Origin of the sequence: Ramlibacter sp. WS9, from assembly GCF_003797765.1 — a bacterium.
Classification (GTDB): Bacteria; Pseudomonadota; Gammaproteobacteria; order Burkholderiales; family Burkholderiaceae_C; genus Ramlibacter.
Genome location: NZ_RKMB01000004.1, coordinates 1 through 401,216 on the forward strand (window position 1 = coordinate 1; position 401,216 = coordinate 401,216).

Annotated in this window: 373 protein-coding genes, 1 tRNA gene, 3 pseudogenes and 1 riboswitch; of the genes and pseudogenes, 142 read left to right on the forward strand and 235 right to left on the reverse strand. The window is 65.5% G+C overall.

The genetic code is table 11. The features are described from left to right. Positions 1-292 precede the first annotated feature (292 nt). From EEB15_RS08090 to EEB15_RS08190, 21 genes are all read right to left on the reverse strand, one after another. Positions 293-1,564, reverse strand: coding sequence for an RNA polymerase sigma factor (locus tag EEB15_RS08090; protein ID WP_141509329.1), 1,272 nt, complete (start codon positions 1,562-1,564; stop codon positions 293-295). A gap of 12 nt (positions 1,565-1,576) precedes the next feature. Continuing rightward, positions 1,577-1,981 (reverse strand): VOC family protein, encoded by a 405-nt coding sequence (locus tag EEB15_RS08095; protein ID WP_141509330.1) that lies wholly within the window; start codon positions 1,979-1,981, stop codon positions 1,577-1,579. A 121-nt stretch (positions 1,982-2,102) separates the two neighbouring features. Beyond that, positions 2,103-2,627 carry an SRPBCC family protein gene (locus EEB15_RS08100; RefSeq protein ID WP_141509331.1) on the reverse strand — a complete coding sequence of 175 codons (525 nt, stop codon included), beginning with the start codon at positions 2,625-2,627 and terminating at the stop codon, positions 2,103-2,105. A 10-nt stretch (positions 2,628-2,637) separates the two neighbouring features. Then, positions 2,638-3,060, reverse strand: a complete 423-nt coding sequence (locus EEB15_RS08105) for a YciI family protein (RefSeq protein ID WP_141509332.1) — start codon at positions 3,058-3,060, stop codon at positions 2,638-2,640. A 107-nt stretch (positions 3,061-3,167) separates the two neighbouring features. Further along, on the reverse strand, positions 3,168-3,524 hold the full coding sequence (locus tag EEB15_RS08110; protein ID WP_141509333.1) for a YciI family protein: 357 nt from the start codon (positions 3,522-3,524) through the stop codon (positions 3,168-3,170). 76 nt (positions 3,525-3,600) lie between these two features. Beyond that, positions 3,601-3,912, reverse strand: a complete 312-nt coding sequence (locus EEB15_RS08115; protein WP_141509334.1) for a hypothetical protein — start codon at positions 3,910-3,912, stop codon at positions 3,601-3,603. A 75-nt stretch (positions 3,913-3,987) separates the two neighbouring features. Next, positions 3,988-6,117 carry an esterase-like activity of phytase family protein gene (locus tag EEB15_RS08120; RefSeq protein ID WP_141509335.1) on the reverse strand — a complete coding sequence of 710 codons (2,130 nt, stop codon included), beginning with the start codon at positions 6,115-6,117 and terminating at the stop codon, positions 3,988-3,990. Between the two features lie 118 nt (positions 6,118-6,235). After that, positions 6,236-7,063: an NAD(P)-dependent oxidoreductase gene (locus EEB15_RS08125; RefSeq protein WP_141509336.1), complete on the reverse strand. Its 828-nt coding sequence runs from the start codon at positions 7,061-7,063 to the stop codon at positions 6,236-6,238. Positions 7,064-7,065: 2 nt separating this feature from the next. Beyond that, on the reverse strand, positions 7,066-7,830 hold the full coding sequence (locus EEB15_RS08130; RefSeq protein WP_141509337.1) for an enoyl-CoA hydratase: 765 nt from the start codon (positions 7,828-7,830) through the stop codon (positions 7,066-7,068). Then, positions 7,827-8,426 (reverse strand): 2-hydroxychromene-2-carboxylate isomerase, encoded by a 600-nt coding sequence (locus EEB15_RS08135; RefSeq protein ID WP_141509338.1) that lies wholly within the window; start codon positions 8,424-8,426, stop codon positions 7,827-7,829. The genes EEB15_RS08130 and EEB15_RS08135 overlap by 4 nt, the downstream gene beginning before the upstream one ends. Further along, positions 8,427-9,161 carry an SDR family oxidoreductase gene (locus tag EEB15_RS08140; RefSeq protein ID WP_141509339.1) on the reverse strand — a complete coding sequence of 245 codons (735 nt, stop codon included), beginning with the start codon at positions 9,159-9,161 and terminating at the stop codon, positions 8,427-8,429. A 4-nt stretch (positions 9,162-9,165) separates the two neighbouring features. Beyond that, positions 9,166-9,999 carry an acyl-CoA thioesterase II gene (locus tag EEB15_RS08145; protein ID WP_233259410.1) on the reverse strand — a complete coding sequence of 278 codons (834 nt, stop codon included), beginning with the start codon at positions 9,997-9,999 and terminating at the stop codon, positions 9,166-9,168. Continuing rightward, on the reverse strand, positions 9,996-10,865 hold the full coding sequence (locus EEB15_RS08150) for an alpha/beta fold hydrolase (RefSeq protein ID WP_141509340.1): 870 nt from the start codon (positions 10,863-10,865) through the stop codon (positions 9,996-9,998). The genes EEB15_RS08145 and EEB15_RS08150 overlap by 4 nt, the downstream gene beginning before the upstream one ends. Positions 10,866-10,885: 20 nt before the next feature. Then, the gene (locus EEB15_RS08155; protein ID WP_141509341.1) at positions 10,886-12,091 is read right to left on the reverse strand and encodes an acetyl-CoA C-acyltransferase; all 1,206 of its coding nucleotides are present in this window, start codon (positions 12,089-12,091) and stop codon (positions 10,886-10,888) included. Between the two features lie 105 nt (positions 12,092-12,196). Next, positions 12,197-14,596 (reverse strand): 3-hydroxyacyl-CoA dehydrogenase/enoyl-CoA hydratase family protein, encoded by a 2,400-nt coding sequence (locus tag EEB15_RS08160; protein WP_141509673.1) that lies wholly within the window; start codon positions 14,594-14,596, stop codon positions 12,197-12,199. Between the two features lie 112 nt (positions 14,597-14,708). Then, positions 14,709-15,110: a DUF2147 domain-containing protein gene (locus tag EEB15_RS08165; protein ID WP_233259411.1), complete on the reverse strand. Its 402-nt coding sequence runs from the start codon at positions 15,108-15,110 to the stop codon at positions 14,709-14,711. A 26-nt stretch (positions 15,111-15,136) separates the two neighbouring features. Next, positions 15,137-16,948 (reverse strand): acyl-CoA dehydrogenase C-terminal domain-containing protein, encoded by a 1,812-nt coding sequence (locus EEB15_RS08170; protein WP_141509343.1) that lies wholly within the window; start codon positions 16,946-16,948, stop codon positions 15,137-15,139. 3 nt (positions 16,949-16,951) lie between these two features. Then, on the reverse strand, positions 16,952-17,659 hold the full coding sequence (locus EEB15_RS08175; RefSeq protein WP_141509344.1) for a TetR/AcrR family transcriptional regulator: 708 nt from the start codon (positions 17,657-17,659) through the stop codon (positions 16,952-16,954). A gap of 131 nt (positions 17,660-17,790) precedes the next feature. Further along, a complete protein-coding gene (locus tag EEB15_RS08180; RefSeq protein WP_141509345.1) occupies positions 17,791-18,639 on the reverse strand; it encodes a fumarylacetoacetate hydrolase family protein in 849 nt (282 codons plus the stop codon). 28 nt (positions 18,640-18,667) lie between these two features. Further along, positions 18,668-19,414: an SDR family NAD(P)-dependent oxidoreductase gene (locus EEB15_RS08185; RefSeq protein ID WP_141509346.1), complete on the reverse strand. Its 747-nt coding sequence runs from the start codon at positions 19,412-19,414 to the stop codon at positions 18,668-18,670. Continuing rightward, complete coding sequence (locus EEB15_RS08190; RefSeq protein WP_141509347.1) at positions 19,411-20,145, reverse strand: SDR family oxidoreductase; 735 nt, start codon at positions 20,143-20,145, stop codon at positions 19,411-19,413. The genes EEB15_RS08185 and EEB15_RS08190 overlap by 4 nt, the downstream gene beginning before the upstream one ends. Positions 20,146-20,263: 118 nt before the next feature. Between EEB15_RS08190 and EEB15_RS08195 the strand changes: the two genes are divergently transcribed. The 6 genes from EEB15_RS08195 to EEB15_RS08220 are packed head-to-tail and all read left to right on the forward strand — an operon-like array spanning position 20,264 to position 26,631. After that, complete coding sequence (locus EEB15_RS08195) at positions 20,264-20,980, forward strand: FadR/GntR family transcriptional regulator (protein ID WP_141509348.1); 717 nt, start codon at positions 20,264-20,266, stop codon at positions 20,978-20,980. Positions 20,981-21,010: 30 nt separating this feature from the next. Then, positions 21,011-21,994 carry a sialic acid TRAP transporter substrate-binding protein SiaP gene (locus EEB15_RS08200; RefSeq protein ID WP_141509349.1) on the forward strand — a complete coding sequence of 328 codons (984 nt, stop codon included), beginning with the start codon at positions 21,011-21,013 and terminating at the stop codon, positions 21,992-21,994. 11 nt (positions 21,995-22,005) lie between these two features. Continuing rightward, entirely contained in the window at positions 22,006-22,581 is a 576-nt protein-coding gene (locus EEB15_RS08205; protein WP_141509350.1) for a TRAP transporter small permease, read from the forward strand. Between the two features lie 23 nt (positions 22,582-22,604). Beyond that, positions 22,605-23,999 (forward strand): TRAP transporter large permease, encoded by a 1,395-nt coding sequence (locus tag EEB15_RS08210; RefSeq protein WP_141509351.1) that lies wholly within the window; start codon positions 22,605-22,607, stop codon positions 23,997-23,999. 39 nt (positions 24,000-24,038) lie between these two features. Continuing rightward, the gene (locus EEB15_RS08215) at positions 24,039-25,553 is read left to right on the forward strand and encodes a UxaA family hydrolase (RefSeq protein WP_141509352.1); all 1,515 of its coding nucleotides are present in this window, start codon (positions 24,039-24,041) and stop codon (positions 25,551-25,553) included. A gap of 10 nt (positions 25,554-25,563) precedes the next feature. After that, positions 25,564-26,631, forward strand: a complete 1,068-nt coding sequence (locus EEB15_RS08220; RefSeq protein ID WP_141509353.1) for a malate/lactate/ureidoglycolate dehydrogenase — start codon at positions 25,564-25,566, stop codon at positions 26,629-26,631. Positions 26,632-26,650: 19 nt separating this feature from the next. Here the strand turns inward: EEB15_RS08220 and pdeM are convergent, their stop codons facing one another. The 6 genes from pdeM to EEB15_RS08250 all read right to left on the reverse strand — a co-directional run bounded on the left by pdeM (position 26,651) and on the right by EEB15_RS08250 (position 32,397). After that, on the reverse strand, positions 26,651-27,337 hold the full coding sequence (gene pdeM / locus EEB15_RS08225) for a ligase-associated DNA damage response endonuclease PdeM (RefSeq protein ID WP_141509354.1): 687 nt from the start codon (positions 27,335-27,337) through the stop codon (positions 26,651-26,653). 72 nt (positions 27,338-27,409) lie between these two features. After that, positions 27,410-28,051 (reverse strand): nucleoid occlusion factor SlmA, encoded by a 642-nt coding sequence (slmA, locus tag EEB15_RS08230; protein WP_141509355.1) that lies wholly within the window; start codon positions 28,049-28,051, stop codon positions 27,410-27,412. Positions 28,052-28,151: 100 nt separating this feature from the next. Then, on the reverse strand, positions 28,152-29,525 hold the full coding sequence (locus EEB15_RS08235) for a sensor histidine kinase (protein ID WP_141509674.1): 1,374 nt from the start codon (positions 29,523-29,525) through the stop codon (positions 28,152-28,154). A gap of 53 nt (positions 29,526-29,578) precedes the next feature. Beyond that, a complete protein-coding gene (locus EEB15_RS08240) occupies positions 29,579-30,280 on the reverse strand; it encodes a response regulator transcription factor (RefSeq protein ID WP_141509356.1) in 702 nt (233 codons plus the stop codon). 75 nt (positions 30,281-30,355) lie between these two features. Beyond that, positions 30,356-31,246, reverse strand: coding sequence for an acetylglutamate kinase (gene argB, locus EEB15_RS08245; RefSeq protein ID WP_141509357.1), 891 nt, complete (start codon positions 31,244-31,246; stop codon positions 30,356-30,358). 44 nt (positions 31,247-31,290) lie between these two features. Next, positions 31,291-32,397: a glycosyltransferase family 4 protein gene (locus tag EEB15_RS08250; protein WP_141509358.1), complete on the reverse strand. Its 1,107-nt coding sequence runs from the start codon at positions 32,395-32,397 to the stop codon at positions 31,291-31,293. Between the two features lie 43 nt (positions 32,398-32,440). Here EEB15_RS08250 and rfbD point away from each other — a divergent pair, with 43 nt between their 5' ends. Next, positions 32,441-33,346, forward strand: coding sequence for a dTDP-4-dehydrorhamnose reductase (gene rfbD / locus EEB15_RS08255; RefSeq protein ID WP_141509359.1), 906 nt, complete (start codon positions 32,441-32,443; stop codon positions 33,344-33,346). A 109-nt stretch (positions 33,347-33,455) separates the two neighbouring features. Then, on the forward strand, positions 33,456-35,033 hold the full coding sequence (locus EEB15_RS08260) for a DUF4214 domain-containing protein (protein ID WP_141509360.1): 1,578 nt from the start codon (positions 33,456-33,458) through the stop codon (positions 35,031-35,033). 30 nt (positions 35,034-35,063) lie between these two features. Here the strand turns inward: EEB15_RS08260 and cysQ are convergent, their stop codons facing one another. From cysQ to EEB15_RS08365, 21 genes are all read right to left on the reverse strand, one after another. Further along, entirely contained in the window at positions 35,064-35,861 is a 798-nt protein-coding gene (gene cysQ, locus EEB15_RS08265; protein WP_233259412.1) for a 3'(2'),5'-bisphosphate nucleotidase CysQ, read from the reverse strand. 46 nt (positions 35,862-35,907) lie between these two features. Continuing rightward, entirely contained in the window at positions 35,908-37,290 is a 1,383-nt protein-coding gene (locus tag EEB15_RS08270) for a TolC family outer membrane protein (protein ID WP_141509361.1), read from the reverse strand. A 3-nt stretch (positions 37,291-37,293) separates the two neighbouring features. After that, positions 37,294-38,649, reverse strand: coding sequence for an HlyD family type I secretion periplasmic adaptor subunit (locus EEB15_RS08275; protein WP_141509362.1), 1,356 nt, complete (start codon positions 38,647-38,649; stop codon positions 37,294-37,296). Between the two features lie 46 nt (positions 38,650-38,695). Further along, positions 38,696-40,441 carry a type I secretion system permease/ATPase gene (locus EEB15_RS08280; protein WP_141509363.1) on the reverse strand — a complete coding sequence of 582 codons (1,746 nt, stop codon included), beginning with the start codon at positions 40,439-40,441 and terminating at the stop codon, positions 38,696-38,698. Positions 40,442-40,455: 14 nt separating this feature from the next. Next, a complete protein-coding gene (locus EEB15_RS08285; RefSeq protein WP_141509364.1) occupies positions 40,456-42,204 on the reverse strand; it encodes a type I secretion system permease/ATPase in 1,749 nt (582 codons plus the stop codon). Next, the gene (locus EEB15_RS08290; protein ID WP_141509365.1) at positions 42,201-42,818 is read right to left on the reverse strand and encodes a hypothetical protein; all 618 of its coding nucleotides are present in this window, start codon (positions 42,816-42,818) and stop codon (positions 42,201-42,203) included. Before EEB15_RS08290 ends, EEB15_RS08285 begins: the two co-directional genes overlap by 4 nt. 51 nt (positions 42,819-42,869) lie before the next feature. Then, positions 42,870-44,648 carry an ATP-grasp domain-containing protein gene (locus EEB15_RS08295; protein ID WP_158290039.1) on the reverse strand — a complete coding sequence of 593 codons (1,779 nt, stop codon included), beginning with the start codon at positions 44,646-44,648 and terminating at the stop codon, positions 42,870-42,872. Between the two features lie 26 nt (positions 44,649-44,674). Beyond that, positions 44,675-46,483: an ATP-grasp domain-containing protein gene (locus tag EEB15_RS08300; RefSeq protein ID WP_158290040.1), complete on the reverse strand. Its 1,809-nt coding sequence runs from the start codon at positions 46,481-46,483 to the stop codon at positions 44,675-44,677. Then, positions 46,480-48,447, reverse strand: a complete 1,968-nt coding sequence (locus tag EEB15_RS08305) for an acetate--CoA ligase family protein (RefSeq protein WP_158290041.1) — start codon at positions 48,445-48,447, stop codon at positions 46,480-46,482. The genes EEB15_RS08300 and EEB15_RS08305 overlap by 4 nt, the downstream gene beginning before the upstream one ends. 101 nt (positions 48,448-48,548) lie before the next feature. Then, the gene (locus EEB15_RS08310; RefSeq protein WP_141509369.1) at positions 48,549-52,784 is read right to left on the reverse strand and encodes a DUF4214 domain-containing protein; all 4,236 of its coding nucleotides are present in this window, start codon (positions 52,782-52,784) and stop codon (positions 48,549-48,551) included. Between the two features lie 197 nt (positions 52,785-52,981). Further along, the gene (locus tag EEB15_RS08315) at positions 52,982-54,331 is read right to left on the reverse strand and encodes a tetratricopeptide repeat protein (protein WP_141509370.1); all 1,350 of its coding nucleotides are present in this window, start codon (positions 54,329-54,331) and stop codon (positions 52,982-52,984) included. After that, positions 54,309-55,670, reverse strand: coding sequence for a FecR domain-containing protein (locus EEB15_RS08320; protein WP_158290042.1), 1,362 nt, complete (start codon positions 55,668-55,670; stop codon positions 54,309-54,311). The genes EEB15_RS08315 and EEB15_RS08320 overlap by 23 nt, the downstream gene beginning before the upstream one ends. Positions 55,671-55,744: 74 nt before the next feature. Next, positions 55,745-56,734 carry an acyltransferase gene (locus EEB15_RS08325; protein WP_158290043.1) on the reverse strand — a complete coding sequence of 330 codons (990 nt, stop codon included), beginning with the start codon at positions 56,732-56,734 and terminating at the stop codon, positions 55,745-55,747. Between the two features lie 2 nt (positions 56,735-56,736). Continuing rightward, positions 56,737-58,440 carry a DUF6311 domain-containing protein gene (locus EEB15_RS08330; protein ID WP_141509373.1) on the reverse strand — a complete coding sequence of 568 codons (1,704 nt, stop codon included), beginning with the start codon at positions 58,438-58,440 and terminating at the stop codon, positions 56,737-56,739. Then, positions 58,428-58,778: a multidrug efflux SMR transporter gene (locus EEB15_RS08335; RefSeq protein ID WP_141509374.1), complete on the reverse strand. Its 351-nt coding sequence runs from the start codon at positions 58,776-58,778 to the stop codon at positions 58,428-58,430. Before EEB15_RS08335 ends, EEB15_RS08330 begins: the two co-directional genes overlap by 13 nt. Then, positions 58,775-59,776 carry a glycosyltransferase family 2 protein gene (locus tag EEB15_RS08340; protein ID WP_158290044.1) on the reverse strand — a complete coding sequence of 334 codons (1,002 nt, stop codon included), beginning with the start codon at positions 59,774-59,776 and terminating at the stop codon, positions 58,775-58,777. Before EEB15_RS08340 ends, EEB15_RS08335 begins: the two co-directional genes overlap by 4 nt. A gap of 2 nt (positions 59,777-59,778) precedes the next feature. Continuing rightward, complete coding sequence (locus EEB15_RS08345) at positions 59,779-61,173, reverse strand: glycosyltransferase family 1 protein (RefSeq protein WP_141509376.1); 1,395 nt, start codon at positions 61,171-61,173, stop codon at positions 59,779-59,781. Then, a complete protein-coding gene (locus tag EEB15_RS08350) occupies positions 61,170-62,387 on the reverse strand; it encodes a glycosyltransferase family 4 protein (RefSeq protein ID WP_141509377.1) in 1,218 nt (405 codons plus the stop codon). The genes EEB15_RS08345 and EEB15_RS08350 overlap by 4 nt, the downstream gene beginning before the upstream one ends. Then, entirely contained in the window at positions 62,384-63,415 is a 1,032-nt protein-coding gene (locus EEB15_RS08355) for a bifunctional 2-polyprenyl-6-hydroxyphenol methylase/3-demethylubiquinol 3-O-methyltransferase UbiG (RefSeq protein WP_141509378.1), read from the reverse strand. Before EEB15_RS08355 ends, EEB15_RS08350 begins: the two co-directional genes overlap by 4 nt. Next, positions 63,415-64,647, reverse strand: a complete 1,233-nt coding sequence (locus EEB15_RS08360; RefSeq protein WP_141509379.1) for an ABC transporter ATP-binding protein — start codon at positions 64,645-64,647, stop codon at positions 63,415-63,417. Before EEB15_RS08360 ends, EEB15_RS08355 begins: the two co-directional genes overlap by 1 nt. Before the next feature lie 7 nt (positions 64,648-64,654). Beyond that, on the reverse strand, positions 64,655-65,470 hold the full coding sequence (locus EEB15_RS08365; RefSeq protein WP_141509380.1) for an ABC transporter permease: 816 nt from the start codon (positions 65,468-65,470) through the stop codon (positions 64,655-64,657). Positions 65,471-65,572: 102 nt separating this feature from the next. Between EEB15_RS08365 and EEB15_RS08370 the strand changes: the two genes are divergently transcribed. Then, positions 65,573-67,438, forward strand: a complete 1,866-nt coding sequence (locus EEB15_RS08370; RefSeq protein WP_141509381.1) for a CHASE2 domain-containing protein — start codon at positions 65,573-65,575, stop codon at positions 67,436-67,438. Here the strand turns inward: EEB15_RS08370 and EEB15_RS08375 are convergent. From EEB15_RS08375 to EEB15_RS08395, 5 genes are read right to left on the reverse strand one after another with little or no spacing between them, the layout of a single operon-like run. Then, positions 67,408-70,299, reverse strand: a complete 2,892-nt coding sequence (locus tag EEB15_RS08375; protein WP_141509382.1) for a glycosyltransferase — start codon at positions 70,297-70,299, stop codon at positions 67,408-67,410. The genes EEB15_RS08370 and EEB15_RS08375 overlap by 31 nt on opposite strands. Then, the gene (locus tag EEB15_RS08380) at positions 70,299-70,580 is read right to left on the reverse strand and encodes a hypothetical protein (protein WP_141509383.1); all 282 of its coding nucleotides are present in this window, start codon (positions 70,578-70,580) and stop codon (positions 70,299-70,301) included. Before EEB15_RS08380 ends, EEB15_RS08375 begins: the two co-directional genes overlap by 1 nt. After that, positions 70,577-71,719 carry a glycosyltransferase family 1 protein gene (locus EEB15_RS08385; RefSeq protein WP_233259413.1) on the reverse strand — a complete coding sequence of 381 codons (1,143 nt, stop codon included), beginning with the start codon at positions 71,717-71,719 and terminating at the stop codon, positions 70,577-70,579. The genes EEB15_RS08380 and EEB15_RS08385 overlap by 4 nt, the downstream gene beginning before the upstream one ends. A gap of 18 nt (positions 71,720-71,737) precedes the next feature. Then, positions 71,738-72,706: a GDP-mannose 4,6-dehydratase gene (locus EEB15_RS08390; RefSeq protein WP_141509385.1), complete on the reverse strand. Its 969-nt coding sequence runs from the start codon at positions 72,704-72,706 to the stop codon at positions 71,738-71,740. After that, the gene (locus tag EEB15_RS08395) at positions 72,703-73,626 is read right to left on the reverse strand and encodes a GDP-mannose 4,6-dehydratase (protein WP_199236489.1); all 924 of its coding nucleotides are present in this window, start codon (positions 73,624-73,626) and stop codon (positions 72,703-72,705) included. The genes EEB15_RS08390 and EEB15_RS08395 overlap by 4 nt, the downstream gene beginning before the upstream one ends. A 63-nt stretch (positions 73,627-73,689) precedes the next feature. Between EEB15_RS08395 and EEB15_RS08400 the strand changes: the two genes are divergently transcribed. Beyond that, positions 73,690-74,412, forward strand: a complete 723-nt coding sequence (locus EEB15_RS08400; protein ID WP_141509386.1) for a Crp/Fnr family transcriptional regulator — start codon at positions 73,690-73,692, stop codon at positions 74,410-74,412. A 14-nt stretch (positions 74,413-74,426) separates the two neighbouring features. Here EEB15_RS08400 and EEB15_RS08405 read toward each other — a convergent pair whose 3' ends face one another. Further along, positions 74,427-75,896: a mannose-1-phosphate guanylyltransferase/mannose-6-phosphate isomerase gene (locus EEB15_RS08405; protein WP_233259414.1), complete on the reverse strand. Its 1,470-nt coding sequence runs from the start codon at positions 75,894-75,896 to the stop codon at positions 74,427-74,429. 55 nt (positions 75,897-75,951) lie between these two features. Continuing rightward, positions 75,952-77,079, reverse strand: a complete 1,128-nt coding sequence (locus EEB15_RS08410; protein WP_141509387.1) for a glycosyltransferase — start codon at positions 77,077-77,079, stop codon at positions 75,952-75,954. Between the two features lie 242 nt (positions 77,080-77,321). On the opposite strand from EEB15_RS08410, the gene EEB15_RS08415 reads away from it, so the two are divergent. The 3 genes from EEB15_RS08415 (at position 77,322) to EEB15_RS08425 (ending at position 79,810) form a co-directional block, all read left to right on the forward strand. Beyond that, positions 77,322-77,612, forward strand: a complete 291-nt coding sequence (locus EEB15_RS08415; RefSeq protein WP_233259415.1) for a cupin domain-containing protein — start codon at positions 77,322-77,324, stop codon at positions 77,610-77,612. Between the two features lie 151 nt (positions 77,613-77,763). Further along, positions 77,764-78,180: a VOC family protein gene (locus EEB15_RS08420; protein WP_141509388.1), complete on the forward strand. Its 417-nt coding sequence runs from the start codon at positions 77,764-77,766 to the stop codon at positions 78,178-78,180. A gap of 286 nt (positions 78,181-78,466) precedes the next feature. Next, the gene (locus EEB15_RS08425) at positions 78,467-79,810 is read left to right on the forward strand and encodes a bifunctional 2-polyprenyl-6-hydroxyphenol methylase/3-demethylubiquinol 3-O-methyltransferase UbiG (protein WP_141509389.1); all 1,344 of its coding nucleotides are present in this window, start codon (positions 78,467-78,469) and stop codon (positions 79,808-79,810) included. A 233-nt stretch (positions 79,811-80,043) separates the two neighbouring features. Here EEB15_RS08425 and EEB15_RS34200 read toward each other — a convergent pair. From EEB15_RS34200 to EEB15_RS08440, 3 genes and pseudogenes are all read right to left on the reverse strand, one after another. Next, positions 80,044-80,091: pseudogene (locus EEB15_RS34200) on the reverse strand (hypothetical protein); the annotation flags it as partial. Between the two features lie 41 nt (positions 80,092-80,132). Further along, a complete protein-coding gene (locus EEB15_RS34205; protein WP_233259416.1) occupies positions 80,133-80,333 on the reverse strand; it encodes a hypothetical protein in 201 nt (66 codons plus the stop codon). A gap of 276 nt (positions 80,334-80,609) precedes the next feature. Then, positions 80,610-82,595, reverse strand: a complete 1,986-nt coding sequence (locus tag EEB15_RS08440; protein ID WP_141509390.1) for an SDR family oxidoreductase — start codon at positions 82,593-82,595, stop codon at positions 80,610-80,612. Between the two features lie 211 nt (positions 82,596-82,806). On the opposite strand from EEB15_RS08440, the gene EEB15_RS08445 reads away from it, so the two are divergent. The 5 genes from EEB15_RS08445 (at position 82,807) to EEB15_RS08465 (ending at position 86,705) form a co-directional block, all read left to right on the forward strand. Then, complete coding sequence (locus tag EEB15_RS08445) at positions 82,807-83,313, forward strand: phasin family protein (RefSeq protein ID WP_141509391.1); 507 nt, start codon at positions 82,807-82,809, stop codon at positions 83,311-83,313. A 161-nt stretch (positions 83,314-83,474) separates the two neighbouring features. After that, positions 83,475-84,716, forward strand: coding sequence for a patatin-like phospholipase family protein (locus EEB15_RS08450; protein WP_141509392.1), 1,242 nt, complete (start codon positions 83,475-83,477; stop codon positions 84,714-84,716). A 2-nt stretch (positions 84,717-84,718) separates the two neighbouring features. Then, positions 84,719-85,381 (forward strand): TetR/AcrR family transcriptional regulator, encoded by a 663-nt coding sequence (locus tag EEB15_RS08455; protein WP_141509393.1) that lies wholly within the window; start codon positions 84,719-84,721, stop codon positions 85,379-85,381. A 20-nt stretch (positions 85,382-85,401) separates the two neighbouring features. Further along, on the forward strand, positions 85,402-86,175 hold the full coding sequence (locus tag EEB15_RS08460) for a hypothetical protein (protein ID WP_141509394.1): 774 nt from the start codon (positions 85,402-85,404) through the stop codon (positions 86,173-86,175). A 62-nt stretch (positions 86,176-86,237) separates the two neighbouring features. Beyond that, entirely contained in the window at positions 86,238-86,705 is a 468-nt protein-coding gene (locus EEB15_RS08465; protein ID WP_141509395.1) for a hemerythrin domain-containing protein, read from the forward strand. A gap of 101 nt (positions 86,706-86,806) precedes the next feature. Here the strand turns inward: EEB15_RS08465 and EEB15_RS08470 are convergent, their stop codons facing one another. Continuing rightward, entirely contained in the window at positions 86,807-88,348 is a 1,542-nt protein-coding gene (locus EEB15_RS08470; protein ID WP_141509396.1) for a wax ester/triacylglycerol synthase family O-acyltransferase, read from the reverse strand. A gap of 149 nt (positions 88,349-88,497) precedes the next feature. Here EEB15_RS08470 and EEB15_RS08475 point away from each other — a divergent pair, with 149 nt between their 5' ends. After that, entirely contained in the window at positions 88,498-88,752 is a 255-nt protein-coding gene (locus EEB15_RS08475; RefSeq protein ID WP_141509397.1) for an acyl-CoA-binding protein, read from the forward strand. A 7-nt stretch (positions 88,753-88,759) separates the two neighbouring features. Here the strand turns inward: EEB15_RS08475 and EEB15_RS08480 are convergent, their stop codons facing one another. The 8 genes from EEB15_RS08480 to EEB15_RS08515 are packed head-to-tail and all read right to left on the reverse strand — an operon-like array spanning position 88,760 to position 96,630. Beyond that, on the reverse strand, positions 88,760-89,530 hold the full coding sequence (locus EEB15_RS08480) for a tripartite tricarboxylate transporter substrate binding protein (RefSeq protein ID WP_141509398.1): 771 nt from the start codon (positions 89,528-89,530) through the stop codon (positions 88,760-88,762). Positions 89,531-89,557: 27 nt separating this feature from the next. Then, the gene (locus EEB15_RS08485; protein ID WP_141509399.1) at positions 89,558-89,950 is read right to left on the reverse strand and encodes a VOC family protein; all 393 of its coding nucleotides are present in this window, start codon (positions 89,948-89,950) and stop codon (positions 89,558-89,560) included. After that, positions 89,947-90,864, reverse strand: coding sequence for a hydroxymethylglutaryl-CoA lyase (locus EEB15_RS08490; protein ID WP_141509400.1), 918 nt, complete (start codon positions 90,862-90,864; stop codon positions 89,947-89,949). Before EEB15_RS08490 ends, EEB15_RS08485 begins: the two co-directional genes overlap by 4 nt. Next, positions 90,861-92,081, reverse strand: coding sequence for a CaiB/BaiF CoA-transferase family protein (locus tag EEB15_RS08495; protein ID WP_141509401.1), 1,221 nt, complete (start codon positions 92,079-92,081; stop codon positions 90,861-90,863). Before EEB15_RS08495 ends, EEB15_RS08490 begins: the two co-directional genes overlap by 4 nt. A gap of 34 nt (positions 92,082-92,115) precedes the next feature. Beyond that, a complete protein-coding gene (locus EEB15_RS08500; protein WP_141509402.1) occupies positions 92,116-93,054 on the reverse strand; it encodes a LysR family transcriptional regulator in 939 nt (312 codons plus the stop codon). Between the two features lie 6 nt (positions 93,055-93,060). Continuing rightward, on the reverse strand, positions 93,061-93,471 hold the full coding sequence (locus EEB15_RS08505) for a polyhydroxyalkanoic acid system family protein (protein WP_141509403.1): 411 nt from the start codon (positions 93,469-93,471) through the stop codon (positions 93,061-93,063). Then, the gene (locus tag EEB15_RS08510; protein ID WP_141509404.1) at positions 93,464-94,537 is read right to left on the reverse strand and encodes an aminopeptidase; all 1,074 of its coding nucleotides are present in this window, start codon (positions 94,535-94,537) and stop codon (positions 93,464-93,466) included. Before EEB15_RS08510 ends, EEB15_RS08505 begins: the two co-directional genes overlap by 8 nt. A 14-nt stretch (positions 94,538-94,551) precedes the next feature. Further along, positions 94,552-96,630: a molybdopterin-dependent oxidoreductase gene (locus EEB15_RS08515; protein WP_141509405.1), complete on the reverse strand. Its 2,079-nt coding sequence runs from the start codon at positions 96,628-96,630 to the stop codon at positions 94,552-94,554. A gap of 61 nt (positions 96,631-96,691) precedes the next feature. Here EEB15_RS08515 and EEB15_RS08520 point away from each other — a divergent pair, with 61 nt between their 5' ends. Beyond that, on the forward strand, positions 96,692-97,822 hold the full coding sequence (locus tag EEB15_RS08520; RefSeq protein WP_141509406.1) for an ABC transporter substrate-binding protein: 1,131 nt from the start codon (positions 96,692-96,694) through the stop codon (positions 97,820-97,822). 532 nt (positions 97,823-98,354) lie between these two features. Here EEB15_RS08520 and argE read toward each other — a convergent pair. Beyond that, a complete protein-coding gene (gene argE, locus EEB15_RS08525; RefSeq protein WP_141509407.1) occupies positions 98,355-99,530 on the reverse strand; it encodes an acetylornithine deacetylase in 1,176 nt (391 codons plus the stop codon). Between the two features lie 93 nt (positions 99,531-99,623). Between argE and EEB15_RS08530 the strand changes: the two genes are divergently transcribed. Beyond that, positions 99,624-100,820, forward strand: a complete 1,197-nt coding sequence (locus EEB15_RS08530; RefSeq protein ID WP_141509408.1) for a M20 aminoacylase family protein — start codon at positions 99,624-99,626, stop codon at positions 100,818-100,820. Between the two features lie 7 nt (positions 100,821-100,827). On the opposite strand, the gene EEB15_RS08535 is transcribed toward EEB15_RS08530, so the two are convergent. The 3 genes from EEB15_RS08535 to EEB15_RS08545 form a co-directional block, all read right to left on the reverse strand. Next, positions 100,828-101,598 (reverse strand): type III pantothenate kinase, encoded by a 771-nt coding sequence (locus EEB15_RS08535; RefSeq protein ID WP_141509409.1) that lies wholly within the window; start codon positions 101,596-101,598, stop codon positions 100,828-100,830. A 25-nt stretch (positions 101,599-101,623) separates the two neighbouring features. After that, entirely contained in the window at positions 101,624-102,553 is a 930-nt protein-coding gene (locus EEB15_RS08540) for a hypothetical protein (RefSeq protein WP_141509410.1), read from the reverse strand. Between the two features lie 67 nt (positions 102,554-102,620). Next, positions 102,621-103,289 (reverse strand): helix-turn-helix transcriptional regulator, encoded by a 669-nt coding sequence (locus EEB15_RS08545; protein ID WP_141509411.1) that lies wholly within the window; start codon positions 103,287-103,289, stop codon positions 102,621-102,623. An 88-nt stretch (positions 103,290-103,377) separates the two neighbouring features. Here EEB15_RS08545 and EEB15_RS08550 point away from each other — a divergent pair, with 88 nt between their 5' ends. Continuing rightward, a complete protein-coding gene (locus EEB15_RS08550) occupies positions 103,378-104,355 on the forward strand; it encodes a response regulator (protein ID WP_141509412.1) in 978 nt (325 codons plus the stop codon). Between the two features lie 7 nt (positions 104,356-104,362). On the opposite strand, the gene EEB15_RS08555 is transcribed toward EEB15_RS08550, so the two are convergent. From EEB15_RS08555 to EEB15_RS08585, 7 genes are all read right to left on the reverse strand, one after another. Continuing rightward, positions 104,363-105,550, reverse strand: coding sequence for a hybrid sensor histidine kinase/response regulator (locus EEB15_RS08555; protein ID WP_233259417.1), 1,188 nt, complete (start codon positions 105,548-105,550; stop codon positions 104,363-104,365). Then, positions 105,547-108,060, reverse strand: a complete 2,514-nt coding sequence (locus EEB15_RS08560; protein WP_141509413.1) for a response regulator — start codon at positions 108,058-108,060, stop codon at positions 105,547-105,549. Before EEB15_RS08560 ends, EEB15_RS08555 begins: the two co-directional genes overlap by 4 nt. Beyond that, on the reverse strand, positions 108,057-108,479 hold the full coding sequence (locus tag EEB15_RS08565) for an N-acetyltransferase (RefSeq protein WP_233259429.1): 423 nt from the start codon (positions 108,477-108,479) through the stop codon (positions 108,057-108,059). Before EEB15_RS08565 ends, EEB15_RS08560 begins: the two co-directional genes overlap by 4 nt. Beyond that, positions 108,446-108,700, reverse strand: coding sequence for a hypothetical protein (locus EEB15_RS08570; RefSeq protein WP_141509414.1), 255 nt, complete (start codon positions 108,698-108,700; stop codon positions 108,446-108,448). Before EEB15_RS08570 ends, EEB15_RS08565 begins: the two co-directional genes overlap by 34 nt. Next, complete coding sequence (locus EEB15_RS08575; RefSeq protein WP_141509415.1) at positions 108,697-109,395, reverse strand: iron-containing redox enzyme family protein; 699 nt, start codon at positions 109,393-109,395, stop codon at positions 108,697-108,699. Before EEB15_RS08575 ends, EEB15_RS08570 begins: the two co-directional genes overlap by 4 nt. Before the next feature lie 176 nt (positions 109,396-109,571). Then, positions 109,572-112,334 carry a preprotein translocase subunit SecA gene (gene secA, locus EEB15_RS08580; RefSeq protein WP_141509416.1) on the reverse strand — a complete coding sequence of 921 codons (2,763 nt, stop codon included), beginning with the start codon at positions 112,332-112,334 and terminating at the stop codon, positions 109,572-109,574. Positions 112,335-112,459: 125 nt separating this feature from the next. Beyond that, complete coding sequence (locus tag EEB15_RS08585) at positions 112,460-113,416, reverse strand: M23 family metallopeptidase (protein WP_141509417.1); 957 nt, start codon at positions 113,414-113,416, stop codon at positions 112,460-112,462. 11 nt (positions 113,417-113,427) lie between these two features. On the opposite strand from EEB15_RS08585, the gene EEB15_RS08590 reads away from it, so the two are divergent. Next, positions 113,428-113,751 carry a hypothetical protein gene (locus tag EEB15_RS08590; protein ID WP_141509418.1) on the forward strand — a complete coding sequence of 108 codons (324 nt, stop codon included), beginning with the start codon at positions 113,428-113,430 and terminating at the stop codon, positions 113,749-113,751. 14 nt (positions 113,752-113,765) lie between these two features. On the opposite strand, the gene EEB15_RS33620 is transcribed toward EEB15_RS08590, so the two are convergent. Then, complete coding sequence (locus tag EEB15_RS33620) at positions 113,766-113,960, reverse strand: hypothetical protein (RefSeq protein WP_158290045.1); 195 nt, start codon at positions 113,958-113,960, stop codon at positions 113,766-113,768. Positions 113,961-114,290: 330 nt separating this feature from the next. Here EEB15_RS33620 and EEB15_RS08600 point away from each other — a divergent pair, with 330 nt between their 5' ends. After that, complete coding sequence (locus EEB15_RS08600; protein WP_141509420.1) at positions 114,291-115,727, forward strand: class I adenylate-forming enzyme family protein; 1,437 nt, start codon at positions 114,291-114,293, stop codon at positions 115,725-115,727. Positions 115,728-115,741: 14 nt separating this feature from the next. Then, positions 115,742-117,433 carry a carboxylate--amine ligase gene (locus EEB15_RS08605; RefSeq protein WP_141509421.1) on the forward strand — a complete coding sequence of 564 codons (1,692 nt, stop codon included), beginning with the start codon at positions 115,742-115,744 and terminating at the stop codon, positions 117,431-117,433. Between the two features lie 25 nt (positions 117,434-117,458). Here EEB15_RS08605 and EEB15_RS08610 read toward each other — a convergent pair. From EEB15_RS08610 to petA, 6 genes are all read right to left on the reverse strand, one after another. Then, positions 117,459-117,533: transfer RNA gene (locus EEB15_RS08610), tRNA-Thr, on the reverse strand. 38 nt (positions 117,534-117,571) lie between these two features. After that, the gene (locus EEB15_RS08615) at positions 117,572-118,084 is read right to left on the reverse strand and encodes a ClpXP protease specificity-enhancing factor (protein ID WP_141509422.1); all 513 of its coding nucleotides are present in this window, start codon (positions 118,082-118,084) and stop codon (positions 117,572-117,574) included. Positions 118,085-118,191: 107 nt separating this feature from the next. Continuing rightward, entirely contained in the window at positions 118,192-118,803 is a 612-nt protein-coding gene (locus EEB15_RS08620; protein ID WP_141509423.1) for a glutathione S-transferase N-terminal domain-containing protein, read from the reverse strand. Between the two features lie 94 nt (positions 118,804-118,897). Further along, positions 118,898-119,659 carry a cytochrome c1 gene (locus EEB15_RS08625; protein WP_141509424.1) on the reverse strand — a complete coding sequence of 254 codons (762 nt, stop codon included), beginning with the start codon at positions 119,657-119,659 and terminating at the stop codon, positions 118,898-118,900. Between the two features lie 19 nt (positions 119,660-119,678). Next, on the reverse strand, positions 119,679-121,091 hold the full coding sequence (locus tag EEB15_RS08630; protein ID WP_141509425.1) for a cytochrome bc complex cytochrome b subunit: 1,413 nt from the start codon (positions 121,089-121,091) through the stop codon (positions 119,679-119,681). Positions 121,092-121,102: 11 nt separating this feature from the next. Continuing rightward, complete coding sequence (gene petA, locus EEB15_RS08635; RefSeq protein ID WP_141509426.1) at positions 121,103-121,705, reverse strand: ubiquinol-cytochrome c reductase iron-sulfur subunit; 603 nt, start codon at positions 121,703-121,705, stop codon at positions 121,103-121,105. A 136-nt stretch (positions 121,706-121,841) separates the two neighbouring features. Here petA and mscL point away from each other — a divergent pair, with 136 nt between their 5' ends. Then, the gene (gene mscL / locus EEB15_RS08640) at positions 121,842-122,267 is read left to right on the forward strand and encodes a large conductance mechanosensitive channel protein MscL (RefSeq protein ID WP_141509427.1); all 426 of its coding nucleotides are present in this window, start codon (positions 121,842-121,844) and stop codon (positions 122,265-122,267) included. A 3-nt stretch (positions 122,268-122,270) separates the two neighbouring features. Here mscL and pdxA read toward each other — a convergent pair whose 3' ends face one another. After that, positions 122,271-123,326: a 4-hydroxythreonine-4-phosphate dehydrogenase PdxA gene (pdxA, locus tag EEB15_RS08645; protein WP_141509428.1), complete on the reverse strand. Its 1,056-nt coding sequence runs from the start codon at positions 123,324-123,326 to the stop codon at positions 122,271-122,273. A gap of 137 nt (positions 123,327-123,463) precedes the next feature. On the opposite strand from pdxA, the gene EEB15_RS08650 reads away from it, so the two are divergent. Further along, complete coding sequence (locus EEB15_RS08650; protein ID WP_158290046.1) at positions 123,464-124,717, forward strand: diguanylate cyclase domain-containing protein; 1,254 nt, start codon at positions 123,464-123,466, stop codon at positions 124,715-124,717. Between the two features lie 74 nt (positions 124,718-124,791). Beyond that, positions 124,792-125,952 carry a S1C family serine protease gene (locus EEB15_RS08655; RefSeq protein ID WP_141509430.1) on the forward strand — a complete coding sequence of 387 codons (1,161 nt, stop codon included), beginning with the start codon at positions 124,792-124,794 and terminating at the stop codon, positions 125,950-125,952. 19 nt (positions 125,953-125,971) lie between these two features. Here the strand turns inward: EEB15_RS08655 and tatC are convergent, their stop codons facing one another. From tatC to EEB15_RS08855, 40 genes are all read right to left on the reverse strand, one after another. Beyond that, a complete protein-coding gene (tatC, locus tag EEB15_RS08660) occupies positions 125,972-126,757 on the reverse strand; it encodes a twin-arginine translocase subunit TatC (RefSeq protein WP_370283461.1) in 786 nt (261 codons plus the stop codon). Continuing rightward, on the reverse strand, positions 126,757-127,224 hold the full coding sequence (gene tatB, locus EEB15_RS08665) for a Sec-independent protein translocase protein TatB (RefSeq protein ID WP_141509432.1): 468 nt from the start codon (positions 127,222-127,224) through the stop codon (positions 126,757-126,759). The genes tatC and tatB overlap by 1 nt, the downstream gene beginning before the upstream one ends. Positions 127,225-127,267: 43 nt before the next feature. Next, on the reverse strand, positions 127,268-127,513 hold the full coding sequence (gene tatA / locus EEB15_RS08670; RefSeq protein ID WP_141509433.1) for a Sec-independent protein translocase subunit TatA: 246 nt from the start codon (positions 127,511-127,513) through the stop codon (positions 127,268-127,270). 74 nt (positions 127,514-127,587) lie between these two features. Continuing rightward, a complete protein-coding gene (locus tag EEB15_RS08675) occupies positions 127,588-127,950 on the reverse strand; it encodes a histidine triad nucleotide-binding protein (RefSeq protein WP_141509434.1) in 363 nt (120 codons plus the stop codon). Positions 127,951-127,967: 17 nt separating this feature from the next. After that, a complete protein-coding gene (locus EEB15_RS08680) occupies positions 127,968-128,333 on the reverse strand; it encodes a hypothetical protein (protein WP_141509435.1) in 366 nt (121 codons plus the stop codon). Between the two features lie 10 nt (positions 128,334-128,343). Next, positions 128,344-128,712 (reverse strand): phosphoribosyl-ATP diphosphatase, encoded by a 369-nt coding sequence (locus tag EEB15_RS08685; protein WP_141509436.1) that lies wholly within the window; start codon positions 128,710-128,712, stop codon positions 128,344-128,346. Positions 128,713-128,719: 7 nt separating this feature from the next. After that, positions 128,720-129,109 carry a phosphoribosyl-AMP cyclohydrolase gene (gene hisI / locus EEB15_RS08690; RefSeq protein ID WP_141509437.1) on the reverse strand — a complete coding sequence of 130 codons (390 nt, stop codon included), beginning with the start codon at positions 129,107-129,109 and terminating at the stop codon, positions 128,720-128,722. Positions 129,110-129,158: 49 nt separating this feature from the next. Next, positions 129,159-129,938 (reverse strand): imidazole glycerol phosphate synthase subunit HisF, encoded by a 780-nt coding sequence (gene hisF / locus EEB15_RS08695; protein WP_141509438.1) that lies wholly within the window; start codon positions 129,936-129,938, stop codon positions 129,159-129,161. After that, complete coding sequence (gene hisA, locus EEB15_RS08700; protein ID WP_141509439.1) at positions 129,938-130,678, reverse strand: 1-(5-phosphoribosyl)-5-[(5-phosphoribosylamino)methylideneamino]imidazole-4-carboxamide isomerase; 741 nt, start codon at positions 130,676-130,678, stop codon at positions 129,938-129,940. Before hisA ends, hisF begins: the two co-directional genes overlap by 1 nt. 46 nt (positions 130,679-130,724) lie before the next feature. Then, complete coding sequence (gene hisH, locus EEB15_RS08705) at positions 130,725-131,369, reverse strand: imidazole glycerol phosphate synthase subunit HisH (RefSeq protein ID WP_141509440.1); 645 nt, start codon at positions 131,367-131,369, stop codon at positions 130,725-130,727. A 31-nt stretch (positions 131,370-131,400) separates the two neighbouring features. Continuing rightward, positions 131,401-131,997, reverse strand: a complete 597-nt coding sequence (hisB, locus tag EEB15_RS08710; RefSeq protein ID WP_141509441.1) for an imidazoleglycerol-phosphate dehydratase HisB — start codon at positions 131,995-131,997, stop codon at positions 131,401-131,403. Further along, the gene (gene hisC / locus EEB15_RS08715; protein ID WP_141509442.1) at positions 131,994-133,073 is read right to left on the reverse strand and encodes a histidinol-phosphate transaminase; all 1,080 of its coding nucleotides are present in this window, start codon (positions 133,071-133,073) and stop codon (positions 131,994-131,996) included. Before hisC ends, hisB begins: the two co-directional genes overlap by 4 nt. Next, positions 133,070-134,389 (reverse strand): histidinol dehydrogenase, encoded by a 1,320-nt coding sequence (hisD, locus tag EEB15_RS08720; RefSeq protein WP_141509443.1) that lies wholly within the window; start codon positions 134,387-134,389, stop codon positions 133,070-133,072. The genes hisC and hisD overlap by 4 nt, the downstream gene beginning before the upstream one ends. A gap of 4 nt (positions 134,390-134,393) precedes the next feature. Further along, the gene (hisG, locus tag EEB15_RS08725) at positions 134,394-135,050 is read right to left on the reverse strand and encodes an ATP phosphoribosyltransferase (RefSeq protein WP_141509444.1); all 657 of its coding nucleotides are present in this window, start codon (positions 135,048-135,050) and stop codon (positions 134,394-134,396) included. Then, the gene (murA, locus tag EEB15_RS08730) at positions 135,047-136,315 is read right to left on the reverse strand and encodes a UDP-N-acetylglucosamine 1-carboxyvinyltransferase (protein WP_141509445.1); all 1,269 of its coding nucleotides are present in this window, start codon (positions 136,313-136,315) and stop codon (positions 135,047-135,049) included. The genes hisG and murA overlap by 4 nt, the downstream gene beginning before the upstream one ends. A gap of 7 nt (positions 136,316-136,322) precedes the next feature. After that, positions 136,323-136,568 carry a BolA family protein gene (locus EEB15_RS08735; RefSeq protein ID WP_141509446.1) on the reverse strand — a complete coding sequence of 82 codons (246 nt, stop codon included), beginning with the start codon at positions 136,566-136,568 and terminating at the stop codon, positions 136,323-136,325. A gap of 14 nt (positions 136,569-136,582) precedes the next feature. Continuing rightward, entirely contained in the window at positions 136,583-137,338 is a 756-nt protein-coding gene (locus EEB15_RS08740) for an ABC transporter permease (RefSeq protein ID WP_141509447.1), read from the reverse strand. Next, positions 137,335-138,273: an ABC transporter ATP-binding protein gene (locus EEB15_RS08745; protein WP_141509448.1), complete on the reverse strand. Its 939-nt coding sequence runs from the start codon at positions 138,271-138,273 to the stop codon at positions 137,335-137,337. Before EEB15_RS08745 ends, EEB15_RS08740 begins: the two co-directional genes overlap by 4 nt. Positions 138,274-138,343: 70 nt before the next feature. Continuing rightward, positions 138,344-138,616, reverse strand: coding sequence for a lipid asymmetry maintenance protein MlaB (locus EEB15_RS08750; protein ID WP_141509449.1), 273 nt, complete (start codon positions 138,614-138,616; stop codon positions 138,344-138,346). Positions 138,617-138,700: 84 nt separating this feature from the next. Then, positions 138,701-139,342 carry a phospholipid-binding protein MlaC gene (locus EEB15_RS08755; RefSeq protein WP_141509450.1) on the reverse strand — a complete coding sequence of 214 codons (642 nt, stop codon included), beginning with the start codon at positions 139,340-139,342 and terminating at the stop codon, positions 138,701-138,703. Between the two features lie 102 nt (positions 139,343-139,444). Beyond that, on the reverse strand, positions 139,445-140,311 hold the full coding sequence (locus tag EEB15_RS08760; protein WP_141509451.1) for a VacJ family lipoprotein: 867 nt from the start codon (positions 140,309-140,311) through the stop codon (positions 139,445-139,447). Then, positions 140,308-140,793: an outer membrane lipid asymmetry maintenance protein MlaD gene (mlaD, locus tag EEB15_RS08765; protein ID WP_141509452.1), complete on the reverse strand. Its 486-nt coding sequence runs from the start codon at positions 140,791-140,793 to the stop codon at positions 140,308-140,310. Before mlaD ends, EEB15_RS08760 begins: the two co-directional genes overlap by 4 nt. Before the next feature lie 10 nt (positions 140,794-140,803). Continuing rightward, positions 140,804-141,586, reverse strand: a complete 783-nt coding sequence (gene mlaE / locus EEB15_RS08770; RefSeq protein WP_141509453.1) for a lipid asymmetry maintenance ABC transporter permease subunit MlaE — start codon at positions 141,584-141,586, stop codon at positions 140,804-140,806. Next, the gene (locus EEB15_RS08775) at positions 141,583-142,398 is read right to left on the reverse strand and encodes an ABC transporter ATP-binding protein (RefSeq protein ID WP_141509454.1); all 816 of its coding nucleotides are present in this window, start codon (positions 142,396-142,398) and stop codon (positions 141,583-141,585) included. The genes mlaE and EEB15_RS08775 overlap by 4 nt, the downstream gene beginning before the upstream one ends. Positions 142,399-142,440: 42 nt before the next feature. Beyond that, a complete protein-coding gene (locus EEB15_RS08780) occupies positions 142,441-143,907 on the reverse strand; it encodes a glutamate synthase subunit beta (RefSeq protein WP_141509455.1) in 1,467 nt (488 codons plus the stop codon). 114 nt (positions 143,908-144,021) lie between these two features. Then, complete coding sequence (locus EEB15_RS08785; RefSeq protein WP_141509456.1) at positions 144,022-148,743, reverse strand: glutamate synthase-related protein; 4,722 nt, start codon at positions 148,741-148,743, stop codon at positions 144,022-144,024. 160 nt (positions 148,744-148,903) lie between these two features. Beyond that, entirely contained in the window at positions 148,904-149,599 is a 696-nt protein-coding gene (locus EEB15_RS08790) for a transposase (protein ID WP_141509457.1), read from the reverse strand. A gap of 54 nt (positions 149,600-149,653) precedes the next feature. Then, the gene (locus EEB15_RS08795) at positions 149,654-150,478 is read right to left on the reverse strand and encodes an SAM-dependent methyltransferase (RefSeq protein ID WP_141509458.1); all 825 of its coding nucleotides are present in this window, start codon (positions 150,476-150,478) and stop codon (positions 149,654-149,656) included. Next, the gene (locus EEB15_RS08800; RefSeq protein WP_233259418.1) at positions 150,475-151,005 is read right to left on the reverse strand and encodes a DUF1415 domain-containing protein; all 531 of its coding nucleotides are present in this window, start codon (positions 151,003-151,005) and stop codon (positions 150,475-150,477) included. Before EEB15_RS08800 ends, EEB15_RS08795 begins: the two co-directional genes overlap by 4 nt. 27 nt (positions 151,006-151,032) lie before the next feature. Beyond that, positions 151,033-151,680, reverse strand: coding sequence for a hypothetical protein (locus EEB15_RS08805; RefSeq protein WP_141509460.1), 648 nt, complete (start codon positions 151,678-151,680; stop codon positions 151,033-151,035). A 38-nt stretch (positions 151,681-151,718) separates the two neighbouring features. After that, positions 151,719-152,927 (reverse strand): CynX/NimT family MFS transporter, encoded by a 1,209-nt coding sequence (locus tag EEB15_RS08810; RefSeq protein WP_141509461.1) that lies wholly within the window; start codon positions 152,925-152,927, stop codon positions 151,719-151,721. A gap of 4 nt (positions 152,928-152,931) precedes the next feature. Beyond that, positions 152,932-154,062, reverse strand: a complete 1,131-nt coding sequence (locus EEB15_RS08815; RefSeq protein ID WP_141509462.1) for a deoxyguanosinetriphosphate triphosphohydrolase — start codon at positions 154,060-154,062, stop codon at positions 152,932-152,934. A 1-nt stretch (position 154,063) separates the two neighbouring features. Continuing rightward, positions 154,064-155,176, reverse strand: a complete 1,113-nt coding sequence (aroB, locus tag EEB15_RS08820) for a 3-dehydroquinate synthase (protein ID WP_141509463.1) — start codon at positions 155,174-155,176, stop codon at positions 154,064-154,066. Positions 155,177-155,186: 10 nt separating this feature from the next. Further along, the gene (locus EEB15_RS08825) at positions 155,187-155,714 is read right to left on the reverse strand and encodes a shikimate kinase (RefSeq protein WP_141509464.1); all 528 of its coding nucleotides are present in this window, start codon (positions 155,712-155,714) and stop codon (positions 155,187-155,189) included. A gap of 10 nt (positions 155,715-155,724) precedes the next feature. Beyond that, the gene (locus EEB15_RS08830) at positions 155,725-157,770 is read right to left on the reverse strand and encodes a hypothetical protein (protein WP_158290047.1); all 2,046 of its coding nucleotides are present in this window, start codon (positions 157,768-157,770) and stop codon (positions 155,725-155,727) included. Positions 157,771-157,840: 70 nt separating this feature from the next. After that, positions 157,841-159,952: a type IV pilus secretin PilQ gene (pilQ, locus tag EEB15_RS08835; RefSeq protein WP_141509466.1), complete on the reverse strand. Its 2,112-nt coding sequence runs from the start codon at positions 159,950-159,952 to the stop codon at positions 157,841-157,843. Continuing rightward, positions 159,949-160,491, reverse strand: coding sequence for a pilus assembly protein PilP (locus EEB15_RS08840; protein WP_141509467.1), 543 nt, complete (start codon positions 160,489-160,491; stop codon positions 159,949-159,951). Before EEB15_RS08840 ends, pilQ begins: the two co-directional genes overlap by 4 nt. Beyond that, positions 160,488-161,153, reverse strand: a complete 666-nt coding sequence (locus EEB15_RS08845; protein WP_141509468.1) for a type 4a pilus biogenesis protein PilO — start codon at positions 161,151-161,153, stop codon at positions 160,488-160,490. Before EEB15_RS08845 ends, EEB15_RS08840 begins: the two co-directional genes overlap by 4 nt. 7 nt (positions 161,154-161,160) lie before the next feature. After that, a complete protein-coding gene (locus EEB15_RS08850) occupies positions 161,161-161,802 on the reverse strand; it encodes a PilN domain-containing protein (protein WP_141509469.1) in 642 nt (213 codons plus the stop codon). Further along, entirely contained in the window at positions 161,799-162,878 is a 1,080-nt protein-coding gene (locus EEB15_RS08855) for a pilus assembly protein PilM (RefSeq protein WP_141509470.1), read from the reverse strand. Before EEB15_RS08855 ends, EEB15_RS08850 begins: the two co-directional genes overlap by 4 nt. Before the next feature lie 264 nt (positions 162,879-163,142). Here EEB15_RS08855 and EEB15_RS08860 point away from each other — a divergent pair, with 264 nt between their 5' ends. Beyond that, a complete protein-coding gene (locus EEB15_RS08860) occupies positions 163,143-165,605 on the forward strand; it encodes a penicillin-binding protein 1A (RefSeq protein ID WP_141509471.1) in 2,463 nt (820 codons plus the stop codon). A gap of 9 nt (positions 165,606-165,614) precedes the next feature. On the opposite strand, the gene cyaY is transcribed toward EEB15_RS08860, so the two are convergent. Continuing rightward, the gene (cyaY, locus tag EEB15_RS08865) at positions 165,615-165,968 is read right to left on the reverse strand and encodes an iron donor protein CyaY (RefSeq protein WP_141509681.1); all 354 of its coding nucleotides are present in this window, start codon (positions 165,966-165,968) and stop codon (positions 165,615-165,617) included. A gap of 13 nt (positions 165,969-165,981) precedes the next feature. Between cyaY and EEB15_RS08870 the strand changes: the two genes are divergently transcribed. Beyond that, positions 165,982-166,218, forward strand: coding sequence for a lipoprotein (locus EEB15_RS08870; protein WP_141509472.1), 237 nt, complete (start codon positions 165,982-165,984; stop codon positions 166,216-166,218). Beyond that, positions 166,215-167,492, forward strand: a complete 1,278-nt coding sequence (lysA, locus tag EEB15_RS08875; protein ID WP_141509473.1) for a diaminopimelate decarboxylase — start codon at positions 166,215-166,217, stop codon at positions 167,490-167,492. The genes EEB15_RS08870 and lysA overlap by 4 nt, the downstream gene beginning before the upstream one ends. Here lysA and EEB15_RS08880 read toward each other — a convergent pair. From EEB15_RS08880 to EEB15_RS08900, 5 genes are all read right to left on the reverse strand, one after another. Beyond that, the gene (locus tag EEB15_RS08880; protein WP_141509474.1) at positions 167,434-168,084 is read right to left on the reverse strand and encodes a sulfite oxidase heme-binding subunit YedZ; all 651 of its coding nucleotides are present in this window, start codon (positions 168,082-168,084) and stop codon (positions 167,434-167,436) included. The genes lysA and EEB15_RS08880 overlap by 59 nt on opposite strands. Before the next feature lie 112 nt (positions 168,085-168,196). Next, complete coding sequence (gene msrP, locus EEB15_RS08885; RefSeq protein ID WP_141509475.1) at positions 168,197-169,198, reverse strand: protein-methionine-sulfoxide reductase catalytic subunit MsrP; 1,002 nt, start codon at positions 169,196-169,198, stop codon at positions 168,197-168,199. Positions 169,199-169,244: 46 nt separating this feature from the next. After that, positions 169,245-170,570 (reverse strand): c-type cytochrome biogenesis protein CcsB, encoded by a 1,326-nt coding sequence (gene ccsB / locus EEB15_RS08890; RefSeq protein ID WP_141509476.1) that lies wholly within the window; start codon positions 170,568-170,570, stop codon positions 169,245-169,247. Further along, positions 170,567-172,687 (reverse strand): cytochrome c biogenesis protein ResB, encoded by a 2,121-nt coding sequence (locus EEB15_RS08895; protein WP_141509477.1) that lies wholly within the window; start codon positions 172,685-172,687, stop codon positions 170,567-170,569. Before EEB15_RS08895 ends, ccsB begins: the two co-directional genes overlap by 4 nt. Before the next feature lie 103 nt (positions 172,688-172,790). Further along, positions 172,791-173,468 carry a cytochrome c gene (locus tag EEB15_RS08900; RefSeq protein WP_141509478.1) on the reverse strand — a complete coding sequence of 226 codons (678 nt, stop codon included), beginning with the start codon at positions 173,466-173,468 and terminating at the stop codon, positions 172,791-172,793. 84 nt (positions 173,469-173,552) lie between these two features. On the opposite strand from EEB15_RS08900, the gene yihA reads away from it, so the two are divergent. Then, entirely contained in the window at positions 173,553-174,242 is a 690-nt protein-coding gene (yihA, locus tag EEB15_RS08905) for a ribosome biogenesis GTP-binding protein YihA/YsxC (RefSeq protein ID WP_141509479.1), read from the forward strand. Further along, on the forward strand, positions 174,239-175,132 hold the full coding sequence (locus tag EEB15_RS08910) for an alpha/beta fold hydrolase (protein ID WP_141509480.1): 894 nt from the start codon (positions 174,239-174,241) through the stop codon (positions 175,130-175,132). The genes yihA and EEB15_RS08910 overlap by 4 nt, the downstream gene beginning before the upstream one ends. A gap of 3 nt (positions 175,133-175,135) precedes the next feature. Here EEB15_RS08910 and EEB15_RS08915 read toward each other — a convergent pair whose 3' ends face one another. Further along, positions 175,136-175,999 (reverse strand): lipid A biosynthesis acyltransferase, encoded by an 864-nt coding sequence (locus EEB15_RS08915; protein ID WP_141509481.1) that lies wholly within the window; start codon positions 175,997-175,999, stop codon positions 175,136-175,138. Beyond that, positions 175,996-176,820 carry a lysophospholipid acyltransferase family protein gene (locus EEB15_RS08920; RefSeq protein WP_141509482.1) on the reverse strand — a complete coding sequence of 275 codons (825 nt, stop codon included), beginning with the start codon at positions 176,818-176,820 and terminating at the stop codon, positions 175,996-175,998. The genes EEB15_RS08915 and EEB15_RS08920 overlap by 4 nt, the downstream gene beginning before the upstream one ends. A 134-nt stretch (positions 176,821-176,954) precedes the next feature. Between EEB15_RS08920 and metK the strand changes: the two genes are divergently transcribed. Next, positions 176,955-178,136 (forward strand): methionine adenosyltransferase, encoded by a 1,182-nt coding sequence (gene metK / locus EEB15_RS08925; RefSeq protein WP_141509483.1) that lies wholly within the window; start codon positions 176,955-176,957, stop codon positions 178,134-178,136. A 7-nt stretch (positions 178,137-178,143) separates the two neighbouring features. On the opposite strand, the gene EEB15_RS08930 is transcribed toward metK, so the two are convergent. Beyond that, positions 178,144-179,040 (reverse strand): hypothetical protein, encoded by an 897-nt coding sequence (locus EEB15_RS08930; protein WP_141509484.1) that lies wholly within the window; start codon positions 179,038-179,040, stop codon positions 178,144-178,146. Further along, positions 179,037-179,498, reverse strand: a complete 462-nt coding sequence (locus EEB15_RS08935; RefSeq protein ID WP_141509485.1) for a hypothetical protein — start codon at positions 179,496-179,498, stop codon at positions 179,037-179,039. The genes EEB15_RS08930 and EEB15_RS08935 overlap by 4 nt, the downstream gene beginning before the upstream one ends. A 272-nt stretch (positions 179,499-179,770) precedes the next feature. Here EEB15_RS08935 and EEB15_RS08940 point away from each other — a divergent pair, with 272 nt between their 5' ends. Together EEB15_RS08940 and ligD are read left to right on the forward strand one after the other, a co-directional pair. Next, positions 179,771-180,769 carry a PA2169 family four-helix-bundle protein gene (locus EEB15_RS08940; protein WP_141509486.1) on the forward strand — a complete coding sequence of 333 codons (999 nt, stop codon included), beginning with the start codon at positions 179,771-179,773 and terminating at the stop codon, positions 180,767-180,769. Positions 180,770-180,979: 210 nt separating this feature from the next. Beyond that, positions 180,980-183,529 (forward strand): DNA ligase D, encoded by a 2,550-nt coding sequence (ligD, locus tag EEB15_RS08945; protein ID WP_141509487.1) that lies wholly within the window; start codon positions 180,980-180,982, stop codon positions 183,527-183,529. A gap of 61 nt (positions 183,530-183,590) precedes the next feature. Here the strand turns inward: ligD and EEB15_RS08950 are convergent, their stop codons facing one another. Next, positions 183,591-184,292, reverse strand: coding sequence for a hypothetical protein (locus tag EEB15_RS08950; RefSeq protein ID WP_141509488.1), 702 nt, complete (start codon positions 184,290-184,292; stop codon positions 183,591-183,593). Positions 184,293-184,383: 91 nt separating this feature from the next. Continuing rightward, positions 184,384-186,258 carry a glutamine--fructose-6-phosphate transaminase (isomerizing) gene (glmS, locus tag EEB15_RS08955; RefSeq protein ID WP_141509489.1) on the reverse strand — a complete coding sequence of 625 codons (1,875 nt, stop codon included), beginning with the start codon at positions 186,256-186,258 and terminating at the stop codon, positions 184,384-184,386. A gap of 121 nt (positions 186,259-186,379) precedes the next feature. Here glmS and EEB15_RS08960 point away from each other — a divergent pair, with 121 nt between their 5' ends. Continuing rightward, the gene (locus EEB15_RS08960) at positions 186,380-186,877 is read left to right on the forward strand and encodes an Lrp/AsnC family transcriptional regulator (protein WP_141509490.1); all 498 of its coding nucleotides are present in this window, start codon (positions 186,380-186,382) and stop codon (positions 186,875-186,877) included. 5 nt (positions 186,878-186,882) lie between these two features. Here EEB15_RS08960 and glmU read toward each other — a convergent pair whose 3' ends face one another. After that, positions 186,883-188,280, reverse strand: coding sequence for a bifunctional UDP-N-acetylglucosamine diphosphorylase/glucosamine-1-phosphate N-acetyltransferase GlmU (gene glmU, locus EEB15_RS08965; protein ID WP_141509491.1), 1,398 nt, complete (start codon positions 188,278-188,280; stop codon positions 186,883-186,885). Between the two features lie 19 nt (positions 188,281-188,299). Here glmU and EEB15_RS08970 point away from each other — a divergent pair, with 19 nt between their 5' ends. Beyond that, complete coding sequence (locus EEB15_RS08970) at positions 188,300-189,172, forward strand: DUF6279 family lipoprotein (protein WP_141509492.1); 873 nt, start codon at positions 188,300-188,302, stop codon at positions 189,170-189,172. Positions 189,173-189,181: 9 nt separating this feature from the next. Here EEB15_RS08970 and EEB15_RS08975 read toward each other — a convergent pair whose 3' ends face one another. From EEB15_RS08975 to EEB15_RS08990, 4 genes are all read right to left on the reverse strand, one after another. After that, positions 189,182-189,490 (reverse strand): hypothetical protein, encoded by a 309-nt coding sequence (locus tag EEB15_RS08975; protein WP_141509493.1) that lies wholly within the window; start codon positions 189,488-189,490, stop codon positions 189,182-189,184. A gap of 128 nt (positions 189,491-189,618) precedes the next feature. Next, entirely contained in the window at positions 189,619-190,608 is a 990-nt protein-coding gene (locus tag EEB15_RS08980; protein ID WP_141509494.1) for an MBL fold metallo-hydrolase, read from the reverse strand. A 68-nt stretch (positions 190,609-190,676) separates the two neighbouring features. Continuing rightward, positions 190,677-191,201: a gluconokinase gene (locus EEB15_RS08985; protein WP_141509495.1), complete on the reverse strand. Its 525-nt coding sequence runs from the start codon at positions 191,199-191,201 to the stop codon at positions 190,677-190,679. Next, positions 191,198-191,797, reverse strand: coding sequence for a TetR/AcrR family transcriptional regulator (locus EEB15_RS08990; RefSeq protein WP_141509496.1), 600 nt, complete (start codon positions 191,795-191,797; stop codon positions 191,198-191,200). The genes EEB15_RS08985 and EEB15_RS08990 overlap by 4 nt, the downstream gene beginning before the upstream one ends. Before the next feature lie 131 nt (positions 191,798-191,928). On the opposite strand from EEB15_RS08990, the pseudogene EEB15_RS34215 reads away from it, so the two are divergent. Further along, positions 191,929-192,120, forward strand: a pseudogene (locus tag EEB15_RS34215) (TfoX/Sxy family protein); the annotation flags it as partial. A 17-nt stretch (positions 192,121-192,137) separates the two neighbouring features. Here the strand turns inward: EEB15_RS34215 and EEB15_RS34220 are convergent. Then, the gene (locus EEB15_RS34220; protein WP_141509498.1) at positions 192,138-192,653 is read right to left on the reverse strand and encodes a DUF2917 domain-containing protein; all 516 of its coding nucleotides are present in this window, start codon (positions 192,651-192,653) and stop codon (positions 192,138-192,140) included. A gap of 135 nt (positions 192,654-192,788) precedes the next feature. Here EEB15_RS34220 and EEB15_RS09005 point away from each other — a divergent pair, with 135 nt between their 5' ends. Next, on the forward strand, positions 192,789-193,772 hold the full coding sequence (locus EEB15_RS09005) for a LysR substrate-binding domain-containing protein (protein WP_141509499.1): 984 nt from the start codon (positions 192,789-192,791) through the stop codon (positions 193,770-193,772). 170 nt (positions 193,773-193,942) lie between these two features. Here EEB15_RS09005 and EEB15_RS09010 read toward each other — a convergent pair whose 3' ends face one another. From EEB15_RS09010 to EEB15_RS09020, 3 genes are read right to left on the reverse strand one after another with little or no spacing between them, the layout of a single operon-like run. Continuing rightward, positions 193,943-195,754 (reverse strand): ABC transporter ATP-binding protein, encoded by a 1,812-nt coding sequence (locus EEB15_RS09010; protein WP_141509500.1) that lies wholly within the window; start codon positions 195,752-195,754, stop codon positions 193,943-193,945. After that, a complete protein-coding gene (locus tag EEB15_RS09015) occupies positions 195,744-197,486 on the reverse strand; it encodes an ABC transporter ATP-binding protein (RefSeq protein ID WP_141509682.1) in 1,743 nt (580 codons plus the stop codon). Before EEB15_RS09015 ends, EEB15_RS09010 begins: the two co-directional genes overlap by 11 nt. Positions 197,487-197,497: 11 nt before the next feature. Continuing rightward, entirely contained in the window at positions 197,498-198,085 is a 588-nt protein-coding gene (locus EEB15_RS09020) for a 5-formyltetrahydrofolate cyclo-ligase (RefSeq protein WP_141509501.1), read from the reverse strand. A 9-nt stretch (positions 198,086-198,094) separates the two neighbouring features. Between EEB15_RS09020 and EEB15_RS09025 the strand changes: the two genes are divergently transcribed. The 4 genes from EEB15_RS09025 (at position 198,095) to EEB15_RS09040 (ending at position 203,084) form a co-directional block, all read left to right on the forward strand. Next, a complete protein-coding gene (locus tag EEB15_RS09025) occupies positions 198,095-200,086 on the forward strand; it encodes a lytic transglycosylase domain-containing protein (RefSeq protein WP_141509502.1) in 1,992 nt (663 codons plus the stop codon). 147 nt (positions 200,087-200,233) lie between these two features. Continuing rightward, the gene (locus EEB15_RS09030) at positions 200,234-200,917 is read left to right on the forward strand and encodes a glutathione S-transferase family protein (RefSeq protein WP_141509503.1); all 684 of its coding nucleotides are present in this window, start codon (positions 200,234-200,236) and stop codon (positions 200,915-200,917) included. Next, positions 200,914-201,822, forward strand: coding sequence for a 4-hydroxy-tetrahydrodipicolinate synthase (gene dapA / locus EEB15_RS09035; RefSeq protein WP_141509504.1), 909 nt, complete (start codon positions 200,914-200,916; stop codon positions 201,820-201,822). Before EEB15_RS09030 ends, dapA begins: the two co-directional genes overlap by 4 nt. A gap of 35 nt (positions 201,823-201,857) precedes the next feature. Beyond that, a complete protein-coding gene (locus tag EEB15_RS09040) occupies positions 201,858-203,084 on the forward strand; it encodes a multifunctional CCA addition/repair protein (protein ID WP_141509505.1) in 1,227 nt (408 codons plus the stop codon). A gap of 109 nt (positions 203,085-203,193) precedes the next feature. On the opposite strand, the gene EEB15_RS09045 is transcribed toward EEB15_RS09040, so the two are convergent. From EEB15_RS09045 to EEB15_RS09085, 9 genes are all read right to left on the reverse strand, one after another. Beyond that, positions 203,194-204,117, reverse strand: a complete 924-nt coding sequence (locus tag EEB15_RS09045; RefSeq protein ID WP_141509506.1) for an ROK family protein — start codon at positions 204,115-204,117, stop codon at positions 203,194-203,196. A 13-nt stretch (positions 204,118-204,130) separates the two neighbouring features. After that, on the reverse strand, positions 204,131-204,325 hold the full coding sequence (locus tag EEB15_RS09050; protein WP_141509507.1) for a DUF2905 domain-containing protein: 195 nt from the start codon (positions 204,323-204,325) through the stop codon (positions 204,131-204,133). A 46-nt stretch (positions 204,326-204,371) separates the two neighbouring features. Beyond that, the gene (locus EEB15_RS09055) at positions 204,372-205,538 is read right to left on the reverse strand and encodes a Gfo/Idh/MocA family protein (RefSeq protein WP_141509508.1); all 1,167 of its coding nucleotides are present in this window, start codon (positions 205,536-205,538) and stop codon (positions 204,372-204,374) included. After that, positions 205,535-206,542, reverse strand: a complete 1,008-nt coding sequence (locus EEB15_RS09060; RefSeq protein WP_141509509.1) for a sugar phosphate isomerase/epimerase — start codon at positions 206,540-206,542, stop codon at positions 205,535-205,537. Before EEB15_RS09060 ends, EEB15_RS09055 begins: the two co-directional genes overlap by 4 nt. A 150-nt stretch (positions 206,543-206,692) precedes the next feature. Next, positions 206,693-207,661, reverse strand: coding sequence for a substrate-binding domain-containing protein (locus tag EEB15_RS09065; protein WP_141509510.1), 969 nt, complete (start codon positions 207,659-207,661; stop codon positions 206,693-206,695). A gap of 54 nt (positions 207,662-207,715) precedes the next feature. Then, positions 207,716-208,714 carry an ABC transporter permease gene (locus EEB15_RS09070; RefSeq protein WP_141509511.1) on the reverse strand — a complete coding sequence of 333 codons (999 nt, stop codon included), beginning with the start codon at positions 208,712-208,714 and terminating at the stop codon, positions 207,716-207,718. Next, the gene (locus EEB15_RS09075) at positions 208,695-210,176 is read right to left on the reverse strand and encodes a sugar ABC transporter ATP-binding protein (protein WP_141509512.1); all 1,482 of its coding nucleotides are present in this window, start codon (positions 210,174-210,176) and stop codon (positions 208,695-208,697) included. The genes EEB15_RS09070 and EEB15_RS09075 overlap by 20 nt, the downstream gene beginning before the upstream one ends. A gap of 58 nt (positions 210,177-210,234) precedes the next feature. Further along, positions 210,235-211,404, reverse strand: coding sequence for an ROK family protein (locus EEB15_RS09080; RefSeq protein WP_141509683.1), 1,170 nt, complete (start codon positions 211,402-211,404; stop codon positions 210,235-210,237). Between the two features lie 184 nt (positions 211,405-211,588). Beyond that, complete coding sequence (locus EEB15_RS09085; RefSeq protein WP_233259419.1) at positions 211,589-212,683, reverse strand: class I SAM-dependent methyltransferase; 1,095 nt, start codon at positions 212,681-212,683, stop codon at positions 211,589-211,591. 18 nt (positions 212,684-212,701) lie between these two features. On the opposite strand from EEB15_RS09085, the gene EEB15_RS09090 reads away from it, so the two are divergent. The 4 genes from EEB15_RS09090 (at position 212,702) to EEB15_RS09105 (ending at position 216,576) form a co-directional block, all read left to right on the forward strand. After that, entirely contained in the window at positions 212,702-213,493 is a 792-nt protein-coding gene (locus EEB15_RS09090; protein ID WP_141509513.1) for an SDR family oxidoreductase, read from the forward strand. A 67-nt stretch (positions 213,494-213,560) separates the two neighbouring features. Then, positions 213,561-213,929, forward strand: a complete 369-nt coding sequence (locus EEB15_RS09095; RefSeq protein WP_141509514.1) for a dihydroneopterin aldolase — start codon at positions 213,561-213,563, stop codon at positions 213,927-213,929. A gap of 155 nt (positions 213,930-214,084) precedes the next feature. Beyond that, positions 214,085-214,834 (forward strand): hypothetical protein, encoded by a 750-nt coding sequence (locus EEB15_RS09100; protein ID WP_141509515.1) that lies wholly within the window; start codon positions 214,085-214,087, stop codon positions 214,832-214,834. Further along, positions 214,831-216,576 carry a hypothetical protein gene (locus tag EEB15_RS09105; RefSeq protein WP_141509516.1) on the forward strand — a complete coding sequence of 582 codons (1,746 nt, stop codon included), beginning with the start codon at positions 214,831-214,833 and terminating at the stop codon, positions 216,574-216,576. The genes EEB15_RS09100 and EEB15_RS09105 overlap by 4 nt, the downstream gene beginning before the upstream one ends. On the opposite strand, the gene xylB is transcribed toward EEB15_RS09105, so the two are convergent. The 7 genes from xylB to xylA are packed head-to-tail and all read right to left on the reverse strand — an operon-like array spanning position 216,573 to position 225,113. Further along, the gene (gene xylB, locus EEB15_RS09110) at positions 216,573-218,042 is read right to left on the reverse strand and encodes a xylulokinase (protein ID WP_141509517.1); all 1,470 of its coding nucleotides are present in this window, start codon (positions 218,040-218,042) and stop codon (positions 216,573-216,575) included. The two genes, EEB15_RS09105 and xylB, sit on opposite strands and share 4 nt — an antisense overlap. Before the next feature lie 3 nt (positions 218,043-218,045). Beyond that, complete coding sequence (locus EEB15_RS09115) at positions 218,046-219,200, reverse strand: Gfo/Idh/MocA family protein (protein WP_141509518.1); 1,155 nt, start codon at positions 219,198-219,200, stop codon at positions 218,046-218,048. Beyond that, entirely contained in the window at positions 219,197-220,222 is a 1,026-nt protein-coding gene (locus tag EEB15_RS09120) for a sugar phosphate isomerase/epimerase (RefSeq protein WP_141509519.1), read from the reverse strand. Before EEB15_RS09120 ends, EEB15_RS09115 begins: the two co-directional genes overlap by 4 nt. Positions 220,223-220,259: 37 nt before the next feature. Next, positions 220,260-221,222 carry an ABC transporter substrate-binding protein gene (locus EEB15_RS09125; protein ID WP_141509520.1) on the reverse strand — a complete coding sequence of 321 codons (963 nt, stop codon included), beginning with the start codon at positions 221,220-221,222 and terminating at the stop codon, positions 220,260-220,262. Positions 221,223-221,280: 58 nt separating this feature from the next. Next, complete coding sequence (locus EEB15_RS09130; protein WP_141509521.1) at positions 221,281-222,297, reverse strand: ABC transporter permease; 1,017 nt, start codon at positions 222,295-222,297, stop codon at positions 221,281-221,283. Further along, positions 222,278-223,765 (reverse strand): sugar ABC transporter ATP-binding protein, encoded by a 1,488-nt coding sequence (locus tag EEB15_RS09135; RefSeq protein WP_141509522.1) that lies wholly within the window; start codon positions 223,763-223,765, stop codon positions 222,278-222,280. The genes EEB15_RS09130 and EEB15_RS09135 overlap by 20 nt, the downstream gene beginning before the upstream one ends. A gap of 22 nt (positions 223,766-223,787) precedes the next feature. After that, complete coding sequence (xylA, locus tag EEB15_RS09140) at positions 223,788-225,113, reverse strand: xylose isomerase (protein ID WP_141509523.1); 1,326 nt, start codon at positions 225,111-225,113, stop codon at positions 223,788-223,790. A gap of 151 nt (positions 225,114-225,264) precedes the next feature. Here xylA and EEB15_RS09145 point away from each other — a divergent pair, with 151 nt between their 5' ends. After that, entirely contained in the window at positions 225,265-226,458 is a 1,194-nt protein-coding gene (locus tag EEB15_RS09145; protein WP_141509524.1) for a DNA-binding transcriptional regulator, read from the forward strand. Positions 226,459-226,491: 33 nt separating this feature from the next. Here the strand turns inward: EEB15_RS09145 and EEB15_RS09150 are convergent, their stop codons facing one another. The 6 genes from EEB15_RS09150 to EEB15_RS09175 are packed head-to-tail and all read right to left on the reverse strand — an operon-like array spanning position 226,492 to position 232,488. Then, complete coding sequence (locus EEB15_RS09150) at positions 226,492-227,169, reverse strand: GntR family transcriptional regulator (protein WP_141509525.1); 678 nt, start codon at positions 227,167-227,169, stop codon at positions 226,492-226,494. Between the two features lie 3 nt (positions 227,170-227,172). Beyond that, positions 227,173-228,183: a Gfo/Idh/MocA family protein gene (locus EEB15_RS09155; RefSeq protein ID WP_141509526.1), complete on the reverse strand. Its 1,011-nt coding sequence runs from the start codon at positions 228,181-228,183 to the stop codon at positions 227,173-227,175. Then, positions 228,180-229,298 carry an ABC transporter ATP-binding protein gene (locus tag EEB15_RS09160; RefSeq protein ID WP_141509527.1) on the reverse strand — a complete coding sequence of 373 codons (1,119 nt, stop codon included), beginning with the start codon at positions 229,296-229,298 and terminating at the stop codon, positions 228,180-228,182. The genes EEB15_RS09155 and EEB15_RS09160 overlap by 4 nt, the downstream gene beginning before the upstream one ends. Positions 229,299-229,325: 27 nt before the next feature. Continuing rightward, the gene (locus EEB15_RS09165) at positions 229,326-230,189 is read right to left on the reverse strand and encodes a carbohydrate ABC transporter permease (protein ID WP_141509528.1); all 864 of its coding nucleotides are present in this window, start codon (positions 230,187-230,189) and stop codon (positions 229,326-229,328) included. Continuing rightward, on the reverse strand, positions 230,190-231,170 hold the full coding sequence (locus tag EEB15_RS09170) for a carbohydrate ABC transporter permease (RefSeq protein WP_199236490.1): 981 nt from the start codon (positions 231,168-231,170) through the stop codon (positions 230,190-230,192). It abuts the gene before it with no gap. Between the two features lie 7 nt (positions 231,171-231,177). Then, positions 231,178-232,488 carry an ABC transporter substrate-binding protein gene (locus tag EEB15_RS09175; protein ID WP_141509529.1) on the reverse strand — a complete coding sequence of 437 codons (1,311 nt, stop codon included), beginning with the start codon at positions 232,486-232,488 and terminating at the stop codon, positions 231,178-231,180. 180 nt (positions 232,489-232,668) lie between these two features. Between EEB15_RS09175 and EEB15_RS09180 the strand changes: the two genes are divergently transcribed. Genes EEB15_RS09180 through EEB15_RS09190 form a run of 3 tightly spaced genes read left to right on the forward strand, consistent with a single transcriptional unit; the run spans position 232,669 to position 236,179 of the window. Beyond that, positions 232,669-234,387, forward strand: coding sequence for an IlvD/Edd family dehydratase (locus EEB15_RS09180; RefSeq protein ID WP_141509530.1), 1,719 nt, complete (start codon positions 232,669-232,671; stop codon positions 234,385-234,387). Then, positions 234,384-235,274, forward strand: coding sequence for an amidohydrolase family protein (locus EEB15_RS09185; protein ID WP_141509531.1), 891 nt, complete (start codon positions 234,384-234,386; stop codon positions 235,272-235,274). Before EEB15_RS09180 ends, EEB15_RS09185 begins: the two co-directional genes overlap by 4 nt. Continuing rightward, positions 235,271-236,179, forward strand: coding sequence for a dihydrodipicolinate synthase family protein (locus EEB15_RS09190; protein ID WP_141509532.1), 909 nt, complete (start codon positions 235,271-235,273; stop codon positions 236,177-236,179). The genes EEB15_RS09185 and EEB15_RS09190 overlap by 4 nt, the downstream gene beginning before the upstream one ends. Positions 236,180-236,208: 29 nt before the next feature. Here EEB15_RS09190 and EEB15_RS09195 read toward each other — a convergent pair whose 3' ends face one another. Continuing rightward, complete coding sequence (locus EEB15_RS09195) at positions 236,209-238,350, reverse strand: beta-galactosidase (protein WP_141509533.1); 2,142 nt, start codon at positions 238,348-238,350, stop codon at positions 236,209-236,211. Between the two features lie 199 nt (positions 238,351-238,549). On the opposite strand from EEB15_RS09195, the gene EEB15_RS09200 reads away from it, so the two are divergent. From EEB15_RS09200 to EEB15_RS09225, 6 genes are all read left to right on the forward strand, one after another. Further along, positions 238,550-239,233, forward strand: a complete 684-nt coding sequence (locus EEB15_RS09200; RefSeq protein ID WP_141509534.1) for an amino acid ABC transporter permease — start codon at positions 238,550-238,552, stop codon at positions 239,231-239,233. Beyond that, a complete protein-coding gene (locus EEB15_RS09205) occupies positions 239,233-239,880 on the forward strand; it encodes an amino acid ABC transporter permease (RefSeq protein WP_370283486.1) in 648 nt (215 codons plus the stop codon). The genes EEB15_RS09200 and EEB15_RS09205 overlap by 1 nt, the downstream gene beginning before the upstream one ends. Then, the gene (locus EEB15_RS09210) at positions 239,864-240,646 is read left to right on the forward strand and encodes an amino acid ABC transporter ATP-binding protein (RefSeq protein ID WP_141509536.1); all 783 of its coding nucleotides are present in this window, start codon (positions 239,864-239,866) and stop codon (positions 240,644-240,646) included. The genes EEB15_RS09205 and EEB15_RS09210 overlap by 17 nt, the downstream gene beginning before the upstream one ends. Positions 240,647-240,657: 11 nt before the next feature. Then, positions 240,658-241,422: a transporter substrate-binding domain-containing protein gene (locus EEB15_RS09215; RefSeq protein ID WP_141509537.1), complete on the forward strand. Its 765-nt coding sequence runs from the start codon at positions 240,658-240,660 to the stop codon at positions 241,420-241,422. 12 nt (positions 241,423-241,434) lie between these two features. Continuing rightward, entirely contained in the window at positions 241,435-242,508 is a 1,074-nt protein-coding gene (locus tag EEB15_RS09220) for a malate/lactate/ureidoglycolate dehydrogenase (RefSeq protein WP_141509538.1), read from the forward strand. A gap of 75 nt (positions 242,509-242,583) precedes the next feature. Next, positions 242,584-243,327: a hydroxypyruvate isomerase family protein gene (locus EEB15_RS09225; protein ID WP_199236491.1), complete on the forward strand. Its 744-nt coding sequence runs from the start codon at positions 242,584-242,586 to the stop codon at positions 243,325-243,327. Positions 243,328-243,334: 7 nt separating this feature from the next. Here EEB15_RS09225 and EEB15_RS09230 read toward each other — a convergent pair whose 3' ends face one another. Both EEB15_RS09230 and EEB15_RS09235 read right to left on the reverse strand, forming a co-directional pair. Beyond that, the gene (locus EEB15_RS09230; protein WP_141509540.1) at positions 243,335-243,976 is read right to left on the reverse strand and encodes a ThuA domain-containing protein; all 642 of its coding nucleotides are present in this window, start codon (positions 243,974-243,976) and stop codon (positions 243,335-243,337) included. A gap of 79 nt (positions 243,977-244,055) precedes the next feature. Further along, positions 244,056-245,069: an amidohydrolase gene (locus tag EEB15_RS09235; RefSeq protein WP_141509541.1), complete on the reverse strand. Its 1,014-nt coding sequence runs from the start codon at positions 245,067-245,069 to the stop codon at positions 244,056-244,058. A gap of 227 nt (positions 245,070-245,296) precedes the next feature. Here EEB15_RS09235 and EEB15_RS09240 point away from each other — a divergent pair, with 227 nt between their 5' ends. Then, a complete protein-coding gene (locus EEB15_RS09240) occupies positions 245,297-246,298 on the forward strand; it encodes an NAD(P)-dependent oxidoreductase (RefSeq protein ID WP_141509542.1) in 1,002 nt (333 codons plus the stop codon). 92 nt (positions 246,299-246,390) lie between these two features. Continuing rightward, on the forward strand, positions 246,391-247,353 hold the full coding sequence (locus EEB15_RS09245; RefSeq protein WP_370283487.1) for an ABC transporter substrate-binding protein: 963 nt from the start codon (positions 246,391-246,393) through the stop codon (positions 247,351-247,353). A 36-nt stretch (positions 247,354-247,389) separates the two neighbouring features. Here EEB15_RS09245 and EEB15_RS09250 read toward each other — a convergent pair whose 3' ends face one another. The 3 genes from EEB15_RS09250 to EEB15_RS09260 are packed head-to-tail and all read right to left on the reverse strand — an operon-like array spanning position 247,390 to position 249,848. Continuing rightward, entirely contained in the window at positions 247,390-247,683 is a 294-nt protein-coding gene (locus EEB15_RS09250; protein WP_141509544.1) for a LysR family transcriptional regulator, read from the reverse strand. Positions 247,684-247,692: 9 nt separating this feature from the next. Continuing rightward, entirely contained in the window at positions 247,693-248,829 is a 1,137-nt protein-coding gene (locus EEB15_RS09255; RefSeq protein WP_141509545.1) for a mannitol dehydrogenase family protein, read from the reverse strand. 8 nt (positions 248,830-248,837) lie between these two features. Continuing rightward, on the reverse strand, positions 248,838-249,848 hold the full coding sequence (locus EEB15_RS09260) for a zinc-binding alcohol dehydrogenase family protein (protein WP_141509546.1): 1,011 nt from the start codon (positions 249,846-249,848) through the stop codon (positions 248,838-248,840). A 130-nt stretch (positions 249,849-249,978) separates the two neighbouring features. Between EEB15_RS09260 and EEB15_RS09265 the strand changes: the two genes are divergently transcribed. After that, positions 249,979-250,671 (forward strand): FadR/GntR family transcriptional regulator, encoded by a 693-nt coding sequence (locus EEB15_RS09265; protein ID WP_141509547.1) that lies wholly within the window; start codon positions 249,979-249,981, stop codon positions 250,669-250,671. A gap of 61 nt (positions 250,672-250,732) precedes the next feature. Next, a complete protein-coding gene (locus EEB15_RS09270) occupies positions 250,733-251,962 on the forward strand; it encodes an acyl-CoA dehydrogenase family protein (protein WP_141509548.1) in 1,230 nt (409 codons plus the stop codon). Positions 251,963-251,981: 19 nt separating this feature from the next. On the opposite strand, the gene EEB15_RS09275 is transcribed toward EEB15_RS09270, so the two are convergent. Further along, positions 251,982-252,374 carry a nuclear transport factor 2 family protein gene (locus EEB15_RS09275; RefSeq protein WP_141509549.1) on the reverse strand — a complete coding sequence of 131 codons (393 nt, stop codon included), beginning with the start codon at positions 252,372-252,374 and terminating at the stop codon, positions 251,982-251,984. Positions 252,375-252,578: 204 nt separating this feature from the next. On the opposite strand from EEB15_RS09275, the gene EEB15_RS09280 reads away from it, so the two are divergent. Continuing rightward, positions 252,579-253,385 (forward strand): helix-turn-helix domain-containing protein, encoded by an 807-nt coding sequence (locus tag EEB15_RS09280; protein ID WP_158290048.1) that lies wholly within the window; start codon positions 252,579-252,581, stop codon positions 253,383-253,385. A 15-nt stretch (positions 253,386-253,400) separates the two neighbouring features. Here EEB15_RS09280 and EEB15_RS09285 read toward each other — a convergent pair whose 3' ends face one another. Beyond that, on the reverse strand, positions 253,401-254,063 hold the full coding sequence (locus EEB15_RS09285) for a pyridoxamine 5'-phosphate oxidase family protein (protein ID WP_158290049.1): 663 nt from the start codon (positions 254,061-254,063) through the stop codon (positions 253,401-253,403). Between the two features lie 19 nt (positions 254,064-254,082). Continuing rightward, complete coding sequence (locus EEB15_RS09290) at positions 254,083-255,108, reverse strand: carbon-nitrogen hydrolase family protein (RefSeq protein WP_141509686.1); 1,026 nt, start codon at positions 255,106-255,108, stop codon at positions 254,083-254,085. Between the two features lie 165 nt (positions 255,109-255,273). Between EEB15_RS09290 and feaR the strand changes: the two genes are divergently transcribed. Then, the gene (gene feaR, locus EEB15_RS09295) at positions 255,274-256,230 is read left to right on the forward strand and encodes a transcriptional regulator FeaR (RefSeq protein ID WP_141509552.1); all 957 of its coding nucleotides are present in this window, start codon (positions 255,274-255,276) and stop codon (positions 256,228-256,230) included. 31 nt (positions 256,231-256,261) lie between these two features. Here the strand turns inward: feaR and EEB15_RS09300 are convergent, their stop codons facing one another. Next, entirely contained in the window at positions 256,262-257,032 is a 771-nt protein-coding gene (locus EEB15_RS09300; RefSeq protein WP_158290050.1) for a LuxR C-terminal-related transcriptional regulator, read from the reverse strand. A 96-nt stretch (positions 257,033-257,128) separates the two neighbouring features. On the opposite strand from EEB15_RS09300, the gene EEB15_RS09305 reads away from it, so the two are divergent. From EEB15_RS09305 to EEB15_RS09375, 15 genes are all read left to right on the forward strand, one after another. Beyond that, positions 257,129-257,782, forward strand: a complete 654-nt coding sequence (locus EEB15_RS09305; RefSeq protein ID WP_141509554.1) for a polysaccharide deacetylase family protein — start codon at positions 257,129-257,131, stop codon at positions 257,780-257,782. An 18-nt stretch (positions 257,783-257,800) separates the two neighbouring features. Continuing rightward, positions 257,801-258,784 (forward strand): tripartite tricarboxylate transporter substrate binding protein, encoded by a 984-nt coding sequence (locus tag EEB15_RS09310; protein WP_141509555.1) that lies wholly within the window; start codon positions 257,801-257,803, stop codon positions 258,782-258,784. A gap of 10 nt (positions 258,785-258,794) precedes the next feature. Beyond that, positions 258,795-259,361 carry a VOC family protein gene (locus EEB15_RS09315; protein WP_141509556.1) on the forward strand — a complete coding sequence of 189 codons (567 nt, stop codon included), beginning with the start codon at positions 258,795-258,797 and terminating at the stop codon, positions 259,359-259,361. A 20-nt stretch (positions 259,362-259,381) separates the two neighbouring features. Next, positions 259,382-260,161, forward strand: a complete 780-nt coding sequence (locus EEB15_RS09320) for an SDR family oxidoreductase (protein ID WP_141509557.1) — start codon at positions 259,382-259,384, stop codon at positions 260,159-260,161. An 8-nt stretch (positions 260,162-260,169) separates the two neighbouring features. Beyond that, entirely contained in the window at positions 260,170-260,964 is a 795-nt protein-coding gene (locus tag EEB15_RS09325; RefSeq protein ID WP_141509558.1) for a crotonase/enoyl-CoA hydratase family protein, read from the forward strand. Between the two features lie 19 nt (positions 260,965-260,983). Then, the gene (locus EEB15_RS09330) at positions 260,984-261,571 is read left to right on the forward strand and encodes an NADPH-dependent FMN reductase (protein ID WP_141509559.1); all 588 of its coding nucleotides are present in this window, start codon (positions 260,984-260,986) and stop codon (positions 261,569-261,571) included. Next, complete coding sequence (locus EEB15_RS09335; protein WP_141509560.1) at positions 261,568-262,434, forward strand: fumarylacetoacetate hydrolase family protein; 867 nt, start codon at positions 261,568-261,570, stop codon at positions 262,432-262,434. The genes EEB15_RS09330 and EEB15_RS09335 overlap by 4 nt, the downstream gene beginning before the upstream one ends. 22 nt (positions 262,435-262,456) lie before the next feature. After that, positions 262,457-263,584 carry an MBL fold metallo-hydrolase gene (locus EEB15_RS09340; protein WP_199236492.1) on the forward strand — a complete coding sequence of 376 codons (1,128 nt, stop codon included), beginning with the start codon at positions 262,457-262,459 and terminating at the stop codon, positions 263,582-263,584. A gap of 12 nt (positions 263,585-263,596) precedes the next feature. After that, complete coding sequence (locus EEB15_RS09345; RefSeq protein ID WP_141509561.1) at positions 263,597-263,887, forward strand: LysR family transcriptional regulator; 291 nt, start codon at positions 263,597-263,599, stop codon at positions 263,885-263,887. A gap of 279 nt (positions 263,888-264,166) precedes the next feature. Then, the gene (locus EEB15_RS09350) at positions 264,167-264,826 is read left to right on the forward strand and encodes a DUF3348 family protein (RefSeq protein WP_158290051.1); all 660 of its coding nucleotides are present in this window, start codon (positions 264,167-264,169) and stop codon (positions 264,824-264,826) included. Then, entirely contained in the window at positions 264,823-266,739 is a 1,917-nt protein-coding gene (locus EEB15_RS09355; RefSeq protein ID WP_141509563.1) for a hypothetical protein, read from the forward strand. Before EEB15_RS09350 ends, EEB15_RS09355 begins: the two co-directional genes overlap by 4 nt. Then, positions 266,736-267,401: an OmpA family protein gene (locus tag EEB15_RS09360; RefSeq protein WP_141509564.1), complete on the forward strand. Its 666-nt coding sequence runs from the start codon at positions 266,736-266,738 to the stop codon at positions 267,399-267,401. The genes EEB15_RS09355 and EEB15_RS09360 overlap by 4 nt, the downstream gene beginning before the upstream one ends. Further along, on the forward strand, positions 267,398-267,817 hold the full coding sequence (locus tag EEB15_RS09365) for a DUF2894 domain-containing protein (RefSeq protein WP_141509565.1): 420 nt from the start codon (positions 267,398-267,400) through the stop codon (positions 267,815-267,817). Before EEB15_RS09360 ends, EEB15_RS09365 begins: the two co-directional genes overlap by 4 nt. Before the next feature lie 61 nt (positions 267,818-267,878). Further along, entirely contained in the window at positions 267,879-268,490 is a 612-nt protein-coding gene (locus EEB15_RS09370; protein ID WP_141509566.1) for a TetR/AcrR family transcriptional regulator, read from the forward strand. Positions 268,491-268,570: 80 nt separating this feature from the next. Continuing rightward, positions 268,571-269,455 (forward strand): alpha/beta fold hydrolase, encoded by an 885-nt coding sequence (locus EEB15_RS09375; RefSeq protein WP_141509567.1) that lies wholly within the window; start codon positions 268,571-268,573, stop codon positions 269,453-269,455. Here EEB15_RS09375 and EEB15_RS09380 read toward each other — a convergent pair. From EEB15_RS09380 to EEB15_RS09390, 3 genes are all read right to left on the reverse strand, one after another. Further along, positions 269,436-271,976 carry a hypothetical protein gene (locus EEB15_RS09380; RefSeq protein ID WP_141509568.1) on the reverse strand — a complete coding sequence of 847 codons (2,541 nt, stop codon included), beginning with the start codon at positions 271,974-271,976 and terminating at the stop codon, positions 269,436-269,438. The genes EEB15_RS09375 and EEB15_RS09380 overlap by 20 nt on opposite strands. A 116-nt stretch (positions 271,977-272,092) precedes the next feature. After that, on the reverse strand, positions 272,093-273,253 hold the full coding sequence (locus EEB15_RS09385) for an ABC transporter substrate-binding protein (RefSeq protein ID WP_233259421.1): 1,161 nt from the start codon (positions 273,251-273,253) through the stop codon (positions 272,093-272,095). A 122-nt stretch (positions 273,254-273,375) separates the two neighbouring features. Next, complete coding sequence (locus EEB15_RS09390) at positions 273,376-273,915, reverse strand: MarR family winged helix-turn-helix transcriptional regulator (RefSeq protein WP_141509569.1); 540 nt, start codon at positions 273,913-273,915, stop codon at positions 273,376-273,378. A gap of 130 nt (positions 273,916-274,045) precedes the next feature. On the opposite strand from EEB15_RS09390, the gene EEB15_RS09395 reads away from it, so the two are divergent. The 3 genes from EEB15_RS09395 to EEB15_RS09405 are packed head-to-tail and all read left to right on the forward strand — an operon-like array spanning position 274,046 to position 276,886. Continuing rightward, the gene (locus EEB15_RS09395; protein WP_141509570.1) at positions 274,046-275,299 is read left to right on the forward strand and encodes an acyl-CoA dehydrogenase family protein; all 1,254 of its coding nucleotides are present in this window, start codon (positions 274,046-274,048) and stop codon (positions 275,297-275,299) included. 19 nt (positions 275,300-275,318) lie between these two features. Further along, on the forward strand, positions 275,319-275,864 hold the full coding sequence (locus EEB15_RS09400) for a flavin reductase family protein (RefSeq protein ID WP_141509571.1): 546 nt from the start codon (positions 275,319-275,321) through the stop codon (positions 275,862-275,864). A gap of 26 nt (positions 275,865-275,890) precedes the next feature. Beyond that, positions 275,891-276,886: a LysR family transcriptional regulator gene (locus EEB15_RS09405; protein ID WP_141509572.1), complete on the forward strand. Its 996-nt coding sequence runs from the start codon at positions 275,891-275,893 to the stop codon at positions 276,884-276,886. 35 nt (positions 276,887-276,921) lie between these two features. Here the strand turns inward: EEB15_RS09405 and EEB15_RS09410 are convergent, their stop codons facing one another. The 5 genes from EEB15_RS09410 to EEB15_RS09430 all read right to left on the reverse strand — a co-directional run bounded on the left by EEB15_RS09410 (position 276,922) and on the right by EEB15_RS09430 (position 281,848). Next, entirely contained in the window at positions 276,922-277,902 is a 981-nt protein-coding gene (locus tag EEB15_RS09410) for an amidohydrolase family protein (protein WP_141509573.1), read from the reverse strand. A 42-nt stretch (positions 277,903-277,944) separates the two neighbouring features. Then, complete coding sequence (locus EEB15_RS09415) at positions 277,945-278,961, reverse strand: TRAP transporter substrate-binding protein (protein ID WP_141509574.1); 1,017 nt, start codon at positions 278,959-278,961, stop codon at positions 277,945-277,947. Positions 278,962-278,981: 20 nt separating this feature from the next. Further along, positions 278,982-280,259 (reverse strand): TRAP transporter large permease, encoded by a 1,278-nt coding sequence (locus EEB15_RS09420; protein WP_141509575.1) that lies wholly within the window; start codon positions 280,257-280,259, stop codon positions 278,982-278,984. Continuing rightward, entirely contained in the window at positions 280,256-280,825 is a 570-nt protein-coding gene (locus tag EEB15_RS09425; RefSeq protein WP_158290052.1) for a TRAP transporter small permease, read from the reverse strand. The genes EEB15_RS09420 and EEB15_RS09425 overlap by 4 nt, the downstream gene beginning before the upstream one ends. A gap of 135 nt (positions 280,826-280,960) precedes the next feature. Then, entirely contained in the window at positions 280,961-281,848 is an 888-nt protein-coding gene (locus EEB15_RS09430) for a LysR family transcriptional regulator (protein ID WP_141509689.1), read from the reverse strand. A gap of 82 nt (positions 281,849-281,930) precedes the next feature. Between EEB15_RS09430 and EEB15_RS09435 the strand changes: the two genes are divergently transcribed. The 4 genes from EEB15_RS09435 to EEB15_RS09450 are packed head-to-tail and all read left to right on the forward strand — an operon-like array spanning position 281,931 to position 286,233. Continuing rightward, positions 281,931-283,361, forward strand: a complete 1,431-nt coding sequence (locus EEB15_RS09435) for an amidase (protein WP_141509577.1) — start codon at positions 281,931-281,933, stop codon at positions 283,359-283,361. 3 nt (positions 283,362-283,364) lie between these two features. Further along, a complete protein-coding gene (locus tag EEB15_RS09440; RefSeq protein WP_141509578.1) occupies positions 283,365-284,375 on the forward strand; it encodes a tripartite tricarboxylate transporter substrate-binding protein in 1,011 nt (336 codons plus the stop codon). A gap of 38 nt (positions 284,376-284,413) precedes the next feature. After that, a complete protein-coding gene (locus EEB15_RS09445) occupies positions 284,414-285,439 on the forward strand; it encodes a tripartite tricarboxylate transporter substrate-binding protein (protein WP_141509579.1) in 1,026 nt (341 codons plus the stop codon). Next, complete coding sequence (locus EEB15_RS09450; protein ID WP_233259422.1) at positions 285,436-286,233, forward strand: class II aldolase/adducin family protein; 798 nt, start codon at positions 285,436-285,438, stop codon at positions 286,231-286,233. The genes EEB15_RS09445 and EEB15_RS09450 overlap by 4 nt, the downstream gene beginning before the upstream one ends. Before the next feature lie 479 nt (positions 286,234-286,712). Here the strand turns inward: EEB15_RS09450 and EEB15_RS09455 are convergent, their stop codons facing one another. Next, positions 286,713-288,059: an aspartate aminotransferase family protein gene (locus tag EEB15_RS09455; protein WP_141509581.1), complete on the reverse strand. Its 1,347-nt coding sequence runs from the start codon at positions 288,057-288,059 to the stop codon at positions 286,713-286,715. A gap of 101 nt (positions 288,060-288,160) precedes the next feature. On the opposite strand from EEB15_RS09455, the gene EEB15_RS09460 reads away from it, so the two are divergent. Beyond that, positions 288,161-289,099, forward strand: coding sequence for a LysR family transcriptional regulator (locus tag EEB15_RS09460; protein WP_141509582.1), 939 nt, complete (start codon positions 288,161-288,163; stop codon positions 289,097-289,099). A 19-nt stretch (positions 289,100-289,118) separates the two neighbouring features. Here EEB15_RS09460 and EEB15_RS09465 read toward each other — a convergent pair whose 3' ends face one another. Genes EEB15_RS09465 through betC form a run of 5 tightly spaced genes read right to left on the reverse strand, consistent with a single transcriptional unit; the run spans position 289,119 to position 294,748 of the window. Then, a complete protein-coding gene (locus EEB15_RS09465) occupies positions 289,119-289,805 on the reverse strand; it encodes a GntR family transcriptional regulator (RefSeq protein WP_141509583.1) in 687 nt (228 codons plus the stop codon). Between the two features lie 28 nt (positions 289,806-289,833). Further along, positions 289,834-290,799, reverse strand: coding sequence for a tripartite tricarboxylate transporter substrate binding protein (locus tag EEB15_RS09470; RefSeq protein ID WP_141509584.1), 966 nt, complete (start codon positions 290,797-290,799; stop codon positions 289,834-289,836). Between the two features lie 18 nt (positions 290,800-290,817). Further along, positions 290,818-291,693 carry a 3-hydroxyisobutyrate dehydrogenase gene (gene mmsB / locus EEB15_RS09475; protein WP_141509585.1) on the reverse strand — a complete coding sequence of 292 codons (876 nt, stop codon included), beginning with the start codon at positions 291,691-291,693 and terminating at the stop codon, positions 290,818-290,820. Positions 291,694-291,704: 11 nt separating this feature from the next. Next, positions 291,705-293,204 (reverse strand): aldehyde dehydrogenase family protein, encoded by a 1,500-nt coding sequence (locus tag EEB15_RS09480; RefSeq protein ID WP_141509586.1) that lies wholly within the window; start codon positions 293,202-293,204, stop codon positions 291,705-291,707. 14 nt (positions 293,205-293,218) lie between these two features. After that, complete coding sequence (gene betC / locus EEB15_RS09485) at positions 293,219-294,748, reverse strand: choline-sulfatase (RefSeq protein WP_141509587.1); 1,530 nt, start codon at positions 294,746-294,748, stop codon at positions 293,219-293,221. A gap of 94 nt (positions 294,749-294,842) precedes the next feature. Between betC and EEB15_RS09490 the strand changes: the two genes are divergently transcribed. The 3 genes from EEB15_RS09490 (at position 294,843) to EEB15_RS09500 (ending at position 302,352) form a co-directional block, all read left to right on the forward strand. Further along, on the forward strand, positions 294,843-296,063 hold the full coding sequence (locus tag EEB15_RS09490) for a CaiB/BaiF CoA-transferase family protein (RefSeq protein ID WP_141509588.1): 1,221 nt from the start codon (positions 294,843-294,845) through the stop codon (positions 296,061-296,063). Further along, positions 296,060-296,794 (forward strand): enoyl-CoA hydratase/isomerase family protein, encoded by a 735-nt coding sequence (locus EEB15_RS09495; RefSeq protein ID WP_141509589.1) that lies wholly within the window; start codon positions 296,060-296,062, stop codon positions 296,792-296,794. The genes EEB15_RS09490 and EEB15_RS09495 overlap by 4 nt, the downstream gene beginning before the upstream one ends. 104 nt (positions 296,795-296,898) lie before the next feature. Then, positions 296,899-302,352: a trifunctional serine/threonine-protein kinase/ATP-binding protein/hybrid sensor histidine kinase/response regulator gene (locus EEB15_RS09500; RefSeq protein WP_141509590.1), complete on the forward strand. Its 5,454-nt coding sequence runs from the start codon at positions 296,899-296,901 to the stop codon at positions 302,350-302,352. Positions 302,353-302,364: 12 nt separating this feature from the next. Here the strand turns inward: EEB15_RS09500 and EEB15_RS09505 are convergent, their stop codons facing one another. The 10 genes from EEB15_RS09505 to EEB15_RS09550 form a co-directional block, all read right to left on the reverse strand. Beyond that, the gene (locus EEB15_RS09505) at positions 302,365-303,075 is read right to left on the reverse strand and encodes an ABC transporter ATP-binding protein (RefSeq protein WP_141509591.1); all 711 of its coding nucleotides are present in this window, start codon (positions 303,073-303,075) and stop codon (positions 302,365-302,367) included. Between the two features lie 13 nt (positions 303,076-303,088). Next, on the reverse strand, positions 303,089-303,835 hold the full coding sequence (locus EEB15_RS09510) for an ABC transporter ATP-binding protein (RefSeq protein ID WP_141509592.1): 747 nt from the start codon (positions 303,833-303,835) through the stop codon (positions 303,089-303,091). After that, the gene (locus EEB15_RS09515; RefSeq protein WP_141509593.1) at positions 303,832-304,884 is read right to left on the reverse strand and encodes a branched-chain amino acid ABC transporter permease; all 1,053 of its coding nucleotides are present in this window, start codon (positions 304,882-304,884) and stop codon (positions 303,832-303,834) included. Before EEB15_RS09515 ends, EEB15_RS09510 begins: the two co-directional genes overlap by 4 nt. Positions 304,885-304,889: 5 nt before the next feature. Further along, positions 304,890-305,810, reverse strand: a complete 921-nt coding sequence (locus EEB15_RS09520) for a branched-chain amino acid ABC transporter permease (RefSeq protein WP_141509594.1) — start codon at positions 305,808-305,810, stop codon at positions 304,890-304,892. A gap of 97 nt (positions 305,811-305,907) precedes the next feature. Continuing rightward, on the reverse strand, positions 305,908-307,059 hold the full coding sequence (locus EEB15_RS09525; protein ID WP_141509595.1) for an ABC transporter substrate-binding protein: 1,152 nt from the start codon (positions 307,057-307,059) through the stop codon (positions 305,908-305,910). A gap of 23 nt (positions 307,060-307,082) precedes the next feature. After that, positions 307,083-307,394 (reverse strand): non-heme iron oxygenase ferredoxin subunit, encoded by a 312-nt coding sequence (locus EEB15_RS09530; protein WP_370283472.1) that lies wholly within the window; start codon positions 307,392-307,394, stop codon positions 307,083-307,085. Positions 307,395-307,396: 2 nt separating this feature from the next. After that, positions 307,397-307,882, reverse strand: coding sequence for an aromatic-ring-hydroxylating dioxygenase subunit beta (locus EEB15_RS09535; protein ID WP_199236494.1), 486 nt, complete (start codon positions 307,880-307,882; stop codon positions 307,397-307,399). A 2-nt stretch (positions 307,883-307,884) separates the two neighbouring features. Beyond that, positions 307,885-309,135, reverse strand: a complete 1,251-nt coding sequence (locus EEB15_RS09540) for an aromatic ring-hydroxylating dioxygenase subunit alpha (RefSeq protein WP_141509596.1) — start codon at positions 309,133-309,135, stop codon at positions 307,885-307,887. A gap of 25 nt (positions 309,136-309,160) precedes the next feature. Beyond that, on the reverse strand, positions 309,161-309,856 hold the full coding sequence (locus tag EEB15_RS09545; protein ID WP_141509597.1) for a fumarylacetoacetate hydrolase family protein: 696 nt from the start codon (positions 309,854-309,856) through the stop codon (positions 309,161-309,163). Positions 309,857-309,900: 44 nt separating this feature from the next. Then, a complete protein-coding gene (locus EEB15_RS09550) occupies positions 309,901-310,890 on the reverse strand; it encodes a 2Fe-2S iron-sulfur cluster-binding protein (RefSeq protein WP_141509598.1) in 990 nt (329 codons plus the stop codon). Between the two features lie 95 nt (positions 310,891-310,985). Here EEB15_RS09550 and EEB15_RS09555 point away from each other — a divergent pair, with 95 nt between their 5' ends. Beyond that, positions 310,986-311,897: a LysR family transcriptional regulator gene (locus tag EEB15_RS09555; RefSeq protein ID WP_141509599.1), complete on the forward strand. Its 912-nt coding sequence runs from the start codon at positions 310,986-310,988 to the stop codon at positions 311,895-311,897. On the opposite strand, the gene EEB15_RS09560 is transcribed toward EEB15_RS09555, so the two are convergent. The 5 genes from EEB15_RS09560 to EEB15_RS09580 form a co-directional block, all read right to left on the reverse strand. After that, complete coding sequence (locus EEB15_RS09560) at positions 311,894-312,832, reverse strand: alpha/beta hydrolase (protein ID WP_141509600.1); 939 nt, start codon at positions 312,830-312,832, stop codon at positions 311,894-311,896. The genes EEB15_RS09555 and EEB15_RS09560 overlap by 4 nt on opposite strands. A gap of 86 nt (positions 312,833-312,918) precedes the next feature. Further along, positions 312,919-313,866: a helix-turn-helix domain-containing protein gene (locus EEB15_RS09565; RefSeq protein WP_233259423.1), complete on the reverse strand. Its 948-nt coding sequence runs from the start codon at positions 313,864-313,866 to the stop codon at positions 312,919-312,921. Between the two features lie 2 nt (positions 313,867-313,868). Further along, positions 313,869-315,017, reverse strand: a complete 1,149-nt coding sequence (locus EEB15_RS09570) for an ABC transporter substrate-binding protein (protein ID WP_141509602.1) — start codon at positions 315,015-315,017, stop codon at positions 313,869-313,871. Between the two features lie 59 nt (positions 315,018-315,076). Then, positions 315,077-315,964, reverse strand: coding sequence for an alpha/beta fold hydrolase (locus EEB15_RS09575; protein ID WP_141509603.1), 888 nt, complete (start codon positions 315,962-315,964; stop codon positions 315,077-315,079). Between the two features lie 10 nt (positions 315,965-315,974). Then, on the reverse strand, positions 315,975-316,646 hold the full coding sequence (locus tag EEB15_RS09580) for an OmpW family protein (RefSeq protein WP_141509604.1): 672 nt from the start codon (positions 316,644-316,646) through the stop codon (positions 315,975-315,977). Positions 316,647-316,840: 194 nt separating this feature from the next. Between EEB15_RS09580 and EEB15_RS09585 the strand changes: the two genes are divergently transcribed. Continuing rightward, positions 316,841-317,848, forward strand: a complete 1,008-nt coding sequence (locus tag EEB15_RS09585; RefSeq protein WP_158290053.1) for a helix-turn-helix domain-containing protein — start codon at positions 316,841-316,843, stop codon at positions 317,846-317,848. Here EEB15_RS09585 and EEB15_RS09590 read toward each other — a convergent pair. Together EEB15_RS09590 and EEB15_RS09595 are read right to left on the reverse strand one after the other, a co-directional pair. Next, entirely contained in the window at positions 317,808-319,226 is a 1,419-nt protein-coding gene (locus EEB15_RS09590) for an FAD-dependent oxidoreductase (RefSeq protein WP_141509606.1), read from the reverse strand. The genes EEB15_RS09585 and EEB15_RS09590 overlap by 41 nt on opposite strands. Before the next feature lie 16 nt (positions 319,227-319,242). Continuing rightward, positions 319,243-320,217: a Bug family tripartite tricarboxylate transporter substrate binding protein gene (locus EEB15_RS09595; protein ID WP_370283474.1), complete on the reverse strand. Its 975-nt coding sequence runs from the start codon at positions 320,215-320,217 to the stop codon at positions 319,243-319,245. Between the two features lie 96 nt (positions 320,218-320,313). Here EEB15_RS09595 and EEB15_RS34225 point away from each other — a divergent pair. Next, positions 320,314-320,430, forward strand: a pseudogene (locus tag EEB15_RS34225) (LysR family transcriptional regulator); the annotation flags it as partial. 168 nt (positions 320,431-320,598) lie between these two features. Next, on the forward strand, positions 320,599-321,195 hold the full coding sequence (locus EEB15_RS09600) for a LysR substrate-binding domain-containing protein (protein ID WP_233259438.1): 597 nt from the start codon (positions 320,599-320,601) through the stop codon (positions 321,193-321,195). Positions 321,196-321,220: 25 nt separating this feature from the next. Here the strand turns inward: EEB15_RS09600 and EEB15_RS09605 are convergent, their stop codons facing one another. Together EEB15_RS09605 and EEB15_RS09610 are read right to left on the reverse strand one after the other, a co-directional pair. Further along, entirely contained in the window at positions 321,221-322,147 is a 927-nt protein-coding gene (locus EEB15_RS09605) for an aldose 1-epimerase (RefSeq protein ID WP_141509608.1), read from the reverse strand. 27 nt (positions 322,148-322,174) lie between these two features. Next, complete coding sequence (locus EEB15_RS09610) at positions 322,175-323,092, reverse strand: SMP-30/gluconolactonase/LRE family protein (protein WP_141509609.1); 918 nt, start codon at positions 323,090-323,092, stop codon at positions 322,175-322,177. 92 nt (positions 323,093-323,184) lie between these two features. On the opposite strand from EEB15_RS09610, the gene EEB15_RS09615 reads away from it, so the two are divergent. After that, positions 323,185-323,949: an SDR family NAD(P)-dependent oxidoreductase gene (locus EEB15_RS09615; protein WP_141509610.1), complete on the forward strand. Its 765-nt coding sequence runs from the start codon at positions 323,185-323,187 to the stop codon at positions 323,947-323,949. Here the strand turns inward: EEB15_RS09615 and EEB15_RS09620 are convergent, their stop codons facing one another. Continuing rightward, a complete protein-coding gene (locus EEB15_RS09620; protein ID WP_141509611.1) occupies positions 323,950-324,909 on the reverse strand; it encodes a LysR family transcriptional regulator in 960 nt (319 codons plus the stop codon). 105 nt (positions 324,910-325,014) lie between these two features. On the opposite strand from EEB15_RS09620, the gene EEB15_RS09625 reads away from it, so the two are divergent. From EEB15_RS09625 to EEB15_RS09670, 10 genes are read left to right on the forward strand one after another with little or no spacing between them, the layout of a single operon-like run. Continuing rightward, entirely contained in the window at positions 325,015-326,472 is a 1,458-nt protein-coding gene (locus tag EEB15_RS09625; RefSeq protein ID WP_141509612.1) for an aldehyde dehydrogenase family protein, read from the forward strand. Between the two features lie 50 nt (positions 326,473-326,522). Further along, the gene (locus tag EEB15_RS09630) at positions 326,523-327,488 is read left to right on the forward strand and encodes an ABC transporter substrate-binding protein (RefSeq protein WP_141509613.1); all 966 of its coding nucleotides are present in this window, start codon (positions 326,523-326,525) and stop codon (positions 327,486-327,488) included. A gap of 24 nt (positions 327,489-327,512) precedes the next feature. Continuing rightward, on the forward strand, positions 327,513-328,574 hold the full coding sequence (gene chvE, locus EEB15_RS09635; RefSeq protein ID WP_141509614.1) for a multiple monosaccharide ABC transporter substrate-binding protein: 1,062 nt from the start codon (positions 327,513-327,515) through the stop codon (positions 328,572-328,574). Positions 328,575-328,601: 27 nt separating this feature from the next. Continuing rightward, on the forward strand, positions 328,602-330,107 hold the full coding sequence (gene mmsA, locus EEB15_RS09640; RefSeq protein ID WP_141509693.1) for a multiple monosaccharide ABC transporter ATP-binding protein: 1,506 nt from the start codon (positions 328,602-328,604) through the stop codon (positions 330,105-330,107). Continuing rightward, complete coding sequence (gene mmsB / locus EEB15_RS09645) at positions 330,104-331,366, forward strand: multiple monosaccharide ABC transporter permease (protein WP_141509615.1); 1,263 nt, start codon at positions 330,104-330,106, stop codon at positions 331,364-331,366. The genes mmsA and mmsB (EEB15_RS09645) overlap by 4 nt, the downstream gene beginning before the upstream one ends. Beyond that, a complete protein-coding gene (locus EEB15_RS09650; RefSeq protein ID WP_141509616.1) occupies positions 331,363-332,889 on the forward strand; it encodes a sugar ABC transporter ATP-binding protein in 1,527 nt (508 codons plus the stop codon). Before mmsB (EEB15_RS09645) ends, EEB15_RS09650 begins: the two co-directional genes overlap by 4 nt. Then, positions 332,882-333,922: an ABC transporter permease gene (locus EEB15_RS09655; protein WP_141509617.1), complete on the forward strand. Its 1,041-nt coding sequence runs from the start codon at positions 332,882-332,884 to the stop codon at positions 333,920-333,922. Before EEB15_RS09650 ends, EEB15_RS09655 begins: the two co-directional genes overlap by 8 nt. Continuing rightward, on the forward strand, positions 333,919-334,902 hold the full coding sequence (gene yjfF, locus EEB15_RS09660; RefSeq protein ID WP_370283476.1) for a galactofuranose ABC transporter, permease protein YjfF: 984 nt from the start codon (positions 333,919-333,921) through the stop codon (positions 334,900-334,902). The genes EEB15_RS09655 and yjfF overlap by 4 nt, the downstream gene beginning before the upstream one ends. Before the next feature lie 25 nt (positions 334,903-334,927). Beyond that, on the forward strand, positions 334,928-336,667 hold the full coding sequence (locus tag EEB15_RS09665; protein ID WP_141509618.1) for an IlvD/Edd family dehydratase: 1,740 nt from the start codon (positions 334,928-334,930) through the stop codon (positions 336,665-336,667). A gap of 20 nt (positions 336,668-336,687) precedes the next feature. Then, positions 336,688-337,614, forward strand: a complete 927-nt coding sequence (locus EEB15_RS09670) for a dihydrodipicolinate synthase family protein (RefSeq protein ID WP_141509619.1) — start codon at positions 336,688-336,690, stop codon at positions 337,612-337,614. 6 nt (positions 337,615-337,620) lie between these two features. Here EEB15_RS09670 and EEB15_RS09675 read toward each other — a convergent pair whose 3' ends face one another. The 3 genes from EEB15_RS09675 to EEB15_RS09685 form a co-directional block, all read right to left on the reverse strand. Next, positions 337,621-337,956 carry a hypothetical protein gene (locus EEB15_RS09675; protein WP_141509620.1) on the reverse strand — a complete coding sequence of 112 codons (336 nt, stop codon included), beginning with the start codon at positions 337,954-337,956 and terminating at the stop codon, positions 337,621-337,623. Positions 337,957-338,098: 142 nt separating this feature from the next. Beyond that, positions 338,099-339,262, reverse strand: a complete 1,164-nt coding sequence (locus tag EEB15_RS09680) for an ABC transporter substrate-binding protein (RefSeq protein WP_158290054.1) — start codon at positions 339,260-339,262, stop codon at positions 338,099-338,101. Between the two features lie 20 nt (positions 339,263-339,282). Then, a complete protein-coding gene (locus EEB15_RS09685; protein ID WP_199236495.1) occupies positions 339,283-340,986 on the reverse strand; it encodes a carboxylesterase/lipase family protein in 1,704 nt (567 codons plus the stop codon). A 169-nt stretch (positions 340,987-341,155) separates the two neighbouring features. On the opposite strand from EEB15_RS09685, the gene EEB15_RS09690 reads away from it, so the two are divergent. From EEB15_RS09690 to EEB15_RS09735, 10 genes are read left to right on the forward strand one after another with little or no spacing between them, the layout of a single operon-like run. Then, the gene (locus EEB15_RS09690; RefSeq protein WP_233259424.1) at positions 341,156-342,181 is read left to right on the forward strand and encodes an AraC family transcriptional regulator; all 1,026 of its coding nucleotides are present in this window, start codon (positions 341,156-341,158) and stop codon (positions 342,179-342,181) included. Further along, the gene (locus EEB15_RS09695; protein WP_233259425.1) at positions 342,181-343,191 is read left to right on the forward strand and encodes an AraC family transcriptional regulator; all 1,011 of its coding nucleotides are present in this window, start codon (positions 342,181-342,183) and stop codon (positions 343,189-343,191) included. The genes EEB15_RS09690 and EEB15_RS09695 overlap by 1 nt, the downstream gene beginning before the upstream one ends. 52 nt (positions 343,192-343,243) lie before the next feature. After that, on the forward strand, positions 343,244-343,972 hold the full coding sequence (locus EEB15_RS09700) for a Crp/Fnr family transcriptional regulator (RefSeq protein WP_233259426.1): 729 nt from the start codon (positions 343,244-343,246) through the stop codon (positions 343,970-343,972). Then, complete coding sequence (gene ttcA / locus EEB15_RS09705) at positions 343,969-344,889, forward strand: tRNA 2-thiocytidine(32) synthetase TtcA (protein WP_141509622.1); 921 nt, start codon at positions 343,969-343,971, stop codon at positions 344,887-344,889. The genes EEB15_RS09700 and ttcA overlap by 4 nt, the downstream gene beginning before the upstream one ends. Before the next feature lie 29 nt (positions 344,890-344,918). Continuing rightward, entirely contained in the window at positions 344,919-345,521 is a 603-nt protein-coding gene (locus EEB15_RS09710) for a DUF4136 domain-containing protein (RefSeq protein WP_233259427.1), read from the forward strand. Between the two features lie 57 nt (positions 345,522-345,578). Then, a complete protein-coding gene (locus EEB15_RS09715) occupies positions 345,579-346,223 on the forward strand; it encodes a histidine phosphatase family protein (protein WP_141509623.1) in 645 nt (214 codons plus the stop codon). After that, on the forward strand, positions 346,192-347,469 hold the full coding sequence (locus EEB15_RS09720) for a DSD1 family PLP-dependent enzyme (RefSeq protein ID WP_141509624.1): 1,278 nt from the start codon (positions 346,192-346,194) through the stop codon (positions 347,467-347,469). Before EEB15_RS09715 ends, EEB15_RS09720 begins: the two co-directional genes overlap by 32 nt. A gap of 18 nt (positions 347,470-347,487) precedes the next feature. Further along, complete coding sequence (locus tag EEB15_RS09725) at positions 347,488-349,266, forward strand: lysoplasmalogenase family protein (protein WP_141509625.1); 1,779 nt, start codon at positions 347,488-347,490, stop codon at positions 349,264-349,266. A 17-nt stretch (positions 349,267-349,283) separates the two neighbouring features. Then, the gene (locus tag EEB15_RS09730) at positions 349,284-349,532 is read left to right on the forward strand and encodes an AbrB/MazE/SpoVT family DNA-binding domain-containing protein (protein ID WP_141509626.1); all 249 of its coding nucleotides are present in this window, start codon (positions 349,284-349,286) and stop codon (positions 349,530-349,532) included. After that, positions 349,532-349,930 (forward strand): type II toxin-antitoxin system VapC family toxin, encoded by a 399-nt coding sequence (locus EEB15_RS09735; protein ID WP_141509627.1) that lies wholly within the window; start codon positions 349,532-349,534, stop codon positions 349,928-349,930. The genes EEB15_RS09730 and EEB15_RS09735 overlap by 1 nt, the downstream gene beginning before the upstream one ends. A gap of 19 nt (positions 349,931-349,949) precedes the next feature. On the opposite strand, the gene ruvB is transcribed toward EEB15_RS09735, so the two are convergent. From ruvB to EEB15_RS09755, 4 genes are all read right to left on the reverse strand, one after another. Beyond that, positions 349,950-351,008: a Holliday junction branch migration DNA helicase RuvB gene (gene ruvB, locus EEB15_RS09740; RefSeq protein ID WP_141509628.1), complete on the reverse strand. Its 1,059-nt coding sequence runs from the start codon at positions 351,006-351,008 to the stop codon at positions 349,950-349,952. Between the two features lie 727 nt (positions 351,009-351,735). Then, on the reverse strand, positions 351,736-352,311 hold the full coding sequence (gene ruvA, locus EEB15_RS09745) for a Holliday junction branch migration protein RuvA (RefSeq protein ID WP_141509629.1): 576 nt from the start codon (positions 352,309-352,311) through the stop codon (positions 351,736-351,738). A gap of 19 nt (positions 352,312-352,330) precedes the next feature. Continuing rightward, the gene (locus EEB15_RS09750) at positions 352,331-352,990 is read right to left on the reverse strand and encodes a response regulator transcription factor (protein ID WP_141509630.1); all 660 of its coding nucleotides are present in this window, start codon (positions 352,988-352,990) and stop codon (positions 352,331-352,333) included. A gap of 2 nt (positions 352,991-352,992) precedes the next feature. Beyond that, positions 352,993-354,831, reverse strand: coding sequence for an ATP-binding protein (locus EEB15_RS09755; protein ID WP_158290055.1), 1,839 nt, complete (start codon positions 354,829-354,831; stop codon positions 352,993-352,995). Between the two features lie 4 nt (positions 354,832-354,835). Here EEB15_RS09755 and EEB15_RS09760 point away from each other — a divergent pair, with 4 nt between their 5' ends. Beyond that, on the forward strand, positions 354,836-355,783 hold the full coding sequence (locus tag EEB15_RS09760; RefSeq protein ID WP_141509632.1) for a PhoH family protein: 948 nt from the start codon (positions 354,836-354,838) through the stop codon (positions 355,781-355,783). 21 nt (positions 355,784-355,804) lie between these two features. Next, a complete protein-coding gene (gene ybeY / locus EEB15_RS09765) occupies positions 355,805-356,254 on the forward strand; it encodes an rRNA maturation RNase YbeY (RefSeq protein WP_141509633.1) in 450 nt (149 codons plus the stop codon). Positions 356,255-356,257: 3 nt separating this feature from the next. On the opposite strand, the gene dtd is transcribed toward ybeY, so the two are convergent. Genes dtd through EEB15_RS09785 form a run of 4 tightly spaced genes read right to left on the reverse strand, consistent with a single transcriptional unit; the run spans position 356,258 to position 358,332 of the window. Further along, complete coding sequence (gene dtd / locus EEB15_RS09770; protein ID WP_141509634.1) at positions 356,258-356,698, reverse strand: D-aminoacyl-tRNA deacylase; 441 nt, start codon at positions 356,696-356,698, stop codon at positions 356,258-356,260. Beyond that, positions 356,695-357,612, reverse strand: a complete 918-nt coding sequence (locus tag EEB15_RS09775) for a cation diffusion facilitator family transporter (protein WP_141509635.1) — start codon at positions 357,610-357,612, stop codon at positions 356,695-356,697. The genes dtd and EEB15_RS09775 overlap by 4 nt, the downstream gene beginning before the upstream one ends. Positions 357,613-357,628: 16 nt before the next feature. Continuing rightward, entirely contained in the window at positions 357,629-358,036 is a 408-nt protein-coding gene (locus EEB15_RS09780) for a PIN domain nuclease (RefSeq protein ID WP_141509636.1), read from the reverse strand. Further along, complete coding sequence (locus tag EEB15_RS09785; protein ID WP_141509637.1) at positions 358,036-358,332, reverse strand: type II toxin-antitoxin system VapB family antitoxin; 297 nt, start codon at positions 358,330-358,332, stop codon at positions 358,036-358,038. The genes EEB15_RS09780 and EEB15_RS09785 overlap by 1 nt, the downstream gene beginning before the upstream one ends. A 218-nt stretch (positions 358,333-358,550) precedes the next feature. Here EEB15_RS09785 and EEB15_RS09790 point away from each other — a divergent pair, with 218 nt between their 5' ends. Then, a complete protein-coding gene (locus tag EEB15_RS09790) occupies positions 358,551-358,913 on the forward strand; it encodes a cupin domain-containing protein (protein ID WP_233259439.1) in 363 nt (120 codons plus the stop codon). An 85-nt stretch (positions 358,914-358,998) separates the two neighbouring features. Then, entirely contained in the window at positions 358,999-359,697 is a 699-nt protein-coding gene (locus EEB15_RS09795) for an ankyrin repeat domain-containing protein (protein ID WP_370283480.1), read from the forward strand. On the opposite strand, the gene tyrS is transcribed toward EEB15_RS09795, so the two are convergent. Then, positions 359,694-360,926, reverse strand: a complete 1,233-nt coding sequence (gene tyrS / locus EEB15_RS09800) for a tyrosine--tRNA ligase (protein WP_141509640.1) — start codon at positions 360,924-360,926, stop codon at positions 359,694-359,696. The genes EEB15_RS09795 and tyrS overlap by 4 nt on opposite strands. Before the next feature lie 183 nt (positions 360,927-361,109). Between tyrS and EEB15_RS09805 the strand changes: the two genes are divergently transcribed. Both EEB15_RS09805 and EEB15_RS09810 read left to right on the forward strand, forming a co-directional pair. After that, entirely contained in the window at positions 361,110-362,474 is a 1,365-nt protein-coding gene (locus EEB15_RS09805) for a M23 family metallopeptidase (protein ID WP_141509641.1), read from the forward strand. Positions 362,475-362,601: 127 nt separating this feature from the next. Next, positions 362,602-363,711: an anhydro-N-acetylmuramic acid kinase gene (locus EEB15_RS09810; RefSeq protein WP_141509642.1), complete on the forward strand. Its 1,110-nt coding sequence runs from the start codon at positions 362,602-362,604 to the stop codon at positions 363,709-363,711. On the opposite strand, the gene erpA is transcribed toward EEB15_RS09810, so the two are convergent. From erpA to rplM, 5 genes are all read right to left on the reverse strand, one after another. Then, positions 363,708-364,073: an iron-sulfur cluster insertion protein ErpA gene (erpA, locus tag EEB15_RS09815; RefSeq protein WP_141509643.1), complete on the reverse strand. Its 366-nt coding sequence runs from the start codon at positions 364,071-364,073 to the stop codon at positions 363,708-363,710. The genes EEB15_RS09810 and erpA overlap by 4 nt on opposite strands. Positions 364,074-364,135: 62 nt before the next feature. Continuing rightward, positions 364,136-364,528 carry a polymer-forming cytoskeletal protein gene (locus tag EEB15_RS09820; RefSeq protein WP_141509644.1) on the reverse strand — a complete coding sequence of 131 codons (393 nt, stop codon included), beginning with the start codon at positions 364,526-364,528 and terminating at the stop codon, positions 364,136-364,138. 29 nt (positions 364,529-364,557) lie between these two features. After that, entirely contained in the window at positions 364,558-365,265 is a 708-nt protein-coding gene (locus tag EEB15_RS09825) for a DUF6776 family protein (protein ID WP_141509645.1), read from the reverse strand. A 103-nt stretch (positions 365,266-365,368) separates the two neighbouring features. Beyond that, a complete protein-coding gene (gene rpsI / locus EEB15_RS09830) occupies positions 365,369-365,761 on the reverse strand; it encodes a 30S ribosomal protein S9 (RefSeq protein WP_141509646.1) in 393 nt (130 codons plus the stop codon). Beyond that, on the reverse strand, positions 365,758-366,213 hold the full coding sequence (gene rplM, locus EEB15_RS09835) for a 50S ribosomal protein L13 (RefSeq protein WP_141509647.1): 456 nt from the start codon (positions 366,211-366,213) through the stop codon (positions 365,758-365,760). The genes rpsI and rplM overlap by 4 nt, the downstream gene beginning before the upstream one ends. Positions 366,214-366,442: 229 nt before the next feature. Here rplM and EEB15_RS09840 point away from each other — a divergent pair, with 229 nt between their 5' ends. The 7 genes from EEB15_RS09840 (at position 366,443) to EEB15_RS09870 (ending at position 372,899) form a co-directional block, all read left to right on the forward strand. Then, the gene (locus EEB15_RS09840; protein WP_141509648.1) at positions 366,443-367,363 is read left to right on the forward strand and encodes a 23S rRNA (adenine(2030)-N(6))-methyltransferase RlmJ; all 921 of its coding nucleotides are present in this window, start codon (positions 366,443-366,445) and stop codon (positions 367,361-367,363) included. A gap of 44 nt (positions 367,364-367,407) precedes the next feature. Beyond that, positions 367,408-368,424 (forward strand): 1,2-phenylacetyl-CoA epoxidase subunit PaaA, encoded by a 1,017-nt coding sequence (gene paaA, locus EEB15_RS09845; RefSeq protein WP_141509649.1) that lies wholly within the window; start codon positions 367,408-367,410, stop codon positions 368,422-368,424. After that, positions 368,421-368,714: a 1,2-phenylacetyl-CoA epoxidase subunit PaaB gene (gene paaB / locus EEB15_RS09850; RefSeq protein WP_141509650.1), complete on the forward strand. Its 294-nt coding sequence runs from the start codon at positions 368,421-368,423 to the stop codon at positions 368,712-368,714. Before paaA ends, paaB begins: the two co-directional genes overlap by 4 nt. Next, complete coding sequence (gene paaC / locus EEB15_RS09855) at positions 368,714-369,517, forward strand: 1,2-phenylacetyl-CoA epoxidase subunit PaaC (RefSeq protein WP_141509651.1); 804 nt, start codon at positions 368,714-368,716, stop codon at positions 369,515-369,517. The genes paaB and paaC overlap by 1 nt, the downstream gene beginning before the upstream one ends. Before the next feature lie 5 nt (positions 369,518-369,522). Beyond that, the gene (gene paaD / locus EEB15_RS09860) at positions 369,523-370,020 is read left to right on the forward strand and encodes a 1,2-phenylacetyl-CoA epoxidase subunit PaaD (protein WP_141509700.1); all 498 of its coding nucleotides are present in this window, start codon (positions 369,523-369,525) and stop codon (positions 370,018-370,020) included. Continuing rightward, complete coding sequence (paaE, locus tag EEB15_RS09865) at positions 370,020-371,108, forward strand: 1,2-phenylacetyl-CoA epoxidase subunit PaaE (RefSeq protein WP_141509652.1); 1,089 nt, start codon at positions 370,020-370,022, stop codon at positions 371,106-371,108. The genes paaD and paaE overlap by 1 nt, the downstream gene beginning before the upstream one ends. 249 nt (positions 371,109-371,357) lie before the next feature. After that, positions 371,358-372,899, forward strand: coding sequence for a S8 family peptidase (locus EEB15_RS09870; RefSeq protein WP_141509653.1), 1,542 nt, complete (start codon positions 371,358-371,360; stop codon positions 372,897-372,899). 65 nt (positions 372,900-372,964) lie between these two features. On the opposite strand, the gene EEB15_RS09875 is transcribed toward EEB15_RS09870, so the two are convergent. Continuing rightward, on the reverse strand, positions 372,965-374,833 hold the full coding sequence (locus EEB15_RS09875; protein ID WP_141509654.1) for a potassium transporter Kup: 1,869 nt from the start codon (positions 374,831-374,833) through the stop codon (positions 372,965-372,967). Positions 374,834-375,189: 356 nt separating this feature from the next. Here EEB15_RS09875 and EEB15_RS09880 point away from each other — a divergent pair, with 356 nt between their 5' ends. The 6 genes from EEB15_RS09880 (at position 375,190) to kdpE (ending at position 383,219) form a co-directional block, all read left to right on the forward strand. After that, entirely contained in the window at positions 375,190-375,288 is a 99-nt protein-coding gene (locus tag EEB15_RS09880) for a potassium-transporting ATPase subunit F (RefSeq protein ID WP_141509655.1), read from the forward strand. After that, complete coding sequence (kdpA, locus tag EEB15_RS09885; protein WP_141509656.1) at positions 375,288-377,087, forward strand: potassium-transporting ATPase subunit KdpA; 1,800 nt, start codon at positions 375,288-375,290, stop codon at positions 377,085-377,087. Before EEB15_RS09880 ends, kdpA begins: the two co-directional genes overlap by 1 nt. Before the next feature lie 15 nt (positions 377,088-377,102). Next, complete coding sequence (gene kdpB / locus EEB15_RS09890) at positions 377,103-379,175, forward strand: potassium-transporting ATPase subunit KdpB (RefSeq protein ID WP_141509657.1); 2,073 nt, start codon at positions 377,103-377,105, stop codon at positions 379,173-379,175. 9 nt (positions 379,176-379,184) lie between these two features. After that, the gene (gene kdpC, locus EEB15_RS09895; RefSeq protein WP_141509658.1) at positions 379,185-379,760 is read left to right on the forward strand and encodes a potassium-transporting ATPase subunit KdpC; all 576 of its coding nucleotides are present in this window, start codon (positions 379,185-379,187) and stop codon (positions 379,758-379,760) included. A 64-nt stretch (positions 379,761-379,824) separates the two neighbouring features. After that, on the forward strand, positions 379,825-382,518 hold the full coding sequence (locus EEB15_RS09900) for a DUF4118 domain-containing protein (protein WP_141509659.1): 2,694 nt from the start codon (positions 379,825-379,827) through the stop codon (positions 382,516-382,518). Between the two features lie 2 nt (positions 382,519-382,520). Beyond that, positions 382,521-383,219: a two-component system response regulator KdpE gene (gene kdpE / locus EEB15_RS09905; RefSeq protein WP_141509660.1), complete on the forward strand. Its 699-nt coding sequence runs from the start codon at positions 382,521-382,523 to the stop codon at positions 383,217-383,219. Between the two features lie 42 nt (positions 383,220-383,261). On the opposite strand, the gene EEB15_RS09910 is transcribed toward kdpE, so the two are convergent. Next, entirely contained in the window at positions 383,262-388,769 is a 5,508-nt protein-coding gene (locus tag EEB15_RS09910; RefSeq protein ID WP_141509661.1) for a hypothetical protein, read from the reverse strand. A 377-nt stretch (positions 388,770-389,146) separates the two neighbouring features. On the opposite strand from EEB15_RS09910, the gene EEB15_RS09915 reads away from it, so the two are divergent. Beyond that, complete coding sequence (locus EEB15_RS09915; protein ID WP_158290056.1) at positions 389,147-389,860, forward strand: response regulator transcription factor; 714 nt, start codon at positions 389,147-389,149, stop codon at positions 389,858-389,860. 19 nt (positions 389,861-389,879) lie between these two features. Here the strand turns inward: EEB15_RS09915 and metF are convergent, their stop codons facing one another. The 3 genes from metF to ahcY are packed head-to-tail and all read right to left on the reverse strand — an operon-like array spanning position 389,880 to position 392,891. After that, a complete protein-coding gene (gene metF / locus EEB15_RS09920) occupies positions 389,880-390,713 on the reverse strand; it encodes a methylenetetrahydrofolate reductase [NAD(P)H] (protein WP_141509663.1) in 834 nt (277 codons plus the stop codon). Beyond that, positions 390,710-391,456, reverse strand: coding sequence for a TlyA family RNA methyltransferase (locus tag EEB15_RS09925; RefSeq protein WP_141509664.1), 747 nt, complete (start codon positions 391,454-391,456; stop codon positions 390,710-390,712). The genes metF and EEB15_RS09925 overlap by 4 nt, the downstream gene beginning before the upstream one ends. Position 391,457: 1 nt before the next feature. Continuing rightward, a complete protein-coding gene (gene ahcY / locus EEB15_RS09930) occupies positions 391,458-392,891 on the reverse strand; it encodes an adenosylhomocysteinase (RefSeq protein ID WP_141509665.1) in 1,434 nt (477 codons plus the stop codon). Between the two features lie 77 nt (positions 392,892-392,968). Continuing rightward, positions 392,969-393,039: riboswitch (S-adenosyl-L-homocysteine riboswitch) on the reverse strand. A gap of 44 nt (positions 393,040-393,083) precedes the next feature. Here ahcY and EEB15_RS09935 point away from each other — a divergent pair. The 7 genes from EEB15_RS09935 to EEB15_RS09965 all read left to right on the forward strand — a co-directional run. Then, entirely contained in the window at positions 393,084-393,644 is a 561-nt protein-coding gene (locus EEB15_RS09935; RefSeq protein ID WP_141509666.1) for a hypothetical protein, read from the forward strand. 308 nt (positions 393,645-393,952) lie between these two features. Then, the gene (locus tag EEB15_RS09940) at positions 393,953-394,192 is read left to right on the forward strand and encodes a hypothetical protein (protein ID WP_141509667.1); all 240 of its coding nucleotides are present in this window, start codon (positions 393,953-393,955) and stop codon (positions 394,190-394,192) included. 49 nt (positions 394,193-394,241) lie between these two features. Continuing rightward, the gene (locus tag EEB15_RS09945; RefSeq protein WP_141509668.1) at positions 394,242-397,553 is read left to right on the forward strand and encodes a papain-like cysteine protease family protein; all 3,312 of its coding nucleotides are present in this window, start codon (positions 394,242-394,244) and stop codon (positions 397,551-397,553) included. A gap of 21 nt (positions 397,554-397,574) precedes the next feature. Further along, positions 397,575-398,633, forward strand: coding sequence for a hypothetical protein (locus tag EEB15_RS09950; RefSeq protein WP_141509669.1), 1,059 nt, complete (start codon positions 397,575-397,577; stop codon positions 398,631-398,633). Then, on the forward strand, positions 398,630-398,890 hold the full coding sequence (locus EEB15_RS09955) for a hypothetical protein (protein ID WP_158290057.1): 261 nt from the start codon (positions 398,630-398,632) through the stop codon (positions 398,888-398,890). The genes EEB15_RS09950 and EEB15_RS09955 overlap by 4 nt, the downstream gene beginning before the upstream one ends. Next, on the forward strand, positions 398,887-399,765 hold the full coding sequence (locus EEB15_RS09960) for a hypothetical protein (protein WP_141509671.1): 879 nt from the start codon (positions 398,887-398,889) through the stop codon (positions 399,763-399,765). The genes EEB15_RS09955 and EEB15_RS09960 overlap by 4 nt, the downstream gene beginning before the upstream one ends. Then, on the forward strand, positions 399,762-401,216 hold a 1,455-nt coding region (locus tag EEB15_RS09965; protein ID WP_199236497.1), incomplete at its 3' end, for a S8 family serine peptidase. The genes EEB15_RS09960 and EEB15_RS09965, both read left to right, overlap by 4 nt.

Sequence of the window (401,216 nt, forward strand, 5' to 3'; positions counted from 1 at the left end):
GTCCCCCGTCGCGGCAAGCCGCTCCCTCCTCCTTTATTTCGCTGCGCAGAGCGCCCCACCACCCCGATCCGGGAAGGTTGTTGGTATTCGGCCGTCGCGCGCCAACTCGGTCTCCCATGGATGCCGGGTGGCCGATGCGGCGAAATAAAGGAGGAGGGAGGCCGGAGGCCGACGGGGGACATTCGCTGCATCGGCCACCCGGCGTCCATGGCTCCGCACACGGTCGCTGTGCAGCGCTTCGATGAGATCAGACTTCGGGCAGTAGTGGGTCGAGCCCGCAATGACAGCTGTTCTAGATGGGCAGCGCCTTTGCGCGCGCCAGGAGTAGCTCGCGCTCTCGCGCATTGCCCGCCAGTTCCGCCGCACGCTTGAACTCCACCCTTGCCTCGTCGTTGCGGCCCAGCTTGGCCAGCAGGTCGCCGCGCACGCTGGGCAGCCATTGGTAGTTGCGCAGCGACTTGTCGCCTTGCAACTGGTCGATGATCTCCAGGCCGGCTGCGGGGCCGAAAGCCATGCCGACGGCGACCGCGCGATTGAGTTCGACCACCGGTGAAGGTGCGACCTGCGCCAGCGCGTCGTAGATCGCCGCGATGCGCTTCCAGTCCGTCTGGTCGCCGGCCGGCGCGCGCGCGTGGCAGGCGGCGATGGCGGCTTGCAGTGCGTAGCAGCCCAACGTCCCACCGAGGGCCTCCGCACGCTCCAGTGCAGCGAGCCCGCGGCGGATCAACAACCTGTCCCAGCGCCCGCGGTCCTGCTCCATCAGCAGCACCGGGCGGCCTTGCGCGTCCACTCGCGCCGCCGCGCGCGATGCCTGCAGCTCCATCAGCGCGACCAGGCCATGCACTTCGGATTGATCGGGCGCCAGCCCGGCCAGCATCCGGCCCAGACGCAACGCCTCGTCGCACAAGGCCGGGCGCATCCAGTCTTCACCGGCGGTCGCGGTATAGCCTTCGTTGAAGACCAGGTAGACGACTTCGAGCACCGAAGCCAGCCGCTCGCCCAGCGCCTCGCCGCGCGGCAGTTCGAACGGCACCTTGGCTTCGGTCAAGGTGCGCTTGGCCCGCACGATGCGCTGCGCGATGGTCGGCTCCGGCACCAGGTAAGCGCGCGCGATCTCGTGGGTCGTCAAGCCGCCCAGCAGCTTGAGCGTCAGCGCGACACGCGCCTCGGTCGACAGCACCGGGTGGCAGGCGGTGAAGATCAGCCGAAGCAGGTCGTCGCCGATCTGGTCGGCGCGTGCTTCGTCGAGTGCATCCACGAAGTCCGGCACGATCAATGCCTCCTGTGCTTCGAGGTCATGGCCGATCTGCTCCAGCTTCTCGTCCAGCGACTTGTCGCGGCGAATGCGGTCCAGTGCCCGATTCTTGGCCGTGGTCATCAGCCAGGCGCCGGGGTTGTCCGGCACACCCTTGGTCGGCCAATGCTCGAGGGCGGCCACCAAGGCATCCTGCGCCAGTTCCTCGGCCACACCAATGTCGCGGACCATGCGCGCGACGGTGGCGACGATCTTCGCGGACTCGATGCGCCAGACCGCGTCGATCGCCTGGTGGGTGGCCGAGTGCATTGCGCTGAGCGTTCAGCCCTGGACGTGCCCCGGGTCCATGTACGCCAGCTCCCAGATGTGGCCGTCGAGGTCGGTAAAGCCGTGGCCGTACATGAAGCCGTGGTCTTGCGGCGGGTTGGGCGACGTGCCGCCCGCTGCAATGGCCTTCTTGACCAGCGCGTCCACCTCGGCGCGGCTCTCGGCCGACAGGCACACCAGCACTTCGGTGGTTTTCGTCGCGTCGGCGATGGGCTTCTTGGTGAAGGTCTGGAAGAACGGCTCGACCAGCAGCATGACGAAGATGTCGTCCGACACCACCATGCAGGCGCCCTGCTCATTGGTGAACTGCGGGTTGAACGAGAAGCCCAGGGATTTGAAGAACGCCTGGCTGCGCTCCATGTTCTTGATGGGGAGGTTGACGAAGATTTTGCGGGACATGACGACTTTCCTTAACTTTAGACCTGTGCACATCTTTCGGGGGCGACCGCGGAACCGGCTTTGCCGGGCCGCAGGTTGCGCCCCCTTGAGGGGGAGGCGCCGTAGGCGCTTCGGGGGTGGGTCATCTTTCGGCTTTTGCTTTGAGGTTGGCGAGGCCGGCTTCGAAGTCGCGGCCGATCATGCTGTCCATGTTGAAGACGAGGCCCATCACCTTGCCGATGTACGGGCTGGGGCCGTGCATGGCCCAGGTCACTTCGGTGCTGTCGCCCTTGGGCGCCAGGATGAACTCCACCACGTTGTGGCCTTCGAAGGGTTCGATCATGTCCAGCTTCATGGTGACCTTGGACGGCGCGCTGTCCGTGATCGTGACGCTGCCCTTGCCCACGTCCTTGTTGCCGGTGAAGTGATAGGCGGCGCCGGGCCCGGCCTGCGGGCCCTGGTACTCGCCCTTGATGTTCGGGTCTTTCAGGTTGTACGGGTTCCAGGTGTTGAACACCTTCATGTCGTTGATGAGGCCGTGGAGTTTGTCCGGCGGCGCCTTGATGCTGGCGCTGCGCTGCACTTTGAAGGTGTCGGGCTGCGCGGCGGCAAAGGCCAACAGCACACCGATGGCGGCGAGGACGACGAGGGCGATGGTCTTGATCATGTGCCGCTCCTCACTTGAATCCCATTTCCTTGAACCGCTCCATGTCTTTGGGCTTGGCGATGTCGGCAAAATCCTCCATCTCGTAAAGCTGGCGAATCTCGATCTCGGCCGGCTGGTTCTCGCCCGCCGGATTGGGAAAACGGCGCGACCACTCCATCGCCTCGGCGCGGCTGCGCACCTGGATCAATGTGTAGCCGGCGATCAATTCCTTGCTTTCGGTGAAGGGGCCGTCGACCACGGTGCGCTTGTCGCCGTCATAGCGGACGCGCCACCCCTTGCTGCTGGGCTGCAGGCCCGACCCGTCCAGAAGCACGCCCGCCTGTGCCAGCTGCTCGTGGTAGTCGGCCATCGCGGCAAACATCTTGTCGCTGTCGGGCGGGAAACGGCCGGCCTCGGAATCGGGCGTGGCCTTGACGATGATCATGAATTTCATGGTGGGCTCCTTGCGGTGGGTCGATGAAGCGGTCGGAAAATCGCTCGCCTCTGATCACACGACGAAGCACTACACGCCAGATCGACAAGCGCCGACTACGTACCCAGTTAGGTATAGCAAGGAGCGCAGGCGCGCACTTCAACCTGGGCCCACTCCGCCGCGGGGCATTGGCCGGCGATGGCCAATGCTTCTTCGCGAGTCTCTACATCCAGCAGGAAAACGCCGCCCACCATTTCCTTGGCTTCGGCGAACGGACCGTCGAGCACCTGCGGCCGGCCATTGCTGACCTTGACGCGCACGGTGCTGGCGTCGGGCGACTCGAGCGACTCGGCAGCGCGCAACACGCCGCGCTTCCTGAGCTCGTCGCCGAATCGCAGCATGCGGTCATAGACCGCCTCGCCCTCGGCGCGGCTGCGGGTCTGGCGTTGGCCGAGGGGCTCGTGGATGAGGAGCATGTAGGGCATGGGCGGTCATGATAACCAGCCTGCCCCGCCCTTGCAAAGCCCGGGGGAGACGCACGAGCTGCGCGCGCTGCCCGGCTCAAAGGACCCGGTAGATTTCCCAGCGGCTGGTGCCGGACACGACGTTGGGCTCCAGCTCCTTGCTCCACTGCTGGTGCGCGGGAATGGTGCCAAGCTTGTCCCACACGCGCTGGAGTTCGGTCAGGTCCTCGACCACATGTTCCGTCACCACCGTCGCTTCCAGCGCGCCGACCGACCCGGTCAGCAAGCGCGTGCGTTGCGCATCAACGCCGGCCTGCGGACCGATCTCGCTCAACCAGCGCTTCATCGAGTCGATCACGGCCTGCTTGTAGCCGAACTTCGCATCAATACTCCAGCGGGCGACCATCATGGCAATCTCCTTGGGGGTGACGCCAGTTATATGCCCGCCCCCGCCCACTTTCAAGCGCTCTTCTCTCGATCGTTCTCAGTTGGGGACGCTGAAATCCGCCAGGTTCTTGCCGAACTTGATCAGCCACAGCCGGTTGGGGCGTTCCGTATCGGCGCCGCGCGAGGCCCGTGCGGTGACGCCGGTGCCGCAAGCACTGAGCACGCCATCGGTCGCGGTGCAGGCCGTTATGTCGGCGCCCGGGATCGCCGCGCCCGCGACATCGAACACCAGCGTGCGCAGGCCGAAGTCGTCGTCGTTGGTCAGGGCCAGCGTGGTCGCGTCGACCAGGGCCAGGCCCTCGGCCTTCTCGGCGAGCCAGCCGGCGGCGTTCAGGTCGAGCAGCAGGGTCTTCTTCAGCGGCGTGACGGCGGTGACGTAGTCGGCCGAGCCGTTGACGGCGGCACCGGCCATGCTGCTCTTTTCGAGATCCGAGGTCTCGGGGTTGAACTCGGCCTTGGAGATGTCGGTGGCCGAGGCGATCTCCACCAGCATCAGCTTGTTGAAGACCTTGCCGCCGGGGGCGGCGCCCTGCTCGATCACGATGAACTTGCCGCCGCCCAGCGACACCATGTCGCCCAGCTTGGCGTTGCCGGTGCGGTTGTCCTGGTAGTCGGCACAGTTGATCGGGTACGCGTACATCTTCGAGGTTTCGGTGTCGGGGTTGAACTCGACCCAGCGGGCGAAGCGCGCATAGCGCTCGACGCGCTTGCCGGTGCCGCCGTCCACGCATCCGGAGCCGGCCGGCGCCACATACGTGCCGGAGGCCGGCGCGCCCGCCGCGGACAGGTCGGTGAGCGGGCTTTGCAGGAAGCCGTGCAGCTTGCCCGTGGCCACCTCCAGTGCCAGGCCTTCCATGCCACGGTTGGCGCGGCGCTTGGCCAGCACCGACGGCAGCACGGTGGTGATGCCGACGGAAGCCGTCATGGTGGAGCCGGCGGGAATGGAGGCGCCGTACTTCTTCAGGATGACGCCGGTGGCCGGGTCGATCTTCACGATGAAGGGGCCGTACTCGTCCGACACCCACAGGGCATTGCGCGCGGCATCGACCACGATGGATTCGGTGTCCAGGCCGGTGGTGGCAAACGTGGCTGCGGTGGCGGACTCGTACTTGATGTTGTCGGTCAGCGGCGCTTCGCCGGACGAGCCGAGCTGGCCGGCGGCATAGGGCAGTCCCGTCGCCTTGACGTTGGCGCTCACGCGGATCGGCATGCTTGACTTGAGCACGGCGCCGCCGGCGCCCACCGTCACCACGCCGATGGAAGGCGCGAAGCTGGGTGCGGGGAAGAACTTGGCGTCGCACGTTCCGTCGGCACGCGCGAGGCAAAGCGATGAGCCGGTGTTGGGCACCTTGGGGCCGTCGCCGTTGGGGCCGCGGTCGGTGATGGCATAGAACTCGAGCGTGCCATCGGCCAGCCTGCTCTTGAAGGCCAGGCCCGAGCCGTAGGCGGGCAGGAAGCCGTCCGGGAAGTCGTCCTTGATCTTCTGCACCGAACCCTCGTAGGGGATGTAGAAGGACTTGGCCGCCTGGATCTGGTAGCGGGTGATGGTGGCGCTGACCGTACCCGCGCCGTTGGATTGAGTGACGGTGTCGCCGACGGGCGTGCCCACGGTCGACGCGAGGGTGTTCTCGAAGTGCTCGCGCGCCAGGATGCGCCGGTCGTCATTGACGGCGCGCGACTTGTACGGCTCGGGCAGCACGGCCAGCGTGGCCGTCAGCGCAGCGTTGAAGCTCGACGCGGACAGCGTGAAGTCCAGCGTGCGGCTGGCCAGCGCGGTCTTGACGGCCGAGGTCAGCCGGATGCCATTGGATGGGTCGCCGTCTTCGTCCAGCGTCTGCAAGGCGATGAGGCGGTTGGTCACGGCGTCCGTCTTGATGCCGGCGCCATTCGCCAACGTCTGCGGCGTGATGACTGTGCCGCACGTTGCGGCGCCCAACGCGATGCCGCCCACAGTGAAGCTGACGGACTCGCCCGTGCCGCAGGTGAACTGGCCCTGGGCATTGGTCGACGCCTTGACGGCGGAGCCAGGCGTGTAGTCGACACCCTCGACGGCGGCGTCGAGAAACGCGCCGGTCACCGGAGCCGGGCCGTCGCTGCCGCCGCAAGCGGCGACCAGCGCGGCCGCAGCCAGAATTGCAATCAGATGATGTTGGTGGTTCTTGTTCATGGGGGAAAGGTTCCAGACGACACCCGAAGGCGCCGGCAGCGGTTGAGCTGTCGGCACGGGTGGCCGAAGTTGAACCTCTCCTCATGACGGCCGCATGACAGCGGCCCCCGGAGCGCCGTCAGTCCACGAAGAAATCCGGAATGAAATTCTTGGTGCCCGACTTGACGGCGTACTTGTCCAGGTCGGTCACACCATGCGCCGCGAGCAGCTCATCGTCGATGAAGAAGTTTCCGCTGTTGCTGCTCGCGCTGGTGAGGATGAACCAGGCGGCGTCGGAGAGGATCTCCGGCGTGCGGCACATGTTCACGTCCACGCCCGGGATCATCTGCAGCGCCGCGGTCGCAATGGCCGTGCGCGGCCACAGGCTGTTGACGGCGATGCCGTACTTCTTGAACTCGCCCGAGTGGCCCAGCGTGCACATGCTCATGCCGTACTTGGCCATGGTGTACGCGGTGTGGTTCTCGAACCAGTGCTGCTTCATCGACAGCGGCGGCGACATGTTGAGCACATGCGGGTTGCGGCCGGCCGCCGCGGATTTCTTCAGCTCGGCAAGACAGGCCTGTGTGCACAAGTAGGTGCCGCGCGCGTTGATGCCGTTCATCAGGTCATAGCGCTTCATCGGCGTGTGCTCGGTGTCGGTCATGCTGATCGCGCTGGCGTTGTTGACCAGGATGTCGATGCCGCCGAAGGTTTCGACGGCTTTCGCGACGGCGGCGAGGACGGCTTCCTCCTCGCGAATATCGACTTGCAACGGCAGAGCCTTGCCGCCCGCCGCCTCGATCTCCTTGGCCGCGCTGTAGATGGTGCCGGGCAGCTTGGGATTCGGATCCGTGGTCTTGGCCGCGATCACGACGTTGGCGCCGTCGGCCGCAGCACGCTTGCCGATGGCGAGGCCGATGCCGCGCGAGGCACCGGTGATGAACAGGGTCTTGCCTTTGAGGGACATGTTTACACCTTTGAAAAGTCGGGTTTGCGCTTCTCCATGAACGCACCAAATGCTTCCTTGGCGGCCGGTTCGCCCAGCATGCGCGAGAAGCTCTTGCCTTCATCAGCCATCTGCTGCAGCACCAATTGCTGCTGGCCCTTCTTCATCAGGCGTTTGGTTTCAACCATCGCGCTGAGTGGCTTGGCCGCGAGCTTGCGGGCCGCGGCCTGTGCGATGCCGTTGGCCTCAGTCGGCGGGACGACACGGTTGACGAGACCGACTTCCAACGCGGCCTCAGCCATGAACGGTTCACCCAGCAACAACGCTTCCGCCGCGCGGTGGTAGCCGAGCATCTGCGGCACGAGCAGGCTCGACGCCGCCTCCGGACACAGGCCCAGGTTGACGAAGGGCATGGAGAACGCCGCGTTGTCGCCGGCATAGACCAGGTCGCAATGGAACAGCATCGTCGTGCCGACACCGACAGCCGGCCCGCACACTGCCGCCAACAGCGGCTTGGTGAACATGGCGATGCCGTGCAGGAAGCGGAACACCGGCGAATCCATACCGGCAGGCGGCTTGTTGAGGAAGTCGCCGATGTCGTTGCCGGCGCTGAACACGGTTTCATGCCCCTGCAGAACGACGACGCGGATGCTCGTGTCGGCTTCCGCCGCGGCCAGTGCATCGGCCATCGCGCCGTACATCGCGGCCGTGATCGAATTCTTGCGGTCGAGGCGGTTCAACGTGATGGTCATCACGCCGGCCTCGGCGTGGGTAAGGATGTCGCTCATGGTGTGGCTTTCAAAGCTTGTTGGACGAAATCGAGACGGTCCTGGCCCCAGTACATCTGGCCATCGACGAAAAAGGTGGGCGCACCGAACACGCCGCGCACGACGGCGTCTTGCGTCACGGCTTTCAGGCGCTCCTTGACTTCGGGGTCGCCCGCCAGCGCCAGCAGCTGGGCCGGATCGAACTCGGCGACACCGAGGACCTGAGCCACCACGACGGGGTCGTTCATGTTCTTGCCCTCGACCCAGATCGCGCGGTAGACCGCATCGACGAACGCAACCATGCGCGACGGATCGCGCATCTGCAAACCGGTGGCGCCGCGCATCAACGTGAGCGTGTTGATCGGGAAGAACGCGTTGTGGCTGAACGGGACGCCGTCACGCTGCGCGAACCGCTCCAGGTCCATCATCACGTAGCGGCCCTTGGCCGCGATGGTCATCGGCGACTGGTTGCCCGTGGCCTGGAATACGCCGCCCAGGAGCATTGGCTTGTAGGCGACGCGGGCGCCCGTTTCTGCGGCGAGGCGCGGCAACTGCATCCACGCGAGATAGGCCGCCGGGCTGCCGACGTCGAAATAGAACTCAACGGTCTTGGTCATTCAGAATTTCTCATTCCAGGGACGCAAGTCGAGTTCGTGGGTCCAGGCGTCACGGGGCTGCTTGTGAAGCATCCAGTAGTTCTCGGCGATGTGGTCCGGGTTGAGGATGCCGTCGCTGGCCTTCGTCGCGTAGCGCTCTGGAAAGTTCTCGCGGATGAATTCGGTGTCGATGGCGCCGTCGATGATGGTGTGCGCGACGTGGATGCCGCGCGGCCCCAGTTCGCGCGCCATGCTCTGGGCCAGCGCCCGCAATGCGTGCTTGGCGCCAGCAAAGGCAGCGAAGTTGACCGATCCCCGCAGCGACGCGGTCGCGCCTGTGAAGATGATCGTCCCCTTGTGGCCATCGCCTTCGCGGTCCACCATGCGCTTCGCGACTTCGCGGCCATTGAGGAAACCGCCCAGGCAGGCCATCTCCCAGATCTTGAAGTACTTGCGCGCGGTTTCATCGAGGATGGAACTGGGCACGTTGGCTCCGATGTTGAACACCAGCACCTCGATGGGGCCGATGGTCGACTCGACCTGCTCGACCAGCGCGACGACTTCTTCTTCCTTGCGCGCGTCCGAGGCGAAGCCGTGGGCCTGGCCGCCATCAGCCTTGATCTCTTCAATGAGCGTCTGCAGCTTGTCGAGTGTCCGGCGAGTAGCGCAGACGGTGTAGCCGCCCTTGGCGAAGCGCCGCGCGATGGCGCCGCCGGTCGCATCTCCTGCGCCGATGATCAGTGCGACGGGCTTCATCAGCTCATTCCTTGTAGTAGACGATCTGCTGCGTGGTGGCCAGCAGGTCGCCCTTCTCGTTCCACAGCTGCGCGGTCTGGTCGAAGTAGCAGTTGAAGAAGTTTTGGGCCCGCGCCTGCCCGTGCAGATAACCCGTTCCCGACGCTGCCAGCTGCTCGCTGCCGGCATGAAAGTACACCGTCATCGATACGGTGCCGATCGGCACCAACGTCGCGCGCCGCAGCCAGATGCGCGGGAAGAAGATGTCCGACATCGCGGTGAGCGAAGCGAAGTCCAGCGGGCGGGCCGGCTCGTCGCGCACCCAAAGGCGCGTACGGCTTTCCGGGTGGTCGCCACCGTCCCACGCCGCCGGGAACCCGCCTTCGACAAAGCGCATGTCGTACCGCTTGATCCACTCGACGCGCCCGCGCGGGTCTGGCGCCGGCAGGTCGGTGGGCTGCGGCGCCTGTGGCATGGCGCTCTCGCTGGAGTTGCTCCACGTTGCACGGCGCACCGCGGTGAACACTGTCGCAGTCAACATAACCTCGCCACCCTGCCGGATCTCGATGGTCCAGTGCTGGGTCGAGCGGTTGGTGCGGGCCGGCCGCGCATGCACGAAGAACGGTCCATCAGCCAGGGCAGCCGCGAAGTTGACGGTGAAGGCCACCGGTTCGCCCAGGCGCTGCGGGTGTTGCAGCACTGCATTGAGCGCCTGCGCCGCGGTTGCTCCACCGAACGGGCCGATCATGTTTGCATAAGCAGGGCTGGTGTGGCCCTGCCACACGCCGTCGCCTTGAGGGGCCAATGCAATGGCGACGTCGAAGGCGTGCGGAGCCATGGGCGCAGCGGTGTCCGTCATGCGGCCTTGGGAACCGAAAGCGCTGCCAGCCAACCCGCCATGCGCGGCCAGAGTTGGGCCTCGTGTTCGCGACGGAACGGGCCAAAGTGGCCCAGGCGCCGCACGCCCAGGTCGGCTGGCGCGATACGCTGCACTTCGCGCGGCGAGTTCTCGTAGAGGTTGACGAGCGTGTGCGTGCCGCCGAGCGTCATCAACTCGTCGTCGGTGATCGACAGCGCATGCACCGGGAAGCGGACATTGGCGTAGCGCTGGCGCACGGACTCGCCTTCGGCCCCGACGCTGTAGCCGGGCGTGAGGCACCACTTGCGCCACTGCATCACCACGCCTGTCGGCAGGTCGCCCACCTTGCGCAGCTTCTTTCCGGGGAAGTAGCCGAACAGGCGCGTGGCCAGCGGCACCAGCACGTACCAGAAATAGAACACGATGCGCTTGAGCTGCGGCGCGTTCTCGCGCCAGTAGCCGCTGCCTGCAGCGACGCTGAGCATGCCGTCGACCTTGTGCTGGTTGTTGAGCAACCCAGGCAACTGTGCGCCCAGGCTGTGGCCCAGCAGGTAGAGTGGCTTTTGCGGCAGCGCGGCCTTGGCATGGTCGATGGCTGCCTCGTAGTCGTGCGTCCAGTCGAACAGGTCGGCCTTGAAGCCGCGCAGGCCGTTGCCGCTGGGACCGGAATCGCCGGAACCGCGGTAGTCGAAGGTTGTGACGCGCCAGCCCTGCGTGGCCAGCCACTGCGCGAACGGTGCGTAATAGTCCTGCCGCACGCCCATCGCGCCGCCGATGACCACGCTGCCGCGGTCGGGGCTGTCGGGTTCGTAGACGCGCGATGAAAGCTTCGCACCGTCCACGGATTCGATGATCTCAGCCTTCATGTCGCGCTCCTTTGAAGCTCTCACACCCTCTCGAATATCCCCGCGGCGCCCTGGCCCATGCCCACGCACATCGTCACCATGCCGTACTTCAGATTCTTGCGCTGCAAGGCGTGCACGACTGTCGCGGACCGGATAGCGCCCGTCGCGCCCAGCGGATGGCCGAGCGCGATCGCGCCACCCATCGGGTTGACCTTGCTCGCATCCAGGCCGAGCGTGTTGATGACGGCCAGCGATTGCGCAGCGAACGCCTCGTTGAGCTCGTACCAGTCGATATCGTCGTGCTTGAGTCCGGCGTACTTGAGCGCAGCGGGAATCGCTTCGATCGGGCCGATGCCCATGATGTGCGGCGGCACACCGCGGCTCGCGTAGCTCACGAAGCGGGCGAGCGGCTTCAAGCCGAAGCGCTTGACGGCGGCCTCGCTCGCCAGGATCAACGCGCCTGCGCCGTCGGACGTCTGCGAGCTGTTGCCCGCGGTCACCGAGCCGCGTGCTGCGAACACGGTCCGCAGCTTGGCCAGGCCTTCGACAGTGGTGTCGGGCCGCGCGCCTTCGTCGAGGTTGACGGTGCGTGTCTTCACGGACACCTCGGCTGACGACAGGTCCACCGTGCGCTCGGACACGTCGACGGGCGTGATTTCCCCAGCGAACTCGCCGGCCTTCATCGCGGCAATGGCCTTCATGTGCGAGTGGTACGCGAACTCGTCCTGCGCCTCGCGCGAGACCTTCCACCGCTGCGCCACCTTCTCGGCGGTGAGGCCCATGCCGTAGGCGATGCCGTAGCTCTCGATGTCTTCCGGATCGGTGAAGATCGTCGGCGACAGCGAAGGCGAGTTGCCCATCATCGGCACCATGCTCATGCTCTCGGTGCCGGCCGCGATCATCACGTCGGCCTCGCCGACGCGGATGCGGTCCGCCGCCATCTGCACGGCCGACAGGCCCGATGCGCAGAAGCGGTTGACGGTGATGCCGCCCACGCTCTTGGGCAGGCCGGCCAGCACCGCGCCGATGCGCGCGACATTCAGGCCCTGCTGCGCTTCCGGAATCGCGCAGCCGCAGATCACGTCTTCGATCGCCTGCGGATCGAGGCCCGGTACCTGCGCCAGCGCCGAACGCAGCGCCGTGGCCAGCAGGTCGTCGGGCCGCGTGTTGCGGAAGTAGCCGCGATGCGAACGCCCGATGGGTGTGCGGGTGGCGGCAACGATGTAGGCTTCTTGAATCTGTTTCATGTCAATCTCCTGACTTCCATTCGAGAGACACCGCGGAACCGGCTTTGCCGGGCCGCTGGTGTCGCCCCCTCGAGGGGGAGGCGCCAAAGGCGCTTCGGGGGTGGGTTAATTTCTCAGCGGCTTGCCGGTGGATAGCATCCCCATGATCCGTTCCTGGGTTTTCGGGTGGGTCAGCAGCGAGCAGAACGCCTGGCGCTCCAGCGTCATCAGGTATTCCTCATCGACCAGCGTGCCGGTGTCGACATCGCCGCCGGTCACCACGTTGGCGATCAGCGACGCGATGTGGAAGTCATGGTGGCTGATGAAGCCGCCGTCGCGCATGTTGACCAGTTGGCCCTGGATGGTGGCCTTGCCGTTGCGCCCTGCGACAGGGAACTGGCGCTTGTGCGGGGGGCGGTAGCCAGCGGTGAACATTGCCTTGGCTTCCTGGATGGCGACGAAAAGCAGTTCGTCCTTGTTGGGAACGATGGTGTCGCTGTCCAGCAGGTAGCCCAACTGGCGTGACTCGATCGCGCTGGTGCCGACCTTGGCCATGGCCGCGGCGGTGAAGCCCTCGGTCAGGAAGGGCAGGATGTCCTTGTGGACCGACTTCGCCTGGTTCTCGGCGGCGCGGCGCGCGATGTAGGTCAGGCCGCCGGCACCGGGCACCAGGCCCACGCCCACTTCCACCAGGCCGATGTAGCTTTCCATTGCGGCGACGCGCTTGGCCGAATGGATGGCGATCTCGCAGCCACCGCCGAGCGCCATGCCGCGGATCGCGGAGATGACCGGCACGTTGGCGTAGCGCAGGCGCAGCATGGTCTGCTGCAGGTGGTGTTCGGCCTCGTCGATCGCGCTCACGCCCACCGCCATGAAGGCAGGCAGCATGGCTTGCAAGTCGGCGCCGGCACTGAATGGGTCGTCGCCCGACCAGATCACCACGCCTTGGTAGTCCTTCTCGGCCAGGTCGACGGCCATCTGCAAGCCCTCGGCCACTTCCGGGCTGATCGCGTGCATCTTGGTCTTGATGCTGGCGATGACGATTTCATCGTCCATGGTCCACAGGCGGATCGCATGGTCTTCGTGCAGCGTCTTGCCGGACGTTTCGAACTTGGGCGCATCGCTGCCCAGCACGGTCTCGGGGAAATGCTGGCGCGAATACACCGGCAGCACACGGCGCGGCTCGAACTTCTTCGTCGTGGGATTCCAGGACCCTTGCGGCGTGTGCACGCCGCCGGCATCGGCGACCGGGCCCTTGAACACCCACTCGGGCAGCGGCGCTTTCGACAGCGCCTTGCCGGATTCGATGTCTTCCTGGATCCAGTTGGCCACTTGCAGCCAGCCCGCCTCTTGCCAGAGCTCGAACGGGCCCTGGTTCATGCCGAAGCCCCAGCGCATCGCGAAGTCGACGTCGCGCGCGGTTTCGGCAATCGAGGCCAGGTGCACGGCGGCATAGTGGAAGCTGTTGCGAAGAATCGCCCACAGGAACTGGCCCTGTGCGCCTTCGGAATTGCGCAAGAGCTTCAGCCGCTCGCCCGGTGCCTTCTTGAGCATGCGGCCATAGACCTCGTCGGCCTTCTCGCCGCCCGGCACGTAGTCCTTCGTCTCCAGGTCGAAGCGCAGCACGTCGCGCCCGACTTTCTTGTAGAAGCCGGCCTTGGCCTTTTGGCCCAGGTTGCCCATTTCGAGCAGCGTCTTGAGCACGGGGGGCGTGCCGAAGCTTTCGTAGAACGGATCGGTGTCGGCGCTCAGGTTGTCCTGCAGCGTCTTGACGACGTGCGCCATGGTGTCCAGGCCCACCACGTCGGCGGTGCGGAAGGTGCCGGAGCTGGCGCGGCCCAGTTTCTTGCCGGTCAGGTCGTCCACCACGTCGTACGTGAGGCCGAACTTTTCGACTTCCTTCATCGTCGCCAGCATGCCGGCGATGCCGACGCGGTTGGCGATGAAGTTGGGCGTGTCCTTGGCGCGAACCACGCCTTTGCCCAAGCCACTGGTGACGAAGGTCTCCAGGTCGTCGAGGATGTGCGCGTCGGTGGTGGGCGTGTTGATCAGTTCCACCAGGACCATGTAGCGCGGCGGGTTGAAGAAGTGGATGCCGCAGAAGCGCGGCTTGATCTCTTCGGGCAGCGCCTCCGACAGCTTGGTGATCGACAGGCCCGAGGTGTTGGACGCGACGATGGCGTGCGGCGCGATGAAAGGCGCGATCTTCTTGTAGAGATCGAGCTTCCAGTCCATGCGCTCGGCGATGGCCTCGATGATGAGGTCGCAGTCTTTCAACTGCTCCATGTGCTCTTCGTAGTTGGCCTGGCCAATTAGCGACGCGTCGTCGGCCACGCCCAGCGGCGAGGGCTTGAGCTTCTTCAGCCCTTCCACGGCCTTGGTCACTATCCCGTTCTTCGGGCCTTCCTTGGCCGGCAGGTCGAACAACACGACCGGCACCTTCACGTTGACGAGATGTGCAGCGATCTGCGCGCCCATCACGCCCGCGCCGAGCACGGCGACTTTCTTCACCTGGAATCGGCTCATGGTCTTTCGCCTTTCGCTGTTGGCGCCAGGCTCGGCCTGGCCGCGTTCTTCGTGTTCTTTGTACATCGTTTCTCTCTTGTTCCCTCCCCCAAAGGGGGAGGGAGTTGATTCCTCACTGCGCGCGCACCCAGGTCTGCGTCCGGCCGAACGGGCCGAAAGAGCCGCGCACTTCGAGTTTTTTGCCGCCTTCGATGGGCGTCATGCGCAAGGTGTAGTCGCGGCCGTTCTCGGGGTCGAGGATCTTGCCGCCTTCCCACACGTCCTTGTCTGCCGCCTTCTTCGCGCCCCGGATGATCTCCAGGCCGTCCATCGGCTTGTCCTTGCGGTCGTCCTTGCACTCTTCGCACTTCGCGTCGGGCTTGGCGTCCTTGGCGAGGCGCTTCTCGATCTTGCCGCTCAGCACGCCACCGCTTTCGACGATGCGGATCTCGGCCTTGGCCTCGCCGGTCTTGTCGTCGATGTTTCGCCAGAGGCCGACGGGGGTGACTTGCGCGAAGGCAGTCACGCTTGCCATCGACAGCATTGCAATGAAGGCGCCTCTCATGACAAGGCCAGGTCCGTGTCCATCAGCACCTTGCTGCCGGCACGAGCCGTGCGCATCAGCGTCGCGGTCTCGGGGAACAGCTTGGCAAAATAGAAGCGTGCGGTCTGCAGCTTGGCCTTGTAGAACGGGTCGGCCTGTCTTTTTTCCGATTCCGCGGCGGCGATCTCGCGCAGCGCGGTCTGCGCCATGCGGGCCCAGAAGTAGCCATGCACCAAGTGGCCCGCGACGCGTAGGTAGTCGACTGCCGCAGCGCCCACTTCGTCCGGGTTCTGGAAACCCTTGAAGCCCAGCTCGGTGGTGAACTTGGTCATCTGGTCGCCCAGGTACGCGATCGGGTTGATGAACTCGGCCATCTTCTCGTTGACGCCTTCCTCTTCCACGAGCTGCGCAACCAGCTTGCCGAATTTCTTCAGCGTCGCGCCGTTGTTGCCCAGGATCTTGCGGCCCAGCAGGTCCAAAGACTGGATCGTGTTGGTGCCTTCGTAGATCATGTTGATGCGGTTGTCGCGCACCAGTTGCTCCATGCCCCATTCCTTGATGAAGCCGTGCCCGCCGAAGACCTGCATGCAGGCGTTGGTGGCGATGTGGCCGTTGTCGGTGGAGAAGGCCTTCACGATCGGCGTCAGCAGCGACAGCATTTCGTCGCTGTCCTTGCGCACCTTCTCGTCGGGGTGGTTGTGCGACTTATCCAGCAGCACCGCGCAATAGATCGCGAGCGCGCGGCCGCCTTCTGCGTAGGCCTTCGCGGTGAGCAGCATCTTGCGCACATCGGGGTGCACGATGATCGGGTCGGCCGGCTTGTCCTTGGCCTTCGGGCCGGACAGTGAGCGCATCTGGATGCGGTCCTTGGCATACGCCAACGCGTTCTGGTACGCCACTTCGGTGAGGCCCAGCGACTGGTTCCCCACGCCCAGGCGCGCGGCGTTCATCATCACGAACATCGCCTGCATGCCCTTGTTCGGCTGGCCGACCATGTAGCCCGTGGCGCCGTCGATGACGATCTGCGCCGTCGCGTTGCCGTGGATGCCCATTTTGTGCTCGAGGCCGCCGCAGTAGATGTTATTGCGCGCGCCGAGGGTGCCGTCCTTGTTCACCATGAACTTGGGCACGATGAACAGGCTCACGCCCTTGATGCCGGGAGGCGCGTCGGTCAGGCGCGCCAGCACGAGGTGGATGATGTTGCCGGCCATGTCGTGCTCGCCGGCGCTGATGAAGATCTTGTTGCCGGTGATCTTGTAGCTGCCGTCGGGCTGCGCTTCGGCCTTGGTGCGCATGAGGCCCAGGTCGGTGCCGCAATGAGACTCGGTCAGGCACATGGTGCCCGTCCATTCGCCGCTCGTCATCTTCGGCAGGTACGTCTGCTTCTGTTCGTCGGTGCCGTGCTCGGCCAGGGCGGCATAGGCGCCGTGCGTGAGGCCGGGATACATCGTCCAGGCCTGGTTGGCGCTGTTGAGCATTTCGTAGAAGCACTGGTTCATCACGAGCGGGAGGCCCTGGCCGCCGTAAGCCGGATCACAGCTCAATGCAGGCCAGCCACGCTCGACGTACTTGTGGTACGCCTCCTTGAAGCCCTTCGGCGTGGTGACCTCGTGGGTCTCCTTGTTCAATTTGCAACCTTCTTCGTCGCCGCTCATGTTGAGCGGGAACGTCACTTCGCTCGCGAATTTGCCGGCTTCTTCGAGCACCGCGCTCATCGTGTCGATGTCAACGTCCGCGTACTTGGGAATGGCCTTGAAGTCGTCCGTGACCTTGAGCACTTCGTGCATGACGAATTGCATGTCACGTAGGGGCGGGATGTAGCTGGGCATGGTTTATTCCTTCGAAGCTTTGGTGGATTTGGGTGACTTGACTGCAGGGCGCGCGGGCAGGGTGTCTTTGGCGCCGTACAGCTTGAGGATGTTGTCGAAGCCGGCGTTGGCGCGGGCGATCGAACCGGGATTCTTGAGGAAGCGCGCTTCGTAGTGCAGCGCGAGGATGAGGCCGTGGATTTCGAACAGCAGTTGGTCTTCGTCCACTTCGGCCAGCAGGTGGCCTTCTTCTTTCGCCGAGACGACGGCGCGGCGCATCGCGGCAAGCCAGGTTTTCACCGAACCGACCAGCGCATCGCGCACGGGGCCGGTCCGGTCGTCGAACTCGACGGCGCCCGAGATATAGATGCAGCCGGAATCGATCTCGATCGACGTGCGCTTCATCCAGTTGCCGAACAGCGCGCGCAGCCGCGGCATGCCCCGGGGTTCCTGCATCGCAGGGTAGAAGACTTCGTCTTCAAAGCGGGTGTGGTATTCGCGAACCACCGAAATCTGCAGCTCTTCGCGCGAACCGAAATGCGCGAAAACGCCGGACTTGCTCATCTGCGTGACTTCGGCCAACGCGCCGATCGACAGGCCTTCGAGGCCGATCTGCGTCGCCAGTCCCAGCGCGGCATCGACGATCGCGGCCTTGGTCTGCAGGCCCTTTTGCAGGGCGCGCCCTTCACGCAGCGCGCGGGGCGGCTTGATGGGCAGTGGGGTGACGGACATGGGATTCACGCAAAATAAAACGAACGGTCGTTCTATTTTGCATGATTCCCGAGGACGATGGGAGTGTCTGGCTTGTTTAGAGCCCCGAACCTAAGGCCATGCGGGGAAAACCCGCATGTCGACAAAAGGCCTCAAACCTTGAACGGAACCACCACCTGCCGCTGCTCACCCAACCCCTGGATACCCAGCGTGATCACGTCGCCCTTCTTCAGGTACGAAGGCGGCTTCATGCCCAGGCCCACGCCCGGCGGTGTTCCAGTGGTGATGACGTCGCCGGGCAGCAGCGTCATGAAGTGGCTGACGTAGCTCACCAGCTTGGCGCAATCGAAGATCATCGTGCGGGTGTTGCCCGTCTGCATTCGCTTGCCGTTGAGATCCAGCCACATGTCCAGGCGCTGGATGTTCTCGATCTCGTCGGGTGTGACCAGCCACGGGCCGATGGGGCCGAACGTGTCGCAGCCCTTGCCCTTGTCCCATTGCGGGCCGCGTTCAAGCTGGTATTCGCGCTCGCTCACGTCGTTGATGGTGCAGTAGCCTGCCACATGCGCCAGCGCGTCCTTCTTCGACACATAGCGCGCGCGCGTGCCGATGACGATGCCCAGCTCCACTTCCCAGTCGGTCTTGGTCGATCCGCGCGGCAACATCACGGGATCGTTGGGGCCTTGGATGCAACTCGTCGCCTTCATGAACACCACCGGCTCTTTGGGAATGGGCACGCCCGATTCCGCCGCGTGGTCGGCGTAGTTCAGGCCAATCGCGATGAATTTGCCGACGCCGTTCACCGGGCAGCCGTAGCGCGGCGTACCGCGCACCAGCGGCAGCTTGGCCGGGTTGGCCTTGCGCAGCCGTGCCATGCCGACGCTGCCCAATTGCGCCGGGCCGATGTCGGGGACGATGCCCGACAGGTCGCGCAGCTTGCCGTCGAGATCGACGAGGCCAGGCTTTTCCTTGCCGGGGTTGCCATAGCGAACGAGTTTCATTGTTCTTGCCTTTCTTGCTTGTTGATTTTCAGTAGGTTGAGCGGCCGCCCGACAAGTCGAAAACGCCCCCGGTGGTGAACGAACAATCTTCGGTGCACAGCCAGCACACCATCGCCGCGATCTCCTCCGGCGTGCCGAAGCGGCCCATCGGGATCTTGGAAAGCATGAACTGGATGTGCTGCTCGGTCATCTGCGCGAACATACCGGTTTTCACCGCGGCCGGGGTGACGCAGTTGACCCGCACGCCGGTGTCCGCCAATTCCTTGCCGAGCGACTTGGTCAGGGCGATGACTGCCGCCTTGCTGGCGCTGTACGCACTGGCGTTGGGGTTGCCCTCCTTGCCGGCGACCGAGGCGATGTTGACGATGCGGCCATAGCCGGCGCCCTGCATGAGCGGCACGATTTCGCGGCAGCAATAGAACAGGCCGTTGAGGTTGATCTCCATGACCTCGCGCCACGCATCCACGGGATAGTCCCAGACCTTCGTGTTCGGTCCGGTGATGCCGGCGCTGTTGACCAGTGCGTCGATGCGCGCGTTGTGCTGCAGCGTCGTTTTCACTGCGGCCTGTACCGATTCGTGCCGCGAGACATCCAGCTCCACCGCGTTCGCCTGTGCGCCGAGCGCGGAGGCCGCGTCGCGTGCTGTGGCGATGTCGCGGTCCCAGATCGTCACGCTGCCACCTGACGCGATCAGCCGCTGCGCAATGGCATAGCCCAGGCCGGTCGCGCCACCGGTGACGACCGCGTGCCGGCCCTTGAAATCAAGCTGATTCATATCGTGATGCCACCGTCGACGGCGTAAGCCTGCCCGGTGACGAAAACGGACTCGTCACTGGCCAGGAACACCACGAGCGGCGCGATCTCATGCGCCTGCGCGAGCCGGCCCATCGGCTGGCGCGCGACGAAAGCCTTGCGCGCGGCATCGGGATCGGCATTGGCGTTGATGCGGTCGGCAAGCGAAGGCGTGTCCACCGTGCCGGGGCAGATGGCGTTGCAGCGGATGCCGTCGGCGACGAAGTCGGCCGCGACGCTCTTGGTGAGCCCGATCACCGCCGCCTTGGTCGTCCCGTAGATGAAGCGGTTGGGCAGGCCCTTGATGCTGCTGCACACGCTGGCCATGTTGATGATGCTGCCCCCACCGGCCTCCAGCATCCTGGGCAGCACCGCCTGGATCGCCCAGAACTGCGAGCGCACGTTCAGGTTGAGCGCGAAGTTCCACTCCTCGTCGGTCGCCTGCAAGGCCGTCCCGCTGTGCACGAAGCCTGCGCAGTTGAACAAGACGTTCAGCGCCGGCAGCGTAGCGACCAGCCGTTCGATGGCGCCCCGGTCCAGCACGTCGAGCATGACGGCACGCACCCCATCGATGCCTTCGTAGCTGTCCAGCAGCTTCGGGTTGATGTCGGTTGCCCAGACCTGCGCGCCTTCGGCCGCCAGGGCCAGCGCGCTCGCCCGCCCGATGCCCTGCCCCGCGGCAGTGACGAGTGCGGTCTTTCCTTTGAGTCTCATGAGTTCTCCACCTGGTTGGGCAGGGTTTTGCCCGATGCCCGAAGGCTGCTTGCAGCGATCATAATTGGTCTGACCACTTGGCCACTTCCGGCTAAACCCTTAAATCCAAATTTCGCTCATGCCGCTGCAAACCGTCGAGCCGCAACGCCTGTACCGGCAAATCGCCGAACAGCTGCGCACGCTCATGACCGCCGGCGAGTTCGTGCCCGGTAGCCGTTTGCCGGCCGAACGCGACCTGGCCAAGCAGCTCGGCGTGAGCCGCCCCTCGGTGCGAGAAGCCTTGATTGCCCTGGAGGTCGAAGGCTGGGTCGAGGTACGCACGGGCTCGGGCGTCTATGTGCTCGAGCGGGCCGGGCGCATGAACGGCAGCGATCGGAAGATTCCGCCCACCGAATGGGGCCCGCTTGAACTGATCCGTGCGCGGCGCGTGATCGAAGGCGAGATCGCCTCGCTCGCGGCGATGCAGGCCAAGCGCAAGCATATTCAGGCGATCCGCGACGCGATCGACCTGATGCTCGAAGACACCAATCGCAACGTCGCGCCACTTGCAGGTGACCGCGCATTTCACACAGCCATCGCTCAGGCCTGCGACAACGTGGTGCTGCTCGAAACCGTGCAGACGTTCTGGGACGCGCGGCGCGGTCCGCTGTTTGAGCGGCTGGGCGACTACTTCGAAACCGTGCCGTCCTGGCGCATGGCCATCGCCGAACACGAAGCCGTGCTGGCAGCGATCCGCGCCCATGACGCCCAGGGCGCCCGTGCCGCGATGCAAGCACATATGGACAAGTCCCATTCCCGGTTTAGCGCGAGCTGGCGCCGCGCCAATTCTTCTTGACCGCCCAGCAGTATTTCCAGGAGACACCACATGCAGAAGCGCTTCACCTTGAAACTCATGGCCGCCTGCGCGGCTTTCGCCGCCGTCGCCGGCCCAGGCATCGCCCAGGCACAGACCAAGCTCAAATGGGCCCACGTCTACGAGACCTCCGAGCCGTACCACAAATGGTCGGTATGGGCCGGCGAGGAATTCAAGAAGCGCACCAACGGCAAGTTCGAGGTCCAGGTGTTCCCGGCTTCCAGCCTGGGCAAGGAAAGCGACATCAACCAGGGCCTGCAGCTTGGCACCGTGGACATCATCCTGACGGGCGCGTCGTTCGCTTCCAACTCCTACCCGCGCCTGGCAGTGAGCTACTACCCGTTCACCTTCCGCGATGCCGACCACGTGATCGCCTACGGCAAGAGCGACGTGTTCAAGGAGCTGACCGAAGGCTACAAGAAGGCCACCGGCAACACCGTGACCGCCCTCACGTACTACGGCGCGCGCCACGCCACCAGCAACAAGCTGTTCAAGAACTGCGACGAGATGAAGGGCCTGAAGATGCGCGTGCCCGATTCGCCGGCGTACACCGCGCTGCCGCGCGCTTGCGGTGCCAACCCGACGCCCATCGCCTTCGCCGAGGTGTATCTCGCGCTGCAGAACGGCACAGTCGATGCGCAAGAGAATCCGCTGCCCACCATCGAAGCCAAGAAGTTCTACGAAGTTCAGAAGAACATCATTCTCACCGGCCATATCTCCGATGCGTTGTTGACGGTGATTTCGCCCAGCACGCTGGGCAAGATGAGCCCGGCCGAGCAAAAAATCCTGGCGGACGTGACGCAGGAAGCCGCCGTCAACGCCACCAACGACATCCGCAAGCGTGAAGGCGAGTTGGTGGAAGAGTTCAAAAAGAAGGGCATCAACGTGGTCACCGTCGACCGCAATGACTTCCAGCAGCGCGTGCTCAAGGCCATCACCTTCGAATCGATGAAGCTGGACAAGAAGGACTGGGACCGCGTCGTCGGCATCAAGTAGTTTTCGGCCGCATGACGATCGAAACCATTGACGAAATGGCCCCCGTGATGGGGGCCGACGGTGAGTTCCACGCGCAGGACGAAGCGGTGGATCTCTCCGGCACCAAGCCGGAGGCCTGGGTGGCCCTCGGATTCTTCTGGGTGCTGGGACTCACCGTTTTCTACCAGTTCTTCACGCGTTACGTGATGAACGATTCTGCCGCCTGGACCGAGGAGATCGCCCGCTACTTGTTGATCGCGGTGGTGTTCACCGGCGCGGCCATCGGTGTGGTGAAGAACAACCACATCCAGGTGGATTTCTTCTACAAGTTCATGCCGAAAACCATGGCTCGCGCGATGGCTACCGCCGTCGATGTGCTGCGCGTTGGCTTCTTCGCGGCGGCCACGGTGCTCACCGTGATGATGATGGTCAAGCTGGGCAGCAACTCGCGCATGACCATGGTCGATTTGCCGATGAACTGGATCTACGGCGTGTGCATGCTGGGCTTCGCGGTCATGGCTTTCCGCTCGGTGCAGATCGCCCTGTTTCACCGCAGGCGCGGGTACACGGTGCTGGAGCGCCCCGAGTCGTCGATGGACGACAAATAAGAAGAACGCAAGAACGAAACTCCATGCTGAAAATCATCTTCCTCGTGCTCATGAGCGGTGGCATCCCGGTCGCCATCGCCATGGCCGGCTCGGCCTTGCTCTACATCTGGTGGACGGGCACCCTCCCGGGCTTCGTGGTGATCCACCGCATGGTCAGCGGCATCGACAGCTTTCCGCTGCTCGCCGTGCCGTTCTTCATCCTGGCCGGCAATCTGATGAACAACGCCGGCATCACCAACCGCATCTACAACTACGCGCTCGCGCTGGTCGGCTGGCTCAAGGGCGGCCTGGGCCACGTCAACGTGGTGGGCTCGGTGGTGTTCGCCGGCATGAGCGGCACGGCAATCGCCGACGCCGCCGGCCTGGGCACCATCGAGATCAAGGCCATGACGGACCATGGCTACAGCAAGGAATTCGCCGTGGGCGTGACGGCCGCCTCGGCCACGCTGGGCCCCATCATCCCGCCCAGCCTGCCTTTCGTCATCTACGGAATGATGGCCAACGTGAGCGTGGGCGCATTGTTCCTGGCGGGCATCCTGCCGGGCATCCTGATGGCGGGGCTGATGATGCTGACGGTCGCGTACTTCGCCCACAAGAACGGCTGGGGCGCGGACATCAAGTTCGAATGGCCCCGCGTCATCAAGGCGCTGGCTGAAACCCTCGTGGTGATCGGCTGGCCGCTGATGCTGTGGGTGCTGATCGTCAAGTTCGGTTTCCCTGCGCAGATCACAGTGTTCGCCGGCCTGCTGGTGCTGTTTGCCGCCGACAAGTTTTTCGGTTTCCAGGCTGTGCTGCCCATCATGACGCCCGTGCTGCTGATCGGCGGCATGACCACCGGCATCTTCACGCCCACCGAGGGCGCGATCGCGGCCTGCCTGTGGGCCATGGTGCTGGGCCTGGCCTGGTACCGCACGCTCAACTGGAAGATGTTCGTCAAGGTCTGCCTGGACACGGTGGAAACCACGGCCACGGTGCTGTTCATCGTTGCCGCCGCCAGCATCTTCGGCTGGATGCTCACTGCCACGGGCGTGACGGCCGCGATCTCGCAGTGGGTGCTGGGCTTCACGAACGAAGCGTGGGTGTTCCTGCTGCTGGCCAACCTGCTGATGCTGTTCGCGGGCTGCTTCCTGGAGCCTACCGCCGCCATCACGATCCTCGTGCCCATCCTGATGCCGATCGTGCAGCAGTTGGGCATCGATCCGGTGCACTTCGGCCTGGTCATGGTGCTCAACCTGATGATCGGGCTGCTGCACCCGCCGATGGGCATGGTGCTGTTTGTGCTGGCACGGGTGGCGAAGCTTTCCGTGGAGCGCACGACGATTGCCATCCTGCCCTGGCTCGTGCCGCTGCTGGGTTCCCTCGTGGTCATCACATACTTCCCCAAGCTTGTGCTCTGGTTGCCCAAGATGTTCTATTGAATCCATGCGGCAGACGCAACCCTGTCCCCGTAACTGATCATGACTCCTTTCATTCGACTCCATCCCGAAGACGACGTCCTCATCGCACGCAGCCAGCTCGTGGGCGGCACGCAGGCCGAGAACGTCGTCATCAAGGGCCTCATTCCGCCCGGCCACAAAGTGGCGACACGCGCCATCGCCACGGGCGAACCCGTGCGCCGCTACAACCAGATCATCGGCTTCGCCAGCAAGCCCATTGCTGCCGGCGAACATGTGCACACCCACAACCTGGTGATGGGCGACTTCGAGCGCGACTACGCTTTCGGCGCCGACGTGAAGCCGCAGGCGCCGTTGAAGCAGGCCACCTTCATGGGCATCAAGCGGGCCGACGGCCGCGTTGCGACCCGCAACTACATCGGCATCCTGTCCAGCGTCAACTGCTCGGCCACGGCCGCGCGTGCAATTGCCGATCACTTCTCGCGGAAGAACCACCCGGAGGTATTGGCGGGTTACCCCAACATCGATGGTGTAGTGGCGCTCACGCATGGCACCGGCTGCGGCATGGCCACGGAGGGGATGGGCATGCAGATCCTCGAGCGAACGCTCGCCGGATACGCAACTCATGCGAATTTCTGGGGCGTGCTGGTCGTGGGGCTCGGCTGCGAAGCCAACCAGATCAACGCGTGGCTGGCTCACAGCAGCCTGCGCGAAGGCGACACGCTCAAGGTCTTCAACATCCAGGACACGGGCGGCACGCGCAAGACGGTCGAGAAGGGCATCGCCCTCATCCAAGAGATGCTGCCTCGGGCGAATGACGTGAAGCGCGAACCCTGTAGCGCGGCGCACATCACGATCGGTTTGCAGTGCGGCGGCTCCGACGGCTACTCGGGCATCAGCGCCAACCCGGCGCTGGGCGCGGCTGTGGATTTGCTGGTGGCGCACGGCGGCACCGCCATTCTGTCCGAGACTCCCGAGATCTACGGTGCCGAGCACCTGTTGACGCGCCGCGCGGTCAAGCGCGAAGTCGGCGAGAAACTGCTCGAGCGCATCAAATGGTGGGAGCACTACACCGAGGTCAACGAAGGCGAAATGAACAACAACCCCTCACCCGGCAACAAGGCCGGGGGCCTCACGACCATCCTGGAAAAGTCGCTGGGCGCCGTGGCCAAGGGCGGCACCACCAACCTGCAGGCGGTGTACGAATACGCGGAGCCGGTGAAGGACCACGGCTTCGTCTACATGGACACGCCGGGCTACGACCCCGTGAGCGCCACGGGCCAGGTCGCCGGCGGCGCCAACATGATCTGCTTTACCACCGGCCGCGGCTCGGCCTACGGTTGCGCGCCCTCGCCTTCGCTCAAGCTCGCCACCAACTCCGCGCTGTGGCTGCGGCAGGAAGAAGACATGGACATCAACTGCGGCGAGATCATCGACGGCAGGGCTTCGATCCAGGAAATGGGCCAGCGGATTTTCGAATTGGTGCTGGCCACGGCATCAGGCGAGCTTTCCAAGAGCGAGAAACACGGCTATGGGCAGAACGAATTTGTGCCCTGGCAGGTCGGCGCGGTGATGTAGGGCCCATGCGATGACGCAAACCATCCAAGCCACGGCGCTGCGTACGCAAGTCGCTTCGATCATCATGGCGGCCGGCAGCAAGCCGGAAGAAGCAAAGACCGTCGCCGACAACCTCGTGCTGGCCAACCTGAGCGGCCACGACTCGCACGGTGTGGGCATGGTGCCCCGCTATGTGGACGCGGTTCTCGAAGGCGGGCTCAAGCCCAATGCCAGCATCAAGGTCACGTTGGACGGCGGATCGCTGCTGTCTCTGGACGGCAAGCGCGGCTACGGGCAAGTCGTCGGCGAACAGGCGATGGCGCTGGGCATGGCGCGTGCCAAAGAACTGGGCAGCTGCATCCTGGCGCTGGCCAACGCGCACCACCTCGGCCGCATCGGGCATTTCGCGGAAATGGCGACGTCGCATGGCCTCGTGTCACTTCACTTCGTCAACGTGCAATCGCGCCCCGTGGTCGCGCCGTGGGGTGGCGCCGACGGACGCTATGGCACCAACCCCTGCTGCATCGGCGTGCCGCTCAAGGGCCGCGAGCCTTTCGTGCTCGACTTCGCGACCAGCCGCGTGGCGCAAGGCAAGATGCGCGTTGCGCACAACGAAGGGCGCGAGGTCGAGCCCGGTTACCTGATCGACGAGACGGGCCATCCCACCACCGACCCCGGCGTGGTGGTCGTGCCTCAGGCCAATGGCCTGTTCGGCGCGCTGATGGCATTTGGCGAGCACAAGGGGTATGGCCTTGCGGTCGCCTGCGAGCTGCTGGGTGGCGCGCTCACGGGCACCGGCACTTGGCACCAGCCTGCCGACAGCCGGCGCTCTGTGATCAACGGGATGCTCACTGTCCTGATCGATCCGCAGAAGCTCGGGACTCGGGCCAGCTTCGAGAAGGAAGCCGTGGCGTTCGTCGACTGGCTGAAGCAAAGCCCGCCGGCGCCCGGCTCCGACGGCGTGCTCATCGCCGGCGAGCCTGAACGCGCGGCGCGCATCGGGCGCGAGAAAGAAGGCATCGCCATCGACGAGACGACGTGGGGCGAGATCGTGGCGGCGGGCGCAAAAGTGGGAGTCGATCTGTCATTGCCAACTTGATCCGGCACGACAGCCTCCTTCAAGCGATCGGCAACAGGGGAAGCGCCCGCACCACATCATTCGCAACAGGAAAGATCCGGTCGCCCGCGCGCGGTTCGATCCGGTGCATTCCCGTGAAGCTGCCGAAGGCCGGCAACACGCCGGTCGCATATTCAGGCAGCGCGCCGGTGTCATCCCCAAACCAGAAACACGGCAGGCGCAAGCGCTCGAACGCGCGCCCGCTCACGCTGATGCAGGGGTGCCAATGCCCGGCCAGCACGTACGCACCGTCGATGGCCTGGGGATGATGGCAAAGCGCGAACGGCGCCAGCGGCAGCGGTTCGTCGACCACGTGGATTCCCAGACTCTCCGGCGGATCGCCGGCCCGGTCGTCGTGGTTTCCGCGCACCAGCGTCAGTTCCAGATCGGCATGCCGCTCGCGCCAGCGCTGCAGCGTGCCGAGGGTGCCCGCCGCATGAGAGCGGCGCGAGTGCAGGAAGTCGCCCAGGAAGACGATGCGGCGAGCTCGCGTGTCCAGGACCACCGCAGACAGTTGGTCCAGTGTCTCGGTGGTGGTGCCCTGGGGCACGGGCACGCCGAGCTTGCGAAAGCTGACAGCCTTGCCGAAATGCGCATCGGCGACGAGCAGGGTTTGCTCGGCGGACAGCAGCGCGGCGCCACTGGGATGAAGGACGACGTCGGCGCCGGCGACACGGATTCTGAGCATTGGGGGTATTGCTCCCTCTCCCCCTGGGAGAGGGTTGGGGTGAGGGCACGCATCGCGCGCCCATCCAAGAATCTACAGCATGCGCGCGAGCGTCGCTTCCAGGTGCTCCGAAGGGGCGCGCTTGAAACCCGAGCGCGCGAAGCGTTGCAGCCGGCCCACCGCAAAGGCCGTGAGCATCGACGCGCGCACCTGGGCATCCAGGCTCGGCGTGGCCGAGCCGTCGCCATCGGCCACGTTGCGCAAGCTCTGCTTGAGCGTCGACTCGATCTTGTCGAAGAACTGGTTCATGCGCTGCTGAAGACGCTCGTTCTCGAACACCAGCGCGTCGCCCACCATCACGCGTGTCATGCCCGGGTTCTTTTCGGCAAATTGCAGCAGCATGGCCACCGTCTTGGCGGCCTGCTGGGTGCCTACCGTCTCTCGCTCACCGATCTGGTTCACCAGGGTGAAGACACTTTGCTCGATGAATTCGATGAGGCCCTCGAACATCTGCGCCTTGCTGGCGAAGTGGCGATACAGCGCCGCTTCGCTCACTTCCAGGCGGGCCGCCAGCGCGGCCGTGGTGATGCGCTCGGCGCCGGGTTGCTCCAGCATCGTCGCCAGCGCCTGCAGGATCTGCACACGCCGCTCGCCGGGCTTGGGGCGCTTGCGCGCCGGCGCGGCCACTTCCTGGGCGACGGGGGAATCAGTGCTGCTCAAATCGGCGTCAGGCATGGGCGTGCAAAAGATGTGTTGAATTGATTCTCGCACAGCCCGGACTAGGGGTTTGCGCGTATTCACTTCCGTTTTTGCGGCCTGCGCGCCAAGTGCGTGCTTACCCCGCGAACAGCAGCGAGACCTTCAGCCCCCGCCCGCCGGCGCCCGACTGCAGTTCGAGGTGGGTGTGGTGTACGCGCGCGATTTCATCCGCGATGGCCAGGCCCAGCCCGTTGCCCTCCCCCTCCGTGCCCTTGACTCGGTAGAAGCGCTCCAGCGCGTGCTGGCGTTCAGCGGGCGCGATGCCCGGACCATCGTCTTCCACCTCCAGGAACGCGTGGCCATCACGCTGGCCGCAATGGATCGTCACTGTGCCGCCCGCAGCCGTGTACTTCACCGCGTTGTCCACCAGGTTGCCGAGCAACTCGCGCAGCAGCCACTCGTGGCCCATGACCTGCGCGGGCTGTGCATCCAGGCCCAGATCGATCCGCTTGGCGGTCGCCGCGTCCAGGTGCGCCTCGAGGATGGCACCGCACAGCTCCTTCAAGTCGACCCGCTGCATGGGCTGCGCCTGCATGGTGCGGGCGTCGGCACGCGACAGGGCCAGCAACTGGTTCGCCAATTGCGACGTGCGCCGTGTGGCGCCCCGCAACTTGTTGACCTGCTCCGTGCGTACGCGGACCATTCCATCGGCCGGACTGGCCGCGTTGGCGGCCTGGGCCCAGGCTTCCACCTGGGCTTGCAGGCCGGCGAGCGGCGTGCGCAGCTGGTGCGCGGCGTCGGCGATGAACCGGCGCTGGCTTTCGGCCTGGGCATTCACCAGGCCGAACAGGCGATTCAGGGACTGGACGAGCGGCCGCACCTCCTCCGGGGATGCGCGTTCGTCGATGGCCGTCAGGTCGCGCGGCGAGCGGCGTTCCACCGCGTCGCGCAGCTCGAACAGCGGCCGCAACGCCCGCTCGACCGCCCAGCGCACCGCGAAAGCAGCAGCCGCCACAAGAAACAGGTTGGGCAGAAGCACCTTGAACAGGATAGCGCGCGCCCATTGCTGGCGCGGGTCGGAGCCGTCCGCCAGGACCACAGTGACCTCGCCGATCACAGTCTGCTGGCGCTGGCGCACGATGCGCCACGTGGTGCCCAGCTTTTCTTCGCTGTGGAACTCGGCTTCATGCGTGGTCGGCGGCAGCCCGGCGAGCCAGGGTTCGCCCCGGAGCGATTTGCCGTCCGCGTCCGAGATCGCATAGGAGTGGTCCGTGCCCTTGATGAACTCCTCGACCGCGGGCGCCAGCAGCAGCACCGGCGGGTCGCCCGGCTCCCGCCCCGCGCCGATCACCGAGTCCGCCAGGAGCGGCACGAGGGCCAGCAGGCGCTGGTCCTGCTGGGCGGCGACGTTGTCGGCGGATCGGTAATCGAACCACGCGTTCAGCAGCGCCAGCAGGATCAGCGGCGTGATCAGCATAACCAGCAGCCGCCGGCGCAGGCCCGAAGTCATGCCCAGGCTGTCGCTGCCGCGCGCCGGGCGCCGGATGCCGATGAAAGGCAGGTTCACGGCGCGCGGGGCTCGTCGATCTCCAACCGGTAACCGAAGCCGCGGATCGAGCGCAGCGCCACGCCGTGCGGCTCGAGCTTGCCGCGCAGGCGCGAGATGTAGACCTCCACCGCATTGGGCGTGATCTCCTTGTCCCACCCGGTCAAGGCCTGCAGCAGCTTGTCCTTGCTGGCGGGCTTGGGAGCGTTGATCAGGAGATATTCCATCACTGTCCACTCCCGCGGGCCCAGCTCGATGAGCGTGGTCTGCCCGCCATGATGGGCGCTGGCACGGCGGTTGGCCGTGTCCAGCTCGATCGGGCCGAAAGTCAGGACCGCCGTGTTGGCCGCCTGCGAGCGGCGGAGCAGCGCGCGCAGGCGCGCCAGCAGCTCGGGCAGCTCGAAAGGCTTGATCATGTAGTCGTCGGCGCCCAGGTCGAGGCCTTGCACGCGGTCGGACAGCGCGTCGCGTGCGGTCAGGATCAGCACCGGCATGGCGTGGTTGGCCATCTCCGGCCGGCGCAGACGCTTGGTGAGTTCCAGGCCGTCCATGTGCGGCAGGCCGATGTCGATGATGGCGGCGTCGAAGGCTTCGGTGCGCAGCACTTCCTCCGCGCGCTCGCCGCTGCCCACCCAGTCAACGGCATAGCCGGCGTCGGTCAGCCCCAGCTTGATGCCGCTGGCCACCATCACGTCGTCTTCCACGAGCAGCAGCCTCATAGGGCGTACCTCTTTGGTTTGTCTCCTGGCCCAAGGGTAGCGCGTGCCGACTTGCGGAACGCTGACGCCCCTGCCTTAGTGTGACCGGATCATCGTCCCGTAAGCTTGGTCCGTGAGGATTTCCAGCAGCAGCGCGTGCGGCACGCGCCCGTCGACGATGTGCACCGAATTCACTCCGCTCTTGGCGGCATCCAGCGCGCCGGCGATCTTCGGCAGCATGCCGCCCGAGATGGTGCCGTCGGCGAACAGCTCGTCGATCTCCCGCGCGCTGAGGTTGGTGAGCAGCTTGCCGGCCTTGTCCAGCACGCCGGGCGTATTGGTGAGCAGCAGCAGCTTTTCAGCCTTGAGCACGGTGGCGAGCTTGCCGGCCACTACATCGGCGTTGATGTTGTAGCTCTCGTTGCCCTCGCCGAAACCGATCGGGCTGATGACGGGGATGAACTGGTCGTCCTGCAGGGCCTTGACGACGCTTGGATCGATCGAGACGATGTCGCCGACTTGCCCGACGTCGTGCTCCTTGCTTGGGTCGGTGTTGTCCACCATCTTGAGCTTCTGCGCGCGGATCAACCCGCCGTCGCGTCCCGTCAGGCCCACGGCTTTTCCGCCGGCCTGGTTGATCAGTCCCACGATGTCCTGCTGCACCTCGCCCGCCAGGACCCACTCGACCACTTCCATGGTCTCGGCGTCTGTGACGCGCATGCCCTGGATGAACTGCCCCTTCTTGCCCAGGCGGCTGAGAGCGGCCTCGATCTGCGGGCCGCCGCCGTGCACCACCACCGGGTTCATGCCCACCAGCTTGAGCAGCACCACGTCTTCAGCGAAGTCGGCCTGCAGTTCCGGGTCGGTCATGGCGTTGCCGCCGTACTTGATCACCATGGTCTTGCCATGGAAGCGGCGGATGTAGGGCAGCGCCTGGGCCAGGATTTCGGCTTTGTCGCGCGGTGCGATGGAGGAAACGTCGGTCATGGCGGTGCGTGGTGGGAGGTTTTCCGCAAATTGTGCCCGAAGCGCTAGCGGCGCAACCAGCGGGGAACCTTGAACCGCACGATGCTGATGTAGGACCATACGTAGGAAACGATGAACAGCGCGGTGAAACCCATGAGCATCGGCGTGTTGTTCCAGAACACCACCGCGGGCATCACGGTGAGCAGTGTGAAGCCCCAGAGATACGGCGACGTGCGGTTGTTGCGCATGAGCATGCGGCGCGCCTCGTCGTCGTCGAACACCCCGCGCACGATGCGCCGGTAGATCAGCTGGTGGAAGTGCAATGCATCGGCCACGCCCGGCGACTGGCCGCGCATCAACTTGCGGTAAATGGAAAACAGCGTTTCCCAGACGGGATAGATCAGCAGCAGGATCGGGAACCACGGCGAGACAACCGGGTAGCGCTGCACCAGCAGGACAGAAGCCACCGCGATGGTCACGCCCCACAGGTAGGCCCCGCCGTCGCCGGCGAAGATCAGGCCGCGCGGATAGTTCCACAGCAGGAAGCCGGCTGTGGCGCCGGCCACCACCAGCACGATGCCCGCGAGCTGCCGGTCGCCGGCCAGCAGGCTCACGTAGGCTAGCGCGAAGCAGCAGATCAACGCGACGATGCCGGCCAGCCCGTTGTAGCCGTCGATCAGGTTGAACGCGTGCGGCAGCCCCGCCACGGCGAACACGGCAAACAGAATTCCGGGCCAGGGCGTGGCGGTCCACCACCCTTCCAGGAACGCGATGCCCAGGCTGGGGATGCTCAGCGCAAGCACCCAGCTCGCCAGCAGCCCCGCCACCACCGTGAAAGCGAGCCGCCAGCGCGCCGTCAGGCGGTGCGTCAGGTCTTCGCCCACGCCTCCCGCGACCGCCACCATGACGACGGACCACCAGGCGAGGCCCATCGCCGGTGAAAGATGGATCTTGTTGGGCACCTTCAGCAAGGGTTCGGCGATCACGATCCAGGCCCAGCCCACGGTGCAACCCACCATCATGGCGACCCCACCCAGGCGAGGCACATGCCCGGCGTGGAACCGCTGCGGCATGGTCAGGCTGTAGCGATGGCTATGGGTCCGCGCATACCGCAGCAACAGCGCGCAGACGATGGCCGAGACCGCCCCGCACAGAATCAATAGAATGAGCATGCCCTCTTCGCTGTCCCCTTGTGATGGGCGATTCTCTCATCCCATGAAGATCCTCCTTTTCGGCGCCGACGGCCAGTTGGGCCGGCAGTTGCGGCGCGCCCTGCCTGCGCTGGGCGACGTCACGGCGCTGACACGCGGCTCGACTCCCTGGTGCGGGGACTTGACCGACGCCGAAGGCATAGCGCGCACGGTGCGCGAGCTGCGGCCGGACGCCATCGTCAACGCGGCCGCTTACACCAACGTGGACGGCGCGGAAAGCGATGCGGACGCCGCCTTCCGGGTGAACGCGCGAGCCTGCGAAACATTGGCCGTGGAAGCGGCGCGCGCAGGTGCATGGCTGGTGCACTATTCGACCGAATACGTCTTCGACGGCCATGGCGAGCGCCCCTGGACAGAGACCGATCGCACGGCACCGCTGAACACCTACGGGCAAAGCAAATTGGCTGGCGAGCAGGCCGTCATGGCGCATTGCCCGCGTCACCTGATCCTGCGAACGAGTTGGCTGTTCGACACGTGGGGCGACAGCTTTCTGAAGTGGGTCATCCAGGCCGCGGGGCAGCGCGCGCGGCTGGACGTTGTCGCCGACCAATGGGGCGCCCCGACGCGTTCGGCACTGGTGGCCGATGTCACGGCCCAACTGCTGCGCACCGTTCAGCCATCACAGGCAGGTATCTATCACGTGAGTGCGGCGGGAGAAGCCAGCCGGCACGGCATGGCCGTCTTTGCCTTGGAATGCGCGCGCCGGCATGGCATGCATCTTCAGGCCGGGCCGGGCGATGTGGGTGCAGTGACGTCGGCCGCGTTTCCGCGCCCGGCGGCGCGGCCGGCGAATTCACGCCTGGACACGAGCCGCTTGCGAACCACCTTTGGCGTCGCTTTGCCGCCATGGCAAGAGGGCGTCGACGCGGTTGTTTCCGAGTGGGCGACGGCGCGCACGGCTCAATCTTAGTGCGAGCCCTGCGCGAAAACGTGACTTGTTCCACGGTGGGGGAAACGGGTTGTATCTCCACGGTAACACCAGCCTTCGCGCGGGGAGCGAACTCTAGAATGCAGGGCTCATGTACGAAGTATCCAATCGCACCACCGCGCCATACAGCAGCATCTGCTACATCTCCTGCGAGTGGGCAGATGGTTCGGTGACGCGCGCCTCGGGCGTGATCATCGGGGCCAACGATGTGCTCACCGCCCACCACGTGGTGTACGACGCGAGCCTCGGCGGCTACGCGACCCGCATCACCATCAGCCCCGGCGCGGACACCTCGCCTTTCAGCACACCCTACGGCAGCCATAGCGACGTGAGCGTGATCTACGCCCGCACGGCCAACTGGGATCCGGATGGCGACGGCTTGCTGTATGCGCACGAATCGCAATACGACATGGCCGTGCTCGGCCTCGGCAGCACCGCGGTGAGCGCCCAGGCGGGCTGGGTCGGCATCTCGAATTTCGCCGGCGATTTCAGCGGCAAGATCGACGGCTACCCCGCGCGCGGGACTGGCCTGATGGAAGAGCCTGTCTTCGCCGACGCGTCGGCGAGTGTCGGCGTGTACGACATCGGCTTCAGCCTCGGCCCCGGCGCCTCGGGCGGCCCGTTGCTGCGCACCGATGGCAGCGGCACCTATGTCACGGGCGTGCTCTCGAGCGGGAATGCCGATTTCAGCCATTCGACCTATGCCGCCCTGTTCGGGCCGGGCAACTGGACCTGGATCAACAACGCACTCACGGCGAACAACAGCGTGTTGCCTGGCGGGGGCGGCACGGGCGGCGTTCCGCTTTCCGGAAGCGAAGCCGGCGCCATCACCTACATCGGCTCGGGCAGCAATGATTCGGTTATCGGCACAGTCGCCAACGAGACGCTGCGCGGCGGAGCGGGCACCGATTCGCTGAACGGCCTGGGCGGCATCGACACCGCGCTCTTTCTGTACGCCCGCAACGAATACCGTTTGGGCCACAGCGTGGGCAACATCACGGTGTACGACACCCTGGGCGACGAGGGCACCGACACGCTGCAGGGCATCGAGCACCTGTCGTTCGAAGACATGACGGTGAACCTCGGGATCGGCGCCGCCTCGCACACCATCGCGCCGTCGCAGCTGAAGCTGCTCGAAGAGCTCTACGTGGCATTCTTCAACCGTGTGCCCGAAGCCGACGGCCTGGCTTACTGGATCGAGCAAAGCCGCGTCGGTGTCTCGATCAACCAGATCGCCGACGCTTTCTATGCGGCGGCGCTGCAGTACCCGTCGCAGACCGGTTACAGCAGCGGCATGAGCCACACCGCCTTCGTCAACACCATCTACCGCAATGTGCTCGGCCGCGAAGACGGCGGCGACGCGGAAGGCGTGGCGTACTGGAGCAACGCGCTGGCCAACGGTTCACAGACCCGCGGCGCACTCGTCACGAAAATGCTCGACTCGGCACACACATTCAAAGGCAACGCGACCTGGGGCTGGGTGGCCGACCTGCTGGACAACAAGGCAGCGGTCGCGCAGCGTTTCGCGGTCGAGATGGGCCTCGGTTACAAGACCGCGGAAGAGTCGGTGGCCAACGGCATGCTGATCGCCGATGCCGTCACGCCCACCGATATCAGCGTGGCCATCTCGCTGATTGGTGTCGACGATCCCTTCTCGACTTTGGGTTGATGGCTCCGCCGGTTCGGTGAACCGGGCGCATCACTCGAGCGGCGGATGCTTCATGCTTGCGTTCGCGAGCGCGATGAAGTGCGGATTGAGGATCGGCCGGTCCAGGCCATAGGTGAGCGGTTGTCCCTGCGCGTCGAGCACAGCGCCGCCGGCATGCTCCAGCACGGCTTGGCCGGCAGCTGTGTCCCACTGGCATGTCGGCCCGTGGCGCGGGTAAATGTCTGCCTGCCCTTGCGCGATGCGGCAGAACTTGAGAGAACTGCCGGCCGCCACGAAAGTGTGTTCGACTTCGAGCTGTGCCAACCACCGCGACAGCGCCTCGCTCGCGTGGGAGCGGCTGCCCAGCACCCGCAGCGCGGCGCCTGGTGCGGGCCCTGAAATGTTGAACAGCGAGACGGACGCGCCGTCCGCCGTCTCCTGCCAAGTGCCCAAACCCTGCGCCGCGAAGAAGACCTCGCCGGTCGCGGGCGCGAGCACGACACCGGCGACAGGACGCCCGCCGCTGACCAGCGCGATGTTCACGGTGAACTCGCCGTTGCGCTTCAGGAACTCGCGGGTCCCGTCCAACGGGTCCACCAGGAAAAAATCGCCGCCCCGATCCGCGTCGGGCGAGACCGACTCCTCCGACAGGATGAACACCCCGGGGTATGCGCCTTCAAGGCCTTTGCGAATCACCGCGTCGGCGCGCAAATCGGCTTCGGTCAGCGGCGACGCATCGGCTTTCGACCACGCGGCGAAGTCGCTCGCGTAGACCGCCATGATCTCGCGCCCCGCTGCCTTGGCGATCGCGCAGAGCGCCTGCATGTCACGAGCGGTGAGGCTGTTCACGCGGGGCGACGCGTTTGCGCTTGGGTTCGAAAAAGATTGCGGCCCGTTATGGCTTTAGCCAGGAATCGACTTCGGAGATCGACACTTCGTTGCCGGTACCGGACAGCGTCTGCAGCCGGACACGCGCCAATGCGTACTGGTAGCGAGCCTGGGCCAGGTCGCGCAGGGCGACGAAGCGCTGCTCTTCGGCGTTGAGAACGTCCACCAGTGTGCGGCTGCCGCCTTCGAACGAACGGCGGTTCGAAACCACCAGGACGTCGTTCGAGCGCACCGCCTGCTCCAGCGCCCGGATGCGCAGCACGCCCTCGGTGACGCCGCGGAACTCCTTTTCGACGCGCAGCGTCAGGTCGCGCCGCGTGGCTTCCACGATTTGTTCGGCACGTTCGAGATCGGCGAGCGTCTGGCGAATCTGCGAACTGACGCCTCCGCCTGAATAGATCGGAACATTCAGCTGAAGGCCGATGGCCTTGTTCTTGTGCCGCGTGTCGATGCTGTTGACGCTGTCGCTGTTGCTGTACGTCCACTGCGCAATCGCATCCAGCGTGGGAAGGTGACCGGCGCGTGCCTTGTCGATCTCGTGCCGGGCTGCTTCGCGCTGGGCCTGGAGCGAACGCAGGTCGGGACTGTTCAACTCGGCACGTGCCGTCCAGTCTTCCAGCCGGTCGGGGTCGGGCCTCACCAGCTTCAGCCGGGCGGGGTCGATGCGCGCCAGCTGGGTCACCGGCTGATTCACCAGGACCTGCAGGGCGCGCCGGGTGTAATCCACGTGCTGGCGGGCTTCCAGCTCATTGGCCTGCACCAGGTCCAGCCGGGCCTGCGCTTCATCGACGTCCGTTCGCACCCCCGATCCACCGGCGAAGCGCTTGCGGGCCGCATCCAGCTGGGTGGTGTAGGTCTGCTTCTGTTGCATGACCAGTTCCAGCTGGTCCTGTGCAAGCAATGCCTCCAGGTAAGTGCTGGTCAGCCGCACTGCGAGGTTCTGCACTTCCTTTTCGAGCTGCGCATTGGCGTCGGCGACCTGCGCTTCGGCCTGCCGCACGTCCGCCCACTGGTAGGGCCGGTACAAGGGTTGCCGCACCGTGAGGGCGCGCGACCCGCTCATGTAGTCGCGTTCGGAATTGACGGGCTGGCCGCCGAGGCCCGGGGTCCTGCTGTCCAGGTCGTTCTTGTTGCGAGACGCGGAGACCGAGACGTTGGGCAGCAGCAGGGCGCGGGCTTGCGGCAACCGCTCGCGCCGCGAGTCGGCGCCGGCGCGCGCCGCGCGCAGCGTTGCGTCCTGCTCGAGCGCCGCGCGATACGCCTGTGCCAGCGTGAGGGTTGCGCCGGTCTGAGGCGTAGTGCCGGCGGCAGGCGCCGGCTGGGCCGCCGCGGGCGGAACGACCAGGACAGGGGCGGCCGCCAACAGGCAGCAGGCCATCAATCTTTGCATGTCTTATTCCTCTTTCATCGACGCCGCGATGCGCTTGGTCAGCGGATGCAGCAGGTAAACCAGGAGCGAGCGTTCGCCCGTTTTCAGCACCACTTCGACGGGCATGCCGGGCTGCATCACGTGCTTGCCCAGTTTCTTGTAGCCCTCGGGCGTGACGCTGACGCGCGACAGATAGTACTGGACGTTCGTTTGCTGATCGGTAAGCAAATCGCCGGAAACGGATACCACTTTGCCATCGAGCACCATGTGAGGCGAATGGGCGAAGGAGTTGAACCGGATGTCGACCGGCAATCCGGCGTGGACCCGGTCGATCAGGTTCGGCGCGATGCGGGTTTCGATCAGCAACAGCTCGTTTTCAGGAACGACGTCCAGCAACTTCTGGCCCGCCTGGATGACGGCGCCGACGGTCTGCACCGTCAACCCGACGACCTGTCCTGCCGCGGGCGACTTGATTTCGACGCGTCCCATGTCGTCCGCCAGTGCACGAAATTTGCCTTCGTCCGCTTGTGCTTCGCGAGCCACTTCGCCCAGTTGGCTTTCGACTTCCTTGAAGTATTCCTGTTGCCTCGAAATCAGCTTCTGCCTGTATTCGCCGATGCCGCTCTGCGCCCGCGCGATGTTGCCCAGCAGCTCCGCGATCGAGCCGTTCGAATCGGACACCATGCGTTCCAGTTCGAGCTGGCGGTTGCGCGGCGTATAGCCCTCTTTCACCAGTTCACGCGTGTGCTTGAGTTCGTCATGCAACAGCGCGATCTGGCTGCGCCGGTTCTCCAGCACCCCCTGGTAGGCACGGATCAGGGCCTGCTGGCCTTCGATGCCTTCCTGCAAACCGCGCATGTCGGCGCGCAGGGCGGATTTGCGCGACTGGAACAGCTGTTGCTGCGTGTCCATGTGGCCGCGGATCAGCGGATCACTCGCGGCGCTCACCAGGTCGGGGTGGAAAGTGATCGTGGCCGCCCCGGATTGCTCGGCAATCAAGCGTCCCTGCACGGCCCGGTTGCCGAGGTAGCGTTGGCGAACCGATTCGTATTGCGCGCGTGTCGCAGCCTCATCGAGCTTGATCAGGGGCTGGCCCTCGGTGACCCGGTCGCCCTCCCCGACCAGCACCTCCTTGACGATGCCCCCGGTGGGGTGCTGCACCGTCTTGCGCTTGGTATTGATAGCCACCATACCCGGGCTGGGCACGCCTTCGTCCAGCGGTGCAAAAGCCGCCCACGCCAGAAAGATGCCGAGGCCGGCGATGAGCGCCCACATGCCGATGCGGCTGGCCCTCTTCGGGTCGTTGGACGCCGGGGCAACGGGCTCCTTGACAGCGACCTCGGTCGGCTGGGAGGGATTGAGTAAATCAGACTTGACCATAAGACACTCGAGAGGTTGTGTTCACATGAAAACGAGAGGACCGGGCTCAGGCCGGCTGGGCCGAACCGATCGCGGGATTCGGCGGCTCCGTGCGGGGCGCGGCCGGGCGCGGACCGCGCAGGCCGGCCAGCACGCTTTCGCGCGGGCCGTCGGAAACGATCTGGCCGTCCTGCAGCAGGATCACGCGATCGGCCACGGCCACCGCGCTCGGGCGATGCGTGATGAGGAAAACAGTCTTGTTCTTCGCCTTGAGCTGGCGGATGGTGTTGATCAGGGCCACTTCCCCCGCTTCGTCGAGATTCGCGTTGGGTTCGTCGAGCACCAGCATGGCCGGGTAGCCATACACAGCGCGCGCCAGCCCGATGCGTTGGCGCTGCCCACCCGAAAGCAGGTTGCCGGCTTCGCCGATGGGCGTGTCGTAGCCCTTCGGGAAGCGCAGGATCATTTCGTGCAGGCCGGCGCAGCGGGCCGCCTCGATGATCTTCGCGGATTCGAGCTTGCCGAAGCGCGCGATGTTCTCGCCGATGGTGCCCTCGAACAATTCGATGTCCTGCGGCAGGTAGCCCAGGTGCGGACCGAGTTCAAGACGGTCCCAACCCTGGATCGGCAACCCGTCCAGCAGCACCTCGCCCGAAACATCCGGCCAGATCCCGACCATCACGCGCGCGAGGGTGGACTTGCCCGAGCCCGACGGACCGATGATCGCCGTCACCGTACCCGCCGTCACCGTGAAGTCCAGGCCCTTGAGGATGGGCGTTGCGCGGCCGGGCGCCGTCGCGACCACGTCGCGCAAGGTCAGTTCGCCCTGGGGCGCCACACGGGTCAGGTTGGGATCGCGCTCGGGGTAGTCGCGCAGCAACTCTTCCAGCCGATGGAACGCAGCGCGTGTGACGATGAAGCCGCGCCATCCGTTGACCAACTGGTCGATCGGCGCCAGCGCGCGCGATATCAAAAGGTTGGCCGCGATCATGCCGCCCGGGGTCAGTTCGCCCTGGATGACCAGCACAGCACCGACTGCGAGTGAGAAGGACTGCTGGCAGTAGCGGATGAACTTGCTCATCGCCGCCACGCGGCTGCTCACGCTTTGCGCCCTGTCGTTTTGCGCCAGGTAGATGGCCTGCCAGGTTTGCCAGCGCTTGCGCAGGTTGCCCAGCATGCCCATCGACTCGATCACCTCGGCGTTGCGCAGCTTGCTCTGGAGGTAGGTGTGCACATCGGTGCTCGCCTCGCCGGCCGCTTCGGAAGGCTCCACCGTGTGCCGGTGGCCGAACCAGGCCAGAAGACCCTGGATCACCGCGAACAGCAACGCGAACCAGCCCAGGATGGGATGCAGGAAGAACGCGACGGCGATGTAGATGGGCGCCCACGGTGCATCGAAAAAGGCGAAGATGCCCTGGCCCGTGATGAACTGCCGCAGCGTGATCAGGTCGCCGAATGCGCGCGACGGGCTGGCCCGCGACTGGGTGAGGTACGACTCGAAGCTCGAGTTGAAGACGCGGGTGCTGAGCCTTTCGTCGAACCGCACGCCGGCGCGCACGAGAATTTTCGAGCGCATCGACTCCGAAAAGGCCATCAGGCCGATCAGGAACAGCGTGATCAGCGACACGGCCAGCAGCGTCAGCTGGCTGCCGCTGATCAGCACCCGGTCGAACACTTGCAGCATGTAGATCGTGGGCGCCAGCATCATCAGGTTGGCGACCATGCTGAACAGGCCCACGGCCAGGAATTCGCGGCGGAAGGCCCACAGTGCGGCCGTCAGTTCGCTGCGAGCGAAAAATCCAGGTTTGTTCATTTCTCAGTTCCGCCTCAAGAAGTGGTGACGAGTTTCGCGCCACCGGGTGCCGAGCGCTTCTGTGCGGCCTGTTGTTGGGCGGCGGCGCCCTTGGCCATCGCATCCAGTACTTCGTCGCGCGGGCCGAACGCCTTCACCTGGCCGTCCATCAGGACCAGCATCTTGTCCACCACAGGCAGGATGCCGGTACGGTGGGTCATCACCACGAAAGTGGTTCCGCGCGCCTTGAGTTCGAGGATGGCTGCCGCCAGGGCCGCGTCGCCCACCTCGTCCAGGCTGGAGTTGGGCTCATCGAGCACCACCAGCACCGGGTCGCCGAAAATCGCGCGCGCCAGGCCCACGCGCTGGCGTTGGCCGCCGGACAGGATGGCGCCCTCGCGGCCCACCTGGGTGTCGTAGCCGTCGGGCAGGCTGAGGATGTAGTCATGCAGGCCGATCGCACGAGCTGCGGCCTGGACCTTGGCAGGCTCGGCCGGGCCGAACCGCGCGATGTTTTCGGCCAAGGTGCCTTCGAACAGCTCGACGTCCTGCGGCAGGTAGCCGATGCAAGGTCCCAGTTCGGCTTTTTCCCACGCGAACACGTCGGCACCATCCAGACGCACCTTGCCGCTGAGCGCGGGCCACAGGCCCACGAGAAGCCGGGCCAGTGTCGTCTTGCCGGACGCCGAGGGCCCGACAACACCCAATACTTCGCCCGGCTTCAAGCCGAACACCACGCCCTTGAGGATGGTCGTCTCGCCGCCCGGAGCCGCGGCCACCACGTTGTCGACGTGCAGGAAGCCTTTGGGCGACGGCAGCGACATGGCGGGGGGCTTCTTCGGCACAGCCGCCAGCAATTTGTCCAGGCGCTCCCATGAATCGCGCACCCCGACCACTCCACGCCACTGCGCGACGATCTGCACCAGCGGCGCCAACATCCGGCCGCCCAGGATGGACGCGACGACCAGCATCGCCCCGCCGCCATTCAGCTTGTCGTGCAGGAGCATGTAAGCCGCGATCCCGAGCATCGCGGAACCCATGGTGGTTTGCAGGAATTTGGTGATCGCCGTATAGCCGCCGGCCCGTTCGGACGCGGTGGCCTGCAACTTGAGGAACTCCCGCTGCTTCGTGATCCATCGCTCATGGATGTCACGCTGCATGCCCATCGATTCGATCACCTGCGCGTTGCGCAAGGTTCCATCGGCATACTGCTGCGCGGCGAACGCGGTGCGGTTGGCTTCCAAGAGGGGCGGCCGGGTGGCGCGCTCGTTGAGCCAGCCGATGAACACCTGGAGGACCGCGCCGATGACGGCCGCCCACCCGAGCACCGGGCTCATCGCGAAAATCAGCACCGCGAAGACCACGGACACCGGCGCTTCCATCACCGCCAGGACAACCGGCGAATAGAGGAATTCACGCACGGTCTTGAAGTCGGACATGGACTGGGTCGTACCACCCGGGATGCGGCGCAGGTTCGCGGTGAACATGGCGATAAAAATGCGTGGGGCCAGTCTCTGGTCGAGTGCGACGCCGGCGGCCTGCAGGATGCGCACCCGGGCCCAATCCAGCAGTTCCATCACGACGTAGGCGACCAGCACCAGCATCAGGAGCATCACCAGAGTGAAGTGGTTGCGGCTGTTCACGACCCGGTCATAGACCTCCATCATGAAAGCCGTCGGCGCCAGGATCAAAAGCGCGCCGACCATGCTGAACCAGAAGGCCCTCATGAAGTAGGGCCGCAACAGGTAGACGGCCTCGGACAGTTCGGAAGATTTAGGGTTCATGCGGCGCTCTCGACAATGACGTATTCAGGGATTCCACCGTTCGCCGGCTGGTGATGGAGGGCTTCGGGGGCGGCCGCATCGGCGTCCGCCTCCTCGGTGAACCAGAACGACAGCTCGAACACCCCATCGGGCTTGCGTGACAGCACGATCTCTCGCAGCTTCTTCTCATGGAAGCTGCTTTCGGCCGCTGGGGACAGCCCCAGGCGGAAACGCATGCGGCCGTCCAGCGTGTACATGGACAGCACGCCCTCCTTCAGGCTCAGGGTGTGCCGGTCGAAGTACACCGGGCTGGCGTCGGAAAACCGAAGCAAGGGCAAGTCCTTGCCTGCGAGTTTGGTGTGGTGAAAGGGGCTCGCCGGGTGCTGAAAAACGATCCGGGCCGTGCGTGAAACAGAATAGATCGCATTGCAGATCATCTGCGAACCCAGCGCGGGAAATTTCTGGCGCAGCGACTTGTAGGCCAGGTGGTGAAGCGTCACCCGATTCCAGCAGCGGTCTTGCTGGACCAGCGGAGCGAGTTCATTGCAGACCTGCGCGAACGCGATCTGCAAACCCTGCAATCGCTCCGTCTGCTCCACGGAGAGACTCAAGGATACGCGCAACGAAGTGTTCATATAGGAGAGCGATTGTACAGCTCCTATATGAATTTTCCACCCGCATGCGCATCATTTTTCTGGACGCCCTTCGTGTAACTCGAAATCACGACAATCGACAGAAATTGCGGCGTGCTCGATGACGGCCTGCCACCGCTCGGGAAACGTGACCCCAGCCAGCACGATGCGGTCGAACCGATCTAGCGGCAGCCCGTGCGCCAGAATCTCATCGACGGTCGCCGCGATTCGCACCGAGGTGACTGCCTTGTTGCGCAAGGCTCCGCGCAACGCTGCCCACGGCGCCGCCTCGGCCAACCTCAGCTGGAGTGCGCCGATGTGCAGCTCGGGCCCGCAAACCCATGCTGCCGTTGGGCCCGACTGGGGTTCCCCCATGGCCTGGCGTGCCGCCTCGAGGTTCAGCGAAGGCGAGATGCACAGCTCGACCGGGATGCGGCCCGGAATTCCGCCCAGCACCAGGCTGCCTATCTTTTCCTCCGTCCAGCCGGCCGCAACAGGGATGTCGATCCCTGGCACGGTGTTCATTTCGATGAATCCGCCGCCGCCTTCGAGCGGCGACCGCGAGATGTCGCTGGTCAGGTAGTCGAGACCCGCCGTGCCCAAACCCACCGTCAGCGCCAGTTGCTCCGCCAACGAAACGACCGCCGGATGAACGCGATCGGTGACGTCGACCGTCACCCCTCCCGTTGACATGTTCGAGGTGCCACGCAAGACCATTCTGCGGCCCTCGGCAAGAACGGAATCGATATCCGCTCCCTGGCTGGCCAGGTGACCGCGCAGCCCATCGTCTATTTTGATGAGGAGCCGGTACCGGCTCCTGTTCAAATTGCGCGGCCGATCGGCGTTCAGCTGGTCGATCAGCTGCGCTATCGTGCTCTTGCCGTCCCCGACCACAGCCGATGACTCGCGGCGGATCGCCGCCACCATCTTGCCCCCGACGACCATGAGCCGGTGCTCGTCTCCGGGAACGAACTGCTCGACCATCAACGGGCCAGCCGTCACCTGCCGCGCGAATTGATAGGCCTGCTGCAGCTGCGCCGCCGTGCGTATGCCCGCCGTGACCCCTCTTCCACCGCCCATGTTATGCGGCTTGACGACGCACGGATAGCCAATTTCAGACGCTGCATCGCCCAACTGCGCGGCGTCCGTGACAACCACGTGCCTGGGCGTTGGCATGCCCAAAGCTGCGAACACACTTTTGCTCAAAGGCTTGTTCCGGGTCAAATCGTCCGCAAGATACCCGTCCGCGTTGGACATCGACTCCCTGAAGACCCGGGAGCGCGCGCCCCATCCGTATTGGCGGTACCGGGTTCCGGAAAGGAATGCCTGCACGGGTATGTCTTGCCGGCGCGAAGCGATCATCAGGATCCTGGCCTGGTAGTCGGGGTGAAGTTGGGAGCAGTGCTTCCACAGGTCGTCCAAGTCGGCCTTCATCAGCTCGGCTGAAAAGTTTTCGTTGGAGCTTGCAAGCGCGAGCGCGTTGACGGCGAGCTCCAGCGCCATGCCCGTCAGCCGGGGATGATGAAAGCCCACCCACACGGTTGCCCCGCCGGGGCCGTTCCGCGCGTCCGCCTCGTGCAGGTACCCGCGCACTTCAATCAGTGCGCCGAGCGCCCAGCGCGCAACTGCTCTGGCCACGATTTCGCCGGGCGGAGTGCCGGCGGCGGTCAGCAGCGAACTGTCGATCCAGTAGGGAAATGCCCGTGCGAGCCGGGCTGCGCCCGTGACGAAGTGCGCAGCATATGCCGGAGTCATCTCCAGGCTGCAGACCAGCACCGGCTCTTTCGACCAGATGTTGGGCCCGTGGTAACAGGCGACCTGGCTGAGCCGCAAGTCGCGGCCCAGTGCCGGGGCGTTGCTCATGATCCTGGCTGAGCCCGCGTCTGTGCACCCTGCGGGGCAAGGTACTCGACCGACCCGGCATACCGCTCGATGAGCGCCTGCCAACGCTCGGGGAACGACACGCCGGCCATGACCACGCGATCGAGACGGTCGACCGGCAGGCCGTACGTCACGATGTCATCGACGGTACAAGCGATCTGCAAGGACGTCACGGTCTTGTTGCGCAATGCGCTGCGCACCGTGGCCCACGGCGCGGGATCGGCAATCCGCAGTTCGAGGGGACCGACCTGCAATTTCTGGCCGCAAACCCATGCGGCAGTCGGCGCATCACCGGCCTTGCCGAGCGTCCGGCGCGCGGCCTCGATGTCCAGCTCAGGCAACACGCACAGGCCCACCGGAATCCGGCCCGGCGCCTCTCCCAGCACCAGGTTGCCGATTTTTTCGTCCGGCCAGCCCGCCGCGGTCAGCACATCCAGCCCCGGGGTCGTGTTCATTTCGATGAACGCACCATGAGCTTCGAGAGGTGAGCGCGTGATGTCGGTCGTCAGGTAGTCGAGCCCCGCGGTTTCCAGGCCCACGGTGACCGCCAGTTGCTCGGCCAGCGCGGTCACGGACGGATGGACCTGGTCGGTGACGTCGACCGCAACGCCGCCGGTGGAAATATTCGAATTGCTGCGCAACGTGATCCTGGTGCCTGCGGGCAGCACCGCATCCAAGCCCACGCCCTGCCTGGCCAGTTGTTCGACCAACGCGTTGTCCAGGGCTACGGGCCGCCGGTAGCGGCTCTTCACCATGTTGACCGAGCGATCGGCGTTCAACCGGCCGATCAGTTGCCGTACCGTGCGCTGGCCGTCGCCCACCACGGACGACGGTTCGCGCCGGATCGCGGCGACCAGCCGGCCCCCAATCAGCATGAGCCGGTAGTCCATGCCCTGAACCATCTGCTCGACCATCAAGGCACCATCGGTCACGCGCCGGGCCTGTTCACACGCACTGCGCGCCTCGGACATCGTCTGGATGCCTGCCGTCACTCCTTTGCCGCCCCCCATGTCAGTGGGCTTGACGACGCACGGGAATCCGATGTCGGACACCGCCTGCTCCAGTGAATCGCCCTCGCGCAGAAGCACGTGCCTGGGTGTCGGCATCCCGAGCGCGGCGAATACGGCCTTGCTTGTGGGCTTGCGCAGCGCCAGATCCCCCGCAAGATTCCCGTCGGCATTGGACAGTGTCTCCATGAAGATCCTTCCCCGCGCGCCCCATCCGTATTGCCAGTACTTGCTTTCGGAAATGAATGGCAGTACCGGGACGTCTCGGTGGCGCGCCGCCGCCATCAGGATCCTGGCCTGGTAGTCCGGATGGTGCCGGAAGCAGAACTGCCACAACGCGTCCAGGCCAGCCTTCAGGAGATTGGGCGAAAAATCCTCGCGCGCGGTCGCCATGGCAAGCGCACGCAAAGCCAATTCCATGGCCAGCCCGGTCGCCTTGGGATGATGGAAGGCCACCCACAGCGCCACGGCTTCGGACGTCTGCCGTGCACCCGCCTCATGGAGGTAGCCCCGCACTTCGTTGAGCGCACCGAGTGTCCATTGGGCAAGAACCTTTGCAATAGCTTCCTCAGAGGCCGGCAGGGCCAGGAGTGCCGGGTCGACCCAGTCGCCGTACAGCCGAGCGAGCTTTGCCGCACCTTCGGCGAACTGGGCGGTGTATTGCGGCTCGATGGCGATGTGGCAGACCAGCGCAGGTTCCTGCGACCAGATGTTGGGCCCGTGGTAGCACGCCACCTGGCTGCATCGCAGGTCACGACCTAATATGGGCGCATCGCTCATTCGCGGCCCCGCGTTTGGAAATGGTTGCGCACTGCGTCGGCCAGCCCACCATACGGGGTAGACACGACCATTCCGGCATCCAACTGCCCGATGATCGGCTGCCATTGCGGGCACTCACTGTCAAGGATGATCCTTCCGCGGCACAACGGTGCCAACGTCAGGGCCAGCGCTTGCCAACGCTTCCACTCCGCGCTGGGGCCGGCTCCTGGCGCCGTCCCTGCCAAGACAAGCACGTCGAACCGGTCCACCGGCAGCCCCGAGTGGCCTGCGCCCCCGGCGGAGATGCCGATGACGGCGGCATCCACTGCCGGGTCGGTCAGGAGGGCCTGCCCGGCACTGAAAGTATCTGACGGCGCTTTCGCCACGATCGCGGATCCCACGCGAACCTCGTGCTCCCACGCAGTCCCGACGCGCCCAAGACTGGCCAGGGAAATCGCCATGGTGCGGTACAAGCTCTCGTCCTGGGGACCCAGCACCATGACGACGGGAATGCGGCCCTCACCCGGCAGCAGTCTTTCGAGGAACCCGCGTACATTGCGGGCCGGCAGCTTGGGTTTGCCGTTCACCTCGCAGATGCCGGCGCCCGTTTCGAGCCATGAGCGCCCGATGTCCGGGATGAGCAGGTCGACACCCGCAACATCCAGTCCGAGGACGCGGGCGGCCCGCACGCACAGCGCGACGTTGTCGGGGTGAGCTTTGTCCGTGACCGGAAACGGTGTGGCCCCCATGGCGACATTGGCCGCACCCCGCAACCTCACAACCTGTCCCTCCGGCGGAATCGAATTCGCATCCAGGCCCTGCAGGGAGAGAAATTCGCGCGCTTCCGCGTCAAGATGGATGCGCTTGAGGGACGCGGCGGTTCCGCGTTCGCCGCGGCGCGGATCCGCGTTGAGTTTCGCCAGCAGACGCGCCACCGAATTCGCCCCATCCCCGACGACTCCTCCGGGAACGCGATGCATCACGCTGTACACCTCGCCGTCGAGGACATCGACCCGGTAGTCGTTGCCCTTCACGAACGCCTCGACCAGGATGGCTTCGGAAATCTCGCTCGCTGCCGCAAAGGCCCGCCTGACCGCTGCCTCGTTTGGGAGCCCGGCCCCGACACCGAGGCCGCCGTCGGCAGCCGCAGGCTTGACCACCACCGGGTAGCCTATTCGTGCGGCGATCCGCACTGCGTGGTCGGCATCGCCTGCCAACTCATGATGGGGCACCGGAATCCCTGCAGCGCGCAGTAGCAGTGCAGTGGTGCGCTTGTCCTTCGCGGCCGCAATCCCGATGGCGGAGGTGGCTCCGGTGATCGTGCTCTCCAGACGGCGAGCCCGTGAGCCCCAGCCATACTCGTAGACGTTGCCGAACACATGGCGCCAGGGGATATCCATCGCGGAGGCCGCAGCCAGGAATGCCGGCGTATTGGCATCGCCCGGTGCATGGCGGTCGATGCGCTCAACGACCCGTGGCAGGGCCGCCAGGGCACTCGCAACTGGCGTGCGCTCGACGACGCAGTTCATCAAGTCCGAAGCCCAGTACAGCGCGTCGAGCGCTTCCTGCTGCGCCACATAGGCAGGCACCACCAACTTCAGCGGCGCGCCGGCCCGAGCTGATTTGTGCACCGTCGGCGGGTCCAACATCGAGAACCCGGCTTGCCGGAGGATCGCTTGGGTGGCGCGTACCACAGCGCCGAGGGCGGGGTGGGACTGGAATGACGGATGCAGCGCCACTTCGGCAGCGCCGGGCAGCACCTTGCCGATCGCCTTGGCAAAAGTCTTCAGCGCCTGCGCGCTGGCGTCACGGCTCACCATCACGTCGACCAACAGGGCCGGCTGGCGCATTCCGGGCAGGTAGCCGGGCACTCGGTAGGCCTTGTCAAGGCTCAGTGCGGGGGCGACGGTGGGTACGGCGGATGAGACAGGTGCCTGCTGCGCTGGCGGCGACGGGTGAAGGGCCGGGGTCTCACGGGTTCGCATGCGCGAATGGTAACCGCCCATGAAAAAAGCCCCCACCCTGTTGCCAGGGCGGGGGCTTTGTGCGTGTCACCCCGGCGAACCGGGGAGAGCCGCTTTTACCTTCAGAGGAAGAAGGTGTAGTCGGTGAAGTCCTTCTCGTAGCCGAAGTCGGCCACACCGATCAGCTGGACCGTGTCGTCAGCAGCGCCAGCCACCGTCGACGTCACCAGGTTGATGGTGTACACGCCGTCGTTGGTCGTGCTTTCGGTCATGGTGATCCAGCGCGTTGCCACGCCGTTCGCCGTGCCGACGATGCCATTCACTTCGCTGCCGCGGATGTCGTTGACCTGGTTGCTGTCATTGATCACAACGCCCGTGACATCGTACGACGTGAAGTCGATGAAGTCGAAGTTGGTTTCCGGGCCAGGAGGAATGATGACCAGTTCACCAGGAGCGTCGTCCACGCCAACCGTGCCTGCGATGGTGCCAACGATGTTATTGGTACCCAGGTCAAAGTCAGCGGCGGTGCCGATCGGCTCGTCGCCAACCACGGTCGACTGGAACGCAACAGCCGTGCCGTCACCCGACAGAGTAACCGACCAGCCAGCAACCCCAAAGGCCGCTGCGTTTGCCACCAGCGTCGCAGCCAGGGTCACCGAGCCGTCGCCAGCCAGGTACGGGGTGTTCACGCCGTCGAAGACGAAAGCACCGGCAGCAGCAGCAGCCGTACCAGCGGTGTCGAAGTCGACGATGAAGTTCGAGAACGTGCCCGGAACCACGGGGTCGGCACCCTGGGTAGTGGTCAACGGCGTCACCGTACCGTTGCCGTTCGCGGCGCCGAAGTAGGTGCCGGTGAAGTCCGCAGCCGCCACGTCCGGGGTCACTTCCATGAACAGCTTGGTCTGGATGACGACCGAGTTCGTGTTCGTCGTGTGCGACACGACTTCCCAGTTGGCCGAGTCGAACTGCTGAAAGAACTGGAACGCGACGTCTTCGGCAGGGATAACGCCCATGACCACCGGAGCGGCCAAGGTAACGGTCTCGCCGTCGAAAATGATCGTCTGAGCCGCCGGGCTGCCATCCGAGTCACTGAAGGTCAACGTGACTACTTCGCGAACGCCGTCTTCGCCGGTCTGGAATTGTTCGCCACCAGTGTAGTTGTCCTGGAAGTTGACGATGCTGTCCGTGCCGTTGGCGAAGCCGTTGTACACCAGGGTGTCGTTGCTCCACATGCCCGTGCCCAGCACGATGACGTCGTTGGCCGTGCCGCCTTCGATGTCGTTGTCGGCCACGTTTTCGCTGTCTTCGCCTTCGAGCGTCGCGTTGTCGTCCCAGCCGAACGTCGCGTCGGTCGTCGGGTTGTAGCCGTCCAGCAGCGTGCCGCCGACAGGAGCCACAGCCGAGAACAGCACCAGGGCCGGGTTCGTCTGAGCAGCCGTCAGGCTGGCGGTGGAGAAGCGGATCGTCAGCTGGTCGACCGCGTTGGTGGCGACCCCATCAATGCCGTAGTCCGCCCAGCCGTCGTCCATCTGGCCGTCGATCAGCGAACGCACGATCAGGGTACGGGCCGGGCCGTCTTCCGCGACCAGCAGCTTGCTCAGCACCGGGTCGGAGTTGATGGCCAGCTTGATCGCCTGGTTGATGTGCAGGTCGGTGATCGTGACGTTGGCGAGCTTGCCCACGCTGTCGGCGATCGCAACCTTCTTGCTGTAACCCATGAAGTTCACGGTCAGTTCGGCATTGACAGCCGAGACCGTTGCGCCGTTTTGCGACAGCAGGTCTTCGACGTCGTTGTTGACCGAGTTGAACACCCAGGTCGCCTTGCCGTCGTTGAAGTAGTTGTCTTCGCCGCCGTCTTCGCCACCGGTGTTGTCGGCGTAGATGGTGTCAGCGCCGGAGCCGCCGTCGATCACCCAGTTGCCGCTGCCCAACGTGCGGATCGTGTCGTCGCCTGCATCGCCGTTGATGGCGAGGTTGGCGTTGATCGCGCTGTTCTGGTACCAGTTGTCCCACTGGGAGTCGACGAGGTTTTCGTCGAGCGACACGTCTTCACCGAAGCCAGCGTAGCCCTCGCCGATCATCGTCACGATTTCGTCGTTGCCGGCGCCACCGTTGATGGTCAGTTCGAAGTCTTCGCGGGTCGTGGAACCGGCCTTGGCCAGGTTGTAGTCGCTCAGCCACAGGTTGATGTAGTCGTTGCCCGTACCGCCGGTGTACACGAACTCGACGTTGTCCAGTTCAGGCGCGTCATTGGCTTCGTCCACCAGCGTCATGTACTTTTCGGTCACGTCGTTCGTCAGGCCCGCGTACAGCGTCAGGTCACCCTTCAGGCCGCTTGCGTCGAAAATACGCACGTCCTTCAGAGCACCCTGGTTGCGCCAGCTCGGATCCACCACGTCGCCCAGTTCCATCGAGTCAGGCAGGCTCAGGAAGGGGGAGTTCTGGTTGCCGATGGTCAGGTCGGCGTAGCTGCCGGTCTGAGCCGCGTTGGTGTCGACATAGACTTCGCGCAGGTTGTTGCCCGTGGAGTGCAGGTACGACAGCGAGCTGGGCTTGTCGGCTGCGCCGGAAACCGTGACGTCGAAAATGTCGATGCCCTTGCCATCGTACTGGTCGGTCCACTGGTTCTGGCCGTCCTTGTACATGCTGCCGATGATCAGACCGCCGCCGTCGCCGGCCAGGCCAACCTTCTCGAGCTCGACATTGATGCGCAGTTCCTGGCTTTGATCGGACGGGGTGGCTTCGGCGCGCTCATAGCGGTTCGAGTTACCGATTTCGAGGGGCGTGTCGTTCGCCTTCAGGATTTGCAGGTCGTCTTCGCCCACGAGCAGCGTGTTGGCAACGCCGCCGGTGGTGCCTTCGACGCTCAGCGTGATGCTTTGGCCGACACGTTGCACGCCGGTGGTGGGGCTGATGTCCGACAGGAAGTCAGCGCCGAATTCGGCCGTGACGGATTGCAGAGCCAGGTCGCCCGGGTTGGCGGCCTTCAGGATCACGAGGGCGTCCTGGATGGCGGCCAGCAGCTCGTCGTACGTCTCGATTTCCGTGCCGCCGTTGTTGAAGTCTTCGTCGATGATTTCGTCGAGGTCGTAGCTCACGCCGTTCAGCGTGAAGTTCATCTCAGCGATATAGACGCCCGTCAGGGGACGGAAGGGGGCAAGAGCGGCCGGGTTCGACGGGTGGGTGGCGTCGTACGCGTCTTCGTTCATCAGACGGATGTCGATGCTGGGACGGGTGCGCACGATCGACGGGTTCAGGTAGTCCTGGTCGAAGTAGACGGACAGGTCGGACTCGGCCCAATGCGAGTCACGGTTGCCGGTGTAGCCCATCACGACCGTGAGGTCGGACAACTCACGGGCGGTGCCGGTGTTGTCTTGGGTCGTCATGTTCTGGATGACCAGGTTGGCATCGGAGTGCCAGGAACCGATCATGTCCACGCCCAGCATGTCCTTGGCGTTGATGTAGACGTTGGTCTCACCCAGGCCGAGGTTGCCGAGTTCGCCCAGGCCGGGGATGTTCAGGCCCATGATGCCGATGCCGGAGTTGACGGCTTCGATCTTCACGTTCTCGATGCCGGTGGTCATCGGCTGGATGGGCATGGTCTGCGAGCCCAGGAGGCCGCCTGCGCTGCCGGCGAAGACGCCTGCAGTGACCTTGGCATTCAGCGCGTCGGTGCCGGCGCCGCCGGCCAGGACGTCGCCGGAGCCCAGCGTGTTGACCTGGTGGCCCAGGGAGTTCTGCACCACGAAGGAGGTGAAGGTGTCGTTGGCGTCGCCGCCGGCCTTCACGTCTTGGCCCACTTCCAGGAAGATGGACTGGGGCGTGTCGGGCGATTCACCCACGGTGCCTGCATCGATGTCGGCGATGGCTGCGTCGACGGTGGCCGGGTCGGCGGTGACGTCAGCCAGGACGATGGTGGCGTTGCCGGCGGTGCCGCCGTCTTCAGCGTAGTACTGGGCGACTTCGACCTTGTTGTTGAACAGGGCCGCGCTTGCCAGACCGTCCGGATCGGTGCCGTTGTAGTTGGCGATGGCCGTGATCATTTCGGTGATGACGGAACCGGGGGTTGCACCGGCGGCGTTGAGCTTGCCGGTCCAGAAGGCCAGGCCTTCGGCGTCTGCCGTGCGGCCCAGAACGTTCGAGTAGAACGAACCGATGATTTCCTGGTTGGTCATCCAGGTGGGGAAGTAAGCGCGGGCCGGCGCCGTCGCGAACATGGCGTCCGCGATCTGCGTCATCGACTGACCGCTGTTGCGCTGCGAGACCCAGAAACCCAGGCCCTCGCTATCGGGGGCACGCCCAAACAGGGCAACGTACAGCTGGGAGACTTCTGTACGCATTGCTACGGTGATTGCCATTCAAAACTCCTGAAGAAAAGGAATGTGTCTGTGATATCAAAGACGGCTAATAACTTTCAGCCAGTGCGGAGTATAGGTGTTACGGATGCGCTACTTGTGATGTGCATCACAAAATTCGTCGGCAGAGTAGCTTTGCAAGGTTTGTTGCCGTCAAGCAACAACGTGTCGAAAGCCGAGCTGGCGCACTCCCTGGGCTTTCACCAGCTCCGCTGGACAGTGAGCTGGATGACCTCTCCCTTGACTCGGAACACTTCCAGGTTGGAACGCTGCCTGAAACCCTGCAGGGCCAGCGTTGCGAGCCAGGAATCCTCGTCTATGCCCGCCGGCTGCAGCGGCACCGTGTACGCGAGGCCGGCGGTAAGCCGGCTCGAGCGGCGCGGGGCGTTGTCGGCCAGAAGGGGACTGTACCCCTGGGAATCGCTCGCGCGCGCCCATTGCGCCTGGGCCTCGAATCGGTGGGTGCCATTGAAGCCGGGCCAGCTCCACCGATGCGACATCGTGAGTTCCAGGTGGCGGGTGTTGTCGCCTGGGCGACCACGGTCTGATGTGAAATTGCCCCGAGCGGCTTCCCAGCCGGCGCGCCACTGGAAGTTGACGCGGCCGCCGCTGCCTGTCCATGGAACGTCGCACGAGGCAGCGCCGCTTACCCAGGCCAGCCGGCTGTCCAGATTGGGGGCAACCGGGAAATGGCGTATGTCGAGTTCGATCCCGCCGCGGGGGCTGCAGGGTAAGTCTTTCCAGGCGTGCACCACGCTGAAACCAATGCCATTGAGCAAAGCGTTGCCGCCAAGCCGCAGCTGCTGGGTGGTGAAACCGACGCGCCATGGGCCAGGCAGGAGGCCCAGCGCGCCACCGAACACGGGCTCGCTGCTCGCGTAGCCGGCGCCCATCAGCACTTCAACCGTGTCGAATTCGCGCAAACTGGCATTGACCCGCGATTTGGCGCTGGCAGAGAACTCCACCTGCCCCCTGCCCCATTCGTGGGTGGCTTCGGCGCCCAGGCTGGCGACAGTGTATGAATCGGATTGCGGACGCAGCGAAGGATTCAGCGGGAGCAGCACGGCCCCGGCGCCCGGCAGGGTGAGCGTGAGATCCGAGCGGGCCAGCCCGGTGTTGGCGTTGTTGTCATAGCCCAAGCCGCCGAGGAACACCGCGCGCAGCCTCCAGCCCTCGCGTTCGGGGCGCTGGCCCTGGATGGCCCGGCGCAGATTGCTCACCCCCAGCGCGATAGGCGGCGGCAGCTTGAAGCGGGCTTCGAGGATGGTGAGGAATTCCTCGGCCTGGACCGTGTCGCCTTCCGCCTGCGCTGCGATCGCGAGGTCGAGCCAGGCGCCGGCGAACGAAGGGTCGGCTTCGACGGCGCGAGTGAAAGCGACGCGCGCATCGGCGTAGCGGCGCTCGGCGATCGCCTCGACACCTTGTGAATACCAGCCTTGGGCTTCGGGCGTCTGCGCACAGGCCTGGGACCAGGCCAGCGCGCCTGCCAGTACGGAGAGAGACCCTGGAAAAAGCCTGCGAGCCGCCTTAGCGAACCCAGCGAACCGCACCCAACAGACCTCCGCTGGAGAGTTGCTTGTCGAAGATGTAGGCGGCTTCCGTGCCGCTGCCGGACACCGCGCCGCTCATGTTCATGTTCGAGCGCGCCGGATCCGAGAACATCAAGCCCTGGAACTGCACCTTGCCCGCGGCGTTCAGCTGTTCCACGCCCTGCGCGTGCGCAACCGACAAGGTGGTGCTGAACGTCCGCTGGCTGAAATCGACGCCGAACGTGCCGCCGGTGACCTGCGCGGGCGTCAGCTGGCCCTTGGCGAGCGTATAGGCTTCGCTATTGGCAAGCTCGAAACTGAACGTGCCCTGTGCCGGGATGTCATTGGGCAGCGCGCCGTTTCGCAGCAGGCCAAAGACCGTGTTGCCAAATACCATCTCCCGGGTGCCCTCGGCGAGCAGGCTCGCCATGGCCGGGGAACCGGCGCCCTTGGCATATGTCGACCAACGCCCCCAGACGAATTGCGGGGGCGGCGGCGGCACTGTCTCGACGGGCGGCGCCGGAACCGGCGCAGCCGCGCCGAGGCCGCCGGCGAGGCGGTCGGCGGCGACCAGATTCGCGGCATCCTTCGAATCCGCGAGCTTGACATCCGACTTCGACTCCGCGCGAGGCTCCTCGGGGCGGTTGACCGGGTTCTGGCTGCTGCTGCCGTGCGGATCCTGTTCGGGACGCACGAGCACCGGTGCCACGCTGCGCGCGCTCACCTCGAGGTAAGCATGGCTCAGGCTGGCGTTGAGTTCCCGCGTCGAGCCGGTGGAGCACGGACCCAGCGTGACGCTGGAGCAGTCGCTGCCCAGCGGTGTGACGGCCACCGCGCCGCGGCTCACGGAGACGCGGGTGGCGTCGCTGGAGGACACCACGGTGTAGTCGGTACCGCGAAGGCCGATGGCGGCCATCGGCGTGTTGAATCGGTAGTTCTGCTTGGCGGCCTCTCCACCCTTGCCCGAAACAGTGCGGGCATTGCCGTTGTGGAGGTTCAGCTTGATGCGGCTGGCGGAAGGGTTGGCCGCGTCGTACTCGTACAACTCGACGGCGAACTTCGAATCAGGGCGAATGGCGACGAACGCGTTGTCGATCATCCGGACGTGGACATACCCGTCCTTGCCGGTCGAGACATGGTCGCCCTGGCGTACTTGGGCGCCTGCCTGCAGCGCGCTGCGGGTGCCGTCAGCGGCGACCAGATGCACCGGCCCCGAAACGAACACGACGCTGCCCGCGCCCGGCACTGTCTGCGCGTGCGCTGCAAAGCCGAAACAACCGAGGCCCAGCAACAGCGGCGCCCAGGCAGGGGCATTGCCTGACGGAAAACGGAATGCGGCGATCGGTGTGCTTGGTTTCATGAGTCGCTCCGGCCTGAGTGAACTACGCCGACTTGGAGTATCCCAGCTCGGCGCGTTAGAAAGTGTGTCCTGCGTCACAGTTGGCTCTTCGCAACGCGGCCTTGGCGCAGCCGCCTGCGCCACGCCAGCACCGGTTTTTCTACCCAATGCTGGGTTGCCCACGAAAGTGCGACGCTGCATAGCGCAAGCGCCGCCAATTGTAGGGGTGTGCGGGCGCCCGCCGGAAAAAGTAACCAAATCAGGAGGAAATGGTTCAGGAAGACGCCATAGGACAGGTCGCCCGCGGCCTGGTCGAGCGTCCGGGTTTGGAGCTTTCCCACCCAATACAACAGCGGCAACCCCACGCCCCACCCGATCAGGACTTCCTGTTGATAGGGCGCCGTATGCAGGCCCAACCTGCGCAAGTACAGATAGACGAGCAAGGCGAGCAGCGGCGCAGCACAGGCCATCAGCGCGGCCCATGCCGGACGGTGCCGGCGCGCGTGGAACATCAGCATGCCGGCCGCGAAGACCCACAGCACGCCGGCGAGCAGCCGGTACCCGTACCAGTCGGTGTTGAGCACTCCGTGCAGGGCCGCTGCGTGCACCCCCAGCGACAGCAGCGCAAGCGCGACGCCCACGCGCGGCCAGAGCAGCATCAACGGCGCCAGGAGGTAGAACTGCAGTTCGGCGCCGAGCGACCAGGCCGGGGGAATGAGCGTGAAAGCGTCCACGCCCGTGTACATATAGAAGTTCAGCGGGATGACGAGCACGTTGTTGACGATGTCGCGCCAGCCGGGGGCCGATCGCAAGAACTCGGTGTGGGTGCCCGTGAACGCGAACCAGGCCAGCGTGAGTGCCGCGTACACGAGGTACTGCGGGAACAGCCGGAGCAGGCGGTCCAGGTAGAAGCGATGCACGCGCGCCGCATTGCCGTAGTGGCGATGGATGAGGCCGGCCATGACGTAGCCGGAGATAAGGTAGAAGCCGATCACGGCGGTGACGCCCGGGTTCAGGTAGCCGATCCGCACCTCGGCGTGGCTGAGAAGCACCGCCAGAGCCAGGAGCAGGCGCAGAGTACCCACGATCAGCGCCCCAGGCAGGCGTCCGGCACGGCCAGGTCGTAGCCGTCGGCACGGACGTGCCGCATGCCTGCGGGGAGCGCCGTGGCAACTTTCTCGACCGGCACGCCGTCGGGCAGTGGGCTCACCAGCATATAGACAACGTCACGACGCCAGCCGTTTTCGCCAATCAACTTTTTCACGGTCTCCTGACGGGCCGCCGCCGCTTCCGGCGAGTAACGCGCTGTGGGCGCGGGATAGAAACTCGCCTCGGCCCGCCCGGCTGCCAACGCCGCGGCGACCCATTTGCCCTTGGGTTGCGGCCCGCTCACCATTTCGAGTCGCGGGCAGCGGACAAGCGCTTGTTGCCAGACAGGATCGGCGGTGGGTTGCTCGATGTCCGCCGGACCGCTTCGAAAACGGATCCGGAACTCCTTGTACTTGTAGAACAGGTCGGCCTGCTGCACGACCAAGACCAGCACCAACAGGCCAACGCCCCAACGCAGGCGACCTGCCGTCGCGAGGGCCCAGGCCATTGCCAGGTAAGTGGCCGGCCAGATGAAGCGGCCGCTGGCCCTGAACACCCCCACGATCCGCTCGCCGAGGCTGCCCAGCGGTATGTCTGCGAGCACGACACCTCCAAGGGTCGGGCGCGCGGAAAGGGACCAGAGCGCAAAAAATAGGGCTGCGACGATCGCCGCTGTCCAACGGGTGCGCGTCGCCGTCGGAGGTGCTGCGCGGCCGGAAGCCGCCGCGCCGACGGCGACAGCCGCGGCCAACAGGGCGCCGGCTCCGAAATAGGCGAAGCCTTCGTACTGGCCAACCTGCGCCTGTTTGAGCCCGGGTAGCCATCGCGACCATTCGCGCACTGGCTCGAGGACAACGGTGTCGCCGGCCAAGGACGCCTTCCACGCCATGAACGCCTTCCACGACATGGGGTCGAACCACGTCAGCAGATTGGCCGTGAACCAGCGGTGCCCTGCCGCGGAGATCTCCCCCGAACCCGCGAAGTACCCCGCAAGCCACGCCTCGCCGGCCAGCAACAGCCCCCAGCCGCCGCCGAGCACAAACAAGCGCGCTGAGCCGATGGCGCCCTCTTTCCATGCCGCGAGCCCTGATGCCGCCGCGAGCACGCAGACCATCAACGCCAGATACGGATGGACCAGCACCGCGACGGCGGCCAGGGCCAGCCAGGGCCACGAACGCCACGGCGCGAGCATTCTCTCCAGCGCTGCGATCACCAGGAAATGCCCCATCAGGGCTTCATGGCCGTACGCCCGAAAGAGCAGCGCAGGCGCGGTGGCCAGGACCAACCCGCCGCCGGCCAGGGCCAGAGGATGCGTGAGACCCATGCGGCGCAGCAGCTGCACCCCCCACCACGCCGACAGCGCATGGCACAGCACCATCCAAAGGCCGAAGTACTGCGTGCCGGGCGGTACTTGCAGCAGCTTGGCCAACAACACAACCAGCGGGATCGCGTCGGTGAAGACGACGCTGGTAGGTTGCTCGCCGAAGCGGGTGATCAGCCCGGGGGGCCAGTGCCACGGCTCGCCGAGGAAGAACACGCTGCCCAGGTAGTGCTGTGCCGGGTCGCCGTGGAGCAACCACGCCGTGGAAGTCGGGTCGATGACGCGCCAGCCATACAACCAGGCAGCGAAAAGGGTAGCCAGCGCGGCCACGGCCAGCGGCGTGCGCCTGGACGCAGCGCCTGCCACCGTCAGGCGCTCCACGACAGCAGGACGATCCCGGCCAGGATGCACGCCATGCCACCCAGGCGGAAAGCATCCAGGCGCTCGCCCAGGAACAACACCGAGAACACGCTGATCAGCACGAAGATCGCGCCGGCCATCAAGGGCGAGATCAGCGAAAGCGGCAGCCGCGCAAACACGAGGGCTGTCAAGATGAAACTGAGGCCGTAGAGAACGACGGCCGCAAACAGGGAAGGCTCCAGCCACTGGCGCCAGCTGAACGCATCAGTGATATTGGCGGCTTTCATGAGCAGCTGCGCGGACGCGTTGCATAGCACCGCGGCGCCCACCATGACCCAGGTCGCAGCCGTGGTGTTCATGTGGAAACATTCGCCTGTTCCGGCTTGGCGGCCACCGGCTGGCGCGCGCCGGTCATGTCGCCGGGCCGGATGATGTAGTGCGGGCGGCCTTTGATCTCGTCGTAGATCAACGCGATGTAGCTGCCGATGATTCCCAGGCTCAGCAGGATCAGGCTGCTGAAGATCACCTGCAGCAGGATCACCGTGCTGAACCCGCTCAGCGCCACGCCCTGAAGCTTGTCCACAATGGCCTTGACGGCCAGCACCCCGCCCACGACAAGGCCCACAGCGCCGAACGTGGTCACGAGCCCGAGCGGCGCCGACGAGAACGATGTGAGGTTGCGCCAGGCGTACCGCGCCAGCGAGCGCAAGCTCCAGTTCGTCGATCCGCCGGCGCGCGGCGCGACAACGAAAGGCACTTGCACCGTGGGGAATCCCAGCCAGCGAACGATGCCCCGGAAGAAGCGCGCGCGTTCGCCCAGTTGCAGCGCCGTCAATACCACCTCGCGGTCGAGCAGTTTGTAGTCGGTATCCTGGTCCAGCCGCAGGCCCGACATCCGAGTGAATGCGCTGTAGAAAGCGCGCGCGGCCAGCCCCCGCAACGCGCCTTCGTCGCCGCGCGCGACCTTGACGGCCTCCACCACCTTGGCGCCATCGCGCCAGTGCTGCAGCATCTGGCCCATCAGCTCGGGCGGGTGCTGGAGGTCGGCATCGATCACGATCACGGCCGCGGCGTCGGTATGCTCGACGGCCTGCACGAGGCCAGCGTGGATCGCGGCTTCCTTGCCGAAGTTGCGCGTGAAACTCAGGAAATGAATCGCGGGGTCCTGTTCGGACAACGCGGCCAGCGAGGCACGGGAGCCGTCATTCGAGCCGTCGTCGACTGCGATCAGGTCGACGGGGCTGCCGGGCGCGGCTTCGCGCGCGCGGGCCAGGATTTCCGGCAGGCTTCGGGCGATCAGGCCGGCTTCGTTGTACACCGGCACGACAAGCGCGATGCGCTGCGGGTGGGCGTTCACGTTTACTCCTGTGGCGGCGCGGACAGGACGACGTCGTGGATGGCCTGGGCCGTTTGTGCCCAGGCCGGCGCCCGGAACTCGCGCGCGATGCGGTCGTTGCGCGAGCGCACTTCTTCGGGATGCCGCATGTAATGGCCCAGCCTGTCCACCCACGCAGGCAGGTCCCACGGGTCCAGGTATTCAGCCCAAGGCCCACCCGCTTCGGGCAGTGAAGCCGCGCTCGACGCCAGGCAGAATTTGCCCCATGCCAGGCTTTCGACCACGGGCAGACCCCAGCCTTCGTAGAGTGAAGGGAACACTGTGAACGCGGCGTGGCGGTACAGCCACGCGAGTTCGCCGTCGGACACGTGGTTGAGGCAGACGATGTCGTCTTGCGTGCGAGGGTCCAGCTTCAGGTCGTTCATCAAGTCGTTGACGCCCCAGCCCTGCATGCCGACGAAGACCAGCCGGTGCGGCACGATGCCCTGGTCGCGCAGGCGGCTCCACGCGCGGTAGAGCACTTCATGGTTCTTGCGGCGCTCGATGGTGGAGACATAGAGCACGAAGGGGCGCGCATCCGGGCCGTGCGCAAGGCCCGGCGGCGCGCCGCCGGCGGCGCCCATGCGGATTTCCGATCCGAGCGTCACGACGTGCGTCGGCGGAACCGGGGCGCCCAGGCGCTTCATGACGGATTCGAAATCGCGCCGCGTGCACTCGGAAATGCACAGAACCGAGTCCGCGCACCACGCCAGCTCCGCCAGGTAGGAACCGAAGCCCCCGGGTGACAGCACGCCGACGAACAGCTGGGGGAACAGCACAGGGATGGTGTCGTAGCAGATCAGCGTGACGCGCAGCCCAAGTTCGCGCTTGACGCGGTACAGCGCCTCGGAATTGAGGTATTCCCAATCCGCGCCCAGCGATATCCAGCGGTCGCCGCGCTCGAATGCCGCGGGCGGTGGCCCGTGCGGCTCGCCCTGCCGCTGCGCCTGCAGGTACTCGCGGCGCGCGGCTCTGGCCCTCATGCGATCGCGCTCCTGCAACATGCGATGCTGCAGGCCGCGCACGCTGCGGGCGATCACGGGCACCCAGTCGTCCGGCAGGTAGGGCTTGGTGCGCTGCCAAGCCCGCTTGGCGCGCAGTTTCCATCCCGACAACTCGGCCCTGGCCAACGCGCCATGCGGCTGGGGTGGCAGGGGAGCAGTCGCCGGCAACTGAAGGCGGGCTCGCACGGCCGCCTCGCTCACCTCCGTGAACTGCTTGCGCTGGCGGTCGTAAATGCAGAACCGGGCAGTCTCCCCGCCCTCCTGGCCGGCGCGTGCCAGCAGCCACAGGCAGTACTCGCGCTCCACGCGAACAATGCCCACAGGCGGGCGATCCCAGTTCATCAAGGTCGACACATGCAGCCACACGGTGGTCATGCTGCGGTACTCCTGTGTGCGGCCAGCGCGTCGCACAGCGCGGCCATCGCATGCGGCCAGCCCAGCGACTCCCGGCGCTGTGTTGCCTGCGCGTCCGGCACGGGCTGGGGCTCGTCCAGCGACCGCGCCACCGCACGCGCGAAATCGGGGCCCGGCTGCACGATGCGCAGCCCGGGAAGGTCCGAGAGGTGCTCGAAGCCGCGCATCGCGAGGGGCGTGGCCACCACATGGCGCCCCGAATACAAGGCTTCGGCGGTCTTCAGGTTGGACCCGCCGCCGGATGTCACCGGCAACAGGAATGTGTGTGCCAGATCACGGACCGCCGACAAGTCGGCGATGTCGAGCACGCCGAGCGCCACGGTGCGCCGTTCGTTCAGGGGTTGCCAGCGTCTGAACCACTCGGTGGGCGGAATGAACTCGCCCACGTGGCCGGCGAGGACGACGCGTTGAGCGGGCGACAGCCCGGCCAGGCTCTCGCCGAACGACTCGCAAAAGCCCTGGATGTTGGGCGGATGCGCGCTGGCCACATAGAGGCAGAACGGATCGGGGCCGGTACGCTCGCGCCATTTGGCGCGCGCATGCTCGTCGCTTTGCCAGGGCGTCACACCATTGCTGGCCAGAACAACCGTCGCCGATGTCCAGGCGGAAAGAACCTCTGCGTCCTCGTTCGTAACGGCGGCGACGACAGCCGCCTCATGTGCGCACTCGCGCTCCAGGGCCAATACCGCCCCGCTGATCTCGTCCTCTTCGGGAACGTGATGCTGGCGCAGGATGGCGCGCTTGAGTTCGTGCTCGATGTTCTGCGAACCGTACACCAGGTCGAAAGCGCCGATGGCTCCGCGCTCGCGCAGTTTCCGGACGACCGGCAGCAGCCAGGGTTGCTCCAGGTGGACGAAGTCGACTTTTCCGCTGTACCGCTCCAGGCCGGCAAGCGCGCGGGCATCGGCAGCGGCGACGTCGCCAGCGACCAGGTCCTCGACCCAGGCGCTTGGCTTACCCTGCCAGCTGCGCAATGCCGTGACCGGCAGCGCGACGTCCGCCGGCCCCATCGCGGACCGGGTATAGAAATCGTGGGCCGGAAAGAAACTGGCTTGTGCCACATGGAATCCGCGCGCCCGGTACGCCGCCACGATGCTCGAGAGCCGGACTTGCCCGCCGTGGCGAGGGTTGACAGCCGGATAGGAACCCAGCACGAGGATGCGCGGCGCGCTCATGCGGCCTCCGCGCCCACCGGCTTGCGCGCCACCACGGCGCAGTCGCGGCCCTGGGTCATCAGCGCGCGCAGTGTCGGGTCGGCGATGTCCTGGCCGTCCGCAGGCGGGTTCAGGCGCAGCAGCGCCTCCAATTCGAGGCCGGAGTCGCGCACCGCCACTTCGAGGAGGGCGGGGGGAAGCGGCCGCATATGGGTCGGATCGAGCCAGAACGTCTGCGTTGCCACAATCAGGTTTTCCGGGTTGGGGGTTTCCATGATCAACCGGCCACCGGGCACCAGCACCCGCCGCGCTTCTTGCACCAGCCGCAGCAGCACGCCGAAAGGCAGGTGTTCGATGACATGGAATAACGTCACGGCCGCGAGGCTGGCTTCCGGCTGCGCCTGCAACCACCCGAGCGCATCCGCATGTTGCACGGCGAGGCCCCGCGCGCGCATGCCCTCCACGTTCGGCGCGTTGAGGTCCACGCCGATCGCGTCCACGCCCCATTCGCCCAACAGCTCCAGCCATTCGCCCCGGCCGCAACCCAGGTCGGCCACGCGTCCCTTGGGGAGGTCCTGGATCCAGCGCTGGTAAGCGCCAAGGCGTTCGCGCAGGTCTTCGGTGGATCCGCGGAAGTGGTGTTCGAGGGTGGGATAGAACCCCTCTTCCGCTGCGGCGGCCCCGGACGGCACGGCCGTGCCCGGTTCGTCCGCCGGCCGCCGTAGCCGGTCGAGCGCAGCGCCGAGGGCGCTGACCTGGTTGCGTGCCCACTCGGCTTCACGCCGGGCAACGCCCGCTCCCTCCGACATGGAGAGGGCCATCGCGGCGATCTGCTGGTACAGCTCGGCGACCTGCACGCCGGCTGCGGCCTGGTGCGTCTGAAGCTCGGCATGTACGCCGCGCAGGTAGTCCTCCAGTTCGTCGCTCTTGGCGTGGGCCGAATCCTGCCGCGCTTCGATGACGGCCAAACGCGCGTCAATCACACCGAACCGCTCAGGCCCGCCGCGCAGGAAACGCAGCGTTTCGGCGAGTTTGCGCAGGATCGCCATCACAGGCCACCACCCACGGGCGTTGTGACCGAAGCCGTCGCGCCGAGCGAGCAAGGCCCGATGGAGATCGGGCCGTTTGCGGGCAGGACCTGGAATGTGAGGCAACGGTCCCACCAGTCGTAGTTGCCGGCCGGGTGTTCGGCCCCGGCGTGGGCCGCCACCGTCAGGCTGTAGTAGCCGCACCCGAGATGGAAGCCGTGCAAGTCCCACGTGAGTTCGAACGTGCCCGGCTTGTGCGGCAGGGCGACGCCATGGTGGTGGGTGTTGGTACCGAACACGTCATTGCCGAGACGGTCGCGCACCAGGATGCCGAGCGTGAGATCCGCGACCGGCTGCTTGACCTTCAGGCGCAGCACGAGCTGCGCGGGTACTTCGCTCACGAGGACCTGGCGCGGCTGGTTTTCCTGCCGCAGTTCGACGGATTCGATATGCACCTCGCCCGTCCCAGCCCGGCGCCCCTCGCCCTGCTCCGACACGGGCAACGCTTCATAGTCGCGGCTCATGTCGGGCGCCAGCAGCATGTTGTAGGTTTCCAGCACCATGGAAGGCGGCCCGTCCTCCAGCACGCGGCCGTCGTGCAGCAGGATGGCACGCGAGCACAGACTGCGGATCGACGTCGGGTCGTGCGACACCAGCACCACCGCGGCGCCGCCCTCGCGCATCACGCGGATGCGTTCGAAGCATTTGTGCTGGAAGTAAGCGTCGCCGACGGCGAGCGCTTCGTCGACAACCAGGATGTCCGGCTGCACCGCCGTCGCCGCACTGAACGCTACGCGCATCTGCATGCCGGTCGAGTAGGTGTGGACGGGCTGGTCGAAGTACGCGCCGATCTCCGCGAACTCTTCGATCGCGGGCAGCAGTTCGCGCACCTGGTGCTCCGGCAGGCCCTGCAGCAATGCCATCTGGCGTGCATTTTCGCGGCCGGTGAAGTCGGGGTGGAAGCCGACGCCCAGTTCCAGGATCGCCGATACCAGGCCTCGGCGTTCAATCGCTCCGGCCGAGGGCAGTTGCACACCGGTCAGCAGCTTGAGCAGCGTGCTCTTGCCCGCGCCATTGCGGCCGACCAGGCCGACTGCCTCGCCGGGTGCCACGTCGAAGGTGAGGTCGCGCAAAACCCAATGCGGAACGTGCGTGTGGGTGCCGGTGATCACTTCGCGCAATTGCGCCCAGCGGCTGGGGTAGCGCCGGAAACACTTGCCCACGCCGCGGGCCGAGAGAATGGGTGGAATCATGAGGCGTTCAGATCTCGTCGCGGATCAGGTCGCGATTGCGCTGCATGAGGCGCAGCGAGCACAGGAGCGCCACCACCGCTACGGCCGCGACGATGGAGACCCCGCCCCACGCCACGCCTTCGCCAGGACGGATCACGATGTTCTGGTAGCCCTGGACCAGCGGCATCATGAAGTTCCACTGCAGCAGGTTCTGTCCCCAGTCGGGGAGCGCGGACAGCGGATAAACGATCGCGCTCATCCAAAACCACACCTGCAGCACGAGCGGCACGGCCAGGCCCACGTCGCGAAAGAACACCTGCAGCACAGCCAGTCCCAGGCCAAGTCCCACGGCGAGGAGGCCTTGCGCCAGCAGCAGGGGGATGTAGAAAAGCGCGGGCCAGCCGGGCCAGAGGCCGATCGCGAGCAGCAGGCCGGCGAAAAGGCCCATCTGCACCACCATGCCGAACCCCGTCACCAGCACGTCGACGGCCAGCAGCGCGTACCACGGCACGATCGTCTTCTTGAGGAGGGTCGCGTGATTGGTGAAGAGGCCCACCACACGGGCAAGAAGATCGGAGAACCATTGCCACGTGAGCAATCCCGCACACAGGAAGATCGCGTACGTGTACGGGCCGAGATCGGGCAGGCCCGCGCCCCGCATGAGGCGGCTGAAGACGAGTGCGTAGATTCCGATCAGGACGGCGGGCGGTGCCACCAGCCACGCCCAGCCAAACAGCGACCGGGCATAGCGCGAGCGGATTTCACGCATCGCCGAAGCGAAGATGAAACCGCGCCAAGTCCAGACCTGAGCGCCGCCACGAAGGAGGAGGGAATGCGAAATCATGCGGGAGGGCGCCGGAAGGCGAATGGCGACGCAGTATAACCGTAGCCCTTCGCGCTTTTCCCTCTGGGAGCGGCCCGAAACTGCGCTTAGGATGCGCACATCTTGCAAAAACTCCAGCCTTCCGTGCCGACGCCCGCAGGGCGCGGCGCTGTACGCCGCGCCCTGCTTTCCGGCCTCGCGGCCGTGCTGGTCGCCGCCTGCGCATGGATGTTGCCGGGATTGCGCCTGCTGGAGGAGCGCAGCCGGGATGCGCTGACCCCGCTCGCGGCATCTGGCGAGCTGGTGGCGGACGTCGTCGTGATCGACATCGGCGAGGAGTCGCTCAAGAGCCTGGGCATGTGGCCCTGGAGCCGGGCGCGCCTTGCCGACCTGGTCGAAGAACTCGTCGGCCCGCTGGGCGTTCGCGGCGTGGCGCTGGACATGGTCCTGCCCGAAGCCGCCGATGCGGCGGGCGACGCGCGCCTTGCCTCGCTGGCGAAGCATGCGCCGCTGACCCTGGCGCACGTGCTCGACTTCGCGGACCGCCCGGCGGCGATCACCATCGGCGTGCCCGCAGGCGGCAGTCCTGCAGCGATGGCGCCGCGAGCGGTTGCGCAGGCCAGTGGCTATGTCGCCAATCACGCAGGACTGCGCGAGGCTCGCTGTGTCGGCCACATCGGCGTGCAGCCCGACGCAGATGGTGTGTTGCGGCGCTTGCACGTGCAAGCCGTCGCGGGCCAGCGGCTGTATTCGACGCTGTCGCTCGCGCTGCTGTCGTGCACCGATCCCGAAGCGGCCCGCCGCGCACTGGCGGGCCTTGGCGCCCTGGACAGCGGCGGCACATGGCGCCTGCCGTTCCGGCGGCCGGTGGCGTCGTTCGAATCCCTGCCCGCACAGGCCGTGCTGAAGGATGGTGTCGATGCGAAGCAACTGCGCGGCAAGTTCGTGCTGATCGGTTCCTCGGCCGTTGGCCTGAGCGACTACGTTGCCACGCCGCTCCAACCCGTGACGGCGGGCGTGCTGGTTCACGCGCAGATGATGGCCGAACTGCTGGAGGCCGCACGCCACCCCGCCACGGGCTGGCGCGCGCATTCCCGGTCACTTTCGCTCGCCGCTCTCGTGGCCGGCGCCTTGCTGCTTGGCGTGGGCCTGCACCTTGGCATCCGCGCCGGGCTGACGGCCCTGCTGTTGCTGGTCGCGAGCTGGCTGGCGCTGTGCGCGGCCGGGTTCGGCCGCGGCTGGAACCCAGCGGTGCTGCCGCCCATCGCCGGCCTCGTCGCGTTCGCGGTCACGTGGATCAGCCTGGACTTCGCCGAAGCGCGGCGGGCTTCGCGGCGCATCATGAACACGCTGTCGCACTACGTCGCCGAACCGGTGCTGAAACTGCTGGTCAAGCAGGGGCTCGAGCGGACGCTTGCGGCATCGCGCAAGGAGATCACGGTGTTGGTCGCGGACATGGCGGGCTACACGCGGATGACGGCCGAGTCTTCGCTCGAGGACAGCGCGAAGCTCACCACCGAATTCCTCGAGGCCATCACCGGCCCGGTGCTGCGCAGCGGCGCCACGCTCGATCGCTACACGGGGGACGGGCTGATTGCGTTCTGGGGCGCGCCGCTCTCGAGGCCGGACCACTCGGCCAGCGCGTTCCAGGCCGCAACCGAAATGCTGGACGCCGTGAAGCTGCTCAATGCGGTACGCGTGGCGCGCGGCGACCCGCCGCTTGCGATGCGTGTCGGCATCGAAAGCGGAGAGGCGCTGGTCGGCGACCTGGGCAGCTCGTCGCGCAGCGTCTACACGGCGGTGGGTACCTGCATCAATCTGGCGTCGCGCCTGCAGGAAATCGCCCGCGACATCGGCGAAACGGTCGTGGTCGGCCCGCAGGCGCGCGCAGGCATCGCCACGCCTATGCGCGCACTCGGCGCCATGAGCGTGCGGGGCCTCGGCGAGCCGATCGAGCTCTACGGCTTGGCACCCGAGTCCGGAAGCTGAGGCGGGGGCACGCGCAAGGCGGCCTGTCCACCGCCCGCCTGCATGAAGGCCGCCAGCTCCTTTGCGCTTTGCGACCAACTGAGCCACGACAAGCCCTGGGGCGCAGGGTGCCGCCCCGCAGCGTGCAAAGCGAACCAGCGTTCCAGTGCTGCGGCGAGCGCAGGCGCATCTTCGCCGCTGAAATAAAACGCATGCTCTCCCGCCACCTCGCGAAAAACCGGGATGTCACGCGCGATAAGGGGCAGCCCCTGCTGTGCCGCTTCGATCATCGGCAGCCCGAAGCCCTCGCCCCTCGAAGCCGCCAGCAACGCGCTACAGCGCGCATACAGCTGCAGCAGCAGCGCATCGGGCGCGTGGCCGAACCAGAACAGGCGGCGCCCGAACTCCGGGCTGCCCCGGATGCCCCGGACCACTTCGTCCACCATCCAGCCCGCCTTGCCGACGATCACCAGGTTGAAGTCGACGCCCCGCGCCCACAGCAGTTGCGCCGCGGCAAGTGCCTGGGCGTGGCCCTTGCGCGGCTCGATGGTGCCGACCATCAGGAGGCTGGGGCGTCGTTCGATGCGGGGCAAGGCACGCCGGGCCGCGAACGTCAGCCGGTCAGATTTCGGGGGCGCTGCAAGGTCCGCTCCGAGGTGGAAGTGGCCGATCCGCAGCGGCGTGCGGCGGTCCGATGGTTGAGAGGCAATCCACTCGGAAAGCTCGTCGGCCACCGAGGACGAGATGCAGGCGATGCCTTCGGAAACGCTGGTGATCGTGCGCAGCCAGTTGCGAAAGTACCTTTCCGTCCCTTCGGGAAACATGGAGGGCATCAACACCGGCAGCACGTCGTACACGGTGAAGAAGATGCGCACGCCGCGGTCCCGCAGTTCGTGCAGCACCGGCTCGTTTTCGTTGGTGAGGGACGCGGCGAGGTCCAGGCCCAGGAATACGTCACCGCGCGCCGGCTGCACCACGCTGTCCTCGAACCGCACATGGGGCACACCCACGAGATTCGCCGCGAAGCGCCGCGCATAACGGTACGGCTGTGCGCGGCCCGGGCTGAAAACCGGCTCGACCCGAAAACCCTCGGGTGGCTGCTTCAACCATTCCATCAGCACATGGCGCACCACGCGCTGAACGCCGGTACCCAGGTCGACCTTCACCATCGCGGACACGTCCACCAGCAACTGGCGGGGCGCAAGCGGCGGCCGGTTGGCCGCGATGGCGGCAGCCGCAAGGCGCAAGTCGGCACCGGACGGCTCTGCGGCAATTGCGCCTAGCGTCTTCAGCAGGGTCCGGTATTGCGCGGCGGTGCCTTGCGTGGCCGCCTGCTCCACGCAGGCATGGTAACCCCGTGCTATCGCGGAGGCGCTGTGATGAATGCGCACATGGTCCGCAGCGTGCGTGGACAGCCGACGGCGCAATGCGGGGTCTTCACGGAGAAGCTGCAGGGCCTGCGCAAGTTCTGCAATGGAAAACCGGTCCGGTACCTTGAGCACGCAGGCATCGTCGATGTCGGCTGTCGACCCGTGGGCGTTGACGATCGCCGGCGCCCCATTCGCCATGCAGTCGAGCACGGCGGCCGAGGTCTCCCCGCGCGACTGCCCACGCAACTGCACGGCCACGTCGCACGCGGCCAGGTAGTCGGCGTAGCCCGATTCGGAAACGAAGCCACTGACCGCGATTCGCTCATGGGGATGGGCGCGCAGCTTGCTTGAGAAGGCAAAGCCGTAGGCATTGGGCACGTTTTCGCCGACGAATACCAGCCGGCAGCGCGGATCCGCGGCGAGCGGGGAAGCGAGAAAGGCATCGACGAGTTCGTCGTTGCGCTTGGTCGGGCCAAGCAATCCGAAGCTGCAAACGAGGAAGTCTTCCGGCGCTAATCCCAGCCGGGCCCGCGCCGCGTCGCGCCCCGGGGCAGCACCGGCCTCGCGCAGCAGCGGCACGACCGTGCAGCGGCTCGCCAGATCGGCGCCCCACCATTGCCGCACAAGTACACGGGCATGCGGCGAATGCACGATGACGGCGGAAGCGCTGGCAAGCACTCCGTAGCTGGCCGGGAAGGTCCATGCCGCGTCACTGCCCGCGGCCCCCAGGTGTTGGAGCGCGCCCCAGCCGTGCGACTCGTACAGCGCGCGAGGGAAGGCTTGCCGCTCCTTGCCGCTCTTGTCGATGTCGTAGATGGCGTTGGACAGGAAGATGTCGTGCATCACCGCGACACCCGGGTGGCGGCGGATCATCTCGAACATGTGTGCGTGCGCGGCGGAATTTCCCACCTGGTACACGATGCGGTCGAACTCGTGCGCATGGGCTTCGAACCACTCGAGCGAGCGCACCGGGAGGCCGGCAAGGCGCGCATCCTCGACCGCCGGTTGCGGGGTGACCAGTTCGACCGAATAGGACTTCGCGAGGTGCGGCACCAGTTCGGCGGCATGAAAAGCCACGCCCGAGCGCACCGGCGGCAAGGGCGACACCAGCGCCAGCCTCGGGCGCTCGGTGCCAGGCGGCGCGGCGCGTCGAGCGACGGTTCCCGCATCGAGCGCCTCGATGCGGGAACGCATGGCGTGGATGTCCTCATCCAATGCCAAGTCCAGCACCAGGTCGGCCCCGATGCCGGCCATGAAGTGCTGGCGCAGCGGCACTTCGGCCTCACGCTGCCACACGGTATCCAGCAGGGGCAGTTCATACGCGACCAGCCGCTCCGCGGGCACAAGCCCGCGGCAGCCCGCTTGCAATGCGTCCATGCGCGGGGAATCGCCCAGGCAAAACGCGACCCAGAATTCATGGCCGTCCGCGGCGTCGACCAGCGGGCGCATGCGTTCCAGCCGGCGCAGCGACTCGTTCGCCGGCCGGTTGCCGAGGTCCAGAACGATGCGCATCAGTGTTCTGCGTCGCGCGACGCCGCCGCGCGCCAGCGCTCAAGGTCGTTCAGCACCCGACGCGCGGGCTCGCTCAGGCCTGTCAACTGCCGCGGCACCGCCACGGTTGCGATGGGCGCATCCGTGGCCGCATTCCCCTTGATCGCGCGCGTGAGCCGTAGCGCGAACATCCCGGCCGCCGGCGAGCGCTGCAGCAAGGGAAATATCCACGCACGCACCCGCTCGTTGCGCGTGATGTGGGTGAAGGCCCGCCGGAACAGCATCTTCACGCCGGCGATCATGCCGGCGCCCCCACCGGGAAAGCCTTGCGGTACGTCGCTTGAGTCGCCAGGGCGCAGCGCTCCCACGAAAAGCCCTGTGCCCGCGACAGCGAACGTGCCGACAGGTCGCCGCGGCGACCCGGGTCCTGCGCCAGTTCACGCATGGCGGCGGACAGCCCTTCAACATCGGAGGGATCGACCATCAGCCCGGCGTCGCCAACCACTTCGGGCAGCGACGAGGTATTGGATGTAACGGCGGGTACGCCGCACGCCATGGCTTCCAGCGGCGGAAAACCGAACCCCTCGTACAGCGACGGATACACCATCGCGAGTGCGCCGGCCGTCAGGCGGACGAGATCGCCCCGCTCGAGGTAGCCCATCAAGCGCACATCGCCCGCAGCGACCTTTGCCGAAAGCTGCTTGCCGACCGCGGAGTCGCCCCACCCTTTCATCCCCGCAACCACCAGCGGATGGCGAGCGCGCAATGCCGCCGGCAGCAATGCGTGCGCCTGGATCGCGAGCACCAGGTTCTTGCGCGGTTCGAGCGTTCCCACGCAGAGAAAATAGCCGCCGTGCACCAGGCCCGCCGGCCCAAGCACGCGCGAAGTTTCGTCGGCAGGCAGAGGCCGGAACGCGGGGTCGCGCCCGTGCGGAATAACGTCGATCAGCGTGCCGGGCAGGCCGAAGACCTGCATGATTTCCTGCTTGATGAAAGCTGCGCCCGTGATCACCCGGGCAGCGCCGCGAAGGGCCGGCTCGAAGTGCCTCTCGAGGGCGCGCACGCGTTCCGGCGGATGCGTTTCGGGGTGCCGGATCCAGGACAGGTCGTGGACCGTGACGACCGTAGCGCCGGGAAAAGCCAGCGCCAATGTGGCGGGCTCGTGGTAAACGTCGTAACCCGTTGCGGCACGGCCGAAGCTGCGCTGCTCCAGCATGCGCTTGATCTCGTACGCACCCGGCACCAGTCGGCGGACCCAGGACCGCGCAGTTCCACGGGCGGCCGATGGGTCACTGCGCAGTTCGCGCGAGCTATGGGCACCGTCGAAGAAGGCAATGTCCAGCGAATCGAGAGCCAACAGGCTTCGCGCCAACTGCAGCGTGTACTGGCCTACTCCCGTCATCGGCAGGCGCAGTGCGCTTGCGTTGAGAAGGACTCTCACCGTCCGCGAGGCATGGCCCTAGCCGCCGACGCGGCGCATGTCCGCGTCCACCATCATCGTGATGAGCTGCTCGAGCGAAGTGCCGGCCGTCCAACCCAGCTGGCGCTGCGCCTTCGCCGGGTTGCCCAGCAGCACGTCGACCTCGGCGGGCCGGAAGAACTGCGGGTCGATGACCACGTAATCCTTATACGACAGCCCGACGTGCGCGAAGGCGATGCGGCACATCTCACGCACGGTGGTGGTAAGGCCCGTGGCCACCACGTAGTCGTCGCCCTTGTCCTGCTGCAGCATGCGCCACATGGCGTCCACGTAGTCGCCGGCAAAGCCCCAGTCGCGCTTGGCGTCGATGTTGCCCAGGCGCAGTTCCTTTTGCTGCCCGTGCTTGATGCGCGCCACCGCGTCCGTCACCTTGCGCGTCACGAATTCGATGCCGCGCAGCGGCGATTCGTGATTGAACAGGATGCCGGTGCTGGCATGCATGCCGAAGCTTTCCCGGTAGTTGATCGTCATCCAGTGGGCATAGAGCTTCGCGACGCCGTACGGGCTGCGGGGATAGAACGGCGTCTTCTCGTCCTGCTTTTCGGCCTGGATCAGGCCGAACATCTCGCTGGTGGACGCCTGGTAGAAACGGATCGCCGGATCGGTGAGGCGGATGGATTCCAGCACATTGGCCGCGCCCACGCCCGACACCTGGGCCGTGAGCAGCGGCTGCTGCCAGGAGGTCCCGACGAAACTCTGCGCGGCCAGGTTGTAGACCTCGGCCGCCTTGCTTTCCTTCACGGCACGCAGCACGGCGGAAAGATCCGACACGTCGCCCCCGATGAGGTTGACGTCGCCTTCGATGCCGAGTTCACGCAGCCGCCACAGCGTGTCCGAAGAACGGCGCGGCAGCAGGCCGCTGACCGCGTAGCCCTTTTGCAGCAGCAACTGCGCGAGATAGGCGCCGTCCTGTCCGGTGATCCCGGTGATGAGTGCGGCTTGGGTCATTTGTCGAGGTCCTGCATCCAGTAATCAAGTAGTTGGGTCAAGGTGTCGGCGAGCGAGAAGCGCGGCACCCATCCGGTCGCCTCGGTAAGGCGGGAATGGTCGCCGAACATGCGGCGCTGCTCGGAAGGGCGCAGGCGCTGGGGATCGGTCTCGATCTGCGCGCGTACGCCCGCCAGTTCGACCAGCATGCGCAGCGCGTCGCCCAGGTGCACTTCGCGCCCGGAACACACATTGTAGGTTTCGCCGCTGCGTCCCCTGGCCAGCAGGGCCAGATAGGCCGCGACGACATCCCGCACGTCGAGGAAATCACGGGTGACGTCAAGGTCTCCAGTGAGAATCTTCGGCTCCTGGCGGCCGCGCTTGATTGCCGCGACCGTCTGGGCAAAGGCAGGCAGCGCGAAGTCCGGGCGTTGGCCCGCGCCGGTGTGGTTAAACGGGCGGGCGATGACGACGTCCAGCGGCCGGGTGCGAGCCCACTGGCGGCACAGCTCTTCCCCCGCCACCTTGCTGCTGGCGTAGGGGTTGCGCGGCGCGGGCGGGGTATGCTCGGTCAAGGGCAGCTCTTCTTCGGGAACCGCGCCGTAGATGTCGGCGCTGCTGACGTAGAGCAGCCGGCCGGTGAACCCGGTGTCGTCCAGGGCCTTGAGGAGGTTGGCCGTCCCCCCAGCGTTGACCTGGAGGGTCGTCAGCGGATCGGACCAGGACGATGGAACGTGGCTCTGCGCGGCCAGATGGACAATCCAGTCGGGGCGAAACGCCTCCACGGTGGCCCGCAGCGCCGCGGCGTCCAGGACATCGGGTTCCTTGTCCAGCAGGCACCACGAAGCCTCGTGTTCGCCGTCCCCCTGCAAGAATTCCTTCATGGCCGTCCCGACAAAACCCAGGTGGCCGGTCGCCAACAGCTTCTTGCGGTGCTTCAAGGTATTCTCGTGCGATAAACAGGGAAGTTTAACAATGCAATCTCGTCAGTCCGTTCCACCGTCATGAAGCCGCATCTCGACCTGCCGGCAGCCGTGGTCAAGCTCGGCAAGCTGCCCCTGCTGGCGGGCGTCGACAAGGACACGCTGGCCAAGGTGGCGGGCGCAGTGGCCTGGCGCGACGTGAAGAAGCGCGAACCGGTGCTGTTCAAGGGGTCTGCCGGAGACCACTTGCTGTTCCTGATCGAAGGGCGGCTGCAGGTGCTGGACGTCACCGAGAGCGGCCGCGAGATCGGCCTGAACCTGCTGGTGACCGGCGATTACTTCGGCGAACTGTCCATCATCGACGGCGAGCCCCGCTCCGCCTCGGTGGTGGCAATGGAGAATTCTCTGGTGGCCCTGCTGCCCAAGGCCCAGGCCTGGGAACTCTTCCGGCTCAATCCGCTGGTCGCCGAGCGCGTCCTGCTGGGGCTCGCCCGCAAACTTCGCAACGCGTCCATCTACCAGACCATCCTGTGTCTGCCCAACGCGTCACAGCGCGTGTTCGCCCTGCTCCAGCGCCTGTGCAAGGTGGCGCCGGGAGGACTTGTCGTGATCGAACATCCGCCTAAGCAGCAGGAACTGGCCATCATGGCCAACACCAGCCGCGAAACCGTGTCGCGCGCGACCAAGGTGCTGACCGACGCAGAGATCGTCGAGAAAGACCACCATCGCCTGATCGTCCGCGACCCGAAGGCGCTGGAGCGTCTGGCGCTCAACGACATGGTCGCTCCGCACAAGGGCAAATAGTCCGCTGTGCGAACTCAGGCCGGGACGCGGCCGTAGATGTCGCTGAAGCGGACGATGTCGTCCTCGCCCAGGTAGGCGCCGCTTTGCACCTCGATCATCACCAGGTCGAGCATGCCGGGGTTGTCCACGCGATGTTTCTTTCCGGCAGGGATGTAGGTCGACTCGTTCGTCATGACGAGGAATTGACTGTCATCGCAGACGACACGTGCCGTGCCGCTGACCACGATCCAGTGCTCGCTGCGGTGGTGATGCATCTGCAGCGACAGTGCGGCGCCGGGCTTGACCTCGATCCGCTTGATCTTGTAGCCCTCGCCGCCTTCCAGCACGGTGTAGGTGCCCCAGGGCCGCATCACCGTTCGGTGCAGGCGGTAGCTCTCGTGGCCGCGCAGCTTCAGCTGCGCCACCACCTCCTTGACCTGTTGCGTGCTGCCCGCATCGGCCACCAGCAGCGCGTCCGGGGTGTCCACCACCATCACGCCGCGCAGGCCCACGGCGGCGATCATCCGGTCCTCTGACCGCACGAAGCAGTCCTCGCAATCCACCAGCAGGGAGTCGCCATGCACGCGGTTGCCGTGCTCGTCCTGCGGGACCAGCCCCGCCACGGCACTCCAGGAACCGATGTCGTTCCAGCCGAACTTTGTCGGCAGCACCACCAGGTTGCGGCTGGGTTCCATCACCGCGTAGTCGATCGAGATGCTTTCAGCCTGGGCGAAAGCCTCGGCCGGCAGTTCGGTGAACTGGGCGGTGCGGTCGCCGGGGGCCACCTGCTCCCAGCACTGGGCCATGTCTTGCGCCAAACCCCGGCGGTGCGCCTTCAACTCATCAAGCAGGGTTTGCGCACGCATGCAGAACATGCCGCTGTTCCAGAGGAAGTTGCCGCTTTCCAGGTAGTCCCGCGCGGTCTGGGCGTCGGGCTTCTCGACGAAGCGAAGCACCTCGCGCGCCTCGCCGCCGTCGAAGTTCTTGCCCGCTTCGATGTAGCCGTAACCGGTTTCGGGCGACTCGGGGCGAATGCCGAAGGTCACCAGCTTGCCGCGCGCCGCCAGCTCCGCCGCCTGTTCGGTGGCGCGCACGAAGTCCTCCACCGGCTCGATCAGGTGGTCAGCCGGCAGCACCAGCATGATGGCGTCGGGCGAGACATTGGCCGCGACCCAGTGTGCCGCGGCGGCGATCGCGGCCGCGGTGTTCCGGCCCACCGGCTCGAGCAGGTAGCCGGTGCTGAGGGTGGCATCCGGGCCCAATGTGCGGGCCACCTCGTCCTTCGAGATGAAATAGTAGTCACGGTTGGTCACCAGCAACAGCTTGCGACCGGTCGCGGTCCTGGCCGCGCGCTGCACGGTTTTGCCGAGCAGGGTCTGCCCGTCGGGCAGCTTCATGAACGGCTTGGGGTGACCCTCGCGGGACACCGGCCACAGGCGGGTGCCAGCGCCGCCGGACAGGATGACCGGGACGATGGGGGCGGCGGTGGATTCGTTGGATTTCAAGACGCTTGCCTAGTTGGGGTGCATCCCCCGATTCTAGGCAGGCCGGAAAGTGCCCTCACGGCAGCACGGCCTGCCCCGCGGAAATCACATCCCGGTACGCGTCGTTGTAAGCATGCGCCATCGCCCGGGCCGTGAACAATGTCAGGAACCGTTCGCGTGCCGCCGCACCCATCGCCAGTGCCCTGGCGGGCTCGTCCTGCAGCCGATGCATGGCGTCGCGCAGCGCCTGAGGATCCCGCGGCGGCACCGTCCAGCCGGTGACGCCGTCGACGTTGATGAACGACGTGCCCGTCCCGATCTCGCAACTGACCATGGGCCGCGCACTCATCGCGGCTTCCACCAGCGACATCCCGAAGGCTTCGGAACGCAGGTCCGACGGAAAGACGAATCCGCGCGACAGCTGCAGCAGGCACATCTTGTCCTCGTCGGTGACGGAACCGAGGAAGCGCACGTTGTCCAGCCGTTCGCGCGCGGCGTGCTGCTGCAGCGCGGCCTCTTCGGGGCCGGATCCCGCGATGACGATCTGGCCCGCGAAGCCCTGGGCGGCTTGCAGCAATGTGTCCAGGCCTTTGTAATAGCGCAGCACGCCCACAAAAAGGAAGAAGCCTTCGCCGACTCGCGCGCGCCACTCTGCGACCCGCTCGGGCGAGGGCTGGGGATAGGTCGACTCGTCGATTCCGTTGGGGATCACGCGAACCTCGGACTTCAGGCGGCCCAGCACCGGGCTGCTGTCGCGGTATTGAGGCGACGTTGCCACCACGATGTCGGCAGACTCGAGGAAGTGGTTCATGAGCGGCGTGTAAGCGCGCAGGAGAAACTTTTGCCGCACGATGTCGGACTGGTAGGTCACCACGCTCGGCTTGCGCGCGTTGAGCAGTTGCAGCAGGTCGGCGAAAGGCCAGGGAAACTGGTAGTGGACCACGTCGGCCCAGCGCAGCTGGCGGCGGAATTCGGGCAGCGCGGCGAACGAAACAGGATTGGATGCCACCTCGGCTGTCAGGCGGCTGCGGTGGACCTGGCCTTCAGGGCGCTGCAGTACCGCGGGCAGCGGATCCGCGCTGAGCGTGAAAACGCGGTTCTCGTGGCCCAGCGCGGACAGGCCCCGTCCCAGCTGGGCGATCACCTGTTCGATGCCGCCCATGCTGTCGGGGTAGTAACTCTTGTAAACGTGCAGTACTTTCATGGGGCCATGCGACGTGGCCCTGCGAACGCACGCGGCCCAGGCGCGGCGCCATTCTAAGCGGTCCGCCGCGGGCGGCCGCTGTCGAAGGCAGCTCTTCGGTGATGGGCGCGCGTGAATGCTCCACTGCCCACCAGTACCGATCCTGACGCAGGTATCCTTCGATACGGAGGTATAGACATGGTACAGGCAATCGATCTGCGCGCGCTCTGGTCTCCTTCGAAGGCCACTGGCAGCCGCGCACGGTGAGCGAGTACAACGGCAACGACGTGATGGTGGTGAAGGTGCAGGGCGAGTACAAGTGGCACTCGCACCGCGACACGGATGATTTCTTCCTGGTGCTCGAAGGTGAACTCGAGATCGACCTGGAAGGCGGGCGCACCATGCACCTGGGCGCCGGCCAGATGTTCATCGTGCCGAAAGGCGTGCAACACAGGCCACGCGCGATCAAGGAGGCGCACCTGCTGCTGATCGAGCCGACCGGGACGCCGAACAGCGGGGATATAGCGACCGCCGCGCCGCGGTGCGTGATCTGAACGGCCGCGCCCGGCCAACCGGCCACGCGCAATTTCCGTTAGTAGGACACAGGTAGCAGGTTGTCGATTCTGGCGCCCCTCGTTTGTCGTAGGGATGGAGGTTCCGAATACGCGGAGCCTTCGCCCCTTCAACGAACCGAGTGAGCACCTCATGACCAAGTCGATCTTCATCAGCCTGCCCGTTGCCGACCTGGCGGCCTCGACCGCCTTCTACAAGGCCTTGGGCTTCGAGCCCAACCCGCAGCTCAGCGACGACACGGGCACCTGCATGGTGTGGAGCGAGGCGATCCAGGTGATGCTGATCACCCACGCCAAGTGGCGCACGTTCACGCAGCGGCCCTTCCCCGCGCCGGGCTCGGCCGGGCACATGCTCTCGCTGGCGATGGACAGCCGCGAGGCCATCGATGCGATGCAACGCGCCGCCGCGGCGCACGGCGGCAAGGCCGACGCGAACCCGCCCGAGGACTTCGGCTTCATGTATTCGCGGGATTTGGCCGACCCGGACGGCCACCTGTGGGGCACGGTCCGGATGAATCCGGCGGGGATGCAGGGCGGCGCCCAGACCTGATGCGTTCCAACCCGCGCCCGTCTTGCTGGGCCGTCTACTCGCCGTCCCAATAGTCCAGCGCGTGTGAGGGGCGCGTCATGGCCGCAAGGTCTGCCCGCCGTAGGCGCCGATCTTGCCGGAGTCGGGGTATTCGCACCTCGGCGGGCATCATGGTGCTGACGGACACGAAGGCCCAGCGGCTCGCTGGAACGCTGGGGCGATTGGTGCGCCTTTAGGCCAGGCTCGCCGCTGTGGCGGGCACCTCTGGCGACTGGGGCAAAATCCCACTTTCACCGAAGAAACGATCATGACGGTATCGCTTACCCAAAAACTCATCGAAGAGCATGTATTGGTCTGTCCCAAATGCAAGACGCCGAAGCTTGTCGTCAAAGCGGACGGGTACCATTGTGGAAGTTGCATGATTTCATGGCCTGCGCATTGCAACGTGCCGGATTTTTTCAATAGGTATGTGGAAAACGAGCGTGGAGCAGAGCTTGCCGTGGCCCAGGAATTCGTGGATCGCATCTGCGAAGTGCTGGCGCTCGGCAAGGATCCGGCGACCGTTAAGGCCGTTTCCAGCGTATTGAGTCGCGCGTCGAAACTCAAGACCGAAGTTGATTCACTGACTGCCGAGATCGAAGACGTGTATGACCGCTTCTTTGGGAAAGACAAATTCGATCATCCTGCGCCAGACGCCCAAGCCAACCAAGGAATCGGCGTCGTCTTCGAGCGGCACTATTTCCCTCCCAGGGCCGGGAAGTCCGAAGCGTTCTCTGCGAACGTCCGCGTAAGAAACGCTGGAGCGCAGGCTTGGTCGTCACGAACACGGAACCCTGTCGCGCTAAAGGCGGAATGGCGCGGACTCAGAGGCGAACCTGCCTATGCGCACTTTCCGATCGACGTGGCCCCAGGTCGAGCGATAACCATGCCGATCCGGATGACGGCGCCCGAAGCAGCCGGTGACGCAACTGTGCGCATCACCCTTGAGTGCCCTGGATCGCGTGAGCAAGCCAGCCAGTACCTGGACATATCAGTCGCAGTTGGCGCTGTTCGGACAGATCATCATCACGTTGGAATGGTGCGATTCGATCCGCCCATTGCCGACTATGGAAAAGACCATCAGGACGCCCTGGCTTTCCTGCTGTCGTATCTGACGAGGGAAAGCATATCGCGATCGAGAATTCTTGAAATTGGAAGCGGACCCCATCCGCAATTGGCGTGGCTTGAGGATTCTGAAGTTGTGGCGCTTGATATCAGCGCTCCACTGCTGGAACTGGGCAGCCTTTACTTTGGGGATCGCTTCACCCATCGTTTGGCATTTATGTGCGCGGACGCTTTTGATCCGCCATTCGCTCCCGGATCATTCGATGTCGTAGGCATGTTCAGTACCCTGCATCACTTTCCGGAACCTGATTTGCTGCTCAAAAAGTTGAGCGGGTTGCTTCGGCCGGCGGGAGTCCTGGCAGTCATGTGCGAACCCGTGGGCGACTCGCTCGCTGCGGCCTCGACAGTCCGGGACCTCTTGAAGGGAATCAACGAACAGGTTTTCAGCACTTCGGAATATTGGCGGATATTTGAAGCCGCAGGGCTTGTCCCTCTTTCAGCGAAAGTGAACGGCGGATCGTTGAAGGCGATACTCAGCAAGAAGTGAGGCGACCACCTGACGGCCGTGGGCGCCCGACGCTGCCTCTTATTTCAACTGCGCTGCCTTGACGCGCATCACGTATTGCTGGTACGTCGGCAGCGCGATTGCCGCCAGGATGCCGATGACCATGATCGCCGGGAACAGGAATGCGCCGATGCGCACGCGGTCGTGTTCGGCGGCGGGGGCCGGCCGTAGTCGTTGCGGCCCCGCGTGCCGGCCCTGAAGACCCAGATCCGTCCGACCAGGGGAATGAGGATCAGCAGCCAGGTCCAGCCGTTCCAGCCCATGTCGTGGCTGCGCTGGATCGATATCAGGGGCCAGAGGGCTTTCACTCGGACAACGGCTCGAAGTACATCAACGGCCGGGTCGCCCAGCTGGTGGAGAAAGTGCGCATTGAGCAGACCAAATCACGCTCTCGCCACAGCAACGACAACGCCCTGGCCGAGAGCAAGAACGCCAGCGTCGTGAAGCCTTGCAGGCTCAGGCCGGCGCGCAAACCGACCTGGCCACCGCCCAGGCAATGCAACAAGCCAAGGCAGAATTGTGTGAGCAATTCAACCGGCAAAAAAGCCAAGCCCGCGCGCCGGGCCAGAACAACGCAGCGCCTCCATCGAGGGGCAGGGATCACGCATGAGTACATGCATGATCGGGGGCGCCTCCGGCGGCCTGGCAGGGGGCCTGCAGATGAAGAAACCCGCAGACACATCCTCGCCCCTTAAACTGCCCCTTTCAACCCGGTCGACTCGCCACTACAGCTCGCCGCATCAACCGCCCTTCAGGCCCATACGTGAATTGGAAAATTCTCTTAGAAGTGGATGCCCCTCATCATCTGCTGCATCGCGATCGCCTCGGGCGACAGGGTCGGCTTCCCGCCCTTGTCGCCCTTGGCGGCGGACGAATCGGGGAACATGCGGAAGCTGGTGTTCATTGCGATCTGGGCCACGCGCGGCAGCAGCGCGTGCAGCACCTGGCCGGAAATGCCCAGGCGCGTGGCGATGCGCACCGGCTTGGAGATGCAGGCGTCGGCGATCATGTCGGCCGCCTCTTCGGGCGCCAGCGTCGGCACGTTGTTGTAGATGCCGGTGGGCGCAATCATGGGTGTGCGCACCAGCGGCATATTGATCGTGGTGAAGGTGATGCCGCGGTCGGCGAACTCGCTCGAGGCACAGCGCGTCCAGGCATCCAGCGCCGCCTTGCTGGCCACGTAGGCCGAGAAGCGCGGCGCGTTGGTCAGCACGCCGATCGAGCTGATGTTGACCACATGCCCCTTGCGGCGCTCGGCCATGCCGGGCAAGAGGCCCATGGTCACGCGCAGGCAGCCGAAGTAGTTCAGCTGCATGGTGCGCTCGAAGTCGTGGAAGCGGTCGTAGCTGGACTCGATCGCGCGGCGGATCGAGCGGCCGGCGTTGTTGATCAGGAAGTCGACGCCGCCGTGGTTTTCGACCAGGAGCGCGATGAAGCGGTCGCAGTCGGCCATGTCGGCGATGTCGGCGGCATAGGCGACAAACTCGTAACCCTTGGCCTTGGCTTCCTTGCAGGCCTCATCGAGCTTGTCCTGGTCGCGCCCGCAGATGATCGTGACGGCGCCGGCCTCGGCGAACTTGTGTGCTGCCGCCAAGCCGATGCCGGAGGAGCCGCCGGTGACCAGCACCACCTTGCCGCCCACCGTGCCGCGGAGGGACCGGTCGATGTGCAGGTCCGGGTCCAGGTGACGCTCCCAGTAATCCCAGATGCGCCAGGCGTAGTCCTTCAGGTTGGGCACCGTGATGCCCGAGCCCTTGAGCGCCGCCGCCGTTTCGCGGTTGTCGAAACGCGTCGGGTAGTTGACGAAGGTGAGCATGTCCTCCGGCAGCGCCAAGTCCTTCATGATCGCGGCGCGGATGCGGCGGATCGGCGCCACCGCCATCAGGCCCTTCTTGATGCTCTTGGGAATGAAGCCCAGCAGCGCCGCATTGACGAACAGGTTCATGCGCGGCGCATGTGCGGCGCGGCTGAAGATGTCCAAAACGTCGCCGACGCGGTAGCCCACCGGATCCACCAGGTGGAAGCAGCGCTTCGTGATATCGGCCTTGTGCGACAGGTAGTCGAGCGCGTCGACCACGAAATCCACCGGCACGATGTTGACGCGCCCGCCCTCCAGGCCCACGGCCGGCATCCACGGCGGCAGCAGCTGGCGCATGCGCTGGATCAGCTTGAAGAAGTAGTAGGGGCCGTCGATCTTGTCCATCTCGCCGGTCTGGCTGTCGCCCACCACCATCGCCGGGCGGTACACCGTCCAGGGCACCTTGGACTCCTTGCGCACGATCTTCTCGCTCTCGTGCTTGGTGCGGAAGTACGGGTGGTCGTAGTTCTCGGCTTCCTCGAACATGTCTTCGCGGAATACACCTTCGTACAGGCCGGCGGCGGCGATGGACGAGACGTGGTGAAAGTGACTCGCGTCGATGGCCTTGGCGAATTCCACCGTGTTGCGCGTTCCGTCGATGTTGACGGCGACCTGGCTTTCCTCGTCGGCGGCCAGGTCGTACACCGCGGCCAGATGGTAGAAGTGGTCGACTTGGCCCTTGAGCTTCTTCGTATCGTCAGCGGCAACGCCCAGCTTCTTGGCCGTGAGGTCCCCGAACACCGGTACCGCGCGTGCCGCGGAGACGCCCCAGTATTCCCGCAGGCCGGCAACCTTGCCCTCGCTCTCCTTGCGGATGAGGAAGTGCACAACCGAGCCTTTGCGCTCGAGCAGCTTCTTGACGAGGCGCTTGCCGATGAAGCCGGTCGCGCCGGTGACGAAATATTGCATGGGGAGTTTCTCCTGGAGAGCTTGTTGGTATGTTGTCGGGCATTCTTGCCCAAAGCGAAGGCCTGATCATTCAGCACAAACCCGTGACGCGGTTGAGGTCGCCCGTCTAGCGCTTTAGGAGGCGAACCCTAAACCAGTGGCCCGCTGCGGCTTACAGTGCGTCCATGCGCTCCATCGTGGGGCGCACCCCAACCTACGTCCGGAGGCCACCATGGTCAAGAAAGTCAACAAGTCGTCCAACACCACCACCACCGACAAGAAGACCGGCGCCCAGTTGTCGGGTACCGTCAAGGAATCGGCGCAGCAGATCTGGCTGGCTGGCCTGGGCGCATTCGCGAAGGCCCAGGAAGAAGGCGGCAAGGTGTTCGAAGCCCTGGTGAAGGAAGGCACGTCGATCCAGCGCAAGACGCAGGCCGCCGCCGAAGAGAAGATCTCCGAGGCCACCAACCGCATGGCCACCATGGCCACCGACATCTCGTCCAAGGCTTCGGGCCAATGGGGCAAGCTGGAAGACATCTTCGAAGAGCGCGTCTCCAAGGCTCTCAACAAGCTGGGCGTGCCTTCGTCCAAGGACATCGACGTGTTGATCGCGCGGATCGAGGAACTCAATCGCAACGTCGCCAAGCTGAGCGCCAAGTCGGCCTCAGCCCCGCGCGCCGCCACGAATGGCGCCGTCAAGCCGGCAGCCAAGCGCGCCACGGCTCGCAAGTCTGCGTGAGGCGACACGCTTTGCAACAAGGGCGCTTCGGCGCCCTTTTTGCGTCCGCATAACAAGCTGCGCAATTGTTAGCGGCCGCGCAACCTGCCGGTTGACTATGTCCGCGCGGTTTGTTGCAACGCAACACGGGACGCCCTGCAAGCACCCTACACTGCCCATTCATGACAAAAATAAAATCGCCTGCACCCAAGATCGCGCTGGCACTTGCCGGTGGGGGCCCACTGGGTGCGATCTACGAAATCGGCGCGTTGTGCGCCCTGGACGAATCGCTGGCAGGCATTGATTTCACGGCGCTGGACCACTATGTGGGCGTGTCGGCCGGCGGCTTCATCGCCGCGGGCCTGGCCAACGGCATGTCGCCCCGCGAGCTGTGCGCCTCCTTCATCGAAGCCGATGACGGCGCGGGCGAAGTGTTCGACCCATCGTGGCTGATGAAGCCGGCGTATGACGAATTCGCGCGCCGCGCCATCATGTTCCCGGGGCTGGCAGCGTCCGCGCTGTGGCGCGCCACAGTGGGGCGGCGCTCGTTGACGCATTCGATCGAGCGGCTGGGCCCGAGCTTGCCCACCGGCATTTTCTCCAACGACCAGATCGACCAGCGGCTGGGGCGCCTGTTCTCGCGCGCCGGGCGCAGCAACGACTTCCGCGAACTGAAGGCGCAGCTGACGCTGGTGGCCACCAACCTCGATACCGGCGAGGCTGCGCCTTTCGGCCGCCCGGGCTGGGACCATGTCCCGATCTCGAAAGCGGTGCAGGCGAGCTCTGCCCTGCCCGGTCTCTTTCCGCCGGTCGAGATCGACGACCAGTATTTCGTCGACGGCGCTCTCAAGAAGACCATGCACGCTTCGATCGCGCTGGACGACGGCGTCGACCTCATGCTGTGCCTCAACCCGCTGGTGCCGTTCAATTCCACCGAACCCGCCACTGCCCGGGTCATGCAGCGCGGAGTGCCGGCCGAAAAGCGCTCCATTCCGCGTATCGCCGACGGTGGCCTGCCGGCGGTTTTGAGCCAGACCTTCCGCTCCATGATCCATTCGCGCATGGAGCTGGGCATGAAGCACTACGAGCGCGCCTACCCGCGAACCGACATCGTGTTGATCGAGCCCGATCATCGCGATCCAGAGCTCTACCTGGCCAACACGTTCAGCTACGGCCGGCGCCGTCAGTTGGCCGAGCACGCCTACCAGCAGACGCGAGCGATGCTTCGCTCGCGCCGCATCAGCCTCACGGCCAAGCTCCAACGGCACGGCATCCGGCTGCGCATGGATGTCCTGGACGACGCGCGCCGGCACTTGGTCGCGGCAACTCCGGCAAAAACGCGGATCGGCCAGGCCATCGCTTCGCTGCAGGAGGTCATGGACGACCTCAGCCACGCACTGCCCGCGCCCATGCGCGCTGCTTGAACATGGCTAAGAAGGCCCCTCGCCGTACGGCCGAGCGCATCCTGGAAGTGACGCTCGACCTCTTCAACCGGTTTGGCGAACCCAATGTGTCGACGACGCTGATTTCGGCCGAGCTCAACATCAGCCCCGGCAACCTGTACTACCACTACCCGGCCAAGGACGAACTGATCAATTCGCTCTTCGACCGCTACGAGCGGTCGTTGAGCGAGCTGCTCAACGCCAGCGACGGCGTGCGCGACGTCGAAGACGCCTGGTTCTTCATGCACACGCTGTTTGAACTGATCTGGCAGTACCGATTTCTCTACCGCGACCTGAACGACCTCCTGTCGAAGAACCGGCGCCTGGAAACACATTTCCAGTGGGTGCTGAAGAACAAGACGCGCGCGGTCAAGGCCATGCTCGACGGCATGAGCCGCTCCGGCGCGGTGAGCATCGACTCGCGCGAGGTCGAGGCCACGGCCACGAGCATGGTGGTGGTGCTGACCTACTGGCTGAGCTACGAATACGTGCGAGACCCGCGGCGGGCGCTGGAACCCGAAAGTGCCCAGCTCGCCCTGTTGCGCGGCGCGCATCATGTGCTTAACCTGCTGGTACCCTACCTGGAACAGGGCCAGCGTATGCACCTGCTGGGATTGATCGCGGCCTACAGCAACCCGGCAAACTGAAAAGTAAATAGGAGACAAGCATGGCCAAGTGGACGGCTTTTCCCCATCTGGGCGAATACACGTTCGACGCCGCCAGCGTGAAGAAGCATTGGACGCGGCTGCACGCCGGCGACGCCGAGCCGTTGCCAAAGGACAAGGCTGTGCTCGAGGCCTGGGCGCTTTTCCACAGCGGAGATTTCCAGAAGGCCACCGAGGCCGGCATCGCGGCCGGTGGCGACGGCATCACGGTTGCCAACAAGGCCACGGCGATCTACGCGAACTATCTCGAAAAGAAGGAAAAGAACAAGCTCGATCTGTTCATGGAAGTAGCGCAGCGCGCCGAAGCGCAGGCCGGGGAAGATGCGAAGAACCCGAACGCCTGGTACTGGCAGGCCTATTCGTTGGGCCGCTACAGCCAGGGCATCAGCGTGGCCAAGGCGCTCGCCCAGGGGCTCGGCACCAAGGTCAAGGACGCGCTGGAAAAGACCATCAAGCTGCAGCCCAAGCACGCCGATGCGCATGTCGCGCTGGCCGCATTCCATGCGGAAGTGATCGACAAAGTCGGCTCGCTCATCGGCGGCATGACCTACGGCGCGAAGCGGGACATCGGGCTGCGTTTGTACCAGGACGCCCTCAAGCTCAACCCCCACTCCGCGATCGCGATGATCGAATACGCCAACGGCATGGTGATGCTCGAGGGCGACAAGCGGATGAAGGAAGCCACCAAGCTCTACGAGCAGGCCGCCGGCAGCAAGCCGATGGATGCGATGGAGCGGCTGGACTTGGAGCTGGCCAAGGCCGAACTGGACGATTAGCCGCTTCTTTCGCGCTGCCGGCCTACAGGCAAGCAGGCCCCGCCTCGCGCACGATGGCGGCCATGAATATCTTCGAAGCCCTGCGCTTGTCGCATGACACCCAGCGTGCCCTTGCCACCCAGATCCTGGAAACCCAAGGCGATTCGCCCGACCGCAACCGCCTGTTTCGGGAGCTGAAGCACGAGTTGGCCGCGCACGCGGCGGCCGAGGAACGCTGCTTCTACTCCCCGTTGATCGCTTTCGACGAGTCGATGGCGCAGGCCCGCCATGGCATGGCCGAACATCACGAGATGGACGAGTTGGTCGATGAACTGAACAAGATGGAGTTCAGCTCGCCGGGCTGGCTGGCGCATTTCAGGAAGCTGCACCACAAGGTCTACCACCACCTGGAAGATGAGGAGCATGCGATCTTCCAACTCGCAGGCAAGGTGCTGCCCGAAGCGCAGAAGAAATCACTGGCCAAGGACTATGAGGCGGAGTTCATGACTTTCCGGCTGGGCCAGATGCCGGTCAGCTCTGCGGAAAGCTGAGGCGCGCTTGTTCGTTCTGAAGGGCGTCGAGCCCTTCAGAACTCAGGAATGAATTCGCGGGTCGATCCCCGCAAGCGGGGGCCCCTCGCCCTGCGCGAATTTCATTCTCCCCAAGGCAGCATCAACGTCACGAGAGACAGCTTCGCGAATTCCGGTTCGAACTCGTCGATGATCTTCTGCGGATCCGGGCACAGCTGCGTGTCGGTGATCACGCCGAACTGCACGCCGCCGCCGTAGCTCAGGATGGAAACACCGAGCCCGATGTCGCCGGACTGCGGCACCCAGAACATGCTTTGCTCCAGCGTCGAGCCGAGGAACTTCAGCTTCTCGCGCGGGCCCGGCACGTTCGTCATCACGGCGGTCGTCTTCTTGCCGAACAGGCTGAGCATCGCTTCCTGCGCCGGCTTGATCAGCAGGCCCGCCACCGCAAGCAAACCGAACGCCAGCAGCGGCTGCGTGCTGCCTTTCAACGCGTTCATGCGGCGGCGCACCTCGTACACGCGTTCTATGGGATTTTCCATGCCGATCGGCAGCACCAGAGGCACCAGCCCGAAGCGGTTGCCCAATTTGTAGGCTTGGTCCAGCGGACGCAGGTTGACAGGGATCATCGCCCGTATTTCCTGGCCGGTGACGTCATCACCCAGCGACTTCAGGTATTCGCCCAACGCGCCCGCGACACAACTCAGGAGCACGTCGTTGATCGAGCAGTTCAGCGCCTTGCCAACGGCCTTCACTTCATCCAGCGGGATCGGCTGGCACCAGGCCACGCGCTTCGCGGTGCCGGGCTTGCCCTTCAAACGGGTCTTGGAATCGTCGGGCATCAGGGCCAGCGACGCCGCGTCGCTCACCACCTGGTAGGCCAGCTTCGCCAGATCCAGCGAGCCCGCGATCCCTTTTTGCGGGTCGCGCAGCATGCCCAGCGAACGCGCAGCGCCCTCGCCCGCCGCGCCCAACGCCTTCACCGTCATGTCGGTGAATGGCTTGATCAAGGTGTCGGCGATCCAGTCTTCCGCACCGGCCGAGGCTTGTTTGCGCTTGCGCTCCGGTGGCGCCTCGCCCCCATCGACCAAAGACATGGTGACGGATATCAATGCGATGCCGTCGGCGATGCAGTGATGGATGCGCACCAGCAGCGCGCTGCCGCCCTGGTAGTCCTCGACCAGGTGGAACTGCCACAGCGGATGCTTGTGGTCCAGCGGCTGCATGGCGAGTTCGCCGACGCGTTCCTGGAGCGCGGCCTGCTCCTGGCCTTTGGGCCGCTTGGGCAGCTTCTCGCGGACGACGTGGCGACGCACGTCGAGCTCCGCGTCCTCCACCCAGGTGGCGCCGGCCGCGTCTTCCACCACCCGCTGGCGAAAGCGCGCGTACTTGAGCAGCCGCTCCTCGACACGCTGGCAAAGTTCGTCGTAGCCGATGCCCGGCTTCAGCGTCCAGACGCCCACGATCATCATCAGGTTGCTCGGCGAATCCATCCGCAGCCAGGCGGTGTCGACCTTGGTCATGCGTTCGCCGGAGAGGCCCAGCATGCCGCTCGCAGCTCGCGTGGCGTTCTTCTGGACGACCTTGGCAGCCTGTCGCGCGGTTTTACCGGCGCGCTGTACGGCGGCGCCTGCGGCTTGGGTGGCAACGATACGGGTAACCATGCGATGGGCCTCCGGGGAGCTTGGTGTTATTCGGCAGCGGCCCCTATTCTGGGCGGTCGGCTGGCCGTAAGATACCGCGAAGTTACCCGCAGGCGCCGCTAAAAGGTAGATGCGGGCCCCCATCGCCACTACAAAACCAAGGAGCATTCATGGCCGACCTCAAAGCCGCGTTCGAAGCCGCCGTCGCCGGATCGAAGAACCTCACCGAGCGCCCCGACAACGCCACGCTGCTCAAGCTCTACGCCCTGTACAAGCAGGGCACCGCCGGCGACAACACCGAAAAGAAGCCCGGCTTCGGCGACATGGTGGGCCGCGCCAAGTGGGACGCCTGGAACGGCCTCAAGGGCACGTCCAACGACGACGCCATGCAGCAGTACATCGACCTGATCGCCTCGCTCAGCTGACTTGGCGTCACTCCAGCGTGATCCTGGCGCCCTTGATCACGCGACCCCAGTAGTCCAGCTCTTTCTTGGTGAACTCGCCCAATTGGGCGGGCGCCATGAGTTCGATGGCTGTGCCCGAGTCCTCCGCTTTGCGGCGCACCTCGGGCGACGCCAGGATCTTCCCCACCTCCGCGTTGAGCAACTGCACCACGTCGGCGGGCGTGCCGGCCGGCGCGTACAGAGCGAACCACGAATCGAGATCGTAGCCCTTGATGCCCGACTCCGCGGCCGTGGGCACCTGGGGCAGCGACGACAGCCGCTCCCGGCTGGTGACCGCCAGTGCGTTGAGGCGGCCCGCCTGGATCTGGCTCACCACGCCGGCCGGCGTGGTGATGAACAGGTCCACCTGCCCGCCCATCAAGTCCTGCACCGCGGGGCCGGAGCCCTTGTACGGGATGTGGGTGATGAAGGTACCGGTGAGCTGCTTGAACAGGTGCGGATTGCCGACGTGGTAGCCGCTGTACGACACCAGCAGCGTGTAGCCGTCGGGCTTGGCGCGCGCCACCAGCTGATTGCCGATGTTGCCCGAGGCGCCAGGCTTGTTGTCCACGACCACCGGTTGGCCGAGGGCGCGCGCCAGTTGGTCGGACACCAGCCGGGCGGTGAAGTCGGTGCTGCCGCCGGGCGCGGTCGGCACGACCAGGGTGATGGGGCGCTGCGGGTATTTGCCCTGGGCGAACAACGAGGGGCTGGCGGCGAGCGCAGCGCTGCCCCACGCCAGCAGTTGGCGTCTTTGCATGGAAGTCTCCTTGTGGGTGTTGCCTTCTCAGGCGGGCTCTGAAATCTCGATCAGGTTCAAGTCCGGGTCGCGTACGTAGACCGAACGGATCTTTCCGGTCGCGCCGGTCCGCACGACCGGGCCTTCGATGACGGGCCAGCCGTGTTGCGCCAGCCGTTCGATCACCTGCTGCAGCGGCACGCCGGCCATGAAGCACAGGTCCAGCGAGCCCGGCGCCGGGAGATGCGCCTTGGGTTCGAACTCGCGGCCCTGCACATGGAGGTTGATTTTCTGGTGGCCGAACTTGAACGCCCGGCGCTCCACTGGCGGTGTGCCGCCGACGAATGTTTCCAGTACCATGCCCAGCACTTCCGTGTAGAACGAAATGCATTGCGCCTCATGCGCCGTGGTCAGCACGAGGTGGTCCAGATGGTCGATCATGCTTGCTCCTGCGGTGCCGGATGCAGGTCGGTGATGCGGCCGGCTTTGGCGACCTGGCCGGGCACTTCATGGCCAACGACCTGCGGCAGGTGGCGGGCCACATCCAGCAGCCCTTCGATATCCATGCCCGTGTCGTAGCCCATCGCATCCAGCATGTGGATGGCATCCTCGCTGGCAATGTTGCCGCTCGCGCCGGGCGCGTAGGGGCAACCGCCCAGCCCACCGAGCGAGCCGTCAAAGCGGGTGATGCCGCCCTGCAGCGCCGCCAGCACGTTGGCCAGGCCCATGCCGCGGGTGTTGTGGAAGTGCAGGGTGAGCTGCAATGCCGCGAAGGCCGCTTGCAGCGCATCGACCATGCGCGCCACCTGCGCGGGGTGCGCCATGCCGGTGGTGTCGCAGATCGTCAGGCCGCGCACACCCAGCTCGGCGAAGCGCGAAGCCCAGCGCAGCACTTCGGCCTGCGGCACTTCACCTTCCATCGGGCAGCCGAAGCAGGTCGAAAGCGAGACGTTGACCGCCACCCGGCCTTCCACCGCGCGGATCACTTCGGCCAGGCCGTTGAAGCTTTGTTCGCGCGTCATCCGCAGATTGGCGCGGTTGTGCGTCTCGGACGTCGACATCACGAGGTTGAGCTCGTCGGCGCGCGACTCCATCGCACGCTCGGCGCCGCGCAGGTTGGGCACCAGCACGGTGTATTCGACGCCGGCCACGCGCCGGATCCGGCCCATCACCTCCTCGGCATCGCGCAGCATCGGAATGGCTTTGGGCGAGGTGAACGACGTCACCTCGATCTTGGCGTAGCCGCATTCGCTCAGGGCATCAACCAGCGCGACCTTGTCGTCGGTGGGCACGAAGCGCGGCTCCATCTGGAAGCCGTCGCGCGTCACCACCTCATTGAAATGGATCCGCCTCATGCCTTGCCCCCGATCACGCCGCGTGCCCGGAGCGCATCGATCTGTTCGGGCGTGAGGCCCACTTCGCGCAGCACCGCGTCCGTGTCCTGCCCCACTGGCAGCGGCGCATTGCGCCGGTGGCCACCCGGCGTGAGCGAGAGCTTGGGCACGACCCCGGGGACGGTGAGCTCTGTGCCGTCGTCCATGCGCACCTTGTCGAGCATGCCACGTGCCGCGTAGTGCGGATCGGCCGCGATGTCGGCCACGGTGTAGATTCGTCCCGCGGGGACGGCGGCCTTGTCGAGCGCTTCCAGCACGGCATCGACGGTGCGGCTCGCGGTCCAGGCGCCGATGGCCGCGTCGATCTTTTCCACCTGCGCGACCCGGCCCGCGTTGTCGGCCAACGCCGCGTCAGAGGCCAAGTCATCACGGCCGATCACCGCCATCAAGCGCTTGAAGATGCTGTCGCCATTGCCCGCGATCAGCGCGTAGCCGCCGTCGCTGCACGGGTAGGCGTTGCTCGGCGCGATACCCGGCAGCGCGCTGCCGGCAGCGCCGCGCACGGCGCCGAACGCGCTGTACTCGGGCAGCAGGCTTTCCATGCAGTTGAAAACCGCCTCGTACAGAGCGACGTCGATAACCTGGCCCTCGCCGCTGGCATGCCGGTGCTGCAGCGCCAACAGGATGCCGATCACGCCGTGCAGGGCGGCCAGCGTGTCGCCGATCGACACGCCCACCCGTACCGGCACCCGGCCCGGCTCGGCTGTGAGATGCCGCAACCCGCCCATCGCCTCGGCCACCACGCCGAATCCGGGCCGGTCGCGATACGGCCCGGTCTGGCCGTAGCCGCTGATGCGCAGCACGATGAGGCGCGGGTTGATCTCCAGCAGCGCCTCTGGCGCCAGACCCCAGCCTTCCATCGCTCCGGGACGGAAGTTCTCGATCAGCACGTCGGCTTCGGCGGCCAGCCTGCGCACGATGTCCTGCGCGGCTTCGTCCTTGAGGTCGAGCGCCAGCGAGCGCTTGTTGCGCGACTGCACCTGCCACCACACCGAGGTGCCGTCCTTGAGCAGGCGCCATTTGCGCAGCGGATCGCCGGCGCCGGGCGGTTCGATCTTGACGACCTCGGCGCCGAAATCGGCGAGCGTCTTGGCGGCGAAAGGCCCGGCGATGAGCTGGCCCAGTTCCAGGACCTTGAGCCCAGCCAGCGGGCCGGCGTTGTGTTGGGGTGTCTCCATGGCCGCGAAGTGTGCGCGCGGCCGGGGCAGCGGTCTATTGCTTCTTGCGCGGCCGGGGCTTCGCGGTTTGCGAAGGCTGGACCATGTAGGCGACCAGCTCCGCGACGGCCGGATCGGGGTTGCCTTCGCTGGTTGCTACCAACATTCGCCGCTTGGCCCACCCATCGGCCAGCGGCCGCCAGTCGAGCTTCATGGCGCGCAGCATCGGCAGCGTCGCGCCTTTCGGCAGCACGGCAAGGCCTAGACCCGAAGCGACCAGATGGCACACCGCGTCGAAACTGCGCACCTGCATGCGCAGGCGAAACGGCTTGTTGGCCGCGAGCGCCGCTTGCTGCTGCCGCTGCAGCATCGCCGCGCCCGTGTTGAGGCTGATCCAGTCCTCGTCCAGCGCGTCGGCGAATGCCAGCGGCGTGCGCCCCGCGAGCCGATGCTTCGCCGGCAGCACCACCACCAATTCGTCAGTGCGGAACAGCTGGGTGCGCAGCCCGCCCGTGTCGGGCCCTTCGACGAACACGCCGACGTCCGCGCGGCCTTCGCGCAGCGCCGCGCCCACCGCGTCAGACACTTGCTCTTCGAGATCGATGCGGATCTGCGGCTTGAGCTTCGCGTAGCCGGCCAGCAGCGGCGGCAGGAACTGGTTGATGGCGGCGGTGCTGGCCGACAGGCGGATGTGCCGCGCGATGCCCTGGCGCAGGTCGGCCAGCTCACCGCCCAGCAGGTCAAGCGTCTGCAGCAGCGCCAGGCCGTGCTTGACGAACACGCGGCCCGCCCGCGTGGGCGCCACGCCGCGTGCATGCCGCTCGAACAGCGGCTCGCCCAACGCGGCTTCCAGGTCCTTGATGCGTCGGCTGGCCGCAGCCAGCGCCAAGTGGTGCTCGCGGGCTGCCGCAGTGAGGCTGCCGCTTTGCGCGCAGGCCACGGCCAGCCGGATCGAGACCAGGTCAAACCGCGCCAGGTTGTAGCTGGCGGCCATGCCGGCTCAGGCCTTTTTCTTGGCTACCGCCTTTTTGACCGCGACCGGAGCCGAGGCCGCGGCGGGGGACGCCTTCCTGGAATGGCCACGCTTTTCCAGCGCCTGGTCGAAGGCCCTGAGCGGCTCCTTCTCGGCCAGCAGCTTGTCGAGGTTCTTGACGATCTCGCCTTCGATGCGCTCCTTGAACGCACCGAGCAGAAAGCCCAGCCGCGCGTCGAGCACGAAGCTGTCCTTGGTGACCTTGAGCTCGCCGTTGGCGCCGGCGCGCGTGAAGGTCACCAGGTCGGAGGTCTTGCCCTCCTCGTAAGTGCACTCCATGCCGAGTTTTTCTTCGGCCGTCTCGGCCCAGCGGAACGCCAGCTTGCGTGCGGCGGGCAACCCCAGCGCATGGTCGCGGGTGATGTGGATGTCAGGCACTACCTATCTCCTTCAGCAGCTTGTGCCGCTCTTCTTTGGGCAAATCGGCCAATCGTTTGGCCGCATCATAGAATCGCTGCCAGTCGCGGCCCTCGCGTTCGAACAGGGCCTCGAGGCCGGGCACCAGTTCGTCATACGCGGCCTGCGCGCCGAACGACGCGTTGTTCGCGCGCTCGACGTACAGATCGTAGCCGCGAAAGCGCGCCGGGTCGCCGCCCCAGCTGTCCCGCAATTTGGCATACCCGGCGCGGAAGTCGCGCAGCGCTTCCTGCTTCAGGCGATCGCGTTCCGGCCCGCCCGTGTCCGCATAGATTTTTTCCAGCCGCTTGCGGGTCGCCAGCGCGAGGGCGCGGAACTGGTTGCGGCGGCCATTGAACTCGGCGTATTCCTGCCTCGCGGCCTCGGGCGCCTGCATCGCGAGCCAGCGTTCGCCACCCAGCCGCTCGACTGCCGTGGCGAAGGACTCGTTGAACATCGTGTCGTTCTTGGCGTAGACGACCTGGTGCGCGAGCTCGTGGAAGATCAGCCGCGCCAACTCGCCTTCGGGGTAGCCGATGAAGGTGTTCAGCAACGGGTCTCCCCCCGCCCAGTTCATCCAGCCCAGCGTGGAATAGGCCGGCACCGGGTACACATTCGACTCATAGCCTTCGCGAGCCAGTTGCGCGGCGTCGGCACGGGCCTGGGCTTCGTCGAAATAGCCGCGGTAGCTCACGCAGCCCGTCACCGGAAAGCACCATGTCTTGAGGGTCACCGAATACGCCGGCGCGGCCACCACGTTCCAGACGACGGCGTTGCGTTTGAGATCGGCGTAGCGGCGGTAGCTGGGATTGTCGGGAAGCTTCAGCTCGGTGACCGCGAACGTGCGAATGCGCTGGCTCAACGCCAGCCGCGTCTTCAATCGCTCCGGTGCCTGAGTGTCCGCCAGCCACTCCTCGACCGGCTTTGCGGCATTCATCATCTTCAGGTGGCCGGTCGCGGATTGCCAGTAGTACCCGAGGTTGGCACAGCCACTGAGGCACAGCAGGGACAGAGCACCCGCCACTGCCGTCACACCGAGAGCCGCCATGACGTATCGCTTCCTCACGCCGCCTGGACTTCGACCAGACAGTCGTAGAACACCGGCCCGCGGCCCATGTCGGTGAGGCGTTGGCTGGTGAGCTGGTTGACGTTGGTGCCATCCAGGCCGAGCTTGCGCCACCACACGCCCAGGCCGTTGACGACGCCCGGCCGGGCGCGGTCCGACACGTGAGCTTTGCAGCGATATTCGCCCCGGTCATTGAACACCCGCACCACGGCGCCGGTGACGATGCCGCGGGTCTGCGCGTCGTTCACGTGGATTTCGAGCAGGGGCTCGCGCTCGATCGCCTGAAGGCTGGGCACATTGACGAAACTCGAGTTCAAGAAATTGCGCGCGGGCGGCGAGATCATCGCCAGCGGATAAAGAGCCGACGTGCCCGGAACTTCGTAATTCGGAAGGTGGTCGGGCAGGCCGTCCAGGCCCTGGCGCGCCAACGCTTCGCTGAAGAATTCGCATTTGCCGGACGCGGTAGGGAAGCCGCCTTGCGCGAATGGTGCGTCGGGAAAATTCAACGACGCGAACCCCTGCTCCAGCAGCACGTCGAAATCGATTCGATCACCGTAGGCCATGCGGCACATGTTCTCGTCGTCTTGCGTGAAGCAGGGTTCGGTGAATCCCATGCGTTTGGCCAATTCACGGAAGACCTGCGAATTGGGTTTGGCCTGACCGATCGGCGCAATCGCCGGTCGATTCAGCAGCACGTCGGTGTGACCGTAGGCCAAGTGCACGTCCCAGTGCTCCAGCTGCGTGGTGGCCGGCAGGATGTAGTCTGCATAGTCGGCCGTGTCTGTCTGGAAGTGCTCCAGAACCACCGTGAAGAGATCTTCGCGCGCGAACCCAGACACCACTTTGGACGACTCGGGTGCGACCGCGACCGGGTTCGTGTTGTAAACCACGAGCGCCTCGATCCGCGGACCAAACGCAGCCGACGAAGCGCGCAGCAGGTCGTCACCGATGGTGCTCATGTTGATGGTGCGGGGCGTGCGACCTGCCAGCAGGTCGGGCCGTTGCAGGGCGGCCTTGTTCACCGGGAAGGTGCCGGAGCTGGAAAGCAACGCCCCGCCTGCGCGGTGCCTCCACGCACCCGTGAGCGCCGGCAGACAGGTGATGGCGCGCACGGCGTTGCCGCCGCCGCGCACGCGCTGCATGCCGTAGTTGAGGCGGATCGCCGCCGGCTGCGTCGTCCCATAGTCGCGCGCCAGCGTGCGGATCTGCTCCGGGGCGAGGCCGCAAATGGCGGCGGCGCGTTCGGGGCCCCAGCGCAGCGCCCTCTCGCGCAGCGCTTCCCAGCCCTTGGTGTGCTGCGCGATGTAGTCGTGATCCAGCCAGTCGTTCACGACCAGCTCGTGCATCAGCCCAAGGGCCAGCGCCGCGTCGGTGCCTGGCAAGAGCTGCAGATGCTCGTGGCATTTTTCGGCCGTTTCGGTGCGGCGCGGATCGATGCACACCAGCTTGGCGCCTTTGCGCTTGGCTTCCTGCGCAAGCCGCCAGAAATGCAGGTTGCTGGTGATGGAGTTGCTGCCCCAGACCAGGATCAGCTTGGCTTCGGCGAAGAACTCCACCTTCATGCCGACCTTCGCACCGAGCGTCTGCGTGAGGGCCTCGCCGCCCGCGCTGGAACAGATCGTCCGGTCCAGCAACGAGGCCCCCAGCTTGTGGAAAAAGCGCGCTGCCATGCCGTCGCCCTGCACGAGCCCCATGGTGCCGGCGTAGCTGTAAGGCAGGATGGCCTGTGGTTCGCGCGCCGCAATTGCTGAAAGGCGGCTGACGATGTCGCTCATCGCTTCGTCCCAACTCACGGGCTCGAAGCGGCCCGCGCCCTTCGGCCCGACGCGTTTCAACGGCTGCAGGACCCGGTCAGGATGGTACGTGCGCTCGGTGTAGCGCGAGACCTTGTTGCACAGCACGCCGTCTGTGGGGCGGTGCGCCGGGTTTCCGCTGACCTTGATGGCAACGCCATTTTCCACCGTGGTCAACAGCGAACAGGTGTCGGGACAGTCGTGCGGGCAGGCGCCTCGAACGACCTGTTGGGAAGCTTTCAGCAGACTGACGCTAGGGGAGATGCCAATGGCGCTGCTCATGAGGTAACCCTATAGTTTGCGCGCCGGTCCGCATTTCATACAAAGACCGCAGGAGACAAGCATGAGGTTGATGGAATCGTTGGTGCGCACCGTGATGGTAGCCGTCCTGGCGTTGCAGGGTGTCGCCGCCCTGGCTCAAGAAGGAGTCACGAAGACCAGCATTGTGATCGGCCAATCCGTGGCGCTCACCGGGCCGGGATCCTCGCTGGCCGTGCCGTTCCACCAGGGCGCCAAGATGTATTTCGACCGCGTGAACGCGGCCGGTGGCATCCAGGGCCGCAAGATCGAGCTGGTCACGCTCGATGACCGCGGCAACGCCCAGCTCGCGGTCGCCAACACCAAGAAGCTGCTGGAACAGGGCGTGCTGTCGCTGTTCGGCTACTACGGCTCGCCGCAGGTCACGGCCATCTACCCGCAGATCAAGGACGGCGACGTTCTTCTCTTTGCACCCATGGCGGCGGCGGACGAATTCCGCGGCGTCATGTACGGCAACGTGTACTCCGTGCGGCCGGGCTACGCCGAAGAGGCTGCCGCGATCGGCCGCCATGCCGAAACCCTGGGTGCCAAGCGCCTGGGCATCCTGCACGCAACGGACAGCGAGTCGCTGGCGGCGCTCGACTCCGCTATGCGCACGATGGGCAGCCTGGGCGCCAACGTCGTGGCCAACGCCGCGGTTCCGACGGGTGCCGTGGCCAACGCCGTGGACAAGGTCATGGTCGCCAAGCCGGAATCCGTGCTGGTGATCGGTGACGCCAACGGCGCGGCTGCCGCCGTGCGCGACCTGCGCGCCAAAGGGTTCCGCGGCCCGATCTACGGTTTTTCCAACACCGGTGAGAGCTTGCTTGCCGAGGAACTCGGTGCGGCCGGCGCGGGCGTCGTGGTGGTGCGCGTGGTGCCCAAGAGCGATACGGCAAAGGTGGCCGTGGTGCGCGAGATGACTGCCGACGCGCAAGCCGCGAAAACCGGCAAGCCCAATGTGTACATGCTCGAGGGCTACATCGCCGCGCGCGTGTACGCCGAGGCGCTGCGCCGGATCGCTCGCGACCCCACGCGCGCACGCCTGAAGAAGTCACTGGAAGCGCTGGACGACGTCAATCTCGGCGGCTTCCGTGTGCATTTCGCGGATGATCGCGTCGCGTCCAAGCTGGTGGAGCTGAGCTTGATCGACTCGCAGGGGCGGGTGCGCGAGTAAGTGGTCTGCTTCCCCGCAAGTTGGAAAGACACGTTCGGCGTCGACCTCGCGGCAAAGCTGTGCGTGGGCGGGCTGCGGCGCGATGGCTACGGCGTTCGGCTTCGGTGCTTCGCACCTCCTGCCGAATCCCTTGCGCCGGGAGACCCCGCGACCCGCGCGGCACAACTCGCCTGCGCTTCGCTCCGGGCTCAAACAGGTGCCGCGAGCATGAAACGGTCGCACGGCAAGCCGTGCTGGGTCGCGGGGCCACCCGCCGCAAGCGCCTGGGCTTTATTCGCGCCGCAGCCCGCCCACGCACAGCTTCGCAAACCATCGAGGCGCGCCGCCGGTGGAGTGCCAACGCTTCACGGGTCCGCCAACACATCGGCGCACCACCGTTGGCCCGCCACTCGCTCACTGCAACGCCGTGCATGGCCGGGCCGCGGCGCGAATAAAGCTCAGGCGTAGCCATCGCGCCGCGGCCCGGCCATGCACGGCGTTGCCGCGAGGTCCAAGAGCGCCAGCCTCCACGAAATGCGGCGTTGACAAGACACTAGCCAATCTCGCGCGTAGCGGCCAACCCGCGCATGAAAGCCTCGCAGCGAGCAAGCTGTTCCAGGCTCACGTACTCATCGGGCTGATGCGCCTGCGTGATGCTGCCGGGGCCGCAAACCACGGTGGGAATGCCGGACCGCTTGAAGAGGCCGGCCTCGGTGCCGAAGGCCACGAGTGTCGTGCCCTGTTCCCCCGCGAGCCGCTGCGCCAAGCGCGTGACCGGGTCATCGGCCGAGCCCAGGAAGCTGGGGATCTCGCAGATCGTCTCGAAGCTGAAGCCCGCTTCCGCCGACACCACCTTCATCGCCGGCTCAAGGGCGCGAGCATGGGCAATCACGGCCTTCTGCATCGCGCCTGCGTCGGCCGTGGGCAAATCACGGAATTCATAGCGAAATTCGGCATCGCGCGGCACCACGTTGTCGGCAATTCCGCCGTGGAACTGCCCGACGCTCGCGGTGGAGAACGGCACGTCGAAGCCCTCGTAGCGCGGCTCCTCGCGCTCGAAGCCTTCGGCCATGTCGCGCAGTTTGCCTACGAGCCGCGCGGCCATCTCGATGGCGTTGACCGATTGCGGCGTGAGCGATGAATGCGCCTCCTTGCCGCGCACGCAGCACTTGTAGCGGTACACGCCCTTGTGCGCGATCGCCGGCACCATGCCGGTGGGCTCGCCGACGATGCAGGCCAGCGGCTTGATGCCGGCATCGCGCATGTCGGCAATGAGCTCCTTGACGCCGAAGCAGCCCACCTCCTCGTCGTAGCTGAACGCCAGATGCACCGCGAACGGCGCCGTGCTCTCCAGGAAGTCGCTGGCATGCGCCAACGCGATCGCGATGAAGCTCTTCATGTCGGCCGAGCCGCGGCCCCACAGCCGGCCATCCTCGACTCGCGCGCTCAAGGGGTCGTGCGACCAATCCTGGCCGTCCCAGGGTACGGTGTCGGTGTGACCGGAAAGTATGACTCCGCCGGGCTTGCCCTCGCCGAGCGTAGCGAAGAGGTTCGCCTTGGTTTTGTCCGCATTGAAGGTGAGCCGGCTCGCCACGCCCAGCCTTGCCAGTTCGTCGCGCACGAAATGGATGAGCTCCAGGTTCGAATTGGCGCTGACGGTGTTCATGCGCACGAGGCTGCGAGCGAGTTCCAGCACGCGCGGGGATGGCGTTCGGGTTGGCGTGTCCATTGCACGATTCTCGCGGATATCCCGCACAGACCCCGGTGGCGCGAGATGCTTAGGCGGGCTAGACTGGCAGTTCCCCAAGCCGTATCAATACATATGAATATCCTGGACTCCGTGGTCACGCAAGCGGCCAGCATCGCGGCCATCCGCCGCGACATCCATGCCCATCCTGAACTTTGCTTCGAAGAAGTCCGCACCGCGGACGTGGTGGCGCAGAAACTCACCGAGTGGGGCATCCCCATCCACCGCGGCCTGGGCAAGACGGGCGTGGTCGGCATCATCAAGAGCGGCACCAGCTCGCGCGCCATCGGCCTGCGCGCCGACATGGACGCGCTGCCGATGCAGGAGTTCAACACCTTCAGCCACGCCAGCCAGAACGCGGGCAAGATGCACGCGTGCGGCCATGACGGGCACGTGGCGATGCTGCTGGCGGCGGCCCAGCACTTCGCGAAGAACAGCAACTTCGACGGCACCGTGTACCTGATCTTCCAGCCCGCCGAAGAAGGCGGCGGCGGCGCGCGCGAGATGATCAGCGACGGCCTGTTCGAGCAGTTCCCGATGGAAGCCGTGTTCGGCATGCACAACTGGCCGGGCTACGACGTCGGCAAGTTCGCCGTGAGTCCGGGGCCGGTGATGGCGTCCAGCAACGAGTTCAAGATCGTCATTCGGGGCCGCGGCAGCCACGCCGCCTTGCCGCACAACGGCATCGACCCCGTGCCCATCGCCTGCGAGATGGTGCAGGCGTTCCAGACCATCATCAGCCGCAACAAGAAGCCGATCGATGCGGGCGTGATCTCGGTCACCATGATCCACGGGGGCGAGGCGACCAACGTGGTGCCCGACAGCTGCGAACTGCAGGGCACGGTGCGCACTTTCACGCTGGAAGTGCTGGACCTGATCGAGCGGCGCATGAAGCAGATTGCCGAACACCTCTGCGCTGCGCATGACGCCACCTGTGAATTCGAGTTCGTGCGCAACTACCCGCCCACGATCAATTCCGCCGCAGAGGCGGAATTCGCCCGCACGGTGATGGCTTCGATCGTAGGTGAGGCCAACGTCGAAGTGCAGGAGCCGACCATGGGCGCCGAAGACTTCGCGTACATGCTGCAAGCCAAGCCGGGCGCGTACTGCTTCATCGCCAATGGCGACGGTAGCCACCGCGAAATGGGGCATGGCGGCGGGCCGTGCATGCTGCACAACCCCAGCTACGATTTCAACGACGAGCTGATCCCGCTGGGCGCCACCTATTGGGTCCGGCTGGCCGAAGCCTGGTTTTCGAAAGACAGGGCCTGAAAGGCCGTCAGCTGCCGAAGCGCTGCTGGGCGATTTCCAGCAGGCCGTCGAAGATCAGGCTGTCCACCAGCTCGAACGGCACCGACATGTGCGGCGCCATCTTCCAGCCGGCACCGCCGGTCATGTAACCCACCGGCTCGGCGCCGCAGTGCCGCCGCACGTGCTGCACCATGCGCTCGATCGCGCCGGCGATGGCAAAGGTGCCGCCGCTGGTCAGCGCGTCACTCGTGTTGGTCGGGAACTCGCGCACGTCGCCGGTCGGCACGTGCAGGCCCGCGGTGCCTGACTCCAGCGCGCGCAGCATGATGCCGTGGCCGGGGAGGATGAAGCCGCCCAGGAACCGCCCCTGCGCATCGATCGCCTCCACCGTCACCGCCGTCCCGACCATCACCACCACCAACGGCCGGGCCTCGCCCTGCGCCAACATGCGGTGGCGCGCACCGATCATTGCGACCCAGCGGTCCGAGCCCAGCCGCGTCGGATGGTCATAGCCGTTGGAAAGGCCCGCTTCGGCCGCGCTGGCCACCACCCATTGCGCGGACACGTCCCACAGTTCTTCCATCTGCTCTTCGACGCGGCGCTTGATTGCATCGGCCGCCACAGCGCAGCCCAGCATGCGAGCGGGCGCGGGCAGCGCCGACCAGGCGCCGTCGGCGAGCTTGTCGATGTGCTCCAGAAATTCCGCGCCCTGCGCCTTTACTTCGGCCCCGGGCCGCGCCGATTCGAACAGCGCCCACTTGAGGCGTGTGTTGCCGATGTCGATTGCGAGAAATGCCACAGAGGTCAGCCGGTATGGGGATTCATCAGCACTTGGCGGCTTCGGTCTGCACGCCAAGCACGCCCAGGCTCTCGGCCAGCGCCTTTTCCTGAGCCTGCAGCTGACCGCAGTCGGCGATCGCCTGCTTGACGCACAGCTGCAATTCGCGATGGCTTTCCATGGGCGCTTCAAGACTCAGGGCCGGCGAACCCTTGTCACCCGCCGAACCGGCCAGCGCAGCCAGGCGCGACCGCCAGGCCGTGACGTCCGATGCCAGTGCTTGCTGTAGAAGCTGCAATAAGGCGAGGCGGCGAGCCGATGCGGCCTGGGCCTGCTGGTACGCGGCCTGCGCCGCGGAGGCCACCGCGCGCAGCGCCTTGAGCCTGTCCACCAGGATTTCGCAGCGGGCAGCGTCATCCCTGATCTCCTTGTCGGCCTGCTCGTCATGGGGCGCGGCCTTGCGAGCCTTCAGCTGGGTGCGCATGTCCTGCAGCCAGCGCGCGCCCTGATTCAGGATTTTTTCGATGGCGCGGTATTCGACCTCGAGCTCGACCAGCGACAGCTCGCCCGCTGTCCCCTGCGCCTGCGGCTTCTTTTGCAAAGCCTGCGCCTGCTTGGCCAAGCCCTGGGTGACTTCGTCGATCCGTTCGAACTGTGCCGCGAATTCGGCTCCGGCAGTGCGGCTCTTGCCGGTGGTGCGTGCCCACCAGCCGCGCGCCTGCAGCAAGCCGAAGTCCAGCTGCGGCAGCGCTTCGGCCAGGCGCGTCAATTCAGCGGTGACGGGCGAGAAGTCGCGCAGGCCCGCCTGCTTTTGCATTTCCTCTCGCAGTTCACCCAACCGGCGCACGTGGGCGTAGCCGGCGTCCGCGGCCATCTGATTCAACCACGCTGCCGGCGAGGCCGCGGCCATGGGCGCGCCTTGTGCGGCCAGCGTGGCAGGGGTCATCAGCGAAGCGGTGCGGTCGTGATCGGCCATGGGCTTTCAGGGGACAGTGAGGCGCAATATAAACCTTTCCACGGGAGCCCAGTCGCCGCCACATCTTTCAGATGGCGCCGATCCAGCAAGCGCGCTGGATGGCCGCCATCTTGTTGTCGACCTTGAGCTTTCCCATGGCATTGGCCAGGTGGTAGTTGACGGTGCGCTCGCTGCAATGCAGGCGCTGCGAGCTCTCGCGTGCCGTGAGGCCCTGGAAGGCGAGCACCAGGCACTCGCGCTCACGCGGGCTCAGGGGCGAACGGGCATTGGCGAGGCTGCGCCGCACCAGCGGCCAGATATTGAGCGCCGACCACACCAGTGCCGCGGCCTCGGCCCGGTCGGCGAGTTCGCGCGGGCTGAACATGAAGCATTCGAAAGCGCGGCCGGCGGGCAGGGGGAACTCCACCCGTACCACTGTCTGGAAGCCATGCGCGAGCCACAGCAGCCGCCAACGGCTCGACCCGAGGTGGTTGCTCTTGGCGATGTATTGCCACGCCACCAGCGGCGCATCCGAGTCGCGCCAGGGCGCACCGAAGTCGCGGCTCTCGGCCAGCGCCTGCGCGGCTTCGCCCAACACCGGCGGATGCACCGCCAGGACTTGCCTGTCCTCGTTGCCGCCGAATGGATTGGGCCCCAGAATGGCCACAGCTTCGACGGAGAATTCGCGCATGGCGCCAACCCAGTCGTTCAGGAGCCCGTCCAGGCTCACGCTGTCAAAGTTAACAGGTACCTCCATGCGCCTAAGTGTTCCTCCATCGAGCGGGCTGAGACAATAGCATCATCGGTGGACTCGCACGGAGCCTCCAGTCAATGGACTTGATCACATGAATTTTTCGCTGTTCCACCGCCCCGGCACCATCGTCTTCCTGGACGACGACCCCGACTACCTCGAGATGCTGTCGCTGGTGCTGCCGCGCCGGTGGCACGTCAAGCTGTTCACGCAGCCGAACGAGTGCATCAACTACCTGCAGCAGGAGCCGCCCTTCTGGGAAGCCGACGCGTGGAACCAGCAGCAGCTGATCGACCAATGGCGCGCCGGCAAGCCGCTCATTCCGCAAGTCCTGGACTACTGGTCGAAATATACCGAGCGCTATGCGCTGGCGCGCGTGTGCGTGGTGGACTATTCGATGCCGAGCATGGACGGCCTGCAGGCGTTGTCGGAGCTGGTGGAGTGGCCGGGCTCGCGCGTGCTGCTGACGGGCCAGGCCGACGAACAGATCGCGGTGCGCGCGTTCAACCGTGGCCTGATCGACCAGTTCATCCCGAAGCAAAGCCCCGACATCGCGGGCCGGCTGATCTCCGCGGTGGAGCACCTCTTGTCGACACCGAATGCGCGTCATGCGCAGACCTGGCGTGTCACGCTCGGCCCGGAACAGAACGCATTGCTGCGCATCCCGTCGATCAGCCGCGATCTCGCGGCCTTCGCTGCCAAGCGCTGGGTCGAGCACGTCGCGATCGGCGACCCCTTCGGCGTGCTGGGCCTGGACGGGTCGGGGCGCGCCAGCTGGCTGCAGCTCGAAAGCCGCGCCGGGCTCGCCGCGCTGGCGGAGCTGGCCGAACTCGAAGGCGTGCCCCCCGCCGCGCTGGAAGATATCCGGGCGGGCCGCAGCCTCGCCAACCTGGAGCTGCGCCAGGCACTGGGCTCGCGGTCGCCGGTGGAACTGGTCAACGCCTTCCCCCTCGGGCAGGACGAATCGGTGTTCGGCGCATTGTTCGACATCACCCCTCCCAGCGGCCCGGACCCGGCCAACGGTTTTACGAACTGGCTGGCGCGCCAGGAAGCGCGCCATGTGAGCATGTAGCAGGGCCTCAGCCTGCCGCAGCCGGACGCGGCCGGAAATACAGCGAGACTTCGGTGCCGCGGCCCAGCTCCGACGTGACACGGATCTCGCCGCCCATCGACTGCATGACGCGCTGGCAGAACATGAGGCCCATGCCGTTGCCGCCGGTGTCGGCGCGTGTCGTGACGGGCTCTCGCGTTAGCCGCGCCAGCATCGCGGGCGCGATTCCGGGGCCGTTGTCTCGAAACCGGATCCATGGGCGCACGTTGTCCCCTTCGCTGTCGCGGCCCACTTCGATACGCAGGCTGGGCTGGGGCCGCCCGCGCAAGGCGATCAGCGCGTTCTTGGCAACCGTGCACAGTACAAGATAAAGCAGGTCGCGGCGGCCCGGGAGCATGAAGTCCTGAATGATTTCCGTCGACACCCAGGCACGCTCATCGGCGTCGAAAGGAAACTCGTCGAGCACCGACTGCGCCAGCGCGCTGGCCGCAACCGGCGGTGGGGCCGCGCCGGGAAACGCGTCACGCGCCGAGCGCACGAAGGTCGAGACCAGCGACTGGCAATAAAGCGCGCGGCGCTCTGCGTTTTCCAGGGCGCCCAGCAGCTCACCGGGGCGGTCCTCGGCAAAAGTTGCCAGGCCGGGCGGCACACCGTCCGGTGCCGGCTGGTGCCGGGCAATCACCGTGCTGACGAAACCTCGCACCGTGGCCAGCGGTGTGTTGAGCTCGTGGGCGAGGAAGCCCATCGTCTCGCGCAGGGCGACGGCACGGCCTTCGTTCAGCGAGCGCTCGAAGGCCTGCGCACGGTAAAGGGCCATCGCCTCGCGCAAGGCTTCGCGCGTGACCTGTTCGTCCAGCGGTTTTTCCAGGATGCGCAGCACCTGTCCCTGGTTGACCGCGGCGATGGCCACGTCTTTTTCGGCGTACGCGGTGGCGAGAAGGCGGATCAGGTGGCGGTGGTCGCGCCGCACCGTCTTCAGCAGCTTCATGCCATCGCGCTCAGGCATGCGGTAGTCGGTCAGCAGCACGGCAAATTCGTGTTCTCGCTGGGCCAGCAGCTGCAGCGCATCGCCGGCGCCGGCGGCGGTGACAATGCTGAATTCGTCGCCGAAGCTGCGCGCAAACAGCTTGCGGGACGTCGGTTCATCGTCGACGAAGAGGATCGCCAGATCGGCTTGCTGAACTCCGGGCTGCATCATGGCGAGAGAGTCTCTCATACCGCGCCCGCCTCCCGTCCGACGTATTCGTTCAAAGCTCGCGCCGACTGGCTCGCCAACAGCGCGATAGGCTCCACCCAACCGGCCTGGGCGGGCAGGCGATGGTCCTGCGACGCCTGCGCATAAATCTGCTTGGACAGCCGATGCAAGGCGACCGCTCCCGCCTCGCCGCTCAGGCCCACGAGCGAGTGCATCAATTCCATGCACTGCGCCAGGTCGTTGCGCCCGGCACCGGCGTCCAGGCGCTCGACCAGGCGCGCGATTTCGGGCACGTAGTCGCCCACCAGCTCTTCCAGCATCCCGATCTCGCGATAGCGCTCCAGCCGGTCGACGTCGAGCAGGCGGTCGTCGGCCCGCGGCGGGGCCGGCGGCAGGGTGGCGGGGCCTGCAGGGGCGCGCGACGTGAGCTGGCGCAGCTTGCCGTACAACACGGCCGCGTCCACGGGCTTGGTGATGAACTCGCCCATGCCCGCCGCGCGTGCGGCCCCCATCATGTCGGCGCTCGAGTGCGCGGTGAGCGCGACGATGGGCACGTCGCGCCAGGCCGTGCTGCTGGCGCGGATCGCCTGGGCCGTGTCCAGGCCGCTCATGCCCGGCATATTGATGTCGAGCAGCACCGCGTCCCATGCGCCGCCGCCTGCGTTCAATTGCGCCATGACGGCCTCGCCTGTGGCCGCCTCCGCCACCTCTACCCCCGCGCGCCGCAGGTAAGCCGCAACGGCCTTGCGGCTGTAGGCGTTGTCGTCCGCCAGCAGGACGCGCTGGCCCTCGAGTTCGCCATGCTCCAGCCGCGCCCGGCCAGCCGGGTGCTCGAGCGCCTCGCAGAGCGCGCGCAACAAGGCGTCCTGCTCGCACGGCTTGTTGACCAGGCCGTCCATGCCTGCCTTGAGCGTCTTGACCCGTGCTGCAGGGCCCGGCTCGCCGGTATAGGCCACGATGCACACGTCGCGGTTGCCGGGGGCCTGCCCCGCGCGAATCTGTTCGGCGACCGCGTAACCGTCCATGCCCGGCATGTTGAGGTCCAACAATACGAGGTCGTAGCGGAAGTTCGACAGCATCGCCAGCGCCTGCTTCCCATCCGCGGCTTCGTCGACCACGGCTTCCACGGGCGCCAGCTTCATCCGCGTGGACTTTCGCAAGGCCGCGTCGTCATCCACCACCAGCAGCCGACGCCGCACGAACACCGCCTTGGCCTTGGCCACGACCGTGTGGCGATGCACCTCGCGCTCTTGTGCGGTGACGGGGGGAAACGTCAGAATGAACTGGGTGTATTCGCCCTGGACCGACTCGCAAGCGATGTCGCCGCCGAACGCGCGCATCACGCGGCGGCAATAGGCCAGGCCGAGGCCCGTGCCGCCGGACTTGCTGGTGCGAAACGGCTCGAACAACCGGCGCTGCAGCTCGGGGGCGATGCCCGGCCCGGTGTCCCGCACCTTCACGGTGCCGGCGTCGATCGTGACGGCCACCCGGGCTTGTGGATAGGCCGGCAGGTAGTAAAGCGCGTTCTTGATCAGGTTGAACAGGACGAACAGGAACGCTGTCTCCTCGCCGCGGAACAGGAAGTCCTTGACGGTTTCGACGCTGACGCGGGAGCGCTGCTCATGGCTGTCGTAGCCATACTCCAGCACCGCCTTGTGGCATGCCTCCGAGGCCGACAGGTAAGCGAACCCGCCCGGGTTCAGCGGCTTGGCGTTGACTTCGTCAAGCGTCATCGAGATCACCTGGAGGCCTCGTTCCACCGCGATCTCGCCCTGGGCCAGGTGGCGGTAGAGGGCGTCCACATCCCCGGGCTGCAATACCTGGGCCTGTGCCTTCAAGGTCGGCGCCGGCAGGGATTGCCGCAGGCTTTCCAGGCTGTGCCTGATCTGGCCCAACGGGTTGCGCATCTCGTGCGCGATGGAGCCCGCCAGGGACGCATAGGCATGCCGCACCCTCTCAGCCGTGGCGCTCTCAAGGGCGAACTTGAACAAGCTGCCGCAGACCACGACGACCAGCAGGATGGGCAGGCGCTGCACATAGTCGGCCGGCATGCGCGGGTCCGGGTCGGTCAGCACGTACAGGCCGATGGCGGCGCAGAAACCGGTGAGCAAGATGACGACCACGTTGCGCCAGTCCGCCAGGAAGATGACCACGAACGCCGCCAACAGCGTGTTGCCCACCGCGATGGTGCCCCCGCCATGCTTGAGCGAAGTGAACATGAACGTGAGCGGAAACAGGATGAGCACCACCGCATACGAGTAGGCGAGGTAGTAAGGCTTAAGGCGCTCGGGCCAACGGTTCTTCAGGAACAGGATGAAGCAGATCGCCGCATTGAACAGCCTGAAGTTGAGGTCGTCGTACACCGGCGCCGACTTGGTGAAGCGCAACAGGTAGAACGCCGGGAAAACGATGAAGCCCACCAGGCTCGTGTAGTACAGCAGCAGCGGCCCGTGCGCGTGGTAGGCCTTGTAGTGGGAAAAGAGCTTCTTGAGCGGGTTCATCTCGATGGCGCTCCGTTCGTGGCCGCTCATTGTGGCCTCAGCGTCGGGAGTTTGCCTTCAAGCGCCTGGGCGATCTGTGCCGGCTTGCCGCGGATCAGGGTGTAGGCTTTCCCGGTCCCGGCCAGCGGCACGTCACGCGCAAACGCAGCAAACTCGAACCGCCGGTACAGCCGGCTCAGGACATGGGTGCAGGCGGCGTAATAGTGGTCCACGCGCGTGCGGGCACAAGAGTACGTGAGGGCCAGGTGAAGGCAGTGCCCCAAGGCGTTCACGTCAGCCCGGTGTTCCGGGGCGAGGACGAGGCGGCCGATTTCCCAGTCGACCGGCGACAGCGCCGGCGCGGCGTCTCCCAGCTGCGCACAGAGCGCTTCAGTCAGGGTGAGCCCATGCCCCATGGGCACCATGCGGACAGTCCCTATAAGATCGCCGCCCTGCTCGAAGGCGAACACAAAACCCAATTCGTCTCTTTTTTTTCGAGAGAAGCGAAATTCGAGCTTGCGCTCGCATGCACCGACAGGTCGATCTCCTCGCGCAGGTCCAGCACGGAGTCGATCTCGGCAGGCGTCTTCAGGTGGCGCAGCACCACGCCTTCGGATCCGAACGGCACCGAAGGCGGGATCATCACTCCGAAGGACCGGTGTGCAGGGGTATGGCTGGCATGAAGGTTCATGGCTGCTCCTGGATGCTCTTTTGCGCCACCTGCTCGAGCAGCTGGCCGGTGAGGGACAAGGTCGTGACACAGACGCGGGTCACGAGCTCCCGGTCCTGGGGCGAAATCGCGAACCGGTCGATCGCTTCCTCCACCTGCTGGATATGGGCTTCGTCGGCTTCCGCGTGGGAACCGAAGAACGTGACGTTCTTGCTCGTGAGCTTCAGGTCGGCGCAGACCTTGCGGATGGGCTCCTGGATATGCGCATGGGCGCCCTCCGCCCAAAAGCTGTATCCCAGCCGCGCAATGGGGCCGTAGCGCAGAGCCACGTAGTAGAGATAGCCGATCAGTGCTTCGGTCGCCGGCAGCGGCGAGGCCGTGAGGTCCCGCTCGTCGAGCATCCCGATGCTCTTCAAATCGTGCGTGACCATGCGTTCATGCCCCAGTTCCTCGCCGGCATGTTTGTAGACGAATTTCAGCAGGCCCTCGGGTGCCGGCACGAACGCGGCCACCGCCTGGTTCATCGAGTTATGCCGGGAGTAGTGATAGACCTCGACCAGGAAATTGCGCCACAGGGCCGGGGTCACCGGCTCGCTCATGACCCGGCGCCAGAACGCGCCTTGCTTGATTTTTGCCCACTCGGAATCGACTGTCTTGCGCAGTGTTTCGGTGAACAACGCGTTACCGGCAACCGGAACGCGCGAAACGACTTCCATGAGGCACCCCTGTCAGATATATGCCTCAATTGAAGGACTAAACACGCTTTCGCGTGCTCAACCCCCTGTCAACATTGACAGGGGTCGAACCCAAAACGGAAGAAATACTGAAGGGGCTGCCCAGGCCTACGCGAACAAAGTTCTAAAAAATCACCGTCAACACAGCGCCCGGCAGCTTATGCGAGCTTGCCGTGGCACTGCTTGAACTTCTTGCCGCTCCCGCACGGGCAAGGGTCGTTGCGGCCGACCCGGGGCATGTCAGCGACAACGGGAGCGGCCTGCCGCGCGGTGCTCTCGTCCAGCGTGGTCAGCACCTCGCCGGTCTCGGTCGGTGCGCTGTAGGTGACGTTGGAGATGCGCTCGGCGCGGCTCTCGATGTCCTCGGCGGCCTGTTCGAGCTGTTCGCCCGATTGGACCTGCACCGTCATCAGGATCTTGGTGACCTCGTTCTTCACCGAGTCCAGCAACTGGCCGAACAGCTCGAAAGCCTCGCGCTTGTATTCCTGCTTGGGCTGCTTTTGAGCGTAGCCGCGCAGGTGGATGCCCTGGCGCAGGTAGTCCAGCGCCGAGAGATGCTCGCGCCAGTGCGTGTCGATGCTTTGCAGCAGCACGATGCGCTCGAACTGCGTGAAGTTCTCCGGGCCGATCTGCTGCACCTTGGCGTCGAATGCCTCGTTGGCCACCTTGACCACCTTCTCGAGGATTTCCTCGTCGGTGATGCTGCTTGCGGACTGCACTTCCTGCTGCAGCGACAGCGGGATGCCCCACTCGTCGCCCAGCACCTTCTCCAGCCCCGGCAGGTCCCATTGCTCTTCCACCGATTCCGGCGGCACGAACTGGTGCGTGAGGTCGGTGAAGCAGCCTTCGCGCAGCGACGCGATCTGCGCGCCCAGGTCGCTCGCGTCCAGGATGTCGTTGCGCTGCTGGTAGATCACCTTGCGCTGGTCGTTCGACACGTCGTCGTATTCGAGCAGCTGCTTGCGGATGTCGAAATTCCGCGCCTCGACCTTGCGCTGCGCGCTCTCGATGCTGCGCGTGACGATGCCGGCCTCGATGGCTTCGCCATCGGGCATCTTCAGGCGCTCCATGATCGCCTTGACCCGTTCGCCCGCGAAGATGCGCATCAGCGGGTCATCCAGGCTCAGGTAGAAGCGCGAAGAGCCGGGGTCGCCCTGGCGGGCGGAGCGCCCGCGCAGCTGGTTGTCGATGCGGCGCGATTCGTGGCGCTCGGTGGCGATGATGCGCAGGCCGCCCTGGGCCACGACGAACTCGTGGTCCTTGGCCCACTCGGCGCGCAGCTGCGCGATGCGCGACTGCCTGGTGCCTTCGTCCAGCGTCTCGTCGGCCTCAACGGCTTCGATGGCCTTCTGGATATTGCCGCCCAGCACGATGTCGGTGCCACGGCCCGCCATGTTGGTGGCGATGGTGATCATCTTCGGCCGGCCGGCCTGCGCGACGATTTCTGCTTCACGCGCATGCTGCTTGGCGTTGAGCACCTGGTGCGGCAGGTTCTCCTTGTTCAGCAGCTCATCGATGATTTCGGAGTTCTCGATCGAGGTGGTGCCGACCAGTACCGGCTGGCCGCGCTCGTAGCACTCGCGAATGTCCTTGATCGCCGCTTCGTACTTCTCGCGCGTGGTCTTGTACACGCGATCGAGCTGGTCCTGCCGGACGTTGGGCCGGTTCTGCGGGATCACGATGGTCTCGAGACCGTAGATCTCCTGGAATTCGTAGGCTTCGGTGTCGGCCGTGCCGGTCATGCCGGCGAGCTTGCCGTACAGGCGGAAGTAGTTCTGGAAGGTGATCGAGGCGAGCGTCTGGTTTTCGGCCTGGATCTGCACGCCTTCCTTGGCCTCCACGGCCTGGTGCAGGCCGTCGCTCCAGCGCCGGCCCGACATCAGGCGCCCGGTGAACTCGTCGACGATGACGATTTCGCCGTCCTGGTTCACGTAGTGCTGGTCGCGGTGGTACAGGTGGTTGGCCCGCAGCGCCGCGTTCAGGTGGTGCATCAGCGTGATGTTGGCCGGGTCGTACAGCGATGCGCCTTCGGGAATCAGGCCCAGGTTGAAGAGGATGCGCTCGGCATTCTCGTGGCCCTGCTCGGTGAGGAACACCTGGTGGCTCTTCTCGTCGACGGTGAAGTCGCCGGGCTTGATGATGCCTTCACCCGTGCGCGGATCGGCTTCGCCTTCCTGCTTGGTGAGCAGCGGAACCACGCGGTTGATGGCGATGTACAGCTCGGTATGGTCCTCGGCCTGGCCGCTGATGATCAGCGGTGTGCGGGCCTCGTCGATCAGGATCGAGTCCACCTCGTCGACGATGGCGTAGTTCAGGCCGCGCTGCACGCGGTCGGCCACTTCGTACACCATGTTGTCGCGCAGGTAGTCGAACCCGAACTCGTTGTTCGTTCCGTAGGTGATGTCGGCGCGGTAGGCGGCCTGCTTCTCCTCACGCGGCATGTTGGGCAGGTTCACGCCTGTCGACAAGCCGAGGAAGTTGTAGAGCTTGCCCATCCACTGCGCGTCGCGGTTGGCGAGGTAATCGTTCACCGTCACCACGTGCACGCCCTTGCCTGTCAGCGCGTTCAGGTAGACCGGCAGCGTGGCCGTGAGCGTCTTGCCCTCACCGGTACCCATTTCGGCGATCTTGGTGTTGTGCAGCGCCATGCCGCCCAGCATCTGGACGTCGAAGTGGCGCATTTTCATCGCGCGCTTCGAGCCCTCGCGCACGACGGCGAACGCCTCGGGCAGCAGGTCGTCCAGGGTTTCGCCCTTGGCCAGGCGGTCTTTGAACTCCTGGGTTTTTCCTCGCAGTGCGTCGTCGCTGAGCTTCTCGAACTCCGGCTCCAATGCACTGATCCGCTCGACGGAACGGCGGTATTGCTTGAGGAGGCGGTCGTTGCGCGAACCGAAAATCTGGGTGAGGAAGTTCTTGGCCATGAATGCGATGCTGCCCTGCCGGGCTTCGAAGCCAGCAGGGCAGCGCAATCCCTTGTGTTGTCAGGATGAAATGGGGCTGCCGCCGTCCAAAGCAAGAGCCCGGGGCGGCGGCCAAACCAGGGATTTTACCTGTGGGCGGTGGCCTTCAGGGCCTTGGCGCTCGCGACGACCGGCAGGTCGCGCCCGGCGGCCAGGAACTTCTGCGGGTCCTGGGGCACGCCTTGCACCATCACCTCGAAGTGCAGGTGCGGGCCGGTGGAGCGGCCCGTGGTGCCGACGTCGGCAATTTTCTGGCCGCGTTTGACCAGATCGCCCTTCTTGACCCACACCTTGGAGGCGTGGGCGTAACGGGTGACCAGGTTGTTGCCGTGGTCGATCTCGACCATGTTGCCGTAGGCGGGATGAACATCTTGCTCAACCACCACGCCGCCGGCCGCCGCGAGGATGGGCGTGCCCGGGTCAGCCTGGAAGTCCAGGCCCGTGTGGAGAGCAGAACGGCCGCTGAATGGATCGATGCGCCAGCCAAAGGACGAACCCACGTGCCCGGCCTGCACCGGCTGCTGCGTGGGCACCATCATGTTCTTGATCTTCTGGTCGAAAAGGCGCGACTCCATCACGGTGAGCAAGTCGGTGTTCTGGCTGGACAGCTGGTCCAGGTCCAGCAACGTGGCCTGCAGCTCTTCCATCGTGAGGGAGCGCCCGGACACGAGGGCCCCGCCGCGGCCGGGCGTCGTCTTGATTTCAGCGGGATTGACGCCCGCGAGGCCGGACACCCGCTCGCCCAGTGCTTCGAGCTGAACCAGCTTGGCCTGCATCTCGCCCAGCCGCCGGGCCATGGCGTCGAGGTTCTCGCGCATGAAGCGGTCGCGTTGCTCGAATTCGTCCTTGACCACCAGCTTGACCAGCGTGCCGATGATCGGCCAGCCCTCGCGGGCGCCCTTCAGGAACACCCAGTGGTACAGGCCGGCGGCGGCCATCATCAACCCCAGGGAGAGCCCAGCGAACACCACGACCAGCTTGGTGCCGCTCAGGTGCACTGCGCGGCTCTTGGCCAACCACGCATCCGTGATAATGAAATGCAATCTTGTCCCCTATGACGACGCCCTCGACCACCCGACGCCTGCACCCCGTGACCTTGCAGCAGGCTGCCGAAGCCTCCCCAACGTTGGCGGGGCTGGTGCAGCTCGCGCGTGAATCGGGCGAACGGCTCGATGCAATTCGATTGTTGATCCCTGGCCCGCTGCGTTCCGCCGTCAGGGCCGGGCCGATTGACGGTCCGGACTGGTGCCTGCTGGTGGACAGCAACGCCGCGGCCGCAAAACTAAGGCAGGTGGTCCCTGCTCTCATGGCTCATCTGTGCGACCGGGGGTGGCAGGTTACCTCAATTCGCCTCAAGGTTCAAACCGGCCAAAAGTAAGCAGTTGCAATGCGTCAGGCCAGGCGGCCTGCATCGCGCAGTTGCGCTTCGAGGGGGCGGAGGTCGTCGCCGATAAGGCGCAATTGCTCGTAGTAGCGAAAGCGTTGGCGGCGATCGGCTTCGGAAGCCAGCCGAACGCGCACGGCGTCGGCACGCTCGCGCAGACGTAGCGCCTCGGCCGTGAGGGCGGCGGCCTGCTCGGTGCTCATTTCAACGAGCGGATTGGGGCGCTTGCCGACGTCCTGGAGCCATGAGCCGTGCGACCGGGTCCCGTGAAACCCATCGAATCCGTGGGAGGCACAGCCGGCCAGCAAAATAGTCGCGAGAAAAGGGGAGATTCGCATGTGGGTCCACCTGTGGTTGCAACCCCCGATGATCGCCGAAGAACGGGTGATGCGGATTTCCGATCCCGGTGGAGCGGATCGGGACTTCCGGGGCGCGTCGCAGCCGGACGTACGCCACGGATCCCCGATAATCAAACGCCCTGCCTCGCTGAGCGGCTGAGCTCGTGTTATTCGGGCGCGCCCCGAGGTATTTGCATGAACATTGCTGATCCAATTCATTTCCATGCGACCAGGAGACCAGACCAACCAGCGGTGATTTTCCCTCAGGGCCGAATCTCGTGGCGGCAACTGGACCGGGCATTGTGGGGCGCAGCCGCGCATATCCACGCGAGCGGCTTGAGAGTCGGTGATCGTGTGGGCATCGCCATACAAGACCCGCTTGTTCACCTGATAGCCATGTTGGGTTTGGCCCGGATCGGGGTTGCCCACGCGGCCACCCCAGCTTCCGAACCAGTGCGCGGTCGAACGGCAGTCGCCGAAAAGTTGAAGCTGAAAGCGATCATCACCGACGTCAAAACCAACGCCACTCCCGGCATTCCATCGGTCTTGCTTGACAGGGCTGCCTTGAGTACGGGCACGGCCCGAGTGGATCCCGGAATTGCTTGCGACGATAAGGATCAGATCTGGTTGCTGCTCCAATCGTCGGGCACGACAGGCAGTCCGAAATATGCTGAACTGAGCCATGCCGTGGCGATGGCGCGTTCACAACGTTTCTTACCGCTCTTCAATTGTGGAATTGACGACCGGTTCTGGCCGGTCTCGCGCTTGGACTTCGTCGTTGCCAAGCAGCGCGCTGTTTACTCATTGCACTCGGGTGCGGCGGTATGTTTGCCTGTGGGAATTCCGATCAGTCCGGGACTGATTCCTTTCCTGCGTGCCGCGGCGGTCACGCTCGCATGCGGTACTCCCTCGCACCTGCACCAACTGATTGCTCTGAGCGAAAAAGCGCCCGCCCTGCCGACGCTGCGGGGCTTCGAGGCGCGTTCCGCGACCATCAGCGAGCCTTTGCGCGAAGCGTTCAGGGCCCGATTCAGTCCTGAGCTGTCCGTCGTTTACGGAACCAACGAAGCAGAAGCGTTGAGCCTGGCTTCTCCGGAACTTCAAAAAACGGTCAAGAACACAGTCGGAATGGTCACCGGCTCACTGGAACTGGAATTGGTCGACGGCGCAGGGATGGTGGTTCCGCCGGGCACAGTGGGAGAAGTCAGGGTGCGCGGCCCCGGGGTGGTGACCGAATATCTGGACAATCCCGGCGCATCGGAAAGGACATTCCGTCAAGGCTGGTTTTACCCGGGCGATCTTGCCTGCTTCACACCCGAAAGCGCACTTGTGCTTCAGGGGCGCACGGACGACATGATGATTTTTGATGGGATGAACATCTATCCCGCCGAGATCGAGAACGCCTTGATGGAACACCCGGCGGTTGTCGATGCCGCTGCTTTCCCCCTGAGCTCGGAACGATTTCAGGACGTGCCTGCCGCCGCCGTGATACTTCGGGAACCGGTATCGGAAAAGGACCTGACAGGTTTTTGTGCCGCGCGGATAGGCATCAAGCACCCCCGCGTGATCCGTATCGTGGAGAGCTTTCCCCGCAATGCCATGGGAAAGATTTTGAAGCGAGAACTGAAGTGACGAAGGCACGGGGTATGCGCCAATCCGAGACCGGGACAGGTTTTTTTCAGGACCGCGGCCTGGCTATCAGTTTTCGCTTCGTCAGCCTCCCGGACCTTGACCTGAATCGTCTGGACCAGTGGTTGGGCCAGGCACTCGAGATCCATGTTGATCCGGAACATCAGGCTTCCAAAGCCTCGGAAGACGCCCAAAGAAACCGGGCAACGGCGTATGCCCGCCGCTGTCTCACACTCGCTGGAAAGCTGTTGCAAATGGGTAATGTGCCCGTTTTCGACTGCCCGCAGATGCGGTCGTTGTCGCCTGTGGATGGCCGGTCAGGTGAATGGGAGGCGAAAGCGGATTTTTCGAAAGTCGATCACGTTCCGCACGCATGCTATGGGTTGGCCCTTCAATTCGCTTTGGAGCTCTGTCGCTGGGCTGCCGGTGCTGCGATCACGCACGAAAATCGCAACAACCTCTATGCCGCGTTGGAGCAGAAATTTAAAGTGCCCGTGAAGCGAATGGTGCCGTCCGGGAAATCGACTATTCCGGTGCTGCGAGTCGCTCACCAGCTTGGCATCCCCTTCATTCACCTGGGCAGTGGCATTTATCAGCTTGGCTGGGGCAGCAAGGCGAGGCGCATGGATAGAAGCACCACGGAACTGGACTCGGCAATGGGTTCCAAGCTTGCCCGGAACAAGGTGGCGGCAGCGAACCTATTGCGTGCGGCAGGACTTCCCGCTCCCGTTCATTACGTGGCTGAAAATTTCGAACTGGCGCTCTCGGGGGCCCGAAGCCTTGGTTGGCCGGTCGTGGTGAAACCAACCGATCGAGAGCGAGGGGAAGGAGTGGCCGTCGATATAGCCGACGAAGCCATGCTCAAGACAGCATTCGAAGCTGCGCGAAAACTGTCCAATTCCGGACAAGTGATCATTGAAAGACAGGTGCAGGGTGTCTGTCATCGCTTGTTTATCGCCGATGGACGGCTTCTTTACGCGGTGAAAAGGCTCCCCATGTGCGTCACCGGCGATGGGCGCCACACCGTGGCCGAGTTGGTCGACATCGAGGTTCAGTTGCAGCTGGCCAAGCCTCCCTGGGTGAGGTCCGCGATACGGCCAGTGGATGAGCTCGCGATCGCCACCATCAGGGCGGCCGGCTGGGATATCTCGTCCGTGCCGCCAGCCGGCGCATTGGTGCCTCTACGCCGGATCGAGTCGACGCAATGGGGCGGGGTCGATGAGGAAATGACAGGCCGCGTCCATCCGGAGAACGTGTCGATGGCGCTGAGGGCGGCTGAACTATTCGGGCTTCACGTTGCCGGAATCGACATCATTACCCCTGAGATCGAGGAGCCTTGGCATCAAAACGGGGCGATCATCAACGAGGTCAACTTCGCCCCGTTGTTGGGTGGCGGCGAGATCTCCAGACGGCACATACCGGTTTTCCTGAGGGATTTTCTGGATGGGGACGGCCGGATACCGATGGAGGGATTCCAGGGTGGTGAATCCGGGCTGCAGATGGCCCTGAATCGGCAACAGGAACTCATCGAGCGTGGGATGCGCTGCTATTTCACGACAAGCACCCGAACACTCGATGCGAAAGGCAAGGAACGAATCCTTCCGTTCCAGAACCTGGATCAGCGAACGGCAGCACTGCTTCTGTCACCCGAAGTCGACGCTATCGTTGTGTTGCGCGACGCTGACCCAGCGGCCCCAGAAACAGCCTAGCTGTGCCGGGGGTCGCAACAACAGATGGTGCCGATTGTCGGATTTGAACTGACGACCTACCGCTTACAAGGCGGTTGCTCTACCCCTGAGCTAAATCGGCGGAATGGGAAGATTCTAGACGGCGCATGCGCCGGGCGTTCACTTCACGCGCTTGAGTGCCGGACGCGGGCCGGTGGGCGGACGGGGCGGCTCGCCTTCGGGACCGCTGTCTGCTTGCCCAGGCTCGGGCGTGACCAGCTGGACAACCTTTGCATCGTCGACGACGGGCCCGCCGGCCGCCGCAACACTGGACAACGGCGACGGCCTGGTGACATCGTCGCCGGCGCTTGCCACGGGGACCGGGAAGGCCATGCCTTGCCCGTTCTCGCGCGCATAGATCGCGATGACCCGGTTGACCGGCACCATGATCTCGCGCGCCGAACCCGCGAAGCGCGCCTTGAATTCGATAAAGTCGTTGCCCAGCTTGAGCGAACTGGTGGCGTCGAAGCTGATGTTCAGCACGATCTCGCCGTTCTTCACGTATTCGCGCGGAACCTGCACCGTGTCGTCGACCAGCACCGCGACGTAGGGCGTGAGCCCATTGTCGGTGCACCAGTCGTAGAGTGCCCGTATGAGGTACGGGCGGGTAGAGGTCGATTCAAGCGCGTTCATCGTCAAACAACCTGCGTTTCGGGGGTAGCCGCGGAACCGGCTTTGCCGGGCCGCTGGCTGCGCCCCCTTGAGGGGGAGGCGCCGCAGGCGCTTCGGGGGTGCTTCATTTACTTGCGCATCACCTTTTCGGACGGCGTCAGTGCCTCGATGTAGGCCGGGCGCGAGAAGATGCGCTCGGCGTACTTGAGCAGCGGCGCCGCGTTCTTGGACAGTTCGATGCCATAGTAATCCAGGCGCCACAGCAGCGGAGCAATGGCGACGTCGAGCATCGAGAAATTCTCGCCCAGCATGTATTTGTTCTTGAGGAACACCGGGGCCAGCTGCGTCAGGCGGTCACGGATATGGGCGCGCGCCTTCTCCAGGGCCTTTTCGTTGCTCTTGGCAGCGCGGGATTCGAGCGTGCTGACGTGCACGAACAGCTCCTTCTCGAAGTTGAGCAGGAACAGGCGCACGCGGGCACGGTCGACCGGATCGCCGGGCATCAGCTGCGGATGCGGGAAGCGCTCGTCGATGTACTCGTTGATGATGTTCGACTCGTACAGGATCAGGTCGCGCTCGACCAGGATGGGGACCTGGCCGTACGGGTTCATCACGTTGATGTCTTCCGGCTTGTTGTACAGGTCGACGTCGCGGATCTCGAAGTCCATGCCCTTTTCGAACAGGACGAAGCGGCAGCGGTGGGAGAAAGGACAGGTGGTGCCCGAATACAAGACCATCATGATGAAGGCTCCTTAAATCAAAAAAGAGTGGGATGCCGAAGCAGCCCACTCATCGAAGGACGCGCGTCCGGCTCCGCCGGACGGCGTTTCGTCCTTAGTTAACTTCTTTCCAGAAGGCTGCGTTCAGGCGCCAGGCGATCACGGTGAACACACCCAGGAACAGCAGCACCCAGACGCCGATGCGCACGCGCGAGTTCTGCGCCGGCTCCGACATCCACTGCAGGTAGCCCACCAGGTCGCCGACAGCTTCGTCGTATTGGACCTGCGTCAGGGTACCCGGAGTCACCTGCTTCCAGCGGCCGGTAAAGACCTTGGCGTCGTGACCGTGCTGCTTGACCGTGTCGAACAAGGGCTCGCGCTCGCCCTGCATTTCCCACAGCACGTGGGGCATGCCCACGCTCGGGAACACGAGGTTGTTCCAGCCGGTCGCCTTGGTCGGGTCGCGGTAGTAACTGCGCAGGTACGTGTAGAGATAGTCGGCACCGGTGCCGCCATGGCCGGAGCGCGAACGCGCCACGAGCGTGAGGTCGGGCGGGTTGGCGCCGAACCACTCGCCGGCCTGCTTCGGGTCGATCGCGGCCTTCATGGTGTCGCCGACCTTGTCGGTGGCGAACAGCATGTTGTCCTTGATCTGCTGGTCGGTCAGGCCGATGTCGCGCAGGCGGTTGTAGCGCATGAACGCGGCCGAGTGGCAGTTGAGGCAGTAGTTGACGAACAGCTTCGCGCCGTTCTGCAGCGACGGCAGGTCGTTCAGGTGGTTGGGGGCCTTGTCCCAGGCCACGGTGTCGCCGCCCGAAGCCTGGGCGCCGGTGGCGATGCCCAGCGCCGCGATCAGGGTGAGGATGATTTTTTTCATGTCTTGTCCGGTCCTGGGCTTAGTGCGCGGCAAACGTGATGCGCTCGGGCACGGGCTTGAACTCGCCCAGCCGGCTCCACCAGGGCATGAGCAGGAAGAATCCGAAATAGAACAGCGTGCCCACCTGCGAGATGCGCTCGCCGATCGACGACGGTGCCTGCGTACCCAGGTAGCCCAGCACGAAGAAGTCGACGATGAAGATGCCGTACACCCACTTGTGCCAGCTCGGACGGTAGCGGATCGACTTCACGGGGCTCTGGTCCAGCCAGGGCAGGAAGAACAGGATGATGACGGCGCCGCCCATCACGACCACGCCCCAGAACTTCGGGTCGATGGCGAGCATCAGGGCCACGCCGACGGCAGTGGCCACAACCGCGACGACCTTGCCCAGGGCGGGCAGGCGCGACTTGATCACGGCGAAGGCGCCGGCGGCGATCACGCAAGCGATCAGCACATACATCATCTCCGTGGTGATGGCGCGCAGCATCGAGTAGTACGGCGTGAAGTACCAGACCGGCGCGATGTGCGCGGGGGTCTTGAGCGGGTCGGCCGGAATGAAGTTGTTGTACTCGAGGAAGTAGCCGCCGAGCTCGGGCGCGAAGAAGATGATGGCAGTGAAGACCATCAGGAACACGCCGACGCCGAAGATGTCGTGCACCGTGTAGTACGGGTGGAACGGGATGCCGTCCAGCGGCTTGCCGTTGGCATCTTTCAGGGCCTTGGGGCCCTTGATCTCGACACCGTCCGGATTGTTCGAGCCGACGTCGTGCAGCGCAAAGATGTGCGCGACCACCAGGCCCAGCAGCACCAGTGGCACCGCGATGACGTGGAAGGCGAAGAAGCGGTTCAGCGTGGCGTCGCCGACGACGTAGTCGCCGCGAATCCACTCGGACAGGTCCGGGCCGATGAAGGGAATGGCAGAGAACAGGTTGATGATCACCTGGGCGCCCCAGTAGGACATCTGGCCCCAGGGCAGCAGGTAGCCCATGAAGGCTTCGGCCATCAGCACCAGGAAGATCGCGCAGCCGAAGATCCACACCAGCTCGCGCGGCTTGCGGTAGCTGCCGTAGATCAGGCCGCGGTACATGTGCAGGTAGACCACCACGAAGAACGCCGAGGCGCCGGTGGAGTGCATGTAGCGGATCAGCCAGCCCCAGGGCACGTCGCGCATGATGTACTCGACCGAGGCGAACGCCATGGCGGCATCCGGCTTGTAGTGCATCGTGAGGAAAATGCCGGTGACGATCTGGATCACCAGCACCAGCATCGCCAGGGAGCCGAAGAAGTACCAGAAGTTGAAATTCTTCGGCGCGTAGTACTCGGACATGTGGTCGCGGTACGCACTGAAAGCCGACGGGAAGCGGTTGTCGAACCAGTTGGTGAGCTTCTCGGTCGCCGAGGCGTTGGGGGAGATTTCCTTGAATTCAGCCATGGGTGATGTCCTCAAGCCTTCGATTTTTCGTCTTCACCGATCAGCAACCGGTTGTCGGAGAGGTACATGTGCGGCGGCACTTCGAGGTTGTCCGGCGCCGGCTTGTTCTTGAACACGCGGCCGGCAACGTCGAAGGTCGAGCCGTGGCACGGGCACAGGAAGCCGCCTTGCCAGTCGTCCGGCAGCGATGGCTGCGGGCCGGGCTGCAGCTTGTCCGAGGGCGAGCAGCCCAGGTGCGAGCAGATGCCCACGCCGACCCACACGTCGGGCTTGCGCGAGCGGAATTCGTTCTTGGCGTAGTCGGGCGTCGGGTACGTCGTGCGATCCGAGTTCGGGTCTGCGACCTGGCTGTCGGTCTTCTTGAGCGAAGCCAGCTGCTCGGGCGTGCGCTTCATGATCCACACCGGCTTGCCGCGCCATTCGACGGTCACTTTCTCGCCGGGCTTCAAGGCCGAGATGTCCACCTCGACCGCGGCACCCGCGGCTTTGGCTTTCTCGGAGGGCTGGAGGCTGCTGACGAAGGGGACGGCAACGAAGCCGGCGCCCACAGCGCCGGCGCAACCGGACGCGATCAGCCACGTCCGTTTGCTGGCGTCCACTGGGGTGTCACTCATGGGGGTCCTCGAGGATGTCGCTTATTAGGGTCAACCCGCGATTGTAGCTGACCGAGTTTTACGATTTCAACGCTTGCGCACAAGGAGCGATGGCGAGATTGCGCGGATACTGCGCGAACATCACTGGAGGGACGCCATGAGCATGGTTTCGGAGTTTCGCGAGTTCGCCTTGAAGGGCAATGTGGTCGACCTGGCGGTCGGCGTCATCATCGGCGCGGCATTCGGCAAAATCGTCGACTCGCTGGTGGGCGACATCATCATGCCGATCGTGTCGGCGCTGTTCGGCAAGCTCGACTTTTCCAACCTGTTCCTGGTGTTGGGACAGGTTCCGGCCGGCACGGCGACGACGCTGGATGCGATGAAGAAAGCCGGGGTGCCGGTGCTGGCTTACGGCAACTTCATCACCATCGCCATCAATTTCCTGCTGCTGGCGCTGGTGATTTTCCTCATGGTCAAGCAGATCAATCGTCTGCGGCGAAGCGCCCCGCCGACACCACCCGCCGCGCCGCCGGAAGACGTCGTGCTACTGCGGGAAATTCGCGACAGCCTGCGCCGCAGCTGAGGCTTACGCCGCGGCGCTCAGCCGCTTGGCCATGCGGATCGCCTCGATAAGGCTGGACGCGTCCGCCCGCCCCGTGCCGGCGATATCGAACGCCGTGCCATGGTCGGGGCTGGTGCGCACCAGGGGCAGGCCGAGGGTAACGTTCACGCCCTTCTCCACACCGAGGTATTTCACGGGGATCAGGCCTTGGTCGTGGTACATCGCAACGACTGCATCGAACTCGCCGGGTTTGCCGGGTGTCGCCCGGGCGCGCATGAAGATCGTGTCGGGCGCGAACGGTCCCTCGACCTGAAGGCCCTGCGCCCGGGCGGCCTCGACCGCCGGCGCGATGACATCGATTTCCTCCCGCCCGAACAGCCCGCCTTCGCCTGCGTGCGGGTTCAGTCCCGCCACCCCTATGCGCGGTGCGCGGCCCAGCGAACGCGCGAGCGCCTCATGCGCAATGCGCAGCGTCTGCAGCACGTTGTCGAAAGTGACGGCGTCGAGCGCTTCACGCAACGACATGTGGATGCTCACGAGCACGGTGCGCAATTCATCGTTGGCCAGCATCATGCGCACGGGCACGTCGGCCACACGCTTCCCCAGCCACGCTGCGGATTCGGCTTGCAGAAGCTCGGTGTGGCCAGGGAACGTGACGCCCGCGGCGGCCAGGGCTTCCTTGTGCAGAGGCGCTGTCACGAGCGCGGCGATTTCCCCGCGCAGCGCCGCCCGCGCGGCCCACGTGACGCAATCAGCGGCAGCCCGGCCGGCCTGCGCGCTGACCCGTCCCCACGGAACCGGCCCTGCCAGAGTGACCGCGGCGAGCACACCGAGACACCCCGCGGGCAGCGATATCGCCTCAGACGAGCTGTCGAGAACGGCCACCGGCAAGTCCACATCCCCCTCTCGCCGCACGGCTTGCGCGGCACGCCGCATCGTGGCCACATCGCCCACGACGAAGCAGCCGCGGGTGTCCTCGTGCGCGTCCCGGAATGCCTTCGCGACGATCTCCGGCCCGATGCCGGCGGGATCGCCCATGGTGATGGCAATGGGTCTTGCTAGCTGCGGGGCTGTGGCCATGGCCGATGGAATCCTTAGCAAAACTCGATTGTCGGGGAAGGCGGCGGCCGGGCAAGTTTCCTAGGGTCCTCCCGCATGGCGGCGCTGCCCAGCCTTCAATAATAATTTCGTTCACAAAGATTGAGCGGAGGATGGGCATGAACGCACAGGAACTGGCGGTCTGGAGCATGGCCTTGGGCGCGATCGGGGCCGTGGCAGCCGCCCGGCTGGCGGACACGCTGGTTCGGCCCACCCTGGCGCAGGTACAGGGCGTGGCATACCACGGCACGGTCTTCCTCCTGGTGTTCTTCCTCAGCGGCGTCGCCGGCGAATTGTGGCCATGGCTGCACAGCCGCCGGCTGCACTACGCGCAAGTGCTGGCCGGGCCCGTGTGTGTGGGGCTCTCGAATTTCTGGATCCGGGGCTGGCTGCAAGCCGTCCAGCGCGACCGGATCATGTCCGGCGTGCTCCGGGCTTCGTCCGTGCTGCTCCCGCTGGGAGGCCTTGCCTGCCTCGCCCTGCCCCCATCGCAGCAGATGCCGGCCGCCGCGGCGCTCTCGTTGACCGGTTGCGCCATGACGCTGTGGATGACGGTGAGGGCCTGGCTGATGGGTGACCGGCTCGCCCCCGTCATGTCGGCGGGCTGCGCGCTGACGTTGCCCGCGATTGCCGGGATGAACGCCATCGCGATGAACGTGTCTGCGAGCCTGGGAGTCCATGCGCTGCTGGCATTGAGCGCCGCATTGAGCAATGGGCTCACCGGCGTTGTGCTCTGGCGCCGCGACCGCCACGAATGGCGAATCCGCGAAGGCGTCTCGCCATCCCAGTTCGATCCCGTCACCAAGCTCCACAGCGGCATCAGCCTGGTTCAAAGGCTGCTCAAGGCGCAACGCCGCCGCAGGCGTACACGGCGCGACGGCGCGGTGCTGGCCATCATGGTCTTCGACGTCGAGCGCATCGCGTCCCAGGCCGGCACGGCAGGTGTCAACGAGGCCTTCATCTGCATGGCGGCGCGCATCCAGCGGCACGTGGGCGTCGTCAACCCGGTGGGTCGCTACTACGACCGATGCTTTGTCGCGCTCGTGGAAACCATCCACTCGCCGGCATGGCTGCGCACGCTCGGGCTGCGGGTCGCCAGCAGCCTGCGCCGGCCCATGACCATTGCGGGCGCATCGGGCGAGCGCATCGAGATCACGGCCGACATCGGCGTCGGCGTGGTCCACCTCACCGGCGGGCGCCAGCCGATCGAGGACATCCTTCACGACGCGCAGCGCATGGCGGAAGCCGCGCGGGGAATGCGGTCGCGCGCTGCGATTCTCGACCCCACCAGCGGCGAAGTCGTCCCGGTCGAGCAAGCCAACCTGGGCCCGCGCCGCCACCGCCACATGCAGGCTGTGCCACGCACAGTCTGACGGCACTGCCCCTACGGGCAGCAAGCGCGTCTACACTTGCGAGAAACAACTTTCGGGTTTCGCCCGAGCCGACCATGCGCCGCTTCTGGCTGCTTTTTTCACAGGCTGTGACCGTTCTTCTGGCGGCCTGGTTCGTCGTCGCCACGCTCAAGCCCGGCTGGATCGGACGTGACGGCACCATGTCGGTCGCGACCGGCGTGCCGCTGGTCGAGAACAATGCGCCGGCCGGCGGCGCTGCACCCCCCGGCAGCTTCCGGCTCGCGGCGCAGCGCGCCTCCGCCGCCGTGGTGAGCATCAACACGAGCAAGGCGCCCGAGCGCCATCCATCGGCCAACGACCCGTGGTTCCGGTTCTTCTTCGGCGACCGGGGCCTGGCGCCGCAGGCCGGCCTGGGCAGCGGCGTCATCATCAGCCCGGACGGGTACATCCTCACCAACAATCACGTGGTCGAGGGTGCGGACGAGATCGAAGTGGTGCTCAACGACAGCCGCCGCGCCCGCGGCAAGGTGATAGGCACCGACCCCGACACGGACCTTGCCATCCTCAAGATCGCGCTCGACCGGCTCCCGGTGATCACGCTGGGCAACTCCGATGCGCTGGCGGTGGGTGACCAGGTGCTGGCCATCGGCAACCCCTTCGGCGTCGGCCAGACCGTCACCGGCGGCATCGTCAGCGCGCTCGGGCGCAACCAGCTCGGCATCAACACCTTCGAGAATTTCATCCAGACCGACGCGGCCATCAACCCCGGCAACTCGGGGGGCGCGCTGGTGGACGGCAACGGCCACCTGATGGGAATCAACACGGCCATCTATTCGCGGTCCGGCGGCAGCATGGGCATCGGCTTCGCCATTCCCGTGTCCACCGCCAAGCTGGTGCTCGAAGGCATCGTGAAAGACGGCGTTGTCAGGCGCGGCTGGATCGGCGTCGAGCCGGCCGACCTCTCGCCCGAGCTGATGGACACCTTCGGCGTCAAGGCAAAGCGCGGCGTGCTGATCACCGGCGTGCTGCAGAACGGCCCCGCCGCGCAGGCCGGTGTGCGGCCCGGCGACGTCATCGTGGAGGTGGCGGACAAGCAGGTGGCCAACGTGTCGGAGCTGCTGTCGGGTGTCGCGGCGCTCAAGCCCGGAACGGCGGCACGCTTCAAGGTCCTGCGGCGCGACGAGTCAGTCGACCTGAACGTCACGCCCGGCTTGCGGCCCAAGCCGCCGAAACTGCCGCAGCGACCGGAGCGCTGAGACCCTGCCCCGGTGGCGCTCAGTCCGCCGTTGCGGCGCCCTCCTCGGGCGCCTTCGTGTGCTTGATGAAAATCTGCGCCGCCCAGATGCCGACCTCGTAGAGCAGACACATCGGAATGGCCAGGGCCAGCTGCGACACGACGTCGGGAGGCGTGATCACGGCGGCGATGATGAAGGCCACCACGATGAAATAGGGCCGGAACTCCCGCAGCTTGGCGATCGAAACCAAACCCATGCGTGCCAGCACCACCACCACGATGGGCACCTCGAATGCCAGACCGAAGGCGATGAACATCGTCAGTACGAAGCTCAGGTAGGCCTCGATATCCGGGGCGGCGGTGATGCTCTTGGGGGCGAAGCTCTGAATGAACGAGAACACCTGGCCGAAGACGAAGAAGTAGCAAAACCCCACGCCGATGAAGAACAGCAGCGTGCTAGAGAACACCAGGGGCAGCACCAGCTTCTTCTCGTGCGAATACAAGCCTGGCGCGATGAAGGCCCAGGCCTGGTAGAGCACCACCGGAAGCGCGACCAGGAAGGCCGCCATCAACAGGATCTTGAGCGGCACCAGGAACGGCGAGATCACCGAAGTGGCGATCAGCGTTGCGCCCTTGGGGAGGTGCGCCACGAGCGGCGCGGCCAGGATGTCGTACAGAGCACCCGGCCCCGGGTAGAGGAACAGCACGGCCGCCACGGCGCCGATGGCGATCATGGCCTTGATCAGCCGGTCACGCAGTTCGACCAGGTGGGCGACGAAGGGCTGCTCGGTCCCCGCGAGCTCGTCTTCTTTGTTGGGCTCGTGCATCAGTTGAATTTCTGCGGGCGATAGCGCGCCACGCGGGCCGCGCCCGAAAGCGCTTTGGTACGGATGCCGTTACGCGCCTTGTACCAATTGGGTGTGGCGCCCTGCTTGATGCGCCACTTTTTCTTGGGGTTGCGGTATTCGGGGAATGACGGCGGTGCAGCCAGCGCTTCAGAGGCGGCCCCCGCCGTGTCGGTGGCGTCAGACCATTGCTTTTCGAACTCGCTCGCGCCGGTGCGGACCGAGCTTTCGACATCGCGCGCCGCGCTCTCCACCGTGTCCTTCATCTTCTTGAGCTCTTCGAGCTCGATGGACCGGTTGACCTCCGCCTTGACGTCGGCCACGTAACGCTGCGCCTTGCCCAGCAGCGTACCCACGGTGCGGGCCACGCGGGGCAGCTTTTCCGGGCCGATGACGATCAGCGCCACGGCGCCGATCACCATCAACTTCTCTATGCCGAGGTCGATCATTCGGGGAATCCGGGCCGGTGGCTTTCACCATGGCCATGCGTGTTCAAGACCGGTTCTTTGCTTCCACGTCGATCGTGGTCTTGTTGTCCGCGCCGGGTGGGGCGGATGTGACCTGGCTGGTGGGTGGCACAGGCGTTTCTGGCGTCGCGCCGCCGTCTCTCACGCCGTCCTTGAAACCCTTCACTGCGCCACCGAGGTCGGAACCGATGTTCTTGAGCTTCTTGGTGCCGAAGATCAGCACGATGATCAGAAGGACGATCAGCCAATGCCAGATGGAAAATGAACCCATGATTGCTCCTGTACAGACTTAAGGTCGATTCTAGTCGCGCGGGAGAAGTTGCAGGCCGCGGCGCGGGATATGGCTCAGCCCTTGGCCCAGGGCCGCGGACCGCCGAACACGTGGATGTGCAGGTGATGCACTTCCTGGCCGCCGTCGTCGCCCGTATTGATGACCACCCGATAGCCGCCTTTCGGGTACGGCCGGCAGCCCTCCTGCAACGCCAGTTTCGGCGCCAGGGTCATCATGCGGCCCAGCAGCGCCGCATGTTCGGGGCCTGCTTGCGCCAGTGACGGCACATGGGCCTTGGGCACCATCAGGAAGTGCACCGGGGCCCACGGGTTGATGTCGTGGAACGCGAGGATTTCGTCGTCCTCGTACACCTTGCGGGACGGAATCTTGCCTTCGGCGATCTTGCAGAAGATGCAGGCGGGGTCGTGTTCGCTCATGGTCTTTAATTGATGGGTCAGTACGGAGTGCGGCCTTCGGTGAAGCGCAGCCAGCCGCGGAGGCACCTGTACAGGTACCACAAGCCAATGATGACGTAGGCGAGCGGGCCGATCGGCAGCAGGACCAGCAGAAAAAGCCACAGCGGCGAGGCAACGACCAGCCACAGCAACGTCCACCAGAAAGTGGCAATCATGTAGTTGTGGTGGCTGGCATAGACCGCGTCGTGCTCGTCGCCGCGCTTGATGTAGTTGACGATCAAGGCCACCACCGCCAGCATGCCCATGCTGAGCCAAGCCACGGTATGCAGGCCGTACAGCACATGCATGACCGTGCGGTCGTTGGCGGTTTTCGTCTCGAATTGCGCGAAATCGGTTTCCGGCATGGCGCTCCCCTCAGGTTCCCCCGCCTTCGCGGCGCTGCGCCTTGCGCAGGGCTTTTTCTTCGATGCCGCTCGTGCCCTCGCGACGCTCCAGTTCGGCGATCACGTCGGAAGGCGCCAAATCGAAATGAGCCAGCGCCACCAGCGTGTGAAACCACAAGTCGGCGATCTCATTGACCAGCTTCTGCTTGTCGCCGCCATGCTCCGCGTCCTTCGCGGCCATCACGGCTTCGGTCGCCTCTTCCCCAATCTTCTTCAGGAAAGCATCCGGCCCGCGATGCAGGAGCCGGGCGACATAGCTCGCATCGGGGTCACCGCCCCGCGCGGGCTTGCGGCTTTCGATGATGGCGGCCAAGCGGGCCAGGGAATCGTTCGACGTCATGAGCGCTTCATTTGTAGATGGATTCAGGGTCTTTCAAGACCGGCTCGACCGGGTGCCAGGCGCCGTCCCGGTAAAGACTGAAGAAGCAGCTGTGGCGGCCGGTGTGGCAGGCGATGGACGGGTCGTGGCCCTGCTGGGTGACTTTGAGCAGGACCACGTCGTTGTCGCAGTCCAGCCGGATTTCGTGCACCACCTGCACATGGCCGGACTCCTCGCCCTTGTGCCACAGCTTGCCGCGCGAGCGGCTGAAATACACCGCGCGGCCGAGTTCGGCCGTCTTCTGCAGGGCTTCGCGATTCATCCAGGCGAACATCAGCACGTCGTTGCTGCCGGTTTCCTGGGCGATCACGGGGACCAGCCCCTGCGCGTCCCACTTCACTTCATCGAGCCAATCCATGGGGGGATTGTCGGCGAATTCGTATTCCTTCAATACGGCCGTGGATCGTTCAGATACGGACCGGGATGCCGCGCTCCGCCATGCGGCCTTTGGCCTGGGCCACGGTGTACTCGCCGTAATGGAAGATGCTGGCAGCCAGCACCGCGTCGGCGCCACCTTTCTGGATGCCGTCGGCCAGGTGATCGAGGTTGCCCACCCCGCCGGAAGCAATCACCGGAACGGGCACGGCGTCGCTCACGGCCCGGGTGAGTTCGAGGTCGAAGCCCGCCTTGGTGCCGTCACGGTCCATGCTCGTCAAAAGGATCTCGCCGGCGCCGCGCCGCGCCATCTCGCGCGCCCACTCGACCGCATCCAGCCCGGTGTTCTTGCGCCCGCCATGGCTGTAGACGTCCCACCCGGCGCCGCGGGTGGCCGCCTCTTCCGGGCTGCGCCGCTTGGCGTCGATCGCCACCACGATGCACTGCGCGCCGTACTTGGCCGAGGCTTCGGCGATCACGCCGGGGTTGGCGATCGCGGCCGAGTTGAAGCTGGTCTTGTCGGCGCCCGCATTGAGCAGACGCCGCACGTCTGCCACGGTGCGCACACCGCCGCCCACGGTGAGGGGAATGAACACTTTCGAGGCCACGGCCTCGATGATGGGCAGGATCAGGTCACGCCCGTCGCTGGTGGCGGTGATGTCCAGGAACGTGAGTTCGTCGGCGCCCTGCTCGTTGTAGCGGGCGGCGATCTCCACTGGATCCCCGGCATCGCGCAGTTCGACGAAGTTGACGCCCTTGACCACACGGCCGCCGGTCACGTCCAGGCAGGGAATGATGCGTTTGGCGAGCATCAGCCCCCCAATTCGTCGGCTTTCGCCTGCGCCTTGACGAAGTCGAGGTCGCCGGAATAAACCGCCCGGCCGCAGATCACACCTTCGATACCTTCGGATTCGACGGCGCAGAGCTTTTCGATGTCGGCCATGTTGGATAGGCCGCCTGACGCGATCACCGGAATCGTGAGCGCCTGGGCCAGCTTGACCGTCGCCTCGATGTTGATGCCCGTCAGCATGCCGTCACGGCCGATGTCGGTGTAGATGATGGATTCGACGCCCCAGTCCTCGAACTTCTTGGCGAGATCAACGACTTCATGGCCGGTCAGCTTGCTCCAGCCGTCGGTGGCGACCTTGCCGTCCTTGGCGTCCAGCCCCACGATGATGTGGCCGCCGAAAGCCGTGCAGGCGTCCTTCAGGAAACCCGGGTTCTTCACGGCGGCGGTTCCGATGATGACGTAGCGCAGGCCGCCGTCGATGTATTTCTCGATGGTGTCGAGGTCTCGGATGCCGCCTCCCAGCTGCACCGGGATATCGTCGCCCACCGCGTTGAGGATCGACTTGATGGCCGAGAAATTCTGCGGCTTGCCGGCGAAGGCGCCGTTCAAGTCGACCAGGTGCAGCCGCCGGGCGCCCTTCGCGAGCCAGTTCCTGGCCATGGCCGCCGGGTCCTCGCTGAAGGTGGTGGCCTGGTCCATGTCGCCTTGTTTGAGGCGAACGCAGTGGCCGTCTTTCAGGTCAATCGCTGGGATGAGAAGCATGATGTAGGGGGAAGGCTTCAGCAGGCTGGATGCGTGGCGGCGCGCGTCACGGGCTCCAGGACAGGAAGTTTCGGTAGAGGGCCAAGCCTTGGTCTGCGCTTTTTTCGGGGTGGAACTGCGTGGCAAAAATATTATCGCGTGCAATGGCGGCGGTAAAGCGCGTGCCGTAGTCAGCTTCCCCGACGCTGTGGCGCGCATCCGACGGACGGACGTAGTAGCTGTGCACGAAATAGAAGTAACTGCCGTCCGCCACGCCCGCCCACAAAGCATGCGGCTGCGTCTGCCAGACCGGGTTCCAGCCCATCTGCGGCACCTTGTAACGGCTGCCATCGGGCTGCAGCCGGCCTTCCAGCTCGAATTTGAGCACTTCGCCGTGAATCAGCCCGAGGCCGTCGGTCGGCCCCTCATGGCTGCGATCGAGCAGCATCTGCATGCCCACGCACACGCCGAAGAGGGGCTTGGTGGCCGCCGCTTCCAGAACCGAGTCCTGCAGGCCGGAGTCACGCAGCTCGCGCATGCAGTCGGGCATGGCGCCCTGCCCCGGCAAAACGACGCGCTCGGCGGCCCGGACCTCCTCCGGGTTTGCGGTCACCACCACGTCGAACCCGCTATCGCGGGCGACGTGCATCACGGCATTGGAGACCGACCGCAGGTTGCCCATCCCATAGTCGACGACTGCTACAGTTTTCATAGCTTGCAAGCCAAGGCTTACGCGAGGAAGGTTAAAGCGAGCCTTTGGTCGAGGGAATGGTGCCCACCGAACGCGGATCCAGCTCGAGTGCCATGCGCAGCGCGCGGGCGAAGGCCTTGAAGACGGTTTCGCATTGGTGGTGCGCGTTTTCGCCGCGCAGGTTGTCGATGTGCAGGGTCACAAAGGCATGGTTGCAAAAGCCCTGGAAGAACTCGTGCGCCAGCTGGCTGTCGAAAGTGCCGATCATGCCGCTCTTGAACGGCACGTTCATGACCAGGCCCGGACGCCCGGAAAAATCGATGACCACGCGCGACAGCGCCTCGTCCAACGGCACATAGGCGTGTCCGTAGCGGCGGATGCCTTTCTTGTCGCCCACGGCCTGCAGCACGGCCTGGCCGAAAGTGATGCCTACGTCTTCCACCGTGTGGTGGCCGTCGATGTGCAAGTCGCCCTGGGCTTCGACTTCCAGGTCGATCAAGCCGTGGCGCGCGATCTGGTCCAGCATGTGGTCGAAAAAGCCGATGCCGGTGGAAAGCTTGGCCTGGCCGCTGCCGTCCAGGTTCACACGGGCGGTGATCTGGGTTTCGGCGGTTTTGCGGGTGACTTCGGCGGTGCGTGGAGTGGTCATAGGGAGGCTTGCAGGGCCGAGAGCATCTGCGCATTCTCGTCGGCGGTTCCGACTGTCAGGCGCAGGCAATTGGCCAGCAATGGATGCATTTTAGAAACGTTCTTGACCAGGACGCCACGCGACTTCATGCCGTCGAAGGCCTTTTGCGCGTCGGGCACCCGCACGAGGATCATGTTGGCGTCGCTCGGCCAGAACTTCACCCCGGGCAGCGCGCGCAGTACGGTCTCGATCACCATGCGCTGGTTGCGGATGTCTTGCGCCTGCTGCGCGAAGACGTCCTGGTACGCCAGGGCGAACAGTGCCGCCTCGCAGTTCAGGACGCTGATGTTGTAGGGCGGGCGCACTTTATCAACCTGCTCGACGAGGGCCTTCGGACCCATCATGTAACCGATGCGAACGCCGGCCAGCCCGAACTTGCTCATCGTGCGCATGAGCAGCACATGCGGATGGCGGGCAATGCGATCGATATAGCTCTTGCTGGAAAAAGGCTGGTAGGCCTCGTCGATCACCACGAGGCCGGGCGCCGCCTCGACGATCTTTTCGATCACCGCGTCGTTCCACAGGTTAGCCGTCGGGTTGTTCGGGTAGGCCAAGTAGATCACGGCCGGCCGATGCTCCGCGATCGCGCCAAGCATGGCGTCTTCGTCCAGCTCGAAATCGGCTGTCAGCGGCACGCCGATGAATTTCAGGCCCTGGAGCTGCGCGCTCATCGCGTACATCACGAAGCCCGGTACGGGCGCCAGGATCGATGCACCCGGCACGTCGCACGCCATGGCGACGAGCGAAATCAGCTCGTCGGAACCGTTGCCGAGCATGATGTCGAAGCCCTCGGGCATGGCGGCGTGCGCGGCCAGCGCGGCACGCAGCGCGTTCACGCGATCCCCGGGATAGCGGTTGAGCGCCAAAGCGCCCAGACGCTGGCCCAGCTCGGCTTGCAACGCTGGCGGCAGGCTGTGCGGGTTCTCCATCGCGTCCAGCTTGACCAGGCCGGCCGACGGCTGGATGGCGTAGGCGTGCATGGATTGCACGTCCTGGCGGAACACACTCATCGGCCCCAACGGGTCGCGTTTGCTCATTTCTTCAGCCTCATCTCGGCCGCACGGGCGTGCGCCTGCAGGCCTTCGCCATAAGCCAGTTCCGCGGCGATGACACCGAGCTTCTGCGCCCCGGCCTCACTGACTTCGATCAGGCTGCTGCGCTTCTGGAAATCGTAGACGCCCAACGGGCTGGAAAAGCGCGCCGTGCTGCTGGTAGGCAGCACGTGGTTCGGGCCGGCGCAGTAGTCGCCCAGCGACTCGCTCGTGAAACCGCCGAGGAAGATGGCGCCTGCATGACGCAGCAGCGGCTCCCATTTCTGCGGATCACTGCTCGCGATCTCCAGGTGCTCGGGTGCGATGCGATTGCTGACCTCACACGCTTCTTCCATGCTGCGCGTCTGGATCAGCGCGCCACGGCCGTTGAGCGATTTGGAGATGATCTCGGCGCGCGGCATTTCCGGCAGCAGGCGATCGATCTCCGCCTGCACTTTGTCGATGTAGGAAGCGTCGGGGCACAGCAGTATGCTCTGCGCCACCTCGTCGTGCTCGGCCTGCGAGAACAGGTCCATCGCCACCCAGTCCGGCGGCGTGGTGCCGTCGGCGATCACCAGGATCTCGCTGGGGCCGGCGATCATGTCGATGCCGACCTTGCCAAAGACCTGGCGCTTGGCCTCGGCCACGTAGTCGTTTCCGGGGCCTGTGATCTTGTCAACCGGGGGAACGGTCTGCGTTCCGTAGGCCAGCGCCGCCACGGCCTGCGCTCCCCCGATCGCAAAGACCCGCGTCACACCGGCAACGTACGCGGCAGCGAGCACCAGGGGGTTGCGTTCGCCGCGCGGCGTCGGGCACACCATGATGATTTCCCGCACGCCCGCGACGTGGGCGGGGATAGCGTTCATCAGCACACTGGAGGGATACGCCGCCTTGCCACCGGGCACGTAGATGCCGGCGCGATCGATCGGCGTTACCTTCTGCCCGAGCAGCGTGCCGTCCTCATCCCGGTAGCTCCAGCTTTCGCCGGAGGCTTTCTTCTGAGCTTCGTGATAGCTGCGCACCCGTGCCGCCGCGGCGGCCAGCGCCGCGCTCTGCTTTTGCGGGAGCGAATCGAAAGCGGCTTTCAGCTCCGCCTGGGTCAGTTCCAGCTCGGCCATCGAAGCCGCCTGGACATGGTCCCAACGCGCGGTGTACTCGAGGACCGCTGCGTCGCCACGCTCGCGCACTTGTGCCACGATGTCCTGGACCTGCTTCTCGATGGCGGCGTTGGCTTCCTCGGACACATGCAGCCGCGCCTTGAATGCGGCATCGAATCCGTCGTCAGAGGTGGAAAGGCGCAGAGGCCTGGCGTTCCAGTCCATCGCCTCAATCCTTTGTGATCGCACCCGCGAACGCATCGATGACGCGGCGGATCGGTTCCTGCTTCAGCTTGAGCGCGGCCTGGTTCACGACCAGCCGCGAGCTGATGTCCATGATGCGCTCGACTTCGACCAGGTTGTTGGCCTTGAGGGTGCCGCCGGTGGACACCAGGTCGACGATGGCATCGGCCAGGCCGGTGAGCGGCGCGAGTTCCATGCTGCCGTACAGCTTGATCAGGTCCACGTGCACACCCTTGGCCGCGAAGAATTCGCGCGCGATGTTGACGTATTTGGTGGCCACGCGCAGGCGCGAGCCCTGGCGCACGGCGCTCGCATAGTCGAAGTCCGCGCGCACGGCGACGCTAACGCGGCACTTGGCGATGCGCAGATCCAGAGGTTGGTACAGACCGGCCCCGCCGCCCCAATCAGCACTGTGCTCGATCAACGTGTCGAAACCGGTCACGCCCAGGTCGGCACCGCCGTATTGAACGTAGGTGGGCACGTCACTCGCGCGCACGATGACGACGCGCACGCCAGGCTGGCTGGTGGCCAGGATCAGCTTGCGCGATTTCTCCGGGTCTTCCAGCACCTCGATGCCGGCTGCCTTCAGCAGCGGCAAGGTCTCGTCGAAGATGCGTCCCTTGGACAGTGCAAGTGTGATCATGCCTTGATGCGTTCGATGTCCGCGCCGATTCCGCGCAATTTGGCTTCCATCTGGTCGTAGCCCCGGTCCAGGTGGTAGATGCGATCGACCATCGTTTCGCCCTCGGCGACCAGACCGGCGATCACCAGGCTGGCGGAGGCGCGCAAATCAGTTGCCATGACGGTGGCTCCGGAGAGTTTTTGCACGCCTTCGATCACCGCGAACTTGCCGTCGACCTGGATGTTCGCACCCAGGCGCACCAGTTCGTTCACGTGCATGAAGCGGTTTTCGAAGATCGTCTCGGTGATCTTGGACGGCCCGTCGGCCACGGCGTTGAGCGCCATGAACTGCGCCTGCATGTCGGTGGGAAAGCCGGGGTATTCGGTGGTCCGGAAGCTCTGGGCAGTGAGCCGCCCCTGCGAGTGCAGGTGGATACCGCCTTCGACCGCTGCCACGCTGGCACCGGCTTCGCGCAACTTGTCGATCACCGCGTCGAGGTGATCCGCGCGGCCATGCCGCAAGATCACGTCGCCACCGGTGGCCGCGACGGCGCACAGGAAGGTGCCGGCCTCGATCCGGTCGGCTACCACCTGGTGCGTGCAGCCGCCCAGTTTTTCGACGCCCTGAATGACGATTCGGCCAGTGCCGTGCCCCTCGATGCGCGCGCCCATCTTGATCAGCATCTCGGCCAGGTCGGTGATCTCGGGCTCCTGCGCCGCGTTCTCGAGCACCGTCTCGCCTTCCGCCAGCGCGGCCGCCATCAGGAAATTCTCGGTGCCCGTCACCGTCACCATGTCGGTGCGGATGCTGGCACCCTTCAGGCGAGCCTGGCCTTTGGGCAGCTTCGCGATCATGTAGCCGTGCTCGACCACGATCTCGGCGCCCATGGCCTGCAGGCCCTTGATGTGCTGGTCGACCGGGCGCGAGCCGATGGCGCAGCCGCCGGGCAGCGACACCGTGGCTTCGCCGAAGCGCGCGGTCAACGGCCCCAGTGCCAGGACGGACGCGCGCATGGTCTTGACCAGTTCGTACGGCGCTTCGGGCGAGCTGAGCTTGCCCGCGTCGATGCGCACGGTGCCCTCGTCGTCGCGCTCCACGGTCACGCCCATGTTGCGAAGCAGCGTGATCATCGTGCTCACGTCCTGGAGGCGGGGCACATTCTGCAGGACGACCGGCTGGTCCGTCAGCAGCGCGGCGCACAGCTCGGGCAGCGCCGCGTTCTTGGCGCCGGAAATGCGGACTTCGCCGTGGAGCTGTCGGCCCCCGCGAATCAGTAGCTTGTCCATGATGGATTCAATGTGTTTGGGCAGCGGCCCATTCGGCCGGCGTGAAGGTCTTCATCGAGAGCGCATGCACCTCGTCGGTATGCATTCTCGCACCCAGCGTGGCGTAAACCCGCTGGTGGCGCTGGATGAGGCGCTTGCCTTCGAACTCCGGCGAAACGATCACGGCTTCCCAATGGCGGCCGTCGCCGGCCACCTGGATGTGCTCGCACGGGAGGTGGGCGCTGATGAGGGATTGGAGTTCTTCGGCTGTCATTGAGTGGTGGGGGTTCAACCCCTTATTTTGTAGCCGATTCGCAGCAGATTGACGGCAATGGCGGACACCACCAGCAATGCCGCGCCGACGATCCCCAGGCTGAGCCAGGGCGACACGTCGCTCACCCCGAAAAAGCCATAGCGGAAGCCGTCGATGATGTAGAAGAACGGGTTGAGGTGGCTCACGCCCTGCCAGAAGGCCGGCAGCGAGTGGATCGAATAGAACACGCCCGACAGGAAGGTCATGGGCATGATGATGAAGTTCTGGAAGGCGGCCGTCTGGTCGAACTTCTCGGCCCACAGGCCCGCGATCAAGCCCAGCGCCCCGAGGATGCCAGCCCCCAGCACGGCGAACACCAGAATCCACAGCGGGGCGACGAAGCCCGGCCGCCCGACCCACACCGTGACCGCGAAGACGCCCAGGCCCACGGCCAGGCCCCGCACAACCGAGGCGCCGACGTACGCGAGGAACCAGCTCCAATGCGACAGCGGCGTGAGCAGCACGAACACCAGGTTGCCGGTGATCTTGCTCTGGATCAATGACGAGGAGCTGTTGGCGAAGGCGTTCTGCAGCACGCTCATCATCACCAGGCCCGGCACGAGGAAAGCGGTGTAGCTCACCTTGTCGTAGACCGTCACCCTGTCCTGCAGCACGTGGCCGAAGATCAGCATGTACAGCACCGCGGTGAGGACGGGCGAAGCCACGGTCTGGAAGCTCACTTTCCAGAACCGCAGCACTTCCTTGTAGAGCAGCGTTTGCCAGCCCGTCATGCCAGCACCCCGTCCATGGGACTGGCCACGCCCTTTTCGGACATGACGTCCAGGAACACGTCTTCCAGGTCGGCCTTGCGGATTTCCACGTCTTCCACCCGGAGCCCGGCCTGGCGGATCACGGCGAGGTACTGTTCGATCTCGTGGGCGTCATGCGCGGGCAGCTGCACGATGCGGCCGGTGACGCGGGCCTTGTTCTCGAACTCCACCGGCAGCGCGCCATCGAGCTTGAAGCGCAGCACGTTGCTGGAAGCGGCCTTGAGCAATTCGCTGGTGCGCTCCAACGCCACCACGCGGCCGGACTTGAGCATGGCGATGCGGCCGCACAGGGCTTCGGCCTCTTCCAGGTAATGCGTCGTCAGCAGCACCGTGTGGCCCAGCTTGTTCAAGCGCGCGATGAACTGCCAAAGCGTCTGGCGCAGTTCCACGTCGACCCCCGCGGTCGGCTCGTCGAGCACGATGACCGGCGGCTTGTGGACCAGGGCCTGCGCCACGAGCACCCGCCGCTTCATGCCACCGGAGAGCTGGCGCATGTTGGCATCGGCCTTGTCGGCCAGGCCCAGGCTCGCCAGCAATTCGTCGATCCAGCCGTCGTTGTTCTTCACGCCGAAGTAGCCGGACTGGATGCGCAGTGCTTCGCGCACGCTGAAGAACGGGTCGAACACCAGTTCCTGGGGCACCACCCCGAGCTTTCGTCGCGCTTGCGCATAGTCGGCCTGGACATCGTGGCCCAGCACCATGGCACGCCCGGCCGACGGCCGGGTGAGGCCAGCCAGCACGCTGATCAAGGTGGTCTTGCCCGCGCCGTTGGGGCCCAGGAGGCCGAAGAACTCGCCCTCTTCGATGTCGAAACTCACGCCATCCAGGGCCTTGAGCGGGCCATTGCGGACGGAAGGATAGGTTTTGGAGACGGACTGGAACGAGATCGCGGGCATGGGAGCCTGCGATTTTAGCGACCGGGGCTTCGTGCCCCGCGTCGCGCCGGAATAGCCTTACGGCGGCGGCCTACGGTGCCGCCGGCAACAGTTCCGCCACGCCATACAGCGTCGCAAGGTCGCGCAGCCGCGCGGGCATGCGGCTGATCGAGAAGGTCTTGCCCACGGCCAGCGACTCGCGCCGGCATTCGAGCAGCACCGCCAGCGCCGACGAATCGAAGTGTGCCAAGGCGCCGGCGTCCGCCACCACCGCCGGTTCGGCCTGCGTACGCAGCCCTTGCACCAGCATACGGCAGCAGGCGCCCGCCTGGTCGTGCGTCAGTTCGGCCGGCAAGACGAGCATGTCATTGCCCCCACGCTTGAGGCAAAGCCTCTGCGCTGCCCCCCGAGGGGGCCTTCGCGCCTTGGGGCGGCCCAGCGTCGCTCATCAGCTCTTCTTCGCGTTGGACTTGTTGCGCTCGGCCAGGGCGGCGATCAGGCCGTCCACGCCCTTGGCGTTGATCTCCTGCGAGAACTGGCTGCGGTACGTTTCCACGAGCCACACGCCCAGGACGTTCAGGTTGTAGATCTTCCAGCCCGCGCCCTGCCCCGGTGTCTTCTCGAGGCGGTATTCGAGCTGGATCGGGTCGCCCCGACCACGAATCTCGGTACGCACCACCACGTCGGTGTCGGTGGGCGCGCTGCGCTGCGGCTTGATGCTGATGGTCTGGTCATCGACCTGAGCCAGCGCGCCGGAATACGTGCGCACCAGGAGCACCTTGAATTCGTCCTGCAGCCGCTTTTGCTGCTCGGGCGTGGCCTGCCGCCAGGCCGGACCCACGGCGGCGGCCGTCATGCGCTGGAAATTCACGTTGGGCATGATCTTGCTGTCGACCAACGCGAGGATGCGGCTGGTATCCCCACCCTGGATCGCCTTGTCGGACTTGATCGATGCCAGGACCTCGTCGGAGAGGCGCTTGATCATCGCGTCCGGCGCTTCATCGGCGGCCTGCGCCATCGGTGCCAGGCCGGCAAAAGCCGCCAACGTCAGTAAACCCGCGGCCAACTGGCCCAAAACACGTCTTTTCATCGATTCAACCTTTCATGCGGAATACTCTTCCGCGACATCCTTGGAACACCAGGGTCCCGCCCGGTTCCGGGGCACAGCCGGTGTTTGAAACCGTCTGCAACCTTAACGTGCGGGGGCGGATGCCGGTTGTCCGGGCGGTTCCGCTGATTGCGGGCCTGCGGGTTCCGCGGGCGTGGGCGCGGACGCGGCGGGCGCGGGCATCGGCGCTGAGACCGGGGCGGGCGTGCCATCGGCCTTGGGCTCGGCGCCATCGGAATCCTTGGTCTCGATGATCTCGGCGCGGCGCTTTTGCAGGTAGGCCTCGCGCGTGAAGCTGTACTTGTCCAGCGCCGCCTCGTCGATCACGCCGCCCACCCGCAGCAGGTTGGCGCGAATATCGACGGCCCGCAGCACCGTGAGAGAGTTGCGAACGTCCACCGGCGAGAAGTACGACAGCGGGTCGGCCTTGCGGTCGATCGGCAAGGCGACCGTGTCGCGCAATGTCGAGGGGCCGAGCAGCGGCAGGACGATGTAGGGCCCGGCGGGCACGCCCCAGCGGCCGAGCGTCTGGCCGAAGTCCTCCCGGTGGCGCTCGATGTTCAATTCGCTCGCGACGTCCAGGATGCCGCCCAGCCCGAACACCGTGTTGACATTCAGCCGCATGAAGTTTTCGGCCGCGTTCTGGAACTTGAATTGCAGCGCGCTGTTGACGAACGACCAGGCGTCGCTCAGGTTGCCGAAGAAATTGGCGACGCCGGTGCGCACCAGCGGCGGAACGGCCTGCTTGTACGCTGTGGCGGCGGGCTTGAGCACCAGCGAATCGACGCCTTCGTTGAACGTCGTCACGTGCCGGTTCATGGGCTCGAGCGGGTCGCGCGGGTTGGTGTTGAAGCCGGCGCAGCCGGCGAGCAGCAACGCCATCGCCGCCAGCGATGCCGGACGCGCCAGCCGCAGTACCGCGCGGGCAACTGAAGGTGATATCGAAGTCATTTCTTGGGGGCCGTCCCTGGACTGGCGCCGTCCGCCGCCTTGTTGTACAGGAACTGGCCGATCAGGTTTTCCAGCACCACGGCGGACTGCGTGGCGCCAATGGTATCGCCAGCCGCAAGGTTCGCCGAATCCGCGCCTGCTTCGACGCCGACGTACTGCTCGCCGAGCAGCCCGCTGGTCAGGATCTTGAGGGAGCTGTCTTTCGGGAAGACGTACCGGCCTTCCAGGGACAGGGTCACCCGCGCCTGGAACGACTTGACGTCCAGAGCGATCGATTCCACGCGGCCCACCACGACGCCCGCGCTCTTGACGGCGGCGCGCGGCTTGAGGCCGCCCACGTTGTCGAACTTGGCAACGACGCGGTATTCCGGCTGGAAACTCAGGTTCAGCAGGTTGGCCGCCTTCAGGGCGAGGAACACGATCGCCAGCAGTCCGACGATCACGAACAGGCCGACCCACACATCATTTCTGGAACGCTGCACGAGGCTCCTCCTAAATACTGAACATCATCACGGTCAGGATGAAATCCAGACCGAGAACGGACAACGAGGCCATGACCACCGTCCGGGTGGTGGCGCTGGAGACGCCTTCGGGCGTCGGCTGCGCCTCGAACCCCTGCAGCAGGGCGATGAACGTCACCGCGATCCCGAAGACGAAGCTCTTGATGACGCCATTGCCGACGTCCTTCCAGACGTCCACGCCGCCCTGCATCTGGCTCCAGAACGCGCCCGAATCGACGCCGATCAGCATCACGCCGACAACGTAGCCGCCGAAGATACCCACCGCACTGAACACCGCGGCCAGAAGGGGCATCGCGATCACGCCGCCCCAGAAGCGCGGCGCGAGGATGCGGCTCACGGGATCGACCGCCATCATTTCCATCGCGGTGAGCTGTTCGCCCGAGCGCATCAGACCGATTTCGGCCGTGAGCGACGCACCGGCGCGGCCAGCATACAGCAACGCCGTGATCACCGGGCCGAGTTCGCGCACCAGGCTGAGTGCAACCAACAGCCCCAGGGCTTCGGAAGAGCCGTAACGCTGCAGTGTGTAGTACCCCTGCAGGCCGAGCACAAAGCCCACGAACAGGCCCGAGACCGTGATGATGGCCAGCGAATAGTTGCCCAGGAAGTGGATCTGGTCGCGCACAAGGCCGAAGCGCCTCAGACTGGCGCCCAGGAGCATGGTGAGCCTCAGCAGCAGGCGCGCGCCGTGCCCCCAGTCCGCCAGGGTCTTGCGCGTAGCGAAGCCGACGTCGGCAGGGTTGTACCAGCTCACGCGAAACCCCCGCCGAAGTCGTGCGCGACCGTTGGTCCCGGATAGTGGAATTGCACAGGACCATCGCTCAGCGCGTTGACGAACTGGTAGACGAGGGGGTCGGCCGATTCGCGCACTTCCGCGGGCGTGCCCTGCGCGGCGATGCGGCCGTTGGCCACGACGATCACACGGTCGGCCATGTGGAACGTTTCCGGAATCTCGTGCGACACCACCACGCTGGTGATGCCCAGCGTGTCGTTGAGCTGGCGGATCAGCCGCGCCGCCGTGCCCAGCGATATCGGGTCGAGACCCGAAAACGGCTCGTCGTACATGATCAGATCCGGGTCCAGCGCGATGGCCCGCGCCAGCGCGACGCGGCGGTTCATGCCGCCGGAAATCTCGGATGGCATCAGGTCGCGCGCCCCGCGCAGGCCCACGGCCTGCAGCTTCATCAGCACGATGTCGCGGATCAGCGGCTCGGGCATGTTGGTGTGCTCGCGCAGCGGGAACGCCACGTTGTCGAAAACGCTGAGGTCAGCGAAGAGCGCGCCGAACTGGAACAGCATGCCCATCCGGCGCCTCACCGCGTACAGGCCGTCCTGGTCGAGCTTGCCCACGTCCTGGCCGTCGAACAGCAACTCGCCCTTCTGGGCCCGGACCTGGCCGCCGATCAGGCGCAGCATGGTGGTCTTGCCGCCCCCGGACGCGCCCATCAGCGCCGTGACTTTGCCGCGCGGAATGGTCAGGGAAATGTCGTCCAGGATGATCCGCTCCCCATAGCCGAAGCTGAGGTTGCGGCAAACGACGAGGGCTTCGGCGTCGGGTTCGGTCATGCGGGCGATGATAAAGGCTGCGCGCTTAGCCCAGCCTTGGCCTCAGCGCGGCAAGTCGCTGAACCCCATCAGGAACTCATCCACGGAGCGCGCGGCTTGCCGCCCTTCGCGGATCGCCCACACCACCAGTGACTGGCCGCGGCGCATGTCGCCGGCAGCAAACACCTTGGGCACGTTGGTGGCATAGCCGCCAATGAAGTCGACCGTCGCCTTGGCGTTGCCGCGCGCGTCCTTGTCGATGCCGAAGCCTTCGAGGATGGTGGCGACCGGACTCACGAAGCCCATGGCCAGCAGCACCAGGTCGGCCTTGAGCACCTGCTCGCTGCCGGGCACTTCGATCATCTTGCCGTCTTTCCACTCGACGCGAACAGTCTTGAGACCAGTGACTTTGCCTTTATCGCCGATGAATTCCTTGGTGGAAATGGCGAACTCGCGCTCGCAGCCTTCTTCGTGGCTGGAGCTGGTGCGCAGCTTGATCGGCCAGTAAGGCCAGGTCAGCGGCCTGTTCTCTTCCTCGGGAGGTTGCGGCATGAGCTCGAACTGCGTGACGCTGACGGCGCCGTGGCGGTTGCTGGTGCCCACGCAGTCGGAGCCGGTATCGCCGCCACCGATCACGATGACGTGCTTGCCGTCCGCACGCAACTGGCCCTTGACCTTGTCGCCGGCATTGATCTTGTTCTGCTGCGGCAGGAACTCCATCGCGAAGTGGATGCCGTCCAGGTCTCGGCCTGGCACCGGCAGGTCGCGCGATTGCTCGGCGCCGCCCGTCAGCAGCACGGCGTCGAATTGCTTTTGCAGCTCTTCGGGCGAAATCGTTTCCTTGGCCCAGTTGGTGACCTTGGAGCCTTCCGGCAGCTTGCCGACCATCACGCCGGTACGGAAGGTGACGCCCTCGGCCTTCATCTGCTCGACGCGGCGATCGATGTGGACCTTCTCCATCTTGAAGTCGGGGATGCCGTAGCGCAGCAGGCCGCCGATGCGGTCGTTCTTCTCGAACAGCGTCACGTCGTGGCCGGCGCGCGCGAGTTGCTGCGCGGCGGCCATGCCGGCCGGGCCGGAGCCGACCACGGCGACCTTCTTGCCGGTCTTGATCTTGGCCGGGCGCGGCGCGACCCACTTGTTCTCCCAGGCGCGGTCGATGATCGCGTGCTCCAGCGACTTGATGCCCACCGCATCGTCGTTCACGTTCAGCACGCAGGCTTCCTCGCAGGGCGCCGGACAGATGCGGCCGGTGAACTCGGGGAAGTTGTTGGTCGAATCCAGCACGGCGAAGGCGTTCTGCCAGTCGGCGCGGTACACCAGGTCGTTGAAGTCCGGAATGATGTTGTTGACCGGGCAGCCCGAGTTGCAGAACGGCGTGCCGCAGTCCATGCAGCGCGCGCCCTGGACCTTGGCCTGCTCGTCATTCAGGCCAATGACGAATTCCTTGTAGTGCTTCACGCGCTCGGGAATCGGGCGGTAGCCCTCCTCGATGCGCTCGTATTCCATGAAGCCGGTGATCTTTCCCATCGCAATTTCCTCGATCTCAGTTATTCCGTCCGTGGGCCACCGCGGAACCGGCTTTGCCGGGCCGCTGGTGGCGCCCCCTTGAGGGGGAGGCGCCGAAGGCGCTTCGGGGGTGGGTCATACAGCCACGCTGTCGTGCTTCATGGCGACGTGGGCGTTGTTGCCGGTGCTGGCGGCTTCCACTTCTCGCTCGTACATCTCGGCCAGGGCGCGCTTGTATTCGTTCGGGAAGACCTTCACGAACTTGGTGCGCGACGTGGCCCAGCTGTCCAGCAGTTCGCGCGCGCGCTTGCTGCCGGTCCAGCGGTTGTGCTCTTCGAGCAGCTTCTTGAGCAGCGTCTCGTCGGCCTGGTCCTTGTGCAGGCGCGTCTTGCTGGCCTTCTGCTCGGCAGCGGTGCCCACGTGCTCCAGCGACACCATGGTCGTGTTGCAGCGGCTCGCGAACTGGCCGTCTTCGTCATAGACATAGGCAATACCGCCCGACATGCCGGCCGCGAAGTTGCGGCCCGTCTTGCCCAGCACCAGCACGGTGCCGCCGGTCATGTATTCGCAACCGTGGTCACCCGTGCCTTCGACGACTGCCGTGGCGCCCGAGAGGCGCACGGCGAAACGCTCGCCCGCCACACCGCTGAAATAGGCCTCGCCGGTGGTCGCGCCGTACAGCGCGGTGTTGCCGATGATAATGTTCTCGACGGCTACGCCGCGGAAGTCGATGCTCGGGCGCACGACGATGCGGCCGCCCGACAGGCCCTTGCCGGTGTAGTCGTTGGCGTCACCGATCAGGTACAGCGTGATGCCCTTGGCCAGGAACGCGCCGAACGACTGCCCGCCCGTGCCTTCCAGCTGGATGCGGATGCTGTCGTCGGGCAGGCCTTCGGGGTGCACCTTGGTCAGCGCGCCGGAGAGCATCGCGCCCACAGAGCGGTTGACGTTGCGGGCCACCTCGATGAATTGCACCTTCTCGCCCTTGTCGATGGCGGCGCGCGACTTCTCGATCAGGATGCGGTCCAGGCTCTTGTCGAGGCCATGGTCCTGGTTCTCGACGTGGAAGCGCGGCACCTCGGCCGGCACGTTGGGCTGCGCGAACAGGCGCGCGAAGTCCAGGCCCCGCGCCTTCCAGTGCTCGATACCTTTCTTGGTATCCAGCAGGTCGGCACGCCCGATCAGGTCGTCGAACTTGCGGATGCCCAGCTGCGCCATGATCTGGCGCACTTCTTCGGCGATGAAGAAGAAGAAGTTGACGACGTGCTCGGGCTTGCCGGCAAACTTCTTGCGCAGCACCGGGTCCTGCGTCGCCACGCCCACCGGACAAGTGTTGAGATGGCACTTGCGCATCATGATGCAGCCCTCGACCACCAGCGGCGCGGTGGCAAAGCCGAACTCGTCGGCGCCGAGCAGCGCGCCGATGGCGACGTCGCGGCCGGTCTTCATCTGGCCGTCGGCCTGCACGCGGATGCGGCCGCGCAGGCGGTTGAGCACCAGGGTCTGTTGCGTTTCGGCCAGGCCGATTTCCCACGGGCTGCCCGCGTGCTTGATCGACGACCACGGCGAGGCGCCCGTACCGCCGTCATGGCCGGCGATCACGACGTGGTCGCTCTTGCACTTGGCCACGCCCGCGGCGATGGTGCCCACGCCCACTTCCGACACCAGCTTGACGCTGACGGTCGAGTGCGGCGCGACGTTCTTCAGGTCGTGGATCAGCTGGGCCAGGTCCTCGATCGAATAGATGTCGTGGTGCGGCGGCGGAGAGATGAGACCCACCCCCGGCACCGAATAGCGCAGCTTGCCGATGTACTTCGACACCTTGCCGCCGGGCAGCTGGCCGCCCTCGCCCGGCTTGGCACCCTGGGCCATCTTGATCTGGATCTGGTCGGCGGACGAGAGGTATTCCGCCGTGACGCCGAAACGGCCCGAAGCCACCTGCTTGATCTTGGAGCGCAGCGAGTCGCCGTCCTTCAAGGGGATGTCGACTTCGACGGCGTCCTTGCCGATGATCGACGCCATCGTGTCGCCGGTCTTGATCGGGATTCCCTTGAGCTCCTGGCGATAACGCGCCGGGTCTTCGCCGCCTTCGCCGGTGTTGCTCTTGCCGCCGATGCGGTTCATCGCAACAGCAAGCGTGGCGTGGGCCTCGGTCGAGATCGAACCGAGCGACATGGCGCCGGTAGCGAAGCGCTTGACGATGTCCTTGGCCGGCTCCACTTCGTCGATGGCGATCGCCTTGGACGGGTCGATCTTGAACTCGAACAGGCCGCGCAGGGTCATGTGACGGCGGTTCTGGTCGTTGATCAACTGGGCGTATTCCTTGTACGTGTTCCAGTTGTTGGCGCGCGAGGCGTGCTGCAGCTTGGCGATGGCGTCGGGCGTCCACATGTGGTCTTCGCCGCGCGTACGCCAGGCGTATTCACCGCCGGCGTCGAGCATGTTGGCCAGCAGCGGATCGTCACCGAAGGCCGCTTTGTGCATGCGGATCGCTTCCTGCGCGATCTCGAACACGCCGATGCCTTCCACGCGGCTCGCGGTGCCGGTGAAGTACTTCTCGATGGTCTCGCTGTTCAGGCCGATGGCCTCGAACAGCTGCGCGCCGCAGTAGCTCATGTACGTGCTCACGCCCATCTTGGACATGATCTTGGACAGGCCCTTGCCGATCGCCTTGACGTAGTTGTAGATCGCCTTGTCGGGGTTCAGGTCGCCCGGCAGGTCCTTGTGGATGGACACCAGTGTTTCCATCGCGAGGTACGGGTGGATGGCTTCCGCGCCGTAGCCGGCGAGCACGCCGAAGTGATGCACTTCACGCGCGGTGCCGGTCTCGACCACCAGGCCGGCCGTCGTGCGCAGGCCCTCACGCACCAGGTGCTGGTGGATCGACGACAGCGCCAGCAGCGCGGGCACGGCCACCTGGCCCGGGCCGACGGCGCGGTCGCTGATGATCAGGATGTTCTTGCCGCCCTTGATCGCGTCCACGGCCTCGGCGTTCAGCGACGCGAGCTTGGCCTCCACACCCTCGTGGCCCCAGGCCAGCGGATAGGTGATGTCGAGCGTGTAGCTGCGGAACTTGCCGTGCGTGTTGCTTTCGATCTCGCGCAGCTTCGCCATGTCGGCGAAGTCGAGGATGGGCTGGCTCACTTCCAGCCGCATCGGCGGGTTGACCTGGTTGATGTCCAGCAGGTTGGGCTTGGGGCCGATGAACGACACCAGCGACATCACGATCGCTTCGCGGATCGGGTCGATCGGCGGGTTGGTCACCTGCGCGAACAGCTGCTTGAAGTAGTTGTAGAGCGGCTTGTCCTTGTTGGACAGCACGGCCAGCGGGCTGTCGTTGCCCATGGAGCCGATGCCCTCTTCGCCGGCTTGCGCCATCGGCGACATCAGGAACTTGATGTCCTCCTGCGTGTAGCCGAACGCCTGCTGGCGGTCCAGCAGTTCGACGTCGCTGTGCGGGATCGTGCCCGAGGTGTCGGTCAGGCTGTCGAGCTTGATCCGCAGGTTCTCGATCCACTGCTTGTAGGGCTTGCTGTTGGCGAGGCTGGCCTTGAGCTCCTCGTCGTCGATCATGCGGCCCTGCTCCAGGTCGATCAGGAACATCTTGCCGGGCTGCAGGCGCCACTTGCGCACGATCTTGTTCTCGGGCACCGGCAGCACGCCGGTTTCCGAGGCCATGATCACCAGATCGTCGTCGGTCACGCAGTACCGCGAGGGACGCAGGCCATTGCGGTCCAGCGTGGCGCCGATCTGGCGGCCGTCGGTGAACACGATGGACGCGGGGCCGTCCCACGGCTCCAGCATTGCGGCGTGGTATTCGTAGAAGGCCTTGCGGCGCTCGTCCATCGTGGTGTGCTGCTCCCACGGCTCGGGGATCATCATCATCACGGCCTGGCTGATCGGGTAGCCGGCCATCGTCAGCAGCTCGAGGCAGTTGTCGAACGTCGCCGTATCGGACTGGCTGGCGAAGCTGATCGGGTACAGCTTCTTCAGGTCAGCGCCGAGCACCGGCGACGACATCACGCCTTCGCGCGCCTTCATCCAGTTGTAGTTGCCCTTGACGGTGTTGATCTCGCCGTTGTGCGCGACGTAGCGGTACGGGTGGGCCAGCGGCCACTCAGGGAAGGTGTTGGTGGAGAAGCGCTGGTGCACCAAGCCGAGCGCGGACACGCAGCGCGGGTCCTTCAGGTCCAGGTAATACGTGCCCACCTGGTCGGCCAATAGCAGGCCCTTGTAGACCACGGTACGGCTGGACATCGAGGGAACGTAATATTCCTTCGTGTATTTGAGCTTGAGGTTCTGGATGGCGGCGCTGGCCGTCTTGCGGATCACGTACAGCTTGCGCTCCAGCGCGTCCTGCACGATCACGTCGTTGCCGCGGCCGATGAACAGCTGGCGCAGGATCGGCTCCTTCTTGCGCACGGCGGGCGACATCGGCATGTCCTTGTCGACCGGCACATCGCGCCAGCCGAGCAGCACCTGGCCTTCGGTCTTGATGGCGCGCTCCAACTCCTGCTCGCAGGCCAGGCGGGAGGCGTGCTCCTTCGGCAGGAAGATCATGCCAACGCCGTATTCGCCGGGCGGTGGCAACTCGACGCCCTGCTTGGCCATCTCCTCGCGATAGAGCGCGTCGGGCAGCTGGATCAGGATGCCGGCGCCGTCGCCCATCAGCTTGTCAGCGCCCACAGCGCCCCGATGGTCCAGGTTTTCGAGAATCTTGAGACCCTGCTGGACGATGGCATGACTCTTCTCGCCCTTGATGTGGGCCACGAACCCGACGCCGCAGGCGTCGTGCTCATTGGCGCCCGAATACAGGCCGTGTTCTTGCAAATGGGAAATTTCGGCGGCCGTCGTCATGGCGCACTCCTGCAGTTATGTCGTTGGGATTGGGAGAATAATGCAGTGCAACAAAGATGCCAAGTAAATTAATTGGGGTCAGATTCCAATTAATTTTACTCTCGATGTTTCACACATTAATTAGGGACAGATTAAGGCGTTCAGGACTGGAGAAAAACCGTCAAGGCTTGGTCGCCAACGGGGGACGCCCCGCACGTGTCTTGCTCACACGCCTTGCCGTCCGGCGCTGCAGCTCCTCGACATAGTCCGGCTCACCCAATGCCCAACCGCGCAGTGCCGAGTCAGTCAGCGCGGCCTGTTGCTGTAGCGTGATCCCGGCCCGCACCAACTCGCCATAGGCGGCCTCCCGAGAAAAAGGCGTATTGCCAAGTTCCCAATAAAGCGGGTGCGGTGCGATCAGCTTGTCGCTGCGGCGGCCGACATGATGTCCGTAGCTAGACCATGGGTAGTCGCCCGGCTCGGCAACCAAGCCGGCCCGAACCGGATTGAGGTCGATGTAGGCCATGCAAGCCAAGAGGTGACGCTCTGCCTGGATCAGGGTGGACTTGTAGCGCCCTTCCCACAGGGTGCCGGTGCGTGCCTGACGCTGATTGAAATAGCGGACGTAGCGCCGGCCGACCGACTGCATCATCTGGGGAATACCTTCACCCGTGGACGGCGTTGCCAGCAAGTGAAAGTGATTGCTCATCAGCACATAGCTATGAACGGCGACGCCCGCCTTGGCGGCATGCTCCTCCAGCATCGACAACAGCGTCTCGTAGTCGGCGCTGGTGGCGAAGATGGGCTGGCGGTTATTGCCCCGCTGGATAATGTGATGCGGATACCCGGGAACGGTCAATCGCGGGAGGCGGGCCATAGTGGTGCATCGGGTTGTGGCAGAAACCCATCATAAATTGGAATCTGACCCCAATTAAAGACCGGGGTAACGGACCGCTTCGAGCCCTTCCAACCCGAACTCCGCCAGCACAGCGCGCAACCGCTCCGCAGCGCTGCGTTTGCGCTGGCCGGTATGCCGCGCGATGATCAACTCGTTCTTCAGGCTGTGTTCCCAACCCACGAGTTCTGTCACGGTCACCTGGTAGCCGCTGGCCTCCAGGTACAGGCAGCGCAGCACATTGGTGATCTGGCTACCCATCTCCCGCGTATGCAAGGGATGCCGCCACAGCTCGGCCAGCGGTGTGCGCGACAGTGCGAGCGCCTTACCCTGCCGCAAGCAGCCTGCGATCTCGGCCTGGCAACACGGCACCAGCACCATGAACCGCGCCTCCTTGCGAAGTCCAAAGGCGATCGCATCGTCGGTTGCGGTATCACAGGCATGCAGCGCCGTGACGACATCGACGCGCGGCGGCAGCATTGATGCGTCGGCTGATTCCGCCACGCTCAGGTTCAAGAAGGACATGCGGTCGAAGCCGAGGCGCGCCGCCAGTGCACGCGACCTTTCCACAAGATCCGCACGCGTCTCCACACCGTATATATGCCCTGCCCGCTGCTTGAAAAACAGGTCGTACAGGATAAAGCCCAGGTATGACTTTCCGGCGCCGTGATCGGCCAGCGTCGGACCGGGCTGCGCGGGCAACTCCAGCAGCAGTTTCTCGATGAACTGGTACAGGTGGTAAACCTGCTTGAGCTTGCGGCGTGAGTCCTGGTTGATGCGTCCCTCGCGCGTGAGGATGTGCAGTTCTTTCAGCAGCTCGGTGGACTGCCCCGGCTGAAGATCCAGCTGATCGTTCTTCATGATGAGGGGCCAACGCCAAGTGCGGCCCAACCCTCGGGCCCGAGCCGGCGCAGTGTTTTCATGTTCGCTTCGTAAATTGCCTCCGGCTGCGGAAACGCCTCGACCGCGCGCGCGATGCTTTCCTCTCGCAGCAGATGCAGCGTGGGATACGGAGACCGGTTTGTGCAGTTGGTGATGTCGTCCGCGTCCGTGCCCTCGAACTGGTATCCGGGGTGAAAACTCGCGAGCTGAATGACGCCCTCCAAGCCGCGTTTACGGATCAGCCGATCCCCACTGGCAAGGAAAATGTTGAACTCCATGAAGTCGTGCAGGCAACCGGGCGCGATCAACAGCGTGGTCTCGCGCACGGCCGCGTCCATCGCCACCAGGTCGTCGAGCTCCTTGCCCAAATCGTCCAGCAGCTCGCGCGGCGTCGTCGCGGCGCTCACGCAGTAGTGGATCTGCTCCTTGACGTGCACCGCTTTGGCAAACGGACAGAGGTTGAGCCCGATCACCGTACGTTCGAGCCAGTTGCGCGTGTCGCGCATGATCGCTTCTACGGAACAGCTCATGCGTCAGACAAAGCGGCTCGCCTCGCCCACCAGCAATTTCGCCAGCTCGTCCATCACATCGGCCTTGATCTTCGCGGCCGGCCAGTGGGTATTCGTGATGCCGAAACCACTGGCGTTCATGAAGCGGAACGCGAGGTCGGCGTTGTCGTGGTCGGGTGTGGCGACGACGTTGCCTCGCGTTTCGGTGATGTAGTCGAACTGGATCGCCTGCAGCGTGTTCTTTTCGGGATGGCGCAATTCCTTGCGCTCGTGCTTGATCGGTCCCATCATCAGCCGCGATTCCACGCGCTGAAGATCCGGGGGGAAATTCACGGTCACCGTCCCGCCAATCGGCTCGCCGATCTGCGGCACGATTCGCCACCCCATCGCGAAATAGTCGAAGACCTCGCGATTGCGCAACGTCTTCTTGCGCGAATCCACTCGGAACTCGACCAGCTTCATGGCCGGCCATGGCGTCTTGCCGTCGAGCGTGAGGCGGGCCGCTTGCGGCGCGATGACGTTCAGGTGGCGCGCCAAGTCCTGTAGGTAGGGCAGGGCAAAGCGGCAGGCTTCCTCCGTCTGCGCGGTGTTGGCTTCCAGGTTGGCCTCGGTCCGACTCTGCTGGTTCTGCAGGGCGTTGGCCTGGGATTTCAGTTGGTTCAGGAAACTCACGGCGGGCTCGAATCGGTTCTGGGTGGGTCGGGAAGATTTTACGTTGCGGGTGAGCGCCGCGACAAAGCTCCCACCCGCGAGGCCAGCCACAGGCCTGCCAACGCGCAGCCGCCGGTAACCAGCCAGCTCCAATGCCAGCCGCCCGTGCGCGTCGCTACCCAGGCCACCAGTGGCGGGCCGACCAGTTGGCCGGCGGCGGACCATTGCTGAATCCATCCCATCGTGACCGACACCGCATGTTCGCCCGGCGCCAACCGCACAGCCAGCGAAAACAAGGTCCCCGGAATCAGCCCGCCGACGGACGAGAACATCAGCACCGCGGCATAGCGCAAGCCCGCTGCCAGCGTGTTGTCCATGCCGCCCCAAACGGGGGCAAATGCCAGGAACCCGCCGAGCGCCATCGCGGCATAGCCCACGTACAGCAAGAGCTGCGGCCGCACACCACGTTGCAACAGCCGCCCGGCGATCACGTTGCCACTGATGTTCGCCGCTGCGGCCAGGGCCGTGGCCGCGCCCGCGATGGCGTGCGGCAGGCCCGCCTGCACGTACACCGATGGCAGGAAACCGATCACCGCGAGCCACTGCGCCGAGTACACAGCGAAGCACAGTGCCACGAGCCATGGGCCGCGTGACGAGAGCGCGGACCGCAACCGGTCGCCCCATCGCTGCCGATCGCCCTTCGCCCGCGGTGATGCCGCATCCGCGGGTAGCGCGAGTGAAAGCCACAGCGCCATGGCCGCGGATAGCGCGGCCAGAAGCCACCACCACCCCTGCCAACCCACCATGGCAATCACCAGCGGCCCACCGAGCAGTGACAGCGCGGTGCCGAAAGGCATGTAAGCGCCCCACAGCCCCAGAGTGCCGCTCATGCGCTCGGGCTCGACGAGGCGGCGGATCAGTCCGGGCGCAGGCATGGACGCCAGCAGGAAGCCCAGGCCCTCCGCCGATCTCAGCACCATCAGGCCCCAAGGTTCCATGGCCCAGCCACCCAGCAAACTTGCGGTGGAAATGATGACCAACCCGGACACCATGGTGCGTTTCAGGCCCAACCCGTCCGCCGCCAAGCCGACGGCCAAACCCAGCGTCATGCCGGCCAGCTGCACCAGCGACAACAGGAACCCGGCTTGGAGCAACGTCACGCCCAGCGCTTGCTGCAACACAGGCAACGCCGGTGGCAGCTTGCCGACGTGAAGCGCGGCGCTGACACCGCCCAGCACCACCAGCAGCGCGGGATCGAGGCGGCGCATGCGGCTAAGGCAGGAGTTTCGCGCCGGTCAGGCGCTCGTGTTCGCGCGCGGCGAAGCGGTCGGTCATGCCGGCAATGTAGTCGGCCACCGCGCGCGCCACGTTGGGCCGGGCTGCGAAGTCCGGCGGCATCTGCCCGGGTTCCTGCAGATACGCCGCGAACAGCCCGCGCACGACTTCCTTGGCCTGCCCCGTCGTCGCCATGACTTGGGGGTGGCGATAGAGGTTGCGCAGCAGAAAGGTTTTCAGCGCCGCAGATTGCGCTGCCATGTCGTCGCTGAATTTCACCAGTGCGCGCGCCGAGCGCACGGCGTCGGCATCAGCCGGTTCGGCAGCGGCCAGCGCCACCCGCGTCGCATCGATCACGTCGTAGACCTGCGCGCTGAGCATGCGGCGGATCGACTCATACAGCACGCGCCGGCCCTGGAGCATTGGAAACTCGCGCAGCGTCTCAAGCCGGAATTGCTCGAACAGAGGAACTTCCGTCAGCTGCTCCAGCGTGATCAGCCCCGACCGCACGCCATCGTCGATATCGTGCGCGTTATAGGCGATCTCGTCGGCGAGGTTGCACAACTGCGCTTCGAGGCCGGGCCGCGTCCGGTCGAGGAATCGCCGCGCTACGCCGCCAGGCTCCATTCCCTCGATACGGCGCGCGTTGGCGGCCGAGCAGTGCTTCAAGACGCCTTCCCGCGTTTCGAAGGTGAGGTTCAGCCCGTTGAAGCGCGGGTAGCGCTCTTCCAGCTCATCGACCACCCGCAGGCTTTGCAGGTTGTGCTCGAACCCGCCGTGCCCGGCCATGCAGTCGTCCAGTGCATCTTGCCCGGCATGACCGAAGGGCGTGTGGCCCAGGTCATGCGCGAGAGCAATGGCTTCGACCAGGTCCTCGTTCAATCGAAGTGCCCGGGCTATCGAGCGGCCCAATTGAGCTACCTCAAGCGAGTGCGTGAGACGCGTACGAAAAAGGTCGCCTTCGTGGTTGAGGAACACCTGGGTCTTGTAGACCAGCCGGCGAAACGCGGTGGAGTGAACGATGCGGTCCCGGTCGCGCTGGTATTCGGTGCGCGTCGGGGCTGGCTCTTCGGCGTGGCGCCGGCCGCGCGACCGCGCGGGGTCGCTGGCATAGCACGCAAGCTGCATGTCAGCCCGGGACGCAGCAGCGCTCGATCACTTCGCGCACGATCGCGTCGGGCGCGGGGCGCACGCTGGCGTGACCCGGACGATCGATCACCACGAACTTGATCTCGCCGCCCTCGGCCTTCTTGTCGACTTGCATCAGCTCCAGGTAGCGATCGGCGCCGAGCTGGGGGCCTACCGTCGGCAACCCGGCCTTGCGCACCAGCGCTGTCACGCGCTCGACGAAAGCCGTGTCGACGAGGCCCAGGGCTTTGGACAGATGCAGTGCCATCACCATGCCACACCCCACTGCTTCCCCGTGCAGCCATTGACCGTAGCCCATGCCCGCCTCGATCGCGTGGCCAAATGTGTGGCCGAAGTTCAGGATGGCGCGCAGGCCCGCTTCCCGCTCGTCTTGCCCGACGACCCACGCCTTGATCTCGCAGCTGCGCTTGACCGCGTGAGCCAGTGCCGCTGTATCGCGCGCCATCAGTTGCTCGATGTTCGCTTCGAGCCAGGCCAGCAGGTCCATGTCGGCGATGGGCCCATACTTGATCACCTCGGCCAAACCTGCGCTGAGTTCTCGCGCCGGCAGCGTCGTCAGCGTGTCAAGGTCGCACACCACCAGCTGCGGCTGGTAGAACGCACCGATCATGTTCTTGCCAAGGGGGTGGTTGATGGCAGTCTTCCCGCCGACCGAAGAGTCCACCTGCGCCAGCAATGTCGTCGGCACCTGCACAAAGGGCACGCCGCGCATATAGCTCGCCGCTGCGAAACCCGTCATATCACCGACCACCCCGCCGCCGAGCGCATAGAGCACAGTCTTGCGGTCAGCTGCGTTTTGCAGCAGCGCGTCGAAGATGAGATTGAGCGTTTGCCAGGTCTTGTGCTCCTCGCCGTCTGGCAAGGCGACGATGTGGATCGTCTTGTGGCGGCGAGTCAATGCGTCCCGCAGCTGCTGTGCATACAGCGGCGCCACGGTGACGTTGGTGACGATCAGGGCTTGTGAGGCAGCAGGCACCGCGGCCCAGGTCGCGGGATCGGCAAGCAAACCGCTGCCGATGCTGATCGGGTAGCTGCGGTCGCCAAGTTCGATTGGGACCTGGTGCGAAACGGAGGGCGTTGGAACTGCGGGCATACCCGCGAGTTTAAGGGCGTGCGGAAACGATGCCGGCCAGCTCCAGCTGCATCACGATCATGTTGACCAGCGTAGAGACGGAAGGCCGCCCGGTCTCGATGACGAAATGGGCTGTTTCCCGGTAGAGCGGATCGCGTTCGTCGTACAGGCCGCGCAGCTTTCCCAAGGGGTCGGCGACTTGGAGCAAGGGACGGTTCGCATCGTGCTTCAGGCGCCGGAAGAGCTCTTCGGGGGTGGATCGTAGGTAGATCGTGTGACCCGCGGAACGCAGACGCTCGCGGTTGGCAGGACGCAAAACGGCGCCCCCGCCCGTGGCGAGCACGCCGTCCGGCACCGCCGTCAAATCTCGAATGACCTCTTCCTCGACGTCGCGGAAGGCTACCTCGCCCTCACGCTCGAAGTATTCGCGGATCGAGCAGCCTATGCGCTGCTCGATCGCGTGGTCCGTGTCCGTGAAAGGAATACCAAGCCGTCGGGCTAGTTGACGCCCGACGGTGGATTTGCCTGAGCCGGGGAGCCCGACCAGAACAATGACCAAGCCCAGCTCGTCAATTGGGGTTGTTGCAAGCGCGCACACCGTAAGGCGGCGTCCGGAAAGACCCGGTCGGTCCGTCCTCAATGATGTACGACGTCACGAAAGCTCGCTCGGCGCTGCCCTGCGATCCGGAAACGCTGGTCGTCGCGCGAATCCGATAGGACAGCCACGTTGCAAAACGTTGGGAATACTCCACCTGGATCAACAACACCCCACTGTCATTGGTAGTCTGCACCTCCGCGTCCTTGTACGACAAGATGATGTCCGAGCGCCTCGGCTCAAGCGTGGGCTGCCCAAAACTATCGGTGCTTCCGTTTACGTTTTCGTTTTGGCGGACCGAACTCCACGGAACGATCACACTTGTGTCCGCGAAGCCATTGCGGTTGAAGTCTTCGTTGATGCAACTGACTCGCGCCTCGAACGTTTCGGGGTCCGTCGCGGCATTGGGCACATATCTATTTGCATCGGAGATGGCTAGAGGGAACGACGAAGCTTGCTCGAAGAGCCCTTTGCCATAGTGCGTGATGTCCAACGAAATATCAACGGGTGCACCTTTGACGGCACGGCCCGCAGCGTCTGCGACAGTGACCACGAATGTCTTGATGTAAGTGCCACCGGTGCCGGCTTGCAGGAGGTTGTCGTTCCCGATCGAAACGGCCAATGGCTGGGCGGCGATGGTCAAGTTGACGACAACGCTGGAAGGGCACTGCGCGGTATTCGCGAAGTCGTTTGCTTGATAGCAGGCGCGCACTTGAACTCCATCGGTCGGACTCCCTGTAGGTCCCGGGATAAACGCAGCTGTGGCCACGCCCGAGGCGTTGGTGTATACCGTCGTCGTACCCGTGCTGATGGCTGAATCGGAAGACCCCAGTCCTACGCTCTGGATGTTGAATCGGACGCGCACATTGGGAATGGGCTTGTTGGTGCCGTCGAGGAACAAGAACCGCAATTGGCTCTGACTCGATGTGCTTCCTGCCGCATTGGGCGCTACCACGTTTGGAATAGCCGCTAGCGCTGCCTGCGCGCCATTCGGAATGACAGCGGGGGGAATAGCCGCGCTTGAGCCCACCTGCACCGAGATTTGGTTGGAAACACCGCTTGCCGTTGCCTTGACCAAGTAGCTGCCAGCCACGGCCGGGGCAACAAAACCCACGGTTGCCCTGCCGGCGGCGTCGGTCACCACGTTGCGATTCATGAGTTGGGCGATATCACCGCTGAATGTGACGCTGGTGTTGCCAATCGGACCCAATGCGCCATCCGTCACCAGTGCCGTAACTGTGGATGCTCCTCCAGGGTTCAGTATCGTCGGCGTCATATTGATGCTGATCGCCGAGCCGATGATTTGCAGGCTGGTCTGCCTGACTATCCCGTTTATCGTCACTGTCGCGACCACTGTCCTGTCGGACTTGTCATTTCCGGCGCTGATTTCGCCAGTGTATCGACCAGAGGAGTTTGTGGCACTTGCGTTCGGCGTGAAGATGGTGTTTGCATCCGTCGCAACACTCACTGCCGCACCGGGCACCACGTTGTTGTTGGCATCGACCGCCACAACCGTCAATTTTGCTGTCGCAGTGCCGGCGTTGGACAAAGTCGACTTGTCGAGCAGCAAGACAAAGTTACTAACCCGCGCGGTCGGCGCGTCCGGCACGCTCGATAGAACCTGGAAGGAGACTGCGCCTTGCGTGGCGGCCACGTCGCTCACCGTGGCATCTGCATTCAGGACGCCCGCTCCTCCGGTCGTTGAAGCAGGGAGAATCTGGATAGTTGCAATACCGTTAGCGTCGGTCAACGCAGTACCTGCCAACGGTGAGAAAATCGCCAACCCACTCGGCACTGTAAACGTGACAACGGTGTTCGGAACCTTCGCGCCCGCGGCGGTCGAGACCTGGGCACGTGCGAACGTGGTTGTACCACTCCCCACCGTGCTGGTGCCTACGCCTGCACCGTTGACGATGTCCACCACGATAGTGGGCTTGGGAGGAGTCACTATGACCCCGGGGACCGTGCCGGCACTACCCCCTCCTCCTCCGCAGGCGGTCATCAATGCGGCGAACAGCATGCCGCACAGAATTCTCATAAATTGCATCATGGCTCTCGGGTCCTCTTCCTAGTTTGCTTGGCGTTTTCGTTTAACGAGCGGCGGCGCGATCAGCGATCATCTTGGGGGTGATGAACACCAACATTTCCTGCTTGTTAGAAGTGCGTGTCTTAGTCTTGAACAGGTTGCCGACGGCAGGCAAGTCGCCCAGCAGGGGGACCTTCGCCTCGTTTTCCGATTCGGTCAGCTCGAAAATGCCACCGATCACAACTGTGCCGCCGTTTTCCACCAGCACCTGCGTCTGGATGTGCTTGGTATTGATTGCAATACCGGCAGCCGTAGTTTCACCGCGGCTGTCCTTGGCAATGTCGAGGTTAAGGATGATGTTGCCTTCGGGAGTAATCTGCGGCGTGACTTCAAGCTTCAGGGTCGCACGCCGGAAGGACACCGAAGTGGCGCCGCTGGAGGTTGCCTGCTGATACGGGAATTCGGTGCCCTGTTCGATCATGGCCTTTGTCTGGTCGGCCGTGACGATCCGAGGACTCGACACCAGGCGGCCTTTCCCGTCGGCCTCCATAGCTGAGAGTTCCAGGTTCAGAAAGCGGTTAGCTGCGGCGCTGAATAGCGAAATTGCGAACGAGGAGGGAGTGAATCCGCCCTGCCCAGATGCGGGCAAGTTGACGAATGTGGTATTGAGTGTGTTGAGTTCGCCCGACGATTCCGTCGTAGTGCTTGACACGGCGTTGTAGGTTCCACCAAATGCAACCCGATTGCCACCGCCGAGCGCATAACCAGCGTCACCACCCCTTACGCCGCGCAGGTCGCTGCCCCCCAACCGCACGCCCAGTGAGCGGCCGAAACTATCCGAAGCCTCCACGATGCGCGCTTCGATCAGCACCTGTCGCACAGCGATATCCAGCTTGCCGATCAGCGTTTGCACCGACTCCAGGCGAGTTGGGATGTCAGTGACGAACAACTGATTGGTGCGTGGTTCCGCGATGACGCTGCCGCGTGTACTGAGAATCCGAGCCGCACCGGCGCCCGCGGTGATCTGGACAGCAATGTCAGCGGCCTTGGTGTAGTTCAACTGAAACGATTGAGTACGCAACGGTTCCAGGTTCTGGATCGCGTTGCGCGATTCGAGGTCGAGCTTTTCTTTGGCCGCGATCTCGTCCTTGGGGGCGATCCAGATGACATTGCCGGATTTGCGCATTCCCAGCCCCTTGGCTTGCAACACGATATCCAGCGCCTGGTCCCAAGGCACATCCTTCAGTCGCAGCGTTACGGCGCCGGTGACGGAGTCCGAAGTGACGATGTTGAAATTGGTGAAGTCCGCGATGACCTGCAGCAACGAGCGCACCTCGATGTTCTGGAAATTCAGCGACAGCTTTTCACCGTTGAATCCAACGCCTTGCGTAAGTTTGGACGGATCGATCTTCACAGGGCGGACTTCAACCACGAATTGACTGTCACTCTGGTAGGCACTGTGCTCCCACGGACCCTTTGGTTCAATCACCACACGCACGCGGTCGGCGGTTTGAAACGTGGTCACGGTCTGCACAGGCGTGCCGAAGTCAGACACGTCGAGGCGGCGGCGCAAGCCCTCGGGCAGCGAGGACTTCAGGAATTCAACCACCAGGGTCTGGCCCTGCTGACGTATGTCGACACCTACTTGGTTGTTAGGCAGGTCGACGACCACCCGACCGGCGCTGTCGCTGCCGCGACGGAAGTCCAGGTCGCGGATCGGCTGCGTGTCCGTGTTTCTGTTCTCCGCAAAAGCTGGAGCAATAGTGGCAGCCGACCCAGCCACACCCACAGGATCCAGCACGACGAGCAGTGATTTTCCTTGCAGTTGCGCTTTATAGGCAGCGGCAGACTTCAGGTTCAGCACCAACCTTGTACGCTCGCCGGCTTGGACGACGTTGATCGAACGCAGATTGCCCTGATTGATATCGACCGTGGACTTACCGAGGCCGTTGGTTGCGCCAGGGATGTCAAGAGCGATGCGCGCAGGGGCCTGGATGGCGAAGCCGGCGGGCACGGCCTGCAGCGGCTGGGAAAAATCAATGCGGACGACCTCCGCGCCGCCCTGGACGGAACTTGTTATCGACTCCACCACGGTTTGGGCGCGAACTGAGACAGTCGCGAGTAAGAGGGCAGCGAAGGCCAACGCCATTCGCAATGTGCTTTGGTTCTTGTTCATTTCGACCTCTCTTGCAATTGCAATGTCGCGGTGCGCTCAATCCATTCGCCGGCGGCGTCCTGCACGATCTCGCGCAGCACAACCTCGGTTTCCGCAACCTTCATGATCTTTCCGAAGTTCTGGCCTAGGTAGTTGCCGGGCCGCACCTGATAGAGGAGGTTGTCCACTCGCACCAGTGCAACCGGCTTGCCTTCTTTCAACAGACTACCCACCATCTTCATGGCGTCCAGCGGAAACCCCTCAAGCGGTTCCTTGCGGCGAGATAGCTCGGGCGCAACCAGAGCCGCGTTCGACGTGGACTGGGCAGATTCCCGCTTCAATGCCTGCGTCAACTTCAGGTTGCTGAACGGATCCGTGACCGACTCCTGGGTGTACGCCTGGGGTGTGAATTTCTTGGGTTCGGCAATCGGCTGGACTTGAGGCTTGGTGAGCTGTCGCTGCTCGTCCATCCAAGCCTTCAGTTCTTCCTGCCCCGACGGTGCGCACGCCGTGAGCAACAGGACCAGCGACGCCGCGATGGGTGCGGTCTTGGGCATCATTTCTTCGCGGCTCCGGAAGCTGGCTTGCGTTGTGCTGCAACCTCGTCATTGTCGAGGTAGCGGAAAGTCTTGGCTGTGGCGTCCATCACAAGGTTGCCGTCCTTTTGTGGAACGATGCTGACATTGTTCAGGGTCACGATTCGCGAGAGGTTGGCGATGTCGGCCGCGAACGAGCCTATGTCATGGAAGCGGCCACTGACACGCAGTGTGATGGGCAGCTCGGCGTAGTATTCCTTCACACCGACATTGCCTGGGCGGAACAGGTCAAAGTTCAAGCTTCGCCCAAGACCTGCCTGGTTGATGTCGGACAGCAAGGCGTCCATTTCGGCCTTGCTTGGCAACTGCTTTTCAAGCTGCGTCACGTATTGCAACACCTGCTCGCGCTGCTTCTTGAGCGCGTCAAGGTTCACCGCTTGCGCGAGCTTCTTCTGATAGTCGGCACGCAACGCCACTTCCTTTGCGCGCTCCGCTTCCAATTCGTCGGCCGACGTACTGAGCCAAGCGAACCACAGTCCGATGACAATCAGCGCAATGACTGCAAGGCAAAGCGTCGTCCTCGGTATCAAAGGCCAGGAGGGCGGATCGTTCGCATTGAGTCCCCTGAATTGCCCGAGCACCGCTTGCTGAAAGGCTGCCGCGTCGAATTTCTTGGAAGTTGCCATAGTGCGATCAGGTCTTGGCCGGTGCTGAAGCGCTGGCGGCGCGCGCCGAAGATGCGCCGCTAGAGACCGCCGTTGCTTTCTTGGCTTCGCTGGCGCGCAGAAGTCGCACCCGCATGGTGAAGTTCGCCACGCGTCGCTGGTCGCGCGGGCTAAGCGCTACGGAGCCGGAGGTGATCTCAACGAGCTCGGGCTTTGTCAACCACGGGCTGTTGTTTCCCAGGTTGCGCAGCAACTCGGAGACTCTCTCGTTGGACTGCGCCGTCCCCACCAACGTCACCACCTGGTTTTCCTGCTTGAGGTTCGCGACATAGACGCCATCTGGCAATTGCTTGACCAGTTCGTTCAGCAGGTGCACAGGCATGTTGCGATCCGCCTGCAAGTCTTCCACCGCCTGCTGACGCGCCCGGAGTGCCGCGATCTCGGCCTGCAGGGTGGCGATTTCCTTGATCTGCGCTTCCAGCCGCTTGATCTCGGCTTGCAAGACCGTGTTTTTTTCCTGTTGGTTGGAGATTTGGGCCCCATACCAGAGGAAGATAGCGCCCGCAATGACGCCGCCAGCCACGGCGGAAGCGCCCAACGCCGCATAGAACGCCTCGCGGCGGCGTTTGCGCGCAGCCTCTCGGTGGGGAAGCAGGTTGATCAGGATCACTGAATGAACCTCCGCATGGCCAGGCCGCACGAGGTCAGGTACGACGGGGCTTCGCGGCGCATCTTCTTTTCGCGGACGCCATCTCCGACTTGCATGCCTTCGAAGGGATTGGCCAGGTTGCACGGAAACGAAGTCTGCATGGTCACGATGTCCGTTAACCCCGGCAGCGCGGCCGACCCCCCGGCGAGCATCACGTAGTCGACCTTGTTGTGCGGGGTGCTGGTGAAGAAAAACTGCAGCGCCCGCCCAATTTCCTGGGACATGCTTTCGACGAACGGCTTGAGCACGCCGCTCTCGTAGTCTTCCGGCAGGTCGCCATTGCGCTTCTTGTTTTCGGCTTCCTCCGGCGAGAAGCCGTATTGGCGCACGATCAGTTGGGTCAGTTGCGCACCGCCGAAGGCCTGGTCACGGTCGTACAACACCTCGTCGTTGCGGATGACCTGCATGCTGGTGGTGAACGCGCCCACTTCGAACAATGCCACCATGGTGTCCACGCCCTGGTTTGGCAGGGACTGGATCAGGCGGCCCGCGGCCAGGCGCGACGAATAGGACTCGACGTCGATGATCATGGGTTTCAGGCCCGCCGCCTCGGCCAGGCCCTGGCGATCCTGAACTTTCTCCTTGCGCGAAGCAGCGATCAGCACTTCCACGTCGCCCGCCGATGTGGTGCTCGGCCCGATCACGCAGAAGTCAAGGCTGACTTCGTCCAGGGAGAATGGGATGTATTGGTTGGCTTCCGCCTCGACCTGCGTTTCCAGGTCCTGCTCGGACAACCCACCCGGAAGGATGATTTTCTTGGTGATCACGGCCGACGGGGGCAGCGCCATCGCGACGTTCTTGGTGCGAGTCCCGCTTTTCTTGACGACGCGCCGCATTGCTTCCGCGACCTCGTCGAACTTTTCGACGTTGCCGTCGGTGATCCACCCGCGCTCCAGGGGCTCGATGGCGCAGCGTTCCAGCACCAGGTTGCCCGCCTTGTCACGGCCGAGCTCAACCAGCTTCACGCTGGATGAACTGATATCCAAGCCCAGCAGTGGCGCGGGCTGGCGGCTAAACAACGACCCCAAAGAGCTCAATTCGGTCTCCTGAAACACCGCATTTCTAGGCGTAACAAACTTAAGATTTCACTTCAATGCTAGCAGTAACATCCTTGTCACGCAAAGAGATTTTCCTATTTGGGCTGTGCAGACCGTTGCCAAAAACCGACGCGGTTACCTGCCATACTGGTAAGCCCCAGGTCGCGGATCAAACCAATGGTTGAGTTTTGATCTGCACATTAAGAGACGGTCCCGAGCCTCGCCATTTTTATAATGTGGCACTGGGACGTTACGTGGATATGTATGCCTTCTGAACCCTCTTCCGGTGAATCCCGCCCGTCCCCGCGTTTTCCCGGCTCGGGCCTCACCGGCTGGAAACGCGTGCTGCTGCGCACCTTCCTTTGGGGGGCCGGCCTGGCGGCGGCCGGCATTGCCTCCGTGGTCATCATCGTGGGCGTGGCCCTGTCGGTCGCGTATCCCAACCTCCCCGACATTTCAGAGCTGTCCGACTACCGGCCGAAGCTCCCCCTGCGCGTCTATTCGGCTGAGGGTGTGCTGATCGGCGAATTCGGCGAGGAGCGCCGCAACCTCACCCCGATCGCCGAAATCCCCAAGGTGATGAAAGACGCCGTCCTGGCGATCGAGGATTCCCGTTTCTATTCGCATGGGGGTGTGGACTACCGCGGGTTGCTGCGTGCGGCTTTGGCCAACCTGGGCCGCGTCAAGAGCCAGGGCGCCTCGACCATCACCATGCAGGTCGCACGCAACGTGTATCTCTCGTCGGAGAAGACGTTCACCCGCAAGCTGTACGAAGTCCTGTTGACCTTCAAGCTGGAGCACCAGCTGAGCAAGGACCAGATCCTCGAGATCTACATGAACCAGATCTTCCTGGGCAACCGGGCTTACGGCTTTGCCGCGGCCGCGGACGCCTACTTCGGCAAGCCGATGAAGGACCTCACCATCGCCGAGGCGGCCATGTTGGCGGGACTGCCCAAGGCGCCGTCGGCCTACAACCCGATCAGCAACCCCAACCGTGCTCGCGCGCGCCAGCTCTACATCGTGGAGCGGATGCAGGAAAACGGCTTCATCACCGCAGAGGAGGCTGGAGCCGCGAAAAAGCAGGAGTTGAAAATTCGCAGTGGCCCGGACAACACCCGCGTGCATGCCGAGTATGTGGCCGAGACCGTGCGGCAGCTGATCTACGCCCAGTACGGCGACGAGGCATACACCCGCGGTCTGAATGTGTACACCACCGTCAATGCGCAGCAGCAGGACGCCGCGTACAAGGCGTTGCGCAGGGGCATCATGGACTACGAACGGCGCCAGATCTACCGCGGCCCGGAAGAGTTCCTGGAGCTGCCTGCCGACGGCAAGGAAGCCGACGATGCGATCGACGATGCCCTGACCGAACACCCCGACAACGGCGACGTGATGTCGGCCGTGGTGCTGGAGGCCACCCCAAAGAGGATCCTCGCCGTGCGCCAGAACAGCGAGAAGATCGAGATCACGGGCGAGGGCTTGCGTCCGGCCCAATCCGGACTGTCCGACAAGGCACCGCCCAAGATCAAGATCCGGCGGGGCGCCGTGATCCGCGTGGCCAAGACGCTCAAGAACACCTGGGAGATCACGCAGTTGCCGGAGGTCGAAGGCGCCTTCGTCGCCCTCGACCCGCGCGATGGCGCCATCCGGGCGCTGGTCGGTGGCTTCGACTTCAACAAGAACAAGTTCAACCACGTCACGCAGGCGTGGCGCCAGCCGGGCTCCGGCTTCAAGCCTTTCATCTATTCGGCCGCGCTGGAAAAAGGTTTCACCCCCACCACCGTCGTGAACGACGCGCCGCTGTTCTTCGACGCGGGTGTCACGGGCGGCCAGCCCTGGGAGCCCAAGAACTACGACGGCAAGTTCGAAGGCCCCATGCAACTGCACACGGCACTGGCGAAGTCGAAGAACATGGTGTCGATCCGTGTGCTGCAGGCGGTGGGCGCACAGAACGCGCAAGACTGGATCACCCGGTTCGGCTTCGAAGCCGAGAAACACCCTGCCTACCTGACCATGGCGCTGGGCGCGGGCTCGGTTACTCCGATGCAGATGGCCACCGGCTACGCCGTGTTCGCCAACGGCGGCTACCGCGTCAACCCCTGGCTGGTCACGCGCATCACCGATCAGAAGGGCCGTACGGTGGTCGAGAGCCAGCCGCCGCTACCCAATGAATCCGTGCGGGCCATCGACGCGCGCAACGCGTTCATCATGGAAAGGCTGTTGCAGGAGGTCGCCCGTTCGGGCACGGCCGCCAGGGCCACGCGTGACCTGAAGCGTACCGACCTCTACGGCAAGACCGGCACCACCAACGACTCGATCGACACGTGGTTCAACGGCTTCCAGCCCACACTGGTGGCGATCGTCTGGATGGGCTACGACACGCCGCGTTCTCTCGGCGACAGGGAAACCGGCGGCGGCCTCTCGTTGCCGGTGTGGATCAACTTCATGGAGACTGCTTTGAAGGGTGTGCCCGTGATGGAACCGTCGGCACCGGAAGGTGTCATCAACGTCGGCGGTGAGTGGTACTACGAGGAGTACGCACGCGGTGGCGGCGTGAGCAACGTGGGCGGGACTTCGACGCCGGAGAGCGGCACGGGCCCAGGGTCTGGAGCGCCGCGCGCGCCTGAGGACAAGACCCTGCTGAACTCCGATGGCCTGCCACCGAACCGCGCCCCTGCTGCGCCCTCGGAAGAGCGCAAGAGCATCCTCGACCTGTTCAGGAACTGATACGCCCCGTCATGCCGGGCTCGACCCGGGATCCAGGTTGTCAAACGACAGCGGACGGCCGGCCTGCTCGCCGGCGTACTGTGTGAGGTTGGCGAAGAATTCGCCGTTGCCCTTGGTGTCCATCCACTTCTGGCCGTCGAACTTGTAGTGGAAGCCGCCGGCCTTGGCGGCCATCCAGATTTCGTGCAGCGGTTTTTGCGTGTTGACGATGATCTGCGTGCCGCTGGGAAACACCAGCGTGACCATTCCGCCGACCCGCTGGTTGTCGATGTCCGCGTCGGTCTCATCGTTGATGCGGTCGCAGCAAGACTCGATGCGGCGCAGCAGCGCTTCAGCGCGGTCCATGAATTCAGGGTCGGTCATTACAATTTGGTCCATGTTGCTTGTTTCCCAAATTCTAGTCAGCGCCTCGGCAAGGCGGCTTGTCCTTGCCAGTGGAGTGGTCGCCCTTCTGGCCGCGTGCGGGCAGAGAGGTCCGCTTTTCCTGCCCACCGGCGAAGCAGCCGCGGGCCGGGCCACGTTGACCGAAACGCTCGCCCGACCCATCGTTCCCGCAGCGCCCGCGTCGGCGCCCTCCACCACCGGCACTGCCTCCCCGATCCCGATTCAATGACCGCCAACACCTTGCCCGGCCACCCGCATTTCGAGCACCGCGGGAGTGAGCTTTTTGCCGAACAGGTGCGCCTGTCCGATCTCGCCCGCGAACACGGTACGCCACTTTTCGTGTACTCCAAGGCGTCCATGCTGGCGGCCCTGGCCGCCTACCAGCGCGGCTTTGCCGGACGCAAGGCGCGCATCTGTTACGCGATGAAGGCAAATTCTTCGCTGGGCGTGCTCCAGGTCTTCGCCCAGGCCGGTTGCGGCTTCGACATCGTCTCGGGGGGCGAACTCGAGCGGGTGCTTGCGGCCGGCGGGGCAGGCAAGGACATCATCTTTTCCGGTGTCGGCAAAACACGCGCCGAGATGCGTCGTGCCCTTGCCGTGGGCGTCGGTTGCTTCAACGTGGAAAGCGAAGCCGAGCTGGAGGTGCTGAGCGAGGTTGCAGCCGCGGCCGGCAAGGTGGCGCCAGTCAGCGTGCGCGTGAATCCGGACGTCGACCCGAAAACCCATCCCTACATTTCCACCGGCCTGAAGGGCAACAAGTTCGGCGTCGCGCACGACCGCACCGTTGCGACCTACCAGCGGGCGGCGTCGCTGCCCGGTTTGAAAGTGGTGGGGATCGACTGCCACATCGGTTCGCAGATCACCGACGAAGCGCCCTATCTCGAAGCCATGGACCGCATCGTCGACCTGGTCCAGGCGATCGAGGCTGTCGGCATTCCGATCCATCACATCGACTTCGGCGGCGGCTTGGGCATCTCCTATAACGGTGACCAGCCGCCGGCAGCGGACGACCTGTGGCGCAAGCTCTTCGCAAGGCTCGATGCGCGTGGATTCGGCGACCGTCAGTTCATGATCGAGCCGGGCCGTTCGCTCGTCGGTAACGCGGGCGCCTGTGTGACCGAAGTGCTTTATTTGAAACCGGGCGAAGGCAAGAACTTCTGCATCGTCGACGCGGCGATGAATGACCTGCCGCGCCCGGCTATGTACCAGGCTTTTCACGCCATCGTGCCGGCGAATCCGCGAGCCGAAGCACCGCAAACCTACGACGTGGTGGGCCCGGTGTGCGAAAGCGGCGACTGGATCGGCCGCGACCGCGTGCTGGCCGTGAAACAAGGCGACCTTCTGGCCGTGATGTCGGCCGGGGCCTATTCGATGAGCATGGCCAGCAACTACAACACCCGAGGCCGCGCCGCCGAGGTTCTGGTCGACGGCGGCAAGGCCTTTCTCATCCGCGAACGGGAAACCGCGGCGGATCAGATGCGCGCGGAGCGGCTCGTTTCCTAAGCCACTGCACCGCGCGCCATCCCAGCAGCAGGGCGAGGATGGCGGCGTAGACCGCCACTTCGGCGAAGTCCTGCTTGCCCGCGCGCATCCAGAAGAAATGCAGGATGCCCAGCCCGGCAATCACGTAGACCAGCTTGTGCAGAGCTTGCCAGCGCTTGGCGCCGATGGCCTTCACGGCGCGGTTGAACGAAGTCGCGGCCAGCGGCGTGAGCAGCAGGAAGGCGGTGAATCCCACCAGGATGAATGGCCGCTTGGCGATGTCTTTCGCGATGTCCGCTACGTCGAAGCCCATGTCGAACCAGCTGTAGCTGAGCAGATGCAGCACCACATAGAAGTAGACGAAGAGGCCCAGCATCCGGCGGAACCGCGCCAGCGCCGGCGTACCGCTGATCACCCGCAGGGGCGTCACCGACAGCGTGATGCACAGGAAGCGCAAGGTCCAGTCGCCCGTCGAGCGGATCAGGTACTCCGCGGGGTTGGCACCCAGGTTGTCGGTGGCGACGCCGTACACCAGCCAGGCGAACGGCAGCAGCGCGGTCACGAACAGCACCACCTTGGCGCCGGGGCTCAGCAAAAGCTTCACTAGCGTCAAACGAAGCTTTCTTTTGCGGGGCCACCGCGGAACCGGCTTTGCCGGGCCGCTGGTGGCGCCCCCTTGAGGGGGAGGCGGCCGTAGGCCGCTTCGGGGGTGGGCCTATGCTCCATCAGAAATTCTTCTTCAAGTCCATGCCGGCGTACAGCTGGCCAACTTGTGCTTCGTAGCCGTTGAACATCAACGTCTTGCGCTTCTTGGCGAACAGGCCGTCTTCGCCAATACGGCGCTCCGTTGCCTGCGACCAGCGCGGGTGGTCGACGTTCGGATTGACGTTGGAATAGAAGCCGTACTCATTGGCGGCCGCCTTGTTCCAGGCGGTCTTGGGCTCCCGATCGGTGAAGCGGATACGCACGAGGCTCTTGCCGCTCTTGAAGCCGTACTTCCATGGCACGACCAGCCGCACCGGCGCGCCGTTCTGGTTGGGCAGCACCTCTCCGTACATGCCGAACGTGAGCAACGTGAGCGGATGCATCGCCTCGTCCATTCGCAGGCCTTCGACATAGGGCCAGTCCAGAACGCGCGAGCCCACGAAGGGCATGGTCTTCGGATCGGCCTGGGTGATGAACTCGACGAATTTCGCGTTGCCGAGCGGCTCGACTTTCTCGATCAGCTTGCTCATCGAATAGCCGACCCACGGGATCACCATCGACCAGCCCTCGACACAGCGCAGGCGGTAAATGCGTTCTTCCTGCGCGCTGAGCTTGATGAGGTCCTCCAGCGAGTACTTCGCGGGCTTCTTGACCAGGCCATCGATCTCCACCGTCCAAGGCGTGGTCTTGAGCGTATGCGCGTTCCTGGCGGGGTCGGCCTTGTCGGTGCCGAACTCGTAGAAGTTGTTGTAGGCGGCGGCATCCTTGTATTCGGTGACCTTGTCCACGGTCATCGCCCCCGCGACGCCGGACTTGGCGCCCGGCAGCGCAGCCAGCTTGCCGGGCCGGGGCACTTGTACCTGCGCCAGCGCTTCGCGGACGGCCCAAGAGGCCATTGCCGCCCCAGCAACGCCGATGGCCATCAACTTGAGCATGTCCCGACGGTCGCGGTAGACCGATTGCGGGGTGATTTCGCTGGAATGCGGGTGGATGAAACCGTCGCGTTGGCTCTTGATCAGCATGGTGCTTTTCCTTTACTGGCCGTTGGTCTGGCGGCACCCGCGATTCTTACAACGTGCCGTAACTGTGCAGCCCCGACAGGAACATGTTCACGCCCAGGAACGCGAATGTGGTCACCGCCAGGCCGGCGAGTGCCCACCATGCAGAAACGGCACCGCGCAGGCCCTTCATCAGCCGCATGTGCAGCCAGGCCGCGTAGTTGAGCCAGACGATCAGCGCCCAGGTTTCCTTGGGGTCCCAGCTCCAGTAGCCGCCCCAGGCCTCGGCGGCCCACAAAGCGCCCAACACCGTGGCGATGGTGAAGAAGGCAAAGCCCACGGCGATGGACTTGTACATCACGTCGTCGAGGATCTCGAGCGACGGCAGGCGTGCAGCGATCCGGTGCCGGCCCAGCAAGATGCCCGCGGCGATCACCGCGGAAATCACCGCATAGACGACCCAGTAGCTGCCGCCGGCTTCGGCGACACCGCGCTGGCGGAAGGCGATCGGCACGAAGCACAACGCAATGCCGAGTAGCCAAAGCGGCGTGAGCTTGCGCAACTGTGTTTCGCCAGCCTGCAGCTTGATCAGGTAGGCGAACGCCACCATCGCCGACAGTGAGAAGGTGCCGTAGCCGATGAAATTGGCCGGAACGTGCAGCTTCATCCACCAGCTCTTGAGCGCAGGCACCAGCGGCTGGATTTCATGCGCTTCGCGCACCACGGTGTACCAAAGCAGGAAACCCACCGCCGCGCTGACGACCAGCATGACGAAGGCGCCCAACGAACGCGTCTGGTATTGGTCTTCGAAGAAGAGATAGAAGGTGGCGGTGAGCCAGCAGAACAGCACGAACACTTCGTACAAATTGCTCACCGGGATGTGCCCGACGTCGGCGCCGATCAGGTAGCTTTCGTACCAGCGCACCATCGTCCCCAGCAGCGCCATGCCGACTGCAACCCAGGCCATGCGCGAGCCGATCCGCTCCATCGCGTCGCCTTGGCGCGGCGAGAACATGCCGATCCAGTAGAAGACCGTGCTCATGAAGAACAGCACGCTCATCCAGAGAATGGCCGACTGACTGGACAGGAAGTACTTGAGCCAGAACACGCTCTCGGCCCGCGCCAGGCTGCCCTGGTAGGCAACAATCGCGAGAAGCGAGAAACCGGCCACGACCAGCATCAAGGTGCGCAGTGGCCGCCAGAACCAGCCAATCCAGATGGCCGAGGGCACAGCGCCGATCAGGATTGCCTTTTCGTACACGTCCATGTAGCTGGCATAGCTCGCGAACGCGTAGAGGCCGCCAACCGCCACGACGAGCGCAAAGAGCCAGTCGAACCAGTTTCGGCGCGAGAAATAACCCTCGTGCAAGGTCAGTGTGGTCGTCGCGGTGTTCATGTCTTGATCCCCAGCAGTCTTTCCTTGAGCAGCGCGAACTCGCGGTCTGCTTCCATCGTCTTGCGATTGCTCGACAGGGCCATGGTGGCTTCAGTGCCATCGCCGCGCCCGGTCAACCAGAACCAGACCCGGCGCTCACGGACGTACAGCATCGCAAAAACACCCAGGATCAGCAAGGCGCATCCCAGGTAAACAATGTTGCGCCCAGGGCCGCGCGTCACCTGGAACACGCTGGCCTGCACCTGGGTGAAGTCCTTGAGCTGGAAGGCCACCGGCGCAGGATAGATGTGCACGTCGCTCAGCGCCAGCACGGCTTGCGTCACGAACGCCTGGGTCTTTTCATTGAGTTCCAAGGGTTTCAGCCCGGCGCGCTCGCGGGTCAGCTGTGCCAGCTCGAACAGGGTGCCGTTGAGGATGCGCACCAGGACTTCCCCGGCGCGGGCGCGCTCTGCCTCAGGCACGTTGGCTTCCATGAAATCGGAGATGGCCTGCAGCCCGCCGGTCGGCTTGCCGCCTGGGGTTGACGCCACGCCTCCAGCAAAAAGCGTCAGGGCACGGCCGGCGGACGCCGCGAGTTGATTGGCCAGTTCGGGACGCGAAGGATCGGTCGCCTTGGCTGCATAACGCCGCACCGCCATGTCACGCAATCCCTGGTCCGCCAACGCAGCGCGCAGCTGCATGAAGCCGTCCAGGCCGCCCCGGTCGTCGGCCGGGATGCGCAGGAAGCGGAACTGCTCGGCCGGCGTGTCACGCAGTCCCATCAGGTAGACCGGCGGCCCGCCGTCGCCCATGTCGACCGGCAGCATGTAGTTGTGAAACTCGCGTGCCTGGCCCGCCGCGTCGCGCAGCTTGTACATAATGCTGGGGCCGACGTTGCGCAATTCCTTCTTGGTGGCCGTCTTGTTGGCCGCGCCCATCCGCGCGCCGATCGACTCGCGCAGGTCCACCTTGCGCACGTCCACACCGCTCTTGTCGCCCGCGCCGAAGTTCTCGACGTTGATCACACGCAGGCCGGTGTATTCGAGCGTCATCTTTTCCGCGCCGTCGCCCTGCCCTTTGGTGAGCTGCGACGAGCCGCCGACAACGCCCTCGATCTCGAATGGCTTGGCGCTGCCATTCATCGGCACCGCCGCCAGGCGCACGCTCGAGCCGCCGTCGTCGAAGCTCGACTGGTAAATCTCGATGCCGCGATGGCGGGCCGGATGGTTCACCTCGACGCGCGCCGGGATCTTCTCGCCGGTTTCGCGGTCGTGGATCACGATCTCGCTGGCGAACAGCTTGGGCATGCCGGTGGAGTAATGCTCGATGATGAATTTCTTCAGCTCGATCGCGAAGGGCAGATCCTGCAGCACGATCCCATCGGACTGGTTCAGGACGGCCGTGGCCGACTGCGTGCCCTCGGCGACCAGCAAGTTGCCCCGGAATGTGGGATTGGTCGCGGGCAGCCTGTGTTCCGGCTTGACGTCGCTGATCATGCCGCCACCGGAATACACCGTCTTGCCGCCCAGCCACATCTGCGTGCGCACGATCAGGTCGCCATCGAGGACGCCGCCCAGGCAGACCAGCACGATGGCACTGTGGGCGGCCAGGTAACCCAGCTTGTTGGCGCTGCCCTTTTTCGCGGCGACCATCCAGCCGTTGTCGCGCTGCTGGAGTTTCACCTTCCAGCCGGCTCCCGCCAGGGTCTTCCCGATGCGCTGCGCGGCCACTTCCGGCGGATCGGCAAGCGGCCCCTGTGCCTTGTGATGGAAAGCCTTCAAGCTCTGCTCGCGCAGGTTCTCCTTGTATGCCTTCAGGTCGGCAAAGATCTTGGGCGTGTTGCGTGCGATGCACAGCGAAGTGCTCACCACCAGGCACGCAACGATCAGCAGGAACCACCACGCGCTGTAAATGGCGTTGAGCTTGACGGTGAAGAACAGCTGGCCCCAGAACGGGCCGAACTGGTTCATGTAGTTGACCGCGGGCTCCTGCTGCTTCAGGATCGTGCCGATGATTGCCGCGATGCAGATCACGACAAACAGCGAGATCGAGAACCGCATCGACGACAGCAGTTCCACCGCCGAGCGCAGGGCGCGCGATTCGGTCTTGAGGCTGATGCCCTGGGTGGAGGCTGACATGTGGAGCTTCGTATGAACCAAAAAAAGGCGGGCCCTCCACGGAGGCGCCCGCCTGTTTTAGGTGTGTTTGGCGGCGGTTAGTTCAACTGTGGGGCGCCGGCGATCAACGCAAGCCGGCGATGTAATCGGACACGGCCCTGATTTCACGGTCATTGAGCTTGGAGGCGACCTGGGTCATCTGCAGGCTGTTCTTGCGGCCACCTTCACGGAAGGCGGTGAGCTGGGCAGCCGTGTAGTCGGCATGCTGGCCGGACAGGCGCGGGTACTGGGCGGGAACGCCGGCGCCGTTGGGGCTGTGGCAACCGGCACAGGCGGCAACCTGGCGATCGGCGATGCCGCCGCGGTAGATGCGTTCGCCCAGGCTCACCAGTTCCTTGTCCTTGGCAAAGCCGGCCTTGGCCTTCTGCGAGCCGGCCCAATACGAGACGTTCTTCATGTCGGCGTCGGACAGTTGCGACGCGAAGCCTTGCATCACGGGGCTGGCGCGCTTGCCGGCCTTGAATTCCTGCAGCTGCTTGACCAGGTACTCGGGGTGCTGCTGCGCCAGCTTCGGGTTGGCCGGCACACCGGAGTTGCCGTCCGCGCCGTGGCAGGCTGCACACACTGCGGTGTACTTGGAGCTGCCTTGGGCCAGGTCTGGCTTCGCGGCCGGTGCGGGAGCGGCCGGGGCCGCCGCGGGTGCGGAGGCGGCCGGTGCGGCAGCCTTCTCGTCGGCGGCAGTGGCGGACAATACAGGGGCTGCCAGGAAGGCAGCGATCAACAGGCGGGCAAACGGCTTCATATTCTGGGGGTCGGTTCGTTGGCGCAAAACCTCGTGATTCTACAATGCCCCACTCGGGGTTTCCCCGCACACCAAAGGCAACTCATGACCGCGGCCCCGGGCCACCCCCAAGACAGCAAGGCCGCCAAGGTTGCCGCCTGCGGCTGGATGCACACCGCCCGCTTCCTCACGACAGCACCCACGCTGGAGTTTTTGCCGGCGCTTCAGGTCCCGGAAATCGCTTTCGTCGGCCGCTCGAACGCGGGCAAGTCGACCTGCATCAACACTTTGACCCAGCAAAAGCGGCTCGCGTTCGCTTCCAAGACGCCCGGCCGCACGCAGAGCATCAACCTGTTCACGCTGGGCAAGCAGGGCGTCACCGACGCCATCCTGGCCGACTTGCCCGGCTACGGCTACGCGGCCGTGCCGAAACAGGACAAGCTGCGCTGGCAGCGGGTCATGGCCAATTACCTGGTCACGCGGGAAAACCTCAAAGCCGTGGTGCTGATGTGCGACCCGCGCCACGGCCTCACCGAGCTGGACGACATCTTGCTGGAGGTGATCCGGCCGCGCGTCGAAGAGGGCCTGAAATTCCTGCTGCTTTTGACCAAGGCCGACAAGCTCAACCGCGCCGAGCAGAACAAGGCACTGTCCATTGCGCGACTGCAAGCCGGCGGCGGCGAGGCGAGACTCTTCTCCGCCCTGAAAAAGCAGGGCGTCGAAGACGTGTCGCTCCTGCTTTGGCAGTGGGCCCATCCTGAAGTCCCACCCAACGCCCCACCTGAAGCCCCATGATCGAAACGTACCCGCTGGCCCTCCCCCATGGCATCACCCTCAGTTGCCGCGCGGCGGGCGAGAGGGGGCGGCCGGTCCTGGTGTTCCTGCACGGTTTTCCCGAAGCGGCTTTCGTGTGGGACGAAGTCATCGCGCATTTCGCTCTGGCGGAGAACGGCGGGTATCGCTGCGTGGCGCCCAACCTGCGCGGCTACGAGAAGTCATCGCAGCCCGCCGAGGTCCAGGCGTACCGTGCGAAGTACCTGGTCCAGGACATCGCCGCGCTGATCGAGATCGAGGGGGCACCGCTCGAGTGCCTGGTCGCCCACGACTGGGGCGGCGCCGTCGCGTGGGGCTTGGCCAACCAGCGGCCGCACCTGGCGCGCAAGCTGGCAATCATCAACTCGCCGCACCCGGGCACGTTCCTGCGCGAGCTCAAGTCCAACGCCAAACAGCAGGCCGCCAGTGCCTACATGAACTTCCTCATCCGCCCCGACGCGGAAAAGCTGCTGCGCGAAAACGACTATCGGCGGCTGTGGGAGTTCTTCACGAACGGGGGCGGTGCACCCTGGCTCACCGATGCAGTGAAGCAGCAATACCGCGACGTGTGGGACGCCAGCCTGGAAGGCGGCTGCAACTACTACCGCGCCTCGCCGGTGCGCCCGCCGCGGCCGGAAGATGCCGCCGCGGCCGCGATCAACCTGCCGCGCGAAATGCTCACCGTCGATCTGCCGACGCTGGTGCTCTGGGCCATGGACGACGCCGCTCTGCCGCCGGAGCTGATCGACGGCCTGGACGATTACATTCCGCAGCTGACGTTGGAGAGGGTCGAGGGCGCGAGCCACTGGATCATCCATGAGCAGCCGGCGCTCGTCATCGACCGGCTCGCGAGCTTCTTCTCGCGCGCCTGAAGTTCAATACGGAGCTGGCTCGCCCTCGGGCCGGCTCTTGAACCGCTTGTGCACCCAGTAATACTGGTCGGGCATGGCATCGATGTATCCCTGCAGCCGCAGGTTCATTTGCGCTGTGTCGGCCGTCATGTCGTTCGAAGGGTAATCCTCCCACGCCGGACCCACGTGCACCTCGTAGCCCCTCGCTGTCATTCGTGTGGTGACGGGCACGACCTTCGCGCGGCCCAGCTTCGCGAAGCGCGAAAGCGACGGCACGGTCGCTGCCTGGACGCCGTAGAACGGCACGAAGATCGACTCCTCTGGCCCGAAGTTCATGTCTGGCAGCAGATAGAGCGGCGCGCCTTCACGCAACGCCGACACGATCGTCTTTACGCCGTCGGCCCTGCCGAACAGCCGGCCCGTGCCGAACCGGCGGCGCCCGCCCAGGATCCATGCGTCCACCACCTTGTTGGCCTGGTCGGTGTAGATGGTCGTGAAGGCGCGCGGCAGTTGCTGGGTGAGCGCGGTCCAGCCGGCGTCCATCCCGACGAAATGGGGCGCGAAGATCACCGTGGGTCGGCTGCCCTTCAGTTCGTCCACCGCGCCGGACAGGACCAGGCGCTTGCGCGCATTGGCCGGGTCTCCGTGCCACAGCCAACTGCGGTCCAGCCAGGCCCGTGCCACATTCACGAACACACGAGGGATCAAGGCGCGGCGCTGCTCGGGGGTCCATTGCGGAAAGCACAGCGCAAGGTTCGTCGCCACGACGCGCCGCCGCGGCACGACCACGAAATACAGCACCCAGCCCAGCAGCCACCCGAGGCCGCGCACCCACGGCAACGGCAAGTGCGCGAGCATCCGCATGAACACAACGCCGAGATGACTCATGCAGCACGGCCGGGGGCCGGCTCCTTGTAGCGGGCGTAGCCCCACAGGTATTGCTGCGGGCATTCGCGCACCAACCGCTCCATCTGCGCATTGACCTGGGCCGCGGCGTCCGCCGGGGTGCCCGGCAGCTCGCCCGGCCATGCGCGCAGGTGGATGCGGAATCCGCGTCCCCACGCCAGCCTCTGCCCCCATGCCAGGAGCACCGTTGCGCCGGTTTGCTGCGCCAGCCGCGCCGAGAGCGTCATGGTGTAAGCCGGGCGGTCGAAGAACGGCGCCCACACACCCAGGTTCTGCGGCGGCACCTGGTCGGGCAGAAGGCCCACGGCCTCGCCGGCCTTCAGTGCTTTCAGCATTTGCTTCACGCCGGCCAATGTCGTGGGGGCGGTCGCCAGGTTCGCCCGGGCCCGAGACGTATCCACCAGGTCTCGCAGCCATGCCTTGCGCGCCGGGCGGTAAAGCACGGTGATTCGGCCGTACCGCGCTGCGTAGCCCTGCGCGGTGGCCTCGAAGCAGCCCAGGTGCGGCGTGAGGAACACGATGCCTTTGCCAAGCGCCAAGCCGGCGTCGATCAACTGCGCCCCTTCCCACTCGATCGCGGGCGAACGGCCGAACCACAGCCGGGGCGCTTCGGCGACCAGCTTGCCCGCCTCCGCGACAGCAGCGCGCACCTGGGCCAGGCCATAACCCGCCTGCCGGGCATTGGCGACGAACCGCTGCCGGTAGGTGGCGGACGCCAAAAAAGACACCCAGCCCAGGGCGGCGCCGAACGCATGCAGGACAGGCAGCGGCAGCAGTGCGAGCGCTCGGAACAGGGTTTTCACAAGAGTTTAGAATTGGGCCGTCGCCGAGTTATGAACTACTTGCAGGGCGACGTTAAACAAGAACTGCTAAAGCGTTCGCCCCAAGCTCCGGCACAAGGCAACGCGCCTTACAGCAAACACTGGAGTTTATTCAAATGGCGAACGACTTTCTCTTTACCTCCGAATCCGTGTCCGAAGGGCATCCGGACAAAGTGGCCGACCAGATTTCCGATGCGATCCTGGACGCGATCTTCCGGCAGGATCCGCGCAGCCGCGTGGCGGCCGAAACGCTGACCAACACCGGCCTCGTGGTGCTGGCCGGCGAGATCACCACCAACGCGCACGTCGACTACATCCAGGTCGCGCGCGACACCATCAAACGCATCGGCTACGACAACACCGAATACGGCATCGACTACAAGGGTTGCGCCGTGATGGTCTGCTACGACAAGCAGTCCAACGACATCGCCCAGGGCGTCGACCACGCATCCGACGACCACCTCAACACCGGCGCCGGCGACCAGGGCCTGATGTTCGGCTACGCCTGCGACGAAACGCCGGAGCTGATGCCCGCGCCGATCTACTACGCGCACCGCCTGGTCGAGCGCCAGGCCCAGCTGCGCAAGGACGGGCGCCTGCCTTTCCTGCGGCCGGACGCCAAGAGCCAGGTGACGATGCGCTACGTGGACGGCAAACCGCACAGCATCGACACCGTCGTGCTGTCGTCGCAGCACAGCCCCGAGCAGAGCGACGGCCACAAGATGAAGGCCTCCTTCACCGAAGCCATCATCGAAGAGATCATCAAGCCGGTGTTGCCCAAGGATTGGCTGAAGGACACCAAGTACCTGATCAACCCGACCGGCCGCTTCGTCATCGGCGGCCCGCAGGGCGACTGCGGCCTCACGGGCCGCAAGATCATCGTCGACACCTACGGCGGCGCCTGCCCCCACGGCGGCGGTGCTTTCTCGGGCAAGGATCCTTCAAAGGTCGACCGCTCGGCTGCCTATGCCGCCCGCTACGTCGCCAAGAACATCGTGGCCGCGGGCATCGCGCGCCAGTGCCAGATCCAGGTTGCTTACGCGATTGGCGTTGCCAAGCCCATGAACGTGACGGTCTACACCGAAGGCACCGGCGTCATTCCCGACGACCAGATCGCCTCGCTGGTGCATGACCATTTCGATCTGCGCCCGAAGGGCATCATCCAGATGCTCGACCTGCTGCGCCCGATCTACGAGAAGACCGCCGCCTACGGGCACTTCGGCCGCGAAGAGCCGGAATTCACGTGGGAACGCACCGACCGCGCTGCGCAGCTGCGCGCCGCCGCCGGCTTGAAGTAGCCCGCCGCTACTGAATCTGGGTCTGGGCCCGCTCGTACTCGTTGCGCTTCATGGCGACGTAGGTCGAGCGGTCCATCTCGCGCAACTGGCGCGGATAGCGCTCGGTGCTGTTGAACCAGGCCTGTATCTTCTTTTCGACCCGCTGGGCAGCGGGTGACGACAGCGAAGCCAGGTGCGCATCGATGGCCAGGAAGTAGCGCATCGCGTTGCGCTCGATCGCGCCGCGCACGCCGCCGATGTGCATCGGTTGGCCATTGGCATCCTTGCCCGTCACCGTGAAGCCAATCTTGTCCGACCCGGCGGTGGACAGGTAGGCCTGCATGGCGAAACGCCCGGCTGCACCGACGCCGTAGGAGTAGTTCAGGTGCATGAAGGTCCGCCCACCTTCGATCGGCACGGCGGAAACGATGATCTTGTAGTCGCGCGTGCCCACCGGGCCGCTCTTGGCATCGAGCCGGCTCTCAAAAAAGTCACCGGTCGCGGCCACGGGGCGCAACGCGAAGTCCAGCCGGTAGGCATCCTGCACCGGTTGGTCGAACTTTCGCCCGATGCGCACCTGCAGCGTCGTGCCGCCGCCGTTTTCCACCGCGTGGCAGTACTTGGTGTTGAAAGGCAGGATCATGATCGCGCACCAATCCGAGGGGTCCTTCATCGAATGGCTGAACTCCGCGAACGGGTGCTGCAGCACGGCGTACACATCGCCGCGCACCGTGCCTCCCTCTTCCGAGGAGTCGATGTGGATCGGCTGGTGAAAGCTGTTGCTGCGCAGCTCCTCGCGCAGTTCGCGGTGTTTGGCGCGCAGCGACGCGGCATCATCGGCCAGCACGTTCATGGCGCCGGAGGCTACGAGCAGTGCCAGCCCCAGCTTGACGACCGCGCGGGCTGTCTTCTGAAATCCATTCATGCGTGAATCCTTGCGGTGTGAAATTCGTGAGAGTGGCTGCGCATTGGTGCATCCGAGTCCTCCATCACCTGCAGCACGTCGAGCTGGATGCCCCCCATGAACAGGGAGTGCGGCTGAACCGCGTAGAGGTAGTGCCCGCGCTGGCCGAGTTCCAGGCACATGCGCATCTGCGGTTGCTGCACAATCTCCCAGGCCTTGATCAGCCGGGCGCGCACCAGGTTGTCGCTGCATTGCAGGAAGCGAAGCTTGTGGTGGTTGTGCGCGAGGCTGACCGCGTCCAGGTACGCGGACGCCGCCTTGTTCCGTGTGTGGAAATTCGGCGTCAGGTCGATGTTCAGCGTCAGCTGGCGATCGTCCACTTCCAGGACGAAGTTTCGGCCCAGGAGCCCGTCGCTCGCCTCACCGTACTTGTACGCGAGGTGCAGGTGCGAAGGCGTTTTGCGCAATGAATATCTCATGGTTGTTTGTCTCCTGCCGCGACCCTTTCCGCGTTGCCACAGATTGCGCCGAGCCGCGCGGTTTAGCTGTAGGACAACGCTGCAACCGGCTGTGCGGACTGCCGGGCGAATCCACATTTCCAGCATTGGGGCCTTCTCCTACAGTCGGTCTCCTGCTTCGCTGACTGCCACGCCGGCCCACCTGCCGAAGGATGGAGAAAGTACACGTCAGGCCGACCCACTCACGCGGCGCGTGGCGTGCGTTCCCTTCATCCACACACAAGGAGCAAACAATGGCTGCTGAAGACAAAGACCTCAATCGAGACCCCATCACCGACGAACCCGGCGCACACCCCGTGGGCACCGGCATCGGGGCAACGGGCGGCGCAGTGGCCGGCGCGACGGTCGGCGCCATCGGCGGGCCTGTCGGCGTTGCCGTGGGCGGCGTGGTTGGCGCCGTAGTGGGGGGTCTCGCGGGCAAAGCCGTGGGCGAGGCGGTGAACCCGACGGCCGAGGAAGCCTATTGGCGCGAGAACCACTCGCGCGAGCCCTACTATGAAAAGGGGCGCAGCTTCGACGACTATTCACCGGCCTACCGGCTGGGCCTGACAGGCCGCACTCGCTACCAGGGCGACTGGGATACCGCTGAGCCGCAGCTGGCTTCTGAATGGGCATCGGCCCGCGCCGGTTCCAGCCTGGACTGGAACCGGGCCCAGCCTGCCGCACGCGCGGCCTGGGACCGCATCGGCAGCAATCGCATGGGCATGGTCGGCGGCGCGCGGCCCGAAGGCCAAGGCGTTGCGGCGGCGGTGGGTTCGGCACAGAGTGCCGGCAACATGAGTGGCGACCGCGACGACGTTGTCGATGCGCTGCAAGACCTGGCCGAATGCTGCAAGGACGGCGAATACGGCTTCAGGGCCTGTGCCGAGCAGGCCCGGCGCGGCGACCTCAAGTCGCTGTTCCTCCAACGGGCCGACGACTGCCGGGGCGCCGCCCAGGAACTCAATGAGCAGATTCGCTTGCTGGGCGGCAACGACACCGACCACGGCAGCGCCGCCGGTGCCATACACCGGGGCTGGGTGGCCGTGAAGTCGACTTTCTCCACCTACGACGACAAGGCGGTGCTGGAGGAAGCCGAGCGCGGCGAGGACAACGCCAAGGCGCGCTACACGAAGGCGCTCAAGCAGCCCTTGCCTGCCGGTGTCAAGCTGATCGTGGAACGCCAGATGCAGGGCCTGCAGCGCAATCACGACCAGGTCAAGATGCTGCGCGACCAGGCGCGAAAGAATTAGCCCACCCCCGAAGCGCCTGCGGCGATGCCCCCTCGGGCGTTGCCCTCTCCCCCTCAAGGGGGCGTCACCAGCGGCCCGGCAAAGCCGGCTCCGCGGTGCCCACGCACGGAGCGCCGCGAAGCTCCACGACCTTCCCACGGCATGAAACAGGCTTGTCCTACACCGGCCGGGCATGGCCATTTCTATGGTTGACGCAGAAAGACTGCAGCCATGGACGAGCGTTCATCCAGCCCCCTCAAGACCTATCGCGACAAGCGCAATTTCGACGCCACACCAGAACCGGCGGAAGGCGGCGCGCCCAACGAGGAAGCGCGCGCCTTCGTGATCCAGAAGCACTGGGCCACCCGGTTGCACTATGACTTCCGGCTGGAGCTGGAAGGCACGATGAAGAGCTGGGCCGTGCCCAAGGGCCCCAGCTACGACCCGGCCGACAAGCGCATGGCCGTTCACGTGGAAGATCATCCCCTCTCGTACAACAAGTTCGAAGGCACCATCCCCTCCGGGAATTACGGCGCGGGCAAGGTGATCATCTGGGACAAGGGCGTCTGGGTCCCGCTGGAAGACCCCCACAAGGGCTACCGGGACGGCAAGCTCAAATTCGAGATGCACGGCCACAAGATGTACGGCCGCTGGACCTTGGTGCGCATGAAGGGCCGGGGCGACGAGCGCCAGGAACCCTGGCTGCTGATCAAGGAGAAGGATGAATTCGTGCGGCCGGCGTCCGAGTTCAGCGTCGTCGACGAAATGCCGGACAGCGTGAAGAAGCTGGCAGACCGGCCGGCGCAATGGAACAAGCCATCGGCCGCGGCATCCGGGCCGCCCGTGGGTGCACGCAAGGCCGCCCTGCCCGAGCAGCTGCAACCCCAGCTTGCCACCTTGGTGGACGAACCCCCACGGGACCCCGACAACTGGCTCTGCGAAATCAAGTTCGACGGCTACCGGATGATCGCTCGCGTCGAGGGCAAGAAAATAGCCCTGGTCACGCGCAACGGCAACGACTGGACGCACAAGCTGCCCAAGCTCCTGCAAGCGCTGCTGGCGATGGAGCTTCCCGACGGCTGGTACGACGGCGAGATCATCGTGCCCAGTCCCCACGGCGCCGCGGACTTCCAGGCGCTGCAAGGCGCCTTCGACAGTGCCCGCACCGGCGACATCGTCTACTACCTGTTCGACCTGCCCTATTGCGCCGGTTACGACCTGCGCGACGTACCGCTCGTCGAGCGCCGCGCAGTGCTGCAACGCATCGTCCTGCGCAAGCCCCACGAGAAGGTCCGCTTCAGCGCGGTGTTCGACGCCCCGCCCGACGAAGTCGTCGCGTCCGCATGCAAGCTCGGCCTCGAAGGCGTGATCGCCAAGCGGAAGAATTCGGCGTACGTGACCCGCCGGTCGTCCGACTGGATCAAGCTCAAGTGCGGGCATCGCCAGGAGTTCGTGATCGGCGGCTACACCGACCCCAAGGGATCGCGAACCGGGCTGGGCTCGCTGTTGCTGGGCGTGTACGACGACAAGGGCACGCTGCAGTACGCCGGCAATGTGGGAACCGGTTTCAATGAGAAGTCTCTGCGCGAACTCAAAAAACGGCTGAATGCGGTGGCCGCGGACAAGGGCTCGTTCGCGCCCAACCCGGCCTTGCCAAGAGGCGCGCATTGGGTAAGGCCTGACCTGGTCTGCGAGGTGTCGTTCGGCGAATGGACGCGCGACAACCGAATCCGCCACTCCGTGTTCCAGGGCTTGCGCGAAGACAAGAAGGCGAAGGCAATCGTGCGTGAACAACCCAAGCACTCGGCGCCCGTCGACAAACCCGCGCGCAAGACCTCCGCTCGACCATCGGCCGCGAAGCCCGCCGCCGAAAGGACCGCACCGCAAGCCGAACTGCCGCCGTCGCTTCGCGTCAGCAACCCGGATCGCGTGATCGACGCGGAGTCGGGGCTGACGAAAATCGAGCTGGTCCGCTACTACGCTTTGGTTGCACCGCTCATGATGCCGCACCTCAAGGGCCGGCCAGTTTCGCTGGTGCGCGCGCCTCAGGGAATCGCCGGCGAGCTGTTCTTCCAGAAGCATGCGGAGCGCTACAAGATGCCCGGCATCGAGCAACTCGACCCCGCATTCTTCCCTGGCCATCCGGCCATGCTGGAAGTGGCGAAGCCCGAAGGTTTGTTGTCTGCGGCGCAGATGAACGTCATCGAATTCCACACCTGGAACGGTGTGAAGACCGCCATCGACAAGCCCGACCGCATGACCTTCGACCTCGATCCAGGCGAAGGCGTCGGGTGGGCAGAAGTGCAGCAGGCCGCGCAGCTGGTCCATGCGTTCTTGCAGGAGCTGGGCTTGCCCGCCTTCCTGAAGACCAGCGGCGGCAAAGGCCTGCACCTGGTGGTGCCGCTGAAGAAACAGCTCGACTGGGACACGGTCAAGGACTTCTCGCAGGCGATCGTCCAGCACCTGGCGCGCACCATTCCCGACCGGTTCGTCGCCAAGAGCGGCGGCAGCAACCGCATCGGCAAGATCTTCATCGACTACCTGCGCAACGGCTACGGCGCGACGACGGTGTGCGCCTGGTCGGCGCGGTCGCGGCCCGGGCTGGGTATCTCGGTGCCGGTGCGCTGGGAAGAACTTCAGGGCCTCAAGGGCGGCGCGCACTGGACGGTGCGCAGCGTGCACACGCGGCTGGACGAGGGCAACGAGCCCTGGGCCGACTACGAGGCAAGCCGCACCGCACTGGGCGCCGCAATGAAGGCCCTTGGCTTCCGGCGGGCCTGAAGGAAGAGCCGCGAGCGATGCCGGGGAAGTCCCGGCGTTGATCAAGCAGATGCGGGCGCGCTCAAGCCGCTGCGGCGCGCGTCCACGGAATAGACAGGCGCATCTTTTGCCGCCCCTCGCGTGACAGCGCGACGGACTCCGCGGCGGCCAGCGCTTCCACATCGCTCCACCGCAACGCGCGATAAGGCGGTTCTGGGGAAAAGCCCTTGTCACCGTCGGTGGGCCTCAGCGTGAGTGCCAGCACGAGCGCGCCGGCGTCCGGTTCGGTCGTGAGGACGAGATCGGCCGGTGCCGGATTTTCATCTGTGGCATGGAGCAACGCCGCCGTCAGCACATTGCGCACGGCCGAGCGGCGGACCTGGCCGGAGACGGCAGGAACTTCGTTACGCAGTGCGTATCCGCGAAACGTCAGGCTGGTCGCCACCAGGCTGAAGCATTCACGCACGCCGTCGGCCGCGGTGATGAGCGCCTCTTCTTCGGGCGCCAGCCAAGTGACCACGTCCAGGCATGACGCCAAGGCCGCGCGCGCGAAGCCGTTGATCTTGTGCGCGCTGTCGTGCACTTCCGCCAGATCGGGTTCGGCTGCGCGCAGGCGCCGGTCCATCACCTCATAGATCATGCCGATCGGCTGCAGGTTGACGACCAGGTGATGGCGCATCGACGGCGCCAGTCGGCGCAACAGCGCGTAACGGGCCGCTTCGGCCTGGCTGTCAGGAGGCGGCAGCGCTGTTCGCGGCTGCTCTGAAGGGACTGTGGATGTCATGAATTCCGAAGTATTTCACAGCCCCAGAGCTTGTCAATGTGTGGGCGGCCTACGTGCGCACGGCTTAACGGTCGAGCTGATCGCCGGGCGTTCACTCCACCGTCACGCTCTTGGCCAGGTTCCTGGGCTTGTCGACGTCGGTTCCCCGGGCACAGGCGGTGTGATATGCCAGCAGCTGCAGCGGGACGACGTGCAGCAGCGGGCTCAACGGGCCGTAGTTCTCCGGCATGCGGATCACGTGGATGCCGTCTTCGCTCTCGATGCGGGTGTCGGCATCGGCCAGCACATAAAGCACGCCGCCGCGGGCGCGCACTTCCTGCATGTTGCTTTTGAGCTTTTCCAGCAGCGCATCGTTGGGAGCCACCGTGACCACCGGCATCTCGCTGGTCACCAGCGCCAGCGGTCCGTGCTTGAGTTCGCCGGCTGCATACGCCTCCGCGTGGATGTACGTGATTTCCTTCAGCTTGAGGGCGCCCTCCAGCGCGATGGGATAGTGCAGCCCACGCCCGAGGAACAGCGCGTTTTCCTTGCCCGCGAAGTCTTCCGACCAGCTGATGATCTGCGGCTCCAGCGCCAGCACCGCCGACAGTGCGGCCGGCAGGTGACGCATCGCCTTCAGGTGCGCGGCTTCTTCGGCCTCCGACAGGCGCCCTTTGACCTGCGCCAGCGCCAGCGTCAGCAGGAAGAGCCCAGCCAGCTGGGTGGTGAACGCCTTGGTCGACGCCACACCGATCTCGACCCCGGCACGCGTGATGTATGCCAGCTTGCATTCACGCACCATCGCGGATGTCGCCACGTTGCACACGGTAAGCGTCTTGTCCATGCCCAGGCTTTGCGCATGGCGCAGCGCCGCCAACGTATCGGCCGTTTCGCCCGACTGGCTGATCGTCACGACCAAGGTACCCGGATGCGGCACGGAGTCCCGGTAGCGGTATTCGCTCGCGATCTCGACCTGCGTTGGAATCTTCGCGATGCCCTCCAGCCAGTACTTGGCGGTGCATCCACTGTAGTAACTGGTGCCGCACGCCAGGATCAGCACCGAATCCACTTCCTTGAACACGCGCCAGGCACTTGTGCCTGCTCCTTTCTCGCCGACGCCGTCAAACAGCTCCGGCACGATGGACTGCACGCCTTCGAGCGTGTCTGCCACGGCGCGTGGCTGCTCGAAGATTTCCTTTTGCATGTAGTGGCGGTATGGGCCCAGCTCCGCCGCACCGCTGTGCGCGTGCACGGTCTTGACGGTCCGCGTCACGGGCTTGTGCGACTTGTCGACCACCCAGTACTTGCCCAGCTGCACATCGACCACGTCGCCTTCTTCCAGGTAGACGATCTGGTCGGTCACTCCGGCCAGGGCCATCGCGTCGCTGGCCAGGAAGTTCTCTTTACCGTCGATACCCACTCCCAGGATCAGCGGCGAGCCTGCACGCGCGCCGACCACACGATGGGGCTCGTCCTTGCAGAACACCGCGATCGCGTACGCCCCGTGCAATTGGCCGACGGCAGCCTTGACGGCGTCGAACAGGTCGCCGTCGTAGAGGCTGTCGACCAGGTGGCAAATCACTTCGGTGTCGGTCTGGCTCGCGAATTCATAGCCCCTGGCCTTCAGCCCGGCACGCAGCTCCTGGTAGTTTTCGATGATGCCGTTGTGCACGAGCGCGATGCGGCCGGGCTTGCTCGATGCGTCTTTTCCGGGGCCGTGGCTGAAGTGGGGATGCGCGTTGTGTACCGCCGGCGCGCCGTGGGTGGCCCAGCGCGTGTGGGCGATGCCGGTGGTGCCATCGAGGTGGCCCTTCTCGACTTGGCCCAGCAACTCGGCGACGCGGTCCGTGCTTCGCGCGCGCTTGAGGCCGTCCGCGTAGACCGCGACACCGCACGAGTCATAGCCCCGGTACTCGAGGCGCTGCAGGCCCTGGACGAGGATGGGAACGATGTTGCGGGTAGAGACGGCGCCGACGATGCCACACATGAGGAACTCCTGGATTGATGGGAGTGACTCTAGAGGCGTCAGAGAGAAATATGGGGTCAATAAGTTTAGTTTTGTTGAATAAAATTTCTCCATTCACGCATGGAGAAATATAATTTCAAAAATGCCAGAAGAATTATTAAACCTGGACGCCATCGACCTGGCTCTTTTGGATCAGCTCCAGAACGATGCGTCGTGGAGCAATCAGGATTTGGCCCAGCATGTCCATGTATCGCCGCCTACTTGCTTGCGCCGCGTCAAGCGGTTGCGCGAAGCCGGGCTGATCGAGCGGCAGGTCGCGATCCTGGCTGCCGACCGGTTGGCGCCGCTGCTGGGGCACGGTCTTCAAGCCATCGTCGAAATCACGCTGGACCGGCAAGGCCAGGAGGAGCAGCAGGCGTTCGAGGAGCGAGTGGTGCGCGACGATGCGGTACAGCAGTGCTACCGCGTTTCGCCCGGTCCGGATTTCGTCCTCATTGTGTACGCGCAGGACATGCCGGGCTACCTCGCAATCGCACAGCGCCTGTTCACCAGCGATGCCAACGTGCGCAACGTGAAGGCGTTCTTCTCGATGCGCCGCGCGAAATTCGAGCCCCGCATTCCGCTGGGCCGCTCGCGCTAAATCGGCTACTTCGCCTTCTTCTTCGGCCGTTCCCAGTTGGGGATGCTCACCTGCTTGCCGCGCGCCACGGATAGCGCGCCGGCAGGCGTGTCTTTGGTGATAGTGGAACTGGCGCCGACGGTGCCGCCGCGCGCGATCGTCACTGGCGCCACGAGCACGCTGTTGCTGCCAATGTGCACATCGTCTTCGATCACCGTGCGGTGCTTGTTGGCGCCGTCGTAGTTCGCGGTGATGGCCCCCGCGCCGTAGTTGACGCGCTCCCCCACGGTGGCGTCGCCGAGGTAGGCCAGGTGGTTGGCCTTGGCGCCGCGCGCCAGCGTCGCATTCTTCACTTCGACGAAATTGCCGATGTGCACTTCGGCGCCCAGATCCGCACCGGGCCGCAGCCGCGCGAACGGCCCGATCAGCGCGCCCTCGCCGATACGCACGCCGAGCTTCTCGCCGTCGATGTGCGAGAAAGGATGGATGACCGCACCGGCCGCGATCTGGGCATTGGCGATCACGCAGTTCGCGCCGATCCTCACGTTGTCGCCCAGCGACACGCGACCCTCGAATACACAGTTGACGTCGATCTCCACATCCTGCCCGCAAACCAGTTCCCCGCGCACGTCGAACCGCGCCGGGTCGGCGAGCCGCACGCCCTCTTCCATCAGCGCCCGAGCCTGGCGCAGTTGGAAAGCGCGCTCCAGGTCAGCCAGCTGTGCCGGGCTGTTGACGCCGTCCACTTGCACTTTGTCCGCCGTCTTCACAGCCACCACTTCAGCCCCCTCGCCCACCGCCATCTTCACGATGTCGGTCAGGTAGTACTCCTTCTGCGCATTGTTGTTGTCCAGACGCGCCAGCCAGCGCTTGAGCAATGCATTGGGCACCGCCATGAAGCCCGTGTACACCTCACGAATCTGGCGCTGCTCTTCCGTAGCGTCCTTGTGTTCCACAATGGCGGACACCGCCTCGCCGGACCGCAGGATGCGGCCGTAGCCGCTGGGGTCGTCCATGTCGACGCTCAGCAGCACCAGCCGCTTGCCGCCGCATGCGTCCAGCACTTTCTGCAGGGTGGCGGCCTCGATGAGCGGCACATCGCCGTTCAGCACCAGGGTCGTGCCGTCGTCCGGCAGCACGGGCACGGCCTGCTGCACGGCGTGGCCTGTGCCCAGCTGCGGCTCCTGCCGCACGAACACCGGCACCGGCAGGCCATCGTTGGGCCAGCCGGCCACAGCGGCCTCCACCTGTTCAGCGCCATTGCCGGTGACAACGACCACACGCCGCGCCTGCAGCCGGGCCACGCAGGCGACCACGTGCTGTAACAATGCGCGACCGGCCAAACGGTGCAACACTTTGGGCAGGCGGCTCTTCATGCGCGTGCCCTTGCCGGCGGCCATGACGACCACATCGACTGCTGTCATTTACTTTCCTTTTTCTGCAATGACCATCGCTTCAAGACTTGGCCGGATTATCGGCTTGCTGGCGCTGGCAGCCGCGCTGGCAGCGTGCAGCGCCATCAAGCTGGGCTACAACAACATCGACGGCCTCGCCTACTGGTGGCTGGACAGCTACCTGGATTTCACCGACGAGCAGGAAGGGCGGGTGCGCGAAGACCTCGACCGCCTGCACGCCTGGCACCGCACCAGCGAGCTGCCGCAGTTCATCGCCCTGTTGCAGGCGATGGAACAGGCCGCCCCCACCGATGTGACCGCCGCCCAGGCTTGCAACTTCATCACGCAGGCGCAGCAACGGCTGGAAGTGCTTTCCGAACGCGCGGAGCCGGCTGTCGTCACGCTCGTGCTGGGTCTGACGCCTGAACAGCTGGTGCACCTCGAGCGGAAGTACGAAAAGGTCAACGAGGAATTCCGGAAGGATTGGATCCGGCCCACGGCGAGCGAGATCGCCGAGAAGCGCCTCGACAAGTTCATCGAGCGCAGCGAGATGATCTACGGCAAGCTGGACGACACACAACGGGCCGTGCTGCGCCGCCAGCTGCAACAGTCGACGTTCGACGGCAAGCGCGTTCTGGCCGAGCGCCAGCGCCGCCAGCGCGACACGCTGCAAACCTTGCGCAAGGTGGCCGGGCAGTCGATCCCACTCGCCGAGGCGCGCGCCCTGCTACGGGCTTACCTGGACCGGCAACGCCTGCCGGCGGACCCGGGCGACCGGGCCTTCCAGCAGTCATTGATCGACGAGGCCTGTGCCAACGCCGCAGCCCTGCACAACAGCACCACCGCCGCGCAACGTGAAGCCGGCGCACGCCGCCTGCGGGCGTACCAGCGCGACCTGCGCGAACTCAGCGCGCTGAAGTAACCGGCTTCTTCAGCGCTCGCCCTTGGAGTGCGAGCGCCCTTCCTTCTCGGCCTCGTCCAGCTCGCGCGCTTCCTGTTCGGAGCGCGGCTTGGCCGCCTGCGCGTCGGACTCGACGTCGGCGTCCTTCAGGTATTCCTTGATGTTCTTCTGATAGTCGCGGGTGGCCTCGTAGCTGCCCTCGCCCATCTGCTGCCCGCCCGGCTGCGCGGCGGGCTTGGGCTGGAACTCGCCCGAGCCGGACTGCTGTTGCTGCTGTTGATCGTCGCCGCGCGGGGGCTGCTGCTGCAGGATGCGCGACGTGGATTTGCTCTCGGCCATCTGGAAATCTCCTGTGGGGATCCGCCACCGGAATAGGCGGCGAAAACCCAGCTTAGGAGGCCAAGCCCAGCAGTCGTGTCGTCCGGCGCGTGCGTGGGTTGTCAGCGCCGGACTACACGCGAAACGCTTTAGGCCTGCAGCGCCGCCCACATCTCCTGGTCGCGCTCGGCCGTCCAGATGCGTGGGTTCTTGATGCCTTTGGCCTCGTCGAAGGCGCGGCTCACGTCGAACGGCAAGCAGTGCTCGTAGATGAAGACGTGGCCGAAGATCGGGTCCATCTTCTTGCGGGTGTGTTCCATCGCCGCCTTCAGGTCCATGTTGGCGGCGGCGGCTTCCTTGCCGCACGCGTACAGCGTTTGGACCCAGCGCTTGGTGTAGTCGAGTGCCTTGTTCACCTCGGCCTGGCCCTTCATGGCTTCGCCACGCCCCGGCACGATGGCCTCGGCGCGCAGCGCGCGCAGCGCCTCCAGCGTGGCCGGCCACTCTTCGAGGTGCGCGTCGCCGGTGTAGACACCGGCTTCGTACTCGACCAGGTCGCCGGAGAACAGCACCTTCTCTTCTTCCACCCAGGCGACGGTGTCGCCACGCGTGTGGCCTGGTCCGGGATGCCAGATCTGCACCTTGACCCCGCCCAGGTCCACCGTGAGCATGCCGGGGACTTCGCCCTTGACCGGGTTACCGCCGCCGATCACCAGCGTGGGCCAGGTCAGCCCCGGCACGCCTTCGGCGCCGCGAAACAGGCGCGGGAAGCGCTCCATCTCCGACTGCATGTCTTCCTTGCCGCGTTCGATGATCAGCTCCAGCGTGCCCTGGCTCGCAATGACCTCGGTCGCGCCCTCTGCCGCATAGGCGCTCGCGCCCAGCACCCGCACCGCGTGGTAGTGCGTGAGCAGCACGTACTTGATCGGCTTGTCGCTCACTTCGCGGATGCGTGCGATCAGGTCTTGCGCCATCGCGGGCGTGGCCGTGGCGTCGCTGACCATGATGAACTTCTCGCCGATGATCACGCCCGAATTAGGGTCACCCTCGGCGGTGTAGGCCCAGCAATGCGCGCTGAGCTGCTCGAAAGTGATTTTCTTGTCGGCCAGGTCGGCCTGGCTGGCGAAGGCTTTGGACACACGTCTCTCCTGATTTTTTGCCCGGGCACGGGAATAAAGCGACCGACGGAGATTTTACCTAATCGTAATCAATTACGCATTGTTGAATTCAGAAGCCCCGGCTTCTGAAGCCACTCGACCGCCCTTTCGGCAACGGCCTCCAATGGCCGGCTCGCATCGATCTCCAGCACACCGGGCTCGTCCGATGGGGCTTCCAGCGCCTCGAACTGGCTGGCCACGAGGCTGGGCGGATAGAAGTGGGCGTCACGTGCCTGCACACGGCGCAGCGCCTCCTCCTGCGTGATCTGCAGGTGGACGAAGCGCAGCTCGGGCGCCGCCGCCCGCAGCCGGTCGCGATAAGCGCGCTTGAGTGCGGAGCAGGTCAGCACGGCGCCGGCCGGGTGGCGCACCAACTCCTGCGCCAGTTGTGCCAGCCAGCCGGCCCGGTCCGCATCGTCCAGCGGCAGGCCTTGGCGCATCTTGTCGATGTTGGCCTGCGGATGGAACTCATCGCCCTCGATCAGCGGCAGAGACAGCGACTGCGCGATGCACTGCCCCACGGCCGACTTGCCGCACCCGGCAACGCCCATCACGACGACGTGGATCGCCGTCATTTCGCCAGGCCGTTTTCGAGCATGGCGACCACTTCTTCGGCAAAGGCCGAATAGCTCATGGCCCCGCCCGGCCGCAGCCACGTGAACGTCCAGTTGATCATTCCGAACAGCATCATCGTCACCGGTGTCTGGTTGGCGGGCGTGACGCGTTGCGGATAGGCCCGCCGCAGGAAGCGCGTCATGGCCGACACCACGTCCCGCTGGCGGTCCACGATCAAATCGCGCTGCGCCTCGCCAAGGAACTTGGTGTCGTGCAGCAGCGCCACGTGCCGCGTCGCGGAGTTCTCGTATTCCTCCAGGAAAGCGCGCACCAGTTCGTGCAGGGCCGCCCGGTCGTCGAGGTTGCCGCGCTGCGCTGTGGCTTCCGCCTGGCCGATCACCGCCAGCAGGCGCTGGGTATAGCGATCCAGCAGGTCGAAGAGGATCGCTTCCTTGCTTTCGTAGTAGTGATAGAGCCGAGCCTTGGACGCGCCGCAGGCGGCCGCAATGTCGTTCATGCTCGCGGCCGGGTAGCTACGGTCAGCAAAGCATTGCGCCGCCACGTCGAGGATCTCGTCGCGCTTGAGTTCGTGTTGCGAGGATTTGGGCCGGGCCATGGGGTCGTGTGGAGCGTGCTTGGAATTATGCGGGCACGCTGCTACGCTCCCGCCCCATGGCTGCCGACTCCCGTTTTGCCGACTATTGCTGCGAACTGCTGGCGAGCGCGGGGCCGTGCCGCGCCAAACGCATGTTCGGTGGCTGGGGCATCAGTGTCGATGGCCTCACGATCGCCATCGTGGCCAACCTGGGCGGCGGTGAAAAGCTGTGGCTGAAGGCCGACGATGAAAATCGCCGCCGCTTCGAGGAAGCCGGCGGCGAGCGTTTTACCTATGAGATGCAGGGCGTGCCCCGCAGCATGAACTACTACACAGTGCCAGAGGAGGCACTGGAATCCGTTCAGCTCATGGCGCCGTGGGCACGGCAGGCCTTGGCCTGCGCGTTGAAGGCGCAGTCAGCCAAGGCGTCCCGGCCGCGGCCGGCCACCAAGTCCCAGGCCAAGCCAGCCAAGCCGGCGACCAAGCGACCCGCGGCGCCGGCGCCGAAGGCCAAGGCCAGCCGCAAGTCGGCCAAGGGCTGAACCAGGCGGGCCAGGCGCGGGGCGGGCGCCACTACCGGCAGCGGATCCCAGCTGAAATAGGCGGGTGCGTCGCCGTTCCAGGCTTCGATCACCATCCGCTGGCCCGGGCGCAGCCGCAGCTGCTGGCCGACGCCGACGATATGGTCGCCCAGATCATTGCTGGGACCGCTGTGCGGGCCGTCGTAAGTGGCCCAGACCTGGCCATGTGCCACCTTGACCACCCCGGCCTCGCGCGGCTCGAGCGTGATCGCGCGTCCGGCGGCCAGTTTCCAGGTCCCGGGCAGGGCGGAAGCGGCGGTGGATTGTTGCGTTTGCGAGAGCATTTGCGAGGCCATGAGGATTCTCCTTGTTGGGCGTTTCTGGCATTGAATGATCGGCGACAGGCGCTTGGCAGTCCAATGAATTGGAGATACCCTATTGATTCCCAATTCGCATCAATGCCCTCAACGCTCCTGACACAGACTGGCACCATGCAGCACTCCCAAACGCACCTGCGCACCCGGCCCATTTCCGCCGGCCACCTGCGCGCCTTCGAGGCCGTCGCCCGGCACCTGAATTTCCGGGCCGCGTCCGAAGAAATGGCCCTCACGCAATCGGCCGTCAGCCGCCAGATCCAGTCGCTGGAAGAAGAAGTGGGTGTCGGCCTGTTCCTGCGCCACACCCGCGCGGTGGAACTGACCAGTGCCGGCGCCCAGTTGCTGATGGCCGTCTCGCAATCGCTGCCGCGCATCGACAGCGCGGTGCGGCAAATCCGCCAGAGCGCAGGCCGCCGCGCGGTGGCGCTCACGACTTTCGCGTCATTCGCCTCGATGTGGCTCATCCCCCGGCTGGAGCAGTTCCAGCGCGACAACCCCGAGATCGACATCCGCATCGACGCCTCGGACGCCACGTTGGACCTGGAAGTGGCCGACGTCGACATGGCCCTTCGCTACGGGCCGATGGGCACCATGCCGCCGCACGCGATCCGCCTGTTCGGTGAGCAGCTCACCCCGGTTGTCAGCCCTTGGCTGCTCAAGAGCGGCCCGCCCCTCAAGAAGCCCCAGGATCTCGCGCAGTTCGCGCTGATCGAAGCGGGCGATGCCCACCAGTCGCACCTGGAGTGGCTCACCTGGCGCCGATGGTTCGACGAGCACGGCTTTTCCAAACTGCAGCCCAAGCGCTGGTTGTACTTCAACTACGCCTACCAGATGGTGCAGGCCGCGCTGACCGGGCAAGGCGTGGTGCTGGCGCGCCTACCGATGGTGGCGGAGGCCTTGGCAAACGGCGACCTGGTCGAACCGCTGCCGAACCAGCGCATGGACTCTCCCATGGCCTACTGGCTGATCGTCGGCCCGCGCAGCGCCCAACGGCCGGAAATCAAGGACTTCTGCGCGTGGCTGATGGCGCAGAGCAAGGCCACGCGCAAGACGATCGGTGAGGTGCCGGATCCGGACACGATCGACGATCTGGATTGAAGGTGCCCCCCATCGAGGATCGGGGCGGGTGTTCGACTGTCGGCGCACCCACTTGGTCCCGCCACGGATGCCGGGTAGCCGATGCGGCGAAATAAAGGAGGAGGGAGCGGCTTCGCCGCGACGGGGGACATTCGCTGCATCGGCTACCCGGCGTCCGTGGCCGCGCGAGATCAGCCGGCCCCTTCCTCTTCCAGCTGCTGGAGCAGGTACAACCGCTGGTAGAGCCCATCGGAAATTCCCATCAACTCCCCATGCGTGCCCAATTCGGCAATCCGACCATGGTTCAACACCACGATGCGGTCGGCGGCACGAATGGTGGAGAGGCGGTGCGCGATCGCGACGACAGTGACCTTTCCCCGCAGCGCCGTCAGCGCGCGCTGCACCACCTGCTCCGTCTCGGAATCGATGTGCGAGGTGGCTTCATCGAGGAACAGGATGCGTGGCTCGCCGGCCAGGGCGCGCGCGATGGCCAGCAACTGCTTTTGCCCTACCGACAGGCGCGCGCCGCCCTCGCCCAGCGGCGTGTCGTACCCGCGCTCCAGGCCCATGACGAACTCGTGCGCGCTCGCGGCGCGGGCGGCCGCCTCGACCTGTGCATCGCTCAGCTTGCGGCCCATTGTGATGTTCTCGCGCGCACTGGCCGCCACGAGGAACGGGTCCTGTGGCACCAGGCCGATGGCGTCGCGGAAATGGTCTTCCCCAATCGCATCCACCGGTGTGTCGTCGATGCGAATGGCCCCCGCCGGCGCCGGATAGAAACGCAGCAGCAGAGACAGCAGCGTGCTCTTGCCGCTGCCCGTGTGGCCGACGATGCCGTAAAAGCTCCCCGGCGGTATCTGCAGATTCAGGTCGTGCAGCACGGGCCGGCCCGTGCGATAAGCGAAGTTCAGTTGCTGGATGCTGATCGCGCCCTCCGTCACCCGGCCGTCCGCCGTGGCGATAGGCGTTTCTGCCTCTTTCAGCAGCGCGTGCACGCGCGCCGCCCCGACCATCGCCTGCTGCAACTGTGAAAACTGCATGGTGATCTGGATCAGCGGCTCGACCACGCGCGAGATGTAGCTGATGAAGGCGTAGAGCACGCCGACTTCCAGTGCGCTCAGCGCGGCGCCGTTGCCACGCGCGCCGAACACCGCGATCACCACCGCCAGCAGGATCACGTTCAACAGGTCCAGCACCGGCCGCAGGAGCCATGCGTTGGCGCGCAGCTCGCGCTGACGCGACTGGTAGTGCGCTTCGTTGATGTCGGCAAAGCGGGCCCCGAAACGCTCCGTCGCATTGCCCGCCTGCAGCACCGCCATGCCGGCGATCGACTCCGCCATCTGCGCGTTGAGTTCGCTGCGCAGTTCGCGCGTGCGCGTGACGGCCGGCGCGGAAAGGCGCTGGTACAACGCGACGATCAGCGCCACCGCGGGTACCAAGGTCCCGACGATGAGCATCAACCGCCAGTCCAGCCACAGCATCGCGGCGATGGTGCCGGCCACCACGATCACGCTGTCCAGCATCACGAACAGCACCTGCACATAGAGTGTCTTCACCGCCTCCGTGTCGTTGGTGACGCGGCTGACCAGTTGGCCGGTGATGGCCGTGTCGAAGAAACTCATCGGCAGCCGCAGCACGTGGCCGTAGACGTTCTCGCGAATGCGCCGGACGGACCGCATCGCCAGCCCGGCGAGCCGCACCAGTTGCAGGTAGCGCAGGTAACTGGCGGCCATGCCGGCCAACAGCGCGCCGAGCAGCAGGCCCGCGATCGCAGGAATGTCGGCGTTGTGGGGCAGCAAGTAGCTGTCCAGAAAGAATTTACCGATCAGCGGGCCGAGCGCTTCCAGTCCCGCAGCCAGGATCAGCCAGAGCAAGCCGTGGTTCAGGTGCTTGCGATCGGGCTGCGCAGCGCGCAGCAGCAACGTGGCCGCATCGCTGAACGTGCGACGCACCTCGGCAGGTGCCGAGGGAAGGCCTGGGGTGTCGGCGGCTTCAGCTGGCATCGAGACTCGCCTGCAGTTGCTGGTAGCGCCACTGCCGCGCGTACCAGCCGTTGTGGGCCACCAGCGACGCGTGACTGCCCTGTTCCACCAGATGCCCATCCCGGAGCACGAGGGTGTGGTCTGCATCGGCCACCGCGCTCAGGCGGTGACTGGCGATGATCACGGTGCGTCCGACCCGTGCCTGGCGCAGGTGCGCAAGAATTCGCGCCTCGGTTTCGGTGTCCACTGCCGACAGCGCGTCGTCCAGCAACAGCAATGGCGCGTCCACCAGCAGCGCCCGCGCAATGGCCACGCGCTGGCGCTGTCCGCCCGACAGGGTGACGCCGCGCTCGCCCACCGGCGTTTCATAACCTTGCGGGAGGCGCAGGATGTCGTCGTGGACCGCGGCGAGCTTCGCCGCGTCCTCGATCTGCTCGCGGGTTGCATCGGGCCGCCCCAAGGCGATGTTTTCCGCAACGGACGCCGAGAACAAGAAGGCCTCTTGCGGCACCCACGCTATCGCGCCGCGCAGTGCCGCCAAGGTGTAGTCACGCAGTTCCACGCCGTTCCATTCCAACGTGCCACCGGCGGGCGCGTGATGGCGCAAGAACAGCCGCAACAAGGTGGACTTGCCCGAGCCGGTGGGGCCCACGAGACCCAAGGTGCGGCCCGGTGCCAGTTCCATCGACACGTCATGCAACGCGGGCTTGCCCTGGCCCGGATAGCTGAAGCTCACGCCCCGCACCGCGAGCGGCCCGGGCACCAACGCCGGAACGGTGCCGTGGTCGTCCACGGAAAGCGGCGCATCGAGTACCGGCTGCAACCGGCTCCAGGCGGCCTTGCCGCGCTCCAGCAGCGACAGCACCCAGCCCGCGGCAAACATCGGCCAGATCAATTGCCCCAGGTAGAGGCTGAAGCTCGTCAGTTGGCCGACGGTGAGTTCGCCATGCCACACCAGCCAGCCGCCGACACCCAGCGTCAGCACGGTGGCCGCGCTCAGCGTGAAGCCGACGGCCGGCTCGTACGTGGCTTCCCAGCGCTGCGCGTCGAAGCTGGCGTCGGCCGTGGCGGAGGCCAGGGCGCTGAACTGCGCCTCGCTGCGTGCCTGCAGGCCCAGCGCGCGCACGGTACGCACGCCGGAGAGCGTTTCCTGCACGTGGTCGTTCAGGGCGCCGAAGGTATCGAGCGACAGCCGCCAGGCCTCGTGCACATGGCGCGAGATCCACCAGAAACTCAAAGCCATGAAGGGGAACGGCAAGAGCGCAAAAGCAGCAAGCCGCCAATCCACCCCGAGCGACATCATGGCGACGATCAGCACCAGCGTCAGCGTGCCATCGAAGCCGGCCAGCATGGCTTCACCGGCCGCCATCTCCACGGCGTCGATGTCGTTGGTGCCCATGGCCATCAGGTCACCGGTGCGCTGGCCCTGGAAGAAGTGCGCGCCTTGCAGCGCCAGGCGCGAATACAGGCGTTCGCGCAGTTCGACGCCCAATCGGTAAGCTGCGGCGAACAGCCTCAGGCGCCAGCCCACGCGCAGGAAATACACGGCGATGCCCGCCAGCACCAGCCAGGCCAGCTCCTGGAACAGCGCCGCCCCCACCAATTGGCGCGCGACCAGGCCATCGACGACCTGGCCGATCTGCCGCGGGATCCACACCGTGAGGCAGGCGATACCGGCGAGCATCGCTGCAGCTGAGGCATACGAGGCACTGTGTCGCTGCAGGAACCGGCCGATCAGCCGGTAGAGGCTGATGGTGCTTTCATTCAACTGATCGGCCACACCACCCCGTTGTCGTTCAGGATCGCGTCCAGCGGGACGTCGTGCGGTTCCGGCTCCAGGTCGCCGATGAAACCGTTGGTGAAGCCCAGTCCCACGGTGTAGGGCTTGGGCTGCAACGTCGCCAGCGTGCGGTCATAAAAGCCCCCGCCGTAGCCCAGACGGAAGCCGCCGGGTCCGTAGCCCACGCACGGCACGAACAGCAGCGTCGGCACGATCACCTCGGTGTCTTTGGGCTTGGGAATGCCATAGGCGTCTTCTTCCATGTAACAGCCGGGGAACCATGCGTGGAACTTCAGCGTCTTATGCAGCTTGTCGACCACCGGCAGCCCGATGCGGCGCGGTTGCGGCTCGTCCAGCAGTTCGCCGTCCTCTTTCCAGCGGTGCAGCGCCGGCAGGGGATCGAACTCGCCCTTGATCGGCCAATACGCACCGATCACGATGTCGGGGCGGTTGACCAGCCAGATGCGCATCACCCGCTGCAACAGGTCGCACCGTTCGGTGCGATCCGGCATGTTCAGCCGCTGTTCGACGAGCTCCTTGCGCAAAGCCCTTTTTTCTTGTGACTTGTCCATAATCGCCCAATGAGATTGTTAAGAATTCTGACACTGATCGCGCTTGCGGGCGCGGCGTCCGTGCAAGCCCAGGTCAAAGGTGACGACCTGATCCTCGAGATGCACCAGGCTTACCGCCAGGGCAACCGCCCGCGGCTCGCCCAGTTGCTGCCGCAGGTACGCGGCCACGTGCTGGAGCCGTGGGCCGCCTACTGGGAATTGAAAGCCCGCCTCGATACGGCCCAGCCGCAGGAAGTGCAGGAGTTTTTCACCCGTTACGCCGGCACCTACCAGGAAGATCGGCTCCGCAACGACTGGCTGCTGCTGCTGGGCCAGCGCCGCGACTGGACCAACTTCGAAGCCGAATACCCCAAGTACCGCATGAACGACGACCGCGAGGTGCGTTGTTACGCCCTGCTCGTCGCCCACGTGCGCGAAGGCTCGGCGGCGCCCCCGGCCCATTCCGAAGAAGTGCGGCGCAACTGGCTGGGCCTGCGCGATGCGGACGACGGCTGCACGCTGGCCGCGTCTCGCCTGATCGGTGATACACGGGGTTCGAAGCGCATGACGGCCGACGACGCCTGGCGCAAGGCCCGCCTCGCGACGGAGAACAACCGCCCGCGCGCCGCCGCCACGGCGATCGAGATCGTGGCGCCCGACGCGGTGCCGCAGTTCCTCGAATTGAACAACAGCCCCGCGAAGTACCTCACCAGCCGGGTCGTGGTGGCGTCGAAGGCGCGCAAGGAGATGATGGTGCTGGCGCTGATCAAGCTGGCATCGACCGACCCGGACAACGCGGCCAGCCAGCTCGAAAACAAATGGGGACCCATGCTGTCGCCTGAAGAGCGCAACTGGGTCTGGGGTGTGCTGGGCAAGCAATCGGCGCAGCGCCTGGGCAACGACGCCCTCGACCACTTCGCGAAGGTTTCTCGCGACCAGGACCTCACCGACGACATGCTGGGCTGGAAGGTCCGCGCCGCCTTGCGCTCGGTCCGCGGCACGCAATGGCCCGTGGTGTTGCGCACCGTCAACGCGATGAGCGAGGATGGTCGCGCCGATCCCACCTGGGTCTACTGGAAGGCCCGCGCACTGATGGCACAGGGCGGCGACACCAACAAGGCCGATGCGCAAAAGATGCTGCAGTCCATCGCCTCCGTGCGCGGCTTCTACGAGCAACTGGCCCTGGAAGAGACGGGCCAGAAGATCACGGTGCCAGCCAAGCCCGCGTCGCTCACCCCGGAAGAAAAGGAAGCCGCACGCCTGAACATCGGCCTGAACCGTGCGGTGTACGCGATCGCGTTGACGTTGCGATCCGAAGGCGTGCGTGAATGGAACTACGTCACCAACCTGGCCAAGCCCGGCGGCATGGCCGAGCGCGAGCTGCTGGCCGCCGCGCAGTTCGCGTGCGACCGCGAAATCTGGGACCGCTGCATCAACACCAGCGAGCGCACCAAGGCCGAATTCGACGCCGACCAGCGCTTCCCCATGCCCTTCCGGGAGTCGGTCGTCAAGCGCAGCCGCGAGATCAACCTGGACCCGGCCTATGTGTATGGCCTGATCCGCCAGGAGAGCCGCTTCGTCATGGATGCCCGCTCGCACGTCGGCGCTTCGGGCCTCATGCAGGTGATGCCGGCCACGGCACGCTGGACCGCCCGCAAGATCGGCCTCACCAGCTTCACGCCCGACCAGATCAGCGACCGCGACACCAACATCGCCATCGGCACGGGCTACCTCAAGCTGGTGCTCGACGACTTCTCCGGTTCCATGCCCCTGGCCGCCGCCGCGTACAACGCCGGTCCCAGCCGCCCGCGCAACTGGCGCAACGGCCCCGTGATCGAGGCCGCGGCCTGGGCCGAGAACGTGCCGTTCAACGAGACGCGCGACTATGTGAAGAAGGTACTGTCCAACACCACGCTTTACGCCGCCATTCTGAGCGGCCAGCCGCAGTCGCTCAAGGAGCGCCTGGGCCGCGTCGGGCCGCGCGATGCGGCCCAGCCCGAGCCCAACCGGGACTTGCCCTAGTCTTACTGGAAGGACCGATACGCCGCGCGTTCGGCAAGGTGCGCAAACGAAGCGATTGACGCCGCCCGCATCAATTCGGCGTTTTTTTGTCATCAATCGCCGGCGTCCGTGTCGGTAGCATCCGATCACTTTGAAACAAGGTGCGACATGCTCAAACTCTATATCGGCAACAAGAACTATTCCTCCTGGTCCATGCGTCCGTGGGTGCTGCTCAAGCAGGCGGGCATCCCGTTCCAGGAGGTGATGGTCCGCTTCGATTCGTTCGACGGCGACTCGGCTTTCAAGGACACGCTGCGCCCGATCAGCCCGGTGGGGCGGGTGCCGGTGTTGGTCGATGACGGCTTTGCCGTGTGGGACACGCTGGCGATTGCCGAATACGCGGCCGAGAAGTTTCCAGAGAAGCAGCTCTGGCCGCAGCAGGCGAAAGCGCGTGCCCGGGCGCGCAGCGTATGCGCCGAGATGCACGCCGGCTTCACCGGGTTGCGCAGCAACTGCCCGATGAACATCGAAGCCGCGCTGCCGCAGGCCGGCGCCATCGTCTGGCGCGACAAGCCTGAAGTGCGCGCCGACGTACAGCGCATCGTCGCGATGTGGACCGAACTGCTGGAGCAGAACAAGGGCCCGATGCTTTTTGGCGAATTCTCCATCGCCGATGCCTATTTCGCGCCGGTCTGCATGCGCATCAAGAACTACGCGCTGCCGGTGCCCGGCCACATCACCGACTACATCCGGCGCCTGTGCGCCCTGCCCGGCGTCAAGGCCTGGATCGATGAGGCGCAGGCGGAGAAAACCTTCGTCGATTTTGACGAGCCTTATCGAACTGCGCGATGAGCGTTGAGCCTGCCATTCGCGCGCCTCGGCAATGGGGTCGGGTGCTCACCGCGATGGTCACACCGTTCGACGCGCGGGGCCGGTTGGACCTGGACGCCGCCCGGCGTCTCGCCCGCTGGTTGGCTGAGCGAGGCAACGACGGGTTGGTGCTCGCGGCGACGACGGGTGAGGCGTCCACGCTGTCCGACGCCGAGCGCTGCGACCTGGTCCGCGCGGTTTCCGAAGCGGTAACGATCCCCGTGATCGCCGGCACCGGCAGCAACGACACGCGGCACAGCGTGGAGCTGACGGCGATGGCGCGCGAACTCGGCGCCGCCGGGGTGATCGTGGTCGCGCCCTACTACAGCCGCCCGCCGCAAGCGGGCATCGAGGCGCACTTTCGCGCTGTCGCCGCCGCCACCGACCTGCCCGTCATGATCTACGACGTGCCGCTGCGCACCGGCCGACGCGTCGCACAGGACGTGCTGTTACGGCTGTTCCGCGAGGTGCCCAACATCGTCGCCTTCAAGGATGCGACCGGCGACCCGCCCGCCGCCGCCGCGCTGATCGCACAGGCCGGCGAGCATTTCGACCTGTACTCGGGCGACGACAGCTTCACCCTGCCCTTGCTTGCCGCGGGCGCGGTGGGCATCGTCGGCACCAGCACGCACTGGACCGGCCCGCAGTTCCAGCAGATGTTCGCGGCGTTCGGCCGAGGCGATGTCGTTGAGGCGCGCGCGGTCAACGCACGGCTCATCGACTCCTTCAACTTCATCAACAGCGACACCTCGGTTTTCCCGATGTCCATCAAAGCGATGCTGCGCACGCTGGGCCTGGAGATGGGCGAATGCCGTTTGCCCTTGCCGCCCGCGCCGCCTGAAGTCGAGCAGCAAGCGCGCGGCGTCTGGTCGCGCTTGAACGGCTGAGGCCGGCTCTCCGCGCGGGGCCGTAAACTCGGTCCATGCAAACTTACATGGTCGGCGGCGCGGTGCGGGACGCCCTTCTGGGGCTGCCCGTGAACGACCACGACTGGGTCGTCGTCGGCGCCACGCCGCAGGAGATGATCACCGGCGGCTTCCTGCCGGTCGGCAAGGATTTCCCGGTGTTCCTGCATCCGCAGACGCGCGAGGAATACGCCCTCGCGCGAACCGAACGGAAGACCGCGCGTGGGTACCACGGCTTCGCGTTCCATGCCGAACCCAACGTCACGCTCGAGCAAGACCTGGCCCGGCGCGACCTCACGATCAATGCGATCGCGCAGGACGAAAACGGCAGACTCATCGACCCGTATCACGGCCAGGCCGACCTCAAGAGCCGCGTGCTGCGCCACGTGACCGTGGCCTTTCGCGAAGACCCGGTGCGTATCCTTCGCGTCGCCCGCTTTGCCGCGCGCTTTTCCGGCTTCAGCCTGGCGCCGGAAACGCTGGCCTTGATGCGCGAGATGGTCGAGGCCGGCGAAGTAGACGCGCTGGTGGCCGAGCGGGTATGGCAAGAATTGGCACGCGGCCTCATGGAGAACAAGCCCTCGCGCATGTTCGAGGTGCTGCGCGAATGCGGCGCGCTGACCCGGTTGCTGCCCGAAGTCGAGCGCTTGTGGGGCGTGCCCCAGCGCGCCGAATACCACCCCGAGGTCGACACCGGTGTGCACCTGATGATGGTGCTGGACATGAGCGCGCGTCTGCAAGCTCCGCTGCCGGTGCGCTTCGCGTGCCTCACCCACGACCTGGGCAAGGGCACCACACCGGCCGACATCCTGCCCAAGCACATCGGCCACGAAGAGCGCAGCGTGGAACTGCTCAAAGGCGTGTGCGAACGCCTGCGCGTGCCCACCGAGTGCCGCGAAATCGCCGATGTGGTGGCCCGCGAGCACGGCAACATCCATCGCAGTGAGGAGTTCAACGCCACCGCCGTCGTGCGGCTGCTGGAGCGCTGTGATGCCTTCCGCAAGCCCCAGCGCTTCGAGCAGATCCTGCTGGCCTGCGAATGCGATGCGCGCGGCCGTTTGGGATTGGAGGAGCGCGCCTACCCGCAACGCCCGCGCCTCATGTCGGCTTTGGCGGCGGCCCAGGCCGTACCCACGCACGAGATCGCCGCAAAAGCGCAAGAGCAGAAATTGGACGGTCCCCGCATCGGCGAGATGATCCACAGAGCGCGGATCAGCGCGGTGGCTGCCTGTTTGGGCGAGTAGCGTACCGGCCTATGGCGATGCATGTGTCGTCATTCCCGCGCAGGCGGGAATTCAGTGCATCAGGGCGCCTTGGATCCCCGCCTTCGCGGGGATGACGTAACGCTTGCCGTCAAACCAGCAATGCCAGCGCCGCGTAGTCGCCGACCCGATCCGCCAACCCGGCTTCGACCAATTCGGTGCCCGCAGTCAACGCGGGGAATTTGCCCGCCACCTGCGCTTGCAGTCGCGGCAGCAGGTACGCGCGGTTGTGCCAGAACACGCTGCCGCCCAGGCTGATGCGCTGCAGGTCCAGCGTGGTCACCAGGTTGTAGAGCGCGCGGCCCATGACGCGGCACAACTCGTCGACAGTGGCTTCGGCCTGCCTGTCGCCGGATTGCGCGCGCTGCAGCAGCGCCGCCGCGTCAGCGCCAAAGCGCCGCGCGATGGAGTTGCCGGCGACCAGTCCTTCCACATCGCCGATATTGCCGCAGCCGCACAGCGCATCGTTGTTGTCGGACACGAACATGTGGCCCGCATGGCCCGCGTTGCCGTTCTTGCCACGCAGGATGCGCCCGTCCACGCACAGGCCGACACCGATGCCGGTGCTCCAGGTCACGTAGGCGCAGTGGTCGAAGCCTTCCAGCGCGCCCCAGCGGCGTTCTGCCTCCAGCGCGGCGATGCAATCATTCTCCACCCGCACATGCGCAAAACGTTCGCGCAGCGGCCCCTCGAGCAGCGCCGTCTCCCAGGTGTTGGGCAAGCCGCGCGCCGGGCCGGCCATGCCGCCGCAGATGTTGGGCGCCGCGACTTCCACCAACCCGCCGCGAATGACGAACGGCCCGCACGAAGAAACGCCCGCCCGTTCCACCGATGCCGGCGCAACGCCCGCCTCGGCGCATGCTTCATCGACCATCCGCATGACCTGGTGGGCCAGCGCGTCGTTGTCGCCCGTCTTGGCGGTGGGTTCGCTGCGGCGGGCGATCAATTCGAGGCCGGCGCCGCTGTTCAGGCTCACGGCCACCTTGGTGCCGCCAATGTCGATGCAGGCTTTCATGCGCAAGACCCGGTCAGAAGAATTTGGAGATCAACGCCACCGCCAGGCTCAGCAGGATGGTGGTGGTGAGCGGGATGAACCACTCGCGCCCGAAGGCCCGGAAGCGCAGGTCGCCGGGCAGCTTGCCGAAGCCCATGCGCTGCAGCAACGGGCTGAACCAGTTGATGAGCATCAGGGCGAGAAAGACGACGATGACCCAGCGAATCATCCCGCGAGTGTAGGAGGTTTGCCGGCCCGCGCGTTTCGTACCGCGGTCAATCCCGCACCGGTGTCCACTTCACATCGCTGCCGGCCGACGCGATCGCCGCCTCGATGAAACGCACGCCGCGCGCGCCCTCTTCCACGGTGGGGTAGTCGGCATCCAGCGGATCGGCAGGGACGCCATTCGCACGGGCGCGGATGGCGCCGGCCACGCCCAGGTAAACATTCGCAAAAGCCTCGATGAAGCCTTCCGGGTGCCCGGACGGCAGGCGGCTCGCGCGCTTAGCTGCTTCATGCAGCCAGGGAGAGCCGCGCGTCAGCAGGCGCGGCGGGCCGTCCTGCGGGCTGTGCAAGAGGCGGCTGGGCTGCTCCTGCCACCACTCGAGTGAACCCTGGGTGCCGGAGACGCGCAAGCGAAACCCGTTTTCCACGCCTGTGTTGATCTGCGACGCAACCAGCACCGCGCGCGCGCCGCCCGAAAGGCGCAGCAGCACGTTGGCATCGTCGTCGAGCGTGCGGCCGGGAACGAAAGCGCTCAGGTCGGCGCACAGCGCCTCCACCCGCAGCCCCGTCACAGTTGTCAGCAGGTTTTCCGCATGCGATCCGATGTCGCCGATGGCGCCCGCGCCGCCGCTTCGCGCCGGGTCCGCGCGCCACTGTGCCTGCTTGTTGCCTTCGGCCTCGAGCTTCGTCGCAAGCCATCCCTGGTTGTATTCGACCACCACCTTGCGGATGGTGCCGAGCTCGCCCGCGCGCACCATCTCCCGCGCTTGCCGCACCATCGGGTAGCCGGTGTAGTTGTAGGTGACGCCGAACACGGTACCGCGCGCGCGCACCGCCCTCACCAGCGCGCCGGCCTGGGCGGCCGTGTGCACCAGCGGCTTGTCGCAGACCACGTGAAAGCCGGCGTCGACGAACGCCTTGGCCACGGGGTAATGCACGTCGTTGGGCGCGACGATGGAAACGAAGTCGATGCGGTCGCCCGGGTCTCGCTGCAGTTCGTCGGCCAGAAGTTCCTGCCAGGAGCCGTGATTGCGCTCATCGGGCAACAGCAGTTCGCGGCCCGACGCCTTGGCCTTGTCGGGCGTGGACGAGAGCGCGCCCGCCACCAGTTCCATCTGGCCATCGAGGGCCATGGCCTTGCGGTGCACGGTTCCGATGAAAGCGCCCTGGCCGCCGCCGACCATGGCGTAGCGGAGTTTGCGTGCAGGCACTGTCATGCGCGATCCTTGGCAAATGCGGCATCGAAAGCGCCGGCCGCGGGCTTGAAATCCAGCCGGCGGCAGAAGGCCGCGCTTTCGGTGGCGCCGTGGACGCGGTCCATGCGGCTGTCTTCCCACTCCACCGAGAGCGGGCCGGCATAGCCGATGTCGTTGAGCGCGACGATGATGGATTCGAAGTCCACCATGCCGCGGCCGACGCTGCGGAAATCCCAGAAACGGCGCGCGTCGCCAAAACTCGTGTGGCCGCCGAAGACGCCCACGGTGCCGTCGCCGCGGCCCCACCACACGTCCTTCATGTGCGCGTTGTGGATGCGGCCGGAAAAGGTGCGAAGGAACTTCACGTAGTCCACGCCCTGGTAGGCCAGGTGACTCGGGTCGAAGTTGAAGCCGAAGCGGCGGTGGCCATGCACGGCTTCGATCGCACGCTGCGCCGAGGCGATGTCGAAGGCGATTTCGGTCGGATGAACTTCGAGCGCGAAATTGATGTCGTTGCTGTCGAAGGTGTCGAGGATGGGGCCGAAGCGTTCGCCGAAATCGGCGAAGCCCGCGTCCCAGAATTCCTGGGTCGTCGGTGGGAAGGCGTAAGTCGCGTGCCAGATCGAAGAGCCGGTAAAGCCCGTCACGGTCTTGACGCCGAATTTCGCCGCGGCCTTCGCGGTGTCGGCGAGTTCGCGGGCGGCCCGGCGGCGCACGCCTTCCGGGTCGCCATCGCCCCACACGTGATCAGGCAGGATGGATTTGTGCCGTGCGTCGATGAGGTCGCACACCGCCTGGCCCACCAGGTGATTGCCGATGGCGAGCGAGGTGAGGCCATGCTCTTTCAGCAATGCCCACTTGTCCCGCACATAAGCGTCGCTCGCGAGCGCTTCCTGCACGTTGAAGTGGTCGCCCCAGCAAGCCAGCTCCAGGCCGTCATAGCCCATGCGCTTGGCAAGCGGCGCGAGTTCGGCAAGCGATAGGTCAGCCCACTGGCCGGTGAAGAGGGTGACGGGACGAGGCATCGAAGACTCCTGCATTCAAACCGCTAGCGGCACCTGTCGCGCGGAATAACATGAAGCGCGACAACCTTTGCGGAGAGGATCCGGCTCCGCCGGTCCTCCTCGCACTGTTCAGACCACTCGGAGATCGCGTAGCGATTTCCGAGTGAGGGTTTAGAACGGCGAATTAGGGAAGTAGAAGTCCTTCGCGTTCGCCTTCGTGATCAGCACCGACGGGATGATGTTGTTCGCAGGCAGCTTCTGGCCTTTCAGGCGCGCCTCGCCGGTCATCTTGATGGCGTCGTACATGAACTTGGGCGAGTATGAAACGTTGGCCTGGATCAGCGGGTCGCTGCCGTCCATCAGCGTCTTGATCGCGCCCTTGGCACCGGCCCCGCCGAACACCAGCTTGATGTCCTTGCGCTTGGCCTGCTCGATGGCCTTCAACACGCCCACGGCCATGTCGTCGTCGGCCGCCCAGATAGCGTCGATCTCCTTGAAGCGCGTCAGGTAGTCCTGCGTCACCTTGAAGGCGTCGTCCCGGTTCCAGTTGCCGTGCTTGGCGTCCAGCAGCTTGATGTTGGGGTGGTTTTTCATCACGGCGTTGAAGGCGTCCATGCGCTCGTTGTCGAGCGTGGTCGGGATGCCGCGCAGCGCCACGATATTGCCCTTGCCGTTCAAAGCCTTGGCGATGTACTCGGCCGGAATCTTGCCGAAAGCGGTGTTGTCACCGGACACATACGCGTCCTGCGCGGTGGTATCGGTAAGGCCGCGGTCGACCACCGTCACGTAGATGCCCTTGGCCTTCACGGCTGCGACCGGTTTGGTCAGTGCCGCCGACTCGAAGGGAAACACCACCAGCGACGTGATCTTGCTCACAGTCACCAGGTCCTGCAACTGATTGGCCTGCTCGGACGCATTGGCGGCCGTCTTCACGATCACCTGCATGCCGGGGTTGGCCTTCTCCAGGTCCTTCTTGGCCTCGTTGGCCCAATACACGGCGCCGGCCATGAAGCTGTGCGTCGCAGCGGGCATGGACACGCCCAGCACTTCCTTCTTGGCCTGCGCCCACGCCGGCGCCGCGGCCAGCACAGCTGCCAGTGCGGTGGCGCCCAGCGCCAGCCTGCGGTTCAACTTCGTCATGCTTGTCTCCTTGGGTTGATGGTGGCCGAACGGCCTGTTGCTACTGCCTGATCCTCATCGCCGCCCCCGCTGCAGGAAGGCGACGATGATGATGACGAACCCCTGCACCGCCGCGTTCAGGTACACGCTGATGATGCTGGTGAGGTTGAGGATGTTGCTGATGACCGAGAGCAGGATCGCGCCGACCACCGTGCCGGTGATGCTGCCCGCACCGCCCTTCAGCGCCGTACCGCCGACGATCACGGCCGCAATCGCTTCCAGTTCCCACAGGAGGCCGGTGGTGGGCGATGCGGAACCGAGCCGTGGCACGTAGAGCAAGGTCGCGATGCCCACGCACAACCCGAGCAGCATGTAGGTGATGATCTTCACGCGGTCCACGTCGACCGCGGCATAGCGGGCGACCTGCTCGTTGGAGCCGATGGCCTGAACGTAGCGGCCGTAGGCCGTGCGGTTCAGGATCAACCCGCCGGCCAGCGCAACGACGATGAACACCCACACCGGGTACGGCACGCCCGCGAGGCTTCCGTAGTAGACCGGGCTGTAGACATCGGAGAGCTTGTTGTCGAGTGTGATCGCGCCGCCGTTGGCAAAGTACGTGAGGTACGCGCGGAAGATGCCCAGCGTGCCCAGCGTCACGATGAAGGGCTCGATCCGCCCCTTGGTGATCAACAGGCCATGCGCCATGCCGAAGCCCGCACCCAGCGCCAATGCCAGCACCATGCCCAGCACCACCACGAGCACGGGCGAACCGATCAACCCACCGCCCCAGTTCATCACCAGGATCACGCAGCCCGCGATCAGCGCCGCCATCGAACCCACCGACAAATCGATGCCGCCCGAGATGATGACGAAGCACATGCCCACCGCGATGATGCCGATGAAGGCGGTGCGGGTCAGCACGTTCAACGCGTTATCGAGCGTGGCGAATTCGCCGTTGAGCATGGTTCCCGCCATGCACAGCAGCGCCAGGCCGAGCAGCGGGCCGAAGCCGTGCAGCCGCCCCCAGAGCGCGGCCGCGCGAGCGCCGGTGGTTTCAGCGTGTACCGGTGGCATGGGCGATGAGCTCCTCTTCGGTCAATTGGTCTTCGGTCAGGCTGGCGGTGATGCGCCCCGCGCGCATCACGACGACGCGGTGGCACAGGCCGATCAGTTCCACCAGCTCCGACGAGATCACCACGACGGCGAGCCCTTCGCGCGCCAGCCGCTGGATCAGGAAATAGATGTCGCGCTTGGCGCCCACGTCGACGCCGCGCGTAGGCTCGTCGAGCACCACGACGCGTGGCTTCGGGTCGAGCACCTTGGCCAGCGCCAGCTTCTGCTGGTTGCCGCCCGACAGCGAAGACGCCCGCTGCCGCAAGTCGCCGGTGCGGATGCCGAAGGATTGCACCGCCTCCGCCAGCGCCGCATCTTCACGGGCGGGGTCGAGCCAGGGCTGCGCATAGCGCCGCAGGTTCATCAGTGTCAGGTTCTCGCGCAGCCCGAAGTGGACGTGCAGGCCCTTGCCCTTGCGGTCTTCGCTGAGGTAAGTGATGCCGTGCCGCGCTGCGTCGCGCGGGCTGCGCAAATGCAGGCGCATGCCTTCGATTTCCACCTGGCCTTCGGCGGGGCGCAGGCCCAGCAGGCCCTCGAACAATTCGGTGCGGCCGGCGCCGACCAGTCCGGCAAAGCCCAGGATCTCGCCGCCGCGCACTTCGAAAGCGATGTCCTCGGCCCAGCCCGGAACACTCATGCCTTCCACGCGCAGCAGCGGCGGCGCCTGCGGCGCGGCTTCCTTGGGCGGGAACAGGTCCGACAGTTCGCGGCCCACCATCAAGTTGGCCATCTCGTGACGGGTCAACGACGCGGTCGGCTGGCGGACGACGAAGCGTCCATCGCGCATCACGATCACCTCGTCGGTCACGCGCTCCACCTCGTCGAGCTTGTGCGAGATGTAGATCAACGTCACGCCCTCTGACTTCAAGCGTGCCATCAGCTCGAACAGGCGGCTGGTTTCGCCGGGCGTCAGCGTGGCCGTCGGCTCGTCCATGATCAAGAGGCGCGCCTTGCGCACCAGCGCTTTCGCGATCTCGACCAACTGCTTTTCGGCGACGATCAGCTGGCGCACGCGCGTGCCGGGGCTTGACTGCAAGCCGACTTGCCGCAGCGCGTCGGCCGTCATGGCATCCATCGCCGCGTCGTCCAGCCGCCAGCCCTTCTTCACCTCGTGTCCAAGGAAGATGTTCTGGGCGATGGTCAGGTCTTCCGCCAGGTTGAACTCCTGGTGGATGAGGACGATGCCGCGGGCCTCGGCCTCGCGCGAGTTCTTGAAGCGCACGGGCTCGCCGTCGACCCGAACCTCGCCGCCATCGTGCTGCAGGTAGCCCGAGAGGATCTTCATCAACGTCGACTTGCCCGCGCCGTTCTCCCCCAGCAGGCCGTAGACGCGCCCCGGCTCGATGCTGAAGCTGACACCGTGCAGCACGCGCACGGTTCCGAAGTCCTTGACGACGCCATCGAATTCGACGGCGAGGCTCATCAGGTTACCTCCGCGCTATGCGCTGCGGTGCTATTCGCCTCGGGAGCGGCCCAGCGGCTCATGGCTTCGCCCCTTGCAGCCGCAGTGATTCCTGCATCGCCAAAGCGCCGGCGCCGATCAAGCCCCCGCGGCCACCGAGCGGCGTGTATTGAATCTCCAGATGGCGCGTTGAGAGCGCGAGCGAGCGGTGGTACACGCTCTGACGCACCGAGGCGAGAAACAGCGGGCCGATCTGAGTCACGCCGCCGCCGATGAACACGTGCGAGGGATTGAAAAAGTTGACGACGGCCGCCAGCATCTGCCCGATCAGGCTGCCCGCGTGCTGGATGATGGCGTTGGCCGTGGCGTCGCCGTTGCGGCTGGCCTGGCCCACGTCTTCGGCCGTGAGCTTGCCGTTTTGCGCCAGCAGTTCAGCCAGGGTCGCGCTCTCTCCGCTTTGCGCCGCTTCCATCGCCCTGCGCGAGATCGCCGGCGCCGCGGCCATCGCCTCGACGCAGCCGGTGTTGCCGCAATGGCAGCGCGGACCGTTCTGGTCGACGCAGATGTGGCCGACGTCGCCGGCCGATCCGTTCGCGCCGCGATAGATCTCGCCATGGCAGACGATGCCGCAGCCGATGCCCGTGCCCACCTTGATCACCATGAAGTTCTGCAGCCCACGCTGCAGACGCCAGAGTTCGCCGAGCGCCATCAGGTTGACGTCGTTGTCCACGAACACCGGCGCGGTGAAGGCTTCCGCAAGGTAGTCGCGGATGGAGAAGCTGTCCCAATCCGGCATCAGCGGCGGGTTGACCAACTGCGCGGTTTCGAAGTCCACCGGCCCGGGCACGCCCATGCCGATGCCGATCACCTGCTTGGGCGACATGCCGCATCCGACCAGCAGTTCGCGCGTCAGCTCGCGCACCCGCGCCAGCACGACGCCGGGCCCGACGCGCACGTCTGCATCTTCGGAGTGGCGAGCCAGCACACGCAGGTCGGGCGTCATCACCGCCACGTCGAGGCTGGTGGCGCCGAGGTCCACGCCGATGACCACGCCCAGGCCTTGTGCGAGCTGCAGTGTTTCAGGACGGCGGCCGCCGGAAGATGGGCGCAGGCCGGTTTCGACCAACAGACCCTGTTCGATGAGGCCGGCGGCCAATGCGTTGACCTTGCTCTTGGAGCAGTCGAGGCGGTCGGCCAGCATGTGGCGCGAGCTGTCCGCCGACCAGAAAACGGTCTGCAGCAACTCCATTTCCGAGGCGGAAAGCTGGTCCCAGCGTGGCACGCGGTGTCTCCAATCCCAGCTTTGGCGCTGGTTCGGAACGGATGCTAGGACCAGAACTTCAGCTAGACAAGCGTGAACTTAGGATATTCTCCGGCCGAAGTTCGCGTGAGACTGGCGCAACGATCAATGAAACGGGAACTTAAAGCCTCAATCACAGGCGATCCGTTCGATCGCCTTCGGCAAAGCCCACGGCGTTCCAGAAGGCGCCCTTGTGAAAGCCGATCACCTTGAACAGCTCGCCCATCTCGTGTTCGGCCAGCAGCCGCTGGGCGGCAATGCGTTCAGGCAATGCCGCATCCGCGAGCATCGGCACCAGCCCGCAATTGATGAGAAACCGCGCCTGGCTGGTGTAGCCGAGCGTTGGCAGGCCCGCCTCTTGCGCCGCCAGCGCGAGCCCGGTGAAGTTCACGTGCGCCGTGATGTCCTTCAAGCCGATCTCCGATAGCGGGTTCGTGTCCGCTTGATGCCCGCGATGGCACATCACCGTGCCCATGTGGCGCTGAGGGTGGTAATACTCCGACTCGGCAAAGCCGTAGTCGATGAAGAACGCGGCACCCTGCTCCAGCCGGTCCGCCAGCGTGCGAATGAAAGCTTCCGCCTGCGGATGGATCTCGGTCAGGTAGTCGTGCGTGCGTTCGATCTCGACCGGCGGGCGCAGGTCGGTCGCGCGGTCCTGCCACGACAAGGTGTCACCTGCTGCCGCCACGCCGCGCTCGTGCCACGCGCCAGCGGTACGAACCAGCAGCTTCACCGGCATGGCGTCGAGCACTTCGTTGCCCACGATCACGCCGCGAATCGTTTCCGGCAGCTCCGCCACCCACTGGACCTTGCCCGCGAAACCGGCGAGCAGCTCGCGCTGGCGCTCGCGCAAGCTGCCCGACAAGTCGACGATGGTGTAGCGCCTGACCTGGTCGCCCAGCGCCTGCAGCAACTGCAGGGCGAGCGCGCCGGAACCCGCGCCGAATTCCCACACCTCGTCGGTGCCGGTCGTGCGCAGCGCGTCGGCCACCTGCACCGAAAGCGCCTGGCCGAACAGCGGACTCATCTCGGGCGCAGTGACGAAGTCGCTGCCCGAAGAAGGCATCTGGCCGAACTTGCGGGTGTCGTTGGCGTAATAGCCCAGGCCCGGCGCATAGAGGGCCAGGGCCATGAACCGGTCGAAGGGAAGCCATCCGCCGGCGCGGCCGATGGCCGCTTCCACCAGCGCCTGCAGGGCCCTCGTTAAACTCTTTGCTTCTGTCGTCACATTGAGGATTGTCCCCGAATGAGCGATTCGCCCCGTCCGCGCACCGTGCTGGTCACCGGCTCCGCCAAGCGGCTGGGCCGCGAGGTCGCGTTGGCGCTGGCCGCCGCGGGCTGGCAGGTGGCCGTGCACTACCGGGGTTCGGCCGCCGAGGCGGCGCAGACGGTCGTGGATTGCAAGAGGGTCGCCGCCGCGGGTGCAGGGGTGCAAGCCTTCGAGGCCGACTTGCAGGACGAAGCCCAGGCGCGCGCCTTGCTGCCGCGCGTGATCCAGCACTTGGGTGATGTGGACGCGATCGTCAACAACGCTTCGATGTTCGAGCACGACACCGCAAAGAGCTTCGGCTACGACAGCCTCGTCGCCCACATCCGCAGCAACGCGGGGGCGCCCATCCTGCTCGCGCAAGCGCTGCATCAGCACGTGGTTTCGCGCGGCGATGCCGCGCCCGCGCGTGATGCGGTGGTCGTCAACATGCTGGACCAGAAGTTGTGGAACCAGAACCCCGACTTCCTGAGCTACACCCTGTCGAAGGCGGCGCTGGAAGCGGCCAACACTATGCTGGCCATCGCGCTCGCGCCGCAGGTGCGCGTGGTCGGCGTGGCGCCGGGCCTGACGATCACCAGCCACCTGCTGTCGCCCGAGAAGTTCAAACAGCTGCATCAGCTGTCACCGCTGGGCCGCTCATCGACGCCGCAAGACGTGGTGTCGGCCGTGAAGTTCGCGCTGGACAACCGGTCGATCACCGGCACCACGCTGCTGGTCGACGGCGGCCAGCACCTGATGAAGTTCGACCGCGATTTTTCACTCATGTGACTTTGTGGGTCAGATCACGAATTTGCAAAGCAAATTGTGCTCTGACCCCAACTGACTAGGATTCTCGATGACCAAGGCCGGCAACCAGACCCTCACCCTCACCGGGCTGCGCTTCACGGCCAACCTGGGCATCCTCGACCACGAGAAGACCAGCCCGCAGCCCATCATGGTGGACGCCGAGCTGAACCTCGGCCCGCAGCCGCTCTTGCCGCGCGACGACGACATCGGCCACGTGCTCGATTACCGCAAGGTGCGCCGCATCATCATCGACGAGTGCACCGCAGAGCATGTCAACTTGCTGGAAAGCTTGATCGGCAAGTTGGCGCACCGGCTGATGCAGCTGCCGGGCGTGCTGGGCGTGCGAGTGCGGATCGCGAAGCTGGAAATCTTCGAGGATTGCGAAGTCGCGATTCGGGTCGAGACGGGGCTCTGGTGATTGGGCGTGTTGCCGCTCCTTTGCGACGAGGCTTGCGGGCTGCGATACTGCAAAACCTCCGGATAGGCATTTCAACGAACCTACCCGAATTGACCGCAGGCAGGCATCCTCTTCACATCGGCAGCCGGGCAGCCGAACGCAATTGAATTGAGCCGATGATCGACCAACCCGACCACGTCCGCGCCGAGCAAGCATCGCGGATGCTGACCACCCTTCTCGCCACAGAGCCATTCCAGGCGGACCGGGTAAAACAGTGCATCGGCCTCCATGGGCGCCGTCATCTGCTCAAGATTGTGCCGGACGCATCAGAGTTACTTGAGCCAGTGGTTGTCCGAAAGATGCTTCGCCGGCTTGTCGGCGTTTGCGTTTTTCCGGATCAACTTTGCACGATTGGCTTGTCAATAATCGAACTTCCGAACGCATTCGAACGCTACCTGGGTTTGGTCACCAGCACCTTTGCCGATGTGATCGGACTTGAGTATCCGGACACGACCACAGCAATTTTGACGCAGAAGTTGGCTGATCTTGATCCGCAAAGCCCATGGGTTGACGTGCTGACATCCATAGTCGCTCACCTAAAATCCAACCGCATCTGGGATGGTCTGCCTGAGTGCAAAGAACTCGACCTCAGCGCTGAAGCGGCGGCGACTTATAGGTCACACCGGAGGCGAGAACAGCGCGAGATTCACGAGGCCGCAGAACAGAAATCCGTGTTTGCACAGCTCTCTTTGCAGCTGCATTTGAAGTATGGCCGGTCAATCGCCACGCGCATGGGTGAACGTTTCGGCGCTGTTACGGAACTACAGCACCATTCGATTCAAATCGAGCTGCCGCGCTCGGAGCGAGTCGATCCCCTCGCAGGGCAATTGCGTAGGCTTACCTTCATTCAGGACGGTGACACGTGAGCTACGCCCTAGTTCTGCAGGAATACCTTGCCCAGCTCAAAGAATCAGGAGAGCTTGATGAATTGCTACCGACGCTGTTGAGCGCAATGGGCTTCGAGATGCTCACGAAGCCCCAGGTCGGCGTGCGTCAATATGGAAGTGACTTGCCAGCCGTAGGGGTGGACGAGGACGGCTCGAAAAAACTGTTTGTCTTTGTGATCAAGTGCGGGGACATTGGCCGTCACAACTGGGAAATGGGAAAGCAGGCAGTACGCCCGTCGATTAACGAGTTAGCTGATGTCTGGTTTCGCACGCATGTTCCGGCTGAGTTTATGGCTCTGCCTCGCAAAGTGGTGCTAGTCACGAACGGGGAAATCAAGCAAGAACTCACTCAAAACTGGACGGGGTTTCAGGCTGACTGGCACGGTGCGATGCGTGGTGAGTTGACCTTCTGGGGGACTTCCAGGCTGGTCAAGCTCATCGAGGAGCATCTTTTCGACGAGTTTCTTTTCACGGCGGAGGCCAAGTCGCTGCTGCGTCGAGCATTAGCCACCCTCGACGAGCCTGAAGCTTCGGTGGCGAAGTTTGCCGAGTTCGCGGTCGCGACCTTCGACAAAGCTCGCGGTGCGAAGCCCAAACTCGCGCGCAGCGCGGCTCGTCTTGTGGCAGTGGGATTGGCTATCTACGTCAAGTGGTCCACCTTCGAGGCTAACCTGAGGCCCGCCCTTCTCGCGACTGAACGCACATACCTACTTATGTGGAATTTCCTGCGCGGGAATTCTCTCCAGCAAGACAATGAGGCATTGCGATCACTTTCTCATGTCCATGCGGAGCTCGCCAGGATCGGCTTTGAATGGTGGGGTAAGTTCGTTCCCTATTACCGGACTGAAGGAGCGTTTGCGGCGCGATCCCCGGACGCGATATTCACAAACATGCATGTATTCGAGCACATCGGAATTCTGTCGCTTCAGGGGTTGATGTGGGCTGATCTTGCATCTCGCGACGCGAAGGCGGGTGAGTCCGCTGAACTCATGGCAAAGGAATTGGCCTCGCTGCTTGACTCGCACACGATCAGCTGTACACCAGCATTTGATCACCAGACCATCGATATCCTGTTGGGCATGATTCTCCTGGCGCGCACTGGTCGGCGCGCGGAAGCCATCGCTTGGCTGAAGGAACTCATTCGCGGGGTGAAGTTCGCGCGCCAGATCGGCCGATATGCGCCTTGCTCTTCAGACGCGCTAGAAGATTTGATTGCGATGAGGCTTGCGCGCGACCTGAGCGTCGAGAAGATGACGGAGACATCAATTCTTCTGCCTGCCATCGCCTTGCTGTGTGCGGCTATGGAACAGCCCGAGCTGTACGCGGCGCTACTAGAGCACGTTGTGCCACGCTTCGAGGGAACCACCCTACAGGTTTGGCACCCCGATGCAACCTACGAGGACCGGCTAGACTGTCGTGAAGATCTGCCCTGGACGTATGGTATATCTGAGGCCCCCTATCCGCTACCGGACTCGTTTGAAGAGTTCAAGAGGCTCGTTGGACTACGACCCGCAGGGGCACCGGACGATACGCATTTCGACTTTGCAAAGCACGGGCTCACGTGGTTACCACTCATCGCCAGCAGGACCTATCGCGGCCCAATACCTACCTGGTTTGTGCTGCAGGCAGCGATCGATAGGTCAGGGACAGTGGGAGGGGGGTCGGTGCCCCCAAACGCGGCACCAGCGAAGAGAGGCCGGAAAGGCAAGCCGGCACACTAGACCTTGAAGTGGCTCTCGAGGCTCCGGTACAGCCCCTCGAATCGCTCCGTCCGTTCCAGCATCCGCGCACGTTCCGCGCTCCGCGGTTCGAACTCGTCCACCACCTCGAGCGGCCGAAAGATGTGCGCAGCCCCATCCGGCTCGCACGCCAACCAGGCCAGCCGTGCCGCACCGAGCGAAGGCCCCACCTCCGCATCCGCATGCCGCACGACATTCAAGCCGGTCGCGTCAGCCATCATCTGCGCCCAGTACGCGTTGCGCGAACCGCCGCCGATCAGGCTCACGCGCTCGAGGCCGGGTTGCACCGCCTGCAGCGCGGCAATCCCCTGCGCCATGCCCAGGCACACACCTTCCAGCGTGGCGTTCACCATGTCCTCGCGCTGCGTGCCCGCGTGCATGCCGAAGAACACCGCTTTTGCGTGCGGGTTGTTGTGCGGCGTGCGTTCGCCGCTGAGATAAGGCAGGAACAGCGGCGTGTCATCGCGCAGACCCCGCTGCTCGGCTTGCGCGAGCAGTGCTCCCACATCGCGTTCGCCAAGTAGCCCGGCGGTGAATTCCAGACACGATGCCGCCGAGAGCATCACGGACATGAGGTGCCAGGACCGCGGCAGCGCATGGCAGAAGCTGTGCACGGCCTGCTGTGGGTTCGCGACGAACGCACCTGTGGCCACGAAGACCACGCCGGATGTTCCGAGCGACATCATGGCATCGCCAGAGTTCACCACGCCTGCGCCCAGCGCGCCGGCGGCGTTGTCGCTCGCGCCGGCAACCACCGGGATCTCGCGCAGGCCCCAGCGCTGCGCCAACTCGGGCAGCAGCGTGCCGGTCACCTCCGGGCCCTCGTGCAACCGGGGCATGTGTCCGGTCGACAAGCCGCATGCCGACAGAAGTTCGTCGCTCCATTCGCGCTTGCCCACGTCGAGCCACATCGTTCCGGCCGCATCGGACAGGTCGGTTGCATAGTCGCCGGTCATCCGCCAGCGCAGCCAGTCCTTGGGCAACAGAACACGGCGCACGCGGTCGAAGAGCCTCGGCTCGTGCTTCGCGACCCACAGCAGCTTTGGCGCCGTGAAACCCGGCATCATCAGGTTGCCGGTGATCTCGCGTGAGCGCGGCACGGCCTGTTCCAACGCCGTGCATTCCGCCGCGGCCCGGCCGTCATTCCAGAGAATGGCGGGCCGCAGAACTTCGTCGAACTCGTCGAGCAGTGTGGCGCCGTGCATCTGGCCGGTGAGGCCGATGGCTTCGATCTGGCCGGCCGTGACGCCGCCACGCCGCAGTTCCTCCAGCGCCGCCCCCACCGCAGCGTCGCACGCGCGCCACCACTCGGCGGGGTTCTGCTCACGCCATAGCGGCTGCGGCGCATCCACAGCGAGCGGCGCGGAGCCGCTGGCCAACAAGCGGTGGCTGCGGTCCAGCACAACCGCCTTGACACTGGACGTGCCGAGGTCAATGCCCAGGAACATCGGTCAGCCCTCGAACGGCGTCCACTTGGCCGATCTGGCCGCGGACTGCACCACCTTCTCGATGAACCGCACCCCGCGCGCGCCGTCTTCCAGGCGCGGATAGTCGGCGTCCAATGGGTCCGGCGTGTGACCCGCCTGCACGGCGCGGATGTGCCCGGCCACACCCAGGTACACATTGGCGAAGGCCTCGATGAAAGCCTCCGGATGTCCCGTGGGCAGGCGCGTCGCGCGTCGCGCCGCCTCGCCAAGCCACGGCGAGCCGCGCGTGAGCACGCGCAGCGGCCCGTCGATGGGCGCGTGCATCAGCCGGTTGGGTTCTTCCTGGTGCCAATCCAGCGTGCCGCTGGTGCCGAACACGCGCAGCCGCAAATCGTTCTCGCATCCCACTTCGATCTGCGATGCGATCAGCACCCCCTTGGCGCCGTTCTTGAATCGCAGCAAAACATTGCCGTCGTCGTCGAGGCGCCGCCCCGGCACGAAGACCGTGAGATCCGCGCAGATGCTTTCCAGCTCCAGGCCCGTCACGGTCGCCACCAGATTCTCCGCGTGCGAGCCGATGTCGCCGATCGCGCCGGCCAGGCCGCTGCGCGCCGGGTCCGTTCGCCAATCAGCCTGCTTCTGGCCGCTGGCTTCGAGATGCGTCGCCAGCCAGCCCTGGTTGTATTCGACGATGACCTTCCGCACCGTGCCGATCGCGCCGCGCGCCACCATGTCGCGGGCTTCGCGCACCATCGGATAACCCGTGTAGTTGTAGGTCACACCGAAGATGGAGCCGCTGCGCCCGACGATCCGCATGAGTTCCGCCGCCTCCTCGCTGGAATGCACCAGCGGCTTGTCGCACACCACGTGGATGCCCGCGTCCGCAAACGCGCGCGCGACCGGAAAGTGCATGTGGTTGGGCGTGACGATGGAGACGAAATCGATGCGATCGTCCTTGCCGCGCCGCAGTTCGTCCGCCAACAGGTCTTCCCACCGGCCATGATTGCGGTCATCGCTCAGGCCAAGGTCGCGGCCGGAGGCACGCGCGCGATCCGCGTCGGACGACAGCGCGCCGGCCACCAACTCCATCTGCCCGTCCAGTGCCATGGCCTTGCGGTGCACGGCGCCGATGAAAGCGCCCTGCCCGCCGCCCACCATTGCATACCGCAACCGTTTCATGAGCCCGCCATCCCGCCCTGTTTGGCTTTGTCGAACACCGCGTCGAACGCACCCGTGGCGGGCTTGAAGTCCAGCCGCTTGCTGTAGGCGGCGCTCTCCGTCGCGCCATGCACGCGGTCCATGCGGCTGTCTTCCCACTCCACGCTCAAGGGCCCGTCGTAGCCGATGTCGTTGAGCGCGACGATGATGGATTCGAAGTCGATTTGCCCACGCCCCACGCTGCGGAAATCCCAATTTCGGCGCGCGTCGCCGAAGCTGGTGTGGCCGCCGAAGACGCCCACGGTGCCGTCGCCGCGGCCCCACCACACGTCCTTCATGTGCACGTGATAGATGCGGTCATGGAACGTCCGGATGAACTTGACGTAGTCCACGCCCTGGTAGCCCAGGTGGCTCGGGTCGAAGTTGAACCCGAAGCGCTTGTGCCCGCCCACGGCCGCGATGGCCCGCTGCGCCGAAGCGATGTCGAACGCGATCTCCGTTGGGTGCACCTCCAGGCCGAAGTTCACGCCGCACTGCTCGAACACGTCGAGGATGGGCTTCCAGCGGTTCGCGAAATCCTCGAAGCCCTTGTCCCAATACGCCTGCGTGGTCGGCGGAAAAGCGTAGAGCGAATGCCAGATGGACGAGCCGGTGAAACCCGTCACCACCTTCACGCCCAGTTTGGCAGCGGCACGCGCGGTGTCCTGCATCTCCCGCGCCGCGCGCTGCCGCACGCCTTCCGGATCGCCATCGCCCCACACCCTTTCGGGAAGGATGGCCTTGTGGCGCTCGTCGATCAGGTCGCACACCGCCTGGCCCACCAGGTGGTTGCCGATGGCGAGACAGCGCAAGCCGTGCTGCTCGAGCACGCCCCGCAGGTCTTGCACATAGCGGTCGTTCGACAGTGCCTCTTGCACGTCGAAGTGGTCGCCCCAGCACGCCAGTTCCAGGCCGTCGTAGCCCATGCTGCGTGCCAGGGGCGCCAGTTCCTTGAGCGGCAGGTCCGCCCATTGCCCCGTGAAAAGTGTGACAGCTCTTGCCATGATTTCAGCCAGCTTTCTTGATCTGTCCCGAACGTTTTCAGAAAGGCGAATCGGGGAAGTAGTACTGCTTGGCGTTGTCCTTGGTCACCAGCACCGACGGGATGATCGTGGTGGGCGGCAGCTTCTCGCCCTTCACGCGCGCGGCGGCCGTGAGCTTCATCGCGTCGGCGATCATGGCCGGCGAGTAGGTGACGTCGGCGGTGACGGTCTTGTCGCCGTCCATGACCTTCTTGATGTAGTCCTTGGAACCGGCGCCGCCCAGCACGAGCTTCACGTCCGTGCGCTTGGCCTGCGCGATCGCCTTCTGCACGCCGACGGCCATGTCGTCGTCGGACGCCCACACCGCGTCGATCTGCTTGAAGCGCGTCAGGTAGTCCTGCATCACCTTGAACGCGTCGTCGCGGTTCCAGTTGCCGTGCTTGGCATCCAGCACCTTGATGTCGGGATGGGTCTTCATGACCGCGTTAAAGGCGTCCACGCGCTGGTTGTCGATGACCGTGGGAATGCCCCGCAGCACGACGACGTTGCCCTTGCCGCCCATGGACTTGGCCATGAATTCGGCCGCGACCTTGCCGAAGCCCGGGTTGTCGCCCGCGACGTACGCGTCCTGCGCGCTGGTGTCCGTGAGGCCGCGGTCGACGACGGTGACATACACGCCCTTGCTCTTCACCTGCGCGACGGGCTGCGTCAGCGGCGCGGATTCGAACGGCAGGATGACCAGCGTGTCGATCTTGTTGGCGGTGTGCAAGTCCTGCACCTGGTTGGCCTGCTCCGAAGCCGACCCGGCCGTCTTGACCGTGACCTTCAAGCCCGGATACTGCTTTTCCAGTTCGGCTTTGGTCCGGTTGGCCCAGTACACGACGCCGCCCGTCCAGCCGTGTGTCGCGGCCGGGATCGAGACGCCGATGTGCGGCTTGTTCTGCGCGAGCGCGGACGGTGCCGCGCCAAGCGTGGCCAGAGCGGTGGCGCCGGCGGCCACCAGACGGATCAGTGATTTCATGCTTGTCTCCTTGGACGTTGTGAGAAGCGGCAGCCTTGCCACCTGTTGGGGGAACCGGTTACTTGCGCCCGCGTTGGAAGAACGCGACCGCGATGATGACGAAGCCCTGCACCGCCGCATTCAGGTACACGCTGATGATGCTGGTGAGGTTGAGGATGTTGCTGATGACCGAGAGCAGCACGGCGCCGATCACGGTGCCGGTGATGCCGCCGGCGCCGCCCCGCAACGCTGTGCCGCCGACGATCACCGCGGCGATGGCTTCCAGCTCCCACAGCAGGCCGGTGGCCGGCGATGCCGACCCCAGGCGCGGAACGTACAACACGGTGGCGATTCCCACGCACGTGCCCAGGAGCATGTACGTGAGCACCTTGACGCGGTCCACGTCGACGGCGGCGTAGCGCGCGACCTGCTCGTTCGAGCCGATGGCTTGTACGTAGCGGCCAAAGGCGGTGCGATTGAGAACCAGCCCGCCCAGCAAAGCAACCGCTGCGAAGACCCACACCGGCACAGGCACACCCAGCCAGCTGCCGTAATACACAGGGCTGTAGACGTCGACGAGCGCACTGCCCAGCGTGATCGCGCCGCCATCGGAGAAGTACGTGAGGTAAGCGCGGAAGATGCCCAGCGTGCCCAGCGTCACGATGAACGGCTCGATGCGTCCCTTGCTGATCAGCAGCCCGTGGCCGAGCCCGAACAGCGCACCCAGCAGCACCGCGAATGCCATGCCGATGACGACGGCAGTCATCGGGCTCCAGCCGGCGTTCGCGGTCGCATTCATCAGCAGGATGGTGCTGCCGGCGATCAGCGCCGCCATCGAACCCACCGAAAGATCGATGCCGCCCGAGATGATGACGAAGCACATGCCTACCGCGATGATGCCGATGAAGGCCGTGCGCGTCAGCACGTTCATTGCGTTGTCGAGGGTGGCGAAATTCTCGTTGAGGAATGCACCGGCAATGCACATCAGCGCCAGCCCGGCCAGCGGCCCGGCACCCGTGAACGAGGGCCAGTTGCGCTTGACCGGCTGCGTGGCAGGTGCTTTGACGGCCACGGTGTCAGTGTGTTCCAGTTGCATGGGCGATCAACAGTTCTTCGGACAACTGGCCCGCGGGAAGTTCGGCGACCAGCTTGCCTTGCCGCATCACGAGGACGCGATGGCAAAGCCCGATCAGCTCGAGCAACTCCGAGGACACGACGATGATCCCGCGGCCTTCGCTGGCCAGCCGGCGGATGAGGAAATAGATGTCGCGCTTGGCGCCGACGTCAACGCCTCGCGTGGGTTCGTCGAGCACGACCACCTTCGGGTCCGGCTGCAACACGCGCGCCAGCGCCAGCTTCTGCTGGTTGCCACCGGACAGGGAGGAGGCCGGCACATCGGAGCGTTGCGTGCGAATGCCGAACTCCGCCGTGGCGCTAGCAAGTGCAGCCTGTTCGCGCCGCCGATCGAGCAGCGGTTGCGCGTAACGCTCCAGCGCCATCAGCGTGAGATTTTCGGCCAGCCCCATGCGCAGGTGCAGGCCGCGCGTCTTGCGGTCCTCGCTGAGGTAGGTGACGCCCAGCTTCGCCGCAGAACGCGGGTTGCGCCGCGCCCAGGCCTTGCCGGCCACCCGCACCGATCGCGCGTCGGCCGCTCGCAGGCCCAGCAACCCTTCGAACAGTTCCGTGCGGCCCGCGCCCACCAGACCCGCGAAGCCGAGTATCTCGCCCGCGCGCACCTGGAAGCTCGCGTCCTCGCACCAGCCGGGAACAGACAGGCCGTCGACGTCCAGCAATACAGACGCGTCGGCCGGCACGGGCACCCGGGGCGGATACAGGTCGGCCAGTTCCCGCCCCACCATGAGGCCCGCCATTTGCTGGCGCGTCACGCTTTCGGTCGGCCGGCGCGCGACGAAGCGGCCGTCACGCATCACGATCACCTCGTCGGTGATGCGCTCGACCTCGTCGAGCTTGTGGGAGATGTAGAGGATGGTGGCGCCGCCCGCCTTCAGCTGCTTGATGAGGGAGAACAGCCGTTCGGCCTCGGATGGCGTCAACGTCGCCGTGGGTTCGTCCATCACCAGCACACGGGCGCGCCGGGTGAGGGCGCGGGCGATCTCGACCAGCTGCTTCTCCGCCACGATGAGGTCCCCGACGCGGCGCGTGGGGCTGCAGTTCAAGCCGACCTGGCGCATCGCCGCGGCCGCCTCGTTAGCCATCGACACTTCGTCCAGCATGCCGTAGCGTTTGCGCTCGTGCCCGAGGAAGATGTTCTGCGCGATGGTCAGGTCGTCCGCCAGATTGAACTCCTGGTGGATCATCACGACGCCCGCGGTTTCCGCCTCGCGCGGACCGTCGAACCGCACGGCGTGCCCGTCCAGCTCCACGCCGCCCTCGCTGGCCGCCTCGTAGCCGGCCAGGATCTTCATCAGCGTCGACTTACCGGCGCCGTTTTCCCCGAGCACGCCGTACACGCGGCCGGGCGCGAGCTCGAAGCTCACGCCGTGCAGCACCTGCACGGGGCCGAACCGCTTGCTCACGTCCTTGAATCCGACTGCCAGGCTCACTGACTGCTCCTGCTTTTTCTGTTCACGCCGTGCCGGCGAAGATCGCGGCGTTGACCCGGTTCTCCAGCCACTCCTGGCGGCCGCTCACCGGCCGAGGCTGAAGGTCGTGCACGAATGCGTGTTCGGCCAGTTGGCTCAGGCTCATGTCGCTCGCAAAGATGCGCTGGCCCAGCTCGCCTTCCCAGTTGGCATAGCGCTGCTCGCGAAACTGTTCGAGCTCGCGCGACTCGACCAACCGTGCCGCGCTCTTGAGCGCCAGCGCAAGCGCGTCGATCGCGCCCACATGGCCGTACATGATGTCGACCGCGTCCATGCTCTGGCGCCGCACCTTCGCGTCGAAGTTGAAACCGCCGCTGCCGATGCCGCCCGCGCGAAGGATCTCGTACAGCGCCAGCGTGAGGTCTTCCACGCTGTTCGGAAACTGGTCGGTGTCCCAGCCGTTCTGCGGATCGCCGCGGTTGGCGTCGATGCTGCCGAAGATGCCGAGCGATGCGGCCGTCGCGATCTCGTGCTGGAAGCTATGGCCCGCCAGCGTGGCGTGGTTGGCTTCGATGTTCAGCTTGATCTCCTTCTCCAGGCCGAACTCCTTCAGGAAGCCGTACACGGTGGCGCTGTCGAAGTCGTACTGGTGCTTGGTGGGCTCCAGCGGCTTCGGCTCGATGAGCAGCTGGCCCTTGAAGCCGATCTTGTGCTTGTGGTTCACCACCAGTTGCATGAAGCGCCCGAGTTGACGGCGCTCACGGTGCAGGTCGGTATTGAGCAACGTGTCGTAGCCTTCGCGGCCACCCCACATCACGTAGTTGGCGCCGCCCAGTTGCTGCGTGGCGTTGAGCGCGCTGAACACCTGCGTCGCCGCATATGCGAACACCTCCGGGTCGGGGTTGCTCGCCGCACCGGCTGCGTAGCGGGGATGGCTGAACAGGTTGGCCGTTCCCCACAGCAGCGCGATGCCGGTTTCCTTCTGCTTTTGCGCGAGCACGTCCACCATGGCGGACAGGTTGCTGCGGTACTCCGCGAGGTTCGCCCCTTCCGGTGCCACGTCCGTGTCATGGAATGTATAGAACGGCACACCGAGGCGCGAAATCATGCCGAAGGCCGCGTCCGCCTTTTTGCGCGCCATCATCAGCTCGTCGCCGCCGGCATGCCAGGGCCGATTGAACGTCCCCTGTCCGAAGACATCGCTGCCGGGCCAGACGAAGGTATGCCAGTAGCAGACGGCGAGCCGCAGATGCTCTTCCATCGACTTGCCCAGCACGAGCGCTTTGGCGTCGTAGTGGCGGTAGGCCAATGGATTCGCGGCCTGCGGGCCTTCGTAGCGGACGGGTGCGATCGATTCGAGAAAGCTCATGTGTATGGTGGTTCAACTGCCGATGGCGCGATCCTAGGAGCCCTTGCGTTTGCGCGCGATTGCGAAATTAGCGAGGCCCACTTGCGAAAATGCTTTCTGCAGCGCAGCAAAAGGCGGGATGTGCCAATATCCGAAGCGAGTGAACTCGACCATGGACGCATCTCTTCGACACACAGCCCCCACCGTTTTGCGGGTGGCGCTGCTTTTCCACGCAAGCAAGGTGTACGACCGCGAAATCATCACGGGCATTGGCGACTACGTGAACCAGACCCGCGTCGCGTGGGATCTTTTCCTCGAAGAGGATTTCCGCTTCCGGCTTGACGGGATCCACGACTGGGACGGCGACGGGATCATCGCGGACTTCGACGATCCCGCCGTCGCGAACGCTTTGACAGGCGTGCGCGTGCCGGTGGTCGCCGTCGGCGGCTCGTACGAGGACGCTGCGTGCTACCCCACCGGCGTCCCCTATGTCGCAACGGACAACGGCGAGCTGGTGGTGCGCGCGATGAACCACCTGGTCGAGTCGGGGCTCACCCGCTTCGCCTGCTACAGCCTGCCAGAGTCGCCGCTCAACCGTTGGGCCCAGGAGCGGGAGAAAGCGTTCACCGCATGGCTCGCGCGCGACGGCCTGGCCGGCGAAATCCACCGCGGCCTGGCCACCAGCGCGCCCACCTGGGGCAGCGCCACGCGAAAACTGCTCTCCTGGCTGGAACGTTTGCCCAAACCGATCGGCATCGTCGCCGTCACGGATGCGCGAGCGCGGCAGGTGCTGCAGGCGTGCATCGTCGGCGGCATCGCGGTGCCCGACGAAGTCGCGATCATCGGTATCGACAACGACACGCTGGGTCAACACCTGACGAGGATCCAGCTCAGTTCGGTCAGCCAGGGAACGCACGAGATGGGCTACCGCGCCGCGCACCTTCTGCACCAGTCGCTCGGCGGATCGCCGGTGCGTGACGAACGCGTCGTCGTGGCCCCGGCCGGCGTCCACTCGCGCGCGTCGACGGCGCGCGACGTCGCGCACAGCGCGCCCGTGATGCGCGCGCTCCACTACATCCGCCAGTACGCCTGCCAGGGCATCAAGACCGAGCAGGTGGCGGAAACGGTGGGCCTCTCGCGCTCATCTCTGGAGATGTATTTCCGCCGCGAGTTGAAGCGATCGGTGCACGACGAAATCCTGCAGCACAAAATGCAGCGCTGCTTTGATCTGCTTGGCAAGACGGACATGGGCATCGCGGAGGTGGCACGGGCGAGCGGCTTCCGCTCGGTGCAGTACCTCAACACGGTGTTCAAGCGGGAACTGGGCGCGACGCCGGCGTCGTGGCGGGAGAGCCGCCGTTCCTGAGGTGCCCCAGAGGTGTCGCGCCGGTGCCCGCGATCAACGCTCCAATGCGGCCACCTGCCGCAGGTAAGCGCTCTTGGCGCCCTGCAGGTGGTCAACACACAGTTGAGCGAGCGCCCACGGGTCCGTGCCCTTGAGCAGCTGGATGATCTGGTGGTGATCGCGCTCCGACGCCAGCGCGTGGTCATAGTCGGCGGTCTTCTTGGCACGCACAGGCAGGCTGAGCCACATGTAGTGCTCGATCGATTCCACCAGGTACCTGTTGCCGCAGGCAGCGAACATGGCAATGTGGAAAGCGTCGTTGGCTTCATGCACGCCGCGGAAATTTCGCGCGCGCAGGTGGCGGCCATACTCCTCATGCAACCGTTCCAGCTGCTCGATGACGGCGGGCGGCGCAGGCAAGGGAATCCGCAGTGCCGCCTGGCGCTGAAGGAGTTCGCGCACTTCGTAGATTTGGGAAACCTCGCGCGGCGTGAGCGAGCGCACGGTGACGCCCTTGTTCTTTTCGCGCACGACAATGCCCGTCCGCTCCAACTCGAGGAAGGCCTGCCGAACGAAATGGCGGGTCACGCCGAAACGCGCAATCAGGTTGTCTTCGATCAGCCGCGTCCCGGGCTCCAGGCGCCCGAAGATGATGTCGTCGCCCAGCAGCTTGGCGAGCGCCGCGGGCTCACCCGGCACCTCCGCCGCAGGCTGTTGCACTACCGCTTTCATGGATCAACCCCTCTGGGAATCTGCCGCCCCGCTCGCGTAGGCCGATTCGACGAGTTCGAGCGTGCGCAGATTGTCGCTCGCCGCGGTTTCGAACGGCGCGCCCGATGCGACGCAATCGACGAAATGGGCGATGGCCGCCGCATACGACTGGGCGTAGCAGGCCGGCATGTCGTAGGTCAGCTCGCCGGGCTGCGCACCCATGCAGCGCAGAGTGTCCCCGTCCAGGACGATGGTTCCATGGGTGCCGATCAGCGTGAGCCGGTCGACCAGGTTGGGCGGTTGCCCATGCACGGCCAGGTTCGCGAGCATGGCAATGGGTGCCTGGGTGGCCGTCTCGAACGCAAGGAAGGCGCGGTCCTCGCCCTTCATGGCGGGCGACAGATGTCCCAGACGCGCATGGCGCAAGCAGAGATCACCGAGCAGGAACCTCAGCGTATCGATGTGGTGAATCAGTATTTCCATCACCAGGGCGCGATCGAGCAAGGCAACGAACGGCTGGCGCGCGAGGGCCGGCAGTTGGCCCTGGGCGTCGGGAATGAGGCCCGAGGTCAGCAGCGTCATCTGCCCCTGAACCACATCGCCGATGCGGCCCGCGTTCAGCCAGCCCGCCAGATCGCGGTAGTACGGTCGAAAGCGCCAGTTCTCGTGGACCATCAATCGGCAACGGCCCTCCACTTCGGCCACGAGCGAGCGAGCCTGCGCCAGGGTGGGCGCGAGAGGCTTCTGGCAGAGCACCGCGAGGCCCTTGCGCGCAGCCATGCGCACGATCTCGGCATGAAACTCGCGCGGTGCCGCGACGTCCACGGCGTCGAGCTGCGCTTCGTCGAGCATTTGGCCAGCGCTGTCGAAGACCTGCGCGATGTCGAACTCGCCGGCACGCGCTCTCGCGGCCGCTGCGTTCGGGTCGGCGATGGCAACCACCTTGGCGCGCGCGCCCATCCGCGCCCAGCCGGCCAGATGGTGCTGCGTGACCCAGCCCGCGCCCGCCAGGCCCACCCGCAACGGCGCCGTCATTGCAGCTCGCGGCCGGGGATGGCCTTGCCGGTCGCTCCATCGAAAAGGTACAGCGCGGATTCAGGCGCGCTGAGCGACACGTGATCGCCCAGTTGGGCGGCCGTGTCCCGGTGCAGCCGCGCGATGACTTCGCCCGCGCCGCCATTCAGGTCCACCGCCACCAAGGTTTCGGCGCCCAGGGGTTCCACGGCCGCGACGGTGCCGCGCAACGCCGTGGCACCGCCGGCGTCGCGCTCATGCAGGACAAGTTCTTCCGGGCGAATGCCCAGTTGAACCGCGCCGCTTGCCGGCAGCGCACTGCCGGTCCATCGCGAAAGCGGCAGGTGGGTGCCGCCTGGAAGCGCCGCGCCGACCTGCCCTCCGACCGATGCCAATTGCACCTGCAGGATGTTCATGGGCGGATTGCCCAGAAAGCGCGCGACGAACACGTCGGCCGGCGCCCGATACACCTCGAGCGGCTTGCCGATTTGCGCCACCTTGCCTTTGTTCATCACGCAGATGCGCTGCCCCATGGTCATGGCCTCGACCTGGTCGTGCGTCACGTAAATCATGGTGGCGGCCAGGCGGTGGTGCAGCCGCACGAGTTCGTTGCGGGTGTTCACGCGCAGCGCGGCGTCCAGGTTGGACAAGGGCTCGTCGAACAGGAACACCTTGGGCTCGCGCACGATGGCCCGGCCCAGCGCCACGCGCTGGCGCTGGCCGCCCGACAGCTGGGAGGGCTTGCGCTGCAGCAGCTCGCCCAGACCCAGGATGCCGGCGGCAGCCTGGATGCGTGTCTGGATTTCTGCCGCCTCGACGTTGCGGCGGCGCAGGCCAAAGGCCAGGTTGTCCGAGACGGTCATGTGCGGATAGAGCGCGTACGACTGGAACACCATCGCGATGTCGCGATCCTTCGCGGGAACGTTGCCGACTTCGCGGTTGTCGATGGAAAGGCTGCCCGATGAAATCGATTCGAGTCCCGCGACCATGCGCAAGGTCGTCGACTTGCCGCAGCCCGAAGGACCGAGCAGCACCATGAACTCGCCGTCGGCAACGGTGAAGGTCACGTCATCCACCGCGGGCGTTGGTGCGCCGCGGTAGCGTTTGAACATGTTCTGGAGGTGGACGGTGGCCAAAGCGTTTGTCTTTCTTGAGGCGCAGCGCTACTTCACCGCGCCGGCGGTCATGCCCTGAATGAGCTTTTCGGAGAAGAAGGCATAAACGATGACGACCGGGATGACGGCGATCATCATTCCCGTGGCGATCATCCCGATGTCCTGGAAGTAGTCGCCCATGTAGGCGCGGATGCCGATGGGCAGTGTGCGCAGCGCGGGCTCATTCACCAGCACGACCGCGAACAGGAACTCGTTCCACAGCTGGATGAAGTTCAGGATGATCGTGGTGGCGATGGCGGGCATGCCCACCGGCAGCACGATGCGCCAGAAGATCTCGAAGTCGCCGTAGCCGTCCATCTTGGCGGCATCGAACAGATCCTGCGGAATGCGCGCGAAGAAGCTTTCGAGCAGGTACACCGTGAGCGGCAGCTGCAGCCCCACATACACCAGGATCAGCCCCAGGCGTGTGTTGTACAACTTGTATTCGACCAGCACCTGGAACAGCGAGATCAGGATGATCTGCGGAGGAAACACGATGGAGCTGAACAGGATGAAATAGACCAGCCGGTTGCCGCGGAAGTTGTAGCGCGCCAGACAGTGCGCCGCGGCCGCGCCAAAGAGGGTGACGATGGCCACGGCCGCGCCCACCACCAGTGTGCTGTTCCAGAAATACTGCGCGAAGTTCGAATCGACCCAGGCGATGCGGAATTTTTCCCAGTGGAAGGTGGCGGGCCACGCAAAGTGCGACGCGCTGATCTCCAGCGTGGTGCGCAGTGACATGGCCGCCACCCATACGAACGGCAACGCCGAATACAGCGTGTACAGGACGATGATGGCCATCAGGCCGCCCTGCCTCAGCCAGCGCGTGGCGGAATCGACAGGGAAGGGAGAGCTTGAAACTGAAGCGGTCATCTAGTATTCGAGCCGCTCGCGCCGGCGGAACAGGACGTTGAACAGCACCACGAAGCCCACCACCACCACGAACCAGACCACGGCGATGGCCGAGGGGTAGCCCAGATCGAACGTGTTCCAGTTGAAGGCGCGCTTGTAGACGTAGGTCGAGACGGTTTCGGTGGCCCAGAGCGGTCCGCCCTCGGTCATGATCCAGACCAGGTCGAAGACTTTCATCTTGCCGATGAAGGCGAGGATGTAGAGGTTCAGCAACGTGGGCCACAGCATGGGCACGATCACGTGCACCAGCTTCTCGTACCAGCCGCAGTTGTCCAGCTCGGCGGCTTCCAGCACTTCGGACGGCAGCGAGTGCAGCGCGGCCAGGCACACCACCATGTTGAAGCCGGCCCACTTCCAGGCGTGGGTGATCATCAGCGCACCCAGCGCGTAGCTCGGGTCCCCCAGCCAGGACTTGGCCCAACTGGCCAGCCCCATGGCGCGCAGGGCCGCGTTGATCACGCCCCAGTCGTAGTTGTAGATCCAGACCCACATGATGCCGACCACCACATACGACAGCAGCACCGGCGTGAACCAGGCCACTCGCAGGAAGCGCGAGAACGGCACGCCCGCGTAGAGGCAGAGCGCCAGCAACAGCCCCGTTGCAACGTCGAGCAGCGGCGCCAGCGCCGACCATATCGCGGTGTTGCGCACCGCCGCCCAGAATGTCTTGTCGCTTGCCAGTTCGATGAAGTGCGCGAAGCCGACGAACTTGGATTGCTCGATGTCGGCGATGGTGAAGAAGCTGTTGTAGAAAGTGCGCAGCACGGGGTAAGCCGTGAGCGCCGCGTAGACCAGCAGAGCCGGCGCCAGGAACAGCATCAGCGCGGGCCAGGTGGTCCGCCGCGAGTCGGCCTCGGGGGGCGCGAACCAGCGGTCTATCCATTGGCGCAGGCCGGGCTGCTGGGCGGGCACCAGGGGAGAAAGCGGAGCGGCCTGTGTCACGGCGCAATCAGGAAGCCGACTTGCAGGCGGCGTCCATCTGCGCGGCCGCGTCCTGCACGCTCACCTGCCCGCCCGGGAAGCCGCGGTTGAGCACTTGCGAGAAGGTGTCGGCGCACTTGCCGCTCAGGTAGTGCAGCGGCGTGCCGACGAAGAACCTGGCGCCTTTGCTGCGCTCCTGCAGCTCCTTGAAGTACGGCACCCAGATGCCCTGCATGCGGTTCGCGTCGCTCTTGATGCCGGTCTGCAGCAGGACATCCTCCAGCCATCGCGTGCCGTTGTCCACCGTGGCGATGGAGTTCATCAGCTTGCCCGCGCAGTCCTTGTTCTTGCTGCGCGAATACATCACGTAGCTGCCGCCGACGGCCAGCGTCTTGCACTCCGGGCACTTGGAGTTGTCCAGCGTCGGGTACTTCATGATGCCGAGCGGAAAGCCCTTGGGCTGGCCGCCTTTTTCGGGCGCGACGAACGCACGGCCGGTGTACCAGCTGGCGATGGGGAACATCAGCGCGCCCGGGTTGGTGTGGAAGTAGTAGTGCGACTCGCCCAGCTTCATCGTCGCGAAACTCTTGGGATACGCGCCCGCGTCGACCAGTTGCTTGACCCAGGTCATGGCTTCGATCACGCGCGGATCGGTGAACGAGAGCTTGCCGGTGAGCAGCAGCTTGTAGTCGTCGGTGCCCAGCTTGCGCAGCAGCACTTCCTGCAGGAGATACGCGCCCGGGTACGGCCGGTCGCCCACGCCGTTGGCCAGCGGCGTGATGCCGGCGGCGGTGGCCTTCTTCACCAGGTCGGTGAACTGCGCCTGGGTCAACTGCATGCCCGCCGGCAGCTCGACGCCCACCTTCTTGAGCAGATCCTTGTTGTAGTACAGCTCCACCGTGTACGCCTCGACCGGCAGGCCGTACACCTTGCCGTCGAGCGTCCACTCGCCGCGGGCCCAGTCCTCGAGGTTGTTGATGTTGATGTGGCTGTTCAGCGGCTCGAGGTAGCCGCTCTTGGCGAACGCGATTTCGTCGGGCTCCAGCCAGAAGATGTCCGGCGCCTGGCCGGTGCGAACCGACGTCTTGACCGACGCATACAGATCCGACTTCTGGATGAACTGGAGGTTGACCTTGCACTGTGGCGTGGCCGCTTCGAATCGTTTCACGCGTTCTTCGACAAACCCGCGCTTCGATGCTTCGTCGGGCCAGTGGCTCCACATGGTCACGGTTTGCGGCGTGGTTTGGGCCCCCGCAGTCAGGCCGGCCGCGGCGCAACACAGCGCACCCAGCAGAGCAATCAAGGGGCGGCGGACCGGCAAGTAGTGGGCAAGTTGCATGGCGTCTCCAAAAAGACAGGTTAGGGATTCAGGGCGAGCCTGTTTATCGATAATATGATGCTTGGAATTGCGTATTAACAGGGTTAATACCAGGGAGATCAGGATGAAGAGCGTCATTATTATTGACCATCAGACAATGATTATCAATAATCAATCACCCTACTCGACTGGATTTCCCTCATGACGCAAGGCATGCGCCGCGGCCTCACCTCCTACGGCGACCCTGACTTTTCCCTTTTCCTGCGCAAGGCCTTCATCAAGGCGATGGGCCTGTCCGATGACGCGCTGTCGCGGCCCGTCGTGGGCATCGCCAACACCTTCAGCGACTACAACGCCTGCCACGGCAACGTGCCCAAGCTGGTGGAAGCGATCAAGCGCGGCGTGATGCTTGCGGGAGCGCTGCCCATGGAGTTCCCGACGATCTCCATCCACGAATCGTTCGCGCATCCCACCAGCATGTTCCTGCGCAACCTGATGGCCATGGACACGGAAGAAATGATCCGCGCCCAGCCAATGGATGCCGTGGTGCTGATCGGCGGATGCGACAAGACCATTCCGGCGCAGATGATGGCGTGCGCCTCAGCGAACGTGCCCACGGTCATCGTGCCGGTGGGCCCGATGCTGGTGGGCAACTACCAGGGCGAACAACTGGGGGCCTGCACCGACTGCCGGCGCCTGTGGGGCGAACACCGTGGCGGACGCCTCGATGCGCAACAGATCGAGCGCATCAACGAGCGGCTTGCGCCCACGCCCGGCACCTGCATGGTGATGGGCACCGCCAGCACCATGGCGTGCATCGTGGAGGTCATGGGCCTCGCCCTGCCCCGTTCGGCCACCATTCCGGCGACGCACGCCGACCGCCTTCGCTCGGCCGAAGCCAGTGGCCAGTTCGCTGCCGCGATGGCCGTGAACGGCACGCCGCGCCCGAGCGATCTCATGACGAAAGCTTCGTTTCGAAACGCGATGGTCATCCTGCAGGCCATCGGCGGCTCCACCAACGCGCTGGTGCACCTCACCGCCGCGGCCGGGCGACTGGGCCTGAAGATCGACCTGGCCGAGTTCGATCGCCTGGGACGCGAGGTGCCGGTTCTTGTCGACCTGAAACCCTCGGGGCGCCACTACATGGAGCACTTCCACTGGGCCGGCGGGCTGCCGCGCCTGATGCACGAGCTGGAAGGCCTGCTCGATTTGACAACACCCACCGTCATGGGCGGCACGCTGCGCGACTACATGGAATCGGCGGAGGACGTGCCGAGCCAGGATGTCATCCGCACGCGCGCCGCGCCGATCAACAAGGCCGGCAGCATGGCGGTGCTGTACGGCAACCTCGCGCCGCGCGGCGCCATCATCAAACAGTCCGCCGCATCGCCCGAACTGATGGTGCACACCGGCCGCGCCGTTGTCTTCGAGTCGGTGCAGGACCTGACCGAGCGCATCGACGACCCCGCGCTGGACGTCACGGCCGACGATGTCCTCGTCCTGCGCAACGCCGGGCCGCGCGGCGCGCCCGGCATGCCCGAGGCCGGCTACCTGCCCATTCCGCGCAAGCTGGGTGAACAAGGCGTGAAGGACATGGTGCGCATCTCCGACGCACGCATGAGCGGCACAGCCTTCGGAACCATCGTGCTGCACGTGACGCCCGAAGCGGCCGACGGCGGGCCGCTGGGCCTGGTGCGAAACGGCGACCGCATCGCCCTGGATGTGCCTCACAGGCGCATCGACTTGCTGGTGGACGAGCCGGAACTGGTCCGGCGCCGCGCACAGGCCGCGGCACTTCCGGCAACCGGTGCCCCGGCCCCGGACCGTGGCTACGCGGCGCTGTTCCATCGCACCGTGCTGCAGGCCGACGAAGGCTGCGACTTCGACTTCCTGGTCCCCGGCCGCAGCGGTGCGCCATGAGCACCGCTCCTGAAGTACGGGCCGACTGCGATCCGCCCGCGCGCGTGCCGTCCCAGGCGGCTCGCCGCCTGCCCGCCGGCACCTGCGATTCGCACCTGCATGTGTTCGGCCCGCAGGCCCGCTACCCACTCGACGCGCGCCGCAACTACACGCCGCACGAGTGCAGCCTCGATGACTACCGGCGAGTCATGCGGGCGATCGGCGTGGATCGCGCCGTGCTGGTGCAGCCCAGCGTGTACGGAACCGACAACAGCGCCATGCTGGACGCGTTGCGCACGGGGGGTGCTGCATTTCGCGGTGTTGCCGTGCTCGCGCCCAGCACGGATGACGATGCCCTGAAGGACATGCACGCGCTTGGCGTGCGCGGCATACGGCTGAACCTCGTCAACCCGCAGGTGGTGGGCGAGGATGAAGTGCTGGCGCTGCTGGAGCGCCTCAAGCGACTCGGACTCGCGTGGCACCTTCAAGTGCTGGCCGACATGGCCCGCGATCCGGGCTCGCTGCTGCCGCTGTGCGACAAGACCGATGCCCCCATCGTCGTCGACCACATGGGCGAGCTGCCGCCCTTCGCGGGCAAGCACCCGTTGTTCGAACTTCTGAAGTCCGGCCGCTGCTGGGTGAAGCTGAGCGCCCCGTACCGGGTCAGCGCTGAATCCTCGCCCTATCGCGATGTCGCCGACCTCGCCAGACGCCTGGCCGACGCCAACCCGGCCCGCGCGCTATGGGGCACCGACTGGCCGCATACCGAATTGCACAACGGCACGCCCGACGCCGCGTTGCTCGCGGAGTTGCTTGCCCTCTGGTTCCCCGATCGCGCCACGCTCGAGCAGATCTGCGTCACCAATCCCGCCCGCATTTACGAATATCCCCTGGAGAAGACCGAATGAGAAGCTCCCAGCTGCGCGGCGTCATTGCCGCCACGGCCACGCCCGTCCATCCCGACTTCTCGCCGGACACGGACACGCTGGTGCCACACCTGCGCAAGCTGCTGGAAGGCGGCTGCGACGCCATCAATTTGCTCGGGACTACCGGCGAGGCCAATTCGTTCAGCCTGCGCCAGCGCCTGGCCGTCATGCAGTCCGTGAAGGACGCCGGCCTGCCACTGGACCGGTTCATGGTGGGCACGGGCGTGTGCTCGCTCGACGAGACCTGCCTGCTCACGCAAGCCGCCGCCGACCTGGGCTTCGCGGGCGCGCTGGTGTTGCCGCCGTTTTTCTACCCCGGCATCGAGGCCGATGCGCTGGTGTCGTACATCGGCTCGGTCGTCGAACGCGTCGTGCCAGGCCAGCTCGCGCTCTACCTCTATCACATCCCCCAGAACACGGGGGTTCCCTGGCCCGTCGAAGTGGTGGCCGAACTGGCGCGCAGGCATCCGGTGTTGCGCGGCATCAAGGACAGCTCGGGCGACCTGTCCTACTCTCGCGGTGTCGTCGCCGCGGCACCGGGGCTGGATGTCTTTCCCAGTTCCGAGGCGACGCTGTGCGACGCCGGCAAGGACGGCTTCGCGGGCTGCATCTCCGCCACGACCAACCTCACGGCCGAGGTGTCTCAGCGCGCGTGGCGTCATCAGGACTCGGATGCGGGGCGCGATGCCGCCGCCCAGGCCGCGGCGCAGCGATCCGTGCTCGCCCGCAAGGCCCTGGTGTCCAGCGTCAAGGCCGCGCTTGGCGTGCTGTACGGCGACATCGATGGCTGGCGTCGCACCTGCCCACCGCTCTCGGCTCGCTCGGCCCATGAGGCCCGCGAGTTGAGCGAGGAGCTCGAGCAGGCGGGTCTGGCGCTGGCGTCTTGAGCGTTTCCCAAGGCCTCCCGACAACATCCCTAGTCGAGTTCGATGATGCTGCAGCCATAGGCCGGGAGCGGCAGCTTGCCGCCGCGTACTTTGCCATCGCCGAGCAAATCCTTGCCCGCGGGGACATTCACGATGCTTGCCGGCTCGCCCAGCGTGTTGAGGATGAACAGCAGGCGGCGGTCCCTGTTCTCGCGGATGGTCGCTTCGACGCCGGCCGGCACGTCGGCGATGAGCGGCACGATACCGGCGGGCGCCAGCACCTGATCGGCAAGCACCTCGACCAGAGCATCGCTGAGGTACGTGCCGAGGTAGATCACATTGCCCTTGCCGACTTTGCGCGAAGTCATCGCGGCCTGGCCCTCGGCGAAGCGGCTGGCCCAGCGGCCGATGACCTCTGTGCCCGGCGCCACCTTCAGCAGCTCATAGAGATGCGCCGCCGTCACCTGTGCATTGCCGATCTTGAGGTCGTATTTCCTGCTGGCCGACGTGGCCGGCAATTTCTTGCGCACCGTGTTGACGCCGAAGCGGCCGCCGTGCTCGAACAGGCCGTCGCCGCCGATCGGCGTGAGCAGGCCGAACTCCTCCACGGTGATCCCGGCCAGCGCCGAGAGCGTCTTGCCCGGCGAGGTGTCGCGGATGACGTGGTTGTTAACGTCGCGTGATCCGGTGCGGCCGCCCAGGATCACGGTCCCACCCGCCTTGGCGAAGGCCTCGATCCGCGCCGTCCACGCATCGGTCCACTTCAGCCAATGCGGCACGTAGAGCGCCTTGAGCTTGCTGAGATCATCCTCGGGATGGATGAAGCCGCAGGCGATGTTGTGGCGGTAGCAATAGCGGTGCAGCAGCGTCGCATCGTCCTGCGGGCTCGGCATGCCGATGGGGTAGGAGCGGTGCATCTCCTGATTGTCGAAATCTGATCCGGCGATGCCCAAATCCATGCGCACATGCGTGCCGAGGATCTTGTCCTTGAGCGCCGTGACCTCACCCGCAAACTGCTTGGCCTCGTCATAGCGCCGCCGCGGGATGTCGTCGTGATCGATGATGCCCATCCAATAGATCTCGGCGCCGAAATGCGCCGGCCGCCAGCGGAAGAACATCACGCCATCGGCGCCGCGCGCCACTGACGCATAGGCCATGCGGCGCATCTCGCCGGGTTCGGGCGTCAGCGTCGAGAAGTTCGGCTGCGCACCGAAGCCCGATTGCTGCTCGGGCACGATGAAGTTGCCGGTGAAGCCGCGGCAGATGTCGAGATGCAGCGCCTGCACCTCGCCGACGCCGCCGACCCGCTGCATCTCGTCATAGAGATGCGGGTACATGTCGAAGCCGAGAAAATCGAGATCGGTCGAGAACTCGCCGCGGAAGTCGATATCGTCGATCTTTCCCAGATTGTGGAAGACGAACCAGTCTGGATGGGTGGCGCGCAGGATCAGCACCTGATCGTGCTGGAACCGCGCTGTGACGAAGGCGAGGAAGCGGTGATAGTCGACCACATGGGTCGGCCCGACCGGGGCAGGTGCGTAGTCGAGGGGCAGCACCACTTGCTCGAAATCGTCGTAGGCGGTGGCCCAGAAATGCCCGCCCCACGCATCGTTGAGCGCGGCGATGGTCTTGTACTTGTCCTTGAGGAAGGCCTGGAACTCGGCCAGCGTCACCGGACCGTAGGACAGCGATCCAGAGGTATTGAGCTCGTTGTCCGTCTGCCAGCCGATGATGTGCGAATTGCCGCGATAGTGCTCGGCCATCGCCTTGGTGATGCGCTTCGAATGCTCGCGGAACACCCCGCTTGCAAGGTTGGCGTGCTGGCGTGAGCCATGGCTCATGGCGCGTCCATTGGCATCGACGCGCAACACTTCGGGATAACGCGCCGTCAGCCAGCGCGGCGGCGTCGCCGTCGGCGTGCACATGATGGTCTTGATGCCGGCTCCGCCCAGCACATCGATGGCCCGATCGAACAAATCGAAATCGAACGTTCCCTCGTGCGGCTCCAGGATGTGCCAGGCGAATTCCGCCAGCCGTACCGTGTTGAAGCCCGCCGCGGCCATGCGGTCGGCGTCGCGCTGCCAATAGCTCTCATCGACATGCTCCGGGTAATGCGGGGTACCGACGAGGAATGTGTCGGTCGCGATCGGCCGCCAGACAGAGAGCGGCGCGGATTTCGAGGCAGTCGTCATAGTCACTGGTAAGACCAATCTTTACAGATCTGCAAAGTGGTATTACCATAACCTGAGTTTGGCCATTTGGCCAGACCCATGGCCGCAAGCGCCGGGAGCTACGATGAACATAGGCGGGCTTTTGACTCACCACAGGCCGGGAGCGGCCAGCAAGGCGCGTCCGGCCTCTCACGTTGGGCCGGCCGGCGCGCCCTGAGCCATGCGTTACGAGCTCGACTTCGCTGCACCGCTGGCCTACGCGCCGGACCTGCTGCTGGGCGCGGCGACCACCGTCGGGTTGTCGGTCGCCACCACCGTGTTCGGCTTCGGCCTCGGCGTGGTCTGCGCCGTTGCGCGCAGCGGCCGCACCGGCGCGGCCGCCCGGGTCGCCGGTGCCTATGTCGAGACGATCCGCAACACGCCGCTGCTGGTGCAGATCTTCATCGTCTACTTCGGCCTGGCGTCGGTCGGCTTCAAGCTCGGCGTCTTCACCGCCGCGACCCTGGCGCTGGTCATCAACGTCGGCGCCTACACGGGCGAGATCGTGCGCGCGGGCATCGAGTCGGTCCCGCGCAGCCAACTCGAAGCGGCGCAATGCCTGGCGCTCGGCCGCTGGCAGGTGCTTCGGCACGTGGTGCTCCCGCCGGCGATCGAACGGGTGTGGCCGGCGCTGACCAGCCAGTACGTGCTGCTGATGCTGGCCACTTCCGTCACCTCGCAGATCTCGACCGAGGAACTGACGGCGGTCGCCAACCGCATTCAGTCCGACACTTTTCGCTCGGTCGAAACCTACCTGATCGTCGCCGCCGCGTACCTGGCGCTGTCGCTGCTGATGCGGGTGCTGTACTGGGCCGTTGGAAGCTTGGCCTTTCCGCGCCGGCGCCGGCTGGGGACACCGTTGTGATCGGCTTGACGCCCGAGCAGCTGCTGTTCCTGCTGCGTGGTTTCGGCTGGACCATCGTGCTGTCGCTGCTGGCCTTCGCCGGCGGCGCGGCGCTGGGTTTCGTGCTGGCGCTGACGCGGGTCTACGCGCCACGTCCGCTGCGCGTGCTTGCGATGCTGTACATCCAGTTGATCCAGGGCACCCCGCTGCTGATCCTGCTGTTCCTGACCTACTTCGGCTTGCCGGCGCTGGGCCTGGTCGTCGACCCGCTGCTCGCGGCGGCCATCGGCCTGTCGACCTACGTCTCGGCCTACCTGGGCGAGATCTGGCGCGGCTGCCTGGAAGCGGTGCCGCGCACGCAGGAAGAGGCCGCCGCGTGCCTGGCCTTGAACTGGCGCCAGCGCCTGATCCACGTGATCCTGCCGCAGGCGCTGAAGATCGCCACGCCGCCGACGGTGGGTTTCATGGTGCAGATCATCAAGAACACGTCGCTGGCATCCACGATCGGCTTCGTCGAACTGGTGCGCGCCGGTCAGATGATCAACAACTCGACCTTCCGCCCGTTCGTCGTCTTCGTGATGATCGCAGCGCTGTACTTCGCGCTGTGTTATCCGCTGTCGGCCTGGAGCCAGCGTCTGGAGCGGAGGTTCGATGTCGCCCATCGTTGAAGTCACCGAGGTGTACAAGCGCTTCGGCACCGTGAGCGTGCTCGAAGGCGTGTCGTTCCAGGTCCGGCCGGGGTCGGTGGTGGCCATCATCGGCCGCAGCGGCTCGGGCAAGAGCACGGCGCTGCGCTGCATCAACCGTCTGGAGACGATAGACGCCGGCCAGATCAGGGTTTGCGGGCACGACGTCACGTCGCCGAAGCTGGACGTGAACCGCCTGCACCGCGACGTCGGCATCGTGTTCCAGAGCTACAACCTGTTCCCGCACCTCACGGCCGAAGAGAACGTCTTGCTCGCGCCGCGCCTCGTGCTGAAGCTGCCGCGCAGCGAACAGCGCGAGCTGGCGGCCCACGTGCTGGCGCAGGTGGACCTGGCGGACAAGGCGCAGGCCTATCCGTCGCAGCTTTCAGGCGGGCAGCAGCAGCGCGTGGCGATCGCACGCTCGCTGGCGATGAAGCCGAGCCTGATGCTGTTCGACGAAATCACGTCGGCGCTGGACCCCGAGCTCACCGGCGAGGTGTTGAAGGTGATCGAGGGCCTGGCGCAGGGCGGCATGTCGATGATCCTGGTCACCCACGAGATGGCCTTCGCGCGCAAGGTCGCCGATCACGTGATCTACATGCACCGCGGCAAGGTCTGGGAAGAAGGCCCTGCTGAAATGCTAGCCGCTCCTCGCACCCAGGAACTGGCCCAGTTCCTGGGTACCGAGCTGAGGCCTGCAAAGGCCGCTGCTGTTGTCCACCAACCTGCTGTTGTTCACCAACCATAAGGAGACTCTCTATGATTCGCCGTTCCACTTTGCTCAAGGCCGCGCTCGCTTTCACCGCCGTCGCCGCGATGGCCAGCGCCCATGCCGATCTACTCGACGACATCAAGGCGGCGAAGAAGATCCGCATCGCCATCGACCTCGGCACGCCGCCGTACGGCATGACCGACGGCCAGATGAACCCAACCGGCTCCGACGTCGAGACCGCGCGCCTGCTGGCCAAGGACCTGGGCGTCGCGCTCGAGATCGTGCAGACCACGGGCGCCAACCGCATCCCCTTCCTGCAGACCAACAAGGCCGACATCGTCGTCTCCTCGTTGTCGGTCACGCCCGAGCGCGCGCAGGTCATCGATTTTTCGGTGCCCTATGCGCAGATCCTCTCGGTGGTGGTGGGGCCGAAGACCGCAGCCATCAAGAGCTTCGACGACCTCGCGGGCAAACGCGTCGGCACCACGCGCGGCACCACCAACGACAGGCTGGCGACCGAGAGCGCCAAGGGGGCGCAGATCGTCCGCTTCGACGACGACGCAACGCTCCTCACCGCGGTCTCCACCGGCCAGGTGGAGATCGCAGCCACCGCGCCGTCGCTGGTCAAGGTGATCCGTACCAACGCGCCGCAGCGCGACATCGAGGTGAAGTTCGTGATGAAGGCCTTCCCGCTGGGCATCGGCATGCGCAAGGGCGAAGCGAAGCTGCAGACGTGGATCAACGACTGGATCCAGGCCAACACCGCCAACGGCCAGCTGACGGCGATCCAGAAGAAATACCACGGCGACTGAGGGCCGGCGCCGGTGCACAGCATCCCCCTGCAGCGGCTGAACCCGGCAATCCGCCTCGTCGTGCGCGGCTTCGGCAGCAGTGAACAAGAGGTCGAAGCGGTGGCTTCCAACCTCATCGAAGCCAACCTCACCGGCCACGATTCGCACGGCATCGGCATGTTGCCGCCTTATGTCGAGGCCTTCCTCCAAGGTGGGCTCAAGCCCAACGCGCATGTCAGCACCGTGCTCGACGGCGGCACGCTGCTGCGGCTGGACGGCAACGCCGGCTTCGGCCAGGTCATCGGCCATGAAGCGATGGACCTCGCGATAGGCCGCGCCCGGCAGCATGGCAGCTGCATCGTCGCGTTGGGCAATGCCCACCACCTGGGCCGCATCGGCGCCTGGGCCGAACAGGCGGCGGCTGCGGGCCTCGTCTCGCTGCACCTGGTCAACGTCGTCTCGCGCGCGATCGTCGCGCCGCACGGCGGCGCCGACGCGCGTTTCGGCACCAACCCGTTCTGCGCCGGCGTGCCGCTGGCCGGCCGGCCGCCGGTGATCCTGGACTTTGCGACCAGCGTCATCGCGCAAGGCAAGACCCGCGTCGCGCACAACAAGGGTGAGCTGATCGCCGAAGGCTGCCTGATCGACGACCAGGGCCGCGCGTCACGCGAGCCACGCTTCACCGTCGTGCCGCCGTTCGGCGCGTTGCTGACCTTCGGCGCCCACAAGGGTTACGGCCTGGCGCTGATGTGCGAACTGCTGGGGGGTGCCTTGGCCGCCGGCATGACGACGCGCGACGACGACACCAGCAAGAGGCGCATCCTGAACGGCATGTTCAGCGTGCTGCTCGACCCGCAGGCATTGGGTGACCGGGCGGCTTTCGAAGCCGAAGCGATGGCGTTTCTCAAATGGGTGCAGGCGTCGCCGCCGCGCGAAGGTTTCGACGGTCCGGTGCAGGTGGCCGGCGACGCTGAGCGGGCGTCCAAGGCCCTGCGCAGCGCCGAAGGTGTGCCGGTCGACCGCACGACCTGGACCGCGATCCTGGCCGCCGCCGACAAGCTGGGCGTCGGCGCGCGGCGGGTGGACGAAGCCGCAGGCCGCGCCTGACCGGCGGTTATGGAGAAACCCCGCGAGCGGAAGGACCGCATCAAACAATCGGTCTGCCAGTGGTGCTTCGACAAGATGCCTCTCGATACTCTCTGCGCGGCGGCGGCGGCGGGCATGGGCCTGAAGTCGGTGGAACTACTCCAGCCCGAGGATTTTCCCACGCTCAGGAAACACGGGTTGATCTGCGCCATGGTGATGAACCCCTCGGCCAAGGTCGGCGGGGCGAGTGTCGGCGGGATCCCGAAGGCTTGGAACCGCCTCGAATACCACGATGCGCTCGTACCGGTTTATGAGGGCCACCTCCAGGCCACGGCGGACGCCGGGTTCCCCAACCTGATTTGCTTCTCCGGCAACCGCGACGGCATGAGCGACGCGCAGGGCCTGGAAAATTGCGCTGTGGGCCTCAAGCGGATCATGCCACTGGCCGAGAAGCTGGGGGTCACCGTTTGCATCGAACTGCTCAACAGCCGCGTGAACCACAAGGATTACATGTGCGACCGGACAGAGTGGGGCGTCGAGCTGTGCAAGCGCGTCGGCTCGGACCGCCTCAAGCTGCTCTACGACATCTACCACATGCAGATCATGGAAGGCGACGTGATCGCCACGATCCGGCGCTACCACCAGTACATCGGCCACTACCACACGGCCGGCGTTCCCGGCCGCCATGAGTTGGACGAGAACCAGGAGCTGTTTTACCCGGCCATCGTGCGCGCCATCATGGACACCGGTTACCAGGGGTATCTCGGGCAGGAGTTCGTCCCGCGTGGGCCGGACCCGCTGGCCGCCCTGCGCGCCGCGGTCGACATCTGCGACGTCTGAACGCCGGTCAAGCTCGGGCCGCCCAGCGCAGCCCCCGCGACAACAGTTTGCGCATGGGCGCCACTTCGAATTCCTTGGCAGCATGGCCGAGCGAGCTGTAGAACACCTTGCCCAGTCCATGGCGGCGCTTCCAGGCGACGGGCATGACCACGCCCTCGATCCAGGGGGCATGTTCGCCCGAAAAGCGGGTCGTGGCGAGCACCTCATTGGACGGGTCCACGTGCATGTAGTACTGCTCGGAGCGGTAGTCGAAATCGTCGATGCCCTCCGTGATCGTGTCCCCCCGCACAAGATTGACGCGATAGTCGATGATGTTGCCGGGATGAGCCACCCATTGCCCGCCCGTCATGAACTGGTAGTCGACGGCCTCGCGAAAGGCATCGCCCATGCCGCCATGAAACCCGCCCAGCCCGGCGCCCGCAAGCACGGCCTGGGTCAGGTTGTCGACTTCCTCTTTCGCGATCTTGGCCATCGTGCAGATCGGCACGATCAGGCTCATGCCCGCCAACGCGGGATCGGCAAAAGCTTCGGTGGATGTTTCGACGCGCACCTGAAAGCCATCGGCGCGCAGCAGGTCGCCGACGACGGCGGCGCATTGCTCAGGCTCGTGCTTCGCCCATCCACACCATACGATCAGTGCTTCGCGCATTCGTACCCTCCCGGTCAGTCAGCGCGCTGCCCCCACCGCACCCGCGAACCGATCGCGGGTGCGGGCCGGCTGGATCGCGCTAGAGCTTGTGCCGGCGATAGAAGCCGAGCGCGTTCTTGTACATCACCTTGTCGCGCACGCCGGTGCCGAACGGCGCCAGGTATTCCTCGGCGATCGCGATCTGATTGGCAAATGTCCCATGCAGGTCGATCACCGGCCAGTTGCTGCCCCAGATCAGGCGGTCGGAGCCGAACGCGGACATCAACACGTCGAAGTGCGCCTTGTAGGCCGACAGGGTCGTGGGCGATGCGAAGACCACGTCACCGGGCGCGTACATGTCGTAGAACGACGAGAACTTCATGTACATGTTCGGGCAGGCACTGGCAAGACGGCGGATTTCGAGTTCCCACGTCGGGTCGACCGTGGGTCCCGTCGCGCCACCCAGGTGGTCGATGATGATGCGCAGGTTGGGCACCGCCGTGCACAGCGCCTGCACCTGGCTCTTGGGGTTCTTGGTTCCGCGGCTGATGATGTCGAGCGACATGCCACGCTCGGCCAGGTCGCGCAGGTTGGTGAGCTGCGCCGCGGTGAGCGTGATGCCCTCGGCCGGCCCGCTGAGATAGCCCCGAATGCCCACGAACCGCGAGTCGCCCGCGAAGCGCGCCAGGTCGGCGGTGAACGTCGATGCGCCGATCTCGAGGTTGCCCACGAAGAACGAATAGAACGGGTCGTTCTTGACCAGGTCGAGGATCCACTGGTTGTCCGCGACGATGCCACTCGCCTCCACGATGCCTGCCGACACGACCCCTTGCGACTTGGCGAAGGCCGAGTATTCCGGCGGCAGCACGTCGCGGAAGATCGGGCCTTCGGCGGGTGTGGGCCACGGTATGCCGCCCGGGCGCGACGCCTGCCAGAAGTGGATGTGCGTCTCGACGATGGGCCGTTTGCCGGCCGGCGCGTTGCGTTCCGCCGCTGCGATCGAAGCCTGCAGCGGATCTTCGTCGCTGCCGCCGCAGGCCGTGGCAAGCCACGTCATGCCCAGCAGCGCCGCCGCCGCGGCCCAGTACCTCAGGCCCTTGTTCATTGTCTCCATGTCTGTCTCCTTGTCGGGTTGATGAATGTCCCTGCGGAGGATGGTAAGACCAATTTTGCACATATGTCAATTGGCCTTACCAGTTGAGTACGGGCGCAATTGCGGCGCGAACACGGCGAGCCTTTCTAATCCATCAAGGCACGCGTCGGAAGGGCCCGGCGCCGCCCGGTTGGTTGCTAACATCCGCGCCTCTCGAACGGCCCGTACCCGCTTCCATCCGCACCCGCATGCCGCAAGCTCATCCTTCCCCGCTGCTTCTCGTCACAGGTGCCACCGGCAAGGTCGGCCGCGCGTTCATCCAGCAGCTGTTGAAGGACGCAGGTTTCGAGCGATTTCGCGTGCGTGCGCTTTGCCACAAGCGCACATTGCCCTCGCAAGAGCGCCTGGAGTGCGTGCATGGCTCCATCCAGAACCGCGACGACGTGCAGCGCGCGCTCGGGGGCGTGACGCACGTACTGCACCTGGCCACCAGCAAGGAAACGCCCGACGACGTGATGGACGTGGCGGTCAAGGGCATGTTCTGGTTACTCGAAGGCTGCCGCACGAGCGCCACGTTCCGTCAGTTCGTGCTGGTGGGCGGCGACGCCTCCGTCGGCCACTTCTACTACGCGCATCCCGCTCCGGTGGTGGAGACCCAGCCGCACAGCGCCTACCCCGGTTGCTACGCGCTGTCCAAAGTGTTGGAGGAGGTGATGCTCCAGCAATACCAGATCCAGTACGGCCTGAACGGCTGCTGCCTGCGCGCGCCCTGGATCATGGAGAAGGACGACTTCCGGTACACGCTGTCGTTCGGCGACGACGTCTTCGGTGGCCCGCGCTGGTGCGAGCTGGTGCCGGACAGCGAGGCGCGGGACTACGCGCGCATCGGCGCCGTCCCTGTGATGCTCGATCCGGACGGGCTGCCGGTGAAGCGCAACTTCATCCACGTGCAGGACCTGGTTCAAGCCATCCTGCTGGCCCTGGATGCGCCGCGCGCGCGACAGCAACTGATGAACGTTTGCATGGACGAGCCGATCGACTACGGCGAGCTTGGCGCCTACCTCGTGCGCACTCGCGGCGTGCCGCTCGTACCCGTGCGCACGCCCTACCGCTCCACGTGGCTGGACAACACCAAGGCGAAGTTTCTGCTGGGTTGGCACCCGCAGTTCGACATGGCCCGCATGGTCGAGGCCGCGTGGGCGTACGAACGCGCGCCCGACGATCCGCGCACTGTCTGGTACCCCGGCTGAATTCAGCCGCCCGCCACAGCACCGGGCGGCCCGTGATGCGAGAGTGCTGGCTCGATGAACGACACGAACGCAGGAGAGACGACATGAACCCGATGAAACGACGCAGCTTTGCAGCCATGCTGGCAGGCACAGGCCTGGCATGCATGTGGGCGACGCCGGCCTGGAGCCAGGGCAAGAAGCTGGTGATCGGCTTCGCGCAGACCGGCGCCGAGAGCGAATGGCGAACGGCCAACACGGATTCCGTGAAGTCTGCCGCAGCCGCCGCCGGCCATGAGCTGAAGTTTTCCGACGCGCAACAGAAGCAGGAGAACCAGATCAAGGCGATCCGTTCCTTCATCGCCCAGAAGGTGGACGTCATCATCCTTGCGCCGCTGGTGACGACGGGCTGGGACACCGTGCTCAAGGAGGCCAAGGCCGCGAAGATTCCCGTCATCCTGGAGAGCCGCAACGTGGTGGTGAAGGATCCGACCACCTGGACCACGTTCGTGGGTTCCGACTTCGTCGAGGAAGGGCGCCGCGCCGGCAAGTGGCTGCTCGAGCACACGAAGAACACCACCGGCGACGTGAACATCGTCGAGCTACAAGGCACGGTGGGTTCCGACCCGGCGATCGATCGCAAGAAGGGCTTCGACGAAGTCATCAAGGCCAATCCGCGCTACAAGGTCATCCGCTCCCAGACCGCCGACTTCACGCGTGCCAAGGGCAAGGAGGTGATGGAGGCTTTCCTCAAGGCCGAGGGCAAGAAGATCAACGTGCTGTATGCGCACAACGACGACATGGCCATCGGCGCGATCCAGGCGATCGAGGAAGCGGGCTTGAAGCCGGCCAAGGACATCCTGGTGATTGGCGTCGACGCGGTCAAGGGCGCGTTCGAAGCGATGATCGCGGGCAAGATGAATGTCAGTGTCGAATGCAGCCCCCTGCTCGGCCCTCAGCTCATGGAAGCGGCGGTGAAGGCCAAGGCCGGCGAGCCGCTGCCGCGGTGGATCAAATCGATCGAAGGCGTGTTTCCCGCCGAAGTGGCCGCCAAGGAGTTTCCGAACCGCAAGTACTGAAAGCAATCCTGCCGGGCCCGGGAGCGAGTGCGCCGTTCAGACTCGCTCCGGCGTGGCGCCTTCGACAGACGCCGGCCCGGCAAGGCGGTCGACCCAGTCCAGCAGCCGCACACCACAATACACCACGTGGCGCCCGCGCGTGGTGACGTGTAATCCGCGGCGATGGCGCTGGAAGACAGGCTCACCCACCGCGTCCTCGAAAGCCTTCAGCCGGTGGCTGGCACCCGACAGCGACAGGTGGCAGCGGCGCGCGGCTTCCGACAGCGAACCCGACTCGGCGCACAGCACCACGAGCCGGATCGAAGCGAGGTCGAGGCGTTGCAGGTTCATGGACTGGGTTCAGGCACCGCTGGCCAGCGCAGCCCGCAGCCGCAATTGCGCAACACCACATTGCAATTCGGCCGCCAGGGCCACGATGGGCGCGAAGCGCCGTTGCTTCTTTTGCGCGTGGTTCTGCGCGATGTCCGAGATGCGGTGGTCGAGGAATGGGTTGAGCAGCCGCTCCCGCAGGTCGACGAGATAGGCTCGCGCTTCGCCGTGCTGTCCCAATGCGTCGAACACTGGCAGCACTTCGTCGGCCCAGAACGACTCGAGCTCCACCCGCAGGCCACCGTCGTTCATGGCTTGCTGCACGGTCTCGTCCGGGGCACGCCCGCCCGCCAGCCAGCGTTCGGCAAGAAGCGTATGGCCGGCGTTCAGCAGGAAAAGCTTGAGCCGCTCGTAGCGTTGCAGATCATCTGTGAGCAGGATGTCTTCATGCACGCACGGCAGCATCAGCCGGGGATGGCGCTCGATTGCCCACAGCGCATAGGGCTCGGCGACCGCGCCGACGGGGTGCAGCGCCTGGGACACGATGCGGTCGACCAGCGAATTGGCCCAGACGCAGTGCTCGCCCAGCCAGGCGATGAAGGTTGGGTCGAGCTTCCATTGCGCGGCCAACCCGCACACGATGCCCCTCAACACATCGCCGTTGCGTTCGATGAGCTCGCACGGAAAGATAGACAGATCGGCAGCCGGCACGGTTTGCCAACGCTGGTGGAGTAGCACCAGCAGCTTGGCTGGAAAGCCGCGCGGAGCATGCGCCGTTTCATTGACCAGCGCCGGCCCGTCCGTGTTGTCCAGCTGGTAGCCGCGATCCGCCGTGTTCGAGACGATCACCCGCACGCCGCTCTCCATCGCCTCACGCAACGCGGGCCACGAGGCGTCCGCATGCCAGGCCTGCTTCACTGCGCGGCACACCAGATCTTGCTCGACTCGCTTTCCGTTCCGCAAGCCCCGAATTCGCACCGGATAGCCCTCGCCGGCCGCGAGCGCGGTCAGGCGTTCCGCACTCGCCGGGTTACCCGTCGTCTGCACGACGGTGATGCCGCCCAGCGCCTTGCCCGTCGCGCCCCGGTCGAGTGCCTGCGATACGAACAGATCGACATGCGCCTGCAGGAACCGGCTGGTGCCGAACTGGAGGATGGGCTGGGTCATTGGACCGCTCAGCACTCCACGATGGCCTTGACGACGCCTCTTGCGGGATCGAGCAGGTGCTTGAAGCCGTCCGGCACGTCGGCCAGCGGCAGGCGATGCGTGTTGAGCGCCGCGTCGGGAATCTGCCCTGCGCGCATCGCCGTGAGCACGGTTTCGAAATCCTCGGTCGTCGCGTTGCGGCTGGCGAGCAGCGTGGTCTCGCGCTTGTGGAACTCCGGGTCCGCGAAGCTGATCGCAGCGCCGACGATCGAAATCAGCACGTAGCTGCCGCCGTGAGCGACGAACTTGAAGCCCCGTTCCATCGCTTTCGGATTGCCCGTCGCATCGAACACGACGTCGAAGTACTCACCGCCGGTCAGCGCGGCCAGTTGCGCTTCATCGTCTTGCGCGACCTGCACGCAGGCCGCGGTTTGAAGGTGTGCTGCGCAAAAGTCGAGGCGGTCGCGGCGCGTTTCGAGCGCTGTCACCTGCGCGCCTCGCAATTGGCAGAAGATCATCGCCGCCATCCCGATCGGCCCCGCGCCCACGACCAGCACGCGCTGCGCATCGCGCACCCCGGCACGGCGCGCGGCGTGGGCCCCGATCGCCAGAAACTCCACCATCGCAGCCTGGTCGAGCGACACGCCCTCGGCCTTGTGCACGAAGTGCTGCGGCACGCAGAGATACTCCGTGAACGCGCCGTCGCGGTGAACGCCCAACACCTGGATGTTGACGCAGCAGTTCGTCTTGCCCTGGCGGCAGGCGACGCATGTGCCGCAGGAGAGGTACGGCATCACGTACACCGTGTCGCCGGCCGCCAGGTGGCTGCCCTTCGGCACTTCCTCCACGACGCCGGACAACTCATGGCCCATGACGCGCGGGTAGTTGAGATACGGCTGGTCGCCTGTGAAGATGTGCAGGTCGGTGCCGCAAACGCCCACGCGCCTGACGCGCAGCAGGACTTCATCGTCTCCGCGTACGGGCATCGGGCGCTCGTGGGCGCGCAGCGTGCCGGGCGTCTCGCAAATCACTGTCAGCATGGATTCCTGGTTCCGGTTTTGTTAGCCGTTTGGTAAGGCCAATTATGAATTATATTCTTATTGGCCTTACCGTATTTTCCCTAGCCGGCAAAGTCACCGGCGGTATCATACGAAGCACATCGCACACCTCATGGCCGCCACCAAACCCACAGAACCGCGCCGCCTCTACCAGGAGATCGCCGACCAGATCAAGGCGCTGATCGCCAAGGGGACCTTCCAGGTTGGAGACCGCTTGCCGGCGGAACGCGAACTCGCCGTGCTGCTGGGGGTTTCGCGGCCCTCACTGCGCGAAGGGTTGATCGCGCTGGACGTGCAGGGCAACGTCGAGATCCGGGGTGGCTCGGGCGTCTACGTCTGCCCGCAGCCCGAACCCCGCGCCGCGAAGGCAACACCCGAATTGGGCGAGAGCCCGCGCGAATTGATGCAGGCGCGCTCCGCGATCGAAAGTGCGGTGATCATCCTCGCATGCGCGCGCGGCACGCCAGAGCAGCTGAAGCAGTTGCGCACCATCGTCAACCGCATGCGCGCGGAAACCGAGCGCAACCGCATGCCGCTGGAGCTGGACCGGCGCTTCCACATCACATTGGCGGAGATGGCGGGCAACTCCGTCATGGCACGCATCATCGCCACGCTGTTCGACGAGCGGCATAGCCCCATATCGGCCAAGCTGTCTTCGAAGTATGAGAACGCCCGCACGTGGAAGAGCGCGCTGAAGGAGCATGAGGCAATCCTCCGCGCACTGGAGGCACGCGACCCGATCGCCGCCCAGGCAGCGATGCTTTCGCATCTGCACGCCTCCGAATTGCGCTGGGTCGGGGACTGAGGGTTCGTTTTCCGGTCATGCCGGAGACAGACAACGGGGCGCGATGCGGGCACCATGCCGCATGGAATTCGCTTACACACCCAAGGTCCAGGAACTGCGCACGCGCCTGCTCGCGTTCATGGATGCGCACATTTACCCCAACGAGAAACGCCAGGCCGAGGAAGCGCATGAGTCCTGGCTGAACGCGCAGAAGACCGGCGGCTTGTACACCGGTTTGCCGCTGCTGGAGGAACTCAAGGCGAAAGCCCGCGCCGCCGGCCTGTGGAACCTGTTCTTGCCCGAGACGACACACGGCGCCGGGCTGACGAACCTGGAATACGCGCCGCTGTGCGAGATCATGGGCCGGCGCTACTGGAGCGCGGAGGCGTTCAACTGCAGCGCGCCCGACACGGGCAACACGGAAGTGATCGAGCGCTACGGCTCCCCCGAGCAGAAGGCGCGCTGGCTGCAGCCGCTGCTCGACGGCGAGATTCGGTCCGCCTTCGCGATGACCGAGCCGGCAGTGGCATCTTCAGACGCCACCAACATCGCGTGCAGCATCCGGCGCGAGGGCGATGAGTACGTCATCAACGGGCGCAAGTGGTACATCACGGGTGCCATGAACGAGCGCTGCAAGCTGTTCATCCTGATGGGCAAGACCGACCCGGACAATACCGATCGCCACCGCCAGCAGTCGATGATCATCGTGCCCGCCGACGCCCCCGGCATCACGGTGCTGCGCGACATGGCGCTGGTCAACCACTACGACGCGCCGTTCGGCCACCCCGAGGTGCTGTTCGAGAACGTGCACGTGCCTGCGGACAACATCCTGCTGGGCGAAGGCCGCGGTTTCGAGATCGCGCAGGGCCGCCTCGGCCCGGGGCGCATCCACCACTGCATGCGCATGATCGGCATGGCCGAGTCTGCGCTGGAGATGATGTGCCAGCGCGTCGTCTCGCGCGTGGCTTTTGGAAAGCCGTTAGCGGAACAAGGTGTGTGGCGAGAGCGAATCGCCAAGAGCCGCATGCTCATCGACCAGACGCGCTGGATGGTGCTGCACGCCGCGTGGCGCATGGACACCGTGGGCAACAAGGTGGCCGCCAAGGAAATCGCGATGATCAAGGTGATCGCGCCCAACAACTGCATCCAGGTGATCGACGACGCGATGCAGGCCTTCGGTGCGATGGGCCTCAGCCAGGACACGCTGCTGGTGCACTTCTGGGCCTATGCCCGCCACCTGCGCATGGCCGATGGCCCGGACGAAGTGCATCGCAACGCGATTGCCAAGCACGAACTTGCGGGTTATCGGTAGGCCCCAAGGTTAAGTGGCATCAACGTCCCCAGAACGCATCTTCCTGTTCAGGATCGCTGGAAAAAAGCCGGGCCTCGACGATCTTGCCGCCTTCGATGCGCAGCAAGTCGATTCCGTGCTGGGACATGGCAGCCCCATCCCGCCGGCCTTCGAACTCGATTTCGACGGTCACCCACGAGCCGTTCGCCATATAGCGGTGCGCACGGGTGATGGCGAAGGTTCCGTTGGACACGGCCATCATCTCGCCAATCATGGCGCCGACGGCCTGGGCTCCCTTGTGCGTGCCGGAGAACCGGTTTTTTCCAGGCTGGTGCCATACGAGTTCGGGTGACAAGAGGCCTGCGAGGGCAGCCTGTTCGCCAGCCTGAACGGCTTGGATGTACTGCTGTGCGGTTTCGATTTCGGTCTTCATCTGATCCTCTTTGCGGTTAGGGGCTGATATTGCGGGGTGGTTGAATTGTTCCTTCCGGAAGGGGCGAAGTCACGGTCGCAAAGTGCCGCGAAATGGTAAAAACAGGACATGCCATCAACACGCCGACCGGCCCGCACAAGTAGCCTGGAGCGCATCGGCTACGGCCCGCCCGCGCCCTATACGCTGGACATCGAAGTCGTTCCTATGCGTGAGCTGCGCACCAGGGCGCCTTCCGCCGACCTGCGGCGGCCGCACCGCATCGAATTCCACGAACTGATCTTTGTCACGAGCGGATCGTGCACGCATGTGGTTGATTTCGAACCCATGCGATGTGCACCCGGTTCGGTGCTGGTCCTCCAGCCGTCTCAGGTCGAGCAATTCGACGTGGCAGCGCCGTGGGACGGCTGGCTGGTCCTGTTCCGTCCAGAGCAGCTCTTTGCCGCAGCTCGGGACAAGCAGGCCGAACCCAGTCTTGTCGAAGCCGTAGCCGAACTTCCGGCCCGCATGGCGTTGCGGCAGGATGACCATCCTGCCTTCCTGAGCTGCGTTGCCCAGATGCACAAAGACGCGCGGACGCACCTGGGCACTTCGGAACTCCAGGCCCTGCTCTCCCACCAGTTGTGCACATTGCTCGTGAGGCTCGTTCTCGCGAATCGGCGGCGTGGCAGTGCACTTGGAACGGACCGATCACAGGTGGATCGCTTCCGCCGCTTCCGCCAGCTCGTGGACCGGTCCTTCGCCCAGTGGCATACGTTGGCGCCCTACGCCGATGCCATCGGATGCACCGAGCGCACCCTGACACGCGTGGCGCAGGCCGTCGCCGGCACCAGTGCAAAGGCCATGGTGACGAACAGGATTGCGCTGGAGGCCAAGCGTCTGTTGGCCCACACGGCCGCCCCAGTGAGCAGCATCGGCGACCAGCTTGGCTTTGAAGACGCCAGCAACTTCACCAAGTTCTTCCGGCGCGAAACCGGTTGCACGCCTCTGGAATTCCGCTCCGGATACCGGTAGGTTGCCGGCGCGTCTTCAGGCAAGCGGATCGCCCTTTCCGACCATTTCGCCCCACTGATCCATGGTGATCAGGCCCATGTCGGCTTTGCCTTGATCGCGCTTGGGTAGCACCGCCTGAATTGCATCGATCCGCTTCCAACCGGGAATTGGCTGCTCGCCGGTCGCCGTGTCGGGAACATATCGAGAGCCTTCAAGGCGTTGCATCCTGGGGATGTAGCGCGGGCAGTTGGTGATGAGGGCGGTGATGTCCACCTTGACCGCAAACTGTGCCCCGGGCCACAGGCCCACGATGGCCGGGTCGTCAGTCAGCTGCGCATCGCCTTGCACGCGCAGGCGGCTCGGTGTGACGAAGTCCATGAACAGCAGCCCAACATGCGAAGTCGATGCGATGTTCCCCATGGAGAAGAACATTCCATTGCCGTCGAAGCAGGGAAACACGAGGGTCGTATCGTCGGGCATCCTGACGAATCCTTTGGCTCCCCCTTTGAAGCTGACCGTGGGTGACCCTTTCGGATCCACCGATGCCAGCCAGAACATCTCTGCCTGCTCGATGGATGCTCGATCGTTGGGTGAAAGGCTGTTGTGCACGATCACCTGAAGCTCAGCTGCGGCGAGTGCCTCGGTGTCAAATCGCTTTTGAAGTTCAAGCGCCTTCTCGGTGTAAGCAAAGCTCGTCATTTGAGGTTCTTCCAAATTCTCAGGAAACGAGCGACGGCACCGCGGGCTCGCCCATACCGTCATCAGCTACCGTGATGCCCGGCATCACATTCGCCACCACACGATCCCCCGGGGTCTTGTTCAGCAACAGGCGCGTCACGTCCGGTCGTGAGTAGTGCCCCGCCGGATCGGCAACCGACTTGGACAAGGAGATCATGCCCAGGTCGATGTCGGCCACCACCAGTCCTTCTTCCTTCTCGGGCAGCGGCGTACCCAGCGAAGCGCCGTCGGGGCCGTAAATGCGGGCAAAGCCTCCACCTTCCAGCAGCAGCTGACGCTGCAGGTCGTCCGTGCACAGCATTTCGTGCATTTCCTTGGACACAGTGGCGGTTGGTGCCAGCACAAAGCAACTTCCCTCGGTGGCGTAGACCTGACTGGCCGCGTTGTTCACTTCGGCGCTCAGCGCGTGCGCCGCCCCGCGGTAAACCGAGAAACTCGGCCACGCGGCAACGTGGATCTGTTCGTTCTGCGCATACATCGCGTACTTGCTCAGCGGCTGCAGATGCTCCCAGCAGCACAACATTCCGACGTTGCCGATGGCTGTTTCCATCACCGCCAGATCGGTGCCATCGCCCTCACCGAAAACGGAGCGCTCCACGTGCGTCGGCTTGAGCTTGCGGCGGGTCTTGACCACGTTGCCTTGGTCGTCGATCAGCGCCTGGCCCATGTAAAGGCTGCTCCCCGACTTCTCGCTGTAGCCCATCGCCATCCAGATTCCCAGATCGCGCGCCGCGGTGGTGAGCCGCTTGAAGTTGGCGGAGCCGACCACGAGCGAGTTATCGCTGTAGCGCTGAACATATTGCATGCCCATCGCGGGCGAAGTCAGCCAGATCCACCACGGGTATCCGGGAATCCAGGTCTCGGGGAAAGCAATCAGCTTCACGCCTTGCTCGGCGGCCTCTTTTGCCAGCCGAATCGTCTTGTCGATCGTGGCGTCGATGTCAAGGAAAACCGGGGCGGCTTGAACGGCGGCGACGCGCAACTTTGGATGGATGAGGGCTGGCATATCGGGGGTCTCCGGGTGGTTTGGGTGGGGAGAGCCGATGGTCCGACTCGCAACCGGCGCCGTCTTGTCCTGGAGTGACGGGCTTGTTGCCCGGGCTTCTCCAGGGTTTCCAAAGGTTGTTGCTACCCAGGTTCGCATGCACAATCCAGCGATAGGCAGCAATCCATGACTCTTCTGCTGAACACCCATGCCGTGCCGCCTCGCGAACGCCTGGCGTACTGGACCGACATGATCTGCAACACGTACGTGCAGCTCGAGTGCGACGCGATTGAAAGCGATCGCTTCGCCGGTTCCATCAACAGCCAGAGCATGCCCGGGCTGGATCTTTCCGTCGTCGCTTCGGGCGCCCAGAAGGTCCTGCGCACGCCCCGACACATCGCGCGGGCCAACGACGACTATTTCCTGGTCAGTATTCAGACGCAGGGCAAGGGCGTCTTGCGTCAGGACGGCCGCGATGCACTCCTGAACCCTGGCGACTTCGCGCTGTATGACAGCACGCGCGCCTACGAGCTGCATTTCGAGGGCGACTTCCAGCAGATCGTACTGAAGCTGCCCGGTGAGCAACTGCGCAGCGCTGTGCGCGATACGGAGAAGCTCACGGCGACGACGGTCTCGGGACGCGCAGGGGCAGGACACCTCATGATCGGCATGATCAAGACGCTGTGGGAAGACATCGACGCGCTCGAGCCGGCATCGGCCGTGGCAGTGGCGGGCGGCGTGCTCAACATCCTCGTCGCCGGGTTGCAGACGTTGCCCGCCAGCAAACGCCGGGGCGTGTCCACGTTGACCAGCTACCACCTCACGCGCATCAAAGGCGAGATCGATTCCAGGTTACGCAACCCCGCGCTGACGGTGAGCGATGTGGCCCGCGATCTTGGAATTTCCGTGGGGCACATCCATCGGCTCTTTCGGCAGGAGGCCACCAGTCCCGCGCAATACATTTGGTCGCGCCGGCTCGAGATGTGCAGCCGCGACCTCGTGGATCCGCGCTGTGCCGGGCAGTCGATCAGCGAAATCGCTTTCAGCTGGGGATTCAACGACGCCGCGCACTTCAGCCGTTCGTTCCGCGACCGGTTCGGCGTTCCGCCGCGCGAGTGGCGCGGCCGCCCCTCGCTGACCTGACCCCGGCGTGGCGCCGACCCGCTCGAAAAAGCTAGGCTGCCAAGTTCTCCAGCAACCGCCGCAGCAGCTCTGAGCGATCCCCAACCTTCAAATGAAGGTACGCGCGCTTGCGGTAAGTGGTGCACGTCTCCGCACTCACACCCAGATCGCGCGCAATTTCTTTCATCGACATCCCATACACAATGCGCGCACACACCTCGCACTCGCGCCGGCTCAACGCCGAGGGAATCGCGGCGAAGCGAGAAGCCAGTTCGTCGACCGAGGAGAACAACGCGGACAGCGAAGTGTCGCGGGCCAACAGCTCATGGTGTCTCGCCACACAGGAAATCAGGGTGTCGGCAATCGACTGGATGGCCTGGTTCTCCGACTCGGAAAAGAAACCTGCCGACTGCTCGCGGAACAGTGACACGCCATAGAGGCCGCTGCCGCGTTCACCCACCAGCATCGCGCGCCCCGCCAGTCCCTGGGTGTGGAACAGCTCGTGGCGGAACTCGGGATCGTCCACATTCTCGGCCGCGACGCTGGCCACCTCGGATCGGTAGCCTGACAGCTTGCTCTTGAGGCCCTGGTAGATCGCATCGCGCTTCCAGAAGTCCTTGCGGTAGCGGGCCGAGTTGTTGCCCGCCATCTGCGTGCCATCGGCACTGGCGGAACCCAGCACTTGAAGGTCGTCTTCCTCGAAGCGAAAGAGCACGCAATGCGCCGCGCCCACGACCACATTCAGGTGTGCCAGCAACTTGGGGGCGAACGCCTTCCGGCCGATCTCGTCGAGCGCTTGGGGCAGTAAGAAGTCGTCGTCCATGGCACTAGGGGAAAACCCGTCCCCGAACGCAGGGACATCCCTTCGGGGGACAGATGCCGATGATAAGCACATGAATCCGATGACGCGACTGTGGACATGAAACGCCTGACCCTGAGCTTCGACAATGGCCCCTTCGAGGGCGGCACCCAAGCCGTGCTCGAAGCATTGGCCGAGCGCTCCCTCAAGAGCAGCTTCTTCCTGGTGGGTAAGCAGCTCACATTGCCGGGCGCGAGGGCGCTGGCGCAGCAGGCGAAGGCCGAAGGCCACTGGATAGGCAACCATACGCTCAGCCACGACGTTCCGCTCGGCCGAGGCGATGCACCCAACGGGCACCACGTGCGCGAGATCGCCGGGATGGACGCGCTGCTGGGTAACTTGAAAGAGGCCGTGCCGATGTTCCGGCCCTATGCCGGCAAGGGAATCCTGGGCCAGCACGTTTTCTCGCGCTGCGCACTCGAACTCCTGAGGGATACGGGCCACACGGTGGTGCTGTGGAACAGCGTGCCGCGCGACTGGGAGCAGCCTGCCGACGCCTGGGTCGCCCGCGCGCTGGCGGACATCGACGCGCAGGACTGGACCGCCGTCGTGCTGCACGACCGGCCGAACGAGGCGATGACCCACCTTCCGCGTTTCCTGGATGAAGTGCTGGCACGCGGGGTCGAGATCCGCCAGGACTTTCCCGCGGACTGCCTGCCTGTTGTCGGCGGCCAGCAACGCAACGACACATCGGCGCTCACGGGCCGCAACTGAATTCGCAAGGAGACAAAGATGAATACCAAACCACCCACTCGCCGCAGCTTTCTTGCCGCCGGCACCGCCTTGGTGGCCGCGGCCACGGCCTTGCCCGCAGCGGCGCAGATCGGCGGCAGCGGCATCCGCATGGTCGTGCCCTTCGCGGCCGGGGGTGGCTCCGACGTCATCGCCCGCCTCGTTGCGGACGGGCTGCGCGAGGCGCTGCAGGAAGCCGTGATCGTGGACAACCGCGCGGGCGCCGGCGGCAACATCGGCACCGCGACGGTGGCGCGTGCCGATGCCGACGGGCGAACACTGCTGTTCACGCCGCAAAGCCCGATCACCATCGCCCACCTGCTGGAGCCCAAACCGGCGTTCGACGCGCAGAAGGATTTCGTGCCGATCGCGATCGTTGCCCGCACGCCGCTGGTGCTGCTCGTCAACGCGGCGGTGCCTGCCAAGTCCATGGCCGAACTGGTCGCGCTTTCCAAGGCCAAGCCCGGGTCCCTCTTCTACGGAGCGCCCAGCCCCGAGTTCGCATTCACGACCGAGCTGCTGGCGCGCGAGTCGGGCCTGGTCATGACCGGCGTTCCCTACAAGGGCAGCGCGCCTGCACTGACCGACCTGATGGGGGGCCAGATCCACGTGTTGCTGTCGTCGGCCGGTGCCGCCAAAGCGCAGCTCAAAGACGGCAAGGTCAAAGCGTTCGCACTGGTGGGCGGCGCGCGCTCCAACGACTTCCCCGGGGTACCGACCACGGAAGAACTCGGGCTGCGCAACTTCAAGGTGTACGGCTGGTTCGGCCTGTTCGCGCCGGCCAAGACCCCCGAGGCCACTCTGAAGCGTCTGTCGGCCGCGGCCGTGAGCCTGGGCAGCAACCCGGCGTACCGCGCCAAGCTGGCCCAGGCCGGCTACGAAGCGATGGCCCTGGACCGCGCGCAGTCCCGCGTCGCCGTGGACGAGCACCGCGAAATCTGGAAGACGGTGGCGCCGCGTGTCAGCGCGAAGTTGATCAACTAAAGGAATCGTCATGCGAAAGCCCAACCCCCCGCTGGAGCGCCTGCCCCAGCGGATGCACCACCACGCCTTCATCGTCCGTGACCAGGAGGTGAACCGCCAGTTCATCGAGGACCTGCTGGGCATTCCGCTCACCAGCACCTGGTGCGAAGAAGTCTTCAACAAGACGCTCAACGCGCCGCTGAACCTTTGCCACACGTACTACAGCTTCGGCGACGAAAGCGCCCTGTCGTTCTTTCAGTTCGCCAACCCCGGCGCGTACGAGACGTTCCGCCCGCCCGTGCTGCCCAACCTGCGCTACGACCACCTGGCCATGAAGGTCGACCTGGAAATGTACGAAGAGATCGAGCGGCGGCTGAAGGCGGCGGACTACCCGTTCAACGAAACGCACCACGGCTACTGCATGTCGCTGTACGTGACTTCGCCGGACGAATTCACGATCGAGTTCGCCTATGACGCGCCCAACACCGCCGAGATCTTCGAAGAGCGCATGCAAGCCGACCCGCACCGCGAACTGCGCGAATGGCTCGCCGGCAATCGCACCACCAACAACAACTGGAAGCAGCAGAAGCTGCGCTGACCGCTCACAGGAAACTGATCATGGATCTGGGTTTGAACGGCCGGAAGGCCATCGTCTGCGCGTCGTCGCAAGGGCTGGGGCTGGCGTGTGCCGAATCGCTGGCACGCGAAGGCGCCGTGGTCGTCATCAACGGGCGGCATCTCGACAAGCTCAGGGCCGTCGCGGCCGAGCTGGCGCACAAAACAGACGCGCAGGTGATTCCCATCTGCGCCGACATCACGACCGCTGAAGGTCGCCAGGCCTTGCTCGCCGCCTGCCCGGAGCCGGACATCCTGGTCAACAACAACGCCGGCCCGCCGCCCGGCAAGCTCAATGACTGGACGCCGGAAGCGTGGCACGACGCATTGCAGGCCAACATGCTGAGCCCGATCTATCTGATCCAGTCCGTCATCGAAGGCATGCGGCAGCGCAAGTTCGGCCGCATCGTCAGCATCACGTCGGCCATGGTGAAGACGCCCAGGCCGCACATGGCGCTGTCCAGTGCGTCGCGCACGGGCCTGACCGCCTTCACCAAGGCCCTGTCGCTCGACGCGGCCCGCGACAACGTCACCTTGAACCAGCTGCTGCCGGAGCGCATCGACAGCCCGCGCCAGGTGGCAATGACGGAACGGATGATGGCCCAGGAGAAGCTGACCTGGGACGAAGCGCGCACGCGCATCACGGACAACGTGGCGGCGCGGCGCTTCGGCACCCTGCGCGAGTTCGGCGACGCCTGCGCCTACCTGTGCAGCGTGCAGGCCTCATTCATCTCGGGACAAAACCTGCAGCTCGACGGGGGCTCGTACCCCGCATTGATGTGAGCAAAACCATGAACGAAGCGATCCTGCTCGACATCGACGGACCCGTCGCCGTCATTACGCTCAACACCCCGGCCACGCGCAACGCATTGGCCACCCAGGCGCAATACGCTGCCATCGAGAACGCCTGCGCCACCATCTCGGCCGACCGGCGCATCCGCGCCGCCATCGTCACGGGGGCCGGCAGTGCGTTCTGCGCCGGCGGCGACATCAAGCAGATGCTGGAGCGCATCGACGACCCGAAGCTCGAAGCCGTCGATGACCGCTATCACTACAAGGAAGGTATTCACCGCATCCCGCTGGCGCTGTACCAGCTGGAGGTTCCCACCATCGCCGCCGTGAACGGGCCGGCCATCGGCGCCGGGTTGGACCTGGCTTGCATGTGCGACATCCGCGTCGCGGCGACGCAGGCACGGTTCGCGGAGAGCTTCGTCAAGCTGGGCATCATCCCCGGCGATGGCGGTGCTTTCCTGCTGCAGCGCATCGTCGGGCCGTCCAAGGCCGCGGAGATGACGTTCACCGGCGAGGCCATCGACGCGCAGGAGGCGCTCGCCTGCGGACTCGTATCGGCGGTGGTACCGCAGGCCGAGTTGATGGCGCATGCGATGCAACTCGCGCACCGCATCGCGGCGAACGCGCCGCACGCGCTGCGGATGGCCAAGCGGCTGATCCGCGAGGCGCAGCACGCACGGCTGGAGTCTGTTCTCGAGCTGTCGGCGGCTTTCCAGGCGATCGCGCACAACACCCGCGACCATGCCGAGCGCATCACAGAGGCCGTCGGGCGCTTGCGTTTCGCCGCGGCGTGAACCCGAACGGCCGACACCCATGAAACCCAAGCTCCACACACTGATCTGCAGCACCCGTCCCGGCCGCGTCGGGCCGGCGATTGCCCGATGGGCGCATGACACCGCCACGGCCCACGGCAAGTTCGACACCCGGCTGGTGGATCTGACCAGCTTCAACCTCCCGGTCTACGACGAGCCCGCACATCCGCGCTTGCAGACCTACAACCACGCGCACACGCGAGAGTGGAGCGCCTCGGTCAGCGCAGCCGACGCATTTCTCTTCGTCATGCCGGAATACAACTACGGCCCGCCCCCTGCCCTGCTCAACGCCATGACCTACCTGGTGCGGGAGTGGCAGTACAAGCCCATGGCGTTCGTCAGCTACGGCGGCATGTCGGGAGGTGTGCGGGCGGTGCAGGTGACCAAGCAGTTGCTGACGACGTTCAAGATGGTGCCGCTGCTGGAAGCAGTGGCGATCCCGAATGTCACTGAGCATGTGAGCGGTGACCGCTTCACGCCCAACGAAATCATTTCCCGATCCGCCGCAACGATGCTCGACGAGCTGCACAAGTGGACCGGTGCATTGCTGGCATTGAGCCGGCCTTCCCCGACAGAGAAACCCGAATGAAATACATCAGCTTCATCCACCGTGACAGACCTTCGTACGGCGCCCTGTTGGGCGATCGGATCGTCGACCTCGGGGCCTTCTTCGGCGGCCGCGCGCCCGACCTGAAGGCCCTGATCTCGAACGACCGGCTTGAACAAGGATCGAACGCCGCAGCCATCCAGCCGGCAACGCTGGCGCTGGCGGACGTGACCCTGTTGCCCGTGATCCCCAACCCCGGCCAGATCATCTGCGTGGGACTGAATTACGCCGACCACGTGCAGGAAACCGGCCGCGTGATCACGGAGGCACCGACGCTGTTCCTGCGGGTTCCCCAATCACAGGTAGCGCACGGCCAGGAGATCATTCTCCCGCCCGAGTCAACGCGCCTGGACTACGAAGGCGAGATTGCCGTGATCATTGGCAAGGGCGGCCGCCGCATCAGCGAAGACGAGGCCTGGAACCACATCGCCGGTTATGCCTGCTACAACGACGGCAGCGTCCGCGACTGGCAGAGCGCCACGTCGCAGTTCACGGCCGGCAAGAACTTCTGGCGCACCGGCGGCTTCGGCCCCTGGATGGTGCCGGCGAACGAGATCGCCCCGGGCCAGACGATGACGCTGACGACGCGCCTGAACGGTGTCGAGCTGCAGCGCGCGACCACCGACATGATGCTGCACAGCATCCCGCGACAGATCGCCTACATCTCGACCTTCACGCCCCTGGAGCCCGGCGACGTCATCGTGACCGGTACGCCGGGCGGTGTCGGCGCCAAGCGAACACCCCCGCTGTTCATGAAGGCGGGCGACGTGGTCGAGGTCGAGGTTGACGTCATCGGGACCTTGCGCAACCCGATCGCCGCGGAGAGCTGCGCACCCATTCACTAGCAACAACACACTGGAGACAATCATGAACGACAAACGTGCAAGCCATGGCTTTCGACTCACGCTCGCGATGCTGGCCTGCGTCGGCGCGGCGACACTCGCGGGCTGCAACGGCGGCGGCGATGCGCACGCCCAAGGGCGCAAGGGCGGCGAGGCCACGGCCTGGGGGCTGCCCTATTTCAACATGCCCGACATCGTGCCGCCCAACGTGCGGCAGGACGCGTACACCCCGCTGACCGATGCGCAAGCAGGCCCGCCGATCGATCCGATCAAGGGCTACCGCACGGAAGACCTGGGCGGCGGTGTCTACATGGTGGGCGACGGCATCTACAACACCATGTTCGTCGTATCGGATGCTGGCGTCATCCTGGTCGACGCGCCTCCTTCCATGGGCGAGAAGACGCTCAACGCGATCCAGCAGGTCGCACCGGGTTCGAAGATCGTAGCGCTGATCTACAGCCACGCGCACATCGACCACATCGGATTCGCGGCCGGCGTGGTCAAGGCCTTTCCTGGCATTCCGATTTACGCGCACGAGGAAACCCGCAAGGCGCTCGCCCAGGCGAACGACCCGAATCGCCCGGTGCCCACCAACACCTTCAACACGCTCGACGTGGACTTTCCGGTGGTGGTGGGCAACCAGAAGCTCGTGCTGCGGTATCCGGGGCCCAATCACGACCCGGGCAATATCGGCATCTATCACCCGGGCCAGAAGGTGCTGATGCTGGTGGACGTGGTCTACCCGGGCTGGATGATGTGGCGGCGCCTGGGGTTGGCCACCAATATCCCCGGCTACTTCGGGCTGGTCAAGAGCATGAATGCACGATGGGACTTCGACAAGCTGATCGCGGGGCACTTCCAGCCCGGGACGAAGGCCGACGTCGAGACTCAGCTCGAATTCATGACGGACATGCACAACGCCTTGACCGAGGCGATCAGCACTATCCCCTATTCGGACGGCCGCCTGAACGCGGCGGACACGAAGAACTCCTGGGCCGCCACGCGCGACTGGACCGACCGCCTGACGAATCATTGTGTCAACAAGGTCACGCCGAAGTGGTCTACCCGGCTCGCGTCCTTCGACGTGTGGATCTACGAGCAGTGCATGGCGCTGGAACAGAGTATCCGCATCGACGGGCCGAGTCTGCGTTAGGCGCGAGGCAAATTGCAAGGCAGGTCTGGCGCGGTCAACCTGGCGCGCATCGACCTCACGTCGATCCGCCTGGTGGTGCTTTGTGCCGAAACCGGTTCGCTCTCGGCGGCCGCCAGGCTCGCGCACCTCTCCATTTCAGGCGCGAGCCACAGGCTGAGCTTTCTCGAAGAGTCACTGGGCACGACACTGTTCGAGCGCCACCGGCGAGGGCTGCGGCCTACGCGCGGTGGGCAGATGGTCGCAAGCGACGGCCGGCTCATGCTCACCCTGCTGGAGAATTTGGTCAATAGCCTGATTGAATAGCTCCCGGCCGCGCGTCCCCTGCCTCTTTATTGAGCGCCGCCCGCCAGCCCAATGCTGGCGCGGGTTTCGCGGGTTGTCCCTTGACCTATCCACAGCCTCACCCACACCTGCCGTGGGTAACTTCCATGCCTGCGCGGGAAACGGCCCCGCAAATGGTTTCTAATACGGGTCCGCAACGGACCCTCGCGTGTTTCGAGGGGCAGCGCCAGCCGCTGTTCGTGCCACTCATTGCCAACCCCCACAAAGATTTGAAGCGCCCATCGGCGCGAAGGAATTTTTTTGCGCTGGAACATCGACAGTTCAAGGCTCGTCCGCTTGCTGAGCGGCTGGGCACCCCTGGACGCGCATGCGCCCGGGATGGACATTGCCGAGCGGCTGGGCCTGTGGGTGAGCGCGTTCGACGCCATCGGCTTGCAGGCGGCACAGCAGTCGATCATGACCTTGACACGTGCTGCGCCGGCCAGTCCACCGAGACCTGTCCAGGCATGCGCCAAATCCGTCGCGGAAGATCTTGTGCGCGTGCGCACGACCCTGGCCCATCTCATCGCCAAGGAAGCTGACTCGCTCACTGCGGACGACACAAGCTACGCCCTCTATCACCAGCTTCATCTGAGGCTGCAGCGTGAAATGGAACAGGCGATCGCATCGCTGCGTGACCGCGTCCGCCAGACCCTGAGTCGAATCTCGCCGCGCCTGCGGCAGCTCGCCGCGCTCGATGCGGTGCTCGAGCAGGTGATTGCCCCACGCGAACAAGCGCTGCTGCCCACGACATCCACGCTGATGGCGAGACGCTACGAGCAACTGCGCGCTACCGAGGGTGGGCTCGATGGCTTTGCCAACGAGTGGCGCCAGGCGTTGCTGTCGGAGCTCGACCTGCGGCTGGAGCCCGTGACGGGCCTTGTCGACGCGCTGCGCAACGAGCCAATGAATCCACAATGAACAAGCATTTCTTTTCGGCGGCGTTTGCCGCGGGGCTGGCGGCCGTGGGCTGGGTCGGCTGGGGCTTTGTGGGCTCGAGCTGGCTCGCACTGTTGATGACCGCGGTGATCGGCGGCGTCTACCTGCTCGGCGCGTTCGAGCTGAGGCAGTTCCGCGCGGCAACAGCGGCGTTGGCATCGGCGATGTCCAACATTCCCCAGCCGATGGCCGGCCTCGGCCAGTGGCTCGACAAGGTACCCGCAACCCTGCGCAACGCCGTGCGCCTGCGCGTCGAAGGCGAACGCAGCAGCCTGCCCGGGCCGGCGCTCACGCCTTACCTGGTGGGCTTGCTGGTGATGCTCGGCATGCTGGGCACTTTCCTCGGCATGGTCGTCACCTTCAAGGGCGCCGTGTTCGCACTTGAAGGCTCGACCGATCTGCAGGCCATCCGCTCGGCGCTGGCCGCGCCCATCAAGGGGCTGGGCCTGTCGTTCGGCGCATCGGTGGCCGGGGTGGCGGCTTCGGCCATGCTGGGTTTGATGTCGGCCATCAGCCGACGTGAACGGCTGGAAGTTGCGCGCCAACTGGACGGCCTGATCGCGGGCGACTTGCGGCCGTTCTCGCTTGTTCATCAGCGTGAAGAGACGTTCAAGGCCCTTCAGGTGCAAGCGCGCGCATTGCCCGAGGTGCTCGACCGGCTCGACGCGATGACGGAGCGCATCGAACGGCGCAGCCAGCAACTGGACGAGCAACTGCTGGAGCGGCAGGCCCAATTCCAGCGCGAAGTGACGATTGCTTTCACGGACTTGGCCCACAGCGTGGGCGCCTCGCTCAAGGACAGCCTGGAAGCCAGCGCCAGGACGGCCGCGGAGAGCATCCGGCCCGTGGCCGAGTCGACACTGACGCAGATTGCGCAGGAATCGCGGCACATGCAGGAACGCCTGGGCGATGTAGCGAAAGCGCAGGTCGACGCCTTGTCGCAGCAGTTCAATGCGCTGCTGGCGTCTGTCGATGACAGCCTCGCCCGCACGCAATCCGACCATGCCCTGGCGCAGCAACGGATGCTGCAGGCCTGGGCCGACAACACCAGCGAACAGACGACCCGCACGGCACGGCTGCTGGGCGAATCGACTGAACTGGTTCGATCGCGCGCCGAAGTCGAGGCCCGCTGGATCGAGCAGCACGGCCTGCGCATGGACCAGCTGTCGGGCCTGTGGCGCTCGGAACTGGCCGCGCTGCGGCATGACGAAGACGTTCGAGGCCAAGCCGCGGTCGACAGATTGGGTGAATTGCAAGCCGCCGTCGCGCGGCACCTCGCAACGCTGGGTGCCGCGTTGGAAGAACCCCTGAGCCGGCTGCTGCAGACCGCCTCCGAGGTTCCCCAAGCGGCCTCCGGCGTGATCGCGCAGCTGCGGCAGGAAATGAGCCGCCTGGCCGAACGCGACAACCTCGCACTGCAGGAGCGCACGGTCTTGCTCGAACAGCTGGGCGTGCTGCTGCAGACGGTCAACCAGGCCGCCGGCGAGCAACGCGGGGCCATCGAAGCGATGCTGGCCTCGGCCTCCTCGGTGATGAACCAGGCCGGCACGCAGTTTTCGCAGGCATTGGATACGCACTCGGGCAAGGCGGCCGAGATGGCGGCGCACATCAGCGGCAGCGCACAGGAGCTTTCGGGTCTGGCCGGGGCCTTCGGCCAAAGCGTGCAGCTGTTCCAGGCGAGCAACGAGAAGCTCACGGAGAGCCTGCGGCACATCGAAGCGTCCATCAACCGTTCCACGGCGCGCAGCGACGAGCAACTGGCCTATTACGTCGCACAAGCCCGCGAAGTCATCGACTTGAGCATTTCCTCGCAGCAGGGCCTGTTCGAAAACCTGCGCCAGTTGCAAGGCCGCCAGGGCAAGGCTGTCGCGTTGGCCGCAGAGGAGCGTGAATGATCGAGGACGGCGACGCCGACGCCGCACAGTCCGCGCCGATCTGGGCAGTGTTCGGCGACCTCATGTCGGGCCTGCTCGGCGCGTTCGTGCTGATTTTGGTGGGCGTGCTGGTGGTGCAGATGGACCTGGTGGCCACGTTGAATGCCGAGGTCGAGAAGCGCCGGGTCGAAGAGCAGCGGCGCATGGCTTTGGAAAAGGCGCTGGCCATTCCGCTTGCGTCCGGCCGCGTGACGCTGAACAACGGCCGCATCGGCATCAGCGGCAGCGTGCTGTTCCCGGTGAACTCGGACCAGTTGCGGCCCGAGGGGCGGTTGCTGCTCCAGAGCCTGGTTCACCCGCTTCGTGTGTACTTGAGCGAGCGGGGCGAGATGCTGATGGTCAGCGGCTTTACCGATGACAAGCAGATCCACGAAGGCAACCGCCGGTTCGCGGACAACCTGGAGCTGTCGGCCCAGCGAGCGCTCACGGTGACTCGCGCGTTGATCGAGGAAGGCATGCCCTCCGCGCAGGTCTTCGCCGCGGCGTTCGGTGCCGAACAGCCGGTTGCGCCCAACGCGAGTGAAGACGGCCGCGCGCTGAATCGTCGTGTGGAGATGGCGCCTGTCCCCAAGTCGGCCGGCGCCAATGGTTCCGTCACTTCATCGCGCCCCGCCACGCCATGAGTGAGAGCAGGCAGTTCCAAGCGGGCAGCTCGCCGCTGGCGCAGCTGAACCATTACATCCGCTCTGCCAGGGCGGCGGCCCACGAGAAGACGCCGCTGCTGGATGAGACGCTGGACGAGCGCGAGCTCTTGAGCGCACGGCGCTTCCGGCAAGCGTGGGAAGCTTGCCGAACGCACGATGATGTGGAAGAAGCGATTGCAAGAAAGCCCGCCAACGCCGGCCCGCTCAACTCGCACGTGTTGGTGCTGCAGGCCCTGGGCATGATGCAAACGCTGTCGCCTGAGTACCTGCGGCGCTTCCTGGCGCATGTGGAGGCGCTGCAGTGGCTGGAGCTGGCGCGTGACAAATACCCGCGTCCGCAGGCGGCACAGGCCAAGGCCGCGAAGCCAGCGCGGCGGAGCCGGCAGAAAAAGTAAGAAGAATGACGCAAATAACGGCGCAAATGGCGCCGGGTAGCGCATTTCTCCGAAGTGAAGTATGATGGACATCATGCGGAATACGAAGCCCCAGACCAAACACAACGCCCGAACGGCAGCCAAGGAAGCCTCTCACGAGCGCATCGTGTCCGTCGCTGCGCGGGCGATCCGCCGCAGCGGGTACGACGGCACGGGTGTCGCCGACATCATGAAAGAGGCTGGCCTCACCCACGGCGCCTTCTATGCCCATTTCGAATCGCGCGAGGCCATGCTGGCGGAAGCGGCGACCCGGGCATGCGCCGAGTCGGCTGCCGCGGTGGCGGGCGTCGTTGCCAGCGTGCCGCCGGAGAAGGCGCTGGCGTCCATCCTCCGCGCCTACCTTTCTCCGCAGCACCTGCAGCAGATCGAATCCGGCTGCCCCCTGGCCGCGCTGGGCTCGGAGACAGTGCGCCAAACGCCCGAAGTCCGCCGGGCGACCACACGGCACATCAAGGAAACGATCGATCTGATCGCCCGCCAGTCGCCGGACTGGGGGCAGCCGGCCGCGCACGAACGAGCGCTCGTCACCATCGCTGCCATGGTGGGCACCCTGCTCCTGGCGCGTGCCGTCGACGAGCCCGCCCTGTCGCGCAGCCTGTGCGAGGCCACCATGAAGTACCTGGCCCCCGCCTGAAATCACCAAACCCGTCGCCTTTTTCGTTCGTCACGATATATGACGATCATCATGTGACAAACCCCAACCCAGGAAAATCCATGACCACGAGCACACCCCAAGCAACGGCCGCCACTTGGAAAGATGTTCCAACGCGGACGGTCCCCGGCCACGGCGTGAGGTTCGCCTACCGCGAACTGGGCACGGAAAACCCCGGCCCGCCGGTCGTGTTCCTCATCCACCTGGCCGCCGTCCTGGACAACTGGGACCCTCGGGTCGTCGACGGCTTCGCGAAGAAGCACCGCGTGATCACATTCGACAACCGGGGTGTCGGCGCCTCCAGCGGAACCCCTTCGGCGTCGATCGAGGAGATGGCCCGTGACGCCATCGCTTTCATCAAGGCCATGGGCCTTGGCCAGGTCGACCTGTTCGGGTTTTCGATGGGCGGGATGGTCGCGCAGGCGATGGTGCAGATGGAACCGCAACTCGTGCGCAAGATGATCATCACGGGGACAGGCCCCGCCGGCGGCGAAGGCATCAGCCAGGTGGCACGTGTGACCTACTTCGACATGTTGCGCGGCTGGCTCACGTTCCAGGATCCGAAGCAGTTCCTGTTCTTCACGCGGACGCCCTCAGGTATCCGCGCGGGCAAGGAGTTTCTGCAGCGATTGAAAGAACGCTCAGGTGACCGCGACAAGGCAATCACCCTGGCCGCGCTGCAGGCCCAGCTGAAAGCGCTGCGCCGCTGGGGCGAACAAGAACCGGCGGACCTGTCGAAGATTCATCACCCCGTCCTCGTCGCGAACGGCGACAGCGATCGCATGGTTCCCAGCAAGAACACGCACGATCTGGCGCAACGCCTTCCGAACAGCGAACTCGTCATCTATCCCGATTCCGGGCATGGCGCGGTGTTCCAGTTTCACGCCGACTTCGTGCCCAGGGCGCTGGAATTCCTGGCACGGCGAGTTAGTAGTTCACCCGGTTGATCCCCGCCCAGATCCCGTTGCCCAGATAGAAATCGGCAGGCTGAACCGTGGCCCAGACGTCGGACATCATGCCCTGCGGCGGAAAGCTCAACAGCAGGCCGTCGCCGGTGGCGATGGCGTACGCGTAGGGCTCTCCACCCGTCGACGTGGTCCAGCCCGCCCAGCCCGGCGTGTCAGCCCAGCGCGCCCCGACCAGATGCGAGTCGCTGGTCTGCTGGTAGTAGATGGTGTAGGCAGCCGGTATCACCACCGCATAGAACTGGATGCGGTTGCCGGCTTGCGTGGCGGCCGCCATGTCCGTGGCTACGTCGTCGGTGGAACTGCCCGGCGTAGGCCATGCCCAGCCTTGCTGGGCCAGCGAGGCCACCATGCCGGCCTTGACGAAATCGCCTGCGATCTGGTTTTGCCCCAGCGCATTGAGTTGCGAGACATTGCCGAATAGCATGTCGATGATGCCTTGCACGCCGGTATAGGCCACCTGCGGCGCCCCGTACTGGTCATTCACCAGCAGTGCTTGCGCGGTCAACGCCAGGCCCGAGCCCTTCGCTGAACTGGCGGTGGCAAGCGCCGGAACGCCGGAGGCCAGCGCCGACATGAGGTTCTGCCACGAGAAGCTCACCTGCGGCGCGTCGCTGGAAGGAGCGACCATGCCGATCACGTACGCGAGATCGGCATCCATCTGCGTGTCGATCGCCGCCGCCACCGTGAGGAGGTTCGCGTACAGGCCATAGACGCCGGCCAGGTTCTGCAGCTCGGCGATCAGGTCTTGCTGCATCGCCTGCCAGATGGCCTGCGCGGCTTCCATCGTTCCGGGGAGCGTGCCTGGCGGGAGCAGCGCGCTCAAGTCCATGTTCTGGACCTCCTGGATCCAGCGCTGCGCATCCCCCACGGCATTCGTCTTTGTGTACAACGAGCGAATGTCGCCGTCTTCGCAGCCGTTCATCTCGTTGCTGGCGGCGGCATAGATCTGTGCCTGCAACGAACCGGACGTGCCGGAAAACGGCGGGTAGGCACACTGCGGCCCCGACGCGACAAGCGAAAGCCCCCAGCCGGGAAAGGCCGGGGGACCGTTGGAGCCGGCCTGCCAGGCGCAGGTGGCGTTGCCGTTGGCGTCGAACGCGAGCAGGCCGCAACTGCCATAGCCCGCCTTGTACGCGAGCAGCTGCTGCTGCCCCAAGCCGGGCCCGGCCACCACCATGTACTGGTCGTCTTCGGTGTTCCACGATGACACGCCGCCCGCACCGGGAAACGACGAGCCCTGTGCCACCCACTCGACGATCAGCTGCGAGCTGTCCCAGCTCACGGCCGCGATGGAACCCGGTTGTGCGAACAGCACCGAGGGCGGCCCGATTTGCAGGGATGCCAACACCAGCGTGTCGCCGCTGGTCAGCGGCAGGTCGGTGCCGCCCGGGTTCGGAATGGCCTGGTCGCCGGTCCAGAGCACCTGCAGTTGGGGCGAGACAGGGTCGTTGTTGAACTGCGCCACCGCGACGATGCAGTCGTCGGTATTGAACAGCACCAGCGAATCCGCGTAGTACGCACCGACCGCAAGTTGGGCCGGCGCGAGCTGGTCGGAGGCCTGCAGGGGCCAGGCGCCACTCCCCTGCTGGTTCAGCAGCTCGTCGGAGACAGACCAGACCAGCGACGGCGCGTTGGCATCGGAGTCCCATTGCACCAGGCCCAGGGCCTGGCCGGGGCGCGAGACCAGGATGGAATCGAAGCCCTGGCCGACCACGTCCATCGTCCACCACGCGTCGCCCGTCTCCAGGGTCCAGCCGGCTGCGCCGCCGGCGCCGGGCACTTCCGCGGTGCCCGCGCTCCACACGGCGTTGAAGCCGTCGCCGGCCCAGGCCAGCACGGCCAACCCATACGGGCTCGACGCGAACATCGACAGCTGGCCACTGGCGGTGCCCAGCCCGAACTGCACCGGCAGGTAGCTGTCGCCGTCGTCGGGCCACCACGTACTGGCGCTTCCGGTGCCGGTGGCGCCGGAAGCGCTCCACCACACATACAAAGCGTCGCCGTTCCACTTGAACACGCCGATCCGCGCGTTCTGCGAGGCGAAGATCTCGTCCACGCCGTCGCCGTCCACGTCCGCCGCGTAGTACTTGTCGGTGCCGGAGACAGTCCACGCCTGCGTGCCGGGGAACCCGCCGGCCGAGACGGGCATGGGCTGTATCGAGCTGGTGGTGTTCCAGATCAACACCGGTACCTGGGCGCCCTCGTTCAACCCGGACCACTGCGGGCTGAGAGTGTCCCAACCGCACATCTGGACCAGGCCGAGCAATGTTTGCCCCGCGTTCTGCACCAGCATGCACGGCGTCGAGCGCGCGAGGTCCACGGTTGCCAGAACGACGTCCAGCCCCTGCATCGGCCAGGCAACGGTGGCCGGCAGGCCCTGGAAGTCGGGTCCGACGAAAGTGGGATCCGACGATAAGGCCGTGGCTGCGGTGGCAGCGTCACTGGCGCCGGGCTTGGCGCGAGGACGCCGGACGCGCGACTGCGCCGGGTTGTGTGGCATGGCGGCTCCTCCCTGGGGAACTGGAATTGATCCGGGACCTTAGCTTCGGCCAGCACGGGCGTCAATACACACCCCTGAAGCCAGAACTCCTGGAGCCCCGGCGGATTAGCCCACGGCTACTTCCGCAGATTGCCCTCGGAGTTGACGATGGTCAGTTCCACGCCGCCCCAGCCCTTCTTGCGCGCAGGCATGTAGTTCACGTACACGCCCCCCAGGTTGTATTCACCCATGCTGCGCAAGGAGGCCAGCAATCGCTCCCGGTTGACAACGGCGCCCGAGCGGCGAACCGCTTCGGCCGCGATCCTTGCGCCCAGATAGCCCTCCAGGCTGGAAAAGGAGAGCGGCTCCGCCGGCGCGTATTGCTTCATCGCCTTCTGGTACTCGCCGATGACGGGTGCCGACTGCGTGAAGGGGTAGGGAATGACCTGGCTGAGCACGATGCCCCTGGCCTTGTCGGCGCCGATGGCCTTGACCAGTTCTTCATGAAGCAGAACCGACAGGCCGTAGATCTGCGCGGCACCGGCCGGCGTTGCGCGCACGGCCTTGGCGAATTCCGTCGCGGGCTTTCCCGCCGCCAGCAGCAAGATGGCTTTCGGCTGCGAAGCCGAGACGGCCCGCACCGCGGCGGTGACGCTCGCCGCCATGTTGTCCGGATTGGCGTCCAGCACGGAGTGAGAAACGATCCGAAGTCCCATCTCCCCGGATTGCTTCTGGGCCAATTCAGCCAGCACCGGGCCGAACGCCACATTCATGTTGACGATCGCGATTGTTTCTTTGCCCCAGCTCTTGGCTTCCCGCATCAAGGCACTGACCTCATCCGCGAAACCGCTGCGCAGGGGAAACACGTTGTCGGCATCGACCACAGTGCGGTCGCCCTGCAGGGGAGCGATGAGGGCGATTCCTCCCTTGCCGAATGCATTGGCCTTGGCCAGCGTGGTGACCCCGCCCGTGTTGAGATAGGAGAGCAACCCGACGATGGAGGCGTCGTTGACAAGCTCCTGGGTCAACTCGACCATTTTGGGAGCCTGCAGGCCGTCATCCCTGGTTTCCAGCCTGAGCTTGTGCCCGTTGATGCCACCTTTGGCGTTGATCGTCTCGAAGCACGCCGATATGCCGGCGACCAACCCCCGGGCATTGGAAGCCGAGGTCGGATTGCTCAGCGAGGCCACTTGCCCGAACACGAGCTCCGCCGCTTGGGCGGCTATCGGCCAGGTGTTTGCCGCGATGGCAAGGACGGCAAACAAGAACGCGCGGAAAGACAGGCGGGTCGTTTTCACTTCAGTCTCCTTGGTACCGCGTTCATGGTCGCGGCCCCTGCGGGCTGAGTCCAACAACTTCTGCGCATGTCCTCTATTCGATTCACGAATTCGGGACCCGGACGGCCTGAAAAAACGAGCCCTCAGCTGCCCTTGTCCAGGGTTTCGATGTTGCTGTAGATGCGGCGCAGCATGTCGCGCAGCAGATCGACTTGTGTCGCGCTGATACCTGAGAGTGCAACCCGGTCATACAGTTGGGCCAGGGGAATGATGCGTTGGGCCAGCGCATCCCCCTCTGGCGTCAAGCTGAGCGCCAACGCCCGCGCGTCGTCCCCCGATCTGTCCCGGATCAGCAGGCCGCGCTGCAGCAGCCCTTCCACCGTCCGCGAGAGCGTCGAGGGTTCGGCCGACGTGTGCGTCGCCAGTTCCGCGAGTCGCTGGTGCGGCTTGTGATGAAGGGCGGCGCAGACCCGCCACTCGGTGAGCGTCAAACCGAAGGGTTTCAGTTCCTTGCTGAAAGCCTGCCCCATGCGAATACCTGCGCGCGCAACCAGATAGGGAATGGCTCGCTCAAGATCGTGGTCAATGAAAACACTTGCTTCTGCAGCATGTTTTTCATTGCGCTTGCGATCCACTGCCTGCGGCCGAGGTGACCGTGCGATTGCCGTTCCTGCCTTCTTCATTCAGCCATGATATCAGCCAGGCCACGGGCTGGGCCCGGGAAAATACCTAGCTTTAATTATTTGCATTTGCAAATTAAATATTCTCTAATTCGCTTCCGTTTAGAAGTTTCTTGAAGACCCTGGAGGCAACATGAACCCATTGGCAAACGCAGATTCGCTCCCTCTACAAGCGCCCGGCCGTATCAGCCCGGTGCACGGGGCGGCGCCACTGAAAAGAATCGTCGGGGCCGCGCAAGAGCTTGTGCCTGTGCTGCGGGAGAAGGCGCAGGCCACCGAGCAATCGCGGCGGGTTTCGGGTGAGGTGACCGAACTCTTCCACGCGGCGGGATTCTTCAAGCTGATGCAGCCGGCGCGGTTCGGCGGCTACGAATATGGCTTTACCGCCTTCATCGACGTCATCAGCGAGCTCGGCAGAGGGTGCACGTCCTCGGCCTGGGGCTGCTCCCTCGGAGCCATCCACCAGTGGCTGCTCGGAACGTTTCCCGAGCAGGCGCAAAACGATGTGTGGGGCACAAATCCCAGCGCCATCCTTTGCGGCTCTTACGCTCCAGCGACCACCGCGCAACGCGTAGACGGCGGATACCTCGTGAGCGGCCAATGGAAGTTCGCTTCCAACGTGGACAACTCGCAGTGGGCCTTGCTGGGGGTCCACTTCCCCGCCGAAGAAAAAGGGAGCCCCCCGAGCGCGGGCTTCCTGCTTGCGCCCCGTTCGGACTGGTCCATCGAGGACAACTGGCATGTGGCCGGCCAGGCCGGAACCGGCTCCAAGACGGTGGTCATCGAAAAGCCTACGTTCATTCCGGCACACAGGCGTCTCACATTCGCCGAGGCGTCTTCCAATTCCCCGCCCGGCAGCGAAGTCAACAAGAACCCCATCTATCGCATCCCGTTCCTGTCCGCCGTGCCGGTCTGCCTGGTGTCGCCCCTGCTTGGAACCGCACAGGGCGCAGTCGACGCCTTTGTCGACCTGTGCGGGACGCGGGTGACCCGCGGCGCGGTCGCCGGCGGCGGCAACCATCTCAGCCAGTTCTTCCCCGTGCAGTCACGCCTCGCGGAAGCCGCGGCCTCGGTCGACGCGGCCAGGCTGCTGCTGTACCGGGATACCGCGGAGGTGGAGCAGATCGCGGCCCAAGGGGAGGTGATCAGCGTCGAAAAGCGGATCCGCAATCGCCGCGACCATGCATTCGCGGCGCGCCTGTCGCATGGCGCGGTGGAAGCGCTCTTCGCCAGTGTGGGCGGAGCAGGACTTGCGCTGGATCAGCCTATCCAGCGCATGTGGCGCGACGCCAATGCCATTGCCAGGCACATCAGCCTGAACTGGGACGCGGTGTCGTCCATGGTCGGACAGCACATGCTGGGGCTCGAGCCCAAAGGCCAATACTGAGCAACACCGAGGTGCCGCCATGTATTCCTGGAGCTACATCACCGGAGACGTTCCGCTCAGCGTGGACGCCAGCCGCTTCCGCCGTGCCTTGGGCTCATTCCCGACGGGAGTCTGCCTGGTCACCACGGTAGGGCCCGACGGAAAACGCGAGGGGATGACCATCAACTCCTTCGCCTCGGTTTCCCTCACCCCGCCCCTCGTGCTGTGGAGCATTCGCGACGACACGCGCAGCGCCGAGGCGTTCCTGACCAGCCGCAGCTACATCATCAGCATCCTGGCGAGCGACCAGAAAGAAATGGCGTCGCACTTCGCCAAGCCCGCCCTCGACAAGTTCGCGGCATACGAAGACGCGTTCACCCTGGGCATAGGCGGTTGCCCCAAGCTGCGCCACAGCGCAGCCACCTTCGAATGCTCGTCCTATTCCCGCTACCAGGAGGGTGACCACACCATCCTCGTCGGCAGGGTCGACGCGTTCACGAACTCCGAGTCGACACCGCTGCTGTTCCATTCCGGGCAAATGGGTTCCGTCTGGGAAGTGGCGGAAAAGATTCCGCATCAGGCTTGAATCGAACGAAAAATCAGGAGACCTTGATGAACATCAACACTGTCGACTTGAACCTGTTTCTTGTCTTCCAGGCCGTCTACACGACTCGCAGTGTCACGCTCGCCGGCGATCGAATCGGCATGACGCAGTCGGCCACGAGCAGCGCACTCAAGCGCTTGCGCGAGCGATTCGGCGATCCCCTTTTTGTCAGGACGGCCGAGGGGATGGTTCCCACGCCCCTGGCCGAACGGCTCATCGGCGCAGTCGAGGCAGGCCTGGGCAAGTTCGCGCAGGCCATCGATCAAGGGCGCCAGTTCGATCCGTCAACCTCCGATCGCACCTTCCGGATCGCCATCAATGACATCGGCCAACTGGTCATGATGCCGCAGCTGCTGGCGGCAGCCCAGAAAGAGGCGCCGTCTGTTCGCTTCGAAACAGTGGACGCGTCGATGTCGGATGCAAGGCAGGGAATGATGCACGGGCAGATCGATCTTGCCGTGGGCAGCTGGAAAGCCATGGGCCAGACGTTCTACGAGCAAAGGATCTTCGACGAGACCTTCGTGGTGCTGATGGGCCGCAGCAATCCGCTGGCGGCGGGCGAGATGCTGTTCGAGGACTACATGTCCGCCAAACACATCGCCTACCGTCCCAGCGGCGCCACCGATACCGAACTGCAGAGCACCTTGAATCGCGCCGGAGTGCTCGGCCAGCGCAATGTGGTGCTGACAGCGGCGCATTCCCTCGGCTTGTCCGCGATAGTCGCTTCTTCCAATCTGCTGCTCACCGCGCCCAGTCGCCTGGCGCAGGCGATGATGTCGACCCGCACCGACCTGAAGATGTGTCCCACACCTTTCGAGGTGCCACCGTTTGCCATCCGCCAGCAGTGGCACGAGAGATTTCAGCTCGACAGCGGCAATCAGTGGCTGAGAACCCGCTTCTTCTCCCTGTTTCACGAGCCGTCGGTGTACCAGGTGGTGGCCATGGCATTCGAGCGGAGCCAACGCGCCCTGCTGGAAGACGAAAACGTCTATCCCACCCGCTGAACTGCCCGGCGATGCCGCGAGCGATCGTGGCTTCGTCAGATCGCCAGCTTGAACAGGTTCACCGCGTTGGTCCGGCCGATCTTCACGCGGTCCGCTTCGCTGATGGAGGCACTGTTGAACCAGTTGGACGCGTGGTCGACGTTCTCGAACGGCCAGTCGGTGGAGAAAAGGATCCGGTCGGAGCCGACTTCGAGCATGGCGTCGATCAGGGTCTGCGTCCGGAAATTGCCGGAGGTCGTCAGGTGGAAGTTCTGCTGGAAGTATTCCGCGAAGGTCTTCTTGGCCGGATAGGCCTTCGGAAGCTTCACCCACGCGTTGCGATTGTCGATTCGCCACATGCTGTACGGCAGCCCTTCGCCCATGTGACCCAACACGATCTGCAGCTTCGGGTGGCGGTCGAACAGCCCGCTCGCCATGAGCCGCAACGCGTGCACGGCGGTTTCCTGCCCGAATGCCCACGTCGGCCCCATGAGCCAGGGGTGACCATCGTAGATCTGGGCCCAGGAGGCGATGGGATTGCGCGGATGCAGATAGAAAGGCGCGTCGAGCGCCTCGGACCTGGCCCAGAAATCCGCGTACTGCGGCGCGTCGTAGTAGACGACGTTTTCCGGCGTCCCCACTTGGGAAAAGCCATTGACCAGCGCGCCCTTGAAGCCCAACTCCTTCATGCAGCGCTCGAGTTCGCGTGTCGCGGCGTCCGGGTCTTGCATGGGCAAGGCGGCAAATGCCTGAAAGCGGTCGGGGCGTTTGGCGACCTGTTCCGCCAGGTAGTCGTTGGCCCGGATCGCAATCTCGATCGCCTTGGCCGTTTCAGGAATGGCCTGTACCGCCGGCGCGTTGAGCGAGAGGATCATCATCTCCATGCCGTTCTGATCCATCTCGCGCAGCCGGCCATCGTGGATATCGGTCAGCCGTTTGCTGAGCTCCTTCCAGTAGTCGCCTGGCACGAAGCCGGCCGAGTCTTGAAGAGTCTCCGCGATCGCGAAGTGCTCTTCCAGTCCAATTTTCCCGTTCATTCGATACTCCTGTGGGGTGGGTGGCTGGCGCGATGCCTCGCGCTAAGCCTTGTATTTCTGGCAGGCTTTGGCGTAGCGTTCGAACTCCGCCAGCAGGGCGGGCTTTTCGCGCAGGATCGCCATGGCCGATTCGTTGACCGTCTTGGAAAAAGACGCCGCATCGCTGGCATTCATGGCCACCAGCTGGCCACCGTTTTTCGTCCACACCTCTTGAGCCGACAGGATGTCCTTGGCTCCAAATTCATTGGTGGACGCCTCGATGCGCGAAGCTTCCTCGGTCACGACGGCACGCAGATCGACGGGCAGTTTCGCCAGCCAGTTCTTGTTGCAAGCGGCGACCACGATGACGGGCCACTGCGACAACGCGGTCTGGTACTTCGCAGCGTCGTAGAACTTGAGCGCGGAAAAGACGGTGCTCGCCGCGATGAAGCCGTCAATCGCTCCGTTCTGGAGCGCCGGCATGACTTCGGACAAGGGCATGGGAACGGGCGTGGCGCCCAGCTTCTTCAAGGGCTCGATCTGCATGGGCGTGCTCAGCACCCGGATCTTCTGCCCTGAGAAATCCGCGATGGTGCGGATGGGACGCCGCGAAACCACGTTCTGCGGACTGTGCATGAAGACGGAGATGCTCTGCAGCCCCTTGCCGCCGCCCATTGCAAACAGCTGCTGGCGGACCTCCGGATCCGAGAAGATCCGCTGCGCATGGGCGGTGTCCGCTATCAATCCCGCGACATCCAGCACTTCGAACCGGGCGTCCAGGCTGGTCAGAAAGCTGGAAGCGGTGACGAAGCACTCGATGGTGCCCAGCGCGGCGCCCTCCACCATCCGGGGAATGGCGCCCAGCTGGCTCGCCGGATAAAGTTCGACCTTGATGCGGCCGGCGCTCCTGGCCTCGACCGCGGCCTTGAAGGTTTTCATCCAATGATGAATGACGTCGTTGATGGTGGCCGAGGTCACCTTCATGACAATCGGGTTCTGCTGCGCGAAAAGAACCTGGGGCGCTGCCAATGCCGCGGCAACGGCACCGGTCATGGCGCGACGGGAAAGCAATGCACTCATTTTTGTGTCTCCTCGGTAGTTCAATAGATCAATCGGACCAGTGCCATCGACAGCCAGGGCACGTACGTGATCAGGGCCAGGGCCAGCAAGTACAGGTAGAGGAAGGGAACGATGCCCTTGTAGATCACCTGCAGCGGGAACTTGAACAACGACTGGGTCACGAAGATGTTCAGCCCGAACGGAGGATGGAACATGCCTATGGCCAGGTTCGTGGTGATCACGATCCCGAAGTGAACCGGATCGATCCCCGCGGCCTTGACCAGAGGCATGAGCAGTGGCGTGAGCACCAGAATGGCCGACAGCGGATCGATGAAGCAGCCCACCACCAGGAACACGATGTTCAGGACCAGAAGAATGGTCCACGGAGACAGCTGCCATCCCTGCACCAGCTCGACCAGCGCCAACGGAATCTGGTGCACGGTCAATATCCAGCCGAACACATTGGCGCAGGCCACGATCAGCAGGATCTGCGCTGTCAGGGTGACGGTTCGTGTGGCGCAGTCGATGATGTCGACCCAGCTCAGCTCGCGGTAGATGAATCGCGTGACGAACGCCGCATAGACGCAGGCCAGCGCCGCGGATTCGGTAGGAGACACGAAGCCGCCGTAGATTCCGCCCAGGATGATGACGGGGGCGCCCAGGGCCCAGAGCCCACGCCGGAACGAAGCCAGCAGGAATCGCAGCGAGAAAGACTGTCCGTCGGAGATATTCCTTCGCCTGGCGTACCACAGCACGTAGACAGCCAGGATGGCGGCAATGAGCAGCCCGGGAACGACGCCCGCCGCGTAGAGCTTGGGCACCGACTCGGACGCGGCGGCCGCATAGATGATCAAGGGCACCGACGGCGGAATGATGATGTCGATGGCGCCGACGGCGGTGATCAGGCCCGCCCTGAAATCATCCGGATAGCCTCGCTCCTTCAAGGGCGGCAGCATCAGTTGCCCGACGGTCGCGACCGTGGCGGCGCTCGCGCCCGACATCGCCCCGAACACGGCCGACGTTCCCACTGTCGCCAGGGGCAGGCTGCCTTTGAGGTGTCCCGTCGACGCCCGCATGATGTCGACGATGCGCGCCGCCACACTGCCCCGGCCCATCAGCTCACCCGCGAAGATGAAGAACGGCACGGAAAGCAATGCGAAGCTGTCCAGTGCGCCGAACATCGTCTGGTGAAGCACCGCGATCGGCACGTTCATCACGAACAGCACCGTCACCGCCGACGCCGTGAGAAGCACCAGGAAAATCGGCACGCCGGCCAGGAGCAGCACGACGGGGACGAAGGCCAGGGTGACGGCGGTCATGGGGCTTCTCCGCTTTCGCTTGCCGCGCCTGCCGCGGGCCTGTCGAGCCCCAATCGGACCAAATCCCAGCCGGAGGCCAGCGCCAAGCCGAGGAAGCCCGCCGCCGGGGCGGCATGCACCAGCCACATCGGAATGCCGGCGCCGTCGCTGCTCTGCCCCATGGTCATCATCTCGCCGGCAAAGTTGATGGAAACCCAGGTCATGAGAACGCAGACCGCGAGCGAGAGCACGGCCTCGAGGAGCCCGCGCCACCAGCCGAGCCGCGGACCCAGCCTCTGCACAAACACGTCCATCCGCAGGTGCATGTGGCGAGCACCGGCGACGGCCGCCCCCAGGAAGATGAGCCAGACCATCAGGTAGACCTGGACCTCGTCGGCCCCCACCAGCGCCCGTCCGCCCGCGTACCGCAGCGCCGCGCTGGCGAAGTTCAACAGAACGACGGCGCAAAACACGAGGCCGAACAGGCGCTCGATCCACTTCGCGAAGCTGGTGATCCCGCGCGCAGAAGTTGGGCGCGGGGAAGTTGGGACATCGACTCTGTCCTGGATGGCGGTTGCTTTGGTCACGCCCGCATTTTTTACGCTCGGCGCCCCGCCGTCCAACAACTTCTGCCGATGTGGACTATGCGGCAGCCCAATTCATACCTGGGTTAACCCCAGGCTAGGGCCCGACCTGAGAGCCTGAGGAAAACATCATGGACGTCACTTCATCGCCGAGCGCACGGCGGCGACGAACGGCTTGATCAGTGGGCTGTCCAGGTCACGCCGCCAGCAAACCGCAACTTCCATCCCTTCGTTTTCGCCTTCGAGCGGCCGGAACACCAGGCCAGGTGGACTGCCGACCGCCGCGCAGGCCGGCACGATGGCAAAGCCTTCGCCGGCCAGCACCAGGGCCAGGGCCGAATGAACGGTCTCGACGCGCTGGACGATCTGCACGCTGACCTGGTTGCGCCTGAGCAGCGCCGCGACGGGTGAGGCACCCGCCGTGTTCTCGGTGTTCAGGCTCGGCAACCCGATGAGCTTGATCCCTTGCAGCTTCGCCATCGGTACCGCGGCGAGGCGTGCCACGGCGGCGCGGGTGGGCACGGCCAGCACGAGCGGCTGGTTGCCGACCGGCGCCGACACGATTCCTTCGCGCAGCAGCGGCGGCATGCACAGCCCGACCGTGACCTTGAAATCACTGATCAAGCTTTCATACGTGTGCACGCTCATCTCCACGAACTGCAGCTCGACGTCGGGAAGCGTGCGCCGCAGCTCCGGTACCAGACGAGGCAGCACGGCGTAGCCTAGCGCGAACATGTAGCCCACGGTCAGCCGGCCGCGCCGCCCTGCGGCCACCGCCCTGGCCGCTTCGAATCCGTCGTCTGCGAGCGCAAGCGCCTCCTTCGCGCGAGAGAACAGCGCCCTGCCCGCCTCGGTCAGCTGCATGCCGTCCGACTCGCGGCGAAACAGCGCGGTGCCCAGGCGCGCTTCCAGGTTGCGTATCTGCACGGACAGCGGAGGCTGCGCCATGTGCAAGCGCAATGCCGCCTTTCCGACGCTGCGGGCTTCGGCCACCGCGACGAAATAGCGAAGGCTTTTCAGATCCATGCCGGCCATACTAATCTCGTATGGGTTTGTCGTAAACCAGTATTGGACGCCCAGGGCGTCGCGTGCCAATCTGCGGACACATATGAGCGATGAACTTTGCCTGATGACCGCCACCGTGCTGCGCGAACGGATTGCGCGGCGCGATGTGTCCCCCGTGGAAGTGACGGCAGCGGTGCTGGGCCGTGCGCAGCGGCTGCAGCCTGAGCTCAACTGCTTCATCACCATCTGCGGCGAAGAGGCCATGCAAGAAGCACGTGCCGCCGAACGCGCTGTGATGCGCGGAGAGCCGCTGGGGCTGCTGCACGGCGTTCCGTACACCTGCAAGGACCTGGTCAACACGTGCGGGGTGCGAACCACCTTCGGGTCCCTCTTCCACAAGAACAACGTCCCTTCGCAAGACGCTGAAGCCGTGGCGCGCCTGCGCCGCCACGGCGCCATTCTCATCGGGAAAACGACCACGTCCGAGTTCGGGGCGAAGTGCCTGACCGACGCACCGCTGTTCGGCCGCACGCGCAACGCCTGGAGCGCCGCGCACACCAGCGGGGGCTCCAGCGGCGGTGCCGCCGTGGCCGTGGCGGCCGGCATCGCGCCCATCGGCATCGCCACCGATGGCGGCGGCTCGACACGCATTCCGGCGGCGTGCAATGGCGTGGTCGGTCTCAAGCAGAGCATGGGCGTCGTCCCGCACAGCCAGGTGGACGATGCCTTCGGCAATCTCACGTACGTGACGCCGATGACGCGCACCGTCGCCGACACGGCGCTCATGCTGCAGGCGCTGGCCGGCGCCGATCCTTCGGATCCGTGGTCGATGGACGTACCGGTGCCCGACTACGCCAAGGCAGCGGGTGCGACAGGTGACCTGCGCGGCAAGCGCATCCTGTATGCCAAGGCGCCCAAGGGCCGCCCCGTCGCGCAGGAAGTCGCCTCCGCATTCGAATCCGCGCTGGGCCATTTGCGCGATCTGGGTGCGGAGCTCGCGGAAATGCCGGACACCGGGGACTTCGACATCGAGCCGCTGTGGCGGACCATCAACCACACTGTCTGGCTCACCCGGTTCAGCGCCATGGCACGCGAGCGCCCCGGCGATATGAGCCCTTCCCTGCTCCAGCAACTGGAACTGGCAACCCACGTGAGCGGCGTCGACTACCAGCAGGCGATGTTCGACCGCACGCGGTTGTTCCGGCACGTCCAGTCGCTGCTGCGCGAGAACGACCTGCTGGCAATGCCTACGCTGTCGCGCACCGCGCTTGCCATCGACCAGGACCTGTTCGGCACGCTCGAGATCGACGGGCAAGAGTTCCCCGAAGTCCGTGCGAACTGGTTCCCCTGGACGATGCCGTTCAACCTGACGGGCCATCCCGCCGTGACGCTGCCTTGCGGATTCGGCGCCGGCGGGCTTCCCATCGGCATTCAACTGGTCGGCCGCTTCCGGGGCGAAGCGGACCTCCTGCACGCCGCTGCGCGCCTGGAAGCGGCGCAAGCACTTCTTTCCCATAGACCTGACTTGAGGTGAGCCATGAAGACCGTACCGAAGAAGATCGTCCGGGCAGCCACAGCGGTTGCCGTCTTGCTGGGCCTGGCACACACGCCATTGCAGGCCCAGGCGCCGGCAGCGAGCGCGACGGACACGAAGGCGCCGATGAAGCTGATCGTCGGTTTCCCGCCAGGTGGACCGCTGGATACCCTGGCGCGCGCCGTTGCGGAGCAGCTGCGCACGACAATGGGCGAGACGGTGCTGGTCGAGAACCGCCCTGGCGCCTCGACCCGCATCTCCATCGATCTTGCGAAGCGCGCCCCTGCCGACGGCAAGACGGTGCTGCTCGCTTCGAGCGCCCCGTTCATCATTTTCCCGATGACCTACAAACGGCTCGACTACGACGTCGAACGCGACTTCGTTCCCGTGGCGCATCTCGTGGATGTCCCGACGGTCGTCTCGACCGGCGCGAGCAGCCCGTATCAGAACATCGGCCAGTACGTCGCCTGGGTGCGCGCCCACCCGGACCGCGGCGGGGTCGGGCTGACTTCGCTCGGCGGCCTCCTGCACTTCTCGATTCTCGCCATGTCCAAGACGATTGGCGTGCCGCTGAATCCGGTTTCCTACAAGGGCGGTGCGCCGTTGGCGACGGATCTCGTCGGGGGCCACGTTCCGATCGGCACCGACGCGTTGGCGAGCCAGCTGGAACTGCACCGCGCCGGCAGGGTTCGCATCCTTGGAGTCTCAGGTACGAGCCGGAATCGGGCGCTGCCCGACGTGCCCACCCTGAAGGAAGCCGGGATCGATGGGTTCGACCACGCGAACGCCTGGTACGGCGCCTATGTTCCCGCCGGCACGCCACCGGCGGTGGTCCAGCGTCTTGAGCGCGCCCTCATCGCGGCCGTCAGCCAACCGCACGTCCAGGCGCAACTCGTGCGCGTGGGTCTCGAGCCGACCGGCCTCGACGGCGCAACGGCGGCGAAGGTGCTGCGTGCCGAGCGCACGTTCTGGCGCCCCATCGTCGCGGCATCCGGATTCAAGAGCGAAGAGTGAAAGACCTGCCGGCCCTTCGGCAAACAAGGAGAGACACCATGGTCCATCCAAACACCGTTGCAGCGCCGCGCGGTCATCGCCTTGCCGCCTTGCTGTCCCTTGCCGCGCTTGCGTTCCTTGCGAACGCGAATGCGCCGGCGCACGCAGCCTATCCGGATCGGCCCGTCACGGTCGTCGTTGCCTTCCCTCCCGGGGGCATCGTCGACATCATCGCCCGGCGCCTGGCGCAGCGATTCTCCGATCGCTTCAAGCAGAACTTTATTGTCGACAACAAGACCGGTGCCGCCGGCAGCATCGGCTATGCGGCGGCGGCCCGCGCCCCGGCGGACGGCTACACGCTCGTGCTTGCCAGCGGCCCCACGACGATGCTGGCTTCCACCGAAGGGCCACCACCGTGGAACCCGATGACCGCGTTCAGCGCGATCGGGATGATAGGGACCATTCCGCAGGCCGTCGTGACCGGCAACGCCATGCCGGCGCGCACCCTGGCCGAGTTCGTCGACTACGCCCGCGCCCGGCCGGGGCAGGTCAACTACGGATCGGCCGGCGTCGGGACCACCCCCTTCTTCACCATGGAGCTGTTCAAGGCACAACAGAAGATCAACCTGACGCACGTGCCTTACCGCGGCCAGCCCGAAGTGATGACGGACATCATGCGCGGCGAGCTTGGCATCACCTCCGTGACCGTGCCTCTTGCGCTGGCCAACGTACAGGCGGGCAAGATGAAGGCACTGGCCGTGACCTCGGGCTCCCGGCTGCCGATGCTGCCGGCAGTGCCGACGGTGCAGGAACTCGGCATGCCGGAACTCGCGATTTCGAACTGGTTCGCATTGCTGGCTCCCGCCGGCCTCCCGGCCGACATCACCGCCACCCTGGCCGCGGCATTGAATGAAGCGCTGGCCGCGCCGGAGTTGAAGGCCAGCCTCGCCGAGATCGGCCTCCTGGTGGAAAGCGCTCCCCCCGCGCAGACGCTCGGCTTCGTGAAAGCCGACCTCGCGCGCTGGACCGCGATGTCGAAGGCGCTGGCCACTGCAAGTCCCCGCGCCGCTGGAGCATCCAATTGAACGACGAAACACGACACATCCACATGGCCACGACCCCTCCCGAAGGAATGGCCTCGCAGGAATGGCAGCTCCGATGCGACCTCGCCGCCTGCTTCCAACTCACCGACCTGTACGGCATGTCCGATATGGCATCCACGCACATCTCGGTGATCCTTCCCGGACCGCAGCATCACTTCCTGGTCAATCCGCTGGGTGTGCTGTTCGACGAGATGACGGCGACCAGCCTGCTCAAGGTCGACATGCACGGCAAGGTGATCGAAGGCGATCCGTCCCTGCTGAATCCCGCGGGGTTCATCATCCACAGCGCGGTGCACATGTCCAAGTCCGACATCGTCTGCGTCATGCATTCGCACACGCGCGCGAACAACGCGGTGGCGATGCAGGCCCAGGGGCTGCGGCCGCTGAGCCAGAAGGCCGCCGTGATGCTGGACTTCCTCGGATACCACGACTACGAAGGCGCGGCGCTGGACGAGGACGAACGCATCCGCCTCGTTCGCGACCTTGGGGACGGCAGGGTCCTGATTCTTCGCAACCACGGCGCTCTCACAGTGGGACGCAGCGTCGGCGAGGCGTTCTGCTGGATGCACCGGCTCGACACCGCCTGCAAGTACCAGATTGACGGCCAGGCCGGCGGCGTGGAACTGAACGAACTGTCCCAAGCCACGATTGACCACACCCGCGGGCAGGGACGGAAGATGCTGGGCCGAGGCGGCTTCCTCGAAGTCGGCCGCGTGGAATGGCCTGGGCTCATTCGCAAGCTGGAGCGCGAGCGGGGGAACTCCTACAAGACTTGATCGCGCCCTCGAAGGCTGTCATTGCGGGCTTGACCCACTGCTGCCCGAAGTCTGATCTCATCGAAGCGCTGCACAGCGACCGTGTGCGCAGCCATGGACGCCGGGTGGCCGATGCAGCGAATGTCCCCCGTCGGCCTCCGGCCTTCCTCCTCCTTTATTTCGCCGCATCGGCCACCCGGCATCCATGGGGGACCCAGTTGGCGCGCAACGGCCGAATACCGACAACCTTCCCGGATCGGGGTGGTGGGGCGCTCTGCGCAGCGAAATAAAGGAGGAGGAAGCGGCTTGCCGCGACGGGGGACATTCGCAGCGCAGAGTGCCCCGCCGCCCCGATCCCGCCCTGCCATGCCATGCCATGCCCTGCCATGTCATGCCATGCCATGCCATGTCGATACAGATTTCCCGAAGACTCGCCCACCTTTTCATCTGCATCAACAGCTTGGCCGCTGAGTAAGAGTTCCTCTCCGGACAGTAGCGGGTCAAGCCTGCTCGTCAAGCGCCTCGCCGAGTGCATTGACGACCGAATCGATCTCCGCGGGCGTCGTCGCGAACGGCGGCGCGAACTGCAGTGTGTCCCCGCCGCAGCGAACATAGAAACCTCGCTCCCACATGCGCAGCGCGACTTCGAACGGCCTGCGCGCCGGTTCGCCGGGCGCCGACGCGATCGTGATCCCCGCGGCAAGGCCGAAGTTGCGGATGTCGGTCACGTGCCGCGCCGTGCGCAGCGCATGCACCTTCTCTTCGAAGACCGGCGCGATCTCGCGCACGCGCTGTGGCGCATCCTCCCGCTCGAGCAGCTCCAGTGTCGCCAGGCCCGCCGCGCATGCCAGGGGATGGGCCGAGTAGGTGTAGCCGTGCGGGAATTCGACCGCGTAGTCCGGGCCGCCCGCCGCCATGAACACGTCGTGGATTTCCGATGTCGCCACGACGCCACCCATCGGCACGGCGCCGTTGGTAACCTGTTTCGCGAAGGTGAGGATGTCGGGCTTGACGCCGAACGCCTCCGCGCCCGTCCACGCACCGGCACGGCCGAACCCTGTGATGACTTCGTCGAAGATGAGGAGGATGCCATGCTCGTCGCAGATGCGGCGCAGTTTCTGGAGGTATCCCACCGGGGGCACGATCACACCGGCGGAGCCGGCGAACGGCTCCACGATCACGGCGGCGATGTTCGACGCGTCATGCAGCGCGATGAGTTCGAGCAGTTCGTCGGCCAGGTGCGCACCCTGCCCCGGCTGGCCGCGGCTGAACGCGTTGGCGGCCAGCAGCGTGTGGGGCAGGTGGTCCGCGGCGATGCCTTCGCCATACAGCTTGCGGTTGCCGGCGATGCCGCCCACGCTGATGCCGCCGAAGTTCACGCCGTGATAGCCCTTGGCACGGCCGATGAGGCGCGTCTTGGACGGCTGGCCTTTCTGCCGCCAGTAGGCACGCGCCATCTTCAGCGCCGTGTCCGCCGCCTCCGACCCGGAGCCGACAAAGAACACCCGGTCGAGGCCGGCCGGCATCTTCTGGACGATGCGCTCGGCCAGACGAAACGACAGCGGATGGCCGAACTGGAACGCCGGCGCGTAGTCGAGCGTGGCAGCCTGTGCCGCGATCGCCTGCACGATCTCGTCTCGGCCGTGGCCCAGGCCGCAAGTCCACAGGCCCGAGAGGCCGTCGAAGACCTGGCGGCCGTCAGCCGAGAGGTAGTGGCGGCCCTGAGCCGAGACCACCATGCGCGGCGCGGATTTGAACTGGCGGTTGCCGGTGAAGGGCATCCAGTGCGCATCGAGCTGGGCGCGGGTCAGCGTGGTGTCGGCCAATGGCAAGTCGGAGAGATTCATGGTCAGGCAATGGTGGGTGGGTGTTGGGCCATTGTTCCCGCGCGGACGCAGAAGATAAACTGCAACGAATCACAGTTCACGCGCATAGGATTGAAACAATCATGGTTCGCAAGGCGCTGATCGGCGAAATCGCCGACGTTGACATCCGGCTCTTGCGAATCTTCAAGGCCGTCGTCGACGCGGGCGGCCTGTCTGCCGCCGAACTCGAACTGAACATCGGGCGCTCGACCGTCAGCCGGCATGTCGCCGACCTCGAAGAACGGCTGGGCTTCGTGCTGTGCACCCGCGGCCGTGGCGGCTTCGCGCTCACGCCCGAGGGCGTCCAGGTATATGAGGCCGCGCAGCGGCTGCTCGCTTCGGTGGAGTCGTTCAGGAATGACGTGCGCGAGATGCAGTCGGAACTGAGCGGATCGCTCCAGCTCGCCTTGTTCGACAAGACCGCCACCAATCCTGAAGCCCGCATCGACGACGCCGTGCGCGAGTTCCGGAAAACTGCACCCGCCGTCGCCATCGACGTCACGATCGACACGGCCGCCGCGATCGAGTCGGGGGTGCTGGACGGCCGCTTCCATCTGGGCATCATCCCCGACCACCGGCGCTCCGACGCGCTGCGCTACCTGCCGCTGTTCACGGAGCGCATGGAGCTGTATTGCGGACGCCGGCACCCGCTGTTCGATGCCGCCGAAGCGGCTGTGACGCTGGATGACCTGGGCGGCTGCGACTACGCGGGCCTCGGCTTCCATTCGCCCAACATGGAGGCGACACACCGATTCGGTTTGCGCAGGCGTGCCTCGGTCACGGACCAGGAAGCGGTTGCCACCCTGGTTCTTTCCGGCTGCTACATCGGGTTCCTGCCCGATCACTATGCCGCCGGGTTCATCGCGCAGGGGCTCATGAAGAAGGTGCCCGTGCCGGACTGCCGGTACGACGTTCTCTTCGTGGCCGTGATGCCGCGTTCGCCGGCGCCGTCGCGCCTGGGCCGGGCATTTCTCGGCGCCTTGTGCAAGGCGCAGGGGATCTTGCCGCCCGAGGATGGCTGACGATCCCGAATGGGCCGCGCTACAGAATCGAATAGGACAGTGAATTCGCCACCGCGGCGCGAATGTGCTGGATGCGCTCGCGGTTGATCTGCTCCGCCGCGGCGGCGTCCCCGCGCGAGATCGCCTGAAGCAGCTTCTCGTGCTCCTCGATGGAGGCTTCCATGCGCCCGGGAATCGCCGCCGTGCGGCTGCCCGTCAGTCGCAGGCGATTCTCGATGCTGAGCACCTGGTCGGCCAAGGTTTCGCTCTGGCAGCATTCGATCAGCGCGCGCCGAAACGCCAGCGCGTGCTCCAGATAGTTGGGCACATCGCCCTTTCTTGCACAGGCAGCCAGCAGTTGCTGTGTCTTCTTCAGGCGCTGCAGATGAACAGCATCCATGTGCTGCGTGGCCAGCCGCGCCACAAGACCCTCCAGCACTTCGCGGATATCGAGCAGCTCGATCAATTCCTTCGGCGTCAGCTGCCTGACCGTCACACCGACGAATCGCGTGCGCACGACCAGGCGCTCGACTTCCAGCTGGCGAATCGCTTCACGCACCGGCGTGCGGCTGACCTCGAATTCAGCCGCGAGGTCCTGCTCCGTCAGCTTCTCGCCGGGTTTCAAGTCGCCCCGCAGGATCGCCGCACGAATGCGGTCGCAGACCTGCTCGGCAGACAACGCTTGGGGGACCCGTTTGGCGAGGGCGCCGGATTTCGCTGAAGACATGTTGTTCTTATACAGGATGCGGCTTGCCTCATTCCAGCTTGGCCCCGGAGGCTTTGACGATTGCGGACCAATGAGCAATTTCCTTCTGGACGAACGCCTTGAATTCGGATGCCGGGAGCGTGCGCGGCCGGCCTCCCATGGCCACGATGCGCTGCGAGAAATCCGGCGAACGCACGATCTTGACCAACTCCTCGCTCGCCTTGTCGATCACCGCTTTCGGTGTGCCGGCAGGCGCGAGCAGGCCGACCCATGGAACCATGTCGAAGTCGTCCAGGCCGCTTTCCGCGACCGTCGGCACCGAGGGCATCACCTGCACTCGCTCGCGTGAACTCACCGCGATCGCGCGGACCTTACCGCCCGCGAGGAAAGGCTGCGCGGCAGCTACTGCGTCGAACGAGACTTGCACCTGCCCGGCCGCCAGGTCAGTCAGCGACTTGGCCGCGCCCTGGTAGGGCACGTGCGTCATCTCGATGCCGGTGCGGCGCATGAGCTCCGTCATTGCGAGATGCGATACCGAACCGTTGCCGGGCGAGGAGTAGTTGACCTTCCCCGCGTTCGCCTTGGCGTACGCCACGAACTCCTTGAACGACTGGATCGGCAGCGCGCTGTTGACCAGCAGCAGCAGTGGCGCATCGTAGATCAGGCCGATCGGCTCGAAGTCCTTCTGGCTGTCGTAGCGCACGTTGCGGTACAGGAACGGATTGCCCGCGATCGCCGCCGACGCTGACAGCGTCATGATGCTGCCGTCGGCCGGCATCTTGGCCACGGCTGCCAAGGCGACGCTGCCGGCCTGCCCGGGCATGTTCTCCACGATCAGGTTGCGGCCCATCGCCGGGCCGAGGCGGCCCGCCAGCAGGCGCCCCACGACGTCCACCGATTGCCCCGGTGGATAGCCGATGATGAGCTTGCCGCTGTCAGCCTGCGCGAAGCAGGGGCTGCTGGCCAGCAATGCCACGGCCATGACCGCCTTCAGAACACTTTGCATGGTCTTCATGATCTTGTCTCCTTATGTTCATTTGCCGAGCATTTGGATGATCGAGGAAAAGTCCAGGCGGCCTCGGCCCGCGGCGCAGTGCATGGCATAGACAGAACTCGCCGCGGCGCCAAGCAAGGCGGGCGAGCCGCTTGCGATGGCCGCCTGCTCGGCCAGGCGCAAGTCCTTCAGCATCAGCTCCGACGCGAAGCCGCCTTCGTAGCCGCGGTTGGACGGCGCACTCGGCACCAGGCCCGGTTCCGGTGAATAGCTGGTCAGTGCCCAGCACTGACCGGACGACGTCGAGGCGATCTCGAAGAACTTGCGGGTATCGAGACCCAGGCGCTTCGCGAGGTGAAGCGCCTCGGACACGGCCAGCATCGAGATGCCGGCCAGCATGTTGTTGCAGATCTTCGCGGCCTGGCCGGCGCCGGCGGGCCCGGCGTGGATCAGGTTCTTGCCCATCGCTTGCAGGATGGGCTGGGCACGCTCGAAAGCGGTTTCGCTGCCACCGACCATGAACGTGAGCGTACCCGCCGCGGCGCCGCCGACGCCGCCGGAGACGGGTGCATCGAGCGTCGCGAGGCCCCGCTCCTGCAGGGTCTTGTGAAACACCGCGCAGGATGCGATGTCGATCGTCGAGCAGTCGATCACCAGCGCATCCGCCCGGATCGGCAGCGGCTCGCTCGCAAGGACCTTGATGACATGGCTGCCGCTGGGCAGCATCGTGACGACGAAGTCCGCGTCCTGCACGGTCTGGGCGACCGAACCTCGCGGCGACATGCCTTCCGCTGCGGCGCGCTCCAGCGCATTGGCGCTGGTGTCGAAGCAGCGCACATCGTGCCCCGCCTGCCTGAGCCGGGAGGCCATGGGGAAACCCATGTTTCCCAGGCCGATGAAACCGATGACAGCCATGGATGTCTCCTTCAGGTCATGTTGAAGATGATGGTTTTCTTGTGCGTGAAATGGTCGAGCATCGCCTCGAGCGAAGCCTCACGGCCCAGGCCCGACTGCTTGACGCCGCCGTAGGACAGGCCCGGCTGCACCACGATGTTCTGGTTGACCTGCACGAAGCCCGCTTGCAGGCGCCGCGTGGCGTCCAGCGCCGTCTTCAGGTTCTGCGTCCAGATGGTCGCGGCCAGACCGAAGACGCTGTCGTTGGCCATGGCCAATGCTTCCTCGTAGTTCGAGAAGCGGATCACGCAGGTGACGGGACCGAAGATCTCCTCGCGGGCCAGGCGGCTCGTGTTGTCGAGGCCGGTGAAGATCACCGGCCGCACGAACAGGCCCTTGCGAAGTGTCTCGTCGTCCGGAAGCTGCGAGCATTCCAGCGCTTTGGCGCCCGGTACGCTCCGCCCGGCTTCGATGTAGCCGAGGACCTTGTCCAGTTGCCCGCGCGAGATGATGGTGCCGATGTCCGTTGCCTCGTCGAGCGGGTCGCCCATCTTCATGGCGTCGACCTTGGCCTTGAGGGCCGCGACGAATTCGTCGTGCACCTTCTCGTGCACGAGGATGCGGCTGGCTGCCGTGCAGCTCTGTCCCTGGCGCGTGAAGCGCATGCCGCTCACCGCGCCGGCGACGGCCTTCGGTATGTCGGCGTCGTCCATCACGATCATCGGGCTCTTGCCGCCGAGTTCCAGCGTCACCGGAATCAGCTTCTCGCCGGCCGTGCGGGCCACGATCCTGCCGGTTTCCACCGAGCCGGTGAAGGTCACCTTTCCGACTGAAGGATGAGCAACCAGCGGGGCTCCGCATTCGGGACCGAACCCCGACACGATGTTGAGCACGCCGGGTGGAAGTTTCTGGTTGAGGATCTGGCAGACCCGCAGCACGGCCAGCGGCGCTTCCTCGGCCGACTTCACGACGACGGTGTTGCCCGCGACCAGCGCCGGCGCGATCTTCAGCGCCATCAGCATCATGGGTGCGTTCCACGGAATGATGACGCCGACCACCCCGATCGGTTCGCGCTGCGTCAGCGTCAGCATGTCGGGGTTGAAGGGAACGGTTTCGCCTTTCAGCTCCGACGCCAGCCCGCCATAGAACTGCAGCGCATCGGCGACGACCGAGGCTTCGACCCGGCTCTCGGTGCGCAGCGCTTTGCCGGTCTCCAGGGCCACCAAGCGGCCAAGCTCCTCCACGTGGTCGGAGAGCAGTCGTGAGCATTCCGCGATCAAGGCGCCGCGCTTGCGCGCCGGCATCGCCGCCCATGCAGGCTGGGCACGGGCAGCCGCTTCAACCGCGCGCTCGACGTCGCGCGCATCGCTCTCGGCGGCATGGCCGATCTCTCGCCCGGTCGCCGGGTTCACGACCGGAAAGCTCTTTCCCGAGATCGAATTGGTGAGTGCGCCATCAACGAGGTTGAGGCCGCTGAGGGACCGCGCCAGGCGGTGCGGGTCGGTGTCGGGTAACAGGCTCTGCTCGCTCATTTGTGCTGCTCCTTTCATTTCACCGTGGACGGCGATGCCACAGGCGGCCAACGCTTCTTGACCTTGATCACGCGGGCGCTGCCGCGCCGCACGAAGCGGCGCGTGTCGTCGACAGTTGCCTGGTAGTCCCATACGGGTTGCAGCGCATCCGGCAACGCGTTGATGAACTTGCGCCGGGCCTGGCTCTTGATCACCTCGGTCTTGATGGTCTCCGGATCCCAGCGCGCGAGCACGCGAGCCTTGAGATCGTCGAGCACCTGTGGCTGCTGCTTCGCGATGTTGACCAGCTCGTTCGGGTCTTCCTGCATGTCGAACAGCTGGTCCGGGTGCCCGTGCGTGTACACGTACTTGTAGCGACCTCGGCGCAGCATGCAACAAGGCCCCGTTACCCCTTCGGCCGTGTATTCGGCAAACGCCTCCGGCTGGCCGGGTTCGTCGCCGGTGGCGATCAGCGGCGCCAGGCTTCGGCCATCGATGGGCTCCACCCATTGCGGGGGCGAACCGCCGGTGGCGAAGTCGACGAGAGTCGGCAGCAGGTCCACGTGCGAAACCGGTTGGGCGATACGGCGCTGCTTTTCCTGTTGCGGGTGGTGGATCAAGAGCGGCACCTTGCACGACCAGTCGAAGAACACGCGCTTGAACCACATGCCCCGCTCGCCGAGCATGTCGCCGTGGTCAGAAGTGAACACGACGATGGTGTTGTCGTCGAAGCCGGTGCGCTTCAACGTCTCGAGCAGGTGACCGACCTTGTCGTCGATGTAGCTGACCATGGCGTAGTACGCGTGGCGGGCGCGCCGGATTTGCTCGTCGGTGGCACCCTGCTTGTCCAGGCCGTGCGAGTACTGCACCCACTGGCTCAGCTTGTCGCGCTCTTCCATCGGCATGTCGCCCACGATGGGCAGGTTGATCTCTTCCGGCGAATAGCGGTCCAGGTACTCGGGCGGGATGTGATACGGCGGATGCGGATGCGTGTACGAGACGCACATGAAGAACGGCTGCTCGTCTTCACGCGCGAGGTCATAGAGGCGCTGGATGGCCTTGGCTTCGACTTCCTCATCGAAGTCGAGCTGCAGGCTGCGGAAGCACGACCCGCTCTCGTCCACGGTGCTCAGGTTGTGGCCCGGCGAGTAGAAGCTGAACTCGCCCTCCGCCCAGTCCGCCACCCAGCCGAAGTCGGCCGGGTAGATGTCGGTGGTGAGCCGCTCTTCGAATCCGTGCTTCTGGTCCGGCCCGACGAAGTGCATCTTGCCGCTGAGGATGGTCTTGTAGCCCTGCTGCGCGAGGTAGTACGGCAGCGTCGGCGTGGCCGCCTGGAATTCGCAGGCGTTGTCGAACGCGCCGATGCGTGTCGCGAACTGGCCGGCGAGCAGCGAGAAACGCGCGGGCGCGCACAACGGGAAGTTGCAGTACGCGTTGTCGAAGACGGCCGATCGCTCGGCGAGCGCCTGGAGGTGCGGCGCCTTCAGCGCGGGGTTGCCGTGGAACGGCAGCACCGGCGCCGAGAGCTGGTCCGCCATGATGAAAAGGATGTTGGGTTTCCGCATGTGGCTCCTTGATTGCACAATGGTTGCATTTCCGTTGTATGCAATATAGACTGCGATCCTGCGTTTGGCAAGCCGTCCCCAGGAGAACCCCTAGATGAACCCCGAAACCCTGCCGCTCGCCGGCATCCGCGTTCTGGACCTCACCCGCGCCCTGGCCGGGCCCTTCTGCACCATGATCCTGGGCGACCTCGGCGCCGATGTGATCAAGGTCGAGCCGACGGGGGGCGACATGATCCGCCAGTGGGGCCCGTTCGATCGCGGAACGAGCGCCTATTACCTCAGCGGCAACCGCAACAAGCGCGGCATTGCCGTGAACTTCCGCGACCCGCGTGCGCTCGACATGCTGAGAAGCCTGGCTGTGCAGTGCGATGTCGTCGCAGAAAACTTCCGGCCGGGCGCAGTGGAGGCCATGGGTCTCGGCTATGAGGCATTGGCCGAGTTGAACCCGCGGCTCATCTATGCAAGCGTCACCGGCTTCGGGCGAACCGGCCCTGCGGGCGAACGTCCCGGCTTCGACCAGATCGCGCAGGGCTATTCAGGCTTGATGAGCGTCACAGGAACGCCCGAATCGGGACCGGTGCGGGTGGGAGTTGCCATCGGCGACCAGACTGCCGGCATGTGGTGCGCCATTGGTGTGCTGGCCGCGGTTGCGCAGCGCAACGCGAGCGGCAAGGGGCGGCGGGTCGAGACCTCGCTGCTGTCCTCCCTCGTCGGGCTCATGAGCGTGCAGGCCCAGCGCTACCTGAGCCTGGACGAAGTGCCGGGCCTTGCGGGGAATACGCACCCCGTCATCTCTCCTTATGGTGTCTTCCAGACCGCCGACGGGCCTTTGAACATTGCGCCGGCCACCACCGAAATGTGGAAGCGCTTGTGCGATGTGCTGGGGCTTGCAGGCCTGGTCGAAGATGCGCGCTATGCGACGAACGCACTGCGGATCGAGCGGCGGGCGGAGTTGAAGGAAATCCTCGAAGCGCGCCTGCGAGAACGCACACGCCGCGAGTGGACCGGGTTGTTCCTGGCCGCGGACATCCCGGCGGGGCCGATCAACACACTGGCCGACGTGTTTGCCGATGAGCAGGTCATCCACTGCAAACTGGTCGAGGAAGCCGAGCACGCCGAGCTCGGCCGCATCCGCCAGGTGGGGTCTCCCATCTCCTTCGACGGCGTCCAAGGCGAATCCATTCGCCGCGCGCCCCCGGTGCTGGGTGAACACACCTTCGAGGTGCTGCGTGAACTCGGCTTCTCCGACTCGGACCTGAAGGCGCTTGCTCGCGACGGCGTCATCGTGCAGCACCGCCGCGAACAGCAGCCATGAATTCCGGATCCAGCCCGACCCTGGAAGTCGCCGACCAGGTGGCGACCGTCACGCTGCGACGCCCCCACCATCACAACCGGATCGATCCCGACGACCCGGCCGTGCTGTTGCGCCACATCGAGACGGTGAGAAGCGACGCTTCCATCCGGCTCCTCGTGATCACCGGCGAAGGCGAGAGAACCTTCTGCTCCGGCTACACGCTCGCCCGGATCGGCACGCACCTGGACCGAACGCTCGAGGACATGCTCGACGCGCTGGAATCGCTTGAGATCCCCACGTTGTGCGCCATGAATGGCAGCGCGTACGGCGGCGGCACCGACTTCGCGCTCGCCTGCGACTTTCGCATCGGGGTGCGCGGCTGCAAGCTGTTCATGCCGGCCGCGCGGTTCGGGCTGCACTACTACCCGGGGGGCCTGCGGCGATTCGTCTCACGGCTGGGTTCCACCACGGCCAAGAAGATCTTCCTGACATCCATGACACTGGAAAGCGATGAGTTGCTTCGGATCGGCTTTCTTACCGACCTGGTCGAGCGCGAGGGGATGCAAGCCAGGATAGCTGCCTACCGGGAGGGCCTTTTGCGCTGCGAGCCCAAGGCCGTGAGTTCAATGAAGCGGCACATCGACGCCATCGTGGCCGGCGGCTGGACCGAGGAGATGGGCCGCGCGGCGTACGAAGCCTCGCTGCAGTCGCCGGAGACCTCGCAGCGGCTGGCGGAGCTGGTCGCGAAGTAGCGCCGGCGCGCCCCCCGTAAGCAAAACGCCTAAGCCGGATAAGCAGATTTCGCAAAGTCGGGCGATCCTGCGATGATTTCATTGGCCCAGACTTCCTGGCCCCGATGAATCAGGCTCTCACCATTTCCCACCACGCAGCTCCCGAGCCGGCTCCCGAGCCGGCGCCCGCTCCGGGCGTCCACTGCAAGCGCCTTCAGCCGCCCTTGGCGTCGGAGCGCCTGCGCGCCGAGCGCCAGGTGCTCCAACGGCTGGCCGGCGTGCCCGGTGTGCCACAGCTCGTGGCCGGCCCGCAGCCGGCCGACGCCTTGCTGCTGGAGGACGCGGGCGGCGTGTCCTTGCCGGACCTGCTGCGCCGGCGCCAGATGTCCTTGCCGGCGCTGCTGGACCTGGCCCTGCCTTTGCTCCAGACGCTGGCCGCGATCCACCGCCGTGGCATCGCGCATCTCAACATCCGCCCCGACAACGTGCTGGTGCCGCCGCCACCGGGGCGGGCGCTGTGGACCGGGTTCAGCCGCGCAACGGCTTGCAGCGCCGTGTCCCCGGCCCGAGCCTCGGATACCGCCGCTGCCTCGCCATGGACGGCGCCGGAGCAGACCGGGCGCACGGGGCACGGCGTCGACCCGCGCGCCGATCTCTACGCCTTCGGCGTGATGCTGTACGAATGGGCGGCCGGGCGCTTGCCGTTCGAAGCCGTCGATCCCCTGCAACGAGTCCACGACATCCTGGCCTGCGTGCCGACACCGCCGCACGAGCTGAACCGGGCGGTGCCGCGCGCGCTTTCGGACATGATCATGCGGCTTCTGGAAAAGGAACCCGAGCGCCGCTACCAGAGCGCCGAAGGGCTGCGACTCGATCTGGCCTCCCTGTGCGAACGCCTGGCCCGTTTCGATGAAAGCCCCTTCACCCTGGGCGAGCGGGACTTCGGCGAGCGATTGATCCCGCCCGCCCGACCGGTGGGCCGCGAGCGCGAGCTCGCCGTGCTGAATGCCGCCGTGGCGCAAGCCGCGCGCGGCACCTTTACGAGCGTGCTGGTGACGGGCGCGCCCGGTGTCGGCAAATCCGCGTTGGTGAGCGAACTGCGCGCCGCCGTGGCCGAGAGGCAAGGCTGGTTCGTGGCGGGCCGGTTCGACGCGCAGCGGCAGGACATCACCACGAGCGCCATCCATCAGTGCTTCCGTGCCCTCGGCCGCTTGCTGCTGGCCGAGCCCGACGCGCGCCTTCAGCCGCTGCGCGAACGCATGCTGCGCGCGCTCGGGGCCAACGCGGGCCTGCTCGCCGGAATCAACCCCGAGTTCATGCAGGTGCTCGGCGTCGCGGCGGAGCCCACGATCGAGGACCCGGTGCTGGGCACGCAGCGGCTGCTGCGCGTGTCGGTCGACGTGCTGCGCCTGCTGTCGGACAGCGACCGGCCCATCGTCATGGTCCTGGACGACGTCCAGTGGGCGTCCCCGCGATCGCTGTCCATCATCGACGCGCTGCTGACCGAGCCTTCGCTCGGCAGCCTGCTGCTGGTGCTGGTCAGCCGGGACACGCAGGCCGACCCCACGCATCCGCTGCACGCGAAGCTCGCGCGCTGGCGGAGCCTGGGTGTGGCGCCAAACCCGCTGCCGCTGGCGAACCTCACGCCCGACGCGCTGGCCCAGTTGTTGGGCGGCATGCTGCGCCTGCAGTCCGAACCGGCGGCGGGGATGGCGGCGGCGCTGTATCCGCGCACGGCGGGCAACCCGTTCGACACCATCGAACTCGTCAACGCCCTGCGCACCGACGGCCTGCTGGCATCCACCGACGAGGGCTGGCGATGGGATGCTGACGCGATCCGCCGCCACGTCGCCGCCCACGAGGTGATGGACCTGCTGCTGGCACGGCTGCGCCGGCTGCCGCGGGCCACGCGGCGCGTACTCTCGCTGCTCGCCTGCCTGGGCGGTGACGTGCGCCTGGACCTGCTCGCCAGCCTCGCAGGCATGCCGTCGCAGGCCTTGCACGTGGCGCTGGCCCGCGTCTTCGAGGAAGGCCTGTTGCAGCCCGGCGATGCGGGAGGTCCGGCCGTGGCTTTCCGGCATGACCGCGTCCGGCAGGCGGCCTACGGCCAGCTCACACCCGCCTCCAGGCAGCGCCTGCACCTGCTGCTGGCACGGCGGCTGGCCGCGTCGCCCGGGTGCGCCGACCTCGCGGCGGAACAGTACCTGCCGGTGGTCGATGCGTTGCGCGCGGCGCCCGAGCGCGAGCAGGCCGCGGACCTGCTGTACCGCCATGCAATGGACTTGCAGACGCAGAACCCGCCGCTGGCCGAACGCCTGCTCTCCTCGGCGGCCGGCCTCGTCCAGGGCGACACCGGCGCCGGCGCCTTGCAGGCCGCGGTTGCCGGTGCACGGCATGGCGTGCTGTGCAACCTGGGCCGGCTGGAGGAAGCCGATGCGATCTACGCGCAGATCGAGTCTGCCGGCGGCGAGCTGCTGGAGCGCGTGGACACCGCCTGCGCGCAAGTGGCCAGCCTGGCCAATCGCGGCCGGTTGAAGGACGCGGTCGATCTCGGCCTGCGGACGCTGCGCGAGCTCGGCTTCGAGCAGCTTCAACGGCCACGCGAACAAGCGGCCGCCGACTTCGTGCAGGCGATGGTCGATGTGATGACACACGCCACCGCGGATCTGGACCGCCCGCGGGCGCACGACTTGCGCGTGCGCGCCGCCGGCAAGTTGATCAACCGCCTGATGCCGCCGGCGCACCGCTGCGACCGCGATGCCATGGCCTGGCTGATCACCCTCGCCCTGCGCCTGTGGCGCAGCCACGGACCCTGTGCCGAGCTGGTCGGGCCGCTGGCGCACGTGGGCCATGTGGCCATCGTTCCCGGCCACGATTACCGCGGCTGCTACGACCTCATGCGCCACCTTCTGGCGGTCGCCGCGACGCGCGGCTTCGAGCCGGCCACCTCCCAGGCGCGCTTCCTGTTCGGGCTGGGCGCCAGCCACTGGTTCGAGCCGCTGGAGCGCAGTGTGCCCGGCTTGCTCAGCGCGCGCGAAGGCCTGCTGCAAGGCGGCGATCTGCAAAATGCCACCTTCACCTACGTGCCGCTGCTGATCGCGCTGCGCGACTGCGCCCCGACGCTGACGGACTACGCCGTCGAGCTCGACGCGGCGCTGGCCTTCGGACAGCGCACCGGCAATCTCATGGCCCTGCGAAACTTCCGCTCGGCCCGATGGCTGGTGGACATGCTGCAGCATGGCGCGTCCACCCCCGAAAACTCGGCCGAGCCGCCGGCCGACGACATGGTGCAGCGAGCCCGGTACTACACGCTGCGCGCGTTGCACGCGGCGGTGCGAGGCGACGACTCCACGCTGGCGCTGCAGGCGCCGCTGGCCATGGAGGCTGCGCGCGACCTGAGGCACTTCTATTCGTACAGCACCACGCTGCTGCTGCAGGCGTTGTCCTGGGCCGACCGCATGCGGGCGGCGCCCCCGGCGCAAACATCGCTGTTGGCCGAGTTCGATCGCGTGCAGGCGTGGATGACGCGCCGCGCCGCGGACGCGCCCGGCAACTTCAGCCATGTGGTGCTGTGGCTGGCGGCCGAACGCGCCGCCTGCACCGGCGACCGCTGGGCGGCGCTTCGGGCCTACGAAACCGCGCTGCGCGATGCAGCCACGCGGCAGCGTCCCTGGCATGCGGCGCTGATCGCCGAGCGGGCCGCGCGCTTCCACCTGGCGCAGGGCCTGGAACACAGCGGCCTGGCCTGGCTCGCGGAAGCGCACCGTCGTTACGACGCGTGGGGCGCCGGGGCCAAGGTGCGGCAGCTGGAGCAGGCTCACCCGCAACTGCGCTCGCTCGCCGAGGCACCGGCGATGCGGGCGGCTGTGGCGGGCGCCGACGCGATCGACCTGCTGGCCATCCTGCGCGCCTCGCAGGCGCTCGGCTCGGAGACCAGCCTTGGGCGCCTCCAAGCGCGGGTCGCGAAGCTGCTGGCCGGGATGACGGGAGCGACCGCGGTGCGATTCGCGCTCTGGGATGACGAGCTGCGGGACTGGCGTCCGGCTGGTGACGACAGGGCGACGCTGCCGACGTCGGTGCTGCGCTATGTGGAGCGCACACGCGAGCCGCTGCTCGTCGACGAGGTCGCGCATGACGACCGCTTTGCCGGCGACCCCAGCCTGCGCGCGTCGGGCTGCCGCTCGCTGATGGCCGTGCCCATCCTCCACCAGGGCGACGTGCGCGCGGTGCTGGTGCTGGAGCAGCAGCAGACGCGTTCGGCGTTCGGTGCCGAACGCCTGGACGCCGTGCAGCTGATTGCCGGGCAACTCGCCGTCTCCCTGGTCAACGTCCAGGTCTACGAAAGTCTGGAACGCCGGGTTCAGGAGCGCACGCGGGAGCTGTCGGAAGCCAACGAGGAGATCCGCCGCGCCAGAGACGGCGCCGAACAGGCCACGCGCATGAAGTCGGAGTTCCTGGCCAACATGAGCCACGAGATCCGCACGCCGATGAACGCGATCATCGGCCTGTCGCACCTCGCGCTCAAGACCGGGCTGGACGATCGCCAGCGCGACTACGTCGAGAAGATCCAGGGCTCGGGCCAGCATCTGCTGGGGATCATCAACGACATCCTCGACCTGTCCAAGGTGGAGGCCGGCAAACTGGAGCTGGAGTGCGCCGGCTTCGAGCTGCAGAACCTGCTGGACCACGTCGCGGTGCTGGTCGGCGAGAAATGCCACGCCAAGGGCCTGGAGCTCGTGTTCGACGTTGCATCCGACGTGCCTGCGCAGTTGGCGGGCGACTCGCTGCGCCTGGGCCAGATCCTGCTGAACTACGCCAACAACGCCGTCAAGTTCACCGAACGCGGGTTGATCGCCATCTCCGTTCGCGCCAGCGAGCGCACGGCCGAGAACGTGCTGCTGCATTTCCGCGTGCGCGACACCGGCATCGGCCTCACGCCGGAGCAGATCGCGCGGCTGTTCCAGAGCTTCAACCAGGCCGACAGCTCGACCACGCGCAAGTTCGGCGGCACGGGCCTGGGCCTGGCCATCTCCAAGCAGCTGGCCGCCCTGATGGGCGGCGAAGTGGGCGTGGAAAGCGAGTACGGCAAGGGCAGCACCTTCTGGTTCTCGGCGCGCGTGGCGTTGGCAACGGACGCACAGCGGTGGCCGGCCGCCACCCCGGCCGAAACGCCCACCGACGCCGCGCTCGCAGCCATGCGAGGCGCCCGCATCCTGCTGGTGGAGGACAACGACATCAACCAGATCGTCGCGCGCGAGATGCTGCTGGACTTCGGCGTCGTTGTCGACGTGGCGGACAACGGCCGCATCGCCGTCGACATGGTTCAGGCGGCGCCCTACGACCTGGTCTTCATGGACATGCAAATGCCGGAGATGGACGGGGCCAGCGCGACGCGCGCCATCCGCGCCATCGAGAGGCTGCAGGGCCTGTGCATCGTGGCGATGACCGCCAACGCGATGGAGCAGGACCGGCAGGCCTGCTTCGCGGCGGGCATGAACGACTACCTGACGAAGCCGATCGAGCCGGACGAACTGCGGGCGATGCTGCTGCGGTGGCTGAGTCCGGCAACCCTGGGATAGCAGGGCGAAGGATCAGACCCCGAGGTACTGCCGCACGATGTCCGGCTGATCGCGCAGCGCGGCCGAATCCCCTTGCCAGACCGTACGGCCTTTCTCGATCACATAGTGCCGGTCAGCCAGCCGCAGCAGGTGGCTGATGTTCTTGTCGATGACGATCTGCGAAAGACCGTCGCGTTTGAGCTGCGCGAGTGTTCGCCAGATCTCCTCGCGGATGACCGGCGCCAGGCCCTCGGTCGCTTCGTCGAGTACCAGCAGCTTGGGGTTGGTCATCAGCGCCCGGCCGATGGCCAGCATCTGCTGCTCGCCGCCCGAGAGCTGCCAGCCCAGATTCTGTTGGCGTTCCCTCAGGCGCGGAAAGAGGCCGTAAACGCGATCCAGTGTCCAGGCGTCGGCCTTGCCGGCATCGTCGCGCGCCGTGGCCACCAGGTTTTCTTCCACCGTCAGTTCGGTGAAGATCTGCCGGCCCTCGGGCACCAGCGCCAGGCCGCGCCGGGCGATCTTGTGCGGACCCTCGCCCAGGACCTGCTGGCCGCCGATGAATATCTCCCCGCTGCTGGCGGCCAGCATGCCGAACAGGCACTTCACCGTGGTCGAGCGGCCCATGCCGTTGCGGCCCAGCAGCGTCACCACCTGGCCCGGCTGCACGTCGAAGGAAATGTCGAACAGCACCTGCGCGCGGCCGTAGCCGGCCTGCAGTTGCCGCACGGAAAGGAATGGGTCCATCACTTGTCCTTTCTCACAGCGCTTCTTCGCCCAGGTACACGGCGCGCACCTCGGGGTGGTTGCGGATCTCGTCGGGCGTACCGGTGAACATCACCTTCCCGTAGACCAGCACGCTGATGCGGTCGGCCAATGCGAACACGGCGTCCATATCGTGTTCCACGAGCAGGATGGTGTAGCGGCCCTTCAGCCCCTTGAGCAGAGCGATGACTGCCGCCGACTCTTGCGCGCTCATGCCCGCCATCGGCTCGTCGAGCAGCAGGAAGGCGGGCTGCGCGGCCAATGCCATCGCCAGTTCCAGCTGGCGCCGCTCGCCGTAGCCCAGCTCGCCCGCCGGGACATGCGCGCGATGCGCGAGTCCCGCTGCGCTCAGCGCTTCGTCGGCTGCGGTTCGCGCTTTGGCGTTGCCGAGCATCGGCTGCCAGAAGCGCCAGGCATGCTGGCGTGCGCCCAGCGCGGCGAGTGCGGCGTTTTCGAGCACGCTGAAATCCTCGAAAATCGAGGTGATCTGGTAGGAGCGCAAGAGACCCTGCCGCGCGCGTTCGTGCACGGGCAAAGCCGTGACGTCGGCGCCGCCGAAGCGGATCGTTCCTGCGTCGGAAGCGAGCTCGCCGCTCAGCTGATTGATGAGGGTGGTTTTGCCCGCACCGTTGGGCCCGATGACGGCATGCAGTTCGCCACGCGCGATGTCGAGCGAGACGTTGTCGGTGACAAGCAGGCCGCCGTAGCGTTTGACGAGGTTGTGCGTTTTCAGGGGGGTCATGGTATTGCTCCCTCCCCCGCTGGGGGAGGGTCTCCGGGGTCCCCAAGAAAAGGCTTCGACCTTTTCTTGGGGTGGAAGTGGGGCTGGGGGCTGGTGGCGCGCTTGGGAAATGCGACATCCAGGAGCCCGGCCAGACCGCGCTTCCCCGCCAACGCCATCAGCACGATCAGCGGCCCGAACACCACCATCCAATGCTCCGTGAATCCCTTCAGGACTTCCTCCAGCCCCAGGAAGACGAGCGCGCCCAGCAACGGCCCGAACACCGTGCCGATGCCGCCCAGCACCACCATCACGATCAGCTCGCCCGACACCGCCCAGGCCAGCGTGCTGGGCGACGCGAAGGCGTTGAGATTGGCCAGCAGCATCCCGGCCACCCCGCAGACCATGCCGGAGACCGTGTAGGCCACGAGCTGGTAGCGCCGCGCCGGCAAACCGATGGCGTTGACGCGGCGAGCATTCTGCTGCGCACCACGCAGGGCCATGCCAAAGGGCGCGACACGCAAACGGGCCATCCACCAGGTGACCAGCAACAGCACCACGAATGACGCGCCGTACACCGCCAGCGGCGAACCCAGGTTCAGCGGCCCGAAGCGGCTGGTGTGGCCCACGGGCAGACCGTCGTCACCGCCGAAGTTCTTCAGGCTCACGAAGAGGAAGTAGCCCATCTGCGCGAAGGCCAGCGTGATCATGATGAAGGCGATGCCCGAGGTGCGCAGGCTGATCATGCCGGTCAACAGCGCCGCCGCGCCGCTCGCGGCCAGGCACAGCGCGAGGTGGAGCCAGCCGTTGCCGATCTCGAAGAACGAAGGCAGTGCCACGGCATAAGCGCCGATACCGAGGAACAGGGCGTGGCCGAAGCTCACCAGGCCGCCGTAACCCAGCACGAGATTGAGGGCACTGGCCGCGATGGCGTAGATGATGATGCGCGCGAAAAACGCGATCCAGAACGGCTGCCCCACCGCCGTCGCGATGAGCGGCACGAGCGCCAGACCCGCCAACAGCAGCAGCGGCACCAGCGTGGCCGGTCGCAGGAGATTGGATGTCGTCATTGGGCTCACCCCCGCTTCGCGGGAAACAGGCCCTGTGGCCGGCAGGCCAGCACCACGGCCATCAACAGGTACACGCTCATCGACGCCAGAGCAGGCCCGGCGGCATCCGCCACCGAGCGCTCCGCCATCTGGCGCAGCAGCATGGGCAGGAATGCGCGGCCCAACGTGTCGACCAGGCCCACGATCAGCGCGGCGTAGAAGGCGCCGCTCACCGAACCAATGCCACCGATGACGATGACCACCAGGGTGGTGATCAGCACCGGCTCGCCCATGCCGGACTGCACGGAGAGAATCGGCGCCGCGATGGCACCGGCCAGCCCCGCCAGCATCGCGCCCACCGCGAACAGCATCGCGTTGAGCAGGCGAATGTTCACGCCCAGCGCCGCCACCATCTGCGGGTTCTGCGCGCCGGCGCGGATCAGCATGCCGATGCGCGTCTTGTGGATCAGCAGGTACGACCCCACGGCCACCAGCAGCCCCGCCCCGATGATCGCGAAACGGTACGACGGGTAGTTGAAACCGAGCAGGTTGACCGTGCCGGACAGCGCTTCGGGCACCTGCACGAAGTAAGGCTGCGGGCCCCAGACAATGCGGACCAGTTCGTTGAAGAACAGCACCAGCCCGAAGGTGGCGAGCACATGGTCCAGGTGGTCGCGCCGGTAGAGCCGCGACACAACGACGACTTCGAGTGCGAGGCCGAGGACCAGCGCCGCGGCCGCCGCTGCCAGCAGCGCGAGCGCGAACGAACCCGTGGCAGCGTAGGCAATGGCTGCCGCGTAAGCGCCCATCATGTACAGCGAGCCGTGCGCCAGGTTCACGAAACTCATGATGCCGAACACCAGCGTCAGGCCCGCCGCCAGCAGGAACAGCAGCACGCCGTACTGAAGTCCGTTGAGCAATTGGGCGAACAAGAGTGTCATGCTCATGGTGCTGACCTTTCGGGGGACACCGCGGAACCGGCTTTGCCGGGCCGCTGGTGTCGCCCCCTTGAGGGGGAGGCGCCGAAGGCGCTTCGGGGGTGGGTCATCTCAGCGCACATTGCGCGTGGTACGCGTCGCTGTGGTCCTTGAGCGGTGTCGCCACGTGCTTGATCGTCACGTTGGCGCCCTGCTTTACCGCTTCGAACGCGTAGTAGTTCTGCACCGGCAGGTTGTTGTTGTTGAAGCGGAACGGGCCACGCACCGACTTGAACTCGCCGCCGGCTGTCTTCACCGCGGCCGCGAGCTTGCCGGCATCGCCGCCGGTCTTGCGCAGCGCCGCGTCGAGCAGGTTGGCGGCGTCAAAGCCGGTGGCCGCGTACTCGCTCGGCGTGCGCTTGTACTTTGCCTCGAAGGCGGCAACGAACTTGCGGTTCTCCGGCGTGTCGAGCGCGGCGTCCCACATCGCGCCGCTGATGGTGCCCGCTGCCGCGTCCCGCAGCGACGGCAGCGTGGTGCCGTCGACGGTGAACACGGAGTACAGCGGCAGCTTGGGCAGCAACCCGGCCTGGTTCATCTGCTTGACGAAATTCACGCCCATGCCGCCGGGGTAGAAAGCGAACACCGCATCGGGCTTGGCTTGCTGCAGTTGTGCCAGCTCGGCCGAGTAGTCCGGCTGGTTGACCTGCGTATAGACCTCATCGACCACCGTGCCCTTGAAGAAACGCTTGAAGCCGGTGACCATGTCCTTGCCGGCCTGGTAGTTGGGCGCCATCAGGTACACACGCTTGACGCCTTTGTCTTGCGCCAACTTGCCCATCGCTTCCGCCGCGCCGTCGTTCTGCCACGCGACGGAGAACACGTTGGCCTTGCACGACGCGCCCGCGATAGGCGACGGCCCCGCGTTGGTGGCGATGGCGACGACGCCGGACTCCGCCAGCCGCGGCAGGCTGCCCATCAGCACGTTCGAAAAACTCAGGCCGACGATGACGTCGACCTTGTCCTTGTCGATGAATTTGCGCACGGCCTGCTGGCCGATCTCGGGCTTGAGCTGGTCGTCTTCCTTCAGCACCGTGGTGGCTTGGCCGCCCAGCTTGCCGCCGAGTTGTTCCAACGCGAGCATGAATCCATCGACCTGGTCCTGGCCGACCAGGGCCTGGGGGCCGGAGAGCGGTGCCATCAGGCCGATGGTGGTGGCGTGGGCGGAAAGCGTGGCGCAGAGAGCCGCGCCCACCGCAAGGCGTGAGAGTTTGAACATGGTTTGTCTCCTGGAAGTTTCTGTCAGTCGATCTGCACGAAGACACGGCTGCCTTCGATCTTCACGGGGTAGCTGCGCAGGGCTTCGGTCACCGGGTCGCACGTCGGCCGGCCGTCGCGCACGTCGAACTTGCCCTGGTGCAGCGGGCATTCGATCTCGTGGCCATCGAGAAAGCCATCGCACAGGCGGGCCTGGCCATGGGTGCAAGTGTTGTCGGTGGCGTAGACCGCATCGCCAACGGTGTAGACGGCGATGTCGCGGCCTGCCACGGCGAGGCCGATCACATCGTCGGAAGGCAGGTCATCTGCCGCCAGGGCGTCAATCCATGAGGTCATGATCAGATGGGGTAGATGATGGAGTTGGGGATCATTTCGCTGTCGTAGATGCACTGGCGCGAGGCGAACTTCAGCCCCGCGTCCGTGCGCACGACGACATCGATGTAGCGGCCGGTGTTGAACACGGTGGATGCATCCGACAGCTTGGTGCGAAACACCGCGTAGTTGGCCTCGCACTCAAAGCGACCGGCCTCGGCCTTGCGGATCGCCGGGCTGCCCACCACGTGCCGCTGGTAGTACGGGTCGTGGAACAGCGTCTCCTGGATGCCGTAAACGCGGTCCTTCAACATGCCCTTGCTGGTGAAGGCCAGCGTGGCGAGCGGAAAACCCCGCTCGAAGTTCTCACGCGGCTGCAAGCGGTAGATGCAGTCGTCGATGAAGAACTCCGGCCACAGGTCCCAGTTGCCGCTGTCGACAGCGATGGCGTAGTCGGCGTAGAGCTGGGTCAGCGCCAGGTAGTCTTCGAAGTTGATCGTTGCGCTGCTCATGGTCAGGCTTCCATCACTTCGCGCCAGTAGCGGTACATGCCGCGTATGAGCGTCTCGGTGACCATGTGATCGGTGTTGCCCACCTCGCGCCCGCCCAACTCCGCCAAAGTGCGGTGGAAGGGCTTGCTCTCGAAGGCCTGTTGCGAGAACTCGATCACCTCGCCGTCGTCGGCAGAGACGAAACCGGCGGGGCCGAACAGATTGGCCTGCCGCAGCCGGCGCTGCGTCATCTCCTCGGTGTCGTCGTCGAAACCGAAGTGGGTCCAGACGAAATCGAAGGAGCCGGTGCCATTCGGCTGGATGTGGCGCGTCGACACGCTGTTGACCTGCTGCTGCAGGATCACGCTCGGGAAAATGGTCGTCATCACCGCCGTCGGCCCGCCCCACCAGGGCTCGGGCACGATGTCCAGGAAGCTCGGGTCGTTCAGCTGCATGCTCTCCTTGAAGCTGGACACCTGCGTCGCCTCGCCGGCCTTGCCGGCATTGCCGCGCGTGGAAATCATGGCGGCGTGGCGGTGCTTGTCGTCCATCTTCAGCTCGGACTTGTTGTCGGCGCGCCAGAGGCCGAAGGTCACGAACCAGGTGTGCAGCAGGCCCGGGTGGTACGGGTCCTTGATGTTCTCCTGCATCAGCTTCCAGTTGCCCGGGATGCGCTGGCGGTTGTAGCCGAGGATCTTCAGCTTGCGCCCGTTGAACAGGCGGTCGAAGTAACCCAGGATGTCCGGGCCCAGGAACTCTTCGAGGGATTCAACGTCGGGATCGAAGGAAGCGAACACGACGCCGCCGCGGCTGGCGACCTTCAGCTTGGTCAGGCCATGTTCCTTGGTGTCGAAGTCGGCCGGCATGCCGCCCATCACCTTGCCCTCTTGCTTGACGCCACGGCGGAACGGCACGCCCTGCAGGTCGCCCTTGAGCGTGTAGCTCCACTGGTGGTACGGGCAGACGAAGTCCTTGCGATTGCCATGCCGCTCGCGGCAAAACCGCATGCCGCGATGGGCGCAGACGTTCTCGATGACGTTCACCGAACCGTCGGCGTCGCGCACCATGATCACCGAGCGCTCACCAATCACCGTGCGCTTGAAATCACCCGCGTTCGGGATCTCGGCCTCCAGGCCGACATAGCACCAGTGGCCTTTGTAGAAGAATCGCTCCAGCTCGCGCTGGTACAGCTCGTCGCTGGTGTAGGCGAGAAACGGGATGCGGCTGGTGCCGGGAAGCTCCCAGCGCGGCTCGGTGGGGAACATGTCGCTCATGAAAGTCTCCTCGTTGTCCGCGGATTCAGGCGGTCACGGTCACGACGATCTCGCCCAGGCCGTGAATGGCGCCGCGCATCTCGTCGCCCGTGACGACCGCGTTCACGCCTTCAGGCGTGCCGGTCATGATCAGGTCGCCCGGTTCCAGCGTCTCGTACTCCGACAGATGCGCGATGCATTCCGACACCGACCAGATCAGCTTGGCGATGTCCGACGCCTGGCGCGGCTGGCCGTTGACCGTGAGGCTGATGGCGGCTTCGGAGGGATGGCCGATGTCTTGTGCGCGATGCACCGTTCCGACAGGTGCCGACAGCGCGAAGGACTTGCCGAATTCCCACGGCCGGCCTTTGTCGCGTGCTTCCAGCTGCAGGTCGCGGCGCGTCATGTCCAGGCCGACGGCATAGCCGTAGACATGTTCGAGCGCGCCATCCACCGGGATGTCGCGCCCACCCTTGCCGATCGCCACCACCAGTTCGATCTCATGGTGGTAGTTGGCGGTCTTGGGCGGGTAAGGCACGGTGGCCTTTTGCGTCGCGTCGACGGCGGCGTTGGCCGGTTTCATGAAGAAGAACGGCGGATCCCGGTCCGGGTCTTTTCCCATCTCGCGCGCATGGGCAGCATAGTTGCGGCCCACGCAGAAGATGCGGTTGACCGGGAAGCGCTCGTCGCGGCCGGCGACACTGAGCGTGGGGAGTTGGGGTGGGGGAACGGCGTATTGCATATGGGTTCTCTGGAGATTTCCGATCGAAAGCGTTGCTTGCGGCTTCAGCTCGCGCTGGCGTAGAAGGCGTCTGCGTAGATCTGCTCGGGCGCCAGCTTTTTCTGCTGCGCGAGCAGCGTCGTCGCCTCGACCATGGGCGGCGAGCCGCACAGGTAGGCGCGCCAACCGCTCAGGTCGCCCCAGTCCTTGGCGATGGCGTCGGTGACCAGGCCGTTGCGCTGGCCGGGCAGTTGGTCGCCGGCCGTCACCACCACGTGCGGCTGCAGTTGCGGATAGCGCTCGCGCAGCTCGTGCAGCCACGGCAGGCCGTACACGTCGCGCGCCGACCGCACACCGAAGTACAGGTGGATCGCGTTGCTCATGCCCGCCTGCGCGGCGCCGCGGATGATGGAGAGAATCGGTGCGAGCCCGGTGCCGCCGGCCACGCACAGAACGGGGCCCGTGTGCTTGCGGCGCAGGTAGGCCGAGCCCATCGGGCCGCTGACGCGCACGCTGTCGCCGACCTTCAGGGTGTTGGCGATGTAGCCGGTGACGCGCCCACCGGGCACCAGCCGCACGTGGAACTCGAGCAGCTCGTCGCTGCAGAGGCCCGCCATCGAATACGGACGGACATGTTCGGGCGTGAACTGCAGCTGCGCGTATTGGCCGGGCGAGAACTCCAGCGGTTTGGCCGGCTTGAGTTGCAGGCGCTTGATGTCGTGCGTCATGCTCTCGATCGCCACGACAGTGGCCTTGAGGATGCGCGCCGGGTGGACCACCACTTCGTCGGGTTCAGGAATCTCGATCGTGCAAGGCTCGGTGACGAAGGTCTGGCAGGCCAGCACGTAGCGCTCTTGCTGCACGCCCTGCGGCCGGGCCGAGTCATGGCCCGATTCGAGAACCTCGCCTTCGATCACCTTGCACCGGCAGGTGCCGCAGCGGCCCGCGGTGCAGCTGTACGACACCGGCACCTGGTTCTCGCGCAGGGCTTCGAGCAAGTTCACTCCCGGCTTGACGGTCAGGGTGCGCTGCAGAGGCTGGACAAGGATTTCCATTGGGTTACGGTGAGGTGTTGACGGATGATCGGCCGCTTCGACCCATTCGCCAATAGAATCCGATGAATAGCGAACATCACTGCCATGAATAAACTATGGAACTCGAAGAGATCGACCTGAACCTGCTGGTGGTGTTCAAGCAATTGCTGGCGCAGCGCAGCGTCTCGCGCGCAGCCGAAGCTCTGGGCCTCTCGCAGCCTGCCGTGAGCAATGCGCTGGCGCGCCTGCGCAAGCTGCTGGGCGATGAGCTGTTCCTGCGCACGCCGTCCGGCATGGAGCCCACGCCTTTCGCGGAGCAGCTGTCGGAGTCGATCAACTACGGCCTGGGCATGATCCACAGCGCGCTGAACCAACGGTCCAGCTTCGAGCCGGTGGCGAGCGATCGTTCTTTCGTCCTGGGCATGACGGACATCGGCGAAATCTACTTTCTGCCGAAACTCATGGAGCGGCTGCGCCGCGACGCGCCCGGCGTCACGGTGAGCACCGTGCGCAACACGGCGGCCAACCTGCGCGACGACATGGAAGCCGGCAAGGTCGACCTGGCGATCGGGCTGCTGCCGCAGCTGAAAGCCGGTTTCTTTCAGCGGCGGCTGTTTCGCCAGCGCTATGTGTGCATGTTCCGCAAAGGCCACAAGCTGGACAAGCGCAAGGTGTCACTCGCCGAGTTCGGTGCCGCCGAGCACCTGCTGATCGTCTCTGAGGGCACGGGCCACGGGAAAGTGGATGAAGTGCTCAAGCGCAGCGGCGTCGAGCGCCGCGTCAGCCTGACGGTGCCGCACTTCGTTGCCATCGGCCACATCCTGCAGGCAACCGACATGGTGGCAACCGTGCCGGAACGCCTTGCCGAGCGCATGACGGAGCCTTTCGGCCTGGCCTACGTCACGCACCCGGCCACCCTGCCCGAGGTCGCCATCAACGTCTTCTGGCACGCGAAGTTCCACAAGGCGCCGGCGAACCAGTGGCTGCGCAGTCTGGTGTTCGATTTGTTCTCGGACCAGAAGGTCTAAGCCACGGAAACCAGCGCGTCCACCAGCGCCGACGGATTCGACACGAACGGCGAATGGCTGGTCGCCAAGGTCTTTTGCACGAACGCATTGCCGGGTGTGAAAGCGTCCGCGTCCGCGATCATCTTGTCCTGCACCGCGATGGGAATCGCGCGGTCGCCGGTGCAGCGGATGAACGCGCGCGGAACACTGCCCCACCGCGCCGCAGTCGCGCCGACGGGTGTGGTGAACGCCTGGATCGGTTCATCGGGCGTGAGCAGGTTGGCGACGGCAGGGAAAGCCGCGTCGCTCACGTCGTGATAGAACGCGCTCTTGTCGCGGGCCACGTAGCCGCCATCGGCCGAGTCGTGGTTGATGCGGGAAGCGCCGACGACGGTCGGGTCGGCCACGAACAAGGGCGGCACTTCCGAGCTGGCGAAGTTGGGCTGGAGCAGATATTCGATCACGGTCTGAAACGCCACGGGCACGAAGGCCGTGAGGTACACCAGGCGGCGAATCAATTGCGGAGCGGCCTCGGCCACCGCGCTCAGCGTCGCGCCGCCCAGGCTGTGCCCGACCAGGATGACCGGGCCGCTGCCGTCTTGCGTCAGTCCACGGATCACCTTCAGCACATGGTCGCGGTAGTCGTTGAGCGTCAACGCGGCGAGCGGCGACACCTCGGTGGACAAGGCGGCTGTGTTTTGCGGCTGCGCAAGGTACGACGCCGGAAACCTGGCCGTGATGCCGTGCCCAGGCAGGTCGAGCGCCAGCGCGGGATAGCCTTTTTCTGCCAGCAGGCGGACCGTTTCGGACCAGCACCATCCGCCGTGCCATGCGCCGTGGACGAACACGAACGTCGGCTTGCTTCCGGTGCCGCCCGCGTTGCCCCCGCCGCAAGCGGCCAGGCCCGCGCCGGCCACCCCGGCGGACATCTGGCTCATGAAATTTCTGCGTTGCATCGCTGTCTCCTTCGTTGAAATTCGGCACCGGACTGTCCGGAACCGTGGTTTTCAAGCGTAGGAACGAAGGCCTGGCCGTGCTGGCGTCAATGCGCCATGGGCATGGCCTGCCTGCGCCATCGCGCGGGCGTCATGCCCCAGGCTTGCCGGAATTCGCGGACGAAGTGCGACGGATCGGGAAAGCCGCAGCGCCGCCCCACTTCACCGATGGTCAGCCCGGCGAGCCGCGGCTGCACCAGCAGTTCCCGCGCCCGCTCCAGCCTCAGGCGGCGCAGCGTGCCGGCGAAGGTGATTTGCTCTGCAGCGAAGGCGCGGTGCAGCGTGCGTGGCGAAACGCCGAGAGCCTGCGCCAGCGTGTCGGCAACCAGACCGAATTCACCAAGCCGCTCTTTCAGCGCTTGCTGTGCGCGCTCCACCAGTCCGCGGCTCGAGAATGTGCACGGCTGTTGGACGGGTTCCAGCGCGGCCGCCAGCATCGCGCCCAGGTGATCCGACAGCAGCGCGGACGGATAGCTCGCCGCCAGCAAAGGCTCGCGCGCGAATTGCATGCACAGGGCAGACAGCGCCTGGCCCCAGCCGCGTTCGCGCGCCACCGCGCGTGGCGCGGCACTGTCCACCTCGGCCAGCCAGCGCCCGACCCAGTGGCGGGGCAGCGCGATGGACATCACGGTCAGCGATTCGGGGAAGTGCAGCTCGTAGGGCTGCGCGGAATCCACCAGCACGGCATCGCCCGCGCGCAGGTGGGCCGCATGCCCGTGCTGGCGGACGTGCCAGCCGCTGCCGTGCTGCGCGATCAGGTAGAAGGGGTGCTGGCCACCGCGGGCGATGGCCGCCGGTGTGCGATAGACGTCCTGGGTACTGGCGATCACCTGGTTGAACGAAAGCACGTCGGCCGCGACGCTGGTGAGTGTCCCCTCGAACACCCGCGCCTGGCTCGAGCTGCAGTCCATCTCGAGGAAAGCCTCGCAGACGGCGCCGACCCAGTAGTCCAGGCGCTGTGCGCTGCCCACCGCATCGGTCGACCAGCGGCGCACGCTCACTTGCGCAGGTCGCCGGCCGAGTTGATGATGGTCAGCTCCACGCCGCCCCATCCCTTCTTTCGCTCGGGCGCGTAGCTCACGTACACGCCGCCCAGGTTGTATTCGCCCATGCTGCGCAACGAGGCCAGCAAGCGCTCCCTCGTCACCACGGCGCCGGAGCGGCGCACGGCTTCGGCCGCGATCCGCGCGCCCAGGTAGCCCTCCAGGCTCGAGAAGGACAGCGGTTCCGACGGCGCGTACTGCTTCATGGCCTTCTGGTATTCGCCGATGATGGGCGCGGCTTGCGTAAACGGATAGGGGATGACCTGGCTGAGCACGATGCCCCGCGCCTTGTCCGCGCCGATGGCCTTCACCAGCTCTTCGTGCAGCAGCACCGACAGGCCGTAGATCTGGGTTGTTCCGCCCGGCGCCGACCGCACGGCTCGGGTGAATTCAATCGCGGGTTTGCCGGCCGCGAGCAGGAAGATGGCTTTGGGTTGCGAGGCCGAAACAGCCCGCACGGCGGCGGCGACGCTGGCGGGCAGGTTGTCCGGGTTGGCGTCGAGCACCGAACGCGAAACGACCTTCAGGCCCATCTCTCCTGCACGGGCCTGCACCAGGTCGGCCAATCCAGGCCCGAACGCGACGTTCATGTTGACGACCGCGATCGTTTCCTTGCCCCAGTTCTTGGCCTCTTTCAGCAGCGCGTTGACTTCATCCGCGTAGCCGCTGCGCAGCGGAAAGACGTTGTCTGCATCGACGACATGCCGGTCGCCCTGCAGCGGGGCGATCAGGGCGACGCCGGCCTTGCCGAACGCGTTGTCCTTGGCCAATGCATTGATGCCGCCCGAGTTCAGGTAGCTCATGAGCCCGACGATGGACGGATCGCCCACCAACTCGCGTGTCAGTTCCACCATCTTGGGCGCCTGCAAGCCGTCGTCCCGCGTGTCGAGCCGGAGCTTGTGGCCGTTGACGCCGCCTTTGGCGTTGAGGGTCTCGAAACATGCCGAGATGCCCGCCACCAGTCCCTTGGCGTTGGAAGCGGAAGTGGGATTGGTGAGGGACGCCACCTGGCCGAACACGAGTTCGGCGGCTTGTGCAGCTTGCGCCGCCATGCCGAAAACCACCAACAGGAATGTGAGGCGAAAGCGTCGGGCGGTCTTCATTTCAGTCTCCTCTTTTTGAGAAACCCTGGCGATGTGGCCGAATATTCGACCTTGCCCCGTCATTCCTCAATAGAATTCGATGAATAGACTGCATCACTCCCGTGAATACGCCCGCGCTGCCAGAACTCGAGCGCGGCCTGGTTGAAGCGCTGCGAACACTCGACCTGCGGGGCGTGCCCGCAGTGGTCCCATATCTGCACCTCCACGTTGGGCAGCCTTCGGCGCAGCACCTCGGCATGGGCGCAAGGCACGAACCGGTCGTCCCGTCCCCAAAGCACCAGGGTGGGCGCATGAATGCCCGGCAGTGCGGCATCGAGCTGCTCGACCAGCTCAGGTCGAAAGCCCCAAAAATCGAGAAAGCCGCGCAGCGTCTTGAGGAAGGCGGACTGGGCTTGCGGCAGGCGCGCGTACGCGACCTTCTGGGTGACCAGCGCTTCGGTGGCGAACGAAGGATCGGCAAATGCCTTGCGCCATAGCATCCTGGTGCCCAACCGGCTGGGCCGGGTGAACATCTCGCCCAGGACGGGCAGCGTGGCCAGGCGGAACTCGAAGAGCGTCTCGCGACGCGCCATGCCAGCCGGGTCCACCAGCAGGAGCGAGGCGACCTGCTGAGGCGCGATGGCCGCGCACTCCAGCGCCAGGCGCCCGCCCAGCGAGTTGCCGGCGAGATGGGCCTGCGTGATGCCTTTCACCTTCATGAAGTCCAGGACGAACCGTGCGAGGCGGCGAAGGCTGTAGTCCTCATGGGCGGGCTTGTCCGTGAGGCCAAAGCCCAGCAGGTCGAGTGCGAACACGCGGTGCCGGGTGGCCAGCACTTCGATGTTGCTTTCCCATTCGTGCACCGAGCAGCCGATCCCGTGCAGCAGCAGCACGGCGGAGCCCGAGGTGCCGGCCTCCCAATAGCGCGTCCTGATCGAGTCGACCTCGATGAATTGGTCTTCGAGCATCGGCGCAACGCTAGAAGTTGAAATACATGCCGGCGTGGACCAGCACCGGGTTGAGCGTGGTCTCTGCCTTGGCCGGAGCGCCCCCCGCGGCCGGCAGCACGCCTGTCGCCTTCGTCTTGAGGAAGATCTTCTTCACGTCGAGAAAGAGGCCGTAGCGGTCGGACAGCGGGAACTCCGCGCCGGCCTGCAAGGCCGAGCCCCAGCCGTTCTTCACGTCGAGCTGCTGGAGCGCGCCGTCCTTCGACCGCGTCACGATGTAGTAGACGGCCCCGGCCCCGAGATAGGGACGGATGTACGGCGGGATCGCCGTTCCACTGAAGTGATACTGCGCTCCCAGCACCAGCGGACCGTACTGGACCTCGCCCACCTTGCCGAGCGGCGCCGCGGCGCCGGTACCCGTCACGGTGCTGGTGGGCGGAACGCCGAAGGTGGCGGACGCGGACCACGCGGGCGTGAACCTGTAGCCCAGTTCGAACACCGCCGCGGTGTTGTCGGATGCCTTCGCGCCCGCGCCGGGGACCACGCTGCCCGCAATACTCAGCGTCGAAGAGTCGTGGAAAGTGACTTGGCCCACGCCGGCATGCAACCACCATCCCGTCTCCGCCGGTTGGGCTGCCACGGCTGCCGCCGGTGCAAGGATGGCCGCAAGGGCGAGAACGCCGGTCCGGGCGCAAGGCTTCATGAAATGTCTCCTGTCGAGGGAATTGGTAGATGAGTGCACAGGCCGCGATGCTCAGCCTTGGCCTCGTTTCGAACAATCGGCCCCGCGCAGCCGCTATCGGGATTGCGCAAGCCGCCGCCAGGGAAACCCCAATTGACGAGCCCTCAGGGTCGATGAAACTGCAGCGTCCATTTCGCCCACTGCCCGTTCGACCCATGAACACGTCCCCGGCTGCCTGGCCCGTCTTCGCCGGCATCGACTTCGAGCGTGGCCGCCTGTTCGAAACGCGGGATGCGGACGAAGCGCAATTCCTTTGCGGGCGCGTCTTCAGTCCACACCGGCTGCGCCTGCTCGCTCCCGGCGGTTCGCTGCATGCCCGGATGGATCACCTTGCCGTCGGCTCGCTCTCGCTCAGCCGCCTCACATGGCAGGCGCCGGTGTCCGTCGATCCCGGTGCGCTCGAGGGCTACTACCTGCTGTGCCTGCCGACGCGAGGCGAGATCGAGTACTGGCACGGCAATCAGTCGTACCGGGCGACGCCGGGGCAGCTTGCGCTCGTCGGAGGGGCGCAGCGATTCCACTTCACGGCCGGCCAGGACTACGAGCAGATCGTGGTGAGGATCGAGAAAGCGGCCGTGGATGCCGCGTGGGTCGCGTTGACGGGAGTGCTGCCGCGCGATGAGATCTGCTTTCGCAGCGACGTGCCGACCGACTCTCCAACCTGGCCCGCGATCGAACCGGCCCTTGCGCTGATGGCACAGGCCGCGCGCGGCGACCTGGACCTGGCCGCGCTGCCGCATCTCCATGCGCGGCTGGAAGAACAACTGCTCACGACCTTGCTGCTTCGCCAGCCCCACTCCCAATTGTTGCCACGGCTATCGGGTGCGGATGCAGCGTCGCCGACCCTCAGGAAGGCCAAGGCGTACATGATCGAGCGGCTCGAGGAGCCGCTGACGCTCACGGCACTGGCGCAAGGGATTGGTGTCCCGGCACGAACGATTCAATCCGCGTTCAACGCCGCTGAAGGGACGGGGCCCATGCAATGGCTGCGGACCCGGAGGCTTCATGCCGTCCGGCAGGCATTGCTGTCGGCCGGCGGGGATGCGCCACGCGTTGCCGACACCGCGCTGCGATTCGGCTTCTGGCACTTGGGGGAGTTTGCGCGGCATTACCGCCACGCGTTCAACGAAACGCCGAGCGCGACGCTGTCGCGGCGGCGTTGACCGCGCGCCCGCCAAGGAAGGCACCTTGCTGGAGCAGCCGGTCCTGCAACTTCCGACGATCGAGGTCATGGAGTGAACGGCCGGCCTGCAGCGCCAGCGCGGCCGCGGTTCCCGCGGCCTGCCCCATCACGAAGCAAGCGCCTGACACGCGAGCCGCCGATTGGCCGTCGTGCGTCATCGAGGCGCAACGGCCGGCGACCAGCAGGTTTTCCACTCCGTTCGCACTTGAGCGACGCGGCAACATCATGCGATACGGCAACTGGTTGTACCCGCGGCAGTCGGGGATCGGAGGCCACATCCACTGCACATCACCCGCAACATGCTTCTCGAGCGGCCAGCCATTGACGCCAATGCTGTCCTCGAAATCCACGCACTGCAGAACGTCCTCGGCGGTCAGCATGTATTCGCCGACCAGGCGCCGCGTTTCGCGGATGCCGAGTTGCGGCGCGATGTCCAACGCATAGGCTTGCTCGAAGCCGGGGACCTTCGCGCGCAGGAAGCGTATGTAGTCGACGATCTGCCGGCGCCCTTCGATCTCGCCTTCGCTGAGCGAACGCGCATCCGTGCCGTCGGTAGCCGAACCGTCCGGCTTCTTCAACTGGGTCACGTTGACGCGCCATTCATAGGCCCGCTTCATAGGCCGCACGATGGCGCCACGGCGCGGAAACTGGAACTCGCCCGACGCCTCTGCCTCATCCATCAGCTTGGGGATCGTCTTCCAGGCTTCGCCGGCGAGCTCCGCATCCACTTCTCCCACGCGGAACATCAACGTCGGATACAGCATGTGGCCGGACTCGTCGCCCTTCTCCGTCGGCACACCCGCCCAGTGCGCCAGATCCGCATCACCCGAACAATCGATGAAGGTTCGGCCGCGCACGGCCACGCGGCCGGACTTGGTCTCGAGCAGGACGGCGTCGATCTTGCCGTCTTCCGTCTTGAGCATGCCGGCGGCCAGCGCATGAAACAGCAGGTGGACGCCATCTGCTGCGAGCAGCCCGTCGGCCGCGCACTTGAACGCCGACATGTCGTAGGCCTGGGCCAACGTCTTTCGCATGATCATGTGCGGTTCGCTCAGGCCGTCCAAGGCACGCATCCGCTCGAGCAGGTCGGAGGCGACGCCATGAACGACTTGGCGAATGTCGCCGAACACGTTCGCGTGCAGGCCGCAGAAGTTGGTCACGCCGGCCGCTGTGCCCATGCCGCCCAGGAATCCGTAGCGTTCGGCCAGCAAAACACTGGCCCCGTTGCGGGCCGCGGCACTCGCCGCGGCGATGCCCGCCGGCCCACCGCCGAGCACGACGACATCGAACTCCCCGAAGAGCGGAACGCTGCGGGCCGGTTCGGAAACGTCGGCCAGATGGGAATTCGTGGAAGTCATGAAGTTCTCCGGGGGGTCAGTCCAATTGAATGTTGTGCTTCTGGATCACGGGCTTCCAGCGCGCCACGTCCGCCGCCAGCAATGCACGGAACTCGGCCGGCGTGTTGCCCACCACATCCATGTACTGCGAGCGCAGCTTGTCCTTGACGGCCGGCTCGGCCAGGGCTTGCGTGATCTGCTCGTGAAGCCTCTTCACGATCGCCGCCGGCGTCTTCGCGGGCGCGATGAAGCCGATCCATGCATCGGCCTGGACATCCGGAAGCCCGCTCTCTGCCAGCGTCGGCAGATCCGGGAGCGAGGGAGAGCGCTTGGCCGAAGCCACGGCCAAAGCTCGTATCTTTCCCGCTTTCACGTGCGGCATGACGGCAGCCGCGGGCAGCAGGGCCATGTCAACTTCGCCCGCCAGCACCGCGGTCACCGCGGCGCCCGAGCCCCGGTAGGGCACATGAACCACATCAACCCCGGCCCCGCCCGCAAGCGTCTCCATCGCGAGGTGGGAAACAGACCCGGCCCCGATCGACGCGAAGATGAAATTGGCCCGCCCCCCTTTGATGAGGTTGAGCAACTCCTTCGGACTGTTGACTGCGTGCTTGTTCGCAACGACGAGAACCGCCGGCTGGGAAACTGCCACGGTCAGCAACTCGAGGTCCCGAGCCGGGTCGTACGGCATCCGCCTGAAGAGCAGAGGGTTCACCGCCAGCGGGCCGGCGATGCTGACGCCGATGGTCTGCCCATCAGGAGCCGCTTTCGCCACAGCGTCGGTGCCGATGTTCCCGGCAGCGCCGCTCTTGTTCTCGACGACCATGGGCTGCCCCAGACGCGCCGCCAACTTGTCCGAGACGACGCGAGCCACCTGGTCGGGCGTCGAACCCGCGTCGAAGGGCACGACCACCCGAACGGGGCCCTTGGGCCAGCCCTGTGCCGAGGCGATGGTTGCTGTCGTCATCAGGGCAGCACCCAGCAGCCGCAAGAGAAGTCCGGGGCAGTTCATGAATGTCTCCAGAAGTTGCCCGAAGATTACGCAGCAGGCATCATTACGTCCATGCAGTCGGGTTAATACTTTCCAGCGGGAATTTGAATAATGGACATGAAGCTTCTTGCGGTGTTCGATGAGATCTACAAGACGCGGAGCGTTTCGCGTGCTGGAGAGAATCTCGAGCTCGCCCAGACCTCGGTCAGCCTGGCACTCGCGCGCCTGCGCCGGCAGTTCAATGACCCGCTCTTCGTACGGACGGGCGCCGGAATGATGCCGACCCCACACGCGATAGCACTGGTGCAGCCGCTTCGCCAAGCACTTGAACTGCTTCGCGAGGCCACGCAGCAGCGGGTGGTGTTCGATCCGGCTTCGTCCTCGAGGCACTTTCACATCGCGATGACCGACATCAGCCACCTGGAGTTCCTGCCGGCGCTGATCAACAAGGTCGGCAAGGTTGCCCCGGGCGTTCGCGTCGATGTGCTTCGAATCACCGCTGAAACCCCGAAACTGCTTGAATCCGGAGAAGCCGACCTGGCCATTGGATTCATGCCGGAACTGGAGGCAGGCTTTTACCAGCAAAAACTGTTCGACCAGACGTTTGCCTGTGTGGTCCGGCGAGAGCATCCACGCATACAGCAGCGCTTGACCGAGAACCTCTTCAAGCGCGAGAAGCACGTGGTCATCACGGCACCCGGCACCGGCCATGAACTGGTCGAACAGGCCCTCGCGCGGCAGCGTCTTGTGCGGAAGGTGGCTTTGTCCCTACCCACGCTGCCGGGTGTGGGCAACCTGCTTGCGAACACGGACCTTGTGGCGACCGTGCCGGAGCGGGTCGCTCAAATGCTTGTGCGGATCGCGAAAGTGAAAGCAGTGCCCCCGCCCTTCAAGTTTCCGTCCTTCTCGATCAAGCAGCACTGGCACGAGCGGTACCAGCAGGATCCAGCCAACAAGTGGCTCCGTTCAACGGTCGCGGAATTGTTTCTCGAGGAGTGAACGTGTCTCGTGGTCACCCGCCAGATCAAGCGGCCTCGACGCGCCATTGCACGTTGAGGCTGCATGACTCGCCCTCGCGCAACACGCGAAGGCCGGGCGAGCCGGGCAGATGGAATGCATCGATCGGCTGCGTGATCGGCTCGAAGCAGAAAGCGGGCCCTTGCGGCGGCCGGTAGACCAGGCAGTAGTGCTGATCTATGCCACCGTCGCGCTCGAAGTCGGGCATCGTTGCCGAGAGTTTCAGTCCCAGCTCGGGCCAGGAGATCTGGGCCGTGCCGCCCCAACCGGTGAAGCCGTTGTCGATCAGCGGGCCTTGCGCCCGCACGCCTTCGTTGAGGTCCCAACCGTCGGGAAATTCTTGCGTGTGTGCGGTCGGCAACGGGTCTTCGCCGCACAACCACACGCCTCGCACCGGCGCGGCGATGCGTGTGTTGGGCGTGCGCGGAAACCAGGGATGCAGGCCCAGGCCATAAGGCAAAGGCTCGCGCCCCAGATGCCGCACGCTCAGCTGCTGGTCGAGCCCGCCTTCGACCAGGCGAAACGTTTGCACCGCTTCGTACTCGTAGGGGTTGCCGTCGAAACGCCGCGACACGAGCGTCATGGCCAGCGTGTCGGCGGCGGATTGCGAGAGCTGCCACGGCTGCAGCCAACCGTCGCCATGAATCGGATAGGGTTCGCCCGCGCGATTGGGCCGCATCGGGTGAAGCGTGCCGCCGTGAGTGAAGCCGCCGCCGCTGATGCGGTTGGACCACGGCACCATCGCGAACGACGCCAGTTGATAGAGGTCGGGTGTTTCACCGTCCCAGGGCCGCCACAGATCGAGTACGCCCTGCGGGCGTTCCAGTTGCCAGGCGGCGACCGAGCCGCCGAGTGAAGGGACCAGCCCCAGCCGCTGGCCCGCGTGCTGCAGCCAGGTCACGGGATGCGCGGGCGATGTGGTGGCAGTGGTCATGTGGGGTCGGTGGATCGTGGTGCGGTGTCATCCGCCGAAGAGGTGTGCGGGAACGCCGGGGCCGTCGACCTGGGCGGAGAACAGGCTGCCGGCGAGCGGTTGCGCGTCGAGTTGCGCGGGCGAAAGTCCCGTGCGCGCCGTGGTGATGAAGAGCGTGCGGAGATCCGGCCCGCCGAAAGCGCAGTTGGTGACGTTGGACACGGGCAGTTCCACCCGGCAGAGCTCTTTCGCGGAGAGCGGGTCATGGCAGCTCACGCACGCGCCGCCCCAATGCGCGAGCCAGATCCGCCCCGCGGCATCGGTGGTCATGCCGTCGGGCACACCGTCGCCCCGCGCAAGTTGCAGCCACAGCTGCTTGTTCGAGAGCGTTCCGGCTTCCGCATCGAAGTCGTAGGCGTGGATGCGCCCTTTGACGGTGTCGTTGAAGTACAGCGTGGCACCGTCGGCTGACCAGGTCGGGCCGTTGGTCACGGCGAAGCCGCTGTCGTGTTGCGTGCAACGGCCGTCCGGATCGAAGCGGTAGAGCGCCCCGGTGGGCGCCTCGCATGCGAAGTCCATGGTGCCGGCCCAGAAGCGGCCTCGGGCGTCGCACTTGCCGTCGTTGAAGCGGTTGTCCGGAAGGGACGCTTCGGGTCGATGCAGGTAATGCGGTTCGCCGCCAATCGCCGGGTCGAACAGGGCGAAGCCGCTTCGCATCGTGACGATCAAGCCGGGCGCCGAGGCTCGCTCGGCGACGGCGGAAATTTCTTCGGCGAAGGTCCATGTCGCGGTGTTGCCGGTCGCGGGGTCGAAGCGGTGCAAGTGGCGAGCGAGGATGTCGACCCAATACAGCCGTTGCGCCCGAACCGACCACACAGCGCCTTCGCCGAGGAGCGCGTCCGCGGGCAGCACGCATCGCGCAGGGATGGCCGCGAGGTGGGGGTTGGGGGCGGTCGGATCGGTCATGTTGTGGGTATTGACGGCGCGAATCTTATCAAGGATAGTGACTGGCATATACGAATATATGCATTTCAAGATCAACTGATACCTATATTGCAATGACTCATTCTGTCTTCCCCAGCCTGAAGGGCCGGTCCGTCTTTGTCACCGGCGGGGGCAGCGGCATCGGCGCAGCCATCGTCACCGCATTTGCGCAACAAGGCGCACGTGTTGCATTCATCGACGTCGTGAGCGAGGCCAGTGAAGCCCTTGCAACCCAGCTGGCCGGCGCGGGGCACGAGCGGCCCTGGTGGCGCCGATGCGATGTGCGCGACGTTGCGGCGCTGCAATCGGCCGTCGCCGAAGCCGCCGCCGCGCTGGGCGACTTCTCGGTGCTGGTGAACAACGTCGCCAGCGACGACCGCCACACGCTGGAGTCGGTGACGCCGGACTACTACGACGAGCGCATGGCGATCAACGAGCGGCCGGCCTTTTTTGCCATCCAGTCGGTGGTGCCCGGCATGAAGCGGCTCGGTGGCGGCTCCATCGTCAACCTGGGTTCGACCGGTTGGCAGGGCAAGGGCGCGGGCTACCCGTGCTACGCCATCGCCAAGTCGTCGGTCAATGGCCTCACGCGCGGCCTGGCCAAGACGCTGGGCCAGGACCGTATCCGCATCAACACCGTGTCGCCGGGCTGGGTGATGACCGAGCGGCAGATCAAGCTCTGGCTCGATGCGCAGGGCGAAGAAGAGATCAAGCGCAACCAGTGCCTGCCCGACAAGCTGCAGCCGCACGACATCGCGCGCATGGTGCTGTTCCTCGCTTCCGATGACGCGGCGATGTGCACCGCGCAGGAATTCAAGGTCGACGCCGGCTGGGTCTGATCAATCCGCCTCCAGCTTCCGGCCGTACAGCGTCAGGCTGGCGGCCTTCAATGCGCGCATCATCACCTTGGCCGCGGGCGACGGCAGGCGGTCCGTGCGGGTGATGATGCCGAATGCGTCCATCTGGCAGGGCATCGCCAGCGGCAGCACGGAAACGATTCCGTGCGACGCGTAGTAGCGCGCGACGTCGGCGGCCAGCACGGCCAGCATGTCGCTTTGCTGCAGCATGCGCGTGATGAACAGCAGCGCGGCCGTCTCGATCACGTTGGCCGGCGGCGCGAGGCCATCGGCGCGGAACATCAGGTCGAACCGGTGCCGCAGCACGCTGCCCGCGGGCGGCACGAGCCAGCCGGCTGAAACGACATCGCGCAATGTCAGCCCGGTCATGCCCGCCAGCGGGTGACCGGGCCGCGCGACCGCGCACACCTGTTCCTCGACCAACGGCTCATAGCGAAGGTTGGACTTGTCGTGCTCGGCCATCACCCGTGCCACGAGGATGTCGAGCTTGCCCTGCTCCAGCCGCTCCACCAGCACGGGGCTGGTTTCGATGTCGAGCGAGATGCGCAGGCTGGGCTGCTCCCGCTTGACGATGGCCATCGCAGGCGGCAACAAGGCGAGCCCCGGCGAAGTGATCGCGCCGACGCCGACCTGCCCGAAGCGGCCGGCCTTCAGCGCGGTGAGCTCGTCGTTGGCCTGGTTCAAATTGGTCAGCACCATGCGGGCGTGGCGGATCATGCTCTCGCCGTACCACGTGGGCTGCATGCCACGCGGCAACCGTTCGAACAGCTGCACCTCCAGCACGTCCTCCAGCTCCTTCAGCAGCTTGGACGCGGCAGGCTGCGTCATGTTCAGCACCTGCGCCGCTCGGTGGATGTTGCCCTCTTCGGCCAGCGCCACCAGCAGGAGCAATTGCCGGGTCTTCAGGCGGGCGCGGATGAACCAATGGTTGTATGTCGTCATGGCAGGGGTAATCCCCGATGTCTGGATTGATATCTATTTTGCCTAAAAAACCATTGGTGCGATTCCATTCCTGAAACTAGACTCCCGGCCCATGACTACGAAGGTATGGATTTGAAAGTCCACGAGCTGAAGCAGAACGCCCGGCAGTACATCAATGGCCGGTGGGAGACCAGCGGCACCACGGGCATCAGCCAGAACCCGTCGGACACGCGCGAAGCGGTGGCCGAGTACGCGCGGGCCGACCGCAGCCAGGCCGAGCTGGCCATCCGTGCTGCCGCCGAAGCCCTGCCCCAGTGGAGCCATAGCGGCCCGCAGCGCCGCGCCGATGCGCTCGACCAGATCGGCAGCGAGCTGCTGGCGCGCAGAGACGAACTGGGCAACCTGCTGGCGCGCGAAGAAGGCAAGACACTGCCCGAGGCCATCGGCGAAGTGGCACGCGCCGGCAACATCTTCAAGTTCTTCGCGGGCGAGGCCCTGCGCATCGCCGGCGAAACCATGGCCTCTGTGCGCCCGGGCATCCAGGTCGACGTGACGCGCGAGCCCATCGGCGTGGTCGGGTTGATCGCGCCCTGGAACTTTCCCTTCGCGATCCCCGCCTGGAAGATCGCGCCGGCGCTTGCCTACGGCAACACCGTCGTGTTCAAGCCGGCCGAGTCGGTGCCGATCTGCGGCTGGGCGCTGGCCGAGATCATCAGCCGGTCGACGCTGCCGGCGGGCGTGTTCAACCTGGTGATGGGCAGCGGCCGCGAAGTGGGCCAGGCTTTCGTCGACAGCCCGCTGGTCGACGCGCTGAGCTTCACCGGCTCCGTCGCCACGGGCGAGCGAATCCTGCAGACCGCGTCGGCACGGCGCGCCAAGGTGCAGCTCGAGATGGGCGGCAAGAATCCGCTGGTGGTGTTGGCCGATGCCGACCTGGATCAGGCCGTCGAGTGCGCGGTGCAAGGGGCGTACTACTCCACGGGCCAACGTTGCACGGCATCGAGCCGGCTGATCGTGGAAGCCTCGATCCATGACGCATTTGTCGCGCGCCTGCGCAACCGACTGGTTGCGCTCAAGGTCGGCCACGCATTGGATCGCGACACTCAGATGGGCCCTGTCGCCGATCGCGCGCAGCTCGAACAGAACCAGTCCTACCTGGAGATCGCGCGCAACGAGGGCGCCGAGCATGTGTGGGGTGGCGAGCTGCTGGAGCGGCCGACGCCCGGCCATTACATGAGCCCGGCGCTGTTCCTGGCGAAGCCCGAACACCGCATCGCAAGAGAAGAAGTCTTCGGGCCGGTGGCCTGTGTGCTGCGCGCCGACGATTACGAGCATGCGCTGGCGCTGGCCAACGACACCGAGTTCGGCCTGTGCGCGGGCATCTGCACCACGTCGCTCAAGCAAGCCACGCATTTCAAGCGCCACGCGCAGGCCGGCATGGTGATGGTCAACCTGCCCACGGCGGGCGTGGACTACCACGTGCCCTTCGGCGGCCGCAAAGGGTCGAGCCACGGCCCGCGCGAGCAGGGCCGCTACGCCGCCGAGTTCTACACCACGGTCAAGACCGGCTACACGCTGGCCTGACGGGCGTTCCCCAGAGTTTTTTTCAGTCAACCGCAACAGGAGACAAGCAAATGAAGATGAACCGCAGAACCCTGGCAGCCGCACTGGCCGCCGTCTCGATGGCTGCCATGCTGCCCGGCACCGCACTGGCGCAGAAGAAGATCGTGGTGGGCTTCAGCCAGGTGGGCGCCGAAAGCGAATGGCGCACCGCCAACACCGAATCGATCAAGAGCGCCGCCAAGGACGCCGGCATCGAGTTGAAGTTCAGCGACGCGCAACAGAAGCAGGAAAACCAGATCAAGGCGATCCGCTCGTTCATCGCCCAGAAGGTCGACGTGATCGCGTTCTCGCCGGTCGTGGAGTCGGGCTGGGAAACTGTGCTGAAAGAGGCCAAGGCCGCCAAGATTCCCGTCGTGCTGACGGACCGCGCCGTGAACACCAAGGACACCTCACTGTACGTGTCGTTCATGGGCTCGGACTTCACCGAGGAAGGCCGCAAGGCCGGCCGCTGGCTGGTGGACAAGATGAAGGACACCAAGGGCGAAGTCAACATCGTGGAGCTGCAGGGCACGGTGGGCTCCGCTCCGGCGATCGACCGCAAGAAGGGCTTCGAAGAAGTCATCAAGGCCGACCCGAAGTTCAAGATCATCCGCTCGCAGACCGGTGACTTCACCCGCGCCAAGGGCAAGGAAGTGATGGAAGCCTTCCTGAAGGCCGAAGGCAAGAAGATCAACGTGCTGTACGCGCACAACGACGATATGGCCATCGGCGCGATCCAGGCGATCGAGGAAGCCGGCATGAAGCCCGCCAAGGACATCACCATCATCTCGATCGACGCCGTCAAGGGCGCGTTCGAAGCCATGATCGCCGGCAAGCTGAACGTCTCGGTGGAGTGCAGCCCGCTGCTGGGCCCGCAGCTGATGACGGCCGTGAAGGACATCGTCGCCGGCAAGCCGGTGCAAAAGCGCATCGTGACGGAAGAAGGCATCTTCCCGATGGAAGTCGCCGCCAAAGAGTTCCCGAAACGCAAGTACTGATCCCCCGAATCAAAGAGACATCACATGAAGCGCACATTTCTCAAGGCCGCATTGGCCGTTTGCATCGCCTCGCTGTTCGGCGCGGCGCAAGCCCAGGACAAGGGCACCATCGGCATCTCGATGCCCACCAAGTCGTCGGCCCGCTGGATCGCCGACGGCGACAACATGGTCAAGGTGCTCAAGGAGCGCGGCTACAAGACCGACCTGCAGTACGCCGAGGACGACATCCCGAACCAGCTGGCGCAGATCGAGAACATGATCACCAAGGGCGCGAAGGTGCTGGTGATCGCGTCCATCGACGGCACCACGCTGTCCAAGGCGCTGCAGAACGCGGCCGACAAGGGCATCAAGGTCATCGCGTACGACCGGCTGATCAAGGGATCGAAGAACGTGGACTACTACGCCACCTTCGACAACTTCCAGGTCGGCGTGCTGCAGGCTGGCTCCATCGTCGACAAGCTCGGGCTGAAGCAGGGCAAGGGCCCGTTCAACATCGAACTGTTCGGCGGCTCGCCCGACGACAACAACGCCTTCTTCTTCTACGACGGTGCGATGTCGGTGCTCAAGCCCTACATCGACAGCGGCAAGCTCGTGGTGCGCAGCAAGCAGATGGGCATGGAAAAGGTCGGCACGCTGCGCTGGGACGGCGCGGTGGCGCAGGCCCGCATGGACAACCTGCTGTCGGCCTTCTACGGCAAGGAGAAGGTGCACGCCGTGCTGTCGCCGTACGACGGCCTGTCGATCGGCATCCTCTCCTCCTTGAAGGGCGTGGGCTACTGCACGGCGCAGCAGCCCTGCCCCGTGGTGAGCGGCCAGGACGCCGAGATCCCGTCGGTCAAGTCCATCCTGCGCGGCGAGCAGTTCTCCACCGTGTTCAAGGACACGCGCGAGCTGGCCAAGGTCACGGCCAACATGGTGGACGCGACGCTGTCGGGCAAGCAGCCCGAGATCAACGACACCAAGACCTACAACAACGGCGTGAAGGTCGTGCCTTCGTACCTGCTGAAGCCCGTGGCGGTGGACTCGTCGAACTGGAACAAGGTGCTGGTCGGCAGCGGCTACTACAAGGAATCGCAGGTCAAGTAAGAGCAGCCGGTGGAAACCCTCCTGGAGATGCGCGGCATCCGGAAAACCTTTCCGGGTGTCGTCGCGCTGGACAACGTCAACCTGCATGTGCGCGCCGGCGAGATCCACGCCATCGTCGGCGAGAACGGCGCGGGCAAGTCGACGCTGATGAAGGTGCTGTCCGGCGTCTACCCGCATGGCTCGTACGACGGCGCCATCGTCTACCAAGGCGAGGAGCGCCGCCTTTCGGGCATCCACGACAGCGAGCAGTTGGGCATCATCATCATCCACCAGGAGCTGGCGCTGGTGCCCCTGCTGTCCATCGCCGAGAACATCTTCCTGGGCAACGAAACCGCACAATTCGGCGTCATCGACTGGATGGCCGCGCACAAGCAGACGCGCGAACTGCTGCAGAAGGTCGGCCTGAAGGAATCCCCGACGACCCGCATCACCGACCTGGGCGTGGGCAAGCAGCAACTCGTGGAGATCGCCAAGGCGCTGTCCAAGCGCGTGCAGCTGCTGATCCTGGACGAGCCCACCGCGAGCCTGAACGAGAACGACAGCCAGGCACTGCTGGACCTGCTGATCGAGCTGCGCGAACATGGCATCACCTGCATCCTGATTTCGCACAAGCTCAACGAGATTTCGCGGGTGGCCGATTCCATCACCATCCTGCGCGACGGCTCCACCGTCGAAACGCTGGACTGCAGAACGAAAGCGGTGAGCGAAGACCGCGTGATCCGTGGAATGGTCGGGCGAGAGATGGCCGACCGCTATCCGAAGCGCGAGCCGAACATCGGCGATACGGCGTTCGAGATACGCGGATGGAGCGCGTATCACCCGCTGCACAGCGACCGGCCTTTCATCCGCAAGGTGAACCTGGCGGTGCGGCGCGGCGAGATCGTCGGCATCGCCGGCCTGATGGGCGCGGGCCGCACCGAACTGGCGATGAGCGTGTTCGGGCATTCGTGGGGCCGGCGCATCAGTGGCCAAGTGCTGCTGAACGGCCGCGAGATCGACGTCAGCACGGTAGAAAAGGCCGTCAGCCACGGGCTGGCTTACGTCACCGAAGACCGCAAGGGCAACGGCCTGGTGCTGAACGAGGACATCCAGTTCAACATGTCGCTGGCGAACCTGCGCGCGGTGTCGAGCGCGGCCGTCATCGACAACGGCCGCGAATATGCGGTGGCGCAGGGCTACCGCGAGAAGCTGCGCATCCGCTGCTCCGGCATCGCCCAGAAGACGGTGAACCTGTCGGGCGGCAACCAGCAGAAGGTGGTGATCGGCAAGTGGCTGTTCACCAACCCGGAAGTGCTCATCCTCGACGAGCCGACGCGCGGCATCGACGTCGGTGCCAAGTACGAGATCTACACCTTGATCGCCCAGCTGGCGGCCGAGGGGAAGTGCGTGATCGTGATCTCTTCGGAGATGCCGGAGTTGCTGGGCATCACGGACCGCATCTACGTCATGAACGAAGGCGCGTTCGTCGCCGAGATGCCCACCGCGGAGGCTTCCCAGGAGAAGATCATGCGCGCCATCATGAAGGTAATATGACCCACCCCCGAAGCGCCTTCGGCGCCTCCCCCTCAAGGGGGCACCACCAGCGGCCCGGCGAAGCCGGTTCCGCGGTGGTTCCCGAACTGAACCCCGCAGGGCGGTCCGCACTGGACTTCCTGAAGCACAACTTCCGCGAGTACGGCATGCTGCTCTCGCTGGTGGCGATCATGATCTTCTTCCAGGTCATGACCGACGGCACGCTGATGCAGCCGCTCAACGTCACCAACCTCGTGCTGCAGAACAGCTACATCGTCATCATGGCGCTGGGCATGCTGCTGGTGATCGTGGCGGGCCACATCGACCTGTCGGTCGGCTCGGTGTGCGGATTCATCGGCGCGCTGGCGGCGGTGCTGATGGTGCAATACGACTGGCACTTCGTGCCGGCAACGCTGGCCTGCCTGGCGTGCGGAGGCTTGATCGGCGGTGCGCAGGGCTGGTTCGTCGCCTACTTCCGCATCCCGTCGTTCATCGTCACGCTGGCGGGCATGTTGGTGTTCAAAGGCCTGGCACTGGCGCTGCTGCACGGGCAATCGGTGGGGCCGTTCCCCGAATCGTTCCAGATGCTCAGCTCCGGTTTCATCCCGGATTTCTCGGGCGCTGATGGACTGCGGATGGCCTCGCTGCTGCTTGGTGTGGGCATCGCGGTGGCACTGGCGGTGGCTGGGCTGCGTGCGCGCGCGAACCAGCACAAGCACGGCATGGAGGTCGAGCCGACAGCGCTCTTCGTCGCCAAGACCGCCGTGTTCGGCGGCATGCTCATCTACTTCAGCTATCTGATGGCGTCGTACAAGGGCCTGCCCAATGTGCTCGTCGTGATGGCCCTGCTGATCCTCGCGTTCGATTTCATCACCACGCGCACCACCATCGGCCGCCGCATCTACGCGCTGGGTGGCAACGAGAAGGCAGCACGCCTCTCCGGCATCAAGACCGAGCGCCTGACTTTCTATGCCTTCGTCAACATGGGTGTGCTGGCCGCGCTGGCGGGCCTGGTGTTCGCGGCGCGCCTGAACACGGCCACGCCGAAAGCCGGACTGGGCTTCGAGCTGGACGTGATCGCGGCGTGCTTCATCGGCGGGGCCTCGGCTTCCGGCGGCGTCGGCAGGGTGATGGGCGCCGTCATCGGCGCCTTCATCATGGGCGTGATGAACAACGGCATGTCGATCCTGGGTGTGGGCATCGACTACCAGCAGGTCATCAAGGGCCTCGTCTTGCTGGCGGCCGTGCTGGTCGACGTGTACAACAAGAACAAGGCATGACAGCGGAAGGCGCCACCTCGGTGCTCGAACTTTCGGGCATTGGCAAGCAGTTTGCGGGCACGCAGGTGCTGCGCGACGTCAAGCTGCGCCTCTACCCGGGTGAGGTTCATGCCCTCATGGGGCAGAACGGCGCCGGCAAGTCGACACTGATCAAGGTGCTGACGGGCGTGATCGAACCGGACAGTGGCCAGATGCTGCTGGGCGGCCTGCCCGTCTGGCCGAAGTCACCGCTGGCGGCCCAGAAGCTCGGCATCAGCACCGTGTACCAGGAAGTCAACCTGTGCCCCAACCTCTCGGTGGCGGAGAACATCTTCGCGGGCCGCTACCCGCGCTGCGGCTGGACGCAAGGCCTTCGCATCGACTGGGCCGCGGTGCATCGCGGCGCGCGCGAAGTGCTGGCTCGCGTGGGCCTGGACATCGACGTCGAGCGACTGCTGTCCAGCTATCCGGTCGCGGTGCAGCAACTGGTGGCAATCGCGCGGGCGATCAGCATCGAATCGAAGGTGCTGATCCTCGACGAGCCGACCTCCAGCCTGGACGACGACGAGGTGCAGAAGCTGTTCGAGGTGCTGCGGCGCCTGCGCAGTGAGGGGCTGGCGGTCGTCTTCGTCACCCATTTCCTGAACCAGGTCTATGCGGTATCCGACCGCATCACCGTGCTGCGCAACGGCGCCTGGGTGGGCGAATGGCGTGCCGCGGACCTCGGCCCGCAGGCGCTCATCGCCGCGATGCTGGGCCGGGAGTTGGCGGCGCAGTCCGCCGCACCGGCTGCCGCGCCGTCATTCGATCAAAGCGTACCGGCCCTGCTGGAAGCGCAGGGCCTCGGCCAGACGGGCCAGCTGCAACCACTGGACTTGCGGGTGCGCGCGGGCGAAGTCCTCGGCCTCGCGGGCCTGCTCGGGTCCGGCCGGACGGAACTGGCGCGCCTGCTGTTCGGCCTGGAAGCACCAGATCGCGGCGCGTTGAAGATCGACGGCGCGACCGTGACTTTCAAGAGCCCCGCCGATGCGATCGCGCAGGGCCTGGCGCTGTGCCCCGAAGAGCGCAAGACCGACGGCATCGTCGCCGAGCTATCTGTGCGCGAGAACATCGCCCTTGCCCTGCAGGCCCGCATGGGCGTGCGCAAGTTCCTTTCGCACGCCGAGCAAAGCGCGCTGGCCGAGCGCTTTGTCGCCGACCTGGGCATCAAGACCGCAAGCGTGGAGACGCCGATCGGTTTGCTCTCAGGCGGCAACCAGCAGAAGGCCATGATCGCGCGCTGGCTGGCGACGCAGCCGCGCCTCCTGATCCTCGACGAGCCCACCCGTGGCATCGACGTCGCCGCCAAACAGGAAATCATGGAGCAGATCCTGCGGCTTGCGCATGCGGGCATGGCCGTGATCTTCATCTCGTCAGAGATGAGTGAAGTGGTGCGCGTGGCACATCGCATCGTCGTGCTGCGCGACCGGCGCAAGGTCGGCGAGCTGCCGGCCGGCACCAGCGAAGACGCCGTCTACGAACTCATTGCAGCCGAACATGCCTGAAAAGCTCACCCCCGAATGGCTCCGGCACCGGCTGGTGTGGCCGCTAGTGACGCTCTTCCTGCTGCTGGCAGTCAACACTGCCTTTAACCCCAGTTTCCTGACGATCCAATGGCGAGACGGCCATCTCTATGGAAGCCTCATCGACATTCTGAACCGCGCTGCGCCGCTGGTGCTGGTGTCGCTCGGCATGACGCTGGTGATCGCCACGCGCGGCATTGACATCTCCGTCGGGGCCACGGTGGCCATCGCGGCCGCAGTTGCTGCCTGGATGATCGGCGGCTCCGTGGCCGGCAACGTCAGCCGCTTTCCGATGCCGGTCGCGATTCTGGGCGCACTGGGCATCGCATTGGTGTGCGGCCTGTGGAACGGCGTGCTGGTCGCCAAGGTCGGCATGCAGCCGATCATCGCGACGCTGATCCTCATGGTGGCGGGCCGCGGCATCGCGCAACTGATCACCGGCGGGCAGATCATCACCATCTACTACGCGCCCTTCTTCTTCCTCGGGGGCGGCTACCTGTTGGGCCTGCCGTTCTCGCTGTTCATCGTGGGCGCTGTGTTCGCCGTGTTGTACCTCGCGATGACGCGCACAGCGCTGGGCCTCTTCATCCAGGCCGTGGGCATCAACCCGACCGCCGCGCGCGTCGCCGGTGTCAAGGCGCGCAGCCTCATCGTCGGTGCCTACGCGTTCTGCGGCGTGTGCGCCGGCATTGCCGGACTCCTGATCTGCTCCAACGTCAAGAGCGCCGACGGCAACAACGCGGGCCAGCTGTTGGAGCTCGACGCGATCCTGGCGGTGACGCTGGGCGGGACTGCCCTCACCGGCGGCCGCTTCAGCCTCGTCGGCAGCGTGATCGGCGCACTGATCATCCAGACGCTGACGTACGCCATCTACTCGCTCGGCGTACCGCCCGAGATCAACCTCGTCGTCAAGGCCGTCGTCGTGTTCCTCGTGATGCTCCTTCAATCGCCGGAATTCCGGGCCGCCGTGGGCAAGGCCGTGCGCCGCCCCGCCTTGCAGGGAGGCCCATCTTGAACGCGGTCATCGCCCGGCGCTTCAACGTCAAATACCTGCCGCTCGCCGCGACGGTTTCGCTCTTCGTCGCCATGGCGACGCTGGGCTCGGTGGCCTACACCGGGTTCTTCTCGGGCCAGGTGTTCCTCAACCTGCTGATCGACAACGCGTTCCTGATCGTCGTCGCCGTGGGCATGACGTTCGTCATTCTCTCCGGCGGCATCGACTTGTCCGTCGGTTCGGTGGTGGCGCTGACCACGATGGTGTCGGCGTCCCTCGTGGAGCACCACGGCTGGAGCATCGCCACCGTGATTCCGCTGGTGCTGCTGATGGGCACGGCCTTCGGCGCCTTCATGGGCTTCCTCATCGAGCGTTTCCGCTTGCAGCCTTTCATCGTGACGCTGGCCGGCATGTTCCTCGCACGCGGCCTGTGCTACCTGATCAGCATCGACTCGATCAGCATCGCCAACGATACTTACGCGCAGGTCTCGCAGATGCGCATCCCGCTGTGGGCCGATGCGTCCATCTCGGTCAGCGCCGCGATTGCCATGGCGGTATTGCTGGCGGCCATCTTCATCGCCCACTGCACTTCCTTCGGCCGCGCGGTGTACGCCATCGGCGGCAGCGAACAATCCGCCCTGCTGATGGGGCTGCCGGTGCGGGGCACGCTGATCGGCGTCTACACGCTCTCGGGTTTCTGCTCGGCCCTCGCCGGTGTCATCTTCACTTTCTACATGCTCTCGGGCTACGGCCTGCACGCGGTGGGCCTGGAACTCGACGCCATCGCCGCCGTGGTGATCGGCGGCACGCTGCTCACCGGCGGCGTCGGCTACGTCGCTGGCACGCTGTTCGGCGTGCTGATGCTGGGGATCATCCAGACGCTGATCGCCTTCGACGGCACGCTGAGTTCCTGGTGGACACGCATCGTGGTGGGCCTGCTGCTGCTCGCGTTCTGCCTGCTGCAGCGCCTGCTGACCCGGCGCACGCCCAGGGCCGCCTGACACCTTCAACACACAAGCATTACCGATGACAGACAACACCAAGAGAAAGCTGCGCTCCACCGAGTGGTTCGGCACCGCCGACAAGAACGGCTTCATGTACCGAAGCTGGATGAAGAATCAGGGCATCCCTGACCATGAATTCGACGGCCGGCCCATCGTCGGCATCTGCAACACCTGGTCGGAGCTGACGCCCTGCAACGCGCACTTCCGCAAGATCGCCGAGCATGTGAAGCGCGGCATCTCCGAAGCCGGAGGCTTCCCGGTGGAGTTCCCCGTGTTCTCCAACGGCGAATCGAACCTGCGCCCCACCGCCATGCTCACTCGCAACCTCGCCAGCATGGACGTGGAGGAGGCAATCCGCGGCAACCCCATCGACGCCGTCGTCCTGCTGGTGGGCTGCGACAAGACCACGCCCGCTTTGATGATGGGCGCGGCCAGTTGCGACATCCCGGCCATCGTGGTGTCGGGCGGCCCGATGCTCAACGGCAAGCTGGACGGCCGCGACATCGGCTCGGGCACGGCCGTGTGGCAACTGCATGAATCGCTCAAGGCCGGCGAGATCAATCTGCACCAGTTCCTCTCGGCCGAAGGCGGCATGTCGCGCTCGGCCGGCACCTGCAACACCATGGGCACGGCCTCGACCATGGCTTGCATGGCCGAAGCGCTGGGCACTTCGCTGCCGCACAACGCTGCCATCCCGGCCGTGGACGCGCGCCGCTACGTGCTCGCGCAGATGTCGGGCGCGCGCGCCGTGGCGATGGCGCGCGAGGGCCTGACGCTGTCGAAGATCCTGACGCGTGAAGCTTTCGAAAACGCGATCCGCGTCAACGCCGCCATCGGCGGCTCCACCAATGCCGTGATCCACCTCAAGGCCATCGCCGGGCGCATCGGCGTGCCGCTGGAACTGGAAGACTGGACGCGCATCGGCCGCAACGTGCCGACCATCGTGGACCTGATGCCCTCAGGCCGCTTCCTGATGGAAGAGTTCTATTACGCCGGCGGCTTGCCGGCCGTGATTCGCCGGCTGGGTGAGAACGGCCTGCTGCCGCACCCGGATGCGCTCACCGTCAACGGCCAGTCAATCTGGGACAACGTGCGCGAAGCGCCGAGCTACAACGACGAGGTGATCCGCCCGCTGGACAAGCCGCTGATCGCCGACGGCGGCATGTGCGTGCTGCGCGGCAACCTCGCGCCGCGCGGGGCGGTGCTCAAGCCTTCGGCCGCGTCGCCGGAACTGTTGAAGCACCGCGGCCGCGCCGTGGTGTTCGAGAACCTGGAACACTACAAGGAGCGGATCGTCGACGAGAACCTCGACATCGACGCCAGCTGCGTGATGGTATTGAAGAACTGCGGCCCGCGAGGCTATCCCGGCATGGCGGAGGTCGGCAACATGGGCCTGCCGCCCAAGCTGCTGCGCCAGGGCGTCAAGGACATGGTGCGTATTTCGGACGCTCGCATGAGCGGCACGGCGTACGGCACCGTGGTGCTACACGTCGCACCGGAGGCCGCCGCGGGTGGGCCGCTGGCCGCGGTGCAAGATGGCGACTGGATCGAGCTGGACTGCGACGCAGGTCGCCTGCACCTGGACATCAGCGAAGCGGCGTTGGCCGACCGGCTGGCCGCGCTGCAAAGCGCTCCCGAACCCGCGCGAAACGGCGGCTACCAGCGCCTCTACATCGACCACGTGTTGCAAGCCGACGAAGGTTGCGACTTTGACTTCCTGGTCGGCTGCCGCGGCTCCGAAGTGCCGCGCCACTCCCATTGACTCTTCCAGAATCCATCACCATGCCCATGCAACGCGAGCCGCGCTACCGCGGCATCTTCCCCGTCGTTCCCACCACGTTCACTGAAACCGGCGAGCTCGACCTCGCCAGCCAGAAGCGTTGCGTCGATTTCATGATAGCCGCCGGCTCCGACGGCCTGGCCATCCTGGCCAATTTCTCCGAGCAGTTCCTGCTGTCGGACGAGGAGCGCGAAGTCCTCACCCGGGAGATCCTCGAACACGTTGCGGGACGCGTGCCGGTGATCGTCACCACCACACACTTCAGCACGAAGATCTGCGCCGAGCGCAGCCGCCGCGCGCAGGACATGGGCGCGGCCATGCTGATGGTGATGCCGCCCTATCACGGTGCCACGTTCCGCGTGGGCGAGGCGCAGATTCACGAGTTCTACGCGCGACTCTCCGACGCGGTGAACATCCCCATCATGATCCAGGACGCGCCGGCGGCCGGCACGCCGCTGTCGGCGCCTTTCCTCGCGCGCATGGCGCGCGAGATCGAGCACGTGGCGTACTTCAAGATCGAGACCGCCGGCGCCGCCGCCAAGCTGCGCGAACTGATTCGCCTGGGCGGCGACGCCATCGAAGGCCCGTGGGATGGCGAGGAGGCGATCACGCTGTTCCCCGACCTCGAGGCAGGCGCGACCGGCTCCATGACGGGCGGTGGCTTTCCCGATGGCATCCGCCCGATCATCGAAGCGCACCGCACCGGCGACCGCGACAAGGCATTTGCGCTGTACCAGCAGTGGCTGCCTCTCATCAACTACGAGAACCGGCAATGCGGGCTGCTCGCCGCCAAGAGCCTGATGAAGGAAGGCGGTGTGATCGCATGCGAGGCGCCACGCCATCCGCTGCCCGCGATGCATCCGGAGATACGAAGCGGCTTGATCGAGACCGCGCGCCGGCTCGACCCCCTGGTGTTGCGCTGGGCGTAGGCGGGCTCAGCCCCCTGGCCGCGCAAACAGCGCGGGGACGCGGCGCGGCGGCATCTCCGGCCGCGCCGGCGCTTCACCGCGATGCACGGTCTCGATCAACCCCAACGCCAGCAATGTGCGCAAAGAGTCTTCCAGCGAGCGCGGCGGCATGCATTGCTGCAGCTGTTCGAACCAGATGCCCGAGCCGCACAGCACCAGCACGTCGTGCAGGTAGCGAGAGAACGAGCCCACGGTCTGCCCTTCGGTCTCGACGACGTCCACGCAGGCGCGGCCCGTCGCGGTCAGGCGATAGCAACGCGCGTCCAGGCTTACCGGGGTATTTGTACGGATGGTCGAAGCCATGCTTGTCTCCTTTGGCAACACCCGGTTCAATGGTGAAGCTGGAGGCATGGAACTGCTCTTGCCCCAGGTCAAGAAATTCGCGCCGGATCCGCCCCCGGGCTTGACCACGGTCAAGATTTTCCAAAGATGCCGGCCACCGGTCTTACTTCGTGAACTTCTCGCCGGGGCCGATGATGGTCAACTCCACGAACTTCGAGCCCTGGTGCGAGTCCTTCGAGAACCCGACCTCGAAGCCGCCCAGGTTGAGCTGCTTCATGCCCTCCAGGGCGTTGATGAATTTCGCGCGGGTCAGGTCGCGGCCGGCGCGCCGCAGCCCTTCCGTCATGGCCTTGGCGTTGAGGTAGGACTCGAAGCCCATGAACGACAGGTTCTCGTAGCCCGCCTTCTGCATCGCCGCGCGGTACTCGCGAGCCGCCGGGTTCGCGCTCCACGGGAACGGAACGACCGATGTCACGACGACACCGACGCCATCCGGCCCCAGCGCGCGCAGCGTGGACTGCGTGCCCATCACCGAAAGCGCATAGAACTGCGTGCCCTTGCGCACCGCGTTGTACTTCTTGATGAAGTCGACGGTCGCCTTGCCGGTGGTGATCATGACGATGACTTCGGGCCGCGTGTCGTGCAGGGCCGTCACGGCCTTGCCCACGTCCGATGCATCCTGCTGCACGGCCGCGCTGGAGTAAATCTTCAGCGAGCGCTTCTGCATGGCCTTTTCCATGCCGGCCAGCCCGTCCTTGCCGAAGCCGTTGTCCAGGTAGACCACCGAGATGCGCTTGATGCCCACGGTGGACAAGTGCTGGACGATCTTCTCGGCCTCGTCGCCATAGCTCGCGCGGATGTGGAACACGCTCGGCATCAAGGGGTGGCGCAGGCTGTCGGCGCCGGTGATCGGGCCGAAGAGCGGCATCCTTTCCTTCTCGAGCATGGGAAGCACGGCCGCCACGTTGCCGGTGCCTGTCATGTTGAGGATGGCGAACGCCTGGTCCTCCTCGATCAACTGGCGCGCGGCCTTCACGCTGTTGGCCGGCACGTAGCCGTCGTCCAGGGTAGCGAGCCGGACTTTGCGGCCATGAACGCCGCCCTTTTCGTTCGCCGACGCGAACCAGGCCGCGGCGCCGTTCACGATGTCGGGGGTGATGCCCGCCAGCGGTCCGGTCAGGGCGATGATCTGCCCCACCACGATTTCCTTGTCGCTCACACCGGCTTCGGCGGCCCGCGCAAGGCCCGGCGCGAGGCAGGCCGCGAAGCCCGCCAGACAAAGCATCCGGCGCACCCGATCGTCCGCTTTACGTTGCAGCTCGGCCATGTTCTGTCTCCTCAACACGCTTATTGGGTCGTGATCGCCGCTGCCGTGGGTGTGGCGTCGAAAATCAGTTTCGACGGCCAGGGCTGCCATGTGGTGCCGAGGGTGGCGTTGTTTGGGTCGCCGTTGCGGGCGAACGCGCCGATGCTCGCCATCATGGCCGCGGAGAGCGCCAGCCGGCCCGGCTTGTTGGCTGTGCTCGCAATGGCGTTGGAGAACAGCGAAGGGCCGAAGTTGCCGAAGAGGAACGGCAGGTCGAACGCATGCGCCGAGCCATAGATGGTGTTCCACGGCGCGGGCTCCTGCGCCCACTTGAACTGGTAATACCAGACGTTGGACTGCTGCGTCTTCAGCGCATTGAGCGCGCTGTCGCGGCTGGGCACCATGAAGATGTTGCCCAGCAGCGTGGTCTTGGCCGTCCAGCCGGTCGTGGGCGCATTCGACGGCGTGTAGGCGGGATCGAGAATGTCGTTCTCGGTGATCGTGGCCGGCGCGTCCGGGTTGAAGTTCTGCATCATCGTGAAGCGCGCGGCATCGGTGATCTTGAAACCGGGCGGGCCGCCGAGCAACGTGAGGAACGGCGCGAACAGCTTGCCCTCCTCGACCGTGTTGCCCGCGAGCACCGGCACCTTGTTGTAGTGGCCGGCTGCGATCGCGGAGATTGGATCGACCGGGATCACGGTCCCGTCGGGGATAGGCCCCGAACCGGACAGCCCGCCGGTGAGCAGCGTGGTGAGGATCGTGCCGCCGGACTTCGAACGCATGTAGTCGGCGATCTGCGCAGAGGTTTGCGTCGCGGCATAAGCCTGGGCCGTCGCCGTGTCAGTCGCTTTGCCGTCGGCGATCAACAGCTTCGCGAGCAAGTTGTTGCCCTGCGTCGCGTAAGTGGTCGCCGGATTGAGCGTCGGGATGTTGCCGGGCGGCAGGTTCGACGCGAGCGAGATGCCGCCGGACAGCGGCACGGCGCGGTGGAACAGGCCACTCGCGAGCGGCGACGTCATCAGCGCCCAGACGTTGATGGCGCCGGCGGACTGGCCCATCAGCGTCACGTTGCCGGCATTGCCGCCGAAAGCCGCGGCGTTGTTCTTGACGAACTTCAGCGCGGCGATGAGATCCAGCAGCGCGAAATTGCCCGAATCCTCGCTCGCATTGGTGCCGCTCTTGAGCTGCGCGAGATTGAAGAAGCCGAGCGGCCCGACGCGATAGTTGGCGGTGACCACGACCGCGTTGGCGGCTTTCGCCAGCGCGGCGCCGTCGTACATGGGGTCTGCCGTGTAGCCCGAAATATTGCTGCCGCCGTAGGCGAAGAAGATCACGGGCAGGCCCGACGAGTCGTCGGCCGGCCGCCACACGTTGAGGGTGAGGCAATCCTCGCTGCCCACGGGCGTGTTCAGCGTGGTCGCGATGGTGCCGTCGTAGGTATTGTTGGAACCCGGGCCGTAGATGCGCCCGTTCTGCAGACAGGCATTTCCGAATTTCGTCGCGTCGCGCGACGTGCTCCAGGCTTGCGGCTCGGCGGGCGCCTTCCAGCGCAGGCTGCCCACCGGCGGCTGGGCAAAGGGGATGCCCTTCCATGCGTAGGTCGAGGAAGGCGCCAGGGCGGCGCCCTGCACTTGGCCGTAGGTGGTGTTGCGCACCAAGGGGTCGTCCGACGACCCGCCGCATGCGAACAAAAGTGCGGCCATCGATGCTCCCAGCACCGGCATCAGCCTGGTGGTGAACTTCATGTCTGTCTCCTCTTTGGGGGTAAGTCTCAACTTGTGCGCCGGCGCCAAATCCCATGAAATCCGTGGGACACGCCGATTGCCGGAACACGAGAAAAGTGTAGGGAGACCCCACGCAACCGGCGCTATCGCAACGCAGCCAATCTAGTGACTTCAGGACGCCAACCGGACCATGCAACGCACCAGCTCATGCACCTGGACCAAGGGCATCCTTGAAATGTTCGCCTCGCAGGGCGTCGATGTGCCACGCCTGGTCAAGACCGCCGGCCTGGACCCGGCGCGGCTGGAAAACCCGGCCGAGCGGTTCGGCGCCGACGAGGTGAGCCGCCTGTGGGACCTGGCCGTCGCCTGGTCTGGCAACACCGTGCTTGGCATGGACCGGGAGCTGACGTCGAAGTACGTGAACTTCGACGTGGTCGGCTACGCCATGCTCTCCAGCCCCGATCTGCGGGCCGGGCTGCTCAGCATGGCACGCTACATGGCCATCATCTCGGACGCCGCCACCTTCGAACTGTTGCCCGAAGGCGCGAACGGCTGGCTGGTGCTCGGTGGCTCGGGCTACGCGCTGCCCGTGCCCCGCCAGCGCTACGCGTACGGCATGCTCTCGATCCTCACGCTGTGCCAGTGGCTGACACGGCGCGACGTCCAGCCGCTGGCGGTGGAATTCAAGTTCCCGCAACCGCCGGAGATCGATCACTACCGCAGGGCCTTCGCCTGCCCCATCCGCTTCGAGCAGCCCGAGAATCGCATGCTGCTGGCGGGCGGCGATCTCAACGCGTCCATCCCATCGCGCAACCCCTCGATGCTCGCCATGCACGAGCACGTGCTCCAGGAACGCCTCACGGCGCTGGGCAACGCACGCACCAGCTACCGCGTGAGCGAGGAGATCATCCGGCGGCTGCATCGCGGCGAGCCGCGCCGCGAAGAGATCGCCGCCAGCCTCGCGCTGGCGGACCGCACGCTGCAGCGGCGGCTGCACGCCGAGGAAACCTCGTTCCAGCAGCTCCTGGACGACGCGCGCCGCGAGCTGGCGCGCAAGTACCTGTCCGAAGAGCGCTATCCCCTCAACCAGGTCGCCGACATGCTGGGCTTCGTCGACCAGAGCAACTTCTTTCGCGCCTGCAAGCGCTGGTTCGGCGAGCCGCCCGGCCAGTACCGCCGCCGGCTCGCCGGGCCGCAGGAAGCGGCGAGCAGCTGATGGAGCGCACCAGTTCCAGCACCTGGGTTCGCGGCCTGTGCGAGATGTTCGCCTCGCAGGGGATCGATACGCCTTCACTGCTGCAAGGCAGCGGGATTGACGCCGCGCGGCTGGACGACCCGCGCGGGCGCTTCAGCCCCGATGAAGTCTCGCTGCTGTGGGAGCTTGCCGTCCGGCAATCCGGCGATCCCGTGCTCGGCGTGGACCGCGCATTGGCGGCGCTGCACATCAACTTCGATGTGGTGGGTTACGCCACGCTCTCCAGCGCCGACCTGCGTTCGGCGTTGCACGAGCTGGCCCGCTACCTCGCCCTGATCTCCAGCGCCACCAGCTTCGAGCTGCAGCCGCAGGGCGTGGATTGCTGGATCGTCATGGGGCACATGGGCTGCACCCGGCCCGTGCCGCCGCAGCGCTCGGCCTATTCGCTGCTCGCGCTGCTGACGCTGTGCCAGTGGGTGACGCGCCGCGAACTGCGGCCGCTGGCCGCGCGCTTCAGCTTTGCGCCTCCCGGCGATGCACGGGTTTTCGAGCGCGCGTTCGGCTGCCCGGTGCTGTTCACGCAGCCCGACAACCAGCTGCTGCTGGCGGGGGCCGACCTGGCCATGGCCCTGCCTTCGCGCAACCCCGCACTGCTCGCATTGCACGAACAGGCGATGGACGAGCGCATGGCAACGCTCGGCAACGCAACGATGGCGCTGCGGGTGAGCGAAGAGATCATCCGCCGCCTGCACCGCGGCGAGCCGCGCCGGCAGGACGTCGCGGCAGCGCTGGCGCTGGCCGACCGCACGCTGCAACGGCGCCTGCGCGCCGAGGGCACGTCGTTCCAGCAACTGCTGGACAAGGCCCGCCGCGAGCTCGCGCAAAAGTACCTCTCCGATTCCCGCCATGCGCTGGGCGAGGTCGCGCACCTGCTCGGCTTTGCGGACCAGAGCAACTTCTTCCGTGCGTGCCGGCGCTGGTTCGGCACGGCGCCGGGCCGCTATCGCGAACAGGGCACGCAAGGACAATGAAGTGGCGCGCCAGGCACTTGATGGCGCGCGGGCGGCCGCGAACAATCGGCGCATGACAACCGCTCTTCGCTCGATGGACCGCTTCCAGGTCGCGCGCTTCCTGCGCATGCAGCCCTGGTTCACGCTGCTGGCGCCGGCGATGCAGGACGAGTTGCTGCGCTGTGCCTGCGCGGTGCATGCGCGCAAGGGCGAGGTCCTGCTGCAAGCCGGTGAAGCGGCGCGCGGCTGGTACGCGGTGCTCTGGGGCTTCGTCAAGCTGCAGAGCCCTTCGCACGACGAGCAGGCCTCGGCCTTCCTCGCATTGACCGGCGGCGAGTGGTTCGGCGAAGGCTCCGCCATGAAGGACGAACCCCGGCGGTACGAAGTGGTGGCGCTGCGCGACTCGGAGCTGCTGTGCCTGCCGGGGCCGCAATTCCGCGCGTTGCTGGCCACCAGCCTGCCGTTCAACCATGCGGTGATGCGGCACATGAACCTGCGGCTCGGGCAGGCGATGGCCATCATCGAGGCCAACCGCACGGGTTCGCTCGAAGAGCGCCTGGCGCTGTACCTCAGCCGCCTGTTCTGGCACGGCCTGCGCAAGCTCAATCTCAGCCAGGAGGAACTCGGCTGCCTGGCCGGCATGTCGCGCCAGGCAGCCAACCGTGGGCTGGCGGGACTGGCGCGGCGCGGCCTGGTGGAACTCCGGTTCGGCCGCGTGGTGCAGGTCGACCAGGACGCGCTGGGGCAATTCCTGGGTGCCGCCGCGCCCGCAGCGGAGCCGATGCGACAATATGGCCCATGAGTGCCGTCTGGACCAACAGCGAAGTCGTCCCCATCGACCGTGAACAGAAGATCGAGCGTGAGACGCACAAGCTCGAGAAGCGGCTGTGCCGGCTCATGGGCCAGGCCATCACCGACTACAACATGATCGGCGAAGGCGACAAGGTCATGGTGTGCCTGTCGGGCGGCAAGGACAGCTACGCCATGCTCGACATCCTGTTGAAGATGAAGCAGCGCGCGCCGGTGGACTTCGAGCTGATCGCCGTCAACCTGGACCAGAAGCAGCCCGGCTTTCCGGCGCACGTGCTGCCCGAATACCTGAAAGGCATCGGCGTGCCCTTCCACATCGAGAACCAGGACACCTACTCGATCGTCAAGGACAAGATCCCCGAGGGCAAGACGATGTGCAGCCTGTGCTCGCGCCTGCGCCGGGGCATCCTGTACCGCGTGGCCGACGAGCTGGGCGCCACCAAGATCGCGCTGGGCCATCACCGCGACGACATCCTGCAGACCTTCTTCCTCAACATGTTCTTCGGCGGCAAGCTCAAAGGCATGCCCCCCAAGCTGGTGAGCGACGACGGCCGCCACATCGTGATTCGCCCCCTTGCTTATGTTGCCGAGAAGGACCTGATCCGCTGGGCCGAACACCGCCAGTTCCCCATCATCCCTTGCACGCTGTGCGGCAGCCAGGAGAACCTGCAGCGCAAACAGGTGGCCGCCATGCTGCGCGAGTGGGAACATAAGCACCCGGGCCGCGTCGATAACATGTTCACCGCGTTACAAAACGTTGTCCCTTCGCACCTGGCCGACGGAACACATTACGACTTCAAGGGTCTTACAGCCAATGGCGTGGCCCGTGACGACGGCGACAAGGCTTTCGATCCTGTCGAACTGCCGAGCGGGTTGTCGGCCCCCGGCCTTCAGGTGATCAGGATCTGAGGCGCATGCGCCTCTCGGGAGGTGTGTCCATGAAGCGTTTGGCGTATCGGCTGCTGTTCCTGCCTTTTGCGGCCGCGCTCTTGGTGTTGTCGGGCTGCGCTACAAGCTACATCCTCGATAACAGCGTTCAGTCCTTCTCCAACCTGCCCGCCCTACCGGCCCAGCCGACCTACCGTTTCGAACGATTGCCTTCGCAGCAGGCGCCCGACCAGGCCCAGCTGGAGGCGATGGCGGACGCAGCCTTGCACAAAGCGGGCTTGAGGCGTGACGACGCGACCCCGCGGTACAGCGTGCAGGTTGGCGCGCGGCTCCAAGCCGTGTTGTCCCCCTGGGCCGATCCGTGGGACGGCTGGGGCGGCTTCGGCTTTCGGCGGCGCGGCTTCGGGTTTGGCATCGGCTCACGGCTCGGCACCATGGAATCGCCCTGGTATCACCGCGAAGTAAGCGTTATCGTTCGAGATCTGTCGTCAAACAGGGTGGTTTATGAAACCAGGGCCAGCAATGACGGGCCGTGGTCGAGTAGCGCTTCGGTATTCCCCGCGATGTTCGAAGCCGCCATGCAGGGCTTCCCCACCCCGCCGGCCGGTCCGCGCTCGGTCCATATCCAAGTGGTACCTCCCGCGAACTCATAACACTTGGGTACGCCTTGCGGGTGGCGCTACGCCCACCTTGCCGCCTAGAATGAGGCGATGGAAGCCACCCGCATCATTGCCGTGCGCCATGGCGAAACGGCCTGGAACGTCGACGCCCGCATCCAGGGGCAACTCGACATCGGCCTGAACGATACAGGGCGCTGGCAGGCGCGCCGCGTCGGCGAGGCGCTTGCGAGCGAGCCCATCACCGCCGTGTACTCGAGCGACCTCGGCCGCGCGCACGAAACCGCCCAGGCGGTGGCGGAAGTGGCCGGCATTCCGGTGGTCGCCGACGAGGGCCTGCGCGAACGCAGCTTCGGCATCTTCGAAGGCAAGACCTTCGACGAGATCCACGAAACCTGGCCCGACCACGCGCACAACTGGCGCAAGCGCATCCCCGAGTGGCAGCCGCCCGAAGGCGGGGAATCGCTGCTGGAATTGCGCGAACGCGTCACGCGGACGATGCATGAACTGGCGGCCCGCCACCCCGGCGAACAGATCGTGGTGGTCGCCCATGGCGGCGTGCTGGACACGCTGTACCGCGTCGCGACCGGGCAGGAAGTCAATTCCCCCCGCACCTGGGAACTCCCCAACGGCGCCATCAACCGGCTGCTCTGGACACCCGAGGGCTTCACTCTGGTAGGCTGGTCAGATACTCAGCATCTGGACCATGAAGCCGCCGACGAAAACACCAGTTTCTAGCCTGCCCTCCACGCTGGGGGCCAAAGCCGCCGCATTGCCACCCGAAGTGGCGCTCGCCCCCGCAAGCAGCCCGGTGGCGCGCTACCTTGCCTCCCTGGTGGGCCAGAGCGTCAACGCCATCGACACGCCCTCCCTGGTCGTCGACCTGGACGCGATGCGGCGCAACCTCATGCGCATGGGCGATTTCGCGCGCAAGCACAACGTCCGCTGGCGGCCCCACGCCAAGATGCACAAGAGCGTGTGGATTGCCGACATGGAGATCCGCGCGGGCGCAGTGGGCGTTTGCGTTCAGAAGACCGCGGAGGCCGAAGCGATGGCGGCCGGCGGCATCAGGAACATCTACATCAGCAACGAAGTGGTCGCCGGCACCAAGCTGGTCCGCGTCGCCATGCTCGCGCACCAGCTCGCGGCCGAAGGCGGCCAGCTCGCGATCGCGGTGGACAGCGTGGAAGGCATCAACCGCCTGGCGGTCACGATGGCCGACGTCCGCGCGCAGTTCGCCACGCGCGCGGTGGTCGACGTGTTCGTCGAAATCGACGTCGGACAAGGCCGCTGCGGCGTGCCGCCCGGGCAGCAGGCCGTGGTCCTGGCGCAAGAGATCCGCAAGCACGCGCCGCTGCGCTTCGCCGGCCTGCAGGCCTACCACGGCAAAGCGCAGCACGTGCGCAGCGCACAGCAGCGCCGCGACATGATCGCCATCGTCGCCGACGACGTGAAGTACACGCGCAAGCTGATCGAGGCCGAAGGCATCGCGCCGGGCCTGGTCACCGGCGCGGGTACCGGCACCATGGTATGCGAGGCGGCGAGCGGCATCTTCGACGAGCTGCAGGCCGGCTCGTTCCTCTTCATGGACGCGGACTACGCGCAGAACGAGCGCGACCCGGCCCAGCCGGTCTTCGACCACGCCCTCTTCGTGAAGACGCAGGTGATCAGCTCGCGCGAAGACCACGCCGTATGCGACGCCGGCCACAAGAGCCACGCGGTCGACTCCGGCCTGCCCACGGTCCACGTTTTCGACAAGGACAGCGAGCTGGTCTACGCCAACGGCGGCGACGAGCACGGCATCCTCCGCCCCGCGGGCGGCGGTACCCGGGTTCCGACCATCGGGAAGATGCTGTGGCTGATTCCGGGCCATTGCGATCCCACCGTCAACCTGCACGACTACATGATCGGCGTCAGCGGCGGCCTGCGCAACGGCGTGGTGGAACGGATCATCAGGGTTGACGCCAGAGGCGCGCTGACCTGATCGCGGGACAATCGGGGGATGTCCCCGTCCCAGATCATCGTCCTCGCGACGCCGGTTTTCTTTTTTCTCATCGCGATCGAGTTCGCCTGGGGCTGGGCGCGCAAGCGCAACACGTACCGCCTGAACGATGCCGTCAACAGCATCAGCCTGGGCATGCTCAGCGAGATCACGAAGGTGTTCACGCGCCTGCTGCGCGTGGGCATTTACGGAGCCGTCTACACGACGGTGTCGTTGGTGCCCGTCGAGCAGGCGAAGGAATTCTGGATGACGTGGTACGGCTGGCTGCTCGCGCTGCTGTTCTACGACTTCTGCTACTACTGGCTGCACCGCGCCGGCCATGAGTGCGCGCTGTTCTGGGCGGCGCACGTCGTGCACCACCAGAGCCAGGACTACAACCTCTCCACAGCGTTGCGCCAGACCAGCTCGGGCGCGCTTTTCGGCTGGGTGTTCTACCTGCCCATGGCTCTTGCCGGTGTGCCGCCCCTGGTGTTTGGTGTGGTGGCTTTGATCGACCTGCTCTACCAATTCTGGGTGCACACCGAGCATGTGCCCAAACTGGGATGGTTCGACCGCTGGTTCTGTTCGCCGTCGAACCACCGGGTCCATCATGCGGTGAACGACGAGTACCTGGACCGTAACTATGGCGGCGTGCTGGTCGTCTGGGACCGAATGTTCGGCAGCTTCAAGGAAGAAGACCTGAAGTGCGTCTATGGCACGCGCAGCCCCTTGAACAGCTGGGACCCACTGTGGTCCAACTCCGAGGTCTATTGGTCTTTGGCACAGGATTCCTGGCATGCGCGCAACTGGCTCGACAAGGTGCGCGTGTGGTTCAAGCCGCCGGGCTGGCGCCCCGCCGACGTCGCGGCGCGCTTTCCGAAGCCGCCGTTCGATATGTCAAAAGTCGAGCGCTTTCACCCGCCGCTCACGCGCGGAGTGGCGTGGTTCGGCGGCATCCAGTTCGTGCTGCTGCTGCAATGCGTGGCACTGTTCCTTTGGCAAGCGGACACGATGCCGCTGTCGCAGTCGGGCGTTTGGCTGGCCGCGCTGGCGGCGGGCTTGTGGGCCGTGGGCGCGGTGCTGCAGGGTCGGCTCACGGTCATGGAAGTGCTGCTGGTGGAAGCGGCTGCGCTGGCCACGGCAACGGGCGCGGAAGGCATGGTGGAGTTGCACCGCGTGTTCAAGCCGCTGGCCATGCTTCTTGCCATCGTGTATGTCGCGGAGCGGCTGCAGCTGCGCACTGCGCCGAATCGCTTCGGCGTTCTGCTGGTGGCCGGCCTCGCGTTCTCGCTGGCAGGCGACTGCTTCCTCATGTTCCCGGGCTTCTTCATTCCCGGCCTGGTGTCGTTTCTCATCGCGCACCTGTTCTACATCGCGCTTTTCAAGCAGGGCATGGGTTGGTTCCCGAGCAGGCGGGCGCTGGTCATCACGCTGGGCTTCGGCGCAGCGATGTATGCGTTCCTGTTCAACGGCTTGAATCCCGTGCTGAAGGTCGCCGTGGCCGCTTACGTCGTCGTGATCGCATTGATGGCCGCTCAAGCCATCGGGCGTGCGACGGTGCAGCGCGATCGCGCTTCGATCTGCGTCGCATTTGGCGCCGGCTTCTTCATGCTGAGCGACTCGCTGCTGGCGACCAACAGGTTCGCTTTCCCGTTGCCGATGGCGCAGTTCTGGGTGTTGGCGACGTACTACGTCGCGCAGATACTGATTGCGTGCAACGCCGTGCCTGTCGTTGCGGGCCTGGCGCGCAATCCATCGCACGTTGCGCCGTCGGATGTATTACCATACATTCACCGGTAACACTTCTGGAGGCGCGTATGCCCACCGCATTGACCAGCAAGGGTCAGGTCACGATTCCCAAACACATCCGCGATGCCCTGCACCTTGTGCCGGGTACGCCCGTCGAGTTTTCGGTCGCCTCCAGCGGCGAAGTGGTGTTGCACGCGGCCGCCGCGCCCAAGGGCAAGCGCCGCGCGGGCACGGACCGCTTCGACGCCGTGCGGGGCCGAGCCGACGTCAAATGGCGCACCACTGACCTGATGAAGCTTTTGCGCGCGGAAGATTGATGTTGCTGGTCGACACCAACGTCCTGGTCGATGTGCTGCAGGACGAGCCGCAGTGGGCTGAGTGGTCGATTGGCCAGTTGCGGGCCCAGGCGAAAGTCCATGAGTTGGCCATCAACCCGATCATCTATGCCGAGATGTCCTTGTCGTTCTCGACCATCGAAGGGCTTGACGCCGTGGTGACCCAAATGGAGTTGACGGTGCGGGAGATCCCGAAACCGGCCTTGTTCCTGGCCGCCAAAGCCTTCGCTCAATATCGCAGGCGCGGGGGCAACAAGACACAGGTGTTGCCGGATTTCTTCATTGGGGCGCATGCGGCCGTTCAAGGATGGCCGTTGCTGACGCGTGACGCCAGTCGCTTCAGAACCTACTTTCCGAGCTTGGAGGTACTGGCGCCCTGAGAGGGGCTGTAGCAGCGACTCACTCGGTGAACAGCTCGCCCGCACTCTTTGGCGGTGCCACACCCAGGTGACGGAACGCCGCCAGCGTGGCGATCCGGCCGCGCGGCGTGCGCTGCAGGTAGCCTTGCTGGATGAGGTACGGCTCGATCACGTCTTCGATGGTGTCTCGCTCTTCGCCGATGCTCGCAGCGATGTTGTCGAGGCCCACCGGCCCGCCGTCGAAGCGGTGGATCACGCATTCCAGCAGCTTGCGGTCCATGATGTCGAAGCCCTGCGGGTCGACGTCGAGCATCTTCAGCGCCCTCTGCGCGATGTCCTGCGTGATCTTGCCCGTGCCCTTCACGTCCGCGTAGTCGCGCACCCGGCGCAACAGGCGGTTGGCGATGCGCGGCGTGCCGCGTGAGCGCTTTGCGATCTCGACACCGCCCTGCTCGTCCATCGGCGCCTTGAGCAGGCCCGCGCTGCGCGTGACGATGCGCGCCAGTTCTTCCGCCGTGTAGAACTCCAGCCGCGCCACGATGCCGAAGCGGTCGCGCAGCGGATTGGTGAGCATGCCGGCGCGCGTCGTGGCACCGACCAGCGTGAACGGCTGCAAGTCCAGCTTGATCGAACGCGCCGCCGGGCCTTCGCCGATCATGATGTCGATCTGGTAGTCCTCCAGCGCGGGGTAGAGAATTTCCTCGACCACCGGCGACAGGCGATGGATCTCGTCGATGAAGAGCACGTCGTTCTTCTCGAGATTGGTCAGTAGCGCGGCCAAGTCCTTGGGCTTCTCGAGCACGGGGCCGGACGTCTGGCGCAGATTCACCCCCAGCTCGTGCGCAATGATGTGCGACAGCGTCGTCTTGCCCAGTCCAGGCGGGCCGAACAGCAGCACGTGGTCCATCGCCTCGCCGCGCATGCGGGCCGCGCCGATGAAGATTTCCAGCTGTTCGCGCGTCTTGGCCTGGCCGACATATTCGTCGAGCAGCTTGGGCCGCAACGCGCGCTCGATCGCTTCTTCGTTCGGCGACGCGGGCGCCGCCGACACCACACGCTCCGGTGGCGGCATGTCGAAGTCGTCGGTCTTGATGCTCATTTGTGGTTGTGCAGCTGCACTCTTTGACCTCGCGGCAACGCCGTGCACGGCCGGGCCGCGGCGCGATGGCTACGGCGTCCGGCATCGCTTGCGTTCGCAAGCTCCTGCCGGATACCCCGCGGTGAACGGTCTTGCGGCCCGCGCGGCATAACTCCCTGCGCTTCGCTCCGGTCAAACAGATGCCGCGAGCATGAGACGGTCGCGTCGCAAGCGACGCTGGGCCGCAAGACCGTCCACCGCGGGCGCCTGGGCTTTATTCGCGCCGCGGCCCAGCCATGCACGGCGTTGCAGCGAGATGGTGGCGTGCCAGCGGTGGCGCGCCGATGTTGCAGCAGAAAGGTGAAGCGGTGGCCAACGACCGGTGGCGCGCCAACAAAGTCTCTGCAAAGCTGTGCGTGGGCGGGCTGCGGCGCGAATAAAGCCCAGGCGCTTGCGGCGGGTGACACCGCGACCCAGCACGGCTTCAGCCGTGCGACCGTTTCATGCTCGCGAAAATTGTCTGACCGGAGCGTAGCGCAGGGAGTTTTTTCGCGCGGGTCGCGGGGTCTCCCGGCGCAAGGGATTCGGCAGGAGCTTGCGATAGCAAGTGATGCCGAACGCCGTAGCCATCGCGCCGCAGCCCGCCCACGCACAGCTTTGCCGCGCGGCCTACGAATACAAAGACAAGGAGTCATGGATTGCGGATCAAGTCCGCAATGACAGCCAGAAAGCAATTCGGCAACGAAGCTCATTTATTGAGCGCCTTCAACGCCAGCTTGATGCCTTCGGACACGCCCACGTCTTTCGGCAAAGCCTTCAACGAAGCCGCAGCCTCCTTGTCGCTGTAACCCAGCGCCACCAGGGCCTGCAGGATGTCGACCTGCGCATCGCTGCCCGCACTCATAGCCCCGCCACTCAAATCAGCGCCGAACTTGCCCTTCAGTTCAAGCAGCAAGCGCTCGGCTGTCTTCTTGCCGATGCCCGGCACCTTGACCAGACGTCCGGCGTCCTGCGCCGTGACGGCCTGTGCGATGTCTGCCACGCTCATGCCGCTCAGCACCGACAGCGCCGTACGCGGCCCCACGCCGGAGATCTTGATCAACTGCCTGAACGCTTCGCGCTCGCCGGCGGATGCGAACCCGTACAGAAGCTGCGCGTCTTCACGCACGACCAGGTGCGTGAGCAGCACGACCTTCTCGCCCAGCCCCGGCAGGTTGTAGAACGTGCTCATGGGCACGTCGACTTCGTAGCCGACGCCGTTGCAGTCCACCAGCACCTGCGGAGGATTCTTGTCGGCCAAGAGGCCCTGGAGACGTCCGATCATGAGGCGACCACAAAAGCTTTCACGGATTGACCAGCCCGCGGCGCGCGGCTTCCAACGCAGCCTCGGCGCGCGAGGACACATTGAGTTTGCGATACACCTGCTTGATGTAGTCAGCGACGGTATGGCGCGAAAGGCCGAACTGCTGGGCGATCTCGGGTAGCGTGTAGCCCTTGGCCACGCGCTGGAGAACTTCTGTCTCGCGCGCGGTGAGGCTCACTTCCTCTTCGAGCTGCCGCACCGCGGCCTGCCGCCGTCCGCCCGCGCCGGCGAAGTGCGCCAGCACGCGCCGCGCGATCGGCGGCGACAACGGCGGCTCGCCCAGCGTCATGCGCAGCAGCTGGGCCACCAGCGCATCTTGTGGCTGCTCCTTGAGCAGGTAGCCGAAGGCGCCGGCCTGCAGCGCGGGGAACAGGTGCTCGTCGTCGTCATAGATGGTGACCACCACCGGCAGCGCCTTGGGCTGCTGGAAACGCAACGCACCCACCACGTCCAGGCCGGTGCCATCGGGCAAGCCCAGGTCGATGAGCGCGAGATCGAAAGTGTCGTGCAGCAGGCAACGCAGCGCTTCGTCGCGGCGGCCGACGCTGGTGACCCGCACCTGGGGAAACGCCGCCCGGGCGACGTCGCCCAGCCAGGCCCGGATTTCCGGCAGGTCTTCGACGATCAGCGCGTGGTCCATGGTCACCCGATGGTAGCGGATTCAGCCGTCGCCAACGGCACACAGACGCGCAGCAGAGCGCCGCCGCCTTCGGCCGGCAACAGGCCATGCGTACCCTGCAGGTTGCGCGCGCGACGCTCGATGTTCGGCAGGCCGTGGCCGCGCTGCGACGGGCGCGCTTCCGGCGGCCAGCCGCGCCCGTTGTCCTCGACTTCGAGCGTGAGGCCGCCGCCCGCGAAAGAGATGCGGACGCGGCAGCAGTTGCCTCCGCTGTGGCGGATCGCGTTCGACGTGGCCTCGCGCAGCACGCGCGTGAGCTGCACATGGGTCCGTGCGGGCAGGACCAGCCCCAGCGGCGGATCGGCGGCGTCCCACTCGGCCTGGAACCCGGCCGCCGACAGGCGTGAGACTGTTTCCGCCCGCCAGTCCGCCAGCACGTCGCCGGCCAAGGCGGCCTGGCCCGTGAGGCCCCGCACCGAGAGGCGCATTTCATCCAGTGCTTGCCGCGCGAGGCTGGCCACGCGGTCCGATTCGCTCGCCTGGGCGATGGTCAACAGCTTGGCGCCCAGGTCGTCGTGCAAGTCGGACGCGATGCGCTGGCGCTCGCCATGGGCGGCCTGCTCGGCACGCAGCGTGGTGAGCTGTTCGTAGCTGCGTTCGATCTCGCGCGATTTTTCGGTGACCCGCGCCTCCAGTTCCTGGTTGACCGTCTCCGCGCGGTTCAGGGCCAGCACGAACAGGTTGACGAGGCGCGCACCGATCACCAGGAACACCAGCGGCATCGCGAAGTGGATGACGTGGATCTTGGGCAGCGGCAGCAGGTCGTTCTGCAGCGCGATCTCCACCGCGACCAGTACCACGGCCAGCAGAAGCACCGCCCCCATCAGCCAGAACTGGCGCCGGTGCGCCTTCCACGCCGCGACGAAGAAGTACACCACCGAAGCGAGGAATTCCAGGGCCAGCAGGTTGTAGACCGCGCTCGCCGCGGCCAGGAGATTACTGGGAGCCGCTGCGGCGAGCACCAAGGGCACCAGCGGCACTTGCGCCCACAGCACGGCATCGACCCAGCGGTGACGCCGGTGCACCAGCCGCATGAGGAAAAGAAATGCGCACGCGAGGACCGGCGCGAATGCCGTGCAGATCAGGATCTCCGTGGCCATGTGCGAAAGCGGGACGTTTCGCACGAACAGGCGCGCGCTGAGGAGGGCCCAGCCGAGGGAGAAGAGACCGAAGTACAGCAGGTAGGTGTCCTTGCGACGCAAGGCGGCCAGCGCCAGCATCGACAGCCCGAGCACGGTGATGGTCGCCGCGATGATCTGCGCCATCGTGATGTTCCAGAACAACTGCGTCTCGTGCATCGGCACCAGTGCGTCGCGCGGGCCCAGCACGACATCCGACAGGCCGGCCGCCCGCTGGCGCGCCGAAACCTCCCGCGCCGAAAAGCCCACGACGCGGACCAGCAGTTCGTTGCCCTGCGGCTTCAGCAAAGATCGGGGCGGCGTGAACAGTTGCGGGTAATAGCAATTGCGCGCGACCGGCCCCGTCATCAGGCCGCCGCTGCCGATCAACTCGCCATTGAGGTAGACCTCCAGGTTGGTGCAGGCGCGGCGGATATAGAGGCCCAGCAAACCCGCGTCGGCGGGCGTCTCGAAATGCAGCCGGTACCAGACGGCACCGCTGTGGCCGGGAAAGCCATCCTCCCAATCGTGCGGCAAGGCCACGGCCCGCCAGGGGCCAGGCTGGCCATCGGGCCGCGCAATGGCGGCCTCGGCCCGGCTCAACGTCACGATATCGGCCGCGATGGCACCCTGCCCCATGAGCACGAGGGAAACGGCGACAATCCAGCGCAACCAGAGTTTCATTGCCATGATTGTCCGACACAGTTTCTCCCCGCCAAGCAATGCCCGCCTGGCGCACCTCTGCGGCCCGACCGACGAGCACCTTCGCACCGTCGAAATGGCGCTGCAGGTCAAGATCGCGCACCGGCACGAACAGTTCAAGATCGACGGCCCCAAGGCCAAGGCCCAGCGCGCCCTGGAAGTACTGCAGGCCCTGTACGAGATCGCCGGCCGCCCCATTTCCGCCGAGAAGGTGCACCTGGTGCTTGCGGACGATTCGCCGCTGTCGCAAGACGAGGAAGGCGCCCAGGTTCTGCACACGCGCCGCACCGATTTGAAGGCGCGCACGCCGAACCAGGGTGTCTACCTGGAAAACATTGCCACCCATGACATCACCTTCGGCATCGGCCCGGCCGGCACGGGCAAGACCTACCTGGCCGTCGCCTGCGCGGTCGACGCGCTGGAGCGCAGCGCGGTGCAGCGCATCGTGCTCACGCGGCCCGCGGTGGAAGCGGGCGAGAAGCTCGGCTTCCTGCCGGGCGACTTGTCGCAGAAGGTGGATCCGTATCTGCGGCCGCTCTACGACGCGCTGTACGACCTGATGGGATTCGAAAAGGTGACCAAGGCGTTCGAGCGCCAGGCGCTGGAGATCGCACCGCTGGCCTTCATGCGCGGCCGCACGCTGAACAACGCCTTCGTGATCCTGGACGAGGCGCAGAACACCACGCCGGAGCAGATGAAGATGTTCTTGACGCGCATCGGCTTCGGCGCCAAGGCCGTGGTAACGGGCGACATCAGCCAGATCGACCTGCCCAAGGGGAGCCTGTCGGGCCTGGTGGAGGCCGAACGCATCCTCAAGCGCGTGAAAGGCATCGCCCATACGCGTTTCACGAGCGCCGATGTCGTGCGGCACCCATTGGTCGCACGCATCGTCGACGCTTACGACGCGCAGCGCAAGCGCGAAGGCAAGGCCTGACATGGCCCGTCGCCGACTGCCATGAACCTCAAACTCGACCTGGTCCTGCAATTCGGCCGCTTCCCGAACGCGGCGGCGCATCGCACCGTGCTGCGCAGAGCCCGCGTCGCATCGTGGATCGAGCCGGCATTGCGACACCCCGGCGAGATCGCGGTGCGCATCGTCGGCGAGGACGAAGGCCGCGCCCTCAACCTGCAGTACCGCGGCAAGGACTACGCGACGAACGTGCTCACCTTCGAATACGCACACGATGCCTGGGTCGAAGCCGACCTGGTGCTGTGCGGGCCGGTGGTGGAACGCGAGGCGCGCGAGCAGGGCAAGGCGCTGGAGGAACATTACGCGCATTTGCTCGTGCACGGTGCCTTGCACGCGCAGGGCTACGACCACGAGACCAATGAGCGCGATGCGTTGGAGATGGAGACGCTGGAGATTCTCTTGCTGGGGTCGTTGGGTTTCAAGAATCCCTACTGAGGATCAACGCACGGTGAGCGGGATCGTCACCGGCCCGTCGTTGACCAGGTGCACCTTCATGTCGGCAGCGAACTCACCGGTCTTCACATCGGGATGCGCGGCGCGGGCTTGCGCGACGAAGTAGTCGTACAAGCGCCGCCCGTCATCGGGCGCGGCCGCGTTGGTGAAACTGGGCCGGTTGCCGCCCGACGTGTCGGCCGCCAGCGTGAACTGGCTGACCACCAGCAGGCCACCGCCGGTGTCCTGCACGCTGCGGTTCATCTTGCCGGCGTCGTCGCTGAAGATGCGCAGCTTCAGGATTTTGACCAACAGCTTGTCGGCCTGCGCTTCGGTGTCGCCACGTTCCGCGCACACCAGCACCAACAAACCGGGGCCGATCTCGCCGATGGTGAGGCCGGCCACGTCTACCCGCGCCTGGCTCACTCGCTGGATCAGGGAAATCAAATCAGGTCCTTTTCATCGTCGAAGTGCGCTTCCACATCGCTGGGCAACAGTTGGATGGTCGCGCGCAGCCCCGGCACGGCGCTCATCAGGGCCTGTTCAACGGCGCCCCGCACGGCCGCCGCCCGCCCCAGCGTCCAGCTGGCCGGCATGTGCATGTGCAGGTCGACGAAGCGCCGCTGGCCGGAGCGCCGGCTCGAGAGGTGGTCGAAGCGGATGGTGTGGTGCTGGAAGCTCGCCAGGACCTTTTCGATCTCGGCCATCACTTCCGGCTCCAGCGCCTCGTCCATCAGGCCCTGCGAAGACTTCCACATCAGCGCCGCGCCTTCGCGCAGGATGTTCAGGGCAACGCCGATGGCGACCGCCGGGTCCAGCCAGCCCCACCCGGTGAGCGCCACCAGCGTGATGCCGACGACGACACCGGCCGAGGTCCACACGTCCGTGATGAGGTGGCGCGCATCGCCTTCCAGTGCGATGGAGCGATGCTTGCGCCCGGACTGCAGCATCGCCCACGCCAGCGCGCCGTTGATCGCCGAGCTGAGCACCGACAGCGACAGTCCCCAACCCAGCTGGTCCAGCGGCTGCGGATGCAGCACGCGCTGCACGGCGGCCCAGATGATGCCGAGTGCGGCGACGATGATGAGCAAGCCCTCGAAGCCGGAAGAGAAATACTCGGCCTTGTGATGGCCGTACGGATGGTCCGCATCGGCGGGACGCCGGGCGATGGTGACCATCAGCAAAGCGAAGATCGCGCTGGCCAAGTTGACGAACGACTCCATCGCATCGGACAGCAGGCCGACCGAGTCGGTGATCCACCAGGCCAGTGTCTTGAGCGCGATGGTGAGGACCGCCACCGCGATCGATACGCGGAGCAGCAAAGTGGGACTGAGGGATCGCGCGGTGTCGGCGAGCGGCATGAAAGCGATTGTCGCCCTAGTGCGGACGGCCCGGGTAGACCAGCAGCGCAGGCTCGATTTGCGCGAGCGCAAGAAAATCGCGGTCGTTGTGCACGAGCAGCGCGCCGTGTTCCAGCGCGATCGCGGCGATGAGGCAGTCGTTCGGCTTGCGGATGGTGAAGCCCTTGGCGCGAGCTCGCCGGTAAAGCTGCGCGGCAACTTCATAGGTGGAGATTTCGCGCGGCTCGAGGATCAGCGCGGACCACAGAAGCTGACGGACGTATTCATACTCCGCCTCGTCGCGAACGCCTTGCAGCACCTCCTGGAAGATGATGCCGGTCGTGGCAATCTCCTCGTGGTCCTCGCGCGTGTCGACATAGCGCGTACCGTCCGTCGCTCGGCCCTTGTAGGCGTCAATCCAGACGGACGAATCGAGCAGCAGCATCAGCGCTTGCGCCGCGACTTGGCCGCGCCAGGAGCAGGAGGGGCAACCTTGTACGTCGCGACGCCCTGTTCGACGCGGTACTTGCCCGGCGGTTCTCCAGGCTCCGTCTTCGGGTCGTAGTCGGGCCAGAATGTGTCTTCCGTGGCTCGGCCCCACAGATCGCGGATGCGCGGGCGTTTGGCTCGCGCCACCATCTCGCGCAGGGCACGGTCCACCACTTCGCGCTTGGTGCGGGCACCTGACACCTTCATGGCCTCGGCCACGATGGCTTCGTCAATATCGATGTTGGTGATCATGTTCCATATTGTACATAGCATGTACAAATCAGCAACATGACGTCGGAACAAAACACAGGCTCAAGGGTTGACCCCGACCCTCACCGGCGCGTCCGTCGCTAGCATGCGGGTGCGCGGCTTTGCGCGAACACCCACAAGGACTCCTCATGAAGAAACCGGCGCAAACCCTGTCCCTGTCCCTGGCCCTTGGCTCCCTGCTCATCCTGGGCGCCTGCGCCATGCAAGCCCAAGCGCCCGCAGCGGCTCCCGCGCCGGGCGCGTCTGGCCTGTCCCGCACCCTGGTCGGCCGCGCCGACGTGTCCGTGCCGGGCCGCGAGGCGGTGATCGCGCGCGTCGAAGTGGCGCCGGGCGCCAAGGCCGGCCGCCATACACACCCCGGCGACGAGATCAGCTACGTGATGGAAGGCGAAGCCACGCTGCTGATCGATGGCCAGCCGCCGCGCAAGGTGAAGGCGGGCGAGTCGTTCGTCATCCCGGCCGGTGTGATCCACGACGCGCACAACGACTCGAAGGCACCGATCAAGCTGGTCGGCGTGTATGTCGTGGAGAAGGGCAAGCCGCTCGCTTCGCCGGCGCCCTGATCGCGCTCATGTGCAGCCTGCCTGCTTATCGAAGCTACGCGCAATGCGCGGTGGCCAGCCTGGACAAGGTCAAGGAGTTGCTGAAGTGAGAACGGCCCTGCGCGCACTGATCGCCCTGCTGCTGGCCATCGGTTCCGCGGCGAGCCTGCCGGTGCTGGCACAGGTGGGGCCGACGCCGGCCGAGGCATCGAGCTACAAGGGCTTGCACGCCGCCGCGCACCGCGGCGACGCGGCCCAGGTCGCCGCCCTGGCGGCCGCCGGGGCCGACGTGAACGCACGCGACGGCAACGGCCGAACGCCGTTGCACGTGGCCACATTCGCGCGGCAGCGAGATGCCATCCGTGCGCTGGTGAAGGCGCGCGCGAACATCGACCTGCTGGAAAGCGACCGCTACGACGCGGTGACGATCGCGTCGGTCGCCGACGACGAAGAAACGCTGCGTGTGCTGCTCTCCCTGGACGCCAGCGCAAAGCAGGTCACCAGCCGCTACGACGGCACGGCGCTGATCGCCGCGGCGCACCTGGGGCATGACGGCGTGGTCCGGCAGCTGATCGCCGCCGGCGCGCCGCTGGACCACGTGAACAACCTGCACTGGACGGCCGTGATCGAAAGCATCGTGCTGGGCAACGGCGGCGCGCGCCACCAGGCGACGTTGAAGGCGCTGATCGACGCCGGCGCCAACCTGCAGCTGAAGGACCGGCAGGGCAACACGCCGCTGGCGCTGGCCCGCTCGCGCGGCTACACCGCGATGGTCGCGATGCTGGAGAAGGCCGGCGCGCGCTAGGCCAGCGTGACGCGGGCGAACTTGCGCTTGCCCACCTGCACCACGTAGGTGCCGGCTTCCAACTTCAAGCCCTTGTCGCTGACGACAGCGGAATCGATCCGCACGCCACCGCCGTCGATCAGGCGGTTGGCTTCGCTGCCCGATGGCGCCAGCCCGGCCTGCTTGAGCAAGGCTCCGATACCCAGCGGCGCGCCGCTCAACTGCATCTCGGGGATGTCGTCGGGCACTCCGCCCTTGCTGCGGTTGGTGAAGTCCTGCTCCGCCGCGTCGGCGGCCTGGGCGCTGTGGAAGCGTGCGGTGATCTCCTTGGCGAGCATCACCTTCGCGTCCTTGGGATTGCGGCCGCCTTCGATCTCTTTCTTCAGCCCGGCGATCTCCGCCTCACCGCGGAAGCTCAGCAGCGTGAACCAGCGCCACATCAGGTCGTCGGAGATCGACAGCACCTTGGCGAACATCGTGTTGGCGTCTTCGCTGACGCCGATGTAGTTGTTCTTGCTCTTGGACATCTTCTCGACGCCGTCCAGGCCCTCGAGCAACGGCATGGTCAGGATGCACTGCGGCTCCTGGCCGTATTCCTGCTGCAGGTGGCGGCCCATCAGCAGGTTGAATTTCTGGTCCGTGCCCCCAAGTTCCAAGTCGCTCTTGAGCGCCACCGAGTCGTAGCCCTGCATCAGCGGGTAGAGGAACTCATGCACGCTGATCGAACTACCGGCCTTGAAGCGGTCGTGGAAGTCGTTGCGCTCCATCATCCGCGCCACGGTGTACTTGGCGGCCAGCTGGATCATGCCGCGAGCGCCCAGCGGATCGCTCCATTCGCTGTTGTAGCGCAGTTCCGTCTTGCTCGGGTCCAGGATCTTGTCGGCCTGGGCGCGGTACGTTTCCGCATTGGCCTTGATCTGTTCGGCCGTGAGCGGCGGGCGGGTCGTATTGCGGCCCGACGGGTCGCCGATCATGGACGTGAAATCGCCGATCAGGAAGATGACGGTGTGGCCCAGGTCTTGCAGCTGCCGCATCTTGTTCAGGACCACGGTGTGTCCGATATGGATGTCAGGCGCTGTAGGATCAAGTCCGAGCTTGATGCGCAGCGGAACGCCCGTCGCGTCCGATTTCGCCAGTTTTTTCAGCCAATCTTCTTGCGGAATCAGCTCTTCCGTGCCGCGCAGCGAAACGGCCATGGCTTCGCGCACACGGTCGGTTACCGGAAATGTTGTAACAGAGGCTTGATTCATAAGGACTTTTTCTGGATCGGCGGCGAGCGGGTCGTTATACTCGCGCCAGTTTTCGAAGGTTGCCGATTCTAGTTCCGGCAATTTTCCCGCTTTCACCCCGTCCGGGCCCCCAGGGTGTAACTGTCGGGAACCGCCTACACGGATGTAGGACAAACTCAATCCCCCATCGCGAGGATCCTTCCATTGAAAAACGGTTTTGTTGCCGCCGGTGAAAAGCTTTTGTCCCGTGCGGCCCACGCGCTGGAGCACCACCCCAAGCAAGTGACGGCATTGATCGCCGCGCTGCTGTTGGGCGGCGGCGGCGGCGCGTTCGCCGTGGCGTCGCTCACACCCGAGACCCCGGACACCGTGACGGTGCGCCAGGTGCTGGAAGCCGTGACGCCGCTGCCGGTGCAGGACCAGCTGCAGGCACTGGACGTGCATCGCTTCAAGCTGTTCCGCTCGGACGTCTCGCGCGCCAGCGACACCGTGGACGCGTTGCTATCCCGCCTGGGCATCGACGATTACCGCGCCGCCGCCTACCTGCGCGCTGACGCGGCGTTCCGCGCGAATGTGCTCGGCCGCTCCGGCCGTGGCATGACGGCCGAGGCCAGCGGCAACCAGTCGCTTGAAAAACTCAGCGCGCGCTGGGCGTCGCCCGACTATGACGGCACCTTCAAGCGCCTCGTGGTCGAGCGCCTGACGCACGGCGCGTTCGCATCCCGGATCGAAACCGCGCCGCTGGTCGCAGCCGCCCGCATGGGCAGCGCCACCGTCCGCACTTCGCTGTTCGCGGCCGCCGACGAGGCCGGTATCCCGGACGCGGTGGTGGGCCAGCTGATCCAGATTTTTTCCGGCGACATCGACTTCCACCGCTCCCTGAAGAACGGCGACCGCTTCAACGTGGTTTACGAAGCACTCGAAGCCGACGGCGAGGCGGTGCGCACCGGCCGCGTGCTGTCGGTCGAATTCGTGAACAACGGCAAGACGCACCAGGCCATGTGGTTCCAGCAGCCCGGCACCAAGGGCGCCTACTACACACTGGACGGCAAGTCGCTCGAGAGCTCCTACCTGGCGTCGCCGATGGAGTTTTCGCGCGTGACCAGCAACTTCGCGATGCGCTTCCACCCCGTCCTGCACAAGTGGAAGGCCCACCTGGGAACGGACTACGGCGCCGCCATGGGCACGCCGGTGCGCACCGTGGGCGACGGTGTGGTGCAGTTCGCCGGCGAACAGAACGGCTTCGGCAACGTGGTCATCGTCAAGCACAACAATACCGACGAAACCGTTTACGCCCACCTGAGCCGCATCGACGTGCGGCCCGGCCAGGCCGTGAACCAGGGCCAGAATATCGGCGCCGTCGGCATGACGGGCTGGGCGACCGGCCCGCACCTGCACTTCGAGCTGCGCGTGAACGGCGTGCACCAGAACCCGCGCGACATCGCCAAGCACAGCGACGCCGTGCCGCTCTCGGCCGCCGCCCGGCCCGAGTTCGACCGCATCGCGCGCTCGATGCGCATGCAGCTCGCCGCGGCGGGCTCGTCTGCCATCGTCGCACGCGCCGACTGAGAGCCTCGTCGATGAGGCCGTCGAGCGGCTAACATCGCCGTAAATGGACCCCCGCGCTCGTCACTTCGTTCTGTCGCTGCCCCCCGAGGGCGCTTCAGCCGCCTTGAGGCGGCTCCGCGGAGGCTGAGTGCCCGAGCTTTACATCGGCCTCATGTCCGGCACGTCGCTCGACGGCGTCGACGGCGTGCTGGCCGATTTCTCGTCCAGCCAACCCCACGTCATCGCGCATGCCAGTGCGCCGATGCCCGACGCACTGGGCGCCGAACTGCTGGCGTTGAACAGCAGCGGTGCTGATGAGCTGCATCGCGCCGCGCTGGCGGGCAATGCGCTGATGCGCGTGTATGCGGCGGTGGCCGGTGAGTTGCTCGCCGGCAGCAGCACGCCACGCGAGGCTGTGCGCGCCGTCGGCGCCCACGGCCAGACCGTGCGCCATCGCCCGCAGGAATTCGACGGCACCGGCTACACCTTGCAGCTGTGCCAACCAGCCTTGCTGGCCGAACTCTGCGGCATCGACGTGGTGGCGGACTTCCGCAGCCGCGACGTGGCCGCGGGCGGGCAAGGCGCGCCGCTCGCGCCCTTCTTCCACCGGGCCATGTTCGGACGCGCCGGCGAGACCGTGGGCGTGCTGAATCTGGGCGGCATCTCGAATATCACGCTGCTGCGTGCGGACGGTTCGCAGCTGGGCTTCGACTGCGGTCCTGCCAACGCCTTGATGGACGCCTGGTGCGCCGAACACAAAGGACAGCCCTATGACATGGACGGCGCCTGGGCCGCCTCAGGGAACGTTCTGCCGGCCTTGTTGGACGCGATGCTGGCCGACCCCTATTTCACCAAGGCGCCGCCCAAGAGCACGGGGCGGGACCTGTTCAACCGGCGCTGGCTGGACGCGCACCTCGCGGCGATCGGGCCCGCCGCACCGGCCGATGTGCAGGCGACATTGGCGGATCTCACCGCGCGGGCTTGCAGCGCCGATGTGCTGCGCTACCAGCCCGACCTGCGGCGCCTGATCGTTTGCGGCGGCGGCGCCTTCAACCGCCACGTGATGGGGCGTCTCGCCGCCCTGTTGCCCGGCGCGCAGGTGGCGTCGAGCGGCGATTCGGGTTTGCCGCCGCTGCAAGTCGAGGCGACGGCTTTCGCCTGGCTGGCGCGCAAGGCGGTGCTGCGCGAAAAGCTCCATCTCCAAAGCACAACGGGCGCCAGAGGCGCCCGTGTGCTGGGATGCATCTACCCGGCTTAGGTCGAGAAGCTGGAGCCGCAGCCGCAGGTGCTGGTGGCGTTGGGGTTCTTGATGACGAACTGGGCGCCCTGCAGGTCTTCCTTGTAGTCGATCTCGGCGCCGACGAGGTACTGGTAGCTCATGGCGTCGATGAGCAGCGACACACCGTTCTTCGACATGATCGTGTCGTCTTCATTGGTGACTTCATCGAAGGTGAAGCCGTACTGGAAGCCCGAGCAGCCGCCGCCCTGCACGAACACGCGCAGCTTCAGCTCGGGGTTGCCTTCTTCGGCAATCAGGTCGGCCACCTTGGCCGCCGCGCTGTCGGTAAAGACCAGCGGTGCCGGCATTTCAGTCTGGACGTTTTCTGCAACTGCGCTCATGGATGCTCCGAGGGATTGGGTATCTTGGCCCAATAGTACTGTAAATCGCTCGGGAATTGCGCTCAGTGGTTATTTGCCGCCAGCTTGAGTAAGGGCTTTTCGTCGGCGTCAATCGGCGCCAGCTGGCCGGTGATCATGGCGCCCTGGTGCATTTCGAGCGCCTTGTAGTGCACATCCCCTTCGATTCGCGCCTTGGGCTGTAGTTCCAACAACTCGCGCGCATAGACCGGGCCGCGCACGGTGCCGTTGATGATGACGTGATCGGCGTGGATCTCGCCCTGCACCACCGCCGATTCGGAGATGACGAGGATGCTCGACTGCTCGGTATTGGCGCGCGTGTTGCCGACCACTTCGCCGTCGATGCGCAGCCCTTCCGTGAACTGCAGATTGCCCTCGATGCGGCTGCCCTGAGCGATCAGGCTCTTGATGGGCGGTTGTGCTTTCTTGCCAAACATGAATTTTCCCTCCTCAACGTACTTTGCTTTTACAGCTTGATGCTTTGTACGGCACGGGTGGCCGTGCCTTCCACCACCTTGGCGGATACGTTTTTTACCACGGCCTGAGCCGGCAAGTCGACCATTCCCTCGATCCGCCGGTATTGGCGGAACTGCAGCGCCTGGGCCCCGCCGGGCAATTCCATCATCCAGGGCTTGCCGTTCAACGTTCCCGCAATGCTCACTTCGAGCTTGCCGCGGAACTCCGGTGCGTTCTTGACGGGCTGGATCACCAGGATCTGCCACTTGAGCTGCGAGCCGCTCAACACTTCGGCCTGCAGGCCCCGAATGGCAACGCCTTCCGCTCCATGCGTGGGGATGAGCTTCTCGAAAAATCCCAGGTCGTCTCGCAGCGCACGGTTCTCGACCTCCAGCGCCTTGATCTGGGCAATCATGCGCTCCTGCGTGGCCTTCTCGGCCGTGATGAGGCTGGCGGACGTGTTGAAGACAGACTGGGCCTTGTCGCGCTCATCGCGCAGCTTGGACATTTCGCCTCGCAACTTCAACAGCTCTTCTTTGTTGCCCGATTCCAACCCCGCGATGTCCTTGCCGAACTCGAAGGCCCACAGCGCGATGGCGGCGCAAAAGCCCAGCACGATGGCGGCACCGGCCCAGCGAAGGGGCCAGGGCATCGCGCTGCGAACAGCCATGCGGGGCGCGCTGATCGTCAAACGGCGGCGAAGCAGTCGAAAACGCATTTTCTCTTTGTCTCCTCAACAGCTCGACCATACAGCCGGAAAAAAAGCCGCAACAAGCGAACTTGTGCGGCTTTGTTTCTGCGGTAACAGCAGCGTGATCTGATTAACGCTTGCTGAACTGCTTGCGGCGGCGAGCGGAGTGCAGGCCGACCTTCTTACGTTCCACTTCGCGCGCGTCACGCGTCACGAAGCCGGCTTGCGACAGCGCGGGCTTGAGGGTCGCGTCGTAGTCGATCAGAGCGCGGGTGATGCCGTGGCGTGCCGCACCGGCCTGGCCCGACTCACCGCCGCCATGGACGTTGATCTTGATGTCGAACGTTTCGACGTGGTTCGTCAAGAACAGGGGTTGCTTGACGATCATGATCGAGGTCTGGCGGCCGAAGAACTCTTGAATGTCCTTGTCGTTGACCGTGATCTTGCCCGTGCCCTTTTTCATGAACACGCGAGCCACGCTGGACTTGCGGCGGCCCGTGCCATTGTTCCATTCACCGATCATGCTCTGGCTCCCATTTGCGTCTCAGGAAGTTCCAGCACTTTGGGTTGCTGGGCGGTGTGGGGATGCTCTGCACCACCGTACACCTTCAGTTTCTTGATCATCGCGTAGCCGAGCGGGCCCTTGGGCAGCATGCCCTTGACGGCCTTTTCCAGCGCGCGGCCGGGGTGCTTGGCTTGCATGTCGCGGAAGTTGGTGGCACTGATGCCGCCCGGGAAACCCGAGTGGCGGTAGTACACCTTGTCCATGTTCTTCGTGCCCGTCACGCGGAGCTGGGCAGCATTGATGATGACGATGAAGTCACCGGTATCGACGTGAGGCGTGTAAATGGCCTTGTGTTTGCCGCGCAAACGGAGAGCAACTTCGCTGGCTACTCGTCCGAGGACCTTGTCGGTCGCGTCAATCACAAACCACTCGTGCGTCACGTCAGCGGGTTTGGCGCTGAACGTTTTCATGAGTTCTCTTTCGAGTTGGTTTGGCGGGCCCTTTTCCACGGTCGGCGTTCCTCTGACGGGAATCTCTTAGGTGGGGTATAGACCGTAAACGCGATTCGCAACGTGTTTACTCTCTATCTCTGACGCGGGACCACAAGGCGCTGCAGAGCCCGGGATTATACGAAGAATCAAGGACTTAGCACAAGGCGAAGGCGGCAAAGGGCCCACCGGGCCGGGTTACCATCGCCGGATGTTCAGCTACCGCCACGCCTTCCACGCAGGAAACCACGCCGATGTGCTGAAGCACACCATGGTCATCGCCATGATGCGGCACCTGACGCAAAAAGACGCAGCTTTGGTGGCTGTCGACACCCATGCCGGGGCCGGCTTGTACCGGCTCGACGGCGACTATGCCGGCACTTCGGGCGAATCGGCCGATGGCGTTGTGAAGCTGTTTGCAGCGCTGAAGCCCACCAAGCCTTCCGATGTCGCTATCAAAGACGTAGCGCCGATCCTCCAGGACTACCTGGACACGATCGCCGGCTTCAACACCGGCGTCCAGCTCAAGATCTATCCCGGCTCGCCCTTCATCATCCAGCGCCTGCTGCGGGAAGAAGCCCGCGACAAGCTGAAGCTGTTCGAGCTGCACCCCACCGACATCAAGGCCCTGGCTGGCAACATCGCCCAGCTCAAGGCCGGGCGGCAGGTCGCGGTGGCCCGGGAAGACGGCTTCGAGGGCCTGAAGGGGTTCATTCCCCCGCCGTCGCGCCGCGCCTTCGTGCTGATCGACCCGAGTTACGAGATCAAGAGCGATTACGCGAAAGTTAGTACCTGCATCCAGGACAGCCTGAAGCGTTTCGCCACCGGTACTTACGCCGTCTGGTACCCCATCATCCCCCGGCCCGAAGCCCACGACCTGCCGCGCCGGCTGAAAACCCTGGCCACCCAAGCCGGGAAACCGTGGCTGCACGCAACGCTGAACATCGGCCAGGCCGAAGAGCGCAACGTCCCCGGCGAGCCGGAGCGTGGGCAAGGCCTCACGGCCAGCGGCATGTTCGTCGTCAACCCACCGCACACCCTGAAGGCGGCTTTGGCGCTCGCGCTGCCTCAATTGGTCCAGGTGCTGGGCCGCGGGCGCGGGCAGGGACAGACGCTGGAAAGCGGCGGGTAATCCATTAGCCGACCGCTCGGTCGGCTAATGGATATACTTGCGGCATGTACACGCAAGCCCTGGACCTTCCCGACCCCCAGCGCAATCTGCAGGCCGTGGCGCCGCCCGCCACCGCGCAGCAGGAACAGCTGGAGGCGCAGTTCAACGCCAAGATCGACGCCGACCGCAAAATCGAGCCGCAGGACTGGATGCTCGAGGCCTACCGCAAGACGCTGGTGCGCCAGATCAGCCAGCATGCGCACAGCGAAATCATCGGCATGCAGCCCGAAGGCAACTGGATCTCGCGCGCGCCTTCCCTGAAACGCAAGGCCATCCTGCTGGCCAAGGTGCAGGACGAAGGCGGCCATGGCCTCTATCTGTATTCCGCCGCCGAAACATTGGGCGTCACGCGTGACCAGATGCTCGACGGCCTGCACACCGGCAAGGCCAAGTACAGCTCCATCTTCAACTACCCCACCCTCACCTGGGCCGACGTCGGCACCATCGGCTGGCTCGTGGACGGCGCGGCGATCATGAACCAGGTGCCGATCTGCCGCTGCTCTTACGGCCCTTATGCCCGCGCGATGATCCGCATCTGCAAGGAAGAGAGCTTCCACCAGCGCCAGGGCTTCGAAAGCCTGATGACGCAGATGAAGGGCACGCAAGCCCAGCGCGACATGGTTCAGGAGTCGGTCAACCGCTGGTGGTGGCCGGTGCTCGCGATGTTCGGCCCGCCGGACGCCGACAGCCCCAACAGCGCGCAAGGCATGCGCTGGGGCATCAAGCGCATCAGCAACGACGACCTGCGTCAGAAGTTCGTCGACGCCACCGTGCCGCAGGCGAAGATCCTCGGCGTCACCCTGCCCGACCCGGACTTGAAGTGGAACGAGGAGCGCGGCCGTCACGACTACGGCGCGATCGACTGGGACGACTTTTGGGCCGTGGTCAACGGCAACGGCCCGTGCAACAAGGAACGCCTGGCCACGCGCGTGAAGGCGCATGAAGACGGCCAATGGGTGCGCGACGCGGCCCTCGCGCATGCGCGCAAGCAGCAAGCCCGGCAGATGAAGGAAGCAGCATGAGCGATGTCAAGAATGAATGGCCCTTGTGGGAAGTGTTCGTCCGGTCCAAGCAGGGCCTGGAGCACAAGCATTGCGGCAGCCTGCACGCCGCCGACGCGCAGCAGGCCTTGCAGATGGCGCGCGATGTCTACACACGCCGCATGGAAGGCGTGAGCATCTGGGTCGTGCCGTCGGCGACGATCACGGCCAGTGAGCCGGAAGACAAGGCCGAGTTCTTCGAGCCGGCGAGCGACAAGATCTACCGGCACCCGACGTTCTACGAGATCCCCGACGAAGTGGGGCACATGTGATGGAAGACAACAAGGCCCCTGCGCTAGCGCCCGTGGACTACCTCCTGCACCTCGCCGACAACGCCCTGGTGCTCGGCCAACGCAACGCCGAGTGGTGTGGCCATGGCCCGGTGCTGGAGGAAGACATCGCCATGGCCAACATCGGCCTCGACCTGATCGGCCAGGCGCGCATGCTGTACCAGCACGCGGCCACGCTGATCGGCGGCGACGCGACGGAAGACCGGCTCGCCTACTTCCGCGACGCCGCCGAGTTCCGCAACTACACGCTGCTCGAGCTTCCTCATCACGGACCCTTGGCCGGCACCGCCGCCTCGGACCGCGACTACGCCACCACCATCACCCGCAATTTCTTCTACAGCACGCTGATGCTGCTGCTGTGGGAAGCGCTGCAGCAGTCGAAGGACCCGCAGCTGGCGGCCATAGCGGGTAAGGCGCTGAAGGAAATGCGCTATCACGTCCGCCACTCGCGCGACTGGCTGGTGCGCCTGGGCGACGGGACGGATGAATCGCATCGCCGGATGCAGGCGGCGGTCGATCACCTTCTCCCCTACACGCAAGAGTTCTGGGGCCCGTCGCCGGTGGAAGCGCGCGCAGTGGCTTCGGGTACCGGCGTCGATACGCGCCTGCTGCGCGAGTCGTGGGACCGCACGGTTGACGACGCACTCGCGGAGGCTACGCTGCGCAAGCCGGCTGCGGGCGGCTACCTCACGCGCGGCAAAGATGGCCAGCATTCGGAACACCTGAGCTACCTGCTCGCCGAAATTCAGGGCCTCGCTCGCCAACACCCCGAAGCGACGTGGTGAACGTGATGACCCGCACGCAGCAGGCCTGGGAGCTGCTGGAGTCGATCCCGGATCCGGAAATCCCGGTGGTCTCGATTCGAGAGCTGGGCATCCTGCGCGAAGTGACCGAGCACGACGGCATGCTCGAAATCGTCATCACCCCCACCTACAGTGGCTGCCCGGCGATGGGCCAGATCGAGGACGACGTGCGTGCCGCTCTCGCAGCCAACGGCATCGAGGCCCGCGTCGTGACGCGCTTGGCGCCGGCCTGGACAACGGACTGGATCACGCCGGAAGCCAGGGAGAAGCTGCGCGCGTTCGGCATCGCGCCGCCCCATACGGCCGTGGCCGACAACGTGGTGCGTTTCGCACGCCGCACAGAACAAGCGCACGCCCAAGTTGTGTGCCCTCGTTGCGGCTCCGCCAACACCACGGAAACCTCGCACTTCAGTTCCACCGCTTGCAAGGCGCTCTACAAGTGCCTGGACTGCCTGGAACCATTCGACCACTTCAAGCCCTACTGATGGCCCTGCACTTCCACCCTCTCACCGTCAAGCGCGTCACCCCCGATGCGGCGGGCTCGGCTGCGATCACGTTCCAGGTTCCGCCGGGCCTGACCGATGAATTTGCCTTTCGCCCTGGACAGTTCCTGACTTTGCGCGCGACCGTCGATGGTCAGGATCTGCGCCGCAATTACTCCATCTGCAGTCCCGCGCAGCGCTACGCCGCGACGTGCGAGATCGACGTCGGCATCAAGCCGGTGGAAGGCGGCCTGTTTTCGCGCTGGGCCGTGCAGTCGCTGAAGCCGGGCAGCATCGTCGACGTGATGGCGCCTGACGGCCGCTTCAGCCCGCGTGCCGAGGGTGCACGCCATCGCGTCGGCTTCGCCGCGGGCTCCGGCATCACGCCCATCCTGTCGATCATGGCAACGACGCTCGCAGGCGAGCCGCATTCGCGATTCACCCTGGTCTACTGCAACCAGCGCGCCAACACCATCATGTTCAACGAGGCACTGCAGGACCTCAAGGACAAATACCCCGCGCGCGTCGCACTGCTCCACCTGCTGTCGCGCCAGCCGCAGGAGGTGGCCCTGTTGCATGGGCGGCTCGATGAAGCCAAGGTCCGGGAACTGCTCGAGTCTCTGCTGCCGGCATCGGATATCGACGAGGCTTTCATCTGCGGGCCGGAGTCGATGATCGAGGGCACCGAGCGGGCGTTGAAGGCAGCGGGTGTCGCGGCGGATCGCATTCATGCGGAACGCTTCGTCCCGCCGGGCGGCGCCGCGCCGGTGCGGCCGCGCGCGCCGGCGGCGGCGAGGCTGGCCACGGGCCACGCGCACCAATTGGACATCGTGCTCGACGGCAAGACCCATCATCTCTCGATGGCGGCAGACGACCGTGTGCTCGACGCGGCGCTCGACGCGGGGCTGGATCTGCCGTACTCGTGCAAAGGCGGCGTCTGCTGCACCTGCCGCGCGCGCGTGCTCGAAGGCCAGGTCGAAATGGAAAAGAATTTCACGCTCGAGAAATGGGAGATGGACAAGGGCTTCGTGCTCACTTGCCAGTCCCGCCCGCTCACCGCCAAGGTCGTGGTGAGCTACGACGAGCGATAAGCGGCGACGCATCACCTCGCGTGACAAATTCACGCAGGTTCCGCAACGAGCCGTAATTTCTGACGCACGTTTTCGGGCTGCCAACTCATCAGTTGTAAGCTCAGCATTCACACGCTTACGTTACAACGGATGAGGTGCCCCTGAACTCATCCTTGAGCCCCTAACATCGCGGCGAGTCTACGAGCGGCGCCCCGCTCTTCCGTCCGCGGGCCGCAGCCCGCGGCTCCGTCCGATCCGTTCGAGGCCCTCATGAAACGTCCTTTTCCTTTGCTCGTCCGCGCGCTGGCGCTCACCGCATCCGCAGCAATCCTCGCATTCGCGCAACCGGCATCGGCACAGTCGGCCAACGCGCCGGCAACCTACCCTTACACAGCATCGCGCGCGATACCGGGACGCTACATCGTCGTCTTCAAGAACGATGTGACAGACCCCGCCGCATCGGCCGCGACCCTCGTTCGGGGCGTCGGCGGGCAGTTGCACCACACCTACAAGGGAGCGCTCAAGGGATTCGCCGCCGCGATCCCCGATGCGGCCCTGCAGGGGCTTCGGAACAATCCGCACGTGAGCTACATCGAGCAGGACCAGACAGTGTCGCTGCAGCAGGTGAGCTCGCCGCAGAACCAGGCCACCTGGGGCCTGGACCGCATCGACCAGGCCGATCGGCCGCTGGACACGCAATACCATTTCAGCGCTAGTGGATCGGGCGTGAACGCGTTTGTCATCGACACCGGCATCCGGGCCGACCATGTGGAGTTCACCGGCCGCCTGCGGCCCGGCTACGACGCAGTAGCCGACGGCAACGGCACGAACGACTGCCACGGCCACGGAACCCACGTCGCGGGAACGATAGCGGGCACGACCTGGGGCGTGGCAAAGGCAGCGTCGATCATTCCCGTGCGCGTTTTCGGCTGCACCGGCTCCGGTTCGTGGAGCGCAGTGATTGCTGGCGTGGACTGGGTGGCCAACAGCCCCTTGCGCCCCGCTGTGGCCAACATGTCGCTCAGCGGAGGCGCGTCCGCGGCGGTCGATGCCGCTGTCGCGGGCGCTGTCGGCAAGGGAGTCACCATCGTGGTCGCGGCGGGCAACAGCAACGTCGATGCCTGCGGCACCTCCCCGGCGCGCGAACCCAGCGCCATCACCGTGGGCGCCAGCACCAGCAGCGATACGCGTTCGTTCTATTCCAACCTGGGCGCCTGTCTGGACCTGTTCGCACCGGGCACGGCGATCACATCGGCCTGGTACACCGGCGCGACAGCGTCGAACACCATCAGCGGCACGTCCATGGCATCCGCTCATGTCTCTGGGGCCGCCGTGCTGACACTGCAAGCCAATCCCACGGCTTCGCCCGCCACCGTGGCGGCTTACCTGAATTCCACAGCCACACCCAACCGCCTGACATCGATCGGCACGGGTTCACCGAATCTGCTGCTTTATGCGCTGGGTAACGGTGCCACCGCGCCGGCGCCCACGACACAGACAGTCGCGCTCAAGTCCATGGTCGGGAACGCGACCAAGAGCGGCGGCAACTGGAAGGCTTCCGCCGTGGTCACCGTGCGCGACGTCAACAGCGGCGCAATGGTCGCCAATGCCGCAGTCGCGGGGACTTTCTCACCGGGGGGCTCTGCCAGCTGCGTCACCGGAAGCAATGGAAGTTGCTCGCTGAGCAGCTCGATGATGAAGTCGAGTGCGTCCGCGAGCAGCACCCTCAGCGCGACCGGCATTTCCGGAACGCTCATGAACTACGACGCGAGCCAGAACGCGGTCAGCCAGATCATCATCAGCAAGCCTTGAAGGCTTCTGCCCCGTACTCGCCCGATCCGTAATTTTCGCAGCCAGCGCAACGATCAAACAGTCGCTCAGATCTCGATTTTCGACCCCAGTTCCACCACGGCATTGTTCGGCAGATAGAGAAAGTCGGCGGCCGCGCTGGCGTTGTGGTGCATCTGCGCGAAGAGCTTCTCGCGCCAGGGCGCCATGCCGCCGCCGATGCTGGGAATCACGGTGTCGCGCGAGAGGAAATAGCTGGTGCTCATGGCGTCCAGCGCGCAGCCGCGCTCTTTCAGCGCTTGCAGGGCGGAAGGAACATCGGGATCGTCCATGAAGCCGAAGTTCAGGATCACCTGCCAGCAGTTGTTGCCGAGATCGTCGGCGACGAGGCGCTCACCCGCGGGAGTGCGCGGCACCTCCTGGGCGCGCACGGTCACGAACACATTGTGTTCGTGCAGCACCTTGTTGTGCTTCAGGTTATGCAGCAGCGCATTGGGCACCATTCCGCGCTCCACCGTGAGGAACACCGCCGTTCCGCCGACCTTGTGCGGCGGGTCTAGAAACACCGTATGAAGAAAACTCTTCAGGTCGAGCGCATCCTCGCGCGCCTTCTCCGAAAGAAGGGCCCGGCCTTCCTTCCAGGTCGAGAGCACAACGTAAAGGCCGATCGCCATGGTAAGAGGGAACCAGCCGCCCTGCATGATCTTGAGGGAGTTGGAGGCGAAGAACGCGATGTCGACCAGGAAGAAGAAACCGGTCGCCGCGATGCAAAGCGGCAACGGATAGCCCCAGCCGTAGCGGATCACGAAGAACGTCAATATGGTCGTCATCACCATGACGAGGCTGACTGAAATGCCATAGGCCGCGGCCAGCGCCGTTGACGATCCGAAGAGCAGGACAGCGATGATGACGCCCGCCAGCAGCAGCCAGTTCACGGCCGGAATGTAGATCTGGCCCGTGTCGTGCTCAGAGGTGTGGATGATCGTCAATCGCGGCAGGTAGCCCATCTGGATGGTTTGCTTGGTCGCCGAGAAGGCACCGGAGATCAGCGCCTGCGAAGCAATGACCGTCGCTGCCGTGGCCAGCCCCACCATCGGCAGCAGCGCCCACTCGGGAGTCATCAGGTAGAACGGGTTCGCCGCGGCCTTCGGATTCGCCAGCACCAACGCGCCCTGGCCGAAGTAGTTGATCATCAAGGCAGGCATCACGAGGCCAAACCAGGCGATGCGGATGGGCTTCCTGCCGAAGTGGCCCATGTCGGCATACAAGGCCTCGGCGCCGGTGACGCACAGGAAGACCGCGCCCAGCATGATGAAGGCGACGCCTGCATTGGCTATCGCGAATTGCATGGCATACCACGGCGAGATCGCTCGCAGAACCGATGGATTGGAAACGATCTGCGCGAGGCCGGTCGCCGCGATCGAGACGAACCACAACACCGTGACCGGGCCGAAGAACCGGCCGATCGCGGCAGTGCCGCGCCGCTGGACGGCAAAAAGGAGGACCAGGACGCCGAGCGAAATCGGCACGACGTAGGGCTTGGCCGCGGGCGTCACGATCTCCAGGCCCTCAACCGCCGACAGCACCGAGATGGCCGGCGTGATGACGCCATCGCCAAAAAACAGGGCGACGCCGAAAACCCCGACCATCAGCAACGTGCTGCGCATCTGCGGCTTGTCCTTGACCGACTGCGACGCCAGTGCCAACAGCGCCATGAGTCCGCCCTCGCCGTGGTTGTCGGCACGCATGATCAGCATCACGTATTTGAGCGAGACGATCACGGTGAGCGTCCAGAAAAACATCGACAAGGCTCCCAGCACGCTTGCTTCCGAGACCGCCACGTGGCCGGCCGCGAAGACCTCCTTGAAGGCGTAGAGGGGAGAGGTTCCGATGTCGCCGTAGACGACACCGATGGCGCCGACCGTCAGCGCCGCGAGAGTTGATTTTTTGCTTTGCACCAGGTTGCTTTCGGGTGGCCGTCCACCACGGCCAAGTTTCTGTAAATCATTGTGCCCACGCGAGGAGCCCCAGCCCGCGCGAAGCCCGGCGGCGGCCGACTTCTTTACGCTTTTTTTATGCCGGAGCGCACACATTCGCCGGCGAAGCACCTTCTGCTTTACGCATTCTTTATGCATCCCCGTTGATTCTCTTCTCTGTTTTTACGCGTCGGCGAACAGACTTTCTCCATCGGAATCTGATTGGAGGTTGAGATGATGGATATCGTTTTCTTGCTCGCTGCGGCGGGGCTGTGGGGTCTCATGGTGCTGCTGGTGTGGGGCTTCCGGAAGCTGGAACGCCCCCAGGGAAGCCGGCCATGATCAGCCTCGAAGCTTTGTACGGCTTCGGCGGCATGTGCGCCATTCTGCTGCTCGCCTACCTCGCCTATGCGTTGATCCGCGCGGAGGATTTCTGATGAGCGGATCAGCCTGGGGCCTGCTGGCCCTGTATCTCGTGGTGCTGCTGGCCCTGTCGTGGCCACTGGGCATCTGGCTCTCGCGCATAGCCACCGGCAACCTGTCGGGCTGGATGCTCAAGCTGGAGGCTCCGCTATACCGTTTGGCCGGCACCTCGGCCGACAGGTCAATGAACTGGTGGCAGTACGCGCTGGCCCTGCTGGCCTTCAACGCGCTCGGCGTACTGGCGGTCTACCTCCTGCAGCGGCTCCAGGTGTCGCTGCCGCTCAACCCCGCCGGCATGGCTGCCGTGTCGCCCGACTCGGCCTTCAATACCGCCGTCAGCTTCGTGTCGAACACCAACTGGCAGGGCTATGCCGGTGAATCGACGATGAGCTACCTGACCCAGATGCTCGCGCTGTCGGTGCAGAACTTCTTCTCGGCCGCCACCGGTATCGCCGTCGTGTTCGCGCTCATTCGTGGCTTCGCCGCCCGTTCGACCGGCGTCATCGGCAACTTCTGGGTGGACCTGACCCGCATCACTGCCTGGGTCCTGGTGCCGCTGTCGCTGGTGTTCGCCATCTTCCTCGTAGGCCAAGGCGTGATCCAGAACTTCGACGCCTACAAGGACGTCGCCACGCTGGAATCCACGACCTACCAGCAACCGAAGAACGGCCCGGATGGCCAGGCCCTGAAGGACGACAAGGGCAACCCCGTCATGGAAGAAGTCAAGGCCGAAACCCAGAAGCTGGCGATGGGCCCGGTCGCTTCGCAGGAGGCCATCAAGATGCTGGGGACCAACGGCGGTGGGTTCTTCAACGCGAACTCCGCGCACCCATACGAGAACCCCACGGCCCTGAGCAACTTCGTCCAGATGCTGTCGATCTTCCTGATCCCGGCCGCGCTGTGCTTCAGTTTCGGCCGCGATGTGGGCGACCGGCGCCAGGGCTGGGCCGTGCTGGCGGCCATGACCGTGATGTTCGTCCTGGCCGTGGTGGTCATCACCCCCGCGGAGCAACTGGGCAACCCACTGATGCCGCCGCTGGGGGTGGACCAGGCGGCCAGCGCCCTGCAATCGGGGGGCAACATGGAAGGCAAGGAAACACGGTTCGGCATCGATGCGTCCGCCCTGTTCGTGGTGATCACCACCGCGGCCTCCTGCGGTGCAGTGAACGCCATGCACGATTCGCTCACCCCGCTGGGTGGAATGGTTCCGCTGGTGATGATGCAGCTGGGCGAAGTGGTGTTCGGAGGTGCCGGCGCCGGCCTGTACGGCATGCTGGTCTTCGCCATCCTGGCGGTATTCATCGCGGGCCTGATGATCGGGCGCACGCCGGAATACCTGGGCAAGAAGATCGAGGCGCACGAAATGAAGCTGATGTCCGTCGTCATCCTGGCGACCCCCATCGTGGTACTGACCGGCACCGCCATCGCGGTGCTCGCAACCGCGGGCAAGGCCGGCATCGCCAACCCCGGGGCTCATGGCTTCTCGGAAATACTCTATGCGCTGACCTCGGCGGGCAACAACAACGGCAGCGCTTTCGCCGGGCTGTCGGCCAACACGCCGTTCTACAACACGCTGCTGGGCATTGCCATGTGGCTGGGCCGCTTCGGCGTCATCGTGCCGGTGCTGGCGATGGCCGGCGCGCTGGCCGCAAAGAAGCGCCTGCCCGTCACCGCGGGAACCATGCCCACCCACGGCCCCCTTTTCGTCGGGCTCCTGGTCGGCACGGTGCTGCTGGTCGGCCTGCTGAACTACGTTCCCGCGCTGGCGCTGGGCCCGGTGGTCGAGCACCTGATGCTCTGGTCCGCCAATTAAGTCGGAGCCCGATTCATGAATACCAAGACTTCCCTGACCTTGTTCGACCCGGTGCTGCTCAAGCCGGCCATTGCTGCTTCTTTCAGGAAGCTCAACCCGCGCACGCAGTGGCGCAATCCGGTGATGTTTGTCGTCTACATCGGCAGCATTCTCACCACGCTGCTGTGGCTGCAGGCCCTGCAAGGCGTGGGCGAGGCGCCGGCGGGCTTCATCCTGGCCGTGGCCATCTGGCTGTGGTTCACGGTGCTGTTCGCCAACTTCGCCGAAGCCTTGGCCGAAGGGCGAAGCAAGGCCCAGGCGGCCTCGCTGCGCGGTCTGCAAAAGACCAGTTGGGCCAAGAAGCTGAAGGAACCGAAGTACGGAACCACGTGGTTGCCGGAGCAATCGGTCAACCTGCGCAAAGGCGACGTGGTGCTGGTGGAAGCCAACGACATGGTCCCGATCGACGGTGAGGTGATCGAAGGCGTGGCCTCGGTCGACGAAAGCGCCATCACCGGCGAATCGGCGCCCGTGGTGCGCGAATCCGGTGGCGACTTCTCGGCCGTCACCGGCGGTACCCGTGTGCTCTCGGACTGGATCGTGGTGCGCATCGCAGCGAACCCCGGCGAGTCTTTCCTGGACCGCATGATCAGTATGGTCGAAGGCGCCAAGCGCCAAAAGACGCCCAACGAGATCGCCCTCACGATCCTGCTGATCGCGCTGACCATCGTCTTCCTGGTGGTCACCGTCACCCTGCTGCCCTACTCGGTCTTCAGCGTGGAGGCCGCCAAAGCCGGCACCGTGGTCAGCATCACCGCGCTTGTCGCCCTGCTGGTCTGCCTGATCCCCACCACCATTGGCGGCCTGCTGTCGGCGGTGGGCGTGGCCGGCATGAGCCGAATGATGCAGGCCAATGTCGTCGCGACGTCGGGCCGAGCCGTGGAGGCCGCCGGCGATGTCGACGTGCTGCTGCTGGACAAGACCGGCACCATCACCCACGGCAACCGCCAGGCCTCGGCCTTCCATCCCGCGCCCGGTGTCCCCGAAACCCGGCTGGCGCGCGCAGCGCTGCTGGCTTCGCTTGCCGACGAGACGCCGGAAGGGCGCAGCATCGTGGAACTCGCCAGGCGCGCCCGCGTCGACGACCGCGCGGCCGGGAGTGCCGTGTTCCTTCCGTTCACGGCCCAGACCCGCATGAGCGGTGTCGACATCCACCAGGACGGCGGAAACCTGGCCATTCGCAAGGGCGCGGTGGACGCGGTGCGCAAGCACGTGCAGGCGCACGGCGGCACGCTTGCCGCGGAAGTCATGCGGGTGTCGGACAATGTCGCTCGGCGCGGCAGCACGCCGCTGGCGGTGTGCGAAGGCTGCACCGTGCTGGGCATCGTCGAGCTCAAGGACATCGTCAAGTCCGGCATCAAGGAGCGCTTTGCCGAACTGCGCCGCATGGGCATCAAGACCATCATGATCACCGGCGACAACAAGCTCACTGCGGCGGCCATCGCGGCCGAGGCCGGTGTCGACGACTTCCTCGCCGAGGCGACGCCCGAAGCCAAGCTGAAGCTCATCCGCGAATACCAGCGCGAAGGCCGCCTGGTCGCCATGACCGGTGACGGCACCAATGACGCGCCCGCGCTGGCCCAGGCCGACGTGGCGGTGACGATGAACAGCGGTACGCAAGCGGCAAAAGAAGCCGGCAACATGGTGGACCTGGATTCCAACCCGACCAAGCTGCTCGAAGTGGTGGAGACCGGCAAGGCGCTGCTGATGACGCGCGGCTCGCTCACCACCTTCTCGATTGCCAATGACGTGGCGAAATACTTCGCGATCATCCCGGCGATCTTCGTCACCACCTACCCGCAACTGGCCGCGCTCAATGTGATGGCGCTGGCCAGCCCGCAGTCGGCCATCCTGTCGGCGGTGATCTTCAACGCTTTGATCATCGTCTTCCTGATCCCGCTCGCGCTCAAGGGCGTGAGGTACCGCCCCGTCGGCGCCGCCGCCTTGTTGCGCCGCAATCTGCTGATCTACGGGCTGGGTGGCCTCATCGTCCCCTTCATCGGCATCAAGGCCATCGATTTGGCGCTGGCCGCCGCCGGCCTGGTTTAAGGAACTCTCATGAACCACAAGATTCTTCGCCCCGCCTTGGTCTTCTTCGCCGTGCTGACGATCGTCACCGGCGTGGCCTATCCGCTGATCGTCACCGGGGCTGCCAAGGTCCTGTTCCCAGAGCAGGCTGCCGGCAGCCTGGTCACGCGCGACGGCAAAGTGGTCGGCTCGGCCCTCATTGGCCAGAACTTCACGGACCCCAAGCACTTCTGGGGCCGCCCTTCGGCCACCGGCCCCATGCCCTACAACGCCTCGGCCTCGAGCGGCTCCAACCAGGGCCCGCTGAACCCGGCCCTGACCGATGCCGTGAAGGGCCGTGTCGAAGCCTTGCGCGCCGCCGACGCGGGCAACGCCGCGCCCGTGCCGGTGGACCTGGTCACTGCTTCGGCCAGCGGGCTGGACCCGCACATCAGCCCCGCCGCCGCGCGTTACCAGGTCAGCCGCGTAGCCAAGGCGCGCGGCCTGCCCGCGGACAAGGTGCAGGCGCTCGTCGACCAGCGGATCGAAGCACCGCTGCTCGGTCTTCTGGGCGAGCCACGCGTCAACGTGCTCCGGCTGAACCTGGCGCTGGAGAGCCTGCGCTAGGCATTCATCGCGACAAGACCGGCGCGGTGGTAGCGATGTGGCCAATGAGGTAGGCTAGGAAAGCATGGCCAGCAACCTCGATTCCCGACCCGACCCCGACGCGTTGCTGGAGCGATTCAGCACCGAAGAGGCGTTCGCCCGGCGCGGCCGCCTGCGCATCTATTTCGGCGCCAACGCCGGCGTGGGCAAGACTTACGCGATGCTCAGCGCCGCGCAGCGCGAGTGCAAGGCCGGCCGCGAGGTGGTGGTGGGCGTGCTCGAAACCCATGGCCGCAGCGAGACGGCCGAACTGCTGGCCGGCCTGCGCCAACTTCCGTTGCGCGACATGACGTATCGGGACCGTACGCTCAAGGAGTTCGACCTGGACGCCGCGCTGGCGCTGCGTCCCCATGTGTTACTGGTCGATGAACTGGCGCACTCGAACGTCGAAGGATCGCGCCATCCCAAGCGCTGGCACGACGTCGAGGAACTGCTCGACGCCGGCATCGACGTCTGGTCAACACTGAATGTCCAGCACCTGGAGAGCCTGAATGGGACGATAGGCGCCATCACTGGTATCCGGGTTCACGAGACCGTGCCCGACCACGTGCTGGACCGGGCCGAGGAGGTGGTCCTCGTGGATGTGACGCCGGACGAGCTGATCGCGCGCCTGAAGGCCGGCAAGGTCTATCTGCCGCAGCAGGCCGAACGGGCCGCCGAGAATTTTTTCCGCAAAGGCAATCTCATTGCGTTGCGCGAGATCGCCCTGCGCCGCACTGCCGAACACGTGGAAGACGATGTACGCAGCTACCGCGTGGAGCAGTCGATCGGCCGGGTCTGGAACACCGAGGGCGCGATCCTGGCCTGTGTCGGCCCGCGCGAAGGCGATGAGCAGATCGTCCGCACGGCCGCGCGCCTGGCCGGCCAGCTCAACGTGCGCTGGTACGCGGCCTATGTCGAGACACCCAGCCTGCAGCGCCTGGGCCGCGAGGCGCGCGACCGCATCCTGGCGGTGCTCAAGCTCGCCGGCGAACTGGGTGCGGAAACGGCAGTCCTGGCGGGCAATGACGTGGCCCGCGAACTCGTCGCGCAGGCCCTGGTGCTGAACTGTGCCACGCTGGTCGTCGGCCGGCCGCGCGAGCGGTGGCTGCGCTGGCTGCATCCCTCCAAGACCCGGCGGCTGGCCAGCGTGGCGCCTGCCCTCGACATCCTGGAAGTAGCGCAAGCAGACAGCTCCCGGCGCCTGGCTCAGATCGGGCGACGCGTCGAGGGTGATGAAGCCGAGGCCGGCGCGACCGGCAACTGGCAGCGCTACGCCTGGGCCGCGGCGGCAAGCGTGGCCATCACGCTACTGGCGGCGCCACTGCACCGCTACTTTGAACTTGCCAACATCGTGATGGTGTTCCTCCTGTGCGTTGTGCTGGTCGCCATCAAGTTCGGCCGGGGCCCGGCAGCGCTGGCTGCCGTCCTGAACGTCGCGGCCTTCGACTATTTTTTCGTCGAACCGCGCTTCTCGTTCGCCGTCAGCGACGTTCAGTACCTTCTGACCTTCGGCGTGATGCTGGCAGTGGGGCTGATCACCGGGCAACTGACCGCGGGCCTGCGCTTCCAGGCCCATATCTCGTCCAGCCGGGAACGCCGTGCCCAGTCGCTCTTCGAGCTGACGCGCGAGCTCTCCGGCGCGTTGCTGAGCTCGCAAGTGGCCGAGTTGGGCGCGGCGGCGGTTCAGCGCAACTTCGGCGGCCAGGCGCTGGTCCTCACGACGGATGCCAATGACCGGCTGGTGCCGTCAGGCGAGCCGGCCCCGGGCTTCGACATGACTGTGGCGGAGTGGTCCTTCCGCAATGGGCAGCCGGCGGGGCTGGCGACTTCGACCCTCGCGGCACAGGCCTGGCACTATGTTCCGCTCAGGGCGCCCATGCGGCTGCGGGGTGTGCTGGCGCTGCAACCGGCGCAGCCACGCTGGCTGCTGATCCCGGAGCAGATGCAGCAGCTGGACACCCTGGCGCGGCAGATCGCCATCGCGCTGGAACGGGTCCACTACGTGGACATCGCCCAGCAGGCAGTGGTCGAGATGGAGTCGGAGCGCTTGCGCAACGCCCTGCTGGCGGCCATTTCGCACGACGTGCGCACGCCTCTCACGGCCCTGATCGGCCTGGCCGAGTCGCTGCAACGGTCCTCGCCGCCGCTTGCGCCCGACCAGGCGGACATGGCGCACGCCCTGGGCGAGCAGGCGCGAGAACTCAGCGCGCTGGTGAACAACCTGCTGGAAATGGCCAGGCTTCAAAGCGGCGCCGTGAACCTGCGCATGGAGTGGCAATCCGTTGAAGAGGTCGTGGGCTCGGCCATCCGCGGCGCGCAACCGGCCCTCGCGGGCCGCAAGGTGATGACCAAACTGCCCGCCGACCTGCCCCTGGTGGAGTTCGACGCCACGCTGATCGGCCAGGTGCTGATCAACCTGATCGAGAACGCGGCCAAGTATGGAGAACCGCCGATCGTTGTGACAGGCGAGGCCACGCCGAACAGCCTGGTTCTGGGCGTGCGAGACCACGGCGGCGGGTTGCCCGTGGCCATGAAGGGCCGCGAAAAGGAATTGTTCGAGAAGTTCACGCGCGGCGAGGTAGAGTCGGCTACCCGGGGCGTTGGCCTGGGGCTGGCCATCTGCAAGGCCATCGTCAACGCCCACCGGGGTGAAATCACGGCGGCCAACGCGGTCGGCGGAGGCGCAGAATTCACTGTGCGGTTGCCACGCAAGCCGCCTCCCCCATTGATCGAATAGCCATGTCCACCACCGCGCCCATCGCTGTCGTCATCGAAGACGAGCCGCAGATCCGCCGCTTCGTACGTGGCGCGCTCGAAGCCGAAGGCTGGGAAGTTCACGAGGCCGAGAACGCCAAGCGGGGACTGACCGAAGCGGGCACCCGCAGGCCAGACTTGATCCTCCTGGATCTGGGCCTTCCGGATGGCAGTGGGATGAATGTGATCCAGGACGTGCGCGGCTGGTCGGCCGTGCCCATCATCGTGCTGTCCGCCCGGATCGACGAGGCCGACAAGATCGCCGCGCTCGACGCCGGCGCCGACGACTACCTGACCAAGCCTTTTGGCGTGGGAGAACTCCTGGCACGCGTCAGGGCCAACCTGCGGCGACCGCGTGCTTTCGAAAACGGCGGTGACCCCGACCCCGTGTTCCGCTTCGCCGACGTCGAAGTGGACAGGCGGGCTCGCCTGGTTCGGCGAGCAGGTGGGGAAGTGCATTTGACACCCATCGAGTACCGGCTGCTGTCCCTCCTCATCGCCAATGCCGGCCGTGTGCTGACACACAAACAGCTATTGCGGGAGGTCTGGGGCCCTTCACATGCGGAGCAGAGCCACTATCTGCGCATCTACATGGGGCATTTGCGCCAGAAGCTGGAAGCCGATCCTTCGCAACCCAAACACCTGTTGACCGAAACGGCGGTGGGTTATCGCCTCCTGGTCTAGCGGCCCGTTGCCTTGTGGGCAGCGGGCCGCATGACAGCATCGTCAGGTGAAATCAGCCGCGACTATCTCGCCTGCGGTGTTGACGCCTGTCAGGACGACCAGCGTGTCGCCGGTATCCACGGAGCCGCTGTTGTTTTCATCGACCACCGCCCAGGCATTGCCGGAGCCGGCCGCGTTGTAGGCCACGTAGATGGCGTCAGTGCCCGCCCCATCGGTCAGCACGGCATTGGCCGCGGTCACGAAGGCCGCGAAGTCCGCCAACGCGCCGCCATCGGCAATGGTGGCGTCCGCGGCAACCTTCGAAGTGGCGATCGAGTCCGAGGCGCTGTCGAAGCCGTCGATGGTGGCCGCTGTGGCCAGCGTGATCCCGGTGTCGCCCGCGGCAAGCACGAACTGGTCCGCGCCGGCGCTGCCGCTGAGCACCTTGCTTGCGCCTTCCAGATGAACGTTGAAGTTCAACCCCGAGGCCTCATCGCCGTCCGCATCGACGACTTTGCCGGTGAACTGCAGGTCCGCATCGCCCGGTTGGTCGATATGCACCTCGATCTTGATGATCTTCATGACGTCACCGTCCGAGCTGTCCGCCAGGTCTTTGCCGGTCGTCCCCAGCGTCACTGCCGCGCCGTCGCTCAGGGCGAAGCCCGTTCCCTGCAGGCTCTCCGTGCTCGTCATGACCTGGATGCCGTAGATCTGGTATCCCGCGGGATAGTCGTCCGGTGTGACGGACACGAGAACGTCGCTTTCGCCTGCAATGGCCTGATAGTCGCTCGTGGAATTGGCCAGCAGCAGTCTGGTGGTGAAGCTGCTGCCGTTGTACAGCTTGAGCAAAATGGCGACATCCTCATGGCCCAGGTTGATCTGGTTGAGCGTGATGTCGACCGCATCGACGAAGGCCATTGGCGTGCTCGTGTCGACGACCGCTTCTGCCTGCGCCGGCGGACTCGTCGGGCCACTCACCGGATTTTCCGTAAAGAAGTCATAGGTCAGCAGCTCTCCGGCCTGCACCGTGTCCGAATCGACGCCCACCGTGTCGGTGCTGACGTTGACATACGAGGTCGCCGCGCTCTTCAATGTATCGCCGTTGGCGAAGGTCAAGTCGCTGTCGTCGGTCTGCAAGTCCTCTGTATCGCTCGGCGGAGATGCCGCCTGCCCCGTCAGCACCCCGAAGAAGCTGCTGCTGTATTCCTTGACGGTGATCTCCGGCGAGTTGTTGCCTATCGTGTCGTAGTTGTGGCTGATGCCCCCACTGGTGGAGAAGGTGGTGCCGCCCATGAGGGGGCCGTCCAGGTCGACGACGTAGGTGCCGTCACTGTTGAAGGTCACCGTGCCGGTCGCGTGCAGGGAAGCGTTCGAGGGGGCCGGGCTGGTGAAGTAGTCGAACTCGAAGGAGCTGGTCGTCGCGGAGTCGTGGGTGAGCGACACGTTGAAGATGGCACGGCCACTGGGCGCCACACCCGCCAGGGTCTGTAGCACCACACCGTCATCGGTGCCGGCGCTGCCCGGCTCGTCGGAGCCGATGGGCGCGTTGTACAGGCCCGTCAGCGGCGCGCCGGTATTGAAGCCCACGACGTTCGTGATCGATGTCACCACCGGGATGTCGTCCTCCACCGCCATGCTGAAGTCACCGGCGACCAAAGGCCTGACTGTGTCGCCATCGAAGTCGGTGACCTCCACGATCGAGGAGAAGTCGATTGCGGCGACCGAGGTGCTGCCATCGAGGGCCGTGCGCAGCAGCAAGTTCTCCGTGTTGAGATTGTTGTCCACATGATCGAGCTGGTCATCCAGGTCGAATGCCCAGCTGCCGTTGGGATTGACCTTCAGCGTGAACACGGTGCGCCCGCCGGCCGTAGCCGTCAGCGTGTCCTTGATCGTGTCGGCATCGGCACTGTCGGTCACCGCATAGCTGACTGCGTCGCCCTTGGAGTACAAGGTCGGCAGGCTGCTGGTGACATCGCTCAGACTGAATGCGGGCGGTTCGTCCGCACCCACACTGATCAACGTGGCCAGCGAGCCGGCCGCACCAGTCGCTTCGTCCTGCCCTACGCCGTCACCCGCTGCCGCGCGGTTGCCCTCGGACTGGTCATTGCCGTTCAGCCCGCCGGCTTCGGGTGCGACGGCCGAGGACATGCCGTCTTCCTCGACCGTGGCCGTGACCGGTGTGGGGCTGGCCGCACGCACCGGGATGTCGTCCTCCACAGCCACGCTGAAGTCACCGGCGAGCAGGGGCGTGACTGTGTCGCCATCGAAGTCGGTGACCTCCACGATCGAGGAGAAGTCGATCGAATTGACCGGCGAACCGGCCGTGCGCAGCGCCAGGTTCTCCGTGTTGAGATTGTCGTCCACATGATCGAGCTGGTCATCCAGGTCGAACGACCAACTACCGTTGGGATTGACCTTCAGCGTGAACACGGTGCGCCCGCCGGCCGTGGCCGTCAGCGTGTCCTTGACCGTGTCGGCGTCGTCGCTGTCGGTCACCGCGTAGCTGACCGCATCGCCCTTGGAGAACAAGCTCGGCAAGCTGCCGGTGACATCGTTCAGACTGAATGCGGGCGGTTCGTCCGCACCCACGCTGATCAGTGTGGCCAGCGAACCGGCCGCGCCGGTCGCTTCGTCCTGCCCTACGCCGTCACCCGCTGCCGCGCGGTTGCCTTCGGACTGATCGTTGCCGTTCAGCCCGCCGGCCTCGGGTGCCACGGCCGAGGACATGCCGTCTTCCTCGACCGTGGCCGTGACCGGTGTGGGGCTGGCAGCACGCACCGGAATATCGTCCTCCACCGCCACGCTGAAGTCACCGGCGAGCAGGGGCGTGACTGTGTCGCCATCGAAGTCGGTGACCTCCACGATCGAGGAGAAGTCGATTGCGGCGACCGAGGTGCTGCCGTCGAGGGCAGTGCGCAGCAGCAGGTTCTCGGCATTGCCCGCATCGTCCACATGATCGAGCTGGTCATCCAGGTCGAACGACCAGCTGCCGTTGGGATTGACCTTCAGCGTGAACACGGTGCGCCCGCCGGCCGTGGCCGTCAGCGTGTCCTTGACCGTGTCGGCGTCGTCACTGTCGGTCACCGCGTAGCTGACCGCGTCGCCCTTGGAGAACAAGCTCGGCAGGCTGCTGGTGACATCGCTCAGGCTGAATGCGGGCGGTTCGTCCGCGCCCACGCTGATCAGTGTGGCCAGCGAACCGGCCGCGCCGGTCGCCTCGTCCTGCCCTACACCGTCGCCCGCTGCCGCGCGGTTGCCCGCGGACTGGTCATTGCCGTTCAGCCCGCCGGCTTCGGGTGCGACGGCCGAGGACATGCCGTCTTCTTCGACCGTGGCCGTGACCGGTGTGGGGCTGGCCGCACGCACCGGGATATCGTCCTCCACCGCCACGCTGAAGTCACCGGCGAGCAGGGGCGTGACTGTGTCGCCATCGAAGTCGGTGACCTCCACGATCGAGGAGAAGTCGATTGCGGCGACCGAGGTGCTGCCATCGAGGCTGGTGCGCAGCAGCAAGTTCTCGGCGTTACCCGCATCGTCCACGTGATCGAGCTGGTCATCCAGGTCGAACGACCAGCTGCCGTTGGGATTGACCTTCAGCGTGAACACGGTGCGCCCGCCGGCCGTGGCTGTCAGCGTGTCCTTGACCGTGTCGGCGTCGTCACTGTCGGTCACCGCGTAGCTGACCGCATCGCCCTTGGAGAACAACGTGGGCAAGCTGCCGGTGACGTCGCTCAGGCTGAATACACCAGGCTGGTCCGCACCCACATCCACGAGCGCAGCCAGCGAGCCGGCCGCACCGGTTGCCTCGTCCTGCCCTACGCCATCGCCCGCTGCCGCGCGGTTGCCCGCGGACTGGTCATTGCCGTTCAGCCCGCCGGCTTCGGGTGCGACGGCCGAGGACATGCCGTCCTCCTCGACCGTGGCCGTAACCGCCGCGGGATTGGCCGCACGCACCGGGATGTCGTCGTCGAGCGTCACCGAGATCGTGCCGTCATCAGAGCCGCCCAAACCCGTCGCGGTGTAGACCAGATCGATGTTGAGATCGTTCTCATCGTTGTTGCCGTCATCGGCCTGATCGACCGGGCCAAGCTGGGTGAACAGGTAGTCGAACACACCCGGGGCGGAGTTGTCGAGCACCACGCTGAATACGGCGCTGGCCGCCGCCGTCGTTGCATCGGTGATGTCGGTGGAGCCATACAGCGTGAAGCTCGCGCCGTCCCAGAAATAGACCAAGGCCACCCCGCCGGACTTCACCGCCGTGCTGGACGTGTCCAGCACCGCATCGCCTTGCAGACTGGCGAAATCGACGCTGGTGGCATCGGTCACCGGAAGGGTCGTGGAACTCACGGCCGCTTCGGCGTCACCCGGCGAGGTGGTGTCGCCGACGCCGCCAGGTGTATCGTCATCGTCCACTGTGACCGTCACCGTGCCCGCATCCGGCGGAATCGGCGGCAGCACCGCGTCGGCGGAGAGCGAACGGTCCTGGTTGCCGATGCTCTTGGGCGTGCCATTCTCGATCAGGCTCAGAACGCGCATGTGATAGGGCGAGCCGCTGATGTCGGAGGCTGTTTCCACGGTTTCGCCGGCATCGTCCACCCAGTCCAGCGACGAGGCGATGTGGCCACCCCAGGCGACGACCACCGCGTCAGCGTTGTTCGCTGCGCTACCGGTGTAGGTGAAGAAAATCGTGACCGAAGCCTTGGTCAGGTCGGCGTTATAGGTGACCGGGCCCACCGACGAGTTGCTGACCGCACCGAACAAGGTGACGGCCTGCTGTCCGGAAGGCTGGCCGGACGACAGGCCGTCCGTCACGCCGAACTGCGCGCCAAAGCCGTCCAGCAGTTGGCTGTCCGAAGGAATAGTTGCCGCGGTCGTGGCGCCGGAGCTGACGTCACCGACACCCGTGGTGGGCGTCACATCCGGCTCGCCGGGATGCTTGGTGCCATCGAAACTGAAGTTGTAGCCCGTCAGGTAGTCCAGAGCGTAGGCGCCGGAGTCGACCGTGTCCCACTGGATCACCAGGCCGTAAACCACACCCGTGGCCAGGTCGTCCAGGACCGCCCGGTAGGGAATCGCGTCGCCTTCGTTGTAGTGGGCCTTCTGGGCATTGAGGTTGCCGTTGACGAACACTTCGTTGTTATTGCCCGTGCTGTCGGCGTCACCTTCGGACACCGGCCCGTCGGCCCACTGGTCGAGCCGGACGCTGGTCGTGCTGCCGGTTCCCCCGGGCTTCGCATCGGCAAACACCGCGCTGGCCAACACGTCATCGCCCGTTCCGAACATACCGTCACCGCCAGCCGCGCGCGCCTGGACTTCAAGGATCGAGTCGAGCGCCGTGCCGGGCACCAGCCAACTGGTCCCCAACACCCCGGCAGCGGCGTCGCTATCGTTTCGCATTCCATCCCCGGCCAGCCATGACTTGTAGAAGAAGTCGTCGGCCGTGCCTTTGAGGCTGTCCGCTCCATAGTTCAGCACCTGGAACTGCAGCACGCTTCCTTCTTCAAGTTCACTGGCCGTGATCGCGACCTTTTCACCTGGGCGGTAGTCCAATTTGTTGGTCTTAATTCGCATGGTCGGGCTCCTGTTAAGGGGTGGGAAAAATCAAGGAGTGAAATGTCAAAGAACAGCCGATTCAGAACGCGGATCTGAATTGACGAGCAGCCGTGCAGGCGTTTACTTGTCCTTTGCCCATGGTTCTGCTCCGGTGATGGAATGCACGAACTTTGGTGACGATAGGCTTCGCCGCGTTGCTCGGAAATACACCTCTTGGGGTACCTCGTCAGCAGGCGGCCGCCGCTACGGTCGCGCTCGTCCCACATATGTATGAAGGACAAAAATCCCATGCATAAGGGACAAAGCTCCCAGCGTGAAACAGCTTCCGAGCGAGCAAACTTGCGCCTCGGCATCGCGGTTGCGATGCCCGATGTCATGTCGCAAAAATGAAATGGATGAACGCGATGCAAATCACGTTGCTAGCCGTCCAGTGGACCGGGCGACCGCTACCGGAGTCGCTCGCGCAGGAGGTCGGGTCGATCGACCCGGGCATTCTGGTAGACACAATCGCTCAGCCGGATTTGCTGGCCTATGTGAACGCCTGCCCGCCCGATGTCCTGCTGATGGAATACGACGCCGCGCGGCCGGAGAGCACCTGGCGCATGCTGTCCACCGTCGGCCGAATGAGCCCCGGAACGCGAATCCTTCTGCTATGCGAGGACTGTTCCACGGAATCGCTGCTGGACTTCATCCAGCACAACGCCAGCGGTTGCCTGCTTCGTTCGACGCCGGCCTCGCTCTTCGCGCGAGCGGTGCGGGTCGTGCACGAGGGCCAGATCTGGTTCGGCCGCTCCGACTTGATCCAGGCGCTTCGGTGGCAGCTCGGGGCGATGCCCGCCGGCCTGCAGATCGAACCCGAACACGAAGCGTTGCTCACGTTGCGCGAGCGGGAGATCCTTGATTTGATCGGCCGCGCGATGAGCAACAAGGAGATCGCGCGGCAACTCAAGATCAGTGCCGCGACGGTGAAGACTCACCTGCATCACGTCTACGTGAAGCTGCAAAAGAGCGGCCGCTACAAGGCGCTCCTCTCCGAAGGCGATCGGCATCCAAGGTTGAATGGCGACGCCTCGAAAGGAAATTCCGGCGCGAATCTCAACGGGCGCTGAGCCCGAGCTGCTTTCGAAGCTACGCGGAATGCCCCAGCCGCTTGCAGATCTCCATCGTCGCTGCTGCCTGGTTCATCGTGTAGAAGTGGATGCCCGGCACGCCACCGGCCATCAGCTGCTCGCACAGCTGCGTCACCACGTCCAGGCCGAACGACTTGATCGACGCAACGTCGTCGCCATAGCTTTGCAGCCGCAGGCGGATCCAGCGCGGAATTTCCGCACCGCAAGCGTCGGAAAAGCGCATCAGCTGCGTGGAACTCGTGATCGGCATGATGCCCGGCACGATGGGCACGTGCAGGCCCAGCCGGTCGGCCTCTTCGACGAAGCGGAAATACGAGTCGGCGTTGTAGAAGTACTGCGTGATCGCGGCGTCGGCGCCGGCGCGGATCTTCGCGGCATAGGCCTGCAAGTCGGCCTCGGGTGAGCGTGCTTGCGGATGCACCTCGGGATAGCACGCCACTTCGAGGTGAAAGTCGCTGCCGGTTTCCGCGCGGATGAAAGCCACGAGGTCGCTCGCGTAGTGGAACTCGCCGCCGGCGCCGTAGCCGCTGGGCAAGTCACCACGCAGGGCCACCAGGCGCTTGACGCCCATGTTGCGCAGGATCACGAGCTGTTCGCGCACCGTGTCGCGCGTGGCGCCGACGCACGAGAAGTGGGCCGCGGCGTCGACACCTTCGGCAAGGATTTCCTTGACGGTGCCGAATGTCCCTTCCTGGGTGGAGCCGCCAGCACCGTAGGTCACCGAGCAGAACTCGGGCTTGAGCTCATAAAGCGCCTGGCGCGCCGTGCGCAGTTTCGCCGCGCCTTCGGGCGTCTTCGGCGGAAAGAATTCGAGGCTGATAGGGAGATTCACAAAGTCCCTTCCTTGATTGCGTAAATGAAGAACTCGCGGTTGCCGTCGCCGCCGGTGACCGGGCTGTCGTACCAGCCCTTCACCGAAAAGCCCAGCTCCGCGCAGCAATCGCGCAGGCGCTTTTCGACCACGCCGTACATCTGCGGGTCCGTCACGATGCCGCGCTTGCCGACCTGTCCCGGTTGCAATTCGAACTGCGGCTTGACCAGGAACAGCAGCGCGCCGCCGTCTTTCAGCAACGGCACCAACGCGGGCAGCACCAGCGTCGACGAGATGAAGGACAGGTCGCCAACGACCACATCGAAGTCCTCGCCGGCTTCCTCCGCCGTCAGCTCGCGCGCGTTGACCTTCTCCAACACGGTGACGCGCGGGTCGTTGCGGATGTTGTCGTGCAATTGGCCGCTGCCGACGTCGACGCCGGTGACACGCGCCGCGCCCTGCTGCAGCAGGCAATCGGTGAAGCCGCCGGTGGATTGGCCCACATCGAGGCAGGCTTGGCCCGCAACGTCGAGACCGCTCGCTTTCAACGCGCCTTCGAGCTTGAGCCCGCCGCGCGAGACGTAGCGCGCCTCGGCCAGATCGAGCAACTCGATCTCGGCATCCGACGCGATCTCATCGCCGTTCTTGGCGATGGTTTTCCAGGCGCCCCGGTCCATCCAGCGCACACCCGACGCGATCAGGCGCTGGGCTTGGGAGCGGGACGTGGCGAGGCCGCGTTCGACGAGGACCTGGTCGGCGCGCACCTTAGTAACGGTAGGTGTCGGGCTTGTACGGGCCGACCTTCGGCACGCCGATGTATTCGGCCTGCTCGTCGGAGAGCTCCGTCAGCATCGCGCCGACCTTCTTCAGGTGCAGGCGCGCCACCTTTTCGTCCAGGTGCTTGGGCAGCACATAGACCTTGCCGACCGAATACGAATCGCTGCGCGTGAACAACTCGATCTGCGCGATGGTCTGGTTGGCGAACGAAGAGCTCATCACGAAGCTGGGGTGGCCGGTGCCGCAGCCAAGGTTCACCAGGCGGCCCTTGGCCAGCAGGATGATCTTCTTGCCGTCCGGGAAGATGATGTGGTCGACCTGGGGCTTGATCTCTTCCCATTCGTACTTCTCGACCGACGCGATGTCGATCTCGTTGTCGAAGTGGCCGATGTTGCAGACGATGGCCTGGTCCTTCATGGCCGCCATGTGCTCGTGGCGGATGACGTGCTTGTTGCCCGTCGCCGTGACGAAGATGTCGCCCTTGTCTGCGGCGTATTCCATGGTCACGACCTTGAAGCCTTCCATCGCGGCTTGCAGGGCGTTGATGGGGTCGATCTCGGTGACCCACACCTGGGCCGACAGCGCGCGCAGCGCTTGAGCGGATCCCTTGCCCACGTCGCCGTAGCCGGCCACCACGGCCACTTTGCCCGCGATCATCACGTCCGTTGCGCGCTTGATGCCGTCCACCAGCGATTCGCGGCAGCCGTAGAGGTTGTCGAACTTGCTCTTGGTGACCGAGTCGTTGACGTTGATGGCGCGAAACAGCAGCGTGCCCTTGGCGCTCATCTCGTTCAGGCGGTGCACGCCGGTGGTCGTCTCTTCCGTCACGCCGACGATCTGGGCGCCCTTGCGGCTGTACCACGTCGGGTCTTGCGCCAGCTTGGCCTTGATCGAGGCGAACAGGCAAGTCTCTTCTTCACCCTTCGGGTTGGCGATGAGGGATGCGTCCTTCTCGGCGCGCTTGCCCAGGTGCATCAGCAGCGTCGCGTCACCGCCGTCGTCCAGGATCATGTTGGGGCCTTCGCCTTCGGAACCCTTGGCGCCGAATTCGAAGATCTTGTGCGTGTAGTCCCAATAGTCGGCCAGCGACTCGCCCTTGATCGCGAATACCGGCGTGCCGTTCGCGGCGATGGCGGCGGCGGCGTGGTCCTGCGTCGAGAAGATGTTGCATGAGGCCCAGCGCACTTGCGCGCCCAGGGCTTGCAGCGTCTCGATCAGCACGGCCGTCTGGATGGTCATGTGCAGCGAGCCGGTGATGCGCGCGCCCTTGAGCGGCTGCTTCTTGGCGAACTCTTCGCGGATGGCCATCAGGCCGGGCATTTCGGTTTCCGCGATGCGGATTTCCTTCTTGCCCCAGGCGGCGAGGGACGGGTCGGCAATGGCGCAATCCTGCGCGGCAGCGGGTTTGAGAACGGCGTTCATCATGGCTCCAGAATCTGTGTTTCGAGGAACCACTGTCGAGATGGGAATGCCTGGCGGCAGGGCTCACCTCACGAGACAGTGGGTGAGCGTCGTTGCGAATGATTTCCGAGCCTCACGCCCTGTTGGCGCTGCAACGCTCCTCGGATGGCCGCGATTGTACCAAGCAGGCCCGTCCGGCGCTAGACTGGGGGCATGAAGCTGCGCATGATCTTCCTGCTGGTCGTTGGCCTCATTGCGATGGCCGTTGCAGCCCAGCCTGTCCGGCCCGGCTCCGGCACGGTCGACACACGGGAAGAATGCACGGCGCTGCAAGGCAGCTGGAGCGTTGCGGGCAACGGCTGGCAAGCCGGCTGCGAAGTGCCCTGGAGCCGCGAAGACTGCCTGCAGCTGGGAGGCGCATGGACGCAGGTGGCGAAGGCCGCCACGGGTGGCCGGTGCCTCGCGCGCCTTTCCGAATTCGCCCTGGCCCAGCAGTGCCTCGACCGCGGCGGGCAATGGGGGCCGCAGGGCTCGCCAACGCAGAGTTGTACGTTCGTGCCGCGGCCGTCTCGCACCGTAGGCCCTGTGCGGGCGCCGGATACCGGCAAGCGCTGCGACAGCCAGAAGGACTGCATGAACGGCTGTATCTACCAGGGCCCTCCCGTCGCCGCGGGCGCCGATGTCATCGGGCACTGCCGCGCCAGCGCCATCGCACGCGGCTGCCATTCGATGGTCGAGAGCGGCCGCCTCGCCGGCAGCGTCTGCTTGAAGTAGCCCACCCCGAAGCGCCTTCGGCGTTGCCCTCTCCCCCTCAAGGGGCGCCACCAGCGGCCCGGCAAGGCCGGTTCCGCGGTGGCCTCGGATGACCCACACCGTTTCGCGTGCGCTCGCCGCACGTTGGAGCTGGCGGCGGGGTTCAAGAAACCCACTCGCAACTGACCTGTAGGGGGCTACCGCGGAACCGCGCTTCGGGCGTGGGCGTGATGCTCGCGTGATGCGCCGGTGATGCACGCGTGATGGCACGCCCGGACACTGGCTCTCAACCCGAGAGAACCCCAGACACACCTTACCGAAATGAGGCCATGCCGCTGCTCGAAGACCATAGCGCCGCTTTCATCGTGCGGGTGTGGTGCGAAAGCGGCGGCGAGGAGCCCGGGACGGTTCGCGCCTGGCGCGGGTCGGTCGAGCATGTGCCGACCGGCGCCCGGGCATTTTTTACGGAGCTCGATGCCGTGATCGCCTTCATGAAGCCCCATCTCGTGGCCCTCGGCATCGAGGAGCCCGCGCGTTTCTGGGAGCAGGTGGACGACCTCGCCCGCTGACATCCCGCACACGATCCCTCACCGCAGCGCACAACCCCAGGAGAGCGACATGCCCCGGATTCAAGCCAATCGCGATGCCATCGACGACCGTTTCAGCGTGCTGGGTTTCACCGTGCGCACGGAAAGCCCCTTGTTCGAAGTGGCCGTGGCGACGGATCCGAACCTCTTCAAGGCGGAGAACCGCACCCGCCGTGCGCGCGCCAATTTCTACTCCAGCCGCGCGCATGGCGTCACCCGTGCGCGCCGCGGCGAGGCCGTGTACCTGGTGCCGCCCGACGTGCTCGGCAACTTCGTCGGGCAGCCCCGCCTGTACTTCGGCCTGGCCACCTACCGCGAGAACTCGCGCGGCACGCCGGACTTCGTGCAGGCGCCGAGCGACAGCTCGATGTACGTGAGCCTGCGCCAGCTCACCGAGCGCGGCCTGCGCCGCTCGCTCGCGCCACAAGGCGGCTCGTCCTACGGCCAGGTCAACGGGCACGACCCCAGCCTGGATTGGGGGGGAGACATGGTGCGCAATGGCGCCGCGACCACGCCCGCCTCCCCGGGCACGCCGATTGCCGCCGCACCCAACGGCAGTGCCGGTTCCGCGACCCAACCCGCCGCGCCCGCCAATACAGTGGCGCAAGCCTACGACGACGGCTTCGGCGCCTTCCCCGAGCACGAGCCCGTTGCCGGCGCGCTCGACCTGCTGCTGCGCGACTACAACGGCGGATTGCGTGAGCAGTTGCGCTTTTTCCGCGAGAGCGTGTCGTGGTTCGCGGGGGTGAACGACACGAGCGACTTCCCGCACTCGGCCATCTGCCAGGTGTTCGATCCCAGCCAGGGCACCGAGGCCGAACACGGCACGGCGTTCTACATCGGGCGCAACCTGCTGCTCACCGCCGCGCACGTGGTGGCCGGCCAGAGCAGCCTGATCATCGTGCCCGGCAAGAACGGCGAGGGCATTGACACCAAGCACGAACCGTTCGGGCGCTTCACCGTCGCCAGCGCCAACTGGCGCGCTCACGAAAGCTACGTGGCCCACAGCAGAGACTTCGATTTCGCGATCATCAAGACGCCGAACGAGGCGCCCGGCGGCCGCTGGTTCAACCTGCTGGAAGAGCTGCGGCAGTCGCGGCCGGAAGGCGTGGCGGTGTGCGGCTATTCCGTGCGGTCTCGCAACAGCGGCATCGTCGCCCGGCTCGTCAACCGCAGGATCGACACACGCAAGCAGCACCTGCACGCCGGCGCGGTGCGCACCGTCGCCGACGAAACGTTCATGTACGACATCCAGACGCTGCCGGGCGCCAGCGGCTCGCCGGTCTACTGGATCGAATCCGGCACGCTGCCGCGCGCCCACGTGGTGGGCGTGCACGTGGCGGGCGGCGACGACGTCACCAACAAGGGCTGCCGCCTCACCGACGCCAAGATCGCGTGGATTCGCGCGCGCGCCGCCGAATGGGGCCAGTCGAATGCGATGGAAGTGGACGACGAGGAATTGCCGGCGCAAGCACTGGCCATTCCGCTCGATCCGGGCGCGGGCGGCCGCTCCGTCGGCTTCGGTGCGCTACAGGCCGGCGACATCATCGTCTCGACCACGCGCCAGTTCGTCTCGCGCGCGATCCGCCTGGGCACGCTATCGGCGGTGAGCCACGTGATGCTGTACGCGGGCGACGGCAAAGTGATCGAGTCGGTCGGTTCGGGCGTGCGCGAGATCACGCTGGCTGCGGCGATCGACGACGCCATCCTCGCCGTGGCCTACCGCCATCCGCAGCTCGACGCGGCGCATGCGGCGGCGATCGTCACCTACGCGCGTTCCCGCGTGGGCAATCCGTACAACTATGCCGGCGTGGCCTACCAGGGCTACCGCATCCTCAACCCGGTGCCGGGCGCGGTGATCGATGCCATCGCGCGCAGGCTGGGCGTGGAAGTCGGCCAGGCCGGCGCGGTGTACTGCTCCGAGCTGGTGCTGGAGAGCTTCGAGCACGCCGGCGTGCCCCTCACCAGCAACCGCCCGGGCCAGAGCACGCCGAGCCAGGTGGTGCAGATCGCGCGCGGCCGGCTCTCGTACGTCGGCCACTTGAAGGCCGAGGACGTGCCACTGGGCATCCAGCTCGGCCTGCCCGATGCGATGGACACGACGGCCTTGGGCGCGGGTTTCTCGGTGCACTGGAACGACGTGCCGCTCTACGCACAGACCAGCAACGCCTCGTGCTGGGCCGCCGCCGCCGCGATGATCGTGAGCTGGCGCGACCAGATGTCGATCTCCGACCAGAGCATCGCGTCCAAGGTACCGGTGTTCAACGCGTACAAGCGCGGGCTGTTCCCCTCGGAACGCAGGCCGCTCGCGGACGCCTGGGACCTGGTGCCCGAAGCGCCCGCTTCGTACACCATCGAAGCCTGGTGCCAGATGCTACGGACGAGCGGACCGATCTACCTGGACATGAACTGGTCGCCCGGCGCGGGTGGGCACGCGCGTGTGCTGGTGGGCATGACCAGTCGCGGTGCGGCCGACGGATCGGACACCATCATGTACATGCACGACCCCTGGCCGGGCACGCCGGGGCGCATCAAGCTCACCTTCGCCGAATTCCTGCGCCTTTATGAAGGCCGCGTCGGCAACTCGGGCGGGCAATTGCAGTACCAGATTCTGCATTCCGGCAGCGTGCCGGCGGGCCGTCGCACCGTCACGGCAGCGCCGTTCTCGCTCAGCCTCGCGGCCGACCTGGAGCCGCCGGTGCTGGTGGACGTGGAGCGTCAACCCGAGCCCGTGGCCAAGGCGCAAGCCGCCGTCGCGCCGGCCACCGACGGCCGCGCCATGCCCGCGCCGCCGCCGGTGACGCAGCAACCCGAGTCGCAGGCGCAGGCCGCACCCGCGGTGGTGCCGATCGCGAGCGCCATCGTCGGCGCGACCATGACGCGCGTCATGAACAACGTGGGCGACATCACCTGGGAACTGGACCAGTTGCGCGGCCTCAAGCACCCCAACGACCAGGCGCCCAGTCCCGCGCCGGCGTTCCAGGACGGCGCCGTGATCCGCCTGACTGACTGGCCCAAGTTCGACGTAGGTGGCGTGGACGAAATCAGCGCGGGCTTCCAGATCGCGTGGCAACACAACGGCAAGTCGCTGGGCAACGTGCAGATCTCCAACGTCGCGACCAATGACGCCGCGGGCTGGGGACTGCACGTGAAGGCGCAGATCATGGACGACAACATCGTCTATCCGCGCAACGCCCCGGCCTTCGCCGCGCTGCGCATCCGCTTCGACTACCGCTTCAGCGCCCTCGTGGGTTCGGACCGCCTGGCCTACCGCGAGGTGCATCTGTTTGCCAACGGCAGCTACAACCTCGCCGGCGACTGGACGCAGAACACCTTCCTCTGAGCCGCAGCGAGCCACCACGCCATGGATGCCCGTCCTTCCCGCCCGCCGCCGGCGCACATCGGCTTTGCCGATGACGCCGCGCCCGCGCAGGCATTGGCGGGCCTTCCCGGCATGTTGCCCGGCCTGCCCGGCGGCTCGCGCCCCCCCGCCAGCAACCAGCCCGCCGCCAGCGCGCCCGCGGCGCCGGGCGCGCCCACCACGCCCAAGGCACCGGCCACTGAAACGCTGGCCGGGCGCACCGGCGCGCTGGTCAACGAGGTCGACTTCCCCGGTTTCGTGGCGCAACTGGTGCACGGCACCTTCGACGCCATCGTCGACGCCTCCATCCGCCAGATGGAGAGCTATGCCGACCTGCTCGCCGCCGTGTCCCAGACCACCGAGCAGTTCACGCAGAACAACGTCAGCCCCGACCAGGCTCGCGACTGGATCGCGCAGCGCTACCCGGGCGACGTCGCCCTGCGGCTGCCGCGCGGCACCGACGAAGTGGCCGCCGGCGCGCAGCTCGAGCCTCGCGGCGAAGGCGTGAGCCCGGCGTGGCTCGCCGACTTCGGGCTCGAAGGCCAGGAACTGACGGCCGAGTTGCTGGAGCAAGAGGTGCTGCCGCAGGCGCGCCTGAAGGTCGGCGGCGACCGGCTGCAATTGCTCTCGACCATGGTCACGCTCGGGCTGAACCGGGTGGCCGTGAAGGACGGCTCGGTCAGCGCCAAGGTGATGTTCCGCGCCGCCGCCAAAGATTCCTCCACCGTGCAGTACGCGCAAGGCCCGGGCGACAGCGCCGGCGGCGGGAGCAACTGGGGCACGCGCGGCAACAACGCCTATGCCGGTGTGCAGACGCTGGTGCAGACGGTGAACGTCAACGCGCAAAGCAGCACAGAGCTGCGTGCCGACCTGTTCGGCGAGGTCAAGCTCAACTTCGTGTCGGAGACCCTGCCGCTGGACAAGCTGGCCGACCCGGTGAAGCTCGGGCTGATCCAGCGCCATGCGGCCGTGGCGCGTACCGCCGCGCCCGTTGCCGCGCCCCAAGCCGCCCTGCCCGCGCCGGCCACGCCCACGGCGCCCGCGCACCCGGGAGCACGATGATGCTGCGCGAACTGCACGAAGTCATCTGCGAGCTGCAATCCAGCGTGGCGCCGATGACCGTCGCCGCCAGTGCCGGCCTGCGGATCGATGGGCTCGAGCTGAACCTGCCGCTGGACATGGCGCTGGTTCTGCGCGATGGCGGCTGCGCGCTGCTGGCCGACCTGCCTCGCAACACCGCCGATGCGGCCTGGGAGCGCGCGCCTTCCCGGCTGCATCTCACGCTGCAGGCCACGCCCCTGGCGCAGGAGCAGGCATGACCGCGCCCTCCAACACCCAGGCCCTGCCTTCGCTGATGCAGAACAGCGGCGTGCCCTTCGACGTGCTGATCCAGTCGTTGACCGAACAGCTGGACAAGGCGCAGGCCACCATGGCGCTCAAGGCCCGCGTGGGCAAGCTGCCCATGACCTTCGCGGTGAAGGAGGTCTCGCTCGACCTGCGCGCCTTCGTGCAGCTGGTGGACGACGACGTGTACGTGCGCCCCGCCGGCCCCGGCGACGCCGGCGCCAGCAGCATCAAGCTCGCGCTCACCACCATCACGCGGTCGATGGTCGAAGAGAACGCGATGAACTTCCAGGCGGAAGATCCGAAGTTCTCTCTGCGCGAGGCGCTGGGCGACCACATCAACGCGGAAGACCAGCGCAGCCTGGAGCGCATCGGCGTGCGCTCCATCGCGCAGCTCAACGACTTGCGGCAGGCGGCAGGCGCCGACGTGGTCGCGCGCCTGGCGCGGATGCCGGTGAACCGGCTGCAGCAGGCGATGATGGCCGCGAGCGCGCCGCGCATCACGCGGGTGGAGAGCCAGCCTGTGTCGCGCGAGCCGGCGCTCGTGCCCGCGCACACAGGCCCGATCACCGCACCGGCGACCAAGCCCGCGCGCGTCTTGCCACAACCCACACGCATCCACGTGGAAGCGCCGCTGCTGCGCGCCGGCCATCTGCCGGTGATCCGGGCGCGCGGCGTGCCGGTGCCGGTGGTGCATGCGCTCGACCAGACGCTGGTGCTGCAGCCGCTCGCGCACCAGCTCGGCAGCGATGCTGAGCTGGACTTCGGCGACGGCCAGGTCGCCACGGTGCGGCTGACCGACGGCAGCGTGGGCTTGTGGCACGCCGTTGCCCCTGAGGTGGCGCCATGAATGCCATGAACGCTTTCGCCCCGCGCGTGCCGCGGCGCCTGCTGGTGACGCTGCACCTGGGCGAGATGCCCGAACACCTGCCCGCATGGCGCGCCACGACGCGCCATGGCGTGGCGCCGGCGGAACACGTCGACGGCGGCATCGTCGACCGGTTGCTGCGCGACTACGGCGGCGGTTTCCGCTGCGCCCGCGTTCACAGCGCCCGCGCACCGCGCAACACGGCCGTTCCCGGCGCGCGCCGCTTCGACAACATCGAGCAATTGAGCGGCGTGGCGCGCGTGCTGCGCATCGAGGTGCAGCAGGACGACTCCCTGCACGACCTGGTGCAGGCCCTGCGGCAGGTGCCCACGGTGGAGAGCGCGCTGCCCGAGCACCTGAGCTTCGCGCCGCTGCACGCGACGGCTTTCGGCCCGGCGGCCACGCAACGTACCGCGCCGGTCTATGACGCCGCCGAAGCCTGGAGCCCGCGCGAGATGATCCGCTTGCCGCAGGCCCTGGGCTATACCCGCGGCGACCCGGCCGTGATCGTCGGCTTGGTCGATACCGGCGTGATCGCGCAGCACGCGGCGCTGCCGGCGGCGGCCATGCGGCGCGGCTTCGACACGGTGGACCTGGACCCGGCATCGGTCGGCGGCCTAGGCCTGGTGGGCGACAGCCACGGCCGCGACGAAGACCCGACCGACGACGTCGGCCACGGCACCGGCTGCGCGGGCATCCTGCGCGCCGACGGGCTGGACCTGCCGCCCGGTGGCGCGGGCCTGTGCAGCCTGCTGCCGGTGCGCGTGCTCGGCGCCGCGATGTCGAACGAGCGGCGCGTGGGCGTCGGCTCCATCGCCAACATCGACGCGGGCATGAAGCGCCTGGTCGATTTGGGCGTGAAAGTCATCAACATGAGCTTCGGCACGGCCGAGAGCCAGCTGCCGCCGGGCGCGGCGCTACCGCACCTCGAAGTGGTGAAGTACGCGCTGGCGCGCGGCGTCATCCTGGTCGCCGCGAGCGGCAACTCCGGCCTGGTCGAGCGCTACTTCCCCGCCGCGCATGCCGGCGTGATCGCCGTGGGTTCGGTGAACATGCGCGGCGAACCTTCGCGTTTCTCCACGCGGGGCGAGCACGTCGCGTTGTGCGCGCCGGGCGAAGGCATCTGGACCTGCGGCCTCCAGGAGGACGGCAAGGGCCTGCAGCGCGCCAACGGCACCAGCTTCGCCGCGCCCTTCGTGAGCGCGGTATGCGCGCTGCTGGCCGCCCGCGCGAACGATCGCGCCTGGCCGCTGGACGGCGCGCAGGCCCGGGAACTACTCATGGAAAGCAGCCACGCGCATCCGCGCGCCGACACCGTCGGCAGTGGCGCGGGCGTGCTCGATGCGTGGGCCGCCCTGCGCGCCCTGGAGGCCCGCATGGACGCAGAAGATGAATCCGACGACGACGCCCCCGGTGACGCCGCCGCCCCTCCC

Bases quoted from the DNA above. Each gene is read 5' to 3' on its own strand.
- EEB15_RS08090 (WP_141509329.1), bottom strand. From the start codon at position 1,564: ATGCACTCGGCCACCCACCAGGCGATCGACGCGGTCTGGCGCATCGAG.
- EEB15_RS08095 (WP_141509330.1), bottom strand. From the start codon at position 1,981: ATGTCCCGCAAAATCTTCGTCAACCTCCCCATCAAGAACATGGAGCGC.
- EEB15_RS08100 (WP_141509331.1), bottom strand. From the start codon at position 2,627: ATGATCAAGACCATCGCCCTCGTCGTCCTCGCCGCCATCGGTGTGCTG.
- EEB15_RS08105 (WP_141509332.1), bottom strand. From the start codon at position 3,060: ATGAAATTCATGATCATCGTCAAGGCCACGCCCGATTCCGAGGCCGGC.
- EEB15_RS08110 (WP_141509333.1), bottom strand. From the start codon at position 3,524: ATGCCCTACATGCTCCTCATCCACGAGCCCCTCGGCCAACGCCAGACC.
- EEB15_RS08115 (WP_141509334.1), bottom strand. From the start codon at position 3,912: ATGATGGTCGCCCGCTGGAGTATTGATGCGAAGTTCGGCTACAAGCAG.
- EEB15_RS08120 (WP_141509335.1), bottom strand. From the start codon at position 6,117: ATGAACAAGAACCACCAACATCATCTGATTGCAATTCTGGCTGCGGCC.
- EEB15_RS08125 (WP_141509336.1), bottom strand. From the start codon at position 7,063: ATGTCCCTCAAAGGCAAGACCCTGTTCATCACCGGTGCCTCGCGCGGC.
- EEB15_RS08130 (WP_141509337.1), bottom strand. From the start codon at position 7,830: ATGAGCGACATCCTTACCCACGCCGAGGCCGGCGTGATGACCATCACG.
- EEB15_RS08135 (WP_141509338.1), bottom strand. From the start codon at position 8,426: ATGACCAAGACCGTTGAGTTCTATTTCGACGTCGGCAGCCCGGCGGCC.
- EEB15_RS08140 (WP_141509339.1), bottom strand. From the start codon at position 9,161: ATGAAGCCCGTCGCACTGATCATCGGCGCAGGAGATGCGACCGGCGGC.
- EEB15_RS08145 (WP_233259410.1), bottom strand. From the start codon at position 9,999: ATGACGGACACCGCTGCGCCCATGGCTCCGCACGCCTTCGACGTCGCC.
- EEB15_RS08150 (WP_141509340.1), bottom strand. From the start codon at position 10,865: ATGAAGGCTGAGATCATCGAATCCGTGGACGGTGCGAAGCTTTCATCG.
- EEB15_RS08155 (WP_141509341.1), bottom strand. From the start codon at position 12,091: ATGAAACAGATTCAAGAAGCCTACATCGTTGCCGCCACCCGCACACCC.
- EEB15_RS08160 (WP_141509673.1), bottom strand. From the start codon at position 14,596: ATGAGCCGATTCCAGGTGAAGAAAGTCGCCGTGCTCGGCGCGGGCGTG.
- EEB15_RS08165 (WP_233259411.1), bottom strand. From the start codon at position 15,110: ATGGCAAGCGTGACTGCCTTCGCGCAAGTCACCCCCGTCGGCCTCTGG.
- EEB15_RS08170 (WP_141509343.1), bottom strand. From the start codon at position 16,948: ATGCCCAGCTACATCCCGCCCCTACGTGACATGCAATTCGTCATGCAC.
- EEB15_RS08175 (WP_141509344.1), bottom strand. From the start codon at position 17,659: ATGTCCGTCACCCCACTGCCCATCAAGCCGCCCCGCGCGCTGCGTGAA.
- EEB15_RS08180 (WP_141509345.1), bottom strand. From the start codon at position 18,639: ATGAAACTCGTTCGCTATGGCAACCCCGGCAAGGAAAAGCCTGGCCTC.
- EEB15_RS08185 (WP_141509346.1), bottom strand. From the start codon at position 19,414: ATGAATCAGCTTGATTTCAAGGGCCGGCACGCGGTCGTCACCGGTGGC.
- EEB15_RS08190 (WP_141509347.1), bottom strand. From the start codon at position 20,145: ATGAGACTCAAAGGAAAGACCGCACTCGTCACTGCCGCGGGGCAGGGC.
- EEB15_RS08195 (WP_141509348.1), top strand. From the start codon at position 20,264: ATGCCGCTGCAAACCGTCGAGCCGCAACGCCTGTACCGGCAAATCGCC.
- EEB15_RS08200 (WP_141509349.1), top strand. From the start codon at position 21,011: ATGCAGAAGCGCTTCACCTTGAAACTCATGGCCGCCTGCGCGGCTTTC.
- EEB15_RS08205 (WP_141509350.1), top strand. From the start codon at position 22,006: ATGACGATCGAAACCATTGACGAAATGGCCCCCGTGATGGGGGCCGAC.
- EEB15_RS08210 (WP_141509351.1), top strand. From the start codon at position 22,605: ATGCTGAAAATCATCTTCCTCGTGCTCATGAGCGGTGGCATCCCGGTC.
- EEB15_RS08215 (WP_141509352.1), top strand. From the start codon at position 24,039: ATGACTCCTTTCATTCGACTCCATCCCGAAGACGACGTCCTCATCGCA.
- EEB15_RS08220 (WP_141509353.1), top strand. From the start codon at position 25,564: ATGACGCAAACCATCCAAGCCACGGCGCTGCGTACGCAAGTCGCTTCG.
- pdeM (WP_141509354.1), bottom strand. From the start codon at position 27,337: ATGCTCAGAATCCGTGTCGCCGGCGCCGACGTCGTCCTTCATCCCAGT.
- slmA (WP_141509355.1), bottom strand. From the start codon at position 28,051: ATGCCTGACGCCGATTTGAGCAGCACTGATTCCCCCGTCGCCCAGGAA.
- EEB15_RS08235 (WP_141509674.1), bottom strand. From the start codon at position 29,525: ATGACTTCGGGCCTGCGCCGGCGGCTGCTGGTTATGCTGATCACGCCG.
- EEB15_RS08240 (WP_141509356.1), bottom strand. From the start codon at position 30,280: ATGAGGCTGCTGCTCGTGGAAGACGACGTGATGGTGGCCAGCGGCATC.
- argB (WP_141509357.1), bottom strand. From the start codon at position 31,246: ATGACCGACGTTTCCTCCATCGCACCGCGCGACAAAGCCGAAATCCTG.
- EEB15_RS08250 (WP_141509358.1), bottom strand. From the start codon at position 32,397: ATGCTCATTCTATTGATTCTGTGCGGGGCGGTCTCGGCCATCGTCTGC.
- rfbD (WP_141509359.1), top strand. From the start codon at position 32,441: ATGAAGATCCTCCTTTTCGGCGCCGACGGCCAGTTGGGCCGGCAGTTG.
- EEB15_RS08260 (WP_141509360.1), top strand. From the start codon at position 33,456: ATGTACGAAGTATCCAATCGCACCACCGCGCCATACAGCAGCATCTGC.
- EEB15_RS08270 (WP_141509361.1), bottom strand. From the start codon at position 37,290: ATGCAAAGATTGATGGCCTGCTGCCTGTTGGCGGCCGCCCCTGTCCTG.
- EEB15_RS08275 (WP_141509362.1), bottom strand. From the start codon at position 38,649: ATGGTCAAGTCTGATTTACTCAATCCCTCCCAGCCGACCGAGGTCGCT.
- EEB15_RS08280 (WP_141509363.1), bottom strand. From the start codon at position 40,441: ATGAACAAACCTGGATTTTTCGCTCGCAGCGAACTGACGGCCGCACTG.
- EEB15_RS08285 (WP_141509364.1), bottom strand. From the start codon at position 42,204: ATGAACCCTAAATCTTCCGAACTGTCCGAGGCCGTCTACCTGTTGCGG.
- EEB15_RS08290 (WP_141509365.1), bottom strand. From the start codon at position 42,818: ATGAACACTTCGTTGCGCGTATCCTTGAGTCTCTCCGTGGAGCAGACG.
- EEB15_RS08300 (WP_158290040.1), bottom strand. From the start codon at position 46,483: ATGAGCGATGCGCCCATATTAGGTCGTGACCTGCGATGCAGCCAGGTG.
- EEB15_RS08305 (WP_158290041.1), bottom strand. From the start codon at position 48,447: ATGCGAACCCGTGAGACCCCGGCCCTTCACCCGTCGCCGCCAGCGCAG.
- EEB15_RS08310 (WP_141509369.1), bottom strand. From the start codon at position 52,784: ATGGCAATCACCGTAGCAATGCGTACAGAAGTCTCCCAGCTGTACGTT.
- EEB15_RS08320 (WP_158290042.1), bottom strand. From the start codon at position 55,670: ATGAAACCAAGCACACCGATCGCCGCATTCCGTTTTCCGTCAGGCAAT.
- EEB15_RS08335 (WP_141509374.1), bottom strand. From the start codon at position 58,778: ATGAACACCACGGCTGCGACCTGGGTCATGGTGGGCGCCGCGGTGCTA.
- EEB15_RS08345 (WP_141509376.1), bottom strand. From the start codon at position 61,173: ATGACCACCGTGTGGCTGCATGTGTCGACCTTGATGAACTGGGATCGC.
- EEB15_RS08350 (WP_141509377.1), bottom strand. From the start codon at position 62,387: ATGAGCGCGCCGCGCATCCTCGTGCTGGGTTCCTATCCGGCTGTCAAC.
- EEB15_RS08355 (WP_141509378.1), bottom strand. From the start codon at position 63,415: ATGGCGATCCTGCGCAAACTCGCCGAAACGCTGCGTTTCCTGCGCGGC.
- EEB15_RS08360 (WP_141509379.1), bottom strand. From the start codon at position 64,647: ATGATTCCACCCATTCTCTCGGCCCGCGGCGTGGGCAAGTGTTTCCGG.
- EEB15_RS08365 (WP_141509380.1), bottom strand. From the start codon at position 65,470: ATGATTTCGCATTCCCTCCTCCTTCGTGGCGGCGCTCAGGTCTGGACT.
- EEB15_RS08375 (WP_141509382.1), bottom strand. From the start codon at position 70,299: ATGCGCATCGTTCTGGACCTCGGCAACCGGCCGGCGAACGAGTCGCTG.
- EEB15_RS08380 (WP_141509383.1), bottom strand. From the start codon at position 70,580: ATGATCGCCGGCGTGAAGATGCTGTTCCGGCGGGCCTTCACCCACATC.
- EEB15_RS08390 (WP_141509385.1), bottom strand. From the start codon at position 72,706: ATGACCCAAGCCGCACTCATCACCGGGATCACCGGACAGGACGGCGCC.
- EEB15_RS08400 (WP_141509386.1), top strand. From the start codon at position 73,690: ATGAAGCCGCATCTCGACCTGCCGGCAGCCGTGGTCAAGCTCGGCAAG.
- EEB15_RS08410 (WP_141509387.1), bottom strand. From the start codon at position 77,079: ATGAAAGTACTGCACGTTTACAAGAGTTACTACCCCGACAGCATGGGC.
- EEB15_RS08420 (WP_141509388.1), top strand. From the start codon at position 77,764: ATGACCAAGTCGATCTTCATCAGCCTGCCCGTTGCCGACCTGGCGGCC.
- EEB15_RS08425 (WP_141509389.1), top strand. From the start codon at position 78,467: ATGACGGTATCGCTTACCCAAAAACTCATCGAAGAGCATGTATTGGTC.
- EEB15_RS08440 (WP_141509390.1), bottom strand. From the start codon at position 82,595: ATGCAATATTTCGTCACCGGCGCGACCGGCTTCATCGGCAAGCGCCTC.
- EEB15_RS08445 (WP_141509391.1), top strand. From the start codon at position 82,807: ATGGTCAAGAAAGTCAACAAGTCGTCCAACACCACCACCACCGACAAG.
- EEB15_RS08450 (WP_141509392.1), top strand. From the start codon at position 83,475: ATGACAAAAATAAAATCGCCTGCACCCAAGATCGCGCTGGCACTTGCC.
- EEB15_RS08455 (WP_141509393.1), top strand. From the start codon at position 84,719: ATGGCTAAGAAGGCCCCTCGCCGTACGGCCGAGCGCATCCTGGAAGTG.
- EEB15_RS08460 (WP_141509394.1), top strand. From the start codon at position 85,402: ATGGCCAAGTGGACGGCTTTTCCCCATCTGGGCGAATACACGTTCGAC.
- EEB15_RS08465 (WP_141509395.1), top strand. From the start codon at position 86,238: ATGAATATCTTCGAAGCCCTGCGCTTGTCGCATGACACCCAGCGTGCC.
- EEB15_RS08470 (WP_141509396.1), bottom strand. From the start codon at position 88,348: ATGGTTACCCGTATCGTTGCCACCCAAGCCGCAGGCGCCGCCGTACAG.
- EEB15_RS08475 (WP_141509397.1), top strand. From the start codon at position 88,498: ATGGCCGACCTCAAAGCCGCGTTCGAAGCCGCCGTCGCCGGATCGAAG.
- EEB15_RS08480 (WP_141509398.1), bottom strand. From the start codon at position 89,530: ATGCAAAGACGCCAACTGCTGGCGTGGGGCAGCGCTGCGCTCGCCGCC.
- EEB15_RS08485 (WP_141509399.1), bottom strand. From the start codon at position 89,950: ATGATCGACCATCTGGACCACCTCGTGCTGACCACGGCGCATGAGGCG.
- EEB15_RS08490 (WP_141509400.1), bottom strand. From the start codon at position 90,864: ATGAGGCGGATCCATTTCAATGAGGTGGTGACGCGCGACGGCTTCCAG.
- EEB15_RS08495 (WP_141509401.1), bottom strand. From the start codon at position 92,081: ATGGAGACACCCCAACACAACGCCGGCCCGCTGGCTGGGCTCAAGGTC.
- EEB15_RS08500 (WP_141509402.1), bottom strand. From the start codon at position 93,054: ATGGCCGCCAGCTACAACCTGGCGCGGTTTGACCTGGTCTCGATCCGG.
- EEB15_RS08510 (WP_141509404.1), bottom strand. From the start codon at position 94,537: ATGGCGGCTCTCGGTGTGACGGCAGTGGCGGGTGCTCTGTCCCTGCTG.
- EEB15_RS08515 (WP_141509405.1), bottom strand. From the start codon at position 96,630: ATGAGCAGCGCCATTGGCATCTCCCCTAGCGTCAGTCTGCTGAAAGCT.
- EEB15_RS08520 (WP_141509406.1), top strand. From the start codon at position 96,692: ATGAGGTTGATGGAATCGTTGGTGCGCACCGTGATGGTAGCCGTCCTG.
- argE (WP_141509407.1), bottom strand. From the start codon at position 99,530: ATGGACACGCCAACCCGAACGCCATCCCCGCGCGTGCTGGAACTCGCT.
- EEB15_RS08530 (WP_141509408.1), top strand. From the start codon at position 99,624: ATGAATATCCTGGACTCCGTGGTCACGCAAGCGGCCAGCATCGCGGCC.
- EEB15_RS08540 (WP_141509410.1), bottom strand. From the start codon at position 102,553: ATGGCCGATCACGACCGCACCGCTTCGCTGATGACCCCTGCCACGCTG.
- EEB15_RS08545 (WP_141509411.1), bottom strand. From the start codon at position 103,289: ATGGAGGTACCTGTTAACTTTGACAGCGTGAGCCTGGACGGGCTCCTG.
- EEB15_RS08550 (WP_141509412.1), top strand. From the start codon at position 103,378: ATGAATTTTTCGCTGTTCCACCGCCCCGGCACCATCGTCTTCCTGGAC.
- EEB15_RS08555 (WP_233259417.1), bottom strand. From the start codon at position 105,550: ATGAGAGACTCTCTCGCCATGATGCAGCCCGGAGTTCAGCAAGCCGAT.
- EEB15_RS08560 (WP_141509413.1), bottom strand. From the start codon at position 108,060: ATGAGCGGCCACGAACGGAGCGCCATCGAGATGAACCCGCTCAAGAAG.
- EEB15_RS08570 (WP_141509414.1), bottom strand. From the start codon at position 108,700: ATGAACCTTCATGCCAGCCATACCCCTGCACACCGGTCCTTCGGAGTG.
- EEB15_RS08575 (WP_141509415.1), bottom strand. From the start codon at position 109,395: ATGGAAGTCGTTTCGCGCGTTCCGGTTGCCGGTAACGCGTTGTTCACC.
- secA (WP_141509416.1), bottom strand. From the start codon at position 112,334: ATGGCCAAGAACTTCCTCACCCAGATTTTCGGTTCGCGCAACGACCGC.
- EEB15_RS08590 (WP_141509418.1), top strand. From the start codon at position 113,428: ATGACGACGCCCTCGACCACCCGACGCCTGCACCCCGTGACCTTGCAG.
- EEB15_RS33620 (WP_158290045.1), bottom strand. From the start codon at position 113,960: ATGAGCACCGAGCAGGCCGCCGCCCTCACGGCCGAGGCGCTACGTCTG.
- EEB15_RS08600 (WP_141509420.1), top strand. From the start codon at position 114,291: ATGAACATTGCTGATCCAATTCATTTCCATGCGACCAGGAGACCAGAC.
- EEB15_RS08605 (WP_141509421.1), top strand. From the start codon at position 115,742: ATGCGCCAATCCGAGACCGGGACAGGTTTTTTTCAGGACCGCGGCCTG.
- EEB15_RS08615 (WP_141509422.1), bottom strand. From the start codon at position 118,084: ATGAACGCGCTTGAATCGACCTCTACCCGCCCGTACCTCATACGGGCA.
- EEB15_RS08620 (WP_141509423.1), bottom strand. From the start codon at position 118,803: ATGATGGTCTTGTATTCGGGCACCACCTGTCCTTTCTCCCACCGCTGC.
- EEB15_RS08625 (WP_141509424.1), bottom strand. From the start codon at position 119,659: ATGAAAAAAATCATCCTCACCCTGATCGCGGCGCTGGGCATCGCCACC.
- EEB15_RS08630 (WP_141509425.1), bottom strand. From the start codon at position 121,091: ATGGCTGAATTCAAGGAAATCTCCCCCAACGCCTCGGCGACCGAGAAG.
- petA (WP_141509426.1), bottom strand. From the start codon at position 121,705: ATGAGTGACACCCCAGTGGACGCCAGCAAACGGACGTGGCTGATCGCG.
- mscL (WP_141509427.1), top strand. From the start codon at position 121,842: ATGAGCATGGTTTCGGAGTTTCGCGAGTTCGCCTTGAAGGGCAATGTG.
- pdxA (WP_141509428.1), bottom strand. From the start codon at position 123,326: ATGGCCACAGCCCCGCAGCTAGCAAGACCCATTGCCATCACCATGGGC.
- EEB15_RS08650 (WP_158290046.1), top strand. From the start codon at position 123,464: ATGAACGCACAGGAACTGGCGGTCTGGAGCATGGCCTTGGGCGCGATC.
- EEB15_RS08655 (WP_141509430.1), top strand. From the start codon at position 124,792: ATGCGCCGCTTCTGGCTGCTTTTTTCACAGGCTGTGACCGTTCTTCTG.
- tatC (WP_370283461.1), bottom strand. From the start codon at position 126,757: ATGCACGAGCCCAACAAAGAAGACGAGCTCGCGGGGACCGAGCAGCCC.
- tatB (WP_141509432.1), bottom strand. From the start codon at position 127,224: ATGATCGACCTCGGCATAGAGAAGTTGATGGTGATCGGCGCCGTGGCG.
- tatA (WP_141509433.1), bottom strand. From the start codon at position 127,513: ATGGGTTCATTTTCCATCTGGCATTGGCTGATCGTCCTTCTGATCATC.
- EEB15_RS08675 (WP_141509434.1), bottom strand. From the start codon at position 127,950: ATGAGCGAACACGACCCCGCCTGCATCTTCTGCAAGATCGCCGAAGGC.
- EEB15_RS08680 (WP_141509435.1), bottom strand. From the start codon at position 128,333: ATGCCGGAAACCGATTTCGCGCAATTCGAGACGAAAACCGCCAACGAC.
- EEB15_RS08685 (WP_141509436.1), bottom strand. From the start codon at position 128,712: ATGACGTCGAACGATTCCCTGGCCCGCTTGGCCGCCATCATCGAAAGC.
- hisI (WP_141509437.1), bottom strand. From the start codon at position 129,109: ATGGATTGGCTCGATGAAGTGAAGTGGGACGCGCAGGGGCTGGTCCCC.
- hisF (WP_141509438.1), bottom strand. From the start codon at position 129,938: ATGCTCGCCAAACGCATCATTCCCTGCCTGGACGTGACCGGCGGCCGT.
- hisA (WP_141509439.1), bottom strand. From the start codon at position 130,678: ATGCTTCTCATCCCAGCGATTGACCTGAAAGACGGCCACTGCGTTCGC.
- hisH (WP_141509440.1), bottom strand. From the start codon at position 131,369: ATGAAAACTGTAGCAGTCGTCGACTATGGGATGGGCAACCTGCGGTCG.
- hisB (WP_141509441.1), bottom strand. From the start codon at position 131,997: ATGACCACTCCACGCACCGCCGAAGTCACCCGCAAAACCGCCGAAACC.
- hisC (WP_141509442.1), bottom strand. From the start codon at position 133,073: ATGAGCAAACGCGACCCGTTGGGGCCGATGAGTGTGTTCCGCCAGGAC.
- hisD (WP_141509443.1), bottom strand. From the start codon at position 134,389: ATGGACTGGAACGCCAGGCCTCTGCGCCTTTCCACCTCTGACGACGGA.
- hisG (WP_141509444.1), bottom strand. From the start codon at position 135,050: ATGATCACACTTGCACTGTCCAAGGGACGCATCTTCGACGAGACCTTG.
- murA (WP_141509445.1), bottom strand. From the start codon at position 136,315: ATGGACAAGCTACTGATTCGCGGGGGCCGACAGCTCCACGGCGAAGTC.
- EEB15_RS08735 (WP_141509446.1), bottom strand. From the start codon at position 136,568: ATGACAGCCGAAGAACTCCAATCCCTCATCAGCGCCCACCTCCCGTGC.
- EEB15_RS08740 (WP_141509447.1), bottom strand. From the start codon at position 137,338: ATGACGGGCTGGCAAACGCTGCTCTACAAGGAAGTGCTGCGGTTCTGG.
- EEB15_RS08745 (WP_141509448.1), bottom strand. From the start codon at position 138,273: ATGCCCGCGATCTCGTTCCAGTCCGTCTCCAAAACCTATCCTTCCGTC.
- EEB15_RS08750 (WP_141509449.1), bottom strand. From the start codon at position 138,616: ATGCTCGTCTTGCCGGCCGAACTGACGCACGACCAGGCGGGCGCCTGC.
- EEB15_RS08755 (WP_141509450.1), bottom strand. From the start codon at position 139,342: ATGAAAAGACGTGTTTTGGGCCAGTTGGCCGCGGGTTTACTGACGTTG.
- EEB15_RS08760 (WP_141509451.1), bottom strand. From the start codon at position 140,311: ATGACTTCGATATCACCTTCAGTTGCCCGCGCGGTACTGCGGCTGGCG.
- EEB15_RS08775 (WP_141509454.1), bottom strand. From the start codon at position 142,398: ATGACCGAACCCGACGCCGAAGCCCTCGTCGTTTGCCGCAACCTCAGC.
- EEB15_RS08780 (WP_141509455.1), bottom strand. From the start codon at position 143,907: ATGGGAAAGATCACCGGCTTCATGGAATACGAGCGCATCGAGGAGGGC.
- EEB15_RS08785 (WP_141509456.1), bottom strand. From the start codon at position 148,743: ATGACGACGGCCGCCGAAATTTCCCATTTGCAAGAACACGGCCTGTAT.
- EEB15_RS08790 (WP_141509457.1), bottom strand. From the start codon at position 149,599: ATGGCCCGCCTCCCGCGATTGACCGTTCCCGGGTATCCGCATCACATT.
- EEB15_RS08795 (WP_141509458.1), bottom strand. From the start codon at position 150,478: ATGAAGAACGATCAGCTGGATCTTCAGCCGGGGCAGTCCACCGAGCTG.
- EEB15_RS08800 (WP_233259418.1), bottom strand. From the start codon at position 151,005: ATGCGCGACACGCGCAACTGGCTCGAACGTACGGTGATCGGGCTCAAC.
- EEB15_RS08810 (WP_141509461.1), bottom strand. From the start codon at position 152,927: ATGCGCCGCCTCGATCCCGCGCTGCTGGTGGTGCTGGGCGGTGTCAGC.
- EEB15_RS08815 (WP_141509462.1), bottom strand. From the start codon at position 154,062: ATGCAGCTTGCGTGCTATGCCAGCGACCCCGCGCGGTCGCGCGGCCGG.
- aroB (WP_141509463.1), bottom strand. From the start codon at position 155,176: ATGCCCGCAGTTCCAACGCCCTCCGTTTCGCACCAGGTCCCAATCGAA.
- EEB15_RS08830 (WP_158290047.1), bottom strand. From the start codon at position 157,770: ATGCTGTTCGCCGCATTGATGACCGCCTGCGGAGGAGGAGGGGGTAGT.
- pilQ (WP_141509466.1), bottom strand. From the start codon at position 159,952: ATGAACAAGAACCAAAGCACATTGCGAATGGCGTTGGCCTTCGCTGCC.
- EEB15_RS08840 (WP_141509467.1), bottom strand. From the start codon at position 160,491: ATGATGCCCAAGACCGCACCCATCGCGGCGTCGCTGGTCCTGTTGCTC.
- EEB15_RS08845 (WP_141509468.1), bottom strand. From the start codon at position 161,153: ATGGCAACTTCCAAGAAATTCGACGCGGCAGCCTTTCAGCAAGCGGTG.
- EEB15_RS08860 (WP_141509471.1), top strand. From the start codon at position 163,143: ATGCCTTCTGAACCCTCTTCCGGTGAATCCCGCCCGTCCCCGCGTTTT.
- cyaY (WP_141509681.1), bottom strand. From the start codon at position 165,968: ATGACCGACCCTGAATTCATGGACCGCGCTGAAGCGCTGCTGCGCCGC.
- EEB15_RS08870 (WP_141509472.1), top strand. From the start codon at position 165,982: ATGTTGCTTGTTTCCCAAATTCTAGTCAGCGCCTCGGCAAGGCGGCTT.
- lysA (WP_141509473.1), top strand. From the start codon at position 166,215: ATGACCGCCAACACCTTGCCCGGCCACCCGCATTTCGAGCACCGCGGG.
- msrP (WP_141509475.1), bottom strand. From the start codon at position 169,198: ATGCTGATCAAGAGCCAACGCGACGGTTTCATCCACCCGCATTCCAGC.
- ccsB (WP_141509476.1), bottom strand. From the start codon at position 170,570: ATGAACACCGCGACGACCACACTGACCTTGCACGAGGGTTATTTCTCG.
- EEB15_RS08895 (WP_141509477.1), bottom strand. From the start codon at position 172,687: ATGTCAGCCTCCACCCAGGGCATCAGCCTCAAGACCGAATCGCGCGCC.
- EEB15_RS08900 (WP_141509478.1), bottom strand. From the start codon at position 173,468: ATGAAGCCGTTTGCCCGCCTGTTGATCGCTGCCTTCCTGGCAGCCCCT.
- yihA (WP_141509479.1), top strand. From the start codon at position 173,553: ATGACCGCGGCCCCGGGCCACCCCCAAGACAGCAAGGCCGCCAAGGTT.
- EEB15_RS08910 (WP_141509480.1), top strand. From the start codon at position 174,239: ATGATCGAAACGTACCCGCTGGCCCTCCCCCATGGCATCACCCTCAGT.
- EEB15_RS08915 (WP_141509481.1), bottom strand. From the start codon at position 175,999: ATGAGTCATCTCGGCGTTGTGTTCATGCGGATGCTCGCGCACTTGCCG.
- metK (WP_141509483.1), top strand. From the start codon at position 176,955: ATGGCGAACGACTTTCTCTTTACCTCCGAATCCGTGTCCGAAGGGCAT.
- EEB15_RS08930 (WP_141509484.1), bottom strand. From the start codon at position 179,040: ATGAATGGATTTCAGAAGACAGCCCGCGCGGTCGTCAAGCTGGGGCTG.
- EEB15_RS08935 (WP_141509485.1), bottom strand. From the start codon at position 179,498: ATGAGATATTCATTGCGCAAAACGCCTTCGCACCTGCACCTCGCGTAC.
- EEB15_RS08940 (WP_141509486.1), top strand. From the start codon at position 179,771: ATGGCTGCTGAAGACAAAGACCTCAATCGAGACCCCATCACCGACGAA.
- ligD (WP_141509487.1), top strand. From the start codon at position 180,980: ATGGACGAGCGTTCATCCAGCCCCCTCAAGACCTATCGCGACAAGCGC.
- EEB15_RS08950 (WP_141509488.1), bottom strand. From the start codon at position 184,292: ATGACATCCACAGTCCCTTCAGAGCAGCCGCGAACAGCGCTGCCGCCT.
- glmS (WP_141509489.1), bottom strand. From the start codon at position 186,258: ATGTGTGGCATCGTCGGCGCCGTCTCTACCCGCAACATCGTTCCCATC.
- EEB15_RS08960 (WP_141509490.1), top strand. From the start codon at position 186,380: ATGCCAGAAGAATTATTAAACCTGGACGCCATCGACCTGGCTCTTTTG.
- glmU (WP_141509491.1), bottom strand. From the start codon at position 188,280: ATGACAGCAGTCGATGTGGTCGTCATGGCCGCCGGCAAGGGCACGCGC.
- EEB15_RS08970 (WP_141509492.1), top strand. From the start codon at position 188,300: ATGACCATCGCTTCAAGACTTGGCCGGATTATCGGCTTGCTGGCGCTG.
- EEB15_RS08975 (WP_141509493.1), bottom strand. From the start codon at position 189,490: ATGGCCGAGAGCAAATCCACGTCGCGCATCCTGCAGCAGCAGCCCCCG.
- EEB15_RS08985 (WP_141509495.1), bottom strand. From the start codon at position 191,201: ATGACGGCGATCCACGTCGTCGTGATGGGCGTTGCCGGGTGCGGCAAG.
- EEB15_RS08990 (WP_141509496.1), bottom strand. From the start codon at position 191,797: ATGGCCCGGCCCAAATCCTCGCAACACGAACTCAAGCGCGACGAGATC.
- EEB15_RS34220 (WP_141509498.1), bottom strand. From the start codon at position 192,653: ATGGCCTCGCAAATGCTCTCGCAAACGCAACAATCCACCGCCGCTTCC.
- EEB15_RS09005 (WP_141509499.1), top strand. From the start codon at position 192,789: ATGCAGCACTCCCAAACGCACCTGCGCACCCGGCCCATTTCCGCCGGC.
- EEB15_RS09010 (WP_141509500.1), bottom strand. From the start codon at position 195,754: ATGCCAGCTGAAGCCGCCGACACCCCAGGCCTTCCCTCGGCACCTGCC.
- EEB15_RS09020 (WP_141509501.1), bottom strand. From the start codon at position 198,085: ATGGACAAGTCACAAGAAAAAAGGGCTTTGCGCAAGGAGCTCGTCGAA.
- EEB15_RS09025 (WP_141509502.1), top strand. From the start codon at position 198,095: ATGAGATTGTTAAGAATTCTGACACTGATCGCGCTTGCGGGCGCGGCG.
- EEB15_RS09030 (WP_141509503.1), top strand. From the start codon at position 200,234: ATGCTCAAACTCTATATCGGCAACAAGAACTATTCCTCCTGGTCCATG.
- dapA (WP_141509504.1), top strand. From the start codon at position 200,914: ATGAGCGTTGAGCCTGCCATTCGCGCGCCTCGGCAATGGGGTCGGGTG.
- EEB15_RS09040 (WP_141509505.1), top strand. From the start codon at position 201,858: ATGCAAACTTACATGGTCGGCGGCGCGGTGCGGGACGCCCTTCTGGGG.
- EEB15_RS09045 (WP_141509506.1), bottom strand. From the start codon at position 204,117: ATGAAAGCCTGCATCGACATTGGCGGCACCAAGGTGGCCGTGAGCCTG.
- EEB15_RS09050 (WP_141509507.1), bottom strand. From the start codon at position 204,325: ATGATTCGCTGGGTCATCGTCGTCTTTCTCGCCCTGATGCTCATCAAC.
- EEB15_RS09055 (WP_141509508.1), bottom strand. From the start codon at position 205,538: ATGACAGTGCCTGCACGCAAACTCCGCTACGCCATGGTCGGCGGCGGC.
- EEB15_RS09060 (WP_141509509.1), bottom strand. From the start codon at position 206,542: ATGCCTCGTCCCGTCACCCTCTTCACCGGCCAGTGGGCTGACCTATCG.
- EEB15_RS09065 (WP_141509510.1), bottom strand. From the start codon at position 207,661: ATGACGAAGTTGAACCGCAGGCTGGCGCTGGGCGCCACCGCACTGGCA.
- EEB15_RS09070 (WP_141509511.1), bottom strand. From the start codon at position 208,714: ATGCCACCGGTACACGCTGAAACCACCGGCGCTCGCGCGGCCGCGCTC.
- EEB15_RS09075 (WP_141509512.1), bottom strand. From the start codon at position 210,176: ATGAGCCTCGCCGTCGAATTCGATGGCGTCGTCAAGGACTTCGGAACC.
- EEB15_RS09080 (WP_141509683.1), bottom strand. From the start codon at position 211,404: ATGGAGTTGCTGCAGACCGTTTTCTGGTCGGCGGACAGCTCGCGCCAC.
- EEB15_RS09090 (WP_141509513.1), top strand. From the start codon at position 212,702: ATGAGCGATTCGCCCCGTCCGCGCACCGTGCTGGTCACCGGCTCCGCC.
- EEB15_RS09095 (WP_141509514.1), top strand. From the start codon at position 213,561: ATGACCAAGGCCGGCAACCAGACCCTCACCCTCACCGGGCTGCGCTTC.
- EEB15_RS09100 (WP_141509515.1), top strand. From the start codon at position 214,085: ATGATCGACCAACCCGACCACGTCCGCGCCGAGCAAGCATCGCGGATG.
- xylB (WP_141509517.1), bottom strand. From the start codon at position 218,042: ATGTTCCTGGGCATTGACCTCGGCACGTCCAGTGTCAAGGCGGTTGTG.
- EEB15_RS09115 (WP_141509518.1), bottom strand. From the start codon at position 219,200: ATGAAACGGTTGCGGTATGCAATGGTGGGCGGCGGGCAGGGCGCTTTC.
- EEB15_RS09120 (WP_141509519.1), bottom strand. From the start codon at position 220,222: ATGGCAAGAGCTGTCACACTTTTCACGGGGCAATGGGCGGACCTGCCG.
- EEB15_RS09125 (WP_141509520.1), bottom strand. From the start codon at position 221,222: ATGAAATCACTGATCCGTCTGGTGGCCGCCGGCGCCACCGCTCTGGCC.
- EEB15_RS09130 (WP_141509521.1), bottom strand. From the start codon at position 222,297: ATGCAACTGGAACACACTGACACCGTGGCCGTCAAAGCACCTGCCACG.
- xylA (WP_141509523.1), bottom strand. From the start codon at position 225,113: ATGAGCTTTCTCGAATCGATCGCACCCGTCCGCTACGAAGGCCCGCAG.
- EEB15_RS09145 (WP_141509524.1), top strand. From the start codon at position 225,265: ATGGACGCATCTCTTCGACACACAGCCCCCACCGTTTTGCGGGTGGCG.
- EEB15_RS09150 (WP_141509525.1), bottom strand. From the start codon at position 227,169: ATGAAAGCGGTAGTGCAACAGCCTGCGGCGGAGGTGCCGGGTGAGCCC.
- EEB15_RS09155 (WP_141509526.1), bottom strand. From the start codon at position 228,183: ATGACGGCGCCGTTGCGGGTGGGCCTGGCGGGCGCGGGCTGGGTCACG.
- EEB15_RS09165 (WP_141509528.1), bottom strand. From the start codon at position 230,189: ATGACCGCTTCAGTTTCAAGCTCTCCCTTCCCTGTCGATTCCGCCACG.
- EEB15_RS09175 (WP_141509529.1), bottom strand. From the start codon at position 232,488: ATGCAACTTGCCCACTACTTGCCGGTCCGCCGCCCCTTGATTGCTCTG.
- EEB15_RS09180 (WP_141509530.1), top strand. From the start codon at position 232,669: ATGACGCAAGGCATGCGCCGCGGCCTCACCTCCTACGGCGACCCTGAC.
- EEB15_RS09185 (WP_141509531.1), top strand. From the start codon at position 234,384: ATGAGCACCGCTCCTGAAGTACGGGCCGACTGCGATCCGCCCGCGCGC.
- EEB15_RS09190 (WP_141509532.1), top strand. From the start codon at position 235,271: ATGAGAAGCTCCCAGCTGCGCGGCGTCATTGCCGCCACGGCCACGCCC.
- EEB15_RS09195 (WP_141509533.1), bottom strand. From the start codon at position 238,350: ATGACGACTGCCTCGAAATCCGCGCCGCTCTCTGTCTGGCGGCCGATC.
- EEB15_RS09200 (WP_141509534.1), top strand. From the start codon at position 238,550: ATGCGTTACGAGCTCGACTTCGCTGCACCGCTGGCCTACGCGCCGGAC.
- EEB15_RS09210 (WP_141509536.1), top strand. From the start codon at position 239,864: ATGTCGCCCATCGTTGAAGTCACCGAGGTGTACAAGCGCTTCGGCACC.
- EEB15_RS09215 (WP_141509537.1), top strand. From the start codon at position 240,658: ATGATTCGCCGTTCCACTTTGCTCAAGGCCGCGCTCGCTTTCACCGCC.
- EEB15_RS09225 (WP_199236491.1), top strand. From the start codon at position 242,584: ATGCCTCTCGATACTCTCTGCGCGGCGGCGGCGGCGGGCATGGGCCTG.
- EEB15_RS09230 (WP_141509540.1), bottom strand. From the start codon at position 243,976: ATGCGCGAAGCACTGATCGTATGGTGTGGATGGGCGAAGCACGAGCCT.
- EEB15_RS09235 (WP_141509541.1), bottom strand. From the start codon at position 245,069: ATGGAGACAATGAACAAGGGCCTGAGGTACTGGGCCGCGGCGGCGGCG.
- EEB15_RS09240 (WP_141509542.1), top strand. From the start codon at position 245,297: ATGCCGCAAGCTCATCCTTCCCCGCTGCTTCTCGTCACAGGTGCCACC.
- EEB15_RS09245 (WP_370283487.1), top strand. From the start codon at position 246,391: ATGAAACGACGCAGCTTTGCAGCCATGCTGGCAGGCACAGGCCTGGCA.
- EEB15_RS09250 (WP_141509544.1), bottom strand. From the start codon at position 247,683: ATGAACCTGCAACGCCTCGACCTCGCTTCGATCCGGCTCGTGGTGCTG.
- EEB15_RS09255 (WP_141509545.1), bottom strand. From the start codon at position 248,829: ATGACCCAGCCCATCCTCCAGTTCGGCACCAGCCGGTTCCTGCAGGCG.
- EEB15_RS09260 (WP_141509546.1), bottom strand. From the start codon at position 249,848: ATGCTGACAGTGATTTGCGAGACGCCCGGCACGCTGCGCGCCCACGAG.
- EEB15_RS09265 (WP_141509547.1), top strand. From the start codon at position 249,979: ATGGCCGCCACCAAACCCACAGAACCGCGCCGCCTCTACCAGGAGATC.
- EEB15_RS09270 (WP_141509548.1), top strand. From the start codon at position 250,733: ATGGAATTCGCTTACACACCCAAGGTCCAGGAACTGCGCACGCGCCTG.
- EEB15_RS09275 (WP_141509549.1), bottom strand. From the start codon at position 252,374: ATGAAGACCGAAATCGAAACCGCACAGCAGTACATCCAAGCCGTTCAG.
- EEB15_RS09280 (WP_158290048.1), top strand. From the start codon at position 252,579: ATGCGTGAGCTGCGCACCAGGGCGCCTTCCGCCGACCTGCGGCGGCCG.
- EEB15_RS09285 (WP_158290049.1), bottom strand. From the start codon at position 254,063: ATGACGAGCTTTGCTTACACCGAGAAGGCGCTTGAACTTCAAAAGCGA.
- EEB15_RS09290 (WP_141509686.1), bottom strand. From the start codon at position 255,108: ATGCCAGCCCTCATCCATCCAAAGTTGCGCGTCGCCGCCGTTCAAGCC.
- feaR (WP_141509552.1), top strand. From the start codon at position 255,274: ATGACTCTTCTGCTGAACACCCATGCCGTGCCGCCTCGCGAACGCCTG.
- EEB15_RS09300 (WP_158290050.1), bottom strand. From the start codon at position 257,032: ATGGACGACGACTTCTTACTGCCCCAAGCGCTCGACGAGATCGGCCGG.
- EEB15_RS09305 (WP_141509554.1), top strand. From the start codon at position 257,129: ATGAAACGCCTGACCCTGAGCTTCGACAATGGCCCCTTCGAGGGCGGC.
- EEB15_RS09310 (WP_141509555.1), top strand. From the start codon at position 257,801: ATGAATACCAAACCACCCACTCGCCGCAGCTTTCTTGCCGCCGGCACC.
- EEB15_RS09315 (WP_141509556.1), top strand. From the start codon at position 258,795: ATGCGAAAGCCCAACCCCCCGCTGGAGCGCCTGCCCCAGCGGATGCAC.
- EEB15_RS09320 (WP_141509557.1), top strand. From the start codon at position 259,382: ATGGATCTGGGTTTGAACGGCCGGAAGGCCATCGTCTGCGCGTCGTCG.
- EEB15_RS09325 (WP_141509558.1), top strand. From the start codon at position 260,170: ATGAACGAAGCGATCCTGCTCGACATCGACGGACCCGTCGCCGTCATT.
- EEB15_RS09330 (WP_141509559.1), top strand. From the start codon at position 260,984: ATGAAACCCAAGCTCCACACACTGATCTGCAGCACCCGTCCCGGCCGC.
- EEB15_RS09335 (WP_141509560.1), top strand. From the start codon at position 261,568: ATGAAATACATCAGCTTCATCCACCGTGACAGACCTTCGTACGGCGCC.
- EEB15_RS09340 (WP_199236492.1), top strand. From the start codon at position 262,457: ATGAACGACAAACGTGCAAGCCATGGCTTTCGACTCACGCTCGCGATG.
- EEB15_RS09355 (WP_141509563.1), top strand. From the start codon at position 264,823: ATGAACAAGCATTTCTTTTCGGCGGCGTTTGCCGCGGGGCTGGCGGCC.
- EEB15_RS09360 (WP_141509564.1), top strand. From the start codon at position 266,736: ATGATCGAGGACGGCGACGCCGACGCCGCACAGTCCGCGCCGATCTGG.
- EEB15_RS09365 (WP_141509565.1), top strand. From the start codon at position 267,398: ATGAGTGAGAGCAGGCAGTTCCAAGCGGGCAGCTCGCCGCTGGCGCAG.
- EEB15_RS09370 (WP_141509566.1), top strand. From the start codon at position 267,879: ATGATGGACATCATGCGGAATACGAAGCCCCAGACCAAACACAACGCC.
- EEB15_RS09375 (WP_141509567.1), top strand. From the start codon at position 268,571: ATGACCACGAGCACACCCCAAGCAACGGCCGCCACTTGGAAAGATGTT.
- EEB15_RS09380 (WP_141509568.1), bottom strand. From the start codon at position 271,976: ATGCCACACAACCCGGCGCAGTCGCGCGTCCGGCGTCCTCGCGCCAAG.
- EEB15_RS09390 (WP_141509569.1), bottom strand. From the start codon at position 273,915: ATGAAGAAGGCAGGAACGGCAATCGCACGGTCACCTCGGCCGCAGGCA.
- EEB15_RS09395 (WP_141509570.1), top strand. From the start codon at position 274,046: ATGAACCCATTGGCAAACGCAGATTCGCTCCCTCTACAAGCGCCCGGC.
- EEB15_RS09400 (WP_141509571.1), top strand. From the start codon at position 275,319: ATGTATTCCTGGAGCTACATCACCGGAGACGTTCCGCTCAGCGTGGAC.
- EEB15_RS09405 (WP_141509572.1), top strand. From the start codon at position 275,891: ATGAACATCAACACTGTCGACTTGAACCTGTTTCTTGTCTTCCAGGCC.
- EEB15_RS09410 (WP_141509573.1), bottom strand. From the start codon at position 277,902: ATGAACGGGAAAATTGGACTGGAAGAGCACTTCGCGATCGCGGAGACT.
- EEB15_RS09415 (WP_141509574.1), bottom strand. From the start codon at position 278,961: ATGAGTGCATTGCTTTCCCGTCGCGCCATGACCGGTGCCGTTGCCGCG.
- EEB15_RS09420 (WP_141509575.1), bottom strand. From the start codon at position 280,259: ATGACCGCCGTCACCCTGGCCTTCGTCCCCGTCGTGCTGCTCCTGGCC.
- EEB15_RS09430 (WP_141509689.1), bottom strand. From the start codon at position 281,848: ATGGATCTGAAAAGCCTTCGCTATTTCGTCGCGGTGGCCGAAGCCCGC.
- EEB15_RS09435 (WP_141509577.1), top strand. From the start codon at position 281,931: ATGAGCGATGAACTTTGCCTGATGACCGCCACCGTGCTGCGCGAACGG.
- EEB15_RS09440 (WP_141509578.1), top strand. From the start codon at position 283,365: ATGAAGACCGTACCGAAGAAGATCGTCCGGGCAGCCACAGCGGTTGCC.
- EEB15_RS09445 (WP_141509579.1), top strand. From the start codon at position 284,414: ATGGTCCATCCAAACACCGTTGCAGCGCCGCGCGGTCATCGCCTTGCC.
- EEB15_RS09455 (WP_141509581.1), bottom strand. From the start codon at position 288,059: ATGAATCTCTCCGACTTGCCATTGGCCGACACCACGCTGACCCGCGCC.
- EEB15_RS09460 (WP_141509582.1), top strand. From the start codon at position 288,161: ATGGTTCGCAAGGCGCTGATCGGCGAAATCGCCGACGTTGACATCCGG.
- EEB15_RS09465 (WP_141509583.1), bottom strand. From the start codon at position 289,805: ATGTCTTCAGCGAAATCCGGCGCCCTCGCCAAACGGGTCCCCCAAGCG.
- EEB15_RS09470 (WP_141509584.1), bottom strand. From the start codon at position 290,799: ATGAAGACCATGCAAAGTGTTCTGAAGGCGGTCATGGCCGTGGCATTG.
- mmsB (WP_141509585.1), bottom strand. From the start codon at position 291,693: ATGGCTGTCATCGGTTTCATCGGCCTGGGAAACATGGGTTTCCCCATG.
- EEB15_RS09480 (WP_141509586.1), bottom strand. From the start codon at position 293,204: ATGAGCGAGCAGAGCCTGTTACCCGACACCGACCCGCACCGCCTGGCG.
- betC (WP_141509587.1), bottom strand. From the start codon at position 294,748: ATGCGGAAACCCAACATCCTTTTCATCATGGCGGACCAGCTCTCGGCG.
- EEB15_RS09490 (WP_141509588.1), top strand. From the start codon at position 294,843: ATGAACCCCGAAACCCTGCCGCTCGCCGGCATCCGCGTTCTGGACCTC.
- EEB15_RS09495 (WP_141509589.1), top strand. From the start codon at position 296,060: ATGAATTCCGGATCCAGCCCGACCCTGGAAGTCGCCGACCAGGTGGCG.
- EEB15_RS09500 (WP_141509590.1), top strand. From the start codon at position 296,899: ATGAATCAGGCTCTCACCATTTCCCACCACGCAGCTCCCGAGCCGGCT.
- EEB15_RS09505 (WP_141509591.1), bottom strand. From the start codon at position 303,075: ATGGACCCATTCCTTTCCGTGCGGCAACTGCAGGCCGGCTACGGCCGC.
- EEB15_RS09510 (WP_141509592.1), bottom strand. From the start codon at position 303,835: ATGACCCCCCTGAAAACGCACAACCTCGTCAAACGCTACGGCGGCCTG.
- EEB15_RS09515 (WP_141509593.1), bottom strand. From the start codon at position 304,884: ATGACGACATCCAATCTCCTGCGACCGGCCACGCTGGTGCCGCTGCTG.
- EEB15_RS09520 (WP_141509594.1), bottom strand. From the start codon at position 305,810: ATGAGCATGACACTCTTGTTCGCCCAATTGCTCAACGGACTTCAGTAC.
- EEB15_RS09525 (WP_141509595.1), bottom strand. From the start codon at position 307,059: ATGTTCAAACTCTCACGCCTTGCGGTGGGCGCGGCTCTCTGCGCCACG.
- EEB15_RS09530 (WP_370283472.1), bottom strand. From the start codon at position 307,394: ATGACCTCATGGATTGACGCCCTGGCGGCAGATGACCTGCCTTCCGAC.
- EEB15_RS09535 (WP_199236494.1), bottom strand. From the start codon at position 307,882: ATGAGCAGCGCAACGATCAACTTCGAAGACTACCTGGCGCTGACCCAG.
- EEB15_RS09540 (WP_141509596.1), bottom strand. From the start codon at position 309,135: ATGAGCGACATGTTCCCCACCGAGCCGCGCTGGGAGCTTCCCGGCACC.
- EEB15_RS09545 (WP_141509597.1), bottom strand. From the start codon at position 309,856: ATGCAATACGCCGTTCCCCCACCCCAACTCCCCACGCTCAGTGTCGCC.
- EEB15_RS09550 (WP_141509598.1), bottom strand. From the start codon at position 310,890: ATGGAAATCCTTGTCCAGCCTCTGCAGCGCACCCTGACCGTCAAGCCG.
- EEB15_RS09555 (WP_141509599.1), top strand. From the start codon at position 310,986: ATGGAACTCGAAGAGATCGACCTGAACCTGCTGGTGGTGTTCAAGCAA.
- EEB15_RS09560 (WP_141509600.1), bottom strand. From the start codon at position 312,832: ATGCAACGCAGAAATTTCATGAGCCAGATGTCCGCCGGGGTGGCCGGC.
- EEB15_RS09570 (WP_141509602.1), bottom strand. From the start codon at position 315,017: ATGAAGACCGCCCGACGCTTTCGCCTCACATTCCTGTTGGTGGTTTTC.
- EEB15_RS09575 (WP_141509603.1), bottom strand. From the start codon at position 315,964: ATGCTCGAAGACCAATTCATCGAGGTCGACTCGATCAGGACGCGCTAT.
- EEB15_RS09580 (WP_141509604.1), bottom strand. From the start codon at position 316,646: ATGAAGCCTTGCGCCCGGACCGGCGTTCTCGCCCTTGCGGCCATCCTT.
- EEB15_RS09585 (WP_158290053.1), top strand. From the start codon at position 316,841: ATGAACACGTCCCCGGCTGCCTGGCCCGTCTTCGCCGGCATCGACTTC.
- EEB15_RS09590 (WP_141509606.1), bottom strand. From the start codon at position 319,226: ATGACTTCCACGAATTCCCATCTGGCCGACGTTTCCGAACCGGCCCGC.
- EEB15_RS09595 (WP_370283474.1), bottom strand. From the start codon at position 320,217: ATGAACTGCCCCGGACTTCTCTTGCGGCTGCTGGGTGCTGCCCTGATG.
- EEB15_RS09600 (WP_233259438.1), top strand. From the start codon at position 320,599: ATGACCGACATCAGCCACCTGGAGTTCCTGCCGGCGCTGATCAACAAG.
- EEB15_RS09605 (WP_141509608.1), bottom strand. From the start codon at position 322,147: ATGACCACTGCCACCACATCGCCCGCGCATCCCGTGACCTGGCTGCAG.
- EEB15_RS09610 (WP_141509609.1), bottom strand. From the start codon at position 323,092: ATGACCGATCCGACCGCCCCCAACCCCCACCTCGCGGCCATCCCTGCG.
- EEB15_RS09615 (WP_141509610.1), top strand. From the start codon at position 323,185: ATGACTCATTCTGTCTTCCCCAGCCTGAAGGGCCGGTCCGTCTTTGTC.
- EEB15_RS09620 (WP_141509611.1), bottom strand. From the start codon at position 324,909: ATGACGACATACAACCATTGGTTCATCCGCGCCCGCCTGAAGACCCGG.
- EEB15_RS09625 (WP_141509612.1), top strand. From the start codon at position 325,015: ATGGATTTGAAAGTCCACGAGCTGAAGCAGAACGCCCGGCAGTACATC.
- EEB15_RS09630 (WP_141509613.1), top strand. From the start codon at position 326,523: ATGAAGATGAACCGCAGAACCCTGGCAGCCGCACTGGCCGCCGTCTCG.
- chvE (WP_141509614.1), top strand. From the start codon at position 327,513: ATGAAGCGCACATTTCTCAAGGCCGCATTGGCCGTTTGCATCGCCTCG.
- mmsA (WP_141509693.1), top strand. From the start codon at position 328,602: ATGCGCGGCATCCGGAAAACCTTTCCGGGTGTCGTCGCGCTGGACAAC.
- mmsB (WP_141509615.1), top strand. From the start codon at position 330,104: ATGACCCACCCCCGAAGCGCCTTCGGCGCCTCCCCCTCAAGGGGGCAC.
- EEB15_RS09650 (WP_141509616.1), top strand. From the start codon at position 331,363: ATGACAGCGGAAGGCGCCACCTCGGTGCTCGAACTTTCGGGCATTGGC.
- EEB15_RS09655 (WP_141509617.1), top strand. From the start codon at position 332,882: ATGCCTGAAAAGCTCACCCCCGAATGGCTCCGGCACCGGCTGGTGTGG.
- EEB15_RS09665 (WP_141509618.1), top strand. From the start codon at position 334,928: ATGACAGACAACACCAAGAGAAAGCTGCGCTCCACCGAGTGGTTCGGC.
- EEB15_RS09670 (WP_141509619.1), top strand. From the start codon at position 336,688: ATGCCCATGCAACGCGAGCCGCGCTACCGCGGCATCTTCCCCGTCGTT.
- EEB15_RS09675 (WP_141509620.1), bottom strand. From the start codon at position 337,956: ATGGCTTCGACCATCCGTACAAATACCCCGGTAAGCCTGGACGCGCGT.
- EEB15_RS09680 (WP_158290054.1), bottom strand. From the start codon at position 339,262: ATGGCCGAGCTGCAACGTAAAGCGGACGATCGGGTGCGCCGGATGCTT.
- EEB15_RS09685 (WP_199236495.1), bottom strand. From the start codon at position 340,986: ATGAAGTTCACCACCAGGCTGATGCCGGTGCTGGGAGCATCGATGGCC.
- EEB15_RS09690 (WP_233259424.1), top strand. From the start codon at position 341,156: ATGCAACGCACCAGCTCATGCACCTGGACCAAGGGCATCCTTGAAATG.
- EEB15_RS09695 (WP_233259425.1), top strand. From the start codon at position 342,181: ATGGAGCGCACCAGTTCCAGCACCTGGGTTCGCGGCCTGTGCGAGATG.
- EEB15_RS09700 (WP_233259426.1), top strand. From the start codon at position 343,244: ATGACAACCGCTCTTCGCTCGATGGACCGCTTCCAGGTCGCGCGCTTC.
- ttcA (WP_141509622.1), top strand. From the start codon at position 343,969: ATGAGTGCCGTCTGGACCAACAGCGAAGTCGTCCCCATCGACCGTGAA.
- EEB15_RS09710 (WP_233259427.1), top strand. From the start codon at position 344,919: ATGAAGCGTTTGGCGTATCGGCTGCTGTTCCTGCCTTTTGCGGCCGCG.
- EEB15_RS09715 (WP_141509623.1), top strand. From the start codon at position 345,579: ATGGAAGCCACCCGCATCATTGCCGTGCGCCATGGCGAAACGGCCTGG.
- EEB15_RS09720 (WP_141509624.1), top strand. From the start codon at position 346,192: ATGAAGCCGCCGACGAAAACACCAGTTTCTAGCCTGCCCTCCACGCTG.
- EEB15_RS09725 (WP_141509625.1), top strand. From the start codon at position 347,488: ATGTCCCCGTCCCAGATCATCGTCCTCGCGACGCCGGTTTTCTTTTTT.
- EEB15_RS09730 (WP_141509626.1), top strand. From the start codon at position 349,284: ATGCCCACCGCATTGACCAGCAAGGGTCAGGTCACGATTCCCAAACAC.
- EEB15_RS09735 (WP_141509627.1), top strand. From the start codon at position 349,532: ATGTTGCTGGTCGACACCAACGTCCTGGTCGATGTGCTGCAGGACGAG.
- ruvB (WP_141509628.1), bottom strand. From the start codon at position 351,008: ATGAGCATCAAGACCGACGACTTCGACATGCCGCCACCGGAGCGTGTG.
- ruvA (WP_141509629.1), bottom strand. From the start codon at position 352,311: ATGATCGGACGTCTCCAGGGCCTCTTGGCCGACAAGAATCCTCCGCAG.
- EEB15_RS09750 (WP_141509630.1), bottom strand. From the start codon at position 352,990: ATGGACCACGCGCTGATCGTCGAAGACCTGCCGGAAATCCGGGCCTGG.
- EEB15_RS09755 (WP_158290055.1), bottom strand. From the start codon at position 354,831: ATGAAACTCTGGTTGCGCTGGATTGTCGCCGTTTCCCTCGTGCTCATG.
- EEB15_RS09760 (WP_141509632.1), top strand. From the start codon at position 354,836: ATGATTGTCCGACACAGTTTCTCCCCGCCAAGCAATGCCCGCCTGGCG.
- ybeY (WP_141509633.1), top strand. From the start codon at position 355,805: ATGAACCTCAAACTCGACCTGGTCCTGCAATTCGGCCGCTTCCCGAAC.
- EEB15_RS09775 (WP_141509635.1), bottom strand. From the start codon at position 357,612: ATGCCGCTCGCCGACACCGCGCGATCCCTCAGTCCCACTTTGCTGCTC.
- EEB15_RS09780 (WP_141509636.1), bottom strand. From the start codon at position 358,036: ATGCTGCTGCTCGATTCGTCCGTCTGGATTGACGCCTACAAGGGCCGA.
- EEB15_RS09785 (WP_141509637.1), bottom strand. From the start codon at position 358,332: ATGATCACCAACATCGATATTGACGAAGCCATCGTGGCCGAGGCCATG.
- EEB15_RS09790 (WP_233259439.1), top strand. From the start codon at position 358,551: ATGCAAGCCCAAGCGCCCGCAGCGGCTCCCGCGCCGGGCGCGTCTGGC.
- tyrS (WP_141509640.1), bottom strand. From the start codon at position 360,926: ATGAATCAAGCCTCTGTTACAACATTTCCGGTAACCGACCGTGTGCGC.
- erpA (WP_141509643.1), bottom strand. From the start codon at position 364,073: ATGAGCGCAGTTGCAGAAAACGTCCAGACTGAAATGCCGGCACCGCTG.
- EEB15_RS09820 (WP_141509644.1), bottom strand. From the start codon at position 364,528: ATGTTTGGCAAGAAAGCACAACCGCCCATCAAGAGCCTGATCGCTCAG.
- EEB15_RS09825 (WP_141509645.1), bottom strand. From the start codon at position 365,265: ATGCGTTTTCGACTGCTTCGCCGCCGTTTGACGATCAGCGCGCCCCGC.
- rpsI (WP_141509646.1), bottom strand. From the start codon at position 365,761: ATGATCGGTGAATGGAACAATGGCACGGGCCGCCGCAAGTCCAGCGTG.
- rplM (WP_141509647.1), bottom strand. From the start codon at position 366,213: ATGAAAACGTTCAGCGCCAAACCCGCTGACGTGACGCACGAGTGGTTT.
- EEB15_RS09840 (WP_141509648.1), top strand. From the start codon at position 366,443: ATGTTCAGCTACCGCCACGCCTTCCACGCAGGAAACCACGCCGATGTG.
- paaA (WP_141509649.1), top strand. From the start codon at position 367,408: ATGTACACGCAAGCCCTGGACCTTCCCGACCCCCAGCGCAATCTGCAG.
- paaB (WP_141509650.1), top strand. From the start codon at position 368,421: ATGAGCGATGTCAAGAATGAATGGCCCTTGTGGGAAGTGTTCGTCCGG.
- paaC (WP_141509651.1), top strand. From the start codon at position 368,714: ATGGAAGACAACAAGGCCCCTGCGCTAGCGCCCGTGGACTACCTCCTG.
- paaD (WP_141509700.1), top strand. From the start codon at position 369,523: ATGACCCGCACGCAGCAGGCCTGGGAGCTGCTGGAGTCGATCCCGGAT.
- paaE (WP_141509652.1), top strand. From the start codon at position 370,020: ATGGCCCTGCACTTCCACCCTCTCACCGTCAAGCGCGTCACCCCCGAT.
- EEB15_RS09870 (WP_141509653.1), top strand. From the start codon at position 371,358: ATGAAACGTCCTTTTCCTTTGCTCGTCCGCGCGCTGGCGCTCACCGCA.
- EEB15_RS09880 (WP_141509655.1), top strand. From the start codon at position 375,190: ATGATCAGCCTCGAAGCTTTGTACGGCTTCGGCGGCATGTGCGCCATT.
- kdpA (WP_141509656.1), top strand. From the start codon at position 375,288: ATGAGCGGATCAGCCTGGGGCCTGCTGGCCCTGTATCTCGTGGTGCTG.
- kdpB (WP_141509657.1), top strand. From the start codon at position 377,103: ATGAATACCAAGACTTCCCTGACCTTGTTCGACCCGGTGCTGCTCAAG.
- kdpC (WP_141509658.1), top strand. From the start codon at position 379,185: ATGAACCACAAGATTCTTCGCCCCGCCTTGGTCTTCTTCGCCGTGCTG.
- EEB15_RS09900 (WP_141509659.1), top strand. From the start codon at position 379,825: ATGGCCAGCAACCTCGATTCCCGACCCGACCCCGACGCGTTGCTGGAG.
- kdpE (WP_141509660.1), top strand. From the start codon at position 382,521: ATGTCCACCACCGCGCCCATCGCTGTCGTCATCGAAGACGAGCCGCAG.
- EEB15_RS09910 (WP_141509661.1), bottom strand. From the start codon at position 388,769: ATGCGAATTAAGACCAACAAATTGGACTACCGCCCAGGTGAAAAGGTC.
- EEB15_RS09915 (WP_158290056.1), top strand. From the start codon at position 389,147: ATGAACGCGATGCAAATCACGTTGCTAGCCGTCCAGTGGACCGGGCGA.
- ahcY (WP_141509665.1), bottom strand. From the start codon at position 392,891: ATGAACGCCGTTCTCAAACCCGCTGCCGCGCAGGATTGCGCCATTGCC.
- EEB15_RS09935 (WP_141509666.1), top strand. From the start codon at position 393,084: ATGAAGCTGCGCATGATCTTCCTGCTGGTCGTTGGCCTCATTGCGATG.
- EEB15_RS09940 (WP_141509667.1), top strand. From the start codon at position 393,953: ATGCCGCTGCTCGAAGACCATAGCGCCGCTTTCATCGTGCGGGTGTGG.
- EEB15_RS09945 (WP_141509668.1), top strand. From the start codon at position 394,242: ATGCCCCGGATTCAAGCCAATCGCGATGCCATCGACGACCGTTTCAGC.
- EEB15_RS09950 (WP_141509669.1), top strand. From the start codon at position 397,575: ATGGATGCCCGTCCTTCCCGCCCGCCGCCGGCGCACATCGGCTTTGCC.
- EEB15_RS09955 (WP_158290057.1), top strand. From the start codon at position 398,630: ATGATGCTGCGCGAACTGCACGAAGTCATCTGCGAGCTGCAATCCAGC.
- EEB15_RS09960 (WP_141509671.1), top strand. From the start codon at position 398,887: ATGACCGCGCCCTCCAACACCCAGGCCCTGCCTTCGCTGATGCAGAAC.